Annotated in this window: 455 protein-coding genes, 1 tRNA gene, 6 pseudogenes, 5 riboswitches and 1 other annotated feature; of the genes and pseudogenes, 74 read left to right on the top strand and 388 right to left on the bottom strand. The window is 50.7% G+C overall.

Going from position 1 to position 457,192, the window contains the following annotated elements; genetic code table 11:
• Positions 1-1,123: 1,123 nt before the first annotated feature.
• From DSM465_RS0102345 to DSM465_RS0102315, 8 genes and pseudogenes are all read right to left on the bottom strand, one after another.
• Positions 1,124-1,199, bottom strand: a tRNA-Arg gene (locus DSM465_RS0102345).
• A gap of 671 nt (positions 1,200-1,870) precedes the next feature.
• Entirely contained in the window at positions 1,871-3,088 is a 1,218-nt protein-coding gene (locus DSM465_RS0102340) for a DUF819 family protein (protein ID WP_029760532.1), read from the bottom strand.
• A gap of 28 nt (positions 3,089-3,116) precedes the next feature.
• Positions 3,117-4,445 carry a helix-turn-helix domain-containing protein gene (locus tag DSM465_RS0102335; protein ID WP_011887226.1) on the bottom strand — a complete coding sequence of 443 codons (1,329 nt, stop codon included), beginning with the start codon at positions 4,443-4,445 and terminating at the stop codon, positions 3,117-3,119.
• Between the two features lie 48 nt (positions 4,446-4,493).
• A complete protein-coding gene (locus tag DSM465_RS0102330; RefSeq protein WP_008879479.1) occupies positions 4,494-5,123 on the bottom strand; it encodes a M15 family metallopeptidase in 630 nt (209 codons plus the stop codon).
• Positions 5,124-5,338: 215 nt separating this feature from the next.
• A pseudogene (locus tag DSM465_RS18700) lies at positions 5,339-5,644 on the bottom strand (transposase); the annotation flags it as partial.
• 151 nt (positions 5,645-5,795) lie between these two features.
• On the bottom strand, positions 5,796-6,167 hold the full coding sequence (locus DSM465_RS0102325) for a hypothetical protein (RefSeq protein ID WP_008879480.1): 372 nt from the start codon (positions 6,165-6,167) through the stop codon (positions 5,796-5,798).
• Positions 6,157-7,417, bottom strand: a pseudogene (locus tag DSM465_RS0102320) (MrcB family domain-containing protein); the annotation flags it as partial. The gene DSM465_RS0102325 and the pseudogene DSM465_RS0102320, both read right to left, overlap by 11 nt.
• A gap of 305 nt (positions 7,418-7,722) precedes the next feature.
• A complete protein-coding gene (locus DSM465_RS0102315) occupies positions 7,723-8,262 on the bottom strand; it encodes a cupin domain-containing protein (protein WP_008879483.1) in 540 nt (179 codons plus the stop codon).
• A 377-nt stretch (positions 8,263-8,639) separates the two neighbouring features.
• Here DSM465_RS0102315 and DSM465_RS0102310 point away from each other — a divergent pair, with 377 nt between their 5' ends.
• Positions 8,640-9,407 (top strand): DODA-type extradiol aromatic ring-opening family dioxygenase, encoded by a 768-nt coding sequence (locus DSM465_RS0102310; RefSeq protein ID WP_029760528.1) that lies wholly within the window; start codon positions 8,640-8,642, stop codon positions 9,405-9,407.
• 125 nt (positions 9,408-9,532) lie between these two features.
• Here the strand turns inward: DSM465_RS0102310 and DSM465_RS0102305 are convergent, their stop codons facing one another.
• From DSM465_RS0102305 to DSM465_RS0102295, 3 genes are all read right to left on the bottom strand, one after another.
• Positions 9,533-10,438 carry a pseudouridine-5'-phosphate glycosidase gene (locus DSM465_RS0102305; RefSeq protein WP_008879485.1) on the bottom strand — a complete coding sequence of 302 codons (906 nt, stop codon included), beginning with the start codon at positions 10,436-10,438 and terminating at the stop codon, positions 9,533-9,535.
• Positions 10,438-11,376, bottom strand: a complete 939-nt coding sequence (locus tag DSM465_RS0102300; RefSeq protein WP_029760527.1) for a carbohydrate kinase family protein — start codon at positions 11,374-11,376, stop codon at positions 10,438-10,440. The genes DSM465_RS0102305 and DSM465_RS0102300 overlap by 1 nt, the downstream gene beginning before the upstream one ends.
• Positions 11,377-11,499: 123 nt before the next feature.
• Complete coding sequence (locus tag DSM465_RS0102295; protein ID WP_029760526.1) at positions 11,500-12,720, bottom strand: YeeE/YedE family protein; 1,221 nt, start codon at positions 12,718-12,720, stop codon at positions 11,500-11,502.
• A gap of 147 nt (positions 12,721-12,867) precedes the next feature.
• Here DSM465_RS0102295 and mscL point away from each other — a divergent pair, with 147 nt between their 5' ends.
• Entirely contained in the window at positions 12,868-13,263 is a 396-nt protein-coding gene (gene mscL / locus DSM465_RS0102290; protein ID WP_011887221.1) for a large conductance mechanosensitive channel protein MscL, read from the top strand.
• A 329-nt stretch (positions 13,264-13,592) separates the two neighbouring features.
• Here mscL and DSM465_RS0102285 read toward each other — a convergent pair whose 3' ends face one another.
• From DSM465_RS0102285 to hutG, 6 genes are all read right to left on the bottom strand, one after another.
• Positions 13,593-14,228: a DUF4871 domain-containing protein gene (locus DSM465_RS0102285; RefSeq protein WP_011887220.1), complete on the bottom strand. Its 636-nt coding sequence runs from the start codon at positions 14,226-14,228 to the stop codon at positions 13,593-13,595.
• Positions 14,229-14,346: 118 nt separating this feature from the next.
• On the bottom strand, positions 14,347-15,675 hold the full coding sequence (locus tag DSM465_RS0102280; protein ID WP_008879490.1) for a YjiH family protein: 1,329 nt from the start codon (positions 15,673-15,675) through the stop codon (positions 14,347-14,349).
• A 96-nt stretch (positions 15,676-15,771) separates the two neighbouring features.
• Positions 15,772-17,046 carry an imidazolonepropionase gene (hutI, locus tag DSM465_RS0102275; RefSeq protein ID WP_029760525.1) on the bottom strand — a complete coding sequence of 425 codons (1,275 nt, stop codon included), beginning with the start codon at positions 17,044-17,046 and terminating at the stop codon, positions 15,772-15,774.
• 15 nt (positions 17,047-17,061) lie between these two features.
• Positions 17,062-18,717 (bottom strand): urocanate hydratase, encoded by a 1,656-nt coding sequence (gene hutU / locus DSM465_RS0102270; RefSeq protein WP_029760523.1) that lies wholly within the window; start codon positions 18,715-18,717, stop codon positions 17,062-17,064.
• Between the two features lie 169 nt (positions 18,718-18,886).
• Positions 18,887-20,362 carry a helix-turn-helix domain-containing protein gene (locus DSM465_RS0102265; RefSeq protein WP_029760522.1) on the bottom strand — a complete coding sequence of 492 codons (1,476 nt, stop codon included), beginning with the start codon at positions 20,360-20,362 and terminating at the stop codon, positions 18,887-18,889.
• 4 nt (positions 20,363-20,366) lie between these two features.
• A complete protein-coding gene (gene hutG / locus DSM465_RS0102260; RefSeq protein ID WP_011887216.1) occupies positions 20,367-21,335 on the bottom strand; it encodes a formimidoylglutamase in 969 nt (322 codons plus the stop codon).
• A gap of 143 nt (positions 21,336-21,478) precedes the next feature.
• On the opposite strand from hutG, the gene DSM465_RS0102255 reads away from it, so the two are divergent.
• Positions 21,479-21,895 (top strand): PaaI family thioesterase, encoded by a 417-nt coding sequence (locus tag DSM465_RS0102255; RefSeq protein WP_008879495.1) that lies wholly within the window; start codon positions 21,479-21,481, stop codon positions 21,893-21,895.
• A 183-nt stretch (positions 21,896-22,078) separates the two neighbouring features.
• Here DSM465_RS0102255 and DSM465_RS0102250 read toward each other — a convergent pair whose 3' ends face one another.
• The 6 genes from DSM465_RS0102250 to DSM465_RS0102220 all read right to left on the bottom strand — a co-directional run bounded on the left by DSM465_RS0102250 (position 22,079) and on the right by DSM465_RS0102220 (position 27,514).
• A complete protein-coding gene (locus tag DSM465_RS0102250) occupies positions 22,079-22,561 on the bottom strand; it encodes a PaaI family thioesterase (RefSeq protein ID WP_011887215.1) in 483 nt (160 codons plus the stop codon).
• 646 nt (positions 22,562-23,207) lie between these two features.
• Positions 23,208-23,543: a hypothetical protein gene (locus tag DSM465_RS0102240; RefSeq protein ID WP_029760520.1), complete on the bottom strand. Its 336-nt coding sequence runs from the start codon at positions 23,541-23,543 to the stop codon at positions 23,208-23,210.
• A 72-nt stretch (positions 23,544-23,615) separates the two neighbouring features.
• A riboswitch (SAM riboswitch) is annotated at positions 23,616-23,720 on the bottom strand.
• A gap of 355 nt (positions 23,721-24,075) precedes the next feature.
• The gene (gene glpK / locus DSM465_RS0102235) at positions 24,076-25,569 is read right to left on the bottom strand and encodes a glycerol kinase GlpK (protein ID WP_029760519.1); all 1,494 of its coding nucleotides are present in this window, start codon (positions 25,567-25,569) and stop codon (positions 24,076-24,078) included.
• 66 nt (positions 25,570-25,635) lie between these two features.
• Complete coding sequence (locus tag DSM465_RS0102230; protein ID WP_029760518.1) at positions 25,636-26,460, bottom strand: MIP/aquaporin family protein; 825 nt, start codon at positions 26,458-26,460, stop codon at positions 25,636-25,638.
• Positions 26,461-26,662: 202 nt separating this feature from the next.
• Complete coding sequence (locus tag DSM465_RS0102225) at positions 26,663-27,064, bottom strand: sporulation protein (RefSeq protein WP_008879500.1); 402 nt, start codon at positions 27,062-27,064, stop codon at positions 26,663-26,665.
• Between the two features lie 198 nt (positions 27,065-27,262).
• Entirely contained in the window at positions 27,263-27,514 is a 252-nt protein-coding gene (locus tag DSM465_RS0102220; RefSeq protein WP_008879501.1) for a hypothetical protein, read from the bottom strand.
• A gap of 321 nt (positions 27,515-27,835) precedes the next feature.
• Between DSM465_RS0102220 and cspD the strand changes: the two genes are divergently transcribed.
• Together cspD and DSM465_RS0102210 are read left to right on the top strand one after the other, a co-directional pair.
• Positions 27,836-28,036: a cold-shock protein CspD gene (gene cspD / locus DSM465_RS0102215; RefSeq protein WP_003251474.1), complete on the top strand. Its 201-nt coding sequence runs from the start codon at positions 27,836-27,838 to the stop codon at positions 28,034-28,036.
• 131 nt (positions 28,037-28,167) lie between these two features.
• Positions 28,168-28,437 carry a DUF2564 family protein gene (locus DSM465_RS0102210; RefSeq protein ID WP_008879502.1) on the top strand — a complete coding sequence of 90 codons (270 nt, stop codon included), beginning with the start codon at positions 28,168-28,170 and terminating at the stop codon, positions 28,435-28,437.
• Positions 28,438-28,664: 227 nt separating this feature from the next.
• On the opposite strand, the gene DSM465_RS0102205 is transcribed toward DSM465_RS0102210, so the two are convergent.
• Entirely contained in the window at positions 28,665-28,880 is a 216-nt protein-coding gene (locus DSM465_RS0102205; RefSeq protein ID WP_008879503.1) for a zinc-finger domain-containing protein, read from the bottom strand.
• A 6-nt stretch (positions 28,881-28,886) separates the two neighbouring features.
• Positions 28,887-29,552: a ribonuclease H family protein gene (locus DSM465_RS0102200; protein WP_008879504.1), complete on the bottom strand. Its 666-nt coding sequence runs from the start codon at positions 29,550-29,552 to the stop codon at positions 28,887-28,889.
• A gap of 232 nt (positions 29,553-29,784) precedes the next feature.
• On the opposite strand from DSM465_RS0102200, the gene DSM465_RS0102195 reads away from it, so the two are divergent.
• Positions 29,785-30,711, top strand: coding sequence for a DMT family transporter (locus tag DSM465_RS0102195; RefSeq protein ID WP_029760516.1), 927 nt, complete (start codon positions 29,785-29,787; stop codon positions 30,709-30,711).
• A 96-nt stretch (positions 30,712-30,807) separates the two neighbouring features.
• Here DSM465_RS0102195 and DSM465_RS0102190 read toward each other — a convergent pair whose 3' ends face one another.
• Complete coding sequence (locus tag DSM465_RS0102190) at positions 30,808-31,284, bottom strand: divergent PAP2 family protein (RefSeq protein WP_008879506.1); 477 nt, start codon at positions 31,282-31,284, stop codon at positions 30,808-30,810.
• 81 nt (positions 31,285-31,365) lie between these two features.
• Here DSM465_RS0102190 and sspL point away from each other — a divergent pair, with 81 nt between their 5' ends.
• The gene (sspL, locus tag DSM465_RS0102185) at positions 31,366-31,503 is read left to right on the top strand and encodes a small, acid-soluble spore protein L (RefSeq protein WP_008879507.1); all 138 of its coding nucleotides are present in this window, start codon (positions 31,366-31,368) and stop codon (positions 31,501-31,503) included.
• Between the two features lie 36 nt (positions 31,504-31,539).
• Here sspL and acnA read toward each other — a convergent pair whose 3' ends face one another.
• Positions 31,540-34,260 (bottom strand): aconitate hydratase AcnA, encoded by a 2,721-nt coding sequence (acnA, locus tag DSM465_RS0102180; protein ID WP_029760515.1) that lies wholly within the window; start codon positions 34,258-34,260, stop codon positions 31,540-31,542.
• 234 nt (positions 34,261-34,494) lie between these two features.
• On the opposite strand from acnA, the gene sspO reads away from it, so the two are divergent.
• Positions 34,495-34,644 carry a small acid-soluble spore protein O gene (gene sspO, locus DSM465_RS0102175; protein WP_008879509.1) on the top strand — a complete coding sequence of 50 codons (150 nt, stop codon included), beginning with the start codon at positions 34,495-34,497 and terminating at the stop codon, positions 34,642-34,644.
• Between the two features lie 71 nt (positions 34,645-34,715).
• Here the strand turns inward: sspO and DSM465_RS0102170 are convergent, their stop codons facing one another.
• Complete coding sequence (locus DSM465_RS0102170) at positions 34,716-34,976, bottom strand: hypothetical protein (RefSeq protein WP_011887203.1); 261 nt, start codon at positions 34,974-34,976, stop codon at positions 34,716-34,718.
• 127 nt (positions 34,977-35,103) lie between these two features.
• Between DSM465_RS0102170 and DSM465_RS18695 the strand changes: the two genes are divergently transcribed.
• The gene (locus DSM465_RS18695; protein WP_080320012.1) at positions 35,104-35,250 is read left to right on the top strand and encodes a small acid-soluble spore protein P; all 147 of its coding nucleotides are present in this window, start codon (positions 35,104-35,106) and stop codon (positions 35,248-35,250) included.
• 236 nt (positions 35,251-35,486) lie between these two features.
• Here DSM465_RS18695 and DSM465_RS0102160 read toward each other — a convergent pair whose 3' ends face one another.
• The 6 genes from DSM465_RS0102160 to DSM465_RS0102135 form a co-directional block, all read right to left on the bottom strand.
• Positions 35,487-35,798 carry a PTS lactose/cellobiose transporter subunit IIA gene (locus DSM465_RS0102160; protein WP_008879512.1) on the bottom strand — a complete coding sequence of 104 codons (312 nt, stop codon included), beginning with the start codon at positions 35,796-35,798 and terminating at the stop codon, positions 35,487-35,489.
• Between the two features lie 11 nt (positions 35,799-35,809).
• Positions 35,810-36,547: a chitin disaccharide deacetylase gene (gene chbG, locus DSM465_RS0102155; protein WP_029760513.1), complete on the bottom strand. Its 738-nt coding sequence runs from the start codon at positions 36,545-36,547 to the stop codon at positions 35,810-35,812.
• A 15-nt stretch (positions 36,548-36,562) separates the two neighbouring features.
• Positions 36,563-37,918 (bottom strand): PTS cellobiose transporter subunit IIC, encoded by a 1,356-nt coding sequence (celB, locus tag DSM465_RS0102150; RefSeq protein ID WP_029760512.1) that lies wholly within the window; start codon positions 37,916-37,918, stop codon positions 36,563-36,565.
• A gap of 16 nt (positions 37,919-37,934) precedes the next feature.
• Positions 37,935-38,237, bottom strand: a complete 303-nt coding sequence (locus DSM465_RS0102145) for a PTS sugar transporter subunit IIB (RefSeq protein WP_008879515.1) — start codon at positions 38,235-38,237, stop codon at positions 37,935-37,937.
• Positions 38,238-38,393: 156 nt separating this feature from the next.
• Entirely contained in the window at positions 38,394-41,078 is a 2,685-nt protein-coding gene (locus DSM465_RS0102140; RefSeq protein WP_029760511.1) for a sigma 54-interacting transcriptional regulator, read from the bottom strand.
• Positions 41,079-41,197: 119 nt separating this feature from the next.
• A complete protein-coding gene (locus tag DSM465_RS0102135; protein ID WP_008879517.1) occupies positions 41,198-41,848 on the bottom strand; it encodes a cell wall hydrolase in 651 nt (216 codons plus the stop codon).
• Positions 41,849-42,205: 357 nt separating this feature from the next.
• On the opposite strand from DSM465_RS0102135, the gene DSM465_RS0102130 reads away from it, so the two are divergent.
• Positions 42,206-42,640: a DUF2621 domain-containing protein gene (locus DSM465_RS0102130; protein WP_008879518.1), complete on the top strand. Its 435-nt coding sequence runs from the start codon at positions 42,206-42,208 to the stop codon at positions 42,638-42,640.
• Between the two features lie 268 nt (positions 42,641-42,908).
• Here DSM465_RS0102130 and DSM465_RS0102125 read toward each other — a convergent pair whose 3' ends face one another.
• The 3 genes from DSM465_RS0102125 to DSM465_RS0102115 all read right to left on the bottom strand — a co-directional run bounded on the left by DSM465_RS0102125 (position 42,909) and on the right by DSM465_RS0102115 (position 44,699).
• Positions 42,909-43,391 carry a CcdC family protein gene (locus DSM465_RS0102125; protein WP_011887197.1) on the bottom strand — a complete coding sequence of 161 codons (483 nt, stop codon included), beginning with the start codon at positions 43,389-43,391 and terminating at the stop codon, positions 42,909-42,911.
• A gap of 181 nt (positions 43,392-43,572) precedes the next feature.
• Positions 43,573-43,929: a response regulator gene (locus DSM465_RS0102120; RefSeq protein ID WP_011887196.1), complete on the bottom strand. Its 357-nt coding sequence runs from the start codon at positions 43,927-43,929 to the stop codon at positions 43,573-43,575.
• Between the two features lie 62 nt (positions 43,930-43,991).
• Positions 43,992-44,699, bottom strand: coding sequence for a cytochrome c biogenesis protein CcdA (locus DSM465_RS0102115; RefSeq protein WP_011887195.1), 708 nt, complete (start codon positions 44,697-44,699; stop codon positions 43,992-43,994).
• 170 nt (positions 44,700-44,869) lie between these two features.
• Between DSM465_RS0102115 and DSM465_RS0102110 the strand changes: the two genes are divergently transcribed.
• Positions 44,870-45,049 carry an aspartyl-phosphate phosphatase Spo0E family protein gene (locus DSM465_RS0102110; protein WP_008879522.1) on the top strand — a complete coding sequence of 60 codons (180 nt, stop codon included), beginning with the start codon at positions 44,870-44,872 and terminating at the stop codon, positions 45,047-45,049.
• A gap of 22 nt (positions 45,050-45,071) precedes the next feature.
• Here DSM465_RS0102110 and DSM465_RS0102105 read toward each other — a convergent pair whose 3' ends face one another.
• From DSM465_RS0102105 to yneA, 8 genes are all read right to left on the bottom strand, one after another.
• Complete coding sequence (locus DSM465_RS0102105; RefSeq protein WP_029760509.1) at positions 45,072-46,850, bottom strand: ABC transporter ATP-binding protein; 1,779 nt, start codon at positions 46,848-46,850, stop codon at positions 45,072-45,074.
• A 19-nt stretch (positions 46,851-46,869) separates the two neighbouring features.
• Positions 46,870-48,609 carry an ABC transporter transmembrane domain-containing protein gene (locus DSM465_RS0102100; RefSeq protein WP_011887192.1) on the bottom strand — a complete coding sequence of 580 codons (1,740 nt, stop codon included), beginning with the start codon at positions 48,607-48,609 and terminating at the stop codon, positions 46,870-46,872.
• 125 nt (positions 48,610-48,734) lie between these two features.
• On the bottom strand, positions 48,735-48,947 hold the full coding sequence (locus tag DSM465_RS0102095) for a YneF family protein (RefSeq protein ID WP_008879525.1): 213 nt from the start codon (positions 48,945-48,947) through the stop codon (positions 48,735-48,737).
• Positions 48,948-49,035: 88 nt separating this feature from the next.
• Positions 49,036-49,473 carry a sporulation inhibitor of replication protein SirA gene (gene sirA / locus DSM465_RS0102090; protein ID WP_008879526.1) on the bottom strand — a complete coding sequence of 146 codons (438 nt, stop codon included), beginning with the start codon at positions 49,471-49,473 and terminating at the stop codon, positions 49,036-49,038.
• A gap of 187 nt (positions 49,474-49,660) precedes the next feature.
• Entirely contained in the window at positions 49,661-51,667 is a 2,007-nt protein-coding gene (tkt, locus tag DSM465_RS0102085; RefSeq protein ID WP_008879527.1) for a transketolase, read from the bottom strand.
• 119 nt (positions 51,668-51,786) lie between these two features.
• The gene (locus DSM465_RS0102080; RefSeq protein ID WP_008879528.1) at positions 51,787-52,017 is read right to left on the bottom strand and encodes a DUF896 domain-containing protein; all 231 of its coding nucleotides are present in this window, start codon (positions 52,015-52,017) and stop codon (positions 51,787-51,789) included.
• Between the two features lie 133 nt (positions 52,018-52,150).
• Positions 52,151-52,804 (bottom strand): YneB family resolvase-like protein, encoded by a 654-nt coding sequence (locus DSM465_RS0102075; RefSeq protein ID WP_008879529.1) that lies wholly within the window; start codon positions 52,802-52,804, stop codon positions 52,151-52,153.
• A gap of 18 nt (positions 52,805-52,822) precedes the next feature.
• On the bottom strand, positions 52,823-53,128 hold the full coding sequence (gene yneA, locus DSM465_RS0102070; RefSeq protein WP_008879530.1) for a cell division suppressor protein YneA: 306 nt from the start codon (positions 53,126-53,128) through the stop codon (positions 52,823-52,825).
• Between the two features lie 157 nt (positions 53,129-53,285).
• On the opposite strand from yneA, the gene lexA reads away from it, so the two are divergent.
• A complete protein-coding gene (gene lexA / locus DSM465_RS0102065) occupies positions 53,286-53,909 on the top strand; it encodes a transcriptional repressor LexA (protein WP_008879531.1) in 624 nt (207 codons plus the stop codon).
• A 63-nt stretch (positions 53,910-53,972) separates the two neighbouring features.
• Here the strand turns inward: lexA and glnA are convergent, their stop codons facing one another.
• From glnA to hflX, 4 genes are all read right to left on the bottom strand, one after another.
• The gene (gene glnA, locus DSM465_RS0102060; RefSeq protein WP_008879532.1) at positions 53,973-55,307 is read right to left on the bottom strand and encodes a type I glutamate--ammonia ligase; all 1,335 of its coding nucleotides are present in this window, start codon (positions 55,305-55,307) and stop codon (positions 53,973-53,975) included.
• Positions 55,308-55,346: 39 nt separating this feature from the next.
• Positions 55,347-55,748, bottom strand: coding sequence for a MerR family transcriptional regulator (locus tag DSM465_RS0102055; RefSeq protein WP_008879533.1), 402 nt, complete (start codon positions 55,746-55,748; stop codon positions 55,347-55,349).
• 76 nt (positions 55,749-55,824) lie between these two features.
• A complete protein-coding gene (locus DSM465_RS0102050; RefSeq protein WP_008879534.1) occupies positions 55,825-57,096 on the bottom strand; it encodes a methionine gamma-lyase family protein in 1,272 nt (423 codons plus the stop codon).
• Positions 57,097-57,109: 13 nt separating this feature from the next.
• Positions 57,110-58,357, bottom strand: coding sequence for a GTPase HflX (gene hflX, locus DSM465_RS0102045; RefSeq protein WP_008879535.1), 1,248 nt, complete (start codon positions 58,355-58,357; stop codon positions 57,110-57,112).
• Positions 58,358-58,509: 152 nt separating this feature from the next.
• Here hflX and DSM465_RS0102040 point away from each other — a divergent pair, with 152 nt between their 5' ends.
• Both DSM465_RS0102040 and DSM465_RS0102035 read left to right on the top strand, forming a co-directional pair.
• Positions 58,510-59,115 carry a trimeric intracellular cation channel family protein gene (locus DSM465_RS0102040; protein ID WP_008879536.1) on the top strand — a complete coding sequence of 202 codons (606 nt, stop codon included), beginning with the start codon at positions 58,510-58,512 and terminating at the stop codon, positions 59,113-59,115.
• Between the two features lie 530 nt (positions 59,116-59,645).
• The gene (locus tag DSM465_RS0102035; protein ID WP_223812832.1) at positions 59,646-60,107 is read left to right on the top strand and encodes a YjdJ family protein; all 462 of its coding nucleotides are present in this window, start codon (positions 59,646-59,648) and stop codon (positions 60,105-60,107) included.
• A gap of 56 nt (positions 60,108-60,163) precedes the next feature.
• Here DSM465_RS0102035 and DSM465_RS0102030 read toward each other — a convergent pair whose 3' ends face one another.
• The 13 genes from DSM465_RS0102030 to DSM465_RS0101975 all read right to left on the bottom strand — a co-directional run bounded on the left by DSM465_RS0102030 (position 60,164) and on the right by DSM465_RS0101975 (position 74,757).
• Complete coding sequence (locus DSM465_RS0102030) at positions 60,164-61,042, bottom strand: DMT family transporter (RefSeq protein WP_011887185.1); 879 nt, start codon at positions 61,040-61,042, stop codon at positions 60,164-60,166.
• Positions 61,043-61,198: 156 nt separating this feature from the next.
• Positions 61,199-62,347, bottom strand: coding sequence for a thiolase family protein (locus DSM465_RS0102025; RefSeq protein ID WP_008879539.1), 1,149 nt, complete (start codon positions 62,345-62,347; stop codon positions 61,199-61,201).
• A gap of 111 nt (positions 62,348-62,458) precedes the next feature.
• On the bottom strand, positions 62,459-63,304 hold the full coding sequence (locus tag DSM465_RS0102020; RefSeq protein WP_011887184.1) for a 3-hydroxyacyl-CoA dehydrogenase family protein: 846 nt from the start codon (positions 63,302-63,304) through the stop codon (positions 62,459-62,461).
• Between the two features lie 13 nt (positions 63,305-63,317).
• The gene (locus tag DSM465_RS0102015; RefSeq protein WP_011887183.1) at positions 63,318-64,937 is read right to left on the bottom strand and encodes a long-chain fatty acid--CoA ligase; all 1,620 of its coding nucleotides are present in this window, start codon (positions 64,935-64,937) and stop codon (positions 63,318-63,320) included.
• Between the two features lie 2 nt (positions 64,938-64,939).
• Positions 64,940-65,770, bottom strand: a complete 831-nt coding sequence (locus DSM465_RS18105) for a CoA transferase (protein ID WP_230459236.1) — start codon at positions 65,768-65,770, stop codon at positions 64,940-64,942.
• Between the two features lie 22 nt (positions 65,771-65,792).
• Positions 65,793-66,014, bottom strand: a complete 222-nt coding sequence (locus tag DSM465_RS20045) for a CoA transferase (protein ID WP_230459237.1) — start codon at positions 66,012-66,014, stop codon at positions 65,793-65,795.
• Between the two features lie 16 nt (positions 66,015-66,030).
• Entirely contained in the window at positions 66,031-67,179 is a 1,149-nt protein-coding gene (locus tag DSM465_RS0102005; protein ID WP_008879543.1) for an acyl-CoA dehydrogenase family protein, read from the bottom strand.
• A gap of 21 nt (positions 67,180-67,200) precedes the next feature.
• Complete coding sequence (locus DSM465_RS0102000; RefSeq protein ID WP_008879544.1) at positions 67,201-68,775, bottom strand: fatty acid--CoA ligase; 1,575 nt, start codon at positions 68,773-68,775, stop codon at positions 67,201-67,203.
• A 162-nt stretch (positions 68,776-68,937) separates the two neighbouring features.
• A complete protein-coding gene (gene spoVK / locus DSM465_RS0101995; protein ID WP_008879545.1) occupies positions 68,938-69,870 on the bottom strand; it encodes a stage V sporulation protein K in 933 nt (310 codons plus the stop codon).
• A gap of 320 nt (positions 69,871-70,190) precedes the next feature.
• On the bottom strand, positions 70,191-70,418 hold the full coding sequence (gene hfq, locus DSM465_RS0101990) for an RNA chaperone Hfq (protein WP_008879546.1): 228 nt from the start codon (positions 70,416-70,418) through the stop codon (positions 70,191-70,193).
• 34 nt (positions 70,419-70,452) lie between these two features.
• Positions 70,453-71,400, bottom strand: a complete 948-nt coding sequence (miaA, locus tag DSM465_RS0101985; protein ID WP_029760505.1) for a tRNA (adenosine(37)-N6)-dimethylallyltransferase MiaA — start codon at positions 71,398-71,400, stop codon at positions 70,453-70,455.
• Between the two features lie 202 nt (positions 71,401-71,602).
• A complete protein-coding gene (locus DSM465_RS0101980; RefSeq protein ID WP_008879548.1) occupies positions 71,603-73,294 on the bottom strand; it encodes a methyl-accepting chemotaxis protein in 1,692 nt (563 codons plus the stop codon).
• Between the two features lie 113 nt (positions 73,295-73,407).
• On the bottom strand, positions 73,408-74,757 hold the full coding sequence (locus tag DSM465_RS0101975; RefSeq protein ID WP_008879549.1) for an MDR family MFS transporter: 1,350 nt from the start codon (positions 74,755-74,757) through the stop codon (positions 73,408-73,410).
• A 197-nt stretch (positions 74,758-74,954) separates the two neighbouring features.
• Here DSM465_RS0101975 and DSM465_RS0101970 point away from each other — a divergent pair, with 197 nt between their 5' ends.
• The gene (locus DSM465_RS0101970; protein WP_029760503.1) at positions 74,955-76,475 is read left to right on the top strand and encodes a glycine betaine uptake BCCT transporter; all 1,521 of its coding nucleotides are present in this window, start codon (positions 74,955-74,957) and stop codon (positions 76,473-76,475) included.
• A 235-nt stretch (positions 76,476-76,710) separates the two neighbouring features.
• Here DSM465_RS0101970 and DSM465_RS0101965 read toward each other — a convergent pair whose 3' ends face one another.
• The 35 genes from DSM465_RS0101965 to dpaA all read right to left on the bottom strand — a co-directional run bounded on the left by DSM465_RS0101965 (position 76,711) and on the right by dpaA (position 118,086).
• Entirely contained in the window at positions 76,711-77,754 is a 1,044-nt protein-coding gene (locus DSM465_RS0101965; RefSeq protein WP_029760502.1) for a C40 family peptidase, read from the bottom strand.
• 292 nt (positions 77,755-78,046) lie between these two features.
• Positions 78,047-79,984: a DNA mismatch repair endonuclease MutL gene (gene mutL, locus DSM465_RS0101960; RefSeq protein ID WP_029760501.1), complete on the bottom strand. Its 1,938-nt coding sequence runs from the start codon at positions 79,982-79,984 to the stop codon at positions 78,047-78,049.
• Positions 79,985-79,997: 13 nt separating this feature from the next.
• Positions 79,998-82,727 carry a DNA mismatch repair protein MutS gene (mutS, locus tag DSM465_RS0101955; RefSeq protein WP_029760498.1) on the bottom strand — a complete coding sequence of 910 codons (2,730 nt, stop codon included), beginning with the start codon at positions 82,725-82,727 and terminating at the stop codon, positions 79,998-80,000.
• Positions 82,728-82,822: 95 nt separating this feature from the next.
• Positions 82,823-83,374 carry an outer spore coat protein CotE gene (locus DSM465_RS0101950; RefSeq protein WP_008878500.1) on the bottom strand — a complete coding sequence of 184 codons (552 nt, stop codon included), beginning with the start codon at positions 83,372-83,374 and terminating at the stop codon, positions 82,823-82,825.
• A 345-nt stretch (positions 83,375-83,719) separates the two neighbouring features.
• Positions 83,720-84,151, bottom strand: coding sequence for a RicAFT regulatory complex protein RicA family protein (locus DSM465_RS0101945; RefSeq protein WP_008878501.1), 432 nt, complete (start codon positions 84,149-84,151; stop codon positions 83,720-83,722).
• Position 84,152: 1 nt separating this feature from the next.
• Complete coding sequence (miaB, locus tag DSM465_RS0101940) at positions 84,153-85,724, bottom strand: tRNA (N6-isopentenyl adenosine(37)-C2)-methylthiotransferase MiaB (RefSeq protein WP_008878502.1); 1,572 nt, start codon at positions 85,722-85,724, stop codon at positions 84,153-84,155.
• A gap of 234 nt (positions 85,725-85,958) precedes the next feature.
• On the bottom strand, positions 85,959-86,825 hold the full coding sequence (locus DSM465_RS0101935; RefSeq protein ID WP_008878503.1) for a 2-oxoacid:ferredoxin oxidoreductase subunit beta: 867 nt from the start codon (positions 86,823-86,825) through the stop codon (positions 85,959-85,961).
• The gene (locus DSM465_RS0101930; RefSeq protein WP_008878504.1) at positions 86,792-88,564 is read right to left on the bottom strand and encodes a 2-oxoacid:acceptor oxidoreductase subunit alpha; all 1,773 of its coding nucleotides are present in this window, start codon (positions 88,562-88,564) and stop codon (positions 86,792-86,794) included. The genes DSM465_RS0101935 and DSM465_RS0101930 overlap by 34 nt, the downstream gene beginning before the upstream one ends.
• Positions 88,565-88,735: 171 nt before the next feature.
• Positions 88,736-89,659 carry a dipeptidase gene (locus tag DSM465_RS0101925; RefSeq protein ID WP_029760497.1) on the bottom strand — a complete coding sequence of 308 codons (924 nt, stop codon included), beginning with the start codon at positions 89,657-89,659 and terminating at the stop codon, positions 88,736-88,738.
• Between the two features lie 93 nt (positions 89,660-89,752).
• Complete coding sequence (gene spoVS / locus DSM465_RS0101920; RefSeq protein WP_008878506.1) at positions 89,753-90,013, bottom strand: stage V sporulation protein SpoVS; 261 nt, start codon at positions 90,011-90,013, stop codon at positions 89,753-89,755.
• 130 nt (positions 90,014-90,143) lie between these two features.
• On the bottom strand, positions 90,144-90,938 hold the full coding sequence (locus tag DSM465_RS0101915; protein WP_029760496.1) for a TIGR00282 family metallophosphoesterase: 795 nt from the start codon (positions 90,936-90,938) through the stop codon (positions 90,144-90,146).
• A gap of 109 nt (positions 90,939-91,047) precedes the next feature.
• Complete coding sequence (gene rny, locus DSM465_RS0101910) at positions 91,048-92,604, bottom strand: ribonuclease Y (protein WP_008878508.1); 1,557 nt, start codon at positions 92,602-92,604, stop codon at positions 91,048-91,050.
• A gap of 516 nt (positions 92,605-93,120) precedes the next feature.
• On the bottom strand, positions 93,121-94,161 hold the full coding sequence (recA, locus tag DSM465_RS0101905) for a recombinase RecA (RefSeq protein ID WP_008878509.1): 1,041 nt from the start codon (positions 94,159-94,161) through the stop codon (positions 93,121-93,123).
• A gap of 180 nt (positions 94,162-94,341) precedes the next feature.
• Entirely contained in the window at positions 94,342-95,586 is a 1,245-nt protein-coding gene (locus DSM465_RS0101900) for a competence/damage-inducible protein A (RefSeq protein WP_029760494.1), read from the bottom strand.
• A 24-nt stretch (positions 95,587-95,610) separates the two neighbouring features.
• Positions 95,611-96,189 (bottom strand): CDP-diacylglycerol--glycerol-3-phosphate 3-phosphatidyltransferase, encoded by a 579-nt coding sequence (gene pgsA / locus DSM465_RS0101895; RefSeq protein WP_008878511.1) that lies wholly within the window; start codon positions 96,187-96,189, stop codon positions 95,611-95,613.
• Between the two features lie 80 nt (positions 96,190-96,269).
• The gene (locus tag DSM465_RS0101890; protein ID WP_029760493.1) at positions 96,270-97,169 is read right to left on the bottom strand and encodes a helix-turn-helix domain-containing protein; all 900 of its coding nucleotides are present in this window, start codon (positions 97,167-97,169) and stop codon (positions 96,270-96,272) included.
• Positions 97,170-97,193: 24 nt separating this feature from the next.
• Positions 97,194-97,985: a DUF3388 domain-containing protein gene (locus DSM465_RS0101885; RefSeq protein WP_008878513.1), complete on the bottom strand. Its 792-nt coding sequence runs from the start codon at positions 97,983-97,985 to the stop codon at positions 97,194-97,196.
• 128 nt (positions 97,986-98,113) lie between these two features.
• Positions 98,114-98,362, bottom strand: a complete 249-nt coding sequence (locus tag DSM465_RS0101880; protein WP_008878514.1) for a DUF3243 domain-containing protein — start codon at positions 98,360-98,362, stop codon at positions 98,114-98,116.
• A 63-nt stretch (positions 98,363-98,425) separates the two neighbouring features.
• Positions 98,426-99,142 carry an elongation factor P 5-aminopentanone reductase gene (gene ymfI, locus DSM465_RS0101875; protein ID WP_029760492.1) on the bottom strand — a complete coding sequence of 239 codons (717 nt, stop codon included), beginning with the start codon at positions 99,140-99,142 and terminating at the stop codon, positions 98,426-98,428.
• Positions 99,143-99,199: 57 nt separating this feature from the next.
• Positions 99,200-100,489, bottom strand: coding sequence for an EF-P 5-aminopentanol modification-associated protein YfmH (yfmH, locus tag DSM465_RS0101870; protein WP_008878516.1), 1,290 nt, complete (start codon positions 100,487-100,489; stop codon positions 99,200-99,202).
• Positions 100,470-101,768, bottom strand: a complete 1,299-nt coding sequence (gene yfmF / locus DSM465_RS0101865; RefSeq protein WP_008878517.1) for an EF-P 5-aminopentanol modification-associated protein YfmF — start codon at positions 101,766-101,768, stop codon at positions 100,470-100,472. Before yfmF ends, yfmH begins: the two co-directional genes overlap by 20 nt.
• A gap of 164 nt (positions 101,769-101,932) precedes the next feature.
• Positions 101,933-102,892 carry an ABC transporter permease gene (locus DSM465_RS0101860; protein ID WP_008878519.1) on the bottom strand — a complete coding sequence of 320 codons (960 nt, stop codon included), beginning with the start codon at positions 102,890-102,892 and terminating at the stop codon, positions 101,933-101,935.
• Positions 102,893-103,939 carry an ABC transporter permease gene (locus tag DSM465_RS0101855; RefSeq protein ID WP_008878520.1) on the bottom strand — a complete coding sequence of 349 codons (1,047 nt, stop codon included), beginning with the start codon at positions 103,937-103,939 and terminating at the stop codon, positions 102,893-102,895.
• Positions 103,936-105,465: an ABC transporter ATP-binding protein gene (locus DSM465_RS0101850; RefSeq protein ID WP_008878521.1), complete on the bottom strand. Its 1,530-nt coding sequence runs from the start codon at positions 105,463-105,465 to the stop codon at positions 103,936-103,938. The genes DSM465_RS0101855 and DSM465_RS0101850 overlap by 4 nt, the downstream gene beginning before the upstream one ends.
• 309 nt (positions 105,466-105,774) lie before the next feature.
• Complete coding sequence (locus tag DSM465_RS0101845; RefSeq protein WP_008878522.1) at positions 105,775-106,869, bottom strand: BMP family lipoprotein; 1,095 nt, start codon at positions 106,867-106,869, stop codon at positions 105,775-105,777.
• A gap of 79 nt (positions 106,870-106,948) precedes the next feature.
• A complete protein-coding gene (locus DSM465_RS0101840; protein WP_029760491.1) occupies positions 106,949-107,680 on the bottom strand; it encodes a GntR family transcriptional regulator in 732 nt (243 codons plus the stop codon).
• A gap of 209 nt (positions 107,681-107,889) precedes the next feature.
• On the bottom strand, positions 107,890-110,226 hold the full coding sequence (locus DSM465_RS0101835; RefSeq protein WP_029760490.1) for an FtsK/SpoIIIE family DNA translocase: 2,337 nt from the start codon (positions 110,224-110,226) through the stop codon (positions 107,890-107,892).
• Positions 110,227-110,334: 108 nt separating this feature from the next.
• The gene (locus DSM465_RS0101830) at positions 110,335-110,559 is read right to left on the bottom strand and encodes a YlzJ-like family protein (protein ID WP_008878526.1); all 225 of its coding nucleotides are present in this window, start codon (positions 110,557-110,559) and stop codon (positions 110,335-110,337) included.
• Complete coding sequence (locus DSM465_RS0101825) at positions 110,556-111,293, bottom strand: ClpP family protease (protein ID WP_008878527.1); 738 nt, start codon at positions 111,291-111,293, stop codon at positions 110,556-110,558. The genes DSM465_RS0101830 and DSM465_RS0101825 overlap by 4 nt, the downstream gene beginning before the upstream one ends.
• Positions 111,294-111,410: 117 nt before the next feature.
• The gene (locus tag DSM465_RS0101820; RefSeq protein ID WP_008878528.1) at positions 111,411-113,081 is read right to left on the bottom strand and encodes a ribonuclease J; all 1,671 of its coding nucleotides are present in this window, start codon (positions 113,079-113,081) and stop codon (positions 111,411-111,413) included.
• Positions 113,082-113,262: 181 nt separating this feature from the next.
• Positions 113,263-114,138, bottom strand: coding sequence for a 4-hydroxy-tetrahydrodipicolinate synthase (dapA, locus tag DSM465_RS0101815; protein ID WP_008878529.1), 876 nt, complete (start codon positions 114,136-114,138; stop codon positions 113,263-113,265).
• Positions 114,139-114,143: 5 nt separating this feature from the next.
• A complete protein-coding gene (dapG, locus tag DSM465_RS0101810) occupies positions 114,144-115,391 on the bottom strand; it encodes an aspartate kinase (RefSeq protein ID WP_011887160.1) in 1,248 nt (415 codons plus the stop codon).
• A 20-nt stretch (positions 115,392-115,411) separates the two neighbouring features.
• Positions 115,412-116,455: an aspartate-semialdehyde dehydrogenase gene (gene asd / locus DSM465_RS0101805; protein WP_011887159.1), complete on the bottom strand. Its 1,044-nt coding sequence runs from the start codon at positions 116,453-116,455 to the stop codon at positions 115,412-115,414.
• Between the two features lie 120 nt (positions 116,456-116,575).
• On the bottom strand, positions 116,576-117,184 hold the full coding sequence (locus DSM465_RS0101800) for a dipicolinate synthase subunit B (protein WP_008878533.1): 609 nt from the start codon (positions 117,182-117,184) through the stop codon (positions 116,576-116,578).
• Positions 117,184-118,086, bottom strand: a complete 903-nt coding sequence (gene dpaA / locus DSM465_RS0101795) for a dipicolinic acid synthetase subunit A (protein ID WP_029760488.1) — start codon at positions 118,084-118,086, stop codon at positions 117,184-117,186. The genes DSM465_RS0101800 and dpaA overlap by 1 nt, the downstream gene beginning before the upstream one ends.
• A gap of 193 nt (positions 118,087-118,279) precedes the next feature.
• Here dpaA and DSM465_RS0101790 point away from each other — a divergent pair, with 193 nt between their 5' ends.
• Positions 118,280-118,522: a YlmC/YmxH family sporulation protein gene (locus tag DSM465_RS0101790; protein WP_011887158.1), complete on the top strand. Its 243-nt coding sequence runs from the start codon at positions 118,280-118,282 to the stop codon at positions 118,520-118,522.
• Positions 118,523-118,601: 79 nt separating this feature from the next.
• On the opposite strand, the gene DSM465_RS0101785 is transcribed toward DSM465_RS0101790, so the two are convergent.
• The 90 genes from DSM465_RS0101785 to DSM465_RS0101335 all read right to left on the bottom strand — a co-directional run bounded on the left by DSM465_RS0101785 (position 118,602) and on the right by DSM465_RS0101335 (position 204,866).
• Complete coding sequence (locus tag DSM465_RS0101785; protein WP_029760487.1) at positions 118,602-119,849, bottom strand: M16 family metallopeptidase; 1,248 nt, start codon at positions 119,847-119,849, stop codon at positions 118,602-118,604.
• The gene (locus DSM465_RS0101780) at positions 119,836-120,819 is read right to left on the bottom strand and encodes a polysaccharide deacetylase family protein (RefSeq protein WP_008878537.1); all 984 of its coding nucleotides are present in this window, start codon (positions 120,817-120,819) and stop codon (positions 119,836-119,838) included. The genes DSM465_RS0101785 and DSM465_RS0101780 overlap by 14 nt, the downstream gene beginning before the upstream one ends.
• 87 nt (positions 120,820-120,906) lie before the next feature.
• Positions 120,907-123,075, bottom strand: a complete 2,169-nt coding sequence (gene pnp / locus DSM465_RS0101775; RefSeq protein ID WP_008878538.1) for a polyribonucleotide nucleotidyltransferase — start codon at positions 123,073-123,075, stop codon at positions 120,907-120,909.
• 137 nt (positions 123,076-123,212) lie between these two features.
• On the bottom strand, positions 123,213-123,482 hold the full coding sequence (gene rpsO, locus DSM465_RS0101770; RefSeq protein ID WP_008878539.1) for a 30S ribosomal protein S15: 270 nt from the start codon (positions 123,480-123,482) through the stop codon (positions 123,213-123,215).
• Between the two features lie 87 nt (positions 123,483-123,569).
• Complete coding sequence (gene ribF, locus DSM465_RS0101765; RefSeq protein ID WP_029760486.1) at positions 123,570-124,556, bottom strand: bifunctional riboflavin kinase/FAD synthetase; 987 nt, start codon at positions 124,554-124,556, stop codon at positions 123,570-123,572.
• A gap of 35 nt (positions 124,557-124,591) precedes the next feature.
• Positions 124,592-125,500 carry a tRNA pseudouridine(55) synthase TruB gene (truB, locus tag DSM465_RS0101760; RefSeq protein WP_008878541.1) on the bottom strand — a complete coding sequence of 303 codons (909 nt, stop codon included), beginning with the start codon at positions 125,498-125,500 and terminating at the stop codon, positions 124,592-124,594.
• A gap of 53 nt (positions 125,501-125,553) precedes the next feature.
• Positions 125,554-125,940: a 30S ribosome-binding factor RbfA gene (gene rbfA / locus DSM465_RS0101755; RefSeq protein WP_008878542.1), complete on the bottom strand. Its 387-nt coding sequence runs from the start codon at positions 125,938-125,940 to the stop codon at positions 125,554-125,556.
• Positions 125,941-125,955: 15 nt separating this feature from the next.
• Positions 125,956-126,234 (bottom strand): DUF503 domain-containing protein, encoded by a 279-nt coding sequence (locus DSM465_RS0101750; RefSeq protein WP_008878543.1) that lies wholly within the window; start codon positions 126,232-126,234, stop codon positions 125,956-125,958.
• Complete coding sequence (gene infB / locus DSM465_RS0101745) at positions 126,231-128,438, bottom strand: translation initiation factor IF-2 (RefSeq protein ID WP_029760485.1); 2,208 nt, start codon at positions 128,436-128,438, stop codon at positions 126,231-126,233. The genes DSM465_RS0101750 and infB overlap by 4 nt, the downstream gene beginning before the upstream one ends.
• Positions 128,439-128,457: 19 nt before the next feature.
• Positions 128,458-128,760 (bottom strand): YlxQ family RNA-binding protein, encoded by a 303-nt coding sequence (locus tag DSM465_RS0101740; RefSeq protein ID WP_008878545.1) that lies wholly within the window; start codon positions 128,758-128,760, stop codon positions 128,458-128,460.
• A complete protein-coding gene (rnpM, locus tag DSM465_RS0101735; RefSeq protein WP_029760484.1) occupies positions 128,750-129,040 on the bottom strand; it encodes an RNase P modulator RnpM in 291 nt (96 codons plus the stop codon). The genes DSM465_RS0101740 and rnpM overlap by 11 nt, the downstream gene beginning before the upstream one ends.
• A 12-nt stretch (positions 129,041-129,052) precedes the next feature.
• The gene (gene nusA / locus DSM465_RS0101730) at positions 129,053-130,204 is read right to left on the bottom strand and encodes a transcription termination factor NusA (protein WP_008878547.1); all 1,152 of its coding nucleotides are present in this window, start codon (positions 130,202-130,204) and stop codon (positions 129,053-129,055) included.
• Positions 130,205-130,228: 24 nt separating this feature from the next.
• Entirely contained in the window at positions 130,229-130,702 is a 474-nt protein-coding gene (gene rimP, locus DSM465_RS0101725; protein ID WP_008878548.1) for a ribosome maturation factor RimP, read from the bottom strand.
• 198 nt (positions 130,703-130,900) lie between these two features.
• Positions 130,901-135,205 (bottom strand): PolC-type DNA polymerase III, encoded by a 4,305-nt coding sequence (locus DSM465_RS0101720; RefSeq protein WP_029760483.1) that lies wholly within the window; start codon positions 135,203-135,205, stop codon positions 130,901-130,903.
• 106 nt (positions 135,206-135,311) lie between these two features.
• Positions 135,312-137,015: a proline--tRNA ligase gene (locus DSM465_RS0101715; RefSeq protein ID WP_029760482.1), complete on the bottom strand. Its 1,704-nt coding sequence runs from the start codon at positions 137,013-137,015 to the stop codon at positions 135,312-135,314.
• A 28-nt stretch (positions 137,016-137,043) separates the two neighbouring features.
• Positions 137,044-138,309 (bottom strand): RIP metalloprotease RseP, encoded by a 1,266-nt coding sequence (gene rseP / locus DSM465_RS0101710; RefSeq protein WP_171355341.1) that lies wholly within the window; start codon positions 138,307-138,309, stop codon positions 137,044-137,046.
• A 2-nt stretch (positions 138,310-138,311) separates the two neighbouring features.
• Positions 138,312-139,460 (bottom strand): 1-deoxy-D-xylulose-5-phosphate reductoisomerase, encoded by a 1,149-nt coding sequence (gene dxr, locus DSM465_RS0101705; RefSeq protein ID WP_029760481.1) that lies wholly within the window; start codon positions 139,458-139,460, stop codon positions 138,312-138,314.
• 20 nt (positions 139,461-139,480) lie between these two features.
• Positions 139,481-140,275 carry a phosphatidate cytidylyltransferase gene (locus DSM465_RS0101700; RefSeq protein WP_008878554.1) on the bottom strand — a complete coding sequence of 265 codons (795 nt, stop codon included), beginning with the start codon at positions 140,273-140,275 and terminating at the stop codon, positions 139,481-139,483.
• A complete protein-coding gene (locus tag DSM465_RS0101695) occupies positions 140,272-141,045 on the bottom strand; it encodes an isoprenyl transferase (RefSeq protein WP_029760480.1) in 774 nt (257 codons plus the stop codon). The genes DSM465_RS0101700 and DSM465_RS0101695 overlap by 4 nt, the downstream gene beginning before the upstream one ends.
• Before the next feature lie 81 nt (positions 141,046-141,126).
• The gene (gene frr, locus DSM465_RS0101690) at positions 141,127-141,684 is read right to left on the bottom strand and encodes a ribosome recycling factor (RefSeq protein WP_008878556.1); all 558 of its coding nucleotides are present in this window, start codon (positions 141,682-141,684) and stop codon (positions 141,127-141,129) included.
• 2 nt (positions 141,685-141,686) lie between these two features.
• Entirely contained in the window at positions 141,687-142,409 is a 723-nt protein-coding gene (gene pyrH, locus DSM465_RS0101685; protein ID WP_008878557.1) for a UMP kinase, read from the bottom strand.
• Between the two features lie 71 nt (positions 142,410-142,480).
• A complete protein-coding gene (tsf, locus tag DSM465_RS0101680; protein ID WP_029760479.1) occupies positions 142,481-143,365 on the bottom strand; it encodes a translation elongation factor Ts in 885 nt (294 codons plus the stop codon).
• Positions 143,366-143,522: 157 nt separating this feature from the next.
• A complete protein-coding gene (rpsB, locus tag DSM465_RS0101675) occupies positions 143,523-144,230 on the bottom strand; it encodes a 30S ribosomal protein S2 (protein ID WP_011887147.1) in 708 nt (235 codons plus the stop codon).
• A gap of 153 nt (positions 144,231-144,383) precedes the next feature.
• The gene (locus DSM465_RS0101670) at positions 144,384-144,965 is read right to left on the bottom strand and encodes a hypothetical protein (protein ID WP_029760478.1); all 582 of its coding nucleotides are present in this window, start codon (positions 144,963-144,965) and stop codon (positions 144,384-144,386) included.
• A gap of 8 nt (positions 144,966-144,973) precedes the next feature.
• Positions 144,974-145,219: a hypothetical protein gene (locus DSM465_RS0101665; RefSeq protein ID WP_008878561.1), complete on the bottom strand. Its 246-nt coding sequence runs from the start codon at positions 145,217-145,219 to the stop codon at positions 144,974-144,976.
• A 19-nt stretch (positions 145,220-145,238) separates the two neighbouring features.
• Positions 145,239-146,000: a FliA/WhiG family RNA polymerase sigma factor gene (locus tag DSM465_RS0101660; protein WP_008878562.1), complete on the bottom strand. Its 762-nt coding sequence runs from the start codon at positions 145,998-146,000 to the stop codon at positions 145,239-145,241.
• Positions 146,001-146,030: 30 nt separating this feature from the next.
• Positions 146,031-146,528: a chemotaxis protein CheD gene (locus DSM465_RS0101655; RefSeq protein WP_011887145.1), complete on the bottom strand. Its 498-nt coding sequence runs from the start codon at positions 146,526-146,528 to the stop codon at positions 146,031-146,033.
• Positions 146,525-147,157, bottom strand: coding sequence for a chemotaxis protein CheC (locus tag DSM465_RS0101650; protein ID WP_029760477.1), 633 nt, complete (start codon positions 147,155-147,157; stop codon positions 146,525-146,527). The genes DSM465_RS0101655 and DSM465_RS0101650 overlap by 4 nt, the downstream gene beginning before the upstream one ends.
• A gap of 23 nt (positions 147,158-147,180) precedes the next feature.
• On the bottom strand, positions 147,181-147,618 hold the full coding sequence (locus DSM465_RS0101645) for a chemotaxis protein CheW (protein WP_008878565.1): 438 nt from the start codon (positions 147,616-147,618) through the stop codon (positions 147,181-147,183).
• A gap of 194 nt (positions 147,619-147,812) precedes the next feature.
• The gene (locus DSM465_RS0101640) at positions 147,813-149,819 is read right to left on the bottom strand and encodes a chemotaxis protein CheA (RefSeq protein WP_029760476.1); all 2,007 of its coding nucleotides are present in this window, start codon (positions 149,817-149,819) and stop codon (positions 147,813-147,815) included.
• Positions 149,820-149,832: 13 nt separating this feature from the next.
• On the bottom strand, positions 149,833-150,879 hold the full coding sequence (locus DSM465_RS0101635; RefSeq protein ID WP_029760475.1) for a protein-glutamate methylesterase/protein-glutamine glutaminase: 1,047 nt from the start codon (positions 150,877-150,879) through the stop codon (positions 149,833-149,835).
• Positions 150,880-150,888: 9 nt separating this feature from the next.
• Complete coding sequence (locus tag DSM465_RS0101630) at positions 150,889-151,752, bottom strand: MinD/ParA family protein (RefSeq protein ID WP_029760474.1); 864 nt, start codon at positions 151,750-151,752, stop codon at positions 150,889-150,891.
• Entirely contained in the window at positions 151,746-152,861 is a 1,116-nt protein-coding gene (flhF, locus tag DSM465_RS0101625; RefSeq protein WP_029760473.1) for a flagellar biosynthesis protein FlhF, read from the bottom strand. The genes DSM465_RS0101630 and flhF overlap by 7 nt, the downstream gene beginning before the upstream one ends.
• Positions 152,858-154,900, bottom strand: coding sequence for a flagellar biosynthesis protein FlhA (flhA, locus tag DSM465_RS0101620; RefSeq protein WP_029760472.1), 2,043 nt, complete (start codon positions 154,898-154,900; stop codon positions 152,858-152,860). The genes flhF and flhA overlap by 4 nt, the downstream gene beginning before the upstream one ends.
• A gap of 18 nt (positions 154,901-154,918) precedes the next feature.
• Positions 154,919-156,001 carry a flagellar biosynthesis protein FlhB gene (gene flhB / locus DSM465_RS0101615; RefSeq protein WP_029760471.1) on the bottom strand — a complete coding sequence of 361 codons (1,083 nt, stop codon included), beginning with the start codon at positions 155,999-156,001 and terminating at the stop codon, positions 154,919-154,921.
• Between the two features lies 1 nt (position 156,002).
• Positions 156,003-156,776 (bottom strand): flagellar biosynthetic protein FliR, encoded by a 774-nt coding sequence (fliR, locus tag DSM465_RS0101610; RefSeq protein WP_008878572.1) that lies wholly within the window; start codon positions 156,774-156,776, stop codon positions 156,003-156,005.
• 6 nt (positions 156,777-156,782) lie between these two features.
• The gene (fliQ, locus tag DSM465_RS0101605) at positions 156,783-157,052 is read right to left on the bottom strand and encodes a flagellar biosynthesis protein FliQ (RefSeq protein ID WP_008878573.1); all 270 of its coding nucleotides are present in this window, start codon (positions 157,050-157,052) and stop codon (positions 156,783-156,785) included.
• 15 nt (positions 157,053-157,067) lie between these two features.
• Complete coding sequence (gene fliP / locus DSM465_RS0101600) at positions 157,068-157,736, bottom strand: flagellar type III secretion system pore protein FliP (RefSeq protein WP_008878574.1); 669 nt, start codon at positions 157,734-157,736, stop codon at positions 157,068-157,070.
• Positions 157,729-158,382: a flagella biosynthesis regulatory protein FliZ gene (gene fliZ / locus DSM465_RS0101595; RefSeq protein ID WP_008878575.1), complete on the bottom strand. Its 654-nt coding sequence runs from the start codon at positions 158,380-158,382 to the stop codon at positions 157,729-157,731. Before fliZ ends, fliP begins: the two co-directional genes overlap by 8 nt.
• A 23-nt stretch (positions 158,383-158,405) precedes the next feature.
• Positions 158,406-158,765 carry a response regulator gene (locus tag DSM465_RS0101590; RefSeq protein ID WP_008878576.1) on the bottom strand — a complete coding sequence of 120 codons (360 nt, stop codon included), beginning with the start codon at positions 158,763-158,765 and terminating at the stop codon, positions 158,406-158,408.
• Between the two features lie 25 nt (positions 158,766-158,790).
• On the bottom strand, positions 158,791-159,975 hold the full coding sequence (gene fliY / locus DSM465_RS0101585) for a flagellar motor switch phosphatase FliY (RefSeq protein ID WP_029760470.1): 1,185 nt from the start codon (positions 159,973-159,975) through the stop codon (positions 158,791-158,793).
• Positions 159,965-160,969: a flagellar motor switch protein FliM gene (gene fliM / locus DSM465_RS0101580; RefSeq protein WP_008878578.1), complete on the bottom strand. Its 1,005-nt coding sequence runs from the start codon at positions 160,967-160,969 to the stop codon at positions 159,965-159,967. Before fliM ends, fliY begins: the two co-directional genes overlap by 11 nt.
• Before the next feature lie 27 nt (positions 160,970-160,996).
• Entirely contained in the window at positions 160,997-161,425 is a 429-nt protein-coding gene (gene fliL / locus DSM465_RS0101575; protein ID WP_029760469.1) for a flagellar basal body-associated protein FliL, read from the bottom strand.
• Positions 161,412-161,636 (bottom strand): flagellar FlbD family protein, encoded by a 225-nt coding sequence (locus tag DSM465_RS0101570; RefSeq protein WP_008878580.1) that lies wholly within the window; start codon positions 161,634-161,636, stop codon positions 161,412-161,414. The genes fliL and DSM465_RS0101570 overlap by 14 nt, the downstream gene beginning before the upstream one ends.
• 44 nt (positions 161,637-161,680) lie before the next feature.
• On the bottom strand, positions 161,681-162,475 hold the full coding sequence (flgG, locus tag DSM465_RS0101565) for a flagellar basal body rod protein FlgG (protein ID WP_008878581.1): 795 nt from the start codon (positions 162,473-162,475) through the stop codon (positions 161,681-161,683).
• A gap of 16 nt (positions 162,476-162,491) precedes the next feature.
• Positions 162,492-162,920 (bottom strand): flagellar hook assembly protein FlgD, encoded by a 429-nt coding sequence (gene flgD / locus DSM465_RS0101560; RefSeq protein WP_029760468.1) that lies wholly within the window; start codon positions 162,918-162,920, stop codon positions 162,492-162,494.
• 11 nt (positions 162,921-162,931) lie between these two features.
• Positions 162,932-164,314, bottom strand: a complete 1,383-nt coding sequence (locus DSM465_RS0101555) for a flagellar hook-length control protein FliK (protein WP_029760467.1) — start codon at positions 164,312-164,314, stop codon at positions 162,932-162,934.
• A complete protein-coding gene (locus tag DSM465_RS0101550; RefSeq protein WP_008878585.1) occupies positions 164,311-164,922 on the bottom strand; it encodes a MotE family protein in 612 nt (203 codons plus the stop codon). The genes DSM465_RS0101555 and DSM465_RS0101550 overlap by 4 nt, the downstream gene beginning before the upstream one ends.
• The gene (gene fliJ / locus DSM465_RS0101545) at positions 164,923-165,369 is read right to left on the bottom strand and encodes a flagellar export protein FliJ (RefSeq protein ID WP_011887136.1); all 447 of its coding nucleotides are present in this window, start codon (positions 165,367-165,369) and stop codon (positions 164,923-164,925) included.
• Between the two features lie 28 nt (positions 165,370-165,397).
• Positions 165,398-166,669 (bottom strand): flagellar protein export ATPase FliI, encoded by a 1,272-nt coding sequence (gene fliI, locus DSM465_RS0101540; RefSeq protein WP_008878587.1) that lies wholly within the window; start codon positions 166,667-166,669, stop codon positions 165,398-165,400.
• A gap of 19 nt (positions 166,670-166,688) precedes the next feature.
• A complete protein-coding gene (gene fliH, locus DSM465_RS0101535; protein ID WP_008878588.1) occupies positions 166,689-167,468 on the bottom strand; it encodes a flagellar assembly protein FliH in 780 nt (259 codons plus the stop codon).
• A complete protein-coding gene (fliG, locus tag DSM465_RS0101530) occupies positions 167,452-168,471 on the bottom strand; it encodes a flagellar motor switch protein FliG (RefSeq protein WP_008878589.1) in 1,020 nt (339 codons plus the stop codon). Before fliG ends, fliH begins: the two co-directional genes overlap by 17 nt.
• Positions 168,472-168,483: 12 nt before the next feature.
• Complete coding sequence (fliF, locus tag DSM465_RS0101525) at positions 168,484-170,067, bottom strand: flagellar basal-body MS-ring/collar protein FliF (RefSeq protein ID WP_029760466.1); 1,584 nt, start codon at positions 170,065-170,067, stop codon at positions 168,484-168,486.
• Between the two features lie 95 nt (positions 170,068-170,162).
• A complete protein-coding gene (gene fliE / locus DSM465_RS0101520; RefSeq protein ID WP_029760465.1) occupies positions 170,163-170,459 on the bottom strand; it encodes a flagellar hook-basal body complex protein FliE in 297 nt (98 codons plus the stop codon).
• Positions 170,460-170,478: 19 nt separating this feature from the next.
• Positions 170,479-170,931 carry a flagellar basal body rod protein FlgC gene (flgC, locus tag DSM465_RS0101515; protein WP_029760464.1) on the bottom strand — a complete coding sequence of 151 codons (453 nt, stop codon included), beginning with the start codon at positions 170,929-170,931 and terminating at the stop codon, positions 170,479-170,481.
• A 3-nt stretch (positions 170,932-170,934) separates the two neighbouring features.
• Complete coding sequence (flgB, locus tag DSM465_RS0101510; protein ID WP_029760463.1) at positions 170,935-171,324, bottom strand: flagellar basal body rod protein FlgB; 390 nt, start codon at positions 171,322-171,324, stop codon at positions 170,935-170,937.
• A gap of 205 nt (positions 171,325-171,529) precedes the next feature.
• Positions 171,530-172,309, bottom strand: a complete 780-nt coding sequence (gene codY / locus DSM465_RS0101505; RefSeq protein WP_008878594.1) for a GTP-sensing pleiotropic transcriptional regulator CodY — start codon at positions 172,307-172,309, stop codon at positions 171,530-171,532.
• Between the two features lie 16 nt (positions 172,310-172,325).
• A complete protein-coding gene (hslU, locus tag DSM465_RS0101500) occupies positions 172,326-173,720 on the bottom strand; it encodes an HslU--HslV peptidase ATPase subunit (RefSeq protein WP_011887132.1) in 1,395 nt (464 codons plus the stop codon).
• A gap of 18 nt (positions 173,721-173,738) precedes the next feature.
• Positions 173,739-174,281, bottom strand: coding sequence for an ATP-dependent protease subunit HslV (gene hslV / locus DSM465_RS0101495; protein WP_008878596.1), 543 nt, complete (start codon positions 174,279-174,281; stop codon positions 173,739-173,741).
• A 24-nt stretch (positions 174,282-174,305) separates the two neighbouring features.
• Positions 174,306-175,208 (bottom strand): tyrosine recombinase XerC, encoded by a 903-nt coding sequence (xerC, locus tag DSM465_RS0101490; protein ID WP_029760462.1) that lies wholly within the window; start codon positions 175,206-175,208, stop codon positions 174,306-174,308.
• Positions 175,209-175,301: 93 nt separating this feature from the next.
• Complete coding sequence (gene topA, locus DSM465_RS0101485) at positions 175,302-177,377, bottom strand: type I DNA topoisomerase (RefSeq protein ID WP_029760461.1); 2,076 nt, start codon at positions 177,375-177,377, stop codon at positions 175,302-175,304.
• A 78-nt stretch (positions 177,378-177,455) separates the two neighbouring features.
• On the bottom strand, positions 177,456-178,337 hold the full coding sequence (gene dprA / locus DSM465_RS0101480; protein ID WP_029760460.1) for a DNA-processing protein DprA: 882 nt from the start codon (positions 178,335-178,337) through the stop codon (positions 177,456-177,458).
• A 67-nt stretch (positions 178,338-178,404) separates the two neighbouring features.
• Positions 178,405-179,307: a succinate--CoA ligase subunit alpha gene (gene sucD / locus DSM465_RS0101475; protein WP_008878602.1), complete on the bottom strand. Its 903-nt coding sequence runs from the start codon at positions 179,305-179,307 to the stop codon at positions 178,405-178,407.
• 17 nt (positions 179,308-179,324) lie between these two features.
• The gene (gene sucC / locus DSM465_RS0101470) at positions 179,325-180,485 is read right to left on the bottom strand and encodes an ADP-forming succinate--CoA ligase subunit beta (RefSeq protein ID WP_008878603.1); all 1,161 of its coding nucleotides are present in this window, start codon (positions 180,483-180,485) and stop codon (positions 179,325-179,327) included.
• Between the two features lie 115 nt (positions 180,486-180,600).
• Positions 180,601-180,888 carry an EscU/YscU/HrcU family type III secretion system export apparatus switch protein gene (locus DSM465_RS0101465; RefSeq protein ID WP_029760459.1) on the bottom strand — a complete coding sequence of 96 codons (288 nt, stop codon included), beginning with the start codon at positions 180,886-180,888 and terminating at the stop codon, positions 180,601-180,603.
• Positions 180,885-182,438, bottom strand: a complete 1,554-nt coding sequence (locus tag DSM465_RS0101460; RefSeq protein WP_029760458.1) for a hypothetical protein — start codon at positions 182,436-182,438, stop codon at positions 180,885-180,887. Before DSM465_RS0101460 ends, DSM465_RS0101465 begins: the two co-directional genes overlap by 4 nt.
• Before the next feature lie 81 nt (positions 182,439-182,519).
• On the bottom strand, positions 182,520-183,299 hold the full coding sequence (locus DSM465_RS0101455) for a ribonuclease HII (protein WP_029760457.1): 780 nt from the start codon (positions 183,297-183,299) through the stop codon (positions 182,520-182,522).
• A 92-nt stretch (positions 183,300-183,391) separates the two neighbouring features.
• Positions 183,392-184,258, bottom strand: a complete 867-nt coding sequence (gene ylqF / locus DSM465_RS0101450) for a ribosome biogenesis GTPase YlqF (protein WP_029760456.1) — start codon at positions 184,256-184,258, stop codon at positions 183,392-183,394.
• Positions 184,259-184,270: 12 nt separating this feature from the next.
• On the bottom strand, positions 184,271-184,822 hold the full coding sequence (lepB, locus tag DSM465_RS0101445) for a signal peptidase I (protein ID WP_008878608.1): 552 nt from the start codon (positions 184,820-184,822) through the stop codon (positions 184,271-184,273).
• 102 nt (positions 184,823-184,924) lie between these two features.
• On the bottom strand, positions 184,925-185,275 hold the full coding sequence (rplS, locus tag DSM465_RS0101440; RefSeq protein WP_029760455.1) for a 50S ribosomal protein L19: 351 nt from the start codon (positions 185,273-185,275) through the stop codon (positions 184,925-184,927).
• A gap of 136 nt (positions 185,276-185,411) precedes the next feature.
• Entirely contained in the window at positions 185,412-186,146 is a 735-nt protein-coding gene (trmD, locus tag DSM465_RS0101435; RefSeq protein WP_029760454.1) for a tRNA (guanosine(37)-N1)-methyltransferase TrmD, read from the bottom strand.
• Entirely contained in the window at positions 186,146-186,664 is a 519-nt protein-coding gene (gene rimM, locus DSM465_RS0101430) for a ribosome maturation factor RimM (protein ID WP_029760453.1), read from the bottom strand. Before rimM ends, trmD begins: the two co-directional genes overlap by 1 nt.
• A gap of 15 nt (positions 186,665-186,679) precedes the next feature.
• The gene (locus tag DSM465_RS0101425; protein WP_008878612.1) at positions 186,680-187,066 is read right to left on the bottom strand and encodes a YlqD family protein; all 387 of its coding nucleotides are present in this window, start codon (positions 187,064-187,066) and stop codon (positions 186,680-186,682) included.
• A gap of 47 nt (positions 187,067-187,113) precedes the next feature.
• Positions 187,114-187,350 carry a KH domain-containing protein gene (locus tag DSM465_RS0101420; RefSeq protein ID WP_008878613.1) on the bottom strand — a complete coding sequence of 79 codons (237 nt, stop codon included), beginning with the start codon at positions 187,348-187,350 and terminating at the stop codon, positions 187,114-187,116.
• An 11-nt stretch (positions 187,351-187,361) separates the two neighbouring features.
• Positions 187,362-187,634 (bottom strand): 30S ribosomal protein S16, encoded by a 273-nt coding sequence (rpsP, locus tag DSM465_RS0101415; protein ID WP_008878614.1) that lies wholly within the window; start codon positions 187,632-187,634, stop codon positions 187,362-187,364.
• A gap of 94 nt (positions 187,635-187,728) precedes the next feature.
• On the bottom strand, positions 187,729-189,069 hold the full coding sequence (gene ffh / locus DSM465_RS0101410) for a signal recognition particle protein (protein WP_029760452.1): 1,341 nt from the start codon (positions 189,067-189,069) through the stop codon (positions 187,729-187,731).
• A 13-nt stretch (positions 189,070-189,082) separates the two neighbouring features.
• Positions 189,083-189,415 (bottom strand): putative DNA-binding protein, encoded by a 333-nt coding sequence (locus tag DSM465_RS0101405; RefSeq protein ID WP_008878616.1) that lies wholly within the window; start codon positions 189,413-189,415, stop codon positions 189,083-189,085.
• A 235-nt stretch (positions 189,416-189,650) separates the two neighbouring features.
• Positions 189,651-190,640 (bottom strand): signal recognition particle-docking protein FtsY, encoded by a 990-nt coding sequence (gene ftsY / locus DSM465_RS0101400; protein WP_029760451.1) that lies wholly within the window; start codon positions 190,638-190,640, stop codon positions 189,651-189,653.
• Positions 190,641-190,658: 18 nt separating this feature from the next.
• Complete coding sequence (gene smc, locus DSM465_RS0101395) at positions 190,659-194,222, bottom strand: chromosome segregation protein SMC (protein ID WP_029760450.1); 3,564 nt, start codon at positions 194,220-194,222, stop codon at positions 190,659-190,661.
• A gap of 157 nt (positions 194,223-194,379) precedes the next feature.
• Positions 194,380-195,120 (bottom strand): ribonuclease III, encoded by a 741-nt coding sequence (rnc, locus tag DSM465_RS0101390; protein ID WP_008878619.1) that lies wholly within the window; start codon positions 195,118-195,120, stop codon positions 194,380-194,382.
• A gap of 179 nt (positions 195,121-195,299) precedes the next feature.
• Complete coding sequence (locus DSM465_RS0101380) at positions 195,300-195,533, bottom strand: acyl carrier protein (protein WP_008878620.1); 234 nt, start codon at positions 195,531-195,533, stop codon at positions 195,300-195,302.
• Between the two features lie 59 nt (positions 195,534-195,592).
• Complete coding sequence (gene fabG / locus DSM465_RS0101375; protein ID WP_008878621.1) at positions 195,593-196,336, bottom strand: 3-oxoacyl-[acyl-carrier-protein] reductase; 744 nt, start codon at positions 196,334-196,336, stop codon at positions 195,593-195,595.
• Positions 196,336-197,280 (bottom strand): ACP S-malonyltransferase, encoded by a 945-nt coding sequence (gene fabD / locus DSM465_RS0101370; protein ID WP_029760449.1) that lies wholly within the window; start codon positions 197,278-197,280, stop codon positions 196,336-196,338. Before fabD ends, fabG begins: the two co-directional genes overlap by 1 nt.
• 17 nt (positions 197,281-197,297) lie before the next feature.
• On the bottom strand, positions 197,298-198,284 hold the full coding sequence (gene plsX / locus DSM465_RS0101365; RefSeq protein ID WP_029760448.1) for a phosphate acyltransferase PlsX: 987 nt from the start codon (positions 198,282-198,284) through the stop codon (positions 197,298-197,300).
• Positions 198,268-198,864, bottom strand: coding sequence for a transcription factor FapR (gene fapR / locus DSM465_RS0101360; protein ID WP_008878624.1), 597 nt, complete (start codon positions 198,862-198,864; stop codon positions 198,268-198,270). The genes plsX and fapR overlap by 17 nt, the downstream gene beginning before the upstream one ends.
• A 223-nt stretch (positions 198,865-199,087) precedes the next feature.
• Entirely contained in the window at positions 199,088-201,136 is a 2,049-nt protein-coding gene (recG, locus tag DSM465_RS0101355) for an ATP-dependent DNA helicase RecG (RefSeq protein ID WP_029760447.1), read from the bottom strand.
• On the bottom strand, positions 201,133-202,014 hold the full coding sequence (gene sdaAA / locus DSM465_RS0101350) for an L-serine ammonia-lyase, iron-sulfur-dependent, subunit alpha (protein ID WP_029760446.1): 882 nt from the start codon (positions 202,012-202,014) through the stop codon (positions 201,133-201,135). Before sdaAA ends, recG begins: the two co-directional genes overlap by 4 nt.
• A 74-nt stretch (positions 202,015-202,088) precedes the next feature.
• On the bottom strand, positions 202,089-202,751 hold the full coding sequence (sdaAB, locus tag DSM465_RS0101345) for an L-serine ammonia-lyase, iron-sulfur-dependent subunit beta (protein ID WP_011887118.1): 663 nt from the start codon (positions 202,749-202,751) through the stop codon (positions 202,089-202,091).
• A 64-nt stretch (positions 202,752-202,815) separates the two neighbouring features.
• Positions 202,816-204,486, bottom strand: a complete 1,671-nt coding sequence (locus DSM465_RS0101340; RefSeq protein ID WP_029760445.1) for a DAK2 domain-containing protein — start codon at positions 204,484-204,486, stop codon at positions 202,816-202,818.
• Positions 204,487-204,503: 17 nt separating this feature from the next.
• Positions 204,504-204,866 (bottom strand): Asp23/Gls24 family envelope stress response protein, encoded by a 363-nt coding sequence (locus tag DSM465_RS0101335; RefSeq protein WP_008878629.1) that lies wholly within the window; start codon positions 204,864-204,866, stop codon positions 204,504-204,506.
• Positions 204,867-205,095: 229 nt separating this feature from the next.
• Between DSM465_RS0101335 and rpmB the strand changes: the two genes are divergently transcribed.
• Complete coding sequence (gene rpmB / locus DSM465_RS0101330) at positions 205,096-205,281, top strand: 50S ribosomal protein L28 (protein WP_008878630.1); 186 nt, start codon at positions 205,096-205,098, stop codon at positions 205,279-205,281.
• A gap of 39 nt (positions 205,282-205,320) precedes the next feature.
• On the opposite strand, the gene spoVM is transcribed toward rpmB, so the two are convergent.
• The 17 genes from spoVM to DSM465_RS0101240 form a co-directional block, all read right to left on the bottom strand.
• Positions 205,321-205,401, bottom strand: a complete 81-nt coding sequence (spoVM, locus tag DSM465_RS18100; RefSeq protein ID WP_035497997.1) for a stage V sporulation protein SpoVM — start codon at positions 205,399-205,401, stop codon at positions 205,321-205,323.
• Positions 205,402-205,482: 81 nt separating this feature from the next.
• Positions 205,483-206,130 (bottom strand): thiamine diphosphokinase, encoded by a 648-nt coding sequence (locus tag DSM465_RS0101320; RefSeq protein ID WP_008878631.1) that lies wholly within the window; start codon positions 206,128-206,130, stop codon positions 205,483-205,485.
• Positions 206,131-206,276: 146 nt separating this feature from the next.
• Positions 206,277-206,933 (bottom strand): ribulose-phosphate 3-epimerase, encoded by a 657-nt coding sequence (rpe, locus tag DSM465_RS0101310; protein WP_029760444.1) that lies wholly within the window; start codon positions 206,931-206,933, stop codon positions 206,277-206,279.
• Positions 206,934-206,936: 3 nt separating this feature from the next.
• Positions 206,937-207,818 (bottom strand): ribosome small subunit-dependent GTPase A, encoded by an 882-nt coding sequence (rsgA, locus tag DSM465_RS0101305; protein ID WP_029760443.1) that lies wholly within the window; start codon positions 207,816-207,818, stop codon positions 206,937-206,939.
• A gap of 4 nt (positions 207,819-207,822) precedes the next feature.
• Complete coding sequence (gene pknB, locus DSM465_RS0101300) at positions 207,823-209,820, bottom strand: Stk1 family PASTA domain-containing Ser/Thr kinase (RefSeq protein WP_029760442.1); 1,998 nt, start codon at positions 209,818-209,820, stop codon at positions 207,823-207,825.
• Positions 209,821-209,825: 5 nt separating this feature from the next.
• A complete protein-coding gene (locus tag DSM465_RS0101295) occupies positions 209,826-210,575 on the bottom strand; it encodes a Stp1/IreP family PP2C-type Ser/Thr phosphatase (protein ID WP_008878635.1) in 750 nt (249 codons plus the stop codon).
• A 5-nt stretch (positions 210,576-210,580) separates the two neighbouring features.
• The gene (rlmN, locus tag DSM465_RS0101290) at positions 210,581-211,681 is read right to left on the bottom strand and encodes a 23S rRNA (adenine(2503)-C(2))-methyltransferase RlmN (RefSeq protein ID WP_029760441.1); all 1,101 of its coding nucleotides are present in this window, start codon (positions 211,679-211,681) and stop codon (positions 210,581-210,583) included.
• A 3-nt stretch (positions 211,682-211,684) separates the two neighbouring features.
• On the bottom strand, positions 211,685-213,019 hold the full coding sequence (rsmB, locus tag DSM465_RS0101285; RefSeq protein ID WP_029760440.1) for a 16S rRNA (cytosine(967)-C(5))-methyltransferase RsmB: 1,335 nt from the start codon (positions 213,017-213,019) through the stop codon (positions 211,685-211,687).
• The gene (gene fmt / locus DSM465_RS0101280; RefSeq protein ID WP_011887115.1) at positions 213,006-213,965 is read right to left on the bottom strand and encodes a methionyl-tRNA formyltransferase; all 960 of its coding nucleotides are present in this window, start codon (positions 213,963-213,965) and stop codon (positions 213,006-213,008) included. Before fmt ends, rsmB begins: the two co-directional genes overlap by 14 nt.
• Before the next feature lie 6 nt (positions 213,966-213,971).
• Complete coding sequence (def, locus tag DSM465_RS0101275; protein WP_008878639.1) at positions 213,972-214,445, bottom strand: peptide deformylase; 474 nt, start codon at positions 214,443-214,445, stop codon at positions 213,972-213,974.
• A 16-nt stretch (positions 214,446-214,461) separates the two neighbouring features.
• Positions 214,462-216,867, bottom strand: coding sequence for a primosomal protein N' (gene priA, locus DSM465_RS0101270; RefSeq protein ID WP_029760439.1), 2,406 nt, complete (start codon positions 216,865-216,867; stop codon positions 214,462-214,464).
• On the bottom strand, positions 216,864-218,069 hold the full coding sequence (gene coaBC / locus DSM465_RS0101265) for a bifunctional phosphopantothenoylcysteine decarboxylase/phosphopantothenate--cysteine ligase CoaBC (RefSeq protein ID WP_029760438.1): 1,206 nt from the start codon (positions 218,067-218,069) through the stop codon (positions 216,864-216,866). The genes priA and coaBC overlap by 4 nt, the downstream gene beginning before the upstream one ends.
• A gap of 49 nt (positions 218,070-218,118) precedes the next feature.
• A complete protein-coding gene (gene rpoZ / locus DSM465_RS0101260; protein WP_008878643.1) occupies positions 218,119-218,319 on the bottom strand; it encodes a DNA-directed RNA polymerase subunit omega in 201 nt (66 codons plus the stop codon).
• A gap of 2 nt (positions 218,320-218,321) precedes the next feature.
• Entirely contained in the window at positions 218,322-218,939 is a 618-nt protein-coding gene (gene gmk, locus DSM465_RS0101255) for a guanylate kinase (RefSeq protein WP_011887111.1), read from the bottom strand.
• Positions 218,940-218,950: 11 nt separating this feature from the next.
• Positions 218,951-219,214: an extracellular matrix/biofilm regulator RemA gene (gene remA / locus DSM465_RS0101250; RefSeq protein WP_008878645.1), complete on the bottom strand. Its 264-nt coding sequence runs from the start codon at positions 219,212-219,214 to the stop codon at positions 218,951-218,953.
• 56 nt (positions 219,215-219,270) lie between these two features.
• Positions 219,271-220,146, bottom strand: a complete 876-nt coding sequence (locus DSM465_RS0101245) for a YicC/YloC family endoribonuclease (protein ID WP_029760436.1) — start codon at positions 220,144-220,146, stop codon at positions 219,271-219,273.
• A 90-nt stretch (positions 220,147-220,236) separates the two neighbouring features.
• Positions 220,237-222,909, bottom strand: a complete 2,673-nt coding sequence (locus DSM465_RS0101240) for a calcium-translocating P-type ATPase, SERCA-type (protein ID WP_029760435.1) — start codon at positions 222,907-222,909, stop codon at positions 220,237-220,239.
• 260 nt (positions 222,910-223,169) lie between these two features.
• Between DSM465_RS0101240 and DSM465_RS0101230 the strand changes: the two genes are divergently transcribed.
• The 3 genes and pseudogenes from DSM465_RS0101230 to DSM465_RS18685 all read left to right on the top strand — a co-directional run bounded on the left by DSM465_RS0101230 (position 223,170) and on the right by DSM465_RS18685 (position 226,332).
• The gene (locus tag DSM465_RS0101230; protein ID WP_029760434.1) at positions 223,170-224,909 is read left to right on the top strand and encodes an Rqc2 family fibronectin-binding protein; all 1,740 of its coding nucleotides are present in this window, start codon (positions 223,170-223,172) and stop codon (positions 224,907-224,909) included.
• A 91-nt stretch (positions 224,910-225,000) separates the two neighbouring features.
• Positions 225,001-225,579: pseudogene (locus DSM465_RS18095) on the top strand (histidine phosphatase family protein).
• A gap of 349 nt (positions 225,580-225,928) precedes the next feature.
• Positions 225,929-226,332, top strand: a pseudogene (locus tag DSM465_RS18685) (immunity 70 family protein).
• 352 nt (positions 226,333-226,684) lie between these two features.
• Here the strand turns inward: DSM465_RS18685 and pyrE are convergent.
• The 45 genes from pyrE to DSM465_RS0100995 all read right to left on the bottom strand — a co-directional run bounded on the left by pyrE (position 226,685) and on the right by DSM465_RS0100995 (position 272,414).
• Positions 226,685-227,308, bottom strand: a complete 624-nt coding sequence (gene pyrE, locus DSM465_RS0101220) for an orotate phosphoribosyltransferase (RefSeq protein ID WP_029760433.1) — start codon at positions 227,306-227,308, stop codon at positions 226,685-226,687.
• Entirely contained in the window at positions 227,305-228,024 is a 720-nt protein-coding gene (gene pyrF / locus DSM465_RS0101215) for an orotidine-5'-phosphate decarboxylase (protein ID WP_008878653.1), read from the bottom strand. Before pyrF ends, pyrE begins: the two co-directional genes overlap by 4 nt.
• Positions 227,996-228,937, bottom strand: coding sequence for a dihydroorotate dehydrogenase (locus tag DSM465_RS0101210; RefSeq protein ID WP_029760432.1), 942 nt, complete (start codon positions 228,935-228,937; stop codon positions 227,996-227,998). Before DSM465_RS0101210 ends, pyrF begins: the two co-directional genes overlap by 29 nt.
• Complete coding sequence (locus DSM465_RS0101205; protein WP_029760431.1) at positions 228,934-229,707, bottom strand: dihydroorotate dehydrogenase electron transfer subunit; 774 nt, start codon at positions 229,705-229,707, stop codon at positions 228,934-228,936. Before DSM465_RS0101205 ends, DSM465_RS0101210 begins: the two co-directional genes overlap by 4 nt.
• Positions 229,704-232,901 carry a carbamoyl-phosphate synthase large subunit gene (gene carB / locus DSM465_RS0101200; RefSeq protein WP_029760430.1) on the bottom strand — a complete coding sequence of 1,066 codons (3,198 nt, stop codon included), beginning with the start codon at positions 232,899-232,901 and terminating at the stop codon, positions 229,704-229,706. The genes DSM465_RS0101205 and carB overlap by 4 nt, the downstream gene beginning before the upstream one ends.
• Positions 232,894-233,988, bottom strand: a complete 1,095-nt coding sequence (locus tag DSM465_RS0101195; protein ID WP_029760429.1) for a carbamoyl phosphate synthase small subunit — start codon at positions 233,986-233,988, stop codon at positions 232,894-232,896. Before DSM465_RS0101195 ends, carB begins: the two co-directional genes overlap by 8 nt.
• A gap of 1 nt (position 233,989) precedes the next feature.
• Positions 233,990-235,276 (bottom strand): dihydroorotase, encoded by a 1,287-nt coding sequence (locus DSM465_RS0101190; protein ID WP_029760428.1) that lies wholly within the window; start codon positions 235,274-235,276, stop codon positions 233,990-233,992.
• Positions 235,239-236,165 (bottom strand): aspartate carbamoyltransferase catalytic subunit, encoded by a 927-nt coding sequence (locus DSM465_RS0101185; RefSeq protein WP_029760427.1) that lies wholly within the window; start codon positions 236,163-236,165, stop codon positions 235,239-235,241. The genes DSM465_RS0101190 and DSM465_RS0101185 overlap by 38 nt, the downstream gene beginning before the upstream one ends.
• A gap of 162 nt (positions 236,166-236,327) precedes the next feature.
• Positions 236,328-237,629, bottom strand: coding sequence for a solute carrier family 23 protein (locus DSM465_RS0101180; RefSeq protein WP_008878660.1), 1,302 nt, complete (start codon positions 237,627-237,629; stop codon positions 236,328-236,330).
• A 156-nt stretch (positions 237,630-237,785) separates the two neighbouring features.
• The gene (gene pyrR, locus DSM465_RS0101175) at positions 237,786-238,325 is read right to left on the bottom strand and encodes a bifunctional pyr operon transcriptional regulator/uracil phosphoribosyltransferase PyrR (protein ID WP_008878661.1); all 540 of its coding nucleotides are present in this window, start codon (positions 238,323-238,325) and stop codon (positions 237,786-237,788) included.
• A 183-nt stretch (positions 238,326-238,508) separates the two neighbouring features.
• Entirely contained in the window at positions 238,509-239,423 is a 915-nt protein-coding gene (locus tag DSM465_RS0101170) for an RluA family pseudouridine synthase (RefSeq protein ID WP_008878662.1), read from the bottom strand.
• Positions 239,424-239,906: a signal peptidase II gene (gene lspA / locus DSM465_RS0101165; protein ID WP_008878663.1), complete on the bottom strand. Its 483-nt coding sequence runs from the start codon at positions 239,904-239,906 to the stop codon at positions 239,424-239,426. It abuts the gene before it with no gap.
• Positions 239,907-239,999: 93 nt separating this feature from the next.
• Positions 240,000-242,774 carry an isoleucine--tRNA ligase gene (gene ileS / locus DSM465_RS0101160; protein ID WP_029760425.1) on the bottom strand — a complete coding sequence of 925 codons (2,775 nt, stop codon included), beginning with the start codon at positions 242,772-242,774 and terminating at the stop codon, positions 240,000-240,002.
• A gap of 55 nt (positions 242,775-242,829) precedes the next feature.
• Positions 242,830-243,053, bottom strand: a binding site (T-box leader).
• 90 nt (positions 243,054-243,143) lie between these two features.
• Entirely contained in the window at positions 243,144-243,656 is a 513-nt protein-coding gene (locus DSM465_RS0101155) for a DivIVA domain-containing protein (RefSeq protein WP_008878666.1), read from the bottom strand.
• Between the two features lie 76 nt (positions 243,657-243,732).
• On the bottom strand, positions 243,733-244,506 hold the full coding sequence (locus tag DSM465_RS0101150) for a YlmH family RNA-binding protein (protein WP_008878667.1): 774 nt from the start codon (positions 244,504-244,506) through the stop codon (positions 243,733-243,735).
• Positions 244,507-244,626: 120 nt separating this feature from the next.
• Positions 244,627-244,899, bottom strand: a complete 273-nt coding sequence (locus tag DSM465_RS0101145; protein WP_008878668.1) for a YggT family protein — start codon at positions 244,897-244,899, stop codon at positions 244,627-244,629.
• Positions 244,900-244,902: 3 nt separating this feature from the next.
• On the bottom strand, positions 244,903-245,334 hold the full coding sequence (locus tag DSM465_RS0101140) for a cell division protein SepF (RefSeq protein WP_008878669.1): 432 nt from the start codon (positions 245,332-245,334) through the stop codon (positions 244,903-244,905).
• Between the two features lie 12 nt (positions 245,335-245,346).
• Positions 245,347-246,021: a YggS family pyridoxal phosphate-dependent enzyme gene (locus tag DSM465_RS0101135; RefSeq protein ID WP_008878670.1), complete on the bottom strand. Its 675-nt coding sequence runs from the start codon at positions 246,019-246,021 to the stop codon at positions 245,347-245,349.
• Complete coding sequence (gene pgeF, locus DSM465_RS0101130; protein ID WP_029760424.1) at positions 246,018-246,842, bottom strand: peptidoglycan editing factor PgeF; 825 nt, start codon at positions 246,840-246,842, stop codon at positions 246,018-246,020. The genes DSM465_RS0101135 and pgeF overlap by 4 nt, the downstream gene beginning before the upstream one ends.
• 132 nt (positions 246,843-246,974) lie before the next feature.
• Positions 246,975-247,217, bottom strand: coding sequence for a YlmC/YmxH family sporulation protein (locus DSM465_RS0101125; RefSeq protein ID WP_008878672.1), 243 nt, complete (start codon positions 247,215-247,217; stop codon positions 246,975-246,977).
• 95 nt (positions 247,218-247,312) lie between these two features.
• Positions 247,313-248,092, bottom strand: coding sequence for an RNA polymerase sporulation sigma factor SigG (gene sigG, locus DSM465_RS0101120; RefSeq protein ID WP_008878673.1), 780 nt, complete (start codon positions 248,090-248,092; stop codon positions 247,313-247,315).
• Positions 248,093-248,213: 121 nt separating this feature from the next.
• Positions 248,214-248,933 (bottom strand): RNA polymerase sporulation sigma factor SigE, encoded by a 720-nt coding sequence (sigE, locus tag DSM465_RS0101115; RefSeq protein ID WP_008878674.1) that lies wholly within the window; start codon positions 248,931-248,933, stop codon positions 248,214-248,216.
• A gap of 50 nt (positions 248,934-248,983) precedes the next feature.
• On the bottom strand, positions 248,984-249,892 hold the full coding sequence (gene spoIIGA, locus DSM465_RS0101110) for a sigma-E processing peptidase SpoIIGA (RefSeq protein ID WP_008878675.1): 909 nt from the start codon (positions 249,890-249,892) through the stop codon (positions 248,984-248,986).
• A gap of 224 nt (positions 249,893-250,116) precedes the next feature.
• The gene (gene ftsZ, locus DSM465_RS0101105) at positions 250,117-251,250 is read right to left on the bottom strand and encodes a cell division protein FtsZ (RefSeq protein ID WP_008878677.1); all 1,134 of its coding nucleotides are present in this window, start codon (positions 251,248-251,250) and stop codon (positions 250,117-250,119) included.
• Between the two features lie 26 nt (positions 251,251-251,276).
• On the bottom strand, positions 251,277-252,545 hold the full coding sequence (gene ftsA / locus DSM465_RS0101100; protein WP_008878678.1) for a cell division protein FtsA: 1,269 nt from the start codon (positions 252,543-252,545) through the stop codon (positions 251,277-251,279).
• A 190-nt stretch (positions 252,546-252,735) separates the two neighbouring features.
• Positions 252,736-253,098 carry a small basic family protein gene (locus tag DSM465_RS0101095; RefSeq protein ID WP_008878680.1) on the bottom strand — a complete coding sequence of 121 codons (363 nt, stop codon included), beginning with the start codon at positions 253,096-253,098 and terminating at the stop codon, positions 252,736-252,738.
• A 1-nt stretch (position 253,099) separates the two neighbouring features.
• Entirely contained in the window at positions 253,100-253,816 is a 717-nt protein-coding gene (locus DSM465_RS0101090) for a DUF881 domain-containing protein (protein ID WP_369802836.1), read from the bottom strand.
• A 29-nt stretch (positions 253,817-253,845) separates the two neighbouring features.
• Entirely contained in the window at positions 253,846-254,550 is a 705-nt protein-coding gene (locus DSM465_RS0101085; RefSeq protein WP_029760422.1) for a DUF881 domain-containing protein, read from the bottom strand.
• Positions 254,531-255,316 carry a cell division protein DivIB gene (gene divIB / locus DSM465_RS0101080; RefSeq protein ID WP_029760421.1) on the bottom strand — a complete coding sequence of 262 codons (786 nt, stop codon included), beginning with the start codon at positions 255,314-255,316 and terminating at the stop codon, positions 254,531-254,533. The genes DSM465_RS0101085 and divIB overlap by 20 nt, the downstream gene beginning before the upstream one ends.
• 247 nt (positions 255,317-255,563) lie before the next feature.
• Positions 255,564-256,664 (bottom strand): stage V sporulation protein E, encoded by a 1,101-nt coding sequence (spoVE, locus tag DSM465_RS0101075; protein WP_008878684.1) that lies wholly within the window; start codon positions 256,662-256,664, stop codon positions 255,564-255,566.
• Between the two features lie 52 nt (positions 256,665-256,716).
• Positions 256,717-258,072 carry a UDP-N-acetylmuramoyl-L-alanine--D-glutamate ligase gene (murD, locus tag DSM465_RS0101070; RefSeq protein ID WP_029760420.1) on the bottom strand — a complete coding sequence of 452 codons (1,356 nt, stop codon included), beginning with the start codon at positions 258,070-258,072 and terminating at the stop codon, positions 256,717-256,719.
• A complete protein-coding gene (gene mraY, locus DSM465_RS0101065; RefSeq protein ID WP_008878688.1) occupies positions 258,073-259,047 on the bottom strand; it encodes a phospho-N-acetylmuramoyl-pentapeptide-transferase in 975 nt (324 codons plus the stop codon).
• A complete protein-coding gene (locus DSM465_RS0101060) occupies positions 259,032-259,499 on the bottom strand; it encodes a hypothetical protein (RefSeq protein ID WP_008878689.1) in 468 nt (155 codons plus the stop codon). The genes mraY and DSM465_RS0101060 overlap by 16 nt, the downstream gene beginning before the upstream one ends.
• The gene (locus DSM465_RS0101055) at positions 259,496-260,965 is read right to left on the bottom strand and encodes a UDP-N-acetylmuramoyl-L-alanyl-D-glutamate--2,6-diaminopimelate ligase (protein WP_029760419.1); all 1,470 of its coding nucleotides are present in this window, start codon (positions 260,963-260,965) and stop codon (positions 259,496-259,498) included. The genes DSM465_RS0101060 and DSM465_RS0101055 overlap by 4 nt, the downstream gene beginning before the upstream one ends.
• 112 nt (positions 260,966-261,077) lie before the next feature.
• Complete coding sequence (locus tag DSM465_RS0101045) at positions 261,078-263,012, bottom strand: stage V sporulation protein D (RefSeq protein WP_008878692.1); 1,935 nt, start codon at positions 263,010-263,012, stop codon at positions 261,078-261,080.
• 71 nt (positions 263,013-263,083) lie between these two features.
• Complete coding sequence (locus tag DSM465_RS0101040; RefSeq protein ID WP_029760418.1) at positions 263,084-265,294, bottom strand: penicillin-binding protein; 2,211 nt, start codon at positions 265,292-265,294, stop codon at positions 263,084-263,086.
• A 6-nt stretch (positions 265,295-265,300) separates the two neighbouring features.
• On the bottom strand, positions 265,301-265,657 hold the full coding sequence (gene ftsL, locus DSM465_RS0101035; RefSeq protein ID WP_029760417.1) for a cell division protein FtsL: 357 nt from the start codon (positions 265,655-265,657) through the stop codon (positions 265,301-265,303).
• Positions 265,658-265,707: 50 nt separating this feature from the next.
• Positions 265,708-266,640, bottom strand: coding sequence for a 16S rRNA (cytosine(1402)-N(4))-methyltransferase RsmH (rsmH, locus tag DSM465_RS0101030; protein ID WP_029760416.1), 933 nt, complete (start codon positions 266,638-266,640; stop codon positions 265,708-265,710).
• A gap of 278 nt (positions 266,641-266,918) precedes the next feature.
• A complete protein-coding gene (gene bshC / locus DSM465_RS0101025) occupies positions 266,919-268,547 on the bottom strand; it encodes a bacillithiol biosynthesis cysteine-adding enzyme BshC (RefSeq protein ID WP_029760415.1) in 1,629 nt (542 codons plus the stop codon).
• A gap of 73 nt (positions 268,548-268,620) precedes the next feature.
• A complete protein-coding gene (locus DSM465_RS0101020; protein WP_008878698.1) occupies positions 268,621-269,007 on the bottom strand; it encodes a DUF3397 domain-containing protein in 387 nt (128 codons plus the stop codon).
• On the bottom strand, positions 269,000-269,890 hold the full coding sequence (locus tag DSM465_RS0101015) for a 2-dehydropantoate 2-reductase (protein WP_029760414.1): 891 nt from the start codon (positions 269,888-269,890) through the stop codon (positions 269,000-269,002). Before DSM465_RS0101015 ends, DSM465_RS0101020 begins: the two co-directional genes overlap by 8 nt.
• A 97-nt stretch (positions 269,891-269,987) precedes the next feature.
• On the bottom strand, positions 269,988-270,566 hold the full coding sequence (locus DSM465_RS0101010; RefSeq protein WP_029760413.1) for an RsfA family transcriptional regulator: 579 nt from the start codon (positions 270,564-270,566) through the stop codon (positions 269,988-269,990).
• 70 nt (positions 270,567-270,636) lie between these two features.
• Positions 270,637-271,392 (bottom strand): enoyl-CoA hydratase/isomerase family protein, encoded by a 756-nt coding sequence (locus DSM465_RS0101005; RefSeq protein WP_008878701.1) that lies wholly within the window; start codon positions 271,390-271,392, stop codon positions 270,637-270,639.
• Positions 271,393-271,548: 156 nt separating this feature from the next.
• Complete coding sequence (rpmF, locus tag DSM465_RS0101000; protein ID WP_011230605.1) at positions 271,549-271,722, bottom strand: 50S ribosomal protein L32; 174 nt, start codon at positions 271,720-271,722, stop codon at positions 271,549-271,551.
• 149 nt (positions 271,723-271,871) lie between these two features.
• The gene (locus tag DSM465_RS0100995; RefSeq protein WP_008878703.1) at positions 271,872-272,414 is read right to left on the bottom strand and encodes a YceD family protein; all 543 of its coding nucleotides are present in this window, start codon (positions 272,412-272,414) and stop codon (positions 271,872-271,874) included.
• Between the two features lie 348 nt (positions 272,415-272,762).
• Between DSM465_RS0100995 and DSM465_RS0100990 the strand changes: the two genes are divergently transcribed.
• A complete protein-coding gene (locus tag DSM465_RS0100990; protein WP_029760412.1) occupies positions 272,763-273,983 on the top strand; it encodes a nucleotidyltransferase in 1,221 nt (406 codons plus the stop codon).
• Here DSM465_RS0100990 and DSM465_RS0100985 read toward each other — a convergent pair.
• Positions 273,956-274,975, bottom strand: coding sequence for a SepM family pheromone-processing serine protease (locus DSM465_RS0100985; protein ID WP_029760411.1), 1,020 nt, complete (start codon positions 274,973-274,975; stop codon positions 273,956-273,958). The genes DSM465_RS0100990 and DSM465_RS0100985 overlap by 28 nt on opposite strands.
• 5 nt (positions 274,976-274,980) lie before the next feature.
• Entirely contained in the window at positions 274,981-275,760 is a 780-nt protein-coding gene (locus tag DSM465_RS0100980; RefSeq protein WP_008878706.1) for a patatin-like phospholipase family protein, read from the bottom strand.
• A 131-nt stretch (positions 275,761-275,891) separates the two neighbouring features.
• Here DSM465_RS0100980 and ylbJ point away from each other — a divergent pair, with 131 nt between their 5' ends.
• Positions 275,892-277,127, top strand: a complete 1,236-nt coding sequence (ylbJ, locus tag DSM465_RS0100975) for a sporulation integral membrane protein YlbJ (protein WP_008878707.1) — start codon at positions 275,892-275,894, stop codon at positions 277,125-277,127.
• Between the two features lie 123 nt (positions 277,128-277,250).
• On the opposite strand, the gene coaD is transcribed toward ylbJ, so the two are convergent.
• From coaD to DSM465_RS19515, 3 genes are read right to left on the bottom strand one after another with little or no spacing between them, the layout of a single operon-like run.
• On the bottom strand, positions 277,251-277,745 hold the full coding sequence (gene coaD / locus DSM465_RS0100970; RefSeq protein WP_008878708.1) for a pantetheine-phosphate adenylyltransferase: 495 nt from the start codon (positions 277,743-277,745) through the stop codon (positions 277,251-277,253).
• Positions 277,711-278,319 carry a 16S rRNA (guanine(966)-N(2))-methyltransferase RsmD gene (rsmD, locus tag DSM465_RS0100965; RefSeq protein ID WP_029760410.1) on the bottom strand — a complete coding sequence of 203 codons (609 nt, stop codon included), beginning with the start codon at positions 278,317-278,319 and terminating at the stop codon, positions 277,711-277,713. Before rsmD ends, coaD begins: the two co-directional genes overlap by 35 nt.
• Before the next feature lie 55 nt (positions 278,320-278,374).
• Positions 278,375-278,692 carry a hypothetical protein gene (locus tag DSM465_RS19515; RefSeq protein ID WP_151506746.1) on the bottom strand — a complete coding sequence of 106 codons (318 nt, stop codon included), beginning with the start codon at positions 278,690-278,692 and terminating at the stop codon, positions 278,375-278,377.
• Here DSM465_RS19515 and DSM465_RS0100960 point away from each other — a divergent pair.
• Positions 278,684-279,073, top strand: a complete 390-nt coding sequence (locus tag DSM465_RS0100960; RefSeq protein WP_029760409.1) for a DUF7147 family protein — start codon at positions 278,684-278,686, stop codon at positions 279,071-279,073. The two genes, DSM465_RS19515 and DSM465_RS0100960, sit on opposite strands and share 9 nt — an antisense overlap.
• Positions 279,074-279,125: 52 nt before the next feature.
• On the opposite strand, the gene DSM465_RS0100955 is transcribed toward DSM465_RS0100960, so the two are convergent.
• From DSM465_RS0100955 to DSM465_RS0100925, 7 genes are all read right to left on the bottom strand, one after another.
• Positions 279,126-279,401 (bottom strand): YlbG family protein, encoded by a 276-nt coding sequence (locus DSM465_RS0100955; RefSeq protein WP_029760408.1) that lies wholly within the window; start codon positions 279,399-279,401, stop codon positions 279,126-279,128.
• 19 nt (positions 279,402-279,420) lie between these two features.
• Positions 279,421-279,867: a YlbF family regulator gene (locus DSM465_RS0100950; protein WP_029760407.1), complete on the bottom strand. Its 447-nt coding sequence runs from the start codon at positions 279,865-279,867 to the stop codon at positions 279,421-279,423.
• Positions 279,868-280,127: 260 nt separating this feature from the next.
• Positions 280,128-280,499: a hypothetical protein gene (locus tag DSM465_RS0100945; protein ID WP_008878713.1), complete on the bottom strand. Its 372-nt coding sequence runs from the start codon at positions 280,497-280,499 to the stop codon at positions 280,128-280,130.
• Positions 280,500-280,539: 40 nt separating this feature from the next.
• Positions 280,540-280,773 carry a YlbE-like family protein gene (locus DSM465_RS0100940; protein ID WP_008878714.1) on the bottom strand — a complete coding sequence of 78 codons (234 nt, stop codon included), beginning with the start codon at positions 280,771-280,773 and terminating at the stop codon, positions 280,540-280,542.
• A 12-nt stretch (positions 280,774-280,785) separates the two neighbouring features.
• On the bottom strand, positions 280,786-281,169 hold the full coding sequence (ylbD, locus tag DSM465_RS0100935) for a YlbD family protein (RefSeq protein WP_029760406.1): 384 nt from the start codon (positions 281,167-281,169) through the stop codon (positions 280,786-280,788).
• 80 nt (positions 281,170-281,249) lie between these two features.
• On the bottom strand, positions 281,250-282,257 hold the full coding sequence (locus DSM465_RS0100930; RefSeq protein ID WP_029760405.1) for a CAP domain-containing protein: 1,008 nt from the start codon (positions 282,255-282,257) through the stop codon (positions 281,250-281,252).
• A 127-nt stretch (positions 282,258-282,384) separates the two neighbouring features.
• Entirely contained in the window at positions 282,385-282,810 is a 426-nt protein-coding gene (locus DSM465_RS0100925; protein WP_008878717.1) for a CBS domain-containing protein, read from the bottom strand.
• Between the two features lie 174 nt (positions 282,811-282,984).
• Between DSM465_RS0100925 and DSM465_RS0100920 the strand changes: the two genes are divergently transcribed.
• Entirely contained in the window at positions 282,985-283,344 is a 360-nt protein-coding gene (locus DSM465_RS0100920; RefSeq protein WP_029760404.1) for a YugN family protein, read from the top strand.
• A gap of 38 nt (positions 283,345-283,382) precedes the next feature.
• Here the strand turns inward: DSM465_RS0100920 and DSM465_RS0100915 are convergent, their stop codons facing one another.
• The 8 genes from DSM465_RS0100915 to cyoE all read right to left on the bottom strand — a co-directional run bounded on the left by DSM465_RS0100915 (position 283,383) and on the right by cyoE (position 290,187).
• Positions 283,383-283,676 (bottom strand): Asp23/Gls24 family envelope stress response protein, encoded by a 294-nt coding sequence (locus tag DSM465_RS0100915; RefSeq protein ID WP_029760403.1) that lies wholly within the window; start codon positions 283,674-283,676, stop codon positions 283,383-283,385.
• Between the two features lie 76 nt (positions 283,677-283,752).
• Positions 283,753-284,208, bottom strand: a complete 456-nt coding sequence (locus DSM465_RS0100910; protein WP_008878720.1) for a DUF420 domain-containing protein — start codon at positions 284,206-284,208, stop codon at positions 283,753-283,755.
• 47 nt (positions 284,209-284,255) lie between these two features.
• Positions 284,256-285,158 carry a cytochrome c oxidase assembly factor CtaG gene (gene ctaG / locus DSM465_RS0100905; RefSeq protein ID WP_008878721.1) on the bottom strand — a complete coding sequence of 301 codons (903 nt, stop codon included), beginning with the start codon at positions 285,156-285,158 and terminating at the stop codon, positions 284,256-284,258.
• Between the two features lie 104 nt (positions 285,159-285,262).
• Positions 285,263-285,595, bottom strand: coding sequence for a cytochrome c oxidase subunit IVB (ctaF, locus tag DSM465_RS0100900; RefSeq protein WP_008878722.1), 333 nt, complete (start codon positions 285,593-285,595; stop codon positions 285,263-285,265).
• Between the two features lie 4 nt (positions 285,596-285,599).
• A complete protein-coding gene (ctaE, locus tag DSM465_RS0100895; protein WP_008878723.1) occupies positions 285,600-286,220 on the bottom strand; it encodes a cytochrome c oxidase subunit III in 621 nt (206 codons plus the stop codon).
• Entirely contained in the window at positions 286,220-288,088 is a 1,869-nt protein-coding gene (gene ctaD, locus DSM465_RS0100890) for a cytochrome c oxidase subunit I (RefSeq protein WP_008878724.1), read from the bottom strand. Before ctaD ends, ctaE begins: the two co-directional genes overlap by 1 nt.
• Positions 288,089-288,110: 22 nt before the next feature.
• Positions 288,111-289,181 carry a cytochrome c oxidase subunit II gene (gene coxB / locus DSM465_RS0100885; RefSeq protein WP_008878725.1) on the bottom strand — a complete coding sequence of 357 codons (1,071 nt, stop codon included), beginning with the start codon at positions 289,179-289,181 and terminating at the stop codon, positions 288,111-288,113.
• Positions 289,182-289,263: 82 nt separating this feature from the next.
• Complete coding sequence (gene cyoE, locus DSM465_RS0100880; protein WP_029760402.1) at positions 289,264-290,187, bottom strand: heme o synthase; 924 nt, start codon at positions 290,185-290,187, stop codon at positions 289,264-289,266.
• 388 nt (positions 290,188-290,575) lie between these two features.
• Here cyoE and DSM465_RS0100875 point away from each other — a divergent pair, with 388 nt between their 5' ends.
• Positions 290,576-291,529, top strand: coding sequence for a COX15/CtaA family protein (locus DSM465_RS0100875; protein WP_029760401.1), 954 nt, complete (start codon positions 290,576-290,578; stop codon positions 291,527-291,529).
• An 86-nt stretch (positions 291,530-291,615) separates the two neighbouring features.
• Here DSM465_RS0100875 and pyc read toward each other — a convergent pair whose 3' ends face one another.
• The 3 genes from pyc to DSM465_RS0100860 form a co-directional block, all read right to left on the bottom strand.
• Positions 291,616-295,059, bottom strand: coding sequence for a pyruvate carboxylase (pyc, locus tag DSM465_RS0100870; RefSeq protein WP_029760400.1), 3,444 nt, complete (start codon positions 295,057-295,059; stop codon positions 291,616-291,618).
• A 59-nt stretch (positions 295,060-295,118) separates the two neighbouring features.
• Positions 295,119-296,330, bottom strand: coding sequence for an FtsW/RodA/SpoVE family cell cycle protein (locus DSM465_RS0100865; protein WP_011887087.1), 1,212 nt, complete (start codon positions 296,328-296,330; stop codon positions 295,119-295,121).
• A 124-nt stretch (positions 296,331-296,454) separates the two neighbouring features.
• Entirely contained in the window at positions 296,455-296,727 is a 273-nt protein-coding gene (locus DSM465_RS0100860) for a YlaN family protein (RefSeq protein ID WP_029760399.1), read from the bottom strand.
• A gap of 179 nt (positions 296,728-296,906) precedes the next feature.
• Between DSM465_RS0100860 and DSM465_RS0100855 the strand changes: the two genes are divergently transcribed.
• Complete coding sequence (locus tag DSM465_RS0100855) at positions 296,907-297,413, top strand: hypothetical protein (protein ID WP_029760398.1); 507 nt, start codon at positions 296,907-296,909, stop codon at positions 297,411-297,413.
• Between the two features lie 93 nt (positions 297,414-297,506).
• On the opposite strand, the gene DSM465_RS0100850 is transcribed toward DSM465_RS0100855, so the two are convergent.
• The gene (locus DSM465_RS0100850; protein WP_008878733.1) at positions 297,507-298,838 is read right to left on the bottom strand and encodes a PhoH family protein; all 1,332 of its coding nucleotides are present in this window, start codon (positions 298,836-298,838) and stop codon (positions 297,507-297,509) included.
• Between the two features lie 134 nt (positions 298,839-298,972).
• On the opposite strand from DSM465_RS0100850, the gene DSM465_RS0100845 reads away from it, so the two are divergent.
• Both DSM465_RS0100845 and DSM465_RS0100840 read left to right on the top strand, forming a co-directional pair.
• Positions 298,973-299,566, top strand: a complete 594-nt coding sequence (locus DSM465_RS0100845) for a YhcN/YlaJ family sporulation lipoprotein (RefSeq protein ID WP_008878734.1) — start codon at positions 298,973-298,975, stop codon at positions 299,564-299,566.
• A 332-nt stretch (positions 299,567-299,898) separates the two neighbouring features.
• Positions 299,899-300,099: a YlaI family protein gene (locus DSM465_RS0100840; protein WP_008878735.1), complete on the top strand. Its 201-nt coding sequence runs from the start codon at positions 299,899-299,901 to the stop codon at positions 300,097-300,099.
• Between the two features lie 52 nt (positions 300,100-300,151).
• Here DSM465_RS0100840 and DSM465_RS0100835 read toward each other — a convergent pair whose 3' ends face one another.
• The 3 genes from DSM465_RS0100835 to typA all read right to left on the bottom strand — a co-directional run bounded on the left by DSM465_RS0100835 (position 300,152) and on the right by typA (position 302,730).
• On the bottom strand, positions 300,152-300,436 hold the full coding sequence (locus DSM465_RS0100835; protein ID WP_008878736.1) for a hypothetical protein: 285 nt from the start codon (positions 300,434-300,436) through the stop codon (positions 300,152-300,154).
• A 19-nt stretch (positions 300,437-300,455) separates the two neighbouring features.
• Entirely contained in the window at positions 300,456-300,764 is a 309-nt protein-coding gene (locus tag DSM465_RS0100830; protein WP_029760397.1) for a YlaH-like family protein, read from the bottom strand.
• 121 nt (positions 300,765-300,885) lie between these two features.
• Positions 300,886-302,730: a translational GTPase TypA gene (gene typA / locus DSM465_RS0100825; RefSeq protein ID WP_029760396.1), complete on the bottom strand. Its 1,845-nt coding sequence runs from the start codon at positions 302,728-302,730 to the stop codon at positions 300,886-300,888.
• Positions 302,731-302,848: 118 nt separating this feature from the next.
• Between typA and DSM465_RS19385 the strand changes: the two genes are divergently transcribed.
• On the top strand, positions 302,849-303,022 hold the full coding sequence (locus DSM465_RS19385; RefSeq protein ID WP_008878739.1) for a DUF5325 family protein: 174 nt from the start codon (positions 302,849-302,851) through the stop codon (positions 303,020-303,022).
• A 51-nt stretch (positions 303,023-303,073) separates the two neighbouring features.
• Here DSM465_RS19385 and DSM465_RS0100815 read toward each other — a convergent pair whose 3' ends face one another.
• The 4 genes from DSM465_RS0100815 to DSM465_RS0100800 all read right to left on the bottom strand — a co-directional run bounded on the left by DSM465_RS0100815 (position 303,074) and on the right by DSM465_RS0100800 (position 305,553).
• Positions 303,074-303,868, bottom strand: a complete 795-nt coding sequence (locus DSM465_RS0100815; RefSeq protein WP_029760395.1) for an inositol monophosphatase family protein — start codon at positions 303,866-303,868, stop codon at positions 303,074-303,076.
• 100 nt (positions 303,869-303,968) lie between these two features.
• The gene (locus tag DSM465_RS0100810) at positions 303,969-304,184 is read right to left on the bottom strand and encodes a hypothetical protein (protein WP_008878741.1); all 216 of its coding nucleotides are present in this window, start codon (positions 304,182-304,184) and stop codon (positions 303,969-303,971) included.
• A gap of 84 nt (positions 304,185-304,268) precedes the next feature.
• Positions 304,269-304,577: a UPF0223 family protein gene (locus tag DSM465_RS0100805; RefSeq protein ID WP_011887084.1), complete on the bottom strand. Its 309-nt coding sequence runs from the start codon at positions 304,575-304,577 to the stop codon at positions 304,269-304,271.
• 16 nt (positions 304,578-304,593) lie between these two features.
• A complete protein-coding gene (locus DSM465_RS0100800) occupies positions 304,594-305,553 on the bottom strand; it encodes an NAD(P)H-dependent flavin oxidoreductase (RefSeq protein ID WP_029760393.1) in 960 nt (319 codons plus the stop codon).
• A gap of 155 nt (positions 305,554-305,708) precedes the next feature.
• On the opposite strand from DSM465_RS0100800, the gene DSM465_RS0100795 reads away from it, so the two are divergent.
• Entirely contained in the window at positions 305,709-307,181 is a 1,473-nt protein-coding gene (locus tag DSM465_RS0100795) for an aminotransferase class I/II-fold pyridoxal phosphate-dependent enzyme (protein WP_029760392.1), read from the top strand.
• 114 nt (positions 307,182-307,295) lie between these two features.
• Here the strand turns inward: DSM465_RS0100795 and DSM465_RS0100790 are convergent, their stop codons facing one another.
• Complete coding sequence (locus DSM465_RS0100790) at positions 307,296-307,421, bottom strand: GapA-binding peptide SR1P (RefSeq protein WP_008878745.1); 126 nt, start codon at positions 307,419-307,421, stop codon at positions 307,296-307,298.
• Positions 307,422-307,621: 200 nt separating this feature from the next.
• Between DSM465_RS0100790 and DSM465_RS0100785 the strand changes: the two genes are divergently transcribed.
• Positions 307,622-307,999: a DUF1885 family protein gene (locus tag DSM465_RS0100785; protein ID WP_008878746.1), complete on the top strand. Its 378-nt coding sequence runs from the start codon at positions 307,622-307,624 to the stop codon at positions 307,997-307,999.
• A gap of 121 nt (positions 308,000-308,120) precedes the next feature.
• Here DSM465_RS0100785 and DSM465_RS0100780 read toward each other — a convergent pair whose 3' ends face one another.
• The 5 genes from DSM465_RS0100780 to pdhA all read right to left on the bottom strand — a co-directional run bounded on the left by DSM465_RS0100780 (position 308,121) and on the right by pdhA (position 313,490).
• Complete coding sequence (locus tag DSM465_RS0100780; protein ID WP_008878747.1) at positions 308,121-308,363, bottom strand: hypothetical protein; 243 nt, start codon at positions 308,361-308,363, stop codon at positions 308,121-308,123.
• A 234-nt stretch (positions 308,364-308,597) separates the two neighbouring features.
• Entirely contained in the window at positions 308,598-310,010 is a 1,413-nt protein-coding gene (lpdA, locus tag DSM465_RS0100775; RefSeq protein ID WP_008878748.1) for a dihydrolipoyl dehydrogenase, read from the bottom strand.
• 4 nt (positions 310,011-310,014) lie between these two features.
• Positions 310,015-311,325 carry a dihydrolipoamide acetyltransferase family protein gene (locus tag DSM465_RS0100770; protein ID WP_008878749.1) on the bottom strand — a complete coding sequence of 437 codons (1,311 nt, stop codon included), beginning with the start codon at positions 311,323-311,325 and terminating at the stop codon, positions 310,015-310,017.
• Between the two features lie 74 nt (positions 311,326-311,399).
• On the bottom strand, positions 311,400-312,377 hold the full coding sequence (gene pdhB, locus DSM465_RS0100765) for a pyruvate dehydrogenase complex E1 component subunit beta (RefSeq protein ID WP_008878750.1): 978 nt from the start codon (positions 312,375-312,377) through the stop codon (positions 311,400-311,402).
• Between the two features lie 3 nt (positions 312,378-312,380).
• Complete coding sequence (gene pdhA / locus DSM465_RS0100760) at positions 312,381-313,490, bottom strand: pyruvate dehydrogenase (acetyl-transferring) E1 component subunit alpha (protein ID WP_008878751.1); 1,110 nt, start codon at positions 313,488-313,490, stop codon at positions 312,381-312,383.
• Between the two features lie 507 nt (positions 313,491-313,997).
• Between pdhA and def (DSM465_RS0100755) the strand changes: the two genes are divergently transcribed.
• Positions 313,998-314,552, top strand: coding sequence for a peptide deformylase (gene def / locus DSM465_RS0100755; protein ID WP_008878752.1), 555 nt, complete (start codon positions 313,998-314,000; stop codon positions 314,550-314,552).
• A gap of 184 nt (positions 314,553-314,736) precedes the next feature.
• Here def (DSM465_RS0100755) and DSM465_RS0100750 read toward each other — a convergent pair whose 3' ends face one another.
• Positions 314,737-315,513, bottom strand: coding sequence for a Cof-type HAD-IIB family hydrolase (locus DSM465_RS0100750; RefSeq protein ID WP_008878753.1), 777 nt, complete (start codon positions 315,511-315,513; stop codon positions 314,737-314,739).
• 183 nt (positions 315,514-315,696) lie between these two features.
• Here DSM465_RS0100750 and DSM465_RS19510 point away from each other — a divergent pair, with 183 nt between their 5' ends.
• From DSM465_RS19510 to rnjA, 3 genes are all read left to right on the top strand, one after another.
• A complete protein-coding gene (locus DSM465_RS19510) occupies positions 315,697-315,837 on the top strand; it encodes a hypothetical protein (RefSeq protein WP_165478173.1) in 141 nt (46 codons plus the stop codon).
• A 140-nt stretch (positions 315,838-315,977) separates the two neighbouring features.
• Positions 315,978-316,193 carry a DNA-dependent RNA polymerase subunit epsilon gene (locus tag DSM465_RS0100740; protein WP_008878754.1) on the top strand — a complete coding sequence of 72 codons (216 nt, stop codon included), beginning with the start codon at positions 315,978-315,980 and terminating at the stop codon, positions 316,191-316,193.
• On the top strand, positions 316,190-317,857 hold the full coding sequence (rnjA, locus tag DSM465_RS0100735) for a ribonuclease J1 (RefSeq protein ID WP_029760391.1): 1,668 nt from the start codon (positions 316,190-316,192) through the stop codon (positions 317,855-317,857). The genes DSM465_RS0100740 and rnjA overlap by 4 nt, the downstream gene beginning before the upstream one ends.
• 255 nt (positions 317,858-318,112) lie before the next feature.
• On the opposite strand, the gene DSM465_RS0100730 is transcribed toward rnjA, so the two are convergent.
• The 7 genes from DSM465_RS0100730 to DSM465_RS0100700 form a co-directional block, all read right to left on the bottom strand.
• Positions 318,113-318,775 carry a potassium channel family protein gene (locus DSM465_RS0100730; RefSeq protein WP_029760390.1) on the bottom strand — a complete coding sequence of 221 codons (663 nt, stop codon included), beginning with the start codon at positions 318,773-318,775 and terminating at the stop codon, positions 318,113-318,115.
• Positions 318,776-318,882: 107 nt separating this feature from the next.
• Positions 318,883-319,338 carry a TlpA family protein disulfide reductase gene (locus tag DSM465_RS0100725; protein WP_029760389.1) on the bottom strand — a complete coding sequence of 152 codons (456 nt, stop codon included), beginning with the start codon at positions 319,336-319,338 and terminating at the stop codon, positions 318,883-318,885.
• Between the two features lie 59 nt (positions 319,339-319,397).
• Positions 319,398-319,961, bottom strand: a complete 564-nt coding sequence (locus tag DSM465_RS0100720) for a peroxiredoxin (RefSeq protein ID WP_008878758.1) — start codon at positions 319,959-319,961, stop codon at positions 319,398-319,400.
• Positions 319,962-320,163: 202 nt separating this feature from the next.
• On the bottom strand, positions 320,164-320,406 hold the full coding sequence (locus DSM465_RS0100715) for a YkuS family protein (RefSeq protein WP_008878759.1): 243 nt from the start codon (positions 320,404-320,406) through the stop codon (positions 320,164-320,166).
• 54 nt (positions 320,407-320,460) lie between these two features.
• Complete coding sequence (locus tag DSM465_RS0100710) at positions 320,461-321,594, bottom strand: N-acetyldiaminopimelate deacetylase (protein ID WP_029760388.1); 1,134 nt, start codon at positions 321,592-321,594, stop codon at positions 320,461-320,463.
• A 56-nt stretch (positions 321,595-321,650) separates the two neighbouring features.
• The gene (gene dapD / locus DSM465_RS0100705; RefSeq protein ID WP_008878761.1) at positions 321,651-322,361 is read right to left on the bottom strand and encodes a 2,3,4,5-tetrahydropyridine-2,6-dicarboxylate N-acetyltransferase; all 711 of its coding nucleotides are present in this window, start codon (positions 322,359-322,361) and stop codon (positions 321,651-321,653) included.
• Positions 322,362-322,434: 73 nt separating this feature from the next.
• On the bottom strand, positions 322,435-323,307 hold the full coding sequence (locus DSM465_RS0100700; protein ID WP_008878762.1) for a LysR family transcriptional regulator: 873 nt from the start codon (positions 323,305-323,307) through the stop codon (positions 322,435-322,437).
• Between the two features lie 118 nt (positions 323,308-323,425).
• Here DSM465_RS0100700 and DSM465_RS0100695 point away from each other — a divergent pair, with 118 nt between their 5' ends.
• Positions 323,426-324,169 (top strand): sulfite exporter TauE/SafE family protein, encoded by a 744-nt coding sequence (locus DSM465_RS0100695; protein WP_011887074.1) that lies wholly within the window; start codon positions 323,426-323,428, stop codon positions 324,167-324,169.
• Here DSM465_RS0100695 and cbpB read toward each other — a convergent pair.
• The 5 genes from cbpB to fadH form a co-directional block, all read right to left on the bottom strand.
• Positions 324,126-324,602: a cyclic-di-AMP-binding protein CbpB gene (cbpB, locus tag DSM465_RS0100690; RefSeq protein ID WP_008878764.1), complete on the bottom strand. Its 477-nt coding sequence runs from the start codon at positions 324,600-324,602 to the stop codon at positions 324,126-324,128. The genes DSM465_RS0100695 and cbpB overlap by 44 nt on opposite strands.
• Before the next feature lie 103 nt (positions 324,603-324,705).
• A complete protein-coding gene (gene abbA / locus DSM465_RS0100685; RefSeq protein ID WP_008878765.1) occupies positions 324,706-324,903 on the bottom strand; it encodes an antirepressor AbbA in 198 nt (65 codons plus the stop codon).
• A gap of 119 nt (positions 324,904-325,022) precedes the next feature.
• Positions 325,023-325,256, bottom strand: a complete 234-nt coding sequence (locus DSM465_RS0100680; RefSeq protein WP_008878766.1) for a hypothetical protein — start codon at positions 325,254-325,256, stop codon at positions 325,023-325,025.
• Positions 325,257-325,304: 48 nt separating this feature from the next.
• Positions 325,305-326,522 carry an EAL domain-containing protein gene (locus DSM465_RS0100675; protein WP_029760387.1) on the bottom strand — a complete coding sequence of 406 codons (1,218 nt, stop codon included), beginning with the start codon at positions 326,520-326,522 and terminating at the stop codon, positions 325,305-325,307.
• Positions 326,523-326,807: 285 nt separating this feature from the next.
• Complete coding sequence (gene fadH, locus DSM465_RS0100670; protein WP_008878769.1) at positions 326,808-327,575, bottom strand: 2,4-dienoyl-CoA reductase; 768 nt, start codon at positions 327,573-327,575, stop codon at positions 326,808-326,810.
• Positions 327,576-327,835: 260 nt separating this feature from the next.
• On the opposite strand from fadH, the gene DSM465_RS0100665 reads away from it, so the two are divergent.
• Together DSM465_RS0100665 and DSM465_RS0100660 are read left to right on the top strand one after the other, a co-directional pair.
• Positions 327,836-328,705 (top strand): metallophosphoesterase, encoded by an 870-nt coding sequence (locus tag DSM465_RS0100665; protein WP_008878770.1) that lies wholly within the window; start codon positions 327,836-327,838, stop codon positions 328,703-328,705.
• A gap of 57 nt (positions 328,706-328,762) precedes the next feature.
• Positions 328,763-329,197, top strand: coding sequence for a YkyB family protein (locus DSM465_RS0100660; protein ID WP_008878771.1), 435 nt, complete (start codon positions 328,763-328,765; stop codon positions 329,195-329,197).
• Between the two features lie 229 nt (positions 329,198-329,426).
• Here the strand turns inward: DSM465_RS0100660 and DSM465_RS20040 are convergent, their stop codons facing one another.
• The 4 genes from DSM465_RS20040 to corA all read right to left on the bottom strand — a co-directional run bounded on the left by DSM465_RS20040 (position 329,427) and on the right by corA (position 333,003).
• On the bottom strand, positions 329,427-329,558 hold the full coding sequence (locus DSM465_RS20040) for a hypothetical protein (protein ID WP_255350167.1): 132 nt from the start codon (positions 329,556-329,558) through the stop codon (positions 329,427-329,429).
• Between the two features lie 260 nt (positions 329,559-329,818).
• A complete protein-coding gene (locus tag DSM465_RS0100655; protein ID WP_008878772.1) occupies positions 329,819-331,000 on the bottom strand; it encodes a GGDEF domain-containing response regulator in 1,182 nt (393 codons plus the stop codon).
• A gap of 291 nt (positions 331,001-331,291) precedes the next feature.
• On the bottom strand, positions 331,292-331,942 hold the full coding sequence (locus DSM465_RS0100650) for a glycoside hydrolase domain-containing protein (protein WP_008878774.1): 651 nt from the start codon (positions 331,940-331,942) through the stop codon (positions 331,292-331,294).
• A 68-nt stretch (positions 331,943-332,010) separates the two neighbouring features.
• Positions 332,011-333,003 (bottom strand): magnesium/cobalt transporter CorA, encoded by a 993-nt coding sequence (corA, locus tag DSM465_RS0100645; RefSeq protein ID WP_011887069.1) that lies wholly within the window; start codon positions 333,001-333,003, stop codon positions 332,011-332,013.
• Between the two features lie 192 nt (positions 333,004-333,195).
• Between corA and DSM465_RS0100640 the strand changes: the two genes are divergently transcribed.
• Entirely contained in the window at positions 333,196-333,423 is a 228-nt protein-coding gene (locus tag DSM465_RS0100640) for an IDEAL domain-containing protein (RefSeq protein WP_008878776.1), read from the top strand.
• Positions 333,424-333,579: 156 nt separating this feature from the next.
• Positions 333,580-334,737, top strand: coding sequence for an aminotransferase A (locus tag DSM465_RS0100635; RefSeq protein WP_029760386.1), 1,158 nt, complete (start codon positions 333,580-333,582; stop codon positions 334,735-334,737).
• Positions 334,738-334,938: 201 nt separating this feature from the next.
• On the opposite strand, the gene DSM465_RS0100630 is transcribed toward DSM465_RS0100635, so the two are convergent.
• From DSM465_RS0100630 to DSM465_RS0100570, 13 genes are all read right to left on the bottom strand, one after another.
• On the bottom strand, positions 334,939-335,913 hold the full coding sequence (locus tag DSM465_RS0100630) for a quinone oxidoreductase family protein (protein WP_008878778.1): 975 nt from the start codon (positions 335,911-335,913) through the stop codon (positions 334,939-334,941).
• Entirely contained in the window at positions 335,910-336,692 is a 783-nt protein-coding gene (locus DSM465_RS0100625) for a 2-phosphosulfolactate phosphatase (protein ID WP_171355324.1), read from the bottom strand. Before DSM465_RS0100625 ends, DSM465_RS0100630 begins: the two co-directional genes overlap by 4 nt.
• 9 nt (positions 336,693-336,701) lie before the next feature.
• Positions 336,702-337,760 (bottom strand): phosphotransferase family protein, encoded by a 1,059-nt coding sequence (locus tag DSM465_RS0100620; RefSeq protein ID WP_008878780.1) that lies wholly within the window; start codon positions 337,758-337,760, stop codon positions 336,702-336,704.
• Positions 337,761-337,812: 52 nt separating this feature from the next.
• Complete coding sequence (locus DSM465_RS0100615; RefSeq protein ID WP_008878781.1) at positions 337,813-338,388, bottom strand: TetR/AcrR family transcriptional regulator; 576 nt, start codon at positions 338,386-338,388, stop codon at positions 337,813-337,815.
• A 96-nt stretch (positions 338,389-338,484) separates the two neighbouring features.
• Positions 338,485-340,104: a long-chain-fatty-acid--CoA ligase gene (locus tag DSM465_RS0100610; protein ID WP_029760385.1), complete on the bottom strand. Its 1,620-nt coding sequence runs from the start codon at positions 340,102-340,104 to the stop codon at positions 338,485-338,487.
• Between the two features lie 21 nt (positions 340,105-340,125).
• Entirely contained in the window at positions 340,126-340,908 is a 783-nt protein-coding gene (locus DSM465_RS0100605) for an SDR family oxidoreductase (RefSeq protein ID WP_029760384.1), read from the bottom strand.
• 22 nt (positions 340,909-340,930) lie between these two features.
• Positions 340,931-342,139 (bottom strand): acyl-CoA dehydrogenase, encoded by a 1,209-nt coding sequence (locus DSM465_RS0100600; RefSeq protein ID WP_008878784.1) that lies wholly within the window; start codon positions 342,137-342,139, stop codon positions 340,931-340,933.
• Between the two features lie 127 nt (positions 342,140-342,266).
• Positions 342,267-343,196 carry an NAD(P)-dependent oxidoreductase gene (locus tag DSM465_RS0100595; protein WP_327987644.1) on the bottom strand — a complete coding sequence of 310 codons (930 nt, stop codon included), beginning with the start codon at positions 343,194-343,196 and terminating at the stop codon, positions 342,267-342,269.
• Between the two features lie 88 nt (positions 343,197-343,284).
• Entirely contained in the window at positions 343,285-344,070 is a 786-nt protein-coding gene (locus DSM465_RS0100590; RefSeq protein WP_011887063.1) for an SDR family oxidoreductase, read from the bottom strand.
• A gap of 105 nt (positions 344,071-344,175) precedes the next feature.
• The gene (locus DSM465_RS18090) at positions 344,176-344,397 is read right to left on the bottom strand and encodes a hypothetical protein (protein ID WP_029760383.1); all 222 of its coding nucleotides are present in this window, start codon (positions 344,395-344,397) and stop codon (positions 344,176-344,178) included.
• A 118-nt stretch (positions 344,398-344,515) separates the two neighbouring features.
• Positions 344,516-345,799: a 2-oxoglutarate dehydrogenase complex dihydrolipoyllysine-residue succinyltransferase gene (odhB, locus tag DSM465_RS0100580; protein ID WP_029760382.1), complete on the bottom strand. Its 1,284-nt coding sequence runs from the start codon at positions 345,797-345,799 to the stop codon at positions 344,516-344,518.
• 32 nt (positions 345,800-345,831) lie between these two features.
• Positions 345,832-348,684: a 2-oxoglutarate dehydrogenase E1 component gene (locus DSM465_RS0100575; protein ID WP_029760381.1), complete on the bottom strand. Its 2,853-nt coding sequence runs from the start codon at positions 348,682-348,684 to the stop codon at positions 345,832-345,834.
• Positions 348,685-349,045: 361 nt separating this feature from the next.
• Positions 349,046-351,022: a methyl-accepting chemotaxis protein gene (locus DSM465_RS0100570; RefSeq protein WP_008878791.1), complete on the bottom strand. Its 1,977-nt coding sequence runs from the start codon at positions 351,020-351,022 to the stop codon at positions 349,046-349,048.
• 163 nt (positions 351,023-351,185) lie between these two features.
• Here DSM465_RS0100570 and DSM465_RS0100565 point away from each other — a divergent pair, with 163 nt between their 5' ends.
• Together DSM465_RS0100565 and yyaC are read left to right on the top strand one after the other, a co-directional pair.
• A complete protein-coding gene (locus tag DSM465_RS0100565; RefSeq protein WP_008878792.1) occupies positions 351,186-351,383 on the top strand; it encodes a YbxH family protein in 198 nt (65 codons plus the stop codon).
• Positions 351,384-352,002: 619 nt separating this feature from the next.
• Positions 352,003-352,554 (top strand): spore protease YyaC, encoded by a 552-nt coding sequence (gene yyaC / locus DSM465_RS0100555; protein WP_011887061.1) that lies wholly within the window; start codon positions 352,003-352,005, stop codon positions 352,552-352,554.
• 46 nt (positions 352,555-352,600) lie between these two features.
• Here yyaC and ptsP read toward each other — a convergent pair whose 3' ends face one another.
• The 4 genes from ptsP to glcT form a co-directional block, all read right to left on the bottom strand.
• Positions 352,601-354,322 carry a phosphoenolpyruvate--protein phosphotransferase gene (ptsP, locus tag DSM465_RS0100550; RefSeq protein ID WP_008878795.1) on the bottom strand — a complete coding sequence of 574 codons (1,722 nt, stop codon included), beginning with the start codon at positions 354,320-354,322 and terminating at the stop codon, positions 352,601-352,603.
• Positions 354,322-354,585, bottom strand: a complete 264-nt coding sequence (locus tag DSM465_RS0100545; RefSeq protein WP_008878796.1) for a phosphocarrier protein HPr — start codon at positions 354,583-354,585, stop codon at positions 354,322-354,324. Before DSM465_RS0100545 ends, ptsP begins: the two co-directional genes overlap by 1 nt.
• Positions 354,586-354,696: 111 nt before the next feature.
• Complete coding sequence (ptsG, locus tag DSM465_RS0100540; protein WP_029760380.1) at positions 354,697-356,712, bottom strand: glucose-specific PTS transporter subunit IIBC; 2,016 nt, start codon at positions 356,710-356,712, stop codon at positions 354,697-354,699.
• 239 nt (positions 356,713-356,951) lie between these two features.
• A complete protein-coding gene (gene glcT / locus DSM465_RS0100535) occupies positions 356,952-357,809 on the bottom strand; it encodes a glucose PTS transporter transcription antiterminator GlcT (protein ID WP_008878798.1) in 858 nt (285 codons plus the stop codon).
• Positions 357,810-357,967: 158 nt separating this feature from the next.
• On the opposite strand from glcT, the gene DSM465_RS0100530 reads away from it, so the two are divergent.
• The 3 genes from DSM465_RS0100530 (at position 357,968) to DSM465_RS0100520 (ending at position 359,591) form a co-directional block, all read left to right on the top strand.
• Positions 357,968-358,789: an alpha/beta fold hydrolase gene (locus tag DSM465_RS0100530; RefSeq protein ID WP_008878799.1), complete on the top strand. Its 822-nt coding sequence runs from the start codon at positions 357,968-357,970 to the stop codon at positions 358,787-358,789.
• Positions 358,759-358,887 (top strand): hypothetical protein, encoded by a 129-nt coding sequence (locus tag DSM465_RS20035; RefSeq protein ID WP_008878800.1) that lies wholly within the window; start codon positions 358,759-358,761, stop codon positions 358,885-358,887. The genes DSM465_RS0100530 and DSM465_RS20035 overlap by 31 nt, the downstream gene beginning before the upstream one ends.
• A 65-nt stretch (positions 358,888-358,952) precedes the next feature.
• A complete protein-coding gene (locus DSM465_RS0100520; protein WP_008878801.1) occupies positions 358,953-359,591 on the top strand; it encodes a nitroreductase family protein in 639 nt (212 codons plus the stop codon).
• Positions 359,592-359,648: 57 nt separating this feature from the next.
• On the opposite strand, the gene DSM465_RS0100515 is transcribed toward DSM465_RS0100520, so the two are convergent.
• The 4 genes from DSM465_RS0100515 to DSM465_RS0100500 form a co-directional block, all read right to left on the bottom strand.
• A complete protein-coding gene (locus DSM465_RS0100515; protein WP_029760379.1) occupies positions 359,649-360,926 on the bottom strand; it encodes an ATP-binding protein in 1,278 nt (425 codons plus the stop codon).
• A gap of 55 nt (positions 360,927-360,981) precedes the next feature.
• Positions 360,982-361,227, bottom strand: coding sequence for a YueH family protein (locus DSM465_RS0100510; protein ID WP_008878803.1), 246 nt, complete (start codon positions 361,225-361,227; stop codon positions 360,982-360,984).
• A gap of 67 nt (positions 361,228-361,294) precedes the next feature.
• Positions 361,295-362,044, bottom strand: coding sequence for an SDR family NAD(P)-dependent oxidoreductase (locus DSM465_RS0100505; protein WP_029760378.1), 750 nt, complete (start codon positions 362,042-362,044; stop codon positions 361,295-361,297).
• 268 nt (positions 362,045-362,312) lie between these two features.
• The gene (locus tag DSM465_RS0100500; RefSeq protein ID WP_029760377.1) at positions 362,313-362,957 is read right to left on the bottom strand and encodes a hypothetical protein; all 645 of its coding nucleotides are present in this window, start codon (positions 362,955-362,957) and stop codon (positions 362,313-362,315) included.
• A gap of 170 nt (positions 362,958-363,127) precedes the next feature.
• On the opposite strand from DSM465_RS0100500, the gene DSM465_RS0100495 reads away from it, so the two are divergent.
• From DSM465_RS0100495 to DSM465_RS0100485, 3 genes are all read left to right on the top strand, one after another.
• Positions 363,128-363,322, top strand: coding sequence for a hypothetical protein (locus DSM465_RS0100495; RefSeq protein WP_008878806.1), 195 nt, complete (start codon positions 363,128-363,130; stop codon positions 363,320-363,322).
• A 193-nt stretch (positions 363,323-363,515) separates the two neighbouring features.
• Entirely contained in the window at positions 363,516-364,103 is a 588-nt protein-coding gene (locus tag DSM465_RS0100490; protein WP_029760376.1) for a cell wall hydrolase, read from the top strand.
• A gap of 215 nt (positions 364,104-364,318) precedes the next feature.
• On the top strand, positions 364,319-364,498 hold the full coding sequence (locus DSM465_RS0100485; RefSeq protein WP_013145942.1) for a YkvS family protein: 180 nt from the start codon (positions 364,319-364,321) through the stop codon (positions 364,496-364,498).
• A gap of 28 nt (positions 364,499-364,526) precedes the next feature.
• On the opposite strand, the gene DSM465_RS0100480 is transcribed toward DSM465_RS0100485, so the two are convergent.
• The 10 genes from DSM465_RS0100480 to DSM465_RS0100430 form a co-directional block, all read right to left on the bottom strand.
• On the bottom strand, positions 364,527-365,213 hold the full coding sequence (locus DSM465_RS0100480) for an oxidoreductase (protein WP_029760375.1): 687 nt from the start codon (positions 365,211-365,213) through the stop codon (positions 364,527-364,529).
• 52 nt (positions 365,214-365,265) lie between these two features.
• On the bottom strand, positions 365,266-365,763 hold the full coding sequence (gene queF, locus DSM465_RS0100475) for a preQ(1) synthase (RefSeq protein WP_008878810.1): 498 nt from the start codon (positions 365,761-365,763) through the stop codon (positions 365,266-365,268).
• Between the two features lie 48 nt (positions 365,764-365,811).
• Positions 365,812-366,546 carry a 7-carboxy-7-deazaguanine synthase QueE gene (gene queE / locus DSM465_RS0100470; RefSeq protein ID WP_008878811.1) on the bottom strand — a complete coding sequence of 245 codons (735 nt, stop codon included), beginning with the start codon at positions 366,544-366,546 and terminating at the stop codon, positions 365,812-365,814.
• Entirely contained in the window at positions 366,546-366,983 is a 438-nt protein-coding gene (gene queD, locus DSM465_RS0100465) for a 6-carboxytetrahydropterin synthase QueD (protein ID WP_008878812.1), read from the bottom strand. The genes queE and queD overlap by 1 nt, the downstream gene beginning before the upstream one ends.
• Complete coding sequence (gene queC, locus DSM465_RS0100460; protein WP_011887050.1) at positions 366,980-367,651, bottom strand: 7-cyano-7-deazaguanine synthase QueC; 672 nt, start codon at positions 367,649-367,651, stop codon at positions 366,980-366,982. The genes queD and queC overlap by 4 nt, the downstream gene beginning before the upstream one ends.
• Before the next feature lie 170 nt (positions 367,652-367,821).
• Positions 367,822-368,934, bottom strand: a complete 1,113-nt coding sequence (locus DSM465_RS0100455; RefSeq protein ID WP_008878814.1) for a GerAB/ArcD/ProY family transporter — start codon at positions 368,932-368,934, stop codon at positions 367,822-367,824.
• A 26-nt stretch (positions 368,935-368,960) separates the two neighbouring features.
• The gene (locus tag DSM465_RS0100450; RefSeq protein ID WP_029760374.1) at positions 368,961-370,046 is read right to left on the bottom strand and encodes a Ger(x)C family spore germination protein; all 1,086 of its coding nucleotides are present in this window, start codon (positions 370,044-370,046) and stop codon (positions 368,961-368,963) included.
• Positions 370,047-370,058: 12 nt separating this feature from the next.
• Positions 370,059-371,519, bottom strand: a complete 1,461-nt coding sequence (locus DSM465_RS0100445) for a spore germination protein (protein ID WP_174375696.1) — start codon at positions 371,517-371,519, stop codon at positions 370,059-370,061.
• 413 nt (positions 371,520-371,932) lie between these two features.
• Entirely contained in the window at positions 371,933-372,970 is a 1,038-nt protein-coding gene (locus tag DSM465_RS0100435) for a YkvI family membrane protein (RefSeq protein WP_029760372.1), read from the bottom strand.
• A 111-nt stretch (positions 372,971-373,081) separates the two neighbouring features.
• A complete protein-coding gene (locus tag DSM465_RS0100430) occupies positions 373,082-373,825 on the bottom strand; it encodes a FixH family protein (RefSeq protein WP_029760371.1) in 744 nt (247 codons plus the stop codon).
• Between the two features lie 285 nt (positions 373,826-374,110).
• On the opposite strand from DSM465_RS0100430, the gene DSM465_RS0100425 reads away from it, so the two are divergent.
• Complete coding sequence (locus DSM465_RS0100425) at positions 374,111-376,246, top strand: ATP-dependent Clp protease ATP-binding subunit (protein ID WP_029760370.1); 2,136 nt, start codon at positions 374,111-374,113, stop codon at positions 376,244-376,246.
• Positions 376,247-376,612: 366 nt separating this feature from the next.
• Here the strand turns inward: DSM465_RS0100425 and DSM465_RS0100420 are convergent, their stop codons facing one another.
• The 5 genes from DSM465_RS0100420 to DSM465_RS0100400 all read right to left on the bottom strand — a co-directional run bounded on the left by DSM465_RS0100420 (position 376,613) and on the right by DSM465_RS0100400 (position 381,471).
• Positions 376,613-377,266 carry a TetR/AcrR family transcriptional regulator gene (locus tag DSM465_RS0100420; RefSeq protein ID WP_008878821.1) on the bottom strand — a complete coding sequence of 218 codons (654 nt, stop codon included), beginning with the start codon at positions 377,264-377,266 and terminating at the stop codon, positions 376,613-376,615.
• Positions 377,267-377,277: 11 nt separating this feature from the next.
• Positions 377,278-378,303, bottom strand: coding sequence for an ABC transporter permease (locus DSM465_RS0100415; RefSeq protein WP_008878822.1), 1,026 nt, complete (start codon positions 378,301-378,303; stop codon positions 377,278-377,280).
• A complete protein-coding gene (ccmA, locus tag DSM465_RS0100410; RefSeq protein WP_029760369.1) occupies positions 378,300-379,028 on the bottom strand; it encodes a heme ABC exporter ATP-binding protein CcmA in 729 nt (242 codons plus the stop codon). The genes DSM465_RS0100415 and ccmA overlap by 4 nt, the downstream gene beginning before the upstream one ends.
• Before the next feature lie 133 nt (positions 379,029-379,161).
• The gene (locus DSM465_RS0100405) at positions 379,162-379,680 is read right to left on the bottom strand and encodes a GNAT family N-acetyltransferase (protein WP_029760368.1); all 519 of its coding nucleotides are present in this window, start codon (positions 379,678-379,680) and stop codon (positions 379,162-379,164) included.
• Between the two features lie 96 nt (positions 379,681-379,776).
• Entirely contained in the window at positions 379,777-381,471 is a 1,695-nt protein-coding gene (locus tag DSM465_RS0100400; RefSeq protein WP_029760367.1) for a M3 family oligoendopeptidase, read from the bottom strand.
• Between the two features lie 393 nt (positions 381,472-381,864).
• A riboswitch (Lysine riboswitch) is annotated at positions 381,865-382,043 on the top strand.
• Between the two features lie 88 nt (positions 382,044-382,131).
• Between DSM465_RS0100400 and DSM465_RS0100395 the strand changes: the two genes are divergently transcribed.
• The 3 genes from DSM465_RS0100395 to DSM465_RS0100385 all read left to right on the top strand — a co-directional run bounded on the left by DSM465_RS0100395 (position 382,132) and on the right by DSM465_RS0100385 (position 386,262).
• Positions 382,132-383,556 carry an amino acid permease gene (locus DSM465_RS0100395; protein WP_029760366.1) on the top strand — a complete coding sequence of 475 codons (1,425 nt, stop codon included), beginning with the start codon at positions 382,132-382,134 and terminating at the stop codon, positions 383,554-383,556.
• Between the two features lie 117 nt (positions 383,557-383,673).
• Positions 383,674-385,692, top strand: a complete 2,019-nt coding sequence (locus DSM465_RS0100390) for a S9 family peptidase (protein ID WP_029760365.1) — start codon at positions 383,674-383,676, stop codon at positions 385,690-385,692.
• An 18-nt stretch (positions 385,693-385,710) separates the two neighbouring features.
• Positions 385,711-386,262: a short-chain dehydrogenase gene (locus DSM465_RS0100385; protein WP_008878830.1), complete on the top strand. Its 552-nt coding sequence runs from the start codon at positions 385,711-385,713 to the stop codon at positions 386,260-386,262.
• A gap of 61 nt (positions 386,263-386,323) precedes the next feature.
• On the opposite strand, the gene DSM465_RS0100380 is transcribed toward DSM465_RS0100385, so the two are convergent.
• A complete protein-coding gene (locus tag DSM465_RS0100380; protein ID WP_008878831.1) occupies positions 386,324-386,527 on the bottom strand; it encodes a PduL/EutD family phosphate acyltransferase in 204 nt (67 codons plus the stop codon).
• 209 nt (positions 386,528-386,736) lie between these two features.
• The gene (locus DSM465_RS0100375) at positions 386,737-387,198 is read right to left on the bottom strand and encodes a MarR family winged helix-turn-helix transcriptional regulator (protein ID WP_008878832.1); all 462 of its coding nucleotides are present in this window, start codon (positions 387,196-387,198) and stop codon (positions 386,737-386,739) included.
• A 215-nt stretch (positions 387,199-387,413) separates the two neighbouring features.
• Here DSM465_RS0100375 and DSM465_RS0100370 point away from each other — a divergent pair, with 215 nt between their 5' ends.
• Positions 387,414-388,130: a ZIP family metal transporter gene (locus tag DSM465_RS0100370; RefSeq protein WP_029760364.1), complete on the top strand. Its 717-nt coding sequence runs from the start codon at positions 387,414-387,416 to the stop codon at positions 388,128-388,130.
• 159 nt (positions 388,131-388,289) lie between these two features.
• On the opposite strand, the gene DSM465_RS0100365 is transcribed toward DSM465_RS0100370, so the two are convergent.
• From DSM465_RS0100365 to DSM465_RS0100340, 5 genes are all read right to left on the bottom strand, one after another.
• The gene (locus tag DSM465_RS0100365; RefSeq protein WP_008878834.1) at positions 388,290-388,832 is read right to left on the bottom strand and encodes a 1,2-dihydroxy-3-keto-5-methylthiopentene dioxygenase; all 543 of its coding nucleotides are present in this window, start codon (positions 388,830-388,832) and stop codon (positions 388,290-388,292) included.
• 29 nt (positions 388,833-388,861) lie between these two features.
• The gene (locus DSM465_RS0100360) at positions 388,862-389,497 is read right to left on the bottom strand and encodes a methylthioribulose 1-phosphate dehydratase (RefSeq protein ID WP_008878835.1); all 636 of its coding nucleotides are present in this window, start codon (positions 389,495-389,497) and stop codon (positions 388,862-388,864) included.
• Positions 389,494-390,156, bottom strand: coding sequence for a 2-hydroxy-3-keto-5-methylthiopentenyl-1-phosphate phosphatase (gene mtnX, locus DSM465_RS0100355; protein ID WP_011887037.1), 663 nt, complete (start codon positions 390,154-390,156; stop codon positions 389,494-389,496). Before mtnX ends, DSM465_RS0100360 begins: the two co-directional genes overlap by 4 nt.
• Positions 390,153-391,394, bottom strand: a complete 1,242-nt coding sequence (gene mtnW / locus DSM465_RS0100350; protein WP_029760363.1) for a 2,3-diketo-5-methylthiopentyl-1-phosphate enolase — start codon at positions 391,392-391,394, stop codon at positions 390,153-390,155. The genes mtnX and mtnW overlap by 4 nt, the downstream gene beginning before the upstream one ends.
• A 69-nt stretch (positions 391,395-391,463) precedes the next feature.
• A riboswitch (SAM riboswitch) is annotated at positions 391,464-391,570 on the bottom strand.
• 97 nt (positions 391,571-391,667) lie between these two features.
• The gene (locus DSM465_RS0100340; RefSeq protein WP_011887035.1) at positions 391,668-392,843 is read right to left on the bottom strand and encodes a pyridoxal phosphate-dependent aminotransferase; all 1,176 of its coding nucleotides are present in this window, start codon (positions 392,841-392,843) and stop codon (positions 391,668-391,670) included.
• Positions 392,844-392,942: 99 nt separating this feature from the next.
• On the opposite strand from DSM465_RS0100340, the gene DSM465_RS0100335 reads away from it, so the two are divergent.
• The 6 genes from DSM465_RS0100335 to DSM465_RS0100310 all read left to right on the top strand — a co-directional run bounded on the left by DSM465_RS0100335 (position 392,943) and on the right by DSM465_RS0100310 (position 400,072).
• Positions 392,943-393,758 (top strand): carbon-nitrogen family hydrolase, encoded by an 816-nt coding sequence (locus DSM465_RS0100335; RefSeq protein WP_029760362.1) that lies wholly within the window; start codon positions 392,943-392,945, stop codon positions 393,756-393,758.
• A gap of 93 nt (positions 393,759-393,851) precedes the next feature.
• Positions 393,852-394,019, top strand: a riboswitch (SAM riboswitch).
• 83 nt (positions 394,020-394,102) lie between these two features.
• A complete protein-coding gene (gene mtnK / locus DSM465_RS0100330) occupies positions 394,103-395,293 on the top strand; it encodes an S-methyl-5-thioribose kinase (RefSeq protein WP_008878841.1) in 1,191 nt (396 codons plus the stop codon).
• 74 nt (positions 395,294-395,367) lie between these two features.
• On the top strand, positions 395,368-396,435 hold the full coding sequence (gene mtnA / locus DSM465_RS0100325) for an S-methyl-5-thioribose-1-phosphate isomerase (RefSeq protein WP_008878842.1): 1,068 nt from the start codon (positions 395,368-395,370) through the stop codon (positions 396,433-396,435).
• A complete protein-coding gene (locus tag DSM465_RS0100320) occupies positions 396,422-397,570 on the top strand; it encodes a sugar ABC transporter substrate-binding protein (RefSeq protein WP_008878843.1) in 1,149 nt (382 codons plus the stop codon). Before mtnA ends, DSM465_RS0100320 begins: the two co-directional genes overlap by 14 nt.
• Complete coding sequence (locus tag DSM465_RS0100315; RefSeq protein ID WP_029760361.1) at positions 397,567-399,117, top strand: sugar ABC transporter ATP-binding protein; 1,551 nt, start codon at positions 397,567-397,569, stop codon at positions 399,115-399,117. Before DSM465_RS0100320 ends, DSM465_RS0100315 begins: the two co-directional genes overlap by 4 nt.
• Positions 399,059-400,072, top strand: a complete 1,014-nt coding sequence (locus tag DSM465_RS0100310; protein WP_029760360.1) for an ABC transporter permease — start codon at positions 399,059-399,061, stop codon at positions 400,070-400,072. The genes DSM465_RS0100315 and DSM465_RS0100310 overlap by 59 nt, the downstream gene beginning before the upstream one ends.
• Before the next feature lie 80 nt (positions 400,073-400,152).
• On the opposite strand, the gene DSM465_RS0100305 is transcribed toward DSM465_RS0100310, so the two are convergent.
• Positions 400,153-400,644, bottom strand: coding sequence for a methylated-DNA--[protein]-cysteine S-methyltransferase (locus tag DSM465_RS0100305; RefSeq protein WP_029760359.1), 492 nt, complete (start codon positions 400,642-400,644; stop codon positions 400,153-400,155).
• Complete coding sequence (locus DSM465_RS0100300) at positions 400,634-402,850, bottom strand: PAS domain-containing sensor histidine kinase (protein WP_029760358.1); 2,217 nt, start codon at positions 402,848-402,850, stop codon at positions 400,634-400,636. Before DSM465_RS0100300 ends, DSM465_RS0100305 begins: the two co-directional genes overlap by 11 nt.
• Before the next feature lie 193 nt (positions 402,851-403,043).
• Between DSM465_RS0100300 and DSM465_RS0100295 the strand changes: the two genes are divergently transcribed.
• Positions 403,044-404,816, top strand: coding sequence for a B12-binding domain-containing radical SAM protein (locus DSM465_RS0100295; protein WP_029760357.1), 1,773 nt, complete (start codon positions 403,044-403,046; stop codon positions 404,814-404,816).
• A gap of 389 nt (positions 404,817-405,205) precedes the next feature.
• Here DSM465_RS0100295 and DSM465_RS19505 read toward each other — a convergent pair whose 3' ends face one another.
• The 8 genes from DSM465_RS19505 to DSM465_RS0100250 all read right to left on the bottom strand — a co-directional run bounded on the left by DSM465_RS19505 (position 405,206) and on the right by DSM465_RS0100250 (position 412,607).
• The gene (locus tag DSM465_RS19505) at positions 405,206-405,358 is read right to left on the bottom strand and encodes a hypothetical protein (protein ID WP_008878850.1); all 153 of its coding nucleotides are present in this window, start codon (positions 405,356-405,358) and stop codon (positions 405,206-405,208) included.
• Positions 405,351-405,518 carry a hypothetical protein gene (locus DSM465_RS19500; RefSeq protein WP_029760356.1) on the bottom strand — a complete coding sequence of 56 codons (168 nt, stop codon included), beginning with the start codon at positions 405,516-405,518 and terminating at the stop codon, positions 405,351-405,353. The genes DSM465_RS19505 and DSM465_RS19500 overlap by 8 nt, the downstream gene beginning before the upstream one ends.
• Positions 405,518-405,670, bottom strand: coding sequence for a hypothetical protein (locus tag DSM465_RS19495; protein ID WP_008878852.1), 153 nt, complete (start codon positions 405,668-405,670; stop codon positions 405,518-405,520). Before DSM465_RS19495 ends, DSM465_RS19500 begins: the two co-directional genes overlap by 1 nt.
• A gap of 447 nt (positions 405,671-406,117) precedes the next feature.
• Complete coding sequence (locus DSM465_RS0100270; RefSeq protein ID WP_008878853.1) at positions 406,118-406,945, bottom strand: carbohydrate ABC transporter permease; 828 nt, start codon at positions 406,943-406,945, stop codon at positions 406,118-406,120.
• A 14-nt stretch (positions 406,946-406,959) separates the two neighbouring features.
• Positions 406,960-407,859 (bottom strand): carbohydrate ABC transporter permease, encoded by a 900-nt coding sequence (locus DSM465_RS0100265; RefSeq protein ID WP_008878854.1) that lies wholly within the window; start codon positions 407,857-407,859, stop codon positions 406,960-406,962.
• Positions 407,860-407,984: 125 nt separating this feature from the next.
• Complete coding sequence (locus DSM465_RS0100260) at positions 407,985-409,250, bottom strand: ABC transporter substrate-binding protein (RefSeq protein ID WP_008878855.1); 1,266 nt, start codon at positions 409,248-409,250, stop codon at positions 407,985-407,987.
• A gap of 60 nt (positions 409,251-409,310) precedes the next feature.
• Positions 409,311-411,407, bottom strand: a complete 2,097-nt coding sequence (locus DSM465_RS0100255; RefSeq protein WP_029760355.1) for an amylo-alpha-1,6-glucosidase — start codon at positions 411,405-411,407, stop codon at positions 409,311-409,313.
• 183 nt (positions 411,408-411,590) lie between these two features.
• A complete protein-coding gene (locus tag DSM465_RS0100250; protein WP_008878857.1) occupies positions 411,591-412,607 on the bottom strand; it encodes a LacI family DNA-binding transcriptional regulator in 1,017 nt (338 codons plus the stop codon).
• Positions 412,608-412,784: 177 nt separating this feature from the next.
• Here DSM465_RS0100250 and DSM465_RS0100245 point away from each other — a divergent pair, with 177 nt between their 5' ends.
• Positions 412,785-412,985 (top strand): alpha/beta-type small acid-soluble spore protein, encoded by a 201-nt coding sequence (locus tag DSM465_RS0100245; RefSeq protein WP_029760354.1) that lies wholly within the window; start codon positions 412,785-412,787, stop codon positions 412,983-412,985.
• Between the two features lie 12 nt (positions 412,986-412,997).
• Here DSM465_RS0100245 and DSM465_RS19765 read toward each other — a convergent pair.
• The 4 genes and pseudogenes from DSM465_RS19765 to DSM465_RS0100230 form a co-directional block, all read right to left on the bottom strand.
• Positions 412,998-414,019: pseudogene (locus DSM465_RS19765) on the bottom strand (anti-sigma-I factor RsgI family protein).
• The gene (locus tag DSM465_RS19755; protein ID WP_236620384.1) at positions 414,003-414,269 is read right to left on the bottom strand and encodes an anti-sigma factor domain-containing protein; all 267 of its coding nucleotides are present in this window, start codon (positions 414,267-414,269) and stop codon (positions 414,003-414,005) included. The pseudogene DSM465_RS19765 and the gene DSM465_RS19755 overlap by 17 nt, the downstream one beginning before the upstream one ends.
• On the bottom strand, positions 414,266-415,006 hold the full coding sequence (sigI, locus tag DSM465_RS0100235) for an RNA polymerase sigma factor SigI (RefSeq protein WP_008878860.1): 741 nt from the start codon (positions 415,004-415,006) through the stop codon (positions 414,266-414,268). Before sigI ends, DSM465_RS19755 begins: the two co-directional genes overlap by 4 nt.
• Positions 415,007-415,307: 301 nt before the next feature.
• Entirely contained in the window at positions 415,308-416,723 is a 1,416-nt protein-coding gene (locus DSM465_RS0100230) for an amino acid permease (RefSeq protein ID WP_029760352.1), read from the bottom strand.
• Positions 416,724-417,040: 317 nt separating this feature from the next.
• On the opposite strand from DSM465_RS0100230, the gene DSM465_RS0100225 reads away from it, so the two are divergent.
• Both DSM465_RS0100225 and DSM465_RS0100220 read left to right on the top strand, forming a co-directional pair.
• Complete coding sequence (locus tag DSM465_RS0100225) at positions 417,041-417,382, top strand: DUF485 domain-containing protein (RefSeq protein ID WP_008878862.1); 342 nt, start codon at positions 417,041-417,043, stop codon at positions 417,380-417,382.
• Positions 417,382-418,917 carry a solute symporter family protein gene (locus tag DSM465_RS0100220; protein ID WP_011887018.1) on the top strand — a complete coding sequence of 512 codons (1,536 nt, stop codon included), beginning with the start codon at positions 417,382-417,384 and terminating at the stop codon, positions 418,915-418,917. The genes DSM465_RS0100225 and DSM465_RS0100220 overlap by 1 nt, the downstream gene beginning before the upstream one ends.
• A gap of 210 nt (positions 418,918-419,127) precedes the next feature.
• Here DSM465_RS0100220 and menC read toward each other — a convergent pair whose 3' ends face one another.
• The 5 genes from menC to DSM465_RS0100195 all read right to left on the bottom strand — a co-directional run bounded on the left by menC (position 419,128) and on the right by DSM465_RS0100195 (position 423,500).
• The gene (menC, locus tag DSM465_RS0100215) at positions 419,128-420,255 is read right to left on the bottom strand and encodes an o-succinylbenzoate synthase (protein WP_029760351.1); all 1,128 of its coding nucleotides are present in this window, start codon (positions 420,253-420,255) and stop codon (positions 419,128-419,130) included.
• Positions 420,245-421,069 carry a GNAT family N-acetyltransferase gene (locus tag DSM465_RS0100210; protein WP_008878865.1) on the bottom strand — a complete coding sequence of 275 codons (825 nt, stop codon included), beginning with the start codon at positions 421,067-421,069 and terminating at the stop codon, positions 420,245-420,247. The genes menC and DSM465_RS0100210 overlap by 11 nt, the downstream gene beginning before the upstream one ends.
• Positions 421,044-422,204, bottom strand: coding sequence for a M20 peptidase aminoacylase family protein (locus tag DSM465_RS0100205; RefSeq protein WP_008878866.1), 1,161 nt, complete (start codon positions 422,202-422,204; stop codon positions 421,044-421,046). Before DSM465_RS0100205 ends, DSM465_RS0100210 begins: the two co-directional genes overlap by 26 nt.
• Before the next feature lie 104 nt (positions 422,205-422,308).
• Positions 422,309-422,734 (bottom strand): threonine/serine exporter family protein, encoded by a 426-nt coding sequence (locus tag DSM465_RS0100200; RefSeq protein WP_008878867.1) that lies wholly within the window; start codon positions 422,732-422,734, stop codon positions 422,309-422,311.
• A 19-nt stretch (positions 422,735-422,753) separates the two neighbouring features.
• Positions 422,754-423,500, bottom strand: coding sequence for a threonine/serine exporter family protein (locus tag DSM465_RS0100195; RefSeq protein ID WP_008878868.1), 747 nt, complete (start codon positions 423,498-423,500; stop codon positions 422,754-422,756).
• A gap of 279 nt (positions 423,501-423,779) precedes the next feature.
• Between DSM465_RS0100195 and DSM465_RS19380 the strand changes: the two genes are divergently transcribed.
• The gene (locus tag DSM465_RS19380; protein WP_155121004.1) at positions 423,780-423,947 is read left to right on the top strand and encodes a hypothetical protein; all 168 of its coding nucleotides are present in this window, start codon (positions 423,780-423,782) and stop codon (positions 423,945-423,947) included.
• A 186-nt stretch (positions 423,948-424,133) separates the two neighbouring features.
• Here the strand turns inward: DSM465_RS19380 and DSM465_RS0100185 are convergent, their stop codons facing one another.
• The 5 genes from DSM465_RS0100185 to DSM465_RS0100165 all read right to left on the bottom strand — a co-directional run bounded on the left by DSM465_RS0100185 (position 424,134) and on the right by DSM465_RS0100165 (position 429,370).
• On the bottom strand, positions 424,134-424,760 hold the full coding sequence (locus DSM465_RS0100185; protein ID WP_008878870.1) for a VC0807 family protein: 627 nt from the start codon (positions 424,758-424,760) through the stop codon (positions 424,134-424,136).
• Between the two features lie 51 nt (positions 424,761-424,811).
• The gene (locus DSM465_RS0100180) at positions 424,812-425,738 is read right to left on the bottom strand and encodes a diacylglycerol/lipid kinase family protein (protein WP_029760350.1); all 927 of its coding nucleotides are present in this window, start codon (positions 425,736-425,738) and stop codon (positions 424,812-424,814) included.
• A 181-nt stretch (positions 425,739-425,919) separates the two neighbouring features.
• Entirely contained in the window at positions 425,920-426,834 is a 915-nt protein-coding gene (murB, locus tag DSM465_RS0100175) for a UDP-N-acetylmuramate dehydrogenase (protein ID WP_008878872.1), read from the bottom strand.
• A gap of 225 nt (positions 426,835-427,059) precedes the next feature.
• On the bottom strand, positions 427,060-428,043 hold the full coding sequence (locus DSM465_RS0100170) for an ornithine cyclodeaminase family protein (protein ID WP_008878873.1): 984 nt from the start codon (positions 428,041-428,043) through the stop codon (positions 427,060-427,062).
• Between the two features lie 34 nt (positions 428,044-428,077).
• Positions 428,078-429,370, bottom strand: coding sequence for an MFS transporter (locus DSM465_RS0100165; protein ID WP_011887010.1), 1,293 nt, complete (start codon positions 429,368-429,370; stop codon positions 428,078-428,080).
• A gap of 414 nt (positions 429,371-429,784) precedes the next feature.
• On the opposite strand from DSM465_RS0100165, the gene DSM465_RS18075 reads away from it, so the two are divergent.
• From DSM465_RS18075 to DSM465_RS0100150, 3 genes are all read left to right on the top strand, one after another.
• Positions 429,785-430,051 (top strand): IMEF encapsulin system ferritin-like cargo protein, encoded by a 267-nt coding sequence (locus tag DSM465_RS18075; protein WP_008878876.1) that lies wholly within the window; start codon positions 429,785-429,787, stop codon positions 430,049-430,051.
• Positions 430,052-430,222: 171 nt separating this feature from the next.
• Complete coding sequence (locus DSM465_RS19750; protein WP_230459240.1) at positions 430,223-430,399, top strand: 2Fe-2S iron-sulfur cluster-binding protein; 177 nt, start codon at positions 430,223-430,225, stop codon at positions 430,397-430,399.
• Between the two features lie 127 nt (positions 430,400-430,526).
• Positions 430,527-431,063 (top strand): HD domain-containing protein, encoded by a 537-nt coding sequence (locus DSM465_RS0100150; RefSeq protein ID WP_008878878.1) that lies wholly within the window; start codon positions 430,527-430,529, stop codon positions 431,061-431,063.
• Positions 431,064-431,185: 122 nt separating this feature from the next.
• On the opposite strand, the gene DSM465_RS0100145 is transcribed toward DSM465_RS0100150, so the two are convergent.
• The 7 genes from DSM465_RS0100145 to DSM465_RS0100105 form a co-directional block, all read right to left on the bottom strand.
• Positions 431,186-431,734, bottom strand: coding sequence for a DUF2179 domain-containing protein (locus tag DSM465_RS0100145; RefSeq protein WP_008878879.1), 549 nt, complete (start codon positions 431,732-431,734; stop codon positions 431,186-431,188).
• 398 nt (positions 431,735-432,132) lie between these two features.
• The gene (locus DSM465_RS0100140) at positions 432,133-433,005 is read right to left on the bottom strand and encodes a gamma-glutamylcyclotransferase (RefSeq protein ID WP_029760347.1); all 873 of its coding nucleotides are present in this window, start codon (positions 433,003-433,005) and stop codon (positions 432,133-432,135) included.
• A 115-nt stretch (positions 433,006-433,120) separates the two neighbouring features.
• Positions 433,121-433,651: a hypothetical protein gene (locus DSM465_RS19745; RefSeq protein WP_230459241.1), complete on the bottom strand. Its 531-nt coding sequence runs from the start codon at positions 433,649-433,651 to the stop codon at positions 433,121-433,123.
• 478 nt (positions 433,652-434,129) lie between these two features.
• Positions 434,130-434,546 carry a tetratricopeptide repeat protein gene (locus DSM465_RS19740; protein WP_369814065.1) on the bottom strand — a complete coding sequence of 139 codons (417 nt, stop codon included), beginning with the start codon at positions 434,544-434,546 and terminating at the stop codon, positions 434,130-434,132.
• A 28-nt stretch (positions 434,547-434,574) separates the two neighbouring features.
• Positions 434,575-434,727 carry a hypothetical protein gene (locus DSM465_RS19730; RefSeq protein WP_011887004.1) on the bottom strand — a complete coding sequence of 51 codons (153 nt, stop codon included), beginning with the start codon at positions 434,725-434,727 and terminating at the stop codon, positions 434,575-434,577.
• 618 nt (positions 434,728-435,345) lie between these two features.
• On the bottom strand, positions 435,346-436,380 hold the full coding sequence (locus DSM465_RS0100110; RefSeq protein ID WP_008878886.1) for a ribonucleotide-diphosphate reductase subunit beta: 1,035 nt from the start codon (positions 436,378-436,380) through the stop codon (positions 435,346-435,348).
• A gap of 105 nt (positions 436,381-436,485) precedes the next feature.
• On the bottom strand, positions 436,486-438,768 hold the full coding sequence (locus DSM465_RS0100105) for a ribonucleoside-diphosphate reductase subunit alpha (RefSeq protein WP_029760345.1): 2,283 nt from the start codon (positions 438,766-438,768) through the stop codon (positions 436,486-436,488).
• Positions 438,769-438,896: 128 nt separating this feature from the next.
• A riboswitch (cobalamin riboswitch) is annotated at positions 438,897-439,093 on the bottom strand.
• 188 nt (positions 439,094-439,281) lie between these two features.
• On the opposite strand from DSM465_RS0100105, the gene DSM465_RS0100100 reads away from it, so the two are divergent.
• From DSM465_RS0100100 to DSM465_RS0100085, 4 genes are all read left to right on the top strand, one after another.
• On the top strand, positions 439,282-440,292 hold the full coding sequence (locus tag DSM465_RS0100100) for an ATP-binding cassette domain-containing protein (RefSeq protein WP_008878888.1): 1,011 nt from the start codon (positions 439,282-439,284) through the stop codon (positions 440,290-440,292).
• A 1-nt stretch (position 440,293) separates the two neighbouring features.
• Positions 440,294-441,085: an ABC transporter permease gene (locus tag DSM465_RS0100095; RefSeq protein ID WP_008878889.1), complete on the top strand. Its 792-nt coding sequence runs from the start codon at positions 440,294-440,296 to the stop codon at positions 441,083-441,085.
• A 230-nt stretch (positions 441,086-441,315) separates the two neighbouring features.
• Positions 441,316-441,990, top strand: a complete 675-nt coding sequence (locus DSM465_RS0100090) for a response regulator transcription factor (protein ID WP_008878890.1) — start codon at positions 441,316-441,318, stop codon at positions 441,988-441,990.
• Positions 441,987-443,051, top strand: coding sequence for a sensor histidine kinase (locus DSM465_RS0100085; protein WP_011886998.1), 1,065 nt, complete (start codon positions 441,987-441,989; stop codon positions 443,049-443,051). Before DSM465_RS0100090 ends, DSM465_RS0100085 begins: the two co-directional genes overlap by 4 nt.
• 218 nt (positions 443,052-443,269) lie before the next feature.
• Here DSM465_RS0100085 and asnB read toward each other — a convergent pair whose 3' ends face one another.
• From asnB to DSM465_RS0100020, 11 genes and pseudogenes are all read right to left on the bottom strand, one after another.
• Positions 443,270-445,177, bottom strand: coding sequence for an asparagine synthase (glutamine-hydrolyzing) (gene asnB, locus DSM465_RS0100080; RefSeq protein ID WP_011886997.1), 1,908 nt, complete (start codon positions 445,175-445,177; stop codon positions 443,270-443,272).
• Between the two features lie 517 nt (positions 445,178-445,694).
• Positions 445,695-445,916: a hypothetical protein gene (locus tag DSM465_RS0100075; RefSeq protein WP_008878893.1), complete on the bottom strand. Its 222-nt coding sequence runs from the start codon at positions 445,914-445,916 to the stop codon at positions 445,695-445,697.
• A gap of 112 nt (positions 445,917-446,028) precedes the next feature.
• Positions 446,029-446,244 (bottom strand): hypothetical protein, encoded by a 216-nt coding sequence (locus DSM465_RS0100070; protein ID WP_008878894.1) that lies wholly within the window; start codon positions 446,242-446,244, stop codon positions 446,029-446,031.
• A gap of 5 nt (positions 446,245-446,249) precedes the next feature.
• The gene (locus tag DSM465_RS0100065) at positions 446,250-446,555 is read right to left on the bottom strand and encodes a ferredoxin family protein (protein WP_049756676.1); all 306 of its coding nucleotides are present in this window, start codon (positions 446,553-446,555) and stop codon (positions 446,250-446,252) included.
• Positions 446,537-447,832, bottom strand: a complete 1,296-nt coding sequence (locus tag DSM465_RS0100060; protein WP_029760344.1) for an FAD-dependent oxidoreductase — start codon at positions 447,830-447,832, stop codon at positions 446,537-446,539. The genes DSM465_RS0100065 and DSM465_RS0100060 overlap by 19 nt, the downstream gene beginning before the upstream one ends.
• A complete protein-coding gene (locus DSM465_RS0100055) occupies positions 447,825-448,874 on the bottom strand; it encodes an electron transfer flavoprotein subunit alpha/FixB family protein (protein ID WP_008878897.1) in 1,050 nt (349 codons plus the stop codon). The genes DSM465_RS0100060 and DSM465_RS0100055 overlap by 8 nt, the downstream gene beginning before the upstream one ends.
• 76 nt (positions 448,875-448,950) lie before the next feature.
• Complete coding sequence (locus DSM465_RS0100050) at positions 448,951-449,766, bottom strand: electron transfer flavoprotein subunit beta/FixA family protein (RefSeq protein ID WP_008878898.1); 816 nt, start codon at positions 449,764-449,766, stop codon at positions 448,951-448,953.
• Positions 449,767-450,178: 412 nt separating this feature from the next.
• Complete coding sequence (locus DSM465_RS0100045; protein ID WP_008878899.1) at positions 450,179-450,694, bottom strand: DoxX family protein; 516 nt, start codon at positions 450,692-450,694, stop codon at positions 450,179-450,181.
• A gap of 340 nt (positions 450,695-451,034) precedes the next feature.
• Positions 451,035-451,354 (bottom strand): annotated as a pseudogene (locus DSM465_RS18660) (enoyl-CoA hydratase).
• Positions 451,355-451,621: 267 nt separating this feature from the next.
• Positions 451,622-452,467 (bottom strand): aldo/keto reductase, encoded by an 846-nt coding sequence (locus tag DSM465_RS0100025; RefSeq protein ID WP_029760341.1) that lies wholly within the window; start codon positions 452,465-452,467, stop codon positions 451,622-451,624.
• 219 nt (positions 452,468-452,686) lie between these two features.
• Complete coding sequence (locus DSM465_RS0100020; protein ID WP_029760340.1) at positions 452,687-453,880, bottom strand: MFS transporter; 1,194 nt, start codon at positions 453,878-453,880, stop codon at positions 452,687-452,689.
• Positions 453,881-454,070: 190 nt separating this feature from the next.
• Between DSM465_RS0100020 and DSM465_RS0100015 the strand changes: the two genes are divergently transcribed.
• The 3 genes from DSM465_RS0100015 to DSM465_RS0100005 all read left to right on the top strand — a co-directional run bounded on the left by DSM465_RS0100015 (position 454,071) and on the right by DSM465_RS0100005 (position 456,806).
• The gene (locus DSM465_RS0100015; protein ID WP_008878902.1) at positions 454,071-454,442 is read left to right on the top strand and encodes a winged helix-turn-helix transcriptional regulator; all 372 of its coding nucleotides are present in this window, start codon (positions 454,071-454,073) and stop codon (positions 454,440-454,442) included.
• A gap of 391 nt (positions 454,443-454,833) precedes the next feature.
• Positions 454,834-455,322, top strand: a complete 489-nt coding sequence (locus DSM465_RS0100010; RefSeq protein WP_008878903.1) for a PH domain-containing protein — start codon at positions 454,834-454,836, stop codon at positions 455,320-455,322.
• Positions 455,319-456,806: a PH domain-containing protein gene (locus DSM465_RS0100005; protein WP_008878904.1), complete on the top strand. Its 1,488-nt coding sequence runs from the start codon at positions 455,319-455,321 to the stop codon at positions 456,804-456,806. The genes DSM465_RS0100010 and DSM465_RS0100005 overlap by 4 nt, the downstream gene beginning before the upstream one ends.
• The last annotated feature ends 386 nt before the right edge of the window (positions 456,807-457,192 follow it).

The raw sequence follows: 457,192 nt of genomic DNA, 5'->3' as shown, positions 1-457,192 counted from the left end.
AAAATCAAGTACATCTTTTGGTGATGAACCACATATATTGAAATTATACCAAATATTCACTCCCCATATATCCTATCCGTTGAATTGAGATATAATGAATTTGAAAACTTAATGGGACTTCCTCTATTTGATTTATATCAAAAGCTATACACCGTGAAGAATGAGGAAAATCCAGCTAAAAAAGTGAAATTATTAGAAGAGCAGGTAAGAGACCAAATTGCCGGGGCTTTATATGATAGTGGTGTTGCGCTTTCGGCTGCTCGAACCATTGTTTACTTTTTCGTGTCGGTAGTGTTTTCATGTCATTAAAAGCCGGAGTAAGGAGTGATATTCTTGAGACAGGAGTCCTTGGAGTAGAGAGTAGAACGGCTCGAACTTTACATTGACTTTTTACGAGATTTTGCTGTTGATCCCGAAACATTTGCTATTTGGGATTGGGTCATTTCTCGTAAACTAAACAAAAGTCAGGTTGATCGCTTAATGAAGACAGCAAGAGAGTTCAATCAAGCCATTAAGATAGCCAATGAAAATGGGAGCCAACCACCAAGGTTCGAGGAGTTCAGCCAAAAAATTATTGAGATTGTCCATTTGGAAGATAATCCCGCAGATGAACAACTGTGTTGCAATTCTTAAAGCGAATTAAACACTCTCATAGATATCTATCCGATTGCTACTTGACTACCACCGAATAATTGAGCTATATCACAAATATTTCCATTGTTTTTTTCACTGGAAACATTCTATATATTGTTCAGTCTATATCGTTGTGTAAAAAGCCTTTGAAAATAAGTGGGCCATTTTTTACTCCTCTCGCTTAGGAGGTAGTTATCTAGACAACACAACATTCGAAGGAGGGGAAGTGGTTCCTGTCACAGACACTTGATGAAAACATTTGATGAAATATGTATGAAGACGGTGAGAGGAAAACCATATCGTAAGAAACATTGGTACTTCAAGGTTTAACAAGGTTTAACAGCTATTCACTTCCCCACCGTGCAAAATTCGTGCAAAATTTTTTTGGATTCTATCGTTTTTTTCGGGATTCCTAAAAGATGAAAAACGACCGCAAACGCGGTCGTATCAGGGGTTTCGGGGATGTTAATTCAAATGAATCGTATGTAAGTGGCGGCCCCGAGAGGATTCGAACCTCCGACGCACGGTTTAGGAAACCGACGCTCTATCCACTGAGCTACGGGGCCGTGTTGATTCTCCATTCGGCATTAGGCGGCTCCTGAAGCATTGCGATAAGAGCATGAATAAAAGTCAAAAACCATAGCTCCGACAGAGAACACGAGCGACACGTTTTTCCCCTTTTGACAACGTGTTGTGCGATCAACGTCAGCGCGACTCCACGCGCCCTCACTCCATTCGTTGCTCTCTCGTTTACGGCGAGGGAAAACCGCATCTGGCTGCCGACATACCGTCTATGAGACGTACAGCCTGTATTATAACGGTTTTTTGCTATGGTGGCAAGCTCTCTTTTATTCTTCCATCTTCTTCTTTGTCCGGTGCTACTCATTCGCTTGTCCGTACCGGCCAGCTTGTAATCAAAGCAAGCCATAGAGTCGATCGCGCAGCATTCTCATTTCGAGAAACTGCATGATCGACACTTTTTGACGAAAGAACAGTCAGCAGAAGAAAAAGGACTGTTTTGAACAGAAAAGATCCACGGGCAACATTTTGCCCTCCATCCGAGGATAAAAATCACCGTTCACCTAGAAGGCGGGTGAAAAACAATGATCACTCCTAGCCGACGTCAGATCACGTGAAATGAGAAGCTGATGCTGCAAAATATAAGTTCAAACATGTGGTTATAACAAAAATACGGGTAATCGCGTAGAATTCCCTCTACGTATTACCCGTTGTTCATTTATAAAGTACTTAACCAAGCCCCAACTGCCGATCCTATATAGTTTCCGATAATATAACCTAAAGTACCCACAAGCATAATCGGTCCGACTAATTTGATCCAGCCTTTTGAAATCGCCATAGCTGCGGCCGTTGTTGGTCCACCGATATTTGCATTGCTCGCCAGAATAATTTCTTCCAGTGAAAATTTAAAGATTTTCCCAATACCGAAGGAAATGATCATGTTGATAATCACCATCAAAGCACATAATACGAAGATGAGCGGTGCATTTTGTAAGATGACTTGAATGGAAGCCGGTACACCGATCACGACGAAGAAAATATAAATTAAAAATGTACCGATTTCCTGAGTTCCATGGATATTTTCAAAGTAACGCGGGAACAGAGTGACCGCAAGCAGTGTAATCGTCGTTAACATTAAGTAGTTATCACCTAATATTCCATTTAAAATATTTAAAAATACGTTCGCATCCTCACCAGATGGAATCAATTCATCCAAAAAACCGGCAATTGTAAATGAGATGGCGACAATGACAAATGTCGTCCCGACGGCTTTTGCGATATCGAGCAAGGAGATATCTTTTCTCTTCCAGTAGGATGCCGCGTAGTTTTCATCTCCTTTCACATTGCTTTCCAACTCATCGATGTACGGGGTCTTAAAATATTTCCGGAAAAACGTTAATGATGGAATCAAGATCAACCCCAAGAAATAAAGTGCCATCACCATATTATCGGCAACGACCGTCGCGGATACGAGCTCACTTGGTGTTTCGAATTTTGCGGCCATCGCAACAAAGTTTACGCCACCACCAATATAAGAACCTGTCATCATCGCAGAAATCTTATATAGTAAAGGAATATGGTCTTTGAGTAAAAAGAAGGAGATAATAGCGCCTGCCACAGTTCCGACTGAACTAATCAAGAAAATTACCACTAATCTACCACTTTCACGCCAGATTTTCATTATATTCGTTTGAAAAAGGAGTAACGGGATTGCTAGCGGGATGACATACGACCAGACCGTATCATACACCGGTGATTCAGTAGGAATGATATTCAAGTTGGCCAAAATCATCGCACCAACAAGCGCAATGATCGCTCCGGATATTTTGGCAGCCCATTGATATTTTTGCTCTAAATAAATACTGATCGCTGCCCAGCCCACTAGAATCGCCCAAAGAATCCATGTATCATCCGATTGAATCAATGTATTCGTCATTTCCCAACCCTCCATTTTTTATCAAACCTCAGTGCATTGACCATTGATCCAAAAGAAGTGAATAAATTTGCCGCGGTCTTCCTCGATTGACTGGCTGCTCCTCACCTGTAACTGATACCACCCCAGCTTGTTCTAATCGACTTAATAGCCGCCGCGCACTTCTTGGCGTAATTCTTAAGCCCTTCGCTAATTCTATGGCAGTTACCGAATTTTTGCCATGAATTTTGAAAAAAGAGAGAATACGGTTGATGGTCGAACTACTCACATTTGCTTTTTGAGCAATTTCTAAAACTTTTTCATTATCATTCCGCAGCGAATAGCTTAAAATTCCTGATTGCATAACCGGACCATAAATTTTGCCGTTTGCATCATAAATGATATAATCTGTATTGGACGCTTTCGCTTTTTTTAGCGCTTCCAACGCATACATTTCCGCCTCATTTGTTGATCTTCCGATTCCGATACCGAGCTGAACTTTTCTTTCTGTTTTTTGAAAAATATCATGGATCAATGTAAGCTCGTTGGAATGTTGCTGATCATCTAATTGTAAGGCTTCGCGGGTGGTGATAAATCTTAATTCACGGCGATCAATCCATTTGATAATGGCCTGTGTCTTTTCCCCGTAATCTACTAAACTTTGCTGCAAAGCTAGTAATCTTCGTTGCAATTGATATTCCGTTAAATCATCTTGTTCGAAAATCTCTTTTAAATCGACGATCCCTATCGCAATGTGTGAATTTTGCTTTTTCAGTTTCTGTGCTTCCATTAACACGATCTGTAATGTATTTCTTACCGCATTCCTTGTCGGAAGGACCCTTACTGCAGGTACACCGAGTTCTATTAATCGTTCATATATTAACCCCACACATGTAATAGCGGTATCGATTTGACCGTTTTTCCACAATTCATAATGAAATCGAGTCGTTTTTTCAATATGAAATTCTTCTGAATGTGTATCATAATAGATGTTTTGTACTCTGATCTCCAATTCTTCCAAACTTTCTTCTACTTCATATTTTTGTAGATTATCAATACTTATGTTCAGTGTTCCATTTTGCAAATCGTACTTCCCATTTAAGGCTAATTGAAATAAGGCCCGGTATAAAGCGGTTCCTTCAAAAGGGATAAAGAATATCGATTGATCAAGTTTTAAATTATTTTTAGCGATTTTGTAAGGCAGCGAGCCGGCAAACAAAATGATTTGAAAACCCGCTCCATACTTTTTCACGATTTCAATGACTTCCTCTTCGTTATGGTAGGTAGCATAATGGATGGATAATTCCGGATATTCCTTCTCCACATTCATAATCATTTTTTCAATATCGCGAGGTCCGATCGCGAGTACTCGAATTTGCATTTCAGTAAGCACCCTTTCGGCACTTTTTCAAACCTGAAGGCGCAGGAATTAGTAAGTGATTCGATGCCCAGCCAATTCCAATACACCACCATAAATGGCTTCATTTCCCGTTTTCAGTGCCCAATTTTGATTGCCGTAGTCATAGTGCCACCATTCTTCGTCGTAATTTGTAAATCCGGCCTTTTCCATAATGCTTTTTAATAGCTTGCGATTCTCTTTAATCTCCCTATCTAATGGACTTGGATTTTTAATTTGTTCAAAATAGTCCGTTCTTGACATCTCCGTAAATTCATCAAATTTGGACCCCATATTCAGCGGACCTTGTTTATTCGCAATGGTTAAATCAATCGCACCACCAGTTAAATGATTGGATGGTCGCATCGGATCCTCCGACGGTCTGTCCACATACTTCGTCAATTCTTTTTTCAGTTCATTCCCTGCTAAACCTTTTAACTGTAATTGCTTTTCGAATTGTCGATACAGTGCTAACTGAACTTTATAAGGTCGCCAGGCGTCAAAAACGATAAAATAATGATCCACAGGTAGGAAGTGAACCGCTTTCAAAAGACGTTTGACAGCACCTTCCCTAAGATAGCAATCGTTCGGCGCACCAGGAATATTGTTTTGAAAATAATACGGTTCGACAACTATTTTTTCTGAAATCCCTGTTAGCGACATGAGTTTTTCATGATTCTCATGAATAGGAATCTGTTCCTTCGTTAGATAAATTGTTCGTCACCCCTCTTTTAAAAACTTATTGATAAATCTACTCCATCTTTTTCGTTAATTTAAGAATTTTCATTTATATAAAATTATATTTCCAGAATTAATTTTTATAGTCAACGTCCTTAAATAGACCGAAATTAAAAATCACCCGTGGTGCTAGTTAAGCCTTAACGTTCAACTAGCCCGAGAACAACAAGCCAGTAAAATATCATCCAGTGCCGTTTCAAATCCAGAAACCGATTTCGCTCGAATCTCGGTAATCCGATGCAATCCACTAAAATCGCGGTTTCCACCACTTTACGTTTTCGCTTCGTCCACTGTTTCCATACATCCGATTGGCGAATTCGCAGATTTTCTCGAACGGGCGCCTAAAAAGCGATTCGGTGCTCTTCGTACAGCTTCTTTTGCAGCTTTTGGCTGATATCCCCTTTGTCACCGAAGTTATGCGGATGTAGAAGTTGCGTCACGGCGGTGTTTGGTTTGATCTGCTGTAAAATGAAAGTGCTCTTGCATGGGAACTTCTCCTTTTGATGTTTGGTTGCACTTTCATTTTAAGAAGAACCTCTCATACAAAAGTTATTTTTTATGCTTGTCTGATTTTATCTAGCACCACGGGTTAGTATTTTAGAATGTCTCTATATTCCCCTCTCCCATCATCCCCACAACTTCTCGAAACACGGTTGATGGCTGTTTGCGAAGCAGTTTAGCGGCAATCGTTTTTTGCTTCGTGCCGTCCATGATTGTGAGTAGGCCGTCTTCAAGGTGGATGAGCAAGTTTTTGACACGGTATGCCGTGATTTTTGACGCCTGATCCAAGTAACGGGCGTCAAGGTCGAATCGGACACGATCAGACAGCCGCCGCAGCAAGCGCCAAAGGGCAATTTCCTCGCTTGATTTCATGAACAGCTCGGGCAGCTCTTTTGCTTGTTTGATTGTATTAAGCGTCGTCATCGCATAGACGGCGATGCCGTAGCCGACCGGACTACCGAGCCGCAAACCATTCTTGTCCGCCTGACAGCGGCGCGACGGTTGGCAAGTCGCGCAAAAAATCAAGATGGTCGAGCCGGACCCGATTGAACTCGATCGTATTCGCCCGATCAAGCACTTTTTTGCTGAAGGGGTGGGTTGTTTCGTCCATGTTGACGGTGCCGATGATATAGACGTTTGGCGGGAGAAAGAGATCACGCCCCGCCGTTTCTTTCGGCAGTAGCCGCGACGAGGTAATGCGGCCATTTTCCCAACGGCGGCTTTCCATCACGCTTAAGACGTCGCTGAAATAATGCTCGACGCGAGCGAGGTTCATTTCATCCAGCACAACGAAATACGGCTTGTCCGGATGGTTCTCGGCTTCGGTAATGACATTGGTGAGCGGCCCAGGCTTGAAATCGCCCTTAATGTCGACATAGCCAAGCAAGTCAGAGCCATCGTTCCAATCTGGGCAAACGGGAATTAAGATGAACTGCCCGTTGTCTTCCGTCGCACCGACGCTTTCAGCCAGCCATTGGGCGATTTTCGTTTTCCCTGTTCCGGAAATGCCGGACAAAATGACAAACGGTTTTGTTTTTAGTGAAAGAAAAAGATTCATCACTTCTTCTTGCGTATAGTAAAATCCTTTAGCGGTTATGTAGAAATGAATATGTTCGACGACTGACCGATCGGAGAGCGATTGCTTAAACGGCGTCATCTTTTCTGTTCGTTCCACGTATTGTCGGTAATAGCCGATCATCGTTTTCAAGTCGCTCACGAGTTGTTCATCGGACGGCAGATTGTCAAACGAATAGGCAATATACACCGCCACTGACCGCTCATATTCTTTCGCCCGTTTGCTTGCACGGAGACGGATGGCGTTATCAGTTTGCACGCGACCCCCAACAGGAATCTGCTGACGGATATCCTGCTTCACCCGCTCCATTTCATCTCGCGGCGTTTCTGTCACTCTTTGGGTGAGCGTCAAATAGAGCCGACACATATCCTCGCTGAACAAGTAGACGATATAATAGCCGCGCTGTGTAGAATCCGTCACCTTTTTGTCCATCACCGCCATCCACGGCACATCGGTCCACACTCCTTGGCCGACTGAACCTTTGACGATATATCGGTCGGGCTCAACAAACGGCAGCGCTTTTATCTTTTCCGGAATCGCTTTTGTCACGAGTTGAAACGCCCACCGCTCTTTTGACAGTTTTTCGCGTTTTTCTTCTTTGATAAATGGCCATGACTTGGCGGAAAAAATCGTGCAATGCCATCAGAAACGTCTCCTTCTCGCAAAATTCCCCTTTCTTCTTTTCTACTTTTTCTTCTATTCTACTAAAAAAGCGGCTTCTCCCATTAGCAGGAGAGCCGCTTTATGCATCAATGCACAGAACGTCGCTGCCCTTCACTTGCCAACGATACCTCCCTTCTTTGCGTCCGTTCGAACAAGACGGATGGTTTCATCGCCCAATGATTAATTGGGCTCCGAACTCCCCAACGCACGAGGACAGGCAATCGGAGAATGTGGGACAAAAAAACGGCTTGAGATATAGCGCTCATTTCTCAAGCCGCTTGTTTTCTATTCAGCTGCGAGGGCATCGGCCTTTGTTCGGTGTACAGTGCCGTGCGGGTGCTGCGGGGGTGCATAGATGGAATAGAGCTTGAGCGGGATCGTTCCGGTGTTGATAACATTATGCCATGTTCCGGCTGGAACCATGATCGCGGAACCGGCACGTACGTTTCTCTCAAACGTCAACTTGTCTTTCCTTCTGCCCATTCGGACGATTCCTTCTCCTTGTTCAATGCGCAAAAATTGATCGACATAGGGGTGAATTTCCAATCCGATATCTTCCCCGACATTCAAGCTCATTAACGTCACTTGCAAATGCGGTCCGGTCCATAAAGCGGTGCGGTACGTATTGTTTTGTTTTGCCGCCTCGCTAATCGAAATGACAAACGGCTCCGGCCCGTAATCTTTCAGCTTGATATTCTCTTTGTACGGAACCGAACCGTAAGGCAACCCGCCGTAATTGTGCACCGGTGGATAAACATAAGCTGGATACGGATGCATATACGGGTAGACAGAAGGATAGGAAGGTAAAAAAGACACGGTATACATCGCTCCACCTCTTCACTGATTAGTCACCGTCATCTTATGCACAACCACAAAGAAGTTGACTCGTGTTTTAGGCATATCTTTTCTGTGCCTCCTCCTGCTCACAAAAAGGCTGTCATCGGCGGTAAATGCGCAATGTTCTCCCATCTACGATTGGAGGCCTGCCCGATGGCGAGTGATGGGCCAAGACATCAGGGGATATCCGACGGTTCCGCTGGTTCAAAAGATCGTTGATGGAAAATACCGATTTTCCATTTCGCTCATGTCTAGAACTCGAGATGATGACGAGAGAGGGATGTGCTACAATGGGGATAAGGCAATCAACTCAGGCGTGCACGACGGGACGCTGTCAAGTTCTCTTATTTGAGGAGGAATGGACAATGAAAGCTCCTGCTTTGTTTCTCGCTCATGGGTCGCCGATGTTGGCGATCGAGGATCATGCGTATACCTCCTTTTTGGAGAAGCTCGGGGAAGGAATGTCCCCCAAGGCGCTCGTCGTCTTTACGGCGCATTGGATGACGCGCAAACCGACGGTTTCAGCAGTGGAAGGGACGTATGGAATGATTTATGATTTTTCTGGATTTCCGCGCGACTTGTATGAAATCGTTTATCCGGCACACGGATCGGTCGAGTGGGCGGAACGCGTGCGGGAGCACCTTGCTCGTGTGGCGGAAGTAGCCGTCGATCAAACGCGCGGGCTTGATCACGGTTCATGGGTGGTGCTCCACCGCATGTTTCCAAGGGCGGACATCCCGGTCGTGCAAGCATCGGTCGTGCCGTGGTGGACGCCAAAGCAATTGTTCCAGCTCGGCGAAGCGCTGCGCCCGTTGCGCGATGAAGGGGTGATGATCATCGGAAGTGGCGGGACGGTGCACAACTTGATGGCGCTTCGCTGGGAAGGGCATGTAGAGGCAGAAAGATGGGCGACTGCTTTTGATGACTGGCTGCTGCGCGAGTCAGCCGCCCGCAGTGAGGATGTATTCCATTATGAAGAAAAAGCACCTTACGCCAAGCAGGCCGTACCGACCCCCGAGCACCTCGCACCATACTGGATCGCTTACGGCGCAGGTGATCACAACCAAGCACCGCGCGTCTTGTTCCGCGACTATCAGTATGGAAACTTAAGCCTCATGGCGGTAGCCTTTTAACGAGGCGGCCCGACCTTGCTTGAAACATGCAGGGCGGGCCGTCTTTTCCTCTGAGAAATCAGCGAGGAGCCCCCGACTGTGAAGCGATCACGAAAATCAGGGAGAATCGCTGGTCACAGCACTCCTTACGAAAGCGCCCGGGCAATATCCGCCGCTAAAACAGCATTGTTTTTCACTAGGGCGATGTTCGCTTTTAAACTTTTCCCTTCAGTTAATGTTTTCACCCGATCTAGCAAAAACGGGGTGACCGCTTTGCCGGTGATGTGCTTTTCTTCTGCCTCCTTAAGCGCTTGTTCAATGATGGAAGTAATGTACGATTCCTCGAGCTCGTCTTCTTGCGGAACCGGATTGGCGACGACGATGCCGCCGTCTAAGCCGAGCGCCCATTTCGTTTCAATGAACTGGGCGATTTCTTCTGCGCTGTCTAAACGGTAGTCGACGCGAAACGGGCTTGTCCGTGAGTAAAAGGCCGGCAGGATGTCCGTCTGATAGCCAAGGACCGGAACACCGTGCGTCTCTAGATACTCGAGCGTCAAGCCTAAATCCAAAATCGATTTCGCCCCTGCACAGACGACGGCGACGTTTGTTTGCGCGAGTTCTTGCAAGTCAGCTGAGATGTCCATCGTCCGCTCGGCCCCACGGTGCACCCCGCCGATGCCGCCGGTCGCAAACACGTTAATGCCCGCCATCGCCGCACAAATCATCGTCGCTGCCACGGTGGTCGCCCCATGTTTCTTTTTCGCGACGACATATGGCAAATCGCGGCGGCTCACTTTTTCAATGTCACGGCTTGTGCCTAAAAATTCAAGCTCGTCATCCGTTAGCCCGATTTTCATCTTTCCATCGATGATGGCGATCGTCGCCGGCACAGCACCGCGGCTGCGGATCAGTTGTTCAACCTCTTTCGCTGTTTGGACGTTTTCCGGGTACGGCATGCCGTGGGAAATGATCGTTGACTCCAAAGCGACGATTGGCTTGCGTTCCGCTTTCGCTGCGGCCACTTCTTCAGAAAAAACAAGGATGTCGTTCATTATGATTCTCCTCCCTCGTGAAAATACTGTTCATACGCCGCTCGCAACCGTTGTTCCGTCAAAGCGGGATTTACCGTTTCGGTGGTTTGCAGCGTCAAAGCCGCGTTGCTTATCCCGAGGCGGCAGGCGTCTTCCACCATATGTCCGTTCAAGACGCCATACAAAAATCCAGCTGCGAACGCATCGCCCGCCCCGGTAGCATCGGCAACCTTGACCACAGGAGCTGCAATCGCTCCCCTCTCCCCTTTCCTTGTCGCGTACACGACGCCCTCAGCCCCGCGCGTGATGACGACATTTTCCACTCCCAAACGAAAAAGCGATTCGATCGCATCATCAAGGCGGCGTTTCCCCGCAAGCGCCATGGCTTCCGCCTGATTCGTGACAAGCCAAGTGACACCGGAAAGAACCGTCGGCAACCGCTTCACTTTGGGCACGGACACAGTCACGACGCAAAGCGGAAGGCGGTCTTGGCGGCACTGCTCGATCACCCATGAGATGACATCAGTCGGAAAATTCGTATCGAGCACGACAGCAGAAATCGGACCGAATTTCAACCATCGCTGCTTCAGCCATTCGTTCCCTACTGTATCATAAATCGCCATATCGGCCAAGGCGAGCACCATCTCGCCACGCTCATCGAGCACCGCCGTATATGCGCCGGTGTTCGCTTCCGGTATTCGTGTGACCATCCTTGTGTCAACATATGGACTCGTGGCATCAATGAGCCATTGACCGTCATGGTCGCCACCGACTACGCTGAGGAGCGCAACGTTTTGCCCGAGCCTACCGATATTTTCGGCGATGTTTCTCGCCACCCCACCTGCTGTTTGCGTGCTCACAACAGGATGGGACGTGCCGAGCTCAAACGGCGCAAGCAGCCGCGCTTTCCGATCGACGTTCACCCCGCCGATGCAGACGATGGAACCTTTCGTTCGCATGTCTCTCATCCTTTCCATCGCATCCATTCGAAAATGACGCCTCTGCTTCCAATCTTTACTATTGTATCATACAGCCCCTACAAATGAAAAACGCATCCCGCGTATAAGCGGGATGCAAGATTGCTAGTTTTTATATGCGCAATACGGACGCAACTTGACACCGATCAAGCTGCCAAGGAAAGCAAACACAAACCAAATCCAACCATGGACGCTGAAGGAAGCGATACCGCTGAAATACGCGCCGATGTTGCAGCCGAACGCCAACCGGGCACCGTATCCCATCATCAATCCACCGATGAATGCGCCGATTGTCATGCGCGTCGGCCGCTTCCATTGCACGGGTTTCGCATAGCGGCCAGCGAGCGCTGCGGCCAATAAGGCGCCGAACATTAAGCTAATGTCCATGACCGTCGTTGTATCGTAGTAGAGCGGATTGGCGAGCGCCTGCCGTTTCGCCTCATCTTGCCAATACGCCCAAGCCGTCGGATCGACACCAAACAGCTGGACAAACTTCGCTCCCCACAAGGCGAATGCGGATGTGATGCCCCACGGCGAACCTTTGAACATGAGAACAAGCACGTTCATCAGCGCCAATAATAACGCGCCAACCAACAATGACCATGGGCCTTTGTAAATGGTTTTCCATCCGTGGCGGCGTTCAAGCGGTGTCGTCAACAGCTTGCCGTGGCGCCGCTTTTCCATCACCGTCACGACATAATAGACAACCGCTAGCAAAACAAGTTGCAGCAGAAAGCCGCCCCATGCACCAAACGAAGCAATAAGCGAAATCGGATCGACGTGCGGCATACGCATCCAAACATCAAAATGCGTCGTCGCAATGACCGATCCAGCGATAAACCCGATCAAGGTGACGACACCGTTCGTATCACCGCCGCCAATATGGTACAGCGTCCCGGACGCGCAGCCGTCACCCAGCTGCATGCCGATCCCGAAAATAAAGGCACCAATCATGACAGCAATGCCGACTTCATGCACATTCCCAGCAACGGAATGGCCGAATATCGATCCCTTTATCAGCAACGGCAAAAACAACGCACTTGCCACCGCCATCATGACCATCTGTGCTCGAATGCCTTCCCCTTGACGGTACAAAATGAATTTCCGCCAGGCCGAAGTAAAACCGAAATGGGCTTGATAAAGCACAAAGCCGCCAAACGCACCCAGCACGTACAAAAGCGCCTGTTGCCAAGACACGCGGCTATATAAGAACAGGGCTCCGCCGATTAACACAAAACAGGAGACCGCAATGATCCATGCGGTTGGATTTTTCGGGGCGTTTGCTGCCTGTTTCGCGCGAACATCTCGCTGCGCAGTCATTTCCACGGTGCATATCCCCCTTTTATTCGTTAATTTAATATATTTTATAATACTATAAATATGATGGATTTTCTATGATTTGGGCCGGAGAAATGCCACGTGGCGATTTATGATATAATGCGGAAGAACACCATTCTAAGAAAGGGGATTCGTATGTGGAACGAATTTAAAAAATTTGCCATCCGCGGCAATGTCATCGATTTAGCCGTTGGGGTGATCATCGGTGGAGCGTTTGGCAAAATCGTTTCCTCGCTCGTCAATGACATCATCATGCCACTTGTCGGGTTGCTTTTAGGCGGCATCGATTTTAGCAACTTATCATGGAAAGTCGGCAAGGCGGTAGTCAAATACGGCGCATTTATTCAAACGGTCGTTGATTTTTTGATCATTGCCTTCTCGATTTTCCTGTTTGTCAAACTGATTAACAAACTATATGAGCGTGTGAAAAAACAAGAAGAGATGGAGGAAACAGAACCGACTTTGACAAAAGAAGAAGAGCTGCTCACTGAAATCCGCGATTTGTTAAAGCAACAACGAGAAACGATGTGAGCGGTTGTCTATGATGTGGACGGGCTCTCAAAACCGATGTTCATCGATTCTCTTGACGATACATGACATAGTCGATTGAAGAGTGGTGCTAATGACGATATTTGAAGCATTGATGGTTACGATCGCTTTACAAGTTTTGGAGTTTCCATACTGGTACGATCAAACGAAATCATCCACCCTCAAGCGAACGAAGCGTTGGGGTGGATGATTGTCTTCCACTTGCACTGACCACCTTTACACCAACGGTCTATAGCCAGGTCAAAGAGGCGGTAACACCTTTAGCTTCACTGATTATGTGGGTCAGTTTGTATCAAGGAGTTTCTCGCCGTTCAATGGACGTCGATGACAACGTAGTCCCAGTACGTGTTTCCGAGATAAATAAGCAAGGCCCATGTTCCGGATTCTCTCAGTTTCATATTTGATGGAATATGGGCGTCCGCCCCATTGTTCGGACTCCCTGGAACTGACGTTGTCCAAACACTTTTTCCGTCTACGGTTAACGCAGGGGCGACATCGTTGCTTCCTTTTTTCACGGCCACGATTGTCAGCTTTCCTTCTGGAATGGAATCCCCCCAGAAATGCCACATGTATTTGTTCCCTTGATTGGCTGTAAACGGTGCATCAATGAACCCCACTTTATTCGGCACTCCGCGCATCAAACAATTTCCAGATTGAAAAACCGGACTTACTTCCCAATTGATGCGCTCAATGATGTTCTGATCTATTTTTATAGGTAGTTTTTCAATATCACTAACGGTAGACGGAGGGGAATGAACTTGTCTTTCATTCTTTTCCCATATACTGCATGCGGATAAGGAAAAAAGGATGACAATCACGAGCAAGGGCTTGAGTAAATACACCATACACCCTCTCCTTCCTAGTTCCTGTTTGTTTTCGCTAATCACTATTATAAAAAGGAAAGAGTCTTTGGGCCTGGATGAATTTTCATCTTCAGTGCGCTTCATTTGACCGCTCCAACAAACATGATGAGCAAACGGTCGCTACCTTCACTGACAATTGTTCTTGTTGTAGGAAAAGCATCTGAACACAAGGAGCATCACTCTCTGCAGCATCAACCGGTTGTCAAAGAAGCCAGTATGCCAGCGGTGCGGTGAGGATGAGCGTCAACACCGTCCGCTCAAACCAAATGACGAGCAATTTCGGCAAGCTAAGTGGAATTTCGGTCGATACAATGCATGGGATGACAGCGGAAAAGAACAAGATGGCGGAAATTGATACAACGGCAATAATAAATTTCGTTACGAGCGGAGCTTCGGTGACAAGCAAGGCCGGCAAAAACATTTCGGCAATCTCGATAGCGGAGGCTTTCGCTGCCAACAACGGCTCTGGAATTTGCAAGAGAAGAGTAAACGGATAAAACAAATACCCCAGCCAATCAAACAACGGCGTATATTCAGCGAGCAGCAGCCCGATCAGTCCGACCGACATAATCGAAGGCAAAATGCCCATCGTCATCATAAAGCCATCGCGCAAGTTTTCCCATATGTTCGTCCCGATTCCTTTTGACTGCGCTACCGCTTTCATCGCCTCAGACCAAGCTTGTTTCATATAGTTCCCCGTCACTCTTTGCTCGGGGTCCCCCTTGCCGTCGTAATACTCATCGCTCATGCGACTTAGCGGCCAAATCCGTGCGGTGATGGCTGTAACGGCAAATGTGACAAGAAATGTCACCCAAAAATACGTGTTCCATATCGACATGAGCCCTAACGTTTTGGCGACAACCACCATAAATGTGACGGATACGGTGGAAAAACCGGTGGCGATGATTGCCGCCTCTTTCACCGTATATTTGCCCTCTTTGAACACTTTGTTCGTGATCAAAAGGCCAATGGAGTAGCTACCGACAAAGGAGGCAACAGCATCGATGGCCGAGCGGCCCGGTGTTTTCCAAATCGGCCGCATGATCGGCTGCATCCAAACACCGACGAATTCAAGAAGCCCGTAACCAACAAGCAGAGCGAGAAAAACGGAACCAATCGGCACAAGCAAGCCGACGGAAATGACGAGCTTATCGTACAAAAACGGCCCCATATCCGGCTGAAACAGCCATGCCGGACCAATCTGAAACACAAGCATGACAGCCACGATCAAGCCAAGTACTTTGAAAATGGAAAAAACAGCAGTGACCGCGTCTTTGTTCCACGTCTTATTATAGAATGGATGGATCGCTCCAAGAGCAATAACAATAAGCGCATAATACGGTACGAGTCCCGGGAACTGCGCGCGAATCCATGTAACAATATGATCGAGTAAAATCGATGATGTGCCTCCGATGGACACCGGGACAAAAAATACGAAAATACCGATGGCACTAAAGACGAAAAACTTCCATGCACCGCTTGTTGGCGTTGGTGTCGGTACGGATGGCGGTACATTTGTATCCGTTTTCATTTTCCTCCACCCCCATTGTTCTTCTTACGCAAGACGATGCAACCGGAAGCATCCCGCTCCCGGTCGCCAAACACCTCCACGGAAGACTATTCCCCTTCAGATGCATACCTTGCCTTCATTCACCACGATCTTCCCATCCTTAATCACCATCTCCGTATGGTTGACGCCGTAATAGTACATGATTTGCATATAGTTTGCGGCGTTGAAAATGGCCAAATCCGCTTTCTTGCCCGGTTCAAGGCTGCCGATCACGTGAGAGCGGCCGATGGCGTGGGCGGCGTTGATTGTGGCGGCGGCGAGCGCCTCAGCCGGGGTCATGCGCATATGCAAACAGGCAAGGCTCATGACAAGCGGCAGTGAAACGGTCGGCGATGAACCAGGATTGCAGTCAGTCGCTAGGGCGACAGGAACGCCGTTGTCGATCAAGCGGCGGGCGTCAGCGGCCTGGGTCATTAAGAAAAATGCCGTACCTGGCAAAAGAACGCCGATCACGCCGCGCTCCGCCATGCGGCGGAGGCCTTCATCAGACGCACGGAGCAAGTGGTCGGCCGAAATCGCCCCAACCTCAGCAGCCAGTTCGGCACCGCCGTACGGTTCGATTTCATCGGCGTGGATTTTCGGCGTCAAGCCGTGCGCCTTGCCCGCTTCGAGGATGCGGCGCGCCTCATCAGGGGTAAACACACCACGCTCACAGAAAACATCGTTGAACTCGGCCAAGCCTCGACGGCTGACCTCAGGAATCATTACTTCCATGATCAAGCGGATGTATCCATCCCGATCGTCCTTCCACTCCGGCGGGACGGCATGAGCACCAAGAAAAGTGGAAACGACATCAACCGGGTGGGTGTCATGCAGCCTCTTGGCAACCTCGAGCTGCTTGATTTCGCCTTCAAAACTTAAACCGTAGCCGCTTTTCGCCTCAACGGTCGTGACGCCATGAAGCAAAAACAGATCCAGCCGCCGCTTGCTTTCCTCATACAGCATTTCTTCCGACGCCTCGCGTGTCGCTTTTGTCGTCGCATGAATGCCGCCGCCAGCGTTCATGATCTCCATATACGTCGCCCCACGGAGACGCATCGTCCATTCATGTTCACGGCTGCCGGCGTACACGAGATGAGTGTGGGGGTCGATGAGTCCAGGAGTGACCGTTTTGCCGCGGGCGTCGATCACATCCGCCTCACTGATCCGATCGGCAAACCGGTGAGCCAGTTCATCGTCCGGACCAACGGCAATGATCACCCCCCGCTCGATCCAGACGCTTCCGTTTTCAATGATTTGAAGGTCGTTCATCTTTTCTCTGACAAGCGGAGCCGCGGAACTTCCCGCCAGCGTGACGAGTTGGCGAGCGCGGCGGATAAAGAGTGGGCGCATCTTATCTCCCCTTTTCTACTTCAGCATTGGCATATCAATACCTTTTTCTTTCGCCGTGCGAATGGCGAGCTCATACCCCGCGTCAGCGTGGCGGACGACACCAAGTCCCGGATCGGTCGTCAACACACGCGCCAACCGTTCTTCCGCCTCTTTCGTGCCATCGGCGACAATAACCATGCCAGCATGAAGCGAATAGCCCATACCGACGCCGCCGCCATGGTGAACCGACACCCAGCTCGCACCGCCGACCGCATTCAATAGCGCGTTTAAAATCGGCCAGTCGGCAATGGCGTCACTTCCATCTTTCATTCCTTCCGTTTCTCGGTTCGGCGAGGCGACAGATCCCGAATCTAAATGATCGCGGCCGATGACGATCGGCGCCTTCAATTCGCCGCGAGCAACCATGTCGTTAATGATTTTCCCGAACTTCGCCCGTTCGCCGTAACCGAGCCAGCAAATGCGCGCCGGCAGCCCTTGAAACTTGATTTGTTTTTGCGCCATGCGAATCCAATGGCAAAGGCGTTCATTATCGCTGAATTCGCGCAAAATGACTTCATCCGTCTTATAAATGTCTTCTGGGTCGCCGGAGAGCGCCACCCAACGGAACGGGCCTTTTCCTTCGCAAAAGAGCGGGCGGATGTAAGCTGGCACAAACCCCGGGAAGGAGAAGGCATCCTCGACTCCTTCGTCTTTCGCCACTTGACGAATGTTGTTGCCGTAATCAAACGTCACTGCCCCTTGTTTTTGCATCACAAGCATCGCCCTTACGTGCTCAGCGATCGATTGTTTGGCACGAGCAACATACTGCTTCGGATCGCGAACCCGCAGCTCGGCGGCTTCCTCGAGTGTCAAACGAGCAGGAATGTAGCCATTTAACGGATCATGAGCGGACGTTTGATCGGTCAAAACGTCAGGAATAAAGCCTATGTCAACGAGCTGCGGCAGCACTTCGGCCGCATTGCCGACAAGACCGATCGACAGCGCTTTTTTCTCTTCTTTCGCTTGTTTTGCCATTTGAAGCGCGACGTCTAGGCTGTCAGTCATCGTGTCAAGATATTTCGTGTCAAGACGGCGCTGGATGCGAGCCGGGTCGACTTCGATAGCAATACAGACGCCGCCGTTCATCGTCACTGCCAACGGCTGCGCCCCACCCATGCCGCCAAGGCCAGCCGTGACCGTGATCGTTCCCGCCAGCGTGCCGCCAAAGTGCTGGCGCGCCACTTCGGCGAACGTTTCGTACGTCCCTTGAACGATGCCTTGGCTTCCGATGTAAATCCAGCTGCCGGCCGTCATTTGCCCGTACATGATCAATCCTTTTTTGTCGAGTTCATGGAAATGGTCCCACGTCGCCCATGCCGGCACGAGGTTAGAGTTGGCGATGAGCACGCGCGGCGCGTTCGGATGGGTGCGAAACACCGCGACCGGCTTCCCCGATTGAATGAGCAATGTCTCATCGTTTTCTAAACGAAGAAGAGTGTCCACAATCGCCTCATAACATTCCCAGTTGCGCGCCGCTTTACCGATGCCGCCGTAGACGATCAATTCATCCGGTCGTTCGGCGACATCCGGATGCAAGTTGTTGTTTAACATGCGGAGCGCTGCTTCCTGAATCCATCCTTTCGCTTGCCGCGTTGTTCCTGAAAGCACTTGAACCATCCGTTTATTTCCCATCGTCATCCCCCTCTTTTTCCTCTTTGCTTTTTATTATGAAGGAAGCCAAGAGGAGGGAGATAGATGCTCTTCTTTTAAAGTTGATCCGTTTTTTTAGAAATTTCATATTTCTTTATACCACATCCGTCCATTTCTTTTGATATATGTTCATTTCTTTCGAAAAAACTGTCTACTGCGGTGATGACCGATGGAGCCGTTGTTCATCACGGTAGGCGGTCGGCGTCCGGTTCAGTTCGGCTTTAAAGACGCGCGTCAAATAATGAGCTGTCCGAAACCCAGTCTGTTCGGCGATTTCTTTCACAGACAAGTCGGTTTGTCGAAGCAACCGCTTTGCCTCCTCGAGTCGCCGTTTCGTCAGCCATTGGCGAAACGTCACACCGCGCTTTGTCGACAACAAATGGCTGAAATACGCAGGGCTGCGTCCGGCTGCTGCCGCGGTCCGCTCCAGCGTGAGCGACGGATCGCGAAAATGCGTTTCCATATAGCGAAGCCCCCGTTCGATGGCGTCGACACGCGCACCTTCCTCAGCCCTCCTCGCTTCGTGGAGCAGCCGGTATAAAAACAAAATCAATTCTTGGACGATACGATACAGCACAGGATTGTACAAAATGTCTTGAAATAGACGCATGTACTCACATTCCATCGTGCCGTGGTCAAGACGGTATGTTTTCATAAATCGCCGGATTTGCGCCAAGATGCTCGTCAGCCGCGTGCGCACCATCTCTGGGCTCGGAAACGGCGGCGTCCAATGGGAAAATTCATTCTGCAACCATCGTTTGACCGCCTCGTGGTCAAACTGCTCAAGCATTTCAACCCATTGTCGTTGCTCTTCCGGCGTCAAAAACGGATCCAACTCACGCCACCGTTCATATTCAGGCGCTGGAGCAATCACTTGCTGGTAGCCGATAAAAAATGTCGTCTCGAGCAGCCGGCGGGCAGCTTGATAGCGCATACGCACCGATTGCTGACCATCCGGTGGCATGATGACCACCGCCAACGGTTCATGATGTTCCTCCTCCCAATCGCGCATCATCTTCCATGCTTCTTCCTTTCCATTGCCCGGCAGCTCGGGAAAAAGGCACACCGCCATATGAGTCAACGGTAATACGCGCGCACGCCGGCGAAACGGATAGCTCGTTAAAAAGCGAACCACCTCAGCAGATAGGGAAGGCTGTTCCGCTTGCACCAGCCATACATGGAAGGAGACGTCAGCAAAGTCCTCGTAAAATAACGGGCGATAATCGTCAAAATGGGCATCAAGACGGGGGCGTTCACCGCCAGCGGAAAGCGAAGCCGCCGTTCTCAACGCTTGTTTCAGTTTGGCGGGCTCAAGCGGCTTCACAAGCAAATCGACGCATTGTAAATCGATGGCTTGTTTTGCCCGTGCGAATGTCGCCTCGGCGGTCACCGCAATCACCCGCTGGCAAAACAAGCGGATGCAAGACGTCGCTTTCCCCCATTGTTCATACGGAATCATATCTAATTCGACATACAATAGCTCCGGCGCCTCCCGCTCTAGAAGCGCCATCATCTCCTCCACCGTGGCCGCCGTGTACACTTGCTCAATCGGCAGTGAATACGCAGACACAAGCCAGCGGATCGCCTCCCGTTCGTTGTGATCCCGTTCGGCAATGACCAATTTCATCTTCTCACCGCCTCGGTTGCAAACGTCGAAAATGAAGAAGCGCTTCCATGCAGAAGGCGGCGGCTAACGCCACTGTTTTTCCGCCTTCATCAACGAGCGGATTGACTTCGCAAAGATCCACACTGATTGTTTTCGGGTGGGAAACGATTCGGCGAATGAGCGCACGTGCCAATGATGGAGAGAGTCCAAACGGCGACGGCGCGCTCACTCCTGGCGCTGCAGCCGCACTGATCGCGTCCATGCAAATGGTCAATATCACGCTGTCATGCCTCGAGGCAAATTGTTCAATTCGTTCATAAGCCGCCTCGATCGCTCCCGCCGTTAGCTGTTCTTCGAGTATGTATTCGCATCCGTACCTCTCCGCGTCCGCAAACAGCGCTGCCGTGTTCCCAAGCCGCTGAATCCCTAAGCAGCAATACCCCACCTGTTTATCTTCATCTAATATTTGCCGAAACATCGTCCCTGACGTCGGCCCGTTGTCGTACGGACGCAAATCGAAATGAGCGTCAATATTGATGATGCCCAATCGAGCGTTCGGCCCAAGCGCTGCGCGGACGCCTAAGTAATGGCCATACGCCGTCTCATGGCCGCCGCCGATCACCACCGGCGCCACCCCGCTCTGCAACAGGCGGGCGATGGCTTTTCCGAGTTCGGCCTGGCTTTGTTCGAGACGTCCGTCAGCACAAACGATATCTCCTGCATCGTAGATCGACGCTCCTGATGGAAGATGCCATGGCAACCGCGCCAACGCTGCTTTCACGGCGGCTGGCGCCTCTTTCGCTCCTTGGCGTCCTTGATTGCGGCGCACTCCCTCATCGCACACAAATCCAATAAAAGCCGCTGCTTGTTCCAACGGCGTTAATGGCCCCGATAAATCTAATAGGCGAATGCGCTGATGGAGACGAAACGCCCGTTCATCGCTCACACTGTCCACCCGCCCCGTCCAGCAGCTCGCCTCTGGTGGTTGGTACATCCACTCTTCCTCCTTTCGGTTTTCCTCGATTGGACTTTTTCGCTTTCTCTTTTCCATTCTCCTTCCTCCCAACGAGAAAAGAGGAAATCGTCGCTGTTTGGCGAATACAACCACCATGATTCATAACAGAAAGGGTGTTAGAGATGAAGCAATTGACGAACTTGCACGAGGTGATCACTGGTCAAAGCGCGCCGCCGCCATGCGACGTAACACTTGGCGTTCACTTGACGGAAGCTCGGGACGGCTATGCGAAAGGTGTATGGACGGTAAGCGAATCATTGCTTAACGGCAATGGGGTGATCATGGGCGGATTTGTCGGAGCGGCGGCAGACATTATGATGGCTTATGCGGTGACGACCTTGCTTCGCGATGATCAACTCCATGCGTCAATCAACTTGCAAACGACATTTCATCGTCCGATGGAAGCCGGAGAAGCGGAAATCGAGGCACAAGTGGAAAAATTCGGCCGGACTATCGCCTATGTGACCGCCACCGTACGACAAAACGGCAAAGAGGTAGCGAGTGCTACGTCATCGGTGCTGATTATGGACAAACGTTGAAAGAACAATGTCTACTAAACGTTCTTGGACGCTAGAAGGTTGATAATATACAACAACGTGATTTCTCCAATAGAGAAACTAAACGCGAAAGCAACATTGCCGTCCTTAGTCGAACTCCAGCTGCAAAGCGCCGAAGAAAGCGCTGTCAAAAAACAGCGGCTCTCCGGCGCTTTTCGCTGTTTGTTAAGGACGGACAAATGTTTTTGGCATGACGACAGCTACGACTTGTCCGCGGGCACACAATTCGCCGTTCGCAAACACTTCGGCGTCGACTTGCCATTTTTTCGGATGAATTTCCGTCACCGTGCCGATGGCCACAAGCGGCACACCGTGCGGCGTCGGTTTGAGAAAATCGACATGCAGTGAAGCGGTGACAAAGCGCGGCGGCGCTTCCCCACTGCCCGGCTCATGGCCATTTTTCCGGTGCAACGCAAGCGCTGCTGAGCCGGTGCCGTGGCAGTCGATCAGCGAGGCGATCAGCCCGCCGTACACAAATCCAGGGATGGCCGTATGTTCTGGGCGCGGCGTGTATATGGTCACCGTCTTGTCCCCCTGCCATCCAGTGCGGAAATGGTGGCCATGTTCATTCAGTCGGCCACAGCCATAGCACCAAGCAAATTCATCCGGATAGTCATCTTGAATGGCGTGAACGATCGTTTCTTCCACTAAATCTCCTCCCCTCTTTTTCTAGTATATCATCGGATCGAAAAGACCACGACCCCCAAAGAGCTCTTTTTACATCAACGTCCCTTTCCGTCCACACCGCCCTTCGTTTAATAACCCGAACGCGCGTTGCAAACAAGGAGTTGACCCCTCACCGGGAATCGTTCCTGATTCAGCCCAACTCCCCCCCTGTATCAAACAAAGCTGATAAACTCATGCCACCGATCGGCATGCGGTCGAGACAAGAAAATGGAAGGGCGTTAGCCATGCCCTAACGCCCAAAGATCGATGGCAACAGGCGGCCCAGACGATGAGGATTCTTGCTTTCTTTCGGCTCGTCATCTCTTCCTCGGACAAACGGAACCACCAACCGACACGAGCCTCTCTTTCTTTTGCTCAATGCCTTGCCTTATGCGAAGTGATGTCATTTCCCTTCAGCGGGCAAATTCGTGTTGTATCCTTTCAATCAGCTCGCCGATAACCGACTCGTCAAGTTGTAAAAACGTTCATTTCGGCGTCTCAGGCGTCTCGTTTGTATGTATCTTAACCGTTCCAGACCGACGGCGTTTTGATAACATGTTTTTGGTGCTGCGATACTTGGATGATGGCATATGCCCATTTTTTTGCGGTCATTCGTTGTTCTTCCTTTTTAGGACTCAATGGAAAACACTGCTCGCAAATACGGTGTCATTCGCGTAGGCAAAATTTCTTTTTTTCCTAGCTCCATCCATATATAGCGGTCAAGGGCATACGGATCTTCCGCTTTCCATTCATCCACCTCAGCGTTCGTTAGCAGGATAGAAAATATCGTTCCTTGTGCTTCCCCATACAAATGGACATACCCGTCCTCACGGTCGACATGCACGACCGCCTGTGAATCAAACTGAATGAGTTCCGCCCGCACGCAACGCATAACGTGAACCGCAAACGCCGCAGCCGGCAAATGTGCCGCCATGCAAGCGCGGATCGAAAATCGTTCCGCCATTGTTTCTTCCTCACCTCCCATCCATCAAAAAACCCCTTTCGCCTCGGAATGATGCGAAAAGGGGTGGAACCGTTCTTATCATCCAAAGCGAACTCGCTTTGCGGGTTTTAGCACCTTGCCAGCGGCAGGTTGCTGTGGGGTCATCAAGCCCGTTCTCTCGCCCACTCTTGATAAGACATATGCAATTTACTCTTATATTACCATGGGGAAACAAAAGTGCAAACTTTTTGTTTCTTCTGCCTATTTTAGTTACTTTGAGGCGCTGGCTGCTTGATGTTGCAACGCAAGCGAGATGATAGGTTGTTTTGGTTTTTGCCAGCTGTTGCTTTTTTATGGTTTTTGAATATTTAGCACATAGTTTTATAAAATAAGATAGCGGTTGTCTTTCTCTTTTCCAGACGGGTTGCGAACAAGTAAAGGCTTGTCAGGGCGTGTGCTGACATCCCTGCCCTTCGCTAGCCATCAGCTTTGCTCCTGTTTTGAACCACCAAAAAACGGACACCCTCAGCCAAGGGTATCCGTTTTCTTCCCGTTATTTAAACATCATCGCCGCCCGCACTGCTTTTTTCCAGCCTTCATAGAGTGCCGTTCGCTTATCGTCAGTCATCTGCGGCTCAAAGCGGCGCTCAAGCTGCCACTGGGCAGCAATATCTTCACGACTGCCCCAATAGCCGACCGCCAGCCCGGCCAAGTACGCCGCTCCAAGCGCGGTCGTCTCGCTAATCACCGGCCGCTCGACCGGCACAGCGAGCAAATCGCTTTGAAACTGCATGAGCAAGTTGTTTTTCACCGCTCCTCCGTCGACGCGCAATGTCGTCAGCGGCAAGCCGGCATCCGCTTCCATAGCGGCGAGCACGTCCTTTGTCTGGTAGGCGAGCGATTCCAATGTCGCACGGATGAAATGTTCTTTCGTCGTGCCACGTGTGAGGCCAAACACCGCTCCACGCACCTCGCTGTCCCAATACGGCGTGCCGAGACCGACGAACGCCGGGACAACGTACACCCCGTCCGTTGACTCGACTTTTTCGGCGTACGTTTCGCTGTCAGCCGCCGTTTTGATCATCCGCAAGCCGTCGCGCAGCCATTGAATGGCCGAACCGGCGACGAAGATGCTGCCTTCAAGCGCATATTCGACTTTGCCATCGATGCCCCAAGCAATTGTTGTCAACAGCCCGTGTTTTGACTGCACCGCTTTTTCTCCGGTGTTCATGAGCATAAAGCAGCCGGTGCCGTATGTATTCTTCGCCATCCCTTCAGCAAAGCACGCCTGTCCGAACAAGGCTGCCTGCTGGTCACCCGCCGCCCCAGCGATCGGCACTTCCACGCCGAAGAAATGATGCGGAACGGTTTTCGCATATACTTCCGAGGACGGCCGCACCTCAGGGAGCATCGCCTTTGGCACGTTTAAAATTGCAAGCAACTCATCGTCCCATTCAAGCGTATGAATGTTAAACATCAATGTACGCGACGCATTCGAGTAATCAGTCACATGAGCGCGGCCGCCGGACAGCTTCCAAATAAGCCACGTGTCGATCGTGCCAAACAGCAGCTCGCCGCGCTCCGCCCGTTCACGCGCTCCGTCGACATGATCTAAAATCCATTTTACTTTCGTTCCCGAAAAATAAGCGTCAATGAGCAGCCCCGTTTTTTCGCGAAACAGCGGATCATACCCTTTCGCTTTCAACTCGTCGCAAATATCAGCCGTTTGCCGCGATTGCCAAACGATGGCGTTGTAAATCGGATTGCCGCTCTCTTTTTCCCAGACAACGGTCGTTTCCCGCTGGTTCGTAATGCCGATCGCCGCCACTTGTTCCGGCTTCACTTGCGCCTCAGACAAGACACTGGCAATGACCGCAAGCACCGAGCCCCAAATTTCGTTCGCATTATGCTCAACCCAGCCGGGCTGTGGGAAATATTGCGTAAATTCTTTTTGCGCCATATGAACAATTTCTCCACCACGGTTGAACAAAATGGCGCGCGAGCTTGTTGTGCCTTGGTCAATCGCTAAAATATATTGATCTGTCATGAACATTCTCCTCTCCTACTCGATTTTTTCAGCTCAATGACACCGCCGCAAACACCGGGCCTCCTATCAAACTGAACGGCGATCCGCTACCGCCGAGCCCGCCCCTTTTCCTTTCATCATGCCAGCTCCAGCCAGCACCGCCGCCGCGGCAATGAGCACGCCCCATAGCGCCGCACTTGTCTTTCCTAAAAACAACGCTTTATATACTAGACTGCCAAGCGCACCGCCAAGCAGCGGCCCGACAATCGGCACCCACGCGTACGACCAATTTGATGGTCCTTTTCCCGGGATCGGCAACAAAAAGTGGGCGAGGCGCGGTCCGAAATCACGTGCCGGGTTGATGGCATACCCGGTCGTACCGCCGAGCGACAAGCCGATGGCGATAATGAGAAAGCCGACAATAAACGGGTTGAGGCCATCGGCGAATCGGTTGGCACCAATGGCTAAAATCCCTAGGACGAGCACAAACGTACCGATCATTTCGCTCAGCAAGTTAGCAGACACATTCGGCACGGCCGGACTAGTAGCAAATACACCGAGCTTAATACTAGGATCATCCGTTTCTTTCCAATGCGGCCAATAGTGGAGATAAACAACAGCCGCCCCAATCATCGCCCCAAGTACCTGAGCAATGACATACATCAGTACATCGTCCCATGGGAAGTCGCCGCTTATGGCCAACGCCACGGTTAAGGCCGGATTGAGATGAGCGCCGCTATATTGACCGACGGCATACGCTGCGATCGCGACCGCTAGCCCCCACCCCATCGTAATCACGATCCAACCGGAATTCGCGGCATACGATTTCTTTAAGTTCACGCCGGCGCACACCCCGGATCCGAAAATGATGAGCAGCGCCGTTCCGACGAGTTCTCCTAAAAATGGTGACATTTGGTCTCTTCCCCCTTTTCATTCGTGATTTCCTCTGCCATTTCCTGCTTCAGTGCTCCTTCCGGAAGGTTGCACGTTGGGCAAAAAAACAAAGACCCACACACTTCCCCTATTCAAAGGAAACATGTGTGGGTCTCCGTTTCTCCGCCACAAAATGATTAACTTGTCTTTAGGATAGCGCAAGTTTGTAAGCGTTGTCAACCTATTTTTTCGGTAAAATTTGCACGTAGTCGAAGTCGAGCGTATCGACCGCATCCTCGATATCGAGGCGGGTGATGAACCGGTATGATCGGCCTGGACGCGACATCGGCAACGTCTCTGGGATCGTGTAAGCAAACGGGATTTCCTTTTTCTCCCCCGGCTTGATCGCAAACGCTCCAGCCGCCGGGATGACAGCTACGACCGCATCGCGCTCCTTGCCGTTTTCAATCGTTTTTTGTACAAGCTCAACATCGAGCCGCTCGATCGTCTGCTCGACCGTTCCGCCATAAATATGAACGACCCCTTGAATCGTTTCACCCTGTCGCCATAACGATTTATTTAAAATCAAGTCGACACGCGCCGACCCGACCCCGACCTTTGACATCATTTTACGCAGCAACACTAATTGTCACCTCTTTAGTCTGTCACTCTTGTCATTCCAATATACGAAAAACAGCCGCCGCCCGTTTCAACCAAAGCCAAAAAATAAACAGACGATTGCCTGCACGGCAAAAGTCTGTCTCGGGATGAAACAGACGAATGCATTTTTTGTTACCGCTTACACCAGAGATTACCGCATTCGCCTTCTCTTGTCAATCAGTTATTCGTATACATTTTCATTTTCAATAATGTAGTCGATCCGGATGACCGGGACATCCTGCTGCTCGACTTCCGCGACGATCAGACCGACGCGATCATTATAGATGCAAAACGTGTCCTGTCCTTTACGAAACGCCGATTCGCCATACGAAAGAACCATGTGGTAAATTTTATTGTTGCTGAAATAGCGGCGGCTGACTCGGTTGCCCAGCCGGACAATCACTTCTTGACCCGCGATTTTTCCGCGGTACATCCGCTTCTCCCCCTTTTCGTCGTTCCTATTCCAATGTATGGTTTTTTTCAGTCGTTCATGACTTTTTTCTCCTTCGGTGGCCCGTTTTCCTTTTCTTTGTGGCGCTTTTTCGAAGAGCAAGCCTCTTTTTCGGAAATTTCCTTTCTTTTGCTTGACGCAGCGACCTTTGGTAGTGTATAGTAAAGTCATCACATAACAGAATATATTTCAGGCATTCAACACGAATACTCATCTTGGGTTGCTGTGGAGTATATTTTGTTATTTGATAAAAATCTTGAGGTTAGCCAGGCTGGCTAAAGGTATTAGGAGGAATTCAGTATTATGCAACGTGGTAAAGTAAAATGGTTTAACAACGAAAAAGGCTACGGTTTTATCGAAGTGGAAGGCGGTTCGGACGTATTCGTTCACTTCACGGCAATCCAAGGTGAAGGGTTCAAAACGTTAGAAGAAGGCCAAGAAGTTTCGTTTGAAATCGTACAAGGAAACCGCGGACCGCAAGCAGCGAACGTTGTCAAATTATAATGCTTCGTTGACATAGACGAAAGAACGGCAGCGGAACAAAAGGCATCCTGCATAAGCAAGGATGCCTTTTTCGTTTTCCTTTTGCATAGTTCCGACAAGGCGGCAAACAATAACAAAAGGGAGGTGTTCATATGGCAAAACGCGATGCCGACGTACATACAGGATACAATGACTTGAAGCAAGTCGAAATGTTCGTCGAGACGGCGGAAAAAATGGTCGGTCAAGCGACAATGCAACTTGATCCGGAGATGCTTAACCATGCAGAACAAGCGGTCGAAAATGCCCGCCGCCAACTCGCCCGTGCCCGGCAGGAAGCGACTGGCGTAGACGGTGACTTTCTTGCCCGGTGCGAACAAAAATTGACCCGCGCTGAGCACCAGCTTCGCGAGGCGCAACAATAATCCGAATCAGACGGAGCTTCGCCACGCGAAGCTCTTTTTGCTGTCCGCATCTTCGGACGTACCCGTTCCCCCGCTTTACACGCCGGACGAAGCGCTTTTCGTTATCGTTGCTCACCGTGTGATACGCGCTGCAGCCTTGTTGTCTCTAAGCGCGTGAAACGCCGTTTGGCGCCTTATCACCCGCACAAACCGCCCCTGAGAAAAACGCTGTCGCCCTTTGCCGCCTGTCACTGGCGCGGGCGCGGCGATGCGGAAAGCAGCATCTCCCCGTACTGCCGCATTTGTTCCCCAACCGTGCATTGCTGGATGCAAAACGACTGGGCGTACGTCTTGCCGTACTCTTTCCGGAATGTGCTTTTTAAAAAACAGCCGTCACAGTACGTTTCTTCAAGCCAGGCGATTTGTTCCAATATTTCTTTGCGTCGGTTTCGCTTTTTTCCCATACAACCTTACCCTTTCTCCGTCAATTCCATTTGGCTTGTGATTAGTTGCCCGTCGAGCGCTTGGCGCGCAAGGGAATCAGCCTCTTTATTTTGCTTTCGTGAAATCGGCTCATACGTCGGCTGAATGTCGAGATCGCGCATTTTAGCCTCAATGCGGTCAAGCCAGGCGTTATGATCTTCTTCAAAACACGGCCAGTCGCCCGACAGCTGCTTTAACACAACATGGGAGTCGCCGCGAAACGTCACTGGCAAATGGCGGACGCCAAGCTCCTCAAGCATCTGCATCACAAACCAAAACGCCGCATACTCCGCTTCGTTGTTCGATCTGATTTCGCCAAGCTGGCGGTTAGCACGCAGCCGATAGCGATGGTCGTTTTGCTTATAATATATGACCGCACCGACGCCGCCTTGGGTCGTCTCATGGTCAAAGCCGCCATCAAAATACGCAACGACGTCATGCGGCTCGCTTTCGATTTCTTTCAATAGCTTCTGAAGTTCTTTTTTTGACCACGAGATTCCGTTTCGGTCGATGAACTCAAGCGCCTTCGTGCGCCCGGTTTTTTCAAAATCGTCGGCCAACACCAGCGCCTCGTTGGCATCGGTCCAATCTGACACGAGAACGGCTTCTTGTTTTTTCGGTGTGATATATGTCCATTGGATTTGCACATCCAACTGTTGTCACCCTTCCGTGTCGCAATGATCAGAGCTGGTTTTTATTTTACCACACTTTCCCCCTTGTTCATTACTTATTTTTATGCACGACGAACGGTTGTATCAACCGTTTTCTTACATCCCCCACTTTTTTTCAAAAAAATATGTCTTTTTTCGGTTGATTTATGATACACTAGCGGCTAGCAGCGTATCAAATGACTAGATGTGAACAGACAAACAAGGGGGAATTGAATTGAAGCAGCAAATCGTCGCTGATCTTAGTTTGCTGGCAGTCGCGTTCGTCTGGGGGGCGACGTTCGTCGTCGTCCAAAATGCCATTTCCTTTTTAGAACCGCTGTCGTTTAACGCCATCCGCTTCAGTTTTGCTGGCTTGTTCCTTTTCGCATGGATCGCCATCGTTTCCCGCCCGCTGCTCAGGCAGTTATCGTGGCGGGTCATCGGTGCAGGTGCTTGGATGGGGCTATGGTTGTTTGGCGGCTATGCGCTTCAAACGGTCGGGCTTTTGTATACAACTTCATCGAAAGCGGGCTTTATTACCGGGCTGAGCGTTGTTCTCGTGCCGCTGTTTTCGTTTTTGATTTTAAAGCAAAACCCGACCACGAATGCGGCCATCGGAGCGGTGCTTGCCGCCTTCGGTTTATATTGGCTGACAGGCGGAGCCGAGTTGTCATTCAACCGCGGTGACGTATTCGTCTTTTTTTGCGCCATTTCCTTTGCCATGCACATTATCGTGACGGGTCAATATTCGTCGCGTTATTCAACATTGCTGTTAACGATGGTGCAAATTTTTACCGTCGCCATCCTTTGCTTCATCTTCGCCTTTTGTCTTGAAGAGGCAACGAACATGTGGGATACGACGGTGCTCCGCCGTCCGGAAGTGTGGGGAGCGCTCACGATCACTTCGCTACTGGCGACGACAGCCGCTTTTTTAATCCAAACAGGGGTGCAAAAATATACGACGCCAACTCGTGTAGCACTCATTTTCGCTATGGAGCCGGTATTTGCTGCTTTGACCGCCTATCTTTGGGCTGGCGAACGGCTGTCGCCATCTGCTTGGCTCGGCGGCATCGCAATTTTGGCCGGCATGATCCTCCCCGAACTTCCAAGTGCGCGCTCATGGGGGAAACGGTGGCGGGAAAAGCGGAATATCTCCTCGTAGCAGCAAAAGCTGTCCTGCGTGAACAGTGGGACAGCTTTTTTCGTCACGTTGGGCGTTTCGCTGTCATGATCCTCTGAAGCAAGCGCTCCATTCGCTTCACTCCCTACCCCTTCGTCTGCGGCGACACAGCCAATGCGAAACAGCACCAGTCATGATCCCGAGGAACGCTCCACCAACAACTTCGATCGGCTGATGGCCAAGACGGGCGCGGAGCTGTTGCTGTCGTTTTTTGTATACGTCTTGTTTCGGATCGTCTTCCAGCTTTTTTACTTCCTCGGCCAGTTCGTTGAGGCGCAGGGCGAGTTCCCCCGCTTGGCGCCGCACCCCTTGTGCATCATACATAACGATCAATCCAAATAACGCAGCCAAGGCAAAATCGATCGTGCGCACGCCTCGCTCAAGGGCGATAAATGTCGCTAAAGCAGAAACACCTGCCGAGTGGGAGCTTGGCATTCCGCCCGTTTCAAAAAAGAGCCGCCAGTCCCATCGGCCTGTCTCCAGCTGCTTAATCGGAATTTTTAAAAACTGCGCCAGCGCGATCGTCGCGAGCGCCGTTTTTAACCCTTTGTTCATCGTTCTTCCCTCCTTTGCCGACCGCGCTTTGCTTATATTTTCACCCGAAGCGGCCATACTATCCGAGTGGAGGTGAAAACGATGGCGAAAAACGGCGGCAAAAACCGCGGCACGAAGGCGCCGGGCGTCAATCCGCAAGGCTTTGGCCAAGACGGGACGCTTACCCCTGACCCGAAAAGCAAGCTCGAAAATGCTGCGAAAAAGCTCAATACAAAATAAAGCAGGCTTCCCGGTGCGGAAGCCTGCTTTTTGCTATTATTGTTTCACTTTCGCCAATTTTTCGCGCAATACCATTTGCAAAATGCCGCCATGGCGATAACAATCGATTTCCACTTCACTGTCAAAGCGGACAATGACTTCAAACTCTTTTTTCTCGCCCGTGTCTGGGTTCGTCGCTGTCACTTTGACAAGATCGCGCGGTTTGACGCTCTCATCAATCTGGACTTCGAACACTTCTTTGCCTGTTAAACCGAGCGTTTCTGCGTTTTCTCCTTCTTTGAATTGAAGCGGCAAGACACCCATCAAGACGAGGTTCGAACGATGGATGCGTTCAAAGCTTTCGGCGATGACCGTCTTGATGCCGAGCAAGAACGTTCCTTTCGCCGCCCAGTCACGCGAACTACCCATACCGTAGTCTTTGCCGGCAACGACGACAAGTCCGGTGCCATCTTGTTTATATTTCATGCACGCATCATAAATCGACATCACTTCACCCGTCGGCCAGTACGTCGTATAACCGCCTTCTGTACCCGGCGCGATTTGGTTGCGGATGCGAATGTTGGCGAACGTGCCGCGCATCATCACTTCATGGTTACCGCGCCGCGAACCGTACGAGTTGAAGTCTTTCGGCTCGACGCCTTTCGAGATTAAATATTGGCCTGCCGGCGTGCTTTTGCCGATCGAACCAGCTGGTGAAATATGGTCAGTCGTAACCGAGTCGCCGAACTTGCCAACGACGCGCAAGCCAGTGAGCGGCTCGACTTTGCGCACATCCGGAGACAACCCTTCAAAGAACGGCGGATTTTGGATGTACGTCGACTGTTCATCCCATTGATAAAGCGGCTCGTCCGTCGTTTCGATGGCATTCCAACGCGGATTGCCGTCGAACACGCGCTCATATTCTTTGCGGAACAATTCTGGATCGACCGCCCGTTTGACGACCTCTTTCACTTCTTCCATCGACGGCCAAATGTCGCGGAAGTAGACATCGTTGCCGTCTTTGTCTTTACCGATCGGTTCGTTCAACAAATCAATGTCGACCGTGCCGGCGAGCGCATAAGCGACGACAAGCGGCGGCGACGCCAAATAGTTACCTTTTACCAGCGGATGGATGCGGCCTTCAAAGTTCCGGTTGCCGGACAGGACGCTTGTCACAAGCAAATCGCTTTCAGCAAGCGCTTTTTCCAACTCTGGAGCAAGCGGGCCGGAGTTGCCGATACATGTCGTGCAGCCGTAACCGACAACGTTGAACCCGAGCTGTTGGAGATACGGGAGCAAGCCCGAATCGCGCAAATAGCCGGTGACAACTTTCGATCCCGGTGCCAGCGACGTTTTGACATACTTCGGTACTTGCAAGCCTTTTTCCACCGCTTTTTTCGCCACTAAACCTGCGGCGACAAGCACGTATGGGTTCGATGTGTTCGTACAGCTTGTGATCGCTGCGATGACGACGGCACCCGTTTTCATGCTCACTTGTTCGCCGTTTAACGTCACCGTAATTTCCCGTTCCAAATCCGCTTCCGTCAGACCGAAGCCTTGGTTGCCTTGCGGCGCTTTTACCGCTTCGCGGAACGATTGTTTCATTTTCGAGAGCGGGATTAAATCTTGTGGCCGTTTCGGGCCGGACAAGTTCGTTTCGATTTCCGACAAGTTGATTTCGACGACGTCCGTAAACGTCGGTTCCGGTGCATCCGGCGTGTAGAACAAGCCGTTTGCTTTGCAGTACGCTTCAACGACTTGAATATGATGTTCATCACGGCCGGTCAAGCGCAAATAGTCGAGCGCTTCGGCGTCAACCGGGAAGAAACCGCACGTTGCTCCGTACTCCGGCGCCATATTGGCGATCGTCGCCCGGTCAGCCAACGGCAAGGTCGCCACCCCTGGACCGAAGAATTCGACGAATTTGCCGACAACGCCTTTTTTCCGCAGCACTTGCGTTACTTTCAGTGCCAAGTCAGTAGCCGTTGAGCCGTCCGGCAGCTTGCCCGTCAAACGGACTCCGACCACTTCTGGAACCGGGAAGTATGACGGTTGGCCGAGCATGCCTGCTTCCGCTTCAATTCCGCCAACCCCCCAACCGAGGACGCCGATGCCGTTGATCATCGTCGTATGCGAGTCCGTACCGACAAGCGTATCCGGGAACGCTTCGTATTCGCCGTTTTCTCCTTCGACCGCATGAACGACACTGGCCAAATATTCCAAGTTCACTTGGTGGACAATCCCGGTCGCCGGCGGAACGGCACGGTAGTTGTCAAACGCTTTTTGCGCCCATTTCAAAAACTTGTACCGTTCAGCGTTCCGTTGGAATTCCAAGTCCATGTTGTACTCAAGCGCATCGTCCGATCCGTAGCGGTCAACTTGCACCGAGTGGTCGATGACGAGATCGACTGGAATTTCCGGATTAATTTCGTACGGATCGCCGCCCAAATCCGCCATCGCTTTGCGCATGGACGCCAAATCGACGACGGCCGGCACGCCGGTGAAGTCTTGCAAAATGACGCGCGACGGTTTAAACGGCACGTCAATGTCTTTCATTTCCGGCGTTCCCCATTTCGCCAAGTTCTCCACGTGTTCTTTCGTAATCACGCGGCCGTCAACTTGGCGGAGCACCGATTCAAGCAATACTTTGATCGAGTACGGCAGGCGGCTTACCCGACCGATTCCCGCTTCTTCAAGCGCTTGCAAACGGTAATAGTTGTACTTTTTACCGTTTACTTCGAATGAAGAACGGGCGTTAAATACATCATGTTTCGCCATATGTATAACCCCCTTCACTTCACAATAATACTATACTATTTTTTCGCGCAAAAGTCGAAAAAATAGCATGAATTCTCCCAATCCCCATAAAGTTCGGCACGCTTTTATCTTATTATATAACAGGACAAGTTGTAAATAATGATTTCCATCATTTCGCCATTTTCATTTCTAACAGCGGTCGAAAAAAGAATAAGGCGCCCGTTTCGTCACAAACTAGAAACGGAGGTGAAACAAATGGCGAAGCGGAAAGCGAATCATGTCATCCCCGGTATGAACGCCGCCAAAGCACAAGGGATGGGCGCCGGATACAACGAAGAATTCTCCAATGAACCGCTGACAGAAGCCCAGCGTCAAAACAACAAAAAAAGAAAAAAGAACCAATAGCGTGGCGGCCGTTCCGCCATCCCGGCTTGCCATAGCCATCAGAAAAGGGAATGTCCGCCGCCGACATTCCCTTACTCGTCTTGATTGATTTCTGCCACAATTCCTTGCAAATCGTTGCGAAATTTCTCTAGCTGAACACGCTGCTTTTCTGAAGCGACCTCGAGCGCGTTTTCAATTTGTGCAAACGCCTCATTCACTTCTTGCCGCAAATGGGCTAACTGGTGGCCGTAGTCCGCCTGGTCACGCACTAAATGATCGTGCCATTCTTTAGCCTCCATCGTCGCTTTTTGCGCCGCCTGAAACGCGTCTTGCTTCGCTTTATGATACACCATGGCTCGTTCCTCCTTTGCGATCATGCCCATTATTCATTACTTATCGTTTCAAACGGCCGGCAAATTATACACCGAATAAGCGGCAACCATCGTCGGCATGATAATCAACAAAAGGAGGGACAAGGCAATGACGAATAAAAACGACAGCAAAGACATGCGCAAAAACGCGCCAAAAGGTGACAATCCCGGGCAGCCGGAGCCGCTTGACGGCTCGAAAAAAGTGAAAAACCGCAATCATACCCGGCAAAAGCATAACACAAGCCATGACATGTAGACGCCTCAGAGCGGCGCTTAGCGCTTCTTCTTGATCTTGAGCGCCGCTCCTCCCTCTTTGGGGCATATGTTACACACCGCAATGAAACGAAAGACCACATTCGCGCGTTGGAGCACACTTTGCTTCCATCCCTGCTTGAAAGCCGGGTTTCTCGATTTGAACTGATAAATTTACATAATTATTTTATGGTTTACTCATTACCTCCCCTCTTACCCGTCCTCCGGTGAAGGTTGTCTTTACGGAGTGATTCGTTCATACAGTTCGATGAATTCAGATGCTAGCTCTTTCACTGTCATCGCTGTCATCAAATGGTCTTGGGCATGCACCATAAGCAGCGTCACAACAGTCGATTGTCCCCCAGCCTCTTGCTGCAACAGCGCGGTTTGCAGCTCATGGGCGGCTTGCAGCTCCGCCCCAGCCCGCTCAAGCAGCCGGTGCGCCTCGGCAAATTCCCCTTGTTTCGCGGCGGCGATCGCCTCCATGGCATAGCTGCGGCCATTGCCGCCGTGAAGAATGAGTTGAAAGATCGTCTGTTCTTGTGTCTGCATAAGCCCCTCTCCTATAATTTGTAAAATTCACGGTACGTAATCAGCTGAACGCCACGCTCTGCGAGCTCCTCAACGAGCGCCGGGTCGGTCAGCACAGCCAACTCTTCAACCCGTTGCTGGCAATAGGAACTTCCTTGCGCAAGCGGAACATCGATATACGCTGGGTGGCACATCACTTCCGCCGTCTGGCCATCGTCAATCCGGTCGATCAGGGCTAAAAAGCGGTCTTTCGTCAACCCATCGCCGTAGAAATCCGGAAAAAAGACATCGACGGTGGCCAGCCGGTGCGGCCGCGCGGTTCGTACCGGGCGGATCGGCAACCGATAGCATTCAGCCAGCTGCTCGATCACCGGAAACACGTTTGGATGCTCATGGACGTGATGGTGGCTGTCCATATGCGTCGGGGTGAGCCCAAACGAGAAAAACCGCTCCAATTGGGCGCGAAGCTCCCGCTCGATGTCGCTGCGTTCGGCACTGTCAAGCGCCTCCCCACGCCGTGGAAACTCCCCGTGTTCGTTCACAAGGGTTGGAACATCAGTCAACGGACGGCCGCACGTCAGCACGAAATGAATACCGACGCCAAGCTCCGGATGATCTTTCGCCAGTCGGGCGGCGTGCTCTGCCGCTGGCATGTTAGTCATCAAAGTCGCCGATGTAACGACACCGTGTTGAAACGCTTCCAAAATCCCGTAGTTGACCCCTTTCGAGTAGCCAAAGTCATCGGCATTGACAATGCAATAGCGCGGCATCTCGCTCCATCTCCTTTACATCGAATGCGTCGTTCCAGCTCCGCCGGATATCGTCGCATCGGCTTGCTCTTCAGCCGCTTTTTGTTTATCCCAGATCATCAAAAATGGATAATAAATGGCAAAGGCAATGAAAAAGTTCACGATTTGCAAAATGCTGCCGGAAATTTTGCCTCCTGTCGCCAAATAACCACTGATAATGAACGGCGTCGTCCACGGCACCGCCACCCCGCTCGGTTTGGCGACAAGTCCGGTCGCCATGGCCACATAAGACACAATGACCAACACAATCGGCACTAAAATGAATGGAATAATCAGAAGCGGATTCATGACGATCGGCATGCCAAACGTGATCGGTTCATTAATATTGAAAATACCAGGCGCGATGGCCAGCCTCCCTAAATTTTTCAGCTGTCGACTGCGAGCCCTTAGCATCATCGTTAACGCCAATGCCAGCGTCGCCCCTGAGCCGCCAATATAAATCCAAAGATCAAAAAACTGTGCGGTAATAATATTCGGTAGCTCGGCATTCGGGTTTTGCTGGAACACCATCCGGTTTTCATCCATCAGCGACAGCCAGATGGGTCCCATGACCCCGCCAACGATTGCCGCTCCGTGCAACCCGGTCGACCATAGCAGCTGAACGAGGAGCACAGCGACAATCGCCCCGAACAAGCTGCCGCCGAGCGCGCTTAGCGGTTTGTTGAGCAGCATCGATACAATATTATGAAAGCTTTCAAACGGCGTAACTTCTAAAATAAGACGGACTACCCAAACGACGCCAAGAACGGCCGCTCCCGGAATCAAGGCGACAAACGAGCGTGCTACTGCCGGCGGCACCCCATCCGGCAACTGAATCACAATATTTTTTTGGATAATTTTTCGATAAATTTCGGTTGATACGATCGCTAAAATCATGGCGACAAACAAGCCTTTGCTGCCGACCCATTGCACCGGGATGCCGCCGCTGACCATGATCGTCTCTTTTGCTCCTTCCGGTGTAAACGGCACTTGATAGGGGGTTGCCAGCAAAAAGGCAGCCAGCGAAATCGCGCCAGCAGAAAGCGCGTCCACTTTATACTTTTCCGCTAGCCGGTAGGCAACCCCAAAGCTGACGACAAGCGCCATAATATCGAACGTCGCCCCAACCGGATACAGCAGCTTATCAAGCCAATGCTCGCCAAACCATTTCGCCATCCATTCGTTATAACCGGGAATCGGCAAAAAACCAATGATTAAAAATAAAGACCCAATGATCAACAATGGCATCGATAAAATAATCCCGTCACGAATCGCCTGCAAATGGCGCTGTTCAGCTATTCTGCCGGCCACTGGCATCACGTGTTCTTCCAACACCCGAATAAACCGATCCATCCGCCTCTCCCCCCGTTTATTTTTTTAACCGCAGCGCAAAATCCAACACGCCGGCGCCGTTGACACGCCCGTAGTCAGCCGGGTTGATGACATCGACCGGGATGCCGCGCGCCTCGCCTTCCTTCTTAAACGCGGCAAACTTGTAACGAATTTGTGGGCCGATGAGCACGACATCCGCCTGGTCGAAATGGCTTTTCGCTTCGTCCGCGGAGACGGCCCAAATATTCGCTTCAATTCCTCTTTCTTTTGCCGCCTCTTGCATTTTTGTCACAAGCAAACTGGTTGACATGCCGGCAGCGCAAATGAGCAAAATGTTCATCACTTTCTCCTCCTTTTTAGCAATCGTTCATTATCGTTTAAGCAAATTCCATGCCAACGTCGAAAAAAGCAGCAGTGAAGCGGATGGAACGGTTGTGTGTCAACAGCCGGAAACTGTGTAATGGAAACGTTTTCAAACCTCGTTAAATCTTACGCATTACGTGTCTTGTTTCCCTTGCAGCGAACGAAAAAAATGAACGATATGACACAGTTCATCTTCACCGATGCAAACGCCGTATCGCTGTTCAAGCGGAAACAGCCCCTCTTTGACCACCCTGTAAAGCGTCTCATCTTCATGCCTGCATTCGATCGCTGTCCCTTGGCCACTGCTCGTCTTCTCTCCAGAAAGCAGACGGTCAAGCAAGCAGCAAAGATGGAGCACAAGCCCCACCATATCCCGACCATCCGGATCTAAGCCAAGTTCCCGGCCAATCGCTGCCAGCGCAGCGCGAATGGCGTGAATGGCCTTCGTTGGTGAGAGATGGCGAAGGTGGCCGGCCAACTCTCTTGCCATATGCACATGAATTTCTTCAACACCAGCTAATGCCTGTATTTCTTTCATCGCTCTCAAGCTAAGCACCTCCTCAAGCGGGAAGTGCGGGATTCGCTCATCGAGGCAAATATGACTGACAACACAGACGATGCGAAAGTGTTTCGCGATACTCGATAATGTTTGGCGCGCTTCTTTGACATCCGCCATTTGAATCGGGATGATGCGCCACATGTGTTCATCTAGCTGTAAATACGTTTCCAATATATGTTTTAGTGCCAATGCGCTCCCTTTTCCAGTAAAACAAGCAGTAACGATCGCCAGCATGTCCTGATCCGCTGTTTCCTCTTCCCAAAGCGGTTCGCGGACGTAAAACGGCGCCGCTGCTTTCACTTCTTCGTAGATGTCATTGAGCGCATAGCCGAGCATCGCTTTGCGGGCTGCTTCGAGCACATGCGGCGTACTGGCGGCAGAAACTACTTTTACCGGAACGGCGAGCTCCTTTTCCAAAAAGCTAGCAAATGATACAAGCGAGCCCATGTCAACAAGCAACAACACCCCTTTTTGCGATACGACAGGCTGCAATACCGCTTTCACCTGTTCATAAATATGTTTCGGGTCGGCATCAAGCGGCATATCGACCGCATACACACACGCAGCGGTCAACAACTGATTTACGACATCGGCCATCGCCGAAGCAACACCGTTGCCATGCATAACCACAACGACCGCCACCCGTTCCTCGCGCTCTTCAGTACGTTCCTCATGGAGCGCAAAAAACATCGTCAAAAACCCCGCCTCATCAATCGGGAGATCAATGTGCATCTTCTCTTCCATCAGATGGAGACAGTCGAGCGCAACCGCAAATTCATGCTTATAGGCCGCTCGAACCTCATTCAGCTTTGGATGGGAAACAATTGTCCCGGCCCGCAGGCGGTTGATCGCGGTTTGAATATGCAAAGCAAGCGCATACGTCACCTTCTTGGCAAGGCGTCGCCCGAGTTTCTTCTCCACATAGACGACCATGGCTTCCGTTAATGCTAGGACATCCGGAGTGACCATTTTCTCGAGGTCGCGGCGATTGCGGATGCGCCGATCCATCCCTTTCATGTATTGCGAGAAATAATGCTTAATGTCCATTTCCAACAATAGATCGAGCTCATCACCGGCGATGCCCCGCTCTTTTAGTTCGCCGTATTTGCGCTCAATGGCGCCGTAAACCGACTCAGATTCGACTGGTCCGCCGCCAACATCCGCTTCGCCCCCATGCGGCGAGAAAGCATACCATCGATGCGGCAGCGAATAGGAAGCGGAGCGCGGATGTTTTTTCTCAAGCAAAAGTCCGGTTTGCACTTGAAGGGGCAGATCCGCGCGATGGACGCTTACCGCTTGTTTCTTTCCAGTGACATAATCGGCGTATGCTTTGGCACAAACGAGCTGAATATCCGCCTTCAGCTGCCCGACGTTGTTCGGACATGCATAAAACAAAAAAGCACGGATGGCATTGGCGGAGACACAAATTTCCTTCCCGAGCCGCACCGCCTCTTCCTGAAAAAACTGCATTACAAGCCGGCAGCGTTCATCAAGCGTCCGCTTCTCAAGCGGCGGCAACAAAATATGCATGGGAATGCGGCGCCGGAACGTTTTCAACAAATTCGATTCCGGATCTTCTGTTGTTGCGCAAATCAGCAGCACATTAGCCGTTCTCTCCACATCCGTCTCGCCAAGCCGACGGTAAACGCCGCGGTCAATAAACGTAAACAACATTTCCTGCCCTTCCGCCGGCAGACGATGCACCTCATCTAAGAACAAAACGCCGCCGTCCGCCTTTTCAATCAGCCCTTTTTGCTCATTCGCCCCCGTATAGGCCCCTTTGCGGATGCCAAACAACTGCCCAAGCAGCAACTGCGGGTTGTTGGCATAATCAGCGCAGTTAAACGTCACAAACGGGGCGGACCGCGGAAAACGGCCAACCGCAACGGCAAATTCGTGAAGCAGCTCAGCGAACATCGACTTCCCAGTTCCTGTCTCTCCAACAATCAACATCGGCAGCCCCTTGGGCGGATATAAGACGGCAGCCTTCCCTTGTTCAACAGCGGCCGCCAAGCTCGGCTGCTGCTTGGCAATCCGATCGAGGCGCGTCTCGGCGGTCGAGCCGCACGCCAACGCAAATCGAACCGGCCTCCCGGTTTGCTTTTGCACTTTTCCTTCCCGCCAAAGGCGGTTTAAATCGCGGCTGACGTTGGCTCGGTCAAGCCCAAGGACACTGGCCAGTTCCTCGGCACTCACCCACCGCTTTCCGCTTCTCTCCCACTCTCGCAGCGTTTCATAAACAAGATCCACTCTCTTCACGGCCGCTCCCCCCTTGCTAAACACATTCGCAGCAGCGGCCGAAAACTCCTGCCAATTTGGTGGGAAAACCGCTCGGCAACAGCAACACATCCAAAAAAAACGAGGCCTCGTTGGCCCCGTTACTTTGCAAAGGCATGATTCCCGATGCGAATCGTCACCGGACGCGACAGCATCCATTTGTCTTTCGTGATTTTCGGATTATAGAAGTAAAGCGAGCCGCGGCGGTCGTTTGGGAAGAGGGCAAGCGCCTTGTCCACCGCCTCGTAATCTTTCTTCGTCGGCTGAATGCGAGTCAATTTTCCCGTTTTGACCGGTGCAAACGCATAGCCGGATTTTGTTTTTTGATAAATGACGCCGCGCACCGTATTCGGAAACTCCTTATGTTTAACACGGTTAAAAATGACGAGCGCTACTTCCACTTTGCCGGCAAACGGCTCGCTCGAACCCGTTTCCGCCTGCACAAGCTGGGCGAGCAGCTTCCGGTCGACGGCGCTTAACGAAATCGCTTTTTTGTTCGCAGACGCTTTAGTTGTCGTTTTCGCCACAGTCGGCACTTTCAGTTTCTTGCCAATATGAACCATGTCGCTTTTTAACTTATTTAGCGACTTTAGCTTTGCAACAGTTGTGTGATATTGTTTGGCGATCTTCCATAAGGTATCGCCTTTTTTCACTTGATAGTATGTATACGAACTGGCTGCTTCTGTTGACGACGCCTGCCAGCCGAACGCCATGCAGCAGGCAGCAGCAAGAGCGACAATCGTTTTTTTCATTCCTTCCATCCCTCCTGATTGCGATGTTTCAGCCTGCTTCCTTTGTCTACTAGATTAACAGGGGGCAAAAGGAAGGTCACTGTCTATCATTTCCATTGACGCTGTCTGCCATCGCTCAAGCGCTTGATATTCTAAGATGGGACAAGCTTTTTTACAGTTGCATTACAGTTGCGTGACAATTGATGACAGGTCAAAATGGCTGTTTTCCCCCCGTTTTTTAGGCTCCAAGAGTTGCGTCTTGAAACTTGCCAAACTGTGCGCTTTTCGACATAATAATAGACGAACCTTGTATGAACCGCCTAGCTGCTTGAGAAGGCTGGGCGGCACAAACTACCGATGATCGTTGAGGTGGGCATCGTGCTGACCGGATGGTTTCTTTGGTTTATTTTGTTTTGGGTCGTCTTTTTGCTCGTCATGATGTCGATTGGCGGCTTTTTTATGTTCCGTAAGTTTTTAAAACGGCTGCCGAAAGAAGACGGAAAATCGGAGCTTGACTGGCAGGAGTATTACATCGAACAGACACGTCATTTATGGGGAGAAGAAGAAAGGGCATTGCTTGAGGAACTCGTACGCCCGGTACCGGAACTGTTCCGCGATGTCGCACGGCAAAAGATCGCCGGCAAAATTGGCGAGCTTGCCCTGAAGGAACAAGCCCCCCGCATTACGCGCGATTTGCTCATCCGCGGTTATATTATCGCTACGCCAAAGCGCGACCATAAGTTTTTAATTCGCACATTGCAGGCGAAAAACATCGATCTCGCTCCGTATCAACATTTATTAGAAAGCCGCTGACCGTTCCGCACTTTCAGTCGGATGTCAGCGGCTTTCGCCTTGTTTGGCCGCACAATCTTCGGCAAAAAGAACGCTAGACGGCAAAAAATAAGAGGGCTGACCAAAAAGGTCGTTTGCCCTCCAGCGAAAAACAAAGTACAAGACCGCGAAGTTGTCCGATGTGTATGAAAAAAGGAGTATTACGTTGCTTTTTCTTTATCTTCTATCTCCTCTTCCCTCGACCGGAACCCTCTCGTTTTGACGCCGTAGACACAAGTGAAGGAGAAGATCAGGTGAGCATCGGCGGCTTCAGCTGCGCGGCCAGTTTTTTATACGACACATACATGGCGATCCGCCATGGGACAATCATGGAAAACGCGAGCAAATAAAACATGCCGCTTAGTTGGCCATAATCGATCGTCCGTCCCAAATACGTCTTTAAGCCAAAGCGAATGACGATCAAACTGAGCAAAATCCAAACAAACGCTTTCGAACGTTTTAAGTAAATATCATGGCCGCGGATTTCAAATTTCGATGTTTTAATGAGAAACAGCGAGAAAAACAAACCGAGAACAACCGCTTCGATGAGTTCCCCACGCGTAACACGAAAAACCGGATCGATGAACATGAGCGCCCCTGTGCTCATAAACAACGGCGGTAAAATGATTTTTTTGGCGTTCGTCGGCTTTTCTGCCGCTTTCATGCGCACAAAAAAGACGAACAAAGTCATCACAACGGCGATGAGCGATGTAATAAGCGCCAACAAAGCCATCACCTTCTTCACATAAAATTCACGGACAATACTGTTATTATAGCAAAAACTGCTCTGGTTGCCTACCGCCTCTTCAAACGCTCCAGCTGCGCCGGGAAGTTCTTGCTCCCTCCTCCTATCGGTAAGGAAAGAACAAGAGTGAGCTTTCGATCTATGGTCTCCCCCTTACGCCGACAGCCGTCTATAAAAGGCGTGCCACCGCCTCGAGCACATCGCTTTCTTCAAACGGCTTGACAATAAAGTCAGCAGCGCCAGCTTCAATCGCCTCAACGATCATGCGCTGCTGCCCTAACGCCGAACAAATAATGATTTTCGCCCCTGGATCGATTTCCTTGATCGCCCGTACAGCTTCGATTCCGTTCATGACTGGCATGGTAATATCCATGATGACCAGTTCCGGATGCAGCCGGCGATACAGTTCGACCGCCTCTTTACCGTTTTTCGCCTCACCGGCTACGGTATGGTTCGCTTTTTGCAATATGCGCGCTAACGTCACCCTCATAAAATTCGCATCATCGACAACCAAAATGGCAGCCATCTTTCCAACGTCCCCCTGAACGGTTTTCTATTCCGGCAGCACAAAAGGCGGCTTCAGCTGCGCTAAAAGCCGGTAAATCCACCAAATATGCTTGTGGTATAGGCAATGATCTTCGTCATCCAGTCAAAATAAAGGACGACCCCCATCGCCATCATGACATATCCGCCTGCTTTCATAATGGATGCACTATGGCGCCGAATCCATTGCAGTTTGCCGATAAAAAACGACAGAATGAAAAACGGAACAGCAAAACCGAGCGTATAAGCGAGCATGTACATCATCCCTGAACCCGGATTGGCTGCCGCCAAGGCGATAACCGCCACTAAAATCGGCCCCATGCACGGCGTCCAACCGGCAGCAAACGCCATTCCAATCAGCACCGAACCAGCATAACCTGACGGCCGTTCACGGAACGAAATGCGTCGGTCTTTTAATAGAAATGCCGGCTTCCACAGCCCGGCGACGACAAGGCCAAAAGCGACGATCACAATCGCGCCGATTTGACGGATCACATCTTGATAGTCAGCAAACAATCGGCCGAGAAACGATGTGCCGAAACCGAGCGAAATAAAAATGAGTGAAAAACCGAGCAAAAAACAGAGCGTATGCCATAAGCTGCGACGATTCATCATCGCATTTTCCTCTTTCAACTCACTGACCGACACCCCGGTAATATAGGACAAAAACGCCGGGTAAAGAGGGAGACAGCACGGAGAAATAAACGACAAAAATCCGGCGCCAAACGCTAAAAATATATTTAAATCATTCATCACTAAATCAGCCCCTGCCTCATTTTTTACTTTTATTTTAGCAAAAATCCGCTTTTCCGTAACGTATTTCTCGTTTTCATTGGTCAATTTTTCTATTTTCCATTTTTGCATTCATTGGTAAAATAGTATAAAATACTATACACCACATTGATGAAAAGGACGGTTTATTCGTGCCGAAACGTAATCTTTTAATCTTGATTGAACAGAAACGAATGGAACTTGTCGACACCGTAGCGAAGACTGGATTAAACTCCGCAGCAGCGATGAAAGTGAGCAGAGAGCTCGATACGCTGCTGAACGCCTATCAGCGTGAACAAGGGAAACAACAAAAACAAAGCGCCTCCCGCTAAGCGAGAAAAGGCGCTTTTTTCTTTATGCATGAGCGTCGACTAACCCATTTTGCAATAAGTACATTTGGTAGTATAGCCCTTTTTGTGCCAACAGCTGTTGATGTGTACCACGCTCCACAATTTCACCGCGGTGGAGGACAAAAATTTGGTCGGCGTCTTGAATCGTCGACAGACGATGGGCAATAGCGATCATCGTTCGCCCTTTTCGCATTTGCGTGAGCGCCGTTTGAATAGCCTCCTCCGTTTCGGTGTCAATATGAGCGGTTGCCTCATCAAGAACTAATATTTTCGGTTTGGCAGCAATGGTGCGAGCGAACGAAAGAAGCTGGCGCTGCCCGCTCGATAACGTGGCTCCCCGCTCAGCGAGCAGATGGTCATAGCCGCCGGGCAGCTGTTGGATGAACGCGTCCGCCTGCACGAGGCGAGCGGCAGTCTCAATCTCCTCGTCACTTAATTGCTCGTTATACATGCGAATGTTCTCTTTCACTGTTCCGTAAAACAAGAACGGATCTTGCAAAACGAGACCGAAACATCGCCGCAGCTCGGCGCGCGAATAATCGCGGATCGACCGGCCGTCAAGCAAAATGTCGCCGCGATCAAATTCATAAAACCGCATTAGCAAGTTGATGATGGAGCTTTTACCGCTGCCCGTATGGCCGACAAACGCCACCGTCTGCCCCGGACGGATGGTAAATGACAACCGTTTTAGCACATCACGCTTGCCGTCATATGAAAAACTGACATCGCGGAACTCAATTTCTCCGCGCTCAATCGTATACGGTGCTTGTTCCGGATTGAACGGCGCCTCTTCATCATGGTCAAGGAGCGCAAAGACACGGGAAGCGGAAACGATCGCTTGCTGATAGAGCGACAACCGCATCATCATTTGCGTCACCGGTTCAAAAAAACGTTCCAAATAGTTGACAAATGCGTACAGCACTCCGATCTCGACCGGACTCTCAAGCGCCGAGATACCGAAAAAGCTGAGCACGGCCATGATCGACAATAGATAGACTACATCGAGCGCCGGCCGGAGCAGCAGCCCGTCAAGCCGAATGTTTTTCATTCCCGCTTCGTAATGCGCCTCATTCACGGCGGCAAACTCTTGGTATAAGCGATGCTGTTGGCGGAATGCTTGTATGATGGCCATCCCTTGCAACGATTCATTCAATTTGGCGTTCAGCTCGCTCAGCCGTTCACGCATCTGTTGGTAAAATACCGAACTGTAACGGCGGTATGTTTTCATAATCAATCCGATGGCCGGAATAATGAACAGGCAAAACAGCGCAAGCTGAGCGTTGAGTGAAAACATAGCAATATAAACGCCGATGACAAACAGACCGTTTTGCACAAACACCGCTAAAACGCTGATAAACATGTCTTTGATCGCTTCCGTATCATTCGTCACCCGCGAGACAATGCTTCCGCCCGGCGTCCGGTCAAAGTAGCTCATCCCGAGCCGGTGTACCTTGGAAAAGACGTCCATCCGCAACGCTTGGATAATATATAAAGCGAGCCTCTGAAACCCGATCAGCTGGAAATACCCGACGATCGTTTTTCCGACGAGCACGCCGATATAGGCGACAGCTAGCGCCGCCACCGGGCCCGGAGCGAGATGATTCGGCATCAAATAGTCGTCGATAAACACTTTCACTAAATACGGGCCGGCCAACTCCCCCGCGGTCGCCAATAGAAGGAGCGCAAAAGCGAGCACAGCTTCTTTTTTGTATCGCCCCATATAAGCGAGCAATCGCCACAAGATGCGCCGTTGCTCTTTGGACGTCAATATTTGTTCGTTCATACGCTCCCTCCTATCCATGTCATTCCATAAGCTCCTCAAGCTGTTGGCGCCGATACATTTCACGATACCAGCCGTCTTCAGCCATCAAGTCTTCGTGCGTCCCCGCTTGTATGACGCGGCCGCCATCAAGGACAAGAATCCAATCAGCATGTTCGACCGCACTTAAACGATGAGCGGCAATAATCGTCGTTTTCCCACGTCTCTCGCGCTTCAGCGTCGTTAAAATCCGTTCCTCTGTTTTTGCATCGACCGCCGACAACGCATCATCTAAAATGAGCAGCTCTGGTTCCATGAGCAAGGCGCGGGCGATCGACAGCCGTTGTTTTTGCCCCCCTGACAGCGAGACGCCGCGCTCACCGATGACCGTCTCATAACCGTCCGGAAATTGGAGAATGTCATCATGAATGTCAGCCAGCTTTGCTGCTTTGACAATTTCCTTCTCATTCGCCTCCGGCTTAGCAAAAGCGATATTGTCGCGGACAGAGGCGGAAAAAAGGAAATGGTCTTGCGGCACATAGCCGATCGCCATCCGCAAGGCAGAAAGCGTATAGTGTCGAATGTCATGGTTATCGAAGCGAATGTCACCATCATAGTTGTCAAACTCGCGCAACAATAGGCGCAGCAGCGTCGTTTTCCCGGATCCAGTTTTGCCGACGACACCGAGCGTCGCCCCGCGTTCAAGCCGGAAACGAACATCGACAAGCGCCGGTTTTGTCTCGCCCGGATAGACAAACCGGCGGATATCATACTCGATGCTCCCTTGCGGCGGAACGGCAAGCGCGCCTGGCATTTCCTTGATTTCATCGTCTTCGGCAAGCAGCGCCCGCACGCGGTCGTATGAAGCGCGCCCGCGCTCGACAATGTTAAACAGCCAGCCAAACGCCAGCATTGGCCAAATGAGCAAGCCAAGATACGTCGTAAACGACACGAGCTCTCCGATTGTCAACTCGCCGGCAATGACCATCTGACTGCCGAACGCAACGGAGAGGAAAAACGACAGCCCAACAAGCAACCCGATCGTCGGATCAAAGAGCGCATCCACTTTAGCAACCGCAATGTTCTTCGCTACGACGTCTTCCGATTGGCGGCGGAACGCTTCGACATCCTTTTCTTCATAGCCGAACGCTTTGATGACGCGGACGCCGCTCATGCTTTCTTGCACTTTATCATTTAGCGCCGAAAACGCTTCTTGCGCTGTTAAAAATCGCCGGTGAAGCATCGTTCCATAGCGGCTTGTCGCTATAGCCATCACCGGCAGCGGCAGCAGGCTGATCAACGTCAGCTTCCAGCTGATCGAAAACGCCATCGTCGCCAGCACAACCCCGCCGAGCGTCAACGAATCAACAAGCGTTAAAATGCCGCTTCCGGCCGTTTGCTGAATCGCCTGCAAATCATTGGTCGCATGGGCCATCAAATCACCGATCCGCTTCCGCTGGTAAAACGACGGCGCCATTTTCGTAAAATGGGCGTACAGCTCGTTGCGCAGCTGGCGGGCAAGCTTGACGGCTGATCCGAAAATGCAAATACGCCAAACGTAGCGGAGCACATAGAGCGCCCCCGCGATGGCAGCAAGGGCAACCATCCAACGAATGAGCACCTCTTTCGTCATCGTGCCGTTTTTCATATGGTCAACTAAAATACCGATCACTTTCGGCGGGATCGTTTCCAAAAAGGCAACGATCACGAGTAATAGAATACCGGTGATATACGCCTTTTTCTCTTGGCGAAAAAACCAAAACAAATCGCGGAACACGCTCATGCGGCCATCCCCCCTTTCATTTTCGCTAATGAACAACCGCTATACCATTGTAGCAAAACTAGGAAAATTTAGAAAGAACATTTTTCTAAAATAAAAAGACACTCTCGATCGAGTGTCTGTTTCGTTTATTTCAGCTGGTTGTTCATCATTTTCATCATTTGGTTGATTTTCTTTTGCGACGGGGTCATGCCCATTTGCATCATCATCATGCGAATCATTTGTTCATTGATCGGTGGATTTTTTTTCAAATAATTGATCATCGTTTTGCGGGCGATGAAAAACCCGAGCGCCATACCAGCGATAAGCGCTAGTACACCAACGAGAATCGTGTCCCACATACAGCGATTTTCCTCCTTCTTGTTGTCTCCCTAACAGTGTACTAAACGATGTGCCATTAGACAATATTTCGCGACAAAAATCTTCACGTTACGCGAATTTTCTTCCTTGCGCCGGCGCAGATAACCAATGGTAGTCGGCAAAATCAGCAGCAACCGCCAAAAACGACGGCGCTAATTGTGCGAGCGCCTGTCCGATGTCAGCCGCCAGCGACGCGCTATCAGCAACAAGGAGCAGGCGGCGCTTTTGCACAACAAGCAGCGCTTCCTCACCGACGTCATTTCGCAAAATGAACATGTTGCGCTCTAAATTTTTGCCGACATGCCCGCTAAAATATTGCTTTAAGCCTAACTCAAGACGTGAAAACGACAACCGTTCGGTAATAAATTCGACTTGTTTGCGGCAAATCGTTTTTAACGGCGCTTTGGCATATTGATGTTCCCGAAGCAATTCGACAACTTTTTCCGTCCGATGGCGATAGTGCGCCGCCACTTCGTCATTTAATAAATAAATCCAATACCGAACCATGCCCCATCCCCCATTTCATCTCATCTATCTCTATTATAGAAAAGAAGGGGAGAAAAATATGTCTATTAACGGCAATTTTTTTCACTAACATTGTCGATTTTTGTTTATAGTGACCAGCGGCCGCAAATAGGGCAAAAAAGTTGCCCTTGCAACAGCACAAGGGCAACCTGTTCTCACGGTCATTGAATTACTTGCCAAGCAACGCTTTCACGCGATGAACGACGTTATCGACGGTAAAGCCATATTCCGCCATAATTTTTTCTCCCGGAGCGGAGGCGCCAAACCGATCGATGGCTAAAATGTCGCCATCCGCACCAACATAGCGCTCCCAACCGAGCGAGGCGCCCATTTCAATGGCCAGCCGCTTCGTCACCGCCGGCGGAATCACTTCATCACGGTACGCTTTTGGCTGCGCTTCAAAGCGATCCCACGATGGCATGCTGACGACCGAGACGTGAATCCCTTCGGCAGCGAGCGCTTCTTGTGCTTGCACCGCCAAGCTGACTTCCGAACCGGTTGCCAAAAGCAGCGCCTCCGGAGCACCGTTTTTCGCCGGCGAGACGACGTACGCACCTTTTTTCACGCCTTCATATGCCAAATCAGCCGTTGTCGGCAACGTCGGTATGTTTTGACGCGTCAGAACGAGCGCGGTCGGCTTGTCCGTCGATTCAACCGCCAGACGCCATGCCGCCGCCGTTTCGTTCGCGTCAGCCGGTCGGATGACTGACAAATTCGGCATCGCTCTTAAGGAAGCGAGCTGTTCAATCGGCTCGTGCGTCGGGCCGTCTTCACCGACAGCAACGCTGTCATGCGTCAAAACATAGGTAACCGGCAGCCCCATGAGCGCTGCTAATCGAATCGCCGGACGCAAATAGTCGGAGAACACGAAGAACGTGCCACCAAACACTTTCACCCCACCATGGAGCGCCATGCCGTTTAACGCCGCTCCCATGGCAAATTCGCGCACACCAAACCAAATGTTGCGCCCTTCATAGCTGCCCGGCAAGAAATTGCCGCCTTCTTTAATAAGCGTTTTGTTCGAGCTTGCCAAGTCCGCTGAACCGCCCAACAACTGCGGCACCGCTTTGGCAATGGCGTTGATGACTTCCCCGGACGACGACCGGGTCGCCAAACTTTTTCCAGCTTCGTACACCGGCAGCGCAGCTTCCCAACCGTCTGGAAGTTTCCCTTCGATCGCCTGCTTCAGCTGGGCGGCCAATTCTGGATACGCCTGCTCGTAAGCGGCCAATCGTTCATTCCATTCGGCTTCTTTTTTCGCCCCGACTTCTTGTACCGTTTCCCGGAAATGGGCATACACTTCTTCCGGCACATAGAAATCTTCGGCAAACGTCCAGCGATACGCTTCTTTTGTCAATTTCGCCTCTTCTGCACCGAGCGGAGCGCCGTGAACACTCGATGTGCCTGCTTTCGTCGGCGAGCCGTAGCCGATCGTCGTTTTCACTTCAATGAGCGTCGGCCGGTTGAGGTCAGCCCGCGCCTCTTCAAGCGCTTTGGCGATTTCCTCGATGTTGTTGCCATCTTCGACGCGCAAATATTGCCAACCGTACGCTTGGAACCGTTGAGCGACGTTTTCCGAGAACGATAGGTTAAGCTCTCCGTCCAGGGAAATGTCGTTCGAATCATACAGAACGATCAAGCGGCCCAACTGCAAATGACCAGCGAGTGATGCAGCTTCGCTCGCCACTCCTTCCATTAAATCACCATCGCCGCAAATCGCGTACGTATAATGGTCGATCATGTCAAACCCGTCACGATTGTATGTAGCCGCCAAATGCCGCTCAGCCATCGCCATACCGACTGCCATCGCAATTCCTTGGCCGAGCGGGCCGGTCGTCGCTTCCACTCCCGGCGTATGGCCGTATTCCGGATGCCCTGGCGTTTTGCTTCCCCATTGGCGGAACTGTTTCAAGTCGTCCATCGATACGTCGTAGCCGCTTAAATGAAGCAGGCTGTAAAGCAGCATCGACCCGTGCCCAGCTGACAAGACAAACCGGTCGCGGTTGAACCAGTTTGGATTCGCCGGATTATGATTCATGAATTTCGTCCAAAGGGTGTACGCCATCGGTGCCGCGCCCATCGGCATGCCCGGATGCCCGGATTTCGCCTTTTCGATCGCGTCAATCGACAGCGTTCGAATCGTCGTAATCGCTAGTTGTTCAATCGAATGCGCCATCATTTTCCTCCCCTTCGTCAATATGGTGTCATTTACTATCATATAGAAAATTGACTTCTTTGTACAACGTTATTTTCGCTGTCAAAAAACAAGGAGCCTTCGCCTTTCTTAACTGCCGGTTAATGGAGGCGATGGCGCTGGCTTTCCTTTAATTTTTTAGGCGTCACGTCATTGCCGTTCGGGTCGATGACCTTCACCGTGTGAAGCATATCGGTCATCGCTTTGCGAAACGCCTGAATGTATTCGCGGCGCAGCTTTGCCTGCTCCATCACTTCTTCCGGCGACAAGCCGACCGTTTTTGCCTTTTTGGCCAGCTCATTGATGCGGGCCAATTTATGTTTGGCAAGCATTGAGCATCTTCTCCTATCTACCATATTATCGTTCTGTTTTATCTTATCCGATGACACGGGGAGATGGCAACGATGACATCTTGACCTTCTTTCTTTGCCGATCCGCACCTTCAGAGCCAAGGACAACACGCAGTCAATGCCGCCCTTGCTGTTCATCCATATACTCTTGATAGCGGCGATGGACGGTCGCTTTGGACGCCTCGTAACCAAAGCTCCGGAGCGTCGCAGCGATGTCCGCAAACGTCAAGCCGCGCTCGCGCAGGCGAACGATCTCTTCGACTGGAAGCTCAATCCGATCGCGCCCAGCGTTTTCCCCACGGCGCGTTAAGTTCCGCTCCGGCCGGTAACCGCGGGCGATGGCCCGCTGCATCCCGCGCTTAATCTTCGCATTATGTATTTTCCGTTGATACTCCTCGACAATGGCAATAATCGACAGCACCATCTCATCAGCCTCTGACAGCGGCATCTCTCCATGGTGGCTGGCGCTGTATATTTTCACCCCTCTTTTTTTCAAGCAGTGCAACACTGCCATGCGCGCATGGCCACGCCCGAGTCGTGTTTCATCTTGAATGAGTAAGGCGTCGACCTCCTCTTCTTCACAAAGCGCAAGCAGCTCGAGTACTCCGTCACGGTCGGCTTCGTAGCCGCTCGCCTGCTCGGCGATCACTTTGATGACGTCAAAGCCGCACTCTTTCGCCAGCTTCTCCAGTTCGGTGCGCTGCCGTGCAAGCGATGTTTCCTGCTCCGTTTTATCCGTGCTGACACGGCAGTAAATGACCGCCTTCATGACCATCCCTTCTTTCTATCACCGCTTGACGGCCAATGAGCCGTCCTGCTTTGATTTTAACACAGGGATGACGATTTGTTCACCGGCGGTGAGGCGCGAGCTCGGCAAACGATTGACATCGACCACCCAACGAATAAATTCGTCCGGCGACAAGCCGTGCGCCGGCTCGTATTGCTTCGCGAGCCCCCAAAGCGTATCGCCGGAGGCGACCGTTACCGTCATGTATTGTTTTTTGTCAATCGGGCTGCTGGCGTAGACGAATCCTACCAAGACGAGTGCGAGCAAACACGAAAAAATGAGGTAATGCAGCAACGTTTTCTTCATTTCCCCCACCCTTTTTCTAGAATGTGTGTTCGCCTTTTCTTTCATTATAATCAAGAACGTTTGTTCTCGTCAATAAAAACTCGAACTTATGTTTGTTTTTCCATTTCGCCCGTGCTATAATGAAAACAAATGATGTGGCAAGAGGGTGTGAAAAAGGATGACGAAACTGTCCAAACGGCAGCAACAAATTTTAGAGTTTATCAAGCAAGAAGTGAAAACGAAAGGCTATCCTCCGTCGGTAAGGGAAATCGGGGAAGCAGTCGGTTTGGCATCGAGTTCAACCGTCCACGGCCACCTTGCGCGTCTAGAAAGCAAAGGGTACATCCGTCGCGACCCAACGAAGCCGCGCGCCATTGAAATTTTGGACAGCGATCTGACAAAAGAAAGGGAAAAAGAGGAGGTCATTTCCGTGCCGATGATCGGCAAGGTGACAGCCGGCCAGCCGATCACCGCCGTTGAAAATATTGAGGACTATTTCCCGCTGCCGAAACGGCTTGCTGCCGGCGAAGAACAGCTGTTTATGCTTGAAGTGATGGGCGACAGCATGATCGAGGCCGGCATTTTGGACGGCGACTACGTGATCGTCCGCCAGCAGTCGTCCGCTAACAACGGTGACATCGTCGTTGCCATGACGGAGGAAAACGAAGCAACGGTGAAACGATTTTTCAAAGAAAAAGACCATATCCGCCTGCAGCCGGAAAACGTCCATCTCGAACCGATCATCGTCCGTGACTGCACGATTCTCGGTAAAGTGATTGGCGTCTATCGTCTGATCAACTAAAAGTCCGTTCAGCGCCGTGCTCCATAACAAAAGCTGCCCCGTTTGTCGGGGCAGCTTTTATGATTAGTACAGCTCCATATATTGGTTCAATTCCCATTGATGGACCGTTGTCCGATACATATCCCACTCGATTTCTTTCGCTTCGACGAAATGCTCGAATAAATGTTTGCCAAGCGCTTGGATGATCACCTCATCCGATTTTAAATTGTCGAGCGCTTCGATCAGCGTCGCCGGCAAATCGACAATCCCTTCTTCAAGCCGTTCTTCTTTTGTCATGACGTAAATATTTCGGTCAACCGGCGCCGGAGGAGTGAGCTTGTTGCGAATACCGTCAAGCCCAGCCGCCAACAGCACGGCCATCGCCAAGTACGGGTTCGCCGCCGGGTCGACACTGCGCACTTCAATGCGGGTGCTCATGCCGCGCGAAGACGGAATACGGATGAGCGGGCTGCGGTTGTGCGCCGACCAAGCAACATAACATGGAGCCTCATAGCCTGGAACAAGCCGCTTATACGAGTTGACCGTCGGGTTCGTCACCGCCGTAAAGTTTGGCGCATGTTTCAGCACACCGGCGATAAACTGCCGCGCCGTATCGCTCAACTGCAAATCGCTGTTCGGATCAAAAAAGGCGTTTTCGTTATTGCGGAACAACGATAAGTTGCAGTGCATTCCCGAACCGTTAATGCCGAAAATCGGCTTCGGCATAAACGTCGCGTGCAGCCCATGTTTGCGAGCGATCGTCTTGACGACAAGCTTAAACGTTTGAATGTCGTCGCATGCTTTAATAGCATGGGCATATTTAAAATCGATCTCGTGCTGCCCCGGGGCGACTTCGTGGTGCGATGCTTCAATTTCAAACCCCATTTCCTCAAGCTCAAGCACGATGTCGCGCCGGCAGTTTTCTCCCAAGTCGGTCGGCGCCAAATCGAAATAGCCGCCGCGGTCATTCAATTCCATCGTCGGACGCCCATTTTCATCGAGCTTAAAGAGGAAAAATTCCGGCTCCGCCCCTAAGTTGAACGCCGTAAAGCCGAGCGCTTCCATTTCCTTCAGCACGCGTTTTAAATTGTAGCGCGGGCAGCCTTCAAACGGTGTGCCATCCGCATTGTAAATGTCACAAATAAAGCGGGCGACTTTCCCTTTTTCCGCGGTCCACGGAAAGATGACAAATGTATCTAAATCAGGGTATAAATACATGTCCGATTCTTCGATGCGGACAAATCCCTCGATCGATGATCCGTCAAACATCATTTTATTGTTAAGCGCCTTCTCAAGCTGACTGATCGGAATTTCGACGTTTTTGATCGTACCCAAAATATCGGTGAATTGCAGGCGAATGTACTTGACGTTTTCTTCTTTGACGATGCGCATAATGTCTTCGCGCGTATATTTTGCCATATCTAAACTCCTCCCCGGCTCCGAAATCATTTTCCATCATTAATGAAAGAAGCGAGCGAGATCTCCTTGGCGAAGCGATGCGCGCTGAAACCGTCCGGCCTGCAGCAACTCCGTCCGCAACATTTCGCGCAACTCCTCGTCCGACAGCTTCGGTTTTTCTGCTTTTCCAACTTTTTCTGACGGTTCATGGTGCCCCTCTTGCTGAGCGGCAAAAATTCGCTTAATGCCGGCAAGGTTAACACCTTGGTCAATTAAATCTTTAATTTCAAGCAAACGGTCGATATCATTGAGCGAAAACAGCCGCCGGTTGCCCTCGGTGCGCGCTGGCATAACGAGGCCGTGCTCTTCATAATAGCGGATTTGGCGCGCTGATAAGTCCGTCAGCTGCATCACGATCCCAATCGGAAACAATGGCATGGAACGACGAATGTGGCTGCTCATGCCAATTCCTCCTCGCTTTTGATACCTTTATTTTACCATAATGTTAAGAAATGAGTCAATGAGATGTTACATTTTCTCACAAACAAATCAACTGCTGTTCAAGCAAGCGGTGAACCGCCGAACAAACAGCGATTTTCACGTGTGAATACGTAAGACCGCCTTGAACGTATGCGACATATGGCGGGCGCAGTGGCCCGTCTGCCGTCAACTCAATGCTCGCTCCTTGCACGAACGTACCAGCGGCCATGATGACTTTGTCCTCATAGCCGGGCATCTCGCTCGGGTATGGAGTAAAATGGGCGTTCACCGGGGAAGAAGCTTGGATGGCTTGACAAAAAGCAACCATTTGCTCTGGATCGTCAAAACGAACTGACTGTACAAGATCGGTGCGCTTGGCGTCCCATGCCGGCGATGTCTCGAGTCCCACCCGCTCAAGCATTGCGGCGGTGAACACCGCTCCTTTGAGCGCCTGTCCGACAACATGTGGAGCCAGGAAAAATCCTTGGTACATATCAGGCAGGCTGTACAGCGACGGGCCGACTTCGGCGCCGATGCCCGGTGAAGTCATCCGATAGGCGCACGCTTCGACATACTTCCGCTTTCCGACAAGATAGCCACCCGTTTTTGCCAGTCCCCCTCCTGGGTTTTTAATGAGCGAGCCGGCCATGAGATCAGCGCCGACATGGCATGGCTCTTTCTCCTCGACAAACTCGCCATAGCAGTTGTCGACAAACACGACGACATCTGGCTTGATTGCCTTGACAAAAGCGATCATCTCGGCGATTTCGTCGACCGTAAACGATGGACGTGTCGCGTAGCCGCGCGAGCGCTGAATGCCAATCATTTTCGTCCGTTCGTTCATCGCTTCACGCACCGCTGGAAAATCAACCGCTCCGTCCGCCGTAAGCGGTACGCTCCGATAACGAATCCCAAACTCTTTCAGTGAGCCGACGCCGCTGCCGCGAACGCCGACGATCTCTTCAAGCGTGTCGTACGGAGCCCCGGTGATGTAAAGCAGTTCATCGCCCGGGCGCAGCACGCCAAACAGCGCGATGGCGATCGCGTGCGTGCCAGAAATGATTTGCGGACGGACAAGGCCCGCTTCTGCGCCAAATACATCCGCGTAAATGCGATCAAGCGTATCGCGCCCTGTATCGTCATAACCGTAGCCAGTCGTCGGGATGAAATGGCCGTCGCTCACTTGATGGCGGCGAAAACTGTCGAGCACGCGATATTGGTTCGCCTCGACACGTTCATCGATGGAGCGGTGGATCGGCGCAATTTGTGCTTCAACTTCCTCGATGAGAGCAGCGATTGTTTCTCCGTATCTCCACTGTGTCCAAAACATAGATAAACCCTTTCTATCGTTGAAATAATTGAAGCTCCCCATATAGCGGGTGCGTCGGCAGCACGTACCCTTGGCACTCGTACGTGCCCCCTTGTTCATTATAATGCCATTCCTGCAAAATTGTGTCCGTTTTTAACTGAGCAAGCAATTTTCCTTTTCCGCTCGGAATTGATACGTCGTAACGACTCATTTGCTGTTTCACCGCTTCTTCGATAAAGCGGCGGAGCCGGTCAACATCGGTGGCCGAGAGTGCGCTCATCACGATTGCATCAGTTGTTGTCGGGAGAAATTGTGGCGCTTGCCGGTCGCTTTTATTGTAAACGGTGACGGTCGGAATCGAAGAAGCTCCTAGTTCCGCCAAAAGCTGCAATACGGTACGCTCATGTTCGGCGTAATCCGGATGCGACGAGTCGACGACATGAAGCAGTAAATCCGCTTCTTTCACTTCTTCAAGCGTTGAGCGAAACGCGGCGACAAGCGTCGTCGGCAAATCTTGAATAAATCCGACCGTATCGGTGAGAAGCACCGTATACCCGCACGGCAAAATGCACTTGCGCGTCAGCGGATCGAGCGTGGCAAACAGCAAGTTTTCTTCCAACGAGTCGGCAGCGGTCAACCGGTTAAAGAGCGTCGATTTGCCAGCGTTTGTATAACCGACAAGCGCTACTTGAAATGCGCGGTTTTTTTGCCGACGCTCCCGATATCGCCCGCGATGCTCGGCGACGCGCCGCAGCTCGCCTTTAATGTCATCGATGCGGCGGCGAATGTGACGGCGATCCGTTTCAAGCTTCGTCTCCCCCGGGCCGCGCGTGCCGATGCCGCCACCAAGGCGGGATAACGCCGCCCCTTGGCCGCTAAGGCGCGGCAGCATATACTCGAGCTGGGCGAGCTCAACTTGCAGCTTTCCTTCTTTCGAACGGGCACGCTGAGCAAAGATATCTAAAATGAGCTGCGTCCGGTCAATGACTTTCACCTCACCAAGCATGTTCGTCAAATTGCGGGCTTGGCTTGGCGACAGCTCGCTGTTGAAGACGACGAGATCCGGCTCCAGCTGCTTGACGATGGCGGCAAGCTCTTCTGTTTTCCCTTTGCCGATATACGTTGCCGGATGCGGCGATTCGCGTTTTTGCACAAGTTCCGCCACCACTTCGCCGCTCGCTGTCGCAACGAGTGAAGCGAGCTCCTCCATTGAATAGCGGAACCGTTCGTCATCAACACCGGCGAGTTGACAGCCGACGACGATCGCTTGTTCTCGGCCCATGACATCCCTTCCTTTCTAACGGTCCTTTTTCTCTGCTCTCATCATACCAAATCCAGCTGCCACCCTGCCAGTTCGTTCAAAAAATGATTGATTTCCCGCCGTTTTTGCCCCTACAATGATACAGGAAAACAGCATGGAAAGGAACAGCGAGAATGACGTGGGAAGTGTTAAGCATCATCGGAACCATTGCCTTTGCCATCAGCGGGGCGATCGTTGCGATGGAAGAAGAGTACGATTTGCTTGGGGTGTACATTTTAGGGATCGTCACCGCCTTTGGCGGAGGGGCAGTGCGCAATTTGTTGATCGGGATTCCTGTATCCGCGTTATGGCAACAAGGTCCGCTTTTTCTTGTCGCCTTAGCTTCGATGACTGTTGTGTATTTGTTCCCAAAACAAATGCTCCCGCCGTGGAAGCGATGGGGCAACTTTTTTGATGCTCTCGGCCTGTCAGCATTTTCCATTCAAGGAGCACTGTATGCCGTGAACATGGGACATCCGTTAAGCGCAGTCATCGTCGCCGCTGTGTTGACCGGTAGCGGCGGCGGCATCATCCGCGATGTGTTGGCGGGAAGAAAGCCGCTTGTGTTGCGCTCGGAAATCTACGCCGTCTGGGCGATTTTAGCCGGTCTCGCTATCGGGTTGAAATGGACAGAGTCGCCAGTGGAACTGTATGTACTGTTTACTGTCGTCGCCGCCCTTCGTATTTTGTCGTACACATATGGCTGGAAACTGCCGCGCCGAGCGGTTGGAGGAGAGTGATTGAAAACATGACCGTTCTTTCAATATTGTCTTCCATTTTTCAATTTTTGTAATCCTTATTCGAACATCCCCTTCACTTAGTGATGACGATATACGATTCTCGTAAAATCATACCAACGCCCAAAGAAAAGGCGGATCCGAAACGGTCATGTTTTTTCAACAAAACACAACATCTGTTCTTTCTTGATTGTGTTGCATGCGGTAACAAGAAAAGGTGTCCCGCGCCTTTTGGGACACCTCCGCATAACTCCAAGCAACAAGCAACTTTTTCTTTATGACAACGGGCTGGCTTTGCCCGACGAATGGCATCGGTGCATTCGACTTTCACATAAGCACGATCTTCCAAGAGCGCTTGTTGGATGTCGGTTCATCGTTCTCCCATCCATCTTGACACAATCCGATCGTTTCTAGGACATCCAGCAGGGATGATTATTTCGGCGAATCGGACACATGTCTTCTCCCTGCGCGTTCATCGTAATAAAGGCGCATGGAAGCAAAATGGCTTATATGAAAAGGAGGAGACCATCGATATGTATCGACTCATCCAATTCGGCGTCGTTGCGATGATTTGGTTCTTTTCTGCTTTAGTATCTTGGTATGAAGGAAGCGCGATTCTCGACGATCCTTGGGAATGGAAATACTCAACGCCATTTTCACACTGGCTCGCCGGCCCAGTAGTTCATGAGCACGACATTTCTCAGCTTGACTATTTCGTATATGCCGCCAAATTCCGCCCTGTTTTTCCAAGTTTGCTCATCGTTTGCACCGTCTATTTGCTTATTCTCGCTGCATCTTATTTGAATCAACGCACATTTGCCTATGTGTTGTTTGTCTTCAGTGCAACGCTTCCTGGGCTTGCGCTTCCTTTCATGGATGCGACGACAGCGGGCGGAACATGGCTAGCGATCGTTTTGTCCGGATGCGCCCTCGTATGCGCGGCACTCGGAGCAATGACCATCAAAAACCATTCCGTTCGACAAGCAAAATCGTAAGCATGAAGGCGAAGACGCCCAACGCAGGCGCTTCGCTTTTTGTTTCGTATTCCTTCTTACGCGCTTTGCTCGCTTCGCACGGCCACTACGACCCCAGCAACAATCAGCACCCCGCCTATCCAAAAGCTAACGTCAAGCTGCTCATGCAAAAACAGCCAGCCAAAGAGCGAACCGACGAGTGGTTGGAAAAAGAAAAAGAGCGAGCCGATGCCGGCGTCGATCATTTCCAACCCTTTGTTCCACAAGAAAAACGCGCCTGCTGTTGACACGATGCCAAGGTACAACACGCCCAACACGACGAGTGCATTCCAGTGAACAGCGGTCAGCTCTGGACTTTCCACCATCAGCATCGGCGTCATGCCGATAAACGCCACCAAGATGGCGAATGTCGTGATGGAAAGGACGGATAAGCGAGCCGAGGCCATTTTCACCAGCACCGACAACAGCGCCCAAGTGACCGCTGCGCCAACTAACGCCATATTTCCGGCAAATGTCGACTCCCCACCGTCCCCAAGGCCGACGATGACGATGACCCCCGCTGTCGCCAACAACAATGCGGCAAGTTTCCGCCATGTGAGCGCTTCGCCAAGAAGCCAACGGGCAAATAAAACGACAAACGCCGGTGTTGAAGCGGTAATGAGGGAAGCAGTATGGGCATTCGACCATTTCGTGCCAACAAATTGCAGCGAAATGGAAACGATATAACCGATGACACCGATTGCGATTACCATCCCCCAGTCGCGCCCATGTTTTGGGAGGGGCTCCCGTTTTGCCGCAACAATCGCGACAAGCACAACCAAGGCAATGGCATAACGCAGCCAGACGAGCGTAAACGGCGAGATGTAGTCCAACACGTATTTGCTCACGACATACATCCCGCCCCAAATGCTGGCAGCGAGTGACAAATAGACGGAAGCAAGAACGGGCTGCTTCATCTTGCGCAGCGCCCCCCTTTTTATCTGCTTTTCTTCATCTTATCACATCCCCGCCCTCCGTCCTACGGTTTTTCATAAGCAAAAAAGCAGCGGGCTTGGCGGCTTGTTGGCCGCTCCCGCTGCTGATGGTGCGAGCTCAATGTGTATTGTCACGCCTTACTCACGCTCGATGATTGTTGCTGTCGCCATGCCGTGGCCGATGCAAATCGTCAGCAGCCCGTAGCGCCCCTTCCTCCGTTCGAGCTCATGAACGAGCGATGTCATCAGCTTCACGCCGGTTGCGCCGAGCGGATGGCCGAGTGCGATGGCGCCGCCGTTGACATTCACTTTCTCCAGCGGAGCACCGATTTCTTTTTGCCAGGCGAGCACAACTGGGGCGAACGCTTCGTTAATTTCAATGAGATCGATGTCCTCGATCGTGAGCCCGGCTTTTTTCAGCACTTGCCTTGTCGCGGGGATGACACCATCCAGCATATACGTCGGGTCAGAGCCGACGACCGTTTGCGCGATAATTCGCGCTCTCGGTTTCAGTCCGAATCGGCGCGCCACCTCTTGCTCCATCAGCAAAATGGCGGCCGCCCCATCGCTCATTTGACTCGCATTGCCGGCGGTAATGACGCCGTCTTCTTGAAACACCGGCTTAAGCGTGGCGAGCGCTTCCGGCGATGTATCGGGACGAGGCCCTTCGTCATCGGTGACAAGGATTTCACGACCATCGCGGTCCAGCCCTTTGACCGGAACGATTTCGGCGCGAAACTTCCCTTCACGCAAGGCGGCCAAAGCGCGCTGATGGCTTTCGTAGGCGTAAGCGTCAAGCTGCTCGCGCGTTAAGCCGTACTTTTTGGCGATTCGCTCCGCCGAGACGCCTTGATGGATGAATTCGTACTTTTCATGAAGCGACGGCGGAATGGTCCGCTCGTTGCCATCGCTTAAAATCGGAACTTTCGTCATACTTTCGACTCCTGCAGCAATGGTGACATCCATATCGCCTGAACGGATTTCCTGTGCAGCAAAATGGATCGCCTGCTGTCCTGAGCCGCACATTCGATTGATTTGCACGGCTGGCACTTCGATCGGAAATCCAGCCTCCAACGCCGCAAGCCGGCCGATGTTGTATCCTTGTTCGGCGATTGGCGTCACGCAGCCCATGACGATATCTTCCACCTGCCCTTTTTCAATGCCGGCCCGACGCACGACTTCATCAAGCACCGTAGCGGCCAAATGGACCGGATGAACGTCGCGAAAAACGCCGTTCCGTTTACCGACCGGTGTTCTGACGGCTTCAACAATCACCGCTTCACGCATGATGCCATTTCCTCCTTCTGCTTCGCTTCGTCATTGCTCCTTTTCCCGTTATCCGCCTCACAACAACTATCCCTTTCGTTAAACGCCGCCCTTCAAGGCGACGAATGGGTGTCAATACGTATAAAAGCCTTTCCCGGTCTTCCGTCCTAAATGTCCGGCTTCGACGAGCTTGCGCAGCAGCTGCGGTGCCCGGAAGCGGTCGCCGTACGCCTCGGTCATGTTTTCACTCACAAACAAGAGCGTATCAAGCCCGACCATGTCGGCGAGCTCCAACGGCCCCATCGGGTAATTGAGACCGAGCCGCACCGCTTTATCGATATCCTCGGCAGAAGCGATTCCTTCTTCGTACATGCGGATGCATTCAATCATGTGGGCGGCGATCGCCCGCGTCGTCACAAATCCTTGACGGTCTTTGACAACAACCGTCTCTTTGCCAAGCTCTGTGGACAGGCGGCGGATGGCGTCGACCGTTTCGTCAGCCGTCGTTTCACCTTTAACAATTTCAATTAGCTTCATCACCGGTGCTGGATTGAACCAATGCATACCGATGACGTTCTCCGGCCGATTGGTCGCGGCCGCAAGCGCGGTAACGCTCAACTCTGATGTGTTCGTCGCCAAAATGGCGCTTGGCTTTGCCAATTCATCAAGCTTTTGAAACACCTCTTTTTTCAATGCCAAGTTTTCCGGCACCGCTTCAATGACAACGTCCGCTTCACGGACCGCTTCTGCCAAATCCGTCGTAGGACGGAGACGGCCACGCGCCGCCTGTGCTTCTTGTTCGGACATGCGGCCGGATTGGACAAAGCGGCGCAAGCTTTTTTCAGCCGAAGTGAGCCCGTTTTGCAAGGCCGCTTCGGACACATCATATAGATACACCGTTTTTCCCGCCATCGCCGCTGTTTGCGCGATGCCGCTTCCCATCACCCCAGATCCGATCACTGCGATCGTTTCAGCCATAACGTCTCCCCCTTTATTCTGTTGCCGCATCGGCATAGCGCGCCGCCATCTCATCGCGTAGTTTCCTCTTCAAAAACTTGCCAACGCTCGTTTTTGGAATTTCGTCAAGAAAGACGATGTCATCCGGCAGCCACCATTTCGTAAACTGCGGGCGCAAAAAGTCGTACAGCTCTTCTTTCGTGACACTCTTTCCTTCTTTCAACACAACGCAGGCGATCGGGCGCTCCTGCCATTTTGGATGCGGAACGGCGACGACCGCGGCTTCAAACACCGCCTCATGGGCCATGAGCGCATTTTCCAAATCAACGGAAGAAATCCATTCGCCGCCGCTTTTAATAACATCTTTCGTCCGGTCGACGATTTTGACGAACCCTTCTTCGTCAACGGTGACGACGTCGCCGGTATGGAGCCAGCCGTCACGAAACGCCTCTTTCGTCCGCTCGTCGTTATAATATTCAGCGGCAATCCACGGCCCACGCAAGCAAAGTTCGCCCATTTCTTGGCCGTCCCAACGAACCGGTCCATTTTGGCCGATGACTTTCATCTCCAGCCCTGGAGCAAGCAACCCTTGCTTGGCGCGGATGTCAAGTTTCTCTTCATATGGCAATGCGTCTTGATAACTTTTCGGGCGCGAGACGAGCACAAGCGGGCTCGTTTCCGTCATCCCATAGGCGTGAATGAACGGAATGCCGTATTTTTCTTCAAAGGCGCGGATCACTCCTTTTGGCGCGGCCGAACCGCCGCAAACGACGCGCGTTAGGCTTGTCACATCATAGCTTCCTTTCTCCAATTCTTGCAGCAGCCCAAGCCAAATTGTCGGCACACCGGCGGTTATTGTCACCCGCTCAGCCTCAATCAGCTCGGCAAGCACTTTCGGCGTAAACGCCGGCCCCGGCATAACGATTGTCGAACCGAACCACGTAGCGGCAAACGGCAGCCCCCAGGCGTTGACGTGAAACATCGGCACGACTGGCATAATGACATCGCGCTCGCAAAGCCCTTGTGTATCGGCTAATCCTAACGCCATCGCGTGTAAGACGGTGCTCCGATGCGTGTAGACGACCCCTTTTGGATTTCCCGTTGTCGCCGACGTATAGCACATACCAGCCGGTTGGTATTCATCGAGGTCTTTTAAGAATGGGAACGACGGATCGCCTTCAGCGAGCAGTTTCTCATAATGATACACCGGCGACAGCGTCGTCTCCGGCAGTTCGTCGGCGTCTGTCATAACAATGAAGGCACGAACATTTGGAATCTCGTCTTTCACCGCTTCAATGACCGGCAGCAAATCGTCGTCAATCAATAAGACGCGGTCGTCGGCATGGTTGATGATATAAGCGATATGCTGCGCGGAGAGGCGGATATTGATCGTATGAAGCACCGCTCCGATGCCTGGAATAGCAAAATATGCTTCCAAATGGCGGTGATGGTTCCAAGCAAACGTGCCAACGCGGTCGCCAACTTCCACCCCAAGCCGCTTCAACACGCTTGAGAGTCTGCGCGTCCGCTCGCCAATCTCCTTATATGTATGGCGGACGATGCCGCCTTTCATGCGGGAGACGACTTGCTTTTTCGGAAAAAACATTTCCGCCCGCTCAAGCATCATCGAAATGTTTAACGGTGTTTTCATCATGGTCATTCCTCCCCCACCAATAAATATGCGTGTTCGTTCACTTGTGGCGACACTCCGCCGCCCCACTGCCCATCCGGCCCATGCGCGGCCGCCCACACGCCATCTGGCTGCAGCCGAACAAGATGACGAAGCCGGTCGTCGGCAAACAGCTGCTTCGCTTCATCCGTTTCGAGCACTGGGGCGAGGCAAGCGTCAACCGTTTCAGCAAAGGCGCTCCATTCAGAAAACGTTTTTTCGCGAAACAAAGCGACCAGCCCGTCATATACCGCCTCTCCCGGACGAGCCGGCGCCCACTGCGCTTCGGTCCACTCCGGGCGGCCAACCGCTTCACAAAACTGGCGCCAAAAGTGCGGCTCAAGCGCGGCCAAGCTCATATAGCGGCCATCTTTTGTCTCGTATAACTGGTAACAGACGACCTCCCCGGCAAGCTCCATAAGGCCGTTTTTTGGCCCTCCGCCATGCTCGATGGCAAAATGGCCGGCCATCATTGCTGTTAAGCCGTCGACAAGCGAGACATCCAAATGTGCGCCTTTGCCGGTTCGCTCGCGGGCAAACAGTGCAGCTAAAATGCGCTCGGCCGCCGCCATGCCACCAATAAAATCAGCGAACGTCACTTTTGGATGAACCGGGCGGCCACTTTTATCCACCAACTGCGCAAGTACTCCCGAAAGCGCCATATAATTTACGTCATGGCTTCCAAGCAACGAGCGATCACTCTGTTGACCGAAACCGCTGATCGAACAGTAGATGATGCGCTCGTTTATGCGGCAAATGTCGTTATAACCAAGCCCGAGCCGCGCCATCACTCCGGGACGGAAGCTCTCGATCAACACATCGGCACGAGCGGCGAGACGCCTAGCTTGTTCGCGCCCCCCCGTCCGTCTTTAAGTCCAAGGCGACGCTTTTTTTGCCGGTATTGTACGAGGCAAACAACTTCCCACCAGCGAACGGACGCAGCCGGTCACCAGATGGGGGCTCGATCTTAATGACTTCGGCTCCAAGCTGGGCAAGACGCCAGCTCGCAAACGGGCCGGGCAAGTAATGAGAAAAGTCAAGCACAACAACGCCATTCAGCATGGTGTGTCCCTCTTTTCTATAAGTCTAGCTGCCGGGCGATGATCGTTTTCATCATCTCGTTCGTTCCGGCGTAAATGGCGCTCACTGGAATATCGCGATAGCGCCGAGCGATCTCGTATTCTTCCATATAGCCGTAGCCGCCGTGGAGCTGCATGGCTTCAGCCGCGACACGTTTCGCCATCTCCGTGATCCACCATTTCGCCATCGATACTTCCGTCACAATTTGTTTTCCGGCCATATGCTCCTCGATGACACGATCGACAAACGTGCGCCCGATGGCGATGTCAGTCGCCATTTCGGCAAGGCGGAACTGAACGGTTTGAAACTCGCTCACCCGCCTGCCGAACGCTGACCGCTGCTTTACATAGTGCTTCACCAACGAAAACATCACTTCGGCCGCCGTTTGAGCGGCGATGGCGACCACGAGCCGCTCCTGCTGGAGCTTTTCCATCAAATAGTAAAACCCTTTTCCTTCCTCCCCAAGCAAGTTTTCTTTCGGCACTTTCGCATCTTGGAAAAACAGCTCCGCCGTATCTTGGGCGTGCAGCCCGACTTTCTCGAGCTTCCGCCCGCGCGTAAACCCCGGCGTGTCACGTTCAACGACCAACAGACTAATGCCGCGGTGCGGCGGTTTTGCGTGCGGATCAGTTTTGCAAGCGACGACGATCAAATCGGCATGAATGCCGTTTGTAATAAACGTTTTTTGCCCGTTGACGATGTAGTAGTCACCGTCTTTGACCGCCGTTGTCGAAATGTTCGCTAAATCCGACCCAGCTCCCGGCTCAGTCATGGCGATCGCTGTAATGAGCTCGCCGCTTATGCATTTCGGCAGCCATTTTTGCTTTTGCTCTTCGGTTCCATACGACGCGATATACGGTGTCACAATATCGTTATGCAGTCCAATGCCGACAAGGCTTGAACCGACTTTTTCCAACTCTTCATTGATGACGACCGAATAGGCAAAATCGGCGTTTAACCCCCCATACTTCTCATCCACCCATGGGCAAAGAAAACCGTTTTCTCCCATTTTCGCCCAAAACGACCGCGGAATGATGCCGCGTTGTTCCCATTCGTCATAATACGGATATGCCTCTTTCTCCAAAAACTTGCGGAATGCCTCGCGGAAGATGTGGTGCTCTTCTCGCAAATAGCGGGCTGTCACCATGTATCCCTCTTTTCCGTTCTGTCACTGCTTGTTTGTCCCGCCCGCCGCCTGCTGTTTCAGCCGCTCGCGCAGCAAAAACTTTTGAATTTTGCCGCTCGCGTTGCGCGGCAGGGCGTCGATGAAATAATAGGCGCGCGGCCGCTTGTACGGAGCGAGACGATCGCTCGTTTTGCAAAACTGCTCAAGTTCGTCAGCAGTGAGGAGAGCGTCTTTTTTGACAACAAAGGCGACGACTTTTTCCCCCCACAGCTCATCCGGCTCACCGAGCACGGCAACGTCAAGCACGCCGGGATGCTCATACAGCACATCCTCCACCTCGCGCGGATAGACGTTTTCTCCACCGCTGATGATCATATCATCAACCCGGTCAGCGACGTACAAGTAGCCGTCTTCGTCAACGTAGCCGAGGTCGCCAGAATGGTACCAACCTTTGTACAATGCCTTTTCCGTCGCCTCTTCGCGCTTGTAGTACCCCGCCATCATGCACGGCCCGCGCATGACGATCTCACCGACTTCACCTGGCGGCAGCACATCGTCCGGGTCGGACGGTCCGTCTTCCCGCGCGCGGACGACGCGAATTTCATGATTCACGCAAGCACGGCCAGCAGAACCGGCTTTTTTCAGCTGCTCGTCTTCCAACAAAAACGTGACTGCCGGCCCCATTTCCGTCATACCGTACGCTTGAATGAGCCCGATGCCGAGCCGCTCTTGACATTGCCTTACAAGCGCCGGAGCCATCGGAGCGGCGCCGTACAATCCGAGGCGGAGCGAAGAGATGTCGTAACCGCTTACATTCTCCTGCAATATCATATTCCACATTGTTGGGGCGCCGAACATGAGGGTAATTCGTTCGCGTTCGATTGTTTCGAGAACGAGCTTGGCGTCAAAATGATGCAAAATGACACTCGCTGCTCCGGCATGCACGCGCGGCAGCAAGCAACAATGCAGCTCGGCACAATGGAACAGCGGCGCTGCCGCCAACCCGCGGTCCGTTTCCCGGATGCGCATCACGCCTTGGCAAACGACACTTTGTTCGATCATGTCACGATGCCGGTGCATCACCCCTTTTGGCCGCCCGGTTGTGCCGCTTGTGTACATAATGGCGTAAAGGTCGCTTTCTTCCACATGAACGTGCGGCGCTTCATCCGTAGCCTGAACTACCTGCTCATAGGCGTTTTTGGCAAACGGCGGCGGATCGCCATCGATCGACCAAAATGACACGTGCGGAAAACGGCTGCTGATTGCGGCAAGCTGCGGCTCGACCGACCGCTCAAATATGACGATTTTCGGTTCGGCGTCCATCAAAATATAGGCGATTTCCTCCGCTTTCAACCGAAAATTGATCGGGTTGAACACCGCGCCAATTTTTGCGCAGGCAAACAAGGCGGTGGCGAGCTCGAGCGTGTTGTATAGCACTGTCGAGACGCGATCTCCTTTGCGGACGCCGGCTTCAAGAAAGGCGTTCGCCCATCGGTTCACTTCCACCTCCCATTCTGCGTACGTGTAACGGCGTCCGGTCGCCACCTCTACGACCGCCTCGCGCATCGGAAATTTCCTTACCGTCTGGGAAAACATGTCCCCAATCGTTACGTACAAGCGCCTTTCCCCCTTTTTCCAAATGGACATAGGGCAGGCAGGTTCACTAGACAGATAATTCAGATTAATTAGTACATTAGCCCTCGTTGTTTATGTATTCGCCCTTTTTAACGACATTCCTCTTTTGCAGCCAAAAAAAGAAAGGGAGATCTCCCTTTCTTTTTAAGAGTAAATGACTAAATCTCGATCGCGGATCGTCATCAGCTCTTTTTTGTCGTAGCGTCCTTCATGAAGAAGACGAACCGCCTGCTTGCGAATCGCTTTCTCAATTAAATTGCGGACGTAGCGACCATTGCTGAACTTCATCCGACCTGCTGCCTCGAGCGTCCCCTCTAAATGGACGTACAGCTTCCGCTCCGCCTCTGGCGTCATTTCATATTCGCGCTCACGCAACATTTGCTTGGCGATTTGCACAAGCTCCTCGACCGTATAATCCGGAAACTCAATCGTCAACGGAAAACGCGACGGCAAGCCGGGATTTAATGACAAAAAATAATCCATTTCCCTCGGATAGCCGGCTAAAATGACGACCAAGTCATCACAGTAGTCTTCCATCCCTTTGACGAGGGTATCAATCGCCTCTTTACCGAAATCTTTTTCACCGCCGCGGGCGAGCGAATACGCTTCATCGATAAACAAAACGCCACCGCGCGCTTTTTTGATCAAGTCGCGCGTTTTGTTTGCTGTATGCCCAATATATTCCCCTACTAAATCAGCCCGCTCGGCCTCAATGAAATGTCCTTTCGACAGCACGTTCATCTCAAAAAACAGTTTGCCAAGCAGACGCGCCACTGTCGTTTTTCCCGTTCCGGGATTTCCTTTGAAAATCATATGGAGCGCTTGACGGTTTGCTTTTAAGCCGTTTTCTTTGCGCCTCCGGCTAATGTACAGCCAGGCGTAAATTTCCTTGACGATTTTTTTGACATGATCAAGCCCGATCAATTGGTCTAGTTCTTTTTGAATATTGCGAAGCGCCTGATGCTCTTCCCCATCAAGCCAGTCGTTTCGCTCTTCTTTCACTAAATGATTCACTGTTTTCGAATTCAACACAATATTAATTTGCCCTTTCGCTTTGTTCATCGTCAATTCTGACAAGGGGCGTCACCTCGCTTCCCGTTTTCTGCCATCCGCACCCATTCCGACCTGGCTGTCGACGCCTCGCCTTTTCTTTATTAGTATACGTACGCCGCCGCCAATCCGTGACAATCACCCAAACGATCAGCCGGTCGGTCAATTGTAGCAAGGGAAAGTTTGTATATTTTTATTCAGATCAGCGGTCGTTTACGCATCGGAAATGAAAAAGCGACGCGAGTCGGGGCAAAAAAGCAGGAGAGAGGGCGGTGCAAGTCGAGAAATACGGAAAAAGACGCCCCAAAGGAGGCGTCTTTTTTGTCGCGGCTTATGTACCAGCGGCATCATTGCTCGGTTTCAAACTGGATGTTCCGTTCCGGCGCAAACGTCGAAATGGCATGTTTGTAGATGAGCTGCTGTTTTCCTTGCACTTCAAGCAACACGGTGAAGTTATCAAATCCTTTAATGTATCCGCGCAGCTGGAAGCCGTTCAATAAGAACACCGTTACTTGGATACCTTCTTTGCGCAACTGGTTTAAAAACTGGTCTTGAATGTTGATCGTATTTTTCATGGAACGTCCTCCTCTTTTCTCTCTAAGGATATGGTTATATATTCGCTTCAAGTCGAAGCTTTCCTGCTATGTAGCGAAAAATTTCCTCCACCTTGACGGCAAACTTTTCGGGATCCGTCATGTCAAACCATTCTACCGGCATTTGGTTGCGAAACCACGTCAGCTGCCGCTTCGCGTAGCGGCGCGAATTTTGCTTCAGCTGCTCGATCGCTTCGTCGAGGGAGACGCGGCCATCAAAATAGTCGTACAGCTCTTTGTAGCCGATCGCCTGCACTGCCTGACAATCACGCAGGCCGCGATCGTATAGCGACCTTACCTCTTCAATCAGCCCTTCAGCGATCATCTCATCAACCCGTTCATTAATGCGTCGGTAAAGCACGCTCCGCTCCGCTGTCAGCCCGATGAGGGCCGTTTCGTATAACAGTTGCCGTTGCTGTCCGCGCTGCCATTCACTGAACGGTTTCCCCGTGCAATGGTACACTTCGAGCGCACGAATGACACGGCGGACATTGTTCGGATGAATGCGCGCCGCGCTTTCCGGGTCGACCGCCTTAAGCTGCTCGTGAAGTGCCTCGGCTCCTTGTTCAGCCGCCAACTGCCTAAGCGCCCGACGGTATGCTTCATCGGAAGGGGCGTCGGAAAATCGGTAATCGTAAATGGCAGCTTGAATGTACAGCCCAGTGCCGCCGACGATGATCGGCAGTCGGCCGCGGGCGGAAATATCGGTGATGAGCGCGCGGGCGAGCCGCTGAAATTCGACGACGGAAAACGGTTCGCACGGCTCTTTAATGTCAAGCAAATGGTGTGGAACTCCTTCCATTTCATCGGGCTTGACTTTCGCGGTGCCAATGTCCATCCCTTTATAAATTTGCATCGAGTCGCCGCTGATGATCTCCCCGCCTAGCTTCTTCGCCAATGCAATGCCGAGCTTCGTTTTGCCGACTGCTGTCGGTCCGACAATGACAACAATTTTTTCTGTCATGGTGTGCCACTGCTTTCTGTTGCTGAACTCGTATCAAACACCATTATACATAAAAACGGCAACACATGAAACAATTTCTTTCCTACGTTTTCGCCATCCCCCCTCCGTTTTATACATAGCAACACGAAAAATCGCCGTTCTTTCCTTTCACCCCCCTGAACTGTCCAAAAAAAAAAATGAACGCCGTAAAAGGCGTTCCTCATCAGAGCGAAAATTTTCTAACAATCGCCTGCAAATCATCAGCCATTTTCGATAGCGATGCGGCAGAAGCCGAAATTTCTTCCATTGACGCCAGCTGCTCTTCGGTCGCCGCCGATACTTCCTGCGTGCCGGCGGATGTCGATTCTGCGACATCAGCGACAAGCTGAACGGAACGCACAATTTGTTCCGAGGAGGCAGCCATCTCGCTAACCGAAGCGGATACGTCGCGAATTTGCTTGGCCACTTCGTCAACGGCAGCACGGATCTGGCTGAACGTTTCGCCCGAAGTGCGGATGACTCCCGTTCCGGCTGTCACTTCGTTGACGACTGACTCCATCGATTGGACGGCGTGAGCCGTTTCTTCTTGAATGGCAGCGATCAATTCAGCGATTTGCCGCGCTGATTCGGCCGATTGCTCAGCCAGCTTCCGCACCTCATCGGCGACGACCGCAAAGCCGCGTCCGTGCTCGCCGGCACGTGCAGCCTCAATGGCAGCGTTTAAAGCGAGCAAGTTCGTCTGCGCCGCAATATTGCGGATCGCCTCAATAATCGAGCCGATTTGCTCGGAACGGCGGCCAAGCCCTTTAATCACTTCGGCCAGCTGTTCAACCGTGCCGTTCACCTTGTTCATTTGTGCGACGCTCGCCTCGATCGTTTGCCCACCATCCGCTGCCTGTTTTGATGTTTCGGCAGCGATGGCCGCTACGCTTTGCGCCCGCTCGGAGATTTGCCCGATTTGTTCAGACATGGTGTTGACAGCGGCGGACGTTTCTTCGACGCTTTGCATTTGTTTGTCCACACCGGAAGCAACACCTTGGATCGTCATGGCGATTTGCTCAGTCGCCTTGCTCGTCTGTTCGGCGCTCGCCGCTAGCTCTTCCGAGGAAGCGGCGACTTGTTCGGCGTTTTGCGCCACTTCATGCAACACGCCGCGCAAATTTTTCGCCATTTGTTCAAACGAAGCGGCAAGCTCGCCGATTTCATCACGGTTGCGCACGCCGGTTTTCGTCTCGGTCAAGTCGCCGGCAGCAATCCGCTTCGCCGCTTCTGACAGCGCAAGCAACGGGAGAGAAAGCGAACGACTGATGTAGTAGCTGACGATCGCTCCAGCCGCCACCGCCAACACACTGACGATAAGAACAAGCCGAAGAACACGTTCGGCTGAGGCGCTCGCGTTATGGCTTGCCCGATCTAATTCTCGTTGCTGCAGGGCGACAAATTCGTTCATTTTCACATCAAATTGAGCCGTTATATCGCGCCCTGTTGTTATGACAAGCGCATTATATTGCTCCGGTTTGTTTTGCTCCTTTAACTCAAACGCTCTTTGGGAGAGCTCGTAAAACTGTTGCTCAAGCAAATCGAGCTCGGCAAGCAACTGTTTCGTTTTCTCTTGTGTTAGCGAAGCATCGAGCGTTTCACTTGTTTTTTTATACTCCTCATGTGCCTTTTCAAAATTCTCCCGCTCGGTCTCATCGCCGCTCAACAAATAGCCGCGCATGCTGCCGACTTGGCGGCGGATGAGCACTTCGAGCTGTTTCGCATCAACAAGTTTTGGCATCCGATTATCGATGACGTCTGTGTATGTACGGTCAAGCGTCGACATCTCATAACAGGCAAAACCGACCAGCAGTGCGATTAACACGTAGACGAGACCGAAGCCAGCCAACAATTTTTTGCGAACCGTCATCTTCATTAATACATCCCCCGTTTTTAAAAGAAATCGGTCGTTCCACTTATAGTATCGGATGATGGCCGCCAATGTTTAACCGTTTTTTTGGCGGCCATGCGGTGGCATGCCGCCCGACTTTATGCCATCCCTTCTGACTGCTGGTTGTTCCGGTCGGCTTCCGTTTCATCACGAATAAAAAGTGAGGTAATCATGGCGATGATGCTGCCGATTAAGCCAAATAAAAACAGGTGACGAATACCGGCCATAAATGTCGACGCCTGCGCCAAAAACGCTCCCATCACCGTGACGCCAATCGCTGTGCCGATATTGCGGCAAAACATAAAAAAGGAAGTCGCAATCCCCTTTTCATGAGCATCCGCAAGCTGTTGCGAGCCAATGACGCCAACGGTCGATGTCAAGCCAAACGACAGCCCTTGTAAGAACATGATGAAAAAGACATACCAAAACCCATGGCTCTCGTTGAGTAAGGCGAGAAAAAGGCCGGAAGCGACAAGTAGCACGTTACCGATGATGAGAAGAGAACGGTAACCATAGCGCAAAATCCATTTCCCCGCCGGCACAGCGGCGATCATCCAGCCGACAGACGAGCCGAGCAAAGCGACCCCGCTCATAAACACCGACAAGTGGGCAACATTTTGCAAAAAGAGCGGAATGTAGCTTGACGTCCCAAACAAGGCGACGCAGCTGACAAACCCGTTAATGTTCATCCATTTGAGCGTCCGGTGATGAACAAGCGACAACGGGACGAGCGGCGATGGCTGCCGTTTTTCGAAATAATAAAAGATGACAAGCAACAACACCCCAGCCGCACCATACCACCATTGACCCTGTTCAACGACCGTGACGAGCAAAAGCAGGCTGATCGCCGTCGCAAACAGCGCTGCACCCACATAGTCAATCGCCGCTCTCTTCGGTTCATACACTTCTTTATACGGAAGCAACGTTAAAAGCGAGAGCACACAAATCGGAATGTTGACATAAAAAATCCAGCGCCATGTCGCATACTCGACAAACAGCGAGCCCAAAAGCGGCGCTAAAACAGCGGAAAGACCCCACATGGCAGTAAAAAATGCTTGGATTTTTCCGCGCTTTTCTACGGGGAACAAATCACCGGCAATAATCGCAGGAAACGGCATCATAAATCCCGCCCCCACCCCTTGCAAGGCGCGGAACAAAACGAGCTGCACCATGTTTTGCGACAATCCGCAAAGAAGCGAACCGATTAAAAATAAAATAATGCCAAAGCTGAAAACTTTTTTGCGGCCGAATAAGTCCGACAGGCGACCGGCAATCGGCGACAGAACGGTTGTCGTAATCATGTACGACGCAAACGTCCACGCATAAAGGGAAAATCCCTCCAGTTCCTTAGCGATGATCGGCATGGTCGTGTTCATGATCGTCGTATCCATCGATGCGACGAGCATCGCCAGCACGATGCTGACCATGACCGACAGACGGCTGTTCATGCAAATAACCTCCTTTTTTAGTAAACTACAAGTATTTTATTTTACACGATAAAAAATCATGGCACAAAATGATATGCGTCAAAAATTTGGATCATTTGTATTCGTTGTCGAATTTTGTTACTCTAAGAAGCGGCCCCCCAAAACCGCTAACATGGTTCCCATCATATCAGCACATAATAAGAATAAGGAGGAGAGAAATGAAGAAAACAACAGCCATCTTTTGGATCTCGATTGTGATTGCCATTGTGTTTATTATTTGGGGAGTCGTTCCGGAGTCTTTGCTGCCACGCTACAATTTAAAGGCGGTCAGCAGCGCGGTGCACTCGTTTCTGATCGATAAATTCGGCTGGTTTTATTTGCTTAGCGCTTCGTTGTTTTTAGCGTTTTGTTTGTTTCTCATTTTTTCCCGCTATGGGAATATCCGTCTCGGCCGTGACGGAGAAGAACCGGAATACAGCTATATGACATGGTTTGCTATGCTGTTTAGCGCCGGAATGGGAATCGGGTTAGTGTTTTGGGGAGTGGCTGAACCGGTGTCCCACTATTACACGCCGCCAACAGGGGAAGGGGCAACGGCGGAAGCGGCCCGTTTGGCGATGCGCTACTCATTTTTTCATTGGGGGCTACATCCATGGGCGATCTACGGCATCCTTGCCTTGGCGCTCGCTTACTTCCAGTTTCGCAAGCAGGAAGCCGGCATCATTAGCCGCACACTGCGCCCGCTGTTTGGCGCGCGGACAGAGGGTGGCCTCGGCATCGCTGTTGATACATTAGCCGTATATGCAACGGTTTTTGGCGTCGCCACTTCATTAGGATTGGGAGCCATTCAAATCGGCGGGGGGTTGCATCAGCTGTTTCCTGGCGTTCCGAACAGCTTTTCGACGCAATTGCTCATCATTGCGGTCGTCACTGTGCTGTTTATGCTCTCAGCGCAGAGCGGTCTCAACAAAGGAATAAAATTGTTGAGCAACCTTAATATTGCACTCGCATTGCTGCTCATGTTTTTCATGCTGTTTGCCGGCCCAACGAATTTTATTATGGATGTGTTCACAGCGACGATCGGAACGTACTTACAAAACCTCCCGTCGATGAGTTTCCGGCTCAATCCGTTTGAACAAAATGATTGGCCGAAAGTATGGACCGTTTTTTATTGGGCGTGGTGGATCGCGTGGGCGCCGTTTGTGGGAACGTTTATCGCTCGCATTTCCCGTGGACGCACGATCCGTGAATTTATGATCGGTGTCTTGGCGGTTCCAACGATTTTCAGCGCCCTCTGGTTTTCCGTTTTTGGCGGTTCGGCCCTTTATCTGGAACAGTTCCAACATGCCGGCATTGGTGAAGTGATGAATGAAAAAGGAATGGAGACAGCCTTGTTCTTTACATTCGAACATTTCCCGCTCTCAACGCTGCTTTCAGGAATCGCTATTTTGCTCATTTGTACGTTTTTTGTCACATCGGCGGACTCGGCAACGTTTGTGCTCGGCATGCAGACGACCAACGGCAGCCTAAACCCGCCAAACTCGGTCAAATTCATCTGGGGCGTTATCCAATCAGCGACCGCGGCCATCCTCCTTTTTGTAGGTGGCCTTGAATCGCTGCAGACAGCGTCCATCATCGCTGCGTTTCCGTTTGCGATCATCATGATCTTGATCGTTCTATCTCTTATCCGTTCATTCCAGCAAGAAGTGACGCGAAAAGCGAAAAAACCTATCCAATAATGACCAAAGGTGTCCCTCAAGCAACGGGACACCTTTTCTTATGATGGGATGGATGAAATGATTGACAGGCCTTATGATTCCCTCAGTTCTGTCGATCAGTAGCTGAAGCGAAATCTTTGCACAGGATGCATAAGAAAAAGCTGCCCGCTAAAGCCTCACATGTGCTTTATGCGAGCAGCCTTCTGTCGCATTCGGCTATGTTTAAGCAACAGGCAAAATGTCCGTAAGCATCCCGTTAGTTAAGCACGCGAACCGCCTTTACAAACCGTGTTTTCCAATACGATGAAGTGAGCGACGAATACGTAACGCCCAACGAAACAGTCGCATTAATCATTTGCCCATTGCCAGCGTAAATGCCAACATGGTTGATCGTGCCGTTCGAGTCAGTGTCAAAAAAGACAAGATCACCTTTTTGCAATTGGTTGAACGACACCGCTTTGCCAGCTTGTGCTTGGGCTGACGATGTACGCGGCAGCGAAATGCCTGCTTCGCTAAAAACACGCATTGTAAACGAAGAGCAGTCGAACACATCGGTGCGCGATGGATCTGCTCCGTACAAATATCTCGCCCCTAAATATTTTTCGCCGATTTTGATGATTTTGTCGGCAAGTGAAGCAGACGATTCAGACGCAGCCGGTTTAGCGGCCGGTTTCGTTTGTTGGGCGGTCGATCCTTGTTGCTCGGTGCGAACAGCGGTTGTTCCACCCGTTACTTTAATGGCTTGGCCAACGCGAATCATATTCGGGTTCGTAATTTGCGGATTGAGCGACAACAAGCGGTCAACGGTCGTTTGAAACTTGTTCGCAATCTCCGATAATGTATCCCCTTTTTGGGCGATGTACTGACCGTTCACAGCCGTGGCCGCCGGCCGAACAGTATATGTATTGGTGCTTTCTTGTCCGCCTGTTACTTTGAGCACTTGGCCGTCGCGGATGAAGTCCGGATTCGTAATGCTTGGGTTTAGTTTGACCAACGCTTCTACCGTTGTGCCAAACTTCTTAGCAATCCCGCTTAATGTGTCACCGAGCTGGACAGTGTATGTATGAGAAGCTACTTGTCCACTTCCGCTTTGTCCATTTACTTGCAATACTTGGCCTGGAAAAATGAGATCGGAAGATAAATTGTTTTGTTGTTTTAATCGATCGACGGTCGTATTATATTTCTTCGAAATTCCCCAGAGCGTATCGCCTTTTTGCACCGTGTGGCTTGCTGCTGAGGCCGCATGGCTGGCTAATAATGATCCGATCAATGTCCCGGTAAATACAAGTGCTTTTTTCATTTTATATCCCCCTATGACATCAATTTGACATTTCTCTATTTCCTTAGGTAAATTTCGCTATCACTCTACAAAAATCGCCATGTATTCCCGCACATGAGCCATTATAGTAAAATAAAAACAACTCGTCTGTAACAGAAAGAATAAAAGTAGATTACAAAATGATTACAAAAAAAACAGGACTGACTCAAAAAGGAGCCTGTCCTTTAGTGAAGCAATAGAATGGTGAATTCATTCGCCGCCCATATACAAGTGAAGAAAGGGGGGCTCGTTGCTGTTGAGACACCCTCGCCATTTACATTACTCGTTTAAATAACTTTTCAATTTCATATGTTGAAAAATGGACGATGATCGGCCGGCCGTGCGGGCAAGTGAACGGATCGGTCGTTTGCCGCAGCGTTTCGAGCAAGGCGAAGATTTCGTCGGTGCGCAAATGTTGATTCGCTTTAATGGCGCGCTTACAGCTCATGACGATAGCGGCTTGCTCGCGCAGCTGCTTTATATCGACCGTTTTGGCGGTCAGTACGTGTTCGATCATTTCCTCGATGATCTCTTTTTCTTTCCCTTTTGGAAACCACACAGGGTGGGAACGAACGAGAAACGCCCGCGGGCCGAACGGTTCAAGAAACACGCCGCAACGGGCGAGCTCGTCGCGGCAAGCGGCGATTCGCTCATATTCGTCGGCCGGATATTCAAACGTTAGCGGGACGAGCAGCTCTTGCACCTCATTGGTGACTTCGCCAAGTTTTTCCCGGAAATATTCGTAGTTGATCCGTTCTTGCGCCGCATGTTGGTCGATCATATAGAGTCCGAGTTCGTTCTCCGCCAAAATATAAGTGCCGTGCAACTGCCCAATCGGATAAAGCGGCGGGAGGCGGTCGACTGCTCGTTTCTCCTCTGCTTGCTCATCAGCCGGCAGGCACGCCTCGGTCGGTTCCTCCTCCACCTCGGCATCCCGCTTCAACTCAGCAGCAGGCAAATCGTTGACAGCGCCTGTCCTTCTTTCCGAAAACACCGACGCTTCGGCTTCTTCCGAAACGGCAGGCGCATCAGCCTGGGCGGCTGCAGGCAACGGGGAAAGCGATCCTTCACTGGCCAGGGACGCTGCTGCGGTCACATTGTTAGTTCCCCCTGCCTTTCCGTCGGGCTGGGCGGGCGGTTCATGAACGCGATGGGCAAACGTCCAAGATGCTTGCTCCGCCTTCGCTTTGACCGTTTTGCTGTCGGCAGATACGGATGGAATGAGCGTCCGCTGGCGGAACGCTTGGCGGATTGTCGCGGTAATGAGCTCGTTTAACTCCGCTTCTTTGCTGAAACGGACTTCCAGTTTCGCCGGGTGAACGTTCACATCAACGAGCACCGGGTCCATTTCAATCGCCAGAAATACAATCGGATAGCGACCGATCGGCAAGAGCGTATGATAGCCGGCTTCAATGGCCTTCATCAGCGGTATATTGCGCACATAGCGCCCGTTGACAATGAGCGACATATAATTGCGCGAAGCGCGCGTCACTTCCGGCAGTGAAATATAGCCACGGACAGTAAAATCGAGCGATTCCGCCTCAATCGGGATCATTTGTTTTGCCGTTTCCATACCGTAAATGGCAGCGAGCACATGCCGGACATCGCCGCTGCCGTTTGTCGCAAGCAACGTTTTGCCGTGATGGCGAAGCCGGAATGACACATCCGGGTGAGCGAGCGCCAGCCGGTTGACGACATCAGCCGCATGACCGAGCTCGGTATGGATCGTTTTCATATATTTCAACCTCGCTGGGGTGTTGAAAAATAAGTTGGATACCGTGATATCGGTTCCTTTGCGCCCGGCCGCCCGCTCGCGGGCCACGAGCGCACCGCCTTTTAACACGAGCTTCGTCCCCGGGCCGCTGCCGGTGCTTGTCACAAGCTCCACTTCGGACACTGAAGCAATGCTCGGCAACGCCTCACCGCGAAAGCCGAGCATGCGAATGCGGAACAAGTCGTGCTCGTCTTGAATTTTGCTTGTCGCATGCCGTTCAAAAGCAAGAAGGCAATCCTCTTCTTCCATTCCGTCGCCGTTGTCGATGACGCGGATTTTCGTCATCCCAGCTTCCTCGAGTTCAATTTCGACCGCCGTACTGTGGGCATCGATGGCGTTCTCGACGAGCTCTTTTACCACCGAAGCCGGCCGTTCGACAACTTCGCCAGCGGCGATTTTGTTTGCTAGCTGATCGTCGAGCTTATGAATGCGTCCCATCCCCCCACCTCCGTTACTTAAGGAGTTTTTGCAGTTCATATAGCTTGTTTAACGCCTCAAGCGGCGTCATCTCAAGCAAGTTGACCTCCTTCAATGCTGCGAGCGCCTTTTTCTCTTTGCTGGACAAGTGCGGCTCCACAGGCGCCGGAGCTAAATCAGGAAACATGCTCAACTGTTCAAAGGACGCTTCGTTTCCCGCGCTTGCTCTATGTTCGGCCTGCCGCTCAACGCTCTGTTCGACCACGCGATCAGCAGCCGAGCCCACGGTCAACTCCAACTCGCTTTGCTGCTGAGAAGCGGCTTCCATTAACGAGCCATTCTCTCGCCCAGCTTCCTCTCCAATCCCTTGTTCAAGGGAGCCGTTTCCAGACGATTGCTCGAGCTTGGCTAAAATGTCCCGGGCGCGCTCAATGAGTGAAATAGGCAACCCGGCCAGCTCAGCAACATGAATGCCGTAACTGCGGTCGGCTGATCCGTCGGCGATTTGATGCAAAAAGACGACTTTGCCGTTTTCCTCGACAGCACGGGCATGAACGTTGCATAGCCGTTCGAGCGAGCTTTCCAACGCGGTCAGCTCATGATAGTGTGTGCTAAACAACGTTTTCGCGCCGATATGGTCGTGAATGTATTCGATCATCGCCTGGGCGAGTGCCATACCGTCATATGTCGATGTGCCGCGCCCGATTTCATCGAACAAAATGAGGCTGTTTTGCGTCGCGTGAGTGATGGCTCGGCGCGCCTCAAGCATTTCGACCATAAACGTGCTTTGCCCGGCTGACAAATCGTCAGCAGCGCCGATACGAGTGAACACTTGATCAAAAATCGGCAGCACCGCCCGCTCAGCCGGGACGAAGCAACCAATTTGCGCCATGATGGCGGTGAGCGCCACTTGCCGCATGTACGTGCTTTTCCCGGCCATGTTTGGTCCGGTGATGAGCAGCATTTCCCGCTCACGATTCATGTAGCAGTCGTTCGGCACGTATGTTTGCGCACCGAGCACTTTTTCCACGACCGGGTGTCGGCCTCCTTCGATCGCTAAGACGCGCTCGGTGGAAAACTGCGGGCGCACATAACGCCGCTCATCGCTCACCGTCGCCAATGCCTGAAGCACATCGAGCTCAGCGATTGCTTTAGCCAGCGTCTGTAAGCGCGGAATGTATTCCTTCACCTGCTCGCGAATGGCGACAAACAGCTCATATTCGAGTTCAACGCTTTTTTCCTCCGCTTCTAAAATGAGCGCCTCTTTTTCTTTCAATTCCGCAGTAATAAAGCGCTCAGCGTTGGCGAGTGTCTGCTTCCGTTCATAGCGTCCTTCCGGGATGAGGGGAAGGTTCGGCTTCGTCACTTCAATATAGTAGCCGAATACACGATTGTAACCGACTTTGAGCGATTTAATGCCGGTGACTTCCCGCTCTTTCGCCTCCAGTTCGGCGATCCACGCTTTGCCGTTGCGGCTTGCGTCACGATAGCGGTCAAGCCGCTCGTCATACCCGTCTTTAATGATGTTTCCTTCCTTAATGGAAAGCGGCGGCTGTTCTTGAATGGCACGCTCGAGCAAATCGACAAGCTCTTCGCACGGATCAAGGCGCCCAACCAGCTCGTCCACTTCGGTAAGCGGCAAGCCGCTCACCGTCTGCCGAAGAGATGGCACTTGGGAAAGCGATTTTTTCAGCTGCACGAGATCGCGGGCGTTGGCATTGCCGTAGGCGATGCGGCCAACGAGCCGCTCGATGTCGTAGACGTCGCGCAACCGATCACGCAGCTCGTGCCGTTCAAAATAAGAAGTTTTCAACGTCTCCACGAAATCGAGGCGTCGTTCGATTGCACGCTGGTCAATGAGCGGACGGTCAAGCCATTGTTTTAAGAGCCGACCGCCCATCGCCGTCACTGTTTCGTCTAACAGCCATAAAAGCGACCCTTTTCTTCCTTTTGACCGCACCGTTTCAACTAACTCTAAGTGCAGCTTCGAATGCCGATCCATTTTCATATACTGATCGACCTGATACAGCTCGGCCGGCTGTAAATGATCAAGCTGCCGTTTTTGCGTGCGGACGAGATAATGAAGCAAGCGGGCGACAGTCACCCGCAGCTTTTCTTGCGTCACGTGACCAGCCACGCTGCTCCATTCATCCCGCAGCCATGTTTCATCTTCATACGAGATCGCCGCTCCGTACCGTTCTTTCAGCTCACGCACCCACTCTTCCGCGCTGTCGGAGCTGATGACGATTTCTCGCGCCCCGATAGCATGCAGTTCGTTTCCTGTCTCCTCCCATGAAGAAAGGAGTGTCAACCGAACTTCGCCAGTCGACAAATCAGCGTAAGCCAATCCGTATGTACTGTCAGCAAACGGCGTCAGTGTCGCTAAATAATGGTTTTCTTTCTCGGTGAGCCCTTTGCCCTCCATGAGCGTGCCAGGGGTAACCAACTGAACGACTTCGCGGCGCACGACGCCCTTTGCCGTTTTCGGATCTTCGACTTGTTCGCAAATAGCAACTTTATAGCCTTTTTCCACAAGTTGTTCAATATAGCCTTGCGCCGAATGGTACGGAACCCCGCACATCGGCACCCGTTCATCGCCGCCTCCATCGCGGCTTGTCAGTGTAATTTCTAATTCTTGCGCCGCCTTTATGGCGTCATCAAAAAACATTTCGTAAAAGTCACCAAGACGAAAAAACAAAAATGCATCTGGATATTGCGCTTTAATGTGCAAATATTGCTGAATCATCGGTGTATACGATGGCATCATTTCTCCCCAACCTTTTTGGCCAGTCGGCCGTTGATTGCGCTACTATTATAACAAGCGACAAAAGAAAAAACTAGGAAAGAAATTTCCTAGTTTTACTCTTCTTCGCCGAGCAACAAATCCGGGCTTAAATCTTCTAATTCTTCGTCAAGATCGTCGTCGTCATAAAAATCATCGTCTTTGTTGCCGCACCCTTCCGGATTGATGGCGACACACACTTTTGTTTCACCGATCACTTCGGCGATAAACTCCCGCTCGACATCGACGACGATTTTGTTGCCGTTCGGCGAGATAGTGCATTCTAGGCAGTTCGGCTGCTGAATGACGCGAACGATAATATCGGTATCATCGCTAATTAAATTGTCTTTATCCCGATATTTTAACTTGACAACATCAGTGTATGAGACGGTTTCAGTGACAACTTCTGTTTTTGTATTATTGTGGTATGAATACCACACGTTAATGTCGTAGTGGCCGTGAATTTCGACCGTTTTATCGCATTTTTTCGCTTCATAGCGGTGGTTGATGATCCAGCAGCCAAGAATGCTTGACGGGCGGTTCGGCGCCGTCACCGTGTGGGTCGATTGCGTAAATTTGCGGCCTTTACCGACAACGGCTTTCGTAATAATTTCTCTGTATTCAGACATCGAACGGAACCCTCCTCAAATGAATCTTCATTTCATCCTATGCGTGATCTCCGCTAATGTGCACAACAAATGAATCATTATTCCGTATAGTTCATTGTATGCACGCGTTCCGTTCAATGTTCCTGCTTTTTCACCGCCAAACATTCGCACTGATCGGACGAGGTTCAGACCACCTGCCAATCAAAAAAGAAAAAGAGCCCGTCGTCTAGTGCGCCGCTGTACGGCGCTTTCTTAAAAAAGCTCCGCTCCTCCTCTCAATGCAGCCCCGTTGCTTATGACAAATGAAAAAAGCGCCCGAAAGGACGCTTTTTTGTTCGTTCATGACAAACAGACGCCATAAACGCGTTAATGGCAACCACCCTGCTTGCCGTAGCGAAGCGCCGCACCCGTTTCTCCGCGCAGCACATCGCCGCCAGTCGACGCAAGAATTTCATCGGTCACTGTATTGGAAATCGTCGAAGCGACAAGCTGAAGCAAATCGTTCACATCGGCCTGCGACTGCTGGAATTCACTGACGATCGGAATTTGCTCCAACTGCTCGTAAATGGCGTCAATTTTCTCCTCGACCCGCTTTAGCGCTTCATGTTTGCCGTAATGTTGGAAGTTGACTGCTTGTTTTTGCAGCGATTTTAACTCATTAATTAACGTGCGTACTTTTTCGTTTTGATGGATTTTTTCTTCGGCTCGCTTGAAAAAGTCAACTTCCTCTGTTTCGGCAATCATTTTCGCCAACTGCTTTGCCTGCGTCAAAATCTCATCCCGCGTATATTTTGCCATCTTAGTTCACCTCGATCGCTTCATTCGCTAACTCGCCTGTCAATGTCCACGTTTTCGCCTGCGTAATGCGCACATTGACCAATTGACCAATGAGCGATTTCGGGCCGACGAAATGGACAAGCTTGTTTTTACGCGTATACCCTGCTAACACATCCGGGTTCGTTTTGCTTTCGCCTTCAACGAGCACCTCGACGACTTGGCCCTCGTATTGTTTCATTTTCTTCGCTGCAATCTCTTGAACGAGGGCGTTCAAGCGCTGAAGCCGTTCTTTTTTCACTTCCATCGGCACGTTATCATTCATTTTCGCCGCTGGGGTGCCTTCACGTGGCGAGTAAATGAACGTATACGCCGAATCAAACTCGACTTCACGGTAAAGCGACAACGTTTCTTCAAACTGCTCATCCGTTTCGTTCGGGAAGCCGACGATAATGTCGGTCGTCAAAGCGACATCCGGAATGGCCGCTTTAATTTTGCGGACGAGTTCCAAATACTCTTCACGTGTATATTTCCGACCCATCATTTTCAAAATTTCCGTGCTGCCCGATTGCACCGGCAAATGAATATGTTCGACTAAATTGCCTCGTTTGGCAAGCACTTCGATGAGTCGGTCGTCAAAGTCACGCGGATGGCTTGTCGTAAAGCGGATGCGCGCGATATCAATTTTGCGCAGCTCATCCATCAAATCGCCAAGACCGTATTGAATATCGTTGAAATCTTTCCCGTAGGCGTTGACGTTTTGCCCAAGAAGCGTAATTTCCTTATAGCCTTGGGCGGCGAGCTGGCGCACTTCTTGAATGATGTCTTCCGGACGACGGCTCCGCTCTTTGCCGCGCGTGTACGGAACGATGCAGTACGTACAAAACTTATCGCAGCCATACATAATGTTGACCCATGCTTTAATGTTGCCTTTGCGCACTTTCGGCAAGTTTTCGACGACATCGCCCTCTTTCGACCATACTTCGACAACCATCTCTTTCGACATGTACGCCTCATGCAAAATGTACGGGAGGCGATGGATGTTGTGCGTGCCGAAAATCAAGTCAACATACTGGTATTGTTTTAAAATTTTATTGACAACCGCTTCTTCTTGCGACATACAGCCGCACACGCCAAGTAGTAAATCAGGGTTCGTCGTTTTCAACGGCTTTAAGTAGCCGAGTTCGCCAAACACTTTGTTTTCCGCGTTTTCGCGGATCGCACACGTGTTAAGCAAAATGACATTTGCATCTTCCGGACGGTCGGTCGGTTCATAACCGAGCGCCATGAAAATGCCGGCCATCACTTCCGTATCATGCTCGTTCATTTGACAGCCGTACGTGCGGATGTAAAACTTCCGCCCACGCCCCATGCCGCGGAATTCATCCGGAATCGTAAAGTCTTTCACATATTGTACTTCTTCCTTGCCACGTTTTTTCGCCTCTTTTAAGTTCGGCGGAAGAAAGACGCTCGTGAAATACTTCTCATAGTCTTTCGTCGTTTTTGCTTTGAGCCGCTCCAAGTCGGATTTTCTGTCCGCTGGATGGCTAGCTGTTTGAATTTGACCTGTTTGTTCTAAACGTTGCTTTTCGTTCATAACAATCTCCTTTCTTTCTTGGTCCAACTTTCGATTACATACAGTTAGGTAGCTGTTGTTTTCGTTGCCGTCAACCTTTTTCCGGCAAAATTCTTCCATCACACACACTATCATAGTATATCGCGGGTGACAATGAAACACAATGGTTTTTGTTCCGGATGTCCGGAACATGTTATGATAGCAAAAAAACACCCGATGAGGCAAGTCCACATCGGGTGTGAATCATTTCCATTTTTACATAAACTCCGCTACTAACTCGGCGAATTTTTCTTTGCTTAGTTTCAAATCAGCTTCCGAAAGCGGCGTTGCGCTATAGCCCGGAACAAGCTCTTGGTACGACTTTTGTTCTTTATTTTGATAGATGAGCCCGGTAACAAGACCGTTATATTTCATCACCGTTTGCATCGCCATCTCCCGATTAGACGGATCGTACCCTTCGATGTCGCTCACTTTCACTAAATGCTCTTTAAACCATTCGTACGTGTTCACTTTATTGTATGTGACGCACGGGCTAAAGACGTTGATGAGCGAAAAGCCTTTATGTTTGACTCCTTCTTCAATCAAGCTGGTTAGCTCTTTTAAGTCGCTCGAGAAGCTTTGTGCGACAAACGTCGCCCCCGCGCTCAAGGCAATTTCAAGCGGCGACAGCGCCGGTTCAATCGATCCTTGCGGCGTGCTTTTTGTTTTAAATCCGGCGGCGCTGCGCGGCGATGTTTGCCCTTTCGTCAGCCCGTAAATTTGGTTGTCCATGACGATGTACGTAATGTCAATGTTGCGGCGAATGGCGTGAACCGTGTGCCCCATGCCGATTGCAAATCCGTCACCGTCACCACCGGCGGCAATAACCGTCAAGTCACGATTCGCCATTTTCACTCCCTGGGCAAGCGGCAAAGCGCGGCCGTGCGTGCCGTGAAACCCGTAGGCATGAATATAGCCGGAAATCCGACCTGAGCAGCCGATTCCGGAAATGACAGCCAGCTGGTGCGGCTCCAACCCAAGGTTGGCTGCTGCGCGCTGGATGGCGGCTTGAACAGAAAAATCGCCGCAGCCCGGACACCAGTTTGGCTTCACATCATTGCGGAAATCTTTAAAGGTGGCCATTGTGCTAACAACTCCTTACATTTGTTGTAAACATCGCCTGGTAAGAATGGATTGCCGTCAAATTTCAAGACGCTTGCCATTTTATCGGCATGACCGACGTTCATTTTCAACAGGCTCGCCAATTGCCCGGTCGCATTTTGCTCGATAACAACAACCCGTTTCGCTTTTTCGACAAGCGGCCGCATCTCGTCAACCGGGAACGGGTGCAACAGACGGATGTGCGCGTGGTTAACTTTGACACCGTCTTGCTCGAGGCGCTCAATCGCTTCCTCAATCGCTCCACGTGTTGATAAAAAGCCGACGAGAAGCAAATCTGGCTCTTCGTGACGGATGTACTTATGCACCGGCGTCGGGAAATGGACGTGCTCGAGTTTGCGCATCCGCTTCTCCATTTGCGCCTGGCGGTTTGCCGCTGTTTCGGACGGGCGGCCGGTTTCTGCATGCTCAACCCCAGTGACGTGATGGATGCCGTGTTTCGTCCCCGGAAGCACCCGCGGCGAAATGCCATCTGGTGTCAGCTCATACCGTTTAAAGTTTTCCTTGCCGGCAAGCGGCGGTAACTCCCCGGTCACGAGCTTGCCGCGGCGAATGTCGATCCGATCATAGTCAAGCGGTTCGACCGTCTGTTTGCCGAGCGACAGCTGCAAATCCGACAAGAAAATGACCGGACATTGATATTCCTCGGCTAAGTTTAACGCCTCCGCCATGTCGTAAAACGCTTCCTCAACTGTGCTCGGTGCCATAACGATTTTTGGAATTTCCCCGTGCGTACCGTAAATCATGGCAAGCAAGTCTGATTGTTCTTGCTTCGTCGGCAAGCCGGTACTCGGACCGCCCCGCTGCGTATCGACGACAACGAGCGGTGTTTCCGTCATTCCAGCTAAGCCGATCGCTTCAGCCATGAGCGATAGCCCCGGCCCGGCAGAGGCTGTAAACGCCCGTGCACCGGCATAGTTGGCGCCAATCGCCATCGTGCAAGCAGCGATTTCGTCTTCCGTTTGAATGACTGCTCCCCCGAACTCAGGCAGTTTCTTAATTAAATATTCCATGATCTCGGAAGCCGGAGTAATCGGATACGCGGCCATAAAGCGCGCCCCACCAGCAAGAGCTCCCAAGGCGATGGCATCGTTGCCGATCATAAACATCCGCTGTTTGCCATCGGCTTTTGCGAGCTTCATAGGCTCGGCGCGACCGTCAAGCTGCTTTTTCATATACTGCGCCCCAGCACGGATGGCCTCCATGTTTTTCTCAACGACTTGCGTCCCTTTGCGGGCGAACGTGTCCGCGACAACGCTTTCGAAAACGCTGGCATCTAAGCCGAGCACCGCACTCGTCGCGCCGATGGCAACCATGTTTTTCATCAGCGAGTTGCCAAGTTCCGTCGCAATCTCAGTGAACGGAACGACGTAAAGCGACACCCCTTCTTGTTCGGGAATTACTGGATTGAATTTGGCGTCTGCAATGACGATGCCGCCGCGGTGCAGCTCGTGAAAGTTGAAATCGATCGTCTCTTGGTCGAATGCCACCAAAATGTCTAAATCATCTGCGACCGCCCGCACCGGTTTCGTGCTGACGCGGATTTTATTGTTCGTATGCCCCCCCTTAATGCGGGAAGAAAAATGGCGGTACCCATATAAATAGTACCCGAGGCGGTTCAGCGCCGCGGAGAAAATTTCCCCTGTACTTTCAATCCCTTCCCCTTGCTGGCCGCCTACTTTCCATGACAGCTGTTCGATCATGTTTTACACCCCTTTATGTTCACTACAGCCTCTCGCTATTATTGTATCATTTTTCTGACAAAGCGACTACACTTTTGGGCGCCTTCCACGCGACAATTGTATTTTGTCAACATAGTCGACATTCCGCCTTTTATTTTAAGCTTAATAGAGGTATATATTCAATGATATTTATCACTCGGGCAAATGCTCGTAAAAATTACGAAACAAAAAACGCTCCACTTGCTCAGCGGAGTAATGCTTGTACAACTCATTGACAAGTCGAGGGTATTCCTTCACCGCTTCAAGGCCGGACACCGTCTCCTCAATGCCATCAAAATCGGAGCCAAACCCGACGTTGTTTGCTCCCCCAAGCGCGCATACGTAATCAAGGTGACGGAGAACATCAGCGACCGTCGCTCTCCGTTTGTCGTTTGTCAAAAAATCCGGTACAAAATTAATGCCGATCATCCCATCTTTTTCGATCAGCGCCTTGATTTGCTCGTCTGTCAAGTTGCGTGGGTGCGGACAGAGGCGATAGACGTTGGAATGGGAAGCGATCGGGAAACAGGCCGTCTCCATCACATCCCAAAACGCTTTTTCCGATAAATGGGATACATCGACCCACCGTTTCGTTTCATTGAGCAGCTCGACAACTTGTCGGCCGAACGCAGTCAACCCGGCCCCGCGCTTCTCCCACGCCCCGTCAGCGACAGCGTTTGGAAAATTCCATGTCAAACCAACGGAAGCAACGCCGAGGCGAAGGAGCGTCTTCAACTTGACAAGGTTGGCGCCAATCGCATCGCATCCTTCGAGCGTCAACATCGCTCCGATCTCCCCTTCTTTGAGGGTGGCGATGTCTTGTTTCGTCCGCACAACCTTCACAGACGGAAACAGATCCACAATGCGGGTGAAAAACATATCCACCATCTCGAGCGCCACCGTGAACCGAGCTTCTTCCGGCACTGTTTCTGGTACGTAGATGGCAAAACATTGCACTTTCACCCCGGCTTCTGCCATTCCCGAAAGCGTGACATGAAGCGATGGCTCGTCCTGAAACGATAATGAACGGTCTTGCCATAGTTTCATCAGCGCGTCACAATGGGCATCAAAAATCATTCATTTTCCCCCTTAAAAAAGCAAAAATAACCTGCCTGCCTTCGAAGCTGAAGGCGCCAACAGGTTATATTTTACCATTTACCAGTCATCCAGTTAACGAGGCTCGACGATTAATTTAATAGCTGTCCGTTCTTCTCCATCAATCATAATATCCGTAAATGCCGGAATACAAATTAAGTCCATACCGCTTGGTGCCACAAACCCTCGTGCGATCGCTACTGCCTTAACGGCTTGGTTCAATGCACCTGCGCCGATCGCCTGAATTTCCGCTGCGCCGCGCTCGCGCAACACCCCGGCAAGTGCACCAGCTACAGAGTTCGGATTCGATTTTGCTGAAACTTTTAATATCTCCATCTCTAGCTCCTCCCTCGTTTCCTTGGAAAATGGATTTCGATAAAAAGTCTTCACTGTAACTATATTCACTGCTTTGACAACTATTCCTGCACGGGAGGAGTATGTTTTTAAAAATTTATAAAAAAATAAACTATTCAAAATAAGGGTGGTCATCGTTAATGATTAAGCGCTCAATGCGAAGCGCCCGTCCACTTTTGGCATCAACATCGACAAGCACAGCGTTTAACTGGCTTCTTCCTTCCTTGATGTCGAAACGAACCGGCAGGCCGGTTAAAAACTTACGCAATACCGCCTCTCGGTCGACCCCTAAAATGCCGTCATACGGACCTGTCATACCGACATCGGTAATATACGCCGTTCCTTTCGGCAAAATCCGGTTATCAGCCGTCTGGACGTGCGTATGCGTGCCAATGACCGCAGATACACGGCCGTCCAAATACCAGCCCATCGCCTGTTTTTCGCTCGTCGCCTCAGCATGAAAATCGACAATGATGACCGACGTTCGCTCGGAAGCAGCGGCAATCAATTCATCTGCCTTTTGGAACGGGCAGTCAATCGCTGGCAAAAACGCTCGCCCTTGCAAGTTGATCACCGCTACCTCGCCATGCTCGGTCGGCACGTAGACGATGCCTTTTCCCGGTGTGCCGGGCGGATAGTTCGCCGGGCGGATCAATGCTTTCGCCTGATCGATAAATTCAAAAATATCCCGCTTATCCCAAGCATGATTGCCGAGGGTAACGGCGTGGACCCCTTGCGCAAGCAATGAACGATAAATCTCCTCAGTGATTCCTTTCCCTCTGGCGGCGTTCTCCCCGTTAATGATGACGATATCCGGCCGGTGCTTCTCCTTTAATTTTGGTAAATAGTGCTCGACCATTTTTTGCCCCGGCGAACCGACGACATCGCCGATAAATAAAATTCTCATCATCAATCCCTTTCTAAATCAAAAGTATCGCCACTGTAAAGATCATCAGGCGATCGGTATACTCTCTTATTTTACGGACAAAAAAATAAAGTGGCAATAGGCTGCCACTTTATTTCGCATATTCGACCGCCCGCGTTTCGCGGATGACTGTCACTTTAATATGACCCGGATAATCGAGCTCTTCTTCGATTCGCTTGCGGATATCGCGCGCCAACCGATGCGCTTCCAAATCGTCGATCATATCTGGTTTGACCATGATGCGCACTTCGCGGCCAGCTTGGATGGCGTACGATTTTTCCACCCCTTCGTACGATTCCGCAATTTCTTCGAGCTTCTCTAAGCGGCGGATATAGTTTTCCAGCGTTTCGCTGCGCGCCCCCGGCCGTGCCGCCGACAGGGCGTCCGCTGCCGCAACGAGCACGGCGATGACTGATGTCGGCTCGGTATCGCCATGGTGGGAGGCGATGCTGTTGATGACAACGGGATGTTCTTTATACTTCGTCGCCAACTCAACGCCGATTTCCACATGGCTTCCTTCCACTTCATGGTCGATCGCCTTGCCGATGTCATGAAGCAAGCCGGCCCGACGCGCCAACATTTCGTCTTCCCCGAGCTCGGCCGCCATCAGCCCGGCTAAAAACGCCACTTCCACCGAATGTTTTAGGACGTTTTGCCCGTAGCTCGTCCGGAACTTAAGCCGCCCTAAAATTTTAATCAAATCCGGATGCAAGCCGTGGACGCCGACTTCAAACGTCGTCTGTTCACCGACTTCGCGGATGTGTTCATCCACTTCGCGGCGCGCCTTTTCGACCATTTCTTCAATGCGCGCTGGATGGATTCGGCCGTCCTGCACGAGCTTATCTAGCGCAATGCGCGCTGTTTCGCGACGAATCGGGTCAAATCCGGATAAAATGACCGCCTCCGGTGTATCGTCAATAATTAAATCAATGCCGGTGAGCGTCTCGAGCGTACGGATGTTCCGCCCTTCGCGTCCGATGATCCGCCCTTTCATTTCATCGTTTGGCAAGTTCACGACAGAGACGGTCGTTTCGGCGACATGATCGGCGGCGCAGCGCTGGATGGCGAGTGACAAAATCGCCTTCGCTCGCTTGTCTGCCTCCTCTTTCGCCCGCGTTTCCGCTTCTTTGACCATCATCGCAATCTCATGCGACAGTTCCTTTTCGACGCGCTCTAAAATGAGATGGCGCGCATCGTCGCGCGTTAATCCGGAAATGCGTTCGAGTTCGGTTTGTTGCTGTTTGATGAGCGTTTCCACTTTGCTTTCCATTTGTTCAATATGCTGTTGTCTTTCATTTAACGCTTCTTCTTTCGCTTCGAGCAGCGCCTCGCGTTTATTGAGCGCCTCATCTTTGCGGTCGAGGTTTTCCTCCTTTTGCATCAAGCGGTTTTCTTGTTTTTGGAGTTCGCTTCTCCGGTCGCGGATATCGTGTTCCGCTTCCGTACGCAATTTATGAATCTCGTCTTTCGCTTCGAGAAGCGCCTCTTTTTTCAAGGCGTCCGCCGCGCGTTTCGCCTCTTCAATCAGCTGCTCGGCAGCTGCTTTCGCCCCACCGATTTTTGCTTCGGCAATCGATTTGCGAACAAAAAAGCCAACAACGGCACCAATGACTAAGGCAAGCAAAGCGGAGATGATGATCGAACCCATCGTTTCACCTCCTCTTGCTGTTCAATTTACTTTCGCTCTTTCTTCGCGCCACTGTTGCCCCCAATCGTCCGGCGCAAGTGGACATTCCCGTTTTCAAAACGTTAGCTCGGTCGTTTTGTTTGGCGTTTCCCGTGCGGCTTTCACCGCACGAAGGCGGTTCGCCTTTTCAAGCAGGCTAGCCCTGCTATATATTTGGACAAATATACATGTTCATTGTAAAGGTGGCAACATGAATTGTCAAGATATTACACAAGCGTGCCTCAGCCACTGCTCCAGCCGCTACGGTGCACCCTGTCCTCAGTGAAAAAGGCACGTTGACGGTTCCGTCGGGCGAACGGATGGACGGCCGGTGAACAACAGCTGGTTCCGTTCACTCAACTGTTCTTGATGGCAACGAAGGGCAAGATTCATAGGTTTCTCAACTTAAGAAATGGTCTTCTTGGCCACGCTTGTTATGACATTACCCGTCTCCTAGGAAAAAGGCGTCCTAGCAGTAGCTAGGACGCCTTCGTGCCATTACTCCTCAAGCAGCCCGAACTCGTCTTGCAGCGGTTCGCCCGCCTCGCCGGCATCGATGCCGTAATGTTTGCGGATGGCGCGGGCGATCTCTTCAGCAATATGCGGGTTTTCTTTCAGAAACTGCTTCGCATTCTCACGCCCTTGACCGAGCCGTTCATCTTTGTAGGAATACCATGAACCGCTTTTTTGCACAATGTCAAGCTCGGCCGCCATATCGATGATTTCCCCTTCGCGGGAAATGCCTTCGCCGTACATAATGTCGACGTCGGCCGTTTTAAACGGCGGAGCAACTTTGTTTTTGACAACTTTGATTTTCGTTTTGTTGCCAACCATGTCATTGCCTTGTTTAATTTGTTCAGCGCGGCGCACCTCTAAACGGACGGAAGCGTAAAACTTAAGAGCCCGTCCACCCGGCGTCGTTTCTGGATTGCCGAACATGACTCCGACTTTTTCACGGATCTGGTTGATGAAGATGGCGATCGTTTTCGATTTGTTAATGGCGCCAGACAGCTTACGGAGCGCCTGCGACATGAGGCGGGCTTGCAAGCCGACGTGGGCGTCACCCATCTCCCCTTCAATTTCTGCTTTCGGTACGAGCGCCGCCACCGAGTCGATGACAATAATATCGACCGCACCGCTTCGTACGAGCGCTTCGGCAATTTCGAGCGCCTGCTCGCCCGTATCGGGTTGGGAAAGCAACAATTCATCGATGTTGACCCCTAATTTTTGTGCATAAATCGGATCAAGCGCATGCTCGGCATCGATGAAAGCTGCTTGTCCTCCTTGTTTTTGCACTTCAGCGATCGCGTGAAGGGCAACAGTTGTCTTCCCGGATGATTCCGGACCATAAATTTCGATGATTCTCCCGCGCGGATAACCGCCGACACCTAATGCGATGTCGAGCGCCAGCGAACCGCTCGGAACGGTCGAGATTTGCCGCTCCGCCTGTTCGCCGAGCTTCATAATGGCCCCTTTGCCAAACTGTCGTTCAATTTGTTTTAACGCCTGCTCTAATGCAGCTTGACGATCTTGGTTCACTAACCTACTCCTCCTTAATTCTCGAGCTACTTATACTATACCGCGTTTTGCGACCATTGCCAAGCAAAAAGTCGAACATTTATTCGTTTTTTCAATGGGGAAACTAGCAACAATCACCATACTGATGCAGTGGAAGAGAGCAATGTGCGGTGGAATATGTTTAAGGAAGGAAGCGGCCGGTCAATCGCTGGCCGCAAGCATCTGGAGCAAAAAGAAACAACCGTATTTGGCGGTGCGGACACGAATGTTATCGCGCGTGCCGGATAAAGTGAGGCGGTGGACAGTTGTGTCGCGCCCGCGGACAGCGACGCCAACATAAACGGTGCCGGGTGGATGGTCTTCAAGCGGATCAGGACCAGCAACGCCGGTAAAGCTGATGCCAACATCAGCGCTGCACATCGTCCGGACGTTTTCGGCAAGCAAGCGAGCGCACGATTCGCTGACCGCCCCGTCCGTCTCTAACAGCGCCCGCGGCACGCCAAGCATCCTTTCTTTCACGTCGTTTGTGTAGCAGACGACGCCGCCTTGCACCACTGCCGATGCGCCCGGGATGGCTGTCAGCTGTTCGAGAAACAGCCCGCCGGTCAGGCTCTCAGCCGCAGCGATCGTCCACCCTCTTTCTTTTAACCGTTCGATCGTTTTCGTAAACAGCGTTTCGTTGTTATATCCGTAACAATAGCGGCCGACGCGCGCCAAAATGGCCGCTTCCGTTTCATCAAGCAGCCGCTTCGCCTCCGCCTGATCCCGATGTTTTGCCGTCAGACGAAGCGTCACTTCGCCGTCGCCAGCCAGCGGGGCGATCGTCGGATTGGACTGGGCGTCAATCAAATCAGCAACCGCTGTCTCAAGCGCCGATTCGCCGATGCCAAAAAAACGAAGCACGCGCGATTCGATTCGCTCCGCAAGCGAAAACGCCCCACGCAAAAAGGCGGTTCCGTATTTTGTAAACATCGGACGCATTTCTTTCGGCGGCCCAGGCAGCAGCATATATGTAATGCCATTGACCGAAAGCGCCATCCCTGGCGCCATGCCGTGCTCGTTTTTCAGCACTGTCGATCCTTCCAAGATGAGCGCCTGCTTTTTGTTGTTTTCTGTCATTGGCCGGTTCGTGCGGACAAAATATGCTTCAATCGCCCGTAGTGCTTCCTCATCAGTGACAAGCCGGCGGCCGAGCAGACGGGCGATCGTCTCTTTCGTCAAATCGTCCTTTGTCGGTCCAAGTCCACCGGTAAAAATGATCAAGTCAGCCCTCGTCTGGGCAACATTGACGGCTTGTTCGAGACGGGCTGCATTGTCGCCGACGACTGTATGGAAATAAACGTTAATCCCAAGTTCAGCGAGCTGCTGCGACAAAAACTGGGCGTTCGTATTGGCAATTTGTCCGAGCAACAGCTCGGAGCCAACAGCAATGATTTCCGCATTCAACGGACGTTCCCCCTTTCCCGCCGGCTATTTCGAATGGGCAAAAGCATGTTTATTTTTCGCAAAGTAGTCCCAGCCAGACCAAATGGTGAACACCACTGCCACCCAAAGCGCCAAATCGGCGAACGGGAACGGGATGAGCGAAAACGGAAAATTATGTAGCAACAAGGCAGCAATCGCCACAATTTGTGTCCACGTCTTAATTTTTCCAAGCATATTGGCCGCGACAACTTCCCCTTCGCCAGCGAGCACCAACCGCAGCCCGGTAACGGCAAACTCGCGACTGATGATGACGATCACCATCCAAGCCGGAGCCAAACCAAGCTCGACGAGCACGATAAGTGCTGCCGATACAAGCAGTTTATCGGCGAGCGGATCTAAAAACTTCCCTAAATTTGTCACCAATCCGTATTTACGGGCGTAATAGCCGTCAATCCAGTCTGTCGTTGAAGCGATGATGAAAATGAGCGCGCCGACAAGATGAGCGATCGGGAGCTCCGTCCTACCGATTTGGACGCTCCCCCATCCAAACGGAACAAGCATTACGATCAAGAAAAATGGGATGAGCATAATGCGCGCTACCGTAATTTTATTCGGCAAGTTCACAACAAATTACCTCCGCTAATTCAACATCTATCCGGACAAAGAAGCGGCTTCCTTTCTGAAAAAAAAGCCGCTTTTTACCATTATTTTTTCAAGATGAAACGCAGCTTTTGGTACACTTCGTCTTGCGGGGCAAACGGATAGGCAAACGGCTGGCCATTTACTTTCACATCGACATCGAGCGTGCGCCCGATTTTCACCCACACTTCGCTTTCTGCTGACAAGTCAAACGTTTTCGTTTGCCCTTTCGTTAAGTTGCCACGGTAAAATGAATGGCCTTTCGTGTTGTACACTTCGACCCATGACGCCCCTTTAGACGACAATTCAACAGTAAAAGAACTAGCATTTTCCACCTCAATGGTCGCTGTATTGCCTTGCTTTGTTGTCACGTTCAACGCAGCGGTTGGGGTAGTCGGCTTCTCATCATCGGTAACCGATTGTTCGTTTTCACCCTTTGCGTTTTCATCCTTTGCCTTCTCATCCGATTCCTTTGCTGACTGCTTTTCTTTCGCCTGCTCAAGCGGCGAGTTTTTCGAGCTTTCGACTTCCGCCGTCTCCGGGCTTGTTCGTGTCGACGGCTCGCCCGCCGTGTTGTGTTGGAGCAACACCCAAACGAGAACAGCCACCCCGATGACAAATGCCGCAGCAATCAGCTTCGGCAACCAGTCGAGCCATTTCGTCCCTTCGGCGGAAAGCTGCTGGCGCGTTTTCACACGCGACAGTGGCTGCGGAATATCCTCTTGATAAGACTGCGGAATATCTTGTTTATATTGTTCAAACAGCTCGTCCGGGTCAAGACCGACCGCCTCAGCGTATTGCCTGATGAAGGCACGTACGTAAAAGTTACCCGGCATAATCGCATAATTTCCTTCCTCAATGCCGATCAAATACCGCTTCTGGATTTTCGTCATCTCTTGCAGCTCGTCCAAGCTAATTTGTTTTTCCTCTCGCGCTTCCCGCAGACGTTTTCCCAATTCCGTCAACACCCAACACCTTCCATTTTTTTATTAAAAACCAAATTCAGAAAAACCGTCACCGCCCAACAAGGACGGGCGCTCGATCGCTTCGTAGGAAATATCTTCGCCCGGCTCATGGCGTAACTCGATAATATAATCAAAATCATCGAGCGTATATTCCGTATGGCGAACAAAAATATCCGGATGTTCCACGACTTTCGTCGACTCAAGGCGCATCAGTTCACGAATGAGTTGCCAGTGCTGCTCATTTGCTCGGCGTGTCGAGACGATCCCATCAATGATAAAAATGTTATCTTCGCTATATTCGTCTTCCATCAACTGGGTGCGGATGGTCTGCTTAATCAATGTCGATGATACAAACAGCCACCGCTTATTGGCGCAAACGCTGGCAGCAACGATCGACTCCGTCTTACCGACGCGCGGCATTCCACGAATGCCGACAAGCTTGTGCCCTTTTTCTTTAAAAATTTCTGCCATAAAATCGACAAGCAGCCCGAGTTCGTCGCGGACAAAACGAAACGTTTTTTTATCGTCGGCATCGCGCCGGATGTAGCGGCCATGGCGGACGGCTAGACGGTCAAGCAGCTTCGGCTGGCGCAACTTCGTTACCGTAATGTTGTCCATCGTCCGCAAAATCGTCGCCAGCCGCTCAATTTGCTCATTGTTGTCGCAAAGAAGCAGCATGCCGCGGCGCGAATCCCGAACGCCGTTGATTGTCACGATATTGATTGACAACATCCCAAGCAGCGATGCGACGTCGCCTAACAACCCTGGGCGGTTGACATGAATTTCATACTCCAAATACCATTCCTGCTTGCCCATCCCGTCTCCTCCCTTATCGTTGTCCGCACGAACGCCTTATGCTAAATTCATACTACTATAATCATGAGCGGAAAAGCAACCGAAAAGGGGAGAAGAAAAAAGAGAGGGATTCCCCTCTCTATCGATTGTTATTTTTGTTGGACAAGCTTTACCATCATGTTGGCAAGGACGTGCTGTTCTTTTTCATCAGCCACTTTCCAAAGATCGGACAGCACCCGCTCTTCCGGGTTTTTCGGATCGACGTTTTTCGCTAAATAGTCCCCGATTTGATAGGCGACGTCCGAGATCACTTGCTCGCTCAATCCTTGTTGTTGCGCTTGTTCGAGCCGATCAGCCAAAAAGTGTTTCCATTGTTCAAAGTTATCCAATACCGACATGTGCATTCCCTCCTTGATGAACGTTTCAAGGATAGTTTGCCTGCCCGCGCAGAAAATATACGTTTAGCAATGCCAACCGCCGTTGACAGAAATGACTTGGCCAGTAATGTACGAAGCGGCGTCCGATAAAAGAAACGCCACTGTTTTTGCTACTTCTTCAGGAGTGCCGAGCCGGCCGACTGGGATTTCGTCAGCCAGCGCTTCGAGCTCCTCGGCGCTGAATGCTCGCAACATATCGGTAGCAATCGCTCCAGGCGCGACAGCGTTGACGCGGATGCCGCTCGGGGCGAGCTCTTTGGCGAGCGCTTTGGCAAATGCATTTTGCCCGCCTTTTACCATCGAATAAACCACTTCACACGATGCGCCGCAAAGCCCCCAAATCGATGAAATCAACACAATATGGCCACGTTTTTTCGAAATCATCGGTGGAAGCAGTTTTTTCACGAGCTGCGCCGGACTTGTCACATGAAGGCGCACCATCCGCTCGATCAATTCATCGTTCATATCGGTCAACAATCCGTAATAGCTCGCCCCGCTGTTATAAATGATGGCGTCTACCGGGCGGTCGATTTGCGAAAGGAGCGCCTCGACTCCACCGGGCGCGGACAAGTCGGCTTCGAGCGGGACGATGTGTGTATCAGGAAGCTCTTCTTGTAACGCTTCGACCGGTGCCCGCCGCCGATAGTAATGAAGCAGCAGCCCGTAGCCGGCTTTAGCAAGCTCGCGGGCAATGCTTTGCCCGATGCCGCCTGAAGCGCCGGTGATTAACGCGTAGTTCATCAAACATTCTCCCCTTCCTTTTGCCGTAAAAAAGCATCCTTCTCATGAAGGATGCCATCATTGCCCTTTTGGCACAACTTCACAAACAGCGATTTGCGAGTCGCGGAAACACGAGTCGGCGACAGCGGCAATATCATCAAGCGTAAGCGACGAGAGCGCCGGCAAAATATCAAACAAGCTAGCGCCATAAAAAGCATAGCGTGTAAACTGGTTGGCGATGTATTCCGGCGAGTTGAGCGCGCGCAAAAAGGCACCCATTTTTTTCTTTTTCACTCGTTCGATCTCGTCTTTTTGTACCGCGTCAGCTGAAAACGACTGCAGCACCTTCTGCACCTCTGCCGCCAGCCGCTCCGCATCTCTCGTGTCGCCGCCGACAAGGGCAAAGCCAAATTCGCGCTCTTCCGTATAGTCGTACATAAACGTATCGTCAATCAATCCTTCGCGATACAACCGTTCGTAATGCGGCGAGCTTTTGCCGAACAAGTAGTCAAGCAGCACGTGAAACGCGAGCTCATGGCGGAGTTTCTGTTCGCCGATATTCGGCACGGACGGCGCTTTAATACCGACAAAACATTTATTCGTCTGCACATGCATCGGAATGACTTTTTTCTTTTCCGCCACACCGCTTGGCTCTTCGTACGTGAACCGTTTCACCTCAGGCGCTTGCGGGAATGACTTTTTCGCCTGATTGTCTCGGATTTGCTGCATAATTTGTTGCTCATCGACCGGACCGACAACAAACAACAGCATGTTGCTCGGGTGATAAAATGTTTCGTAACATTCATACAGCAACTCTTTTGTAATCTCAGCAATCGATTCGATTGTGCCGGCGATGTCGATTTTGACCGGATGGTGATGGTACATGCTTTCGATGGCACCGAAGTAAACGCGCCAGTCCGGGTTGTCATCGTACATGCGGATTTCCTGGCCGATGATGCCTTTTTCTTTTTCGACGGTCTTGTCGGAAAAATACGGCGTTTGTACAAAATCCATTAACGTCTCCAAGTTTTTCTCCACGTTGTCGGTGCTTGAGAACAAGTAGGCAGTACGGGTGAACGTCGTAAAAGCGTTCGCCGAAGCGCCTTGTTTGCTAAACTGCTGAAACACGTCGCCGTCCTCTTTTTCAAACAGCTTATGCTCCAAAAAATGAGCGATGCCGTCCGGGACGCGTTTCATTTCCGTTTTTCCGAGCGGGACGAACTGGTTGTCGACAGAACCGTAGTTCGTCGTAAACGTCGCATACGTTTTGTGAAACCCTTTTTTCGGTAAAATGTAGACATCAAGACCGTTGTCCATTTTTTCATAAAACAACGTTTCTTGCAGCGTTTCATACACCCGCTTTTCCATTTTCCGTCGCCCCCTCCATTCCGGTCAAAAAGTACACCGTATCGAGCGCCACCTTTTCGGCGACGCGCACGACATCCTCGCGCGTCACACCATCCGTGCCGGCAAGCCATTCGTTTAACGGGCGTTTCCGCGTTGAGACGACGTTATGGTACAGCACCTCGACAAGCCCGCGCGGCGTATCAAGCGTCTCAAGCAGCTGATTGCGGATGACCGCTTTCGTTTGTTCCATTTCTTCATCCGTAAAATCGCCGTTTTTCATCGCCTGCATTTGTTCATCAATAATGCGGCGCGCCTTTTCATAATTGGCCGGCTCAATACCGGACATGACCAGCAAAAGCCCCTTATGGCTTTCAAGTCGGGATGCAGCATAGTAGGCGAGGCTCGCCTTCTCGCGAACGTTGATAAACAGCTTTGAATGAGAAAAGCCGCCGAAAATGCCGTTAAACAGCTGCAAGGCGTAATAATCGTCATCTTCGTACGTCACATTCGTCCGGTAGCCGATGTTTAATTTTCCTTGCTTCACGTCTTGCCGCTCGATGACTTCGTTTATTTCTCCTCGCGCTTTTGCCGAAGCGAGCGGCGCACGCGACGGCTGCGGACGGTCCGGCAAAGAGAAGCGACGCTTGACAGCAGCGAGCACTGCTTCTTCGTCTACGTCGCCGATGACATACAAATCAAGCTCATCTTCAGCCAACGACTGCTCGTAATAGCGATACAGCCGTTCCGCTGTGATGGCGTCAATGTCCTCGAGCTCGCCGTTTGGTGAGAGGGCGTACGGCTCACCTTTGCACATTTCTTGCACGAGGCGCATGTTTGCATAGCGCATTTTATCATCATATACCGCTTGAATACGCTGGCTTAGCGCCTGTTTTTCCCGAGCGACGATATCCTCAACAAACCGGCCGCCTTCAAGCGCTGGGCGGAACAAGAGATCGGCGAGCAATTGAAGCGCTTTCTCCAGGAGCGGCGTTTGCTCTGGCAAAAACCGTTCATTCGCAACATCAATGCGGATCGTCATGATATGGTCTTCGCCTTTTTTTGTTAAATCGACGTTCAACGTCGCTCCGTACAGCTCATCTAGGTAGGTGCGCAACGCCTTGACGCTCGGATAATCGGCCGTGCCGCTTTGCAAAACGTACGGAAGCAGCGCACGCAGCGTTACCGTTTCTTTGGCAAGCGGCGCTTTCATTTTCCAAACAAGTGTATTCGTTTTATACTTATTAGTCGAAATCGTATGGACACGAACCGGCCCAACCGTTGTTATTTTTTCATCGACCAATCAAACTCCTCCTTTTCCTTCGTAAAGTGGGCGATATCTTTATTGTGAGATGTCTTATCAACAATATACCTGTTGCCTAGCGGAAAATGCAAATAAATCCACCTTCCCTATCTGATGAAGCAATAAAAAACGGCTGCCCGTTTTTGTTCGGACAGCCCGTTTTCTTACCGTTTTCCTTTCACATATGGCGTGCCGGCTGCTTTCGGCGCTTCCGCACGGCCGATAAAGCCAGCAAGCGCTAAAATCGTGAGCACATAAGGGGCAATGAGCAAGTAGACAGTCGGTACGTTTTTCAAAAATGGAATGGTTTGTCCAACGATGCTTAAACTTTGCGCCAGTCCGAAAAACAGCGCCGCCCCCATCGCGCCGATCGGATGCCATTTGCCAAAAATCATTGCCGCGAGCGCCATAAATCCATGCCCGGAAATCGTTGCATGGCTGAAGTCGCGGGAAATGATTGTCGCATACACTGCACCGCCTAAGCCGCCGAGCGCCCCGCTGATCATGACAGCGATATAACGCATTTGAGCGACGTGAATCCCCATCGTATCAGCTGCCATCGGATGCTCACCAACGGCGCGCAACCGGAGGCCGAATGGGGTTTTATAAATGATATACCAAGAAACAAACGCCAAAATAATTGCTATATACGAAGTCACATACGCATTAGAAAACAACAGCGGGCCAATGACCGGAATATCACTTAATACCGGCACATCAATTTTGTCAAATCCGACTTGAATTTGATCAGTTTGCCCTTTGCCGTACATCTTCTTCACTAAAAACAGCGACAAGCCGAGGGCTAAAAAGTTGATTGCCACCCCGCTGACGACTTGGTCGGCGCGGAACGTTACCGAGGCGACTGCATGGAGCAAAGAAAACAGCGCGCCAACTACGATGGCTGCCACTAAGGCGAGCCACGGCGTCAGCGAACCAAACTGGTCGGCAAACGTTAGATTAAAGACAATACCGGTAAATGCACCGATGACCATTAACCCTTCAAGACCGATGTTGACAACGCCGGATCGTTCGCTAAACACGCCACCAAGCGCGGTGAAAATAAGGGGAGCAGCAAAGAAAATGGCTGTTGGGATAATCGTTTGCAATACATCATATACGTTCACTTACTCCGCCCCCTTTTGCCCACGAGATAACAGCCAACGAATCATATAGCTGGATGCGACAAAGAAAATAATGAGTGCGATAATAATATCGACAAGTTCCGTTGGTACGCCGGCGCCCGATGGCATCTCAAGCGCCCCGACTTTCAAGGCGCCAAATAGCAACGCAGAAAGCAAAATGCCAAACGCGTTGTTGCCGCCAATTAAGGCAACAGCGATGCCGTCAAATCCAAGTCCGGTAAACCCGGCTTTCGTCGAAATGTTGCCGAACGTGCCGAGCCCTTCCATCGCCCCGGCCACACCGGCAAAGGCACCGGAAATGACCATGGCTAAAATAATATTGGCGCGCACGTTCATGCCGGCATACTGTGAGGCATGTTGGTTGAATCCAACCGCCCGCAACTCAAATCCTTTCGTCGTCCGCTCAAGCAAAAACCACATGACAAATGCGGCAGCAATGGCGATCAAAATGCCATAGTGCATCGTCGAGTGGTACGTCATGGCCTCCAAAAACTCCGATTGGAGAGAGGCGCTTTGTTTGATCGGCTCCGATTTAAATCCCTCATCCGACAGCACAGAACGGATGATGGCATTCGTCACGTGTAAAGCGATATAGTTCATCATAATCGTAATAATGACTTCATGCACTTTTACGTACGCCTTTAATACCCCCGGGATCAATCCCCACAGTGCCCCGGCTGCAGCGGCGGCCAAAATGGCAAGCGGCAAGTGGATGATCTTCGGCAAGTCGAAAGACACCCCAACCCAAACGGCGGCAAGCCAGCCGACGATGAGTTGCCCTTCGACCCCGATGTTAAATAAACCGGTGCGAAAGGCGAAGGCTACCGCTAGCCCTGTTAAAATGTAGGGAGTCGTCTGGCGGATCGTTTCCCCGATGTAATACGCATCGCCGAACGCTCCGTAAATCAGAGAGCTGAAGCCCGCGACCGGATTATAGCCGCTTACGAGCATGACGATCGAGCCGGCGATCATGCCGAGCAAAACGGCCAACAATGGAATCAAAAATTGCTGATGACGATTCGACCTCATGACGACACACCTGCTTCCTTCCGTTTACTTCCAGCCATCAGCAGCCCGAGTTCTTGTTCCGTTGTTTCTTTCGGATCAACGATGGCGATAATTTTCCCTTCATAAATAACGGCGATCCGGTCGCTGACGTTCATCACCTCATCGAGTTCGAACGACACGAGCAACACCGCTTTTCCTTGGTCGCGCTGCTCGATGAGCCGCTTATGGATAAACTCAATCGCCCCGACATCCAGCCCCCTCGTCGGCTGAGCGGCGATCAATAAGTCTGGATTGCGGTCGACTTCGCGGCCGATGATCGCTTTTTGCTGGTTCCCGCCGGATAGCGCTCGCGCTTTCGTGTACTCGTCTGGCGTGCGCACGTCAAACTCGCGGATGAGCTGGCGCGCTTTGTCATAAATCGCTTTAAAGTTCAACATGCCCCGTTTCGAGTAAGGCGGTTTATAGTATGTTTGCAGCACCATGTTTTCGCCGATCGGAAAATCAAGCACAAGCCCGTGCTTATGCCGGTCCTGCGGAATATGGCCGACGCCAGCTTCGACGATTTTGCGCGGCGGCAAGTTCGTTATCTCCTGGCCGTTCAGCTTAATCGTCCCTGACTCCGCCTTAACCAAGCCGGTTAACGCTTCAATCAGCTCGGTTTGCCCGTTGCCGTCAACTCCGGCGATGCCCACAACCTCACCGGCGCGCACCGTCAAGTTCAGGCCGTTGACAGCCGTGACACCGCGGGCGTCTTTGACGACTAAGTTTTCAATTTCGAGCACTGGTTTCCCCGGTTCGGCTGGCCGTTTTTCAGTCGTAAACTGCACCTCGCGGCCGACCATGAGCGCCGCCAGCTCGTTCGGATTCGTTTCAGCGACGTTAAGCGTTGCGATTCCTTTGCCGCGGCGGATAACGGTAACACGGTCGCACACTTCCATAATTTCTTTGAGCTTGTGCGTAATTAAAATGATCGATTTTCCTTCGCGGACGAGCGTACGCATAATTTCAATGAGCTCTCGGATTTCCTGCGGCGTCAAGACGGCGGTCGGCTCGTCAAAAATTAAAATGTCCGCACCGCGATAAAGCGTCTTTAAAATTTCGACGCGCTGCTGCATGCCGACGGAAATATCGGCGATTTTCGCTGTCGGGTCAACTGCTAGTCCATACCGCTCGGACAGTTCGCGCACTTCCTGTTCAGCCCGCTTCATGTCGATCGTTCCCGCCCGTGCCGGTTCGCTGCCTAAAATGATGTTTTCCGTCACTGTAAACGTATCGACGAGCATAAAGTGCTGATGCACCATTCCGATGCCGAGGTCGTTGGCGACATTCGGGTCGGTGATGCGCACTGGCTTCCCTTTGACGCGGATTTCGCCGCCATCTGGCTGATAGAGGCCAAACAGCACGTTCATCAGCGTCGACTTGCCGGCACCGTTTTCACCAAGGAGGGCGTGAATTTCCCCTTTTTTCACCTGCAGCGTAATGTTGTCGTTGGCGACGAAGGTGCCGAACACTTTGCGAATGTTAAGCATTTCAATTACGTATTCCAAGCAATTCACTCCCCACTTTGGCAAGGTCAAAATCACAAAATGAGAGGCGGCAACACTATAGATGCAGCGGCTGCCCGACGCAAGCTAAAGGCTTGTCTACGCTGCGTCGCGGCATGACGGAAGAGCGAACAGCCCATCTCATAGACTTATCCATTGGTCTCAAACGGCGCTGTTCGGTCTCCCAACAGTTGGTCCAATCATTCCGTAAAAACGGCGAATGGTAAAGCACCAAATGGCATCTATATAGGCCGCCCTTCATTTCATGATTTTGAAAAAGGCTAGCGGCGCGCACTAGCCTTTTTCATTTCATTATTTCAACGTTGCAGCAAATTGTTCGTACTCTTTTCGGTTCGTCGGCACTTTCACTTCACCGTTAGCGATTTTTTCTTTCCATTCATCAACCGCTTTTAGCACATCATCCGGAATGTTGTCTTGCGTCGGGGCAATACCGACTCCGTTTTCCGGCAAGCCGTACTCAATCGCTTGACCGCCTGGGAAGTCGCCGGCTTGCGCCCGTTTGGCAACGTCATAAACAGCTACATCGACCCGTTTAACCATTGATGTGAGCGTCACATTGTATGTTTTGTCGCCGATCTTAACCTCGCCTTCCGGAGCTTGGTCTTTATCGACGCCGATGACCCAAATTTCACGGTTCGGATCTTTTTTCTTTAAGTCTTTTGCTTCCGAGAAAACGCCGTTTCCAGTTCCTCCGGCTGCATGGTAAATAATATCAATACCGGAAGCGTACATGCTTGAGGCGATCGCCTTCCCTTTATCCGCTTGGTCAAACGCTCCAGCATATTGCACTTCGACAGTCGCTTTCGGATTGACCGCTTTGACGCCGGCCCGGAATCCGCTTTCGAATTTCTCAATCAACGGAATTTCCATCCCGCCGACAAAGCCGACTTTATTTGTTTTCGTCATCAATCCGGCGACAACACCGACAAGGAACGAGCCTTCGTGCTCTTTAAACGTAATGCTTGCGACATTCGGTGCATCAACGACCGTATCAACAATGGCAAAATGCTTTTTCGGATTTTGCTCGGCCACTTCTTTCATCGCATCGCCCATCAAATAACCGATACCGTAAATCAAGTCAAAGTCGTTGCGCACGAGCTTGTTTAAGTTTGTCGGATAATCGGCATCGCTCGTGGATTGCAAATAGTCATAACCGCCGCGCCCTTTCTCAAGGCCGTTATCTTTACCGAACTTTTGCAATCCTTCCCAAGCCGACTGGTTGAACGATCTGTCGTCAACGCCACCTACGTCCGTGACCATGGCAACGCTGAACGTATCTTCTTTCTTGCCTCCCGCATTGTCTCCTCCTTGGCCGCCACAGGCAGAAAGCAGCGTACCGGCAGCGAACAGAACGGAGAGCGCCCATCCGAATCGCTTTTTCACCATCCATTACCCCCTATTAAAAATTTGTTCCTAAATTAGTATGAAACTTCCGCTCTCTTTCTATGTACCGATTTCACCCCCTTTAAAACCCGAATCGCTTCCTCATTACGTGAAAGCTGAACTTGTCGGAGCGGAAGTAGTTCGTTGAATAAAAAATCGGTTCATCATTTTTGTCAAAATGCATTTGTTTGAGCACGAGCAAGGCTGTTTCTGGATCACATTGCAAAATCGGCGACACTTTCTCATGATAGCCGAGCGGCTCAATGCGCGCGACTGCATAAGCAATATCACGGTGCGCTTGATTGTGCAAGTTTTCAAACAGCGACTCATGCTCATACGAAATGCCTTTTGGCAAATATTTGCACAAAATTTTATCAAGGCAATAGACGACTGGCTCCCCATTGGCCGTGCGCACTCGCTCGATGAGCAAAATCTCGTCATCCGGCTGGCATTGAAAGCGGCGCATATCATCTTCCGTCGGCTGTTGGATGGAGGAAGACAAAAAAATCGTCCCCGGTTTGCGCCCAGCTTGACGGATCATGTCGGTCACGCTTGAGAGCTGCTCAATGCCGGATGTAAACAGCGGGCGGGCATTGACAAACGTTCCGACGCCATGACGGCGGATGATGATGTTTTCTTCCTCAAGCACCCGAAGCGCCTCCCGCAACGTCGCCCGGCTGACGCCGAGCTGTTTGGCGAGCTCAAACTCAGATGGCAATTTTTGACGCTCTTTGTATACCCCAGTTTCAATATCGTGTTTAATACGATCAATGACTTGCAAGTAAAGATGGCGGTTGTCTGATTTGATTGACATGACAACGTCCTCCACGTTACGCATTTCCTTTAAGATCAGACCTCTGACATTAGACATATAACCTTTTTGACATTACTATAACATTTTTTACAGACCAAATAAATAGGTGTAATCAAATTTTGTCGAAAAAAAAGAAATATGGTTGGTAGCGCTTCCAATATGATACACCTTTGAGCAGGCAGGTGAAATGAACCTGCCTGCTTCCCTGTTTATGACGTCTTTTTTAAATCTTCTTTTGACCAAAGAACAGCGCGCGGCTTGCTGCCTTCATAAGGACCGACAACGCCGCGCTCCTCCATGGCATCGATGAGCCGGGCGGCGCGATTATAACCGATGCGGAAGCGGCGCTGCAACATTGAAACAGAGGCGCTTTGCATTTCCACGACAAGACGGACAGCTTCTTCGTACAGATCATCTTCGACTGCTGAGGAGTTCGCTTCTCCATCTTGGACGATCATTTCCTCATAGTATTGCGCCTGCTGCTGGCCGATGACAAACTGAACAACCTCTTCCACTTCCTGATCGGATACAAACGCTCCTTGGACACGCACTGGTTTTGACGCTCCCATTGGTAAAAATAGCATGTCGCCACGGCCAAGCAATTTTTCCGCTCCGCCCATATCCAAAATGGTGCGTGAATCGATTTGCGACGAGACGCTAAAAGCGATACGAGACGGGATGTTCGCTTTGATGACGCCGGTAATGACATCGACCGATGGGCGTTGAGTGGCAATGATTAAATGGATGCCGGCAGCGCGCGCCATTTGCGCTAAGCGGGTGATCGCTTCTTCGACATCCGAAGACGCCACCATCATCAAATCAGCCAGCTCGTCAATGATGACGACGATATACGGTAAGAGCGGCTGCTGTTCTGGTACCGTTTCGTTCTGTTGGCGAATATGTTCGTTATACCCTTCAATGTTGCGTGTGCCGGTATGGGAAAACAGCTCATAGCGCCGCTCCATTTCTTGGACAACTTTTTTCAGCGCCTGGGCCGCTTTTTTCGCATCGGTGACAACCGGCGTCAACAAATGGGGGATGCCATTATACACGCTTAACTCGACCATTTTCGGGTCAATCATCATCAACTTGACCTCATGTGGCTTCGTGCGCATAAGCAGGCTAACGATAATGCCGTTAATGCAGACGCTTTTGCCGCTGCCAGTGGCGCCAGCGATCAATAAATGCGGCATTTTGTTCAATTCGGCGGCGACGACTTCTCCGGAAATGTCGCGTCCAAGCGGGATTAAGAGCTTGGCCTCAGGCCGCGTATGTTCGACGGCTTCCAACACTTCGCGCAGCGACACGGTGGCGATTTCTTCGTTCGGCACCTCAATACCGATCGCAGATTTGCCGGGAATCGGTGCTTCAATGCGAATATCTTTCGCCGCTAGAGCGAGCGCCAGATCATCGCTTAAGTTGACGATTTTACTCACTTTCACCCCGACATCTGGGTATACTTCGTATTTCGTCACGGCCGGGCCAAGATGCACTTGCGTCACTTTCGCCTTAACACCGAAGCTTTGGAACGTTTTCTCTAATTTGCGCGCATTGGCGTAAATGTTGGCATGATCGGCCGATTGCCCGGCCGGTTTCGGCAGGCGAAGAAGTTCAAGCGGCGGCAAATCATAGTTGGTGTTTTCATGCTCGGAAAACGCCAACGGTGGCGTCGATGCATCCCCGTTTCCGCCGTCATCGCCTTCAGTTGGCGGCTGCTTTTCTTCTTCGAGCTCGACTGCCGACCGGACAGCGGCAAAATCGGATATGATCGGCGGTGGGGAAAGGAGCTCGTCCTCCGGTTCAGCGGTGCCGGCTTCGGCAGGCTCATCTTCCTGCTGGGCAGCCGCCTTGTCCTGCAGCTTGCGTCGTTTCCGTCCGTTATTAGCCCGCCTTTTTCGTCCCGTCACCCATTGCTTCATATCCTCAACAAACGCTAACCATTCTTGGCGCAGAAACGTTGCTACTAAGACGATCAGTCTGCCAGCCGTCTCACGCAACGATTTTCCAGTCAGCACGATGAAGCCGACGACGAACAAAATGAAGCAAATCCATTTCGTCCCGAGCGCATCAAACAGCTGATAGCTGGCGGCAAACAACAACGCGCCGACCATCCCGCCTCCTAAATCGATAGCGGTCTCCTTGCCGTTTGCTTCGTTCCAAAACAGTTCCCATGTCGTGCGAATAACGCTTGGATCGAGTTCACCGCGCCGCGACATGAGTTCAAACAACTTGCCATGGCTTAATAACAAAAACGCCGCAGCAATAATCGAAGCACCAACAAACGGTCGGCTCGCCCATGACGGCCACTCCCGTTTCCATATCAAGATGAACGATAAAATGAATAAACCGCCTACTAATAGCATGTACCATTCGCCGAAAAAAAAGCGGCTAATCAACACAAGCGTTTCGCCGACGAGCCCGAGGCGAGCCATCGCAACAACAGCAACGGTCAATAGCCCAAGGCCGATCAGTTCAAAGCGAATCGCCTCCGCCCACGGCTGCTTCCTTGACGGCTTTCCCCTTTTTTTTCGCTTTCGTTTCGCCATCATCGCTCACTCCAGCATGAATGAATTGGCAAGCTGGAAAAAAGCAGCCAACAATGGCTGCTTTTTTCTGCTTCCCTATTATTATATCATGAACCGCTGAACAATTCATTACGATGTTGCCGCGGAAATCGGAAACCGCGCTCCTGGTGCATATTTGGCGTTTAAAAAGTGGTAGGGGTTTGTGCTTAAATTTTGCACGATTTCATATTCACCATTTTCCACGATTTGGACAAGAAACGGAATGCCGTCATAATAGACCATTTTTTTCTTTTCATATTCGGCCGCATCTACTGGGAACAACAAATGTTCGGGCATGACCGTATATAAAATCATTGGATCATCTTCCCTTCGCCCCCTTTTTTCATCTCGATCAACTGCCGCAGCTTCGCCATTGCCTGCGACACGCCGCCGACTTCATCGATCAGCCCATACTGGACGGCGTCAGGCCCGATAACGTTCGTTCCGATATCACGCGTTAAATTTCCTTTCGAAAACATGAGCTCTTTAAATTTTTCTTCGCTAATATTGGAATGTTTCGTCACGAAACGGACAACACGCTCTTGCATTTTATCCAAATACTCGAACGTTTGCGGCACACCGATGACAAGCCCGGTTAGACGAATCGGATGAATCGTCATCGTGGCTGTCTCGGTGATAAATGAGTAATTGCACGACACGGCGATCGGCACGCCGATCGAATGGCCGCCGCCAAGCACAACGGAAACGGTCGGTTTCGAGAGAGAAGCGAGCATTTCCGCGATGGCGAGCCCGGCTTCGACATCGCCGCCGACCGTGTTTAAAATGACGAGCAGCCCCTCAATTTTCGGATTTTGCTCAATGGCGACGATTTGTGGAATGACATGTTCATATTTTGTCGTCTTATTTTGCGGGGGCAACTGAACATGGCCTTCAATTTGGCCGACGATCGTCAAACAGTGGATGTTCGTATCCGGCTCCATTTGTGGGATATTCGTTTGCCCAAGTTGGGTAATGGCCGCGGTAGCTTCGTCCGTTTTCGTTTCTGCATTTTCTTCCGTCTCTGCTTGGAAGTAACGCTCCTTCTCCATCCTTATTCTTCTCCTTTCTGTTGGTCATACGTTTAGTATGGCCGAAAGGAAAAGAAAAATGCCGGCAACGGCCAACCGTTTCCAGCATTTCCCCCGTGGACTTTGAGCATGATTGCATTATACTTCCATAATAATAGGTAAAATCATCGGTTTTCGCTTCGTTTTTTCAAATAAAAACTGGCTTAACGCCTCGCGAATGTTCGCCTTTAATGACGACCATTCAAGCATGTACGACTCAAGGCAACGTTCAATGATCGCCGCTACCATTTGTTCCGCTTCCTCAAGCAGCGTTTCGGCCTCGCGCATGTAAACGAAGCCGCGTGAAATGATCTCCGGACCGGCCGCAATCGTTTTCGCTTCTTTGTTGAGCGTGACGACCGCGATTAAAATGCCGTCCTGTGACAATAGGCGCCGGTCGCGCAACACGATGTTGCCGACATCGCCGATGCCAAGACCGTCAATTAAAATGTTGCCGTACGGCACTTTGCCGCCAGGGCGGGCAGTTCCGCTTCGGAATTCGATCACTTCGCCTTTATCGAGCAAAAACGTCCGCTCTTCCGAGATGCCGACTGCTTTCGCCAAGCGTGCGTGCGCCTTTTGCATTCGATACTCCCCGTGCACCGGAATGAAATATTTCGGCTTCATTAAATTGAGCATTAACTTTAATTCTTCCTGGCAACCGTGTCCGGACACGTGCACTTGCCGATCGCGGTAAATCACATTCGCCCCGGCGCGGTACAAAGCGTCGATCGTTTTGGCGAACCCAAGTTCATAGCCCGGCATGACAGAAGCAGCAACGATGACGGTGTCTCCTTCCTTGATGTTCACCTGTTTATTGGTCTGTCGTGCCATGCGCCAAAGCGCACTTATCGGCTCGCCGTGCCCGCCGGTCGTTAAAATGATGAGTTCTTGATCGCGATAACGGTCGAGGTCATGAGCGGAGATCGTCACCTTGTCCGGAAGGTGCAAATAACCAAGGCGCACCGCGATATCCATCACTTTATGCAGCGTTTTGCCGATCACCGCCACTTTGCGCCCGTATTGGTGGGCGGCATAAAGCACTTGCTGGATGCGCATAATGTTCGAGGCGTAGCAGGCGACGAACACACGTCCCTTCGCATGGCCGATCACATCGGCAATTTCATGGGCGACCACCGCGTCAGAACCACTGTATCCAGGGCGCTCAGCATTCGTGCTGTCCGAAAGCAAGCATAGCACCCCTTGTTCGCCGATCTGTGCCATTTTCCCCAAGTCAGCGCGGCTGTTTCCGTACGGTGTTTGGTCAAATTTAAAATCACTCGTGTACACAATCGCCCCTTGCGATGTATGCAGGCTTATGCCGACGGAATCGGGGATGCTGTGGATCGTGCGGAAAAACGTCACTTTCGCCTTGTCAAACAATAATTCGGCATCGGGGTGAATTTCGTTCAGATTGGCGTTCGTGATGCCTTGTTCTTTTAAAATCGCTTCTGCCAAACCGAGCGTCAACTTCGTACCGTATACTGGCGCAGACAGCTGCTTGAGCACATAGGCGATCGCTCCCATATGTTCCTCATGCCCATGGGTGAGAAAAATCGCCTGAATGCGATGTTGCCGTTCAATTAAATACGTAATGTCCGGAATCACCTTGTCGATGCCAAGCATTTCATCTTCCGGATACATGACCCCGGCATCAAGGACGAAAATGTCCTCGTCTAATTCAACGACATACATGTTTTTGCCGATTTCTCCGACTCCCCCAAGGGCAAAAATACGTATTTTCTCTACCGGCTTTATTTTTGATTTCAAGGCTGCGTCCTCCCAATCATGATGCTAACCCGCTCAAAGTCACTTGCCTTTATTATAACGAATCGGCGCTGAAAAACACAAGATTGTTATAATCGGGCAGACGATTTTGCCATGAAGGCAAAAAAACGCCCCAACGCGCAAACAGCAGCGTTGGGGGTGAGCTGTTCCTACAGTGTCGATGTTATGACAACGCACTGAGCAGACGGCTGAGCTCGCTCCGTTCTTGCTCAGTGAGCGGAACGAGCGGAAGACGCACCGGACCGACATCCAATCCGCGCAACTGAAGCGCAGTTTTCACCGGCACCGGACTTGGTGCAGCAAACAGCCCTTTCATAAGCGGCACCCATTTCCGGTGCAGCGCCGCCGCTTTTTGGTGATCACCCGCTTGGAAGGCGCGGATCATTTGCTGCATCTCATTTCCGATGATGTGCGAAGCGACCGAGACGACGCCGGCGCCGCCGATCGCCAACACCGGAAGCGTCAAGCTGTCATCTCCACTATACAGCAGGAAATCGTCCGGAGTTTGCTCAATGATTTCCGCCATCGCATCCAAGTTGCCGCCCGCTTCTTTGACAGCGACAATGTTTGGAATCGCAGCGAGCCGAATAACGGTCTCAGGAGCGAGATTGACCGACGTACGTCCCGGCACATTATAAAGCATGACCGGCAGCGACGTACTTTCGGCAATTGCTTTAAAATGCTGATACAGCCCTTCTTGGTTTGGCTTATTATAATACGGCGCAACGAGCATGACGGCGTCAACCCCCGTCTCTTCTGCCCGCTTCGTCAGTTCGATCGACGCGCGCGTATCGTTCGTTCCCGTCCCGGCAATGACCGGCACACGGCCGTTGACGACATTAACGACGTGACGGAACAACGCGACTTTTTCCTCTGCCGTTAAGGTCGGCGATTCGCCGGTCGTGCCGGCGACAACGAGCGCATCAGTGCCGTTATCGAGCAAATAGTTGACGAGCTCCGTCGTTTTCGCTAAATCGAGATTTCCTTTCCGGTCAAATGGTGTCACCATCGCCGTTACAATGTTTCCGAACTGAGCCACTGTTTTCACTCCTCGTTCCAAATCGCTTCATATCCGCCTTCCTCAGACAGACAAAAGGCGTCATGCAAGGCGTTAACCGCTTTTTCCATATCATCCTGTTTCACAAGCACCCAAATCGTCGTATGGCTGTCAGCCGACTGCAAAATTTGAATGCCTTGTTCCGATAAAGCAGTGACGATTTTCGCCGTCACCCCCGGCACGCCAGCAATGCCAGCACCGACAACCGACACTTTGGCACAGCGAGGCGTCACCGCCGGCTCATAACCAACACGACGCAAAGCAGCAATCGCTTTTTCTGTCATGTCGCCGCTCACTGTGTAAACGACGCCGTATGGCGAAATGTTAATAAAGTCGACGCTGATCCCTTCGCGAGCCATCGCTTGGAACACATCAGACTGCAGTTCATAGTGTCCCTCTTTCGCCAGCACTTTAATTTGCGTGACATTGGCGACATATGCAATGCCCGTGACAAGCCGCTCCTTCACATCACTTCCTTTTTGACCACGAACCGATGAAGTGACAAGCGTTCCAGGCGCATCGGAATACGTCGAACGAACGCGCAACGGCACTTTCGCTTGCATAGCGATTTCCACTGCGCGCGGATGAATGACTTTCGCTCCTTGGTACGCCATATTGCAAATTTCCGTGTATGTGACGACTTCCAGTGGCCGGGCACTTTCGACAATTCGCGGGTCGGCGGTCATAACGCCGTCGACATCGGTAAAAATGTCGACCCACTCGGCATTTAAGGCAGCGCCGAGCGCTGCAGCGGATGTATCGCTTCCACCGCGGCCAAGCGTTGTGATATCGCCGTTTTCTGCCACCCCTTGAAAACCGGCGACGACGATGACATCGTATTGTTCGAGCGCCTCAAGAAGGCGATCGCAGCGCATTTCGAGAATCTTCGCATTCGTATGATCGCCGTTCGTGCGGAATCCGGCTTGCGCGCCGGTAAACGCCGTCGCCTTAATGCCGTGTTCATTCAGCAAATTGCTAAATACGACGCTCGAAATGATTTCCCCGCACGCCATTAACATATCTTGTTCGCGCTTGGTCACATGATGGCCGGTGCCGCCGATCAAGTGAAGAAGCGTATCGGTCGCGTACGGATCGCCATTACGGCCCATGGCCGAGACGACAACGACGACTTTGTAGCCGTCTTCAAGCGCCTTTTCAATATGGCGGCGTGCCAAGTTCCGTCCGCGCTCATCCCGGACGGACGTGCCGCCAAACTTTTGGACAATGATTTTCATGCTAACACCCCGATGCTTATTCAAATCAGCCCAAGCTTCAATAAGCTTTCTGCAATTTGTACGGAGTTTGAGGCTGCTCCTTTTAATAGATTGTCAGCAACGATCCATAGATGGAAAGCACGGCTATTGTCCAAGTCGCGGCGGATGCGGCCGACAAAGACGTCATACTTTCCGACGCAATCCGCCGGCATCGGATACAACTGCTCGTTCGGGTCATCTTGCAACACGACGCCCGGTGCCTCGCTCAGTACCGACTGCAGATCGGCAGCGGTGACGCCGTCTTGTTCGATTTCGACGTACACCGATTCCGAGTGGCCGCTCGCCACCGGGATGCGTACGCACGTTGCTGCGACTTTTAGCTCAGGCATATGCATAATTTTTTTCGTTTCATTAATCATTTTCATCTCTTCAAATGTAAAGCCATTGTCTTGAAATTTATCGATTTGCGGAATGGCGTTGAATGCAATTTGGTAATGTTTCCGATCCGATTTCACTGGCAAAATATTAGCTTCAACCGGCTTATTTTCGAGCACGGCTTTCGTCTGTGCATGCAACTCCTCGATAGCCTGCGCTCCAGCCCCAGAAACAGCTTGGTACGTCGAAACAATGACGCGCTCTAAGCCGAACGCTTTCCGGATCGGCTCTAGCGCCACGACCATTTGAATCGTCGAGCAGTTCGGATTGGCAATGATGCCGTTATGCCATGTCAAGTCGCTTTCATTTACTTCTGGGACGACAAGCGGCACCTTTTCGTCCATCCGAAATGCGCTCGTATTGTCGATAACGATCGCCCCACGCCGAACCGCTTCCGGCGCCAATGCTTTCGATACTGACCCGCCGGCGCTGAATAAGGCGATATCCACCCCGTCGAAACGCTCCGGTGTTGCCACTTGCACCTCAATTTCCTCGCCGCGGAAGCGCATTTTTTTGCCTGCCGAACGTTCCGATGATAACAGCGTTAATTTTCCGACCGGAAAGTTCCGGTCTTCAAGCGTCCGCACCATTTGTTGCCCAACTGCCCCCGTTGCTCCGACAACAGCAACATGATATTGTTTTTGAGTCATCAGCCATTCTCCTTCCACATCGTCACTGTTAAAAGTGAATTCATAATTTTTATTTTATCACATTCCACTGCGGACGAGAGAAAATTTTTGAGTGCGGTGCCGATTTTCCGCGAATGTCCTTTAATCGTTGTAACGAAACCGCTCGATCACGACCGGCTGCAGCTGTTTCCCTTCGAGGGCGGCGAGCACCGTATCACGAAGGAGCGGCATGTGCGCCACCATCGAGTTCGGCTTCGCGTGCGGAGCGTCTTGACCGAACGGAATGAAATAAATATTTTTCGCCGCCATCAGCCGCATCAAGTTGACACCATTTAAACCGAGCGCATCGTTTGTCGAAATGCCGAGCACAACCGGGCGGTGGTTGCGCATTGTCGCCTTGGCGGCCATCAGCACTGGGGAATCGGTCATGGCGTTCGCCAGTTTGCTCATCGAATTGCCAGTCAGTGGGGCGATGACCATGCAATCAAGTGGAAGTTTCGGCCCGAGCGGTTCAGCTTTGACAATCGTGTCAATCACCTCGTTCCCGGTCAATTGCTCGAGTTTTTTCACCCATTCTTCCCCTTCGCCAAAACGAGTGTTTGTCGTCTTTACCGTATAGGTAACAATTGGAAGAACCTCCGCCCCTTCTTTGACGAGTTTTTCAATTTCCGGAAACACAGCATCATACGTACAATGCGACCCGGTGAGGCCAAAACCGATTCGCTTCCCTTTTAAGCTATTTCCGCTCATTACTTATTCTCCTCCCGTTTTTGTAAATCTTGATATAACAGCTGCGCGAGAACGTTGGCGATAATTTGCCCGGCCGTTTTCGGCGCTACCACTCCTGGAAGCCCTGGCGCCAAGATGGCTTTGACTCCGCGTTTTTCCGCGTAGCGGAAGTCGGTACCGCCCGGCTTTGACGCCAAATCGATGATCAGCGTATGGGCCGGCATTTTGGCGATAACACTCGCTGTCACGATCAAATGGGGGATGGTGTTAATGCAGATGTCAATATCGCGCACTTCTTTTTCCAAATCGTTCAAGTGAAACGGCACAAGCCCCATTTCTGTAATGCGTGCGAGATGCTCTGACCGGCGCGCCCCGACTTTTACTTTCGCCCCAAGGGCAGCAAATGTCCGAGCAACCGTCATGCCGACGCGCCCCAATCCTAAGACGGCGACGTGTGAACCGTGAATGGTAAAATCAGTATGCTGAATGACCATCATGATCGTTCCTTCAGCGGTCGGAATGGAGTTATAAATGGCGACATCATCGCGCTCAAACAGTTGCACATGCTTGCGCCCTGTCTTTCTCACCAAGTCATCTAAATACGAGTTGCTAATGCCGGAGTAGATCGTGCACCGTTTCATGGTCTTTTGCACCATCTCTTCCGTAAACGGAATCGGTTCTTGGGAAAAGACACTGTTTACGTTTCCGTCCAACGTCGTACCGTGGACCGGCAAAATGATCGCATCCAAGTCGGCAAAATCGACTTCATCGATCGGCAGCTTCACTGCCCTAGTAAAATGGTGGGCGAGCTGGTCAAAGCCGACGAGTGATAACTTTGCATCGAGTTCGACAAGTTTGCGGATAACTTCAAGCTGCCGCGCATCACCACCGATAATGGCGACATGCATTCCTGTCAGCATCATGTTGTACGCTCACCTTCTTTTATTAGCAAACTGCTCCGTTTCTTTTCCCATCTTATGTCGGGGAGAAAATATAGGTGAATATCCTCGGCGGGAAAAATGGGCAATATATTTCGTTCCCGGACGGGCGACAGTCATTTTTTTCTGTTTTGTTCCTTACAATAGAAATAAAGACACGAAGAGGGGGAAGCCAGGCGTGAGGCTGAGTGAGTTAAGCGGCAAAGAAATCGTCGATGTGAGGCGGGCAGAGCGGCTCGGGGTGCTCGGGCAAACCGATTTGGAAATCAACGAGCAAACCGGCCAAGTCGAGGCGCTGCTCATTCCGACCGGAAAATGGTTCGGGTTTCGTAAAGAGGGGCAAGAAATTCGCGTGCCGTGGAAATATATCCGCAAAATCGGCGCCGATATGGTGATGATCGACGTACCTGAAGAGGGATGATAGGGGGGCTCGGCCGTACAAAGTGAAAAAGCTAACAACCTCACGAAGGTCGTTAGCTTTTTTTATGCGCCGATGTTCGCTAGGAACGAAGCGGCTGCGGCAAAACGCCGTCGGGACTGATGAGAGCAAGGGCATAATCTTCCGCGAAAACTGTGCGCGCCAACTCGTTCACTTTTTCGACGGTGACACTTTCGATCTCTTCGATAATTTCATCAAGCGACCGATGGCGGCCGAGAAGAAGCTCGTTTTTGCCATTGCGGCTCATGCGGCTATTTGTGCTTTCAAGTCCGAGCATTAAACTTCCTTTCATTTGCTCTTTGCTGTTATGCAGCTCTTTTTCCGTAATGCCGTCTTCTTTCAAATGGCAAAGCGTCCGTTGGATCGTTTCAAACAAAATGTCGAGCTGACCGCTTCCCGTACCGGCATAAATAGCGAGCAAACCGCTATCTTGGTAGGCGGAATGGTACGAGAAGACCGAATAGGCCAATCCGCGCTGTTCGCGCACCTCCTGGAACAGCCGGCTGCTCATGCTGCCGCCTAAAATATTGTTTAAAATAAGGAGCGGGTACGCGTCCGGGTGACCGATCGGCAACCCGTTAAATCCGATGCATACGTGCGCTTGCTCGGTGTCTTTTTTGCGCGCAAGTTTTTGCGGTACGAACGACGGCTTTCCGGGGAAGGCCGGCTTATTGGCGGCCGTAAACGAACCGAAATAGCGTTCAATCTCCCCAATAAACCGCTCATCGACATTGCCAGCAACCGAAACAACGACGCGGTCCGGTGTATAATAGTCAGCCATATATTGACGCAGCGTGTCGCCAGTAAACGTGCGCAACGTCTCTTCCGTGCCTAAAATCGGGTAGCCGAGCGGATGGTTCGCATAGCATGCCTTGCCGAGCAAGTCATGGACGATGTCATCTGGCGTATCTTCATACATTTTGATTTCTTCAAGCACGACGTTGCGCTCTTTTTGTAGCTCATCCTCAACAAACGTTGAATGGAAAAACATATCGGCGAGCATTTCTAGCGCCAGCGGTGCGTGTTCATCCAACACTTTCGCGTAATAGCACGTATACTCCTTAGATGTAAAGGCGTTCACTTGTCCGCCGATGCTGTCGAACGCTTCCGCAATATCCCGAGCCGTGCGTGTAGTTGTCCCTTTAAAAAACATGTGTTCCAAAAAATGGGAAATGCCGTTGTTTTGTTCCGTCTCGTTGCGCGAGCCTGTACCGATCCATACGCCAATGGCCACCGAGCGCACGGTCGGAATTTGCTCCAGCACGATTCGTACACCGTTTTTGCACGTATATTTGTTAATCAACTCCATGTTCCTCCTGTTTTTTTGCCAGTCTTTTCTCGTCGAATAAGGCCGTCAAGCTGCCGATGGCGTACCCTTGGCGCTGAATCGAAACGATCAGCTCATCAAGCGCGGCCGCCGTCGGCATCGTTGGATGCATCAAAATCATGGCACCGGGATGGACTTTGGATGTTACCCGTTTCACTATAACAGATGGCGATGGTTTTTGCCAATCTATTGTATCGACACTCCACATAATCGTCTTCATGCGAAGCTTGGCAGCAATTTCGACAACCTCATCACGATAGCTGCCGCCTGGCGGGGCGAACCACTTGCATTTGACCGCGGTCACTGCTTCGATCACTTCATTCGTTTTCTCGAGTTCGCGGCGGATGTCGGCATTGCTAAGCGTTTTTAAATCTTTATGGCTGTAAGAATGGTTGCCGATTTCATGGCCGGCGTCTGCTATCATTTTTGCCATCTCCGGATGATTTTTTACCCATCGTCCTTCCAAAAAGAACGTCGCCTTGACATCGTGCTTTTTCAACGTCTCAAGCATGTCAGGAATATACTCTTCTCCCCAGGCTACATTGATCAAAAACGAGACCATCGGCTTGTCGGGATGACCGCGGTAAATCGGCGCCGGCGGCAAATCGTCCAAATGGATGCGCGGAGACACTTGGCGGAACACGAGTTTTCGCTCATCGAACGTCCCTGTTTTTTTCATGTTTTTATAAGAAGCGTCAATATCGACGGCAAGACCATTGTAACCGGGCGTCGCCTTCCATACTTTATCGATAACCGCATCTTGGGCGGGAATTTCGTATTGCTTTGCTTGTTTGGCAATCGTTTCGTATAACTTATCACGTTCCTTCACAGCCGCTGTTTCTGCGGGGCGCCAACTCTCAATATAGTCGCCGACCGGCGACCAATGGACGACCATCCAGACGGTGAGGAACATGACTGCTAACGCCATATAACGAGCATAACCGTTGTTCACCCTTGTCCCCCCTCTTTTTTACTACTACAAATTATGTAGCAGAGGGACAGGTTAGAACATAACAAAAGAGCCTTAAGAAACAAATTCCTAAGGCTTCATGCGGTGGCGCTCCGGCCGTCTTCCTCGTTTTTCCCGCGTCTCTTTCGGCAACTCTCCGGCACCGCGCTGCTCGCGCAACACCGCTTTGCGCGACAAGTTGACACGTCCTTGCTTATCGATTTCCGTCACTTTCACTAAAATTTCATCACCGATCGAGACGATGTCTTCCACTTTGCCGATCCGTTCTTCAGCAAGTTCGGAAATGTGGACAAGCCCGTCTTTGCCGTTAAATAGTTCGACGAACGCGCCGAATTTTTCGATCCGTTTCACTTTGCCTAAATACACTTGTCCAACTTCGACTTCACGGACGATATCTTCGATAATTTGCTTCGCTTTTTGGTTGGCTTCTTCATCGACAGACGAGATGAAAATCGTGCCATCTTGTTCGATGTCGATTTTCACGCCGGTTTCATCGATGATTTTGTTGATTTGTTTGCCGCTCGGTCCGATGACTTCGCGAATTTTATCCGGATTGATGTGCATGATCAAAATTTTCGGCGCATATTTAGACAACTCTTTACGCGGCTCGCTGAGCGTCTGCATCATATGGTCTAAAATTTCGAGCCGACCTTTGCGTGCCTGCTGTAGCGCCTCCTCCAAAATGTCGCGCGTCAGCCCTTTAATTTTAATGTCCATTTGCAGCGCCGTGACGCCTTTTCTCGTGCCGGCGACTTTAAAGTCCATATCGCCAAGATGGTCTTCAATGCCTTGAATATCGGTCAAAATCGTATAATGATCCTCGTTTTTCACAAGCCCCATGGCAATGCCGGCAACCGGCGCTTTAATTGGCACCCCGGCGTCCATCATCGCCAGCGTACTCGCACAAATGCTGGCTTGCGACGTCGAGCCGTTCGACTCCAGCACTTCGGAAACGAGGCGGATCGTGTACGGAAACTCGCGCTCTGACGGCACGACCGGCTCTAACGCCCGCTCGCCTAGCGCTCCGTGCCCAATTTCACGCCGCCCCGGCCCACGCATCGGCCCCGTTTCGCCAACGGAAAACGGCGGGAAATTGTAATGGTGCATAAACCGTTTTGATTCTTCAAGATCAAGCCCGTCCAAAATTTGCACATCACCGAGTGCTCCGAGCGTGCAGACGCTTAATACTTGTGTTTGCCCACGTGTAAACAGACCGGAACCATGCGTGCGCGGCAAGATACCAACTGCTGACGACAGCGGGCGGATTTCATCAACTTTGCGCCCATCGGGACGAATTTTCTCGACCGTAATTAAGCGGCGCACTTCCTCTTTCACAAGCTTATGCAAAATTTCTTGCACTTGCTTCAGTTTCTCTTCATCAGCTTCTTCCGCTTCATATTTCGCAATGACGCCAGCTTTTACGTCTTCAATGGCGGCATCGCGCGCCAGTTTCTCCGGCACTTGCACGGCCTTCTTAATATCAGCTTCCGCAAGCTGGCGAATTTCCGCTTCTAGTTCCGGGTCTGGCTCGTATAGAACCACTTCCATCTTTTCTTTGCCAACTTGAGCAGCGATTTCCTCTTGGAAAGCGATAAGCCGTTTCACTTCTTCATGGCCGAACATAATGGCTTCAAGCATCACTTCTTCCGGCACTTCGTCCGCACCGGCCTCGACCATGTTGATGGCATCTTTCGTACCTGCCACAATGAGATGCATATCGCTTTTTTCCATTTGTTCAACCGTCGGGTTGATGACAAACTGGCCATCGATACGACCGACAATGACACCAGCGATCGGCCCTTCAAACGGAATGTCAGAAATGGTCAACGCTACCGACGAGCCGATTAACGCTGCCACTTCCGGGGAACAGTCTTGATCGACGCTCATGACCATGGACACGACTTGCACTTCATTGCGGAACCCTTCAGCAAACAGCGGACGAATCGGGCGGTCGATGAGCCGGCTCGCCAAAATCGCTTTCTCGCTTGGACGGCCCTCGCGCTTAATAAATCCACCTGGAATTTTCCCGACGGCGTACAACCGCTCCTCGTAGTTGACGGTCAGCGGGAAAAAGTCAACGTCTTTCGCTTCCCGCGATGCGGTGGCCGTGCTAAGCACAACGGTATCACCGTAGCGGACGAGCGCCGCGCCGTTCGCCTGCTTCGCCAACTCGCCGGTTTCAATGACGAGTGGACGCCCGGCCACATCGATGGAAAACACGCGTTTCTCTTGTTCCATACAAACGAGTACTCCTCTCTATGTATAAAAATATGGGTATCGCTGATGATTAGTATAGACGAATTGGCGCCATTGTATCATTTGCCGCGCAAACTGCGCCTATAAACTAGCAAAAAAGCGGGAATGCTCCCGCTTTTTTATCGACGTAATCCAAGTTTCTCAATCAATTCACGGTAGCGCGCCACGTCTTTATTGCGCAAGTAGGCCAATAAGTTGCGGCGTTTCCCGACCATTTTCAGCAGGCCGCGCCGTGAATGATGATCTTTTTTATGAACGCGCAAATGCTCGTTCAAGTTGTTGATTTGCTCCGTCAGGATAGCAATTTGCACTTCCGGAGAACCAGTGTCGTTCTCATGGACTTTAAATTGCTCGATAATTTCACGTTTGCGCTCTTGCGTTAATGCCATCCTTGTTCACCTCCCTAATTCGAAATCCCCGATTGCCGAGCGGGCGTCGGTGAATCGCCTAGCCAAGCAACGGTTCGCATACATTGATTAGAATACCTCTTTTTCCGGCAAAATGCAAGTCTTTTCGCCTAAGCTGTGGAAATACTTCTTCGCTTCTTCTTTATCACGGGCGATTTGCGCAGTCAACTCAGCGACGCTCGCAAACTTTTGCTCGCCCCTCAGGCGGCGGTGCCACTCAATCGTTACCGTTTCCCCGTAAATGTCGCGGGCAAATTCGAACAAGTGCACTTCGATGCTCGGCAACCCTTCACGCGTCTCATGGAACGTCGGTTTGTAACCGATGTTGGCCACTCCTTCATATACTTGCCCGCCGATTGTCGCCTTGACAGCATAGACGCCGATGGCCGGCAATAAATAATCGCCGTTTAAAGCGATGTTCGCCGTCGGAAACCCGATCGTCCGCCCGCGCCGTTCTCCGGTGACGACCGTTCCTTCGATGTCGTAAAAGCGACCAAGCAGGCGGGGAAGCTGTTCGACCGCTCCTTCTTCAATCAGCTTCCGCACGCGTGTGGAACTCACTTTCTCACCGTCGACGGTCATCTTTGGAATGATGGTCTGCTCAAAGCGGCCGCGCGCATGAAGCGGCATCGTCTCCATCGTTCCTTTTCCAAACCGCCCGTAAGTGAAATCAAAGCCGGCGACAATATGTTTTACATGGAATTCGTCCAAATATTGGTCGACAAATTGTTCCGGCAGCAGCCCAGCGAATGCGGGCGTAAATTCGACGATATATAGCCGATTCACCCCAAGCGCTGCGATCAGCTGCTCTTTTTTGCCGAGCGGGGTGATCAGGCGAAGCTCCGGCTGTTTGCCAAGCACAACGGATGGATGAGGATGAAACGTCATCACTGCGCTTTCATACCCGCGTTGTTTGGCAATCTCGACCGCGGTAGTGATCACTTTTTGATGACCAAGATGAATGCCATCAAAATAACCGAGCGCCATCACCGTTGGGGGAAGCGCTTGGCGTTCAAAGTGGTGCGGATGCGAAATAAATATTGTTTCCATGTCCATGATCCACCTTCTTTATTTCCGCATTTCGCCCGGCATTAACGAAACACTTTCAACGGCTTCATCACACCGGGGCGGGCCGGATGCTTCACGTACAGGGCCATCGCCTCCCGCTCGGGCGTCACGAGCAGAACCGGCCCGTCAAGCTCCTGCAAAAAGGCGGGGAGACGAAGCAGCGCCCCGTTTTTCACTTTCTCTGCTACTTTATCACTGATTTCGTATTTCGGCAAATGAAAAAGCGCTTGCTCGATTGGAATTAGCAAGGCATCGACCGTCCCGTCAGCCGCCCGGCGCTCGACCTCTTCAAGCGTCACACAATCAGCCAGCTGAAACGGCCCAGACGCTGTGCGGATGAGATCGGACATATGAGCCGGATAGCCGAGCCGCTCGCCAATGGTGACAGCGAGCGTGCGGACGTACGTGCCTTTGCTGCACATGACACGGAAGCGAAACGACACTGTTTCCCCGACGAATTGCTCGCGTTCATCAAGCAGCTCAAGCTCGTAAATGGTCACACGCCGCGTTGGGCGTTCGACTTCGATGCCAGCACGCGCATATTCATACAGTTTTTTGCCGTTTACTTTCACCGCCGAATACATCGGTGGCGTTTGTTCGATATCCCCAGTGAGGCTGCGGAATACCGCTTCGATCTCCGCACGCGCAATCGTCCGGTCAACCGTCTGGACGGCGATGATGTCACCATCGGCGTCTTCGGTCGACGTCGCTGCGCCAAGTGTCACTTCCCCTTCATATGTTTTTGTCGCTCCGGTTAAAAATTCGGCGATGCGCGTCGCCTTGCCAAGGCAAATCGGCAGCACACCAGACACGTTTGGGTCGAGCGTGCCGGTATGACCGACTTTTTTTATGCCCAGCAGGCGTCGTACTTTCGCCACACAATCGTGCGACGTCATCCCTTTCGGTTTATTGAGTAGCAATACCCCGTCCATCGGCGCACCCTTTCCGTGTCATACTCACTAATGGCAATGGATAGACGATTCGTCTATCCATTTTTCGGTTCATCGTTCACCTCTTCGGAATCGCGGCCGTCCTCGTCGGAAATTTGCCGGATCAGCCGCTCGATCCGGCTGCCGTATTCGATTGTTTCATCGATTTCGAACAAAATTTCCGGCGTTTTGCGCAGACGGATGCGCTGACCGATTTCCGAGCGGATAAACCCTTTTGCTTTCTCAAGCGCCTTTAGGGTGTTTTCCCGTTGCTCGTCGTCACCGAAAACGCTAATATACACTTTTGCTTGCTGCAAATCGCCGGTGACGCGCACATCGGTTACGGTGACAAAGCCGATGCGCGGATCTTTCAGCTTGCGGCCGATAATATCGCTTAACTCTTTTTTCATTTGCTCACCAACGCGAGTTGCCCGTATGTTCATCACCCATCACCTCGATTACAACCACTCAAATGATGTCACCGCCCGCTCCAATTCGGGAAACGAGTCGATCAAAGCCAGCGCCCGCTCAAGTTCCCGCTCGGTCGCGAGCCGACTTGACGCAATGGCAACGAGGCCGATTTTCGCCCGCTGCCATGCATCTTGATAATCGATTTCGGCTACAGAAACATTATATTTTTGCCGGATTCTTGTCATCACCCGTTGAAGGACAGCCCGTTTGTCTTTTAGCGACTGGGCGTTGTAGATGATGCATTCGCATGAGGCGAAGCCGATCATGCGCGAGCCACTTCCTGCATGATGTACGCCTCGATGACGTCCCCTTCTTTAATATCGTTGAAGTTTTTGATGGTCACGCCGCATTCGTATCCTTGCGCCACCTCACGCACATCATCTTTATACCGTTTGAGCGAGTCGATTTCGCCTTCGTACACGACGATGCCTTGACGGATAAGGCGCACTTTGCTGTCGCGGGTAATTTTGCCGTCGGTGACGTAGCACCCGGCGATCGTGCCGACTTTCGACACTTTGAACGTTTGCCGCACTTCCGCCTGACCGATCACTTTTTCTTCATATTCTGGGTCGAGCATCCCTTTCATCGCCGCTTCAATTTCTTCGATGACATTGTAAATAATGCGGTGGAGGCGGATGTCGACGTTTTCTGATTCGGCAGCCCGCTTCGCATTGGTGTCCGGACGGACGTTAAAACCGATGACGATCGCGTTCGAGGTCGTTGCCAACAAGATGTCTGACTCCGTAATGGCGCCGACCGCCGCGTGGATAATTTTCACACGCACGCCTTCGATATCGATTTTTTGCAAGGCGGCGACAAGCGCTTCGACCGATCCTTGGACGTCGGCCTTAACGATCAAGTTCAGCTCTTTCATTTCACCTTGCTTAATTTGTTCAAACAAATCGTCCAAGCTGACGCGCGTTTTCACGCTCCGCTGCTCTTGCAGCTGCCGCTGTGCCCGCGCTTCTCCGATTTGTCGCGCTTTCTTCTCATCTTCAAATACCATAAAGCGGTCCCCGGCTTGCGGCACATCATGAAGCCCTGTGATTTCGACCGGCATCGACGGACCCGCTTCTTTGACACGCCGACCGCTGTCATTGACCATCGCGCGCACGCGTCCGTACGTTGTTCCGACAACAATCGGATCACCGACTTTTAGCGTACCGGCTTGGACGAGCAACGTCGCTACCGGACCGCGCCCTTTATCGAGCTTCGCTTCGATCACCGTACCGAGCGCGCGGCGGTTCGGGTTCGCTTTTAGTTCTTCCATTTCGCTGACAAGCAAAATCATTTCCAACAGATGGTCAATACCGTCTTGGGTTTTCGCCGACAGCTTGCAGAAAATCGTATCGCCACCCCATTCTTCCGGAACGAGGTTGTACTCCATCAACTCTTGCATAACGCGATCCGGGTTTGCTTCCGGCTTATCCATTTTGTTAATGGCGACGATAATCGGTACGTTCGCCGCTTTGGCGTGGTTAATCGCCTCGACCGTCTGCGGCATGACCCCATCATCAGCAGCAACAACAAGGATGACGATATCCGTCACTTGCGCACCGCGCGCCCGCATCGTCGTAAACGCTTCATGCCCCGGCGTATCGAGGAACGTAATTTTCTTGCCGTTGACCGTGACTTGATAAGCACCGATATGCTGTGTAATACCGCCCGCCTCTTGCTCGGTCACTTTCGAGTGGCGGATTGCGTCAAGCAGCGTTGTTTTCCCGTGGTCAACGTGCCCCATAATCGTGACGACCGGCGGCCGTTCCACCAAATCTTCCGGTGCATCGACAATTTCGATCGTTTCAAAATTCGTTTCATCGATCGTCACTTTTTCTTCGACTTCAACTCCGTAATCAGAGCAAATGAGCTCGATCGCATCTTTGTCTAAATCTTGGTTAATCGTCGCCATGACGCCGAGCATAAACAGTTTTTTAATGATTTCCGACGGCTCGCGGCCAAGTTTTTTCGCCAATTCGGCTACCGTGAGCGAACCTTCGAACGTAATTTTTTTCGGGAGCTCTTTTTCTTTTTTCGCCGGCTGCTGCGCCTGCTTTGAGGCTGGGGCAGCTTGTTTTTTGCCTTTCATCGGTCCTTTTCCTTTTTTCTTCGCCGCTTGGAACAGTTTCTTTTCTTGCTGCTGTGCTTCTGTTTTTTTCGTTTCCTTTCCTTTCACTGCTCCCTTTTTCTTCGCCGGCTTCGTCTTTGCCGTTTCTTTCTTGTCCTCAAACATTTCCTCGTCGGCAAAATCGGCGGCTTTCGCCGGCGTCGGCCGCTTCGGTTTCTCCGTTTTCTTTTCCGCTTTTTTCTCTGAGTTCACGCGGTATTGATGATCGAGCTTTTCGACGACATCGGCTTCGAGCATAGTCATATGGTTGTTCACTTCAATATTCATTTCTTTCAATTTATGAATAACGTCCTTGCTTGGCACATTATGTTTTTTGGCGTATTCGTACACACGCATTTTCGACATACATTCACCCCCATAAAGATCAGTCGAGCATCGTTTGCAATTGGCGCGCGAACCCTTCGTCGGTGACGGCGACAACGACGCGGGCGTCTTTGCCGATCGCGCCGCCGAGCGTATACCGGTCCGGCACTTTGCAAAGCGGGACACCATAAAACGTACATTTATCGGTCACTTTTTTTTCCGTATTGGCCGACGCGTCTTCCGAGAGCAAGACGAGCCGCGCCTTGCCCCGTTGCACTTCCTTCACGACAAGCCCCTCGCCGGAAACGACTTTTCCGGCCCGCTGCGCCAACCCTAACAGCGATGCCCAGCGGCTATTTTTCATATCCTGCCTGTTTCTCCTTTTCCGCCAAGGCAAGCAGTTCATCATACAGCGCGTCGGCGATATCAGCTTTTAAATGGCGGGCCAAAATATTTTTCTTTTTCGCCTGCAAAATACATTCCGGATCGAGTGTAATATACGCACCTCGCCCCGCCTTTTTGCCAGTCGGGTCAATCGATACGTCTCCTTCTTTCGAGCGGACGATGCGCACCATTTCCCGTTTCGGCTTCATCTCTCCGGTGACGACGCATTTGCGCAACGGAATTTTCTTTTGCGCTGCCATCTTCATTCCCCCTCACTCGATTTCCGCCGTTGCATCAAATGGTTGACCGCTCTCATCACTATTTTCATTATCGGCCGTCACGCCGTCGAAATCAAGCGAAGTGGATGGCGCATGCGGGTCGATGCCCATTTCCCGCGCTTCTGATTCGCTTTTAATGTCAATTTTCCAGCCAGTCAATTTCGCGGCCAGCCGGGCGTTTTGGCCTCGCTTGCCGATGGCAAGCGACAGCTGGTAGTCCGGGACAATGACGGTCGTCGCCTTTTGTTCTTCATTCACGATGACGCGCAGCACTTTGGCCGGACTTAGCGCGTTGGCGACAAATTCGACCGGATCAGCCGACCAACGGACGATATCGATTTTTTCGCCGTGCAGCTCATCGACGATCGCCTGTACACGCTGCCCCTTCGGCCCGACGCAGGCACCAACCGGATCGACTTCCGGATTGTCGGAATGAACGGAAATTTTCGAACGGTCGCCGGCTTCACGGGCAATCGATTTAATTTCAACCGTGCCATCGTAAATTTCCGGCACTTCAAGCTCAAACAGCCGCTTTAACAAACCCGGATGAGTGCGGGAGACGAAAATTTGCGGCCCTTTTGTCGTTTTTTCCACTTTCGTAATGTATACTTTCAGCCGATCGTGCGGTTTGTACGTTTCGTTCGGCATTTGCTCATTCGCCGGCAAGAGCGCTTCCGCTTTGCCGAGGCTGACATAGACAAAGCGAGGGTCAATGCGCTGGACGATGCCGGTCATAATGTCTTCTTCACGGTCGACGAATTCAGCGTAAATAATGCTCCGCTCCGCTTCGCGCACGCGCTGGGTAACGACTTGTTTCGCCGTCTGCGCCGCGATGCGGCCGAAATCACGCGGCGTCACTTCCAGTTCGACGACATCGCCGATTTGATAGTTCGGATTGAGCCGCTGCGCCTCCTCAAGAGAAATTTCAAGGCGCGGGTCGGTTACCTCTTCAACGACATCCTTGCGAGCGAGCACCCGGATCGTTCCTGTATCCATGTTTAAATCGACGCGCACGTTTTGCGCCTGGCCGAAGTTGCGTTTATACGCTGAAACGAGCGCTGCTTCAATCGCTTCCATGATGACTTCTTTGCTGATGCCCTTTTCCCGCATCAGATCGGCTAACGCCTCAAGCAACTGCGTGTTCATGAAACGAAAATCCCCCTTTTATTATTAGAAGAAGATGACGGCTAGTCTTGCGCTCGCCACTTTTTCATACGGAATGGCGACTGTTTTTTGCCGCCCGCGGTCTTTGACCGACAGCGTGACGGTCGTTCCATCGAAAGCGGTTAACTCACCTTCAAACTGCTTTTCTCCTGCAATGGGTTCATACGTCTTGATATATACATGTTTTCCAATGGCTTTGACAAAGTCTTTTTCATTTTTTAACGGTCGCTCCGCCCCTGGCGACGAGACTTCCAAAAAGTAGTTGTGCGGAATCGGATCAACCTCATCCAGCTTTTCGCTCAACTTTTCACTGACGACGCCGCATTGTTCAATATCGACCCCATCGTCTGAATCAATAAAAACACGCAAAAACCAGTTTTTTCCCTCTTTCACATATTCAATGTCTACTAATTCTAATCCCATCTCGTTTAAAATGGGCGTGACAAGCTGTTCGACCGTTTCTGTCACTTTTTTGCTCATCGTTTTCCTCCTTATCGAGCAAACATGGGCGTGTGGCATAATGAGAAAATCCCCTGCACAGGGCGGGGAATGAACGAAAGACAGATGCCAATTCAAGACGAAAGAGTGGGTTTCCCCACTCTTTGCTTGTCATTATCTTTGCCAATTCCACTAAAACTATAACACATTCGGAAATATATTGCAACGAAAAACCTTCCGTCAGAACAGAGACAGTTGGTTATGATCCGGAAGTGAGTCGAGGCAGCCACGACTTTCGAGATACTCAAGAAGTGTTTTCGATACTTTCCCACGCTGCTGCAAATCTTCTTTCGACAAAAACTCCCCTTCTTCGCGGGCGCGCACAATGTTTTGTGCCACGTTCGTCCCGAGCCCCGGGATGGCATTAAACGGCGGAATGAGTGAATGGCCATCAATGACAAATTCGGTCGCCTGCGAACGATACAAGTCAATATTTTTAAAGGTAAAGCCGCGCTCGCACATTTCTAGCGCTACTTCAAGCACAGTGAGCAAGCTCTTCTCCTTCGCGGTAGCCTGGATGCCTTTAGCATTAATTTCCTCAATCCGCTTGCGGATGGCGGCTGAGCCTTTGATCATGGCATCAAGATCGAAATCTTCCGCCCGCACCGTAAAGTATGACGCGTAATACAAGAGCGGATGGTGCACTTTGAAATAGGCGATGCGCACCGCCATAAGAACGTAGGCGGCGGCGTGCGCTTTCGGGAACATGTATTTGATTTTTTTGCACGAATCGATGTACCACTCCGGTACGTCATGCTTGCGCATTTCTTCTTCAAATTCCGGCGTCAACCCTTTCCCCTTGCGCACCGATTCCATAATTTTAAACGCCAGCGACGGTTCAAGCCCGCGATAAATGAGATATACCATAATGTCGTCGCGGCAGCCGATCACTTCCGACAACGTGCACGTCCCGTTTTGGATGAGCTCTTGTGCATTGCCGAGCCAGACATCGGTGCCGTGCGACAAACCGGAAATTTGCACGAGCTCGGAAAACGTTTTTGGTTTCGTTTCTTCCAACATTTGTCGAACAAAGCGCGTGCCAAACTCCGGAATACCAATCGTGCCGACGTTGCACATAATTTGCTCCGGCGTGACACCAAGCGGCTCAGTGCTGCTGAAAATACCCATCACATCCGGGTCGTCGGTCGGAATGGTCTTCGGATCAATACCGCTTAAATCTTGCAACATGCGAATGACCGTCGGATCATCGTGTCCAAGAATGTCTAACTTCAACAAGTTATCGTGAATCGAATGAAAGTCAAAGTGGGTTGTTCGCCACTCTGATGACGTGTCATCGGCTGGATATTGAATCGGCGTAAAGTCATAAATTTCCATGTAATCTGGAACGACAATAATGCCGCCCGGATGCTGCCCGGTCGTCCGTTTCACCCCGGTGCAGCCGGCCGCAAGCCGGTCGATTTCTGCGCCGCGCAGCTCTAAGTTATGGTCGCTCGCATAGCCTTTGACAAATCCGTATGCCGTTTTGTCAGCAACTGTGCCAATCGTCCCGGCTCGATAGACATTGTCTTCACCAAACAACACTTTCGTATAGTTGTGGGCTCGCGGCTGGTACTCACCCGAGAAGTTCAAGTCAATATCTGGTACTTTGTCACCCTTAAAGCCGAGGAACGTCTCAAACGGAATGTCGTGCCCGTCTTTTTTGTACTTCGTCCCACATTGCGGGCAGTTTTTATCCGGCAAGTCAAAGCCCGAGCCGACTGAGCCGTCATTAAAAAACTCGGAGTGTTTGCAGTTCGGGCAGACGTAATGCGGCGGCAGCGGGTTCACTTCGGTAATTTCCGTCATCGTCGCGACAAACGACGAGCCGACCGACCCGCGCGAACCGACGAGATAGCCGTCATCAAGCGATTTTTTCACCAGTTTATGAGAAATTAAATAAATAACAGCAAAACCGTGGCCGATGATGCTTTTCAACTCTTTTTCGAGCCGCTCTTCGACGATCTTCGGCAGCGGATCGCCATAAATGTCTTTCGCGCGCCGATAGCTCATTTCCCGGATTTCGTCGTCCGCTCCCTCGATGCGCGGCGTATACAAATCGTCTTTAATCGGCTTCACCTCGCCGATTAACGAGGCGATTTTTTGTGTATTGTCGACGACGATTTCTTTCGCTTTTTCCGCCCCTAAAAACGAAAAACAGTCAAGCATTTCATCCGTTGTGCGGAAATACACGTCCGGCAGCTCGTGCCGGTTGAGCGGGTTCGCTCCACCTTGCGAGTGAATTAAAATTTTCCGGTAAATTTTATCTTCCGGATTCAAGTAATGAACGTTGCCGGTGGCGACAACCGGGATATCAAGCTTCTCGCCGAGGGCGACGATGCTGCGAATAATATCTTTGATCATTTCCTCATCTTTGACATAGTCCATCTCAATCAGCGGCTTGTATACCGCTGGCGGATGCACCTCAAGGAAATCGTAAAAACGGGCGATCTCTTCCACTTCCTCCGGCGCCTTTTGGATCAAGTTGTCAAACAGCTCCCCTTTGTCGCAACCTGAACCGACAAGCAAGCCATCGCGATGCTTAACAAGCACCGAGCGCGGAATGCGCGGCACACGGTGAAAATATTGAACGTGTGACAGCGAAACGAGCTTAAACAAATTTTTCAACCCCGTCTCATTTTGAGCCAACAACGTCACATGAAACGGGCGCGATAGCCGATATGATGCTTCGCTATGAGTGCGGCTGTTCAACTCATCGTGATACAAAATGCCTCGTTCCTCTGCTTCTTTCAGCAGCCGCATCAGCAAATGCCCGGTCGCCTCGGCGTCATAAATGGCGCGGTGGTGTTGTGTCAATTCAATGTCAAACTTTTTACAAAGCGTATTGAGACGATGGTTTTTCAAATCCGGATATAAAAAACGGGCGAGTTCAAGTGTATCGATGACCGGGTTTATGACTTTGCCAAGCCCCATTTTGGCGAGCCCTGCGTTTAAAAAGCCGATGTCAAAGCTAGCGTTATGGGCGGCAAGCGTCGAATCACCAACCCAATCGATAAAGCGGCGAAGCACCTCTTCGACATCCGGGGCGTCTTTCACCATCTCATCGGTAATGCCCGTCAATTCCATCGTCGTCACCGATAACGGATGGTGCGGATTGGCAAACGACATAAACCGATCGATGATTTCACCGTCTTTGACTTTCACCGCCGCCAACTCGATGATCGTGTTGTATACAGCCGACAATCCGGTCGTTTCGACGTCAAAGACAACATACGTCTCGTCGGAAAGGCGGCGGTGCGCCTCGTTGTAGGCGATCGGCACTCCGTCATCAACGATGTTCGCTTCCATCCCATACAACACTTTCATGCCGTGTTTTTTCGCCGCACTATACGCTTCCGGAAACGATTGAACGACGGCATGGTCGGTGATGGCCACCGCCGGGTGCCCCCATTTTTTCGCCTGTTCAATGAGCTTCGCCACTGAAGTGACCGCATCCATTTGGCTCATCGGTGTGTGTAAATGGAGTTCGACTCGTTTTTCGCCTTCCGGTGCCGTATCGCGCCGTTCGTTCGCCGCCACTTCGTTTAAGTCATTAGCGATAATGACTAAATCGCGGACGAACGTATCGTTTTGCACACTGCCGCGCACTTTCACCCACATGCCTTTTTTCACGCTGGACATCAGTGCAGCGTCTTCTTTGTCACGCGAGAACATTTTGATAACAATAGAGTTCGTATAATCCGTGATTTTCATCGTCAGCAGCGTACGGCCACTTTTGAGTTCGGTCACTTCAGCGTCAAACACATACCCTTGCACAACGACACGTCGCTCTTCCTCGACGATCGTCTCAAGCGGACGCACCGGCTCCTCGTCGCGGATCGGATAGCCGATGACAAGCGGGCCGGACGGAGAAGCCGCTTCCGCTTTTTCTTCTTCTTTCGCCAAATCCGTCAGCACGGCGAGCGCTCGTTCTTCATCTTCTTGCTGTTTTTGCGCCAAAAACCGCTCCATTTCCTGCTCGGCCGGTTGAATGCCGACTTCGAGGTGAAGGAGCGGAAACCCAAACGAAGCGTAGACATCCGCGATTTTTTTGGCGAATCGCCGCTTGACGGCCAACGCTTCTGCATCATGACGGGCGGTGACAAAGAGCTTGTTTCCTTTCACCGCCGGCGTCTGCCGGCTAAGCAAATCGACGAGCGGCGACACGCCTTCTTGCAGCTGTTCAAGGCAAAGCGGCCAATACGCCTGCACATCCGTTTCGGTCACATGCGGCTCTTCGACATAAATCGTATGACGGACAGCAGCGATATGACGGAATGCGGCTGCCAATCGGTCCGTAAACGACTTGTACACATCAACCGGCAGCACGTTCGCCAATTGAAAATGAAAATGCCAGCTTTTTTCCTCTTTATCAATCACGACTTTCCGAATGGCCGCCTCTCGAAAGTACGGCATCCATTCATCCGACGTCATCTTCAGCTGCTCGAGCAATACGAGAAACCGCTCTTTTTGTTCTTTCGTAACCATGACTTCCCCTCTCAACGAAATCATTTCTCTTTCTCTATCATACCATACAAACGGCAACAGCGCCGGCGAAAAAAGAAGCGGGTTCTTTTTCGCCGGCGCCGTTCGTTTATCCTTGCAAAAGACGGCGCACTGTTTCGATCAGCTCACCGACCGGCACGTCAAACGTCTCGCCTGTTTTCCGAACTTTTACTTCGACCACACCTTCACTTGCCCGCTTGCCAACGGTGACGCGGAGCGGGATGCCGATCAAATCGCTGTCGGCAAACTTCACCCCGGCCCGTTCCGGACGGTCATCATACAACACGTCAAATCCGGCCTGTCCGAGTTTTTCGTACCACTCTTCAGCCAGCATGCGCTGTTCATCGCTTTTCGCGTTCGCCGTCAGCAAATGAACGTGAAACGGTGCGACCGAAACCGGCCATACAAGCCCGTTCTCATCGGCGAACTGCTCGGCGATCGCCGCAACGAGCCTAGAGACGCCAATGCCGTAGCAACCCATAATCATCGTCTGTGTCCGACCATTTTCGTCGAGGTAAACGGCGTTCATCGCCTCGCTATATTTCGTACCGAGCTTAAACACATGTCCAACTTCAATGCCACGAGCGAAGCGGATCGTCCCGTTGCCATCCGGAGAAGGGTCGCCTTCTTGGACGAAACGCAAATCCGCATATTGACTGACGGCAAAATCGCGGTCTGGATTGACACCCGTATAATGGTATCCTTCCTCATTGGCGCCGCAGACGCCGTTTACGATCGCCGCGACAGCATGATCGGCGATAATCGTCACCTCTTCGCTGACGCCAATCGGGCCGAGCGAACCAACCGGGCAGTTCATCACTCGTGCTGTTTCTTCCGGTGTCGCCAGCTCCACGACAGTCGCATCAAGCACATTTTTCACTTTCACATCATTCGCTTCATGATCGCCGCGCACCAGAACGAGCACGTAGCGGCCATCAACGTTAAATAAAAGCGATTTAATGCAACGTTCCGGTGCTACTTGCAAATACGAAGCAACTTCAGCAATCGTTTTTTGCTCCGGGGTCGCCACTTTTTTCAGTTCCACCAGCGGCTCACTGCTTTTTTCATACGTAGTGACGACCGGTGCCATTTCAATGTTGGCCGCATAGTCGGACGCATCGGAATAAGCGATCGTATCCTCGCCAATATCAGACAGCACCATAAACTCGTGCGTATCTTTGCCGCCCATCGCTCCGGAGTCAGCAATGACAGCGCGGAAATTTAAGCCGCAGCGGCGGAAAATGTTCGCGTACGCTTCATACATTTTATTGTACGTTTCGTCCAAACTTTCCTGCGATGTGTGGAATGAATACGCATCTTTCATGATGAACTCGCGACCGCGCAACAGCCCGAAACGCGGACGTTTTTCATCACGGAATTTCGTTTGAATTTGATACAAGATAAGCGGCAGCCGCTTATACGTTTTCACTTCATCGCGAACGATCGTAGTAATCATCTCTTCGTGTGTCGGTCCGAGAACGAAATCGCGCTCGTGACGGTCTTTCAGGCGCATGAGCTCCGGTCCATACGAATACCAGCGCCCGGACTGCTGCCAAAGCTCAGCCGGCTGCAAAGCAGGCATGAGAAGCTCCAATGCTCCGGCGCGATTCATCTCCTCACGAATAATCGCTTCCACTTTTTGCAAAACACGTTGCCCGAGCGGCAAAAACGTGTAGACGCCGCTTGCGCTTTGGCGGACGAAGCCGGCCCGCAACAGGAGCTGATGGCTTTTCACTTCCGCGTCCGCCGGCACTTCGCGCAATGTCGGAATAAACCCTTGACTTTGTCTCATCAATAGCCACCTCGTTTTCTCTCTTTCATTATAGGAAGAATTTTTGAATGTCATTCCATGTCACGACAAGCATAAGTAACATAAGCAAGGCGAAGCCGATAAAATGGACCATTCCTTCTTTTTGGCGGTCGACCGGCTTGCCACGCACCGCCTCAATGGCGAAAAAGAGGAGCCGTCCACCGTCTAATGCCGGCAATGGCAACAAGTTGACAATCCCGAGGTTAATGCTCAAAATCGCTCCCCATTTCATCAAGTAATAAATGCCAGACTCAGCAACTTTACCGGTCGATACGGCAATGCCGACCGGACCGGACAACATGTCAAGTTGGAACTGGCCGGTGATCAATTGACCGAGCCCGACTAAAATTTGCCGTGTCCAATAGTACGTCTCCATAAGCCCTTGTTTCACTGAACCGAACACCGATTTTTCCATGGGCTGATAGACGCCGATTAAGCCGATCGTCTCCCCCTGAATCGTTTTCTCTTCTGGGGTGACGGTCACATTCATTTCGTTTCCGCCCCGTTCAATTTGAAATTGGAGCGGTTCGTTCGGATGAGCGCGAATCGTATTGACAATTTCTGTCCATGTTTCCATACGTTCGCCGTTGATCGCGATCACTTCGTCCCCTTGCTTCAAGCCAGCCGCACGCGCCGCCCCTTCCGGCGTCAGCTCGCCGATGATCGGCTTGTCGACCGGGTATCCTTGCAAGAGACCGATCAAAATAAAGACGACAAGGGCCAAGACAAAATTGGCGAGCGGTCCAGCCAAAATCGCCATCGTCCGTTGTCCGAGCGTTTTCGCAGCAAACTGACGGTGGTATGGAGCAATCTGAATTTCTTGGCGATCGGCGACAAAAAACGCCGGCTCTTTGACAGCAAATCGCTCAAGCCGCTCCCCGTCAGTATAGCCCGTCACATACATGCCATGCTCCAAATCGGCGTCTTCCACCTCGATTACCCGGATGTTCGGGTAATCGTCCTTATGATTGATGACGATTTTTTCTACTTGCCCTTCGTCATCAAGCAACAGGCCGACGACTTGCCCGCGCTTCAGTTCAATCATTTCCGGGTCTTCACCCGCCATGCGTACGAAGCCGCCAAGCGGGAGAAGCCGGACCGTATATACCGTTTCGTTTTTCTTAAACGAAAACATTTTCGGTCCGAAACCGATGGCAAATTCGCGGCAAAGAATGCCGGCCCGCTTCGCTAACAGCAAGTGACCGAGTTCGTGAAAAAAGACGAGGGCGCCAAAGACGACAATAAACGAAATGATCGTTTCCAAAGTTTCAACCACCTTTACGATAGTAGTGAGCGAACATAAGCGCGCGTATCTGCGTCGATTTCGCGAATCTCCTCAAGCTGCGGATCGCTCACTAGGCGATGGCGCTCAAGAGCGCGCTCGATCCACTCTTCGATGGCCAAAAACGGAATGCGGCCGGCTAAAAACGCAGCAACCGCTTCCTCATTGGCCGCGTTTAAGACCACCGGCAGCGAGCCACCGCGTTTTCCAGCTTCATAGGCAAACCGCAGACAGCGGTAGCGGTCAAAATCAACCGGAGCGAAATGGAGCGTCCCTAGCGTTGCTAAATTCAGCGGCTTCGCGACAGAAAGCGGCAGCCGCTCCGGATAAGTCAACGCATATTGGATCGGAACGCGCATATCCGGCGTGCCAAGCTGAGCGAGAACGCTTGTGTCGCGAAACTCGACAAGCGAATGGATGACGCTCTCACGGTGCAGGACGACTTCGATCCGCTCATACGGCAACCGAAACAGCCAATGGGCTTCAATGACTTCAAATCCTTTGTTCATCATCGTCGCCGAATCAATCGTAATTTTTGCTCCCATTGACCAGTTCGGATGACAAAGCGCTTCCTCGACCGTCACATGGGCAAGCTCCTCGCGCGTCTTGTCGCGGAAACTGCCGCCGGATGCCGTGAGAATGAGCTTCTCGACGTGCTCGTGCTTTTCTCCTTGCAAACATTGAAAAATGGCGGAATGTTCGCTATCGACCGGCAGCAGGGGCACATTGTGCTTTTCCGCCGCGGCTGTGACAAGATGCCCAGCGACAACAAGCGTTTCTTTATTGGCAAGGGCGATCGTTTTTCCCGCCTCGATCGCTTTTAGCGTCGGCACAAGGCCGATGCTGCCGACGACAGCGGTGACGACAATATCGGCTTCTGAGCAAACGGCCGCCTCAACCAGCCCTTCCTCTCCGTACACAATCGCCAGCCGCCCGCCGTATTCACTGTAGAGCGTCTCATAAGCACCGCGGTCGGCGACGGCGACAAGGCGAGGAGAAAATTCGGAGATAAGACGTCTGGCCGCTTCAACATTTTTCCCGACCGATGCCGCGGCTAAGCGGAATTTGTCCGGATGGGCGCGGATGACATCGAGCGTTTGCGTGCCGATCGATCCGCTCGCCCCTAATATACTAATATATTTCAATCCTTTCACTCCTCATCCTCTTATCGTACCACTTCGATAAATATGTATAAGAGCGGCAACACAAACAATAGACTATCAAACCGATCCAAAATGCCGCCATGCCCCGGCAAAATCGCTCCCGAATCCTTCACGCCGTAATGGCGCTTGAACGCCGACTCGACCAAGTCGCCGAGCTGGCCGAACATCGAAAGCAAGAGCGCGAGCCCAATCGCCGCACCGAGGCTGTCGAACAGACCAGCCGTCCATTCGTAAACGGCAGCGATGGCAACAGCGGAGCCGATGCCGCCGATGGCACCTTCGATTGTTTTGTTTGGACTGATTTCCGGCCATAGCTTACGCCGACCGAACGCGCGGCCGAAAAAATATGCCCCGATGTCGGTCGCCCAAATGACAAACAGCGCATAAATCAAGTACGACAAACCAGCTAAACGGACGGCACCGAAGCAGAAAAATCCAACGCCGACATAAAGGACCGCCAACACGATAAATGCCGCTTCATCGAACGTCAGCGTATTTTTTGTCAAAACGGTGCCAACAAGCAACAAAAAGGCGAGGGCAGCAAGCACGCCAAACTTGGCAGACCCAGACGCCACCCACTCGTCACCATAGCTGGCGGGAACAAGCAACAGCCAAAGAGCCGCGAACCCGGCTCCCCCGGCGAATGACAGCGGGGACATCCCTTTCATCCGCAGCAGTTCAAACAACCCAACCGTAGCCAATATATATGTTACTATTATAAACGGAAATCCACCTAAAATAACAATCGGCAAAAAGAGCGCCGCCGCTATGACTCCGGTAATGATTCGCTGTTTCATCGTGCTGACACTCCTCCAAATCGGCGGTCGCGCTGCTGGTAAGCGGCAATCGCCTGCAAGAAATGTTGTTCAGTAAAATCCGGCCATAATACATCAGTAAACCAAAACTCCGTATACGCCAACTGCCAAAGCATAAAATTGCTTAAACGAATTTCTCCGCTCGTACGAATGAGCAAATCCGGATCGTCAAGCCCACCCGTCATCAAATAGGAGGAAATGAGTGACTCGGTAATGTCCCCCGGCGCGAGTGCCCCACGTTGGACGTCTTTGGCGATTTGCTGAACAGCAGCGGTAATTTCCGCCCGGCTTCCATAATTGAGCGCAAAGTTTAAAATTAGGCCGGTGTTGCCACTCGTTTCGTGAATGGCTCTCCTGATGGCTTGACGTGTATGATCCGGGAGCTCGTCTGTACGGCCGATCACTTGCACTTTCACATTCTCTGCGACAAGCTCGGGAAGAAATGTCGTCAAAAACTGTTCTGGCAGTTTCATTAAATAGTCGACTTCGCTTTTCGGACGTTTCCAATTTTCTGTTGAAAACGCATAAAGCGACAAAACGCGCACCCCAAGCTCGTTAGCAAAACGGGTAATTTTGCGCACAACTTGCATCCCTTCATAATGGCCGGCCACCCTCGGCAAAGCCCGCTTTTTCGCCCATCTTCCGTTCCCGTCCATGATGATGGCGACGTGGTTCGGAATCGGATGACTAAGCACATCCTCTTTCGTCAACAGGGCGTCTTTCTCTTTATTTTTCCACATTTTATTGAACATACGTGTCCTCCGCAAACGTGTTTTGCCTTTCCATTATAGCAAAAAAACCCTCCATCAACATAGAGGGTTTGCATCGTTTTCCTATACTTCCATCACTTCTTTTTCTTTCTCTTTTGTGATGGCGTCAATTTTGGCGATATGGCTGTCGGTCAGCTTTTGCACTTCGTCGGTATAGCTGCGCAGCTCATCTTCCGTAATCTCGCTATTTTTCTCGAGTTTTTTCAGCTCATCGTTTGCATCGCGACGGATGTTGCGCACCGCAACTTTCGCTTCTTCCGAATATTTTTTGACGAGCTTCGCCAGTTCACGGCGACGTTCTTCAGTAAGCGGCGGAATGACAAGGCGGATAACCGATCCGTCATTCGACGGCGTCACTCCTAAGTCCGACGCTAAAATCGCTTTTTCCATTTCTTTAATGACCGATTTGTCATACGGCTGAATGACAAGCATACGCGCTTCCGGCACGCTGATCGTAGCGAGCTGGTTGATCGGCGTTGCGACACCGTAATAGTCAACGGTTACTTTCTCAAGCAACCCCGCGTTCGCCCGACCGGCACGGACGGTCGCCAACTCGCGGCTGAACGCTTGCACAGCTTTATCCATTTTTTCTTTCGCCTGTTGGATCACTTGCTTTGCCATCGTTATTTCCCCCTTACGATCGTTCCGATATTTTCTCCTAATACAGCACGTTTAATGTTACCCTCTTCCGTAATCGAAAAGACGATGAGTGGAATATTGTTGTCCATGCAAAGCGAGGAAGCGGTAGAGTCCATGACACCGAGCCCTTGCTGAATGACATCCAAGTACGACAGTTCATCGTATTTGACCGCACTGGCATCGATATTCGGATCGGCACTATAGACGCCGTCAACGTTGTTTTTCGCCATCAAAATGACGTCCGCTTCAATTTCTGCTGCCCGCAGCGCGGCAGTCGTATCGGTTGAAAAATATGGGTTGCCCGTACCAGCGGCGAAAATGACGACCCGCTTTTTCTCGAGATGGCGAATCGCCCGCCGACGGATGTACGGTTCGGCCACTTGTCTCATTTCAATCGATGTCTGCACCCGCGTTTCGACGCCGAGCTGCTCGAGGCTATCCTGCAAGGCGAGCGCGTTCATTACCGTCGCTAACATCCCCATGTAGTCAGCTGTCGCCCGGTCCATTCCCATTTCGCTTCCTGTTTTTCCGCGCCAAATGTTGCCGCCGCCGACAACGATGGCGATTTCCACATCGAGTTCAGCCACTTCTTTTACTTGTTTGGCGATCGACTGGATCACTGCCGGCTGGATGCCAAATCCTTGTTTTCCGGCGAGCGCTTCTCCGCTTAGCTTTAAAACAACGCGTTTGTATTTTGGTTGTTCCATGTCAAACCTCCGTGATGATGCGAGTCGCTTTGAAAAACAGGGAACACGAGCGTGTTCCCTGTTGCGGTCCGTCATTGTTTTCTTACTTGGCTCATGACTTCTTCAGCGAAATTATCTTGACGTTTTTCGAGCCCTTCACCAACTTCGTAGCGGATGAACTGCTTCACGGTTGCTCCGCTCGATTCGACGTATTGGCGTACCGTCACATCCGGGTTTTTCACGAACGCTTGCTCAAGCAGGCAAACATCTTCGTAAAACTTTTTCAGACGGCCTTCAACCATTTTTTCAACGATGTTTTCCGGCTTACCTTCGTTCAACGCTTGTTGTTTCAACACTTCACGTTCGCGCGCAATCTCTTCTTGCGGCACTTCATCGCGCGAAACGTATTTCGGATGGAGCGCAGCAATATGCATCGCCACATCTTTAGCGACCTCTTCAGTTGCGTTGCCGGCTAATAATGTTAATACGCCGATGCGCCCGCCCATGTGCAAGTACGCGCCAAACGTTTCATCATCCGCTTTGTTGACAACAGCAAAGCGGCGGAGCGTAATTTTTTCACCGATTTTAGCAACTGCTTCGTTAATGTAATCTTGAACAGTGGAACCACTGCTCATCGTTTGTCCGAGCGCTTCATCAAGCGTGGCTGGCTTTTGTTTCAGCAGATGTGCAGCCAGCTCCTTAACGAGCGTTTGGAACGCTTCGTTTTTGGCAACGAAGTCCGTTTCCGAGTTTACTTCCAAAATGACAGCCGCATTGCCTTCCGTCGCGATGTATGTCATTCCTTCCGCTGCGATGCGATCTGCTTTTTTCGCTGCTTTAGCAATTCCTTTTTCACGCAGCCAGTCGATCGCTTTTTCCATGTCACCGTTCGTTTCGGTGAGCGCTTTTTTGCAGTCCATCATGCCTGCGCCCGTTTTTTCGCGCAGCTCTTTTACCATTTGTGCTGTAATCGCCATGAAAAGCTCCTCCTTCTCTTTATCCCATATATGTATCGATGTCGGCAGCGGGTGCCTGTTTTGCCCTTATTCGTTAGTATAGCCAAAAGTTGCTGATTTCTGTCTCAAAAAAAGGTGATAAAAGGCTTTCCCCTCTTATCACCTTTCCTAAGCTGTCTTACTCCGCTGCGACGGCTGCCTCTTCGCCTTGTTTTGCTTCAAGCACTGCATCGGCGATTTTCGACGTCAACAGTTTAACGGCGCGGATGGCGTCATCGTTTGCCGGGATGACGTAGTCGATTTCATCCGGATCGCAGTTCGTGTCGACGATACCGATGATCGGGATGTTCAACTTGCGCGCTTCCGCCACCGCGATCCGCTCTTTGCGCGGGTCGATGACGAACAACGCATCCGGCAGCTCTTTCATGTCTTTAATGCCGCCTAAAAATTTCTCGAGCCGCTCTTTTTCTTTTTTCAAGCCGATGACTTCTTTTTTCGGAAGCACGTCAAATACGCCGTCTTCTTCCATTTTTTCAATTTCACGCAAACGTTTAATCCGTTTTTGGATCGTCGCGAAGTTCGTCAGCGTACCGCCAAGCCAACGTTGGTTGACATAAAACATGCCGCAGCGTTCCGCTTCCTCTTTCACTGATTCTTGCGCTTGTTTTTTCGTGCCGACGAACAAAATTTTGCCGCCGTTGCCCGCTAATTCGCGCACAAAGTTATATGCTTCCTCGACTTTTTTAACCGTTTTTTGCAAGTCGATAATATAAATACCGTTGCGCTCCGTGAAAATGTATTTTTTCATTTTCGGATTCCAACGGCGAGTCTGATGTCCGAAATGGACGCCAGCTTCAAGCAGTTGTTTCATCGAAATCACTGACATGTATGCTCCTCCTGTTTCCTTGTGGTTTTTGTACCTCCGCCTGTCTCATCTTTCAGCAAGACTGGCCTCGCCAGCACCGTTGCTGAAATCATCAGGCGTGTGTATTCACACCATGTAAAAATATATCATAATCGCCGGTGGTAAATCAAGCTGTTATTCACTCGTTTTTCGGTCAAATTTCAACAGCAGCTCCACTTCCGTTTTTCCTTTTTGCAGTTTTTTGGCAATCTCCTCAATCGTCGCCCCCTCTTCATGTAAACGGCGAGCGGCATCAGCCGCGCTGGCGGACGGTGAAAGGTCTAGCACATCTTCGATCGCTTCAATGTCCGGAAAATAATCGAGCGCCACGTCACGGTCGTTCTGTCCCGTTTGCGCGATTTCTCCGTTTTTTTCTTCCGCCCCGCTTTCATCCGTGGGCGATGTAGGCGATGCCGATCCGCTGCCGTCGCTTGCTGAGCGCGGTGCAGGTGCTGCTAGTTTTGAAGCCAGTGGCTGCTTGGCAGCCCCGGCGGTTGTTTTCGTCCGAAGCAACGCGTCAAGCTCGCCCAAAAAACGCTCGTTCTCTTCTTTCCAGGCGACAAGGTGAGCCGCCATCGCCTCCTCGAGCTCTTCCGCCCGCTTTGCTGCGCGCTGTTCCGCCTCGCCAAGCCGCGACAGACGCATGTAAAGCAAAATGATGAGCAAAAAGGAAAACGCATGTAACAGCAAGCTGATAGCTAGCCAAAATGCTCCCATGATGTTCACTATCCTTTAATGTCAATCGTTTTTCCTTTATAAGGATGGCCTCCGAACCGCGACGCCTCCCACCCTGCACGGGTGCCTGTCCGCTTGTCCGTCACTTGGCGGCGTGCCCGCTCTGTCCGTTTTTCGCTGGCCTCCGCCATTTGCGCCTGCACAGTATAAGGATGGTGCTGTGCAGCAGCATGCATACCTCCCGCTTCCGGCACTTTTGGCATCACACTTTGTAACGCAGGCAGCTGAATATCCACCTTTCCACTTCCTTTCCCCTCATTGCTCCTCAGCAAAAAAACGGCGCAATTTCCACAGCGCTTTGGCATGAATTTGGGAAATTCTTGATGTGGACAGCTGCAGGATGCTCCCAATTTCCGTAAACGTGAGTTCCTCTTTGTAAAACAAGCTAATGACAAGCTGCTCTTTTTCATTCAACTGTCCGATACCCACGGCCAGCTTTTCGATCATTTCTTGCTTGACGACTTGTTCTTCCGGAAGTACGGCGCGGTCGTCGCGGATCGCAAGCGGCTCATCGTCCTCTTCACAGGCTGTCTGCCCGAGCGAAAGCCAATTGGAAAAAAACGTTTCATTGACCGCTGCCTGCACTTCTTCTTCCGTCATTCCGAGCTCGGCGGCAACTTCTTTCGCCGTCACCGACCGCATGTACCGTTGCTCAAGCCGCTCAGCCGTCTCTTCAATTTTTTTTACTTTGTCGCGCACACTGCGCGGCAGCCAATCTTCTTTGCGCAAACCGTCGAGGATGGCGCCGCGGATGCGAAACGATGCATATGTGTCAAATTTCAAGTCGCGCGATGGGTCAAACTTTTCAAGCGCATCGTACAAACCGACAAGCCCAAGGCTGACCAGCTCTTCCTTCGGCACGGAACTCGGCAGCGTGGCGGAAAGCCGCTGCACATGGTAAGAAACGAGCGGCATATAGCGCTGTACGAGCTCCTCGGCCGCATGCCGGTCGCGGCCGTTGACCCAGTCGTCCCAATATTTCTGTTCGTCTCCTTTTAGCGTTAGCGCGCTCCCCATCGTTCTCCCCCTCGCCTTATGGAAACGGCATTATATTTCTTTGATTTCTTGACTAGCCGTGCGAATGGACAGCATGCCCGTTTGTGGATTAAACTCGATCGTCCGGCCGCTATGGCCTCCGACATCCTCAGCAACAACAGGAATGTGCAACCGCTCGAGCTGCCTTTTCACTTCTTCGACGTTGCGGGCGCCAATGCGCATCATATCTCCACTAGTTGAAGAAAACGAGAACATTTGCGCCCCTCCAGCCAGCTTCGCTTTGAGCATCGCTTTTCGCCCACCGGCGGCGATGACGAGTTTACAAAGCGCTTCAACCGCCGTGTCAGCATATTTGGCTTCATTGACGACCCCTCCGCGCGCCATCGAAGAATGTGGAAGCATAACATGCGCCATGCCGGCGAGCGCTTTTCCGCTGTCATAAATGACGACACCTACGCACGATCCAAGTCCACATGTGCGAATGACGGTTGGGGCTACAACGACTTTCATCTCCGCGATGCCGACTTTGACCGTTTCGATCGCCCTCATCCGCCATCCACACCTAATGCCCGAAAGATGGTGGAAAACGACTCCGGATCGGGGAGGAGAAAGAAATGGCCGTCGATGCTTTCATTCGGCTGTCGCTCATCGTAAATGGCCGTATCGATCAAAATGGCGTAATCGCCGACACAAGACAGCTCAAGCAAACCAAACGACAGCACAGCTCCGATCATATCCACCGCCAGCGCCGGCACGGATGGCTGCAAAGTAAGCTGGGTAAAATCGGCGAGCGCTGATAAATACGAACCGGCTAAAATATTGCCAAGCTCCTGAAGCGCCGAACATCCGAGCTCATGGGCCTCCCCTTGAAACGAAAACGAGTCGTCGCCGATCATCCGGCGGACAAACCGCTCCGCCTGTTCCGGCGGCAGCACGAAAAACATATTCCCTGGCGCTTCCCCCTCGATGCGCAAATAAACACACGCGACGACTTGTTCCGGCCCGCCGATCAGCTCCATCATCTCGGCAAACGTTGCAACTTGGACGCGCGGTACGGCCATTGTAATTTTTTTGTTTAATAGCGTCGACAAGGCGGTTGCCGCATTGCCAGCCCCGATGTTTCCGATTTCGCGTAAAACGTCGATATGCATCCCTGTCAAATTGCAAATGTCATCCAACCGACAACGCCCCTCTCTGCGATTTATTGACCAAGCACTTTCGCTAAATCCAGCAAAATGAGGAGCCGTTTCTCTATTTTCGCCACCCCGTAAATGTAGCTCGCTTCGATGGCTCCGATCGCCTCTGGCGGCGGCTCGATGCTCGCTCCCGGAATATCGATAACATCGTTCGCCGCATCGACGATCAGCCCCACTTCGACATCCCCAAGGGTGACAATAATCATCCGTGTCTGTTCTCCATACGGTTCAGGAGCAAACCCAAACCGCTCGCGCAAATCGATAATCGGCGTCACGACCCCGCGCAAATTGATGACTCCTTTCACATAGTGGGCCGTTCCCGGCACGCGCGTAATCGGCTGCATTTTTTCAATCGAACGAACGTGCTGTACCGGCAGGGCGTACTCTTCTTCTTTCAAGCGAAAAGCAATCACTTTCCAGTCTGTTTGAACATTGGTGTTCATTGGCCACTCCCCCCCTTTTTCTATTGAGATGTAGATGGAATAAACCATCATTAGGCGCACCGCTTTTGTTCATATTTTTTCGGCCAACGATAGTGGCACATCCATATTCCTCACTAACACGTCGCTGCAGAGCTTTTTAGTAGACTATCAACATGCTTTTTCCATTGCCCACCGTGGCGTGAGTACGCTGCCTGTTATTTTACAAGCGCATTGCAATCGATAATCAGCGCCACCCGACCGTCTCCTAAAATTGTCGCACCAGAAATGGCGAAGACAGAAGATAAATAGTTTCCAAGCGATTTTAGTACAACTTCCTGCTGTCCGATAAATGAGTCGACCGCCAATGCTGCCAGTTTTTCCCCTTTCCGGACAATGACGGCCGCCACCGCATCCCCCTCATCGGATGCGTTCGGTACGGAAAACACGTCTTTCAGCCGGACGAGTGGCACGACTTTACCGCGGAAGTCAATGACCGGCTGGTTATGAGCAGAGAAAATATCTTCTTTCTTTACTAACGCTGTCTCCATAATCGATGACAGCGGGATGGCATACGTCTCAGCAGCGATTTGAACGAGCAGCACGGAAATGATCGACAACGTCAATGGCAGCTGGATGGAAAAAAGCGATCCTTTTCCAGGCTGCGAATCGACGGTGACCGTGCCGCCGAGCGATTGGATCGTGCTTTTGACTACATCCAATCCGACGCCGCGCCCGGAAATATCGGAAATGCGGTCAGCGGTGGAAAATCCTGGAGAAAAAATCAACCCATACACTTGTTGGTCGGTCAGGTGGGCCGCTTCCTCCGCTGAAACGATGCCGCGGTCGATCGCCTTTTGCAACACTTTCTCCCGGGAAATGCCGGCACCGTCGTCCTCAATCTCAATAAATACATGGTTGCCGCTATGGTAGGCGCGCAATTTGACCGTCCCTTCCTCCGGTTTTCCGCACGCCACCCGAATGTCTGGCGCTTCAATGCCGTGGTCAAGCGCGTTACGAATCAAATGGACGAGCGGGTCGCCAATTTCATCGATGACCGTTCGGTCAAGTTCCGTTTCCGCTCCGATAATATCAAGGCGCACTTTTTTGCCAAGTTCACGGGCAAGTTGACGCACCATGCGCGGAAAGCGATTGAACACAGTTTCGACCGGCACCATGCGCATGTTTAAAATAATCGTTTGTAAATCGCTTGAAATGCGCGACATCCGTTCCACCGTTTCGGTTAGTTCAGGGTGGTTCAAATCGCGGGAAATTTGCTCAAGCCGTCCGCGATCGACAACTAGTTCTTCGAACAAGTTCATTAACATATCAAGCCGTTCAATATTGACGCGGATTGTCTTCCCTGCCTGTTTCGCCGCCAGTTTTTCCGCCGCCTCTGCTTTAGCCTGCGCCGCTGCAACTTGTCCAATGGCGGTCGACACCGGCGGTTCAGGGTCGTCCTGTTCTCCGCTTTTAGCAGATGGCTCATCGACCGTCACCGCGGCGATCTCGACCTCGTCGATTTCAGAAATGCTCATCAGCCGCATTCGCAGTTCATCAGCCGGCGTTTTCGATACAACGGTGACGAGAAACTCTTGATCAAACTTCTCTTCCTCGAGCATGTCAGCCGGGGGTGTCGATTTTACAATTTCCCCTGCTTCATTGAGCTGCTCAAACACCATGTACACGCGTGCAGCTTTCAACATGCAGTCTTTACGAAGGCGAACGCGAATTTCATAGATAGAAAATCCTTGATCTTTTGCCTGTTGCAACACATGGTATTCAAACTCCCCGTATGTATGCTCGAGGGGCAATTGTTCGCCTGCTGTCGGTTTGTTCGGCATCTCCCCTTGCTCAATTCGTTTCAACTGTTCGACCGTCTCGCCCACATCGCGCTTCCCATCGCCGCCTGAGGCGATCGATATAATCATCGCTTCCAAATGGTCGACAGCTTGAAAAACAACATCAAGCAGTTCCGGGGTAACGATGAGCCGCTGATTGCGGATGCCATCAAGCACATTCTCTAGTTGGTGCGTCAAATTGGCCAAATCTTCAAATCCCATCGTGGCTGGCATTCCTTTTAGCGTATGGGCCGAGCGGAAAATTTCATTAACAAGAGCCATATCACCCGGGGTTTGTTCGAGTTCAAGCAGCCGTTCGTTGATCGTTTGCAGATGTTCCTTGCTTTCATCAATAAAGATGTCTAAGTATTGACTCATATCCATCCCATGTTCCCCCTCATTCCCCGATCGATTGGACGATGGCGGCGGCAATGCCGTCAAGCGGAGTAATGACATCGATGACACCGGCCTCGATCGCCGCCCTCGGCATCCCATAAATGACTGCTGTCTCGCGCGCTTCGGCGATCGCTTCCACGTCTCCGCTTTCTTTCAACTTTTTCAGTCCCTTCGTCCCGTCTGCTCCCATTCCGGTCATGATTACCACCACTTTCTGGCAGTGGTGAATGGCGGCAAGTGATTCGAACAACACGTCAACGGCTGGGCGGTGACCCGCGCGCGGCGGCGACGCATCAAAATGGGCTTTCAGCACACCGTTTTCCTCCCTGACGACAAGATGAACACCGCCTGGGGCGATATAAGCAGTGCCATTTCGCAGCACCTCCCCATCTTCTGCCTCTTTGACAGTTATGGCGGATAGTGCGTCCAGCCGGTTGGCAAGCGATTTCGTAAATCCTTTCGGCATATGCTGGACGATGACAACTGGAGCGGCCAAATCGGGCGGCAACTGCGTCAGCACTGTTTCTAAGGCTCGTGGGCCGCCGGTTGACGTACCGATGGCGACGATCGCTTTTCCGACGTGCGCCGTTTTGTCGAGTGAACGCCAAGGTCCGACTTTCGAGCGCCGGACGGTGAGCGCCCTTATGTTCGCTTCGCTTGCATGCAACACTTTTCGGACTAGTTCATCCCTCACTTTGTATAAATCAAGCGAAAGCGAACCAGACGGTTTCGCCACAAAATCAACGGCCCCATATTGCATGGCGGTTACCGTATTTTCCGCCCCTTCCTTCGTCGTGCTTGATACCATGACGACCGGCAACGGCTTCTTCTCCATGATATGCCGCAATGTTTCCAGTCCGTCCATCACTGGCATTTCGACGTCGAGCGTCACAACATCAGGGTGAAGAACAGCGATTTTCTCAAGCGCCTCTTGACCATTGCGGGCCGTTCCGATGACTTCAAGGCGCGGGTGTTCGGACAAAAAATCGCTGATCCATTTGCGCATAAACGCCGAGTCATCGACAACAAGCACCTTGATCGTCTTCATTGTCCGTCTCTACCTTTCTAGGAAAAATTGGCGCAGTTTGGCAAAAAAGCGACTTGCCCGCTCCGTCCCTTCCTCCCGCTGCGGCGCATAACGGAATGCCATTTGGCGCACCGCCTTGCTCGCTTTCGCTGCTGGATCAAGCAATACAAACGGCGTTTGGCTGACAACCGCGCGAGCGACCGTCCGATCTTCCGGAATGATGCCAAGCAACGCAATATCTTTGTTTAAAAACCGACCGGTGACGTGCTTCAGCCGCTCAAAAACTTCATACCCTTCCCGCTCCTTGCCGGCGCGGTTGACAATGACGGAAAACGGCGCCTCGCTGCCGGCAGCGTGCATATATTTCATCATGGCATACGCGTCGGTCATGGCGGTCGGCTCCGGTGTTGTCACCACAAATACGTCGTCAACCGACTTTAGAAAATACAACCGTTCCCCTGACGCCCCCGCCCCCATGTCAAAGATGAGGTAATCATACTGTGACGCCACGGCCTGCAGTTCGGTCAAAAAGCGGTCGATGCTGGCCGTATCAAGCCCCTGCCATTGTGCCGCTCCCGTTCCCCCGGCAATGTACGATAGATGTTCCGGACCGCTTTTTACTAGCTCTGAGAGCGGCAGTCGGGCCGAAAACCAATCGGCCAATGCCAACGACGATGACTCGCCGAGCAAAATATCGATGTTGCCCATGCCGATGTCCATATCGAGCAGCAAGACGCGAAACCCGAGCTTAGAAAGCGACAGCGAGAAATTGAGCGAAACGTTCGACTTGCCCACCCCGCCTTTTCCGCTCGTCACCGCGATTGTCCGCGGCGACGGCTGCTGCCGGAGACGGCTCAGCTTGAGACGAAGCTGTTCTGCTTGATCTTTCACCATCGCTCCGCTCCAAACAACAGCTGAACAAGCCGGTCGGCCGATGCTTCTATCATGTCGTCCGGCACGTTTTGCCCGTTCGTAAAATAGGCGGCGCCAAGCCGGCTGTCGAGCAGCAAGTTGAATACAGCTCCGTACGAGTCGGTCTCATCGAGTTTGGTGATGATTAGCCGTTCGAGCGGAAGACCGGAAAAGCGGTCATAGACAGCTTTCATGTCGTCATATTTTCCGGTGGCGGCAAGCACAAGCAACGTTTCCGTCTCGCTGTCAAACTCGATCGTTTGCTGCAATTCAGCAACATATTTTGGGTTGCGGAAATTGCGTCCGGCTGTATCTACAAACACGAGGTCGCAATCGGCTAGGTTTCGCTTCGCTGCCCGGAAATCATCGGCATTGTAACATACTGCAAACGGAGCATGTAAAATGTGCGCATACGTCTTCAACTGATCGATGGCTGCAATTCGGTACGTATCCGTCGTAATGAAACCGACTTTTTTTCCTTGTTCAAGCACAGCGCGCCCCGCCATTTTGGCAAGCGTCGTCGTCTTTCCAACCCCGGTCGGGCCGAGCAAAATCACATATTTTTTTTGCCTTGCAGCTTCGGCAAACGGAAGCGACGACAACATGTCACGCACCGCCTCTTTCGCCCATTCAGAGACGACAGCCGCCGAGCGCTCCCCCTTGTCGGTGTACCACCGTTCAAGTAAGCGGTCCATCACTTCGCGAACGTAACTTTCCGTCATTCCTTGCCGCACAAGCCGTCGCTCCACCTCAGCTAGCGGCGGGGGGAACACCAACGAAGGCGAGCCGCTAGCCAACTGACGGACGAGCGCTTTCATTTCCTGCAGTTCTCCCGCAAGCAAGTCATTTGCCTTTTCCCGCCCAGCTGCTAATGACCCATTAGTGAGTGCTGCCACATCCGGCGAACGCGGCGGCAATGGATCAGGGTCAACGCCCGCTAACACTTCGATCTTCTTTTTCGCAAACAGACCGAAAAATCCGCCGGTACGGGTCTCTTTCGAGTGTAAAATGACCGCATCGCGACCGAGCTCGGCGCGAACCATTTTCATCGCTTCATTCATGGACGGGGCGATAAATTTTTTCACTTTCATTCCATTTCCACCATCCCCACACTTTGGACTTCGACATCCGCTTCAAGCTCGTTATACGACAGCACCGGGATCGTTGGAAAATGGCGCTCGGTCAGCTGGCGGACGTACATGCGCACCGCCGGAGAACAGAGCAAAATCGGCGTTTGACCGGCAAACGGATAGCGGTCAAGCGCTTGGGACACCGACTCAACGAACGCCTGCGCCCGCGTCGGATCAAGCGCCAAATAGCGGCCGTGCTCTGTTTGCTGCACAGCATCAGCAATGATTTTTTCCACTTTGCCGGATAACGTAATGACCCGCAACGGCTCGCCCGGCACGGCGTATTGCCCGGTAATTTGCCGCGCCAGCGCTTGGCGGACATATTCGGTCAACAAATCGGTGTCTCCGGTCAGGCGGGCAAAATCAGCAAGCGCCTCAAAAATCAGCGGCAAGTTGCGGATCGACACTTTCTCTTTCAACAGCTTGGCAAGCACTTTTTGAACATCGCCGATCGACAACGGATTCGGGGTCACATCATCGACAAGCACTGGGTACGATTCTTTCAAATGATCGATCAGCTGCTTCGTTTCTTGGCGGCCAAGCAATTCATGGGCGTGGGACTTAAGCACTTCCGTCAAATGTGTCGAGACGACCGATGGAGGGTCAACAACCGTATAACCGAGCATTTCAGCGCGGTCTTTCATCGCCTCGGAAATCCACTTCGCCGGCAGGCCAAACGCCGGCTCGACCGTTTCAATGCCGTCGATCGAACCATCGTCGACGCCAGGGCTCATCGCTAAATAATGGTCTAGCAGCAGCTCGCCACGCGCCACTTCTTCACCTTTAATTTTTACCCGATATTCGTTTGGCTGAAGCTGAATGTTATCACGAATGCGTACAACTGGGACGACGATGCCGAGCTCGAGTGCAAGCTGGCGGCGGATCATGACGATCCGGTCGAGCAAATCTCCACCTTGAGCCGCATCAGCAAGCGGAATGAGCGCATAACCAAACTCAAACTCAATCGGGTCGACATGCAACAGTTGAATGACGCTTTCCGGGCTTTTCAATTCGTCCGCCGCCGTTTCCTCTTCCGGTTCGGCCCCGACTGCTTCCTCGTGCTGTTGTCCCCGAGCAAACCGGTAGCCGCCGAGCGCCAACAGCCCAGCAATCGGCATCGTCAATACGTCACTAATCGGTGTAAACAAGCCGAGCAAGAAAATCGTTCCAGCAGTGACGTACAACATTTTCGGAAAAGCAAACAGCTGACGCATAATATCGCCGCTTAAATTGCTGTCGGACGCCGCCCGGGTGACAATAATACCGGTCGCGGTCGAAATCAACAACGCTGGAATTTGGCTTACAATCCCGTCACCGACCGTCAATAATGTGTAACGTTTCGCCGCCTCGGCCATCTCCATCCCTTGTCCAACGACGCCGATGATCATGCCAAATAACATGTTGATAATGACGATAATCATCCCGGCGATGGCGTCACCTTTGACGAACTTGCTCGCCCCATCCATAGCACCGTAAAAGTCGGCCTCTCGAGCAATCTTTTCCCGCCGCTGCCGCGCTTCCTGCTCCGAAATCATGCCGGCGTTTAAATCGGCGTCAATGCTCATTTGTTTTCCCGGCATCGCATCGAGCGTAAAGCGGGCCGCCACTTCGGAGACACGTTCGGCCCCCTTCGTAATAACGATAAACTGAATGATGATCAAAATTAAGAATACGACAAATCCAACGACGACATCGCCACCAACGACGAACGTCCCGAACGTTTCGACGACTCCCCCCGCTTCTCCTTTACTTAAAATCGCGCGGGTTGTTGAGACGTTCAATCCTAATCGAAACAAAGTCAGCACTAAAAGCAATGACGGAAAAATGGAAAATTCAAGCGGTTCTTTCGTGTTCATCGCCGTCAGCAAAACAAGTAAGGCGAGAGAAATATTGATGATGATCAAGATGCTGAGCAGCCATGTCGGCAACGGGATGACGAGCATGGCAACGATGAGCACGACCATAAGCAAAACTGATAAATCTTTCCATTGCGCTTGCATGTTTTTCTCTCCTTGCTGCTACACATTTCGTTTGAGCCGGTAAACGTACGCCAAAATTTCCGCCACTGCCTTAAAAAACGCCTCTGGAATCATATCGCCGACCTCCGTCTGCCGGTAAAGCGCTTGGGCGAGCGGACGGTTCTCGACGGTGACGACACCGTTCGCTTTGGCAATTTCCTTAATTCTTAGGGCGACATAGTCCGCCCCTTTCGCCACGACAACCGGCGCTTCCATTTTTCCGTCTTCATATTTGAGCGCGACAGCATAATGGGTCGGATTTGTAATCACAACGTCCGCGTTCGGCACTTCTTGCATCATCCGTTTCATCGCCATTTCGCGCTGTTTCTGTTTGATGCGTGACTTAATAAGCGGATCGCCTTCCGTCTTTTTATACTCGTCTTTAATGTCTTGCTTCGACATGCGAATATTTTTTTCAAATTCAAACCGTTGGTACAAATAGTCAAACAACGCTAAAAATAAGAGCGATGCCGCGGCATACAGTCCCATTTTCACCGTCAAGCCGCCAATGACAGCGAGCATGACGCCCGGCGGTTTGGAAACAAGCGCCAGTAGCTCGTTTCGTTCGAAAAACAGCAGCGTAAAGACAACTGTGCCGATGATTCCAGCTTTTAACACCGACTTCAACAGTTCGACAATGGCGCGCAGCGAAAAGAACCGCTTCATTCCTTTCACCGGGTTGAGCCGATTCCAATCCATTTTCAGCGGTTCAACGGTAAAAAGGGCGCCGATTTGCAAAAAGTTGGCCAGTCCGGCCGCCAGCACAGCGGCAGCAAAAAACGGAGCCAAAAGGAACGCCGCATGGCGGAGCCAGTCGAGAAACAGCAGATGAAGCGAATCGATCGTCAGCGGGACAGACGCGTAATCGGACAGCGCGCGGGTGAACAAACGCAGCAAGCCATCGCGCTCGTATGCCCCCGCCAAAAACAAGGCAAGAAACGTAGCAAGCAAAACGGCGGCGGCAACCGCGTCACCGCTTTTTGCCACCTGCCCTTTTTCCCGCACTTCTTGCCGTTTGCGCGGCGTCGCCTTTTCCGTTTTTTCTCCCGCAAAAAATTGCAAATCAAGCCGCCAGCAGCCCATCTTACGCGCCTCCTAACAACCGCATAAACTCGCGCAACGACGCAAACATGAGTTGAAACAGTTCACGGGCGGAAAACAAAATTCCTCCGATCGCTGCAAACAACAACAAAAATGCCGTCACCGTTTTGAGCGAAAAACCAACGGCAAAAATGTTCATTTGCGGCACTGCACGAGCGATGATGCCAAGCGCCACATCGACTAAAAAGAGCGATCCGACAAGCGGGGCAGCCATTTGTACGGCGACGACAAACATCGCGGCGAAGGCGCGAACAGCATAGTCGACAGCCCGCCCATCGGCAATATGCGGCCACCCGTCAAGCGGCAGCCACTGATAGCTGTAAAACATGCCATCAAGCAGCAAATGGTGTCCGTCAAGCGCCAGCAAAAGCAAGAGTGCTAACGAGTGAAGATACTGGCCTAACAACGGGCTTTGCGCCCCGGTTTGCGGATCGATGACATTGGCGATGGCAAAGCCGATTTGAAAGTCAATCAACCCACCGGCAATTTGCACCGCTGCCATAATGGTTGCCGCAAGCAGCCCAAGCGCCAGCCCGACGAGCACCTCTTTGAAGACAAGCAACATATACACATCGTTCAATGACAGTGTCGGTTTGGGCACCGCCAAAAACAAAATCCAACTGAAAAAAAACGCCAACCCGATTTTATATGAAGCCGGCACCGTCCGGTACGAAAAAAGCGGCATCGCAGCAAAAAAAGAAGCGATGCGGGCAAAGATAAGCAAAAATGCCGGAAAGTGAGTCCATAATTGTTCCATGATCGATCAGCCTATAAATGAAGCCAAATTATTGAAAATATCATGGGCGTATGACACCATTTTCGAGAGCATCCACGGCCCGAACAACACAAGCCCGAGCAAGACAGCGATAATTTTCGGCACAAAAGTGAGCGTCTGCTCTTGAATTTGCGTCGCCGCTTGAAAAATGCTGACGACAAGACCGACAATAAGCGACAGCAACAAGAGCGGACCACAGACAATCAACACAATATAGACACCTTGCTCAGCAAGGCGGATAATCAAATCGGCACTCATGGACGCCACCTATCTTTATTGAAAACTTTGCAACAATGATTTGACGACTAAGTACCAGCCGTCAACAAGAACAAACAACAAAATTTTAAACGGCAGCGAAATCATCACCGGCGGTAGCATCATCATCCCCATTGACATTAAGACGCTGGCGACAATCATGTCGATGACTAAAAACGGAATAAAAATCATAAAGCCCATTTGAAACGCCGTCTTCAGCTCGCTAATCGCAAACGCTGGCACGAGCGCAGTCAACGGGATGTCGTTGACCGTTTTCGGCTGTTCAGCGCCGCTGTATGATAAAAACAGCGCCAAATCTTGCTGCCGTGTGTGCTTGCTCATAAACTGCTTAAGCGGAATGGCAGCACGTTCGTACGCCTCATCCAAATCAATTTTTTCGGCAAATAACGGCTGCAACGCCTGATCATTGATGTCTTTCCATGTCGGCGCCATAATGAAAAATGTCAAAAACAACGCCAACCCAATCAACACTTGGTTCGGCGGCATTTGCTGCGTGCCGAGCGACGTACGCACGAACGACAGAACGATGACAATGCGTGTAAAACACGTCATCATAATTAAAATGCCAGGAGCAATCGACAAGACGGTGAGCAACAGCAGCAATTTCACCGATGTCGACACATGCTCGGGAGCCATTGAATTAAACATATGGACAAATTCATTCATCGCCCGCTGTACCTTCCTCTTTCAGCCGCTTTAGCCACTCATTGCGCTTTTCGGCCATTTGTTTCATTTCCTCGGCAAGCAGCGCCGAAAACGAGGGAGTCGTGCTCCCTTCCGATTTTGATTTTGCCGCCCAATACTCACGAAGCCGGAAGCGGAAGCGGCTGAAATCAGCCATCCGTTCAAGCCGTTCGTTATGTTGCGCCAGCAGCTCATTAATCTCGTTTTCATCGCTAATTTCTCGCAATAGTTGAATCGAATCGCCGACGCCGATGACAAGCAGCCGGTTGCCGACTTTAATGAGCTGGACGGAACGGTTCGTTCCAACACTCGTCCCGCCAAGGTGCTCGATGACACCTTTTTGACCAGAAACGAATGGCTGGCGGCGGGAAAGCCATTTCAGAAGCACATAAAGAAGAATGAGAACAAAGGCGGTCGCTCCAATGAGCCGGAGCACATCGGAAGCAGAAACGGCATCAGCTGTTTTACTGGCCGATTGTGTCTGTTGCCCGGCCGGCGTTGACGGCCCGCACGCATCCGGTTGCTGCAAGCAGTCGGCAACCGTCGGGCTTTGGGCGGCCGATGCCGGCGATGCACTCAACACAATAGCTGTCATAAACAAAGCTGCCGCCCATCGCCATATTGCCATCAATACCATCCACCTCTTATCGCTTATCCGAGCGTTTTGTTAATCGCTTCAATGACGCGATCTGCCTGAAATGGCTTGACAACGAAATCTTTCGCCCCCGCTTGGATGGCGTCAATCACCATCGCCTGTTGCCCCATCGCTGAGCACATAATGACTTTGGCGTTGCTGTCGATTTTTTTGATTTCTTTCAGCGCCGTAATCCCATCCATCTCCGGCATCGTAATGTCCATCGTCACAATGTCGGGGCGCGTCTCTTTATATTTCTCAATCGCCTGCCGCCCGTCAGCCGCTTCGGCAACGACCTCATGCCCGTTTTTGGTCAAAATGTCTTTAATCATCATCCGCATAAACGCAGCATCATCAACGACAAGTATTCGTGCCATGTCCGCCTACCTCCTATAATGACTATTATTTTAGCCGTTTTAACCGATCGTTTTGACTGACAATATCAGTGATGCGCACACCGAAGTTTTCGTCGATCACGACAACCTCGCCTTTGGCGATCAACTTGTTGTTGACAAAAATATCAACCGGCTCGCCGGCCAGCTTATCGAGTTCAATGATCGATCCGGCCGACAGCTGCAAAATTTCTTGCACTGAACGCTTCGTTCGCCCAAGTTCGACCGTCACTTGCAAAGGCACATCAAACAACAGCTCTAAATTGCGCGCCTCCGTTGCAGCAAGCGGTGGATCGTCAAACTCGGCAAAATCAGCCGCTTGAATATGTCGCTCAGCCACGCTTTCTTCTTCCTTAGAACGCCCCCCGACCGGCTCATTTGTGAAGCGGCTCGCAGCCGAGGAGAACTCGCCATCGCTCGCATGGGCATAAGCAGGCGCCGGTTGTGGCTCTTCACGTGGCACCGCGCCCGCGGACGATGGGTCAATGTTTTCCTCTTTTTCTAATGTTCCGGCCGCCTCCGCCGACGAACCGAGCAGATGGGTGACGAGCTCTTTGGCAAAATCGATGGGCAACAGCTGCATAATGTTCGAGTCAACTAAAGCCCCGATTTTCAGCCGGAACGACACTTTAATGAAAAAATCCTCATCCGGCAAATATTCCAATCCTTTTCCTTCGGTCAAATCAAGAAGATGGAGCGTTGGCGGAGAAATATCAACTCGTTTGTTAAAAATGGTTGACATCGATGTTGCTGCTGAGCCCATCATTTGATTCATGGCCTCTTGAACCGCGCTTAGCTGAATCTCGCCGAGCGAACTGTCAGCTGTCGTTCCGTCACCGCCAAGCATTAAATCAGCAATAACGGCCGCATCTTGTTGCTCTATGACAAGCAAATTCGTCCCGAGAAACCCTTCGGTATAGTTGACTTGGATGGCGACATACGGCCGTGGAAACTCGTCAGCAACCCGTTTCCGCTCAACGACAGACACGCTCGGTGTCGTAATTTCCACTTTTTGGTTCAATAACGTTGACAGCGCCGTCGCCGAACTACCGAAGGAAATATTGCCGATTTCCCCAATAGCATCCTGCTCGAGCGGGGTGAAAATATCATGGAGCGCCGGAACATGATCGCTATCGTCCATTCCGCGCAATAAGGCATCGATTTCATCTTGCGACAACATTCCATCATTCATCATAACTTTCTTCGCCCCCCTCGATCATCGCTAAAATTTGCACCGCCAGCTTCTTGTTCCGCTTCCCCGGCTGGCCGATAAATTTCGGGATATGGCCGATTTTGACAACAAGCGGTTCATGAATCGACTGCTTGAGCTGAATAACGTCTCCCACCTCGAGCTGAAGAAATTCGCCGACGGTGACGACCGCTGTGCCAAGCTCAGCGACAATCGGCAATTGGGCTGCGCGGATGCGACGTTCAATTCGTCCCGCTTCCTCAGGGGAACGTTCCTTTTTTTGCGCCTGCATCCAGTAGTGCACCGATAGCCGCGGCATAATCGGCTCTAAAACGACGTGTGGAATACAAACGTTCATCATGCCGCGCGCTTCGCCAATTTGCGTGTTGAGTGAAATGACGACGACCGTATCGTTCGGCGCGATCATGCGCAAAAATTGCGGATTGACTTCAAAATCAACGAACAGCGGATCGACCTCGGCTACCGACTCCCATGCATCGCGCCAATGGGCAAACGCTTTGTCAAACAGGCTCGACATGATACGCGTTTCAATTTCGGTTAGATGCTCCACTTTGTCCATGCTTGCACCGCGTCCGCCCATCACCCGATCGAGCATGGCGTACGCGATGTTCGGGTTCACCTCAAGCAGCACATGCCCGTCTAGCGGCGGCACTTCAAAAACGTTAATGATCGTCATCTTTGGAATGGAACGGACGAACTCTTCGTAAGGAATTTGATCAGCCGACGCGACCGAGATTTGCACATATGTACGCAGCTGGGCGGAAAAAAATGTTGTCAACAGACGGGCAAAGTTTTCGTGAATGCGCGTCAAGCTGCGAATTTGGTCTTTGGAAAATCGAAGCGCCCGCCGGAAATCATATGTTTTGACGCGCCGCCCTTCCTCTTCCTTTTTTAGTTCTTCCGCACTCATTTCCCCAGCAGAAAGCGCGGCAAGCAGTGCGTCAATTTCACTTTGCGACAATACTTCCCCGGCTGTCATGTCACCTTCCCCTCTCTAGATGGCAGGCTACTGGAGGATAAAGGAGGTAATGTAGACGTTCTCCACTTTCCCTTCCTGCATCAATGCGTTAATGTCTTGCTTGAGCCGCTCTTTCAGTGCCGCCATTCCTTCCTTGCCTTTAAAGTCGGCTGCCTTCATTTCCGAAAGCCGCTCAATGATCACATCTTTAATTTGAAAATCGCGTTTCTCCGCCTCTTCTTTTCCTTTGTCGCTGTCAGTCTGGATTTTAAATGATATTTTAATATAACGCCCATCAGCCAAATTCGTCGTCATTTCTGGGATGTCGATGGAGCTTTCAGCGAGCTCATCAGCGCTTGGCTCCCCTTGTTTTTCACCACCCGCCATTTTCATGACCATCACAAGCGCCACGGTGCCAGCTAAAGCGATGATCGCCAGCATAATGACCATCGTTTGGATTACTTTATTCCCTTTCACTGTCCAATCCTCCTGCTTCTGGTAAGCGAAACACGCCGATCTGCCGGTAAAATTCGCTTGCGAGTGCCGCCACTTGCTCAACCGTTTCGCGAACGACGAACTTTTTCCCATTCGTCAGCGTCACGGTCGTGTCGGGAAACGCTTCGATTTGCTCGATGTAAAGCGCGTTGATCATAAACCGTTTACCGTTGAGCTTCGTTAACGAAATCATCGGTGAGCGGGCGTTAGGAGACCGCTAACGCCCTCCCTCCTATTCTATTTTTTCAAGTTGACCAACTCTTGCAAAATTTCATCCGACGTCGTAATGATGCGCGTATTCGCTTGGAAACCGCGTTGGGCAACAATCATTTCAGTAAATTCTTCAGCAAGGTCGACGTTGGACATTTCAAGAGCACCGGAGACGAGTTTTCCGGTTCCGTTGGCTCCCGGCACTCCTATCTGCGGATCGCCGGAGTTCACTGTCTCACGGAATAAGTTATTCCCTTCCTTTTCCAAGCCATCCGGATTGGCGAACTTCGCCAATTGAATTGTCCCTACAAGTTGTAAATTGCCTGTATCATCCACAATGGTAACATTGCCATCAGCCCCTATGCTCAAACTTTTCGCATTGGAATCAATTTTCAGTGGCCCTCCATCACCAAGCAAATATAGACCATTGGCATTCACAATATAACCTTCCGAATCAAGATAAAAGTTTCCAGCTCGCGTATACATTTGATTGTTGCCGTTAGCATCACCAACAATGAAAAACCCATCCCCGGAAATCGCCAAATCAAGAACACGCCCTGTCGTCTGCAAGCTGCCTTGCGTATGAATCGTATCAATAGCAGCAAGCTGTGAGCCAAGACCAACTTGGCGCGGGTTGGTTCCACCACTCGCAGCGCTCGGCCCACTCGCACCAGAGATCGTTTGACTCATTAAATCTTGAAAAATCGTTCTTCCTTTCTTAAATCCATATGTATTGACATTGGCAATATTGTTGCCAATCACATCCAACTTCGTTTGGAAATTGCGCATAGCACCAATACCGGAATACATGGAACGAAGCATCGATTTTCTCTCCCCTTTATCCTTTTTGTTCGACTTTTGTCACCACATCAGCGGCAATCGTCGTTCCGTTATTCAGCTCAAGGACAATTTTTCCGTCTTTTTGCATGACCGATTGAACGACCGCGCTCATTGTTGAATCATCCTCTTGCCAATGCACCGTTTTCCCGATCCACTCGCTGTAGCGCAAAAGTGCGTCACGCCCACTTGCTTGCATCCATTGCTGCATGAGATTGGCGATATTCATCATTTGCTCGAGCGACGAAAAACTCGCCATTTGCGCAATAAACTCTCTATCTTCCATCGGGTTGAGCGGGTCTTGATTTTGCAACTGGGCGAGCAAAATTTTTAAAAAATCGTCTTTCCCTAAAATTTGCTCTCCCGTTTTTCGTTCCGGCTGAACAGCGTTGGCCAACCATAAATTTGAGTCAATTGCGTTCGTTGCCATTTCCACCCCTCCTATACATCCGCCTCGATCCCGTCTAATGCAAACGGAGAAGAAGGCGATGGCTCCCGCTTTTGTTCTTGCCGTGATTCGCCATGTTGACGGCCGCCTTGGCGCTTCTCGGAATACGGCGGCATCGCAGAACCTTCAAAATCGGTCCAAACCGTCCATTTTTCGACGGTGATGTGGCTCGCATCAAGCAGCTGGGCGAGCTGCGGCAGATGAGCTTGAAGCAGCTCTTTCACCGCGTCGTTCGCCACAAGCAGTTTGGTAGCGAGCTTGCCGCCTTCGTGCACCATTTTCACTGTAACCGTCCCGAGATGTTCCGGATGGAGGCGAATAACGAGCTGCGTTGCACCGTTTGGCAACTTCATCCATCGCCCCAACCGCAAGGTACGGGCGACTTGATCAATCAGAGAGCTGCCGTTACCAGCTTCTGTTCTGCTTGCCTGACTGTCCGAACTAGCGTCAACAGACAACAGTGAGGCCATGTTTGCTGAAAAAGTCATATGACCGTCCGGCACAAAATGATTCTCTCTATGCGGTCCAAATCGTTGTTCACGAGCAAACGAAACGGAGAGCGGCGCAAGACGAGCTGCTTCGTACTCCGCTTTCTGAGCTACCGGTGGAAAGAAAGGTTCGATTGATGTGTTTGCGCCGTTTAGCCTTATAGCCTCTTCGCCGAGATTCCTATATGCCCACCCGTTTCGTCGCCCCACACTGTCCAGTGCGTTGCTATCATCAACCGCTTGGAACAAACGTTGGATCGCAGAAGATTGTATGTTTTCAATTCTCTCGGCGGTCGGTCGGGTTTCTCCATGATCAAGCAGCAACATCATGTTTCTTATGTCCCTGCCCTTTACTTCCGCAACGATGAAAGAGTCATTATGTCCCTTTTCCCCCTTGACCGCTGTCAGTAAACGACCGTCGCTTCCTTGTGCAATGCTTTGGGCAGGAGATGTCCCTTCCTCTTGCAGAGCGAACCAGACTGCCTGTTGGGAATCGGCGTTCATTGCCCTCTCCCCGCCGCTCTGCTTTCCTTTGCCGTACTCTTCGAACATGCCGTCACCTTGCATGCCTCGGCCTTTTTCACTCATCCCCGCCAACAAACGATCATCGCTTCCTTGTGCAACACTTTGATCAGAAAAAGTTCCCCCCACTTGCATGGACAAAACGGGCAACTCAGCTGATTCGTCCTGCTCATCTATCCTTCCCGTTTTGTTTTCCGACAAAGAGGGCAGTCGATCCTCCTCTGTTTCAACCGGTTGTGCTTCAGCCTGCTTGCTCGCGAGCAGCGCCGCGAATGCGTCAGCCATTCCCGTTTCCTTTTTTGTCGTCGGCGGCGTCACTTCAATGCTCATAGATCGCGACAAGCTTGCTGCGATCACCGTCTTCATTCGACCGCCTCCTCTCCCGTTTCCCATTTACTCAACGACGAAAGCAAGTTCGCCGCCTGTTCAATCGGCATTTGCTCCAAAATGGCGGCTGCTTTGTCGCCGTCAAGCCGACTTAGCACATCGAGCGCTTCACGGTTCGGCAGCTCGGCTAAAATGGCGGCCGCCTGCTTCTCCGACATCGCTCCATACATAGCCGCAATATCGTCCGCCGTCACAGTTGGCTTGGCAGCGTGATTGGCTTGTTCGTTTGGCTCCTCATCTGGCGCCGATAGCCGGGCGATTTCATGCTCTTTGACAGTCAGCTCGTTTTGTAGCTGTCTAATTTGTTTTTTCTGCCTAGCAATCGTCTCTTGTTGCTGTTCAATCGTCTGTTGCTGTGTCGCGATCGTTTTCTCTAGTGCTCTCTCCTTCTTCTTCCAGTCAATCCATTCAGAGATCAAGGGCACGTTCGCCGTCCATTGTTTTGTTTCTGGCGCCACATCGATGCCAGCCACCTTTACGATTAACAAGAGGAAGAAAGCGGCAAATAAACTTGGGGTGACAATGACGAACAAAACCCATTGCCATCGGTTTGGCTTTTCTTCTTGTTGGACTTTGCTGCTTGTCATCTATAACTCCCCTTGCCGTGCAAAGCGTTGAACAGCCAATTCGTCGAGAAAGCGGCTTTCTGCCTCTTTCTCGCGTTGCTCGATCCACTGCTGCACACGCTCACGCATTTTTTCATATTTTTTTACTTCAATATTCAATTCGGTCAGGCGCTGCTGCCGGCGCTGCATCTGCTCGCGTGCTTGCATGACGATGAGCTGATAATGGTCGATGGCCCGCTGTAAATTCCCGATATATTGCAACATATGGCGGATCGCCCCGATCGATAAGCCTGTCTGCAGCTGTTCATCGCGTTCCGCTTCGCATTTTTCTTTTTCCTTGAGCAAGTTATACAACGCCTCGGCCGCTTGTTCAAACCGGCGAACCGCCTCTTCGTACTCGCTGAGCGCCTTCTCTTTTTCTTTTTCTTTCATTGTCAATACTTTGTGCAGTCGAAATGTTGGCGTCACGCCTGCTCACCCTTTCAGCGCCCGAAAGCTACAACCGCGATGACACTAGGCGGAAAAGGGCATCAATGCTTTCGGCGCGCGTCGTTTTTTCGTCAATCTCTTGACGACAAAACGCCATAATTTGAGGATAAAATTGAATCGCCTCATCAATTTCTCGAGAAGATCCGTGTTTGTACGCCCCTATTTGAATCAAGTCCTCCGAATCGATATAAGTAGAAAGGAGACGCCGGACCCGATTTGCCGCTTCGCGGTGCTCTGCACTAATGATATGGGGCATGACGCGGCTGACGCTTTTGAGCACATTAATCGCTGGGTATTGCCCTTTATTGGCTAACTGACGTTCGAGCACAAAATGGCCGTCCAAAATGCCGCGTACCGCATCGGCAATCGGTTCATTCATATCATCGCCATCGACAAGCACCGTATAAAAAGCGGTGATCGTGCCTGAAGCGTTTGTCCCCGCCCGCTCAAGCAACTTCGGCAACAAGGCGAATACCGACGGCGTATAACCTTTCGTTGTCGGAGGCTCGCCGACAGCAAGGCCGATCTCCCGCTGCGCCATAGCAACGCGGGTGACCGAGTCCATCATCAACATGACATCCGCCCCTTGGTCGCGGAAATATTCAGCAATTGCTGTCGCAGTGTACGCTCCTTTGACGCGCATGAGCGCCGGCTGATCTGAAGTGGCGACGACGACAACCGAACGAGCCAAACCTTCCGGACCGAGATCACGCTCCAAAAATTCACGCACTTCGCGGCCGCGTTCGCCAATTAAGGCAATGACGTTTACATCAGCCGACGTACGGCGGGCGATCATTCCCATAAGCGTGCTCTTGCCGACACCGGAGCCGGCAAAAATGCCAACGCGCTGACCCTTGCCGACTGCCAGCAAGCTGTCGATAACGCGCACACCGACTTCGAGCGGTTCGGCAATCGGCGGCCGGGCGAGCGGGTTGGGCGGATCACGTTCGACCGATACCGGCTTCAGCCCAAGCGGCAGCGCGCTTCCGTCAAGCGGTCGACCGATCGGGTCAAGAACCGTGCCGATGAGCGCATCGCCGACGTATACTTCAAGCGGCTTGCCGGTCGCTTCAACAAGACAACCAGGGGCAATATGCGCCATAGAGGAAAAGGGCATAAGCAAGACGTGCTGCTCATGAAAGCCGACGACTTCCGCAGGGATTTTTCGACCGCCGCTCGTTTCGTGAATGTAGCAAAGGTCGCCGATCGAGCTTTCCGGTCCTTTCGATTCGGTCATTAATCCGATGACACGCGATACTTTGCCGAACCGTTTATACAAATCAGCAACGACAATTTCATCAAGAAGCGCCTGCCAGTTCAGCGGACATTCCCTCCTTCAGCCGCCTGTAGAGCGCCTCGCGCAGCTGTTCAAGCTGCGTATCTACACTGGCATCGATGCGCCCAAACGGCGTTTCGACGAGGCAACCGTATTCCGGCAGTGCATCGTCGGGGTAAACAAATAATTCGACGTGATGCGGAAAAACGGACTTCAGTAATTCCTGCTGACCTATCACCGCTTCATAACAGTGCGGGTGCACATAAACGATGACCTCCGTTTGCCGGCGCACTTCTTGCAGCACTTGGCGCACGAGCGGCAAAAACGCGTTTCGGTCATTCTCGAGCGTAACTCCGATGATGCGTTCGGCTGCTTTTAACGCCACCTCAAGCATCATATCAGTGGCCGATTCGAGCCGAGCATAAAACTCATCATTTGCCCGTTCTGCTACGCGGCGGGCTTGTTCAATCCACTCGCGGTGCTCGCTTAGCGCCTCGTCGCGCCCGGCGGCATAGCCATCTTCATATCCTTGGGTGCGCGCTTCCTGCATGAGCCGCTCTTTCTCGTGTCGCCATTGCTCTTGTTCTTGGGCCAACTGCTCACGCACTGCCGCATAATATTGCTCCGCTTGACGGCGAAGCTCAGCTACCTCCTCTTTGGCAGCAGCGATCGCCTCCCATTCCTGTTGCCGATCAGCTGCAGATGATGGAGCATCTAGAACATAGCGCTGCACGGCGATCGTTTTTTTGCCAGTACGGGCTGTCACTGCGGGTGCTTTAATGACGTTAGACAATAATATCATCTCCTCCTCCGCGGGCGATGATGATTTCCCCTATCTCCTCGAGACGGCGGATCACCGCGACGATGCGCGACTGCGCTTCTTCAACATCGCGCAGTCGAACCGGCCCCATATATTCCATCTCTTCTTTGAACGTCTCTGCCATTCTTGTTGACATGTTGCGGAAGACGATATCTTTCACTTCATCGCTTGCTACTTTCAGCGCCAGCATGAGATCGTCGTTGTCCACTTCGCGGATGACCCGCTGAATGGCGCGGTTATCAAGCGTTACGATATCTTCAAAGACAAACATCCGCTTTTTAATTTCTTCAGCCAGTTCCGGGTCTTGAATTTCCAAAGCGTCCAATATCGTCCGCTCTGTGCTCCGGTCAACTTGGTTTAACACTTCAACGACCGCCTCAATGCCGCCAGCTTGTGTGTAGTCTTGCACAACAGTCGCCGACAGCCGCCGTTCAAGAATTTGCTCGACTTCGCTAATAATTTCCGGCGACGTGCTATCCATCAGCGCAATGCGCCGAGCGACGTCCGCCTGCATCTCCTGCGGCAAGGCCGATAAAATTTGTCCTGCCTGCTCCGGATCTAAATACGAAAGAATAAGAGCGATCGTTTGTGGATGTTCGTTTTGAATAAAGTTTAACAGCTGCATCGGATCCGCCTTGCGGGCGAAATCAAACGGCCGCACCATGAGCGCTGATGTCAGTCGGTTAATAATATGCATCGCTTTGTCCGGACCAAGCGCCTTTTCAAGCACTTCTTTCGCGTAGGCGATGCCTCCTTGCGCGATGTAGTCTTGCGCCAAAGCAAGCTGGTGAAACTCTTCGAGCACCTCTTCTTTTTGTTCGACCGTCACTTGGCGGACGTTGGAAATTTCGAGCGTCAGCTTTTCGATCTCTTCTTCCGACAAATGTTTATAGACGGAGGCCGACACGTCTGGGCCGAGGGAAATGAGCAGGATGGCCGCTTTTTGTCTGCCCGACAGCCCGCCTTTCCGTTCGCGCTTTGCCATACGTCGTTCCTCCTACTCTTCTGATAGCCACGTTTTCAATAGTTTGGCAAACTCATCCGGCTTTTCTTTCGCCAGCCGTTCAAGCTGACGGCGGCGCATTCTCTCCTCCGTCTCCGGCGGCTCTGGCAATTCCGGCTCTGCCGGAAGCGGCGGAGCGAATACGAATTCTTCGTCCTCTTCTTCGTCTTCGCGGCGACGCAGCCAGAAGAATAACAGCAGAGCGATCAACAATAACGCTCCCGCGCCAGCCGCATACCACCACCATGCCGGCCGAACCGGATCCGGTTCCGTGAATGTCGGCTTACCGTTAAACTTTTGTACCGAGACGACAATGCGGCTGTTAATGTCTTCATCAGTCAATGTTTGTGCTTCACCTTTGTCAATCGATGTTCGGACAATCGTTCCTAATATTTTTTGAATATCATTGACCGCCTCTGTTGTCAGTGAGTTCGGGTCGTCTGGGTCGGGCGGCTCAACCATCACCTGAATGCCTAAGTCACGAATTTTATACGGACTTTCCACAATTTGTTTTTTTATTTTATTGACTTCATTGTTGATGGTTTCTTCGGTCCGCTCGTAATTGCCGTTCGTTGCGCCGCTTGCTCCTTGGTAGCCCGGCGTTTCGTTCGTGCCTGTCCCGGCAGTGCCGCCCGGCGGCGCTCCGCTTCCCGCATACGTTTCTTTAATGCGTTGGACGCTGACGGCGATTCCTTCGTCGTTCTCTTCACCAACAGGAGCGACTAAATTTTCTTCCCGTTTTTCTTGCGTAAAGTCGACATCAGCCGTGACGGAAACGACGACTTTGTCCTGCCCCATCATCGTGCCGAGCATTTGCTGCACTTGACGCTGGATATCGCGTTCGATTTGTTTTTTGATTTGTTGCTGCGAAGCAAATGTCGCCCCTGTCGAATTTCCACTATCATTTTTTAAGTCAAAATACTCAAAAAACTGATTCATAATGACGATATTATCTGTAGAGAGGTTGGGAACACTTTTGGCGACGAGGTGATACAACGCCCGAATTTGCTCGTCGCTAAACTGGTAGCCTGGCTTCGTTCTCAGCACAATCGAAGCCGAGGCTTCCCCTTTTTCATCAGAAACAAATACGCTCGGCTGCGGAAGGTTGATCATCACTTTCGCATCCTCGACGCCGTCGATCGTTTTCATTAAATTGGCGAGTTCAGTTTGCATCGCCTTCAGCTTTACCATATTAAACTCATTATCAGTCATGCCGAAGCTCGCGTTTTGGCCAAAAAACGAATAATCGATGACTCCGCTGTTCGGAATGCCTTCGGCGGCTAGCTCCACTTTCAGCGCATCGACTTGCTCTTTCGGCACTTTGATCGTTGTGCCGCCATCGGCCACTTCTGCCGAAACACCGCGTCCATCAAGCGTCGCTTTAATTTGCCCAGCTTCTTGCGGTGTTAAATTACTGTATAGCGGCACCATTTCCGTCCTCGTGGCGAAAAACACTCCGATGCCGATGGAAAAAAGAACCACCGCTATCCCGCCTATAGCGAGCCATTTCTGTTTTTTCGTCCGCTCTTGCCAAAACGAACGAGCGCGGCCCCACCACTCTTTCCATTTGCTGTTCATACAATTCCCCCGATCATCCAGCCATACAACCATTTGCTGCCATCGCCCGTCAATGACGACAGCCTCTATATGTAATGTATTGCAGCTTATGAATGCTACAACGGCATGCGCATCATTTCTTGATACGCCTCAATCGCCTTGTTGCGGATCTCAATCGTCAGCTGCAGCGCAACGCTCGCCTTTTGCGCGGCGATCATCACATCATGCAATTGGACGTTCTCCCCGCGGACGAGTTTTTCCGTTAGCGCGTCCGCTTGAATTTGTTTGTCGTTTACGTTGTTGAGCGCCTCTTTTAAAAAGGCGGCAAACTGTTTTTGCACCTCGGCTGGCTTTACCGGGTTCGGGACGGTGGACACCGGTTTCAGCCCAACACGACTTACTCCGTCAAGCATGATGCATCCTCCTTACGTACTATTTTCCTATTTCGAGCGCCTTCATCAACATCCCTTTTGAGGCGTTCAACGCAGTGACGTTCGCCTCATAGGAACGCGTGGCACCGATCAAGTCAACCATTTCTTTGAGCGGATCAACGTTGGGCAAACGAACATAGCCATCGTCCCCCGCATCCGGATGATCCGGATCGTACACGAGCTTAAACGGTGCTGGATCGTCGACGATTTCACGCACCCGCACCCCGCTGCCGACCGCATCGGTACGGCCGAGAGCAGCCTGCAAATAACTTGAAAACTGTTCGCCGCGCGGTTCAACAACAACAACTTTGCGGCGATACGGCTCCCACTCCCCATTAACCAAACGCGCTCGCGTCGTATCGACGTTGGCGATGTTGGACGAAATCACGTCCATACGCAACCGTTGAGCAGTCAGGGCCGAGGCTGAGATGTTTAAGCTTTGAAACATAGACACGGACTATTTTCCTCCTTTAATCACTGTTTTTAACGTATTGAATTTGCCATTTAACTGCTCAATGAGCGCATTGTAATAAATTTGGTTTTCTGCTAACTTCGACATTTCTTGATCAATGTCGACACTGTTGCTATTATGATTGTAACTTATACTCGCATTCGCCGTCACGATGATTTTTCCATTTTGTTCGCTTCGAAATGGAAAATGGTTCGGATTCGTCCGTTTGGCCTCAAGCTGAAGCGCCCGATCGAGTTCGGCTTGAAAGCGTACGTCTTTTGCCTTATAGCCCGGCGTATCAACATTGGCGATGTTGTCGGCAATCGCCTGCTGGCGGAGCGACGCATAACGGAGTCCTTGTTCAATCCAGTGGATCGTCGATGAAAACAGCGACAATGGAATCCCCTCTTTTATCCTATTTTTCGACAATTTCTGCTAGATTTCATTTTACGGGAAGAAAAACCTAATGTATAGACGGAACTTAGTACTATTTTTATACCAACGATAAGACCATAGAATCAGTGTTGTGTGCAAACACCGCCAGAAAACAGAAAACACCCGCTAAGCAAAGATGCCTAGCGGGCGCCAAAGGCTTATTAGATTAGTTTGATTTCAGTTTTTCAAGTTCAGTTAAAAACTTGTCGTTCAACACTTTAATGTACGTCCCTTTCATGCCAAGCGAACGCGATTCAATGACTCCAGCGCTTTCAAGTTTGCGCAGGGCATTGACGATCACCGAGCGGGTGATGCCAACACGGTCAGCGATTTTGCTGGCGACAAGCAACCCTTCCGTTCCATCAAGCTCTTCAAAAATATGTTCGATCGCCTCGAGTTCGCTGTAGGAAAGCGAGCTGATCGCCATTTGCACGACCGCCTTGCTGCGTGCTTCCTCTTCGATTTCCTCTGCTTTTTCACGCAAAATCTCCATGCCGACAACCGTCGCTCCGTATTCGGCCAAAATCAGGTCGTCGTTATCAAACTCGCGGTCAAGGCGCGACAAAATGAGCGTGCCGAGCCGTTCGCCCCCACCGTTGATCGGGACGATCGTCGTCAAGCCTGTTTTAAATAAGTCACGATTTTCCACTGGAAATGCCGTATATTCGCTATTAATATCGATGTTAGGAGACGTTTCTGTAATGTTGAACAAGTTTCGCGTATATTCTTCCGGAAACTGCCGCTCCTCAAGCATCCGTTTCATTCGCTCGTTTTCAATCGATTGTTTAATGGCAAATCCGAGCAGTTTGCCGCGACGGCTAACAACGAACACATTTGCTTCGATGACGTCGCAAAGCGTTTCCGCCATTTCTTTGAAATTGACCGGCCGCCCGGCTGCTTTTTGCAGCATGGCGTTAATTTTTCGCGTTTTCTCTAGCAAATTCATCTTTTCCATCTCCTCCTCATAAAATGAACTCACTTAAATCTTTGTTTTTAACAATGTTGCCGAGTTTTTGTTCGACGTATTGCGGTGTGATGACGACTCGGTTAAGCCCGATATCCGGCGCCTCAAACAGCAAATCTTCGAGCAGCTTCTCTAAAATCGTATGGAGCCGGCGCGCGCCGATATTGTCGGTCGTCTGGTTCACTTCAAACGCCACTTCAGCGATCTTACGAATAGCATCGTCAGAAAATTCGAGATTTATACCTTCCGTCGCCAAAAGTGCCTGATATTGTTTAATGAGCGCGTTATTCGGCTCGACTAATATACTTACGAAATCGTCAACCGAAAGTTTCGCCAGTTCGACACGGATCGGAAAACGACCTTGCAGCTCAGGGATCAAATCCGATGGCTTCGCCATATGGAACGCGCCGGCAGCGATAAATAAAATATGGTCTGTTTTGACCGGCCCGTATTTCGTCATGACGGTTGAACCTTCGACGATCGGCAAAATATCGCGCTGCACCCCTTCGCGAGAGACGTCGGCCGAACCGGACACCTCTTTGCCGCGGGCGATTTTATCAATTTCGTCAATAAAAATGATGCCGGACTGCTCAGCAAGGCGGATTGCCTCTTGCGTCACTTCATCCATATCAATCAGTTTTTGCGCTTCTTCATTGATGAGCACCTTGCGCGCTTCGCTCACCTTCAGGCGCCGCTTTTTACGCCGTTTCGGCATGAGGCTGCCTAACGCATCTTGCATGTTGACACCCATCTGCTCAATGCCCGCCCCTTGCAAAAAGTCAAATAGCATGGGCGGCTGCTCCTCGATTTCAATCGTCACCATCTCATCTTCGAGTTGGCCATTGGCTAGCTGCCAAGCGACTTGGCGCCGCTTTTTCTCCACCTGTTCATCGTCGTGGCTATGGCCGTTGTCCGGTTGGCTAGCTTGACCGCCAAATAGGAGCTCGAGCGGATTTTTGATCGTTTGCTTTTGCTTACCGGGAACGAGCAATTCGACAAGCCGCTTATTCGCTTGCTGCTCAGCCCGGTCTTTCACCTCGCTCATTTTTCGTTCTTTCACGAGCCTAACCGATGTCTCCACTAAATCGCGCACCATCGATTCGACGTCTCGCCCAACGTAGCCGACTTCGGTAAATTTCGTCGCCTCAACTTTGATAAACGGCGCGCCGACAAGTTTAGCTAGCCGACGGGCGATCTCCGTCTTCCCGACCCCGGTCGGACCAATCATTAAGATGTTTTTCGGCATCACTTCATCACGCAATTTTTCATCGAGCAAACTGCGGCGATACCGGTTGCGGAGCGCAATCGCCACCGCCTTTTTCGCCTCTTTTTGCCCGATAATAAACTGATCGAGCCTCTCGACAATTTGCCGTGGAGTCAGTGTTTCCGCCATCTTCGGCCTCCTCCTTTTTTACAACTCTTCGACAATAATATGGCCGTTCGTATAGACACAAATGTCAGCGGCAATCTCCAACGCGGCTTTCGCAATCTCTTTGGCGGTCATCGAGGCGCCGGCATACTGCTTTAAGGCGCGTCCAGCGGCGAGCGCGTAATGGCCGCCTGAACCGATGGCGAGCATGCCGTCATCCGGCTCAATGACTTCACCAGTACCGGAAACCAGCAATAAATGCTGCCCGTCCATGACAATCAACATCGCCTCGAGGCGGCGCAACACTTTGTTGCTCCGCCACTCTTTCGCTAGCTCGACGGCCGCACGCGGCAAATTGCCGTTGAATTGTTCGAGCTTGCCTTCAAACATCTCAAACAGCGTAAACGCATCGGCGACCGAGCCGGCAAAACCGGCGAGCACTTTGCCATGAAACAGGCGTCGCACTTTCTTCGCGGTATGTTTCATGACGACTGCGTTACCGAACGTCACTTGGCCATCGCCTGCCATCGCTGCCGCCCCATTATGACGGATGGCGAAAATCGTCGTCGCATGAAAACCGTCCATGGTTCTTCCCTCCTTGCCCGCAGGCTATGCACGCGGATGCGCCTGCAAATAAATACGCCGCAGTCGATCTTTCGTCACATGGGTATACACTTGCGTTGATGATAAGTGCGCATGGCCTAGCAGCTCTTGCACGGAGCGGAGATCGGCTCCTTCGTTGAGCAAATGGGTCGCAAACGTATGGCGCAGCACATGCGGGCTGATGTTTTGCGTCAGCGCCGCCGTTTCGACGATGCGATCCAAAATGTAGCGCACTCCCCGAGGCGTAAGCGGATTGCCACGGGCATTGACAAACAAATAGCGGTGGTCTGCCGGCAGCTTTCCTACGAGCTCGCGGCGTCCGCCACCGATGTACCGTTCAAGCGCCTCCCTAGCCGGACGGCCAAACGGAACATAACGCTGCTTATTTCCTTTTCCATGAATGAGCACGGTAGATGCAGCGAAATCAAGATCGGACAGCCGAATGTGACAGCATTCACTAACCCGTGCACCAGTCGCGTACAGCAGCTCAAGAAGTGCTGCGTTGCGCTGGCCGACAGCTGTATTTCCATCATTGACACGAAACAGCGCTTCTAATTCCTCATGATATAAAAAGTTGGGAATTTTTTGCTCTTTTTTCGGCAACGCGGCAAGTGCAAACGGATTTTCGGCCGCCCATCCTTCACGCAGCAAAAACTTATAAAAGCTTCGCAAACTGGAAATTTTACGGGCGACCGAACGGCTGGCCAGCTGCTGTCCGTATAGTTTCGTCAAATATAAGCGAACGTCGCTGTAGGCTACTTCATTGAGCTCATCGATCCCTTCTTCGTTCATGAACTGGAGAAACTGCTCAATGTCGCGCCGGTAGCACACAATAGTATATTGTGAATAATTTTTCTCGATTTGTAAATATTCCAGGAACAATTGTAACGCAAGTTTCGCATTTTTCATCGCCTCACCTCGCAACGGCTCCTTCATCGTACCATATGACTCTGCATCGCGCAACTATTTTTTATAAAATTCTGAATTGTATCCGATGCGTGGTCAAGCTTCTGGTTGTTCCTCATAGTCGCACGCCGTGCATTGGACTTGCACACCCTTTTTCAGCTTTTTCTCGACAAGCAGCCCTCCGCACTTTGGACACGGGCGCGCAAGCGGTTTATCCCACGAAACAAAGTCGCATTCCGGGAAGCGATCGCAGCCGTAAAACACCCGTTTTCGCTTGCTGTTGCGCTCGACAATATTCCCTTCATGGCATTTCGGGCATTTGACGCCGATTTCTTTCACAATCGGTTTCGTATGGCGGCATTCCGGAAAGTTCGAGCAAGCGATAAATTTACCAAAGCGACCCATTTTGTACACCATCGGACTGCCGCACACGTCGCAGTCAATGCCGGCTGGCTCATCTTTAATTTCCACTTCGCGCATTTCTTTTTCGGCCACTTTTAGCCGCTTCTCAAACTCGCGGTAAAATTCATCCACAACCTTGATCCACTCTACTTTTCCTTCTTCTATTTCATCAAGCTCTTTTTCCATTTTAGCCGTAAACTCGACATCAATAATTTCTGGAAAAAATTCTAAAATAAGCTCGACGACGATTTCACCAAGCTCTGTCGGGACGAACCGCTTGTTTTCAAGAACAACGTAGTTGCGTTTCTGAATCGTATCAAGCGTCGGCGCGTAGGTGGACGGACGGCCGATGCCGAGCTCTTCTAACGTTTTAACAAGGCGCGCTTCTGTATAGCGCGGCGGCGGCTGGGTGAAATGCTGCTTCGGCTCGATCATTTCACTTTCGACCGCCTCTCCTTCCTCAAGATCAGGAAGCAGACGATCTTGTTCTTCCGTTTGGTCGTCCGTCCCCTCGATGTATACTTTCATAAACCCTGGGAACTTTACCTTCGAACCGCTGGCGCGGAACAGCACCCCATTATTTTCAAGTTCAACACTCATCGTGTCCAGTACAGCCGCCGCCATTTGGCTGGCGATAAACCGTTCCCAAATGAGTTTATACAACCGGAACTGGTCGCGCGTCAAATATGGCTTCACTTTATCCGGATCGCGAAATGCCGAGGTCGGGCGAATGGCTTCGTGAGCATCTTGGGCGTTCGTGCTTTTCTTTTCCTTCCGCTTTTCTTGATGGACGTACTGGGCGCCGAACGTCGCTTCGATATACGCCGCTGCTTCCTGTTGCGCTGTTTCGGCAATGCGCGTCGAGTCGGTACGCATATACGTTATCAACCCGACTGTCCCTTCTCCGCCGAGATCAATCCCTTCGTACAGCTGCTGGGCGACCATCATCGTCTTTTTTGTGCGGAAATTCAACTTGCGCGCTGCTTCCTGCTGAAGCGATGACGTTGTAAACGGTGGCACCGGGCTGCGCCGGCGCTCGCGCTTTGTCACCGTTTTCACCGTAAACGCTCGCCCGTTTAAACGGGCGAGCACTTCTTTTACGTCCGCTTCCGTTTTTAATTCCAGCTTTTCCCCGTCAACGCCGTAAAACGAGGCGGCAAACGTCTCTTTCCCTTTTTGAAATTTCGCTTGAATCGTCCAATATTCTTCCGGTTGAAATTGGCGGATTTCTTTTTCCCGATCGATAATGAGACGCAGCGCGACTGATTGGACGCGGCCGGCACTCAGCCCTTTTTTCACTTTTTTCCACAAGAGGGGGCTGATGTTATAGCCGACGAGACGGTCAAGCACGCGCCGCGCTTGCTGGGCATCGACGAGATTCATATTGATTGAGCGCGGTTGCTGGAATGATTGTTTAATGGCGTCTTTTGTAATCTCATGAAAGACGACGCGGCAATCAGAGTGAATATCGAGATCGAGCATGTTGGCCAAATGCCAGGCGATTGCTTCCCCTTCACGGTCCGGGTCGGCAGCGAGAAACACTTTTTTCGCCTTTTTGGCTGCCGTTTTCAACTCTTTAATCACTTGGCCTTTGCCGCGGATCGTAATATATTTCGGCGTATAGCCGTCATTTATGTCAACGCCCATTTGGCTTTTTGGCAAATCGCGAACATGGCCCATCGAAGCTTTGACCGTATATTTTTTCCCTAAGTATCGTTCGATCGTCTTCGCTTTCGTTGGCGATTCGACGATAACCAAGTAGTCTGACATCCATCTTCCACCCCTAGGAAGTAAATTGAAATCTTCATTATTATTAATGATTATTGCCGTATTTGTCAAACATGATCATTATACGTACGGGAATTCAGCGATAATGTCCGCTGCCTCCTGCACTAGTTTTGCTCCGTGTTGAATGAGCGTATTCGGTCCGGCAGCCTCCGCCAAGTTGATCGAGCCAGGGACGGCAAACACTTCCCGTCCTTGTTCAAGCGCATACGACGCTGTAATGAGCGAACCGCTTTTCATTTTTGCCTGCACAACGAGCGTGCCAAGCGACAGCCCGCTAATGATGCGGTTGCGCGCCGGAAACTGCCACGCTTGTGGTTTCGTTGCCGGCGGATGTTCGGCGACGACGAGCTGCTCGTTCATAAGCTGCTGGGCGAAGGAGCGGTGTTCTTTCGGATAAATGTGGTCAAGTCCGCCAGCGATGACTGCGATCGTCGTTCCGCCATAACTAACGGCGAGTTGGTGGGCGCAAACGTCAATACCAAAGGCAAGCCCGCTCACAATCGTCCAACCGGCAGCCACAAGCGGCGGCACAAGTTTTTCGAGCGCTTCGATTCCTTCTTTTGTCGGACGTCTCGTGCCGACGATGCTAATCAACTTTGTTTCTTGAAGTAAGGCAATATTTCCTTTCGCATACAGCACCCACGGCGGATCGTATATATGCTTAAGCAGCGGGGGATAGTCTAGATCGAACATGGTGATGATGCGAATGCCCCGCTCCTTATATGTTTTTACCACATTTTTCACGTCGATAGAATGCAAATCATGAAAAAAAGCAGCCCATTGAGCGTCGGAGAGTGGAACGAGCGAACGGAGAACAGCGGGAGGTAAAGAAAATGGAGCGGACAATGTCGGGTCAACCTCAAGCAAATCGTGGATCGTCTTCCATCCTGCTCCGCGGCAGTGGTGAAGATGGATGAGCCGGTCACGGACCGTATCGTACATCGTATTCTCCTTTCTCGCAACATGATAAACAGCACCCCGCACGTGATGATCGTGCGGGGTAGAACCATTAATGCGTTTTGCATTTTTCGTACAATCCGCGCTCTTTCAGGACGGAAATGAGCGTTTCCCCAATGACGGCCGGTGTTTCCGCCACTTTGATGCCGCATTCGTTCATTTTTTTAATTTTTTCCGCAGCCGTACCTTTGCCGCCGGAAATGATGGCGCCGGCATGTCCCATCCGTTTGCCCGGAGGAGCTGTTTGTCCGCCGATAAAGCCGACGACCGGCTTCGTCATGTTTGCTTTCACCCATTCCGCCGCTTCTTCTTCAGCCGTACCGCCGATTTCACCGATCATAATGACCGCATACGTCTCATCGTCTTCATTGAACGCCTTCAACACGTCGATAAAGTTGGTGCCGTTGACCGGGTCGCCACCGATGCCGACCGCTGTCGATTGGCCGATGCCGGCTTGTGTCAATTGGTGAACCGCCTCATACGTCAGCGTTCCAGAGCGCGAGACGATGCCGACATGCCCTTTTTTATGGATATAGCCCGGCATAATGCCGATTTTGCACTCTTCCGGCGTAATGACACCCGGGCAGTTTGGCCCGATAAGGCGTGTCTTTTTGCCTTCCATGTACCGTTTCACTTTTACCATATCGAGCACCGGAATGCCTTCAGTAATGCAGACGACAAGATCGAGTTCGGCGTCGACTGCCTCCATGATGGCATCCGCAGCGAACGCCGGCGGAACGTAAATAACCGAAGCATTCGCTCCTGTTTTTTCCACCGCTTCCGAAACAGTGTCAAACACCGGCACGCCTTCGACTTCTGTGCCACCTTTGCCCGGCGTGACACCACCGACAATGTTCGTTCCGTATTCAATCATCTGTTTTGTATGGAACAGCCCTTGCGAACCGGTAATTCCTTGTACAATCACTTTCGTGTCTTTATTGACAAAAACGCTCACATGTCTCCCTCGCTTTCTTAACGTACTAGCTCGACGATTTTTTGCGCGCCATCTGCCATCGATTCAGCTGCCGTAATGTTCAAGCCCGACTCTTGCAAAATCTTTTTCCCGAGTTCGACGTTCGTTCCTTCAAGCCGGACGACGAGCGGAAGTGTCAAGCCGACTTGCTTCGTCGCTGCGACAATGCCGCTGGCGATGACATCACATTTCATAATGCCACCGAAAATATTGACAAAAATGCCTTTAACATTCGGGTCAGACAAAATGATTTTGAATGCTTCCGTCACTTTTTCCTCGCTAGCGCCGCCGCCAACATCGAGGAAGTTAGCCGGCTCGCCGCCGTAATATTTGATGATGTCCATCGTCGCCATGGCCAAGCCAGCACCGTTGACCATGCAGCCGATGTTACCATCAAGGGCGATGTAGTTCAAATCATATTTCGACGCTTCGACTTCTTTTGGATCTTCCTCATCCAAATCACGGTATTCCATAATATCCGGATGGCGATACAAGGCGTTTGAATCGAAGTTCAATTTCGCATCGAGCGCCATCACTTTGCCGTCGCCGGTAACGACAAGCGGATTGATTTCAGCGATCGAGCAGTCTTTATCGACAAACACTTGATACAAGCCCATCATAAATTTTACGGCTTGGTTGACAAGTTTTTTCGGGATGTTGATGTTGAACGCCAGGCGGCGTGCTTGGAACGCTTGCAATCCGACCGCCGGATCAACGTATTCTTTAAAAATTTTCTCCGGTGTCTTCGCCGCTACTTCTTCGATTTCCGTGCCGCCTTCTTCCGAGCCCATTAAGACGACGCGCGAGGTGGCGCGGTCGACGACAAGGCCGATGTAATATTCTTTTTGGATGTCGCATCCTTCTTCAATAAGAAGCCGTTTGACTTCTTTTCCTTCCGGACCGGTTTGATGGGTGACGAGCACTTTGCCAAGCAATTCGCTGGCGTATGTACGGACTTCCTCTAAGCTTTTGGCCACTTTCACCCCGCCTGCTTTGCCGCGTCCGCCGGCATGAATTTGAGCCTTAACGACGCACACCGACGTGCCGAGTGCTTTCGCCGCTTCAACTGCTTCATCGACCGTGAACGCAACACGACCGTTCGGCACACTTACGCCATAGCTTCGCAAAATTTCTTTTGCTTGGTATTCATGAATGTTCATGCGCCAACCTCCTATGTATAAACTAAAAAAAGTCTTAGCGCTTTCATTTTATACCTAACGTTTCCTGGTTGTCCACCGTTTCGCCGCAAAATTAAGAAATTGAGGAATAGGAAAATTATCCCTTCCCCAATCTCTCCTCTTTCATCGCCCGATCAAGCTGATAAAGAAAGGCAAACAACTCAGCTACAAGTGCGTACAGTCCCTCCGGAATCGCCTCATTGATCTCTACTTCACTTAACAGCTCAACAAGCGATGGGTCCTTTCGCACCGGCACGCCGTACTGCTCAGCTACAGCGATGATTGCCTCGGCGACCTCTCCGCTTCCTTTCGCTTTAACAACCGGCGCCTCATCGACTGCCGCCTCGTACGACAAGGCGACTGCTTTTTTCCGCTCTTCGTTCATATGCGCCAATCCACCTCTCTATACTGGCCGGAAAACGGAAAACTAGATGGTGGCGGCGGCGCAGTGTCCGTTGTTTTCACATCAATGCCTGAGAGTGTATAGCCGTGCGCCTGCAATCGTTCTTTCACGAGCGGGGCAAAACGGGCTGTGAGCGCTGGCAGCTGCGGATCATCATGAAATATAGAGATGTGAACAATCCGCCGCTGAATGCGCATATCGACAACGATCTCGTTTAACGTCTCGAGCGTTAAGCAACAAACAATGCGACTATAATCTTCATCAAGTCGACCGCTAGGTTTCCGTTTCCCTTGCCAGCACACGGCAAAATCGCTCAAACGGGAGCCAAGCGACAGCGGAAACGCGATCCATACGTGTTCGGGCGTTCCATCGCCGCCAGCAGCGATGGTCATCCCATCGATCTGGTCAAGGAGCGCTTCAGCCGCCTGTTTCGCTTCCCTGTCCCCCGGCTCGCGAAGAAAGTAAAGAAGCAACCTTTTCAACGATGGGGGACCTGCTGGCAAAGCTCCGGTTTTCACCGCACAAGCGAGCGCTGCCTCATCTCCAAGTCCGAGACGCTTGGCCATCCGCCGCAGCCAATGAAATAACGACAGCGCAGAATCACCGGTGGCTCTAGCAGCCGCCCACAGCTTTGCTTCCGCTTCAGAAAGTTCCTCGTTTTTGTAAGCAGCATCTACAGCGGCAAACCGTGCGAAAAGCGCTTCCTCATCGGCTAAACCAAGCTGCCTGCCCGCCTCCGCAAACTGTCGCTGCCGCACCGCCTCTTGAAGCGCTAAACGCCGTTTCTCCGGCAACGGGGTTAATCCAAGACGAGCGAGGAGTGAGCGCGCCGGTTCCGCTTCTTGTCCTTCGGCCGAAAGGAGCACATGCACAACCGTCTCGTAAACGAACAGCGGCGGCGAAAGAAGCCGATCGACCGCTCGACCAAGATCGAGCGCAGCTGGATGGGTGGAAAGTGCAGCTAGCGCCGCTTTCAGTCTACCTAACCCGAAAGCAAGCGGAGCACCGGTTTTTGCCGCCCATAACGCCCGAAACACAGCCGAAGACGGCGGCAGCCGGCGGCGGAACAAGTAAGCGATCACATCTTCAGCATCGGCCGAACGACCTGTTTCTCTCACTGCCTCAGCCAGCTCTACGATTTCCCTCTTCGTTACGACCGCCCCTGCTTTTAACGCTTGGCGGAGCACCGGCAAAGCGGCAGCTGGCAGCTTCCACGTCTGTTGCCATTGACGCGCGGCCTCCTCATCAGATAAAATAAACGTCCGCTCGGGAAAGGGGGTGGCTTTCCAATAGAGCGTTCCCCCGTGTTGTTTGATTTCAAACAAGTACGTGCGTCCGAGGATAAGCGATGCCTCAAGCCGAGCGCTCACAAGCTGGCTGCCGACACGAACAAGCGCCACCCGTTCTCCACCTTTCGTTTCCTCCACCCGCTCAACCCGGCCAACGACCGCCTGTCCGGGCCGAAACCGCTGATTTGACGTTGCATCACGGACAGCTGTCACCGGAAAAGTTCGTTCCATCCGCTCTACCATTCGCTTCCCATCCTTTCATTCCGGCCTAGCTTAGAGAGCGCATCCCCCTTCGATCTGCATTGCTACAACGCACCTTGTTGGCTATGATTGAACGCCGAGCGCTTCCCTTACCGGCGCGAACGAACGACGATGTTCATCCGTCACGCCATAGCGGCGAATCGCTGCAAGATGCTCCGGCGTCCCGTAGCCCATATGACGGGCAAATCCATATTGCGGATAGCGGCGATCAAGCTCATGCATCCATCGGTCACGTGTCACTTTGGCAATGATTGACGCAGCAGCGATCGAGGCGCTGTTGGCATCGCCTTTTATGAGACGTTGCTGCGGCAGTGCACACGGCACGGTCATCGCATCGACAAGCAAATGCTCTGGCGACGGCGAGAGCGCGGCAACCGCTTTGGCCATTGCCTGCTTCGTCGCTTCATAAATGTTCCATTCATCGATTTCGGCCGCGCTTACAATGCCGACACCGATCGCGACGGCGCACTCCTCAATTTGCGCAAATAGCGCCTCGCGCTTGGCTGGCGTCAGCCGTTTCGAGTCGTCAAGCCCGGGCAAATAGGCGTCTTTCGGCAAAATGACCGCCGCAGCGACGACCGGGCCGGCCAGCGGTCCGCGCCCGGCTTCGTCAATGCCGGCAATTCGCTCGATGCCAGCGGCATATAGTTCACGCTCATAGCGCATCAGCTCTTCCCACCGCTGCCGTGCCGCTTTCTCCCGCTCCTTTTGCTTAACAAAGCGGGCAAGAAGCGCCTGCACGCTTTTCCGCTCATCGTGCCGCAGCATCTCCCAGCGTGGGTCGCTTTCTCCTTCGAGCTCTGGTAGCAGCGCTTCAATTTCTTTGACCGTATACTGTTTCATAACCCTCTCCCTTTTCTACTTATACTATCGGACGCATTCCGCGCGTTGTGAAGCGAAACATTCATTCAAAGGAAAAACGCCCGCCAGACGCATTACGTCCATAAAGCGGGCGTTTCAAAGCTGAGCCGTCCTAATTTTTCTGTGCGAATGTCATACAAGACGATGTCAGCCACTTTATCGTAATCGATGCCGCCGCCCCCTGTCAGGCAGCCGCGCCGTCGGCCGATGGCATCAAACAAAGCAACAATGTCATCAGGAATGCGGTCAAGGCCATAGCGCTCCGTAATCCGCTCGGGATAATGGCTGGATAAAAAGCGAAGCGCGTACACCGCAACGTCCTGCAAATTTAAAATTTCGTCCTTAATCGCGCCCGTGACTGCCAGCCTGTAACCGACATCCTCATCTTCAAACTTCGGCCATAAAATGCCGGGCGTATCGAGCAGCTCCATCTCTTTTCCGACTTTAATCCATTGCTGCGCTTTTGTCACCCCCGGCTTATCGCCGGTTTTGGCGATATGGCGGCCGGCAAGCCGATTGATAAGCGTTGATTTGCCGACGTTCGGAATGCCGACAATAAGCGCCCGCACCGGACGCGGATTTTTAATTCCTTTCGCCCTCATTTTGTCGAACTTGTCTTTCACCATCTCTTTCGCCGCAGCGACGATTTGTTTTACTCCGGTTCCGCTTTGCGCATCGATGGCTATGGCTGTTCTTCCTTGGTCACGGAAATAGCGGATCCATTGTTCCGTTACTGCCTCATCGGCCATATCGGCTTTATTGAGTAAAATGAGGCGCGTTTTTTGGCCGAGAATATCGTCAATCATCGGGTTGCGTGACGACATCGGCACGCGGGCGTCAAGCAGTTCGAACGCCACATCAATCAGTTTTAGTTTTTCTTGTACTTCCCGCTTCGCTTTCGCCATATGGCCGGGAAACCATTGAATCATCGTCATTGGCATCACCTGCCTCGTTTATTTCGCAATCCGGACGCCACCAAGCGGCCAGTAGACAATATTCGCCTTGCCGACAACTTTCTCCATCGGAATGAAACCGATATGACGGCTATCTTTGCTGAAACGGCGATTGTCACCCATGACGAACAAATGTCCTTCCGGCACGGTGCTCTGTCCGGTCAACTCCTCTAACGTAAACGGCTCGGTCAGCGGCCCGTCGGCTACCTGCTTTTTATATTCGTCCAAATACGGCTCGTCATACGGCTTGCCGTTGACATAGAGTGTGTCGTTTTTATATTCGATCCGGTCGCCGGGCAGGCCGATGACCCGCTTAATATAGTCTCTCCCTTCTTCAGCGTGAAAAACAATAATATCGAAGCGGTTTGGCATGCCGATTTTATAGGCCAATTTATTGACGATCATCCGCTCATGGTTATGTAATGTTGGCATCATTGAATAGCCGTCGACAATAATCGGGGCGAAAATAAAATAGCGGATGCCCCCAGCCAACAAGACCGCGACGACAATGGCTTTCAACCACTCACGCCATTCGCTTTTCTTCTGTTCCATCTTTTCTCCCACCCAAATCATAATTTACCCGCTTCGCCGACGGATAGTGAAAAAAGGAGCTTGAAAGCAAGCTCCTTTTTCGCTACGACCCACTGATGTCCATTATTGAGCCGTTTTTTCTTTAATGCGCGCCGCTTTGCCGCGAAGTGCACGCAAGTAGTACAATTTCGCGCGGCGTACTTTCCCGCGACGGACAACTTCCAGCTTGGCGATTTTCGGCGTATGCACTGGGAACGTGCGCTCAACACCGACGCCATAGGACACTTTGCGAACAGTGAACGTTTCGCTGATGCCCGCCCCGCGCCGTTTAATGACGACACCTTCAAACACTTGGATGCGCTCACGGCTACCTTCCACAACTTTTACGTGGACGCGCACCGTGTCACCCGGACGGAAATCCGGTAAATCTGTCCGCAGTTGTTCTTTTGTAATTTCTTGGATTAAATGATGCATCATTTTCCACTCCTTCCACAGATGTTCATGCCAATGCGTCTCATTCATTGCAGCGGAACATCGTTTTCCATCCTTAAGCATACCGCTTAAGCAACACAAAGAATATGATAGCATAAACATCGACTGCAAGCAATAGTTATTCTCGCTCTTGCTCCCACTCTTTCAGCCATTGCTTTTGCTTCTCGGTGAGCGGATAATCGACAAGCAAATCCGGACGTTTTTGCACCGTCCGGCGAAGCGATTCCTTCTCGCGCCATTCGGCGATGAGCTGATGGTTTCCTGACAGCAACACATCCGGCACTTTCATGCCGCGAAAATCAGCCGGCCTTGTATATTGTGGGTACTCAAGCAGTCCAGAACTAAATGAGTCATCAACCGGTGATGCCTCGTTGCCGAGAACGCCAGGAAGGAGGCGAACAACGCTGTCGACAATCACCATGGCGCCGAGCTCTCCACCGGTTAAAATGTAATCACCAATTGAAATTTCGTCGGTCACTAAATATTGGCGAATTCGTTCGTCATAACCCTCATAATGGCCGCAAATAAGCACCAAGTGTTCTTCTTTGGCGAGCTCCTCCGCCTTTTTTTGCGTGTAGCGCTCACCTTGCGGGCAAAGCAAAATGATGCGCGCGCCTGGCGACTCCGCCGTCACATGTTCCACCGCATCAAAAATCGGCTGCGGCTTCAATACCATGCCGGCACCGCCGCCGTATGGATAATCATCGACCGTTTTATGCTTGTTGTCGGCAAATTCGCGGAAGTTAACGAGACGGATGTTCACTGCTCCCTTTTCTTGCGCCTTCTTTAAAATCGACTCATTCAGCACGCCGGGAAACATGTCGGGAAACAGCGTTAAAATATCGATCCGCATCATTCAAGCAGTCCTTCCATCGGCCGGATGATGATTATCTTCCGTTCAGGGTCGACGTGCATGACGACATCGTCAATATACGGAATGAGTGCGTCGGTGCCGTCTTGGCGCCGGACAACCCAAACGTCATTCGCACCCGGCGTTAAAATTTCTTTTACTTTACCGATCGTTTCGCCCGCTTCCGTCACAACCGTACAATCGATAATTTCATGGAAATAATATTCTCCTTCGTTCAGCTCGCCAAGCTGGCTCTCCGGCACCTTCAGCATTGCCCCTTTAAACGGCTCGACGTCATTAATGCTGTCATACCCTTCAAACGATAGCAAATCGAACGACTTATGAACGCGGTGGCTCTTTACAGTCACTTCAACCGGCTCGGTGTCGCGTTCACGGAAAATGTACAGTTTGTTTCCTTTTTTGTACCGCTCTTCCGGAAAATCGGTTCGCGAAATGACGCGCACTTCACCGCGAATACCGTGTGTGTTGACGATCTTGCCAACATTAAACCATCGTTCCATCACCTTCATCCCCTCTTAACGAATCTCTTTGACGACGCCATCTTCAACGATGATGGCACGCGCCTTTGTCACCTCTTCCCAGCGGTCGCCGACGTTCACCTCGATAAGCGCCTCGACTTCCCGCTCCTTCAACTCACTGCCTAACGGTAGCATATGTAATTGTTCAAGCTGAAACTCCAGCAGTTTTATTTTCTCCATGCGGTCATCAATTTGTTTCGCAAAATATTGTTTCACTAAAGCAGGTGAGTATTTTCCGCTTTTCTCCATCTTCTTTTGTTCGAAACGAAGTTGGTCGCACTCGCGCTCAAGTTGTTGCTTACGTGCCACAAACGTGGCAGCGAGCATCTGTTTGCTTCGCTCGGTGACAATTTGACGCACCTCGACCGTTTGAATCAGCTTCATTCCTTTCCCCCTTTTACAACAATATCAAAAAAGGGAGAGGAATGTCCTCACCCTTTTTCTTTCACTTGCACGATAACCCGCTTTGGCGACCCGGCCGCGGCAGCGTAGACGACTGTACGAATCGCATGGATCGTCCGTCCTTGCTTGCCGATCACTTTGCCGACATCCTCGGCATGCACCGACAGCTCGTAGATGACTGCCTGTTCTTCCTCACGGCTTTCAACCGCCACCGCTTCCGGATAATCGACAAGTGCCTTAACGATCGTTTCAATGAGCGGTTTCATGCTTGTCTCTCTTATTTGCCGTATTTTAAGTTATGGAACTTCTCTAAAATACCTTGTTTCGACAGCAAGCTGCGCACTGTATCCGACGGTTTGGCGCCGTTTTGCAACCATTTGAGCGCCAGCTCTTCATTGATTTTAATTTCCGCCGGCTCAGCAACCGGGTTGTACGTGCCGATCGTTTCAATGAAACGACCGTCGCGCGGCGAACGCGAGTCTGCAACAACAATGCGGTAGAATGGGTTTTTCTTTGCACCCATGCGTTTTAAACGAATTTTTACTGCCATAGTTTGTACGCACCTCCGTATATAGTTCACACAAGATAGTATATTAACAATTCTTTTTCCGTTTGTAAAGGTTTTTCGCTTAACAGAACATCATTTACATAAATGGGAAGCGAAATCCTTTTTTCTTCCCTTTTGGCATATTCGTCATCATTTTCATCATTTTTTTCATGTCGTCAAACTGCTTCAAAAGCCGGTTTACTTCTTGCACAGTCGTACCGCTTCCTTTGGCGATCCGCTTTTTCCGGCTGCCGTTAATGATTTCCGGATGCATTTTTTCTTCTTTGGTCATCGAGCGAATGATCGCTTCAACGCGGGCAATTTGCTTTTCATCGACTTGGATGTTATCCAGCCCTTTGATTTTATTAGCACCTGGCAACATTTTCAAAATTTCATCGAGCGGGCCAAGCTTGCGCACTTGACCGAGCTGATCCAAAAAGTCATCGAACGTAAACGTTGCCGTGCGCATTTTTTGCTCAAGCTCTTTCGCCTTCTCCTCATCAACGGCGGCTTGCGCTTTTTCAATGAGCGTCAGGACGTCGCCCATTCCTAAAATGCGTGACGCCATTCGCTCCGGATGGAACGGCTCCAAGGCGTCAAGCTTTTCGCCCATCCCGACAAACTTGATCGGCGCCCCAGTGACGGCGCGAATCGACAACGCTGCTCCTCCACGCGTATCGCCGTCAAGTTTCGTTAAAATCACACCGGTAATGCCGAGCTGTTCGTGGAAGCTTTGAGCGACATTGACGGCATCTTGTCCAGTCATGGCGTCAACGACGAGGAAAATTTCATCCGGTTTGACGGCCTCTCTCATTTGCTTCAGCTCATCCATGAGCGCCTCGTCGACATGAAGGCGGCCGGCCGTATCGATGAGCACGTAGTCATGATGCTCCTCTTTCGCCCGCTCGAGCGCCTGTTTGGCGATCTCAACGGGATTGGCGTGCTCGCCTAACGAAAAAACGGGCATATTTAACTGTTTGCCGAGCGTCTCAAGTTGCTTGATCGCTGCCGGACGATAGACGTCAGCAGCCACAAGCAGCGGCTTGCGGTTATGCCGTTTACGCAACAAGTTGGCGAGCTTTCCGGTCGTCGTCGTTTTCCCGGCCCCTTGCAGCCCGACCATCATGACGACCGTTGGCGGCTTCTTGGCGACGGCGATTTTGCTCTGCTCGCCGCCCATGAGCGCTGTCAGTTCTTCTTTTACGACCTTAATAACTTGCTGGCCTGGTGTTAAGCTTTTCAGCACTTCCTGACCGACGGCCCGCTCACTCACCCGTTTAATAAAATCTTTCACGACTTTAAAGTTGACGTCCGCTTCTAACAAAGCCAGGCGCACTTCTCGCATCATCTCTTTTACATCGGCCTCGGTCACTTTTCCTTTGCCGCGGATTCGATTCATGACATGTTGCAAGCGTTCGGATAACCCTTCAAACGCCATCGCGTTCACCCCCTTAATCGAGCTCATCAAGCTCGTTGACTAGCGCTGCCAATTCAGCATCGGCGCTATAATGTTGGCGAACGTAGTCTTTCAATCGCCCGATGAGCTGCTGTCGTCGCTCATATTTTTGCAGCAGTCCGAGCTTTTCTTCATATTGTTCCAGCATCGCTTCTGTGCGCCGGATATTATCGTACACCGCCTGGCGGCTCACCTTATATTGTTCGGCAATTTCCCCGAGGGAGTAGTCGTCCAAGTAGTAGAGCGTCATGTAATTGCGCTGTTTCGGTGTCAGCAGCGCTTGGTAAAAATCGTACAAATAGTTCATGCGCATCGTTTTTTCCAGCACCGGACTCTCCCTCCCTCATTGTTAAGTGAAAATCCTTTACAAAAGTGAGTGTACTTTGTTTACCGGCCGTTGTCAAGATAAAGGCCATTCGTTTTGTTTCGCTTCCGTGGCATAACAAAAACAGGGCTGACGGCGATACCGTCAGCCCTGTAAGCATGAGCACACGGGCCTCCCCGACAAGCAACGCCCCGCCTCGAATTAGGCGCTTGCGCCATAACTTACGAACAAAACAACGTTATTGTTCATCAAACAACCCAGCAAACAAACCGTAAACATATTTTTCCGCGTCAAATGGCTGCAAGTCGTCCATTTTTTCACCGAGGCCGACAAATTTAACCGGAATGGCAAGCTCGTTGCGAATGGCGAGCACGATGCCGCCTTTCGCCGTGCCATCAAGTTTCGTCAACACGATGCCAGTGACATCGGTTGCTTCTTTAAATAGCTTCGCCTGGCTCATGGCATTTTGCCCAGTCGTCGCATCCAGCACAAGCAGCACTTCATGCGGCGCACCCGGAATTTCGCGGCTGATGACACGTTTTACTTTCTCGAGCTCTTTCATTAAATTCACTTTGTTTTGCAGCCGCCCGGCTGTGTCGCACAGCAGCACATCGACGCCGCGCGCTTTCGCCGCTTGAATCGCATCATACATGACGGCTGCCGGGTCAGAACCGGCCGTTTGTTTAATGACGTCGACCCCGACGCGCTCGCCCCATACCTCGAGCTGCTCGATCGCCCCAGCGCGGAACGTATCGCCTGCGGCTAAGAGCACCGATTTCCCTTCCGATTTCAGCTTATGGGCGAGTTTGCCGATCGTTGTCGTTTTGCCGACGCCGTTGACACCGACAAACAAAATGACCGTCAGTCCGCTCGTTTGGATATTCAAAGCAGAAAGCTCGCTGTCATCGGCACCAGCGCGGTAAATGTCAATGAGCTTCTCGGCGATGACGTCGCGCATTTGCGCTGAGTCTTGAATATTGCGGCGCTTCACTTCCATTTTCAGCTCGTCAACCAACTCCATGACGGTCGTCACGCCGACATCGGCCGCGATTAAAATTTCTTCGAGCTCTTCAAAAAACTCTTCATCCACTTTCCGGTAGCGGGCGATGAGATCGTTCACCTTCCCAGCAAGTGAATCGCGCGTTTTTGACAACCCTTCTTTAAACTTCTCAGTAACGGCATCGGCTTGTTTCGTCCATTTTTCTTTCAACTTTTGAAAAAAGCCCATTGAGACTCCTCCTTTCCACTATGACTGCACGAGCTGCTTCGAATCTTCGAGACGAACGGAAACGAGCTTCGAGACGCCGGATTCCTGCATTGTGACGCCATAAAGCACGTCCGCCTCTTCCATCGTCCCTTTTCGATGGGTGATCACAATAAACTGAGTGTCGCGGCTGAACCGCTTCAAATATTGGGCATAGCGCTGCACATTTGCCTCATCAAGCGCCGCTTCGACTTCATCAAGGACGCAAAACGGCACTGGGCGCACTTTTAAAATCGAGAACAACAGAGCGATCGCAGTCAGCGCCCGCTCGCCGCCAGAGAGCAAGCTTAAATGCTGCAGCTTTTTCCCGGGTGGTTGGGCGACGATGTCCACACCTGTCTCTAACAAATTGTTCGGATCGGTCAGCCGTAAATCGGCGCGCCCGCCGCCGAACAGCTCGCGGAACACCTCGCTGAAATGGGCGCGGATTTGTTCGAAGGTCGTGAAAAACCGTTTTTTCATTTCCTCGTCCATTTCCTCGATGACTTGGTGAAGTGTCGCTTTCGCTTCTTCCAAATCGGCTTTTTGCTCGCTCAAAAAGCGATGTCGCTCGGAAACGCGCTCATACTCGTCGATCGCTCCCAAGTTAACGGTGCCAAGCTCCTCAATGGCTCGCTTGATGAGCTTCACCCGTTTGCGCGCCTCATCGGCGCCAATTTCGAGCGGATACCCGGAACGAGCTGCTTCAAACGATAGCCCGTACTCTTCGCTGAGACGGGAGAGCAAATTGGCAAGTTCCACGTCGAGCCGGTTCAGCTTCACTTCCTCATCTTTGACGACCTCAACAAGCTGTTTATGTTGCCGCTTCGCTTCTTTCCATTCCTGCTCCAAATGCTCAAGCCGCCGTTGGCAGTCGAGCCGCTGTTCGCGGCGGCTCGTGATCAGTTCAAGCGTTTTTTGCTTGTCCTCGAGCTTTTGCTGCCGCAGCTGCTCAAGTTCTTCTTCATTCCATTCCGGCGCTTCCATTTCCGCTTGCAAGGCAGCCCGTTCACGCTCTGCTTGCTGGAGTCCGCGGGCAGTTTCGGCAAGCTCCGCTTCGATCTCCTCGGCTTTCCGACGTGCGTGCTTCACTCGCTCTTTCGTTTCCGCCAACGCGATTTTTTTCTCAGTGATCGCCACTTGCAGCGCTTCTTTCGTTGTTTGCTCTGTCTGTTTTTGCACCTGCAGCCGGTTGATGTCCTCATCGATCGCCTGAAGCTTCTCTGCAAGCTGTTGAAGTTGCCCATCAATGGTGCCCAAGCGGTTGTTCAGCTCCGCTATTTCGCGTTCATCGTTCGCTTTTTCTTCATCATATAAGGCGAGTCGCTCATCGATTCGCTTTTTCTGCCACTCAAGTTCGCGCTGCTTCTCTTTCTCTTCTTGCAGCGACTGTTGCAGCCTAGCAATCTCCTCTTTGAGCATCGCCGCCTCCGCTTCCCATTCTGCCCGTTCGCGTCGTTTTGCAGCCATGTCGCGCTCCAAACGGGCGATGACATCATCCATTTCCCGCAGTTTGGCGGCAATCGTCTCAAGCTCACGATTTCGACCTAGCAATGAAGCGGTTTTTTTCGCCGCCCCGCCGCCTGTCATCGCCCCGCCAGGGCTGACGACATCGCCATCGAGCGTCACGAGCCGATATCGATAGTGAAGGAGCTTCGCTAACTCATTCGCCCCTTTTAAATCGGCCGTCACAATCACATGACCGAGCAAATGGGCAATCGCCGCTGCATAAATGTCATCATACTCAATAAGCTCACTAGCGATGCCAACAAACGCCGGATGACCGCTAATCGCCGCACGTTCCCGCTCGGAAAGGGAGCGCGCCTGAATGACATCAAGCGGCAAAAACGTCGCTCGCCCGTAGCCGTTCGTTTTCAAAAAATGAATGGCTTGCCGCGCTGCTTGTTCGCTGTCAACAACGATATGCTGCATCGCGCCGCCAAGCGCCGTTTCAATCGCGATTTCGTAGCGACCCGGAACGCGGATGAGCTCAACGATCGCCCCACGGATGCCGGGCAGCCGATTGCGAGCCTTGAGCACTTCTTTTACTCCTTGGAAAAAGCCGGCATACTCGTGTTGCATCTCCTCAAGCCACTGCTGGCGCGCTTTTGCTTGTTGCCGATATTGGCGTGCCTGATGAAGCGACGTCTCTTTCTGTTCGAGCTCCACTTGTTGTTCTTTGAGCGCCGATTCGAGAGCTGCCAGTTTGCTGCTCGCTTCGGTGATCGCCTGTTCCAGACGGGATAGCTCAGCCAATAAAGCTGCACGCTGCTGCTCGAGCTGGTTGCGCTGTTTTAAATGGTCGCTGTTCGCTTCATTTAACGCCGCTTGCTTCGCACGAAGCTTATGGATGGCTTGTTCCACATGCAAGCGCTCATTTTTCAATGCCGCCTGTTCATGGACAAGATCAATGTAATCGCCCTTTCGTCGTTCGATTTCTTCTTCGATGTCGACTTCGTGGGCTGAAAGCAGCGCTTGTTGTTCTTTCAATTCCTTCTCCAGTGCGGCCGCACCTGCTTCAAGTTGGGTGAGGGCGGCTTTTTCCGAACGGAGCTGCTCTGTCAGGCGGCGCCGCTTTTCCGTCAACGCAATGACTGTTTCGTCAAGCTGTTCGATGCGCTGGGAGGCGTGTTTTTTCCGCTCTTTCAGCACTTCTTTCCGCCCCTCGAGCTTCTCCAGCTCTTCGCTCGCTAAAAGAAGCACTTGCTGCAAACCGTCGACCGATTCATCAATGGCGGTGATTTGGTCGCGCAGCTGCTCGATATGGGCTTCCGTTTTTTGCAGCTCCGCCGCCAATCTTCCTTCTTCTTGTTGATGCTCATTAAGCGCCTCATTTAGCTCGCTCCATTGCCGATGCAGCTGCTCGATATCATGCACCATAAGCGCTACTTCAAACCGCTCGAGCTCTTCCCGTTTTTCCAAATACTCTTTAGCGATCGACGCCTGCATCCGGAGCGGCTCAAGCTGTTGCCCGAGCTCATGCAAAATGTCATTGACCCGCTGCAAGTTGTCTTGCGTTTCCGCTAGTTTCGTCTCCGCCTTTTTTTTGCGCAATTTGTATTTCAAAACCCCGGCTGCCTCTTCAAAAATCGTACGCCGCTCTTCCGGCTTACTGCTTAAAATTTCTTCGACCCGGCCTTGGCCAATGATCGAAAACGCCTCCTTGCCAAGCCCGGAATCGAGAAACAAGTCGACAATATCTTTTAGGCGGCACGGTTGGCGGTTGATGAAAAATTCGCTTTCCCCCGAACGATAGACGCGTCGGGTTACACTGACTTCCTGGTACTCTAACGGCAAAAAGCCATCTTCGTTATCGAGCGTGATCGTCACCTCGGCCACATTGAGCGGTTTGCGCGAGTCACTGCCGGCGAAAATGACATCTTCCATTTTCGCACCGCGCAGTGATTTCACTGACTGTTCCCCGAGCACCCAACGAATCGCATCCGTAATGTTGCTTTTTCCGCTTCCGTTCGGGCCGACGACCGCCGTCACGCCGGGAACGAAGTCAATTGATACGCGATCGGCAAACGATTTGAAGCCGATCACATCTAACCGTTTGAGGAACATGATCTGGTGCCTCACCATCTTTCCGCTGTATAATCCATCGGAAACATCCCCATCCGTCGGACTGAACGGCGGACAAGGATGTTCTATCTTTTATCAATATACCATACAAAGGCAGAAAAACGCCGATAGAAAAAGACTGACGTCAAGCGCCAGCCTTTTATTGCTTGTCGGCGGCCCGCAACGTTTCGAGCGCCATTTGCGCCGCATGTTGCTCAGCCTCTTTTTTCGAGCGGCCGACACCGACGCCGAGCTCTTGCCCGTTCAATGCCACACGGGCGACAAATTCTTTATTGTGAGCCGGTCCTTTTTCTTCCAAAATGGCGTATTCAAGCGTTCCGCTGCCATCGCGTTGCACCAATTCTTGCAACTGGCTTTTAAAATCCATCACATGAGAAAAAGCACCTTCGTCAATCTTCGGGAACATCGTTTGTCCTAAAAAACGAAGGACCACGTCCATTCCTTGATCCAAATAAAGGGCGCCAATAAACGCCTCGAACACGTCGGCGAGCAACGCCGGGCGCGTCCGCCCCCCAGTCAGCTCTTCGCCTTTGCCGAGCAAAACAAGCTCGCCGAACGACAAGGCGTTGGCAAATTTCACAAGCGACGGCTCACAGACAATGGCCGCCCGCAGTTTCGTCAATTGCCCTTCACTCATATGCGGAAACTTTTGAAATAAATATTGGGAAACGGTCAGCTCCAACACGGCGTCGCCTAAAAACTCAAGCCGCTCGTTGTCCTCATGGAACCGCCGCCGATGCTCATTCACATACGATGAATGGGTGAACGCTTGTATCAATAGCTTTTCATTTTGGAAGGTGATGCCGATTTTCTTCTGCAGTTCTTGAAACTTCGCCCGCCTTTTTTCGTAAATGCGCCCTTTATCTCTTTGTTTTGACATAAAAATGCCCTCCGACTTCATTCCAGACAAACTGGCCGTATACTATCTTTTATTATATCCGTTCACTGACCCGCTACGCCAACGAGAACGGTTCACTTTTGCCGCAAGGCTCGCCAAGCGTTCCTTAAAAAGCAGAGAAAGCCCCGTTCGGAGCAACGGGACTTTGCAAAAAAGCGGCATTACAGTTGGCTTTTTATGTAGTTCACAGCATCTCCGACTGTGACGATTTTTTCCGCTTCTTCATCGGAAATTTCCATGTTGAATTCGTCTTCGAGCTCCATAACTAGTTCGACGATGTCGAGCGAGTCGGCGCCCAAATCATCTTTGAACGATGCTTCAAGCGTGACTTGCGATTCGTCAACACCCAAGCGATCGACAATAATTTTCGTTACACGCTCCAATACGTCTGCCATTGCGTTCACCTCCCTTCATGATTATAGTCGATTCGTCAAAAAAATACTAGAGGCGTTTATTACGGCATCACCATGCCGCCATCGACATGAAGCGTCTGGCCTGTCATATAGCCAGCCGCGTCCGAAGCGAGAAACGCGACAACACGGGCCACATCATCCGGCTCGCCGAAGCGGGCGAGCGGAATCTGCTTTAACATTTCTTCTTTCAGCTCCGCGCTGAGCGCTTCCGTCATGTCGGTCGTAATAAATCCCGGCGCGATGGCGTTAACCGTAATGTTCCGGCTGGCCAATTCGCGCGCCGCCGTCTTCGTCAACCCGATGACGCCGGCTTTGGCGGCGACGTAATTCGCCTGGCCAGGGTTTCCAATCACGCCAACGACCGAAGCAACGTTGATGATCCGCCCGTAACGCTGCTTCATCATCGGCCGTGTGACGGCCTTCGTACAAAGAAATACCCCTTTTAAGTTCGTGTTAATCACGGCATCCCATTCTTCTTCTTTCATCCGCATCAATAAATTGTCGCGCGTAATGCCGGCGTTATTAACTAAAATGTCGAGGCGTCCGAATTGATCAAGCACCGTTTTTACCATGCGCTCCACATCCTCGGCGCGGGCGACATCCGCCTGTACGGCGAACGCTTCGCGGCCGAGCGAGCGGATCATGTCGACGACTTCATTCGCCTTTGCTTCACTGCCGGCATAGTTGACGGCAACATTTGCCCCTTGGCGGGCCAACTCAAGAGCGACTGCCCGCCCGATGCCGCGCGATGCTCCAGTGACGAGAGCGATTTTTCCTTCGAGCATCATGATTCTCCTTTCAACGCCGCAACGGTCGCTTCTAAGGAAGCGAGATCGTTTACCGCATAAATGCGGGCGTTGCGGTCAATTTTTTTCACGAGGCCGGACAATACTTTCCCAGGCCCAATTTCCAAAAACGTGTCGACACCAAGCGCCAAAAGCGTGCGTACCGACTGCTCCCAACGCACCGGCGAGTACAGCTGCTCAATGAGCAGGCGAGCGATGTCTTCTTTGTTCATCACCGGTTCAGCAGTCACATTGGCGATAACCGGAATGTCAGCATCGCGGATGACCAAGCCGGAAAGGACTTCTTGCAACTGTTCTGCCGCCGGTTTCATCAGCGCTGAATGGAACGGGCCGCTCACCTCAAGCGGAATGACGCGTTTGGCACCGCGCTCTTTCGCCAGCTGCCCTGCTTTTTCCACCCCCGCTTTCGAACCGGAGATGACGATTTGCCCTGGACAGTTGAAGTTAGCCGGCTCGACCGGATCGCCTTGGGCAGTAATTTCATTCGTCACCGCCTCAAGCGCCTCCGCTTCCATCCCTAACACGGCAGCCATCGTGCCTTCACCGGCTGGCACTGCTTCGTCCATCAGCTCGCCGCGGCGGCGCACTGCATAGACAGCGTCGGCAAACGACATCGCACCGGCAGCGACAAGTGCCGTATATTCACCTAAACTATGGCCGGCGACATAATCAGCCTTAAGACCAGCAGCTTTGACAAGCTCCAACAAAGCGATGCTCGCAGTCAAAAGCGCCGGCTGGGCGTTGTATGTCAGCGTCAGCTCCTCTTGCGGCCCATTAAACATGAGCGCTGAAAGCGGAAAGCCGAGCCGTTCGTCGGCCGCTTCGATAACCGCCCGGGCGCGGGCATCATGGTCAGCGGCGTCTTTCGCCATGCCGACCGTTTGAGATCCTTGACCTGGAAATAAAAAGGCGATTTTCCCCATTCCCGTTCCTCCTTGGTTTATGTTGTCCGTTCAAGCTCCGCTTTGATCGTGCCGATCACATCATTCGCTACCATTTCGCGCGCCTGGCGGACGGCGTGGAAAATAGCGTTCGCATCAGATGAACCGTGCGCTTTAATGACCGGGGCGTTCAAGCCAAACAGTGCTGCGCCGCCGTATTCGGAGTAGTCCATCATCTTTTTCAGCCCAGAAAGCTTCGGCTTGAGGGCTGCAGCGGCAAGTTTGGCCGTCACACTGCTTGTCAGCGTCTGTTTGAGCAAGGAAAAGAGCGCCATGGCCGTTCCCTCGATCGTTTTTAAGGCAACATTGCCGGAAAAGCCATCAGCAACGACGACATCAGCTACCCCTTGCAACAAGTCGCGCGCTTCAACGTTGCCGATAAAATGAAGATTCGTTTCTTTCAGCAAGGCAAATGCCCGCTTCGTCGTTTCATTCCCTTTCTGGTCTTCTGTGCCGACATTGAGCAAACCGATGCGCGGGTTCGCGATGCCTCGCACTTGCTTGGCGTATACATGACCCATGAGCGCATATTGCTGCAAATGCTCAGGACGGGCATCAACGTTCGCTCCGACATCTAAAAAGACAAACCCTTTTCCGTCTAACGTCGGCAACGTCGGCGCAAGCGCCGGCCGGTCGATGCCCGCAATCCGCCCGACGACAAACAGCCCAGCAGCCATAAGCGCCCCGGTATTGCCGGCGGAAATGCAGGCGTCCGCACGCCCTTCCCTCACCTCTTCTGCCATGCGCACCATCGACGAATTTTTTTTGCGCCGCACCGCCCGCACCGGCTCATCGGTCGCTTCAATCACTTCATCAGCATGAATGATCGAAATGCGCTCCTCATTCTGCAAGTACGGGCGAATTTTTGCTTCATCGCCAATTAAGGTAATGCGAATATCAGAAAAATGCGCGGCGGCTCTTGCCGCCCCGCGCACGATTTCTTGCGGGGCGTGATCTCCCCCCATAGCGTCAATCGCGATATTCATTGCTGTCGCCATCCTTTTTTTCCATGTTTGAGCGATACATTTCGAACGTTCCTGAAAACACGAGCTCTTGGCCGACATAGCTGTTCACATCAACGACTGTGCGCCCGCTCTTCGTTTTGCCCGTTACTTTCGCCTTCGCCACGACCCGCTCGCCTGCTTTCACTTGGCGCACGAAACGGATCGTTGCCTTCGCCGTCAGCGCTAATTCATCATGAATGACGGCGACAGCGAGCGAATTCGCTTGGGCGAACAAATGATGGCCGCGGGCAATGCGGGTGCGCCGAAAAACGTGTTCTTCTTTGACATCAAAAATCGAAATGGCACTCGCATCTGGCTCGATGTCAATGATATCTCCAATCACTTCTTCAAGCGGCAACGCCCGCACTTTATCAGCGAACGACTGACGGGCGACGTGTTTGATGCGCTCGCGCAGCTCGGGAATCGACAGCTCAAGCCGGTCAAGGCGGATCGTCTGCACGCTGACGGAAAATTTCTCCGCCAACTCTTCGTCAGTCACAAACGGGTTTTCCCGGATCGTCTCCTGCAGCAACCGTTGCCGTTCGCGTTTGCTTTTTCTCATCGATTCGTTACACCGTCCGATTTTATGACTAGGTACTAAAAGTAATATATAATATCAAAAACCGGAATGCAAGCAGAAAAAAGTGAAAAGCGTCCACATTTTGCCGAAAACCGTTATTCATGCTTAGTCCGCCGTGAAGCCCAAATCGATGCTCCGAAAAAAAAAGACGCCCATAAAAAACAGCGGGGCGCGCATGCACCCCGACCGCCTCACCGTTCGTCTATCAATCTAGTTTTTCCCCATCAAGCACGCCGGACGCTTCCAGTTCGGCCCGCAACCCGGCGTACGCCTCATCGCGCCAAAATGCTGCGGACGAAACGAGCTTGGCCGCATCGCGGCGGGCGACTTCTAAAATGCGGTAATCATGCACCGGGTCGCCGAATTGGAATTCCGGGAGTCCGCTTTGTTTCGTGCCAAAAAAATCACCCGGTCCGCGCAGCTCTAGGTCTTTCTCCGCAAGCACGAACCCGTCCGTCGTTTCCGTCATAATGTGCATTCGTTCTTTGCCGATTTCCGACTTCGGATCCGCGATTAAAATACAGTACGACTGGGCATCACCGCGCCCGACCCGGCCGCGCAATTGGTGAAGTTGGGCAAGTCCAAATCGCTCAGCATCATAAATGACCATCACTGTCGCGTTCGGAACGTTCACTCCAACTTCAACGACGGTCGTTGAAACGAGTACGTGGATGCGGTTTTCGCTGAACGCTCGCATGACGGCTTCTTTTTCATCGGCCGACAACCGGCCGTGCATGAGGCCGACTTCATATTTTCCACGGTAGTAATAGACGAGCTGACTATGGACATCAATGGCGTTTTGCACATCCAATTTTTCCGACTCTTCAATGAGCGGGCAAATCACATATGCTTGATGACCGCGCCGCAGTTCTTTTTCAATAAAATCAAGCACACGAGCAAACTGGTTATGCTTCACCCAATACGTCTCCACTTTTTTTCGTCCGGCCGGCATTTCATCGAGCACTGAAACATCCATATCGCCAAACGCTGTGATGGCGAGTGTGCGTGGGATGGGCGTCGCCGTCATCATCAACACATCCGGCGCGTGTCCTTTCTCACGCAAAACACGGCGCTGCTCGACGCCGAATCGGTGCTGTTCATCGGTAATGACGAGACCGAGCTGGCGGAACTGCACTCCCTCTTGAATTAAGGCGTGTGTACCGATGACAATATCCACCGTCCCGTCCTCCAATTTCGCAAGCAGCTCTTTGCGCCGTTTTCCTTTCACCGAACTTGTCAACAGCTCGACTGTCACGCCTGTATCAGCAAACAACTCTGCAAGCGAGCGGGCGTGCTGTTCAGCCAAAATTTCCGTCGGCACCATCAGCGCCCCTTGAAACCCGGATAACACGGCGGCATAGAGCGCAACTGCGGCAACAACTGTCTTGCCGGAGCCGACGTCTCCTTGCAAAAGCCGGTTCATTTGCCTCGGTGCACGCATATCATCTAAAATTTCCCTGATGACGCGCCGCTGAGCATTTGTTAACGAAAACGGCAACCCGGAAAGAAACGACGCAAGCTGTTCTTCTGGGAATGAATGGATGATACCGCGCCGTTCGTCGCGCATAACCTTTCTTAGTGCCTGCATTTTCAGCTGATAAAGCAAAAACTCTTCGTAGACGAGCCGGCGCCGCGCCTGATGCAGCTCTTCGCGAGAACGAGGAAAGTGAAGAGCACGAACCGCTTCTTGTTTGTCGATAAGGCGATAAGCGCGGCGCAAGGCAGGCGGCAGCAAGTCAGGAATGTGCATGCCGAACTGGGCGAACGCTGCCTTGATCAACCGGCGCATCGTCTTAACTGTCAGCGGGCTGCGTACCGAATACACCGGCTCAATGCCGGTCGCCTCCGGAGCAGCCCCGAACCGAAGCTCATACGCGTTGATGGTCTGCCGATGCCGATCCCATTTGCCGATTACCGTCACCGTTTCGTTTAAGGTGATTTTCCCCTTCAAATACGGGCGGTTAAAGCAAACGACGGTGATTAAATAGCGGCCAGTCAACAACCGAAAAGAAAGGCGCGACTTTTTTTTTCCGTAATACGTCAGGAGCGGGGCGCTATGCACTTTCCCTTCAACCGTCACCTTTTCCTCATGGCGGACAGCGGCCAAATCTTTTTGTTCGTAATCGTCATACCGGTACGGTGCATAGTTAAGCAACTCGCCGACCGTCGTAATGCCGAGGTCAGCGAGCGCGGCCGCCGTTTCTTCACCGATGCCTTTCACCGCCGTCACTGGTTGCAGCATCGTTTCATTCACTTTGTCGCCGCCGCACCGAAAATACGGGCCGCAATGGCGCGGCCTGCCGGCGTAGCGGCCAGCCCCCCTTGCGCAGTTTCTTTGAGTGCGACTGGCATTGCCGCACCGATACGATACATCGCTTCAATCACTTCGTCGCATGGAATGCGGCTTTTGACGCCAGCTAACGCCATATCAGCGGCGATCATGGCATTCGCCGCTCCCATGGCATTTCGCTTCACACACGGCACTTCAACAAGACCAGCAACGGGGTCACAGACTAATCCAAGCATATTTTTTAACGCGATGGCCATCGCTTCAGCTGCTTGGCTGGGCGTACCGCCGGCCAACTCAACGAGCGCGGCGGCAGCCATGCCGGCCGCTGAACCAACTTCCGCCTGGCAACCGCCGGCAGCGCCGGAAATGGACGCATTATTGGCAACAACATAGCCAAACGCTCCGGCTGTAAACAAAAATTCAATCATTTCTATTCTTGTCGGCTGCAATTTCTCCTTTACCGCGAACAGCGTCCCCGGGACGACACCGGCCGAGCCCGCTGTCGGTGTGGCGCAAATGACACCCATCGATGCGTTCACTTCGTTTGTTGCCATCGCTTTGCTGACGGCGTCCAAAATCGTTTCCCCAGACAAAAATCGCCCCGCTTCAATATAGCGCTGCATTCGCATTGCATCGCCGCCAGTCAACCCAGATCGGGACACAACCCCTTGCAGCCCTCTCTCGACTGCCCGCTCCATCACCTCAAGATGACGATCCATTTGCGCAACAATCTCTTCCCGGCTTCGCCCACTCACTTCTATTTCTTGTCGAATCATTACTTCCGCGATTTTGATTTGCTCTTTTTCAGCTAACTCTACAAGTTCAGCGACATTGCGAAACATTCATTATCCCATCCTTTCTTGACAAAGCACCGCTGCTGTTTCACTTCCATGCCCGTTCGCAACCGCTTTCTTTTTTAATCGACAAGCTTCGTGACCTGAATGATATTTGGTAACTGTTCCAACTCTTGGATAAGATCATCTGACAGCGGCTGGTCGACCTCGATCGTCATCAACGCTTCTTTTCCTTTTTCCTTGCGCGACACTTCCATATGACCGATATTAATCGCATGCTTTGCCAATGTGCTGGCTACTGCTCCAATCGTCCCATATCGATCATTATGCATGATTAGTAGCGCCGGATGATGGCCGGATAACTTCAAGTCAAAGCCATTTAACTCGATAATTTCGATTTTCCCTCCGCCGATGGAAACACCGACAAGCTCGAGTTTTCCTTTATCATCGCCAATCCGCAGACGCGCTGTATTCGGATGATGCGGAATCGCTTCTTCCGTGAAAAAAGATACATCGAGCCCTTCGATGCGAGCAATTTCGAGCGCATTCGGAAGACGGTCATCAAACGTATCAAAACCGAGCAACCCAGCGACGATGGCGACATCGGTGCCATGCCCGCGGTACGTCTCAGCAAACGATCCGTAAAATGAGATGTGCGCCCACTCCGGTTTTCTGCCAAACAGTTTGCGCGCAACAAGACCAATGCGCGCTGCCCCAGCTGTATGCGAACTCGACGGCCCCACCATTACTGGACCGATAATATCAAAGACACTTTTGTATTTCATCGTTGCGACCCCCGTTCGTACAGAAAAAATAGAAGGGAACTCTCCCTTCTATTATCTTAACATATTACTCAACAGAAATGACAAACGGGTATAACGGCTGTTGACCGTTATGTATTTCCACTTCCACTTCATCATGTTCCGTTTCAAGATAAGCAACAATCGTTTCTACTTCCACTTCAGTCGCATCTTCACCGTACAAGATGGTGACGATTTCGCTTTCCTCATCGATAAGCGCATCAAGCAACTGCTTCGTGACCGCGATTTTGTCCTTATCAGCGACGATGATGCGGTCATCAGCCAGCCCCATGTAATCGCCTTTTTGAATCTCGATGCCTTCGATCGTCGTATCGCGCACGGAAACCGTTACTTGCCCCGTTTTCACCCGCGACAGCGCTGCCGTCATCGACTGCTCATTTTGCTCAGCCGATTGCGCTGGATTGAAGGCTAAAAGCGCGGTCATGCCTTGCGGAACCGTTTTCGATGGGATGACAATCACGCGCCGTTCCGAAAGTTCTGCAGCCTGCTTGGCCGCCATCACAACGTTTTTGTTGTTCGGCAGCACAAACACTGTTTCCGCGTTGGCGCTGCGGATGGCATCAGCGATTTCTTCCGTGCTCGGATTCATCGTTTGCCCACCTTCAATCACCGCGTGCGCACCGATGCTTCGAAACAGTTCAGCCACGCCGGCGCCCATCGCCACGGTGACGATACCATATGGCTTTACTTCCTCCACGTCAGCCCGGGACGGAGCTTCCGCCTCTTTGCCGACGATGTTGGCATGCTGTTCGCGCATGTTTTCAATTTTAATATTGATTAGGCTTCCGTAGCGCTGGCCGTAAGTCAATACCTCACCCGGCGTTTCCGAATGGATGTGCACTTTGACTAACTCGTCGTCAGCGACAACAAGCAATGAATCGCCAAACCGGCTTAGCTCGCGACGAAACGTTTCTTCGGAAAACGGATGCCGCGCGAGCTTGTCCTCCTCAAAGCGAACCATAAATTCCGTACAATAGCCAAACTCGATCTCATCGGTGTGAATATGGCTTTGCGCGCTTTGATGGTGCGCCATTTTCACCAAATCATCCATCGACACTTCGGTGCGCGTCGTCGTTATCGTTTCCCCTTTCAAAGCGGCGAGAAACCCTTCGTACACATACACGAGCCCTTGGCCGCCGCTGTCAACAACCCCGACTTCCTTTAGGACAGGCAGCAACTCCGGCGTGCGTTGCAATGCTGCTTTTGCTTCGGCAAGTGCCGCTTCCATTACCGCGACGACATCGCGCTCTTTTTTCGCTACATCAATCGCTTGGCGTGCCGCCTCTTTTGCAACGGTGAGAATCGTCCCTTCGACCGGTTTCATGACCGCCTTGTAGGCCGTGTCGACCCCCGCTTGCAAAGCAGCGGCGAATTCGAAGGCATTCACTTGCTGTTTGCCTTCGACTGCCTTGGCAAACCCGCGGAACAACTGCGACAAAATGACGCCGGAATTACCGCGCGCCCCCATCAACAATCCTTTTGCCAACGCCGCGGCGACATTGCCGATATGGTCGGAGACGTTCGCCTTCACTTCTTTCGCCCCGGACGTCATTGACAAGTTCATATTTGTGCCCGTATCGCCATCTGGAACCGGAAAGACGTTCAGCGCATCGACCGCTTTGGCGTTGTTCGCTAAGTGTGCGGCCCCTTGCTGCACCATATCGGCAAACCGTCTTCCGTCAAGCGTCCTCATTGTCACCGACTAATTCCTCCTTACTACGGATTCGTCACCCGAACCCCTTGAACGTAAATGTTGATTGACTGAACCGCCAACCCGAGCGTTTGGTCGAGCGTATACTTTACTTTTGATTGCACGTTATGGGCGACTTCGGAAATTTTCGTCCCGTAGCTGACGATGATGTACATATCGATATGTACTTCGCCGTTTTCCTCCCGGACGATGACCCCTTTGGAGAAGTTTTCACGGCGCAAAATTTCCGACAACCCATCGCGAATTTGGTTTTTGGACGCCATTCCAACAATGCCGTAGCAATCGACGGCCGCTCCCCCCGCAATCATGGCAATGACTTCATTGGAGATTTCAATGCGCCCATGTTTTGTTTGCCATTCGATCGACATGCTCGTTCCCCCTTTTTCGTATCATCGCACAGCTACTCTTATTGTACTATAATGCTTACCGTTTTCAAAGCGCTCCGGCCACCCACTAGTATTATTTAGCCGAAAACTGAAATATATGTCAAGGATATTTTCTTGAAAGGGAAAAGGCGCGTCTATTGCAATCCCGTCGGTTGTGTGATAAATTATAATAGTGTTTTTAGAGGGATGTTAAAGCAAGGAGGGAAAACGAATGGCAAAATGCTTTGTCACCGGCAAGAAAAAATCGTTCGGCAACACGCGTTCGCACGCTATGAATGCTAACCGCCGCACGTGGAAAGCCAACTTACAAAAAGTGCGCATTTTAGTCGATGGCAAACCGAAACGTGTTTGGGTTTCGGCGCGCGCACTGAAATCCGGGAAAATTAAACGCGTCTAACCATCCAACAAAAAAAGCACCAAAAATGGTGCTTTTTTCTTATCCTTTTCTGAATGCGTTCAACATCGCCCGCACAATCCCACCTAAAAACTTCGGCAGCTTAATGGTATAAAACTTCATCCCGATTCCCTCCTCACACCCATCGTAACGAGCTTCCCATCATTTCCTTATTCAGTATATTCCCGAATTGACCAATCGCAACTACAGGCAGCTGGAGTCGCTGCTCCTTATCATCATTAATATGCCTTCGGAAAACGAAAAAGTACCGGAAGACTGGATAAGTTCGTTACTAATACATAGTGTGGAGCCACGGGAAATATGACAGTTAGTTAACGGATATTTAAATCCGGTGAGCGTGAATTCCGCCACTGTTTCGGAAACCGGGATGTACGATACGTAGCAGTACCGCGCGTCATACATGACCGTATACGTACCAGGCAAATGAACGGTCAACACGTTTTGCCGGTCGACGATTTCAATCGGACGGTCAGCGTATTTCAGCAACAGCTCGACGTTCCCAAACAAATGATCAAGCCGCCCGCCGGTCGCACCGAACAGGCGAATGCAGCGAGCCGTTTGTTCAACCGCCCAATCCAGGGCGATCTCCATATCGGTTTTGTCTTTTTCCGCCGGCCATACGTCAAGGTCTGGAAATGCCTGCTGCAGCTTGACAACGTCCTCGGCCGGCAGCGAATCGAAGTCGCCAAACGCCCGCACCGGCCGAAAACCTGCCTCAAGCAACGTCATTGTACCGCGATCGACGCCGACCCAGCACACATCTTCACCATCATAAAAGCGCAAGTCAGGGAGAAGCTCGCGTGGTCCGCCGCCGACGATATGGATGATCATTCTCTCCCCCCTTTGCCTTTTGCAAGGGCAATGATTGGTTGGTTATGTGCCTTTTTCATCCTGTAAATCGATGTTTGACTGACCATTGCCCTCCTTAGAATGGCAAATGTGAAGTATATTTAGAACGTTGAGCGCCGCCTCTAACGCTATCTGGTGCATACTTCACGGAGAGCGCGAATGGCGGCCGCCCTGTCGGGATTATTGTAAATGGCTGATCCAGCAACAAGCACGTTGGCACCTGCTTCGACGCAAAGCGGCGCCGTTTTCGCGTTGACACCGCCATCCACCTCAATATCGATCTTCTTGTTCTGCTCATTAGCCAGCCGAGCAACCTCGCGGATTTTCGGCACCACAGCCGGAATAAACGCCTGTCCTCCAAACCCTGGGTTGACCGACATCAATAAAACGAGATCAACATCGGCAATTACATGTCGGATCATGTCAACCGGCGTATGCGGGTTTAACACGACTCCTGCTTTGACGCCTTGTTCTTTAATAAAATGGATCGTCCGATGCAAATGCACACACGCCTCGACATGGACGGAAATGAGATCAGCCCCCGCCTCGACAAATGCTGGAATATATCGGTCCGGATCAGTGATCATTAAATGGACGTCCAACGGCAGCTTCGTCACTGGACGAATGGCAGCCACAATCGGCGGACCGAGCGTCAAGTTCGGCACAAAATGTCCGTCCATTACATCAACATGAATCCAGTCGGCCCCACCTTCTTCAACAGAACGAATCTCTTCGGCCAAACGGGCAAAGTCGGCCGATAAAATCGATGGCGCAATCCGAATCATTGTTTAATACCTCGGCTTTCGTTCTTTCATTTCAGCGACAAAACTTAAATAATGGCCATAGCGGTACGGTGCGATGTCCCCGGCCTCCGCCGCTTCGCGCACCGCACATTTTGGTTCAGCGACGTGGAGGCAGCCACGGAACTTGCACCCTTCTCCGTACGCCCGAAATTCTGGAAAGTAATACGGCAACTCATCAAGCTCAATATGGTCAAACTCCAGCGCGCTAAACCCCGGGGTATCGGCAACGAGCCCACCGGCGATCGCAAGCAGCTCGACATGGCGGGTCGTATGTTTACCGCGCCCTAAATGGGTCGAAATATCGCCCGTTTTCAATTGCAAGTCCGGACGGAGAGCGTTGAGCAACGATGACTTGCCGACGCCCGACTGCCCGGCAACGACAGAAACGCGGCCACAAAGGTGCGACATCAGCTCGTCGAGACCTTCTTTTGTCACCGTTGATGTCTCAATCACCTCATAGCCGATGCGCCGGTAATCACGCACATATTGAGCGATCGTCTCTTTCATTCCCCCATCAAGCAAGTCGATTTTGCTAATGACAATGACGGGGGTAATGTTCTTTGATTCGACTAAAACAAGAAAGCGATCTAGCAGCTTGGCGCTGAAATCAGGGCTTACGGCCGAAAAAACTAAAATCGCCTGTTCAACGTTGGCAACCGGCGGCCGCACTAATTCATTTTGGCGTTCACAAATCTCCAAAATATATCCTTCCGCCTCACCCGTCGCTGTAAAGACGACCCGGTCGCCGACAAGCGGCGTCACTTTTTGCTTACGAAACACGCCCCGTCCCCGGCATTGAAACACCTTGCCTTCAGAGAGGACATAATAAAACCCACTTAACGCTTTAATAATTTGCCCTTCTGCCATAGCTTCACTCCTTTTTTCCGCCGTTTTCTGGATACGGAATCGTCCCTTCATCTTTGACGACATTGTTGACAATGACGCGGTAATAGGCCGTCTCCCCGTACGGAATTTCAAACTCGACCGTCTCTGTCACTGACTGTGTTAACTGATATGTTTTATACGGTGTTGTCATATTATGGTTGGCGTCTTGAATGTACAGTTGAGCTTTGACTATTTGCCCCTCTTCCGCCGGTTCATACGGTATTGTGATTTCTTTCACCACCGTTTTTGACGGCTTCGGCTCCGGACCCCGGGAAATAACAACTGTGATCGTCTTTCCTTTTTCCACCTGTTCGCCCGCCGCCGGCGTTTGTGAAATAACAAGCCCTTCCGGCACGTCATCAGAATGCTCATATGTCACCTCAATGCGGAGCCCTTGGTCTTCGACGTAGTCGCGCACACTCTTTTCGGTATAGCCGGTCAAATCTTTGAGCCTCACTTTTTCCGGCCCCAAGCTGACGGTAAAGATGACTTCCGTTTCATCAGGTACGACTTCATCGCCAGCATACGGATATTGATCCAAAATCGTTCCTTCCGGTTTGTCGCTATAGCGGCCGTTGCGCGTGATGCGTGTAAACCCTTCAGCGCGCAGCTCCTTCTCAGCCACCGAAATCTCATCACCAATAAAGCTCGGAAACTCGATTTTCTTCTTTCCGACACTTTTATAAATGATAACGCCAGCCCCTGGCTTCACCGTCATGCCAGCTTCCGGATCAGTGCGCACAACTTTTCCTTCTTCTATTGTATCATCTTCCACATCGATCGTATCCTTAATTTCCAAACCGAGCGCCGATAGCTCTTCAACGGCTTCATCGTACTCTTTATTGGTGACATCGGGTATTGTCACGTCCTTCGGAAAAACAAGATCTGGAATCCAAGTGAGCGCACTCACGCCTACTACACCTAACAACAATAGGGCTGCCGCAAGCCAGGTGATCCACATCCGTTTTCGTTTTGATTTTGGCTTTGGTTTTGGTTTCGGTTTCTGCTTTGGCTCGTCGGCTGTTTTTGCCGATTCGCTCACTTTTTCTTCATCAATGATCGTCTCCTGCTCTAACGCCGCGCTTTCTGGTCGTTTCATAACCGGAATGACTTTCGTCGCCTCATCATCATCAGGGATCGTAAATTTTGCCTCATTGCGCCGCCTTGGGTCAAGCGCTGTCCGGATATCCTCATTCATTTCCTGGGCAGATGGGTAGCGATAAAATGGGTCTTTCGCCATCGCTTTTAAAATAATGTTCTCCACGCTTTGCGGAATCTCCGGATTCCAATCCTTTGGTGATGGCGTTTCCTCCTGCAAATGCTTTAACACAATCGAAACAGCTGATTCTCCAGAAAACGGCAGACGACCGGTGACAAGTTCAAACATGACAACGCCGAGCGAATAAATATCCGACTTTTCAGTGGCAATGCCACCACGAGCCTGTTCCGGTGACAAATAATGAACCGAACCAAGCACCGAATTCGTTTGTGTGATCGTCGTTCCGCTCATCGCCACGGCGATGCCAAAGTCCGTCACTTTCACATTGCCGTCCTCATCGAGCAAAATGTTTTGTGGTTTAATGTCACGGTGGATGATGCCATTCTCATGGGCATGAGCGATCGCTGAGGTCAGCTGATCCATGATGCGGAGTGCTTGTTCGACCGGAAGCGGAGCGTACTGTTGAATGTATTGCTTAAGCGTTGCGCCACGCACATACTCCATGACAATATAATAGACGCCTTCTTCTTCACCAATGTCATAAATGGAGACGATATGCTCATGATTTAAGCTCGTTGCTGCCTGCGCTTCACGGCGAAACCGTTTAATAAACTGTTCATCGTTGGCAAAGTCAAGCCGGAGCACTTTGACAGCGACATCGCGCTCCAAAATGATGTCTCGCGCTAAATAAACGTTCGCCATGCCGCCGCCGCCGATGAGGCTGATGATTTTATAGCGGTCATTCAATCGTTTTCCGATGAGCACGCCGATCACCCACCTTCACGTTCCGATGAAAAATCGATGACCGCCAGCGAAATGTTATCTTCCCCACCCCGCTCGTTCGCTAAATCAATGAGCGCCTCGGCCTTTTCCTCGAGCGTGCCGCCGCTTGTCAAAATATGTACGATGTCCGCTTCTGGCACTTTATTGGACAACCCGTCCGAACATAAAAGAAGCATATCGTCCTCGTCAATCGAGACGGTTTTGACATCAATCTTCACCGCTGGCTCGGTGCCGAGCGCCCGCAAGAGCACATTTTTGCGCGGGTGATGCTCGGCATCTTCCTTGGAAATTTGTCCGCTTTTGACAAGCTCATTGACAAGGGAATGGTCATCGGTCAGCTGCTGGATTCCGTTTTGGTTCAACAAGTAACAGCGGCTGTCGCCGATATGAGCAATTGTGACAAACGAGCTGGTGCAAATCGCAACGACGACCGTCGTCCCCATCCCTTGGCACTCCGGGTGAGAAAGCGCATGGCGAAGCAATCGTTCGTTCGCAACCGCAATATGCGATTTCAACCACTGTTCAGCCTCAGTTGGAGAGGAGAGATGACGCTCTTGCTCCCATTGTTGTTGCAAATATGCGACAGCCATCGCGCTCGCTACATCGCCAGCACGGTGACCACCCATCCCATCAGCGACGACCGCTAAATATTGGCCGCTTTGATTGGCAAATACGCCGCCACTGTCTTCGTTATACTCGCGAATTTGCCCGATATCGGTTCGGAAAACGGCTTGCATCCGATTCACCTCGTCTCTTCTTTTCGCTCCTTCGCGCGAAGCTGTCCGCAGGCGGCATCGATGTCATGTCCGTGTTCGCGGCGAATGGTGACATTAATTCCATGTTTTTTCAACGCCCGTTCAAAGGCGAAAATTTGGTTGCGCGGCGTGCGCACATAGTTGCGTTCCGGCACATAGTTGACCGGAAGGAGGTTCACATGGCATTTCAACCCTTTCAGCAGCTCAGCGAGCTGCTCGGCATGCTCAAGCTGGTCATTCACCCCGCCAAACAGCCCATATTCAAATGTCACGCGCCGCCCCGTTTTTTCAATGTAATACCGAACCGCCTCCATCAGCTTTGGCAACGGGTACGCCTTATTGATCGGCATGAGCTTCGTCCGCAGCTCGGTCGTCGGCGCATGCAACGAAATGGCGAAATTAATTTGCATCCCTTCATCGGCAAATTGATAAATTTTCGGGATGATGCCGCTCGTAGAAACGGTAATATGGCGAGCGCCGATGTTCAGCCCTTTCGAATGGTTGACAATACGCAAAAACTTGATGAGCGCATCGTAGTTGTCAAACGGCTCACCGATGCCCATCACGACAATGCTGCTGACACGCTCTTCCGTTTCATCGAGTGCCTTTTGCACTTGCACGACTTGAGCGACGATTTCCCCTGCTTCCAAATGGCGCTTCAGCCCACCGAGCGTCGAAGCGCAAAACGTACAACCGATGCGACATCCAACTTGTGTCGTGACACACACAGAATTGCCGTAGTTATGGCGCATGAGCACCGTCTCGATCGAATAACCATCGTGCAGCTCGAACAAAAATTTGATCGTGCCGTCTTTTGATGTTTGCTTCACGATCGTTTTTAACGTGGTGATCGAAAACGCCGAGGCGAGCTGTTCGCGCAGTCGTTTGGGCAAGTTCGTCATCTCAGCAAAATCGGTAACACGCTTTCCATACAGCCACTCATAAATTTGCGTGGCACGAAACGGTTTTTCACCGTGAGCAACGAGCCATTCCTTCAATTCATCAAGCGTCAGTGAATAAATCGACGGCAACGGTAGCAGCTGCGCTTCGCCGGTGGACCGGCGGGCAGCCGTATTCGTCATTTCCACTTACTACCCCTTCTTTCGTAACCGGGCGATAAAAAACCCGTCGGAATCAAAATAATGCGGCAGCAATTGCAGCATGCCTTTTTGAACATACGGCCGTACCGCATCCGGCAGCCGCTCAACGAGACGGTCGTCGAGCGAAAAATCCGGATGATCGGCCAAAAAGCGGGCGATGGCTTCTTCATTTTCTTCACGCTCGATCGTACACGTGCTGTAGACAAGCGTGCCCCCTTTTTTCAAGAGCGGGGCAGCCGCCCGCAAAATGGCTTGTTGAATCTCAACAAGCGCCGCGACATCATCGTTCCCTTTTGTGTACTTGATCTCCGGTTTGCGGCGGATGACGCCAAACCCGGTGCACGGTGCATCGACTAAAATACGGTCAAACGACTCAGGAGCGAACCGCTCGCCGAGCCGGCGGCTATCAAGGGCGAGCGTCCTGATATTGTCAAGGCCGAGCCTTTGCGCTTGTTGTTCAATGAGCTTCACTTTATGCTCGTGAACATCAACAGCAACCACTTCGCCGCGGCCGTCCATCCGTTCAGCGATATGGGTCGTTTTCCCCCCCGGCGCCGCACAGCAGTCGAGCACCCGTTCCCCTGCCGCCGGGTCGAGCGCGCGGGCGACGAGCATCGAGCTTTCATCTTGGATCGTCAGCCAACCGGAGTGAAATGCCTCCGTATGAGCGAAATTCCCGTTTTCGGCTCGGATGGCCTCCGGAGCAAGAAGACCTCGAACAGCCTTCACTCCTTCGCTGCCAAGCCGCTCAAGCGCTTCCTCCACCGTCGCCCGCATCCGATTGACGCGGGCGGTCGATTGTGGCGGACGCAAATTCGTCTCGCACATGCGCGCCGTCTCCTCAGGACCGTATTGCTCGATCCAGCGACGGACAAGCCATTCCGGATGGCTTGTGGCGACGGCGAGCCGCTTTGCAGAATCGTTAATGGCATCAAGCGATGGCAGCCCCTCGCGGCCAATGGTGCGCAAGACACCGTTCACAAGCGAAGCGATGCCGCGATGGCCGCGCCGTTTGGCGATTTCCACCGCTTCAAAGATGGCGGCGTGATCCGGAACGCGATCTAAATATACCATTTGGTACAGCGTCAGCCGCAGAAGCACGCGCACCCATTGCTCAAGTCGGCGCGCCTTGCGCAAAAACGGTGTCAAATAATAATCGAGCGTATCGCGCCGCTGTATGGTGCCGTACACGATTTCTGTCAGCAACGCCGCATCGCGCCCGTCAAGACGCCCTTTTTGAATGGCGTTGTTCAGTTGCAAATGGCTGTAAGCCCCTTTTTGTTCGATGGCCAACAGCGTGTCTAAAGCAAGTTCACGTACGTTCATTGTTCTCTCCTAGCTTCGTGCCGACCGCAAGCCGGCTGCCAGCACCGCGCAAAAACTCGCTGGCCGCCATTCGCTTTTTGCCGGCCGGCTGCAATTCAGTAATTTTAATGGCCGTCTCACTGCCGGTGGCGACGACGATGCCGTCTTCCTCAAGCGATAAAATCGTGCCTGGCGACGCTAAGCTTGGCGCCGGCACTTTTTCGCCCCACCAGATTTTCCAAACGTTCCCGTCGTATGTCGTATACGTAACCGGCCACGGATGAAAAGCACGGATATGGTTGTAAATCGCCTCACCAGGCTGCGCCCAGTCAATCCGCTCTTGTTCACGCCGGATATTCGGAGCATATGTCGCTTTCTCTTCCTCTTGCGGAATAGGCGCAAGGTTACCTTCCAATAAAAGCGGGAGCGTTTCTGATAATAGTTTAGCCCCGGCAGCGCTCAATTTATCATGCAGTGTGCCGACGGTATCGGTTTCTTCAATCGGCACTTCGACTTGCGTCAACATGTCGCCGGCATCCAACTTTTCCGCCATATACATAATCGTGACACCTGTTTTCGTTTTCCCTTGCCAAATGGCATAATGGATCGGCGCACCGCCGCGCAGCTCGGGAAGAAGCGAGGCGTGAACATTAATGCAGCCATATTTGGGAGCGTCAAGCAGAGCCTTAGGCAAAATTTGTCCAAATGCCGCGGTCACGATCAAGTCAGGCGCAAACGCCAGCACTTGTTCGTATTGTTCCGGTTCACGAATTTTCGTCGGTTGCAATACCGGGATGCCGTGTTTTTGCGCCTCGACCTTAACGGGGGGCGGAACAAGCTCGCGCTTTCGCCCTTTCGGCTTGTCCGGCTGCGTAACAACGGCAACAACCCGATACCCGTCATCAAGCAGCTGCCGTAAAACCGGCACCGCAAAATCAGGCGTTCCCATAAAGACAATGTTCGTCATCAGCATCTACCCTTCCAATTCTTCAAGATCGCAGTAACGGATCACTTTCGATGTAAACAACACGCCGTGCAAGTGATCGATTTCGTGCTGCAAGGCGCGCGCTAAAAAGCCGGTCGCAGAGAGTGTAAACAGACGGCCGCGCCGGTTTTGCGCCCGCACTTTCACATAATTGGCGCGCGGCACTTCGCCAAACAGACCAGGAAAGCTCAAGCAGCCTTCAACATCAATTTGTTCACCGCGCGCTTCGATGATAACTGGATTGATAAGCTCAATCCGGCCATGCTCATCGCCGATATCGACGACAGCAACCTGTTTGGCAATGCCAACTTGCGGGGCGGCCAAGCCAACTCCATCAGCGGCAATCATCGTCTCATACATATCGTCAAGCAACCGGCCGAGCTGGCGGTCAAAGACCGTCACCCGCGCGCACGGTTGTTCCAAAACTGGAGCAGGATAGGTGACAATCGGCAATACAGACAACGTCATTCCTCCATTTTCACATCATCATATACGGGTTCGTATCGACGGTAATCGCCACCCCACCGTGGGTGGCATCCGCTTGATAACGATCGATGACCGCTTTCAGCGCCGCCGTTATGTTCGGTTCCCGTTTGTATTTTATCATGCATTGGTAACGATATCTATCATGAAGGCGAGCGATCGGTGAGGCGACCGGGCCGAGGACGACCGTTTCATTCGACAGTTGTTTGCGCAAATAGGCAGCGATTTTTTCGGCCGCTTTGGCGGCGGCCGGCGCTTCCTCGTGAGCGACGGTAATGAGCGTCAAATAGTAGTATGGCGGATAGCCATGCGCTTTGCGCAGCGTCATCTCCCGTCGGTAAAAGGCGCGATAATCGTGGCGGGCGGCGAGCTCAATGCTGTAGTGATCCGGCGTATACGTCTGGATGACGACTTCACCGGGAAGCTCATGCCGTCCGGCGCGCCCGCTCACTTGCGTCAGCAGCTGAAATGTTTTCTCTGCGGCGCGAAAATCGGGCAGATGAAGCATCGTATCGGCCGCAAGCACACCGACGAGCGTCACGTCAGGAAAATCAAGCCCCTTGGCGATCATTTGCGTGCCGAGCAAAATATCCGCCTCTTTGGCAGCAAAGCGGGAGAGCAACTCTTCATGCGCCCCTTTCCGCCCCGTCGTATCGACATCCATGCGGATGATGCGCGCCTTCGGCAACAGCTTGACCAACTCTTCTTCCACTTTTTGCGTGCCGGTGCCGAAAAAGCGGATATGTTCGCTTCCGCACGATGGACAGCGAGGAACTAGCGGCTCTTCGTAACCGCAATAATGGCATTTCATCCTCTCTCCCGCGCGATGATACGTAAGCGAAATGTCGCAATGCGGGCAACAGATGACATAGCCACAGCCGCGGCACATGACAAACGTCGAATAGCCGCGTCGATTTAAAAACAATACCGCCTGCTCGCCGCGTTCCAGTCGAAGACGCAGCTCATCAAGCAATCGCCGTGAAAACATCGAACGATTGCCGCTGCGCAATTCCTCGCGCATATCGACAATATGGACATCCGGCATGCCGCGATCAGCAATCCGCTCCGGCAGTTCAAGCAGCTCATACACCCCTTTGACGGCACGTGCGAACGTTTCAAGCGATGGAGTGGCGCTGCCGAGCACGACCGGACAGCGGTGGCGGCGGGCGCGGTAAATGGCAACATCCCGCGCATGGTAGCGCGGCATTTCTTCTTGCTTATAGCTCGTCTCATGTTCCTCGTCGATAATGATCATCCCTAAGTCTTCAAACGGGGCAAATACTGCGGAACGCGCACCGACAACAAGCTGTACCTCTTTCCGATGGATTTTCCGCCATTCATCATATTTTTCGCCGACTGACAGCCCGCTGTGGAGCACCGCTACTTTCGGGCCGAACCGGCCTTTAAAGCGCTCGACCATTTGCGGCGTCAGCGAGATTTCCGGCACGAGAACGATCGCCTCTTTCCCTTGGCGCAACACTTCTTCAATCGCCTGCATATACACTTCCGTTTTCCCACTGCCGGTGACGCCGTAAAGCAAAAACGTACGGTGCTCCCTAGCGCGCACCGAAGCGGTAATTGCCGCCAACGCCTTGGTCTGCGCTTGGGTGAGCGTCGGCGGTTCGCTTGGCTGAAACGTACGATGTTCGTACGGATCGCGATAAACTTCAACATCGCTCATCGCAATCAGCCCTTTGCCGACGAGCGCTTTAAGCGGTGCAGAGGAAACACCAAGCGCCGCTTGTAGCTTGGCGACCGGCACCGCTTCCTCTTTTTCAAGCAAAAACGAAAGCACGTCTTTTTGCCTTGCCGGAAGCGCTGCCAGCGCGTCTTTCGCCTGCTCTGCTGGAACAGCAAGAACAACATGCTTCACCGTTTTCTTCCCAGCTTTTTCTTTCACTTCGTAGACCGCTTCAAGCACGCCTTGCTGCACTGCCCTTTGTGCCGCCCGCCATAAGCCGGCCGTCTCGACGTCTTTCCAAGCGACTTCTACTCGGTTGGCAAACAGCGGCTTTAAGTCGTCCGGCAGCATCTCGCGCTTTCGTTCATCCGTTAGGCGGAGCAGCTTTTCATACTTCGCCCGCATCGCCGCCGGCAACATCGCTTGATACGCCGAAATGGCAAAACAGAGCGTCGTTTCCGTTAAATAGCGGCCGAGGTCAAGCAGTTCTTCATTTAATACCGGCACGACATCAAGTACATGTTCAATCGGCTTTAACTGCTTGATCTCAGAGTGATCTTTTACTCCAATGACAAACCCTTGCAGGCGTCGCGCTCCGAACGGCACCGTCACCCGCATTCCCGGCTGGATGATGCCGCGCCAGCGCTCAGGAATCAAATAGTCGAACGGGCGGTCTGTTTGCCGCGTCGGGACATCGACAATGACCGATGCAACCTTCATCGAATCCCCTCGGTATACGCGTGAATTTCTTTTAAAATTTCCTCAGCGGCCTCTCGTTTCGTCATGAGCGGCAACGGACGAGTGGCGCCGTCGCGGCGGAAAATCGTGACGATGTTTGTATCACCGGCAAACCCCGCCCCTTCTTCAGTCACATTGTTGGCAATGACAAGGTCAAGCCGCTTTTCTTCAAGCTTTTTCAACGCATACTGTTCGAGGTTGTCCGTTTCGGCCGCAAATCCGACTAGAATTTGCCTTGTTTTCTGCTCGCCAAGTGTTTTTAAAATGTCGATCGTCCGCTCCATCTCCACAACATAATCGCCGGGCTGCTTTTTAATTTTTTCCGCCGCGACGTATTTCGGCCGATAATCAGCAACTGCCGCTGCCTTAATGACAATGTCCGTTTCCGCAAAGCGAGCCATCACCGCTTCATACATTTCAGCAGCCGACTCAACCGGCACTATCTCGACGCCATCGGGTGCCGCAAGCGCCGTCGGGCCGGAGACAAGCGTCACCGAAGCGCCGAAGCGGGCTGCTGCTTCGGCAATCGCATAGCCCATTTTGCCGCTCGAATAGTTGGAAAAATAGCGAACCGGATCGAGCTTTTCCCGCGTCGGCCCGGCAGTGACAAGGACGTGCTTCCCGCGGAACAACGGCGGATCGTCTGCGAAAAAGCGCTCGATATGGGCGATAATTTTTTCCGGTTCCTCCAGCCTCCCTTTGCCGATATAGCCGCACGCCAAATAGCCTTCCGACGGCTCAATGAACCGGTAACCGAACCGGTACAACTGCTCGATATTTGCTCGGACGGCCGGATGCTCGTACATATGAACGTTCATCGCCGGGGCGATCCACACCGGCGCTTTCGTCGCCAAAATCGTCGTCGTCACCATATTGTCGGCGATGCCGGCAGCCAGCTTGGCGATCGTATTGGCTGTCGCCGGGGCAACAAGGACAAGATCAGCCCAGTCAGCCAAATCGATATGAGCGATAACGGCCGGGTTGTTTTCGGCAAACGTGTCGATATATACTTCTTGGCGCGACAACGCTTGGAACGTAAGCGGAGTAATAAACTGGCACGCCCCTTCGGTCATGATCACTTTCACTTCCGCGCCGCGCTGGGTTAACTGGCTTGTCAACGCCGCCGCCTTATAGGCGGCCACCCCTCCGGTGACGCAGAGCAAAATATGTTTCCCCTTCATCATCTTCGCCACCCCCGATATTGAAAAAAATAACAACCTAACAGCTAGGTTGTTATTTTTCTTCTTCCACTAATTCAACCTTGTCGCCGGCAATTTCCTCTAATGCCTGGCCGACAAATTTTTTCGACACTGGCTTGTTCACCATCAGCTCCGAGCCGTCTTGAAGCTGACGCGCCCGTTTCGCGACAACCGTAACAAGCTTATATTTCGAATCCACTTTTTTCATAAGCAAATCGATGGAAGGATACAACATCGTCATTCCACCTCCAACATCCGTTTATATCGCTCGGCGACGCGCTCACGCCGACAATGTTCGGCCATGACGATCGCCTTGATTCGCTCGCATGCGAGCTCGATCTCATCGTTTTCAACGACATAGTCGTATGCGTCCATCATTTCCAATTCCTCTTTGGCTGCTTGCAGCCGATTTTCGATCAAATCTTTCGATTCGGTGCCGCGCCCGATGATCCGCTTCTCAAGCTCCGATAAGCTTGGTGGGGCAAGGAAAATAAAGAGCGCTTCCGGGAACGCTTGGCGCACTTTCATCGCGCCTTGCACCTCGATTTCCAAAAATACGTCTTTCCCTTCCGCGAGCGTTTTTTCCACATAGTCGATCGGCGTCCCGTAATAGTTGCCGACGTATTCCGCCCATTCAAGCAGCTTATTTTCACGGATCATTTGCTCAAACTGCTCGCGAGTCCGGAAGAAATAATCAACGCCTTCCACTTCACCTTCCCGCGGCTTGCGCGTCGTAACTGACACCGAATAATGAAGCTCGATGTCTGGTCGCGAAAACAGCGCTTTGCGCACCGTTCCCTTGCCGACACCGGACGGCCCTGACATGACGATTAACAACCCTCGTTCGTTCCTCAACGTTGAAAACCCTACCCTTCCTCGGAGAAATCATCGCTTCCGTACAAGCGGTTCGCCACCGTTTCCGGTTGCACGGATGATAAAATGACATGATCACTATCTGTAATGATCACTGCGCGCGTTCTTCGACCGTGCGTCGCATCGACGAGCTTACCTTTTTCGCGCGCATCTTGGATGATTCGTTTAATCGGCGCCGAATCGGGGCTGACAATCGTAATGATACGGGCGGCCGACACCATGTTTCCGTATCCGATATTAATAAACTTCATCATCATGACACGCCCACCTGCCATATTCGTTATTGTTGCCGCTAGCAAGCCGTTTTAAACGGCTATTCCACGTTTTGCACTTGCTCGCGCATTTTCTCGAGCGCGCTTTTCATCTCGACGACTTGCGCAGCAATGACGCTGTCATTTGCCTTGGCGCCGATCGTGTTCACTTCGCGGTTCAACTCCTGCACTAAAAAGTCCAGCTTCCGCCCGACTGGTTCGTCTGTTTCGAGCGCATCTGCCATTTGCATCAAATGGCTGCGGATGCGTTTCAATTCTTCATTAATGTCTGCTTTTTCGGCAAACACCGCCACTTCCGTGAGCAAACGTGCCTCGTCGACCGCAGCGGGCACCCATTCACGGAGTCGGCGTGCCAGCCGCTCACGGTACTGTTCCACAACAAGTGGCGCCCGCTGTTCAATGGCAGTAACACCAGCCTCGATCTCGTGCAGACGGGCGCGCAAATCGGCGACGAGCGCCTTCCCTTCTTGTTGACGCATGGCCATCAGTGCCCTTGCCGCCTCATCGACAGCGGCGAGGAGAAGCGGCTCGATCTCCTCATTGCCGCCTTCCTCTTCGACGACTTCGACTGCCCCGTTAAGCCGAAGCAACTCGGCTGTCGTCACATTGCCGTCAAGGGAAAACCGCTTGGCTGCTTCCTGCAGTCCAGCCCAATATTGGGCGAGCAAATCCCAATCGATATGTATTTTCCGCTTTACGAGCCCTTCGCCGGCGATCGTGACGAACACTTCGACTTTCCCGCGCCGCACATACGGCAAAATCGCTTTTTTTATTTTATCTTCAAACACGAGCCATTGTCTAGGTAGGCGTATGGAAATTTCGCAAAACCGGTGGTTGACCGATTTCATTTCCACCGTCACCATTAAGCGATCCGTTTTTTTCGTGCTCGTGCCAAAACCAGTCATGCTGTAAACCATGCCATCACACCCGTTGCTGTCATTGATGAAAAAAAGAAAAGGCCATAGAGCATACCTCTATCACCTTTTTCATTATACCATATACGTTATTTATTTTCTCGTAAAAAGCGAACCGGCAAACAAAAACGTCGGCAAAGCGGACAGCCCAACAATGAGCAACCAATCGAGCGCAGCGAGCGGTTCAGTATGGAACACCGTCTGCAGCGGCGGATAGTAAATGACGACGAACAGGAGCAGCAGCGACACGATGACCGCCGCAACAAGATAACCGTTCCCTAACGGATTGCGGTCAAAAATTGAACGTTCGCATCGGCAGTCAAACACATGGACTAATTGGGCGAGCACAAGCGTCGCAAACGCTGCCGTCTGGGCGTAAGCAAGCTCATGGCCGCTTCGTTCGTAGGCGGTCATAAACGTCGCCAGCGTAACAAGACCGATCAAAAAGCCGCGGCTGATGATCTTCCAACCAAGTCCGCGGGCGAACACCCCTTCATCAGGGCGTCGCGGCGGCCTCTTCATTACGTTTTCCTCCGGCCGGTCAAGTCCGAGCGCCATAGCTGGCAAGCCGTCCGTAACAAGATTGACCCATAAAATTTGGATCGGCACGAGCGGCAACGGCAGCGCGAGCAACATCGCAAACAACATCACTAAAATTTCCCCGACGTTTGAGGCGAGCAAATAACGAATAAACTTACGGATATTTTCATATATGTTGCGCCCTTCTTCAATCGCTGCTTGAATCGTCGCAAAGTTGTCATCAAGCAATACGAGCGATGCAGCTTCTTTCGCCACGTCCGTTCCTGACCGCCCCATCGCAACACCGATGTCAGCCGCTTTAATCGCCGGCGCATCGTTCACCCCGTCGCCAGTCATGGCGACAATATGACCGCGCCGCTTGAAGGCGTTGACGATTTTCAACTTATGTTCCGGCGCGACACGGGCAAACACGTAAATATCATCAATCTCACGCTCAAGCTCGTCGACCGACAGGCGTGATAACGTCGCTCCATCCATCACTTTGCCGTCAGGCGGCAATACGCCAAGTTGTTTGGCGATCGCCTTGGCCGTCAACACATGATCGCCGGTAATCATCACCGTTTTCATGCCTGCCTCTTTACAGCGCGCCACTGCTTCTTTCACCTCAGGGCGCGGCGGGTCGATCATGCCGGCGACACCAAGAAAAATGAAGCGTGTTTCTGCCTCTTCTTCCGACTGGATTTTCTCATTGTCGGCAAGCGGCCGGTAAGCAACGGCGATCGTGCGCAAGGCTGAGGCCGCCATCTGGTGAACCGCCTTCTCGACCGCTTCTTTCCATGCCGGAGTCAGCGCCTGCTCGCGTCCGTTCCATTCAAGGCGTGTCGCCCGTTCAAGCAACACGTCCGGAGCGCCTTTCGTCACCGAAAACCGACGGCCGTTTCGGTCGCGAACGATGACTGTCATCATTTTCCGCTCGGAATCAAACGGAAACTCCCGTTCAATGACATAGTCACGAAGGAGTTCGCCTTTTTTCATGCCCGCTTTTTCCGCAGCGACAAGCAACGCTCCTTCCGTCGGATCGCCGTCCACATAGCGGCGGCCGTTTTGCTCTTTCAGCTCCGAACTATTGCAAAGCACCGCCATCGTCAATAGACGACCGAGCGCCGGAGCCCGATGCGGATCGACCGTCCGGTTGCGTTCCGAAAACTCCCCGTCCGTTTCCAAGCCAACGCCGCTTACTGAAAACGTCCGCCCTCCTGCCCATAGTTGCGTGACGGTCATCATGTTTTCCGTCATTGTCCCCGTTTTGTCGGAACAAATAACCGAGGCGCAACCAAGCGTCTCCACTGCCGGAAGTTTGCGGACAATGGCGTTTCGTTTGATCATTCGTTGCACGCCAAGCGCCAGTACAACTGTCACAATTGCCGGCAATCCTTCTGGAATGGCTGCCACCGCAAGCGATACACCAGCCAAGAACATTTCATACAGATCATGCCCTTGCACGACCCCAACCGCCACCACCGCTGCCGTCAGTGCCAGCGCCACGATAAGCAAAATTTTCCCGAGCTGCTCTAAGCGGCGCTGCAGCGGCGTCAGGCCAGCATCCGCCTCTTCAAGCATCGTCGCGATTTGCCCCATCGCCGTTTTCATTCCGGTAGCAATGACGATACCAACGCCGCTTCCCCTTGTTACTAACGTCCCCATAAACGCCATATTATGCAAATCGCCTAATGACGCCTGCTCAGTAAGAAGCGGGGCAGCTGATTTCGCTACCGGCACCGATTCACCCGTTAACGCCGATTCCTCAATCTCCAACCCGTTCGCCTCAATGAGCCGGATATCAGCCCCGACCCGATCGCCGCTTGTCAATTTAACAATATCGCCAACGACCAACTCCCGCGCTTGAATTTTCACCCACTCGCCGTCGCGCAACACCATCGCTTGCGGAGCAGACAGCTGTTTTAAAGCAGCAAGCGACTTTTCTGCCCGCCGCTCTTGGATAAAACCAAGCACGGCGTTCATAATGACGATGACGACAATGGCAACCGCATCGACATATTCGCCTAAAAATGCCGAAATGATGGTCGCCAACAGCAAAACGAGCACCATAAAATCTTGAAACTGGCGGAAAAAGACAGCAATTGCCGGTGTTGCTTTCCCTTCTGCCAACTCATTATAACCAAACTGCCGCAACCGTTTTTCTGCCTCCGTCGCGGTCAGCCCGGCCGTCACATTCGTCTTTGTCTCGTGTGCGACATCGTTGGCAGCCAGCATATGCCACTGCATCCCGTTTCCCCTCCGTTCTTCCGTCTTTTCGGCACACTGCTCTCGCTCTTCTATGCTTATTCACACATGTCCGAAAAAATGATATGTTTAGCGGTATAAACGAATGATCGCTTGGCCGCGCCATTTCCTTTTCATTTTTATATAACCGTTTTGCTCCACGCCGCGATCCGTCTCCACAAAATGTTCGCAAAAATGTTCAAAATGGCAAATCGTATGGTAAGATCGGAGTAGCAAAAGAAACAAATAGAAAGGTGTTTCCCATGTCGTTTGATGGAGTGTTTACTTATGCCATTGTCGGCGAATTGCAAGAAGCGCTCGCAGGAGGGCGGATCACGAAAATCCACCAGCCGTCAGCGTATGAGATCGTCATGCTCGTGCGCGCCCGCGGCCATAATCATAAAGTGATGCTATCGGCGCATCCGACGTACGCCCGCGTCCATTTGACAAACGAAACGTACGATAACCCGCCCGAGCCGCCGATGTTTTGCATGCGGCTGCGCAAACATTTAGAAGGAAGCATCGTCGAAGCCATCCGCCAAGTCGAGTTTGACCGCATTATCGTCATCGATACAAAAGGGCGCGATGAACTTGGCGATGTGCAGACGAAACAGCTCATCATTGAAGTAATGGGCCGCCATAGCAACATCATCTTAGTCGATGCATCCACCAACACGATCATCGACAGCTTGAAACATTTGCCGCCATCGGTCAATCGCTACCGGACCGTGCTCCCTGGGCATCCATACATCGCCCCGCCGACGCACGGCAAGCTGAATCCACTGGAAGCCACCGAAGAAACAATGCTGAAAAAAATCGACTTTCACGCTGGCAAGCTCGCCCATCAGCTCGTCTCCGCCTTCAGTGGCATTTCGCCACTGTTCGCCAATGAAGCTGTATTTCGAGCTGGGCTCGCCAACCGGGCAACGCTGCCAAAAAGCTTCGTCACGTTGATGAACGACGTGCGCAATCGTCGTTTTGCGCCGACGATGTATACCAACGGAGAAAAAGAATGGTTTTACATTTTGCCGCTGACCCATATCCAAGCGGAAGGAAAGCCGTTTGCGAGCGCGAGCGAGCTGTTGGATCGCTTTTATTTCGGCAAAGCGGAGCGCGACCGCGTCAAACAGCAAGCCCATGACATCGAGCGGCTCATGGCGAACGAAAAAGCGAAAAACGAGAAAAAGCTCCTCAAGCTCGAACAGACGCTTGCGGAAGCGAAACAAGCCGATATGTACCGGCTGTACGGCGAACTGCTCACCGCCCATTTGTATGCTGTCAAGCGCGGCATGACAGAAATCGAGGTCACAAACTACTACGACGAACGCGGTGGAACGGTCACGATCCTGCTTGACCCGCAAAAATCGCCGTCTGACAACGCGCAACACTATTTTCAAAAATACCAAAAAGCGAAAAACTCACTCGCTGTCGTCCGTGAACAAATTGAGCGGACGAAAGAAGACATCGCTTATTGTGATACGATTTTAAGCCAGCTCGAAACCGCTTCGCCAAAAGACATCGAGGAAATTCGCGACGAGCTCATCGAACAAGGCTACTTGCGTCCGCGCGCCGCTAAAGGGGCGAAAAAGCGGAAGCCAACTGCGCCTGAGCTTGACCGCTACATGGCCAGCGACGGCACGGACATACTCGTCGGCAAAAACAATAAACAAAACGACTATCTCACAACAAAGCTCGCCCATAAAGACGACGTTTGGCTGCATGTGAAAAACATTCCCGGCTCGCACGTCGTCATCCGGAACAAACAGCCGTCAGAACAAACCCTGCTTGAAGCGGCGAACTTAGCCGCCTACTTCAGCAAAGCCCGCCACTCCGGCTCCGTGCCGGTCGATTACACGCGCGTCCGCTACGTGAAAAAACCGAGCGGCGCCAAGCCAGGGTTTGTCATTTACGAAAACGAACAAACACTCTACGTCACACCGGACGAAGAGCTCGTCCGCGCCATGAAACAGCGGCAAAAAGAACACGCGGCGAAACAGTCGTAAACAAAGAATGTCCCTATAGCCATGGTTGTCTTTTTTGATATGGTAATTATTGCTACGAAAATGGTTCATCTACCGTAAATGATAGGAGTTAATGGAGAAGAGGGAAATGTTGACGAATTTGTATTTCGTAAGACACGCTCACTCGGTTTATACGTCGGACGAGCTCGGTCGACCGCTGTCGGAACGCGGCATGCGCGATGCCGAGGTGGTGACAGAATTGCTGAAGCATGAACGGATCGATATCGTGTATTCAAGTCCATATCAACGCGTGATCCAGACGGTGGAAGGCATTGCGAAGCATGTCGGAAGCAGGATCGAAATCGAAGACGATTTCAAAGAGCGGAAGTTGGCTGCAACGGCAGTCGACGATTTTCTTGCGGCGGTCCAAAAAGTGTGGGAAGACGAAGCTTTTTGTTAGGAAGGTGGCGAGTCGAACCGCCTCGCACAACAACGAGGCGTGCGTGCTGTATTTCGCATATTGGAAAAGCATAAAGGAAAAAACGTCGTGATCAGTACGCACGGCAACATCATGGTATTAATCATGAACTATTTCGATAAGCAGTACGATTTTCGTTTTTGGCAGCGCCTTGCGATGCCCGACATTTACCAATTGTCGTTTCGCAGCAACGAGCTTATGGCGATTGAGCGCATTTGGAAAGAGATTGAATGATCTTGAAAAAAGGCGATGATGCCGTTTGTGAGCGCACTTGCAGTGTTATGAGCGGAAAACTTCTTAACGGATATGTCTGCCCTTTTGTTGTAAGCTCATGTACATTTCATGCCCATCCACCCACATCATCGAACGCCTTCTTGAAACAGCACTCGCCATCAGGATGGGAACAAAGCAGGCTAAACAAAAACAGCCGCCCCTTGCTGAGCAGTAAACACTGATAACCAAACACGAAAGGGCGGACGTCATCATATCGGAAGAAACATTAGATGATTTGTATGATAAAATAATGAAAAAAACAAATGGTAAAGTAAATATGAGATTTAAAACTAATGAGTGAGGTGACAGAATGGCTGTAGGTTTTAAAGTAAAATATTATTGGTATCCAATTGGGCATGGTGAATTTTTACAACAATAAGCTATCATTTAGAGCCAAATGGTTGGGGAACAAAGTATCCTCTTTTATTAAACAAACTATATAATGGCAAACTTGAGTATAAATATATTAAAGATGCTATTAAAGAAATAGATGAAATTAAAGAAAGTTTAAAAAATTACAGTCCATCACAGGTCATTTGGGATATTGAAGACATTTCCAAAACACCACCATGGGGAGATAATATAAGTGATGAAATTACAGACTTATCTAACTATTTTGTTACAAGTGATGGAGAAGATTTAATAACTATTTTAAAAAAAGCCTTAAATAAGGCTTTAAAAGTAAAGTCAGACATTGAAATAGAAAGTATTTAAGAAACTTTCAACTAAATGTAGTGAAAACAAAATTTTAAAAGGTTTTTCGGTAGCTAACATTTTGAATGTTGTTGATGCATTAAACTTAGAGAATTCAGATTATAGTGTGTTTGAACTTGATGGCGAGAGTATATATAGTACTGTAGATGAACATTTTTTCATTACAGTAATTTCCATACCCTAAGAGACAAACAGAGTACCTCCCATAGTCATCAAGTCATCGCTAGTTCGATTGACTTTGGCCGTTCTATCGCCATTTCCGTCATCATCGGAGGCGACGGAAGTCCCGCTCGCTAACAACACATGACAAAAGCGCGAACCATTCTTTGGTCCGCGCTTCTCTCTTCTCTATCTATTTTCCCCACTCTTCCGGATTTTCCCGCCATGTTCGCAATGTAGCCAAGTCGTGCTCGCTGACGGCACCAAGGCGGACGGCCGTTTCGATGAGTGTGTCGTAGTCGGTGAGGGTGTAGGCAGGCACATTCGCTTCGGCAAACGCCTGCTTCGCTTTTTCAAGTCCGTACGTGAAAATGGCGGCGACGCCAAGCACCTCGCAGCCCGCCTCTTTCAAGGCGCGAACGGCATTGAGCGAGCTGCCGCCGGTCGAGATTAAGTCTTCGATGACGACGACGCGTTGGCCCGCTTCGGCTTTTCCTTCAATTTGTTTCCCTTTTCCGTGCGCTTTCGCTTGGCTGCGGACATAGCACATCGGCAAACCAAGCCGCTCGCTCACCCAGGCGGCGTGCGGGATGCCGGCGGTCGCTGTGCCGGCGATGAGGTCTGCTTCGGGAAAATGGGTGCGGATGAGGTCCGCGAGACCGTCAGCGATCATGCGGCGCACTTCTGGATAGGCAAGCGTTAGGCGATTGTCACAATAAATGGGCGATTTCAAGCCAGACGACCACGTAAACGGTTCGCTTGGCTGCAAGGCGACGGCCCCGATCTGAAGCAGTTTGGCAGCGATGTCGTGTTTCATTCTGTTTCTCCTCCGTTCCATTCGTGTTGCAAGCGGGAGTAGGCCGCGAGCGGGTCAGCGGCGCGGGTGATGCTGCGGCCGATGACGATGTAGTCGGCGCCGAGCGCGCGTGCTTTCCTTGGCGTCACGACGCGCACTTGGTCATGCACTGAATCGTCGGCAAAGCGAATCCCCGGTGTGACCGCGAGAAACGAAGCACCGCACCGTTCTTTGATGAGCGTCGCTTCGTTCGCCGAGCAGACGACACCGTCCATTCCGCTCGCTTGCGCCAACGCTGCGTAATGGCTGACCGTTTCCTCAAGCGGCTGGGAAATCCACAGCTCTTCATGAAGCATCCGCTCATCCGTGCTGGTCAGCTGGGTGACGGCGATGCAGCGCGGCCGAGCAGCGCCGCTTGGCGTTCCAGCGTCAAGCCCCTCTATGGCCGCTTCCATCATGCGCCGGCCGCCGGCGGCGTGAACGTTCACTAAATCGACACCTAAGCGAGCGAGCCCTTTCATCGCCTGTTTCACCGTATTCGGGATGTCGTGCAGTTTTAAATCTAAAAACACGGCATGTCCTTGTTCTTTGAACATGGCGATGATGGCTGGACCCTCCTGATAATACAGCTCCATGCCGACTTTCACAAACAGCGGCGTGCCGCTAAACGGGCGTAAAAACTGCTGTACGTCATGTTTAGATGGAAAATCAAGAGCGACAATGAACGGCGTGTGCACCGGTTTTCCAGCTCCTTCCCGTACATTCCGAGATATGTCGAATCCCAAGCTCGTCAAGCAGCACCGGCAGTTCATTGATGATCGTCGGGCAGACAAACGGGTCGATGAAATTGGCCGTCCCAACGGCGACCGCGCTCGCGCCGGCGTAGAAAAATTCGAGCACATCTTCCGCTGTTTGCACGCCGCCCATGCCGATAATCGGAATGGATACCGCTTGGCTCACTTCATAAATCATGCGGATAGCGATCGGCTTTACTGCCGGGCCGGATAAACCGCCGGTGCCATTTGCTAAAATCGGCCGGCCTGTTTTCACATCGATGCGCATACCGACGAGCGTATTGATCATTGTCAAGCCGTCGGCGCCCGCTTGTTCAATTGCTTTCGCCATCGCGACGATGTCCGTAACGTTAGGCGATAGCTTCACATACACCGGCACGACGGACACTTCCTTCACGAGCCTCGTCAGTTCGGCCGCCACTTCTGGCACAGTACCGAACGCAATGCCTCCTTTTTTCACGTTTGGGCACGAAATGTTAAGCTCCAGTGCATGAACGTTTGGCGCCTTTGAGATCGTCTCGGCCACTTCGACGTATTCTTCCATCGTTGAGCCGGCGATGTTCGCGATGATCGGCACATCAAACTGTTCAAGCCACGGCAATTCTTCCGCAAGCACCTTATCAAGCCCTGGATTTTGCAAGCCAATAGCGTTTAACATCCCGCTAGGCGTTTCCGCCACCCGTGGCGTCGAATTGCCGAAGCGAGGCTCTTTTGTCGTCGCTTTAATCATTATGGCCCCTAACACGCTTAAATCGTAAAACTGGGCGTACTCGCGGCCAAACCCGAAACATCCGGACGCCGGCATGATCGGGTTTTTGAGCGAAAGACCTGGCAGTTCGACTGCAAGCCGGTTCATAACACCACCTCCCCGGCCCGAAATACCGGACCGTCGCTGCATACTTTTTTATACGCCGTCTCGCTCCCCGGCACATGGCAGACGCAGGCAAAACACGCTCCGACGCCGCAACCCATCCGCTCCTCTAGCGACAAATAGACCGGCCGGCCGCGGAATCGTTCAGCCAACGCCTTTAACATCGGCTTCGGGCCGCAGGCGTACAACACGTCAAACGAAAGGCCCTGTTGCTCGATCACATCAGTGACGCGCCCTGCCATCCCGTATGATCCGTCATCGGTGGCGATATACGTCTCACCGAACGCAGCAAATTCCGCTTCGTAAAAAACGGCGGCTTTGGTCGCGAAGCCAAGTACGCTCACGACGTTTACCCCCCGGTTCGCCAGCTGTTTTGCCAATTCGTACAGTGGCGGGACGCCGATGCCGCCGCCAACCAACAGTGCCCGACCGCCCGCTGGCGCGGCATCTAGCGGAAAGCCGTGGCCGAGCGGACCGAGCACATCAACTCTGTCGCCCGGCTGTTTTTGTGTTAACAACGCAGTGCCTTTCCCTTCCTGGCGGTAAATGATGATGCATTGCCCCTGCTTGTGGTCGATCTGACAAAGGCTCAACGGACGGCGCAAAAGCGGATCGGCCGCTTCTGCCACTTTGATATGAACGAACTGCCCCGGCTCATTCATTTGGGCAACGAGTTGGCCGCTCAGTGTCAATTCATACGTGCGCTCAGCAATCATCCGTTGGCTGACTACCGTCATTCGTTCACGGCCGATCATGAACGCACCAGCCCTTCCGTCATCGCCGTCGTTGAAAACGTCATCGATTCAACGACCTGGAGCATCGCACGTGCGGTATCCAACGACGTCAAGCACGGAATGCCGTTTTCGACCGCTTCGCGGCGGATGCGGAAGCCGTCGCTTTCCGGTTGCTTTCCTTTTGTCAACGTATTGATGACGACTTGCGCCTTCCCTTGGCGGATGACATCTAAAATATTCGGCGACGCCGAATGGATTTTATTGACAACCGTCACCGGAAGGCCGGCCGCTTTCAATGTCGCAGCTGTGCCATTCGTCGCCAAAATTTGATAGCCAATTTCGACAAAGCGGCGGGCAAGGTCGATGGCTTCCGCTTTATCTTTGTCCGCCACCGTCAACAGTACCGCCCCATGCGGCTGAATGTGAATGCCGGACGCCACAAGCCCTTTGTAGAGCGCTTTTTCAAACGTCATGTCTTTGCCGATCACTTCACCGGTCGACTTCATTTCTGGCCCGAGCGAAATATCGACGTTGCGCAGTTTCGCAAACGAAAACACGGGTACTTTCACAAAGACACCCTCGCGCGTTGGGCAGACGCCAGTTTCATAGCCCATTTCAGCGAGCTTCGCCCCTAAAATGGCCTTTGTGGCGAGGTTGGCCATCGGCACACCGGTGATTTTGCTTAAAAACGGCACGGTGCGGCTTGAACGCGGGTTCACTTCAAGCACGTATACATCGCTGTCAGAGATAACGAACTGGATGTTTAAAAGCCCAACGATGCGCAGCCCGCGTGCCAATTTGACTGTATAATCAACAATCTTTTCGATGACATCGGCACTTAATGTTTGCGGTGGGTAGACAGCAATCGAGTCGCCAGAATGGACGCCGGCCCGTTCGATATGCTCCATAATCCCTGGAATGACGACCGTCTCACCGTCCGAGATGGCATCGACTTCAACTTCCTTGCCGGTGATGTAGCGGTCGATCAACACCGGGTGTTGCGGGTTGACGCGAACGGCGTGTTCCATGTAATGGAGCAGTTCCTCCTGCCCGTACACGATTTCCATCGCCCGGCCGCCGAGCACGTACGACGGACGGACAAGCACCGGATAGCCGATCTCTTCGGCGATAGCGACCGCTTCCTCCACCGAAACGGCCGTTTTGCCGGCCGGTTTTGGAATGCCGAGTTCGGAGAGCACCTGTTCAAATTTGTCGCGGTCTTCGGCGCGGTCTAAATCTTCAAGCGTCGTCCCGAGCAAGCGGACGCCGCGCGCTTCGAGTTCTGCCGCTAAGTTGATGGCTGTCTGGCCTCCGAACTGGACGATGACGCCGACCGGCTGTTCGAGCTCGATGACATGCATGACATCTTCTGCTGTCAGCGGTTCAAAGTACAGTTTGTCCGACGTGCTGAAGTCGGTCGACACGGTTTCAGGGTTGTTGTTGATGATGATCGCTTCATAGCCCGCTTGTTTAATGGCCCAGACGCAATGGACGGTCGCATAATCAAATTCGATCCCTTGGCCGATGCGGATCGGGCCTGAGCCGAGTACGATGACGCTCTGTTTCTCGGTCACGATCGATTCGTTTTCTTCTTCATATGTGCTATAGTAGTACGGCGTTTCTGACGTGAACTCGGCCGCGCACGTATCGACCATTTTGTAAACTGGCACGATGCCCTCCTGACGGCGCAGCTCGTAAATGTCGCGTTCCGTTTTGTTCCATAAGTTCGCCACCGCGGCGTCCGAGAAACCGAGCGCTTTCGCTTTCTTTAGCACTTCAAGATCTCCTGGATGGCTTTGGACGACCGTTTCCATCTTGATGATGTTCTCAAGCTTATGCAAGAAAAAACGATCAATTTGGCTCCACTCATGCAGCGTTTCGACCGATACCCCGCGGCGGAGCGCTTCAGCGATGTAAAAGAGACGCTCATCGCCCGCCTTGCGGATCCGTTTTTCGATCACGTCGTCTGCAGCCGTGTTCACATCTTTCAACTCGAGATGGTGAACGCCAATCTCAAGCGAACGAACCGCCTTTAACAGCGATTCTTCAAACGTTCGGCCGATCGCCATCACTTCTCCCGTCGCTTTCATTTGCGTACCGAGGCGGCGGTTCGCCGATTCAAATTTGTCAAATGGGAAGCGTGGAATTTTCGTCACCACATAATCAAGTGTCGGTTCAAAGCAGGCATACGTTTTTCCGGTGACCGGGTTGATCATTTCATCAAGTGTTAGTCCGACAGCAATTTTCGCTGCCAGTTTCGCGATTGGATACCCGGTTGCTTTTGAAGCGAGCGCCGACGAGCGGCTGACGCGCGGGTTCACTTCAATGACGTAATAGCGGAAACTGTCCGGGTCGAGCGCCAGCTGGACGTTGCAGCCACCTTCGATGCCGAGGGCGCGGATGATGTTAAGCGACGCGTTGCGCAACAGCTGGTACTCGCGGTCGCTTAACGTTTGGCTCGGAGCAACAACGATCGAATCGCCCGTGTGAATGCCGACCGGATCGATGTTTTCCATGTTGCAGACGACGATCGCATTGTCGTTGGCATCGCGCATCACTTCATACTCGATTTCTTTGTAGCCAGCGATGCTCCGCTCGAGCAGACATTGATGCACCGGACTCATTTTTAAACCGGTCGAGACGATGTCAATGAGCTCCTCTTCATTCGTACAAATACCGCCGCCCGTACCGCCAAGCGTAAACGCCGGGCGGACGATGACCGGATAACCGATCTGTTGGACGAACTCGTACGCTTCCTCCAAGCTGTGAACAATGGCGCTTTCCGGCACCGGTTCACCAAGCTCGTTCATCAAGGCGCGAAACTGCTTGCGATCTTCCGCCTTTTCGATCGCCTCCAGTTTCGTGCCGAGAATTTCAACTCCGCATTCCTCAAGCACGCCGGCTTTCGCAAGCTGGACGGCCAAGTTGAGCCCGGTTTGGCCACCCAGCGTCGGCAAAATCGCGTCTGGCCGCTCTTTTCGGATAATGCGGGCGACAAACTCGAACGTCAGCGGCTCCATATATACTTTATCGGCGATTTCCGTATCGGTCATGATCGTCGCCGGGTTTGAGTTTACGAGAATGACTTTGTATCCTTCTTCTTTTAAAGCTAAGCATGCCTGCGTCCCAGCGTAGTCAAACTCGGCCGCTTGGCCGATGACGATCGGCCCTGAGCCGATCACTAAAATCGTTTCGATGTCACGGCGTTTAGGCATGGATGACTTCTCCTTTCTTGCTGAACTCGCGGATGAGTGTCAAAAACTCGTCAAACAGTGAATTCGCATCTTCCGGCCCCGGCGATGCTTCCGGGTGATATTGCACTGTAAACGCCGGGAAATCGAGATGACGGAGCCCTTCGATCGTCCCATCATTCAAGGCAACATGTGTCACTTCGAGATGAGTGCCAACGAGCGACTCATGCGTCACGGCATAGCCGTGATTTTGCGATGTGATAGCCACTTTGCCGGTGCGCAAATCTTTCACCGGATGGTTCGATCCGCGATGGCCAAATTTCAATTTTTCCGTATTCGCACCACACGCCAAAGCGAACAACTGATGGCCGAGGCAAATCCCAAAGAGCGGCACTTTGCCCAAAATCCCACGAATCATCTCAATCGCTTCCGGCACATCTTTCGGATCGCCCGGTCCGTTTGAGAGCATCACCCCATCCGGATGCCAGCTGAGCACGTCTTCTGCTGTCGCATTGTACGGTAACACGATGACATCGCAATGCCGTTTGTTCAACTCACGCAAAATACCATGCTTCATCCCAAAATCGATGAGCACGACGCGTTCACCGCGCCCCGGGCTCGGGTAAGCACTTTTCGTCGAAACGCGTTTTACTTGGTCTCGCGGCCACTCCATCGCCCGCAGTTTCGCCGCCGCTTCCGCTGGGTGGACATCCAAGCCGCAAATCATTCCTTTTAACGTCCCGTGCTGGCGAATGAGACGCGTCAGTTTGCGCGTATCAACGCCGGCAAGCCCCGGAATGTCTTTTTCTTTTAAATAGGCATCGAGCGTCATTTCACCGCGCCAATTCGACGGAATTGAGCATGCCTCTTTAACGATGAATCCGTGCACATACGGGCAGATCGCTTCAAAATCGTCGCGGTTAATGCCGTAGTTGCCGATCAACGGATACGTCATCGTCACGATTTGCCCGCAGTACGACGGGTCAGTCAAAATTTCTTGATAACCGGTCATCCCGGTGTTAAAGACGACTTCACCCGTCGTCTCTTTCAAACTGCCAAATGCTTCCCCAACAAAAAACGAACCATCTTCTAAAATAAGCTGCCGCTTCATGTTATGCCCTTCCTTTCTCCCATACGAGTGTTCCACCAACAAACGTCATCACCGGCCATCCTTGACATCTCCATCCGGCAAACGGCGTATTGTTTCCTTTGGAGGCAAATGTCTCTGGATCAATCGGTTCTTCTGTTTCTAAATCAATGACCGTGATATCCGCCGGTGCTCCGACCTCGAGTCGCCCTGTTTGCAAGCCGAAACATTGCGCTGGTTTGATCGTCAACCAATCGACAAGCTGTTTTAACGTAAACACGTTCTTTTTGACAAAATGGGTGTACAAAAGCGGGAATGCCGTTTCCAATCCGACGATGCCAAACGGCGCCGCCTCCATTCCTTTCACTTTTTCCGCTGCTGTATGCGGCGCGTGGTCGGTGGCAATGAAATCGATCGTGCCGTCGAGCAGCCCTTCAATTAACGCTTCACGGTCAGCGCGGCTGCGCAGCGGCGGATTCATTTTATAGTTCGCATCAAGCCTCGGAATGTCCTCATCGCATAGGAGGAGATGATGCGGCGTCACTTCCGCGGTGACGCAGATACCAGCCCGCTTTGCGTCACGGACGACGCGCACCGATTCTTTCGTGCTAATATGGCAGACATGATAGTGGCACCCGGTCGCTTCGGCGAGCAAAACATCGCGGGCGATGTGCACCGCTTCACAGACCGACGGGATGCCAGCGATCCCGTATCGGCGCGCAAAATCGCCGTCATGCACCGCACCGCCGTTTTTTAACGTATCGTCCTCGCAGTGGGCAACGATCGCCATATCGAGGGCGGCGGCCCGTTTCATCGCTTCAAACATCATCCCCGCTGATTGCACTCCGACGCCGTCATCAGTAAAGGCGAACGCTCCCGCTTCTTTTAACGCGGCAAAATCGGTCAGCTCCTCCCCTTTTTGCCCGAGCGTGATCGAAGCATACGGCAACACACGGACATGCGCCGTTTCTTGGATGCGTCGCGCAAGCCATTCCATCTGCTCTTTCCGGTCCGGCACCGGGTTTGTGTTTGGCATCGCCGCCACTGTCGTAAAGCCGCCTTTCGCAGCGGCGAGCGTGCCGGTTTCAATCGTTTCTTTCGCTTCTCCACCCGGCTCGCGCAAATGGACATGCACATCAATCAAGCCGGGAGCGATGAGTTTGCCCCCAACGTCGATCACGTCTTCTCCATTTGCTTCAAACAGCTGTTCATGATGGATCGCTGCAATGTTTCCGTGCTCTATTTTGATATGAGTTCGCACCAATTGCCCGTTTTCATTGAACGACATGCCATTTTTCAACCACATGGCCATGCTGCATTCTCCCTTCTATTGCCCGTTTTAAGACCGCCATCCGCACATAGACGCCATTTTCCATTTGTTTAAAAATGCGTGACGGTTTCGCTTCGACAAGCTGACTCGCGATTTCGACCCCACGATTGACCGGCGCCGGGTGCAGAATGATGGCGCCCGGTTTCATCAACTGTGCCCGCTCGAGCGTCAGCCCGTATTGTTGGTGGTACTCTTCTTTGGTTAATCCCATTTTTTCAGCGTGACGTTCGTGCTGGATGCGCAAAAGCATGACGACATCAGCGCGAGCGATGGCTTCATCGATCTCGACATAAGTCCCGTGCAGGTTCATGTCATCTTCCCATTCCGGCGGTCCGGAAAACAAGACGTTTGCCCCCAATCTTGTCAACACTTCCGCATTGGAGCGGGCGACGCGGCTATGACGAATGTCACCGATGATCACGACCGTCAACCCAGCAAACGTTCCAAACTCTTGACGAATTGTCAGCAAGTCAAGCAGTGATTGGGTCGGATGGTGTCCACAGCCGTCGCCGGCGTTAATGATCGAAACACCAACCGAATGACGGAGCGCTTCGAAATAGGCATCTTCGTGATGGCGGATAACCACAGCGTCAACCCCGATCGCTTCAAGCGTCTTGACCGTATCGTACAGCGTCTCTCCTTTTTGCACACTTGAGCGTTCCGGGTCAAATGGAATGACATGAAGCCCCAGTTTCCGCTCCGCCATCTCGAAGCTGCATTTCGTGCGCGTGCTCGGTTCAAAAAACAAGTTCGCTACATACATCGGCGTCGCTGGATGCCACGGACGCCCGTTGCGGAACGTCTCCGCTTCATCGAGCAAACGGTTGATTTCGGAAAGCGACAGTTCACTTAACGTGAGTAGATGGGTCATCAGTCTCTCTCCCTTTTCTTTTTGATAAAAAAACACCTTGCCGGCAAGGCAAGGTGTGACGATTGAGGCATGGCGGAGCAGAGGATAGACTCCGCCCCCATGCGCTTCGTTCCCACCTTTTTAAGCCTCGCTGGACTTAATTAAAAGGTGTTTTTATTTGATTTAGGCGACATGGTCGTTGCTTTTTTCTTCTTCAAATAAGTTTTCCGCTACTTGCGGCCGTCCTGGCAACACTAAGTTGAGCAGGACACCGACAATGGCTGACAACGCCATTCCAGTGATTTGAAAGCTCTCACTAATTTTTAGCACCGCCCCGCCAATTCCGATGACTAAAATGACCGAGGCGATGATTAAGTTGCGCGTCTGGCCAAAATCCACGCGGCTATCCACAAGCATACGCAAACCGGACGAGGCGATAATACCGAACAGTAAAATCGAGACGCCACCCATGACCGGTGTCGGAATCGAGCCAATCAGCGCCGTCACTTTGCCGACAAAACCGAACACGATGGCAATTACCGCTGCGCCGGCAAGCACGTAGACGCTGTAGACACGCGTGATCGCCAGCACACCAATGTTTTCCCCGTACGTCGTTTTCGGCGGGCCGCCAAGCAAAGCAGAAATCATCGTCGCTGTTCCGTCCCCTAAAATCGACCGGTGCAATCCTGGCTTCTGGATTAAGTCGCGGCCGACGACTTTGCTTAACACGAGCTGATGGCCGATATGCTCCGACAAGGTGACAATGGCGACTGGCACCATGAGCATGACAATCTCCGCGGTGATGCGCACCGGATAGTCAGCGAACGGGAGAAGGAAATCCGGCATTTCTATCCACTTTGCTTTCGCTACGTTCGATAAGTCAACGAGCCCGACTGCGAGGGCATAGACGTAACCGACGACGATGCCGACAAGCACTGGGATTAAGCTCAGCATGCCGCGCGCCAGTACCGAGCAAATGACCGTGGCGGCAAGCGTCACTAACGCGACCGAAAAATGGAGCAGACTGTAGTTGCCGTCCGGGCCGTTCATCGCCATTCCCACCGCCGTGCCGGCTAAACCGAGACCGATGACAATGATGACCGGACCGACGACGACCGGTGGCAACAGTTTCATCACCCAACGATATCCGGCCTTTTTAATGATGAGGGCGACGATGCCGTACACGAGCCCGGCAAGGAAGCTGCCGATCATGGCCGCACCCGGGCCACCGGCTGTTTTCGCCGCAATGATCGGCGCGATGTAGGCGAACGATGAGCCGAGATAGGCCGGTACTTGCCATTTCGTGATAAGCAAAAACGCGAGCGTCCCAAGCCCGCTTGTGAGCAGGGCGATCGAGGGGTCTAACCCAACCAAATACGGCACTAAAATCGTTGCCCCAAACATGGCGAATAAATGCTGCAAGCTTAACGTCACCCATTGCCCAACTGTCGGGCGGTCTTGAATATCCAGTATCGGTTTGTTCACTTTCCTTCACTCCTTTCGCTATCTAAGCGAATTTATCTTTTAGTGTGCACAAAAAAACCCTCTTGGCCCGCGAAGGCACAAAGAGGGTGCAGAAACAGCCGAAACCATTCCGCCCCTTTTGCAGCCTCGCGGGACTGCGCTTAAAAGGGAGCTGCTTTATTTTTCATGAATCGATACTTGATCAACCCCATCCACTTCGGCAAGTTCGACGACAATCACTTCGGCGCTGGACGTTGGCACGTTTTTACCAACGAAATCGGCGCGAATCGGAAGTTCCCTGTGGCCGCGGTCAACGAGCACCGCCAGTTGGATGCGCGCTGGGCGGCCCAAATCCATGACGGCATCCATCGCCGCTCGCACCGTCCGACCAGTAAACAGCACATCATCGACTAAAATGACTTTCTGTTCGCTCACCGGAAACGGTACGTTCGTTCCCTTGACGAGCGGCTCATGGTCTTCTGTTTTCATCGTCAAATCATCGCGGTACAGCGTAATATCGAGTTCACCGACCGGAACCGATGTTCCTTCAATTTGTTCGATCCGCTCAGCCAAGCGGCGCGCCAAATAAATGCCGCGCGTTTTAATCCCTACCAATACGCAGCCATCGATTCCTTTGTTCCGTTCGATAATTTCGTGAGCGATGCGCGTTAAAGCACGGCGAATCGCTTGTTCATCCATCACAACAGCTTTTTGCATGCGAACCACCTCCGTCGACACAAAAAAATCCCCCGCCTGTGAAGCGGGGGCATGGCCGATTGCCAGCAGACAAAATGGGCATACGCCATCTATTTTTACATCCGACCCCTTCTCAGCCTCACAGGACTGAATTTAAAGGTTCCTGTTCACTTGCTTTCATTGTAAAGCGGCCGCCTCCGTTTGTCAATTGTTTTTTCGCAACCATTCGAGCAGTTCGGCAAACTCCGGCGGCAGCGGTGCTTCAAATTCCAAATAGTCGCCGCTTCGCGGATGACGGAAGCCGAGCACCCCGGCGTGCAATGCTTGGCCCTCGATCGAGAGCGTTTTTTTCGGCCCGTATTGCGGATCGCCAGCAAGCGGGTAGCCGATGTATTTCATATGGACGCGAATTTGGTGCGTCCTCCCCGTCTCAAGCTGGCATTCGACATACGTATATTGACGGAACCGCTCTAGCACGCGGAAATGGGTGACTGCTTCCTTTCCGTTTTCATCGGTAACCGCCATTTTTTTTCGGTCGCGTTTGTCGCGGCCGATCGGGGCATCGATCGTACCGTAATCGTGCGGAATAACGCCGTGAACAATCGCCTTGTAGCGGCGCGTCACGGTTTTGTTGACAAGCTGCTCCACAAGCGAGCGGTGGGCGGCGTCATTTTTCGCCACCATCAGAAGCCCTGATGTATCTTTGTCAATCCGATGGACAATGCCGGGACGGAGCACGCCGTTAATGCCGGACAAGTCGCGGCAATGGGCGAGCAAAGCGTTCACAAGCGTGCCGCGCATATGCCCGGGCGCCGGGTGGACGACCATGCCGCGCGGCTTGTTGACAACAAGCACGTCTTCATCTTCATAATAAATGTCAAGCGGGATCGGCTCCGGCTCAACATGAAGCGGCTCCGGTTCCGGCGGCGAGATAGCGACGGTATCGCCCAGTTCGGACTTGTAATTCGCCTTCACTGTACGGCCGTTGACCGTCACGAGCCCATTTTTAATCCATTGCTGCACTTGCGAACGCGACCATTCATCATTTAGCGCAGCGATCACTTTATCGATCCGCTCGCCGTCATATTCCTCTTCGATGTGAAATGTGATCGTATCCATCTACTCATTCCCTTTCTCTGGTGTTGCGAAAAAAAACATATGGATAAACAGCAAGATGACGCCGACAGTCAGCGCTGAGTCAGCGATATTGAACACCGGAAAGCTGTATGTGCCGATGTACGTATGGATAAAGTCGACCACTTCTTTCCGGAACACACGGTCAATAAAATTGCCGATCGCCCCGCCGAGCATCAGGCCAAGGCCTATGCCGGCCAATCGTTCTGAAGGCCGCAAGCGGCGGATGTAGATGATGATCCCAGCTACAACGATGACTGTCACTAAATAAAACAGCCAAAACTGTCCTTGCAACATGCCCCACGCTGCACCGCGATTGCGGTGCGATGTAATGTAGAGGACATTGTCGATCATCGGGATGCTCTCCCCGAGCTGCATATAGCGGACAACAAGCCATTTTGTCCATTGATCCAGAGCGATCACCGCCGCTGCGAGCAAATAATAGATCACCGCGCGAAATCCCCCCACGTTTCCGATTTATCCTTTCAGCATTGTACCATACTTGGCCATGGCAAACAAACGAAGCGGCAAGGCCGCCAGGAAGGCAGCCTGCCGCTTTTGTTATGCCGAATAATGTTCGTTCACAATATGTGCGCAGCGCGGACAAAGCGTCGGGTGGGACTCATCGCGTCCGACGTCCGGTGTCACCGTCCAGCAACGTTCGCACGTCTCACCTTCCGCCGGGCGAACGATGACGGCCACATGGTTGAGCCGTTCTGCTTCGGCTGGCGCGGCGTCATACGATTCATCGGCGACCGAAAACGCGGAAACGATGAGAAGTTGGCGCAAGTCCTCGTTGATCGAAGCCAAAAGCGCCCGCACTTCGTCTTTCGGGTAAACAGTGACGCTCGCCGTGAGCGACTTACCGATCACTTTTTCATTACGCGCATTCTCGAGCGCTTTTAAAATGTCATCTCGTACATCCATAAACGCATCCCATTTCGCAAGCAGCGCTTCTTCACCATCGATGGCCATTGACTCCGGCATGTCGGTGAGCTGGACGCTTTCCACTTGCTCTTTCCGGTTCGGGATATGCTCCCACACTTCATCGGCCGTGTGCGGCAAAATCGGCGCAATGAGCTTCGCCAAGGCGACAACCGTTTCATACAGCACCGTCTGCACCGCACGGCGGGCACGACAATCGGCCGCTTCGATGTACAAAATGTCTTTCGCCATATCCAAATAAAATGCGCTTAACTCGACGGTGCAGAAATGGTTCATCTCATGATAAACAGCAGCAAAATCATAGCTGTCATACGCCTTTTTCACTTTAGCGATGAGTTTATTTAATTTCGCTAACATGTAGCGATCGACTTCGCCAAGCTCCCCAACCGGCACAGCGTTTTGATTCGGGTCAAAATCAAACAAGTTGCCGAGCATAAAGCGGAACGTATTGCGGATTTTCCGATACACTTCGGACACTTGTTTTAAAATGTTATCGGAAATGCGTACATCCGCCTGATAGTCAACCGAGGCGACCCAAAGGCGTAAAATGTCGGCACCGAGCTGTTCCATGACTTTGGCCGGCACGACGACGTTGCCGAGCGATTTGCTCATTTTTCGCCCTTCGCCGTCTAAAACGAAGCCATGGCTTAACACCCCTTTATACGGTGCTTTTCCGGTGACGGCAACGGCTGTAGACAGCGACGAGTTAAACCAGCCGCGATATTGGTCAGATCCTTCTAAGTATAAATCAGCCGGACGCTCTAGGTCATCGCGTTCAACAAGCACGGCTTGATGCGACGAACCGGAGTCAAACCAGACGTCCATAATATCCGTCTCTTTCGTAAAGAGGCCGTTCGGGCTGGACGGATGGGTGAATCCTTCCGGCAATAAGTCTTTCGCCTCACGCTCAAACCAAACATTCGAGCCGTACTGGCGGAATAGGTTTGACACGTGCTCGATCGTCTCATCTGTGATGATCGGCTCGCCGTTTTCGCCGTAAAAGACCGGAATTGGCACGCCCCAAGCGCGTTGGCGGGAGATGCACCAGTCACCGCGGTCGCGCACCATGTTATGGATGCGGATTTCTCCCCATTCTGGCACCCATTTCGTTTCCTTGATGGCATCAAGAAGTTGATCACGAATTTTATCAATGGAGGCAAACCATTGTGTCGTCGCTCGGAAAATTGTCGGTTGCTTCGTCCGCCAATCATGCGGATACGAGTGGGTAATGAAGCTGAGCTTAAGGAGCGCTCCAACTTCCTCGAGCTTTTGTGTAATCGCTTTGTTCGCCTCGTCGTAAAACATCCCTGCAAATCCAGGCGCTTCTTCTGTCATATAGCCGCGCTCATCAACCGGGCAAAGAACCGGAAGCCCGTATTTTTGTCCGACGATAAAGTCGTCTTCCCCGTGTCCTGGTGCCGTATGAACGCAGCCGGTACCGGCGTCGGTCGTGACGTGCTCGCCGCAGACGACAAGCGAGTCGCGCTCGTAAAACGGATGTTTGGCGACTACGTACTCAAGTTCTTTTCCTTTTACCGTTTTGACGACGGACCATGCCTCCCAGCCGACTTCTTTCGCTACCGATTCCGCCAAGGCCGCAGCAACAACGTATTTTTGCCCGTTTGCTTCGACAATATAGTAGTCCAAATCCGGGTGAACGGCGATCGCCAAGTTCGCTGGAATCGTCCACGGTGTCGTCGTCCAAATGACGATTCGTTCATCCCCTTGAAGCACACCTTTACCATCTTTAACTGGGAACGCGACATAAATCGACGGCGACCGTTTGTCTTTATATTCGATTTCCGCTTCGGCGAGCGCCGATTCGCTCGACGGCGACCAATACACCGGCTTCAGCCCTTTATAAATGAGCCCTTTTTTCGCCATTTCACCGAACACTTTAATTTGCTGGGCTTCGTATTCCGGCTTGAGCGTAATGTACGGGTTGTCCCAATCGCCCCGCACCCCGAGCCGTTTAAACTGTTGGCGCTGGTTGTCGATTTGCTCATACGCGTATTGTTCGCACAGCTTGCGGAACTCAGCGACACTCATCGATTTGCGGTCGACACCTTGCTTCGTCAGTGCCGTTTCAATCGGTAAGCCATGTGTATCCCAGCCAGGCACATACGGCGCACAAAAGCCGCTCATCGACTTGTAGCGGACGATAATATCTTTTAAAATTTTATTTAATGCATGGCCCATATGAATATCACCGTTGGCGTATGGCGGGCCGTCGTGCAGCACAAACAGCGGCCGTCCTTTCGTCCGCTCCTGCACTTTCCGGTAAATGTCCATTTCCTCCCATTTTTTTTGCATTTCCGGCTCCCGCTTCGGCAAGTTGCCACGCATCGGGAACTCCGTTTGCGGCATGAGCAGCGTCTCTTTGTAGTCCATCTCTCTTTGCTCCTCCTCCAAGAATCAAATCAAAATAAAAAACCGTTCTCTCCCGGCAAGGGACGAGAACGGTCTCGCGGTACCACCCTTTTTGGCCATGACAAATCAACGCATAGCCCACTTTTCATTCGTAACGGGAATGACGCGCCATGGCCTACTTTGACGTTCGGCATGGAACTCCAGGGTGATGTTCACTCTTGCGCCGATACCGGGCTCCCACCATCCCCGGCTCGCTGCAACCAGCTATTCAAGAGCTACTGTCCCTATCATCGTCGATCGCATGTTTTCTTCGCTCAAAAGCCAACCGCACCAATGGCGGTCAGCACAACGATTTTTGCCATTTATTATAAATGAGACAAATGGCGTTCGTCAAGGCTGGGACAGCGGTTCTTTCATCTCTTCCTCCAAGTCAGGCATCTCGTATTCCATCAAGTCATCCCAATCGCGGTTGTTAATCATGTCCAGCTGTGCTTCGACGAGCATGCGGAAGCGGGTGCGGAACACTTTCGATTGCCGCTTCAATTCTTCAATTTCCATCGCGATTTTTCGCGATTTCGCCAACGCATCGCTGATAATGCGTTCAGCGTTTTTCTCCGCTTCTTTAATGATCAGCTTCGCCTCTTTTTGCGCATTGCGCTTCACTTCCTCCGCCGTTTCTTGGGCGACAAGAATCGACTTGTTCAATGTTTCCTCAATATTAGAAAAATAGTTCAGTTTTTCCGTCAGCTCCGCAACTTTTTCTTCGAGCTGCCGCTTTTCGCGAATGAGCATTTCGTAGTCTTTAATGATTTGATCAAGAAACTCGTTCACTTCATCTTCGTCATACCCGCGAAATCCGCGGCTGAATTCCTTGTTGTGAATATCTAATGGCGTTAACGGCACAATGGCCACCTCCGTCTCCATCTTTCCTTTTCTTGCTTAATTCGACACGATTTGCCCATTTCCTGCTGCTGTTTGATTATTTTTGTCGGCCGATACGCACGAGCCAGCGCTCTTTTTTCGTCGGCCCTTCCACAGAAAACAGCTTGCAGCGACCAAAACCACGCGCTGACAACACATCACCCGGTCCGCAGACGAAATCCGGCTTGTCCACCACTCTCCAGTTCACTTTGACAAGCCCGCTTTCAACAAGCGTTCGCGCCTTATCACGCGCGAGACGGAATGCTTGGGCAAGCACAGCATCAAGCCGCAGCGAAGAGACGGTCACCGTCCCTTCTTGCCATGTTTCTTCAATCGGCATGGCAGCCGACAGCGGCAACGGCTCAAGTGTAACTCGAGCTTTGCCGATCGTCTCGACATGAAGACGAATGTAATCGGCCACCTCCGCGGCGGCGAAAAATTGGATTTCTCCTCCTTGGACGAGAATATCACCGAACTTGCCGCGCCGCAAACCGAGCGACATGAGTGCACCTAAGACGTCGCGGTGTTCAAGGGAAATGAATTTATCCGGATAGCGGACAGCAAACAAGACGATGTCATAGTCGCCTTCATCCGGCTCGATATACGGCGGATAAAGAAACGCCCGCTTCCGCTCGGCGAACGGGACGCCGCCAAAAAAGGACACACGCACGTCTTCATCGCTGCCGACAATGCTTTGGACGATTTGCTGCTCACGCGGGTCAAGAAAATCCGTCAGCTTAGGTGCGTATTGGCGGCTCACCGTGTCCTTCCACTCGAGCACTTGATCAATGAATGGGTGTTCCTCTTTACGAAAGTGCTGATACAGTTCCATTCCCGTTCACTCCGTATTCATTAAAGAAAGGAACCCGCAATGGATTCCTCTCCATGAGCGCTGCCCATTGACCTTCATCATCAGGCTGCAGCAAATGCCGCCAACGGCGCAAAACGGCGGCTAAAACTGCGCTTTAAGGATATCAAACAATGCATATAGCCCTCTTGTCGCAAACTCAAGGACAATAAAGGCGACGATCGGGGAGATGTCAATGATGCCAAGCGGCGGGATAACGCGCCGAAATGGCTCTAGATACGGCTCGCAAATGGTAGCGAGCAACTGGCCGAACCGCGTCTCACGGGCGTTCGGAAACCATGACATTAAAATATAAATGATCAACGCATACGAATATACTTGAATGAGCGTCGTCAAAAACGTGAGCACATAATCCAACGGCTACCACCTCTTCATCGGTCTGTCATCCTCGCCATCAAGCGAAATCGCGCCGCTGACGTCAACGTTTTCCGGCGTGCATAAAAAAATTTTCGTGCCGACTTGCTGAATGTCACCGCCAATGGCGTACACGGTACCGCTTAAAAAGTCGACGATCCGTTTTGCCTGCTCATGCTGGATACGCTGCAAATTGACGATGACCGCCCGCCGGCTTTTCAAATGGTCGGCAATCTCTTGCGCCTCGGCGTACACCCGCGGCTCGGCAAGCACGACCTTCGCTGATTTTTGCACGCTTTGCAAGCTGACAACATTCGTCTTGTTGGCTGTCTTCAGCGGCAGCGCCTCCTCTTCCTGCTGCGGCGCTTCATATTCTTCTTCATAGTCTTCGTAGTCTTCCTCTAAAAAATAATCGCGAAATTTTTTCATCAATCCCACCCGTCTCACCTCCTACAATGATCCGACAAGCGCACTGCCGATGCGTACAAACGTCGCTCCTTCCTCGATGGCGATCTCATAGTCGTTTGACATGCCCATCGACAGCTCGGTGCATGGTGCATAAGGCAAATTTAACGCCTGGACGCGTTCTTTGAGCATTCGCAATTGACGGAAACAAGCGCGCAATACACTTTTGTCCTCCGTATGCGGCGCCATCGTCATCAATCCGATCACTTCAATGCATGGAAACGAGCGAAGCTGTTCGATAAACGGGACTGTTTCGTCAGGGGCGAGCCCGTGCTTCGTCGCCTCACCTGATACGTTCACCTGCACAAAACATTTCACTGGACGCACCGCCCGCTTCTCAATCTCCTTAGCAAGCGAAAGGCGGTCAAGCGAATGAATGTAATCGACTTTATCGATAATCTCCTTCACCTTGCGCGACTGGAGCGTCCCAATAAAATGCCACGTCGCTTGTTTCCCGATAACCTCATATTTTTGCAGCAGTTGGTCGGAACGGTTTTCGCCGAGGTCGACAATGCCGGCATCAAGCACCTCCTGCGCTCTTGCCGCATTAATATATTTCGTTACTGCTACGATGCGTACGTCGGCCGGATCGCGGCCAACGCGGGCGCAAGCTCCCTCAATTTGCCGGCGAATGGCAGCTAAGTTGTCACGTACCGTCATGTCGTCTCCTCCCTTCGGCCGATGAACGCCAACATCCGTCCCGTTGTCCCGCGGTCGCGGCGGTGAGAAAAAAACAGTGTCTCCTCACAGCTTGTACAGCGTTCGGACACGTAAATATGGCTATCAGGAACACCGGCAGCAATAAGCTGCAACCGATTCGCCTCCTTTAAGTCAAGCGCATATTGCCCTGGGCTTGTTTCACGCCATGGCAAAGGGCTGCCCGCAGGAACAGTCGAACGCAAACCGTCGATCACCCGGTCATCGACCGTGTAGCAGCACGGGCCGATGGCTGGTCCAATGGCAGCGTACATATCAGCGGGTGCAACATGCTCGCGTTCTTGCCAAAGCCGTACCATGTTTTGAGCGATACCGCCGGCCGTTCCTCGCCAACCAGCATGAGCAAGACCGACCAAGCCGACGGATGGAGCCATAAAATAGACAGGCACACAATCAGCAAAACAAAGGGCGAGCAATACTCCCGCCTCATCCGTATACAACCCGTCAGCGCCCCGAACTGCTGTAGCGAAATCTTGTGCCCCGCTTCCCCGATCGCTTTTCGTCACTTTCTGGATCACGGCGCCGTGCACTTGCTCACAGCACACCCAATCATCAAGGGGAAAAACAAGCGATGCGGCTAGACGGCGCCGATTATTGACGACGGCAGTGCGGTCGTCGCCAACATGCAGTCCCATATTCAAGGAAGCGAACGATCCTTTGCTTTCCCCGCCTTGTTTCGTCGTTATCCCTGCGACGGCCCCGGCGAATGGGGGAGCCCCGCAGAGAAGCCATTCATAAGCCGTTTGTTGAAAAATGTCCGGCATTCGTGTCAACCTCACGCTTTTTTTGTAGATTTTTATCACTTTTTTTCCTATTTTATCATAGTTTGCTTAAACGTGATAACCTTTATTTACAATTTTGTTGAAACATTAGTGTCTCAACATAGTATCATAGCATCACTCCGTATCGTGCAAACGGACTAGAATGACATCAGCTCCGATTTTGACAATGTTTTGCCACGGAATGACGACCGCTTCCTCACGCCCAAACAGCCCGAGCATCTTTCCAGCTCCTAAAATAATCAATGAACGAATTTTGCCTGTATCGAGATCGATGTCAATATCCCCAATATTGCCGAGCTTTTTCCCATTGGCTACATTGACAACATCTTTTGTCTGAAACTCTGAAATTCTCATCACGGTTCATTCCCCCGCCTTTCCTCTCCTCTTTTTCATCTATATGACGCCGCCAAACAGGTTATGTAACAAAGAAAAAAGGCTGCTCCAGCAGCCGCTCACACTTGGATGTTTTTATTCATTTGCCGGATCGCTGCTTTTTCCAACCGCGATACTTGCGCTTGGGAAATACCGATTTCCTCAGCGACCTCCATTTGTGTTTTCCCTTGGAAAAATCGTTTGCGGATGATCATTTTTTCCCGCTCATTTAACCGCCGCAACCCTTCTTTCAATGCGATTTCTTCAATCCATTGACTGTCGCGGTTGCGCTCATCGCTCAGCTGATCCATCACGTAAATCGGATCGCCGCCGTCATTGTAAATCGGTTCAAATAGCGAAACCGGATCTTGAATGGCATCGAGGGCCAAAACGACTTCTTCATGGGCGACACCAAGTTCTTTCGCAATCTCTTCCGTCGACGGCTCTTTCGCTGTCTCACCCATAAGCCGCTCTCGCACTTGCAACGCTTTGTAGGCAATATCGCGCAGCGAGCGCGAAACGCGGATCGGATTGTTGTCACGCAAATAGCGGCGGATTTCGCCGATAATCATCGGCACCGCATACGTGGAAAACTTAACATTTTGATTTAAATCAAAATTATCAATCGATTTCATAAGTCCGATGCAACCGACTTGAAACAAATCATCAACAAATTCGCCACGGTTGTTAAAGCGTTGGATGACGCTCAACACAAGGCGCAAATTGCCGTTTACTAATTTTTCTCTCGCCTCCAAATCCCCTTCATGCATCCGTTGAAACAGTTCACGCATTTCCTCATTTTTGAGGACGGGAAGCTTTGAAGTATCCACGCCGCAAATCTCGACTTTGTTCCTCGTCAAGTTGTTCCCTCCCATCAGGAGATGCTAAGTCGTCAGTTTTCAGTATCTCCTTAGGAGGGAAAAATATGCACAGCCTGTCCGGGCTGAAAAAAAGCGGCAGAGCATCTGCCCCTGCCGCCGGCTACATCATCTTATTGAATTCTTTACGCAACCGTTTAATGATCCGCTTCTCAAGCCGCGATATGTACGATTGCGAAATACCGAGCAAATCAGCAACATCTTTTTGCGTTTTTTCCTCACCACCCGAAAGACCAAAACGCAGTTCCATAATTTGCTTTTCACGGTCGCTCAGCTGGCGCAAGGCGTTCAGCAACAGGCGCCGATCGACATCCGCTTCCAAGTCTTTCGTAATCACATCATCTTCCGTGCCGAGCACATCAGACAGCAGCAACTCATTGCCGTCCCAGTCAATATTCAACGGCTCATCAAATGACACTTCCGCCCGCACTTTATTATTGCGGCGCAAATACATTAAAATTTCATTTTCAATGCAGCGTGAAGCATATGTCGCCAGCTTGATTTTTTTCTCTGGATTGAACGTGTTGACCGCCTTAATCAGTCCGATCGTTCCAATGCTGATCAAGTCCTCGATATGAATGCCGGTGTTTTCAAATTTGCGCGCGATGTAAACGACAAGGCGTAAGTTGCGCTCGATGAGAAGCGACCGCGCTGTCTTATCACCGACCGCCAACCGCTCGATCAGCCGTTCCTCTTCCTCTTTCGTCAGCGGCGGAGGGAGCGCTTCACTGCCGCCGATATAATAAATCTCATCCGTCTTCAAACCGAGTTTCGCCAGAAGCTTATACACCCAATACATGAAGCGAAGTTTCCACTTTTTCATAAAAATCCCCCTTCTAAACGGATAAAAAGCGAGTATGATATAGTAACGAACTACGAAGCGGTCAGCTTTCTTCCCGACTGCACCATTTTCGGATGAACGATGCAGCTATACTCCCCATCAGTCGATAGCGAGTCGGCACTTAAGGCAACAAGCCCTTGCTTCACCTCAAGCCATTGATCTTCATACAAAAGCATGATGCGGTCCGGCTTGATCGCCATCATCATTTGCGGGCCGCTCCCAACCGCGCGGTACGGAATGAGACGGAGGCGATGAGCCCACTGCTCTGGTAGATCGTCAAACGTCATGGTCGCCATATGCATCGTCAGCTCCTCAGGCAGCACTTCCTTTGCTTTTTCCCTATCAACAACCATCACCGGCGTTTTCGTCACTGGATCGAACAGCTGATTGCCGCTGTCAATAAGCCCACGCAGCGCCAGCGGCCGGCCATCCCAAACAACGATGACGTCAATAATATGTTCAAAACGCAGTTTTTTCTCACGAATGTTTTCCACACGGCGGCGGGAAAAAAGCCATAGCACCGGAAAACCAATCACAACAAACAACCAGCTGACCGGGTCGCCCGCTCCGGGGGGCATGATCAACCATTCTTGCTGAACGGACAGCTGCGGCACGAACAAATAATGGACAGCCAGCATGCCGCCGCCGATAGCGAACGTCGCAAAGTAAAATGCCATCATGTTCTCGATCATATAGCGCGGCCGCTTAAAGCCGAAAGCAGCAAGCACAATTAAGATCGAAACCGCCACTTTCACAAGTGGGTGCTGGGCGATGGCAGAAAACGGGGTGAACAACAACACGACAAGCAGTGAACCGATCAACGCCCCAGCCAACAGGCGCCACCAAATGACCGGTCGCTTGAGCATGAGCGCTGCCAGCCAAAGAAGCAAGGCGTCAAAACAGACATTGAGCAGCCAAATCACATCGACGTAAACGATCAAACAGTAAGCCCCTCCCCCCGCCCACATTAGCTTTGTCTGAAACAAGTATATAGCACATCATGAGGGAAAGTCTGTCAATCGGTGATGGTGAAAAAAAGGATGTTTTGTCAAAGTGAGGGGAATCACGGCGGATGAAACAAGCCGTCTGCAACTTAAGCAAGGCGAAAAACTTGATTTCAATAAAAATAGGCATGAACAACAAGTTGTTCATGCCTGGTTTCATCTTAACGGCGACGGTTGCGATTACGCAAGAAAGCTGGAATGTCAAGCGGATCTTCCGCTTGCCCTGAACGAAGCGCCGCATAGTCTTGTGTCGGCTCTTCGCGCTTTTCCCGCTTCGGCGCCGGCGTCACTTTCGGCGCTGTACTGATGCCGACGCGCGATGGCCGTGGTTGCGAAGCAACGTTTTCGTTAAAGCCGGTCGCGATGACAGTGACGACAATTTCATCTTTTAAGTTTTCGTTGATGACCGAGCCAAAAATCATGTTCACTTCTTGGTCGGCTGCTGAAGCGACGATATCAGCCGCTTCCTGTACTTCGTACAAGCTTAAATTCATCCCGCCAGTGATGTTCATTAGCACACCTTGCGCTCCGTCAATGGATGTTTCCAACAGCGGGCTGGAAATCGCCTTCTTCGCTGCCTCTGCAGCCCGGTTTTCACCGCTGGCCACTCCGATGCCCATCAACGCCGAACCTTTGTTTGACATGATCGTTTTCACGTCAGCGAAATCGAGGTTGATGAGCCCCGGCACGGCGATCAAGTCAGAGATGCCTTGCACCCCTTGGCGCAGCACGTTGTCCGCTTCGCGGAACGCCTCAAGCATCGGCGTATTTTTATCGACAATTTCAAGCAACCGGTCGTTCGGAATGACGATCAGCGTATCGACCGCTTCTTTCATGGCGGCGATGCCGCTTGCGGCTTGCGTCGCCCGTTTCCGCCCTTCAAAAGTGAACGGGCGCGTAACGACGCCGACCGTCAGCGCTCCTAATTCGCGTGCGATTTGGGCGATGACTGGCGCCGCGCCTGTTCCTGTGCCACCGCCCATCCCGGCGGTAACAAACACCATATCCGCACCGCGGAGCGCTTCTTCAATTTGCTCTTTGCTTTCTTCCGCGGCTTTTTTTCCGACTTCCGGGTTTGCGCCTGCGCCCAAACCGCGCGTCAGTTTCGCCCCAATTTGCAGCTTCGTCGGCGCTTTCGATAATTTGAGCGCCTGTGCATCCGTGTTAACTGCAATAAACTCCACACCTTGCACTCCGTGTTCAATCATCCGATTGACGGCGTTGTTGCCGCCGCCCCCGACCCCAATCACCTTGATTGTTGCCAACTGATCGATTGTCGTATCAAACTCCAACATAACCAAATCCTCCTAAATTTCAGTCTCTATTCAAAGAAAGATCCGAAAAATTTCTTGACCTTTTTCCCAAAATGGTCTTCTTTCTTTTTTGGTTTCGGCTGCTGTTTTGGTGCGGGGCGCTCAATCGGCTCCGCCGCCGCAGCAACCGGAACCGTTTTTCCTTGCAGCTGCGCTTGCCGGTAGGCGAATTTGAGCAAGCCGACGCCGATCGTATATTGCGGGTCACGCACACCGATATAATCCGGCAGGGCGACGCGGACGCTCGTCCCTAAGACGACGTGTGCCAGTTCCAGCACCCCTGGCATATTCGCCACACCACCTGTCAGCACATAGCCGCCAGGAAGGTCGCGAAACCCGAGACGGCGCACTTCATGCTGAACCATTTGCAAAATTTCCTCCAGCCTTGCTTCAATAATGTCGGCGATCTCAAGCTGGCTGAACTGCTGGTGCTGATCGGTGCCCATGATTGGCACGGTGAATACCTCTTCTTCCGAGGCATAGTCATAAAATGCATGCCCATGCTTCAGTTTAATTTTTTCGGCGTCTTCTGTTGTTGTGCGCAGCCCGATGGCCAGATCTTTTGTAATATGTTCCCCGCCGACCGGAAGCGAAGATACAGCCTGCAACCCGCCTTGCTCAAAGACGGCGACCGTTGTCGAACCGCCCCCTAGGTCGACGAGTGCAACACCTAAATGCCGTTCGTCATCGGATAACGCAAGCGAACCGGCCGCCAACGGCTGGAGGCAAATATCGCTAATTTCCAAGCCAGCCCGTTCCACACAACGAAGGAGGTTATGTAAAATTGTCTTCGCTCCCGTGATCATTGTCCCTTCCATTTCTAGACGGACACCAAGCATGCCGCGCGGATCATGGATGCCGTCTAATCCGTCAACAATAAACTGGCGCGGAACGATCCCGATAATTTCCCGATCCGGAGGGATGGAAACGACTTGCGCAGCATCGATGACGCGAGCGACATCCTCGTCACTAATTTCACGATTTTCACTCGCAACGGCGACAATGCCGTGACAATCTTGCAGCTGAACATGGCTGCCTGCCACCCCAACAATCACGCGGCGGATTGACAGGCCGACCATCCGCTCTGCTTGCTCGACCGCCCGCTTGATCGAGTGCACCGTTTTATCTATATCAACAATCGCCCCTTTTTTGAGCCCTTCGGATTTCACATTGCCTACCCCGATAATGTTAATCGAGCTGCCTAACATTTCCCCAATGATCACTTTAATGCTCGATGTCCCGACATCGAGGCTAACGACGATCTCATTGCTGCTCATCTTTTGGCATCTGCCTACTAAAAACGCACCTATCGGCCGGCGTTTCAGTAAGCAGCGACACCTCCTTTTTCGGCTGAAATTTCTCTATCCATCTCTTTGTCTATGTCTAGTTTATAAATTCCGCAAAAACACCATATTTTGTTTTACTCCATATAATTCAACATGCCAAAAGGCTTTCCCTGTCTTTTGCTTAACTTTTTTCACGATTTTGCCGCCGCTCCGCCCATTCGGCAAGCCAAAGGCGGCGGATGATGGCAATGTTTTGAAAAAGGCGGACACCGAACGCAAACACAGCCGCTAAATACAAGTCTACACCAAGATGTATCCCAAGAAAAGTTAAAGTTGTGGCAAGGATAATGTTGAAAAAAAACCCGGTTATAAATACAAGTTCGTCGTATGTCCGCTGTAAATGGGCGCGCCATCCTCCGATTAATGTATCAAAGGCCGCCAAAATAGCAATTGACAAATAATTAGAATACTCATCGGGAATTTCCCAGCCGGCGAGAACGCCGACAGCAAACCCGAGCAACATCCCGAGAAGCGGGAGCCACATGCTACTTCTCCTCCTTGCCGGCGCTCGCCGTCTCCATGTATTTTACGTCCGGCCGTTCAGTTGATGGTGGAATGACGATCACCGACTTCGGTTTGGAAATCGAAAGCTCCAGGTTTTCGACGATGAAATCGTCGCGAATCGGCGAAACAGCTAATCCGCTATACAGCTTGTCCACGTCATCCGCAATCGCCTTCACCTCAACCGGCAGCCTGATTGGGCGGCGGCCAACGTTCGTTATACCGTTGATATCGCGAATCGCCGTCCGGTTCGTCAGCCGCTCGCCGCCGATAGCAATTTCCCTTGCCCCATATTTGTTCAACTCATTCACTAACCGTTGCAGCAGCTCCGGGGAAACGGTCGCAGTGACTGGCCCAACATAGTCGGCCGTCGAGAATGGCGCAATCATCAGCACAATGCCGCTCCCTTTCACTTCAGTCAGTCCGGCTTCCTCCCGCAGCTCAGCGACAGTCGCCTCGAGCGCCGCCCCGCCGCCTGCCGCCTCCTTCTCCTGATAATGGCGCAATTTCTCTTCATAATCTTCGAGCTCCTCAAGCAGCTGCTGCTCGAGCTGTTGTTCTTTCGTTAAATCAGCGCGCAGTTCCCAAATGTCGCGTGTGTCACGCTCTTCTGAAGGCATCGTCGTCCGCAGCTCAACCGCGAGCATCACGCCAAACACGGCGGCGACGATGACAAAAGATAACCGTTTTTTCCACTCCAACATGCTTCAACGCTCCTTCCCGCCCTTTTTTACGGTTTGGGCGCAAATACCGGATCGAGAACGATGTTCTTTTGCTTTTCCACTTTCACATCGATATGGTCTTCGACTAGCTGGTCGACGACACCGCCGGCTAACTCAAGCGCGGATGATAGCACATCCGGGTCGCCGATCGCCGAAATGACAAACGGAGCCGCATGTTGTGTCCCGTCCACTTCAATGACTGGACCATTACAGACAATGTAAGAGCGATGGGAAATACGCTGCCCATTAATAGCAACGGCCTCAGCACCGGAAATAAGCAGCTCGTGAACGACTTTCCATACGTGCTGTTCATGAACGATGTAATCAGTAGCACTCGCTTCAGAGGGGATATAAGAGGAATCGGAAAGCGTGACTGCTACGCCTTTCCCTTTGACCCTCGCCTTTCCAACATGCATGCGCAGCTGTTCTGCCTCTTTCGCCAACCCGACCTCATTCGACTGTTGCTCGGCCAATTTTTTTTCCCATTCGGTCAATTCAGCTTGCTTTTTGACAAGCTGCTGCTTTAGCGACCGGTTTTCTTTTTGCAAAGCGATAAGCGCCGAACGATACTCGTACTCCTTTTTCCACTCACTGTCGCTCCATTGGCGACGTGGCTCCTCCTCTTTCGTATGCTGGTACGAAAACCCAAGCATAGTCCCAAAGATAAAACAAATAAAAGTAAGGAGGACGCGGCTACGGACTTTTCGTCTCATCGTCATCCTCCTTTTTCGTCGGTTCATACGGAACAAAATAGCTGCCTACTTCCAGGTGAATGACTCCTTTGACATTCCGGTCGAGCTCGGCGATAATCGACGGATAATGCGACAGCTTATCAGCAAAGTTATGAATCGTCGCACTCACCTCATAGCCATCATTCATATAGACAACGACCCGGTCTTTGTATTCACCGGTTGGCTTGTAGTGAATTTCCGATATGGCACCAAGCACCGCCGCTGGCAGTTCAGCAAGCTGCCCGGTCATTTCCGCAATGGCTTCACCACTTTTCCAGCCGACTAATACCGGTGCATCGCTCGGAGCCGTTTTCACCGCTTCCTGCTTTAGCAGCTGCCCGTTCTCAAGCAGTGGAAAAAACGTTTGCCGGTTATATACGTAGGCGACCCGCCGCCATTCACGAACGTCGATGACGATCGTATTCGGCAGCCGCTTCTTCACAGTGGCTTCCTTAATTTCCGGATGACGAGCAATTTTCGCCTCCACGTTTTGTTCATTCACTTTCCAAAAGCTTGTCCGCTTTGTAATGCCGCTCAAACTGATGATCCGCTCCGCCGGCAGATGACGGTTGCCGCTCACTTCCACATGCCTCACTGCACTGAGCGGCGATTGAAAATAAAGGACACATAAGATAAACAGAAAAAAGAAGAACAAATACAAAATGAGCCGACGGTTCGCTTTTTGACGGCGCCGCTCTTTCAGCTTCGGCACACGATCCTCTAGAACGACGACCTTTCCTTTTTCCATCGCATTCACCGCTTTCTTGTCCAACGCCCACATTCTCGCCCATGGACAAAACACATTGCCGCATTTGAATAAAAACAAACGGCATCCGCTGCCGTTTCTTTGTCCTTTGCACTTGTTTTCATTATATCACAAATAGACTGCGAGAGAGAGCCTGTTTTTTATCGCATTTGCCGCCACTATTCGACGAGAGCGCCACCGGCCCAATCAAGGCAAACAAAAGCGGCGGACAGCCGCCGCCTGCCTAGGTCTAGTAGCGGGCATGCCTGCTAATATTGAGCAGCACACCGATAGCCATCAGCATCAACGTCAGCGATGAACCGCCGTAGCTTAAAAACGGAAGAGTAATACCGGTGACAGGCATCAGTCCGGTAACAACGCCGATATTGATCATCACTTGAATAGCGATCATCGAAATGATGCCAAGCGCCAAAAAGCTGCCGTACAAATCAGGAGCGCCAAGGGCGATGCGCACGCCGCGCCAGAGAAGAAGGCTAAACAAAAGAAGGACGAGCGAACCACCAATAAAACCAAGCTCTTCAGCTAAAATCGCGAAAATAAAATCCGTTTGTGGCTCCGGCAAATAAAAAAACTTTTGCCGGCTTTGCCCAAGCCCAAGACCGAACAAGCCGCCCGGCCCAATGGCGTACAGCGACTGAATGATTTGAAATCCGCTCCCGAGCGGGTCTTCCCACGGGTTTAAAAACGACGTAATCCGCTTAATCCGGTATGGAGCTGATAAGATGAGGGCCACAAACCCGGCGAGCCCCAATACACCAAGACCGATAAAATGGCTGAGGCGGGCGCCGGCAACGAAAATCATCGTCACACATGTTCCGACCATGACGGTGCCCGTCCCTAAATCCGGTTGCAGCATAATCATTCCGAAAGCAGCAAACACGAGCAAAAGCGCCGGCAGCAACCCTTGTTTAAACGACGTAATCTTTTTTTGGTTTTCAGATAAATATTTGGCTAAAAAGGCGATCATAGCAAGCTTCATAAACTCAGACGGCTGAATGGAAAACGCCCCGACGCCGATCCAGCTTCGCGATCCATTGCGCACCATGCCGATTCCCGGAATAAGCACAAGGATGAGCAGCACAAAACAAACACCGAGCAGCACTTTCGACCAATCGCGCCACGTCCAATAATCGATGTTCATCATAAAAAACATGGCGATCACGCCAACGCCGGCAAATAAAAGCTGACGCTTGGCGAAGAAAAACGAATCGTTAAACTTGTATTCTGCCCAGATGGCGCTCGCACTGTACACCATAATAAGCCCGATCGCTAAGAGCGAAAACGTTAAAATAATGAGCAAAAAATCCGGTGCAGACTTTTTTCGCGGCAATGCCCAACACCTCTATTTTGTAAACTAGAGGGAAAGGGCTGTCCCTTTCCCTCTATTTCAACTTATGCACGGCGTTAATAAAAATGTCCCCTCTCTCCTCGAAAGTTTTATATTGATCCCAACTAGCACATGCCGGAGAGAGCAAAATGACATCGCCCGGCTCTGAAAGCCGAAAGGCAACCGGGACGGCCTTTTCCACATTATCGACATATTCTACCGTTTCTATTCCCGCCTCCCGAGCCACGCGGCCAATCTTGGCCGCCGTTTGGCCAAACAGCACCATGGCTTTGACCTGTTGCAAGTATGGGAGAAGGGCATCAAATTCATTGCCGCGATCAAGCCCACCGGCCAGCAAAATGACCGGCTCATCAGCAAACGCCGCGAGCGCCTTTTGCGTCGCCAATATGTTCGTCGCCTTCGAATCATTGTAAAATCGCCGTCCGTCGACTTCAGCCACATATTGAAGTCGGTGCTTCACGCCCGTAAACGTCGTCAACACCCGACGGATGGCCTCATTGCTAGCGCCAGCTAGTTTAGCAGCTGCTACTGCAGCTAAAATATTTTCCAAATTGTGCTGACCGGGGAGAACGATGTCGGCGATCTGGATGACCGACTCACCGTTCCAATAAACAGTGCCATCTTGGACGTACGCCCCTTCACCAAGCGGCTTTGTCACCGAAAACAGCACCTTTTGCGCCCGAACGGACGAGACGATGTCCATCACAAGCGGATCATCCGCATTGACGACGGCGTAATCGTGTGCTGTTTGGTTGCGGAAAATGTTCGCCTTCGCCGCTGCATATGCTTCTTTCGTCCCGTGGTAATCCAAGTGGGCGTCAAAAATGTTGAGCAAGACCGCGATCCTCGGACGAAACTCGTCAATGCCGGCCAGTTGGAACGAAGACAGCTCGGTGACAAGCCATTGATCCGGTTTCGCTTCCTTTGCCACCTCGCAGGCCACAAGACCAATATTGCCAGCAAGCAGCGGGTCTTGGCCGTCCGCCTTTAACATCTCATAAATGAGCGTCGTTGTCGTCGTTTTTCCGTTCGACCCGGTAATACCGATAAACGGCGCCTCAGAAATACGATAGGCAAGCTCCACTTCTGTCACAATCGGAAGCCCTTTTTCGAGCGCCTTTTCGACCAACGGGTTTGTATACGGAATTCCTGGATTTTTCACAACAAGATCAAATGGCTCATCGAGCAGCTCGAGCGGATGACCACCACAAACGACGCGGATACCGAGCTGCTCCAGCTTCTTCGCCTCCGCATTTTCCTCCAACGGTTTTTGGTCGTTGGCGACGACTTCAACACCTAATTCAGCAAGCAACCGAGCCGCCGCCGCCCCACTTTTAGCCAATCCAATGACAAGCACACGACGATGTTGATAAAAAGGAGTCGGTTTCAATTAAATCCACACCTCGATATAAATTCCTAGCATTGCGAATAAAAGGCCGACAGCCCAAAACGTGACGACAATGCGCCATTCCGACCAGCCGACGAGCTCATAATGATGATGGAGCGGACTCATACGAAAGACGCGCTTACCGGTCATTTTGAATGAGGCAACTTGAATAATGACCGACAGCGTCTCAATGACAAACACGCCGCCGATCACAACAAGCAGCAGCTCAAGCTTCGTTAAGACAGCGACGGCGGCAATCGCTCCGCCGAGCGCAAGCGAACCGGTATCGCCCATAAACACTTTCGCCGGATGAGCGTTAAACACTAAAAAGCCGAGCACGGCGCCGACAACAGCCACACAAAACACAGCCACGTCGTACTGGCCTTGATTCCAAGCCAAGACGGCGTAAGCGCCAAAGGCGATGGCCGCCGTTCCGGCGAGCAGCCCGTCAAGCCCATCGGTCAAATTGACAGCGTTCGAACCGCCAACGAGCATGAACAACAGCAACACCCCGTATGCCCAACCAAGGTCAAACGACCAGTCAGTGCCGGGAATATGTAGCGCTGTCGAAAAACCGCTTTGCCGATAGACAAAAAAGAAAATGACCGCAATGATGAGCTGGCCGATAAATTTTTGCCGGCTTGTCAGTCCAAGATTTCGCTTCATCACAACTTTAATCATGTCGTCTAAAAAGCCGAGCACCCCATAACCGATCGTTACAAACAACAATAAATATGTCCCCGCCGAAAGAACGGAAAACTTGGCCGTCACCCATACGGTCGTCGCAATGATGGAAAGCAAAATCATTATGCCGCCCATTGTCGGAGTGCCCGATTTTTTTTGGTGCGACTTCGGTCCTTCCTCTCGAATACTTTGCCCAAATTTTAACCGTCGCAAAAACGGGATAAATAGCGGGGACAAAATGACTGTGATTAAAAAGGAGACCGCCATCGCAATGACGATTATTTGCTCTGGCATGAATCGTCACATCCTTTTGCCGGCCGCACGCTCAGCCACCTTCTCTGCAGTTCAGCGAGCTGCAGGCGAGCTTCAGTATCAGCTGGAGCGTATGTTCCGCCTTTTTCCGAGAACGTAAAAGAAAATTCCGTGCCCCCGTCGCCCTCGCTTTGCCCTAAGTACCGCTCAAGCAACCTGGCAGCCGCTTCAAGCGGCGACGGAACAAAAAAGAGCGGAAACTGGTTGGGAATATAGCGGGGCAGCGGCTCGCCGATCGGCCAAAATGAAGCGATCGCCCCATGATCAATGGCTGTTTTCAACGTTTCCGCCGCATTTTTGAGCGGAACGAACAGCCCTTTTTTCACTTGCTTCGCGGGGTCGACAAACACGGCGTGAAAACGAATCGTCTCATCGATAATGCCGCGCGCCTCCACCGCGATGGATTGCACCATTTTATACGTAACCATCGTCATCTTCTCTCCTTCACCGCCGCTCGGGCGACAGCGCGATCGTCAAAGTCGATCACATCGTCGCCAATGATTTGATACGTTTCATGCCCTTTGCCGGCAATTAACACGACATCACCTTCTTGCGCCTGCCCAATGGCATACCGGATCGCCTCTTCCCGGTCGGGAATGGTCACATACGTCCCGTCCCCAGCACTAACGCCGGCCTCCATATCGCGCAAAATTTGCCTCGGGTCTTCCGAGCGCGGATTGTCGGAGGTAAAAACAGCGACATCCGCATAGCGCACCGCCGCTTGCGCCATGAGCGGCCGCTTTGTTCGGTCGCGGTCACCGCCGCAGCCGATCACAACATACACGTTTCGCTTTGCAAATTGCCGCACGGTTTTCAGTGCATTTTCCACACTATCCGGCGTATGAGCATAATCGACAATAACAGTAAAATTTTGCCCTTCATCGACCGTTTCAAACCGCCCCGGCACCGGCGAGACATTAGCGAGCGCCTCGGCAATCGTCGCAAGCGAAAAGCCGGACGCAAGGCAAGCGGCTGTGGCAGCGAGGAGGTTATAGACGTTAAACAGGCCGACCAGCTTCGTTTCGATCGCCATGGTCCCATGCGGAGTGCACAGTTGAAATGCCATGCCGCCGGGAGTCATTTCGATTTGCTCTGCCATCACATCGCTTTTTTCCTTTATGCCATATGTGATGATCGGTGCAGCTGTCATATGTTTATAATATTGCGAAACGGGGTCGTCATGATTGAGAACGGCAAATTTTGGCCGCCGCTCGTCGTAACGGTTGCCAAGTTGGGCAAACAGCAGCCCTTTGGCGTTCCGATATTCTTCCATTGTTCCATGATAGTCTAAGTGGTCTTGTGTCAAGTTCGTAAACACGGCGACGTCGTAATCGCAACCGTGCACCCGTCCTTGGTGAAGGGCGTGTGATGACACTTCCATGGTTACAAACTCCACACCTTCGTCAACCATTTGTTTAAACGTACGCTGCAAGACAAGTGACTCCGGTGTCGTATTCACTGCCGGGTAAGAACGGTCGCCGATTTTCGTCCCAACCGTGCCGATGAGTCCGGTTTTCTTGCCGGCTTTTCTCGCCACCTGCTCAATGATATGAGTCGTCGTTGTTTTACCGTTTGTGCCCGTCACTCCGATTAAATGAAGGCGGTGAGTTGGCTGACCGTAAAACGCATCCGCTAAAATCGCCATCGCTCGCCGGCTGTCCGGCACAACAACAACCGGCACATTCACCGAGAGCGGGCGCTCGGCGACAATCGCCACCGCCCCGCGCTCCACCGCCTGTTCGGCAAAATCGTGTCCATCCACGGTAAATCCTTTCACACAAAAAAAGAGAGAACCAGGCGTGACATGGCGCGAGTCCATCTCCAACGCAACGATATCCGGGTTGCCCCCGCGATGCACCCAAAAGCCGGGCAAGCGTGACAGCAGCGTTTGTAATTTCATGTTTGCTTCATCCCTTTCGCTTATAAATAGCCCGCCCAACGATGCGGACAGCGGAAAAAGGGGCACAACCAACCCGATGAATCATCGCATCGGCCGCCCCTTGTGCGATCATTTACTGCTCCTCTGCCGTCTCGTTTTTCGCCAAATAAATGCGAATCGTCGACCCCTCTTTCACTTTCGCACCTGGCTCTGGAGATTGTTCAACGACCACATCTCCCTCGCCACTAACATCTAATTTTAAGTCAAAAAGTTGTTCTTGCAAATCTTTTTTTGTCAATCCGATTAAGTTTGGTACTTCCAGCACTTTCGGCTCGTTCCAGTCCCGCTCTTTGGCGAGTTGATCTTTGCGAGGTTTTACGTTCATCACACGTAGGCTGTCTTCCATCACTTTGCCGACGATCGGCGCGGCGACCGTACCGCCAAACTGAACCGTCCCTTTCGGATTGTCAACGGCGACGTATACGACAAGCTGCGGATCGTCAGCCGGAGCGAAACCGATGAACGATACGATATGGTTGTTTTGCAAATAGCGGCCTCCTTGCGCTTTTTGCGCCGTTCCGGTTTTTCCGCCGACACGGTATCCTTCGACATACGCCTTTTTCCCTGTTCCTTGGGCAACGACACTCTCAAGCGCATATCGGACTTGTTTCGACGTTTCCTCGGAAATAACGCGCCGTTTCGCCTTTGGCGTATTGCGCCGGACGATTTCACCCGTTTCTGGGTCGATCCACTCCTTGGCAATGTATGGAGTGTACAAAACACCGCCATTGACTGCAGCCGATACGGCAGCGACTTGCTGGATCGGCGTCACCGACACCCCTTGGCCGAACGCGGTCGTCGCCAGCTCAACCGGCCCTACCCGTTTTAAATCAAACAAAATTCCGGTTCCTTCCCCTTGCAAATCGATGCCGGTTTTCTCGCCAAACCCGAACTGCTTAATGTACTTAAACAACGTTTCTTTTCCTAGTCGTTCTCCCAGCTCTACAAACCCTGGGTTGCAAGAGTTTTGCACGACTTCCAAAAACGTTTGCTCTCCGTGGCCGCCTTTTTTCCAGCAACGAAGCGTAGCACCGGCTACTTTGGCATAGCCCGGGTCAAAAAAGTGGTCTTTGAGCAAATTCACTTTTCCTTCCTCAAGAGCTGCCGCAAGCGTAATGATTTTGAACGTTGACCCTGGCTCATATGTGCTCCAAATCGGCAAATTGCGGTTGTAAATTTCCGGAGGGACGTCCCGGTAGTTGGCCGGGTCGAAAGTAGGGCGGCTCGCCATCGCCAAAATTTCGCCCGTATTCGGGTTCATAGCGATGGCGATGATGCCGTCTGGATTGTATTTTGCCTCCGCGATATCAAGCTCCCGTTCGATAATCGTCTGGATGCGCGAGTCAATGGTCAGCACTAAATCCAAGCCGTCAGTCGGCGGCGTATAGTCGTCCGCTATACCGGGCATGCGTCGTCCTTTGGCATCGGAATAAAATTGCACAGAGCCGCGTTCGCCGCTTAGTTCTTTGTCATAATACAGCTCAAGCCCGGTGAGCCCCTGATTGTCAATGCCGCTAAAGCCAAGCACATGCGACAAATAGCTGCCAAATGGGTAGTAACGCTTTGTATCTTCAGCAATATAGATCCCATCTAAGTCAAGTGCGCGTACGCTCGCCGCTTTTTCATCAGAAATTTTTCGCCCTTCCTTTAGACGGACGATCGATGTTTTTTGCGTAATTTGCTTATAGATTGATTCGACTGAAGCGCCCAACACAACGGACAGCTTTTCCGCCGCCTCCGCCGGATTTTTCACTTGCCGGGGGATGACGTACACTGTCGGCGCGCTCATATTCGTCGCCAGCGGGACGCCGTTGCGATCCAAAATTTCACCGCGCTTCGGTTCAAACGGGATGTTCCGGCCCCATAGCCCTTTCGCCCGTTCCGTTAACATATCGCTAAGCCAAAATTGGACGTAACCAAGACGGAGATCGATAATCGCAAAAATGAAAATACCGATCAAAAACACGATCGTCAACCGCTTGCGCACGGTAACGTACGACACGCGCATATGGCGGAACCTCCTTCGTGATGGGCTCGTTCCACTATATGCTTGTACGCCCCGTTATAGAACGGCAAAAATCATTCGTGCGGCTTGTTGTCCTTCCGTTCAGCCGCCTCTTTTTCTTTCTCCGCCATCGTTTCTTCCCATTGGCGTGGAGAAGCCAGCTCGACAATCAAATAATCTCCTTTGCGCACTTCCGCTCCCGGACGAATGCTTTGGCTGACGACATAACCGGTGCCTTTCGTACTCGGACGCAACTCGAGCACGTTGGCCACTTTCATGGCGTCCCGCAGCGAAAAGCCGCGCAAATCCGGCATCGTTGCTGATCCGTCCGTTTTCAGCACGACTCGCTCCCCTGGAAGAACGCGCTCCCCACCGCTCGGAAGCTGCCGTTCAACATTTTTACCGTTGCCGATGACAACCGGCACATATCCTTTTTCTTTCAGCTGTTCCGCCGCTGAGACGGCGGTTTGACCGATCAGCGAGTCAAGCGCGCGCCGTTCCGCCTTCTTCGTCTCTGTCTGTTTTTTCTCTACCGGCTCGATATGCAAATATTGCAAACTGCTTTTCATCACCGTTGTAAAAATTTGCGACACCGGCGCTGCCCCGGTTTCCGTTACATCAAGCCGCGGCTGCTGAACGGCTACATACATGATGAGCCGTGGATCGTCAGCCGGCGCCATACCTAAAAACGAAAAAATATAGTTTTCCCGGCCCGTCATGTAGCCGCCGGCGGCCGACGGAATTTGCGCCGTCCCTGTTTTGCCTGCGACACGGTAGCCATCGATCTGGTACGGACGGCCGGTACCGTGTTCCGACGAGACAACCGTCTCTAAAATCTCGCGCACTTGGCGTGCCGTCTCCGCAGTGATCGGTTCACCGGCTACAGTCGGCTCATGATCAAGAACGACTTTGCCGTTGTCCGGATCAACCACTTTTTCAATGATGTATGGCTTCATCATTTTTCCATCATTAGCGATTGCCGTTGCTGCTTGAATTTGCTGAATCGGCGTCACCGATGTCCCTTGGCCAAATCCTGTCGTTATTCGTTCAATCGGATAGCGATAGCGGATTTGCCCAACAGACTCGTTCGGCAAATCGATGCCGGTTTTCTGGTCGAAGCGGAAGCGATGCAAATATTGCAAAAATCGATCTTCACCGAGCTTTTCTTTCACTAAAATGGAAAAAGCGACGTTCGATGAACGCTGCACTCCTTCGTCAAATGTAATTGTTCCCCAGCCGACATCGTTGTGGTCGCGAACAGTGTTTGGCCCAACTTTGTACGCTCCGGAACGAAACGTTTCCTTGCCGTTATATACCCCTTCATTAATAGCCGCCGCGAGCGTAAACACCTTCATCGTCGACCCTGGCTCGTACGGATAGGAAATGGCATCATTCAAAAAGTTCGTAATGTCGCGCTTATTCGGATCAAAACTCGGACGGGTCGCCATAGCCAAAATTTTCCCTGTTTTCGGATCAGCGACGATACCGATCATTTTCTTCGGCTTGTACTGCTTCTCAACGTTATTCATGGCGTCTTCTAAAAATGTTTGGATTTTTCCATCGATCGTCAAATAGACGTTCGCCCCGTTGTCTGGCTTGACGATACGTTCTTTTGCCTCCGGCAGGCGAAAGCCGTTCACATCACCAGCAAATGACACATAGCCGTCTGTTTCGCGCAAATATCGATCAAGCCATTTTTCCACACCCATTTTGCCCACTGTTTCGTTTTCCGCATTTTTTTGTGCGTACCCGATCACGTGCGAAGCAAATGTGCCATTCGGATAAAACCGATTTGTATCACGGATGAAGGCAATGCCCGGCAAATCGAGCGCTTCAATTTTTCGCTTGAGTTCAAAGCTGATGTTACGGCCGTAGGAGCCGAACTCGACCTGCTTGGCCTTTTTCGTTAAAATGCGCTCCATGTCCTTGACATCCATACCAAGCAACGGCGCAAGCTTTTTCGCCGTTGTTTCCGGATCGACAACATGACGCGGACGTTCCGGGTTGGTCGTCATCTCTGGATCCAAAATGGCCACGACCGTATATGAAGGTACATCCTGCGCCAAAACGGTGCCGTTGCGATCGAAAATCGTCCCGCGCTTCGCTTCGATCACTCGCTTTTGTTTATGCTGCTGTTCAGCTTTCGCGGCTAACACATGACCGTCCGCTTTTCCGGTCCATTGCAGTTGGATAAAACGGGCAAAGAGCAGAAAAAAGAGCAGGCTGAAAACGATAAACAAAATCCCTGCTCCTCGATGGGTGTTGGAATGTTTTTTCATTTCCATTCTCCATCATTCCTTTACGACTTTCACATGGTCTTCGTTCAGTGACAGCCCAAGCTCCTTCGCCTTTTGCAAAATGCGCTCGTACGAGCTCAACCGCTGCACTTCGACGTACAAGTCATTATTTTCCTTTTTCTGTTCATCAATGGCCATCTCCAATTTTTGTATGTCTTTATTCAGCTCATAAATTTGCACTTGGCTTGAGACAAATTGAACCGCCACATAAAAGGCAAATAACAAAAATGAGACGATCAACAGCTTCTCGGCCAATGTGAGACGAAAACGACGTTTTCGCTGCGGCTTCGGGCTCGGCGGTGCAGCCGGACGCTTTTGTTCACGCACTACTTTAACTGCCAAATTGTTCACAGCTTTCCCCTCCTGTTTCTCCTCTCGTTCTTTTCCATCATTCGCACACGTTACTGTTTTTCAGCAATACGAAGTTTTGCCGAACGGGCGCGGTTGTTTCGTTCCAGCTCCTCAGCAGAAGGAACAACCGGTTTTTTTGTAATGATTTTCAGCACGGGACGGTAATCATCGGGGAGAACCGGAAGCCCCGGAGGCAATGGTGGGCTTTCGCTTGCTTTTTTAAACGTTTCTTTGCAAATACGGTCTTCGAGCGAATGAAACGTAATGACGCTCACTCGACCACCCGGCGCCAACAGTTCAATTGCCTGCTCGAGCGCTTCGCGAAACGCCTCGAGCTCATCGTTGACAGCGATGCGAAGCGCCTGGAAAATGCGTTTGGCCGGATGTCCACCGCTGCGGCGCGCTGGTGCCGGGATCGCCGCTTTGATCACTTCAACGAGCTCTCCGGTTGTTTCGATCAGTCTTTTACGGCGCACCTCTTCAATTTTGCGCGCCACCTGTTTTGAAAACTTTTCTTCGCCGTAGCGGAAAAAAATGCGGACAAGCTCTTCATATGGCCAGCGGTTAACAATCTCCGCCGCTGTAAGCCGCTGCTTGCGGTCCATCCGCATGTCAAGCGGCGCATCATGCTGATAGCTGAAGCCGCGCTCCGGCTCATCGAGCTGCGGCGACGAAACGCCTAAGTCAAACAATATCCCGTCAACAGCGTGGATGCCAAGGGCTGAAAGCTCCTCCTGCAAAAACCGGAAGTTCCGGTTTATGAACTGCACTTGTTCACGGTAACGGGCGAGCCGCTCGCTCGCGTGCAAAATGGCGGTCTCGTCTTGATCAAAAGCAAACAGTTTTCCTCGTTTTGAAAGACGGGAGAGTAAATATTCACTATGGCCGCCGCCGCCTAACGTGCAATCAACATAGACACCGTCTGGACGGACGTTCAGCCCATCGACTGCCTCTTTTAACAACACAGTTGTATGCTGAAACATATGTCCACCACCTTTGTTGCTTCCGAACGCACTTGCATCGGCCAGTGGCCGCTTCCTTATTATATCGCAAAGATGAACAAAATTTTAGCTTTTTTTGTAAAAAAGCGTCCCTTTTTGTTTATTTTTGTCGGACAAAACCAATATGAACCATAATTTAAAAATCGATCCTTTACTTTTATTCCCATCCGATTTTGGTTGTTTTTTTACTATTCATTTCAAGAAAAAAAAATCCTGCTCGAAACAGGATTTTTCTTTTCGACTTTTTCTTTGAAAAAGCCTTATATATATACAATTTTATGCATCCCGTTTCCCGGGTTGCTAATCGCTGAAAGTTTTTCTACAAAATCAAATCCGTAACGGTTCACATAGTAAAACACGTTCCAAACCCGCTCCTGAGGCGCCCCGTTCGGCCTCAGCGACGTTTCCACACGCCAAAATTTCCGCCATTCAACCTCATGTTTGCGTAGCAACGCCCGCTCCAACGTTTGCTGAAGAAACTCGATTTGTGCCTGAATGATGGCGGCATTTTTCGCCACTAATCCCTCTAATCCGCGGTCAATGGCCACGCCAAGCTCACGCAATGGCCGATGTGCCGCCTCAATATCAGCTTTCGCTTTGGCAAATGCCTCCGTCAGCGGCGCCTCAGCGGTTGCCTTGAGCCATTGCTGCTTTACCGCCTCGAGGCGCCCGGACAATACATCGGCCGCCTCAAGACCGATATCGACCAGATCCGTTTGCAGTGAACGGCTGACAAGCGTCGCCTGCAAACGCGGCACAACTGGCGGCATTTCCATTCCGAACAACGCAAACACTTCTTTCAATTCCGCCCAATAGGCAATCTCCCCAGGCCCGGCAATAAAGGCGAGCGTCGGCAGCAAATATTCTTGCATGAGCGGGCGGGTGACCACATTGTTGCTTAAACAGGCCGGCTTCGCTTCAGCGAGCTCGAGCAACTGTTGCTTCGTCAAGGCGACACTCCCCGTTTTATTGCGAAACAGCCCGCTTTCCTCATCATAGTGCAAAAGAGAGCGCTCACGGCCATCGTAATAAAACAAGTTGGCCGCATTCGGTGCGATCTCAATGAGCGGTGCATATCCAAGCGCGCGCAATGCCTCTTGCTGGGCCAGCACGGCTGACGTCACATCGCGATGGCGATCAATGAGCGCAGCAAAAAAACGGCGCTCAAGCGGGCGCACCGATGCATCGCCAGCGTTGAGAACGACTAAGCCGTCATCGGCAAACAAGCGCAGGACAATAGCGGCAAAAAAGTCAACAAACGTGCGGGAATCGTCCAGACACGCCGCGAGAAATGAAAGCAGTTCATTCGTCACATCCGTTTCCCCATATGTTTTGACGACGCGCTCAATCCACGCGTCAGCAAGCTGGCGATCGAGAGGGACATCGGCGGCCATCTGCTTTTCTTTCAATTTGTGCGGATACACCACTTTTTTTACTTCGCCGTCCTCTACGACATATACATGGTCGACTTCGGCGATGTCATGGTCTTCACCGGCGATCCAAAACAGCGGCACAACCGGTACACCTAGTTTTTGCTCCTGCTCTTTGGCAAGCCGGATTATCGTAATGATTTTATAAATTGTATAAAGTGGGCCGGTCAACAGTCCAGCTTGCTGCCCTCCGACGATGACAACACTGTTTTCATCGCGCAGCTTATCGATATTGTTCATCGTCGCCGGGCTGGCTGAAAAACGGCGGTGATAGGCTTGCAAGTAATCGGCCAGCCCATGTCGGTCATATGTCCTTGTTTGCAAGTGAATCAGACGCCGGCGAAACGCCTCATCATCGGTCCGTGCATAGCCAAACCCTTTTTCGGCTGGGAATGCACCGGTTATGTAATCAGCCGCCAACTTCGTTGTCGCCGGCAGCGGAACTTCTCGAACTTCCATGACGAAAACTCCCTTTCCTATGTATTCTTTCATGAGTATAGCATGTTCGGTGCAAAGAAAGAAAAATCATTGCTCAAAGGTTGGCGGCGACACGCACCATCATGCCATACACGAGCAGTCCGGCGTACAGGAAAGCAAAAATGAGAAAACACGCCCGCCAAAATAGACGGAACACCGCTGCTAGGCGAAAATCTGCCTTTTTCCGCCAATACCCGATCGCGATGGCGGCATGCAGTCCAAGCAAAAAGAGAAGGAGATGAATAAAATACGATTTTCCAAACAACACGGTCAGCAAAACATAGACGGCAGCAATAAAAAACGCGGTCGCAACGTTGACCGCGGCGTAAAATGCCGCCCGCTTCCGCCCCCCAAACAAACGCGCTCCCAAATAGACGAGCAAAAACAGGAAAAGCGGCAACGTCACAAATGTCGCCAGTATCGACGCGAGCCAATCACCCATCCGCGTTCCCCCCTTCTTTCCCCTTCAACGCGCAAAAGACAAAACGGACGAGCGGCAACGCCACCCCGCGCGCTTCCCCTTGCCTTAACACATAGCCTAAAATCGCATCGACTTCCGTTCGGCGCCCGTTCGCCACATCCATATACATTGACGAATAGTTGTCCGCCGTGCTTCGGCATATATGGACAATGCGTTGCCACGCCTGCTCGGCACTATGAAGCGGCAACACTTGTCTCACTTCATCAAACAACTGCGCCATCATGTCCCGATACGGCGCCACCTCAAGGAGTGCCCCGTTTTTTACCTGCAAGAGCGCCGTAAGCGGGTTGATGACCGCATTAACGATGAGCTTGTCGACAAGAACCCGCTCCCAATCATCCGCCCATTCAATTGGAAAATCACTGTCCCCAGACAATTCGGCGGCCATAGCAGGAGCACCGTACAACGATGCGAGCGTTAACTTGCCAACCCCTGTATGTACTACCGTCCGGTCGTCAAGCTTCAGTGCGCCATGCTCTACGACACCGACGATGACGTTTTTATCAGCAAAAGCGGATAGCTTTTCAATGTGGCCCATGCCGTTTTGCAAAAACACAAGCGTGCGGACGCAGCGAAACGAATCGGGTTGTGCGCAAACAGCTGCGATATCATATTGTTTGACGGTCACGAACACAAGCGGCTCAACGAGCTCCGCCCCAGCAAACGGCTGCGCTCGAACCGCTACAACCTCTGTTTTCCCATCTTTTTTCAGCGCAACGCCACACTTGGCAAGCTGCTCAGCTTGGGACAAGCGTCTCGTATAAACTGTTACCTCGTGGCGCTGCCCGAGATAGGCGGCAAGCAGCAGTCCAACCGCCCCGCCGCCGACAATGCCAATGTTCATGCCTCTCCCCCGCTTTCTAGCACAGTCACGCTAGCCTTATTTTAGCAAATGTCTTCTTAGTCCGTTAAGAAAAAAAGCCGGCTAAAAAGCCAGCTTTTTATCCCTCACCGACACCCTCAGCTGCTGTTTGTTCCACTTGTTTTTCCGATCCTGTCATCATTTTTCGCGCTCGCTCCATAATGGTGAGCAGGGTTTTATACTCCTCTTGAACAGCCGCCAGCTGTTTTTGCAGCGCTTCTTTTTCCATTTGTAATTTTGTAACCATTTGCTGCAGCTGTTCCATATCGTTTTTTAACGCCCGGTTTTCATCAGCTGTCCGTCGGATCTCGCGCGCCTTTTGCCCTTCAGCTTGCAAAAAGGCCAACACCTCCGCCCATGACAGCTTACTCTCAACCGCCGCTTCCATTTCCGGTTGCCCCCTGCCATCTTTTTCGGATGCCGTTTCTTTTTTTCTCGTTTTCCTCTCCTGTTTCGCCTGCTCAATTTCCTCTTTATACTGCTTGCGAACATATGAGTTCCAGCGAAATCCGCATGCCGCGGCCGTCCGCGACAAGCGCCGCCCTACTTCGGCGAACGCTTCCAGTTGGGTGCCGCCTGTACGAATATACTCAAGGACGACGTTAGCAAGCAGTTCATCCTCTTCTTTCGTCCATGCGTCTTGGCGTACTCCCGTCATCTCCTTCCCCTCCTTATTGCCGCTTTGTCATTATATGTATGCGGCTAATAGAAACGGTAGAAGGAAAAAATTACTTCTTGCGCAAAAAAGGACGCAATGCCTGTTCATGCTCAGCCGATCCCCAAAGCCCAGCACACCGATCGATTTCGGCGAAAAATTGCTCACGAAACCAAGTCATTCGCCATTTTTCGCCTGCCACAGCCTTATAGGCTTGCAAGACAGCAAGCGACCGCGCTGTATAGGGAGCAAGCCGCGCTTGCCACTGTTCACACCAACGATCCGCCGACAGAACCGCATCAGCCCAGCCGCACATTGCCATCTCCTCAGCCGCCATCGGCTCAGCGCGCAACAACAAGTCGAGTGCCCGCGCATACGGAAGCTTTTCAAACAGCATGGACGCGCCGCCCCAGCCGGTTGTAATACCAAGCCGGCCTTGAACGAACCCAATTCGACTCCCTTCCTTGACAAAGCGGAAATCACAGGCGGTCGCCAACTCGCAGCCCCCTCCCATTGCCGTTCCGTTGACAAGCGCTGCTGTCGGTTTCGGAAACGTCAGTAGTTTGTACAACAACTCCCCCATGCGCCTAAGCATTTGTTTTGCCTCCGCGCCGCGCAAATGTCCGAACTCTCTTAAATCGCCGCCGGAACAAAAGGCCTCGTCGCCGGCGCCGGTAATGGCGAACACTTTCACTTTGTCATCGGCCGCCGCTTGCTCCATTGCCTGTTCAAGGGCATGCATCACAGCAAAGTTGATCGCGTTGCGCCTTTCGGGGCGGCAAATCGTAAACAGCGCGATACCGTTATAATGCTCCACTATGGCTTCCATACCATGTCTCCCCTTTCGTATGATAAATTGGGCATGCATGCGCCGTTTTCCTGCCCCGTGACGAAAAAACGAGTCCACGGACAAAACGGCATTGTTTCCTCCATATAATAAAAAGGCTGCCCTATTTTCGGACAGCCTTTCGCGTGATGTCGGCGATTATTTGTTGACGACATCTCTTCCTTTGTACGTTCCGCATGCTTTGCAGACACGGTGCGCCAACTTCCATTCACCGCAGTTCGGGCATTGAACCATGCCTGGCACTTGCAGTTTAAAGTGTGTACGGCGCAGTCTTTTTCTCGTTTTCGATGTTCTTCTAAAAGGTACTGCCATCGTTCCCACCTCCTTGTCTGGCACATTCAGCTTATCGATGCCAGCAAGCGGGCGGCCGCTTGTTCGAGCCGCCCGTCGGCCGGCAAACAAGGCAGCTGCCGGACGGTGCGCATTTCGCCGGCGCCATCGACCGGCAACGCCGGTAAATGTCATTCCTTGTTTTTCTCTTCAAAAAACTTGGCCAACCCTGCTAGACGAGGATCGACTTTGTTCTCTGCTTGTTCTTCCATCGCCTTCTCCCATTGCTCTTCCGAGAGAACGTCCCATCCTTCCCCGTGCTGCGGCGCTCCGTCAGCGTCCGGATCATTAGCAATGAGTTGCAACGGGATTTCAAGCAAAATGAGTTCACGAATAATCGGATTCAAATCAATGGTTTCCCCGGTTACGACATGGATATCGTCGTCGGTTTCGACAAAGTCACCACCGTCGGCCAAAAACACTTCCGTTGTCTCGATGGAAAACGGATATTCCACATCAACGAGCGTCCGGGAACACGGCAATACCATCGTCCCTGACAGCGTCAAGTGAAACGTAAACTTTGTCGAACCGATGTCCGCTTTTCCTTGGACACGAACCAATGAAATATCGCGGATCAACGTGTCGATTTGCTTTAAATCAGACACATCGATCGTCTCGTCAATCGTCATTTCCTTATGCTGAAAACGACGAAGCTGTTGAACCGTCCATTTCATATGATCACCTCAAGGCAACGAATAAAATTATACGTTCCGTTTCTATTTTTGTCAATGTTTTTTCTTTACAACCATACAGCCTTCAAAAAAGAGAAACGAAGCAAAAGGAAAGGCATACTCCCATCATTTCCAAATTTCACTGTTGGCATGCCCCTGTCTGTTGGCAACGGTGCAAAAGTCGACACCGCGCGGCTGCTTGTCAACGGTTATTTTGTAAACTTCCTCCCCATACTCACAGTTGAACTCTGCTACTGCTTATTCCATACTAGATTACATATAGGAGGTGTGGCCATTGATCAACGATCATTTTCATATCGGGCGGCATGTATTCTGTTGGGGAGAGCGGCCATGAAAGCCGTCGGCATCATCGTTGAATACAATCCGTTTCATAACGGCCATTGGCACCACTTGCAAGAGACGAAGGCAAAAACCGCGGCGGATTGCCTTATTGCCGTCATGAGCGGGAATTTCCTGCAACGCGGCGAACCGGCCATCGTTTCGAAATGGGCGCGGACGAAAATGGCGCTGGCGGCAGGCGTTGATATCGTCATCGAGCTGCCGTACGTATTCGCTGTCCAAGCGGCAGAACAATTTGCACACGGGGCGGTGCGGCTGCTTGATGCCCTCGGGTGCCAAGAACTTTGCTTTGGTAGCGAATCCGGGGACATTGCCGCCTTTTTGACTGCCGCCAAAACATGGTTTCAGCATAAGGAGAAGTTTGACTCCCTTGTCCGTTCTGAGCTTGCACGCGGGCAAAGCTTCCCGAAAGCGAACGCCGAGGCGTGGCGGCAGCTCGATTCCGATGCACTCGACTTATCCAAACCGAACAATGTGCTTGGATTTGCGTACGTAAAAGCGATTTGGCAAAACAAGCTGGCAATTGTGCCGCGTACCATCCCTCGTCTGGCGGCCGGATATCATGACGAATCGTTTTCCCACTCATCCATCGCCAGCGCGACCAGCTTGCGGAAAGTGCTCAGGCAAACAGGGCAGCTAGAACGAATCGCCGCGTACATCCCGTCCACCACCGCCGAACAGCTGCAGCAATACCGGCTGACGTACGGACGCTGGCATGATTGGGAGGCGTATTTTCCGCTGCTGAAATATCGTCTGCTGACATCCAGTGAAGAAGACCTACGCCGCATCGCCGGGGTGGAGGAAGGCATCGAATACCGGCTGAAGCAAAAAATTGCCAGCGCCGAAACGTTTGCTGCTTTCATCGCCGCAACAAAAACGAAACGGTACACATGGACGAGACTGCAGCGCCTGTGCGTGCATGTGTTGACGAATTTCACAAAAGAGGAACAAAACAAGGCGGCCGCTCCGACGTACATCCGGTTGCTCGGCATGAATGAAACCGGACGCCGCTACTTGCAGCAGGTGAAAAAAGAGCTGGCATTGCCGCTCATTGCCAAAGCTGCCAAACTGAACGGCGATCCGCTGTATGAGCAAGAAAAAAGGGCGACAGCCGTCTACACTGCCGCCTTTCCTGAGCCGTTATACAGCGCCGCACTGAAGGAAGAATACGCGACGGCGCCCATTTACTTCTCCGGCATGGAACGCAAATAGCGGATCGCTTCGTCAAACGTATCCACCGGGACGATTTTCATTTTCGTCCCGATTTTTTTAGCCGTCCGTACTGCTTCGCGATAATTCGACGACGGCGCACCATGTTCATTCGGAGCGAAGAACACATCTGCCCCTTCACGGTCAGCCGCCACGACTTTTTGCGCAATGCCGCCAATCGGATCCACTTCTCCATGAATGTCAATTGTTCCGGTGCCGGCGATTTTCCGTCCTTTCGTAATATCCTCATCGACAAGCTGATTATAAATTTCGAGTGAAAACATGAGTCCAGCCGACGGGCCGCCGATTTGTTCCGAATCGACTTCCACCGGTGGGTCGGTGCGGACGTCATAATCTGTCCTCAACGTGACACCAAGGCCGATTTGATTCGGATGGTGCGGAAACGGCTTCAGCACAAGCTCGGCTTCATGCTGCTTCCGGTCGCGGATAAACGTGACGCGAACACGATCGCCAGCTTGTTTTCCTCGAACGTAGCTCACGATTTGTTCTGACGTATTAATCGGCTGGCCGTCGATCGCAGCAATGCGGTCGCCGGCTTCTAGGCGCCCAGCTGCCGGCATATTAGGAAGGACACTCATCACGTACACGCCTTTCGCCTCATTCGTGACCGGCTTTCCGGCATGCTGGTAAGCCACGACGATCGCCGCCTCTTTCGACTGTTCCATCAACTCGAGCTGGCGCATCGTATATTCTTTATCGCTCTCCCCCTCCTGCTTAATCTCCTCCACCGGATGCAGCTCATAAAACGGGCGGATATGGGCGAGCAAGTAAGCGACAACGTTCGCGCGCCCCATGCGGACCGTCGTCAACATGAACGTTCCCTCATCACGGTCACCGTTTTCGACATGAACGAGCGGCTTTAAATATTGCGCACTTCCTGGCATCATCACATAATATGGCAGTTTCACAAAAAAGAGCAAAAAAGCGAGGACAGCGCCAAAGAAAAACGCTGCGATATACGTCCGTTTTTTCATTCGTGCTATGGCTCCTTCCACTGTTCGATCGCTTGGCGGATCGCTCCGATCTGTCTCCGCGCTTCTTCCTCACCGTGGGCGATAATTTCCTCAATATGTGTAAATGCCCGCGAGCTGTACCGCTCAACGCGCGGCCGGATCATCACGTCTGAGGCAAGCTGGCGGTAGGTGACGAGCTCGGCTTGCAAAACGTCGAGGCTCTGCCAGATGACATCAACAATCGATGTAATTTCCGCTTTCGTGTTAAGCGGGGCGACATCGACGGCGATGACAATATCCGCCCCCATCGCCCGGGCAACCGACACCGGCACCCGATCGACGACACCACCGTCGACAAGTAGTCTCCCGTCCATCTCAGCCGGCACAAAAATGCCGGGAATCGAAATGCTTGCCCGCACCGCCTGTGCCGCTTCCCCTTGTCGAAAGACGACTTTTTCCCCCGTCTGCAAATCGGCGGCGACAACCGCCACCGGCGGAGAAAGATCCTCGATTCGCTTCCCTTTCGTCAACAAACGGATGAACTCAGTGATACGTTCGCCGGCAATTAATCCCATTTTCGGTACTGTCCAATCAAGAAAATCGTTGCGCCGAAACGATTTAGCGAGCCGATAAAGCCGGTTGAGGCCGTGGCCGCTCGCATAAAGGACAGCAACCAGCGCACCGATGCTGCTGCCGGCTAAGTAGGACACCGGAATGTCTTCCTGCTCCAATACTTTCAATACACCAAGATGGGCAAACCCGCGCGCTCCTCCCGAGCCAAGCGCCAATCCGACTTTCGGCGGCACAATCCTTCCCTCCTTCGCTGCGGTGTTCCCCGCTTTCATCTTATGGTCTAAAATGTCCCCCTATGCTCGTATATTAGGTTATATGAGGTTGTACCGCAAAAAGCCGAACAGCGAGAAAAGGGGGGAGAACGTTGAAACGAAACTGGGGAACCAAACTGAAAACGGTACTGCTCGCTTCCACTGTCACCCTATTTGCGTTTTCGCTCATTTGTTACCCGAAACAGTCGCTTGAAGCGTCCATTCGCGGTTTGAATATGTGGTGGGAAGTCGTTTTTCCATCGCTGTTGCCGTTTTTCATCATCTCAGAGCTGCTGATTAGCTTTGGCGTCGTCAGCTTTCTCGGCGTCCTGCTTGAACCGCTGATGCGCCCGTTGTTTCGTGTCCCAGGCGTTGGCGGGTTTGCCTGGGCGATGGGAATGGCGTCCGGCTATCCGTCCGGAGCCAAATTAACCGCCCGCCTGTACCAAGAAAAGCAACTATCGACCATTGAAGCTGAGCGGCTCGCTTCCTTCACTAATTCGTCGAACCCGCTGTTCATTTTTGGTGCTGTCTCGGCTGGATTTTTCAATAATCCACATCTTGGGCTTGTGTTGGCCATTTCCCATTATTTAGGGAACATTAGCGTTGGATTGATCATGCGCTTTCACGGCATCCGAAAAGAGAAAGGGAAGCCAAAGCGAAGCCCTCGCCCGTTTTCACTTCCGTACGCGTTGCGCACGTTGCACCAAACGAGGTTAAAAAACGAACAGCCGCTTGGCAAACTGCTCGGCGACGCTGTCCGTTCTTCCGTTCAAACGCTGTTAATGATCGGCGGTTTTATTATTCTCTTTTCTGTCGTCAACAAACTGTTGTACATGATGCACTTGACTGAACAGTTTGCTCCGCTGCTACGTCAGCTGCTCCGCCTCACCCAGCTGCCGGAGCAGTTTGACATCCCGGTGTTTTCCGGCTTATTTGAAATTACGCTTGGCAGTCAAATGATCAGCCAAACAGAAGAGGCCTCGCTGCTTGAAAAAGCGGTGGCGACAAGCTTCATCCTCGCTTTCGGCGGCTTTTCCGTTCAAGCGCAAGTCGCCAGCATCCTTGCTGAGGCCAACATTCGCTTCCAGCCATTTTTCATCGCCCGTCTGATGCACGGGGTGTTCGCAGCTTTATTTACATACTTGCTCTGGAAGCCGCTGTATGTACAGACAGCTAGCGGAGAGCCAGACAGTATTCCGACGTTTCTTCCCATCCCCCCGGACAATGCTTGGGACGAAGTCTGGCAACTGCTGCAACAATATGGACCGCTAGTAACACTGCTCTTTCTTTGCCTTTATATATGGCTGACCGCCAAAACGACCAATGGAACCCGCGGGCGCTTATAACCGTTAGGCGCCCGGTCTTTGGGGCCATCCGGTGAGCCAAGTCCACACTGTTTATGTTTTCATTATCAGCCAACTCCAAAGCCGTATTTCAGTTGCCAAGCGGGCACTGTTCCATCTTGGCTGTCAATCGGCAACTGCAGACGCAAATTTCCGCTTTAGCGCCGCTTCAACGACCGGGGGAACGAGCTCAGAAATGTCGCCATTATATTTCGCAACCTCTTTGACGATACTTGAGCTTAAAAATGCATACTGACTGTTTGTCATCATAAAAAACGTTTCAATGTTCTCATCGAGGACACGGTTCATCGACGTAATTTGCATTTCATACTCAAAATCAGACACGGCACGCAAGCCGCGCAAAATGGCGTTCGCCTTTTTGCTTCGGGCATAATCAACAAGCAGACCATGGAACGATTCCACATGGACGTTATCGAGCGTCCGCGTCACCTCACGCAGCAACTCCATCCGCTCCTCGACGGTAAACAACGGCTTTTTCGATGAGTTGTTTAACACCGCAACATAAACTTGGTCAAACACTTTCGCCCCCCGCTTAATAATATCCAAATGCCCGTATGTCACAGGGTCAAAGCTCCCCGGGCAAACGGCAATGCTCGCCATCGCTTTCGTCCCCTTTCTGTTCGTCTATCCGGCGATAAATGGTGATGCCGGTAATGCCATACGTTTCCTGTTTCCATTGCTTTAAGTTGCCGACTTCTTCCGGCAGCTCGACCTCAGCCAGATGTTCGGCAACGACAACGCCATTCGCCTCCAGCAGGCCATGCTCGACAATGAATGATAAAAGCGTCAGCCACTTTTTCTCTTTGTAGGGCGGATCAAGAAAAATGACAGAGAAACGCAAGCCGCGCTTCGCAACCGCCTTTAATGCCCGCCCGGCATCATTGCGGTAAATTTCCGCCCGTTTCTCAAGCCCGCAGGCAGCAACGTTTTTTCGAACCGTTTGCACTGCCTTCGTATCATGATCGACAAAAATGACACGCTCGAGCCCTCGACTGAGCGCTTCGATGCCCAACCCACCGCTGCCGGCGAACAAATCAAGACCGATGCCGTCCGTAAAATACGGCCCGATCATATTGAAAATCGCCTCTTTTACTTTATCGGTCGTCGGACGCGTCGACATCCCTGGAACCGCTTGCAGATGCCGACCTTTGCACATTCCAGAAATGACTCTCATCGCGTTCACCTAATTCGTTGTTTTCATCGTAATCTTACCATAAAGTTGGTCATCGTCAAACCGAAGAATTTTTTATCCGCCGATGTATAAGAATCGGCAAACCGTCCATAATGAGTAATGGCAACATCGTTAATGGCGTTGTTGCCAATGACGGAGAAGACTTACGTTTCCCCATAAGTTCTTCCTCCGGTTTCTCCTCTCCCTTTTCTTTTTTTCTTTCCATCCCTTGTTCCGCACTAGGCGGAGACAGGGAATTGGAAAGAGCCTTGCGGATCGTTTTGTCCGCAAGGTTTTTTTTTGATTGCAATTTCTGACGATGGCCGGTAAAGTTAAGGATGGACGATGATTGCAAGGGGGACAACATATGATCCAACGTTTTATCGAACTTGGCCAAGGTTATTCCGATATATATGAATTGATTGAGCTGGCGCGGGCTAATCGCCATCGCTTATCCGGCTTTTTTGCTTTCCATACAGTGAAAAAAGAGCAGCCCGTCGTCTCCTTGGTTGTTGTTCTTCGCCCAACAGATCCGGGCGACTTTCAGCCGCTTTATATTTGCCGTGAAGGCATTCCCGATCCATCCGTCAAGCCGAACAAACGGTACGAACTATTCGAAGAAACGGTGAAAGAGCTTGGCGAAACCATCATCCATCTCGATGTCAAGCCATCGACAATGTTCGCTGACCTTGACCTATACTATCAGCACTTAATCGGCATTATGCGGATGAATCGCTTCATTCCGCCGCTTCAATAGTGAAAAAAGAGCAGGCCCGCTGCTGATACCAGCTAGGGCCCGCTCTTTTCTCTCATCCAAGCGGATACGGGGAGTCTTTTTCTTTTTCTTTCTCCCCTTTCGATTCAAACTCTAACCTTAAAAACGGTCGGTACGACGGCTCGACCCGCTTGACAAACGGGAGTGCGGCAAGTTTTTTCATCACATGGTCAACTTGTTCCATATCGCAGTAAAGAACTGCATACTTCAGCCGCTTGGAAATGTAATGAATGTTGCCGAACTTGCGCAGCTGTTTCCCATATTTCAGCGAATGAAGCCAAACGATAATCCCTTGCCGTTTTGGAAACATAGTCCCTTCCCCTTTTTTTCTATGTGCGGCAACCGCAGCTCCCACCGCTCCCGCAACCGCCGGAACAGCCGGCCGACAAAAAATACGGATTCCCGGTCGGCACTTTCACATGTTCCGATACGGCCTTGCCAATCAGTACGCTAATATCGTCAAGCAGTTGCTGCAGCGCCTTTTCCGCTTCTTTAAAGGCGGCAACCGTTCCGTGCAAATCGAGCTCCCGTTTCGCTTCCCGCACTTCTTTCATCACATCGCGGTAATCGGGATGATATTTGCCGAATCGCTGCACTTCCTCGTATCGTTCCTTCAACTGAACGAAGCGGGCAATCAGCTGTTGAGCACGTTGGTCTTGCTTGAGCCGCCAAAACGCGCGACGATAGTCGGCCGCCACATCTGACTCAACAACCATTTTCGCTAACGCTTCCGCTTTATCCAAAATCTCGATGCGCTCGAGAGTAGCAATCCTCACAAATCTGGCACCTCCATTATTCATCATACCATGAATGAAAGAAAAATGGAAAGCGGAGAGATGTCAGAGGGGAGGATGGCCAAAAAAGATTATGTAAAAACTAGAAATCATTGAGTAAAATAATATAAGGTTGATGAACATCACTGATGCTCGTACACCTTCACGCTTAAGAGCAAAAGGCCCCTTTCGTGAATAGGCCAAAAAGCGCATAAAAACGAGGCGGGAGCGACTCTTGCCCCAAAGCCGCCACCCGCCATTTGTTACGGAATATCCACATCAAATTCATGCGTCATGCCAGTCACCTTTCCATCGTTGTAAACGAGTTCAAGGCGAATGACATGCTTTCCACTCGGCAGACCGCGCACGATAAACGCAGCGGTATATACTTCCGTTACCTTTTGTTCGTTGACATAGACGTTAATATGCCCACCGCCGTTTCCTTTGCGAAACGGAAACTGAGCGGCAAAACATTCAATGAGAACGTCATTCCCTTGCACCTGATGCTTTACTTCCAATAGCCCGCCCGCGGATGGTTCATGAAGGGCGGCTGACGTTGCCGCCGGTCCGCCGATGGCAGGCACCAATAGCAGCATCACACACCCAAGCCATACAAGCCACTTCGGCAAAGACATCACTCCCTTTTAGGGCTAGTCTTTGCTGTTTGCTGTTAAATTAGTCACGCAGCGCTTTGAACATTTGCCACATGAGCGATGCCATTTGCAGGGATTGGGCAATTTTTTCTACCTTATCGGGAATCGTTTGCTCGTAATGGCGCAAAGCAGCCAACTGAAGCGTCGACAGCTCATGCGGGCGGCGGGCAAGCAGCCGATACCATCGGGGCTGTTCGCGCAAAAACGCACGCAACATTGGATTTGCCTGTATATATTGCCATACGTCCTTTCTCATCGCCACCACCCTTTAGTCTTTGCGGAAAGAAAACGGATGCTCCTCTTTGTTCGGGCGCTGCGAGCCAGCCCCTTGAAATTCAGAAAGAATGCTTTGAATGGCAGTGATCGCCTGTTGGACGTTCGCTAAATGTTTTTGCACCTCTTCCGCATCGAGCTGTCCGAGCATTGCAGCTAGCTTATCAAGCCATGTGTTTGTTCCTTTTTCCTCCTCTTTCTCCTTGCGGCTTGCTTCACGATACGGATCCCATATTTCATCGTCCTCCCCGAACAAATACCAATCCTCATACACTTGCTTCCACGTCTTTTTGCCGCTGCGCACCTCTTGGACAAGTTTCGGATGTTTTTTCACAAACTGTTTGAATTGCTCAACAGAAGGATGCAGAGGCTTGGCCATGGCGGTTCTCATCCCTTTCATCCACTCATGCCTATCTGCCATATCATATCGCACCCAGCAAGCGAACGTGCGCCCAATTTTTACAGTGGGGTAAAGAAGTTTTGCGTGTAATAATCCTCATAGACGCCGACACCAAGGTAAGTAAATTCTTCGTTTAGCATAACTTCCCGATGTTTCTCGCTGTTGAGCCATCCGATGGTCGCCTCCACACCATCCACCTGATGAGCAGCGATATTTTCCCCAGCCAACTGGAAAGAAATATTAAGAACGCCCAACCGTTGGGATAAATCCCCATATTGCGGCGATTCATGGGAGAAAAATTGGTTGTCATGCATGTCCCGGCTATGCTTGGCGGCGGCGGTGGCCGCTTGGTCATCCCACATAAGGGAAGAAAGCCCATAGCGGTGACGGAGCAAATTCGTCCAGTCAAAAATTTGTTTCGCATTGGCCGCATCCACATTTCGTTGCTCTTCTTCCGACAAAGGAGCAACCGTGGGGAGGCGGCCGCGGTAAACAAGCTCGTACGGCTGCAGCTTAACGAACGTTTCCGCATCCATCAGACGAACGGCTGCTACGCTGCCGGTAAAGCGATCGATGTACAGCTGGGCATAAGCATCGCCAACTTTGACGACCGGCCTTGATGAATAATCTTGTTCGGACAGCTCAAACCGATACGTCCCGCTGCTTAGCTTAATTTCAATGTTCGATAAGACCGGCATCGTTTGAAAAATCGTCTGCAGGCGCTGACCGACTGCAAACGGCTCGACGTTCACCTTTTCCCCGCCAACCAAAGCGGTAACGACCTTGCCATGAAGCACGCCGATTTGCACGTACGATTCCGAATGGCGACTGTACACCCACCAATCATAGCCATAGGCGGAGGGATCGATCCGCTCTGGCTCGCCAAGCTGTTTTTTCGCTTCTTGCGCCGGTCGGCCGATTAAAGAGACAATGCCAGCGGTCGCCTTCGGCTCTGTCAACACATGACCGTCTGTCTTCGGCTGTTCCACGGGGTTTGGGGGCGGTGGGCTCGGTGCAAAGTAATAAAACCCGATCAAGAATAACAAAAAAAGGAAGAACCATCTCACAAAGCAACTCCCGCTTTCTACACAATATCCTTACTGTCATTATAGCCGTTTTTCAAAGCCAAAAAAAAGAGGACGCCCAAAAAGAGCGTCTTGTCTCGTTAAAAGAAGCGATGCCTTGTCTGATTGGCTAATGGACGCTATGTTGTTCGGAAATCTCGCTCAGCGCACGGCCGGCGCTTTCGTCGGAATAGCGGTTCGTCGCCAAATCACCAAGCGCCACAATGCCGACTAAACGGCCATTTTCAACGACGGGGAGCCGGCGAATTTGATGGCGCGCCATCATGTCTGCTGCCTTTTGCACCGAATCATCAGGGGATAGCGTTACAAGATCACGGCTCATCACTTCCGTCACCGCCGTCGAGCCGGGGTGCTTTTCCGCTATACCGCGTACGACTAAATCGCGGTCAGTGATCATTCCAACCAAGTGGCCATCATCGACGATGGGGATGGCCCCAACATCAAATTCACGCATTTTCACGGCTACTTCATAAATGTTGTCGAGCGGGGTGCAATATTGTATATCAGTGGACATAACGTCCCGTACTGTTTGCATTGTCCGTCTCTCCTTTCTGCTTGTTATTATGTGCCCGAAACGAGAAAAAATGCACCTAAAACAAAAACAATGGCAAACAATTCGTTGAAAAGCAAACCGTTTTCGTACTATTATAAATGAGGGGATGATTTCCTTTTTGGCGCTCTACATACTGCGTTGTTAGGAGGAAGACAGATGAAATTTGAAAATAGCGGACTCGAAAATCAGACAGTTGAACTGTCCCGCCTTGATGACATCATGAAAAGTCTCGGTTTTGTACGCGCGGCGCAATGGGATTATGAGCGGGTCACGTACGACCGGAAATATGTGATTAAGGAAGGGACATATTATTTGCGCGTTCAAGGATACGCGGTCGAGGGAAATGTCGATTCGCGCTATGCCCTCATTAAGCTACTCACGCCGATTTTAGGGAAACATTACTATCCGCATGGCGTCGAATATGGTGAGGATGAACATTTTCCATCTTCCCTTGTCAGCCAATGCCAAAAACTATTATCGCAAATCAAAAGCGAACTCGAGAAGGTCAAGGAGTAATGAAAAAACGCATGAGAGCTGATTTCTCATGCGTTTTTTCACGGCATCACAAGCCGCTTGACCGTGACATCAATGGCCTCAGCCACGTACGGTGTCATGGCGGCAATCTCCTCAGCAATTTGCTGTTGCAGCTCGCGGCAAACAGCGAGCACCGGCGCCCCGTACCGGATGGACAGCTTCACGGTGATGCGGCATCGGCCTCTTTGGAAGACAGTCACGAGCACTTCACAATCATCGGGCAACACTTCTTCCCACTCGCGCACACACATCATGACAATCGTCAGCAGCGTCGCTTCCACGGCGCTCCGCTTCCGGTATCGCAACGTATTCACCGCACTCCCCTCCCGCTGCGCATTCTCTGCTTATGCTTATGCTATGCGGGGCCGGCAGCCGGCGCTACTCGGCCGGCTAAAAGCCCAATACGGCTTTAATGAGCGATGTCGTCTGTCCCCCCGGATAAAGCACATAAAGCAACCAGTAGACAACAACCCCGGTTGAGGCGCTGCCAAACCAAATGATGCTTGTCACTGGACCGAGACGGCGGTGGCGGGACCGATTATCTTTTAAGCCGCTCCAAATCGTCACAAGGCCAAACACTGCCCCAATCGTCGCTAAAACAATATGGAAAAAGAGGAATGCGGTATAATACACCTTGACGTCCTCTGGTCCACCAAAGCTCGTATTGCCAATAAACAACGTCCGCGACATATAAATGACAAAAAACAAAAGCGCAAAGACAGCAGCGGCCAACATCACCTTTTTATGCGCTTCCGTCCGCCTGCGGCTGATCAAGTACCAACCGTAAGCGACAAGCAGGGCGCTGATCACGATGCAACTCGTGCTGATCGTCGGTAACATCTCCATGGCTTCTCTTCCCTTCCCTTCGTCTCTTCTTTACGATGAACGGCACGTTACAGTTTCGTCGGCCGTGGCGTCATATCCATGCTCGGTTCTTTTTCCCGCTCCTTCTGATACCACTCTCTAAAAACAAAGAACAGCATAGTCCCATACACAATTTCTTGAATAATTTTCATCAATATCCCACCAAGCTGCTGATCATGAAGCGGGGACATCGACAAAAACATTTGCGGTCCGGTCAAATCAAGCGAAGCTAATATTCCTTGCGGCACGCAAAGCGCCAACCCGGTCATCCAGGCTTCTGGATCTGTGTACGTCTCATAAAGCGGGGTGCCTGCAAAGATAATGAGCGCACAAGCCGGTGTAAGCAGCATGCCGTCAGCAAAAATATATCCCATTTTTTTTAATCCTGATAATGTCGTCCAGCCCGAAAGTTTATTAACAAGCGCCCACCACATGAAAAAAGCTGCAATGAAAATGACCGTTGTGACAAAAGCATGCAAAAACATATTCGTTTTCACGACATCAAACACCATTGGAACATGGTACAACGAAAATAAACCATTAAACAAAAACAAAGACACGATCGGTTTTGTCAACAGCTGAAACGAACGGCGCACGATTGCAATGCGGAATATCCGCTCATAAAACGGCGCTGGAATTCCTAAAATAAAACATTGTGGCACCAGTAAATAAAGCAGAGCCATTTGCACCATATGGGCGGTAAACGTTAAATGCCCCATCAAATCGAGCGGGGAGCCTTTGCATACGTAAAGAAGAACAATTCCTGTCAAAAAGTACGCTCTTTGCTTTCTCGAAACAGGAACATCAAGACCAAACCGCTGCCGCCACGGTCCGGTAGCTGCGAGATACAATACGGCAATAGTCAGCAATGCCAACAGAAAAAACGGACTCCAAAGCGCAACTGTGCCAAACATTTGCAGCGATTGAAACATAGGAATCTCCTCCTGCTTTGTCCTTTTCCCATTATACTACATGCGGCAGGATAACAGCTATTAAAAAAGGGAAACCGGCATCCATACCGATTCCCCCCTTGTGTCTACCACCAAACGATCGTCGAAAACGCCCAGACGAGAACTAACATGACAAGCACGCCGCCATATATAAACAAGGCTGGAAATTCATGCCCTTTATGGCTCATATGCATGAAATAGTACAGCTGAAACGCTACTTGTACACCAGCTAAAAGCAAAATAAACGGAATGACAAACCAGTGGGAAAACTCTTCGTAACCAACCGCAGCAAAAGCGATGAGCGTCAATAAAATCATCAGCACGAAAGCAATCACTTGATGACGCATTTCTTCCGCATTTTTCCGACGGCGGTACGCTAAGTCGACGCGCTCATTTCCTGAATTCATTTGGTTCGTCATACGTTCACCCCACCATTCCCATTAAGTATACAACGGTAAAAATGAACACCCAGACGACGTCGATAAAGTGCCAATAAAGGCTCGCGACGTAAAACTTCGGGGCATTGTATAAATTTAACCCGCGCTTGGCGTTGCGAATCATCAACGTTAAAATCCAAAGCAACCCAAACGCAACGTGAGCACCGTGCGTGCCAACAAGTGTGTAAAACGCAGAGCCGAAAGCGCTGGACGTAAACTTATGGCCTTCATGAACATACTCATAAAACTCATAAATTTCCAAGGCCAAAAATCCGGCGCCAAGCAACACGGTAATGCCAAACCAAAGTTGCATTTTTTGAAAATCAAAGTTTTTCATATGGTAAATGGCGTAAACGCTCGTTAAGCTACTCGTTAACAGAAGCATCGTTGCCATAAACACAATCGGCATTTGGAACAGTTCTTCACCGGAAGGGCCACCGTTCGTTTTGTCTTTGAGCGCTAAATAGGTGGCGAAGAGAGAGGCGAACAACACCGTCTCTCCGCCTAAAAACAGCCAGAAACCAAGAAATTTATTTTTCCCCTCAAGAGTGGCTCGTTCCGGCGCCGCCGGGAACGTCTCGGGCGTCAGTTTTTCCTCTACGTGCATCAGGCGTTCGCCCCCTTCTTCTCAAGTTCAAGTACTTCTTCTTTATGAATGTGGAAACCGTGATCATCAATCACTGAGCGCAAGAACATCGAACCGAACGTAATGAGCAAGCCGAGAATACCCACCGGCAAGCCCCAAGCCGTCTCTTGATGGTACGTAAAGCCAAATGCCGCCACAAACAAGCCGAACGACATGATAAACGGCAGGAATGACGAGTTCGGCATATGAATGTCGCCAAGTGGCTCAGCTGGCGTCAATTCCTTCTTCCCTTCCATTTTTTCAAGCCAGAGAGGATCTAACCCGCGAACAAGCGGCAATTGGGCAAAGTTGTATACTGGTGGCGGCGAAGCGATCGCCCATTCGAGCGTGCGGCCGTCACCCCATGCATCGGCCGGCGCTTTTTCACCTTTTACCGAAATCACGATGTTAATGAGTAAAACAACCGTTGCGGCCGCCATAAAGAACGCTCCGACCGTACTGATGAAGTTACCGGTCTCCAACCCTTGCCCCGGCAAGAATGTGAACACGCGACGCGGCATTCCCATTAAGCCAAGGAAATGCTGGATAAAGAACGTTAAATGGAATCCGATAAAGAACAGCCAGAACGTAATTTTGCCAAGTGTCTCGTTTAGCATGCGGCCAAACATTTTCGGCCACCAGTAATGCGTACCAGCAAGTAAGGCAAACACAACCCCACCGACAATGACGTAATGGAAGTGGGCAACAACGAAATAGCTGTCATGATACTGATAGTCAGCCGCTGCCGCTGCCAGCATAACGCCGGTTACCCCACCCATAACGAACGATGGGATGAAGGCCACCGCATAATGCATCGGCGTCGTAAACTTGATGCTCCCGCCCCACATTGTAAATAGCCAGTTGAAAATTTTAATTCCTGTCGGCACCGCAATTGTCATCGTTGCGACAGAAAAGATGGCGTTCGCAATCGGCCCCATTCCGACCGTAAACATATGGTGCGCCCACACCATGAATCCTAAGAAGGCGATGAGCACCGTTGCAAATACCATTGATGAATAGCCAAACAGCCGTTTACGAGAGAATGTCGCGAAAATTTCCGAGAAAATACCGAATGCTGGCAATACAAGAATGTATACTTCCGGATGGCCGAACACCCAGAACAAATGCTCCCAAATGATCGTATTACCGCCAGCAGCCGGATTGAAAAAGTTTCCACCAAACAATCGATCCATCATCAAGAAAATCAATCCAACCGTCAACGGCGGAAACGCGAACAAGATGAGCGCAGACGTCACAAATGTCGCCCAAGTGAACATCGGCATACGCATAAACGTCATGCCTGGAGCGCGCATGTTAATAATCGTAACAAGAAAGTTAATTCCGCCTATTAATGTCCCCAAGCCTGAAATTTGCAACCCAAGGGTGTAAAAGTCAACACCATGGTGCGCTTTCGAATCGAGCGCCAACGACGCATACGATGTCCAACCTGCGTCAGGAGCGCCGCCTAAAAACCATGAACAGTTTAAAAACACCCCACCGAAGAAAAAGAGCCAAAAACCAAGCGCGTTTAAAAACGGAAATGCAACATCGCGTGCGCCGATTTGCAGCGGCACGACCGCATTCATAAACGCGAAAACAAGCGGCATGGCAGCCAAGAAAATCATCGTCGTCCCGTGCATCGTCAGCACTTCGTTGTACAAGCCGCCAACAAGAAAATCGTTGTTCGGCTTCGCAAGCTGAATGCGGATAAACAACGCCTCAAGACCGCCAAGCAGGAAGAAAATGCCACCAGAGATCAAATACAGATGGGCGATCTTTTTATGGTCGACCGTCGTCAGGTAATCCCATAAAACGGCCCCAACGCCCTTTTTGCGAGCGATCGTACTCACAGCGAAACCTCCCTTTTATGCCTTATTCCACTTTTAAGCTCATTAAATATTTTGTCAATGCATCAAGCTGTTCTTCTGTCAGCTGGCCATATGTACCCGTCATTTTATTTCCAGGTTTCACACCTTCAGGGTCTTTCAGCCATCTTTTTAAGTTTTCTTCATTGTGTTCCAAAATGCCGGCAATCCGTTCACGGTCAGCGAAGCCCGCCAAGTTCGGCGCTGTACGCGCTTGCTCCGGACGATTGTCTACCGGCGACACCGCATGGCAGCCAATACAGCTTTTATTGAAGATTTCTTCCCCTTGTTTAGCAACCGGATCGGTCACAACCGGATTTTCCGCTTTTTGCATTTTTTCTACCCATGCATCAAACTCTGCACGGGGCAGCGGGCGCACTTTGAAATCCATCAATGCATGAGACGGACCACAAAGCTCAGCACATTTGCCGTAGAAGACACCGCCTGCTTTGTCTGTCGCTTTTTGGTCAAAGACGAGCCAAAACTGGTTTTTATTGTCCGTGTTCGTGTCGATTTTGCCACCAACGGCCGGAATCCAGAACGAGTGTTTAACATCCGACGCCACCAAATTAAAGTAGACTTTTTCGTTCGTCGGCACGACTAAATCTTGGCTCGTAATAATGCCATAATCCGGGTATTCAAACTCCCACCAGTACAAATTGGCGCGCACGTTGACAACAACCGTGTCTTTATCGCGGTTTTTGTCATTCATCGGCTTTACATCCGCCAACTTAAACGTCGCCGCTACCGTCGGCACCGCTAAAATAAGCAAGAGGATAATCGGAATGACAGTCCAAATAATTTCCAGTTTATGGTTCCCTTCCACTTGCTTCGGAATTTTATTTTCTTCCCCTTTCCGCCGCCGGAAGCGGATCACAACGTAGACGAAGATGATCGCTACGACAACAATGACGAGCACCATAATCGACGTGCTCAACAACATGAGCGAATACTGCATGTTCGCTACTTCACCGGCAGGCTGAAGCGTCGACAAAAACGGCTTGCCGCAGCCGGCGAGCAACAGCGCCATCATCCCAAACAAGGAAAATAAGCGCCAGTTCCGTAGCCCTTTCTTCATAGCCTAATCAAACCCCTCTTTCTTTGATGGATAATGGATAAATGTATATAAATTCTTTCACGAAGAAAGAATTTTAACCTGTTCACCAAATCGTGGCGATGACCATCGCCACGAACAAAATCGTCAAATAGTTGAGCGAGTAGACAAACATCAACTTGGCCCACTTGATGTCGTCTTTCATTTTCAAGCCCCATAGGCCTAACAGCAACCACCCGACATTCAGCACCGTTGCGACTATTAAAAACGGGATGCCGAGCGAAAACAAATAAAACGGCAGCGGCAACAAACATGCCACCCAGACGATGATTTGCCGCTTCGTCATCTCAAAGCCATGAACGACCGGCAACATCGGGATGCCGGCAGCCCGGTATTCTTCACACCGCTTCATCGCTAGAGCCAAAAAGTGAGGCGGCTGCCATAAAAACATGATTAAAAACAAGATGAGCGGAACGATATGGAAATCCGAATCGACCGCTGTCCAGCCGATCACCGGGGGTACAGCACCAGAGATGCTGCCGACAACGGTGTTAAGCGTATAGTTGCGCTTCGTCCAAAGCGTATACAGGAAAACGTAAGTCACCACGCCGATCAGCCCGACAATTGCAGCCGTAACCGTTGTCATGAGCAGGCTCATCGTCCCGATGGCAACAAGCGTCACCCCAAGCCAAAGCACCCGCCGCGGCTCCATCGTCCCCGTCACCGTCGGCCGCGTTTTCGTCCGCTCCATATGCTGGTCAATATCGCGGTCTATAAAATTGTTAATGCTGCACGATCCGGCGATGACAAGCGCCGCCCCGAACAGCGTGAAAAAGACGATATGCAAGTTTTCTAAAAATCGCTCTCCAGTAAAATAAAACGCCAACCACATTCCGGCAAATGTCGTGATCAAGTTGGAATTAACGATTCCGATTTTCACAACTGCCGATAACTCTTTCCAAAACATCTTTATGCTTGCCTGCGGGCGCTGCCGAACATCGGCTTCTTGCACCGCTTTCAAATCGGCCATTCTCCTGTTCCTCCTCGCTGCGCCATCCGTGATGAGAACAGCGCCATCATATTGCTTATTGCTTAACATTCTATCCAATACGAAAAAAGAACAAAAAGATTTGTTTTCTCTTTATATTAAATCACATTTTTTTCAGATCATGTGAACTTTTTTTGAATAATTTGTGTCAAATTTTTGAATGCCTGACATAGAAATCGGTTCATACGCTTGTCCCATTAATATTTCTAGCAAACTTAAGTGACTTATTCAATATGCAAACGTCATTTTGTGTTTCATGGCGTCATCGTGTAAAATAGACTTGGCTTGACATGCCGATGATTGCGATAAACTTCATTACTTTACTAATATGGACAAAATCATAATTTCTCAATACAAGAAGGTGAAGATTTTGCAACGTTCATTAAAATGGTTTGCCTCGACAACAACGGTGGCGATGCTGTTTGTGCTGATCGGCGGAGCACTCGTGACAAAAACGGACTCCGGCATGGGTTGCGGCCGATCATGGCCGCTGTGCCACGGCCAATGGATACCGGATGACATTACACCCCAACTCGTGATCGAACTGAGCCATCGCCTTGTTTCCGGGCTTGCCGCCATCATGGTGCTCATTCTTTGCATTCGGTCATGGCGGGTCATGGGGCATGTGCGGGAAACAAAGCCTTTAGCCGTTCTCTCTTTTGTTTTTCTCGTCTTGCAATCATTAATTGGCGCCGCCGCGGTTGTGTGGGGGCAGTCCGATTTCGTTATGGCGTTACATTTTGGTATTTCGCTCATCTCATTTGCTGCTGTGCTGTTGTTGACATTGCTTATTTTCGAAGTTGACAAAAAGTTTTCTGCCACTTCGCTTCAGCTTGACGGCCAAATGCGGTTCCATATTTATGGCATCATCATCTATTCGTACTTGGTCGTTTATACTGGAGCGCTTGTCCGCCATACGAATGCCAGTCTTGCCTGTCCGAGCTGGCCGCTGTGCTCGAAGTCACGCCTCCTCCCCGTGCAGTTTCACGAATGGGTGCAAATGGGGCATCGTCTGGCGGCTGCCGTTATCATCATTTGGATCGCTGTTGCAACGGTGCATGCCGCCCGTTATTACCGCGAACAGCCGGTCATTTATTACGGATGGATCATCTCTCTTCTTCTTGTTCTTGCGCAAATGGTGACCGGCGCGCTTGTCGTTTTTACCGAGTTGAACTTGTATATCTCCTTGGCGCACGCCTTTTTCATCTCCTGTCTATTCGGCGTGCTCAGCTATTTACTGCTCTTGGCGCTCCGCACCCGCCGCCGGCCGGCGACAGCCGCGGGTCGGTCGGTCGAGGACACGGCATCGGCGCCACTAAAATAACGCTCACTCGTTGCATAAAAGGGATGCCCACAAATGTTGGGCATCCCTTTTTTAGGAAACCGGCTTGTGCCAAGATCAATGTTTTTTTATTTGGACAACTCGATGAGCAAATCGCCTGCCTGAATCGCATCGCCGCTTTTGACGTAAATGTCTTTGACAACACCGGCAAACGGTGCTTGCACGGTCGTTTCCATTTTCATTGCTTCCGTGACCATTAAATGGTCCCCTTTGTCGACTTTTTCCCCTTTTTCGACAAGCACTTTAACGACCGTACCCGGCATCGTCGCCGCAATATGGTTCGGGTTCGTCCGATCCGCTTTAATGTGCTCAACGACTGCGGTTTTAATGCTTTCATCGCGGATGACAACTTCACGCGGTTGACCGTTCAGCTCGAAGTAGACGACGCGTGTACCGTCCGCCTGCGGCTGGCCGATCGACACAAGCTTAACGATCAACGTTTTTCCGCGCTCGATTTCCACTTCAATTTCCTCGCCAAGGCGCATGCCATACAAGAACGTCGGTGTATCGAGTACAGACACATCGCCGTATTTTCCCACCGTTTCTGCATATTCAAGAAACACTTTCGGATAAAGGGCGTACGCAATGGCATCAAAGTCGGTCACTTCGCGGCCAAGCTTGTCATACAGCTCTTTTTTCATTTGCTCAAAATCAACCGGCTCGAGCAGTTCCCCCGGACGGACAGTGATCGGCTCGCGTCCTTTTAAAATAATGCGCTGCAACTCTTTCGGGAATCCGCCGTGCGGCTGGCCTAAATATCCTTCAAACAGCTCGACGACTGAATCAGGGAAGTTCAGCGTTTCGCCGCGCTCGAAAATGTCTTGTTCCGTCAAGTTGTTTTGCACCATGTAAAGCGCCATATCGCCGACGACTTTCGATGACGGCGTCACTTTGACAATATCGCCGAACAAGTCGTTGACGCGGCGGTACATTTCTTTCACTTCATCCCACCGATCGCCGAGACCGACCGCTTTCGCCTGCTGCTGCAAGTTGCTGTATTGGCCGCCTGGCATTTCGTGCATGTACACTTCCGTATGCGGCGCGTTCATGCCGCTTTCAAATTCTTGATAAAACTTGCGCACATCTTCCCAATAGCGCGCCAACTGCTCAAGACCGTAAATGTCGACTTCCGGCGCCCGCTCGGTCCCTTCAAGCGCATAGTAAAGCGTATTGGCGCTCGGCTGAGACGTTAAGCCGGCCATCGAACTGATGGCGACATCAACAATATCAACGCCGGCTTCAATCGCTTTCGCGTACGTATAAATGCCGTTACCGCTCGTGTCGTGCGTATGCAAATGAATCGGAATGTCGACTGTTTCCTTGAGCGCGGAAATGAGCACATGCGCCGCCTGCGGCTTCAAGAGCCCCGCCATATCTTTAATGGCCAAAATGTGCGCACCCGCCTGTTCAAGCTCTTTCGCAAGGGCCTTATAGTAATCCAAATTGTATTTCGACCGGCTCGGATCTAAAATATCACCCGTATAGCAAATCGCCGCTTCAGCGATTTTGCCGCTCTGCCGGACGGCGTCGATCGCCACCGTCATTCCTTTCACCCAGTTTAAACTGTCGAAAATTCGGAACACATCGATGCCAGCATGCGCCGATTTTTCGACGAACTCGCGGATGACGTTGTCCGGATAGTTTTTGTAGCCTACGGCGTTGGCAGAACGGAGCAACATTTGGAACAACACGTTCGGGATGCGCTCGCGCAGCTTCAGAAGCCGATCCCACGGATCCTCTTTTAAAAAGCGATACGCCACATCAAACGTCGCCCCGCCCCACATTTCAAGCGAGAATAAATTCGGCAATAAGCGCGCCGTCGGCTCGGCTGCACGCACTAAATCGACCGTGCGGACTCGTGTCGCCAACAGTGACTGATGAGCGTCCCGGAACGTCGTATCGGTCAAGAGCACCCGCGGCTGTTCTTGAATCCAGCGGACAAGCCCCTCGGGGCCATGCTTGTCCAAAATTTGCTTCGTTCCGGCCGGGATCGGCTCTGCCTCGCTCAATTTTGGCAAGCGCGGCTTGTCAAACACCGGCTTTTTCTTTTTGCCGATGCCTGGGAATCCATTGACCGTCACTGTGCCGATGTAAGTGAGCATTTTCGTTCCGCGGTCTTTCCGGCGTGGGAACACGAATAGTTCCGGCGTCGTATCGATGAACGACGTATCGTATTCGCCTGATAAAAACTTCGGATGTTGGACGACATTTTCCAAGAACGGAATGTTCGTTTTAATACCGCGAATGCGGAACTCGCGCAAGTTGCGCAGCATTTTTCTTGCTGCCTGCTCAAACGTCAACGCCCATGTCGACAATTTGACGAGCAAGGAATCGTAATACGGCGTAATGACTGCCCCTTGGAAACCGTTGCCGGCGTCCAAACGTACACCAAAGCCCCCACCGGAGCGATACGCCATGATTTTCCCAGTATCTGGCATAAAGTTATTGAGCGGGTCTTCCGTCGTCACCCGCGACTGAATGGCATAACCGTTAATGCGGATGTCTTCCTGCTTCGGAATGCCGACTTCATGGCTATGAAGCGAACAGCCATCAGCAATTAAAATTTGCGACTGGACGATATCAATTCCAGTAATCATCTCGGTGATCGTATGCTCGACTTGAATGCGCGGGTTGACTTCGATGAAATAAAACTCATCACCCGAAACGAGAAATTCGACCGTGCCGGCATTGACATAACCGACGCTTCTCATAAGCTGAACCGCTGCCTCGCAAATACGTTGGCGCAGCTCGTCCGACAGCGAGACGCTCGGCGCGACTTCGACGACTTTTTGGTGGCGGCGCTGCACCGAGCAGTCGCGTTCATAAAGGTGAACGATATTTCCTTCATAGTCACCTAAAATTTGCACTTCAATGTGCTTTGGATTTTCGATCAACTTTTCAACATACACCTCATCGCTGCCAAACGCCGCTTTTGCTTCCGATTTGGCACGCTCAAACGCTTCTTTAACTTCCGACTTCGAACGGACGATGCGCATGCCGCGCCCACCGCCGCCAAGTGCTGCTTTAATGATGATCGGATAGCCGTGCGCTTCGGCGAAGCGGACAACGTCCTCAAGGCCGTCGACCGGCCCGTCGCTGCCCGGAATGACCGGAATGCCAGCGTTCACCGCCGCATGGCGCGCTTTCACCTTGTCGCCGAACATGTCCAAATGGTTCTCATTCGGGCCAATAAAAATAATTCCTTCTTCACGGCACCGTTTAGCAAATTGAATATTTTCTGACAAAAACCCATATCCTGGGTGAATCGCATCGACATCGTGGGCCTTGGCAATCTCAATGATGCCTTCAATATCCAAATACGCCTCAATCGGCTTTTTTCCTTCACCGACTAAATACGCTTCATCCGCTTTATAGCGGTGGTATGAGCCGACATCTTCCTTCGAGTAAATGGCCACGGTGCGGATGCCAAGCTCCGTGCAGGCGCGGAAAACGCGGATGGCGATCTCCCCGCGGTTAGCTACGAGCACTTTGCGAATTCGTCTTGTCTTCATCGTCTTTCCTCCTTTCTAATTTAAACTATAAAACTTTTTCTATTTTGTAAATACACTTTCTAAAAAGTCAGACCTCTTTTCTGTCTGTCGACAGTCATTTTTTTACTTTTTTTATACCGTTGTTCATATTTCGTAAACATCGAAATATTGACAAGCAAGCCAAGTGAGGCCATCATGAGGACGAGCGATGTTCCCCCGTAGCTGACAAGCGGCAGCGGCACACCGGTGATCGGAATGATTCCTGTGACTCCACCGACATTAATAAACGTTTGAAAGCCGATCATGACAGAAATGCCGATGGCGAGCAAACTGCCGAACGCATCGTTGGTACGACGAGCGACCCAAAACCCGCGCAGCACGATAAACGAAAGCAACCCAAGCGTGAACATCACGCCAAACAGCCCGAGTTCTTCGGCAATGACCGCCATAATAAAATCCGTGTGCGATTCCGGTAAATAGCCGTATTTTTGCACACCTTTTCCGAGCCCGAGCCCTTTCAATCCGCCAAGCCCGATCGCTAAGTACGAATTGACAAGCTGGTAGCCGTCGCTGCTCGCGTATTTAAACGGATCCAAATAGCTATAAAGGCGTGACATTCGTTCATCCGAAAAAATCTTTCCACCCACAACTGGAAGCCAAAACGGCGATAGCATCGCCCCAATGAGGGTAAAAAAGAGCAGTTGCTTTAGGAGCAAAATGAGGCGCAGCCCAGATGATACGATGATGCACATCGCGATGAAAAACACGATCGCTGCCGTGCCAAAATCCGGCTGAATGGCGATTAAAAAACAAATAAACAGCGTGTAATAAATCGGGAACAAATTGCTTTTCACCGGCTCAGCCAACCGTTTCTGCTTGTTGGCAAACGCTGCGGCCAAGTACCAAATCAATCCGAGCTTCGCCAGCTCCGCCGGTTGGACCGAGAGCGCCCCGACACGAAACCAGCTCGTGGCGTTGTTGGCCGTATGGCCGAGAAAAGCAACTGCAATCAGCATCAACGGGGAAGTAAAAAACACTAGTTTCACCCATCGTTCTTTCCGCCACACTTTATACGGGATCATAGCCATGACAGCGAAGGCGATCAACGCGCCGATGAGCCATCGCTTTTGCCGTTCGTAAAAATAGTCGCTCGGTACTTCAAAGCGGATGACAGCGGTAACCATGCTTGAACTGTACACCATAATCAATCCGAACAACGATAGCATAATGATCGCAATCACAAGCGGATAATCGTAACATTTCAATACTTTCTTCCACAATTGTCGTTCCATCTTCCCTCTTCCCCATTTACACAGTTATGTACATAAAATCATTCGCAGCGGCACACCGTTTTCCTGCCGAAAAACAGAAAAACTCAAACGACGGCAGACCAATCGTTTGAGTTGCCATGTATTGTTATCGCACGCGCTTTTTCGTTACTGCCTCATGCAACGCGGAGAGCTCACGCTCGAGCCGGTCAAGGAGCGCCTTCCCTTCTTTTGCCTCGATAAGGCCGAGGCGCACCGCAAAATCAATTTCCCGCGACAAGCCGAACATTTGCGTATCCAACACTTCCTCATATAGCGGACATTGTGGCATCGTCAAATGATCCATTTGCACGCGGATGAGCTGAATAATTTTTTCTGCATCCGCCTGTAAAAGCGCGTACGCCTTTTCCTGATAGCTCATCGATTCGTCCGTCACATCGATCCCTCCGTTCTCTCCCCTATCCTTCTTTAAATGTTAACGTGAAACAAGCCATTTTGCAAGTTGAAACCGTTGACAGTCGAACAGCTTGGAACATGACAAACCTTTTATTTATTATTATACTAAAAACAGCGGGAAAATGCAGAGGAGAGGATGCTTTGATGAGCGATATTATTATGCTGACTGGAAAAGTAAAATTTACGATCACGCTTGATCCCGGCGTCTGGATTTTCGACGACCGAAAAATCGATTTGGACACGTATTTTTCGCAACCGAAACCGGAAGTAACAGAAAAGGACCAAGAGGAAGAGGAAATCAAAAAATGGTCGGCTTTTTGGGACCGGGAAATTCAAGAGGGTGCCGTTTTTCCACCGACGTTGAAAACAGAGCAGCGCTTTTTGAAGGAAAAAATCATCACCGGTTCGTTCGGCATGCCGTTTGCCCCGTTTTTGCGAAATGCCGAACCGCATGAAGATGCTTCTGAACTTGTTATCGTGGCACAAAATGAGGAGATTGCGATCCCGCTCGAGAAAGCATACGACTTGATTTTCGCTTTTTCGAAAAATGGAAAACCGCTGCGCGATGACGGACCCGTTCACATTTATTTTGGCGACGGCTCAAACCGTGAAATGCCGATTACGAATGTGCGTGAGTTGATTGTCCGCTAACCGGGCGCCCTATGAAGGGACCGCCCGGTTTTTGCCTCATTTGGGGGAGCTGTTAGCCGCACTTTGGGCAGCCATTCGTGTCAGGAAGCGGGTTTAAAGCAAGTCGGCGGCGAGCTGGGCAAGCGCCGAACGCTCCCCCTTGATGAGTCGGATATGGCCGGCGATTTTTTGATCTTTAAACTTTTCGACCACATACGTCAAGCCGTTGTTATACTCGTCCAAATACGGATGATCAATTTGCTCCGGATCACCCATCAGAATAATTTTACTTTTTTCACCGACGCGTGTTAAAATCGTCTTCACTTCATGCTTCGTTAAATTTTGTGCCTCATCGATAATGATAAACTGCTCCGGCAAACTGCGACCGCGAATGTAGGTAAGCGCCTCAACTTCGATCGAGCTCATACCGGCTAAAATAGCGTCCAGCTCCCCTGTTTTTTTCGTGTTAAACAAATATTCAAGGTTATCAAAAATCGGCTGCATCCATGGACGCAGCTTTTCTTCTTTTTCCCCCGGCAAAAAGCCGAGATCTTTCCCCATCGGCACAATTGGTCGAGCAACAAGCAGTTTTTTGTACGTGCGCAAGTCCTCGGTTTGCATCAGGCCGGCAGCAAGCGCCAACAACGTTTTGCCAGTACCGGCTTTACCGATTAACGTCACAAGTGGAATGTCGTCGCGCATGAGCAGCTCAAACGCCATCGTTTGCTGCACATTGCGCGGGCGAATGCCCCATATATGCTCTTGATGGAAGACGAGCTTTTTTACCTTTTTTCCGTTTTGGTCGACGATCCCAATCGCCGAGGTCGAACTGCCAAACGCATCTTTCATAATGATGAACTGATTCGGGTAAAACGGGTGGTCTGCAATATCGGCCAGCACAAGCTCTCCCTTCTCGTAAAACCGCTGCAAGTGGTCGTTTCCTATGTACAGCTCCAAAAACCCGGTGTAAATGTGGTCGACGTCAACGACACGGTCGCTTAAAAAGTCCTCAGCCTGCAGCCCAATCGCATCGGCTTTGACGCGCACGAGGGCATCTTTGCTCACTAAAATGACAGAGCGTCCATTTTCTTTCGCCTGTTCCTCGAGCGATAAATTTTTTGCGACTGCCAAAATGCGGTTATCATTCGTTTTTTCAACAAAAATTTCTTGAAGTTGCTGAAAGGAGCGGTGGTTCAATTCAATGCGCAGCACCCCTCCGTTTTCTAGCGGAATTTTCTCGTGCAGCTTGCCGTTTTCACGAAGGCGGTCGATCAACTTCGACACTTGGCGAGCGTTTCTTCCGATTTCATCCATATAGCGCTTTTTCGAATCCACTTCCTCAAGCACAACAGCCGGGATGACGACCTCGTTATCCTCAAATGAAAAGATGGAATACGGATCTTGCAAGAGCACGTTCGTATCGAGCACATAGATTTTCTTTCCCAAATTCCGCTTCCCCCTATATCCGTTTTTCGCCTTCTGCACCGGATGGGAATGGCTGTAGTATAGCATATGAAAAAATGTATAAAGATAGAAGGATATTTGCAAAATAAAGTAAAAAAAGGCGAGGTGGGCAGATGATGAAGAAAAACTACTGGCTGGCTGTTCTATGCGTTCTTCTTTTAAGCGCATGTGCCATCGGAAATGATAATGAGGCAAAGGAGTCCGACCGTTCGCTCGTACGCGTAAAAAATACGGTTGATGAAAAGGTAGAAAACAAATCCGGACAGGAAATCGCCCGCCGACTAGCAGAGATCGCCAACCGCGTCCCAAACGTTCATGACGCGGCAGCGATTGTCGTCGGCAAATATGCCCTCGTCGGCATTGACGTCGGTGCTAACGTCGACGCCTCGCGCGTCGGCACGATTAAATATTCCGTCGCCGAAGCGCTGCAAAAAGATCCATACGGCGCCAACGCTATTATTGTCGCTGACCCGGACCTTTACACCCGCGTGCGCAACATCGGCAAACAAATCGATGATGGACGACCGGTGCAGGCGTTTATGAATGAAATTGCTGACATCGTCGGACGGGTGATGCCGGAAGTACCAAGCGACTTATTTGAAACGACGCCTGAGCCGACGGAAGAAAACGACGGGCAGCTGAACGAGCAGGAAGAACGGCAACTGAATGAGCGTCAAGATAAACAGTCGAACGAACATTTAAATCGCTAAATGATTCCGGTGCGACCATGCTGCAAGTAAATAGGAGGACAGCCCGCAGCTTCCCTTTTACAAATGACAATCGGTTCCATTCCATATAACCTTGTCTTTTGATATAGGATGAACCGATTGCTTTGCTGTGGTGAACGATGATATACTATTCCTGCATAGAGAAAACATTCCATATCTTGAATCGGGCGTACAGGGCGTTAAGCGCCGTCAGGGTGTTTACCTATGAACGTCTTGCCGAACAAGGGTGAGTTGTGCACGTACGTGTATGAAGAACCCCTGTTATACGCACCCCCTCGCGATTTTCGCCATCGGGAGATTCAGTGAGGTGAACAATGAAAGTTAAATGCGTGCTTTGCGAACAAATCGATACCATTGATGACGAATCGTTGCTCGCCAAACGGCTGCGCAACCGCCCGATCCATACGTACATGTGCCGCCAATGCCATGACCGCATTGCCGAAAAAACAAAGCAGCGACTGGCGACCGGAAAATTCCGCTTCTACCGCGGCGTCTGTGCTGAAGATAACTGGTAACCGCAAAAAAACGGCACTGAAAAGCAACCGCTTTTTAGTGCCGTTTTCATTGCTAGGAACCGTACTTTTCTGGTTCGGCTTCGATTTGTCGCCATATCGCTTCAGCCAACTCCGCAGGGAAATAGGACGAATGTTTTTCTCCGCCACGCACATATTCGACAACGTATTGACCGTTCGCTTCATCTTTCACGGCGTTCACCGCTGTCACACCAAAATCGCTTTCCAAGATGGAGAGAAAAAACGACGCCGTGTCGCGTGCCGCTGCATCGTGCGGGCGGGCATTAGCGACAAGATGAATCGTCAGCCAATTGTAAAGAGCCTCTTGAACCGATTTCATCACGCCACCGCCTTTTCATTTATGGCTGTTCCTCTTGTTTCGCCTCCTTGAGGCGAATTTTGTAAATGATCAATACGAGAGCGGCAACCGTCAATCCTTCTGCTATCGGCAAAAAAACAGCAAAAAACGTTAAAATGGTGCAGCCGAGCGCAAGCAATGTATAAATGATGACGCTTTTTAACAATGGCAGCCGGCGGGCAAAGCCAAGCCGATACACAAGCGCCGAAAGCAACAACACGGTGGCATAAAGCAGCCACATGCCGCGCTCGGGATCTTCGTGTACATCATAGAGTGAAGCGAAAAACGTCAGCCGTTCGAGCACATTCACACGATTCCCCCCCCATTCACCTGAATGTCCTGCAAAAACCTAGACCATTCCGGACTTCTCAATCATCAAGCAATACAGCCAGCATACATCCGCCTGTCCGCCTAGGGAATGCCGCTGCCTGCTATTTTGCCTGTTGAGCGGCTTTCTTTTTCTTCTCCGCCTTTTCACGCTCACTTTTGTTTAAGATTTTTTTGCGCAAGCGGATCGATGTCGGCGTCACTTCGCAATATTCATCGTCATTCAAATACTCAAGCGCTTCTTCGAGCGTCAAAAGGCGCGGCTTTTTCATCGTTACCGTCTGCTCTTTCGTCGACGAGCGCATGTTTGTCACATGTTTTTCGCGGCAAATGTTGACGACCAGATCGTTTTCACGGTTATGTTCGCCGACAATCATCCCTTCGTACACTTCCGTACCCGGTTCCACAAAAATTGTGCCGCGGTCTTCAAGCTGCATGATGCTGTAAGCCGTCGCCTTACCGGTTTCCATCGAGACGAGCACCCCTTGACGACGTCCGCCGATCATACCTGGCTGCACTGGGGCATAATGGTCAAACGAGTGATTTAAAATGCCGTATCCACGCGTCAGCGACATAAACTCGCTCCGGTAGCCGATCAAGCCGCGCGACGGCACATGAAAGACGAGGCGAACTTGCCCGTTGCCGCCATGCACCATATCAGCCAGCTCGCCTTTGCGGCTGCCAAGCGATTCCATAATGGCACCGGTATATTCTTCAGGAACATCGATAACAACCCGCTCAATCGGCTCACATAGAGCGCCATCGATCTCCTTTACAATGACCTCCGGCTTCGATACTTGCAATTCGTATCCTTCGCGGCGCATATTTTCGATTAAGATGGCTAAATGGAGCTCGCCGCGACCAGAAACGACCCACGCATCCGGCGACTCGGTCGGCTCGACACGCAAGCTGACATCGGTCTCGAGCTGGGTGCGCAGCCGTTCTTCCAACTTACGGGCGGTGACATACTTGCCTTCACGACCGGCAAACGGGCTGTTGTTGACGAGAAACGTCATTTTCAGCGTCGGTTCATCAATGTGAAGTGGCGGTAGCGGCTCTTGGTGGTCAGGCGGGCACACCGTCTCGCCGACATTAATGTCTTCCATTCCAGCGACAGCGACGATATCGCCGGCGTGCGCCTCATCAATCTCAATCCGCTTTAAGCCGATAAAGCCAAACAGCTTCGTGACACGGAATAGTTTCACTGCGCCATCTCTCTTTAACAAGGCGACTTGCTGGCCAGTTCTCATCGTGCCGCGAAAAATGCGGCCGATGCCGATACGTCCGACGTATTCATTGTAATCGAGCAGCGCCACTTGGAATTGCAACGGCTCATCGCGATTGTCAGCCGGCGCCGGAATATGGTTGATAATCGTTTCAAACAAGGCGGTCATGTCGCCATCTTGCCGTTCCGGATCAAGGCTTGATGTTCCGTGCAATGCCGATGTATACACAACCGGAAACTCGAGCTGCTCCTCAGAAGCGCCAAGCTCGATAAACAAATCGATCACTTCATCGACAACTTCCGCTGGACGGGCGAACTCGCGGTCGATTTTGTTGACGACGATGATCGGCACGAGCCGCTGCTCAAGCGCTTTTTTCAGCACGAACCGCGTTTGCGGCATGCAGCCTTCGTATGCGTCGACGACGAGCAAAACGCCATCGACAAGGCGCATAATCCGCTCAACCTCCCCGCCGAAATCGGCGTGCCCCGGCGTATCTAAAATGTTAATGCGCGTTCCTTTATATAACACCGCTGTGTTTTTCGCCAAAATCGTAATGCCGCGCTCCCGCTCCAAATCATTGCGGTCAAGCGCCCGCTCCTCGACTTGTTCGTTTTCGCGAAACGTTCCTGACTGCCGAAGCAGCTGGTCAACGAGCGTTGTTTTTCCGTGGTCGACGTGGGCGATAATCGCAATATTACGCAGATCCAATCGTTTATTCGTCAATGTCGTTCACTCCCATTAGGCAAACTGCTTGTCTATTATATCACAACCATAGAAAATCAGCATATTTTCCGGTAAACTTAAAAAAGATGCCCCATTTTGCCAGAAAGGAGTCAAGCGGATGAAACGCATCAAGGCTGTGCCGCTGTTGTTTGCGATTCTCGCGGTTGCCGCCATCATGGCGATCGGCGTTTTTATCGCCGAACAAAACATAATCGGTATCGCTGCTTCAGCACTCATTCTCATCGTCATTATGGGCGCCGGATTTGCTCACAAAAAACGGACGCATGAATAAAAAGGACAAGCTCTAAGAGCTTGTCCTTTTTTGCGGCGACACCCCGCACTGTCATTGCCGCAAATAGCGCTGCAAAATTTCCTCGTACACTCCTGGTTTGGCAGCGAGTACCGAATTGCGGCTGAGCAGATTGAGCGGCTTGCCATCTAAGTTTGTCACGATTCCGCCCGCTTCCTCGATTAAAATCATCCCACCGGCGAAATCCCACGGCGACAGGCGCGGTGAAATATACGCATCCAAGCGGCCGGCGGCGACATACGCCAACTCGAGCGCCGCTGACCCATACGAGCGCGTACCGCGCGCTTCTTTGGCCAACCGGACGAGCGGGCGGTGATCGATGCGGCGGTTTTCCATCAGCCACGTTGCATTGACAGCAATAATTGATTCCGCAATCGGCACCGGCTGCAGGCGGTCAAGCGGCTTGCCGTTGAAAAACACCCCCCGCCCTTTTTGAGCGGAGTACAGCTCGTCAAAGACAACGTCATACACATAGCCAAGCCGGCCGACCCCGTCTTCAAAAATACCGACCGACACAGCGAAATGGCGCTGCTGGTGGATAAAGTTCATCGTTCCGTCAATCGGGTCAATAATCCATATAATGCCGTCCAATACGGCGAGTTCATCGCCGAACCCTTCTTCGCCTAATATATGGTGGCCGGGAAACTGACGGCGGATGTGCTCGGCAAAAAACTGCTCAATGCCACGGTCAACATTCGTTACTAAGTCGTTGCGATTTTCTTTCGTTTCTACGGTCAGCTGTTCAGCAAACGAGGCGCGAATGCGCCGTCCAGCTTCTTCAATCCATTGCCGGGCATATTGGTCGATCTCTTCCCATTTTCCTGCCATGTCAATTCCTCCTGCTTTCGTTATGTATGCAGCAACCGGAAAGGGGGGGACACCGTTCAAGAAAAAAACGAACCGCAAAGATGGTTCGCCTTAAAAATGATCATACTTGAAGGCGCATCAGTTCTTGGCGCAGCTTTTCAAGCCGCCGTTTGCACTCTTTTTTCTTTTCTTCGTCATTTTCCATCATGGCTTCATACAGCGTCGCTAATTCGTAATCGAGCTCGAGTCGCAACACCGCCATGCGTTTGTCTCCGTCTGGTCGTTTCCGCGAATTGGCGGTCTTTTTCATCTCCGTCCGCACCCCTTTCCCTATCATCCGCTAAACTTCCGGCGCTCTTCACGGAATGTGCTGCTTCATTTTGTTTTATATTATATTATGTGGAAAAAGGGGTGTATGCAACTAATTTGTGCGTTTACCTACCGTGCTTCGTCCGCTTCGTTCAATGCGAATCCAGTCACCGTTTTTCGCCTCTTTCGCTTGCTTCATGACCGCATACGACGAATAGCCGCTCGCTTTTTCAAACTCGGCATACAGCCGGTTTTCTTCGCTTTTGGATGGGACGATCTCTTTGAACCGGCGGTAGACGTCCATTAGCTCTTCGCGCTTCATCCCCCGTTCATACACCGTTTCAATAGCCGTAAAAAACTTAATGACATCAATGATTTCCTGTGTTGACCAATCGTAGGAAAATGGGTACGAATAGCCCATTGTTTCACCTCCTCCATTAGTTTGCCCAGCGGCGCCGAATTTGTTCCGCCTCACCAATCATGCGGGCAAACAGCTCAGCAACGGACGGAATGTCGCGAATGAGCCCGATCGCCTGTCCAGCCCAAGCGAACCCTTCCTCCACCTTTCCTTCATAAATGAAGCGGCGATTTGCCTCTCCGCTAATATATTCTTTCAAATCTTCGTACGTGCCGCCTTGGCGCTCAATTTCCAATATTTTCCCCGTCCATTGATTGGCGATCGCCCGCCCCGGCGCCCCAAGCGACCGTTTAATGACGACCGTGTCATGCTCTGTGGCGTTAACGATCATTTCTTTATACACCGGATGGGCATGGACACATTCTTTCGTCGCAATAAACCGCGTCCCCATTTCAATGCCTTCTGCCCCAAGAGCCAGCGCCGCCATCAACCCGCGCCCATCGGCGATGCCGCCAGAGGCGATAACCGGAATCGATACCGATTCGACGACTTTCGGAATGAGGACGAACGTGCCGGTGTCATATTTGCCGAGATGCCCGCCTCCTTCTTGGCCGACGACCATTACCGCATCGGCACCCAATTCTTCCGCTTTGACCGCTTGGCGGACTGCTGCGACAAGCACTAATGTTTTTACGTCCGTTCCCTTCAGTTGCTCAAAAAACGGTGCCGGATTGCCGCCGGTGACCGAGACAACCGGTACTCCCTCGTCAAGCGCGGCTTCAAGCATATGAGAAAACGCGCGGCCGTGCTGACCGATGGCAAAATTGACGCCAAACGGCCGATCGGTTTTTTCCTTCACTTTGCGAATTTCCTCGCGCAACCGCTCCGGGCTTTCTAGCGACATCGCTGTAATTTGCCCGAGGCCGCCCGCATTCGAGACAGCAGCGGCTAAATCGGCGTACGCTAAATAGGCAAGTCCTCCTTGAATGATCGGGTATGTAATGCCGAGCAATTCCGTCACTCTCGTTTTCCATTCCATCCCCTTATGCCTCCTTTTGGTTTTGTCCTTCTTTTATTTCTTGTTTTCACCGCTGTTTTCCTTTTTCACATAGCATTCATTTCTTCTTTGCAAACGAAAAAATAAATGCTATAATGCACTTGTTTTATTTTAAGGTAAAGAGGTGTGAAAAACCATTGTCGCAACTCGAGACACCATTGTTTACCGGGCTGTTGGAACACGTAAAAAAAGATCCAATCCAATTTCACATTCCCGGTCATAAAAAGGGAGCAGGTATGGATCCGGAATTTCGCGCCTTCATCGGAGAAAACGCCTTGGCGATCGATTTAATCAACATCAGCCCGCTCGATGACTTGCACCATCCGAAAGGGATGATTAAGCGGGCGCAAGAGCTCGCTGCTGAAGCGTTCGGCGCCGATTATACATTTTTCTCAGTGCAGGGGACAAGTGGCGCGATTATGACGATGATTATGTCGGTCGCTGGACCGGGCGATAAAATTATTGTGCCGCGCAATGTCCATAAATCCGTCATGTCGGCGATCGTGTTTTCCGGGGCCACACCGATTTTCATCCACCCGGAAATCGATAAGGAGCTTGGCATTTCTCACGGTATCACTCCCCAAGCGGTCGAAAAAGCGCTTGAACAGCACCCGGATGCCAAAGGGGTGCTTGTCATCAACCCGACATACTTTGGGATTGCCGGCGATTTGAAAAAAATCGTGGAGATTGCTCATTCATACAACGTCCCAGTGCTCGTCGACGAAGCGCACGGGGTGCACATCCACTTCCACGAAGATTTGCCGCTCTCGGCGATGCAAGCCGGTGCTGATATGGCGGCGACCAGCGTTCATAAACTCGGTGGATCACTAACCCAAAGCTCGATCTTGAACGTGCGCGAAGGGCTCGTTTCCGCCAAACATGTGCAAGCTGTTTTGAGCATGCTCACAACGACGTCGACATCGTATTTGCTGCTCGCATCACTCGATGTTGCCCGCAAACAGTTGGCGACGAAAGGTCGGGAACTCATTGACCAAGCGATCCGCCTTGCCGACTGGACGCGGGAGCAAATCAATCAGATTCCGTATTTATATTGTGTTGGCAAAGAAATTTTAGGGACAGAAGCGACATACGACTACGATCCAACGAAGCTGATCATTTCCGTCAAAGAGCTCGGATTGACTGGTCATGACGTCGAGCAATGGCTCCGAGAAACGTACAACATCGAAGTGGAGCTTTCCGATTTATATAACATTTTGTGCATCATCACCCCGGGTGATAGCGAGCGCGAAGCCAGCCTGCTCGTCGAGGCGCTCCGCCGCTTATCAGAGCAATTCAGCCACCAAGCTGAAGAAGGAATAAAACCGAAAGTGCTGCTTCCAGATATCCCGGCGCTTGCCTTGACGCCGCGTGATGCGTTTTACGCCGAAACGGAAGTTGTGCCGTTTCACGAGTCGGTAGGCCGAATTATCGCTGAGTTTGTGATGGTGTACCCGCCGGGCATCCCGATCTTTATCCCTGGCGAGATCATTACTGAGGAAAACTTGAAGTATATCGAAACGAATTTGGCCGCTGGCCTCCCTGTCCAAGGTCCAGAAGATGATACACTGCAATCGTTGCGTGTGATTAAAGAATATAAACCGATTCGCTGACCGCACAAGCTAGGTAACTACTAGCTTGTGCTTTTTTTGTGCAAAATAAATGGCGCACATGTGCCCCTTTCACATGTGCGCCTATCCATTCCTTCCCCCGTTTGTTTGACCGTTCTACTCCCGTTCCTCTACTTCGTCGTCATGATCGCAACAATCACATTTTCCGTAAAGCGTTGTCACTTTTTCGTCTTCAAAATACGCAATTGTCGCTTCACATGCTTGACATACGATCGTGCCCATCCCCAAAACCCCTTTATGATGATAAATTCGTTGTTGACTTTATAATAATATATCACATTTCGAATGTCAAGCCTTAATTTGTATGTCACATTTAAAATAATAATAGCCTTTTGCATCAACAAACTTTTTCGCCAACAACCGGAAAAACATGGTACAATGAACGTAAAGAGACAAAAGGATGGCGAAAGGGGAGAGTAGAATTGAACGCATACTTAAAGCTGCCGGCGGGGAAAGCGGTTACAACCGAGGAAGTGAAACAGCTGCTCGAACGCTATCGGACGGCGCTAGGCAAAACGGGAGAACAGCTTGGCTGGGCGTACGAACAGGCCGCTTTCCCGTATACGGTGCACGAACATGACTCAGTTCTATACTTACAAGGGGATAACCGTTTGTATAAAGGAATGGCCATTTCTGTGCGAACAGACGGAGAAGAAACGTTCATTGATGTGGCGCTGCCGCCTGGGGCGACACACGGAGATAAAGGAAAAGCGAACGAATTCAGCAAATGGATAGCGAAAACGCTTGGCGGCGAACTGCATTTGTTTAGCGGCCGGACGATGACATTTAATGGTGCGTAAACAGCGGGCGTTCCACCGCTGTTTTTTATTGCCCAGAAGCCGGGGCAGCGACGACCAAACTTGCTTCGTGAAGGGAAAACACCGGAAATCGGCGACTCCAATGACAGATGAGCAGGGGAAGTCAATGGACGGCTTGCCAAATGAAATGCTGGCCGGTAAAATAAACAGCCGCCGTCACGATCGTCGTCAGCGCCGCTTTACGCGTCGCTAAGCCGAGTTGACGCGCCAGCAAAAACGCTATGTACATAAAGACGCACAACATCAGTCCGCGAAAAAACGGCCGATCTCGCCCTGACAACCACTCGATTAATGAGAAACTGCTCCAAATCATCATCTGCAATAAAAAAGCCACATACGCTTTCATTTCAAACCCATCTCCCGCTTTTCTTTACCATAACGATATGAAACAACAGCGGAAAATAGTATGAGAATTTGGACAAGAAATCGGTATAGAGGATCGTCGTGTCCGATCGATCCGCTTTGGTTGGCATATGAACAAGCAAAAACGGCTTCTCTCCTGCCAGCCTTTGCCCTGAAACAGCTGGCCCAATAAAAAGCGACCGGATGAAGTCAACACTTCAATCCGGTCGCGATGTCGTTACTTCGTAATGATATGAATTGGTGTGCCGAGCGCTACTTCGGCTCCTTCCATCGCGATTTCGCCAAGCGTTGGGTGAGCATGGATCGTCAAGGCGATATCTTCTGCCGTCATGCCGGCTTCAATGGCCAATCCTAGCTCGGCGATCATATCGGATGCGTTCGGGCCGATGATTTGCGCCCCGATGACAACACCGTCTTCTTTGCGAACGACCAGCTTCAGGAAGCCATCTGTGTCGTTCAACGCTAAGGCGCGGCCGTTAGCAGCAAATGGGAACTTCGCTGTGATGACATCAATGCCTTCGTCTTTCGCCTGTTGCTCAAAATAGCCAACCGAAGCGCATTCCGGATCAGAGAAGACAACCGCTGGAATGGCGACATAATCAACGACTGATGGATGACCAGCGATGGCTTCGGCCGCCACTTTCCCTTCATACGACGCCTTATGGGCAAGCGCTGGCCCTGGGACGATGTCACCGATGGCAAAAATGTTCGGGACGCTTGTGCGGCATTGTTGATCCACTTCAATCAAGCCGCGGTCCGTCATTTTAATACCGACTTGTTCAAGGCCGAGTTCATCGGTGTTCGGCCGACGACCGACCGTCACAAGCACGTAGTCAGCGTCAACGGTTTTCGTTTCGCCATTGGCTTCATACGTGACGGTGACACCATCTTCACGCTCTTCGGCTCCTTTCGCCAACGCATTCGTCACAATGTCGACGCCTTTTTTCTTTAAGCGACGTTTAATGATGGCCGCCATTTGTTTTTCAAAACCGGACAAAATTTCGCCGGCTCCTTCTAAAATCGTCACTTTCGCTCCGAAGTTGGCGTACGCTGTACCAAGTTCGATGCCGATGTAGCCGCCGCCGATGACAACGAGCGATTTCGGGATTTCCCCGAGGTTGAGCGCGCCGGTCGAATCAAGAATACGGTTCGAAAACTTGAAGTTCGGCAGTTCAATCGGGCGAGAGCCAGTAGCGATAATGGCGTTTTTAAACGTGTACGTCTGCGCACTGTCGCCGTTGACGACACGCACCGTATTCGCATCGACGAAATAGGCTTCCCCTTTGACGATCTCCACTTTGTTTCCTTTTAAGAGCCCTTCAACACCGCCCGTCAACTTTTTGACGACGCTTGCCTTCCATTCCTGTACTTTCGAGAAATCAACAGTGACGTTTTCCGCCTTAATCCCCATCTCTTCGGAATGTTTCGCCTGCTCATAGCGATGACCGGCTGAGATGAGCGCTTTCGACGGAATACAACCAACGTTTAAGCAGACACCGCCTAAATTTGCTTTTTCGACAATCGTCACTTTTTGGCCGAGCTGTGCAGCGCGGATGGCGGCTACATAGCCGCCAGGGCCGGCGCCGACGACGAGCGTTTCCGTTTCAATTGCAAAATCGCCAACTACCATCGTTTTACGCCTCCATTAATAATAGTTCTGGGTCACTTAACAGCCGTTTCACATGGTTGAGTGCTTTTTGTGCCGTTGCTCCATCGATCATTCGATGATCGAAGCTCAACGAGAGCGCTAAGACTGGAGCGGCGACGATTTCGCCGTCGCGGACAATCGGTTTTTCCGCGATGCGACCGATGCCAAGAATCGCTACTTCCGGATGATTGATGACCGGAGTGAACCATTGCCCACCAGCCGAACCGATGTTTGTAATCGTGCACGATGCACCTTTCATTTCATTTGGCGCTAGCTTGCCGTCGCGAGCTTTTACGGCGAGCTCGTTAATTTCTTGCGCCAACGCGAAAATCGGCTTCCGGTCGGCATGCTTAATGACCGGCACGAGCAAACCACGATCTGTGTCAGCAGCGATGCCGATGTTGTAATAGTGCTTATGGATGATTTCTTCTGTTTGATCATCGATTGACGTATTCAGCGTCGGATATTCACGCAACGCCGAAACGAGCGCTTTGACGACATACGGCAAGAACGTCAGCTTGATACCTTTTTCTGCTGCGATCGCTTTGAACTTTTTCCGGTGGGCAACTAGTTTCGTCACGTCGACTTCGTCCATGAGCGTCACGTGCGGAGCTGTATGTTTCGAATTCACCATCGCTTTGGCGATCGCTCGGCGAATGCCGCTCATTTTCTCGCGCGTTTCCGGGAATTCGCCTTCTGGCACAACCGGTGTCGCCGCTGCCTGCGGCGCTGCTTTTTCTTCAGCTTCTGCTGCCGGCGCCGGTTGGGCTGCAGCTTTCGCACCGCCAGCAAGGAAAGCATCGATATCTTCTTTCAAGATGCGGCCATTTTTCCCCGTTCCTTGGACGAGACGAATGTCCACACCTTTTTCACGCGCATATTTGCGCACAGACGGCATCGCGATGACGCGACGATTTGGATCGGCTTCCGCTGCAGCCTCTGCTGCGGCTGCCGGGGCGGTGGCCCCAACGCTTTCTTCTTTCGACACCGTTTCCGTTTTTTCCTCTTTTTTCGCCTCTTCTTCGTGCTCTTGTCCTTTAAACGTCATGTTTTCATATCCCGGTGCGTCGAGCGTGATAAGCGTTTGTCCGACCGTCGCAACGGTTCCTTCCGGGACAAGAATCTCAAGCACTTTTCCTTTGACCGGCGACGGGATTTCTACGACTGCCTTGTCGTTTTGTACTTCACACAACACATCATCTTCGTTCACTTCATCGCCTGGTTTCACAAACCATTTCACGATCTCGCCTTCATGAATGCCTTCGCCAATGTCCGGCAGCTTAAATTCAAATGCCACTGTATGTCGACCTCCTATCGATTGCCGAAAATAGGCGGGGGAATGCGATCTGCTCCCCCGGGACTTGTCCATTATCAGAAGTTCATTACTTTTTTCGCCGTTTCAATCACATCTTTAAAGTTCGGCAGCCAAACCGATTCCGCTTGGGCGAACGGATAGACCGTATCCGGCGCGGCAACGCGGAGCACCGGCGCCTCAAGGCTTAAGATGGCCCGTTCGTTAATTTCGGCAACGACATTGGCAGCGATGCCAGCCTGCCGCTGTGCCTCTTGAACGACAATGGCGCGGCCTGTTTTTTCCACCGAACCAATGATCGTTTCGATGTCGAGCGGCTGCACGGTGCGCAAGTCGACGACTTCAGCAGAGATGCCTTCCTTCTCTAATTCTGCCGCCGCTTTTAACGATTCATGCACCATGGCGCCGTAAGCGATGATGGTGATGTCTTTTCCTTCACGCTTAATGTCCGCTTTGCCGATCGGAATCGTGTACTCCCCTTCTGGTACTTCTTGGCGGAACGAACGATACAGTTTCAAATGTTCAAGGAAAATGACCGGGTCGTTGTCGCGGATCGCCGAAATGAGCAACCCTTTCGCATCATACGGCGTCGACGGAATGACCACTTTTAAACCTGGCTGTTGGGCGACAAGCCCTTCTAAGCTGTCCGAGTGCAATTCCGGTGTATGAACGCCACCGCCAAACGGTGAGCGAACCGTAATCGGCATATGGTAACGGCCGCCCGTACGATAGCGAATGCGCGCCATTTGTCCGGAAATCGAATCCATTACTTCATAAACGAAGCCAAAAAACTGAATTTCCGGCACCGGACGAAACCCTTGCAGCGCCAAGCCGACTGCCAAGCCGCCGATTCCTGATTCGGCCAGCGGCGTGTCAAATACGCGCTCCTCGCCGAACTCAGCTTGCAGCCCTTCGGTCGCCCGGAATACGCCGCCGTTGACCCCAACGTCTTCCCCAAAAATCAGCACGTTCGGATCATTTTTTAACTCGATGCGCAGCGCATCGGTGATCGCTTGAACCATTGTCATTTGCGCCATGGCTTACTTCGACTCCTTCTCTTTGTAAATTTCATACTGTTCCTTTAAGTTCGCCGGCAACTCTTCGTACATGATGCTGATTAAGTCGGTTACTTTTTGTTTCGGCGTTTCATCGGCTTTTTTAATCGCCTCTTTGATGTCCTCTTTCGCTTGCTCGATGACGCGGTTTTCTTCTTCCTCGCTCCATAAACCTTTCGCTTCTAAGAACTTGCGGAAACGCACAAGCGGATCTTTTTTCGCCCATTCGTTTTCAAGCTCTTTCGAACGATAGCGAGTCGGATCGTCACCGGACATCGTGTGCGGACCGTAACGGAAGCAAAGCGTTTCGATGAGCGTCGGCCCTTCACCGTTAATGGCACGCTCGCGAGCTGCCTTCACCGCTGCATAAACCGCAAGCGCATCCATGCCGTCGACTTGGATGCCCGGAATACCGGCAGCAACTGCCTTTTGTGCTAACGTTTTGGCGACTGTTTGCTTTTCGACCGGTGTCGAGATAGCAAATCGGTTGTTTTGCACAACAAAGATGGCCGGTGCTTTAAACGCCCCAGCAAAGTTGATCCCCTCATAGAAGTCACCTTGCGATGTACCGCCGTCGCCCGTGTATGTAATGGCTACTGCTTTTTTTCCACGCATTTTCAAGCCGAGCGCCACACCGGCTGCTTGAATGTATTGTGCACCGATGATGATTTGCGGCGGCAAGGCATTGACGTCTTCTGGAATTTGGTTTCCATGGAAATGGCCGCGTGAGAACAAGAATGCTTGATAAAGCGGCAGCCCGTGCCAAACGAGTTGTGGGACGTCACGGTATCCCGGCAAAATGAAATCCTCTTTTTCAAGCGCGAAATGGCTGGCAATTTGGCTTGCCTCTTGCCCGGCAGTCGGCGCGTAAAAGCCGAGACGGCCTTGGCGGTTTAAGGAAATGGAGCGTTGGTCAAGAATGCGCGTATATACCATCCGGCGCATTAGCTCTTTTAGTTGTTCATCGCTTAAATCCGGCATCGCCTCTTTATTAACGATTTCGCCTTCTTCATTCAAAATTTGGAACGTCGGAAACTGCTCGGCCACTTTCTCGAGCTGCTCCGCAAACGGAAACTGGGAGGTCTTCACACCCATTTTGTTCACCTCTGCCTTTCGTCAAAAATTTGGAAATCAGGCTACATTCACCCATATACTATTAATGTACCCAAAATGAAGAAGAAATAAAAAATGGCCACCGCTTGGCGCAGTTGCAAACGAATGCGGCTTCAAAAATCTGTATTATTGTTTTTGGTTTTCAAATTAGTACAATGCCCATTCACATGCTTTAGTTTACACTTTATTTTCAAAGCCGTCAATGTCTTTGATTCACCATCACTAAACTGGTTATATTTAGGAGAAAAAAGTCACTTCAAAAGAACCTGTTATATCACATAGTCAACACCCTGTATTAGTCCTGTGTTATATTTTGAAAAAATATAAATGATATGACCACCTTTCTTATTGTTGAGAGCGTTTTCTAATTTAAACTTTATACCCCAATAATATATTAGACAGATTATCACATTTTCATTTACGGCAGCTGAGCATTTTGTTAGACTAAAATGTAAACAGCGATGCCAAAGACAGGGAGTGAAAAAGTGGATGATTACGATGAAAGACATCATTAAAGAAGGGCATCCGACGTTGCGGAAAGTCGCCGAGCCAGTTCCGTTACCGGCTTCGGAGGAGGATAAGCGCATTTTGCAAAGCTTGCTTGATTATCTCAAAATGAGCCAAGATCCGGAGATGGCGGCGAAGTACGGTCTGCGCCCCGGCATTGGACTGGCTGCTCCGCAAATTAATGTATCAAAACGGATGATCGCCGTCCATGTCACTGACGAAAACGGAACGCTCTACAGCTATGCGTTGTTCAACCCAAAAATCGTCAGCCATTCCGTACAGCAATGTTATTTGACAACCGGGGAAGGCTGCCTGTCAGTTGACCGCGATGTGCCAGGGTATGTGCCGCGCTATGCCCGCATTACCGTCACCGGCACGACAATTGACGGCGAAGAAGTCACATTACGCCTGAAAGGATTGCCAGCTATCGTCTTCCAACATGAAATTGATCATTTAAACGGCATTATGTTTTACGACCATATTAATCCATCCGACCCCTTTAAAGCTCCGGACGGAGCGGTCCCAATCGGGCGTTAAAAATGACTCGGCTCTGGAAAACCTATGGTTTATGAATCAAGAGATCGGTTTCTCAAATTGACAACTCTTTTTCCTCACCGTGTTTAAGAACTGCTGCGCGACGGAAAACAGCTGTTTTCTCCTACCTTCTAGGCATTTTCACAAGCAAAAAGCGGTTCCGCTGGATGAGCGGAGACCGCTTTTTTTATGGAAGTAATTGCAACTGTTTCAGTCCGTGCCATATCCCTTCTTCATCGACCGGTTTCGTGACAAAATCGGCAACCCGTTTTACTTCTTCATGGGCGTTGCCCATCGCCACCCCGGTTCCGACAAATGACAGCATTTCGATGTCATTTAATCCGTCACCAAACGCATACACATCCTCTTTGTCGATCCCAAGCTTCTCGATCATGAGACGGATGCCTTCCGCCTTAGATCCACCCGCCGGCAGCACGTCAGTTGACACATCGTGCCAGCGGACAAAACGGAACTCCGGATAGTTGCGCACATATGGCGCTTCTTCTCCAGCGCGGCAAAATAACAGCGCTTGATAAATGTCTTTGTTTTCGTAATACAAAGGATCGACGGGCGGATGGGCGAATTTCAGGCTCTCCATGCTGACATGAATATGCGGATGGTCGTCGACGCTCGCTCTCATTTCCTCTGCGTCCATAAAGACGAGCGGGTGACCGTTTTGATGGGCCTCTTCCGTCAGCATCCTCACTTTCTCACGGCGGAGCGGTTGTTTATGCAGCACGCTTCCCTCAAAGACAACGTATTGCCCGTTAAAGCTGACGAATGAATCAATGCCAAGCCGATGGCGTATATGTTCAAACATAAACGGCGCCCGTCCGGTAGCGATGGCCACATAGACGCCCGCCTGTTTCAGTTGACGGATCGCTTCAATAGTTGACGGTGGCAACTGTTTTTTCTCGTCAAGCAACGTGCCGTCGATGTCGAAAAACACAATTTTTCTACCCACATTCTCTTCCCCTTGCCGAAAATGTATTCACTGTCTACCGTACTGAAAAACGATCTGAATGTCAATCGAAACGCGACGATTCGTTCCAATTTTCCCCATGAAAAACAAGCCTTCGCCTACATATCCTATATAATAGAACATTTACTTTCGCTGCAAAATGAGTACAATAAAAAGTAAGGAGTGATGAAAAATGTTGAAAAAGCTGAAAAAAAAGCTGCTTCAACAATGGAAAGATTTGCTCCGAAAAAAATTGATCGCCTAACCGTTGCAATGATAGCCCTTCTTTACGAAGGGCTTCTTTTCCCACTTTGGCGAATGAAATAGCCAAAACTCGTCAAAGATGGTACATATCATCGGCACATCTGCCATCTGTTTTTTGCTTTTGGCAATAAAAAACATGAAAACGAGGGTTAATTCCTATATAATAAAAAAGCAATCATTGTACGATAAGGAGAGATTTCACGATGATTTTCAAAGTGTTTTATCAAGAAAATGCGGACGAAGTGCCCGTTAGAGAAAAAACAAAAACGCTCTACATTGAAGCAGAATCAGAGCGGGACGTACGCCGAAAACTGCAGGATCGTTCGATCAATATCGAGTATATTCAGCCGTTAGAGGGAGCGCATTTGGAGTACGAAAAGCAAAGCCCTAACTTTCAAGTATTGGAGATTTCATCATGAAACTATTGACAGACCAACAAGTTGGCGTTTTTGCCCTCGGCGGACTGGGTGAAATCGGGAAAAATACATACGGCGTACAATTTCAAGATGAAATCATTGTCATTGACGCGGGCATTAAATTTCCGGAAGACGAACTGCTCGGCATCGACTACGTCATCCCGGATTATTCGTATTTAGTGAAACATGCAGAAAAAGTGAAAGGTTTGTTCATTACCCACGGGCATGAAGACCATATTGGCGGCATTCCGTATTTGCTTCGGCAAGTGAATATCCCTATTTACGGTGGGAAACTGGCGCTTGGGCTCATTCGCAATAAACTCGAAGAACACGGATTGCTTCGTCAAGCTAAACTCATTGAAATTCGTGAGGACGATGTCATTCGTTTCCAAAAAACAGCGGTCACCTTTTTCCGCACGACGCACAGCATTCCAGACAGCTACGGCATCGTCGTCAAAACACCGGTCGGCCAAATCGTCCATACCGGAGATTTTAAATTTGACTTTACGCCGGTTGGCGAGCCAGCCAATTTGACGAAAATGGCGGAAATCGGGAAAGAAGGCGTCCTTTGTCTGCTTTCGGACAGCACAAACAGCGAAATTCCGCATTTCACGATGTCAGAACGGCGGGTCGGTGAAAGCATTCACGACATTTTCCGTAAAGTGGACGGACGAATTATTTTCGCGACGTTTGCCTCTAACATCCACCGACTTCAGCAAGTGACGGAAGCTGCAGTCGCCAACAATCGGAAAATTGCCGTCTTTGGCCGCAGCATGGAAGCAGCCATTGAAATCGGCCAAGATCTCGGCTACATTAAATGTCCGAAAGGCACGTTCGTCGATGCAAACGAAATCAATCGACTCCCAGCAAACCAGGTGACCATTTTATGCACCGGCAGTCAAGGCGAACCAATGGCGGCCCTATCACGCATCGCCAACGGTACGCACCGGCAAATTCAAATCATCCCGGGCGACACGGTTGTCTTTTCTTCGTCGCCGATTCCGGGCAACACGGTGAGCGTCAACCGAACGATCAACATGCTATACCGGGCCGGCGCCGAAGTGATCCACGGTCCGCTCAACGATATTCACACGTCCGGACACGGCGGGCAGGAAGAACAAAAACTAATGATCCGGTTGATGAAACCGAAATATTTTATGCCAATTCACGGCGAATACCGCATGCAAAAAATGCACGCCAAGCTTGCCGTCGACTGCGGTGTGCCAGAGGAAAACTGCTTTATTATGGATAACGGTGAAGTGCTCGGCATCAGCGACAGCGAAGCACGCATCGTCGGCAAAATTCCGTCCGGCTCTGTCTACATCGACGGCAGCGGCGTCGGCGATATCGGCAACATTGTCTTGCGCGACCGTCGCATTTTGTCGGAGGAAGGGCTCGTGATCGTTGTTGTCAGCATCAATATGAAAGAATTTAAAATCGCGGCCGGTCCTGATATTATCTCCCGCGGCTTCGTCTACATGCGCGAGTCAGGTGATTTGATCAGCGAGGCACAGGCGCTCATCACCAAACATCTCGAAAAAGTGCTCGAGCGAAAAACGAATCAATGGTCGGAAATTAAAAATGAAATTACGGAAACGCTCGCTCCGTTCTTATATGAACGAACGAAGCGGCGGCCGATGATTTTGCCGATCATCATGGAGATTTAACCAAAAAGGGTGTCCTTTTCGCAAGGACACCCTTTTCTATATAACATGACCAGCCTCTAGAGGAGTGATCACCTAACGGGGACGCGGCGCAAACATGTCGCTTCCCCACCAAAGAAACCTTGATTTCACTCCCCTCCTAAAACCGCTGCACAACAGGAAACGATCGTTGTTCACCAACCTTTTAATATAGAACACAAATTTCCAAAACAGGGAGGCTAGGAACGAATCTGAACGCAGACATTTCATATCACACCGCTAGCCAACGACCTTTTCTTCAAACCGGTCAATGTCGCTGTCAGCGCCGATAACGACCAATACATCGCCTTTACGGATGATTTCCGAGGCAAGCGGTGAGACGATGACACTCGCCCCTCGCTTAATGGCGACAATGTTAATGCCGTAGCGGGCGCGAATGTCAAGCTCGAGCAGCGAATGACCGTCGAGTCTCTCGCTCGCTACAATCTCGACGATGCTATGTTTGTCGGACAGCTCCAAATAATCCAAGACGTTGTTCGAAAGGAGATTATGAGCGATCCGCTCACCCATATCCCGCTCCGGATGCACGATTTGATCAGCGCCGATTTTTTTCAGCACTTTCTCGTGGTAATCGTTCGTCGCCTTGACGGTAATATGATTGACGCCGAGCTCCTTTAAAATGAGCGTCGTCAAAATGCTTGCCTGAATGTTGTCGCCGATCGCAACAATGACGTGGTCAAAGTTGCGGATACCTAAGCTTTTTAGCACGTTTTCGTCAGTCGTGTCGCCAACCACAGCGTGCGCGGCAATCGACGCAAATTCATTCACCCGATCTTCATCAATATCAATCGCGAGCACTTCCATCCCTTGTTCGCTCAACGTGCGGCAAATGCTCCCCCCAAATCGCCCAAGACCGATTACAGCAAACTGTTTCTTTTTCATCATTGACTCCTCCAACAATGGTCAATCATCGCTTCTTCCCCTCATTTTAGCAAAAAAAGAAAAGGAACGAAAACGATTCTTCGCTCCTTTTCGGACAACCATTACGCCTACTCTCTCTTTTCTGCTTCTTCGAGCACGCGGTTGACGTGTTTTTCGAGCATGTTCATGCCGCCGCTGCCTGCTTGGAAATGGCGGAGCTTTCCTTCAACGTCGAACACGTAATACGACGGAACGCATCGGTTTTCAAACGCGTCGGTGATTTTATGCTCGTTGTCGACGAAAATCGGCTGAGTAATGCCGTACTTTTCAGCTATTTTTTTCACGAGTTCAATGTCTAAATCGTATTCCGAGCGCGGCATATGGACGGATACCATATGGAGTTTCTCTTTATATCGGTCACGGAATTCGTTCACTTGCGGCATCACTTCTTTGCACAAATGACAGCTGACCGACCAAAAATGGATTAGCGTTGGTTTTTCACCGATCAATTCATCTCTTGATACGTCTCCATTTAACGTTGCCGTTGCTCCGGTCAGTTCCGGCATTGGTTCACGCAGTTTCACACCTCATCCCTCCATATGGAAAAAGAAAGGCCTAACTCCCCGTTAGACCTTTTCCATGCTCAATGCGACTCTCCTTGCAGCGTCAACGTCGGTTGTCCTGGCTTCCAGTTTGCAGGGCAGAGGCCGCCGGTTTGCAACGCTTGCAGCACACGCAATACTTCATCGACATCGCGGCCGATATTGTTATGGTGAATGACGGCATATTTCAACTCACCGTCCGGATCGATGATGAACAAACCGCGCAGTGCGACCCCCTCTTCTTCAATGAGCACGCCGTAATCACGCGAAACTTGCTGCGTCCGATCAGCAGCGAGCGGGTATTTAATTTGACCGATGCCGTTTTGGTTTCGCGGTACGTTCATCCATGCTTTATGCGAGTAAACAGAGTCAGTCGATACACCGATCACGACTGCATTTAAGTCTTCAAATTCATGATAGCGGTCAGATATCGCTGTAATTTCCGTCGGGCAAACGAATGTAAAGTCGAGTGGATAGAAGAACAGCACCGTCCATTTGCCATTTTTCATGTTTTCCTCAAGGCTGACACGGCCAAACTCTCCATTCGGCAGGACAGCCTCCATTTCAAAACGTGGAGCTTGTTTTCCGACTAAGCGCTCTGCCATATGTAAGCCCTCCATTGCTAAAAATAGTGATGTCATACCAATCACTGACATCATTCATTGCAACACCGTAAACCATTTCTTTCATCGTTTAGGGGATGCAACGGCTACGTCTTTATTAGTTCACGCAAACCTTCCGAGTCGGCTTGTCCATGCTATCGTCCCCATAAAAAACGGGCTGCTGGCGCACACAGCCCGACAATCGTTACCGAAGCTTTTGTTCGATTTTTTGGCAAATTTCTTCCGCAGTAAGTCCGCTCGCTTCAATGACCGGACCGGATGTGATTGTGTTTTGAATGCCGGTGACGTTTGTATCCAAGCCAGTAATGACACAGCAATCGCAACCTCTAGCATCTTGTTCACTGCGCAGCGGAACAACGTCATATCCTCTTTCCTTCAACACCTGCTGCACGTCAGTCAGCGATTGCTCGACACCGATTTTCGCCATCACACTCCACCTCCTCACACACATAATGTGTCTTAATCGAGGTGGAACTATACTTCACTCCATATTTCCTTTCCACGAAAAATAGCTGATTAAAAAGGCGATGGCCCGATCGATTGCCGCTTCATTCGGGGCTAGCTTCGCATGGTGCAGCCCGTACGGGGAATCAACGCCAAGCCAAAACATAAAACCAGGAATTTCTGCCAGCATATAGCCAAAATCCTCACCGGTCATCGCCTCTTTGCAGCGAATAACATTCATATCAGTATGTGTCTCAGCAAATTGGATAAATTCCGTTGTCAGTGCCGGATTGTTGTACACTTCGTGGTACATGGCACCGTAATCAATCACCGCCTCACATTCATAGGCCACTTCCACCCCACGGACGAGCGCTTCAATCCGCCGCTTCACTGCCTGCATGGCATCGATCGACAGCGTCCGGATCGTCCCTTCGAGCCGAGCATGTTCGGCGATGACGTTTTGCACTGTCCCGCCGGTAATCTTTCCGATCGTAATGACGGCGCTGTCAAGCGGATCAACGTTGCGAGCGACGATCGATTGCAGCTGGGTGACGAGCGCACAGGCGGCAACGACCATATCGTTGGCTAGATGCGGAAACGCCGCATGGCCGCCTTTCCCTTTTAAGTCAATAAACAGCTCCGACGTATTGGCAAACAACAGGCCTTCTTTCGTTGCAATTGTGCCGACTGGATATTCCGGGGCAATATGCAAAGCAACAATCATATCCGGCTTCCACTCGCGCATTATATCGCTTTCTAACATCGGCTTCGCCCCACCTGGCCCTTCTTCGGCCGGCTGAAAAATAAACAGCAAATCGTCTCTGATTGGATTGTGGGCAAAATGGGTCAACACGCCAAGGGCAATGCTCATATGGACATCATGACCGCACGCATGCATTTGCCCTGCATGCTCGGAGCGGTACGGCAGACCAGTTTCTTCGCTGATCGGCAAGCCGTCGATATCAGCACGGTAGCCGATCGTTTTTCGCGGTGCTGTTCCGCTGACTTTCACAAAAATACCTGTTTTCCATGTCCGGACATCAAGCCGCTCTTGCGGCAGAGATTGAATATAATTAAGCAAATATTGCTGTGTTTTAAACTCCTGAAACCCGAGCTCGGGAATTTTATGCAAGTCGCGACGAATGGCGACAAATGGGCTGATCGTTTCCATCTTCTCTCCTCCATCGGAAAAAAGCTGTCCTGTGAGCGGACAGCTTTTTGATGTGATTATAATTGGCGAAGCTCTTGTTTAATTTCCGTTTTCGCTCTTGTTTGTTCATCGATTTGTTTAATAACGCGCGCCGGTACGCCGGCCACGACCGTATATGGCGGCACGTCTTCGACGACAATCGCGCCAGCAGCGACGACCGCCCCTTTGCCAACGGTGACACCTTCTAAAATGACAGCATTGGCTCCGATAAGAACATCATCTTCGATCACGACCGGCTTCGCTGATGGCGGTTCAATTACCCCAGCCAACACCGCACCAGCGCCGATGTGGCAGTTTTTCCCTACCGTTGCCCGACCGCCGAGCACGGCGTTCATATCGATCATCGTCCCTTCGCCGATGACGGCGCCGATGTTAATGACCGCTCCCATCATAATGACAGCATTGTCGCCGATCTCGACGTGATCACGAATAATGGCGCCCGGCTCAATGCGCGCTTTCACTCCTTTTAAATCCAGCAGCGGGATGGCCGAATTGCGACGATCATTTTCGACGACATAGTCCTCAATTTTGTCTTGATTCGCTTCGATGGCGGCTTGAATGTCTTGCCATTCGCCAAACACGACACCGGCGTTGCCAGTGATAAACGTTTTCGCGCTTGAGCCGAAATCGATACCCTCGAGATCCCCTTTTATGTACACTTTAACAGGCGTTGATTTTTTGCTGTTTTGAATAAACGAAATGATTTCATTGGCGTCCATCATCTTCATAGCCAATATCCTCCTTATTCCTGTGTTCTTTTTTTACTTTAGCAAACCAGAGAGCCTTGTGACAAGCACCAATTCATCGAGCAAAATGCCGTAATGTCTTCTCGAAGGCTTGTACTTGTGGAAGTTGCCATGCCACTTCCGAACTGATCAGCCATGTATCTCTGGTCATGGGCTCACCATGCTTCGTTTTTAACGGTATCATGTGAACAAGATGTTGTTCTCGATCACCTAAAGCAATTTCCGGTAAAATCGCATAACCAACGCCATGATAAGCAAGCTGTTTGCATGTTTCAATTTGATCGACCATCACCGTTCGTGGCGGCAAGGCTTGAAATTGCTCATGCCACCATTGTTGAATATGCAACGAATAAGTTGAATCGCTTTTAAATTGAATAAATGGCCGATCAGTATGGCGCAATTGCTCCAAAGATTGAATTTCTTGGTCTACTAAATATAGCTGATCGGTAAATAAACGTGTCGCCATCCCGCTCCAATTTGGCTTTCCACGAACAATCCCAAGTTGACATCGATTTTCATACATATGACTTAGGACTTCACTTGTCCATCCCGTCATCAACGAAACGTTTACATTGGGGTATAACTTCATAAACCTTTTTAACACGGCAGGCAGCCAATGTTGAGCAACGATGGAAGCCACCGCTATCGTTAATGTCCCGCTGATTTGCCCGACCAGTTGTTTCATTTCTTCTTTTACTTTGTTCGTTTTCTGCACAATTTCTTTGGCAAGCTGAACAATCTTTTCCCCCTCTGGTGTTAGCAGCAATCCGCGCTGAGACCGGATAAATATTTTCACATTCCAGCTGGCCTCGATCGTCTGTAGCCGTTGGGATAGTGCAGACTGGGTAACATACAGCCGGACAGCGGCTTTTCTCATATTTAATTCTTCCGCCAAAACAGTGAGGATTTCATACTCTGAAATATTCAAAACGATCATCCCTTTGATAAGTTTTTCTTATCATTTATGTCTATTTTTTTCACATTTTCTTATCGTTATAACAAAAATAAAATAGTTGTAGAACCCTTATCGAAAGGAGAATCTCTACATGGACTGGATCCTGTTTGTCCTCATTGGGTTTGCTACTTCATTCGTTGGTACATTAGCTGGCGGCGGTGGCCTTATCAGCATGCCCGTTCTGCTCACGCTCGGTGTTCCGATCCATCAGGCCATTTCCTCCGCCAAGTTTTCCAATACCATCAGCTCGTTTTCCAGCTTCTTCGTCTTGTTTCGCCAGCAAAACATTCGTGGGAAACAACTGCTTCTGATCATCCCGATCAGCCTCGGCGGGGGAGCCACAGGAGGGGCCATCGCCTCGCTGTTGTCCGAACGAACAATGACTATCATCGCGGTCATGTTGCTGTTGTTTGCACTATGCCTGCAACTTTTCAAAAAAAAGCCCAAATCAGCGGCAACAGCCCCTGCTCTCCCAAAAATTTTCTATCCGATTTTGTATGGCATTAGCGTCTATGATGGCATGTTTGGCCCCGGCCAAGCCACCATGCTCATGTATGCTTACTTACGCGCCGGCATGGATTACTTATCGGCCATGGCGCTGACAAGATTCCAAACGTTCATCAGCTGCTTTGGCGCAATGGCGTCTTATCTATACAGCGGCCTTATGAACTGGCATATCGCTCCGTTCTTGGCGATGGGATCGTTGATCGGCGCTCAAGTATCGGTTCGAGTCGCACAAAAACTGAAACAAAACCAGCTGCGCTTAATCTTACACACGATTACTTTTCTGCTCATTGTTCAGCTTCTTTTCGGCCTGGTTTCCGGCCGCCATTAAGCCTCCGCAGCTGTTTATTGAATTGCTTCAATATTTCACGGCGAGTAAAAATCCCTTCAAAATAACCGTTTTCATTTTCGACGCAGACAAACGGATGGTTGACAATCAGTCCGAGAGCCTTCAGCAAGCTGTCGTCAAGCTGCAGGCGCGGAATGTTTCGATTCATCACTTCCTCGACCTTCATCGTCTCGAGCCGTTCAAACTCGATGCGCTCCAATCCTAACAGCGCGTCCATAATCATCGTCATGCCAATTAGCCCGTGCAGTTTATACGATGTATCAAGAACTGGAATTGCTGAATAGCCGGTTTTTGTCAAGACGAGCAGCGCATGATCCAAATAGTTTTCAGGCTGAACGTGCGCAACTTTATCAGCAGGGATGAGAAATGGTTTAACTGTCATGTTGGCCAACTGTGTATTTTCTAACCATGTCATGCCAATGTTCCGCCTTTCTCTTTTTACGTCTTCTCCTCTCCGATTTTATCATATCATAAAAAAGACTATCGCTTCTTGCCAAGCGATAGCATAGAACGACATTTTACTCTTCCTCCGTTAAAAGGCGGTCGTATAAACGTAAAAGCTGCCGATATCGTTGTTCATCGGCTTCCTTATCCCCGTTTTCAATATCCGCTAGCTCAGAGCGGACAAGTTCGAGTGCATATTGCTGGCTGAACAGCACCTCAAGCAACAATGACGCCTCCTCGCCCGACAGCCGCAACGGCAGCCGCTTCGCCATCTTCATTCCTCCTTTGCCTCTTCCGCTTTCATATATATTCAGTGGCAAAGGAAAAAAGTCGTGGAAAAAAGCGTCATTCGCGGACAAGCAAAAAGGCCATCCGTATGAATGGCCTTTTTTCAATAATAGCGCAACGCCAAATAACCGATGGCAAAAATAGCGAGCAGGACAGCAAGCACGTAAGCAAGCAACACCGGGTTACGTAAATAGGCATGTTCCTGTACCGTTTTCGGAATCGGTCCATCAAGCTCCCCTTGCCAACGCTGTTGGCGGCCGAGGCGAACCGTATAGACGAACCCGATGATCGCAATCAATACAGAGAGGGCAGATAACACAAAAGTCAGCTGTGCCATAAGTTTCACCTCATGTTTACTTTGCCGCAATAAGATGATTTTATACCATCAATAATGGGCGTCATGCTCAAATAAATAACTGTACGACAAATCGATAAACAAATAATGATGCTCATCAATCGGGTACGAGTACGTCCGAATCGTCTCCCCGGTTTCAATGTCTGTATATAAATCCGATAGAATCCCTCTGCGGCGCGAACGCATGCGAATAATGTTTTCCAAAAAATACGGACGCCAACTCCAATTTTTCATGTAATATTGTTGCTGCAACTCCCAGCGGCTACCGCGCTTAAACATATTGCCTGATTGCTGAAAACCGTCCTCATCACAAACGTAAATGCGGAAGCAAACGTCATTCAGTTCGTCAGCCAATAGTGAAATGAGCTCATTAAAGCTGCTCACTTTTTTATATTTGCCAAGCAACGCGGCAACCCGTTGCTGAAACTGCTCAGAAATTTGATACAGTGTCTCAAGCTTTTTCTTTTCTTGTTGGATAAACCGATGGCATTCTTGGCGGAGAAGCTCTTTCAACAGATCACGCGGCACCACCTCTGGCGCCGGCTTGGCCAAATAATACCCTTGGTAATAGCGGCCGCCATGCCGCCAAGCGTACTGGAGCTGAAATGATGTTTCAATATCTTCATACAGAAGCGTCGCTCCGATTTTGCGCGCCAACAATGAAATGGAATGAACGATTTCTTGATAAGCTTGGTGGACAGACGTTTTCCGCAATTCATGCAAATCAATTTTTAAAATATCAGGCGACAAAACGCCGATCCGCTCGAGATGAATGCTATGTTCGGCGATATTATCGACCGCCACCTTAATGCCGTACGTGCGGATATACGTCAATAAATGGCTGAACTGATCCAAGTCGCCTTTAAAATGTTGCTCGTTAATTTCCAATACGATACGGCTAAGCGCCAACCCTTTCGCTTCATAAGCAAGAAGCAATTGCAAAAACGATTCGCCGCGGTCAAGCATTAACAAATTGGCGTCACGGTTTAAAAAGATGAGCAGCGTCTGGTCGGGCAGCGACAAAAAATAATCAAGCGCCTTTTTTGTAATGACATCATCCACTTCAATGCGAAACTCTTCCGGGATCGTGTCGTCATGAAAAAACGGCCCGAGGCTGACTGGCCCCGCTTCCGTTTGAAATCGCCCGAGCACTTCATACCCGATGACCCCATGCTCATCGGCGCTAAAAATCGGCTGATAGTACGGGATTGCTTGCGACAAGTTGGCCATCACGTCTAATGCATCCATCATGCTCACCTCATTCTCGTCGACCATCTTTGACTTTATTATACCATATTGACCAACCTTTTCCGGAACGAAAAAACGGATCTCCTAATCATAGGAAATCCGTTTGGACAGCAGCCGTTGTTCCACAAATGTAAGGCAAAATCCACTTAGAAAGTCGGTGATTTCATAACAACACAGCCAAGAAAGACATTTGCTAAATGGAGAAACCTTATGAACCTTGTCCTTCGTAGCGATTGAGGATCGCTGAATAAAGAAAGGACAGTGATTTTTTCACTAGCACGTTCGTTAAAACGGTCGCCGATTCAGCCATTGACCGCCGTCAACCGTGATGCAGGCACCGTTGATGTAAGCGGCTTCATCTGAAAGTAAAAACGCCGCAACCGCTGCAATCTCTTCTGGTGTTCCGAGCCGCCCGAGCGGCACGCTGTCGATCGTCATCCGCTCCGCCTCTTCTGATTCCCAAAGACGCTCCGCCCCACCTGTCCGCTCAATCGGTCCTGGAGCGATAGCGTTGACGCGGAAGCCATATTTTTTCCCCCACTCAACCGCCAATGTACGCGTCATCGCCAGCACCCCGGCCTTGGCGCTTGCTGAATGGATGACCCCCGCACCGGCATGCCAGGCGTATGTGGCAATGATGTTAACGATATTCCCTTTTAAGCCACGTTGAATCCAATAGTTGCCGACTTCCCGGCTACAGTAAAACGTACCGTTCAATACGATATTAATGACGCTGTTCCAACCGTTGATCGATAGCTTTTCCGCCGGGCAAATAAAATTGCCAGCCGCGTTGTTGACTAGAGCATCGATGCGGCCAAACTCCGCGTCAGCCCGTTTGACCATGTCTGCGACTTGCTCCGGGTTGCGCACATCCATCGGAACAGTGAGCACCTGTCCCCCGCCTGGTACGACCATTTCCTGTTTGGCCTCTTCAAGCGCCTCCGCCCGTCGTCCGGTAATAACGACGTTTGCCCCTTCGGCAACAAACCGCTTCGCCATATATTTCCCCATTCCGCTCGATCCACCGGTAATAATAATCACTTTTCCGTTCATTCACTTCTCCCCCTATGACTGATGGTTCATTCATTTTTTCTTATGCTTGGTTTTCTTTCTTTTTCTAGCATAGGGCAATTTCCCCCTCTTTTCAATAGAAATGACTGATTTTTTTGAAAATCAAAACACAATGGCTTCTTCTCTACTTTCACTTTCTAAGAATGATGACCTTCTTGATTTAACAACATTATTTTTCTCCTATTGTTCTTCCCTTTTCGTTTTCGTTATAATAAAGCTACTTGTGAAAGGACGGCGAAACGATGCACCGTATTGAAACAACCAAAATGAACCGACGCACGTTTTTAAAAAAGCTGACACGCACCGGCTTCGCCGCAGCGTTGGCAACATCGCTCGCCTACGGCTACGCCCGTTGGGTTGAACCGTCGCACTTGACGGTGACTCACCATACACTGTCACACCCGCTCATCCCGAAGGCGTTTGACGGCGTGAAACTGTTGCAATTCAGTGACCTCCATCTCGGTCATTATGACAGCTTGGAACGCTTTTACCGCATCATTAATCAAATAAACAAGCTGCAACCCGATATCGTTGTCTTCACCGGCGATTTGCTTCATGAGGCGAACCGATACCCGCACACCGAAGAGGTGGCAGATGCGTTGGCCTCCATCCGTGCTCCACTTGGGAAATTTAGCGTTTATGGCAACCACGACCACGGTGGCTACGGGACGGACATTTATCGCCGGCTGATGGAACGAGCTGGGTTTCGCGTCCTTGTCAACGAGCATGCGCTCGTTCGCCGTGGACAAGAGAGGATCGCTGTGGCCGGTGGCGATGATATGATGCTCGGCCAACCCGATTGGGCGAAAATGACGTCCGGCATTCCGGCGTCAACATATACAATCGCCCTCGTTCACGAACCGGATGGCGCTCTTGAGACATGCCGCTATCCGATTCATGTTCAACTGTCTGGCCATAGCCATGGCGGACAAATTCAACTTCCATTTATCGGCCCGCTCATTACGCCGCCGCTGTCCGAGCGGTATTATGAAGGATTTTACCACGTCGGCGGGCTTGTGCTATATGTCAACCGGGGACTCGGCACAACAAGGGTGCCGCTTCGCTTTTTCGCCCCGCCGGAGCTAACAGTCTTTTCGCTCATTCATCGCTAGAAATAGGTCAAGCAGATCACAACTATGCTATAATAGAAAGAAAAAGGAGACATGTCGATGAAACCGTTGCAGTTGACGGTCGACAATATCGCCAAAGCCATTTTTACAGTTAACCGCCATGCGAAAACGGCATTAAACCCTTCGTTTTTGTATCTTCTCAAGAAAAAAGCCATCGAAAAACTGCTTGAAGAAGGCAAGGCGAAAAAAGTCGGCCTCCATTTTTCCCGCAATCCGAAATATAGTCAGCAGCAATCCGATGTGCTCGTGGCCGTCGGCGACTACTATTTCCACATTCCTCCGACAAAACAAGATTTCGCCGCCCTTCCGCACCTCGGCGCGCTCAGCGACTCATACCGAAATCCTTCCGCCCGGATGCCTTTATCGGAGGCAAAAGCCATTCTCATCGCCTATACCGGAATCAAAGAATCGACGGAACGAAAACCGAGACGATTGGCAAAGCCTGTGTTTAAGCGGCTCGGTGACCGTTACTAAACAAGGCGCTGGAATGTTCCCAGCGCCTTGCTTCTGTCCTTCCTCCACTTACTTACAATAAAATCAAGGATCCCCACTCCGAGCAGCTATTGTTTCGCTTTGGTTGGAAGTGGAGATTTTCCGTTCAAAATAAGAAACAAGGGAAGCCCACTATCATTGAAGAAACACTCCTTGCCTAGCAGCCGCCATCTCAGTAGCAAAAACGCGCCTTATTATTCATCTAGCTCTTTTAGCAACCAAGCTCGCACCATTTCAGTGGCTTTATCACATACTCATCCCCCTTGCCGGTAGCATGGGCGATTGCCTGTTCGTCTTGGTGCAGCGGCAATACCAACACTTTATGCGGCGGAGATAGTGTCACACCTCACATTTTCCAGTCTAAAATGACAATGAAGTGCCGTCCGTTTTTTGATAGAGTGGCGATTCGAGGAAGGAAAGCCCGTCACCCAACTCATCAATGTCCACTTCCCACCCCTGCTCAGCAGCAAGCTTGCGAACGAGATCAGCGGTGACCGTTCACACCAGTGCACCGCCGTCGACAAAGGCAACAGACTATCTCTGTTTGCCCGCTCGGCGATGCTGTTCCTCCGCCGGACTGCCATTGACGGAAGTGGCTTGCTTCTAAACTCCCTCAACCCGGCTGCCGCCGCTCTTTTTGGCTGCATATAGCGCTTTATCGGCCAGTTTGAGCCAATGATCAAGCGATTCGTTCGGGTCGGAGCACTCGACAAAACCGGCGGAAAACGTGCACGATAGGCGTACGCCAGCTGCTTCGATTTCCTCTGAGGCGAACTGACGCTGCAGCCGCCCAAGCACACGGTGCGCCTCGCATGTCGAGGTTTTTGCCAGCCAAACGATAAACTCTTCACCCCCGAAACGAATGACCGTGTCCATTCCGCGCGTATGTTGAAGCAAAAAGGCGGCCAGTTTTTTTAACACCGCATCCCCCACTAAGTGTCCGAAGCGGTCGTTGACTTGCTTAAAATGGTCCAAATCAAGCAGCGCCAAACAGCTCGGTGTCCCGAAACGCTCAAGATCGCTGCGCAGGCGGACATACACTCGCGGTAAATATTTACGGTTATAGACGCCGGTTAACTCATCAATAAGCACCAATTTATCAATTTTCCGCTTTTTTTCTACGAGACGGTGAACACGAATGTATAGCTCACTAGCTGCCACCGGCTGCGCGATGACATCGTCGGCGCCAAGCCCATAACATTTCAGATGTACAGCTTTTCGTCCGTCTCTGCTAATGATCACTACTGGAATGTAGGAAGGCTGACTGGCGGTCTTCAGCAGAGCAACGAAAGGAGGAGTTTCTAAATCGTCTTCCCCGATGTTGACGATGATGCAGTCCGGGTTGAGGCGAAACATGGATGCGGCTGCTTGTTCGAGGGAAGGAAGCGTGATGAAGCGCCAAGGTACGGTTTGCCATGATCGACGGATATAAGCAAAAAATAACGGGTCGTTTCCGCAGAGAAGAATGTCAGCTTCCGCCCCTTGTTGTTGCAAGAAGGAAGCGATTGTAGAATCCGTTTCCTCGGCTTCATAGCAGCGGCGCAGGAGTGGAAACATCTCCGCTAGCACCTCCTCCACCGTCCATTGCCGTTCCTTTTGCCTGTTCATCCGGCGGAGAATCCGTTCTACTTCAGCAGCAAGATCATCGCGGCCGGTCACCTTCGCCGCTCGGCCGATGGCATCGAAAAACTGAGTCAGCTCCGCCCCGTCGAGCGAAGATGAAGACTCCCATTGTTCATACTGCTCTTTCATCCGGTCTAGTAACGAGACGATATAGGAATCCAACTTCCCTCTCCTTTCTTTATGTTAGCCATTCCGTAATCCCGATAAAAAGCCCTCGAACTGCTTTCATTTCCGTACTCATCTTTTCCTATATATTTATTAATATAGTCAACACGACCTAAAAACATTCTGACTTCCTTCCTCACCTCCTGCCGCGGAAGCGAGGGATTCTCACATTTCCTTTCGCTGAAGCAAATTCGGTTACTGTTCGTCTCCGCTTTCGTTTCACTCAGAAGTGGCCGCCTGCTCGATCAAGATAATAAAAAGGCCGTTGCCTTGCTGCAACGGCGCTGTTCAATATAAAAAGTCAAGCAGGCGGCGATCCGCCAAATTCGTATCAACCGGACAGCCTTCTGCGTCGCGCCCGTACTGCCACGCCCAAACGTTCGCGCTACAAGGCGGGGCGGCCGGCTGGTAACGCGGAGCTTTTTGTTCTTTCGTCGTTCCAGGCCTTGGGGCTGCGCTCCAAATAACGGCCTGTACCGCCACTTGATTGTTGTTCCCAACCGCCTCGCAATAGGCGGCGGCGAAATCCCCCTGCGTCGGATCGGCATACAGCCCCGGACGATACCCAGTCGGATAGAGCGTTTCCACCCAAGCCGTAATCCAAGCCGCATCGACAGCAAAAAAATCTTCGATGTTGGCAAACAGCAATTTATTTTTCGGAATGCCGAGCCGCCGTGCATGGAACACCGCATTGCGCGCCGCCACTTGGCCGTTCGCATAGCCAACCGCCTCACGAAAGGCATTATAAATTGGCAGTACTTTGATCCCATAGTTGCGGATGCGGGTGATCTCGTCCCGCGTCAGCCCTTCCGAGACGTTCGGTACTTCCACCAAATAGCGACCCCAAAATTTCGGGTAACCAAACTCCGTCCGTACACATTGAAACAATTGGTCTGTGACGACTTGCGCCGAATCAACGCCCCAAACACCTCGTACCATCCTTCCCCCTCCTTCACGGTCGCATTGCCATAGTTATATATATGAGGGGGCCAGCTTGTTTTATACGGTTACCGACGCCGTTCCTCCTTCGACGAGTCGCCTTTTAACAGCTGAAACCAACCGTTGCGTTTAAACCAAGCAAACATCATTATGCCGATGACTGCCATGATCGCCAATACAGCAAAGTACCCATATTTCCAGCGCAGTTCCGGCATATAATCAAAATTCATCCCGTAAATGCCGGCAATAAAGGTGAGCGGCATAAAAATCGTCGTAATGGCTGTAAATGTCATCATAATGTTGTTCATTCGGTTGGAGTTGAGCGACAAATAGCTATCCCGGATATCGGAGGTAATTTCCCGATTCGTCTCGATCATTTCCGACAGCTTCAATAAATGATCGTAAATATCATGGAAATACAACTGCCGTTCTTTCATGCGCTGCAGTCGGTCGGAGTGGATGATGCGATACAGTAAATCGCGCATCGGCACAATTGTCCGGCGCAATTTCGATAAATCGCCACGAATATCAAACACTTTTTCGATAATGTCATGAATCGGCTCATTGTTCGTATTTTCCTCTAGATCATTTAACACATCTTCAATATTGTACAGTGGCGGGAAGTAATCATCGACGAGTTTATCAATCAGCCGATACATAACATGAAACGGCCCCTGCTGCACATCCTGCTCGCGTTTCAGCCGCTCCCATACGTCATCGACTGCGTGAATCGACGACTTATGAAACGAAACGATAAAATTTTGTCCGACAAACAAGTCAACTTCCTCAGCCTCGAGGGTTGTTCCCGCAATCGCATGAAGGACAACAAATAAGTAGCGGTCATAAAAATCAAGTTTCGGACGCTGTACATATTCCAAACAGTCCTCAATCGCTAGCGGATGGAAACGGAAAAATGAAGCGAGTAAGTCCGACTCCTCGTCCGTCGGTTCATGAAAATCAACCCAATACCATGAAACGTCTGGACTGTTGACGAACGCTAAATCAACATCATGCATAACCTCAAACTCTTTTGTTACGACACACGTGCGAATCATCGCCATCTCACCTTGCCATTTTTTCTCTTCTTATCATAACCGAAAAGCTGTTACACACCAACAAAAAACGGGTAAAGAAATCGTGTAGAGAAAAAATTGACAAAAAATATTTATCTAAATTTTCTTTACATTTTCACCAAAAAGGACGATAATATAAAAAAGGGAACCCCTTCGTTCCCATATGGGAGGGAATTGACTATGTATGAAAAACAGTATCCAAACGAAGGCGCCATATTGTTCAACCAGCCTGAAGAAAAAAGCAGCTATGGTCCAATGGCCGAACAAGTGTTGAAAGAAGCACTCTTCCAGTTCCAGAGAAAAAAACTGATGGAAAAAATCGACGAGGCGCTTGCTACTGGCAACAAACCGTTGTTTGTCAAGCTTTCCGCCCAATATAACGACTTATTGAAAAAATACGGCGCGTAAAAGGAGAGAACGACGTTGGAGTGTGAATCATCTATGACAGGATGAGCCCCATTTCCGTCTACGGAAAACGATCCGAACGGAAAGGGGCTCATTTTTGTTTTTCCGTTTTGCAGGCCCAATGGTACAATAGAGAAAAAACGGAAAGGTGGACAGCTTGTGAAACACCTCATTCAGCCACGCGTTCAAGCCATTCAACTATCTGGCATCCGTCAATTTTTCAACCTTGTCTCCGGCCGGCCAGGGTTAGTTTCCTTGACGATCGGCCAACCGGATTTTCCGACACCCGATCATGTGAAAGTGGCAGCCCAAGAAGCGATCGCCGCCGATTTCACAACATATACGGCGAACGCCGGTCTCCTGGAGTTGCGCCAAGCTGCTTGTCAATTTGTCGCTGATAAATACGGGCTTCGCTACAGCCCGGATGAAGTGATCGCCACCGTTGGCGCCAGCCAGGCGCTCGACATTACGTTTCGCACCATTTTAGAAGAAGGGACGGAGGTGCTTCTTCCCGCGCCGGTCTACCCCGGCTATGAGCCGCTCATCCGCTTGTGCGGGGCGAAACCGGTGTACATCGATACAAGACAAAACGGCTTTCGTCTGTCGGCCGAGTTGATTAAGCCTTACCTCACCGACAAGACACGTTGCCTCGTCCTTCCGTATCCGTCCAATCCGACCGGAACGACGCTGTCAAGTGAAGCGCTGGAAGCCATCGCTGCACTGATGAAAGGAAGGCCGATTTGGATCGTGTCTGACGAAATTTACAGCGAGCTCGTCTATCGCGGGCGCCACCGCTCAATCGCTGAATGGTTGCCAGAGCAGACTATTGTCATCAACGGTCTAAGCAAATCACACTCGATGACCGGCTGGCGCATCGGATTGGTTTTCGCTCCGTCCTTTGTCATCGAACAGATGGTCAAGGTGCATCAATACAGCGTCTCCTGCACGTCGTCGATCAGCCAAAAAGCAGCGGTTGAGGCGCTTACCGCCGGCAAAAATGACGCCGAGGCAATGCGCGCTGCCTACGCTGAACGGCTTGAGTACGCTTACAATCGCCTCACAGCCATGGGGCTGCCTGTGGAAAAGCCGGACGGCGCGTTTTATTTGTTTCCGTCGATCGCTGCGTTTCGTATGCCGTCGTTCGATTTTGCCCTTGATGTCGTTGAAAAAGCCGGCGTCGCCCTTGTTCCCGGAAGCGCCTTTTCTGAATACGGCGAAGGCTACGTTCGCCTGTCATACGCCTATTCGCTCGATGTGCTCAAAGAAGGGCTCGATCGGCTCGAACGATACGTTCACGAAAAGAGAAACAGTCTATAAAACAAATGTAACGCTGTTTTCCTTTCAGCGCGATATCGTATGCGGTGGCCGCCGATTGGTTTACGCACATATAAAAGGGTGTCCCACAAAGACAACGGGACACCCTTTTTCATCACGATATACGATCTGAACACTTCCACAATACAGCATCTTGTCTCTCTTGAAGAAAGGCGATCTTTCTGGTCAACTCCATTCCTCTTTTTACGGCACAAGTAACAGTTTGCCGCTCGTTTTCCTCCCTTGCAACAGCTCGTGTACCATAGCCGCCTGCTCAAGCGGATAGACGCCGCCGATGATCAGCTCTAAGCTTCCTTCTTGCACCCAATGGAGCAATTCACGCAAGCTTTGCTCGTACAGCGCCCGCTTCCGCATGATTTGCGGCAAGAAAAAGCCGACGACAGACCAGTTTTTCGCCATCAGACGAGCTGGGTTAAGGCGCGTCATCTCCCCGCTTGCCATGCCGTAAACAACAAGGCGACCGAACGGGGCGAGGCAATCAAGCGTTTGATGGAAAATACCGCCGCCCACCATTTCCAAGGCAACGTCAACGCCGCGGCCATCAGTCGCCTCCATCACAGCCTTGGTCCAGTCGTTTTGCGTATAATCGATCGTCACATCAGCACCAAGACGCCGAGCAAGCTCCCGCTTTTCTTCGGTGCTCGCCGTGGCGATAACGGTTTTCGCGCCGAACCGTTTCGCCAGCTGCACGGCGAGCGTGCCGACGCCGCCGGCTGCCGCGTGAACGAGCACCGTTTCTCCGTCCTCCAGACGGCTCATCGTTTTTAAAATATGATAGGCACTTAACCCTTGCACCGGCAGCGCCGCTGCTTGTTGGACATCCATCCCATCCGGCAGCGGCACGACCGCCCGCTCATCAACGGCAACAAACTCGGCGTACCCTCCCGACTCCACTAAGGCGACGACGCGCTGCCCTGGGCGGATCGCCTGCACGTCCGGACCAACTTCACGGACGACACCGGCCACTTCAGTTCCAGGCACGAATGGAAGCGGTGTCGGTACAACGTAGCGTCCTTCTCGTCTCGCTGTATCGGCGTAATTGACGCCAATCGCCTCCGCCTCAATCAACACGTGGCGACCGGATGGCGACGGGCGTTCTACCTCTTTCACCTCAAGCACATCTGGACCGCCGTATTCCGTAAATTGTACCATTTTCATTGTTGTTTCCCCTCCCCCGCTACTTTCGTTTGCGTCATATCACGCATTTCCGGTCCAAACGACTCACACTCAAGTTTCGGAACGACAGAAAGAGCTCCATGCTGGTTGATGTAGTCGATCTCCTTTTCGAGACCGTAAGCGGCCATCCAGCGCCCGACACGCGAGGAGGACAGCACTTCTTTCGCCCTTCTTTCACCGCTATATTGCCGATAAAACAGCCAAGCAGCCATGGCGCTATCGGAAAGCTCTGCAGCAGCGATTCCGTGCTCAATCAGGCAATGAACAAAATAGCCGGCGCCATAAAAATCCTCAAGACAAAATCGGCCGGATGAGCCGGAACAAATGGCGATAATCGTCTCTTCCCGATGTGAGCGGCAAACATATTCGCCGACTGCTGGGCTATTGAGCAAACTCGCTGCATACACAGCGCGGGCTGGCATCGCCTTACGAAGCGCCACCGTGCCGTTCGTCGTCGACAACACCACCGTTTTCCCCGGGCAAACAGTTTGCAAAAACAGCGGCGCTGGCGGGTGGAAGCCAACGATCGTCCGCCCTTCGCTTTCGCCGACAAGTTCGTAGCTCCCGTCAGGCAATCGCCGCCCGACTTCTCTCGCTTCGGCGGCGCTATACACCGGAATGACTGAGCGGGCGCCGGCAGCCAATGCCGCTGTAATCGATGACGTCGCGAGCAAGACATCAAACACAACGGCCACTTTACCGTCAGCAAGTGCGGTTTCGTCAATATCTTCTTTGCGCAGTACAACATGCACTTTCGTGATCATACTCTCTCACCGCCTTGTCGCCAGCTGCCACGCATGCTCAATGAGCGCCTCGACAAACTGGTTGAAATGACGAAACCGCTCATCATTTGTTTGTCCGCGGCGATAGCGGTAATAAATTTGTTGACAGATGACGGCCAATTTAAAATAAGCAAACGTTAAATAAACGTGCATATCGGAAACATCGCGTCCGCTTTTTTCTGCATACGCAGCAATAAACTGTTCACGCGTATAAAAGCCAGGCCGAACGGTGACCGGCTCGCGGCCGAAACCTTGCTTGACAAGCGGTGGGTCGTCTTCCTCAACCCAATAACTCATCGCCACCGCCAAATCAGCAAGCGGGTCGCCAACAGTCGACATTTCCCAATCGAACAAGCCAACCATTTTCGTTGCATCATCCTCAGCAAACAAGGCGTTATTCAGCTTAAAATCGTAATGGATGACCGTCGCCTCCCGCTGTGGCGGGATATGGGAAGCAAGCCACTTCATAAGCGCCTCAGCCGCTGGAACATCATCTGTTTTCGCTCGTTCGTAGCGTTGAATCCATCCGTGCACTTGCCGCTCCATAAACCCTTCTGGCTTGACTATCTGCACAAGGCGCGTTTTCGTATAGTCAATTTGATGAATGTTGACAAGCGTCTCAACCATCGTCTCGGAAATGCCGCGGCAGACGTCTTCCGTGGGGTCGATGCCATCTGGGAAATCGCTGTCAATCACAACGCCGTGACGTCGCTCCATCACAAAAAACGGGCTGCCGATAACCGATTCATCTTCACAAAAGTAGAATGGCTTCGGGGCCAATGGGAACAGTGGATGAATTTCAGCAAGCCATGTGCTCTCCCGCTTCATATCGTGCGCTTTCGGCGGCACGGGGCCAAACGGCGGGCGGCGCAGCACCGCCTCCCATTCCCCGCAGCGAAGCAAATACGTTAAATTCGACCGACCGGCGGAAAATTGCTTGATCTCGAGCTCGCCGTCCGGTATATCCGGCAACACTGTGCGTAAAAACTTAGCCAGCTTTTCGGCTGGCAGTTCTTCCCCTTTGCGAACCGGAATAATGGCGGTCAATCTCCCCTCTCCCCCTTTACGAACGCGTTTGGGTGTGCGCCGTTTCACTTGTCTATCGAGTATATGGCGCACTCATTCCTTCAATCAAAATCGTCACCATTTGTTTCGCCACTTCAGCATCGGTCAGCTCGCCGTCCGGACGAAACCAATGATAGCTCCAATTGGCCGCCCCAAGCACAGTAAGGGTAGCAATCGATGGCGACAAATCGCGGCGCAGTTCGCCAGTTTTCATTCCTTCTTCAATTAACGCCTGCAGATGATAGCGGAACAAATCGCGCTTTTCTTTCACTTTTTGCAAATGTTCCTCGCTTAAATGCTTCATCTCACGGAAAAAAATGCGCGCCTGTCTTCCTTGCCGCTCGACATTATGAATGAGCATATAAACGATGGCGTACAACTTTTCCCGCATCGTCCGCTGCTCATCATTCATAATGCGCGCCTGTTCGCTAAGCAGCCCTTCAATGTAGCGAAGATGAATGTCCATGAGCAGCTCTTCTTTGCTTTTGAAATAGTAGTAAAACGTCCCTTTCGTCACCCCGAGAGCATCGACAATATCTTGAATCGACGTTTCGCTAAACCCGTTTTGTTCAAATAATTCAATGCTGGCAGCGATAATTTTTTCCCTCATGTCTTTACACCTCTTGCCTTACATGTAGTCACCGCCAGCTATTTTACCATAAAACGGCCAAGCCTGCTCGGGACCTGGCCGTCAACTGCGCCTTCGTCATTGCGGGCGAGACGCCTCTTCGCGCAAAGCACGACGCAAAATTTTGCCAACGTTCGTTTTCGGCAGTTCGGTGCGGAACTCGACGATGCGCGGCACTTTATAGGACGCTAGATTTTTCCTACAATAACGAATAATATCGTCTTCGTTCGCCTGTTGCCCGTCTTTTAAGACGATGACCGCCTTCACTGTTTCGCCGCGATACGAATCCGGCACACCGATCACCACCGCCTCTTTCACGGCTGGATGTTCATATAGCACTTCCTCGACCTCGCGCGGATAAATGTTATAGCCGCCAGCAATGATCATATCTTTTTTCCGATCGACAATCGTCACGTACCCCTCCTCGTCAATCGAAGCCAAATCTCCGGTGTACAGCCATCCGTCTCGCAGCGTCACCGCTGTTTCCTCCGGCATGTTCCAATACCCCTTCATCACTTGCGGACCGCGGATGATGAGTTCACCGACCTCACCCGGCGGCAATTCTTGCGTGCCCGTCGCCACATCGACGACTTTGTACTCAGTAAGTGGCATGCCGATGCCGACTGTCCCCGGCTTGCGTGCAGCAAACGGTGGATTGCAGTGCGTCACCGGGGATGCTTCGGACAGTCCGTACCCTTCGAGAACGACCGCCCCGGTTTTTGCCTCAAAATCGCGCATGAGCTCCAGCGGCATCGGTGCGCTGCCGCTGTTGCACGTTTTAATACTGCTGATGCCGTATTGCTCGACTCCAGGTGTGTTCGTAATGGCAACATACATCGTCGGCACACCGGGGAACACAGTCGGCTGCTTGTCTCGGATCGTCTCGAGCACCTCCTTCAGCTCAAAGCGCGGCAATAAAATGTTTTCCGCTCCTTGATAAATGGCCAAGTTCATTCCCGAAGTCATGGCGAAGACGTGGAAGAGTGGGATCACAGTTAAATAGCGCTCTTTTCCCATCTCAAACGTGCCTTTGAAAAATTCGGCACATTGCAAAACATTGGCGAAAATGTTGCGATGGCTGAGCATCGCCCCTTTCGAGCGTCCTGTCGTTCCGCCCGTGTATTGCAGTACAGCGACGTCATGCGCTGGTTCGATTGGCACTGGACGCACTTGCCCGCTTCCTTCGGCGAGAAACTCATCAAATGTGACGTCTTCGGCGGCCAATGAAGCGGAGGACGGCGCTCCGAAGCTAACGGTCACCGCCCGCTTGATGGCCGTCCCCTCTCTTACTGCGGCGAGACGCGGATAAAGCGGTTCATAAATAATGATCGTCTCAGCTCCGGAATCGTTCAGCACATACGCCAGTTCACGCTCGACGAGCATCGGATTCACTTGGGTGACGATAGCGCCAGCCTGTAAAATGCCATAGTACGCAATGACGTATTGTGGACAGTTCGGCAGCATAATCGCGACACGGTCGCCTTTTTGCACTCCAAGCGTCTGCAGACTGGAGGCGAAGCGGTTAACCGCCGCAACGAGCTCAGCATACGTGATCGTTTTGCCGTAAAACGTCAGTGCGGGATGGCTGCTAAATTGCGCTGCCCGCTCATGGAGCACATCGCATACCGTTTTGTCCGGAATGTCAATATGAAATGACACATGTTCCGGATAAAGAGACAAGGCCCGTTTTTCGCTCATTTGCTTTCCCCCTTACTTTCGTTAAATGCCAGACGCATGACTGCCGCCGTCAACGACGAGGAGCGCGCCGGTGACAAACGCGGATGCCGGCGAAGCGAGGAATAAGACAGCGCCTTTTAAGTCATCCTCACCACCAAAGCGGCCGAGCGGCGTATGTTCCAACACTTTTTGACCGACACGCTCAAGGACGACACGCGACATTTTCGTTGGGAAAAAGCCAGGTGCGACCGCATTGACGCGAATACCGTGTTTTCCCCACTTGGCAGCTAGATCGCGCGTAAACGTAATGACTGCCCCTTTGCTTGTGTTGTAGCCAATCGTATTTAAAATGTCCGGATGCGTGCCGCCAAGGCCAGCGACAGAGGCGATATTGATGATGGCGCCTCCGGTTTGCTTGGCAATCATCACTTTGCCGACCTCTTGGCTCATCAAAAACGTACCAGTGACGTTGACGTTCATTACCTTTTGCCATGCTTCAAGCGGCATCTCCTCAACCGGCGCCCCCCATGTCGCTCCGCTGTTGTTGACCAAAATATCAATGCCGCCAAATTCTTTTTCCGTCGTTTCGACGACCTTTTTTACGTCATCCGGGTTCGTTACATCGCACGGCAAAGCAAGTGAGCGAACGCCGAGCCGTTCAATTTTTTCTTTTACTTGCTCACACGCTTCCACCTTGCGCGAGCAGACGATGACGTTCGCCCCGGCTTCGGCGAGGCCGATGGCGATTTGTTCACCGAGACCTCGCCCACCACCGGTGACGATGGCCGTTTTTCCTTCAATTTTAAATAAGTCGAGCACATGCATGAACGCCACTTCCTCCCCCATGCTATTGATATTGACGCAGTTCAAGCTTTGCAACTTGCTCTTTATGCACTTCGTCTGGCCCATCAGCGAGACGGAGCGTGCGCGAGTTCGCCCACATGGCGGCAAGCGGGAAGTCGTTGCTCACCCCGGCGGCACCGAACGCTTGAATGGCGCGATCAATCACTTTTAAGGCGACATTTGGAGCGACAACTTTAATCATGGCAATTTCTTTACGCGCAACCTTGTTACCGACTGTATCCATCATGTACGCTGCTTTCATTGTCAACAGGCGCGCCTGCTCAATCTCGATGCGCGACTGGGCGATCCAATCGCGGATCACGCCATGCTCAGCGAGCGGCTTGCCGAACGCTACCCGCGACTGCACACGCCGGCACATGAGCTCAAGCGCTCGTTCCGCCGCACCAATGAGGCGCATGCAATGGTGAATCCGTCCTGGACCGAGCCTTCCTTGGGCGATAGCGAACCCTTTTCCTTCCCCCCAAATGATGTTTTCTTTCGGCACCCGCACGTGATCATATGTAATCTCCGCATGTCCGTGCGGCGCATGATCAAAGCCAAACACCGGCAACATCCGTTCGATTTTCACACCTGGTGTATCGAGTGGAACGATGATCATCGACTGCTGTTCATGTTTTGGGGCGTCCGGGTTCGTTTTGCCCATGACGATGGCCACTTTGCAGCGCGGGTCACCGGCGCCGGACGACCACCATTTCCGTCCGGTAATGACATATTCGTCACCGTCACGGATGATCGACGCACGAATATTCGTCGCATCGCTTGACGCCACATCCGGCTCGGTCATTGAGAAGCACGAGCGGATTTCCCCGTTTAAGAGCGGAACGAGCCATTTTTGTTTTTGCTCCTCGCTACCGTAGCGGACAAGCACTTCCATGTTGCCTGTATCCGGCGCATTGCAGTTGAACACTTCCGGAGCGATAAGGGAACGGCCCATAATTTCGCAAAGCGGGGCGTACTCGACGTTCGTTAAGCCGGCTCCGTACTCGCTGTCCGGCAAAAACAAATTCCAAAGCCCTTCTTTTTTGGCTTTTTCCTTTAGCTCTTCGATGATCGGTGGCACGCCTGACCATCTCGACTCTTGTGCATTCAGCTGCTCCTCGTACACTTTTTCGTTCGGATAAATATACTCCTCCATGAAAGCGCTTAATTTTCTAATCAGCTCTTGGACTTTCGGCGAATAGGAAAAGTCCATGCCCTCCCCCCCTTTATACCAACCGGTTAGTATGTTCCTCTTACTTCTACTATACCTCGATAAGAATTAATATTCAATATTTTTTGATAAATATATTTAGCATAAAAAATGGGGCGAAAACCGCCCCTTACTTCTCAACATAGCGCTTGTACAGCGCCTGTGTGCCGCTGTTTTCCTCACCTGCTTGCGCCAGCTCTTCGTACATCGATTTGGCGAGCGCTAGTCCCGGAAGCGGCAAATTCATGCGTTCAGCTTCTTCAAGCGCAATTTTCATATCCTTAATGAAATGTTTAATGTAAAACCCGGGCGCAAAATCACCGGTGAGCATGCGCGGCGCCAAGTTACTTAATGACCAACTGCCTGCCGCTCCTTTGGCGATACTTTCAAGCACACGAAATGGGTCGAGCCCTGCCTTTTTCGCATACGCCATCGCTTCGCAAACACCGATCATATTGGTGGCAATGGCGATTTGGTTGCACATTTTCGTATGTTGGCCGGCCCCGGCTTTTCCTTGAAGGATGATGTTCGTGCCGAGATGCTCAAGAATCGGTTTGCACGCCAAAAACACCTCTTCATCGCCGCCGACCATGATCGTCAACGTTCCTTCACGGGCGCCGATATCACCACCAGATACAGGAGCATCCAACGCGTGAATGCCTTTTTGCTTTGCCGCTTCGTAAATGGCTTGCGCTAGCGTTGGTGTCGAAGTTGTCATATCGATGACATACGTTCCCGGCCGCGCCTGCTCCAAAATGCCTCCCTCACCGAAATACACTTGCTCGACATCGTGCGGGTAGCCAACCATTGTCATGACAACGTCCGCTTCCCGCGCCAAGTCGGCGACCGTTTCCTTCCATACCGCCCCTTCCTCAAGCAAGTCGAGCGCCTTTTCCTTCGTACGTGTATGGACAAGAAGCGGGTAGCCCGCTTTTAACAAATGACGCGCCATGCTTTTCCCCATGACACCAAGGCCGATAAATCCGATTGTTTTCATGCTGTCTCTCCCTTTCTGTTCGTTTTGCCAAAACATCTGGCGAACATAACCGTCTCCTGCCACTCAACGATTCTTAAGAACGGCAGAACGCTAGATTCAAAACAGTTTCTACATTTAAACAATCCTTGTCGTACCTTGAATCACAAGCCATCTAAATGGCCTTCACCATGCCGCCATCTACGATCAACGCTTGCCCGGTGACGTACGTGTTTGCATCTGACAGCAAAAAGACGACAACGTTGGCAAACTCCTCAGGGGTTCCGTAACGGCCGAGCGGAATGGCGCTTCTCATGCGCGCTTCCATTTCTTCTTTCGTAATGCCGAGCTTTTCAGCGTTCACCTTGTCTAAGAAAGCTACCCGTTCCGTAGCAATCCGTCCAGGTGCGACTGTGTTGATCAAAATATTATCAGGCGCGAACTCCGTTGCAAGCGTTTTCGTCAACCCGATGATCCCAGTACGGAACGTATTGGACAGGATGAGCCCCGGAATAGGCTCTTTGATGGACGACGAGGCGATATTGACAATTTTACCGCCTTTTTTCTTTAGATAAGGCAACGCTTCGCGAATCAACCGAATATAGCTCAGTAAATTGAGCTCGAACGCATATTGCCAGTCTTTGTCGCTGATTGTTTCGAACGTTCCCGCCGGAGGGCCGCCGGCGTTGTTAACAAGTAAATCGATCGTTCCAAACGTCTCCACCGTTTTGGCGACCAGTTGGCGGATGTCATCCGCTTTCGTCACATCGGTGCGCGTATAAGCAACGCGTCCCTTATGTAAACTGTTAAGCTCCTCGGCGACTTCCTGCAGCTTTTCCTCATTTCGGCTTGTAATCATCACGTTTGCTCCTTCCAGCACAAGCGCTCGGGCAATCGCTTTGCCAAGCCCTTGGCTCGATGCAGCGACAAGCGCCGTTTTTCCCGCCAATCCGAACTCCATTATATAATCCCCCCGGAAAAATAGTCATAACAAATAACAGTATTCGCGTTTGTTCGCCATTTTCCTTCTTGACTGATTCATGAAAAAAGCGATTCGCCTAGCGAATCACTTTTTCCCTTCCATTAACGCCCGAAATCGCTTCATTCCTTCTTCCACTTCAAGGTGGTCAACATGGAACGGACCAAGGTTGGCCTCCCGCAGAGGGTCTGCATCACTTCGCACCCCGATTGCCTTGGCACCATCGGCAGTCGCATCATTGATGATGCTTTCGCGGGCACCATCTTGGTGAAACTCGTGCGGGTGGTCGTTTCGTCCACGCTCTGGCATATGCTTCTCTCCTTTTTGACGGTAGTTTTCCGTAAAACAGGAAAGTTCATTCGGTACAACGTGCCATTTAGACGATAAAAAACGTGGAGCCTGCATGCTGCAGGCTCCTTTTTCCGCATTAACTTTCAAGCAATAAATCTTCTGGATTTTCGATCAAGTCTTTCACTGTTTTTAAGAACCCAACTGCTTCTTTGCCATCAATGATGCGGTGATCGTACGACAGAGCGACATACATCATCGGCCGGTTTTCAATCCGCTCCTCATCAATAGCTACCGGACGCAGTTTGATCGAATGCATCCCTAAAATACCAACTTGCGGCCCGTTCAAGAGCGGAGTCGAAAGAAGCGAGCCGAATACACCACCGTTGGTGATTGTAAACGTACCGCCTTGCAAATCGGCAAGCGACAGTTTGTTGCTGCGCGCTTTCGCCGCTAATTCAGCGATGTCTCGCTCAATTTCAGCGAAGTTTTTCCGGTCACAGTCACGCACAACTGGGACAACAAGCCCTTCATCGGTCGAAACAGCCACGCCGATGTCGTAATATTTTTTCAGCAAAATTTCATCGCCTTGAATTTCCGCGTTGACGTATGGATATTTTTTCAGCGCTGCCACCGTCGCTTTGACGAAAAACGACATAAAGCCAAGGCGGACGTCATGCTCTTCTAAAAACTTGTCTTTTTTCCGCTTGCGCAATTCCATAACGGCTGACATGTCGATTTCATTGAACGTCGTCAGCATCGCAGTCGATTGCGAAACTTCAAGCAATCGCTTGGCGATCGTTTGCCGGCGGCGCGACATTTTTTCACGGATGACCAGCTTGCCGCTTTCCGCTGACGGCGCAGAAGCCTGTGTTGGCGCAGAAACCGGCGCAGCCGTTGGAGCCGGTTGCGGCGCTGCTTGTGAACCAGCTGCTGGTTGAGCGGCAAATGAAGCCACGTCTTGCTTGCGGACGCGTCCAAGCGGATCAACGGTCGGCACTTGCGTCAAATCAATCCCTTTCTCGCGCGCCATTTTTCGAGCGGCCGGCGAAGCGACTGGACGTTGGCCCGGTGCTTGGGCGACAGCGACCGGTTGCGGTGCTTGTTGCTCGGCGCGGTCAGCCGGCACGGTTGGTGTTTCGTCAGTTGGCTGCGCAGCCTGCGGAGCAGCAGTCGGTGCCGAAGCCGCCCCCTCGCCGATAATGGCGATCGCTTGGCCGACAGCGACCGTGTCACCTTCGTTCGCCAACAATTGCTGCAAAACTCCCGACTCTTCGGCCATAATTTCGACGTTCACTTTATCTGTTTCTAACTCACAAACCGATTCACCTTTTTCCACATAGTCGCCCGGCTTTTTCAGCCATTGAGCGATCGTACCTTCGGTGATGGACTCTGCTAGTTCTGGGACTTTGATCTCAGCCACGTTGATGCCCTCCTCAAACATTCCGTTAGTCATCATTCATGTTTCGTTAATGCACAGCGGATAATGCGCTCCTGTTCTTTCCGATGGACGACCGGATCGCCCTCTGCCGGGCTCGCTCGCCGACGTCGCCCAATATAGCTGACATCGACGCCCTCTGGAGCGATGGCTCGCAGGCGCGGTTCCATATACATCCAAGCGCCCATGTTTTTCGGTTCCTCTTGTACCCAAACAAGCTCTTTTACATTCGGATAGCGGGCGATAATAGCTTGCACGGCTTCTTCTGGAAACGGATACAGCTCTTCGACACGGACGACGTGCAGCCAATCAAGCCCATCCATTTTGCCGATTTGTTCCGCTAAATCAATCATCAGTTTGCCAGTACCAAACACGATCCGCTCGACCTTGCTGGCGTCAACGCCCAATCCTGGCTGTTCGAGCACCGGTGAGAATGCACCTTGAACAAGCGCTTCAGCTTCGGATGATGCAAGCGGATGACGGAGCAAGCTTTTCGGTGTCATTAGGACGAGCGGGCGCACTTCTTCTTTTTTCAGCAACGCCGCTTGCCGGCGCAAAATATGGAAATACTGCGCCGCCGTCGATAAGTTGGCGACCGTCCAGTTGTTTTCTGCCGCCAACTGTAAAAACCGCTCGATACGGCCGCTGGAATGTTCCGGCCCTTGCCCTTCATAACCGTGCGGCAAGAGCATAACGAGCCCAGATTTTTGTCCCCATTTCGCCCGGCCGGACGAGATAAACTGGTCAAACATCACTTGCGCCATATTCGCAAAATCGCCGAACTGCGCTTCCCAAAGCACAAGTGTTTCCGGTGCGTACACGTTGTATCCGTATTCATAACCGAGCACGGCCGCTTCAGTCAATGGGCTGTTGTAAACGACAAACGAAGCTTTTGCACCGCTGATATGATGAAGCGGAACATACTCTTTTCCAGTTTTCACGTCGTGCAGCACTAAATGGCGTTGGGCAAACGTGCCGCGCTGCGAATCTTGGCCGGTGAGGCGGATCGGCACGCCGTCTTGCAAAATCGTGGCAAACGCCAACGTTTCCGCATGCGCCCAGTCGATTTTGCCGTTTTGCGCAAATACATTGCTGCGTCGTTTTAAGATGCGCTCAAGCTTGTTAAAGACATGGAAGTCAGCCGGGAACTCGAGTAGCTCCTCATTGATGCGGTGAAGCACGTCTTTTGCCACACCTGTTTTTACTTCCGGCAGCCGGTCGACGACCGGTTTCGGTGGATCCATAATGAAATCGAGTTCCTCTTCGTTTTTCGGCACCCGCTCATAGGCAATTTTCAACCGTTCGGCCACTTCCTGCTCCATTTCTTCGACTTCTCGCTCAGCGATGATGCCCTTATCAATCAATTTTTGCGCATACAGCTGCCGCACGGTCGGATGCTGGTGAATGATGCTATACATGAGCGGATTCGTCGCCATCGGCTCATCCATCTCGTTATGGCCGAAGCGGCGATAACCGATCAAGTCGATAACAAAATCTTTTTTAAATCGCTGGCGATATGCAAACGCCAAGCTTGCCGCTGCTAAACAAGCCTCCGGATCATCGGCGTTGACGTGCACAATCGGCACCTCAAACCCTTTCGCCATATCGGAAGCATACGTTGTCGAACGGGAATCGTAACTTTCCGTCGTAAAGCCGATCATGTTGTTGGCGATAATATGAATTGCCCCGCCGGTCGTATAGCCGCGCAACTGGCTTAAGTTGAGCGTCTCAGCCACAACACCTTGCCCCGGGAAGGCAGCATCGCCATGAATTAAAATGGCAAACGAGGCGTCTACCTTTTGCTCCGGCACGCCTGGCTTCGTCCGGTCTTCTTGTGCAGCGCGCGTGTAGCCGAGCACGACCGGATTCACAACTTCAAGATGGCTCGGGTTGTTGGCGAGCGTAATTCGCATCGTATGCGCGCTTTTATTGCGCAGACGGCGCGCCGCTCCCAAATGGTATTTCACGTCACCCGTCCAGCCGTAGGTGATGGCCACCGCCCCTTCGGACGGAATAAAGTTTTTGCTTTCTGCATGCTGAAACTCAGCGAAAATCATTTCATACGGCTTACCGAGCACATGGGCGAGCACGTTTAGCCGGCCGCGGTGCGCCATGCCGATGTTGACAGCATCAATCTCATGCTCAATCGCTTGACGGACAAGTTCATCGAGAAGCGGTACCATGGAGTCAAGACCCTCAATCGAAAACCGCTTTTGCCCGACATATGTCCGATGAATGAACTTTTCAAACCCCTCTACTTCCGTCAGGCGACGCAGCAAAGCGACCCGCTCTTTGTTCGCCAAGCTCGGATAGTACGCTCCAGACTCGATTTGCTGGATGAGCCAGTTCCTTTCCTCTAAATTATGTACTTGCGAGAATTCAAAGGCGATTTTATCTGTATAGATTTTACGCAAGTGCAAAATGGCATCCCAACCGTTTTTAACGTGCGCCGGCGCATGTGGACAAAGAAATGCGACCGGAATGCGCTTTAAATCTTCTTCTGTCAAATCATACTCATCTAGTTCGAGACGGCGCAACTTTTTCTCCTTTTTAACGATTGGGTTCGTATCGGCGGCCAGATGGCCATAATGGCGAATGCTGTCCGCCAGTTTGACGGCGGCGACAAGTTTGCTAAATACAGTTGGTGTCTCAGGCAGCCGGAACGTTTGATGCGTCTGCGTCGCTTCGGGATCCGCAGGAGAAACCGGTTCCTCGACGACCGGCGCTCCCCACTGTTCAAACAGTTGTTTTAGTTCCGGGTCGACGCTGTCTGGGTCATCGAGGTACTGCTCATACATTTCGATGACATAGCCGAGGTTCGGCCCGTAAAACTGGCTCCACGGTTGAGCGTAGTTCGTCTGTTTTGCCATCGTGAAAAAACCTCCAACTAATTTTCGTGTCCCTCGGGTCAAGCGGACAGCGGTTATCAAGACGCCGCGTCCCCATTGGCTACCATTATTCCCGAATGGACAACAAAATAACTATATAAACGTTTTCACTGTTTATTTTAGCACTATTATTCACTAAAATCGACGCAGAAACTTAAAAAAATTCCACTCATTATCATTATATGAATAGTATGAATAGAAAATATATTGTTAACAAATTGATGGGAACATGGCTATGACCTACAGGCAACGCCGCCTCCTGCTGCTTGAGAGGCGGTCCAACTAACAGCTACAGCCCGTCGGCACCAATGGAAAAGCGCAGCCGAACAAAGGCTGCGCTTTCTTACGAGAGCTTGAATTTTTCCACGAGCTGCTTCAATTGCTGGCTCATCTCGTTTAACGATCCTGCCGATTCGGTCACCGTCGCCAGCGCCTGCAACTGGTCATCGGCCGAAGCAGCCACTTCTTCTGCCGCTGCCGCTGACTGTTGGGCGATGGCGGCAATGTTTTGCATCGCGCCGACCACGTCATCTTTGCTTCTGTTCATCCGCTTTGCTTCTTCCATCACAGCAGCGAGCGCGTCTGTCAATTGTTCCATCATGCTAGTGATTTTTACGAACAAATCACCGGTCGTATGCACCGCTTCCCGCTGTTTGTTGTACGCCTGTTTGGAACGGCCGACGGCCTCGATCGCCAATGCCGCTTGCTGCTGAATGGCCGCAATGGTCGCATGGATCATTTCTGTCGCTTTTGCTGATTGTTCCGCCAGTTTGCGCACCTCGTCAGCGACAACGGCAAATCCTTTGCCATGCTCGCCGGCGCGCGCCGCCTCAATGCTGGCGTTTAACGCAAGCAAGTTCGTCTGTCCGGAAATGGCGGTAATTGTTTGGATAACCCCATCAATTTCATCCATTTTTTTCACTAGATCGTTAATGACGTTTTCTACTGCGGACAGCTCTTGTTTCGCTTCCTCCGATTTCAGCTGCAAGATATTTAAATGCTCCAACCCATCATAACTGGCCGTTTTCGTGTCATCCGACAATGATTCCATGCCAACTGTCGCACTTGTGACCGATTCAATTTGCTGTGACAACGCTGACGTCTGCTCATTGATCGTATCAAGGCTTCCAGCTTGATCGGTCGTCCCTTTCGCAATCTCACCGATCGCTTTCGCCACTTGTTCGCTCGTTGCCATCGTTTCTTCGGAGACGGCGCTTAAATGGTCAGCTGAAGCCGCTAATTCATTTACCGATCGGTTCACTTCACCGATCAGCACGCGCATATGCTCGATCATGTCGTTGAAATGGCGAGCGAGGCGACCAATCTCATCTTTTGCTGTCACACGCGCCTGCACCGTCAAATCACCAGACGCCGCCTTTTCGACCTGCTCTTGCAAGACGACAATCGGTTTCGTAATCGAACGCGCTAAAAAGTAAACAGCGACAAATGCTACAATCAGCGCGATCACTGTAATGACGAGCATGTTCATCCCAACTGAACGGCTCATCGCTGATAAGTCCGCTTTCTTATAAACAGCGCCGACTTTCCATCCAAGCTCTGGAATCGTTGTGAAATATATGACCCGTTGTTCGCCATCTTCCTCGTATTGCCACATTCCTTTTTCACGTTCAAGCATATAGCGAACAGTCGCGTTTTTCGCCATATTTTTCCCTTTATGCTCTGGATGGACGATCGCCATTCCTTTTGAATCAAACAACACCGGGTAGCCGTGATAACCGACATCGCTCGCGTTGACCATTCTCGTCACCGTATCGAGCGACATATCAATACCGATGACAGCAGAAACGCGGCCATTTTCACTCACTGCCTTAGCCAATGTCACGACATGTTTACCTGTAATGGCATCGACGTACGGCTCTGTCCACACGACTTGGTCCGGGCGTTCCATCGCTTCTTTATACCACGGGCGGCTTGTCGGATCGTATCCGTCCGGAAACTCCGCCGTCGGCGTAATGTACATTTTCTTCTGCTCCGTGCCGATATAGATGTACTGCACATTTTTATGAATGCGCAAAAACGTACGGAACTGCTTTTCAAGCTGCAACCATGCTTTTTCATCTTGAATCATTTGCATAGCTGACGGCGATTCACTAAACTGTACTAAGCTGTTCTCCTCGCTTTGAAAGCTCGTACGAATATCGCCGAGCAACCCGTCGAGTGCCGACTGTGCTCGTTGCTTGACATCAGCGTCAACGAGTTTCCTCATTTGCATCATGCCGACGAACTGCGTGGCCGCCAACGAAAGAATCAATAATAGCGCCATCAAAACAATTAACTTGCTGCGTAATGTTCGAAACACTCCCTACTTCTCCCCTCTGTCCCCTGGTTTCATCGAACTACATTTTATTGAACTACATTCCATTATAAAAGGACGATAGTCCTCCGTCCATAGGATTAGCTTCTTAATTCATACATAGCAAGAGGCGGCAGGCGGAACAATAAAAATAGGCAGGTGAACAGCGATGGGAGCAATCGAACATGAAGGCTATGTATTCGAAATTGAATATAGTGTCCTGTTGCAAAAAGGAGCGCTTCATGTTTACCGTGACGGTGAATTTATTGAGGAAATTGTGTTTCCATTTCACGGCGAAAAGCCGGATGAACAACAAATCGAAGCGTTGGTCAGCAAATACGTTGAACAACATGCCCACAGCCGCTAACAGCGGCTGTTTTCTTTTCTTGGCGTTTTTTCTAGCGTTCAGATTATGATGGGGCATAACGAAAGCAAGGAGGAGCGGTATATACAAGAACCGTTTTATCGGAGCGATGACCGGACCCATCCTCGACTTCGATCCTAGCCATACTAATGATTTATGGTAAGAAATGACCGACGGAGGTGATATTCACGACCATCATCCTAACGGCAATACGTTTTCTGTCATTGACATTGGGTTTCCCTACCGTACTGGAAGCTAAGCCCGCGTTAAGTGGCTCATGCAATCGATGGATGAAGTTGTCATTCGCCTTGGAGGCAGATGGATGCCTGATTACATCAACCATATAAACGAACTGCTCCTAGAAGAATGGAGGAACAAAGGAATCGTCAGTAAGCTGAAAAATTCAATCCATTACGTTTTTGCTTTGCTGCGGACGTACACCACTTGCAATGGTTTGCAATGATTTAGAAGATGAAAAACCCCCTCAATCATGCGATGTTCATGAAATAGAACACCCATTTAAGTAAAATTATAAAAAATTTACAATTATGAAAAGAAAGGAGTCACTGGCAGCGGCCGCGAATAAGAAAAGGAGAACATAGATAGAAAGGAATCGTCATCGATGAAACCGATTTTCTACAACGATCCGCTCGCTCCTTTACTTATTCGCAATGAGCTCTTTTCTCTGCTACCGGCGCATGTCCGCCATCTGACCGTTGTTTGCATCGGCAGCAACCGCATTAACGGGGACAGTTTAGGTCCGTTTGTTGGCACGCTGCTTGAAAATGCTTATCCGGATCATTTGACAGTGATCGGTACACTGCAGCAGCCAGTCGATGCGACGAACATCCGTCAGGTGCACCAACAGTTGCAAAACAAAGATGATTCCTACATATTGGCCATTGACAGCATTGTTGGCCCACGTCCGTTTGTACATACGATCGCCATTCTCCCCGGCGCGCTCGCTCCCGGAACGGCGCTTGGTAAATCGCTGCCGCGTATCGGCGACATCAGCATCATGGGGGTCATGATGGAGGACACGGCTGATGTGAGCGCACTTCCGTATACGAATTTACACATTGTTTATCAAATGGCGAAAGTCATCGCCATCGGCCTTTCCCTCACCATCAGGCAACGCTATGGCTACGAAACATCTGCCCCGTTGTTGGCATAAAGCAACACGAAAAAGCGCGGCAACACAAACGTTGCCACGCCTTCATTTAAGCAAGAGAAAATGTTTGTTTGACAAAGGCCACAACGTCCTCGGCTGTTCCGAGCGACAGAACCTTCTCTTTGATGCGAGTTGCCTCTTCTTTTGACAGCTGTTTCAGCTGAGCGCGCGCCGGTAAAATCGAGGTGGCGCTCATGCTGAACTCGTCAAGTCCGAGGGCAAGCAAAATCGGAATTGCAATCGGGTCGCCAGCCATTTCCCCGCACATACCGACCCATTTTCCTTCGCGGTGGGCAGCATCAATCACATGGCTGATAAGCCGCAAAATGGCCGGATTGTACGGTTGATACAAATACGAGACACGCTCATTCATTCGGTCGGCGGCCATCGTATATTGGATTAAGTCGTTCGTGCCAATGCTGAAGAAATCCACTTCTTTTGCAAACTGATCCGCCATAACGGCAGCAGCCGGAATCTCGACCATCATGCCGACTTCAATGTCATCGGCGACTGGCGTGCCTTGACGCAGGAGCGCCTCTTTTTCTTCGAGCAAAATCGCTTTCGCCTGACGGAATTCGTCGAGCGTGGCAATCATCGGAAACATGATTTTCAAATTGCCATGCACGCTCGCCCGCAGCAGGGCACGCAGCTGAGTGCGGAACATCTCCTGCATTTCCAAGCAAAGACGGATCGCACGGAACCCTAAAAACGGGTTCATTTCTTTCGGCAAGTTTAAATATGGTAGCTCTTTATCACCGCCGATGTCAAGCGTGCGGACGACGACCGGCTTGCCCTTCATTTGCTCAAGCACCGTTTTGTAGGCGACGAACTGCTCTTCCTCTGTCGGCAGTTCCGGGCGGCCCATATATAAAAACTCCGTCCGGTACAAACCGATGCCTTCCGCCCCGTTAGCAAGCACCCCTTTTACATCGTCCGGTGTGCCAATGTTGGCTGCCAGCTCGACATGTACACCGTCAGCCGTCACTGTCGGCTCATGAACGAGTTTTGCCCATTCCGCTTTTTGCGCTTCATAGCGGGCTTGCTTTTCTTCATAATGAGCGAGCAGCTCCGGCGACGGATTGACAACGACTTGTCCATCAAGCCCGTCGATGACGACAATGTCGCCGTTTTTCACTTCCGCTGTTACCGTCTTCGTGCCGACGACAGCCGGAATTTCGAGCGAGCGGGCCATAATGGCCGAGTGCGATGTCCGTCCACCGATGTCGGTCGCAAATCCTTTGACATACTGTCGATTCAGCTGCGCCGTATCGGATGGTGTCAAATCTTCAGCAATGATGACGACCTCTTCGGAAATCAGGCTTGGGTTGGAGATGGCAACGCCGAGCAAATGGGCGAGAACTCGCTTCGTTACATCGCGGATGTCAGCAGCTCTCTCTTTCATATATTCATTGTCCATGCCTTCAAACATGGAAATGAAAAACGATGCGGTCTCGTCAAGCGCATACTCGGCATTCACTTGTTCCGTTTTAATTTTTTCTTTAATCGGGTTTAATAGTTCCGGATCATCAAGCACAAGCAAATGGGCAGCAAAAATGGCGGCTTTGTCTTCACCGAGTTTCTCTAAGGCGTGCTGTTTAATCATCTCAAGCTCTTCTTTCGCCTTGGCGACCGCCGCCTCGAGCCGCGCCACTTCCGCCTCAGCGTCAGTGATCGGCCGTTTTTCAGCCGCCAAATGAGGGGTTTCTAAGCGGTATGCCTTGGCAATGGCGATACCGCTCGATGCAGCAATTCCATGGATGGTTTTTTCCATTACTGAGCAAGGCCTTCTTTCGCCAACGTATCCGTTAACGCTGCCATCGCCTCTGCTGCATCGGCCCCTTCTGCCGTAATTTTAATCGTTGCCCCTTTCGGAATGCCTAACGACATAACGCCCATGATCGATTTCAAGTTGACCGTTTTTCCGTTGTACTCCAGTTGAATTTCGCTGTTAAATTTGCTGGCTGTTTGCACTAAAATGGTCGCCGGGCGGGCATGGATGCCAGAGTCTGAAGTGACTTTAAACGTTTTTTCCATCGTTCATCAATCCCCTTCTTCACTATTTTTTTCTTTGTCATCATATCAAATACACGGGCGGGGAGGCAACGGAAAATGCTTGTCCCCCCGCACCAACGATTAACAAGCGGTTTAGCCGATTTCAACGACGCCGTCTTCACCTTGGGAGACTGCGCCTTGCTTTTTGATGTGCACCGCCTGACCAGCTTGCAAGTTCGTGAAAATCACCGGTGTAACGATGGATGGTGCGTTATTTTTCACATAATCGAGATCAACACGCAAAATCGGCTGTCCTTTTTTCACTTCATCGCCTTCTTTGACGAGCGCTTCAAATCCTTCACCATTCAGTTTCACCGTATCGATGCCGAAGTGAATTAAAATTTCATGTCCTCCAGCCGACTTGATGCCAATGGCGTGCTTCGTCGGAAACACGTTGATGATGTTCCCATCGACAGGGGAGACGACTGTGCCATCCGTTGGCATGACGGCGAAACCATCGCCCATCATTTTTTGCGAAAATACTTGGTCAGGTACATCAGCAAGCGGGACGATTTCCCCAGCGAGCGGCGAAGCGATCGCTTCCGCCTGAGTCGTAGCTGGCGTCTCTTCCTTCGGCTCTTCTTTCACTTTTGTCGGCACTTTTCCTTGCATAATATCATGAATTTGTCCTTTTAAGATATCCGATTTCGGGCCGAAGATCGCTTGCACGTTGTTGCCGACTTCGAGCACACCAGCAGCGCCGAGCTCTTTCAGCCGGTCTTTATTGACTTGGCCGATGTCACGGACCGATACGCGTAAGCGCGTAATACATGCATCCAAATGTTCGATGTTTTCCTTTCCGCCAAGAGCGGCAAGCACTTCATACGGCAAATCACCAGTGGCCGCTTCAGCTTTTGGCGTTTCATCGCCCGTTTTTTCACGTCCTGGCGTCGCCAAGTTCCATTTGCGAATGGCAAAACGGAACCCGAAGTAATAAATGACTGCAAACGCTAATCCAATCGGAATGACGAGCCACCACGCCGTCCGATTCGGCAGAACACCGAACAGCAGGAAGTCGATGACCCCGCCAGAGAACGTCATCCCGATTTTGATGTTCAACAAGTGCATGATCATAAACGATAGCCCGGCAAAAACGCAATGGATGGCAAACAGCGCCGGAGCGACGAACAAAAACGAAAACTCGATCGGTTCAGTAATCCCAGTTAAAAACGATGTCAGCGCTGCTGAGCCCATGATACCAGCGACGATTTTTTTGTTTTCCGGGCGCGCTTCATGATAAATAGCGAGGGCTGCAGCCGGAAGGCCAAACATCATGAATGGAAACTTCCCGGTCATAAACGTGCCAGCCGTCAGCTCCACTCCGTCTTTCAGCTGCTCGAAAAAGATTTTTTGGTCGCCGCGTATAATTTGACCAGCCTTATTTACATATTCGCCAAACTCAAACCAAAACGGCGAATAAAAAATATGGTGGAGTCCAAACGGGATCAACGCACGTTCGATAACACCGAAAATAAATGCGGCAACCGTTTTGTTTGCATCAATCATATTGTGCGAGAACGCATTTAATCCGTGCTGAATCGGCGGCCAGATAAACGTCATGATAATGCCAAGCACGACGGCAGAAGCCGCTGTCACAATCGGCACGAATCGTTTGCCGGCGAAAAAGCCGAGATATTGCGGCAGTTCGATGTTAAAGTATTTATTGTACATATAAGCGGCCAAAATCCCGACGATAATCCCGCCGAAGACGCCCGTTTGCAGCGTCGGAATGCCGAGAATGTTGGCAAATGATGGGTCGTTACCAACCATATCGGCGTTCACATTTAAAACAACGCTCATTGTGACGTTCATAATTAAGTAGCCGATGATCGCCGCTAATCCGGCGACCCCTTCCCCGCCGGCGAGACCGATCGCTACACCGACGGCAAACAAGAGCGACAAGTTAGAGAAAACAATGCCGCCCGCCTGTTCCATAACGTTTGAGATTAACACAACCCAGTCGGCTTTTAACGCCGGAATTTTGTCGGTGAGCGCTGGGTTTTTCAAAGCGTTACCGATGGCTAACAAAATCCCTGCTGCCGGCAGGATCGCCACCGGGAGCATAAGCGCTTTCCCGACCCTTTGCAGCGTGCCAAACGCTTGTTTCATCCTTACGACCTCCTTCAACTTCCTTTTCTTAAGTTTTGCAGCAAACGGCAGATTCATGTACTGAAAAATAGACGGGCGATCATTTTTCGGACAACCAGTGGCAATAAAAAAGGCATGAATAAAGAGAGACAAAAAGAACGCTTACAACAACCTGAATACAAAATTCCGGTCGTTGCCGTCCTGTTTCGCTCTCTTTACTCATGCCTGATCGAATCAGTAACACGTAAAGCGAGACAATGTTATATTGTTGTGCCACTCTTTTTTTCCGCCAGCCGCTGCAAATGCAGCGTCAAATAGACTGCCTCGGCGTCGTCAGCCGGCAGTTGAAGCGTTTGCTGCATGACTTTAACTAACTTCCATGCTAGATTATAGCATAGCGGGTAAGCCTCTTTCAAGATTTTCGACAAATTTTTTGGTTCTTCGACTTTTTCTCCTTTTTTCAGCCGATCGATCGCGTAGCGCAAATGGCGAACGAAACGCAAATAGTGGATACTCTCACGATCGATGTCGACGCCAAGCTGCTGTTCGACAATCTCGACAAGCTTAGCGATGAGCTGGGAATATTGATTAGCTTCTGCCAAGCTTTGTTTTGAAATAGCGCTATGAATATGGAGGGTGATGAAGCCCACTTCTCCTTCCGGCAGTGCGACCCCGAGCTTATCCCCAATCAGCTCGGCGACTTCAGCCGCGATTTCGTACTCAAGCGGATACAAACTTTTCGTCTCGACCAAAAACGGATTTTTGACGTCTAATCCTTGTTCAAGTCGCTTTAGTGTAAACGCGATATGATCGGTCAGTGCAACGTGAATGTGCTCGTTTAATGGCACGCCGACACGCTGCTTAATATGTTGAATCACCTCATTCATGAGGGCGATAAACTCTTCGCTCAGTTCAGGGAGCAGTTTTTTGTATTGCTCTTGTTCACGTTCATTTTTGAGAACAAAGCATTTTTCTACAGTGCTCTCAGCAATTTCGTCCCCCTTTTTTTTGCCGAAGCCGATCCCTTTACCAAGCAAGACGACTTCGCCATACGCTGGATGGGAAGCGATTAACACATTGTTATTGAGCGCTTTTTCTACACGAAACGACTGTTCCATCAAGCTCCCTCCTTTCCGCGGCAATGGCCCGTTATTCATTACGCGACTAATTATAAACCGGAAACACCCCGCCGCTCAACGAAAAAAAGATGGCGTTTTTTTGGATGGGACGACGCCCTTCTTTCCATACTATAGAGTGCCAAGAGAGGGGGATTGATATGCCATACGTTTCCATTAATGAGCGCGTCCGCCTTTATTATGAGGAAAAAGGGGAAGGACCGCCGCTTTTATTTATCCACCCTCCGGGGCTGGGACACGTCATTTTTCGCCAACAGGAGCCGCTTGCCCGCCATTTTCGCCTTATTTTGTGCGATATGCGCGGGAATGGGAGAAGCAGCCCATCAGACGTGCCGATTACCGTCCCGCTGCTTGCAGACGACGTCTCCGTATTGCTCCGCTTCCTTGGCATCGAGCGTGCCATCATTTGCGGCTATTCGAATGGCGGATCAATCGCACTTGATTTCGCGCTTCGCTATCCACAGTACGTCGAACAGGTCATTTTAATCGGTGGGTTTCCTGAAGTGTGCACTCCACTTTTGTACGGCGAGTTTTTGCTTGGCATTTCAGCCGCCAAACTAGGTGCCTTATCTTTAATCTCCTCGGTACTCGCCATCGGACATGCAACAAGCCGACACGAACGGAAGCTGCTCAAGCAGTACGTTCGGCGGGCTAACAAACGGGATTTAGACACCGCATACCGTGCCGGACTTGTCTACTGTTGCACGAAGCAGCTGTCTTCCCTTCAAGCCCCCTTGTTGCTTATTTATGGCGCACGCGACTATTACATCCATCCCTATATCGCCATGTTCCGCCGTTATGTACCGCATGCTGACGTCGTGTTCATCGATCGGGCCCGCCATCAAATCCCGACCAAACATAGCTGTGAATTAAACAACATCTTACGGGTGTACAGTCGGCGGAAATCACTTGAACGAAAGGAGGAACATGCATGTCCAAAAAAGGAAGACAAAATAAAGTAAGCCAAGAAGTAGCCAATCCGACTGTCTCGAAGGCGGAAGCAGAAATGGCAAAAGACAGCATCGATACGGCGAAGCAAGCAAAGAAAAACCGCTCGTAACGACAGTGAGATGACCGAAAAACAGCGGGACACCCTTGCATACCTCACAAAAAGGGGGAATGATCATGACAGTTGGTATGACGCCAATCATGAAAGACTTGTTTGCTGTCATTGAGGAACGAAAATCCGTCCGTCAATATGACGCCAACGCGACGATCAGCAAAGATGAGCTGCGTGCCATTCTCACGGCTGCCGCGAAAGCACCGTCTGCTTGGAATTTGCAGCCATGGCACTTTCTCGTCATCCACGGCAAAGAGGCACAACGACGGTTGCAACCGATCGCTTATGGCCAACAACAAATCGTTGATGCCTCTGCTGTGATCGTTGTGCTTGGTGATTTGGAGGCGAACCAGAATACAGATGCCGTTTATGACCCACTCGTTCGCGAAGGGACGATGACCGAAGAGGTAAAGCAGCAGCTCGCTAAGCAAATTGAGACAGCGTATGCCAACGAGCAATACGCCCGTGACGCTGCGTTTCAAAACACCGCCTTCGCCGCAATGCAGCTCATGCTGGCGGCAACGGCGAAAGGCTGGGCGACATGTCCGATCGGCGGATTTAACCCCGAACGGCTCAAAGAGGAGTTTCACATTTCAAACCGCTATGTGCCGACGTTGCTTATCACGATCGGCAAGGCGGCTGCCCCTGCCCACCATTCAATCCGGTTGCCCATCGAGACCTTGTCGACGTGGGTGGAGCAATAGCAAAGCAGGCGTTCCCACACCATTTGGGAACGCCTGTTTCTAGGATGTCATCTTCTGCTAGTCATTCGCGTCTACAAACGCACACCCGGACGGAAACGTCAAGTGGACGACCGTTCCTTTTCCAACTTCACTTTCAATCTGCATTGTCCCTTTATGTTCTTGGACAATTTTCATGCTTGTTGTCAGTCCAAGCCCCATTCCTTTTTCTTTCAAAGTAAAAAATGGCTCACCGATTTTTTGCAACCGCTCTTTCGAAATGCCGATGCCAGTGTCAGCAATGTCCAAACGGATCAGACTTTCAGCTTCAGAAACATGGACATGCAAGTTTCCTCCATTCGGCATTGCTTCAATAGCGTTTTTCATAACGTTTAAAAGCACTTGAACAATTTGGTTTTGGTCGCCATACACGCAAGCTTTTGGCGCGTTGTTACGAACGGAAATGGAAACGTTATTTAATGTCGCCTCATGACCGATGAGGTTAATAACATAGGAAATGGCCTCTTCCAACAAAAACGGCCGGTAATCAGGACTTTGCGGCTTAGCCAGCACAAGCAGCTCGCTGACGATTTGGTTGACGCGGCCAAGCTCACTCAGCATAATGCGCACGTGGTCATCATTCACTTCACGCGTTTCTTGCATCACTTGCATAAAGCCTTTTAGTGAGGTAAGCGGATTGCGAATTTCATGAGCAATGCCAGCTGCTAGCTCTCCGAGCACCGACAGCTTCTCTTTTTTCAGCAGCAACTCCTCGGTGCGCTTTTGTTGGGTAATGTCTCGCCCGATCGTTAACAATCCTTTTCGCGCACCGTTTTCTTCAAACAGCGGCACTTTAATGACATCAAATGTCTTCAGTTCCCCATCCGGCGTCTCGAGCGACTCCTCGCGGCGCGTCAACGTCCCGATTTCCCACGCCTCGCGATCCGATTCGATACACTGCTCAAACGCATCTTTGAAAAAGGGTACGAGTTCGCCAAGCTCGCGATCCGTTTTTCCGACATAATCAATATGCTCGAGATGGTAAAGCCGCCGACCGAAATCATTGACGCGCAGCCACCGCCCTTCGCTGTCTTTAAAACAAACAAAGTCGGGCATCGAGTTAATGAGCTTCAACAACTGCTGTTCATTTTCTTCCACTTTCACAAGCTGTTCGTGTTTTTTTAGCAGCTGATATAAGAACACGACCGACAGAAAAATAAAGACCGTCCCTTTGGCGGCGCTAAGCGCAACGTACACGCCGCGGCTGACCGTCAGCACATTGAGCAGGGCGTCGGTGACAGTTAGCCATAAAACACTACCTGTAACGTAAATTGCCATGACTTTTGATTTGTTTAACACTTTGTCATCGAACCCCTAACATACAAAGTCAGTGGCGGCCGCGCCATCCGCTGGTCTACATCTCTCGCGCCCATCCGAGCAACCGGTCGGCCAACATGACGGCGCGTTCATGGCCGAGCTGTTTTTGTAGCGATATCTCAAGCCGCTGTGCCACTGCCTCCGCTTCCTCCTCATAGGAGAACGAAAATGACCACTCGAGCGCCGGAATGGCTAGAACGATATATTCCTCTTTTCGGTTTTCATAAATATATACATGAGCCGGAGCTTGTCCGTCAACTAGCGGCGTTTTACGGATTTTCATCGTTCCATCCCCACCTTTTTGCTAATAAGCCGTCTCCATTTTATTTATTTTAGCAAACGCCCAACGCCTACTCAATATAAATCATTTTCCTCGTCATCCCTCCATCGATGACGAGGTTTACTCCGGTAATAAAATCGTTTTCTTCATCACATAAATAAAGGCAGGCGCGAGCGATATCGTCTGGCTTGCCGACGCGGCCGGCCGGGTGTTGTCGATGGTCAACATCCCGCAATTTCGCGTAATCGCCCGTTTCAATCCAGCCAGGGCTGATGCAGTTGACACGAATGCGATCGTCGGAAAGCGACACGGCCAACGCATGGGTGAGAGCGATGAGGCCGCCTTTGGATGCCGCGTACGCCTCCGAATTCGGCTCGGACATAAGTGCTCTTGTCGAGGCGATGTTGACGATCGCCCCACCTTTAGGATTGCGTCGCATATATTTTGCCGCTTCACGGGAAGCCAAAAAGGCGCTGCGCAAATTCGTTGCCAGCACGTCATCCCACTCATCCACGGTCAACTCGTACGGCGATTTCCAACGCGAGACGCCCGCATTGTTGATTAAATTATCGATGCGGCCAAAGCGGCGGGCAGCTTCCTCTATCAATCGCTTAATGTCAGCCTCATTCCGCACGTCTGCCTCCACAAATACAGCATTCCGTCCGTCGGCTCGCAGCCGCTCAACGATCGCTTCCCCATTTTTCGCATCAACGTCCGCAATCACAACATTCGCTCCCTGTTTTGCGAACATCTCCGCAATCGCCTTGCCGATTCCGTTCGCTCCGCCGGTGACAATTACCGTTTTCCGTTCTCTGACCATTTTGTCCATTCCCCTTTCTCTCCTCTTTAGCATGTTCTAATATTCTTTCTTCGTTTCACACGAAAATGGCCTCTTTATTATACCACCAACAGTAACGGAAATATATGGATGCCATATAAGAGCGTTGGGGGATTCGAACCGTTGATGCAAAGTTTGTAACGAAAGCAAAGCAATGGGAGACTTTTTTCTAGCGGTGGCACCCGACAATCTAGGTGGAAAAGCGATTTTCCATAAAAAAAGACCGCGGTCAAGCGGTCTTTTTAGCGGCTTACCGATATGGGCCGTACGGCATTGGGAAACCGGGCATATACGGAGCCATCCCTGGCTGCGGTGTGCCACAATAGCCGCCATGTGGCACGACCGGGGCGTACGGCATCGATGCGACTGGTGGATGGCACATTGGTACACACGGAGCGTGACCTGGCATCATGCTAGGCAAAACACCCGGTGTCATGCTTGGCATCACATTCGGAACGGCTTCAGATGTCATACCGGCGACATTCGGTTCCGCCCCCATATACGGAGCAACCATATCGTACGGAGCAGCAGCGCCACCAAGTGACAGCGGCGGGACATTTTCGTTCTCACCCATCGGCGAGACGGAAGCCGGAGCTACATTGGGCATCGTTCCTAAGTGAAGCGGCGGCGCCGGAGGCATCATATCAGGGCTGTCAAACTCATCCTTGTGATCAAGGTGGGCCGGGCTGACAAGTGGTGCCGGCAGCGTCATCGGCGGACACCAATACCCGTGCGGCACGACCGGTGGATAATATGCCATCGGCATCACCCCTGTTGGCATCGCTCCAGTTGGCATTGGCGCCATCGGCGGCATATTATTGTCGATCCGTTCAGCCTCATCGCCATGACTGGAGTCGTTCAGAAACGGATCATTATACGAATCCCATTGACTCATTGTCCTCTCCCTTTCTTGCTCAGATTATCGGGGCGCGTACCCATCCATATTGTATGTCGGAACAAGTAAAGGGTGTTTGCCCGGCAAAAATATAGGTATTTATCCCACAAGATGATTTGCGCTATGATGAATATGGACAACAAGATTCAGTGAATGCTTGGGGGGATGTGATGGACAAAGCACTAGCAGCCAAACAAATCGCCGAGTTGCGCAACGGTGTCATTGCTGAGCTGTTAGTAAAGAAAGAGGACTTCCTTACGTTTCGAGCTGTGCTCATCGAACAGCCTGATTTTAAACATTTTCGCGGTATCGCCCAGCGCGGCGGCCACGTTCTCTACCATTACATGGACACCCCGCGCAGCTGACTTGTTTGTTTTCATTGATCAACATCCGGCTTTCTGTTCCTGAAGGCCGGATCTTTCTTTTGGCGAAGAATTTTCCACTCTTTCTATGAAACTAGTTGTATCAATGTTTCACGCTTTTTTCCATCATTTAGATAATGAACAACAGCGCCATCCTTGTTACTCTAGTACCGAGTTTACGAGAGGAGGGATGAGGATGAAAAGAGGAAAGGCATGGGTGCTCGCGATATTGTGTGGAACGTTTTTCTTTGCCGGCCACGCCGATGCCGCAACGGTCCATACGGTCAAACGCGGCGATACGCTTTGGAACATTGCGAAACAATATGGTGTGCCACTGAAACAATTGAAACAAACAAATCGCAAAGGCGATTTACTATATCCTGGCGAAAAACTTGTTATCCCGAATACTACTAGCATTACAGCGGCGGAAAAAGATTTGCTTGCCCGTCTCGTTCATGCCGAAGCGAAGGGAGAACCATATGCTGGGAAGGTGGCTGTGGCGACGGTCGTGCTCAACCGCGTCGATCATCCTGATTTTCCAAATTCGATTCGCGAAGTCATTTATGAGCGCTCTGGCGGCCATTATGCCTTCACGCCCGTGGCAAACGGAACGATCAACAAACCAGCTGACCACGAGGCGTATCGCGCCGTTGAAGAAGCACTTGCTTTTCGCGGTTTAGGAAACGGCTCGCTCTATTTCTATAATCCGAAAACGGCGAAAAGCAACTGGCTGCGCTCCCGCCCGGTGACTGTTGTCATCGGCAACCATGTGTTCGCTAAGTAAACAAAAACAAGGGGTGACTTCGCCCCTTGTTTTTTTAAAAATATTAAATTTTAGGAAAGAAAAGGCTTTACTTGTGCATAAAAATAGGGCAAACTAGTAGAAAAGCACCGAGTCTCTCAGGGGGCTAACGCTGCTGACAATGGCAGGCGTGCCGGTCGGCTCGGTTGGCAATCCATTGGGTTCACCACTATTTGTTTAAAAGGAGAATGATGATGATGATAAAAAAAGCGAAAGTCGGAGATATTATTGAATTTAAAAATGGATTACGCGGCATTGTGGAAAAAGTGAACGAAAACTCGGTCATCGTGGATTTGACATATATGGAAAACTACCGTGAGCTTGATTTGCAAGAACGGACAGTCGTCAATCATAAAAACTACAAGATCATCGAATAAAAAAGAGGCTGCTATGAGCCTCTTTTTATTATGAAATGCGGGCTAATTCATCGCATTCATATATATGGACGCCGTTTGCTGCCGATGCCGCCCGGTAAAACATGGCCAACGCAAGCTGGCTGGCATCGACCGGCTTATATTTTTTCCACTTGCCGACAAACAAAAACGGCAGCCGGCATAACAGCCATCCGGCGAGCGTCTCGCCGAGGCGGAACTCCCGGCGCTTGCCGACAAGCAGCGACGGGCGGAAAATATGGAGCGACGGAATGGACAGCCGCTGCAACGCCTCTTCCGTTTCCCCTTTGACGCGCTGATAAAAAAACGGCGAACACGGGTTGGCGCCGATCGAAGAGACGGTCAAAAAACTTTTCGCCCGGCATTTTTCCGCCAACGCCGCGGCGCGCAGTGTATATTCATAGTCGACTTGAATGAATTGCTGCCTTGTTTTCGCCTTTTTACGCGTCGTTCCGAGACAGCAAAACACATCGTCAACATTAAAATACCGTTCATACGACTCAAGCCGCGCAAAATCGACAACAACTTGCTGCAGCTTTTCATGTTCCAACGGCAGCGGGGTGCGAACGAAAATAGTCACTTGCCGGTATAAATCCGATTGCAACAGTAACGCCAGCAGTTCGCCGCCCACCAAACCGCTCGCTCCAAGCAAAAGAGCTGTTCTTCGCTCCAACGCCAAAACCTCCAAGCAAAAATTCATTGTCCATTATATATGAGTTTTGGCGAAAAAACCACCTCATTTTTTGCCGGCTTTAGCGGTTATCGATTTTTTCTGGGTATAGGTCATGGTTGAGCAGCCGATACTCGGCCATTTTTTCGTATTTCGTCCCCGGGCGTCCCCAGTTGCAATACGGGTCGATCGAAATGCCGCCGCGCGGGGTGAATTTGCCCCATACTTCAATGTAGCGCGGTTCCATCACGTTGATTAAATCGTTCATAATGATGTTGACACAGTCTTCGTGAAAATCGCCATGGTTGCGGAAACTAAACAAATAAAGTTTCAGCGACTTGCTTTCGACGCATTTTTTGTCCGGAATATAACTAATGTAAATCGTCGCAAAGTCCGGTTGGCGAGTTTTTGGACATAGACTCGTAAACTCCGGACAATTGAACTTCACGAAATAATCCCGGTCAGGATGTTTGTTGTCAAACACTTCAAGAAGATTGGGATCGTATGTAAACGAATACGTTGTCCCTTGATTGCCAAGCAGCGTCAAGTCTTTTAATTCTTCATCTTTCCTTCCATTCATTGGTCATTCCTCCTTCTTTATCATTTCGTGATGGACCAGCGTGCGGCTTTAGACACCGCGCTTCGTTCCCCAAAGAAGCGTGTGCAGCTGCGGCAACACATGAACGTCATTCAGCTCATCTGATTGAGCCACCCGTTCCACTAGCCAATCAAGCTGGTCAAAGAGCTTCATGCGAAGCGCATTCGTATCGAGCGCCTCGACATCGGCGTTGCCGGTCTGCAAATAAAATGGAACTCCCGGGTAACGGCGATGCACTTCTTTCGCATACGCCAAATCCGCTTCATCGAAGACGACAACTTTCAGACTAACACGCCGCGTCCGATTTTGATCAGCCAGCAGCTTCCTGATGATGGAATCGAGCATCGCCCAGTCGGTATCCATCCCCGAACTTGGCGGCTTCGGGGAAATGGTGACATCGTCAACGTCAAGCAACCAATCTTGCCAGCGGCTCCCTTGCGTCTCGACCGCCACTTGTACCCCTTTTTCATGAAGGAGCGCAACGAGCTCACCAAGAGCGGCGAGCAGAAGCGGGTTGCCGCCTGAAATCGTCACATGGCGGAAGCGACGACCGCCAATGGCTTCAAGCCGCTGCCAAATATCTTCTGCCGTCAGCTGTTCGATCTCTTCTTTCGCCGACCCGTCCCACGTGAAGGCTGAATCACACCAACGGCAGCGGTAATCGCAGCCGGCGGTGCGGACGAACATCGTCTTTTGGCCGATTACCATCCCTTCTCCTTGGATCGTCGGCCCGAAAATCTCTAATACCGGAATCGTACGAGCCACTACCGTTCCCCCACTTTCGGGCGGTAAATGACATAACTGGTCGGTGTTTCACGGACAAATACTTGTAAACATTTCGGTTTATGCGGCAGCGTATCTAAATAACGTTGAATCGTTTCATAAATCGTGCGCGCTACCACTTCCGTCGTTGGAAACCGGTTCGGGTCATGGCGGTCAAACCAATCGGTATGATCATTGAGCAGCGTGTGATCCAATTTTCCATGGATAAGCTTCTTTAACATTTGGAAATTGACTAAAAAGCCGCTCTCATCCAGCTCGTCGCCGGCAACCGTCACATTGACGACGTACGTATGCCCGTGCACATTGGCGCAGCTCCCAGCCGCTTCGTGCGGGATAAAATGAGCAGCAGCGATGTGCATATCTTTGTTCAGCTCATAACGGTACGGATGGGCCACCTGCGGGTAGAGCTGATAGATCATCGCGCCTTCACCCCCGCTTTTTCCTGCAAATACTCCTCCAACCCGCGCTTGCGCAACACGCACGCCGGGCATTCGCCGCAGCCATCGGCGATCACGCCGTTATAGCACGTCAGCGTCTTCGTTCGGACGAATTCAAGCGCCCCAAGCTCATCAGCTAGTTTCCACGTTTCCGCTTTCGTCAACCACATGAGCGGTGTATGAATGACAAACGGATAATCCATCGCCAAATTCAGTGTCACATTCAGCGATTTGATAAAGATGTCGCGGCAATCCGGATAGCCGCTAAAATCCGTTTCACATACACCGGTAACAATATGGCGAGCCCCTCGTTGCTTAGCAAGCACCGCAGCGAACGATAAAAACAATAAATTGCGCCCATCCACAAACGTTGTCGGCAGCTCGCCTTCCTTTTGTTCAATAGCGATCTCGCCGCGTGTTAGGGCATTTGGCGCCAACTGTCCAAGAAGCGACATATCAAGCACCGTGTGGCGGACACCAAGCTCATCGGCAATCGATGCGGCGACTTCGATTTCTCGGCGATGGCGTTGGCCATAATCAAACGTCACCGCTTCGACTTCCGCAAACTGCTTTTTTGCCCAAAACAAACACGTCGTACTGTCTTGGCCGCCGCTAAAGACGACGACCGCCTTTTCTTCATTCATTTTCATCTTGACTAACCTCCTTCTGAATCGACAGAAGAAGAGGTTTCCAAAACAAAAAAGGCCATACCCCTAGGATACAGCCGTCCCTAGTTTTTTATAGAGGGTTTTGCTAGAAACCTCTCCCGTACGAGCGTACGGAATTGTATTCTTCTGTTTCCTTTTTTACTATAACATAACTACTGCTTTTGTTGTAGAGATTTTTTCACTTTTTCCACTACCCATACATACACGTACAGAAGTGGAATATAAACCCCTATGAGGAAAAGCCCGCTTTTAGACGTCCATTGTATGAACCGTTCGATATCGCTTTTCTCTTCAAAAAACAACGTCCCGATAAACAAGCAGGCGATCAACACCGGCAATGACCGGCGCTGTCTGATGGAAAACAGCTGTTTGACCACGCGCGCCATCGCCCAAACAGCGACGACAAGGTTCGGAAACACCACAAGCACATAAATCGAAATGACGATATATTCCATCCGTTCAATAAATGGCACTTCCGGAATTTTGGCAAGCGTCAACGTCGGCCATGTAATATGAGCGATCTGTTCTTTGTTGTAAAAAATGATGGAGATAAGTATGACGACCAAATAAAGGAATATTGTCAATACGTTGGAAGCATGCGCCCACTTTTGCGATGACGGGGCATTTTTTAAAAATGGGTAATACATAAGCAGCACTTCAAACCCTAAATATTGAAACGCCATATCGTTGACAGCTTTTAAGATTTGTGTGGGCGAATGGTCCAACACCGGCAATAAGTTCCGATATTGTGCATATTCGAACGCAAAAGCCATCATCGGAAATATCGTCGCCAGCGGGATGACAACTCCCCAAAAGCATAGGCCAGCGACGACACGAAAACCGCCGGAAATGACGTAATACGTCAACATTAAAAAAATGAGGCTGAACTGCCATGCGCCCATCAGCGGGAACATCCATACTTTAATAATTTCAATATATGATTGAAGCACCGTAAACGCTGCTAGGGCGTAATAAGCCAACAAACCGATGCTTAACACCCCGCCGAACCAACGCCCGAAATAATGCTTATGAAGCGATACAATATCGCCGCCGGATGGGGAATAGGCAAGCAGACGATACATCAGCCAAATGAGCACGTGCGTAGCCAATCCAGCCAATAATACAGCCATCCAAGCATCTTGCCCCGCATCTTCCATTAGTGGCCGCTGAAAACCAAGCATCCCGACACCGACTTGGGTTGCATGAACGATAAAAAAAACAAGAAACGGGGAGATGAGAAATCGTTCATCGAGCGTTTGTTTCATCGTTATCCCTCCTCATGATCCCCGTTTTATTCACCAATTCCTGTATGGATAATGTCCACCGTCACGTGTGGACGAATATCTAAATCTGGATATTCACGATAAAACGATTCGCGATCCCACCGTCTCGTGACGCTGCGCACAAAGTCGCCGATGCCCATCGGATCAATGCGTTTTTCCTGAAAATAGTGAAACAGCCGACGCATATCTTGTTCCAATTCTTTTTCCATTTTCTTTTTTACATCGGTAAACAAATTGGCTCCCGGTTCATCAAGCCATGACGGATAATCTCTTACCGAAGCATGAATGTGAACAAATACATCCAGCACATGACGGTCTCCATCCCGCCTCCATTTATAAGTCGGTTTCGCCCATAAATTTTGCAACATCACTCGATCTTCACCTTGTTTGCCACGCTCCCCAACCTTTAGCTGATAGACGCCGTTTTTCGTTTCCCCTAACAAAATTTTCATCAAAAAAGAATCCCGCAAATCCACATGTCCGACATATCGGCCATCACGAAACAACGCCACTCCTTCTAACTTGACGAACCCGCCCTTTTTTTCAAAATAGGGTAAAAACGGATCGCTTCCCGGAGAAAAATATCGGTACAAAAACAAGTGTAAGTTCGTCTTTGGCAAGTTCATTGACTGTTCATTTTGCTTAATGAGATTCGGTAAATACAACGTATCGCTCAATGTCGTTTTTGCCGTAATGTCTAACAGCTCCTTCGCACTTCCTTCCGCTACACCAAGGAACAAATGACTGCCAACTTTGTTATTGCGCGCAAGACTATGAGTAATTTGTTCGATCCCCCGTTCGGCAAACTGCTTTCCGAATAAAATGAGCCGCAGCTGCCCTTCTTCGATCGGCAGCGCCGATTTCGCCGACAAGCGTGGGATTAAATCGTAGACGGTGGGTGATGAAGTCGTCAACATATTCGGTTTCGTCATCGGCCCTTGTTTAAACGTCGGGTAGACGGCGGTGCCGATATATTGATCATCCTTAAAATCATAGCCCATCTGTTGGATAATTTGAATTTGATCGATCGGCCGCGATTTCGCACAGCCGCCAAGCAACAGCAACCCTAGCAAACATGCGAGCCAACGTTTCATCCCCATCACACCTTACTCATCAATATCGCGCTTTTGCTTAGCATTTTCCGGGTCATAGCGAAACCGCGACTGCGGGCGGAAAAACGTCGGCCGCTCCGCTGTCATACTGTATGGCGAGCGGACGAACGTATCGCGGAAGTTGCGCACGCGCAACGGATAAAACGGCACTAAGTATGGATAACCAAGCGACTGAAGCCGACCTAAATGAATAAGCAGTCCGCAGACGGCGAAGGCGATTCCGATCCCTCCCCAACATGCGGCAAACAAAATAAACGGGAATCGGATAAACCGAATCGAATTTGACATTTTAAAAATTGGCGTCGTAAACGAGGCGAGCGCCGCTAAAGCGACGACAATGAGCAAAATCGTGCTCGCCAGCCCGGCATCCACCGTCGCCTGCCCGATAACAATCCCGCCGACGATACCGAGCGTCTGTGCGACTTTCGTCGGCAGACGCGCCCCTGCCTCGCGCAGCAGCTCAATCGTAATCTCCAAAAACAATACTTCAAGCACTGGCGGAAACGGAACGTTCGAGCGCGAATAAATGATCGGACCAAGCAAGTCTTCCGGAATCATTTCATAATGGTACGTCAATACCGCGATATAAACCGGTGATGCCAAGATGGAAAACATAACACCGAAAAAGCGGATAAGCCGGAAAAATGAGCCGAGCACCCACGGCAAAGAATAGTCTTCCGGCGAAGTAAAGAAATCAAAAAACGTGGACGGGCCGATGATCGCATACGGTGAACCGTCGCAAAACACCGCGACTTGTCCTGATACGAGCGCATAAACAGCTCGGTCGATTCGCTCGGTGGAGAGGAAGAGCGGAAATGGCGTCTTTGAATTATCGGCGATGATCTGATCGATGATCGCATTATCAAACACAACGTCAAAATCAATGGCTTCAATTCGCTGTGTCATCGTTCGGATCGTTTCCGGGTTCGCCACGCCGTCAATATAGGCAATCACAACTTTCGTTTTTGACACCGAGCCGATCATCATTTCACGAAACACAAGATTCGGCGTTACGATTTGTCGGCGGAGAAGATGCAAGTTCGTGCCGATATTTTCGACAAACCCGACTTTCGGTCCGACGACGCTAAATTCGTTTTCCGTATCGTTGTTTTCCCGCAGCCCTAGATTTTCGTTCGCCGCACTGATGAGCGCCGCCTTGCCCGGCTGTTCTCGAAAGCTGACGACAACAAACCCTTTCAGTACTTTTTCCTCGATCGCCGCCGCATCCTCGCTCACTTCAATGCGTTGAATCGGAACGATTTGCTGTAAATTTTCCAACTGAACATCCGGACGGCGAGAAAGATCATTTTGCAGATGACAAAGAATATTTTCCTGCAGCACTTTCGGGTCTACGAGCGAATCAAAATAGTAAACCGATAGCTCCTTGCGTCCAACCACAAACGACACTTCGACAAAATCACTGGATCGCCGGAGCTTTTCCCATAATTGCGGCATTGTTAGCTGTGACGGACGCTTTTTCTTTTTGAAAAATGATAAAAAGCTCACGGCTATCCCCTCGCCTTTCCGTTTACGGCATAGTCTTCCAATGTGAGAACATTTTTATGCATTCCCCACATTCCTCATTGATTAGACGGAATATTCTAAAAGGAGAATCCATAAATGAGTGAGCTGGCGAAACGACGACGGGCGAGACAGGCATTGAAAAAAGTGATGGAAACAGCGGAAACACTGCGGCGTCGCGCGATTTGGAAACGATGATCGCCCGCTTTCGCCCATGACGTTGCGTTGATGAGAGATTTTCCAATCAACACGCCAATCTCTTTTTTCAAAAAGAGCGTTGCTAAAAAATTGAAGCCCTTTCACCTCCCCCCCTGAAACAGGGAATCGCCGGAGACGAAAGGGCTTATTTATTGACGCGGCAGCTGCCGTCGCCAAAGAAGCCATAACAAGACGAGACTGATATAGCCAAATAGCGGATAAATAAACGACAGCAGCTCCCCGTAGCGAAACAGACTCACAGCCATAAATAGTGAGACAAGCAATACGGCAAGCCATTTTCCGCGGAGCGGCACCCAAATACGCACTTGCCGTTCAAGTCCGAATAGACCGCCAATAATCGATGTAAAAATTTCTCCGTAAATGACAAAAACATAAAACCAATACAAAATGGCAAAAAACGTATGGACGACCTCTGCCATTGGAATATCATACCCGTTCTTGTGCGGAAACGACAACAGCACCGTATGATTCAGCAGCAACAAAACGGTCAGCACGATCCCGCCTAAAAGCGCCCCCCTCTTTACCGCCCGTTCGTTTGTTGCCTCACAGGCGACAGGGACGAGTACAGCTTGAGCCATTGCCAAATTAAACGCCGCATACGAAAACGGCGACAATACCGCCTTCAAAGAATAGTCCGCCGCTACCATGTCCGGGCGGCACAGCTCCCCGGCCATCACCGTCTTAATGAAGACGACCACACTGAACAACATGATCATCGGCACCACAAACACATTGATGCCAAATAGGCCTTTGCGGTCAAATAACATAATGACAAACGCCAAAACGAGGGTCAGCGCAACACCTGTCTGCCGCGCCCAGCCAAGCTGTTCTTCAAACACCGCCCCCGCTCCGGCGATCATCACCGCCGTCACCCCAGCGAGCATGACCGTCATGACAAGCGTCACGAACGGACTTACCATCCTCCCGAATAAATACCGGTTCAGTTCATCGTACGATGACGCCCCGATACGGCGTGCCATCACCATCAGGCGCATGCCGCCCCATGTAAACAAGAGGCCACTCACGGCTACACCGACTGTCCCTACTGCTCCGTATTGGGTGAAAAATTCGATAATTTCCCGGCCGGTCGCAAACCCCGCACCAATGACCGTACCGATATAGACAGCGGCGATTTGCCAAGCCTCCAACCATTCCTTCCCATGCATTGTCTGCCCTCTCCTTCTCTCTTGTCCGCTGTTTATTGCTATATATATGTCTAACGTGGACAAGAAAGACGAAAGGGAAGAAAAAAGGATGCCTTTCTTTGGCATCCTTCATCAGTTGACGGTCACTTGTTTCACTTGATGTTCATGCAGTGCACTTGCTTCGACGTGCACTTTTACCGAGTACGTCCCTTTGTTCGCAAACGTGGCCACTGCCTCATATTCGCCATTTCCTTTTTCACTCGCATCGATAAATTCGTGCTTATTCTCCGCCTGCCAAATTTCAAAACGAACGGTGGCGTTCGTGAGCGCCTTTCCATCTTTCGTGATCCGAACCCCTAACGTCACCGGCTTTCCAGCTTCGAACGAATGGGAAGATAATGACATGGAAACATCACTGCCGTGATGATGGCCTTCTTCCTTATTTACTTGATCATCGGAGCTTGACCCTGCAGCTGAGGCCTGTTCCGGATTCCCAACCACGATATCTTGTTTCGGCATATTATGCATGTCACGAGCTGTCACATGGGCAACAACAGAAAACGTTCCCGCTTCCGTGAACGTTTTCGTCACCGAATAACGCCCATTGCCATCATGCTTCGCTTCCAGCATTTCCCGATCGCCATTCCCATGTTTCCATACTTCAAATTTCACTTCGCTTGCATCCTCGACTTTTTCGCCGCCATATGTCACCACACAGGCGAGCTTCGTCGGCTTGTTCACATCGATGTGATCTGGCACATCCATTTTCACTTCAAGCATCGCCGGCGTTTCCGCTTGTTCGTTGTTGTTCGAGCAAGCTGCGATGATGACAGCGGTAAGCACCGCGACCATCACGAAAAACAGACGTCTTCTCATTTTCATCCTTCTCCTTCTTTCATAGCTTTATAAATAGTATAAACAGGTCTCCCCATCTCCCCCGCTGCAAGCGCCAACCGCAAGCACCTTCTATATTTTTTCTGTTTTTCACTTTATCATAGTTTTATCGCACCTACATTAGTATTCACCATTTTTTCAAAAACATTTCATCATGATAACAATTTTTTTGTAAAAAATACTTGAAAGTCAAAAAAGGTCAAAGTATAATAAAACCAGAAAGTCAAAGAAAGTCAAAGTCAAACCATAAAAAAGGAGGTATGCCTTATGCGTTGTCAAGCATGCCAACAACGGGAAGCAACAGTGTTTGTCAACTTACAATGGAACGGTGAGAAAAAACAACTTCATCTTTGCCATACATGCTATGAAAAGCAAAAACAACAATTGTCGATTCCGATAAACTTCGGCTTTTCGCCGTTTTCATTCGATGACTGGTTCACCGACCACTTTGCGACGGCCAACGCTCAAGCAGTCGGACCAGAAACAGCAGTCAAACGTCCGCAGCGCCACGGCGGTGGATTTCTGGATCAATTCGGCCGCAACTTGACACAAATGGCTAAGGCGGGCTTGATTGACCCAGTCATCGGCCGCGACAAAGAAATCGCACGTGTCATTGAAATTTTAAACCGCCGCAACAAAAACAACCCGGTTTTGATCGGAGAGCCGGGCGTCGGAAAAACAGCCATCGTCGAAGGGCTTGCTCTGAAGATTGCCGAAGGGCAAGTGCCAGAAAAACTGTTGAACAAAGAAGTGTACTTGCTTGATGTTGCATCGCTCGTCGCCAACACCGGCATCCGCGGTCAATTTGAAGAGCGGATGAAACGGCTCATCGCCGAACTGCAAGAGCGGAAAAACATCATCTTGTTCATCGACGAAATTCATCTGCTCGTCGGTGCCGGCGCTGCCGAAGGGTCGATGGACGCCGGCAACATTTTGAAGCCGGCGCTCGCCCGTGGTGAGCTGCAAGTCGTCGGGGCGACAACATTGAAAGAATACCGGCAAATTGAAAAAGACGCCGCCCTTGAGCGCCGTTTCCAACCGGTCATCGTCCACGAGCCGACCGTTGACGAAGCAATTGCCATCTTAAGAGGCATCCAGCCAAAATACGAACAATTCCATCATGTCCGCTATACGGATGAAGCGATCGAAGCGTGCGTCAAACTTGCGCACCGCTATATCCAAGACCGCTTCCTCCCGGATAAGGCGATCGATTTGCTTGATGAAGCCGGCTCGAAAGCGAACTTGCGTCTCGGACCGACCGATGAGAAACAATTGCAAGAGCGGTTGATGCAAATCGCGAAAGAAAAGGATCAAGCAGCTAAAGAAGAAAACTATGAACTGGCGGCAAAACTGCGCGATGAAGAGCTGAAGCTTGAGAAACAACTCGAACAAGGCGTCACCCAAGAGCACCCTGTTGTGGATGTCGCCGACATCGAGCGGATCATCGCTGACAAAACAGGCATCCCGGTCGGCAAGCTGCAAGCTGATGAAAAAGAAAAAATGAAACATCTTGAAGACAATTTGGCGAAAAAAGTGATCGGCCAAGCAGAAGCAGTGAAAAAAGTCGCCAAAGCGATTCGTCGCAGCCGCGCCGGCTTGAAAGCGAAACACCGCCCAGTCGGTTCGTTCTTGTTCGTCGGTCCGACCGGCGTCGGGAAAACGGAGCTTGCCAAAACGCTCGCCGAGGAGCTGTTCGGCACAAAAGATAGCATGATACGCCTTGATATGAGTGAATACATGGAAAAACATTCGGTCTCAAAACTGATCGGCTCGCCGCCAGGCTATGTCGGCTTTGAAGAAGCCGGCCAGCTGACGGAGAAAGTGCGCCGCAATCCATACAGCATCATCTTGCTTGACGAGATTGAAAAAGCGCACCCGGATGTTCAGCACATCTTCCTGCAAATTTTAGAAGACGGCCGCTTGACCGACAGTCAAGGCCGCACCGTCAGCTTCAAAGACACAGTCATCATCGCAACAAGCAACGCTGGTGTAACCGACAAAAAAATCACCGTCGGCTTTGAAAAACAAAGCGGTGGCGCTTCAAGCATTCTCGACTCTCTGAGCGCCTACTTCAAGCCGGAATTCTTAAACCGCTTCGACGCCATTATCGAGTTCAAGCCGCTTGAAAAAGCGCATTTGCTTCAAATTGTCGACTTGATGCTCGATGACGTCAAAACAGCGATGCGCGAACAAGGCATCGAACTCAAAGTGACCGAAGCGGCGAAAGAAAAACTGGCCGAACTCGGCTATCATCCAGCCTTCGGCGCCCGTCCGCTCCGCCGCGTCATTCAAGAACATGTCGAAGACAACATCGCTGACTGCCTGCTTGACGCGAACCAACCGGTGCACACGATCCGCGTCGACGTCAACGACGGCGCCATTGTAGCGCAAATCGCATCATAACCATCTTGTGAACACCGTCTCACCTCGTTTTCAAGGTGAGACGGTTTTTTGCATATTACATCTATAAATATTGTAGTCAACTACCTCTTCTTCACTCCTAAAAGGTTTTGAATTGAGGGATTGTGTACCCAACCTTCATACGCTCCGCCACAGCATAACCGTGATGCGTTCGTTTTGCTTAAAAATATCGAATGCTCTCTCGTTCCATCAGCAAATAGTCAGTCGGATTCCGTAACATCGCCGTCCATGACTCCCCACCGTTGAACTTTAAGCCATTATTAAATGATTTCAAACCGTTTTTAGAAGTCCTCCTCCACTATGTGGAAGAACAAGGCTAAGCCGGCTTCTCATGCGGAAGCCGGCTGTCTAGCGCCGCAGACCGTTCATCAACACGCGGATCGTCCGTTCCATCTCGGCCTCATCGTCCCAATGATGCTCCGGCAAAAAAAGAAAACGGGTAGCTAAAAAACCGGCAAACGATGTGATCGTCAAACGGATGACAGAATCAACAGGGAGCTCGGCCAACTCCCCTTTTTCTTGAAAATGGCGGACAATGCGGGCAAATTTCGGATACACATGCTCTGTAAACACGTGTCGAAAGCATTGTTTAATTTCAGAATGAAACGCTACTTCCTGCCAAAGTATACGAATCGCCGGCAAATATTTTTTCACAAAAGCGTAGCGATTCGATAACAACGTACGCAAAAACTGTTCGTACGTCTCATATTCGTTGTCAAACACTTCACGGACAAATTCTTTCGCTAAAAACGGAGCAACAGACTTAAATAATGTCGGCGTGACGATGGCTAACAACAAGTCCTTTTTTGTCTTATAATGGCGGAAGATCGTTCCTTCCGCCACCCCGGCCTTTTTGGCAATTTCGCTCGTCGAAGTCGCCGCATACCCTTTCTCGGCAAACATTTCGACGGCAGCTTCCAAAATTTTTAATTGCTTTTCGCTGAACTTTTCTTTTGTTCCATCTATTTGCAGCAGCTCGTGAATCCATGAATGCTCGCTCATTGTTCTACCCCTTACAGCTTGCGATATTTTTTCAACGCTACTACATTTAATACCATAAACAACACCGTAAACCCAAGCAGCACGTATATGTCAGCAGCGATCGTACTCCATCCTTGGCCGCGCACCATAATGTCGCGCAACGCGTTTGCCCCGTACGTAAGCGGCATGACGACACTCAGTGAACGCAGCCATTCTTCCATTGTATCAAGGTTGAACAAACCAGAGAAAAACACTTGCGGAATAACAACAAGCGGGATAAACTGCATCATTTGCAGCTCGCTGTTGGCAAACGCTGATAACAGCATCCCAAGTGCAAGCGCCGTCATCGCTAGCAAAAACGTAATAATCAGCACATACCCGAATGAACCTTCCATCATCATGTCAAGCACATCAATAGCAAACCACGAAATCAAGCTGGCTTGAACGGTCGTAAACAGCCCAAATCCGATCATATAACCGGCGACTATCTCCCAGCGCCGCAGTGGCGTCGCCATGAGCCGCTCGAGCGTCCCGTTCGTCCGCTCACGCAAAAATGACACCCCGGCAATCAAAAAGACGAAAAAGAAGATGAAAACACCAATCAACACTGGACCGAAATAATCGAAAGACGCCATGTCGCTTGACCCGTGCCAATACGTTGTTTTCAGTTGAAATGAGGGGGTGGGCACCATCGACTGGAACGCCTTTTGCACCGTGGCCAGCGCCGCCTGATTGGCGGTCGGGTCGCTTCCTTCGAGCGTAATGTGCGGAGCGCTTCCGTTCATGTTAAGCCATGCGTCAATCTCTTGATCGTCCAGTTGTTTTCGCGCTTGTTTTGCCGACAGCTCTTTCACGTTCGCTCCCGCTTCTTTCAGCTTGTCAACAACTGCATCAGGCACGTTGTCGCTGACGGCAATCACCGGTGTGTATTCTTCGCCATTAAACACGAAATCCATTAACAACAAGACGAACATCGGCGCGACAATCATGAGCGCCAACGTCCGTTTGTCGCGGAAAAACTGGTGGATGATGCGAACGACAATCGCCATCACTCTCATTGATGGACACCCCCGAAATGTAAAAATGCCTGTTCGAGCGTTTGCGACTTGGTTTCGCTCTTTAACTCGTCCGGGCGTCCAACGGCAAGCAACCGGCCATCACGAATCATGCCAAGCCGTCCGCACTTTTCCGCCTCATCCATGATATGTGTCGTCACAACGATCGCGGTGCCACGCTTTTGAATCTGCTTAAGTTCTGCCCAAATGGACTGACGTAACACTGGATCGATGCCGACTGTCGGCTCATCCAAAATAAGCACTTCCGGTTCGTGAAGCAAGGCGATTGCTAACGACAACCGCCGTTTCATCCCACCCGAGTATTGGTGTACCGGCTTCTTCCGATCATCTGCCAAGTTGACGAGCTCCAGCATGTCATCGATTCGTTCTTTTTTCTTTTTCCCTCTCAATCCATAGATAGAAGCAAAAAATTGCATGTTTTCTAGCGCGGTCAACTCCCCGTACAGCGCATCGGACTGAGCCATAAATCCAATACGCTTCATCGTTGTAAGCTCCGGCATATCCGCACCGAGCACACGAACCGCTCCTTCGCTTGCTTGATCGATGCCGGCGATCATGCGCACCAATGTCGTCTTGCCCGCTCCCGATGGACCAAGCAGGCCGAAAATTTCCCCCGCATGGACATTTAGGGACACATCGTCAATAACAATCTTTTTTCCAAACCGCTTCGAGACATGCTCAACTTGAATACATGGATCGACAGCCATGCTTCTCCTCTCCTTAGTTTATATTAGTGAGTAATCACTCACTAATAGTATACAAGAGAACGACCACCTTTGTGAAGTGAGTAATCACTCACAATATAAAAATGTTTTAGCTGCCGACCGTTCGGCAGCCTGTTTACGATTTCATCGTCTTAATGTCTTGCCAGCCGTAGCACCACTCCCATAACGCTTTTCCGCCGATTTCCACCTCTTCTTCGGCGATCTTTTCACCGCCAAGCCGTTCGTAAAAGTGGCACGACGGGTTGTCGGCGAGCACCCAGACGACCATCGAATGAATTCCTTTTTGTTTCAAATCACTGACTAACGTTTGAACGAGCTGATGGCCGAGTCCTTTTCCTTGCGCCTCTTTAAGCAAGTAAATCGCGTACAGCTCGCCATCATATTTTGCTGTTGGCCCATCGGTCATTCGATTTGAGCCGCCAGAGACAAACCCGACGACGCGCTCATTTTCTTGGACGACAAATACAGAATGATCCGATTGGCTGAGCACTTTCTCCCATAACGCTTGTTTTTCTTCCAAGGATAACGTCTCCAAATACGTCGCTGGCACGATGCCGCCATACGTCGTCTTCCAACTTTCAACGTGAACGGAAGCGATCGCCGCCGCATCGGCCAGTGTCGCTTTGCGGATCATCGTTCTCCCCCTCCGTTCCCCTAGCTGAAATGTTTTCATCTTAACGAAAAAGGCGAAACGGTACAGTTCCGCCCTCCTTCTTTTCCTTGCCTCCCTTTACAGCGCTTCATCATCGACACTGTCAAGCCAACGCTCAATGTGGCTGACAACTGATGCGACCGCGCCATCCGCAAACGGCGATATCAGATGAGCGCTTTTAACAAGCTCAGTAAACGGCCGGCTGCCGCCTAACCGGCAAAGCGCCACATAGTCGCGCCACGCAGAATCCTTATCGTCCTGCGCTCGTTTCCAAAACTGGAATGCACACACTTGGGCGAGAGTATAGTCAATGTAATAAAATGGATCGGTGTAAATGTGCCCTTGCCGCTGCCAAAAACCGCCGCGCTCAAGGTAATCGTATCCAGCATAATCCCTTGTCGGCAAATACGCCTTTTCGATGTTGCGCCATACGTTCTTCCGCTCGGTTGGCGTCATGTCCGGATTCTCATAGACAGCATGCTGGAATTCATCGACTGCGACACCATACGGCAAAAACAAGAGCGCATCGCTCAAATGAGCGAACCGATATTTATCGGCGTCCTCGGCGAAAAACAGCTCCATCCACGGCCATGTGAAAAATTCCATGCTCATCGAGTGAATTTCACACGCTTCGAGCGTCGGCCAGTTGTATTCTGGAATGTCGTAATGACGGCTTTCATACACTTGGAACGCATGACCAGCTTCATGGGTCAATACGTCAATGTCGCCGGATGTTCCGGTGAAATTCGAGAAAATAAACGGCGCTTGGTAATCATCGATATACGTGCAATAACCGCCACTCGCTTTTCCTTTTTTGGCGACGAGATCCATTAATTCATGTTCAACCATATAACGGAAGAAAACACCGGTTTCCGGAGACAGCTCTTCATACATACGCCGCCCGTTTTCGATGATCCAAGCTGTGTCCCCCTTTGGTGCCGGGTTGCCGGTCGGAAACATAAATGGCTCATCATAATAGTAAAGCTTATCGACTTTGATGCGCCGCCGTTGGCGCTCGCGTAGCTTAGATGCCAGTGGGACGATGTGTGCTTTCACTTGCCGACGAAAGTTCGCAACCATTTTGGCGTTGTAATCCGTTCGGCCTAAGCGGGCATAACCGAGTTCGATGAAGTTTTGAAATCCTAATTTTTGGGCGATCGCAGTACGGATATGAACGAGTTCATCATACAGTTCATCGAGCTCTTTTTCATGGTCCGTGAAAAATGAAAACCGTGCTTCGCTCGCACGCTTACGCATCGTGCGGTCCGGTGATTCAACAAACGGCTGCAGCTGCGCGAGCGTCCGCTCTTCACCTTCAAACATAATTTTTGCCGACGCGATCAGCTTTGTATATTCGCTTGCCAGTTTATTTTCTTTTTGCAAATCCTCCATAATCGCCGGGGCATATGTTTTCAGCTGCGTCTCCGCCAAGGCAAACAACTGTTTCCCCCACGTCTCTTCAAGCTCTGCGCGAAACGGCGAAGCGACAAGATCACGGTAATAGTCATTCACGAGTCCCTTGACAACCGGTTCAGTTTCATCAAAAAAGTCTTGCTCTTTTTTATAAAATTCGTCGTTCGTATCAATCGTGTGGCGGATATGGCAAAGGTTCGCCATCGTGCTGTAGCGGCGGCGCAGTTCATTGATCCGCTTCATCGCCTCGTGCTGCAAGGCAGCGCTCCCTGCGCGTCGGAACGAATCGAGCGCATCTTGAAACGATGCCTGCAGCTGATCAATGTCAGGCCGCTCATAACGAAACTCGGAAAACTTCATCATTCATCCCCTTTTCTTTCATAATCACCTTTTCACGGAATATAACAGCGGGAACAGATGCACCCGATTGGAATGGATCTTTCCCATGTTTCATCAACCACATTGTATATTCGTCAGAGTTGAAAAATCTCCTCTTTTTCCAACTTCTTAAATCCATTTCTATTTTATACTACATCAGCTCAAAACCTTTATCGGGTCTGATGGGACTATTCCTTATTGGCACCGGTGTTTTCATAACAAGAAATTAATAAAAATTAGTTAATTATTATGTAAAAAAGAAAGAGGATGCATGAATATTCAACATCTCGTCCCATTCTTTCCAACAAAAACATATTGACGTTTTTTGTTGAATTAAGTAATATAATGTCGACAACAACATACCCCTCTCCACTTCAATGGGATAGAGGTTGCGATGAATAAAAGTAGTTTCGCTGAGGCTGGAGCACTGATGAAGCGAAATGAAAGGATTCATCGCCGAAGTTTGCGACGCGCTCCGGCGGCGCAAGCTGGGCCTGCGGCCGAACAGGTGCAGGACTGCCATCGTTCTAGAACGATGGAGCGCTATCGCATTCGTTGGATGCGGACGTGTAATGCACCCGTTGAAACAATATGGGTGCTTTTTTTATTGTTTACCTTTGGCGAAGAAAGGAGTTTTCCATCTTGAACAACAACCGACAACTTGGATTTTGGGTGCTAACGGCGTTAGTCGTTGGCAATATGGTCGGATCCGGCATTTTTATGCTGCCGCGCTCACTAGCCGAGGCGGCCAGTCCCCTTGGCGTCATGTTCGCTTGGCTATTGACCGGCGCTGGTGTCTTAGCGACGGCGCTGGTGTTCGGCAACTTAGCGATCCGCAAACCGAACTTGAGCGGCGGGCCGCAAATTTACGCGAAAGAGCTGTTCCCAAAAGGTTCTAACTTGTCGATTTTATCTGGTTTTATGTCGTCATGGGGCTATTGGGTCGGTAACTTCGCGGGAAACGTTGCCATTATCACGACGTTGGCAAGCTACTTGTCGACATTTTTCCCCGTGCTAACAAGCGACAAAACAGTACTCGTGATGGGTTCATTTACGTTAAAGCTTGGGAATTTACTGACATTCATCATCTGCACGGTGCTTCTTTGGGTAACGCACGTCATTATTTTGCAAGGTGTAGAAGGTGCCGGCAAGTTGAATTTTGCTGCGACAGCGGCGAAAGTGCTCGGCTTTTTCCTGTTTATTGTTATCGCTTTGTTCGCCTTTGATAAGGCAGTCATCGGTCCACTTGACGCCCCACGTTATGACGGGAATGGCCAGCCGCTCGGTCTGCTCGGGCAAATCAACAATGCCGCTTTATCGGCGCTTTGGGCATTCATTGGCGTTGAATCGGCGATGGTGTTCGCCGCGCGGGCGCGCAAACAGGCAGATGTGAAGCGAGCAACGATCGCCGGTCTCTTGATCTCTTTAGTCATTTATATCGGCATCAGCATTCTGGTGATGGGCGTCTTGCCGCAAGACAAGCTCATTCAATCGGACAAACCGCTCGTTGATGCCATTGTCGCCATCATCGGCCCAATCGGCGGCTACGTGCTCGCTGGGCTTGGGCTCATCAGCTTGATCGGTTCGACGCTCGGCTGGATTTTGTTGAGCGCTGAAGTGCCATACCAAGCGGCAAAACAAGGGATGTTTATGCCGGCATTTTTACGAGAAAACAAAAGACGCGTACCAAACTTCTCGCTACTACTATCAAACTTAGCAGCCCAGCTGTTCATTTTCTCGACCATTTCCAATTCGATAGCGGCTGCATTCGACTTTGTCATTTACATCGCTACGCTCGCCTATCTCGTTCCGTATTTGATCGCTTCCGTCTTCCAGCTGAAGCTCGTGCTCACTGGGGAAACATATGAGGCAGCGCGCGGGCGGCTAGGTGATGGGATTATCGCTGTTTTTGCAACCGTCTATTCGATCTGGGTCGTCATCGCTGGCACGGCGGACATGAAAACGTTCCTGCTCGGCGTCGCCTTGTTGACTAGCGGCGTGATCTTCTACCCGCAAGTGAAAAAAGCGGCGCAGCAAACAAATGAAAAAGAAAAATTATCAGCGTAACGAACAACGAACGTCCATCAATGGGACGTTCGTTTTTTATTTGCCGGCAGGATTTTTCTTTCGAAACACGAAATAAGATACCATCCTAACTTTACTTATGGAAAGAGGAGGTCGCTCATGAACAATGGACAACCGCTGAAACACCGCGGCGTGACTGTAGAAGATCTACTTCGCCTCCGCTCGGTGCGCGATCCGCACTATGCGTCGGACGGAACGCACGGCGTGTTCGTGCAAAAATCGATCGATGAGGAAAAACAATACTGCTCCCATCTATACATATGGACCGAAGACGGAGCCATCCGCCAATGGACGTTCGGCCGCTGGCGCGACACGAGGCCGCGCTTTTCCCCGGACAGCAAAACGATCGCGTTTTTGTCCGATCGCTCCGGACACACACAGCTTTGGCTGTTGCCGGCTGACGGCGGCGAAGCGCGCCAGCTAACGTTTTTCAAAAACGGGGTGCGCGATTACGTTTGGGCGCCGGACGGGACGTTTCTTATCGCTTTGACGACGCTTGGCGACAACGAAACGATCGACGACCGCGAAGAGCCGAAAAAAAAGGAAACGAAGCCAGCTGACCTGAAACCGCACGTGGTGGAGCGGCTCTATTACAAATCAGACGCATCAGGTTTTCTTGACGGCAAACAGGCGGTGCTCGTGCGCATCGATGCAACATCAGGAAAAACGGAAGCGTTGACGAGCCGCGAGGAGGAAATCGGTTCGTTTGCGATTTCGCCCAATGGACGGACGCTTGCCTTTGTGGCCAACCGAAACGAAGATCCGGACACAACCTTTACACGTGACATTGTGTTGCTTGATCTCGAATCGAAAGCGGAAACAAATTTGACGAAGGGAAGCGGCACATTCACCTCGCTCGCTTGGTCGCCGGACGGAACAAAGCTCGCCGCCATCGGCCATGATTTAGCTTATCTCGGGGCGACGATTCACCAGCTTTACGTTTTTGAGCCGGAGCGTGGAACGAAACGGGTGCTGACCGCCGACTGGGACGTTCATCTCGGCGATGCGATGGTCGGCGATACACACGCCGATGCAAAAGGTCCTGGCCCGATTTGGAAACGCGATGGAACCGGCCTATACGTCACCGCCTCACAACGTGGACGCGTCAATGTATATTTCGTCCCGCTTGACGGACCTATCGTGCCGATCATCGAAGGGGACTTTCATGTGTACGGCCTCGCCATTCATCCGAATGAACAGCAGGCCGTTGCCGCGATTAGCGAGCCAACGATGATTGGAGATTTGTATACCATCTCACTTGAAAGCGGCGCAAAAACGCGGCTCACTAGGGTCAATGAAGCGCTCGAGAACGAAGTCACGTTCGCCGATGCCGAACCGTTTACTTATCAATCAACGGACGGTTGGGACATTCAAGGTTGGATCATGAAGCCACCGAGGCTTGGCGACGGGGAAAAAGCTCCACTTGTCGTCGAAATTCACGGCGGACCACATACAATGTACGGATTTACGTTTTTCCATGAGTTCCAGCTGCTCGCTTCTTCCGGCTACGCCGTGCTGTTTACGAACCCACGCGGAAGCCATGGATACGGCCAATCGTTTGTCAATGCCGTGCGCGGCGATTACGGCGGCATGGATTATGAAGACATTATGGCCGGTGTGGACGCCGCCATCAAGCAGTTTGCCTTTATTGACGAGACACGTCTTGGCGTTACCGGCGGCAGCTACGGCGGGTTTATGACGAACTGGATCGTCGGGCACACCAATCGCTTCCGGGCCGCTGTTACCCAGCGCTCGATTTCCAACTGGCTCAGCTTCGCCGGTGTGAGCGACATCGGCTACTTTTTCACGAAATGGGAAGTCGGGTGCGACGTCTGGGAAGACGCTGAGCGGCTTTGGCATCATTCGCCGCTCAAGTACGTCAAAAATGTGCGCACGCCGCTCTTAATTTTGCATAGCGAGCATGACTATCGCTGCCCGATCGAGCAGGCGGAACAGTTGTTTATCGCATTGAAACAACTCGGGCAAGAAACAAAGCTCGTCCGCTTCCCGGACGCCAACCATGATTTGTCACGCACCGGGAACCCGGCGCTTCGCCTCGAGCGGCTTCACCAAATCGTTGGTTGGTTTGATCACTATTTGAAAGGACCACGGGATTAATCCGAAAGGAGACATGCCATGCACGCCCTTGTCATCGGTGGGACAGGTATGTTGGCTGATGTGTCGCTTTGGCTTGTGCGGGAAGGATATTATGTGTCTGTCATCGCCCGCCGCTACGCACGAATGAAGCAGCTCATCGACTGTGCTGGACAGACGGCATCCATCACCCCGCTTCTTGTTGATTATCGCGACCAAGAAGCGCTTTGTTCTCTGATTTCTCGGACCATCCAAAAAAACGGAACTTTTGATCTCATCATTGCGTGGGTCCATACGGACGGAAAACAGGCGCTTCCGACCGTCATCCAAAAAAATAGCAGACATCCCGGCCCTTGGCGTTTGTTTCACGTGCTCGGCAGCCGCGCCGATCCAGCCGAGGCGAAAGCGGAACTCTGTTTGCCTGCCGCTTGTCTTTATCGGCAAGTTCAGCTCGGTTTTGTCGTGGAAGAACACGGTTCGCGCTGGCTCACCCATCAAGAAATCAGCGACGGCGTCATTGATGCCATTCGGCGTGATACGCCGTTTCATCTGGTCGGCACCCTAGATCGATCAGAGAAGAAGCGCCCGCGTTAACGGGAGGCTCCCTCTCGTTCGTCCCGAGAGGGCGCCTTATCTCCCATTGCTGCGGATGATTTCACGATGGAAGCAACTTCACGTAATCACCCGTTTTTAAACCGGCCGCGTTCTCTTCACCGTTTTCAATGTGCATATGTAACGCAAAGTCTTCACTGACGCGGACGGTCACTTCGTCAAAAATGAGAGCGCGCTCCTCTTGCGTTTTCACTTTCATGACTTGCTTGTCGCGGACGCTAAACGTTTCCGTATCTTTCGACGTCATATGAATGTGGCGCTTGGCAATGATGACCCCTTGTCTGCCGTCACCGTTCCATTCAGCCCATGAATCGTCATTCCTGGCGTTCCCTCAGTATCCCCGACAAGCAAACAGGCAGTGCGACAACGGCTTGAGCACTGTCAGTTCGACGTCTTCCACGAACAGAGTCGCCATATTTCGCATTTTTAACAAAAATGAAAGAGACCGACGAACTGTCAGTCTCTGTTTTGCTGGGCGTTTTTCGCCCCATATCCTAATTTTTTTAGCAAAGTGATCGCCTGCTCTTTCTCCTCCGCTGTGAGCGCTGATATCGTTTCATGAATTTTTTCTGCATGCTTGGGAAAGACGCGCTCAATAAACCGCCGACCTTCTTCCGTAATCGATGCATACGTGACGCGCCGGTCTCGTTCACAAGCACGACGGACGATCAGCCCTTTGTTTTCAAGTTTGTCGACAACGTAAGTGATGCTGCCGCTAGCGAGCAAAATTTTTTCACCGATTTGCTGGAGCGGCTGGTCGCCTTTATGGTATAACAGTTCTAACACCGCAAACTCAGTCGGATTCACCCCGCACGAACAGATCGATTTGTTCACTTGGTCACTGACAGCACGATACGCCCGTGACAGTACAATAAACAGCTTTAATGATTGCTCAAGTTCTTGTTCTTTCTGTTCCATGGCATTCAACCCTTTACATTTGACCATTTCTTACTTGCATTATACCGAAACGGCAAACAGACAAGCAACCGTTTTTGCTAGCTACCTATGCATTTTGCTCGCCACCGTCTTCCCAATTCGTTATGATAATTTATTATATGAAGGCGCTTGGGCGATTGTCACATTTATATGATCATTGCATATGAAAAAGTAAAGGATGATGAGGGGGGAATTGAATGAACCAGGTGTTGGTCGGCAGCGTGCTTTCTGCCTTATCGACAGGACTTGGCGCCGTGCCGATTTTGTTTTTGGCTAAATCACTCACCCACCGCTGGCGTGATATACTGCTAGCGTTTTCCGCTGGCATTATGATGGCAGCCTCGATGGAAAGTCTCATTCCCGAAGCGTTAAAAACCGGCGGCTTGGGAGCACTCGTAATCGGCCTGGCGGCAGGTGTGCTCATCTTAACGTTGCTCGAGATGACTGTTCCCCATATCGACTTGGAACATACAAAACATGGCTTACAGTTTGACGAAAAAGCGATGCTCATCATCGCTGCCATTACGATGCACAATCTTCCTGAAGGGTTGTCCGTTGGGGTCAGCTACGCATCCGATGCCGCGACGACCGGCAATTTGATCGCATTGGCCATCGGTTTGCAAAACGCGCCGGAAGGATTTTTAGTCGCCTTATTTTTAGTTCATCAACAAATTAGTCGCTTGAAAGCATTTCTTATTGCCACGTTGACAGGAGCGGTCGAAATCGTCACATCGCTGCTCGGTTTTTATTTAACCTCCCTCTTCCGCGGTTTAGTCCCGTACGGATTGGCGTTTGCCGCTGGGGCTATGCTGTTTATTATTTATAAAGAGCTCATTCCCGAAAGCCATGGCGATGGAAACGAACGGACATCGACATATGCATTTATTATCGGCATTGTATTCATGATTTTTTAACGCAATCGTTTTGATCAAAAAAAGAGAGGGTGCCCTAAAGACAAACGGGACACCCCTTTTTTATATGCGCTTTTATGAAGACGATGGAAAGCAGGCAGCTTTTTCCATGTCTACCTAGATAACTAGAAAAGGCATCTTGTTGCGGGAGCCTCTCAACTATTATGAATTCACTTCTTCTTTTTCTTCGTACGGATGGGCGACCCAACCGGACGGATCAATAAATAACCGGACAGCAACAACTTGGCGGTCATCCATCAATGTGAAGTAATGCGGATTTCCTTCCGGCACAGAAATGACATCGCCCGCTTCCAACTCGACGTCAAAATAACCGGTTTCTTTGTCTCCTTTGATGATGAAAATGCCGTGACCGGCCGTAATGGCGCGCACTTCATCCTCTGTGTGGATATGCACTTGCTCAAATTTTTTCAGCAGCTCTTCCAAGTTTGGAGTCGCATCAGACAGGGCGACGATATCCCATGTTTTGTAGCCACGACGCGCCGCCAAGTCTTCGATCTCATCTTTAAACGTCGCCAAAATTTCCTCTTTTTCTTCGTCAGTGAGCACATATTTGTCGCGTAAATGCTCCGGTAGTTTTGTAATATCCCAATGCTCATACAAAACACCTTGGCTGTTTAAAAAAGCGCGGACATTGTCTTCCCCTTCAATCACTTGGCCCGTTTTTTTCACTTTAATCACTGCCATCGTCAAATCCCCCTTTAAAAATATATTGGTTAGTCAACTAGCGGCACAGCGGCCCGTTGTAATAATAGCCGCTTCACCTGCCAGCTGAACAAAAACTCCCACGCTTCCAAATGTTTTTTCGCTTCAAACGCATCACGACCCCAAACGGTAATACCGTGGTTTTGGATCAAAACAGCCCCCGTATCACCGTCGATATGCTTGGCAAATTCATTAGCCAAAGTCGGGATGTCGGCGTAATTGTCAATGATCGGAATGCGCACTTCCGCATTTTCTTCCCAGATGCCAAACGCCTTAATAATTTCTTGACCGGAAAAGACTGCTTCCCTGTTTTGAGCGTACACGTCGGAAATGATGTTATTGTCGACCGTATGAACGTGCAAGACGCAGCCGGCATTCGTCCGCCGATAAACCTCGACGTGCAAAAGCGTCTCCGCCGACGGCTTCAAATGCGTGTCTTCCACCGGTTTTCCATCGGCGTCGATGAGCAGAAAATCTTCGCTTGTCTGCTTCCGTTTATCTTTGCCGCTTGCGGTGACAAGGAACGTCAACGGGGCATCGGTCACTTTGAGCGACAAATTGCCGCTTGTCGCAAAAAACCAATCACGGGCGGCGAGCTCAGCTTTCACTTCCGCAAGTTCATTCCATTTTTTCAACATAATGCTCATGCGATCACCTCCAGCCGCTGCAAATGATCCACCACATCAAAAAATGTCGTAAACGGTGCATGCGGCAAATCGAGCTCTTGACATTTCTTAAGCAAGAAATCGCGCGCCAGCACGTAATCCGCTTGCTTCGCCACTGCCAAGTCGGTAATCGAATCACCAATGACGACATGATACCCGTCCGGACGGGCGAGCTTTCGAAGAAGTGACGGCTTGCAACAGCCGCAGCCGTTTTGGCACTTACCGTCGCACGCGTGTGGCCATGTGATGCGAATCATCTCGCTGCTGAAATCGGAGCCATTGCAAAAAATGCGTTCTTTGTCGATCAGTCCGTCTAGCATTGGATAGACAAAAAAGTCGATGCCGCCACTCACAATATAGAGCGGAATGCCTTTCTCTTTCGTAAATGCGACAAACTCTCGAAAGCCTTCGCGCAGGCGGGCGGTGCTAAGCAAAAAGTCAACGATCTCGTCTTTCAACGCCGACGGAAGGAGGGAAAACATCTTTCCGACCCCTTCTTGAACCGAGAGGCGCTCAGCGAGAATGTCGTCTTTCAGCGCTTCCCACTCCGGTGGAGCAAACTGCTTCATAATCGCAATGATGTTGTCATTTTCTGTAATCGTCCCGTCAAAATCACAAAAGAGAACAAGCTGTTTTTTCATGCTTCCACCTCAATCGCGCCCCAGCGGTCGATCGCTTTTTGCAACGCCTCGTTTTCTTTCGCTGCTTCGCGGAGCAGACGGCCGGCAAGAGCCGCATCAATGGCAGCGCGAAACGCCTGCCCACCGCCGATCGCCCCGTCCGGATGGCCGTGAATGCCGCCGCCAGCGTTGACAATGCAGTCAAGACCGAAATCGCGGACAAGAAGCGGCACGAGCCCCGGATGAATGCCGGCCGACGGTACCGGAAACGCGCGCGCAAACGGCTCTTGTTCATCGGTGAGCGCCCGAGCAATGCCAAGCGCCTGTTCACGCTCAAGCGCGACACTGCCATATGGCGATGGAAACAAGACAAAATCAGCTCCCGCAAGCCGCAAAAACTTTCCGAGCAGCAGCGATGGGGCGACCCCGTAAAACTCAGACGGCGTCATGGCACCGCTAAACGCCGGGTGAGCCATGATCGGCACATTGATATTCTCGTCCTCGCGCAACCCTTGCAAAACATCAAGCCCATAGGTGAACACGTTAAACAAGAGCACATCAGCGCCAAGCTCGGCTGCCCGTTTCGCTTTCTCTTTCAGTTCAAACGTTTTGCCGGTCAAGTTGACGGCGTACAGCGTCCGTTTGCCTGTTTGTTCATACACTTCTTGGAGCGCCGCCTTGCCCGCGGTGATCCGCTTTTCAAACGGCAACAACTCATTGTCAAATAAAATTTCGTCATCTTTCACTAAGTCGACGCCGCCAAGTGCCTGTTTCTTTAATTCGGACGTCAAATACGCCAAATCGCGGCCGATGATACCTTTAAAAATGCTCATCAATAGCGGGCGGTCATATACCCCGACTTTTTCACGAATACCGGCAATGCCAAAACGCGGTCCCGGAAAATGCCGTTTCCATTCGTCCGAAAGCTCAAGATCAAGCAACCTCACTTCACCATCAAGCGACAGTTTGCCAAACGTCGTTGCCAAGAGCGCTGGTAAATCAGCACTAAAGTTGACCGTCGGGTAAGCAATTTTGACGATCGCCCGCTTCAGTCGCTTGCCGAAATACTCGTTCGCCGGACCGCTTTCCCCAAGCTCTTCAATCCCGACGACTTCTCCCTTATGTTTGCGAAGCTGCTCTTGCTCTAATGCCGGCAAATCCGTCCATGTGCCGACCGTCAAGCCGAGCGCAATCCCTTCTGCTTTTTTGCGAATGTCTTTCTCATCATGCAGCAAATACGTGGCAATCACTGTGCTCATCATTCATCCCTCTTTCCTAAAGAAAAAAGCCTCTTCACTAAGAAGAGGCATCATTCGTCCATGGCACTCTTCTTATCTCTCAGCGTTTCCGCTGCAAGAATTAGCACCGTGCTTGATATGCCAAGCCGGTTGCCGGGCTTCATCGGGCTCGTCCCTCCGCCTACTCTTGATAAGAATCATTGCGTATTTATGAACTTGTCAAACAATTTTGTCGAGTATGGCAAATGTACTTTGAATTATGACAGCCTCTGCCGCTGTTGTCAATCATTTTTTTCAAAACAGCCCGAGACGCCCGATCCGTTCAGCTGCTTCGACAAGACGCGCCTCATCTGTCAACAGACCAACGCGCACATAGCCTTCGCCGTGCTTGCCAAAACCGATGCCCGGAGCGACCGCCACGTGTACGCGTTCAAGCAGTATGTCGGCAAACTCAGCGGACGATAATCCTTTCGGTACGGGAAGCCAAGCGAAAAACGATCCAGACGGTGCCGGCGCCTCCCAACCGATGCGGTGCAAAGCAGAAATGAACGTATTGCGGCGCGCTTCATACAATGCGACGAGCTCCGTGACGCAATCTTGCGGACCGAGAAGCGCCGCGGCAGCCGCCTCTTGAACAGCGCCGAACAAACTGACATACAAATGATCTTGCAACAACTCAATCGCCCGGATGATCTGTTCATTGCCAACGGCAAACGCGACACGCCAACCGGCCATATTGTACGTTTTGGAAAACGTGTAAATTTCAACACCGACCTCTTTCGCCCCATCAACTTCGAGAAAGCTGACCGGCTTTTTGCCATCAAAACCGATCGCCCCGTAGGCGAAATCATGCACAACAGCAATGCCGTACTTAGCGGCGAACGCCACTGTTTCAGCAAAAAACTCTTTCGTCGCCGTCGCCCCGGTCGGGTTGTTCGGATAGTTCAAAAACATCAGTTTGGCCTGATCAGCGATCGCTGCCGGAATGGCACTGTAATCAGGCAAAAATTGCTGCTCGGCGATAAGCGGCATCATTTCCATCCGTGCGCGGGCGAGCGCGATCCCGGACCAGTAGTCCGGATAGCCCGGATCCGGGACAAGCACCACATCACCCGGATTGACGAGGCAAAGCGGCAGCTCAACAAGACCAGCCTTACCGCCAAACAAAATGGCTACTTCGCGGGTTGGATCCACATCAACCCCGTACTCACGCGCATAAAATGCAGCGACTGCTTTTTTCAAAAATGAGTAACCTTGAAACGGCGAATATTTATGGTATTTTGGATTGGCCACTGCCTGTTGCATCGCCTCAACAATATGGCCAGGCGTCGGCTGATCCGGATTGCCTTGCCCTAAATTAATGACATCGTGCCCGGCCTTTATTTTCGCTCCCACTTTGGCGACAAGCGAAGCAAAAAATTGCTTCGGCAACTGTTCAAGCAGTTCGGAAAAAGGAAATTCGGTCGTCATCGCCCACACCTTCTCAAAAATTTCTTGAAATTCTAGTGCAAAATCATATATCGTAAAAAGCAAAATGTAAAGTAAATTTTTTCATTGAGGTGAAAAACAATGACCATCCGCATCGCTTGCCTCCAATTGGATATCGCGTTTGGTGACCCGCAAAAAAACGAACAGCAAGCCGAAAAAGCCGTGGAACTCGCCGTCAAAGAAGGAGCCGATATCATCGTTCTTCCGGAGCTGTGGACGACCGGTTATGACTTGACGCGCTTAGATGAAATCGCTGATGACAATGCCGAACGGGCGAAAACGTTCGCCTCCCGATTGGCACAAACATACGGCATCCATTTTGTGGCCGGCTCGGTCGCAAAAAAAACGGACGCCGGCGTAACGAACACAATGATTGTCGCCAATCGAAACGGCCAAATCATCAAGGAATATAGCAAAGTTCATTTGTTTCAGCTGATGGATGAGCATTTGCATTTGCAGTCAGGAAACGAGCCAGGCTTGTTTTCGCTTGATGAGTTGTCGTGTGCCGGGGTCATTTGCTATGACATCCGCTTTCCGGAATGGATTCGCACCCACGCCTTGTCTGGAGCCGAATTGTTGTTTGTTGTCGCCGAATGGCCGCTTCCTCGCCTTCACCATTGGAGGACGTTGCTGATGGCGCGGGCGATTGAAAACCAATGCTATGTCGTCGCCTGCAATCGAGCCGGAAGCGACCCGAACAACGTTTTTGCTGGCCATTCGCTCATCATCGATCCATGGGGGGAAATCCTCGCTGAGGCGGATGAGGACCCAGGCATCCTTCTAGCCGACATCGACCCGGCTCTCGTCAGAGATGTTCGTTCGCGCATCCCCGTATTTGCTGACCGCCGGCCGCGCCTTTATGAAGAGACGGCAAAAAAATTTTTTAAAACGTATTGACAATCGGCCTGCTTAAGCTGTATTATTCGAATCAAGCAACCGAACAATTGCCAACATCACAAAAATTCCAAAAACTAAATAAGCAGATTCGTACTCTTATCAAGAGTTGGCTGAGGGAACTGGCCCAATGAAGCCCAGCAACCGACCGTAATGCTATCGTGAGATAGGGCGCACGCATAAGCGGCGCCGGAAGCGATCCGCTTCCGCAGGGCACGGTGCTAAGTCCACCGGAAAGACAGACGTCTTTCTGGAAGATAAGAGGCGCGAAGACCGAGAATCTTCAAGCCTCTTTCCGTATGTGAAAGAGGTTTTTTATTTGCCAAAACTAAAGGGGGAACGTGAAAATGGCGATTATCCAATCATCTGCTTACGAACCGCTCACCGAACAAAAAGCGACCGCCCTCGCCGTCCGCCTCGGCTTGTTCCGCGACGGAACACCGCTTTTATGCCGTGAGATCGGCGACGGCAACTTAAACTTAGTGTTTCACGTCGTCGACCAAGAAACAAAGCAAGGCATCATCATTAAGCAAGCGCTGCCGTACGCGAAAGTCGTCGGTGAAAGCTGGCCGCTCACATTAAAGCGTGCGGTCATTGAGAGCAACGCACTGCGCACGTTTGCCAGCTACGTACCACAATACGTGCCAAAAGTCTACTATTCTGACGAATCGCTCGCCATTACGGTGATGGAAGATTTGTCCTATTTACAAATCGCCCGCAAAGGGCTGATTGAAGGGAAAACGTATCCGCTTCTGTCTAGGCATATCGGTGAATTCATTGCCAAAACGGCGTTTTACACGTCTGATTTCGGCATGAACCAACAAGAGAAAAAGAAATTGGCACAAAGTTTTGTCAATCCGGAGCTGTGCAAAATTACGGAAGATCTCGTCTTTACCGATCCGTTTTTCGACCATGACTCGAACAATTTTGAAGACGAATTGCACCTGGATGTGGAAACACTTTGGAACGACGACCGTCTCCATCTCGAAGCAGCGAAGCTGAAGCGCAAATTTTTAACCGAAGCTGATGTATTGCTGCATGGTGATTTACATACTGGCAGCATTTTCGCCAGTGATGACGAAACGAAAGTGATCGACCCGGAATTCGCCTTTTACGGCCCGATCGGGTTTGACCTTGGCCACTTTATCGCCAACTTGCTGTTAAATGCGTTGTCCCGCCCTGAATCAGAGCGCCGTCCGCTCTTTGATCACATCGACCGAACATGGGATGTCTTTACGTCCGTGTTCTCGGAGCTTTGGCGCACCGAAAGTGTCGAAACGTATGCCGCAACGCCCGGCCTGCTTGACGATGTGCTGCGACAAACGTTCATCGACGCCGTCGGCTTTGCCGGCTGCGAAGTCATCCGTCGGACGATCGGCCTCGCCCATGTTGCCGATCTTGACGGCATTGAGCAAAAAGACGAACGGCTTGCGGCAAAGCGACACGCGCTTCGCCTTGGCCGCCGCCTGATCGTTGAACGCGCCGAACTAGACGGAACGGAAGACTTCCGCCGGCTGTTTGTCGAGACGGAACGATAACACCACTCTCTCAAGACGGCCGTTCAACACCACTCCAGGCAAACTGAAACATGTACAAGGAAAGGAAGACGACAATGAGCACATTTGCTATCCCGCGCTCAGTTGAATGGCACGAAACGCATGTGACGATTTTAAATCAACAAAAGCTGCCGTCGGTAACTGAATATCTCGACTTGCATACGCTCGAAGATGTACATGACGCGATCGTGACACTGAAAGTGCGCGGGGCACCGGCGATCGGCATCACCGCCGCCTATGGCTTGGCGCTTGCTGCTTCCCGCTACGAAACCGAATCCGTCGACGAGTTTCAGCGCCGTTTAAAACAAGACCGCGATTATTTGGCGAGTGCTCGCCCGACGGCCGTCAATTTGTTTTGGGCGCTTGATCGGCTCGTTGCCGCCGCTAAAAGCGCCGCTTCCGTCAACGAAGCAAAAACAACACTCGTTCACGAAGCGATCCGCATTCAAATCGAAGATGAAGATGTGTGCCGTCGCATCGGCGAGCATGCCTTGTCTCTTTTTCATCGAGGCGATCGAATCATGACCATCTGCAACGCTGGCTCGATCGCCACCGCCCGCTACGGAACGGCACTCGCCCCATTTTATTTGGCAAAAGAAAAAGGGATTGAGTTGTCCGTCTATGCCTTGGAAACGCGGCCTGTCTTGCAAGGAGCTCGTCTGACCGCCTGGGAACTCATGCAAGCAGGTGTCGATGTGACGCTCATTACTGACAATATGGCCGCACAAACGATCAAGGCGAAAAACATTAATGCTATTATCGTCGGCGCTGACCGGATCGCACAAAACGGCGATACAGCGAATAAAATCGGCACATTTGGCCTCGCCTTGCTCGCCCAATCGTTTGGCATCCCGTTTTACGTCGCTGCCCCGCTGTCAACGATCGACCTGGCGACGAAAACAGGGACGGATATCCCAATTGAAGAGCGTCATCCAGATGAAGTGACCCATCTAAACGGGGTGCGCATCGCCCCGGAAGGCGTCAACGTATACAACCCGGCGTTTGATGTCACACCAAACGAACTCATTACCGCCATCATTACCGAAAAAGGCATCGTCTACGGAGACTATGAAACGGAGCTGCCATCGTTAGTTGCAAAGGAGGAGCACCATGAAACAGCTTAAAATCTCATCGTTCCTTCTTTTCTTGGCCATGTTCTTTGTCTTAGCGGGCTGCACAAATGAGCAAGACGCAATGAGCGCAAAGCCGGCCAATGAAACGAAGGCAACGAATAATGAAACAACCGTTGATAAAACAGCAGCCACAAGCAGTGAAGAGGCCGCCATCCCAGAAAAACTGAAACAGCCAGTGAAAATCGCCGCCATTATGCAGATGTCGATCGGGACGTTCTCATCACAATACATCGCCGGCGTGAAAGAACAAGTGCAAAAGTTCGGCGGTGAAGTGCAAATTTATAATGCCGATAACGATTTAACGAAGATGGCCTCTTATGTCGAGACGGCCATTACGCAAAACGTCGATGCTATTTTGCTTGACCACGGCCGCGCCGACGCGCTCGAAGGTCCCGTGAAAAAAGCAGTTGAAAAAGGCATCCCGGTCGTAGCATTTGACAATGATTTGAACATTCCGGGCGTCACCGTCATCGACCAAGACGACTATAGCCTCGCTTGGAAGACGTTAAAAACACTTGCGGAAGACTTAAACGGCGAAGGCAAAATCGTCACGATTTGGGTCGGCGGTTTTACGCCAATGGAGCGGCGCCATGTCATTTACGACGCATTTAAAAAACGCTACCCAAACATTAAAGAAGTCGCCAAGTTCGGCACAGCGAGCGCTAACACCGCCTTAGACACACAAACACAAATGGAGGCCATTTTGAAAAAATATCCGAATAAGGGCGACATCGACGCCGTTTTCGCCACATGGGACGAGTTCGCCAAAGGAGCAACGCGCGCCATCGAACAAGCCGGGCGCACGGAAATTAAAGTGTACAGCATTGATCTAAGCGATGAAGACTTGCAAATGATTCAAAAATCGAACAGCCCGTGGGTGGCGACGACCGCTACCGATCCAGCCGAAGTCGGTCGCGTTCAAGTACGCTTCGCCTATCAAAAAATCGCTGGTGAAAAAACGCCGAACATTTACTCACTTGAACCGCACTTAGTGAAACGAGCCGATCTGCCGGACAAACAAATATCAATGGGCGAGCTCTCGCAATACATCCCAAGCTGGGGACAATCGAATATCGCCATCTCGCCGTGGATGAAAACATTAGAAGCTCAGGTGAGCCAAAAATGAGCGGCTTGTCAATGAAGGCCATTGAAAAAGCGTTTGGCACGGTGCGCGTGCTTAACGGCGTGAACTTTGACGTCCGTCCGGGCGAAGTTCACGCCCTTTTAGGCATGAATGGTGCTGGCAAAAGCACGCTCATGAACATTTTAGCCGGCGCCATTCTGCCGGACGCCGGCACCATCACGATCGACGGCACCCCGTGCGCGTTTTCGTCGCCGCGTGAGGCGAAGCAGGCGGGCATTGGCCTTGTCGTCCAGGAAGTTGACACGGCGCTGTTTCCCGGCTTGCCGATTTACGAAAACTTAGCAGCTGATGAACTAGCTGACGTCAAACACCATCCCATCCGCTCGCTGCGCGAAGAAAAGAAGTGGGCCGCCGCACTTCTTCACCGTGTCGGCCTTTCCATTCCACCGACGAAGCTCGTGCGTGACTGTTCACTCCATGAAAAGCAGCTCATCGTGCTGGCGAAAGTATTGTCATCAAACGCGCGCTACATCATTTTGGACGAACCGACCGCCGCGTTAAGTGAGGCGGAAACAAAGCGGCTGTTTGCCATCATTCATGAACTGAAACAGCAGGGAGTCGGCTTTATTTATATTTCTCATAAGCTCAAAGAGGTGCAGGAAATCGCCGATCGACTAACGATTTTGCGCGATGGACGCATCGTCTATCAAGGCGCTGCCGGAAGCCTGTCGCTTGAAGACATCGTCCTTCACATGACCGGGACAAAGCAGGCCGCCACTGCAAAACAAGCGCGTACGTACGGAAGCGAGATCGCCTTTGCCGCCCGCGGAATCAAGATCGACAAAACGAGCACAACAGTCGATATATACGCCCATCGCGGTGAAATTGTCGGCATCGCCGGTTTGGTCGGCGCCGGCAAAACAGAGCTCGCTGAAAGTCTCGTCGCTCACCGGAAAACGTCTGGCGAATGGCAGCTTGACGGCCAACACTATACATTTTCGTCGCCATATGAAGCGATTGCCGCCGGTCTTTGCCTAATCCCGGAAGAACGGCGCAAACAAGGGCTGTTTTTGCCTGAGTCGGTGCAGACGAATTTAACCGTCCGCCTCCTTTCTTGGTTGTCGCGTTGGCAATGGATCAGTCGGATGAAAGAAACGGACGCAGCCAATGGGCTCGTTCGCTCACTCGGCATCCATCCGCCATCACCATCCACCGCCGTCCGCCATTTGAGCGGCGGCAACCAGCAAAAAGTCGTGATCGGCAAATGGCTGAACACGAACGCGCGTGTCTTTTTATTCGATGAACCGACGAAAGGAATCGATGTTCATGCCAAACAAGATGTATTTTCCATTATCCGCACTCTTGCTGATGAGGGGAAAACTGTGCTGTACTTTTCAAGTGAATTTCGTGAGCTGCTAGAAGTTTGCGACACGATTTATATCATGGTAGACGGCCGGCTGCTCGCCCGTCTGCCGGCCGCTGAATTAACCTATGAGCAGCTTGTTTATTATTGCAGCGGAGGTGAGATCGATGGCCCAGCCGGCCGTTTCCGCGACACCGTCGAAAAAAGCGGTGTTGTCTACTCTTGAGTTTTTGTATAAACATGGCACACTGTTGGCCATTTTAGCCGTGATCGCCTATTTTGGCATCACACAAGACCAGTTTTTTACGTATGAAAACTTCAGCGACATTTTGCGCTCGATTTCGATCGTGACACTCGTAGCGATCGGCATTACCTTTTCGCTGATCGTTGACGGCTTCGATTTATCGGTCGGCTCGACGGTAAGTCTCGCGACCATCGCCAGTGCAGCGGCGCTCGTTTTGTACCGCCAAGAAATTTTCGTCACGCTGCTCGTTCCGCTTTTACTCGGAATCGCCGTCGGGCTGCTTAATTCGCTATTGATCGTCAAGTTCAAATTGCCTGATTTGCTCGCGACCTTAGCAACCATGTACGCCATTAACGGCGTGCAGCTCACCTATACGAAAGGATTTTCCATTTACAACGACATGCCGCTGCCAGACGGCGGTACGGCGCCGGGCAAATTCATTCCTTCCTTTTTATTTATCGGCCAAGGAGAGTTGTTCGGCATCCCGTTTTCCGTTTTGCTGATGCTGTTCGTTGTCATTGCCGCCCATTTGTTTTTGACATACACAAAACCGGGACGCCTCTTTTATTTGACCGGGGAAAACCAAGAAGCGGCAAGGCTGTCAGGCATTCCAGTGAACCGTTACCGGACGTATGCGTACGTCATTAGCGGCTTTTTCGCTGCTTTAGGGGGCATTGTGCTTGCCTCGCGTATCGGCACTGGTCAAGTATCAGCCGGTGCTTCGTTTTTGATGGATGGCGTCGCCGCCGCCTACATCGGCTTTTCCGTCTTTGGCGCCGGCAAGCCGAATGTCATCGGCACGTTGTTCGGCTCAATTTTGATGGGGGTATTGTTAAACGGCTTGACGATGATGAACGTCCCGTACTACGCTCAAGACATTATTAAAGGCGCCATTTTAGTCGGCGCCCTCGCTCTGTCACATTGGCAAAAAAAATAGCCCCCGATCCCGCCCCTGTGGGTTCAAGTCCCGGGGGCGGCATTTTTTATTTTCCATGCTTCATCCCCGGCCCTTCCGCCCTATTTACAGCGCCGCTCCAGCTCCAATAGCTTCGCTTTCACATCGGTGCGGCTTCCAGCATAGCCTGTCAAGGCGCCGTTTTTGCCGATCACACGATGGCACGGAACAACAATGGCTAGTTCATTCGCCCGATTCGCCTGTCCGACGGCGCGTACCGCTTTCGGGCGACCAATCTGCATCGCAATATCGGCGTATGTCGCCGTTTCTCCATATGGAATGCGACAAAGCGCCGTCCACACCTCCTGTTGGAAAACCGTCCCATGCCATTTAACTGGAAAATCAAACGTTTGGCGGCGACCGTGGAAATATTCATCCAACTGTGCAAGCGCGCGTTCAAGAAGCGGTGACCGGCTTTCTACAACCGGATGCTCGCTTGCAAACGCGCGCCATTCTTCCGGAAACAGTTCGACTTTCACAATCGCGTCGCCATCAGAAGCAATATAGATATCGCCGAGCAACTCTGAACGGTATACCGCATAGTCAATTGTCATCGTTATCCTCTCTTTCCGTTCGTTCGATCGGCAGCGTAATATGAAATGTCGTGCCGACGCCAACTTCGCTTTCGACGTCAATTTTCCCTCGGTGTTCTTCAATAATTTTATAGCTGACCATCAAGCCGAGTCCAGTGCCGCGCTCTTTTGTCGTATAAAACGGCTCACCGAGCTTTTTAATTTTATCTTTCGGAATACCGCACCCTTGGTCGGTGATTGAAATGCGCACATGACGTCCAGTACGGGTGATGCGCACCGTAATGTCCCCGCCCTTCGGCATCACTTCAATGGCGTTTTTCAAAATATTGATAAACACTTGCTTCAACTGGTTCGGCTCGCAATACACCGGCGGCAGACCGCGCTCGAAATCGGCAATGATTTGCACATTATGCATCATCGCCTGAGCGCTGATTAAATCGATCGTATCCTGCATAATTTTGCAAATGTCATTTTGCTTGTATTGCACCGCCTGGGGTTTGGCCAAGACGAGAAACTCGGTGATGATTGACTCGATCCGCTTCAATTCCGACATAATGACATTAAAATACATCGAATAATCGCCGCCAACGCTTCCTTGCAACAGTTGGATAAAGCCTTTTAATGCCGTCATCGGATTGCGGATTTCGTGAGCGATGCCCGCAGCCAATTCACCAACAACATTGAGCGTATCCGATTTGCGCAGCTGCAGCTCCATTTCTTTACGCTCTGTGACATCGCGAAATCTCATCATCCCTACGCCAGGAATGACTTCTTTTTTCAATGAAAACTCAACGATTTTCCCTTTTCCTTCATCGGAAAATTCAACTTCCCCACTCGCCTCGCCTGCACGTTCACATTGTACAAAGAGCTTATTCAGCTGGCGGCGCGCCCGCTCTGGAACAAGTTCCATCACCGTTTGACCGAGCAACGCTTCTTTTGTGGCGGAAAAAAATTCGCAGGCAATTGGATTAGCGTCAATGATGCGATGCTTCTCATCCCATAACAAAATGCCGTCCATCGCATGGTCGAAAATGCTGCGGAACTTTTGCTCACTTTCACGCAGCTCGCGCTCGATTTTCCGCCGCTCGCTCACATTGCGGAAAATCGTCAAATGATAGCCGTCGATCGCCCCTTTTTTCATCGTAAACTCAAGCTGCTTATCCTCACCGTTCGGCATATGGAACGTTAATTCATCGCGAATTTCTCCTTTGCGCCGGAACTCGCTGAAAATGCGCTTCACCTTTTCATCCCCATATTGCACAAAATCAAGCAAATTGCGGCGTACAAGCAAGTTCAAAGGCAGCTCAAACGTCCGGCTCGCCGCTGGATTGGCGTTGAGTATGTAACCGAAATCGTCCCAAATGATAATCGCTTCATGCGCTTGCTCGAAAATGGCCCGGAATCGTTCTTCACTTTTTTGCAATTTAATCTCCATGTTTTTCCGTTCAGTCACATCGCGCATAATGGCCATGTAAAAGCCGCTGTAAACGTTCGACGTCGCCGTCAGCTCAAACATTTTCACCGTTCCGTCAAGGCGAACCAACGACAGCTCGCCTTTGGCCGTTCCTTTTTCCTTCACTTCCGACAACAGACGGGCAAACTCATCAGCACATTCGCGGGCAACAAACTGCTGAAACGACAAATTCAGCAGCTTTCCTTTTTCCAAATTCAAGCTCATTGAAAATGCCGGATTGACGTCGATAAACCGACCGAACTCATCGAAAATGACGATGCCATCGACCGCTCGGTTAAAGACGTCTCGAAACAAAAATTCATGAATGATTCGCTCGCGCTCAAGCGCCTTATGAGCCGAAACGTCGCGCATCATCACCAAATCAAATTCGTTAAAGACATCCTTTTTCATCGAAAATTCAACATGTTTCACCTTGTCATCCGGCAACTTGATGAGCAATTCATCGCTAAACGAACCGAACTTTTGCAGCATGGAGCGCTGAAACAACAAAATATCCGGCGGAACGAGCTCTAAAAATGAAGAGAAGGAACGACCAATCAAGTCAAACTTGTCCATTTCAAACAGCTTGCACGCTGCTTCGTTCACATCGACAAACTCGCCGTTTTTATTTAAAATGACAATCGCATCAAGCGACCTCTCAAAAATGATCGAATAGCTGTTCAACCGTTCTTTTAAGCGTCGGTTTTCCTCTTCAAGCAACCGCACATCTGGTGTCGAATTTTGTTCTTCACGGGGAGAAAGGCTTTGGGCCATATTGATCTCTCCTTGTCCATTGAAACCATATCAACTAATATATATTCTATGTGGAAAAATTTACTCCTTCCTCCATTCACGAAGATTTTTCAAAAATCTTTTCCTCAATGTTCGACAAGTTTTTTCTTCTTTTTCATTTGGCTAAACTGCATTATAATGTGGGGTTAGTACGATGAAAAGGAGTTTTGCTACGATGAACGTTGTCTGTACGACATTAAATGCCAAATACATTCATATGAATTTAGCCATTCGCTATTTAAAAGCATACGCCCAGCCGGAGTTTGACGTCAAGCTTGTTGAATATACGATTAAAGACCCAGCGATGAACATCGTTGCTGATTTGTATCAGCAACAACCGGATGTCGTCGGCTTCAGCTGTTACATTTGGAACATTGAAGAAACGATCAAAGTCGTAAAAATGTTAAAAAAAGTGGCGCCGGACGTGACGATCGTCGTTGGTGGGCCGGAAGTGTCTTATGATGTGCGCGAATGGATGGAGCGAGTGCCGGAATTCGATTTTATCGTCATCGGTGAAGGAGAAGAAACGTTTAAACAGCTGCTGTTCGCCTTAAACGGCGATGGGAACGTGAGCGATGTCGCTGGGCTGGCGTTTCGTGACGGAGATCGCATCGTCGTCAACCCGCAACGGAACAAAATCCGCCTTGCCGACATGCCGTCGCCGTTTCGCTTTCCCGAAGATCTTCCGCATCTTCCGAACCGGATCGTTTATGTCGAGACAAGCCGCGGCTGCCCGTTCAGCTGCCAATTTTGCCTGTCGTCCATCGAGGTTGGTGTCCGCTATTTTGACCGCGAAAAAATCAAAGATGACTTGCGTTATTTAATGCAGCACGGGGCGCGGACGATCAAGTTTGTCGATCGGACGTTCAACATCAGCCGCAGCTATGCGATGGATATGTTCCGCTTTTTAATTGACGAGCACGTGCCGGGGACGGTGTTTCAGTTTGAAATTACCGCCGACATTATGCGTCCTGAGGTGATCGAGTTTTTAAACAACGAGGCACCACCGGGGCTATTCCGCTTTGAAATCGGCGTTCAGTCAACGAACGATGAAGTGAACCGTCTCATCATGCGCAAACAAAACTTCGCGAAACTGTCGCGGACGGTGACGATGATTAAAGAAGGAGGGAAAATTACCCAGCACTTAGATTTGATCGCCGGGCTGCCGGAAGAAGATTACGACTCGTTTCGGAAGACGTTCAATGACGTATTCGCCCTCCGTCCGGAAGAACTGCAGCTTGGGTTTTTGAAACTGCTGCGCGGCACTGGGTTGCGCCTGCGCGCCCATGAATACGGCTATGTATATATGGATCATGCGCCGTATGAAGTGCTTCGCAACAATGTTTTGTCTTTTGATGACGTCATCCGCATCAAGCAAGTAGAAGATGTGCTCGAAAAGTATTGGAACGCCCATCGGATGGATGAAACGATCGAATATTTAGTAACCGACGTCTTCCCGTCACCGTTTGACTTCTTCCAGCAGTTTGGAACATATTGGGATGAACGCGGCTGGGCGCGCATCGGTCATCAGTTAGAAGACTTGTTCCGCCGCCTCTATGAGTTTTTACGTACATCGGTACCAGACGCCTTGCCTGTCGCCGAATCGCTCATGAAATACGACTACTTGCGCAATCAAAAATATAAGCCGCGCAAGCCGTGGTGGGACGAAAAAACAGAGAAAACGACGCGCACAGCCGTCTACCGGACGTTGCTTGAGCGCCCTGAGGTGCTCGGGGCGGACTTCGCCGCCCTTGGGCTCGGAGAAAAAGAGCTGTTTAAACATACGGTCGTTGAAATCGTGCCGGTCGATGTCGGCCTCTACATTTCTAAAAGGCAGCTTTCGTTTACGCCAACCGTTATCGTCGCCTACTTTGACCCGTCCGGTGCCGGTGCGACCATGTTTTCCGTGCCGCTTTCCTCATTGTCGGCTTCTTTCACGTCGGCTTAAACCGGAGGAACTAAACGGCCCTTGGCTTCATTTCATACCATTCCGTCTGCCCATCAAAAACGGCAGACAGTGAACAGGCACTGACAATCCTTCGTTTCCGTACGGCTCCGGGGGATGTCAGTGCCTTTCTTTGTCATTGAACCAGTTCCTCCCTATACTCGCCCCAAGAAGTAGACGTTTTCTCGGTTCAAGATGATAAAAAGAGGACGAATCGTTTTCCTTACTCGAAATAGGTGAGGTCGCATCTCACTATCGTTGTTGCTGCTTTACCACGTTCAATCAACTCATAAACAGAAGTTGCCCATGATCGCAAATGAAAAAAGAGCGCCGGTACCGGCGCTCTTCTTTTTCCCTTGTCCCGCTGTAAAAGCAGCTGACAGACAGCCTCTTCATCGTGACGTCTCTTCCTTTTTTGTTTCCTTTTTCTTCGCCTGTTTTTGCTCTTCCATGAGCCAAATGGGCTGATGAGCAGCAAAATCGCCCCATTCAAACGCCATTTCTTCATTTCGTTGGGCAGGCCGCCCCTTTTGCTCTTTACCCATCGCCGCCTCCTTGGCGTCCTTTTTTCGAATTGCGATTCGCACCGCGAATCATGTCTTCTTCGCCGGCGTATTGCGCGGCAAATTCTGTATCTGGCAAGCTTTCAGTCGGCGTTTTATTATTGTTTTTCGCTGCGTCAAATTTCACTTTCCGTTTCACCATCATTTCGTTCTCCCTTCGTCCATCGTTTTCCGTTGATAAGCGACAAGCACAATTTCTTCTCCCGTCTCTTCGCGCAGCCGCTGTTCCAGTTGTTGCAACTGGCGAAGCGTCCCGTCATGGAGACGGGCAACCGGGAATGAGATGTCAGTCACATCGATCCTCCTTCCACATTTTTTCTTATCGTGCCTCGGCCAAGCATGCTTTATGCACCACCACGGCTTCAGCACGGCTTTCATGCCGCTGTCTTTCTTTTCATCAACCATTTTTCACATGTTCGGATTTGGTTTTCGTTTGCCCGTGACATCTTCACTGCCTTGGCATGTTACGGTTTTCCTTTTCTTTCCCTTCGGCGGTTTCAGGATGAATGAATCCACCAACAAACGCAGCCGTCCATCCCCGTCCTCTCCGCCTATCTTGGCAGCCACATCGTCCATTCCATCGCTTTATTTCCTTTCCTGATGAAATTTATATAATGCTCGTCTTTTCAACGCATATGATGCATGAAAAAAAGCTGTCGGCAAAGGCCAAGGAAACCTTTGCCGACAGCCCTATACGCGAACCCTTCTTTCTTCAATGTGCGCACGGAAGCAAAACCATTCTTATTTCCCGCCCGTAAACGAAATTCCTTTGATGAAATACCGATTGAAAAACGCATAAATGACCAACACCGGCAACGTAAATACCATCGAGGCAGCCATGATGTAGTTCCAATAGCTGATGTATTGTCCTTTGAAGCTGTTCAGGCCAAGCGGCAATGTAAACAATTGCGGATCGGACAAAATAATAAGCGGACGCATAAAATCATTCCACGAGCCCATAAAGACGAAAATAGCCTGAGCCGCCAGTGCCGGGCGAGCAAGCGGCAGCACGATCCGGAAAAAGATCCCGAACCGGCCAAGCCCATCAAGCTCCGCTGCCTCTTCCAATTCCTTCGGGAAATTGATAAAAAACTGCCGCATCATGAAAATAAAAGTAGCGTTAATCATCGTCGGCACGATCATTCCTTGATACGAGTTTAACCAGCCGAGCTGTTTTAAAATCAAATAGTTTGGAATCATCGTCACTTGGGCGGGAATCATTAAGACAGCTAAAATGATCAAAAACAGCGGTTTTCTCCCAGGAAACTGCAGCCGCGCTAAGGCATAGCCAGCCATGGAATTAAACAATAAATTGAGTATGGTCACTGCCACGGCGATGATGACACTGTTTAACAACCAACGTGGGAATAGATCCTGCTCAACAAAAATTTGCTTGTAATTATCCAGCGTGAACTGTTTTGGAACAAACGACATGGTTCCACTGACAATTTCCTCAAGCGTCTTAAACGAGGAAGACAGCGCCCATAAAAACGGAATCAGCGTAATGATCGCATACATAACAAGTACAACATACAGCAGCGCTTTCCCAATTCCTATTTTTCTTTTCATTCGTCCTCAACTCCTTAATAAAGGGACTCCTCTTTCGATAGCTTCCGCTGGATTAATGTCGCGATTAAAATAATGATGGCCAACGCAAATGCCAACGCAGCAGCGTATCCCATCGTTCCTAACGTTTTAAACGCATATTGGTAAATAAGAAGCACAACAGTTAACGTAGAATTGTTCGGCCCACCAGAACCGGCTGAGAAAATGTACGATTGATCAAACAATTGGAAAGTACCGATCAGCCCCATAACCACAACAAACGATGTGACCGGGCGCAAATACGGAACAGTGATGTGCCAAAACTTCTGCCAAGCGTTGGCCCCGTCTAATTCGGCTGCTTCGTACAAGGAATCTGGAATATCTTGCAATGCCGCCAAATAAATGACCATAAAGTACGGGGCCGTTGACCAAATGTTCATGATCATGATCGCATTTAAAGCGACGTCCGGATCGCCGAGCCAATTGTACGTCGGCAACCCAACCGCTTCAAGCACATGGTTAATGAAGCCGTTTTGGTTGTACATCCACATGAAAATAAGGGTCAATACTGCTGAAGAAGTCAGGGTCGGTAAAAAGTAAACGATGCGGAAAAATTTTTGCCCTTTCAACCCGGCGTTTAAAGTAGCGGCTAACACAAGCGCTAAAATCGTTTGACACGGAACGACAATCGCTACATATTTCAGCGTGTTCCATAGCGCGATTTTCGCCCTCGTATCGTTAGCTATGCGGGCGAAGTTATCGAGTCCGACGAACTCGAACGATGTCGTTCCTAACAATTGCACTTTATGAAATGCCAAAAAAACTGCGAACACGATCGGGCCGATAATGAATAAAAGAAGCACAAATAAAGCCGGAGATAACAGAAAATAAGCCGATCCTGTTTCCCGCCACATTTTTTTCGTGAATGTCTGCTTCATCCTTTTTCATCCCCTTGCAATCGAATCGCTATTCCCCTCTTTCTAACGCGGCCACAAAGCCGCTGTTAGAAAGAAAGGAACAGCTCTCCGGCAGAAGCTGTTTTCCGCCGGAGGCTTTTTTTCATTTATTGACTTTCGATTTCGCTGTTCGCCGTTTTTTCTGCTTCTTTCAATGCATCAGCAAGCGGGCGCTCCCCTAAGAAAGCACTGACAAACTGGTTGTTGAAGTTATTCACAATAATCGGTAAATTCGTTCCATTTTGCCATACAGTAGCGTATGGTGCTCCGGCCACTAATGCCGCCCGCAACGGATCTTTATCAAATCCAAGTTCAGCAGCGACCGATTTACGCGTCGGCAAAGCGTATCCCTTGCTTGTCCACGTTTTCATTCCTTCTTTCCCGGTCAAATAGGAGATGAGTTTCCAAGCTGCTTCTTTCTTTTGTGAATCTTTATTCATCACATAGGCTACCGTATACGCCATCGTTGCTTTTTTGCCGTTGATCGTCGGGAGTTCCGCCGTTCCGAATTCTAAGTTCGGGAATGTATCTTGCAAAAACGGAATCGCCCAGTTTCCTTCAATGACCATAGCAGCCTTACCTTGGCCGAACATCTCGCCGCCCCATGTTGCTCCGACTTCGTTCGGCTGAGCTGCCGTTTTATCTTTCAAGTGCATATCAACGATCGGTTGGAGCGCATCGACAACCTTAGAATCAGCAAAACTTGCTTTGTTGTCCGTGACGACTTTGCCACCTTTCGACTCAGCAATGTAGTATAAACGAGCCAATTCCGGAGCAACGCCAAACCCATATACGTCTTTTCCTTTCGTCAGCTTTTTCGCTGCTTCTCTCAGCTCATCCCACGTTTTTGGCACTTCGACGCCTGCTTCTTCTAACATTTTTTTATTGTAAAACAAGGCTAACGTCGAATAATCTTTCGGGAATCCGTAAATTTTGCCGTCTTCCCCCTTAAATGCATCGAGCATCGGCTTTTCAAAATCGTCAATATCAAACTCATCGGTCACATATTCGTCGAGCGGTTCGAGCGCTCCTGTTTCAATTAATGCCGGCGCTTCAAACGCATCGAGATAAAACACATCTGGCCCTTGTCCTCCCGATAAACGGGTTTTAATGACATCCATATACTGATCGGCGATCACTTCATATTTGACTTTAATATCAGGGTGTTTTTTCTCAAAATCATCAATCGTTTGCTGCAACAACTTTTGCTCGCTTGGGTTGCCACCCCAGCCAGCCAATGTCACTTCCACCTTTTCTCCTTGCTTGTTCCCCCCGTTTGCCTGCTCACTTTTTTCGCCTCCGCATCCGGCCAAAAGACTGCCAAACAGTAGCGTCGCAATGCCTAGCGTTGCCATCCACTTTGTTTTCCCCATGTAAGCAACCCCCTAAAAAATGGTTTATATTCACAGGGAAAGAAGCTTCTTTCCCTGTTGTTAACGAATAACAATATCCCAGCCTGTCGTATTTTCATCGATTTGGACGTTGAACGTTTCCTTCTCACGCATAACGGTCAATGACAACCGTCCGCCGCCGATCGAGATGTTTTCCACCCGCAACATGTTCATCGTATCAAGCAGCATCGGCGACAAATAAATTTTCTTTTCGAGCGCATTTGGGAACAATCCTAGTAAAGCCTGAATAAACACTAACGGTGTTCCGGCCGCCCATGCCTGCGGCGAGCAGGCGACCGGATAGCGAACCGGCTTCCCAGCCGAGCTTCCATATCCACAAAACAGCTCTGGAAGCCGATCATATTCAAAGTAGTTCGCCGCCTCCGTCAACCCTTGAATTACGGTCTTCGCCTCATGCTGCTTGCCTAGCTTACTGAGTCCAAGCAAAATCAAGCTGTTGTCATGCGGCCATACGCTTCCGTTATGATAACTGATCGGATTGTATCCGGCTTCGCCTTCTCCCATCGTCCGAATTCCATAGCCTGAAAACATCTTCTTAGATAAAAGCATCCGGACAACCGCCTCGGCCCGCTCTTCATTCAGCATTCCCGACAACAGCACGTGTCCAGGGTTTGACGTCACCGTACCAACTTGTTCTTTCTTTTCGTCTAAAGCAATGGCGTAAAATTGCACATCTTCCATCCAAAACTGCTCGTCAAACCGCTCTTTCAACGCTTTCGCCTGATGACGCAACTCTTTAGCCCGCTCGAGTTCGCCGAGATGCTCGAAAATATCAGCAAGCGCTGTTTTTGCTTGGTATACATACCCTTGTACTTCAACAAGGGCAATCGGTGAGCGAGCGTATTCACCGTTTCGGTGGACAATCGAGTCCCCCGAATCTTTCCACCCTTGGTTAGCAATCCCTTTGCTCGATTGCTGATGATACTCAACAAACAAATCCCCGTCGCGGTCACCGTACTGATCAATCCAAGCGAGCGCTGCCTCAATATGTTCACGCAGTTGACCGACAAGAGCAAAATCTCCCGTCCATTTTACATACTCGGCCAGCAACACTAAAAACAGTGGTGTAGCATCAATCGTTCCATAGTAAGGGGTAAACGGAATTTGATTCGTATTAGCCAGCTCGCCAAACCGAATTTCATGCATGATTTTTCCCGGTTGCTCGTCCCGCCATGGATCATTCTTTTTCCCTTGATATCGGGCCATCGTCAGCAACGTTCCCTTGGCGACCTCATGGTTGAACGGCAAAAGCTGCAGTGCTGCGATCAGGCTATCACGGCCAAACGGGACGCCAAACCACGGCAACCCAGCCACAGGAAACTGTCCGTATCCTAAATCGGTCAACAGCACTCGCAAATCGGCGATTCCACGGCGTACCAAGCGGTCAAGACGGTGATCATCCGTTGTGATTTTCGCTGTTTTTTCCTCCCAGCGGCAGTATGATTCTTTTAGGCGGCAAAATGCCTCCTCCAATGGAACAGGTTGTTTCCTTTCCTCCCCGCCGACATGTGGCGTAATGGTAAAGGTGACCGTTTGCTCTTCTCCATGCTGGAGATGAAAATGAAACAAAATTTCCCCGTGCTCAAACACTGCCTTTTCTGGCCGATCCCAGGCGACTTGTGTCGACCGCTTGATCCCGTCAGCTCCTACATAGCCAAACGTTAACGTGCGATCGCCGATCGTCTGCCCCGTCCGCTTTCCAACTTCCCCGCTCTGAAACCCGCGGACGATAAACATGTCAGCAAAATCAGCATCCATATGTACACTGATTTCAAACTGTACCGGCTTTGGATGATAGCTTCTTAGTTTCATCGTTTCATAGAGAACGTTACCATATATGAAGCGCTTTCGCTCAATTTCAACTGATTCCCGCCATAATACCAATTCCCCGTTTTCCTCTATATGCGGGTTCGTCAATAAAATCGTGGCAACATAATTTTCCGCAGCGTCGGACGACAGCAAAACCGGCTTTTTCCCGTTAATGCGTAAATCCCATTTGCTTAAAAAACGAGTGTCTTTCGTGTATAAACCTAGTCCGTACGGATGGTGCTCCGGAATATTCCCCTCACGGTCTGTTAATAAAAATAAATCATTTTCCTTAATCACACGGTAATCCATCTTGCTTCCTCCCGTTGATGTTTTCTACTTTCTATCATCCCGAAAACGTTTCGGGAATAAATAAAAAGGAAATGGTTTAGAAAGCGTTTTAATTAATGGATCTATTCCCTTTTTTATCCGAAACGTTTTCGGTTTTTCGCAAAAAAAATCTTTTCCCTCCTTCCGTCACCAATAACACGGCGACTACTTGATTCCCTTGACTGTCGATTCCCGAGCTTTTAGCTCCGTTTGTAAAATTTTGATATGCGAATCCGCCTTTCCTTCCAGCATAGCGATGAGCAACTTGGCAGCTTCATACCCCATAGCGAACTTATCCTGTGCGATGGTTGACAGCGAAGGCGAGGAATATGAGGCTAAAATAATGTCGTCATAACCGATGACCGCAACATCATCCGGCACTCGCTTTCCAAGCCGTTTTACTGCTTTAATCACGCCTAGCGCCATTAAATCGCTGGCGCAAAAGAACGCCGTTATTTCTGGGTAGTGTTGAAGCAGCCTCAACGCTTCCTGCTCAGCAATTTCTTCACGAAACGCCCCATTGGCAATCCAGTATTCCCGCACCGGCAACCCAGCTTCAAGCAGGGCCTCCTTGAATCCTTTCAATCGCTGTTCGCTCACAAAAGCGTATTCATAGCCGTTAATCATAGCAATTCGTTTATGGCCGAGTTCAATTAAATGGCGCACCGCCTTTTTCGCCCCAAGTACATTATCTGTTGTGACATAACCAACCGTCCGCGACTCGATTGGAATATCGATTAAAACGCACGGAATATCGCTCTCCACGACCTCGTGCAAGTATGGGTCATCGGTGCGAATCCCCTGCAAAATCGCTCCGTCGACACGGCGCTCCCGGCAAAGTTGGGTGTACGTTTTTTCCCGCTGTTTCGTCGATGTCGTACTGAACAGCACCATATCATAATCGACTTCACTGACATATTCGTTGACACCTGCTAGCACCTCAAACGTAAAATTGTCCTTGGCGCTTTCCTTCGTCAGTCCGGAAACGAGCAATCCGATCGTTTTCGATTTATTCATCACAAGCCCGCGTGCGAGCGTATTCGGGATGTAGTTTAGTTGCCTAGCGATATCAATGATCTTTTGTCTCGTGTTTTCATTCACATCGGAATAACCGTTTAACGCACGTGAAACGGTAGTAATCGAAACTCCTGCCGCTTTGGCAATATCTTTAATCGTTGTCACTGCTATTCCTCCAAAACGTTTCGGATCCTGTTGTTAATTTTATTATAACCGCGAACCGAAAACGTTTGCAATATTTTTTTCACAACAAATCCTCCCTTTAATTGCCACCTATAGCCCACTAACGGTTTGCTCATACTAATGATGCCACACTTAAACATGACAAAGGAGGCAAGAATGATGGCACGTGGAAGCAACAAACTGCTTGTTCCAGGCATTGAACAAGCATTGGAACAAATTAAATACGAAATCGCTCAAGAATTTGGCGTACAGCTCGGGGCTGGCACTGTTTCGCGCGCCAACGGTTCCGTCGGCGGGGAAATTACAAAACGGCTTGTTGCTCAAGCCCAAAGCCAGCTGGCAGGCCGAAAAACAGAATAAAGCCGAGCGTCATCACTCGACTTTTTTCATTTTGGAATCTATGCTTTTCGGTTGGCGGTGAACGTTCGCCAGCTTGTGGCGATCTTTGTTGTCGTTGCGATCCTGCTGGCTATTCACCGCCTTTTTGTTTGCATGATGATCGCCCGGCCGCGACGGACGGGCGTTTTCATAGTTTTTCCCTTTCAAAGAAATTTCTTTATCAGAAGGGGAACTGTTTTTCCCTTTCAGAGAAATTTCTTCGCCCGAAGGGGAACTATGTTTTTCTAAGCCGGAGTTTTTCCACTCGTGTGGCGGCTGTTTTTCTTTTTTCTGTTGATTTGCTTTCTGTTCGCTATGCCTCTGTTTCATTTGCGGCAGTTGCTCTAGTTTTTGTCCTTTTAGTGACAACGCTTCCTTTTCCTTCTTTCCGCCTTGTTCTTTCTCTTTGCTCGACTTGGCGTATTCGTTCTTTGCTACTCGCCCTTTCTCTTTATTCGGCTTAGCGGATTCCTTCTTTCCGTCCTGTTGCTTTTCTTTGTTCGACTTAGTAGATTCCTTCTTTCCACCTTGCCCTTTCTCCTTGTTCGACGTAGCGGATTCTTTCTTTCCGACTTCCTCTTTCTCTTTATTCGGCTTGGCGGATGTGGACGAAGACGGTTTTGCTTTTTTCTGGATTTGCAATAGTTTCCCGGTTGTCATTCCTTGTTTTGCCGCTCGGTTGCGCACTTCCATCGTGCTGTTCACCGTTGTGATAACGATCCGTTCGTTCGCTACCGACCGCTGGATTTCAGCGAGTTCAGCGGACAACTTCCGAGCCGAAGAATCGTTATGCTCTTTCTCTACTGTTGCAATAAGCACTTCTCCGCCTTCCTTTAAATATCCCTTTTTTCGCTTAATTCAATGATTTGTTTCGCCACAGCAGAAAACGGCTCATGTTTCCATGAAGTGAGCGCTGCGATTACATGTTTCCCTTCTTCATTATACGCCTTTAGTGTCAACACGCGCAGTTCATCGTCGACCCCAGTTTCAATGCTCGGATTAATGTCGATCGACATATATGCGCACACCGCGTCGGAAGGCCATTGAATCCAAGTGATGACAAGCAGGACGGCAGCTGCTAACGCGCTCACCACCGCATATTGAAACGAACGACGGTGAAATAGAAATGTTTTTTTTTACCGCCCTCGCTTCAATCTCTTCTCCAACTTCACAATCTCCTTCCTTTTTTAACCGAAGAAATTCCCCCTCCGGCGTCAACACGGTGACAAACTCTTCGTCCAATTCCAGCACAATCCCCTTCTTCACGATGGTAGCACCCCTTTTATATAGTCCTTCAAGTAAATATAATCGCCCGCCAAAATGACCGCGACCGCAATAATGTATTTTCTGTTTCTCTCTATAGTTTTGCGGCTGACGGACGCCATCGTTTCCAGCTGTTTGATCGGTAGCTGTTTTTTTTGAAACAACAGACCGAGCAAGTCCTCGTTCTCCACAAGCAGCTGGGCTACACGGATGGCATTTAGGCGGGCGTCTTTATGTTTTGGCGAATGTTCAACTAAATCGTGAAAGTGAATGCCGAATTGTTTCAGCACTTGCTGGTAATGGATGATTTCTTCGCGACGCTGCTCCTGTTCGATTTGCTTGTAAAATTCATCGACAGAAAGCTTAGCGTCCAAGTAAGCTTGCGCCGTTTGCTCACCGTCTTCTCTATCCTCCGTATACCATACTGCATCTCGTATTCTCGCCTCTTTCCGAATATAATCGATAAGGCGCCGTTTAATGAGCAGTTCGGCAAATGAGAGGAAGGAGCCTCCTTTATGTGGCGCATATTTTTCAATCGCCTCATTAAAAGCGATCAATCCGATGCTCGCTTCGTCATCTTCTTCATGAATGAATCGCTTGCACACGCCCGAGACCGTTTTAGCGATAAACGGCTTATATTGTTGGATGAGTTCATTGCGCAGCGCTTCATTCCCTTGTTGAATTTCCGCAACCGTCCGTTCAAGCGTTCTCTCTCTTTTTTTTAATAATGTGCCAAACATCGATTTCACCCCGCTTATACAAGACGGACTGACGCTTCCTTATACACTATTTCGTATATCGTAAGGGAAATATGGCCGTCATTCAAGAAAAAAATTATTCCAAGCGGGAGCCTAACGGGATTGAATCGTGAACCTTGTTTATGAGCCTCCCTCTTGTCAAACGGCTGGTTTCCCCCTTTCCACCCCTAGACTTCCTATTTATGGAACACACAATTTCGCTGTCATTCATCCTCTAAGCGAACAAAAAAGGGGCTTTTCCGAACATCTGTTCAGAAAAGCCCTTGCTTTTTTATTTGGCCAATCAGCCAACTTTTTCTTCGCTCTCAGCCGTTTCATTGAGCACGCTATGCTTACGCCCGTAAGCAAAGTAAATCACCAAACCGATTAACAACCAGGAAACAAAACCGATCCATGTCGTTGCTGGGAGCTGAAGAACTAAGTAGCCGCAGAACAAGACCGCTAAAATCGGGACGAACGGCACGAACGGAACACAGAACGCCCGCTTTAAGTCTGGCTGTGTTTTGCGCAAAACGAGAACACCAATTGAAACGGTAATAAAGGCAAAGAGCGTTCCAATGTTCGTCAGTTCCGCCAGTTTGTTCAACGGGATGACACCGGCAAATACCGAAACAGCTGCACCTGTCAGCCATGTGTTAACATACGGTATTTGGCGGGTCGGGCTAATGCGGGCAAATACTTTTGGCAATAAGCCGTCGCGACTGATCGCATAAAAGAGGCGCGTCTGCCCGTAAAGCATGACGAGCAACACCGTCGTAATGCCAGCAATCGCTCCGAGCGAAATAAAGCCAGCGACCCAGTCTTGCTGGATGTAGCTTAATGCGAACGCCACCGGGTTTTTCACGTTCAATTGGTCGTATGGAACGATGCCTGTCAACACGAGCGAAACGGCGATATACAATAACGTGCAAACAAGCAATGAGACGATGATGCCAATTGGCATATTGCGCTGTGGATTGCGCACTTCTTCCGCCGCTGTTGACACCGCATCAAACCCGATATAAGCGAAAAACACCGTCGCGGCTCCGGTCGCAACGCCTGCAAACCCATACGGCATAAACGGCGTCCAGTTTTCTGGCTTAACATACCAAACACCGACCGCCAAGAAAAGCAAGATGACAGCCACTTTTACGAAAACGATAATCGCATTGAAGCGGGCCGATTTTTTCGCGCCCATGTTCAATAAAATCGTAATGAACAAAACAATGAAAATGGCCGGCAAATCGATGATTGTCCCTTTCTCCGGGTCATATGCGCTCGTGAGTGCCTTCGGCAGCTCAATGCCAAACCCAGCAAGCAATCCTTGGAAATAGCCGGACCACCCGGCGGCGACTGCCGATGAAGCAACTCCGTACTCTAAAATCAAATCCCAGCCTAAAATCCAGGCGATCAGTTCACCGAACGCAGCATAACTATATGTGTACGCACTTCCCGAAACCGGTACGGTCGAAGCAAATTCTGCGTAACAAAGCGCTGCGAAGACGCACGCCAACGCAGATAAAGCAAACGAAAGAACGAGCGCTGGACCGGCATGCTCCGCCGCTGCCACCCCGGTCAGGACGAAAATGCCTGTTCCGATAATGGCACCGATGCCAAGCATCGTTAAGTCGAATGCACTTAATTCTTTCCGCAGCGAGGCTCCTTTCGCCCCCGATTCGTTTAAAAGCGCCTGAATCGGTTTTTTACGAAACAAATTCATCAAATGTCTCTCCTTGTCGCTTTTTGTAGAAAAATGTCGAATTTAATCAATGAACACAGTTAGCATTCTACATGATCCTTGTTTTTTTGTAAAGTGCGAAAATAAGAAAAACAGCAAAATATTTTTTTCGTTTTATGCGATAAAGCAAAAAAATATTTACAGCAATAACAAAAAAATCAATTTACAAACTTTTCAGATAAATATATAATTAATTGTGTGACAAATTTGTGACAAGAAAGGGGGATCCGCTGCTTCTATCCCGTATTATGTTGTTCCCTTTTTTGAAAACGCTTCAATTAAGATAAGGAGGGATTTATATGGCAGTGAAAAAACAATCCTTTGCCGAACGGCCAGGTGTCGATTATGAAGCGCTCGCCCAATCCGCTATGTTTCGTGGGCTCATTCAAGAGAAAAAAGCCTTCATTATTCCAGCGACGATCTTTTTCTTCGCCTTTTACTTCACCCTTCCGATATTAACGTCATACTCAAACGTGCTCAATGCGCCAGCAATTGGACCGGTTAGTTGGGCTTGGCTGTTTGCTTTCGCACAATTTGTGATGACTTGGGCTTTATGCATCCTTTATTCGAAACGGGCCGCCAAGTTTGACGAAATCGTCGAACAAATGAAGCAAGAAGCGAAGGAAGGAGGAAACGTCTAATGAACGGATTAGCCTTTTTCCTCTTCCTTGTCATCGTCGCCTTGACGCTTGTCATTACGTACTATGCTTCGAAACGAACGAAAACGACAAGCGAATTTTACACCGCTGACAGCAGCTTGACCGGCTGGCAAAATGGGCTCGCCATCGCTGGCGACTATATGTCTGCTGCTTCCTTTTTAGGCATTGCTGGCATGATCGCCCTAGCCGGGTTTGACGGCTTCTTTTACAGCATCGGATTCCTTGTCGCCTATCTTGTCGTCTTATATATCGTCGCTGAACCCCTTCGCAACCTTGGCAAGTACACGATGGCCGATATGATCGCCGCTCGTTTTGACGATAAAAAAGTGCGCGGTGTCGCCGCTTTGAATACGATCGCCATCTCAACTTTTTATATGATCGCACAGCTTGTCGGGGCCGGCGGCCTTATTAAGCTCCTACTCGGGATCGATTACATTTATTCTGTCTTGATCGTCGGTATTTTAATGACCGTGTATGTCGTGTTCGGCGGCATGACAGCGACAAGCTGGGTGCAGATCATCAAAGCGGTCCTGTTGATGATCGGTACATTTATCATTTCCTTAATCGTCTTTGGAAAATTCGACTTCAGCATCGCTAAAATGTTCCATCAGTTAAAAACAGCAACACCGCTTGGCGATGCATTTTTAACCCCAGGCAACAAGTTTAAAAATCCACTGGACACGATCTCGCTAAACCTAGCACTCGTTTTAGGAACAGCTGGGCTCCCGCACATTTTGATCCGCTTCTTCACTGTCAAAGATGCGCCGACTGCGCGTAAATCAGTCGTTTATGCGACATGGATCATCGGTATTTTTTATGTATTAACTATCTTTTTAGGGTTTGGCGCCGCCGCGTTCGTTGGTCATGACAAAATCATCGCCGCTGACCCTGCCGGCAATATGGCGGCTCCGCTGTTAGCTGAGGCGCTTGGCGGAGATTTCTTATTCGCTTTTGTTGCCGCTGTTGCTTTTGCGACGATTTTGGCTGTTGTCGCCGGTCTTGTTTTGTCAGCTGCTTCCGCATTCGCTCATGACTTTTACAGCCACATCATCCGGCGCGGCCAAGCGACGGAAAAAGAACAAATGCTTGCCGCCCGCTGGGCATCGATCGGCGTCTCAGTATTGTCGATTTTGTTAGCGCTCTTTGCTCAAAAAATGAACGTCGCCTTCCTTGTGTCACTCGCATTTGCCGTCGCCGCAAGCGCCAACTTGCCGACGATCGTCTTTACGATCTTCTGGCGCCGCTTTAATACGACAGGGGCAATTACCGGAATGCTCGTTGGCTTGATTAGCGCCCTGTTGCTTGTCTTCTTCAGCCCGAACGTCTGGTCACCGGAACCGGGAGCTGCCATTTTTGTCGGCGAGCCGCTCTTTAAACTTTCCAATCCGGGCATTATTTCCATTCCGCTCGGTTTTATCGGCGCTATCATCGGCACACTCGTTTCAGCGAAAAAAGCAGACGAAAAGAAATTTACCGAAATCCTCGTCAAAGCAAATACTGGAATCGGGCGGGTGTAACACAACAGGGAAGCCGGCATGGCCGCTGGTTTCCCTATTTTTTTGGACACATCTTCTGAAACAGCAAACGGTTCGCCGCATCTCTTAGTCCGAAGCATCCGTTCAGCATAATGAACAACGAGCAAGGATGTCCTGCAAGCGGCAAGACATCCTTCTTGTATCAATACTTTCCGTTTAAGGAGAAGCGGTTTTTAGGGTCAGCCTCCTTCTTTATGCCGGCAGCGAACGGCGATATACTTTGGCAAATTGCGTGTACCGCTCGACTTGGCGGCGGTCGACTTCATAACCGATACCCGGGGCGTCCGGTACGCGAATCAAGCCGTTATGCACTTCGACCTCCGGAACAATAATATCCCGCTCCCAGTAATGGGAAGATGCCGCTGTGTCGCCGGGAAGGGTGAAGTTTTCCAAAGTCGTAATGGCGATATTGTGAGCGCGCCCAACGCCCGCTTCCAACATGCCACCGCACCAAACCGGAACGCCGTGCTCACGGCAAAGATCATGAATGTGTTTTGCCTCCTGCAGTCCGCCGATGCGTCCAATTTTCATATTGATGATGCGACAACTGCCAAGATGAAGCGCCTTGCGCGCATCGTCGAATGAGCGGATACTTTCATCAAGGCAAATCGGCGTCTTCAGAAGCGGCTGCAGCTGGGCATGATCAACGAGATCGTCAGCCGCAAGCGGTTGTTCGATCATCATCAGTCCGAATTCATCGAGTGCTTTCAGCCGCTCCACATCAGCAAGTGTGTACGCTGAATTGGCATCTGCCATGAGCGGCACGTCTGGAAACACACGCCGCACTTCACGAATGACCTCAACGTCCCAGCCCGGCTTGATTTTCACCTTCATTCGCCGATATCCTTGGGTTACATACCGTTCAATAACCCGAAGCAACTCATCTACCGTCGGCTGAATGCCGATGCTGACACCAACTTCAATTTCCCTTTTCGTTCCACCCAATGCCTGATAAAGCGGAACGCCAAGCCGCTTGGCGTACAAATCCCATACCGCACCTTCGAGCGCGGCTTTCGCCATATGGTTTTGGCGGATCGCCCCAAACCGTTTTGATAGTTCACTCGGATGATCGATCGGCTCGGCAAATGCCAGTGGGATAAGAAAATCCTCAAGCATATGCCAGTTCGTTTTTACCGTTTCCTCACTATACCACGGAGCGGAAAATGCCACCGATTCGCCCCATCCTGAGACACCGTTGCTGTCGACTGCTTCCACTAAAATAAATTCTTTTGTTTGAAACGTACCAAAACTGGTCGTAAACGGTGCTTTCAGCTCCATTTGCAAGTAACGTAAAATGATGTAATCAATTTCAAGCCTCATTACTTTCCCCCTTTTCCCCTAACCACTTATTCCGGCGTCCCCATATGTAGTGCATAACCGGTTCCCCTTCGCCGCGCATGGCATGAATAGCAACCCAGCCTTCAGCGAGCAACCGGGCAAACAAGGAGCGTGTCGCTAGGCGCCACTCAAGCGCTAATGAAAGACTCCGCTCCTTTAGTTGCGAAAAATCAAGCGGAATAGCAGTCAGCAAGAATGGCGTTGCTGTTTCATCAATGTCCTTCAGCACTGGCCGCCACAGGCCGTCAGTCGTTGCCTCTGCCTCAAGCACCACTAGTCCCTTGGCCGGGTTCCACGTTCTATTCGGACGTTCATCAAGCCGCCATTCGACAATGAAACGGTCGGACGGCAGCTGGCCATTCAGCGCATCGTCCATCTCCCCGTAACAATTTTCCACATACTCGATGCCAACGGCCCCAAGCTTCACCAAGTTTAAATAGCCGTTGCGGCTTTGCAATGGATCGTACGTCCAACGGATGCTCCGATAGCCGAGCCGCCGCGCTTCTTCCGCCTGCCTCATTTTCAAACGATAGCCGATGCCTTGGTCGCGAAATGAGGCCGCAATTCCCATCATATGCGAACAAAGATATACTTCCCCGTTTTGCATTCCCGGGAAACTGTAGACAAAGCCGACAAGCTTCCCGTCCACGTACGCCCCGATCACAATGCCACCGTTTTTTGCCACTGTCAACGTTTGATGAAGCGGGATCGGCGTCGTCCCCCAAATGTCCGCTTCCAGCTCAGCCATTTCTTTTAGTTGCTCTATCGTTTCAATGATTTGCAGTGATAGAGACACGTTCTTTCTCTCCTTGTAGCGCAAACGTATTGATGACCGTCCGCGCCAAAATCTCAATGCCGGAAAGTAAATCGTCACGTTGGAATGTCATCTGCGGGTGGTGAAGCCCCGGGCGTAAGTCGCAGCCTAACCCGAGCATCGTCGTTTTCAACTCCGGTTTTTTAAATGCGTAAAAATGGAAATCTTCCCCGCCGGATGTGATGACTGGCGGAATACATTTCTCCTCCCCTAGAACAGCGATGATCGCCTCTTCCATGAGCCTCTTGGCATCCAAGTCAGGGTTGGCGGCGACGATTCGCGTCCGTTCATCAAGCTCAATCTCAGCCCCGTAAATAGCAGCGACTCCGTTGACCACACGGCGCAACCTTTCGACGAGCTGCTCCATCGCCTCGTTCGTCTGCGCTCGCAAGTCCAAGGAGAACTCAGCGTAATCTGGAATCGTGTTCACATCTTTTTCCCCCGCATGAAACCTCGTCATTTTGATCGTTGCTGGTACTTGCGGGTCAACATGGATTTTGCCGAGCTCCTGCACGATGGCACTGCCGACTTCAATGACATTCACACCTAAATGAGGCCGCGCCGCGTGCGCTGCCATACCGCGAATCCGCCCTTCGATGCATTGGGCTGCCCCGTGAATGATTGCCGGTGTCGCATACCCGCTCTTGACTTCTTGAACCGGTCGCAAATGAACGCCGTACAAAAACGACATTCCATCGACCGCTCCCTTTTCAATCAGCTTCAACGCCCCTGTACCTTTCTCTTCAGCTGGCTGGAACAAAAACCGAAGCGTCCCCGGCGGCTCATAGCCGATGCGGCGAAGCAGCTTCGCCACCCCCAACACGATCGTCATATGGGCGTCATGTCCGCACGCATGATTCGGCTGCCAAACACCGTTTACCTCTTGCCAAAGAGCATCCATATCACTGCGCACGCCAACCATAAACGGCCCATCGCCGATTTCTGCCACCACGCCCGGACAATCGGCAAACGTCCACACCCGATACCCTTCGCGTTCCAACTCCCGGCGAACAAATTCCGTTGTTCCCCATTCTTCCCAACTAATTTCCGGATGACGATGAAGATAGTCAAAAATACTCCATAGCTCCGCTTTCATCTGCCCAATGATTTCTTTCATTCCTCTCCCCCGCTCTTTCCAATCCACATGAAAGCATAATTATACTTAGATTATAATATTCAAACAAGCAAATATAACGATAGGCAAGTGATTCAGAAAAATAATTAATGGCGACGCTTCACCAATTGGTTGACGACCTCGGAAAAAATGAGCCCCATCGCAATCGCACCGGAAATCATGAATGCCTTCACCGCCAACGGAATCGCCGCATTATAGTCGTTGATGACGACATGGCGCATCGCCTCAAATGCCGTTCCACCTGGCACGAGCGGAAGAATGCCGGGAACGATAAAAATGGTCGCCGGCGCTCGATAGCGCCGGGCAAACGCATTGCTTAAAAAGGCAACGAAAAACGCAGCCATAAACGTTGCAATCACACTGTCTACGCCCGAACGTACGGTCAACATATAGACCGTCCATCCGCTCATCCCAACAAACCCGCTATGCAGCAATAGCTGCGGCGGAATATTAAAAATGATGCCAAACAACATCGACGCAAAAAAGCTAAGTAGCAGCTGCATAACGACCATGATCTATACTCCCATCACATCATCGAATGGATAAAACAAAGGCGATGCCGGTGCCAATCGCAAACGCCGTCAAAAACGCTTCGGCCCCGCGAGACAACCCGGCGATGAGATGGCCGGCCATTAAGTCACGCACCGCGTTCGTAATGGCCAACCCTGGAACAAGTGGCAGCACAGAGCCGATGATCATTTTCCCGATATCCCCTCCAAATCCGGCCTGTACCATTAACAATACGAGACCTCCTGCAACAAAAGCAGCAAAAAATTCCGCGAAAAACCGGATTTTCACGAACCGATGCACCATTTCAAAACACCAAAACGCCACCCCTCCGGAAAAAAGCGATGGAAAAAAGTGAACCATCCCTCCTCCAATCAATGACGCAAAACAGGCACTCGCTAACGCTGCAGCGGCGGTTTGCTGCCAAAGAGGGTAACTCATTGGGGCGCGTCTGACTTCCTCGAGCTCCTTGCGCGCCTCTTCCAGCGTCAATTCGCCGCGGCTGATGCGCCGAGAAATATCGTTCACGACCGCCACTTTCGCCAAATCAGTCGAACGATCGGAAATGCGGATCAGTCTCGTTGAGTCCGTCCCTTCAATGGAAAAAATGATGGCCGTTGGTGTGACATAGCCGTGGGAGCGTGACATGCCAAACGAAGCGGCAATACGCGTCATAGTATCTTCAACTCGATACGTCTCTCCACCGCTTTCGAGCATCAATTTTCCCGCCAGTAAGCAAATCTCCATAACCTCATCAATCCGCTCCGTCATCACCGATATACTCCTTTCCACTTGCAAAGACGACAGGCAGCGGGCGTTCCATCCCGCTTTCTTAGCCTCATTAGGCGTTGATAGCAAAAACAAACTCCTACCAAATCGATTGGCAGGAGTCGTGGCTTACGCACCATTTTCAATAAACTTGCCCCCATTATACCAAATAAGTTGTTACTTGCCAAACGGCGAACAGAGCCCCATGGTTTCTTTTTTTGCTAAACTTGCCCTCCAAAGAAGTACACCATTGACAAAGCGAAGCAAAAGCTGAAAGCCAAAATGGAAAAACGGCTGACAAAACAAGCTGAAGTAGAAGAAACAGACAATAAAGTGATACTGACAACTAGCGAAACGGAAGAGTCGAAAAATGGAGGTGCGCGATCTGCTCCTGAAACGGGTACAGAAAAGCTCGCCACTGTACCAGCATTGTCAGGAAGACGTCACTGAAATGAGCAAACGAACACCAGCACAAAATCATCCCTTACGAAAGCGAGAAAACAAAGAAGAAAATAAAGTTAAAGCAACGATTGTTTCCCAAACGCATCGAACACAGCTTTTTATCTATATCTATGTATAGTACTGCCTCCTTCTCCTCTGTTTTTCTCTCCAATGCTTTAGTTCTCTCATCTACATTCATGCCGGATAATGGGGAGTGTCACGGTTCGAGAGGATCTTCGAGATGCGGACAAACCCCAACATACAGAGAATCGTAATCCCCCAACCAATGACTTCTCGAATCACAATCGCACGGTCAAACGCTTCGACGCCATAACGAACGATCAAATGCGCCTTAATCGCCGCCAGCAGTCCATCGCGTAAGGCAAAGCCAACGGTGATCCATTGAAAAAGCGGGAAAACATCGCGCTCAAAAAATTGCTTTTTCATTACCGAACGCGGCGCTCCCTGCATTTCCACAAAATCAAGCGAAAAATAAAGCATCAACGGGCGCTTGACAACGACAGTCGCTAGAAAAAAGACGGACAAAGCAATTGAGTACCATACGTCATTCCATAACATCTGCAACGCTGATCCGGCTAATACGTTCAATAGCGTACTAACTGCGAGATTGACAAGCAAAAACGTGCCAAACCATTGTACTCGGCGAATGGACCAAAAACGGTAAACCGTATAAATCGCTCCCGGCACGGTGCAAATCAACATCGCCCCGTACTCCCCGACCGGGCCGCGCAACGCATGCCAGAGAACGATCGGAAACACCACATAGAATACGACATCAAGCATGACCATCCGCTTCTCCATCACTCGTCTTCCTCACACCTCCTTTCTTCTTTTTACATACGTACCAATCATTCACAAAGTTTCCGCACCGATCACTCTCAAGCCTCCAGACTCAATCCAAGCTGACACCTCTCCTCTCCCTGCCTCCTCTCCATCAGCGTGAACCGGCACAGGAGCAGCAGGGCGAATGCGCACGTGCCGCCCAGCAAACACGGAAACTTCTTTCATTCGCACATGTCCGCCCCAAAATACGGTTAGAAATACTGAAAGAAGTTTCCAACGCGTCAGACGGCTGACAACGGTCACGTGAAGGAGGCCGTCATCGGCCCGGGCTGACGGTGCAATGCGCATCCCGCCACCATAGTATGGATGATTCGATACGGTCGCCACCCAAGCTTGTTGAAACGAATAGGTTTGTCCGTCAATACAAATATCGAGATCGGTCGGTTGATAACGGAATAGCTCTTTCACTAAATAAAACACATAAACGAGTGTACCGAGTCCGAGGCGGTTCAGCCGCCCTTTCCATTTGGATCGGTTGACTTCGCGGGCAATGTGAGCATCAAAACCACAGCCGATGCTATTGACAAACACCCCATCCCGTACAGCACTGCTCACAAAGCGGCCAAGATCACCGCTAGCTACCTTCCCAGTCAACAGCTGTTGAAGCGCCTGTTCCGGACGGCGCGGCATGCCGAAACCACGAGCAAAATCATTTCCTGTCCCTGCCGGGATGTAGCCGATGACGACATGCGGAAACAACGACGCCCCGTTGACGACTTCATACACAGTTCCGTCCCCACCAACAGCAATGAGCACTAGCGGTTCAGCATTTCGCTCAGCAATCAGGCGGGCAATTCGTTTTCCGTCTCCTGCCTTTTTCGTCCAATGCACTTCATATGACAAGCCTTCCTGCTCCAGCATATGCTGCACCCGTTCCCATACTGTTGCCGAGCGGCCGTTTTTGGCTGCAGGGTTAACGATAAAATACAGATTCATCTTCCTTCCCCCGTTTTCCAAATACTATTCCTATTACTCTATTTTTTCAGTTCATCGGTAACTTTGAACACTCTCCCGCTACGATTCGATGATGCAAGTTATGCCTGCGCATGAAAAAGAGAATCTTCTCAGTTCGACATGATAAAAAAATCCGAACCCGCCAATCGGGTTCGGATAGGTGTCACTCTTCGCCGAGAATTTTCACTTCCAATTCAAGTTCAACGCCGAATTTTTCTTTCACTGTTTTGCGCACCATTTCAATCGTCGCAATGTAATCGGCAGCCGTTGCATTGTTTTTATTAATAATAAACCCGGCGTGCTTGGTCGACACTTCCGCACCGCCAAACCCTTTCCCTTGCAGGCCGCTGTCTTGAATAAGCTTGCCGGCAAAATAGCCCGGCGGGCGCTTGAATACGCTGCCGACTGACGGGTATTCAAGCGGCTGCTTTGATTCACGTTGAAACGTCAAATCATCCATTTTGGCTTTAATTTGTCCATAATCACCCGGCTGGAGTGCAAACACGACTTCAAGCACAATATCGTGTGTCCGGCTAATCAAGCTCGTTCGATATCCGAGTTCGAGCTCCTCATTTGTCAACGTCTTCAACTCGCCAGTAAGCGTCGCCACTTTCACATGGTCGAGCACATCTTTCACTTCTCCACCGTAAGCCCCGGCATTCATCATAATCGCCCCGCCGACCGATCCCGGGATGCCGCAGGCAAACTCCAAACCAGTGAGATGTTGTTCCAGCGCAAACCGAGACACTGCCTTAATATCTGCTCCGCTTTGAGCGATGATGTTGTTCCCTTCGCGCCAAATGCGATTGAGATGCTTCAGCTGCATAACAATACCGCGCAGCCCGCCATCGCGGATAATGACATTGGAGCCGTTGCCAAGAAGCGTAAACGGCAGCTCGTACTCCTCTTTCAGCCGCAGCACGTCAACGACTTGTTCGTACGTTTCCGGCCAAACGAGAAAATCAGCCTTGCCGCCGATCCGCACTAATGTATGATGTTTCATCGGCTCATCGCGCAAAACATTCTCTTCTCCACAAATAGCTACAAGTTTTTGATAAATGTGTTCCGCACGTTCCATCTTTCTGTCACCTTCTTCGTTCATTCCATGCTGACAAGCGCATTCATCACGCACTGTTTCCATTATCGCCGGAAACGCGCCTCATATCAAGTGGGCAATGTTCCTTATTCTGTTTTATTCCGGACTAGGCCCAAAGGTGACGCGGATGGAAACGGCCCAAAAAATGGACGGACAGCCGTCCGGAAAACGACCGCCTGTCTCTCTCCAAAACAACATATGCATCCCTTACAACTCAATTTCTTGCCCTGCTCCGAGCTCCGTCGCCTTTTGATAGACGCCCATCGCCACGGCCAAATCATAGAAAGCTGCTCCAACCGATTTAAACAAGGTGATTTCCTGTTCATGTTGCCGCCCGGCTTTCTCCCCGGTGACGAGTTCCCCGATTTCGGCATCAATTCGGGAAAAAGACCATTTTCCGCTCTCGGCCGCCTGAATAAGTTCTCCTGCCTCATGCTTGGCGCCCTCCACCGTATCAACAACAATACGGTCAGCCATAACGATAGTTTCCACATCCAATTCACGCATATGCGGCAAATACGAACCGATGGCGCTAACGTGCGTGCCCGGCTGCAGCGCCCGACTTGAGAATACCGGTTGCTCCGAGCGCGTGCTGCATACAACAATGTCCGCCTGGCGGACGGCCTCATTTGCGTCATCGACGATGTGCACTTTTCCGTTCCAGCAAGAGTTCATTCGCTGCATGTCCAACGCAAAATGTTCCGCTTTGCTTCTCGTCCGGTTGTATAAGAAAATATGCTCGATCTCCCTGACCGCAAGCATGCCGGCTACTTGTTCCCTCGCCATCGCCCCTGTTCCGATCACGGCTAATCGCGATGCCTCTCGTTTGGCTAAATAGTCGGCAGCAATCGCCGATAGCGCTCCTGTTCTCAGCCGCGTCAAATAAGTGGCACTGCAAAGCATCCGGTGCTCCCCAGTTTTCGTATCTGTGAATATCATAACTCCTTGGGTTGTCGGTTTTCCTAAAGCGGGATTGTGCGGAAAAATGCTCACCACTTTCACCGCCGCCGCTCTCTCCTCCGCAGAAGGCATATACAAAATCGAAGCGTCATCATGCGGAAAAGAAAGCACTGTGCGCTCAGGGGTGTTCACATTCCCTGACTGTTTTTGATGCAACATTTCCTTTACATCGGAAATAGCATCCTCCATCGTATACAGACGCTGAATTTCTTTCTCCGACAAAATAAGCATGATTCTCCCTCCGTTAGAACGAAACGGAACCGCGTTACGCGATTCCGTCTTCCTCATCAAGTTCCTCATGTTTGCGGTCGCGCACCGACCAAACTGCGATCAGCGAAACAAGCGATACGAATATAATGTACAAGGCGACCGGAACATAAGAGTTCCCGTACGCCGCAAGCAAGGCTGTAGCGATCAAAGGCGCCGTTCCGCCCGCTAATGCAGCACCGATTTGGTAGCCGAGCGAAATGCCCGTGTATCGAACATTGGACGGGAAAATTTCCGAAAACATCGTGCCGAGCACGGCCGTAATCGGTGCCCAAATGATGCCAAGACCAATGATCGTCGCTATCATCAACAAGGCGACTGATTTTTGTTGCAAAAGCCAAAAATATGGGAACGCATAAACGATCATCCCGATCGTCCCCGCTATATAAAGCGGCTTGCGGCCGTAACGGTCCGACCATTTACCCATCAGTGGAATCAGAATCGTCGTCACGACTGTCGCCACAGTTACTGCATTCAATGCTGCTGTTTTCGAGAAACCTAAGTTCGTTGTTGCATATGAAACGATAAACGTTCCAAAAATGTAAAACGGCGCTGTTTCAACCACTTTGCCGCCGACTGCGATCAATACTTCCTTCCATTGAGTTCGCAGTGTCTCAATAAGCGGCACGTTCGCCACTCGTCCGGTTGCTTGCACCTTCTTAAACGAAGGTGTTTCATCAATGCCATGGCGCACCCACAATCCAAAAACGACAAGCAACGCACTTAACAGAAAAGGAATGCGCCACCCCCATGACATAAACGTCTCGTCCGGCATAAGCGTCATGAGCGACATTACAAAGGTGCCAAGAAGCAAGCCGATCGTCACGCCCATTTGCGGGATGCTGCCGAATAAGCCGCGCTTTTCTTTCGGTGCGTATTCGACCGCGAGCAACAGCGCCCCGCCCCACTCACCGCCGAGACCAATCCCTTGGATGAGGCGAAGCAAAATAAGCAGCACGGGCGCCCATATGCCGATCGTTTCATACGTTGGCAACAGCCCCATGCCGGCCGTGGCGATCCCCATGAGACTTAACGTCAAAACAAGCGTCTTCTTTCGCCCGATTTTATCGCCGATATGACTAAACACAATGCCACCTAACGGGCGAATGAAAAATGAAAGGGCAAATGATGCATATGATAAGAGCAAGCCGACAGTTGGGTCTTCACTTGGAAAAAACAATTGATTGAACACAAGTGCTGCGACCGTTCCATACAGAAAGTAGTCAAACCATTCAATTGAACTGCCGACGAGACTCGCGACTAAAACCCGTTTAGATACCCCTTTATCCATCAGTTCTCCCCCCTGTTGATAGACAGTCTATCCATAATAAATTATATAAAAATATTATACAGACAGTAAATAATAAACATTCTGATTATTCATCAACTTTGCCTTTCATCCCCTTTTCCCTATCCATATATTTTGGCTTAAGTACATTCTCTATTTTCGATCTATGTTTGCTTTTTCTTCTTAAGAAGCTGTATTTTTTACTGATTGTTTCCTTACCGCCTAGCCGTTTTCAATAGGAAATGAAAAGAGATATTTGTAAAGTTCCTCTATTGGGGAAGCTCTTTGTCTTTAAGCCTCGTTTCTCCATCAATCACCAACCTTCTATATCAACCAAGAAAGCAACATAGATTAGATGTTTATCCCGCTTTTCATGTGAAAAAGATGATATAAGACAATGATATGGGAGGGAGTTCATTGCACGACACACTAGCGGAAGTCCATGCTATTCTTAGCCGCTCCAAAGAAGCGCTCAGCCAATTTCAAGCCATTTTAGAACCGACGATTGAACAAGCCACTGATGATCATGAGCGGCTGTATTGGCATCATATTTACGAAGAAGAGGAACACCGCTTTGATCGTTGGGCCGCTTTGCTTCCAAAACTGGAAGAGGCGTTGGCGAACGAAGCGTTCTTATCGCGGGAAAACGGCGATTTTCTGCGTCTTTTGCAAGCCAAAAAATGAAACCAACATTTACTGTCGGCTCGCTGAAGCCTACCGCCCGTCCACCCATGCCCGCTGCTTCTGCTACATCATCCAAACCTAATGTGCCGCTTGCTGCATCCTCTGTTATTCAAGTAGAACAAAAAAGAAAACGGTTTGTCGTGCAACCAGCCTCCGGCGTTTCCCTTCTTGATGCCGCCCCTTTGGCAAGGCATTCCACTTGATCATAAATGCAAAAAAAGAACGTGCGGCCGCTGTGCTGTCACCCTCCTTGCCGACGCTCACTTTCTCGCCCCGAAAACACGGCGCGAGCGCGAAAAAACGAATCAACCAACGAAACGGCTGGCTTGCCAAGCACGGATGAAATAGGTCGACCACTATTGTTCAACACGGCCGGCCTATTTTTCATCCATGCAACCGCTCTCGTCCGGTTTCCCCCATTGCTGGCTTCTTCTTGCCATGATATGATGGTAAGAAAAACACGGAGGGGATGCCCATGAGAACGGTCACCTTAACGGACGTCTTTACCCATCCGATTGCGCAAAAATATTTAAAACGATCTGGCCTCGCCCACGCCATCGCCACAGCATACTACGCCTATCACCTAGCCCTCCGGTACGGAGTCAACCCCGATCTGGCGACGAAAGCTGCGCTGCTTCATGACATCGGTCATTATACATGGTACAAAAACGGTCAATGGGATTATGAACAATACAAGCAAAATGACATCCACGCCATTAAGGGAGCAGAGCGCGCTCATAAATTGCTTATCCGCCTTGGCGAACATCCGCAAAATGCGAAAGAAATCGCCTTAGCGATTTTGCTGCATACTGATTCATACCTTCCGGAAGGCGAGCTGAAACGAAATCCGCTCCAAGCCATCGTCAAATGGGCTGACGAAGCCGACGAGGAACCCGGCGGCCGCCACCATTACCGAACGATCAGCGATGATTTGGCGTTGAAAAAAATCCGCCAGCTTGATGAACTCGTCAGCCGCCAACTTGGAAAAGAGCAGCTCGGGGATATCGTTTGACCTCTTTCCTTTCCTTATGTTGACGTTCCCCGTTCACAGGTACGAAACATCGATACGAACAATGTGTACGCCCTAAACGGAAACAGCCCACCCGTTAACCAGGTGGGCTGCTCGCGTATCAGTCATGACTCGTGACACTCCTTTTTCCTTTTCACACGCTTTTTCATCGAGGCGACTAAAAACCCGCCTTTAAACCGCCGCGGCTCGTAAGAAATGATAAACGCCTTCGGTTCATACCGTTCGATCAGTTCCAATAACTCCTCTTCCCGATTCCGTTTCGTCAAAATATCAAGCCGATACCGCTGACTGTCCCTTCCTTCCCCCGTATAAACGGTAACGCCATAGCCACTTTCCCGAAGCAAGTGAATCAACTCTTGGTTTTTTTGTTGCAAATTGACCGTCACAGTCGTATACCCAATCGCCAGCTTTTGCTCGATATATCCTCCAATAAAAAGCCCGGCGCCAAATCCAGCCGCATAGACGATCATAACGATATAGCTTTGTTCTCCGCTAAAGACGATCGATAGTCCAAACACATAAATGAGTGCTTCTAAAAATCCCATGAACGCAGCCAATAGGCTCATATTTTTGACCATAAAAATGGTCCGCAGCGTTAAAATCGGCACATAAACAAGCTGCAGCGCCAACACTAAAACAATGTCTTTGAGCATGTCATCCCCCTCAAATCGTCAAAAAAATAGAATAAGCCAGATGCGCATTTACGCATCCAGCTTGCTATCCTTTCACCTCCTCATCATATCAGCTACCCTCACCTGCTGTCTATGGTATAAATCTCCCTCCTATTCCCGTCGCAATATCGCGGAGATCCATCAAGCTTGAAACAAGGCACAGGTTGACTGGCAAAGCGTTTTCCACGAATTCCCCCATATATTAAGAAGTGATGATACAGTTGGGAGAAGCCATCTAAACGCTGAAGTTGCTGTCACATGACAGCTATGCCGAATTTACGGTAAAGAGCCCAACGATGTGCAGAAACCATCACTTCCTAGCCCAAAAAACAGCAGGTCTTGGATCGTCATCCCTGCCGCCAATGAGCTGTACTTTATGCTTACCGCCCTTTTTTCTGTAAGGTTTCAATATGACGCCGCACTTGCTCGATGTATTGCGGACTTAAAAGAGACGTCCCTTCATCAAGAATAATCGAAGCGTACGATTCGCTCGGAGCAATTTCATCCAACTGTTTCTCAACGACAACGTACGTGAGGGCGGAAACAAGTTGTCCGTTATGCTGCACATCGATGTATTCCCGGCGGTACACACCAGCCGGAACACCTTCGCGCCAATCCAAATCCTTTACGTAGCGTGACGAAATTTTGTACAGCACCCCTTCAACCCGGTCGCCAGGAGAAGGTACGATATCAGCCACCCCGCCTTGCCGACCGGACGAATACCGCGTAAACGCCAACCGATAGTCATCAAGCACGGCCCGCCCCATCACTTCGAAATGCGGGACAGTGCGGCGAAAATCGCGTTCACTCATGCAAGAGCCATACGCAAAATACATCACTTCATCTTTTGAATGAAGAAACGCCATCCAATCACCCCCGAAAATGGGTTGAGCGTTTTGCTCGAGCCACTCTCTCTGTTCCTCTGGATAAACATAAGTGTAACAAATATATTTGTTGCCATCGGCGGTCACTGCTGTAACGGTGATTCGTTCATACTCGTTAGACTGCCCCGGACCGTGATACCCCTCAAGCTCATCGAGTATGGTTAGCGCTGTTTCCGGATTGCTGAGTTCCAATATTTCGCCGCGCACTGTCCCTCTTCCATCCACCATTGTCGGATAGCCGTATGGCAAATGAAACAGCATCCCTTTTACCGTTGCCTCGTGCACAGACTGCACATACTCAGCAATCAGCTGGTGATTCCCCCCACCTCGCCGAAGTGTTCCGTATACAAATACATTGATCATTTCCATTTTTATTCCTCCGTTATCCTTAAAATACATGTTTGTTGGATTGTCGTTCACCGCTCGACCCCTAGCAGCCAAACCGTTGAAAAATCTATCAAGCTCCTCCTAGGACACTGCATCGTCAACGGATCGGCCAGCTTCCTCTTTCCACCGTTCGCTGGCCCCACACATTCCCATAGCGATGATAGCAAGAAAGGCAAATTTCTACATCCATCTTGTATTGTTTCAATACATCCAAATGACCGTTCAGCGTGGAATCATCAAAAATGGTGAACGCGATTTTATAATCCGTGTCCATCTGCCGGCAGAGCGCATGCAGCTCACGAAGACTGCTCATAGCGATGTCCTCGTACAATTGAACACGTCTGCCCTTTTTCCCTTCAATGAACGGTCTCGCCTTTTCTTGGATCACAGGGTCATTGAGGACATAATACGCCACCATGAGCAGTCCGTCCTCAAGCATATGCTCGAGCGTCGGAATCCATACTTTTTTCTTAAACGGTTTCGGGTGTTTAGACGAGAGAAGATTTTCCGGGACTAAAATCCATGCCGGTACGCTGTTCTCCGATAAAAACAAATAATGAGTCGGGTTAATGCCGCCGTGGTACGGATGACCCTTTCCGATCAACAATTGTGCTGTCAATGTCGCCATTGCGACTCCCTCCTTCTCCTTCACTTTATGGATTACAATGTCATCATACGAAAAAATGGTCACCAACATGGTGACCATTCCCGTAGGCTGTTTTTCATGTGAAATATTCATATTCATCCAGGCAAACGATAATCCGGTACGGAATCTTACAATTCCACACATATCCTTTCCCTCTTACATTCACAATAATCTGATCAGCTGGCTCGGAAAAACATTGTTCTAATTTTTTCCTCAACTTATGATCATTTTTTTCACGGTATCTTTATCTTCCCAAACGTTAGTAAGGATGGCATCGTATCGTTTAACCTTCGGCGCATCCTCGAGCAAATAGCGAAGCAATTTGACAAGTCGACCGGGCAAGCCAACAGAGTCATGCGGGCCATGGAAAACCGCTTGACCCCTCCGCATATCTAAAATGACATATGTTTCGTCTTCCTCAGCCAGTCTGCAAGCTTCTTCGTATGTAATATAGGAGCGTTTATTTCGTTCGATTAATAGAAATATCCTCTTCCTCCACATCCGTTTTTTTCCCCACATTCACTTGCAAACGAACATTGTCAATTTCCGTACGATACAAACGCTCGCTGTCCCTTTCCTTCGCTTCATCAAGGAGGCGAAGCGCCTTTTCGGGATCGCCAAGCTGATTATAGGCGATAGCGCTAGAACAGAGCGCACGAATATAGTGATACGGTTCTAGGTTTTTGCTTGTTGATTGCAAAACGAGTTGGAATTGACGAATCTCCTTATGCCACCGCCCGTCATACAGCTCGAGATGCCCCAAATGGTAGCGGCAAACCGCGTCTTCCGGATCAAGACGAAGAGCTTCTTCAAACAATTTCCTCGCTTTGCGATAATTCTCTTTCTTTAACTTTATGTCACGGCCATAATCGCGCAAAATTTGAGCAAACCATATTTTGAATTTCCTATTTTTCGGTTCGAGTTGAGAGAAACGAAGACAAATGTCTTCCCCCCCGTTTCAACCATTTCCAGTCATCATCGCTCTCCTCTTCCGCAAGCCAATGATTCAATTCTTCTCGCAGCCGCTCCATGTCCTGTTTTTTCTCCATTTCTTCCATCTATCTCCCCTCCCCTATTTCAACAGCAAGGGACATGCTTTTTTCTCATGATACTATGACACATGGAAGCATTAGGAATACACCAAGCAGCTCCTCCATTCGACAAAAGCAATATCATTTTTTCCCATTCTCATTGTATAATCAAAACAGAAGAAGAGGAACTAGTATGGAGTGCGATACGGTCGTGAAAGAGATGGTAGGCGCTGAAGTTATTTTCTCGGCAATATCCGTGGCCAAACTGACGATCTGCGCAATCAGCTGCGGGCCGGAATCCAAGAAACCGCCGACAGTCTCGAGCCAAAAGGCTACTGTTTCATACAGAAGTGAATGATCGGTTTGACCGGCTCGAGTAAACATGTACTTGTTTGCGTATTGAACTCAACTTCCCCACCGTGAAAACCGTCCAGCATGAAAAATGACACCATCTTGCCGAGCAGCTCGTCCCCTTTCAGCGATGTCCTGCCATCTATGAAAAACCGCAGGACACGTCCACGACGGAGCGCCGTTTCTCTTGTTTGCCGCCATCATATCACGAAAGACGATCAATCAAAAGAGAGACGAACGGCCTTGTCTGACAAAAAAGCCACGCCTGACCATCGTCAAACGTGGCTTTCCTCATTATAATTCATCAAATCCGTTATCCACTTGCACTTTCGTATATTGGCGCGGTTTTTGTTCAAAAAAGTCGGACTTGCCAAGGTCGACTTCTTCATACGCCTTAATCCAGCGGAGCGGGTTTGTCCGGTAGCCGTCAAACGGACGGTCGAACCCAAGCTGATGGGCGCGGACGTTGGCGTAAAACTTAATATACGCTTCCAAATCCGCCAAGTCGATGCCATCAATGTCATTTCCGATGATTTCCCCAGCCCATTCGATTTCCAGCTCGGCCGCTTTCATAAACGTACTGCGGGCAAAATCAGCCAACTCGGGCGTCCGATACTCTGGATATTCATTCAGCACTTCCTTGAAAATTTTCGCAAACAAGTCAACATGAATGTGCTCGTCACGATTAATGTAATTGATCATCGTGCTTGTCGCCACCATTTTTTGCTGGCGGGCGAGATTGTAAAAGAAAGCGAATCCTGAGTAGAAAAACAGCCCTTCCAAAATCACGTCAAAAACGATCGACCGAAGCAAGTTCTCGACGTTCGGCTTTTCGGCAAACGCCTTGTAGCCGTTCGTCACAAAGTCGTTTCGCTTGCGCAACGTCGGTTCATTCCGCCAAAAATCAAACACTTCATCTTGCTTCGCTTTTGGTACAAGACTTGAGAGCACGTACGAATACGAGTGATTGTGAATCACCTCTTGCTGGGCGAGCATAATCATCAACGCATTAATGCTCGGGTCGGTGATGTAATCGGCAACACGTCCTGCGTAATCGGTTTGGATGCTGTCAAGGAGCGCCAAGAGCCCGATGATTTTTAAAAATGCATCCTGCTCGCGTGCGGTTAGCTGCGGAAACTGCTTCACATCTTGCGCCATATTGATTTCAAACGGCGTCCAAAAGTTGGCGAGCATCCGCTTATATTTCGCATACGCCCAAGGGTAGGCGATATCGTCCCAGTTCAACACATTCGAGCAGCGTCCATTGATCATGCCTGTTGAGCGGTTTGGCGCTTCTGGATCCATAATCGGTCGTTTCGTTAAGTTCATCGTCGATTCCCCCTCGTGTCATCGTATTCCTAGGCAACCCACTCACCGGACATCTCTTCTAACATAAGAAACCCGATCCGACAAATAGCATGGCGTTGTCCGCGGTCAGCTCGCACAAGCATCACATTCTTCCATCGTCCCTGACGTTGAGCGGACATAATACGTCGTTTTCAGCCCCGACTTCCACGCCGTCAAATGCAACTCCAACAATTCTTTCGCCTTAATCGTATTCATGACGTAGAAGTTAAACGAGATTGCTTGATCGATATGGCGCTGACGGGCAGCGTTTTGTCTAATGCTCCAACGCTGGTCAATATAATACGCTGATTTGTAATACCATGTCGTCTGTTCGTTTAAATCCGGCACCGTAACAGGAATCTTATAATCTTTCTTTTCCTCGGCATACACTTTTCGAAAAATCGGGTCAATGCTCGCCGTGCTGCCAGCGATGATCGATGTCGATGCGTTTGGGGCGACCGCCATGAGATAGCCGTTGCGCATCCCGTAGCGTGCCACCTCTCTCTTCAACCGATCCCAATCCCGTTCGCCGTGGTTTTTGTAGCCACGCCGCTCAAAATAAGCACCCGTTTGCCAATCTGACCCTGAAAACCCCGGGTAGCTCCCTTTTTCTTTCGCCAGCTCCATGCTAGCTTGTATCGCCAAATAAGCAATCGTTTCATACAGCTCATCAGTGTAGCGGACGGCTTCCTCTGACTCCCAGCGAATCCCTTTTAACGCCAACAGATGATGCCAGCCAAATGTACCGAGACCGACAGCACGGTATTTTTTGTTCGTCAAGCTTGCTTGCAGCACAGGAATGTTGTTCAAATCAATGACATTATCAAGCATCCGCAGTTGAATCGGAATCAAACGTTCGAACACTCCATCGGTGACGGCGCGCGCCAAATTGATTGACGATAAATTGCAGACGACAAAATCGCCCGGTATTTTTTCGATGATGATCGTTCCATCTTTCACATATTGCTGCTTCGTCACCGTCGGACTTTGGTTTTGCGCAATTTCCGTACAAAGATTGCTGCAGTAGATCATGCCAAGATGGCGGTTGGGATTTTGCCGGTTGACTTCATCGCGGTAAAACATAAACGGCGTCCCCGACTCGAGCTGGCTGCGCATAATGCTTTTCATCACTTCAATCGCTGGCACTTTTTCTTTTGACAGCCTTGAGTCATTGACGCATTGCCAATATTTCTCGCGAAAGCTGCCACGCCCTTTTTCCTCATCATAAAAGTCTTCGAGGCTAAACCCCATCACCTTCCGCACCTCATGTGGGTCAAACAAATACCAGTCGCCTCGCTGTTCGACTTGTTCCATGAACAAATCAGGAATGCAAACACCGGTAAACAAGTCGTGCGTGCGCAGCCGTTCGTCGCCGTTATTGAGCCGTGCATCAAGAAAGGCAAAAATGTCTTTATGCCACACATCTAAATAGACGGAAATCGCCCCTTTGCGTTGCCCTAACTGATCAACGCTCACCGCCGTATTGTTCAGCTGTTTCATCCACGGAATGACGCCTGACGAAACACCTTTAAATCCTCTGATGTCGCTGCCGCGCGAACGGATTTTGCCAAGATAGACACCGATGCCGCCGCCTGACTTCGATAAATTGGCAATGTCAGTGTTGCTGTCGTAAATCGCCTGCAAGCTGTCATCCACCGTGTCGACAAAGCAGCTTGACAACTGACCGTATGACTTCCCGGCATTGGCAAGTGTCGGCGTGGCCACCGTCATATATAGGTTGCTTAACGCCCAATACGCTTCCTTCACCAACTCGAGGCGCCGCTTAGGCGGTTCGTTCACCATCAAGGTCATAGCAATGATGAGAAACCGTTCTTGTGGCAGTTCGTACAGCCGCCGCTCATAATCGCGGGCCAAATAACGGTCAGCGAGCGTGCGCAACCCGATATACGTAAACAACAAGTCTTTGTCTGGATCAAGAAATGAGCCAGCCGTCTCGATCTCTTCTTTTGTATAACGCTCAAGCAATAGCGGGCTGTACACCCCTTGTTCTGTCAAAGAAACGATTAATGAATAAAAATCACCATACCGCTCGCGCGCATCGTACCCGCGCTGCCGTGCCGCCTCGCGGTACATCATCCGCAAATACAACCGCGCGCACACAAACGTCCATTCCGGCTCCTCTTCACTAATGTACGACAACCCTTCTAAAATAGCGGTTTGATACAGTTGATCAACGGTGACGAACTCTTTTCGACTGAGAAGCTGCCATACACGCTCTTCATATTCCTCAAGCGACAAACGGACAAAGCCTGCCGTCGCCTGCTCAATTAACGCGGCAAACTCTCTGCGCGAAAGCGACTTCTCTTTTCCTTGATCATCAACAACAATGGATTTCGTGACCGCTGTCATTCGTTTTCCCTCTCCTTCAATAAAAAAATCCGCTCGGGTGAACGAGCGGATGAAACGACAGACAGAAAAAGGCATACGATTCCTTTTTCTATTTCCCTATCGTTTCATCTTCTCACACCCCGAAGAACATGAAACTTCCAAGCAAGGCAGGTCTCCTGACTCGTGCATCGTCCTACTTTGGGTCCTTCCCAGCGGCGTGCCGTGCAAGCTTTCACCGCCAGTGGCCATCCCATTTCGTCCGCACATACAGTTGCGGGGGCAGTTCCGGATTCGCACCGGATTCCCTATTAAGTCCTGATGGACACCATTGCTTGCAATCACCATATGTAGTTGTTAAAGCAAACAAACACAACGATATATAGTATTTATCATGTTACTGGAACAAGCATATACCAAAACCGGGAAAATTGCAAGAGTGGGTAAATCAAAAAATTGTTCCTTGTTCACATTCTGTTCATAATAGCGTGCTACGATTTGCCATGTACAAATCATTGTAAAGAGGAGGACACAAAAATGGGACACAAACACCGCTCCGCTTCCGAGCATCAAGAGTGGGCAGTGGAAGCGCACGGATTGGTAAAAGTTTTTGGCGACCATCGGGCCGTAGATGGCCTCGAGTTGCGTGTACGTACCGGCACGATCTATGGAGTGCTTGGACCCAATGGCGCCGGCAAGACAACAACCATTCGAATGTTGGCGACCTTGTTGCGCCCGGATGGCGGTTCGGCCCAAATTTTTGGGTACGATGTTGTCAAGCAACCTCAAATTGTCCGACAGTTGATCGGTGTCACCGGCCAATATGCGTCCGTTGACGAAACGCTCAGCGCTGTAGAAAATTTGATGATCTTTTGTAGACTTCTCGGACTGAGCCGAGCAGAGGCGCGACGGAAAACAAGTGAATTATTGGAGGAATTCGGCTTGACAGAAGCGGCCAAACGCCCGTTAAAACATTTCTCGGGCGGCATGCGTCGGCGCCTCGATCTCGCCGCCAGCCTGATCGCCCAGCCGCCGCTCATTTTTCTTGATGAGCCGACCACGGGTCTCGATCCGATCACACGTAATCAAATGTGGGAAACGATCCGCCGCTTAGTCCGCATGGGATCAACCGTGCTGTTGACGACCCAATACTTGCAAGAAGCGGATGAATTGGCGGACCGCATCGCCGTGATTAATCACGGCCGTGTTGTCGCCGAAGGGACCCCCGATGAACTCAAAACATCTGTCGGCCAGTCGTCATTGCAAGTCAAATTGCAACAACCGGAAAAGATCGAAGCGGCCAAACGCATCATTGAACACGTTCTCCGTATCCGGTCAAGCATATCTGCAGAAACCGGGAACATCACGGCGTCAATGGCCGATCCGGATCAAGTGACGGACGTGCTTGTCGCTTTGCGGCAAGAGGGGATCCGCTTAGCCGAGGTCAACGTCCAAAAACCAACCCTTGATGAAGTCTTTTTAGCCATTACCGGCCATGGAACGAAAAAAGATGAAGAAGAATTCAGCGTTCTAAGGGAGGTTCGATAGAATGAACACTCGCCAACTGAACAGCCGTACGAGCATTTCCCAAGCGGTGCGAAACTCGTTTACAATGGCCTACCGCGGTTTGCTGAAGGTACGGCGTACGCCGGAACAACTATTTGACGTCACTTTCCAGCCGATCATTTTCACGTTGATGTTTACTTATATCTTTGGTGGAGCCATCGCCGGAAATGTGGACAACTACCTGCCAATGATTATTCCCGGCATTCTCATCCAAACATTGATCGGCGCCTCTGTCGCTTCAGGAGTCCAACTTCGGGATGATATGGACAAAGGTGTGTTCGACCGCTTTAAATCATTGCCGATCGCCCGCATCGCGCCGTTGGCAGGGGCGTTATTAGCCGATGTCGTTCGCTATGTCATTGCCGCTGTGCTGACGTTTACCATCGGATTTCTCATCGGCTATCGTCCGGAAGGAGGTGTCGCCAGTGTGGCGCTTGCCATCGTGTTCTCCATCGGGTGCACGTGGGCTGTCAGCTGGATATTTGCCTTCTTCGGCGTCATTGCCCGCAATGCAGCTAGCGTACAAGGAATTTCCATGTTGGCGCTGTTTCCGCTTATGTTTCTTTCAAATGCGTTCGTGCCAGTCAAGACAATGCCTGACTGGCTGCAATGGATTGCCAAAGCCAATCCCCTTTCCCATATGATCACGGCCGTTCGCGAACTAACGAACCATGGCACGATTGGCACTGATTTTATTATTTCTTTAATCGGCGCAGGAGCGATTGTCGCGATTTTTGCCCCGATCACGGTTCGTGTCTATATGCGCCGCGCATAATCATGGGGGATGTCTGACACTTATCCCCCGAACAGCCAAAACCAACAAACAGATTCATTCACGATCTGACGTCAGGATGAAAATAAGGAACAGATGGGCTGCTACATTAACGGAAACGAACGAAAACATCGGACGAATAGCGATGAATGGCGAGCAATACGCCCGCTACATTGACGGGGACGAACGAAAACGGCACAATGGAAAAGAGAACGCGTGGAGGGAAGATGACAATGGCCCGAATTTTAGTTGTCGATGATGATGCACATATCCGCGAACTCGTCAGCCATTTTTTAAGTTTGGAAGGATTGACAATCCACGAAGCAGCTAATGGAAAAGAAGCACTTGACGTGCTAGAAACGACGAAAGTAGATTTGGTCATTATGGATATTATGATGCCGGAAATGGATGGGTGGGAACTATGCCGTGAACTGCGCGACTATGACGATGTTCCCATTCTGATGTTGACCGCTAAAGGGGAAACGAGGGAAAAAGTGAAAGGATTTTCTCTTGGGGCAGACGACTATCTCGTCAAACCGTTTGACCCCCTTGAACTTGTCGCCCGTGTCAAAGCATTGCTTAAACGGTATCGTATCGCCACCTCGCAAATCGTGCAAATTGGCCATTTGTCGTTAAACCGCAAGACGTACGAATGCCGTTTGGGAGACGTGGAAGTCCCTTTGCCACCAAAAGAATTCGAACTGCTTTTTCAACTGGCCAGCTATCCCGGTAAAACGTTCACGCGCGACGAATTGATTGAACAGATTTGGGGTTACGATTATGAAGGAGATGAGCGAACCGTTGATGTTCATATCAAGCGGCTGCGTGAACGGTTCGCTCAGCCGAACGCTCCCTTTTTCATCCGCACGATTCGTGGACTCGGCTATCGGCTGGAGGCACGCCAATGAAACGATTATGGTTTGTGTTTAAATCCATCTTGACCGTGATCGCTGTGATGTCAATCATCTGCCTCTTTTGGTCTGCGGCATATTTCATCACAGAAGCGATCTACACCCGATTCGCTTGGCAGCCGCATCCGCTCGTTCGGCAAATCATTTCATCGATCTTCGGCTTTTTGCTATTCGGGATGACCATGAGCGCGATCGGTCCTTTTTTGCGAAAGCGCGAAAGAGTATTTTGGCACCACTTAATAGACGCCATTAATCGAATCGCCAAAGGCGATTTTCGAGTGAATCTTCAGGTTGACTGGGGCGGACGGCATCATCCGTTTGCCGAACTCGTGACACGCATTAACGACATGGCCGCAAATTTGCAGGCCATGGAAGACATGCGTCAAGAATTTATTTCCAACGTTTCTCATGAGATTGGCTCTCCGCTAACATCGATTCGTGGATTTGCCCGCGCACTCAAAAACGAGAACTTAAGCCAAGAGCAGCGGATGCATTATCTTGATATTATTGAAACTGAATGCGTAAGACTGTCAAAGCTAAGCGAGAATTTGCTGCGGTTGGCGATGTTAGATTCTGAGCGCTACCCGCTTCATCCGACATCCTATCGTTTGGACACGCAATTACAAACGCTCATTCTTCACTGCGAGCCGCAGTGGGCGGAAAAAGACGTGGACATGTGTGCCGTGATGGAAAAAGTATCGATTACAGCTGATGAAGATTTGCTCAGTCAAGTGTGGCTGAACTTGATCCATAATGCCATCAAATTTACACCGAAAGGAGGAACAATCACCGTCCAGGTTCAACGCCGTGGCGAACAAGCCATCGTCACGATTTCTGATACAGGGCCGGGAATTCCAAAGCATGACCAACCCCGCATTTTTGAGCGGTTTTATAAAGTCGATAAATCCCGCCATCGCGCCGCAGGCGGCAGCGGGCTCGGCTTGGCGATCGCGAAACAAATTGTGGATATGCACCATGGAACTATCTCCGTTCAGAGCGAGCCGGGAGAAGGAGCGACCTTTACAGTGGAACTTCCCATTCGCGGTCCCTTTTCTTGACCTGTTTCTTACGGAGAAACAGGTCAAGAAGGGGGTTTTTTATTCCGTGAACACATACGTTTCCAACCGTTGCTCATTTGAGGGAAAACGTTGTGGAATCCTGCTTTCCGCATCAAACGGGAGCTGACTCCCCCCTTCACTGCTGAACTCCTTTTCTGTTTGCAATCATCAAAAAAGGAGTCCCGGCTACACTCCCGAGACCCCTTTTCAGTTCGCTGCTATGCCTCCAAAACAGATGTTGACCACTTTTCGTCTTGTACAGATAAAGCAAAATCGTATTTCTTTTCTACATAGACTTGGTGCCAGATCATAAACGCCAAGACGGTCCACAGCTTGCGACTATGATCCGCTTTCTGCTGGGCGTGCTCATCGAGCAAACGGTATAGCACATCCTTATGGAACAAATGGTCAGTTTCACTTTCATAGATAAGTCGTCTTGCCCAGTCATACATTTCATTTCTCAGCCAATGGCGAATCGGCACCGGGAACCCTAGTTTCTTCCGGTTTAACACATGATCCGGCACGATGCCTTCAGCGGCCTTGCGCAAAATGTATTTTGTCGTACCGTTGGCTGTTTTCATGTCAGGAGCAATTTTGGATGCGACTTCAAACACCTTTCGATCTAAAAATGGAACCCGCAGTTCGAGCGAATGAGCCATCGTCATTTTATCCGCTTTTAATAAAATATCGCCTCTTAGCCATGTATGAATGTCAATGTATTGCATCCGGTTGACCGGAGGGTAATGAGACGTTTCTTCATAAAAGGGAGCCGTAATCGTTGTATACTCGCGCCCTTTTTGATATGTTTTGAGTAATGCCTCTTTTTCGTTTTCGCTATACATTTTCGCATTGCCAACATACCGTTCCTCGAGCGGCGTCGTCCCGCGTTCTAAGAAACTTTTTCCTTTCATTCCATCCGGAAGAAGCTTCGCGATCATCCGCAACACAGCTTTCACCACGTCTGGCATCCGCTCGAACAGCCGCAGTGACTGCGGTTCGCGATAAATATTGTAACCGCCAAACAGCTCGTCTGCCCCCTCACCGGAAAGCACGACCGTAACATGTTTTCTCGCCTCACGGGCCACAAAATAGAGCGGCACAGCTGCCGGATCAGCTAATGGGTCATCCATATGCCACATGATTTTCGGAAGCTCGTCCATATACTCCTGCGGGGAGATGACATAGCTGATATTGTCCACACCGAGCTTCTCCGCCGTTTCTTTGGCAACATCAATTTCGCTGAACCCTTCCCGCTCAAACCCGACAGAAAATGTCTTAAGATGCGGATGGAATTGCTTGGCGATGGCCACGATCAACGATGAGTCAATCCCGCCTGACAAAAACGCTCCAACCGGCACATCGCTGCGCATATGCACGTTCACCGAATCAAACAGCGCCTCGCGAATTTGTTTCACAAGCTCCTCTTCCGATTGGCGAACAGGCTGGAAGGATGCTTTCCAATAACGGTGAACGGTGAGCGGTTCCCCAACTTTTTTCTTGATATAATGCCCTGGTTCCAACTTGTAAATGCCAGACGACATCGTCAATGGCTCAGGGACGTATTGGAAGGTTAAATAATGTTGTAGAGAATCATGCTCCAATGATTCATGCCCCAACGCAAACAAAATGCTTTTCTTTTCTGAAGCAAAAAATGTGCGACCCTCTTGTTCCGCATAAAAAAATGGCTTAATACCAAACGGGTCCCGCGCCGCAAACACCGATTTCTCTTGCTTGTCCCAAATGACAAACGCAAACATCCCGCGCAGCCTTTCGACTGCTTTTTCTTTTTCCACGCTATAAAGAGCAACAATCACTTCAGTATCAGAGTGCGTCGCGAATTGATGCCCCTTCGCCAACAGTTCTTCCCGCAATTCAATATAGTTGTAGATTTCCCCGTTAAAGATGATCCAGTAGCGTTCGTTTTCGTAAGAGAGCGGCTGATGCCCTGCTTCTAAATCGATAATGCTTAAACGTCGAAACCCGAAAGACACGTAGTCATCAAAAAAATACCCTTCATCATCAGGACCGCGATGGGTAATAAGACCGTTCATTAGTTGAAACATTTCGTTCCATTTTTTATTTCTTATTCGCGGATGATCGTGAACACAACCGATAAAGCCGCACATAATGTTGATTCTTCCCCCTTGGTATCATCGTTCTAAAAGAAGATTGTTGCTTTACGCTCATAAAAGGCAGAGTTTGGCCAATCAACAGAAGATGAATGTAATTTAGTGTCAACCCCCCACATGATAAAGGCCCTGTGTATGATGTTTTTATATATGGGGTTTCATGGAAAAGTTCCATGAGCAAACTTTGTTCTTCACCCGATCATGAAAACGGCGGCTCAACGCACCCACATTTTCACGGAAAAAGCCAAGCCTCCCATAGGTAAAATATCCGCGGTGCGAAAGAACTCCGAATCACCGGATGCTCACCGTTGGGACGACCCAAAATAGGGCTCAGAGAGGCGAAAGGCGGCTTTCGTCGTGAAACGAAGAAACGCCCTCTTCAAGTCAAGTGAAGTGGAAATCATTCACTAAATCAATGAACAGATAAGGCTAGAACAAAAGAATTATCAAAGAACACTTTCATTTTATTACAAGCTGATTTGAAATTTAAAGGTTTTTTGTAAAAAAATAGTTGTTACATTTTCACTCCCGAATATATAAACGTTAAAACCTCCAATATATTACCGGCAAAATATAAAAAAATAATTTCCTTCAAAGGAACAAAATAACAAAAGATAGTCCCTACACCTAAAAAAAGCGAACGGCGTGATCTCCCGTTCGCTATGGCATGAACCCATTGCCCAAACCGTTTCATCACTTGATCCAAACGGATGCCGTTCATCAGCTTGATTGTCATACACAGCATCCGCAAATCAGCAATTTCCAATGAAATTTTGTCTTTGCACCGTTCATAACCAAACCTTTCCTAGTGAGCACGGAGGGCTGCCCATGCACACAAAAAACCACCCTTACAACGGGTGGTTGACATCAGAGGAAACATGTTCGGAAGAAACACGGATTGTTTGTCTTTTCGTCAACTCAACATCGACCGTTAACAGCTCTTTTTTCTCCCAGCTGACAAAACGGTCTTCCCATAACACGTGGCAGGAGTGATCGTTCATTTCAAGCACGATTCCCCTTGCCCCATCACGGGCGAAAACGACGCAATCCCCGATTTGGAACATGGCGATCACCCTAACCGAAAGACGATCCCGTGGCCGCCTCTCGGATACTCCCAACGAATATTTTCATATGGACAGCCGATGCGGCAGCTGCCGCATTCATGACATCCTTCATAACCAACATGCATCCGTGTTCCCTCCCATTTATATACCGCCGCCGGGCAGAAAATCGTGCAAATTTTATCCGGACATTTCGTCAGGCAAATGTCGTGGTCAAGGACGTGAAGGTGTGATTTCGTATCGGCATTAAATCGGACTAAATATTGCTTTTCCTCAATGGTTGACGAATGGCTCATTATTTCATCACCTCCCATGCCTTAAACACATCGCGCGCCAATTTGAGTTTTTCTTTCATCGAGCCAAGATCGCGCCAAATTTTTCTCTGTTTTTCCCACTTCGATGCTCCATCGACGGTGAACATATGGCTAGCCGCCCGGTTGAGCAGCGGAATATAGCGTTCAAAATATTGCGGGAACGCATCAAAATGATGGGTGGCATCTTTATACTTCTTCAAGTCTTGGACAATAAAGCTTTCCATCAGTTTCAGGCGATAGTGGTCAAGCATGCTTTCCGAGAAGTCGTTGTACGTTTTGGCCATAATGATCGTTTCGGCTGCCAAGCGCCCGGAAGTCATCGCCATGTTCGAGCCTTCACGGTGAATGGCGTTGACGAGCTGGGCGGCGTCACCGACGACAAGCACGCCGTCGCCGACGACTTTCGGCATCGAATGATAGCCACCTTCCGGAATCAAGTGCGCCAAATACTCGACCGGTTCGCTCCCTTGAAGATACGGTCGAATCATTGGATGGTTTTTCACGTATTCAAGCAGCTCATACGGCTTAATCTTATGCTTAATCAGCCCGGAAAGCAGCGTGCCGACGCCGATGCTTAACGTATCTTTATTCGTATATAAAAACCCTGTCCCTAAAATGCCTTTCGTCGCATCACCGAGCAGTTCGATCGTGCATCCTTGCCCTGGTTCGAGATTGAAACGCTCTTCAATCACTTTTTTGTCCAACTTTAAAATTTCCATTGTTGCTAAGGCAACTTCATCCGGCCGCCATTCGCGATGAAACCCGAGCTGTTTCGCCAAAAGCGAATTGACGCCATCAGCCAGCACAACGACATCGGCGTATACCTCGCCATCTGGACGGTCAGTGCGGACACCGACGACGCGGCCGTTTTCGACGATGCATTCGAGTGCCACCGTTTCACAAACAAGCAACGCTCCTTGTTCGACCGCTTTCTCGGCAAACCATTGGTCAAATTTCGCCCGCAAAACGGTAAAGTTGTTATACGGCTCGCGTCCCCACTCCAATCCTTTATAGCTGAACGTCACCGCTGACTCTTTATCCATCAACATAAACCGCTGTTCAACAATCGGCCGCTCGAGCGGCGCCTCTTTATAAAACTCAGGGATTATGTCTTCCATCATTTTTCGATAGAGCACGCCGCCCATGACGTTTTTCGATCCTGGATATTCGCCGCGCTCAAGCAACAATACGTTGACTCCGGCTTTGGCGAGCTCATAGGCACAAGCCGTTCCGGCCGGACCCGCTCCGACGACGATACAGTCAAATTTTTCAGGCATGGCGGATTTCCTCCTTCGCATCGGCTGATGCTTTTAATTTCGGGATCTCTTCTTTAAACCGTTTGATTAATAAAGGCACAATCTCCAACGCATCGCCGACAATGCCATAATGGCACGATTGGAAAATGGGCGCGTTCGGATCTTTATTGATGGCGATGATCAGTTCGGAGTTTTGCATGCCGACAATATGTTGAATCGCTCCTGAGATGCCGATGGCGAAATAAATTTTCGGCGTCACCGTCACCCCGGTTTGCCCGACTTGGTGATGGTGGTCGATCCAGCCGGCTTCAACGACATCACGGCTAGCGCCGACCGCGGCGCCGAGGACATCCGCCAGCTCATGGATAAGCTGAAATCCTTCTTTGCTGCCCATTCCTTTGCCGCCGGCAACGACGATATCCGCTTCATCGATACGCGCCTTTTTTACTGTTTGCCTTACGACTTCAAGCACTTTCGTCCGCATCTCCTCCTCGCGCAGCTCGATCCGCTCTTCAACGATTCGGCCGGTTCGAGTCGGATCTGGCGGAAGAGCCTTCATTACTTTCGGCCGGACCGTCGCCATTTGCGGGCGGTACTTTTTGCATAAAATCGTCGCCATAATGTTGCCTCCAAACGCCGGTCGGCTTGCCAACAATAATCCCGTGTCTTCTTCAATGTCAAGAATCGTCGTATCCGCCGTCAATCCAGTCGGCAAATCCGTGGCAATCGCGCTCGCTAAGTCTTTTCCTGTCGGCGTCGCTCCGTATAACAGCACTTCCGGCTTATACTTTTGGCAACAGTGAAGCAATGCGCGCATATACGGTTCTGTGCGGTAATGGGCAAAAATCGGATCGTCATAGACGTAGACAACGTCGGCCCCATAAGCGAACAACGTCGGAGCGAGCTCTTTGATACCGCTTCCAATCAACACTCCGCCAAGTTCCGTGCCGCGTTTATCCGCGAGCTTTCGCCCGGCCCCAAGCAATTCCAAGGAAACAGGGGCTACCTTTCCGTCTTTTACTTCAATATAGACCCATATCCCTTGGTAATCAGCCAAGTTCATACTTTATCCCCTCCTTGTGAACATCAAACATTCCTTTTCGCTCCTAGCAGCGAGCCAAGCAGGTTCAGGAACGTTGCTACGATTGAAACAACTCTTTTTTCTCAAGCACGATCGAAAGCAGCTGTTCTACTTTTTCTTCTGTCGTCCCTTCGAGCATCTCACCGCCTTTTGGCTTTGGTGGTGTCCATATTTTCGAAACAATTGTCGGGGAACCTTTTAATCCTAACTGTTTGCGGTCAACGTTTTCCAAATCGTTTGCGGTCCAAATTGTCGGGTAGTATCGTGCGGCTTTAATCATGTTGGGTAAAGGTGCAAAGGAGATGTCGTTAATTTCCTTTTCAACCGTGAATAAACATGGGAGCGTCGACTTCACGACTTCATAACCATCTTCGAGCTTGCGGTGGACAATCGCATATCCTTTTTCTTTGTTAATTTCAACGACCTTGTTCACACCGGTGAGCGGCGGAATATCCAAACGCCGGGCAATGCCTGGCCCCACTTGGCCTGTATCACCGTCGATGGTCATTTTTCCACAAATAATCAAATCAATCGGCCGTTGTTTCGCGATTTGTTCCAACGCCTTCGCCAGCGCATAGCTCGTCGCCAACGTATCCGCCCCGGCAAACGCGCGGTCGGAAATCATATACCCTTCATCAGCACCAAGCTCAATGCACTTTCGAATCGCTTTTACTGCCGGCGGCGGGCCCATCGTCAAGACGGAAACGACGCCGCCATATCTTTTTTTCAAGCGGACAGCTTCCTCTACAGCATGCGCATCATACGGGTTTAAAATCGCCGGGGCGCTCGCGCGGTCGATCGTATTCGTCTTCGGGTTGATCTTGGCGACCTTCGTATCCGGCACTTGCTTAATACAGGCTACAATATGTAGCATACATCCACCTCCCAAAATGGTTTATTTTCCTATATTCATATTCTAGCGCAGCCAAGAAATTTCCTGAAGTTTTTGTCAAATATTTTGCTATTTTGTTCAAATTTCTCGCAACTTATTTACTAGAAGGGAGCAGTATCAAAGGCGAACAACATATATATTATAAAAATAATATAAATATCATTTTGACGATCTGCTAAAAGAGTTTGTCAAAACGGATAAAAAGCCACCCGCTTTTTAAAAGTTGAAAGTGTCCCACTTCCAGCTTAAGATGATCCATCCTTCTATTTAAAAGGGCGATCGTGATCATAGATTTTGGTTGCTACAGCGAACGGCCGCTTCCTTCCATATCGGAGAAGAAGCGGCCGTTGGAATAAAGAAGAAATCCGAAACAGCTTACGCAGCGTGATGGCGGTTATTTATGCACTACGGCCGGACGATGCGGACGATGCATTTTATCCGTCCACCGTTGGCGGAGATAAGGCAACACCCAACGATCTAAACCGTATCGTCCCGCATTGGCCCCGGCGACGAGGATGAAGACGGTCAGCAGCACCATTTGCGGGTTCGTGCTCGTCGTGCCCGAGAACATGAAGGCGAAGTTCATGACCGCTCCCATGAGCGCAGCAAAAGTCGTAAACAATCCAAGAATCAGTGCGATGCCGACGAGAAATTCGCCCCATGGCACGAGGAAGTTAAACAATCCAACATTCGGCAGTGCTACGTTTTCGATAAAGGCTGCCCACCAGCCTTGCACAGCTGGATGTTCGCCTGTGGCCTTCGCCAACGTTCCTTTTAAAAACCCTGAAGCATCAAAGCCGTTCGTCAGTTTTCCCCACCCTGCCACCATCCACTCATATCCTAAATACAGCCTCAATACTACCATCAACGCTGATGCTGTAACGTGTTCACGCAACCATTTTACTACCATTGTATGTCTCCCCTCTCATTTTGGAAGATGTTCCTTACACTTTCATCATACTCCTTTTTCCGACAAACGGAATAACTTTGTTCAACATTTCACAATCTGTTCAAAAAGTTATGGCGAAATGGTGTCTAACCACTTCACCCGCAAAATACGGCGATCTATCCGTTTTCCCAAACCGACATCATGGCCATGAGCGTGAACTTGCTAACCTCATCCATGAGGCCACAACTCGGGACCAACAGCCCATCAAATGACAACAAAGAAATTGATTGTTCAGATGTCGTTTTCTTTCCTAGGCCCAAATGAGTGATTTTCCTTTTGTAATAGGTAGAAACGCAAGTTTTCAATGAGAGAGCCTCTTTCGGTTCATCGTAGTCCAACTTCGAAATTTCTTCACTCTCCCAATATATCCTATAAAAAATCCCGACTTCTCAATGTTCACATCCCAACGGATCGTATCCCCCGTAAACAAAGGGCGCAAACACTCAACATTCACCGTGCGCGCCAAGATGTTATCATCCCCACCGATCTTCGTTGGCAACGTCGTCGTCAGCAATCCTTGAACGACAAGCCTTCCTTGTTCATATGGGGTGACATGATGAATGCCGCTGTCACCAGAAACGTCCAGCCGAAGGTGATGACATCCCCTGTTTTCAATGGCATAGGACTCTCCCCTTGTTTTTTAATATAAAAAATAGGATGCAATAATTGCTCAATCACTCTAAAAATTACACTAGATCACTGAAAAAACAAACAATCCCTTGCAGCCTTGTGACTCAAGGGATTTCATTTGATGATTCTGACTGGGGTAATAATCTTTATACTAATCTAGTCTTGAGCTTCCTTTAGTCCCATAAGGTACTTCTTTTCCGTTTATGAGCCTCTCCCCCTTACGAGCCATTAAGAGATGGGTCCTTCTCGGCGAACATGTTAAAAATCAAAATTGTCTGGGTCTGGACCGACTCGATGATTCTGATTCAGACCATCAATCTTCTTCATATCTTCTTCCGTTAACTCAAAATCAAATACTGATGCGTTTTCAACAATGCGATGTTCTTTTGTAGTTTTCGGAATGGTTACAACGCCGTTTTGTAAGTCCCAACGTAAAATGACTTGGGCAACAGATTTGTTATACTTATTTGCGATCTCTTGTAAAACCTCATTATTTAGTAATTGACCTTGCATTAATGGAGACCAAGCTTCTAGCTGAATCCCATGTTCCTGACAAAACAACTGAAGTTCTTTTTGGGTTAAACGCGGATGGTATTCCACTTGGTTCACCATTGGTTTAATTTCTGCGTCTTTCATCAAGTCTTCAAGATGATGGATTTGAAAATTACTTACTCCAATAGCTTTTACTCGTCCTTCTTTATAAAGCGTCTCTAATGCTCTCCATGCATCTTTATACTTACCTTCTACAGGCCAGTGAATGAGATATAAATCTAGATACTCTAAACCAAGTTTAGTTAAGCTCGTTTCATAGGCTGCAATCGTAGATTCGTATCCTAAATCGGTATTCCAAACTTTCGATGTCACAAATAGCTCTTCTCTAGAAATACCAGTTTCTTTCATCCCTTCACGAATACCTTGACCGACTCCCACTTCATTTCCATAAATAGCTGCTGTATCAATACTGCGATAACCGTGTTTAATGGCTGTTTTGACAGCATTAACTAGCTCGGGACCTTCTTCTACTTTAAACACTCCGATACCAAACCAGGGCATTTTTACACCGTTATGCAAAGTAGTTGTATCTTGTAAATTTTTTGCAACCATAACTTGACCTCCTAATGATTAAGAATTGAAATTGGTTTTAAACAGTGTTGCTGTCTATGTAAGTATCCATCACCTCCCTCTAAGCAATATTTTATATTTTTTAGTTAATAAACCGATTTATACCAACAAAGAAAGCAAGCATAGTTGATAGTCATCGCATTCTGTAAACGTATATTGAAAGGTTGTTTTTTTGAATGTCTTTCCTTCTTTATCTAAATTTTACGCAACACTTTTTTGATCTTTTCGCTCTAGGGTTCGACTCCAATCTGTTAAGATCACAGCTCCTAGAACCATTAATGCTCCTATCCACGGTGTATGAATAAGTCCAAGCAAATCGGTGATTACCCCACCCAGGTACGATCCGATTGCGATTCCAGCGTTAAATGCTGCAATATTAATCGCAGAAGCCACATCTACTGCACTCGGTACAAAACGCTCGGCTAACATTACTACATATACTTGCAGTCCCGGCACGTTCATAAAAGCTAGCAATCCCATTAAGATGATCGTAATGAATGCAGCTGCTTTAAATGGAGCTGTGAATGTTAAGATACAGAGCACAATGGCTTGCACAATAAACATATAAAATAATGCACCAATCGGATTTTGATTAGACAACTTTCCACCCATCACGTTACCAATCGCAATGGCAACTCCATAGATAAGTAGAATGACAGCAACTGTCTTCTCATGAAATCCCGTGATCTCTTGAAGAAGTGGAGATAAATACGTAAAGACAACAAACGTACCTCCATATCCTAAAGCCGTAATGATAAATAAAAGCAATAAGCGGCCATTTGTCAAAAGCTTGAACTGATCACCCAATGTAGTACGAGCACCTTTTCGTAAATTCGATGGAACAAGAATACCGTTGGCGATGAAAGCAATAATGCCGACAACAACAATAAATATAAAAGCAATCCTCCAGCCGAATTGCTGCCCAATGAATGTGCCAAAAGGTACACCCGTAATAGTTGCTACGGTGAGACCTGTGAACATAATGGAAATAGCACTAGCTCTGCGATTTTCCGGTACTAAACTTGCTGCGATCGTGGAGCCAATTGACATAAATACCCCGTGTGAAAAAGCCGAAAGCACACGAGCGACTAACAACACACCAATACTAGTTGCACTAGCAGCAATGCTATTTCCGATAATAAAAATAATCATAATCCAAAGTAATAACGATTTACGTGACATATTCGATGTCACAGATGTCAGGATCGGTGCTCCAAAGGTTACCCCTAAAGCATATAAGGAAACGGTTAACCCCGCCGTTGAAACAGAAACGTGTAAATCTTGAGATATAAGTGGTAATAGTCCTACACTAATAAATTCCGTTGTCCCAATGGCAAAGGCACTCACTGCTAATGCCAGCAATGCCAATGTACTTCGTTTTTTATCTAAAGTCATTTTTTTGCCTCCTAATCATTGTTTCCATCTATGCAAACAAACGATATACAAAAGAGGATGGTGAAAACCGGCCGGCAAATGTTATTATGATACATATAAATTACTCAGGAAAGTACGTACTTTTAAGTAATATAGACACTTAAAAGTACTATAGATACTTTTTAGTACCTATCGGTTAGGAGGAAGAAAAATGCAAAAAAAGAAGTATAATATTCCCGTTGAAGCAACATTAGAAGTGATAGGCGGAAAATGGAAATGCGTAATCCTTTGCCATCTAACACACGGTAAAAAACGGACAAGTGAGCTAAAACGTCTTATGCCCGGCATTACACAAAAAATGTTAACTCAACAACTACGCGAGTTAGAAGCAGATGGGATCATTAATCGCATTGTTTATAACCAAGTTCCTCCAAAAGTGGAATATGAACTTAGCGAATATGGATGGAGTTTAAAAGAGATTTTAGACTCTTTATGTGCATGGGGAGAAAAACATATTACCAAGGTATACGGTGATAAATTTACTGTGTTAGAGGAGAGCGTTTTAAATGATAATCTAAAATAACACACATTGAATAGATACGAGCAGAATGAATAAGTGAAAAAATGCAAATACAGAAGAATGACTCAAGGCTCACGTTTAGAAAAAACGTGAGCCTTGAATTTTTTAATGAAATTCCCTAAACCTAAAAAAAGTCATATATCATTCCATCTTTCTTCAAAAAAATCGCCCGATTGTTGAAGTTTGTTTTTCATCTCATACTCATATCCTGTGGGCTATGCGAAGAGCAAAAATGTATCTCATAGCCCAAAACATTTCCTTCAAAGATCTCTCACTTTTCGAAATAGCTGTTTTACAAAAATTTCAATCACAGCTTATTCAAACGAAACTTTTTTTATCACTTACCGTAAGTGAAATTGCATGGATAATTTTCCAACTTAAAGGAGAGAACCGTATGGAAGTACAGTATCAACAAATCTCACCTAAAGCGATGAAGGTGCGCAATTTAAATGAACTGATTACATCACTCATTTCCCTTGTCGTTATAACTGGACTTTATTTTTCCACAGATTATTTTAACTGGTGGAACTGGCTACGGTATGTTTGGATCGCCCTGTTTATCATTACTATCATTGGTATTCCGTGGACGTATTTTGTAAGCTCACCGATATACTATAAAACGTTTCGATACGGGCTAACGGATGATTTTTTATACATTAAAAGCGGGGTTTGGACAAAAGTGGAAGTTGTAGTGCCGATGACAAAAATACAATCCATTGAATTGATTCAAGGCATCATTATGCGAAAATATGGTGTCCGCTCCATTGAAATTAAAACGATGCAAGGCGGCGTTACCATTCCACATATTGAGGAAGAAGTTGCCATAAAGCTCCGCGATGATATTTCGAAGCTTGCCCGTTTAAAGGAGCTTGATGAAAGATGACGTTTCGCTATTCCAAGCTAAAACTATTCTATGACATGCTAGACCTTATCAAAAACAATCTGTTTATACTGTTCATTTTATTCCTAAATGCAGGTAGTAACTCTATGTTCATGAATATTGTGCAATGGGGTGCGATTGCGGTTTTCGGATTCAGTTTCCTGTTTCGCATCTATGAGACATTATTTACTAAAGTGGTATTTGCTGAAGATGGTATTCATATACATAAGGGCCTATTTTCTAAATCAGAGCAATTTATACCGCGCGAAAAATTTGAGAATGTGCAAACGCAGGCAAATGTTTTGCAACGATTATTTGGCGTACAATCGATCACAATGGAAACAGGTGAAGCGACTAGCGATGTGACATTGAAATTTGTAAGCAAAGCAGATTGCATCAAGATAGAGGATTATGTTTTACGAAATGGGAATCAAGAGAAACAGGTTGGGGAAGCCATCCATGTATCTGAACGTCAAGTTCTTTTTACTACTACCATTCGTGATATTTTGAAAGCGTCCCTTTTGTCTTTCAGTTTTTTAGCCATCATTCCTATTGGCTTAAATATATGGTCAGATGTACATCCAGAGAAATACATTAATGTAGATACGGTGATGTCTCATCTTTCAGGATGGCTGCTCATCTTGCTCGTCTTACTTGCCGTATTCGCAGCTGTCGGTATCGGCGTCTTTAAAACGTTTAATAGCTACTATCAATATACCATTTCAATGGACAATGAACGCATTTATGTACAAAAAGGCTGGCTTTCTAAACAAAGCTTTTCCATTCGTAAAGACAAAGTACAAGCGGTCATTTACAAACAAAACGGCTATCAAAAGTTGCTCGGTGTGACAACCATTAAGCTGATTTCAGCAGGGGAAATTTTGCCGAGTGAGGACCAAAACCTTAATGAATTTTTCCCGTACTTACCGACGGAAAAAGCACATGAATTAATAGCCATCATGCTGCCAGAATTTCAACTGCGTAGTATGACACATTATGCATCCCCTAAAGCAAAAAAGTTGATTTGGCTTCGGCCGCCTATTTTTGCAAGCCTCGTTGCTGCCATTGGATTTTGGAAACCACTTTTCTTTATTCTTGGTGCGATTGTGTTGGTGTTTACTTATATCAACCGCATTCGAGAATACCGTCATACAGCGTTTCGGTTAGAAGATACACATGTGCAGCTTCGCTCAGGTGCCTTTACAGTAGAAACACTCGTAACGAAACGCGCAAAGTTGCTTGAATTGCAATTTGAGCGTTCTTTGCTACAGCGAATGTTTGGTGTCATGAGTGTAAAACTGACCAATCGTGCACACCCGGTTCACGTAACAACGTTATTAGATATCGATTCTTCTCTACAGCCGTTGATCACCTCTTGGTTTGAAGCGCGCACAAAAGATGTGGAGATTGATCCACATTCACAGTACAGTTCTTTAAAGCAAGAGGCTTGTCCGATTCCTTCTTACGTTGAAGTGAATAGCAAATAAATCACCTACCAGCAGCATATGAAATGATGCTGCTTTATTTTTTCAAAAACATCATGATAGTTAACCATTTATATCTTAATTGAAAAGGAAGCATCCAATCAGATCGATGCCCTGCTATCAAAATCAAACGAAAAATGCTTCGGTACCAAAATGGCACGACCGTCATTTGAGTAAATGCTATAAAAAACGAAAAGCTTGAAATCCTTGATACATGCAAGGATTTCAAGCTTTTCACTTTAGTGATTCCGACTGGGCTCGAACCAGCGACCTCCATCCTGTCAAAATAGAAAGGGGAAAAACAAGTGAGTTAAATACGTAAAATGAGTTAAATCGAATTAAAATGTGTCTTGAAAAAATATGGCTCTTCACCACAAAATGTACTTGAC

The sequence above is a fragment of the Geobacillus thermodenitrificans subsp. thermodenitrificans DSM 465 genome, assembly GCF_000496575.1.
In the GTDB taxonomy this organism is placed as follows: domain Bacteria; phylum Bacillota; class Bacilli; order Bacillales; family Anoxybacillaceae; genus Geobacillus; species Geobacillus thermodenitrificans.
The sequence above is the reverse complement of the archived record's forward strand: the minus strand, read 5'-3'. Positions and strand labels throughout refer to the sequence as shown.

What these genes read in the sequence shown, in the direction of transcription:
- DSM465_RS0100425 (WP_029760370.1), top strand. Translation starts at nt 374,111, where the DNA reads ATGCGTTGTCAAGCATGCCAACAACGGGAAGCAACAGTGTTTGTCAAC.
- DSM465_RS0101085 (WP_029760422.1), bottom strand. Translation starts at nt 254,550, where the DNA reads ATGAGACGAAAAGTCCGTAGCCGCGTCCTCCTTACTTTTATTTGTTTT.
- pgeF (WP_029760424.1), bottom strand. Translation starts at nt 246,842, where the DNA reads ATGCCGGACATTTTTCAACAAACGGCTTATGAATGGCTTCTCTGCGGG.
- DSM465_RS0102265 (WP_029760522.1), bottom strand. Translation starts at nt 20,362, where the DNA reads ATGAAATTGGTCATTGCCGAACGGGATCACAACGAACGGGAGGCGATC.
- DSM465_RS0100605 (WP_029760384.1), bottom strand. Translation starts at nt 340,908, where the DNA reads ATGCATGTGCTCGACTTATTTAAAATTGAAGGAAAAACGGCCATCGTC.
- acnA (WP_029760515.1), bottom strand. Translation starts at nt 34,260, where the DNA reads ATGGCGAAACATGATGTATTTAACGCCCGTTCTTCATTCGAAGTAAAC.
- flhA (WP_029760472.1), bottom strand. Translation starts at nt 154,900, where the DNA reads ATGCAAGCGCAATGGAAAGATTTATCAGTTTTGCTTATGGTCGTGCTC.
- DSM465_RS0100370 (WP_029760364.1), top strand. Translation starts at nt 387,414, where the DNA reads ATGAACCAGGTGTTGGTCGGCAGCGTGCTTTCTGCCTTATCGACAGGA.
- DSM465_RS0101055 (WP_029760419.1), bottom strand. Translation starts at nt 260,965, where the DNA reads ATGAAATTACAAACGCTGCTGTCACGCTTGCCCGGCTTTTGGGTGCAT.
- dpaA (WP_029760488.1), bottom strand. Translation starts at nt 118,086, where the DNA reads ATGATGCTGACAGGAATGCATGTCGCCATTATCGGTGGTGATGCGCGG.
- DSM465_RS0101740 (WP_008878545.1), bottom strand. Translation starts at nt 128,760, where the DNA reads ATGAAAAATAGCCGCTGGGCATCGCTGTTAGGGTTGGCGCAGCGGGCC.
- DSM465_RS0100150 (WP_008878878.1), top strand. Translation starts at nt 430,527, where the DNA reads ATGAGAACGGTCACCTTAACGGACGTCTTTACCCATCCGATTGCGCAA.
- ffh (WP_029760452.1), bottom strand. Translation starts at nt 189,069, where the DNA reads ATGGCGTTTGAAGGGTTATCCGAACGCTTGCAACATGTCATGAATCGA.
- def (WP_008878752.1), top strand. Translation starts at nt 313,998, where the DNA reads ATGATTACGATGAAAGACATCATTAAAGAAGGGCATCCGACGTTGCGG.
- DSM465_RS0101825 (WP_008878527.1), bottom strand. Translation starts at nt 111,293, where the DNA reads ATGGAGAAGGAGCGTTACTTCCAAGCAGAGACGGAAGAAAATGCAGAA.
- DSM465_RS0102160 (WP_008879512.1), bottom strand. Translation starts at nt 35,798, where the DNA reads ATGCAGACACAAGAACAGACGATCTTTCAACTCATTCTTCACGGCGGC.
- DSM465_RS0102055 (WP_008879533.1), bottom strand. Translation starts at nt 55,748, where the DNA reads ATGAGCAGCCACATTCGTCGTTCCATGCCATTGTTTCCGATTGGGATC.
- ctaF (WP_008878722.1), bottom strand. Translation starts at nt 285,595, where the DNA reads ATGACGAACCAAATGAATTCAGGAAATGAGCGCGTCGACTTAGCGTAC.
- divIB (WP_029760421.1), bottom strand. Translation starts at nt 255,316, where the DNA reads ATGGAAAAAGGAAAGGTCGTCGTTCTAGAGGATCGTGTGCCGAAGCTG.
- DSM465_RS0100500 (WP_029760377.1), bottom strand. Translation starts at nt 362,957, where the DNA reads ATGAGTCAATGGGATTCGTATAATGATCCGTTTCTGAACGACTCCAGT.
- DSM465_RS0100845 (WP_008878734.1), top strand. Translation starts at nt 298,973, where the DNA reads ATGAAGAAAAACTACTGGCTGGCTGTTCTATGCGTTCTTCTTTTAAGC.
- DSM465_RS19510 (WP_165478173.1), top strand. Translation starts at nt 315,697, where the DNA reads ATGAAAAATGTTGAAAAAGCTGAAAAAAAAGCTGCTTCAACAATGGAA.
- DSM465_RS0100385 (WP_008878830.1), top strand. Translation starts at nt 385,711, where the DNA reads ATGCACGCCCTTGTCATCGGTGGGACAGGTATGTTGGCTGATGTGTCG.
- DSM465_RS0101950 (WP_008878500.1), bottom strand. Translation starts at nt 83,374, where the DNA reads ATGTCTGAATACAGAGAAATTATTACGAAAGCCGTTGTCGGTAAAGGC.
- DSM465_RS0102335 (WP_011887226.1), bottom strand. Translation starts at nt 4,445, where the DNA reads ATGCAAATTCGAGTACTCGCGATCGGACCTCGCGATATTGAAAAAATG.
- DSM465_RS0100985 (WP_029760411.1), bottom strand. Translation starts at nt 274,975, where the DNA reads ATGAAAAAACGGACGTATATCGCAGCGTTTTTCTTTGGCGCTGTCCTC.
- DSM465_RS0102105 (WP_029760509.1), bottom strand. Translation starts at nt 46,850, where the DNA reads ATGAACGAACAAATATTGACGTCCAAAGAGCAACGGCGCATCTTGTGG.
- abbA (WP_008878765.1), bottom strand. Translation starts at nt 324,903, where the DNA reads ATGGCGAAGCGGCTGCCGTTGCGGCTGTCGGGCGAGGAGGCGTCATTG.
- plsX (WP_029760448.1), bottom strand. Translation starts at nt 198,284, where the DNA reads ATGAATATCGCGATTGACGCTATGGGGGGAGATCACGCCCCGCAAGAA.
- topA (WP_029760461.1), bottom strand. Translation starts at nt 177,377, where the DNA reads ATGTCAGACTACTTGGTTATCGTCGAATCGCCAACGAAAGCGAAGACG.
- DSM465_RS0100055 (WP_008878897.1), bottom strand. Translation starts at nt 448,874, where the DNA reads ATGAACTTGGCTGATTACCAAGGGATATGGGTCTATATTGAAGTAAAA.
- DSM465_RS0101460 (WP_029760458.1), bottom strand. Translation starts at nt 182,438, where the DNA reads ATGGTAGAGCGGATGGAACGAACTTTTCCGGTGACAGCTGTCCGTGAT.
- DSM465_RS0100710 (WP_029760388.1), bottom strand. Translation starts at nt 321,594, where the DNA reads ATGGAAACGATCAGCCCATTTGTCGCCATTCGTCGCGACTTGCATAAA.
- DSM465_RS0100065 (WP_049756676.1), bottom strand. Translation starts at nt 446,555, where the DNA reads ATGGGAGGTGATGAAATAATGAGCCATTCGTCAACCATTGAGGAAAAG.
- DSM465_RS0100805 (WP_011887084.1), bottom strand. Translation starts at nt 304,577, where the DNA reads ATGGGCTATTCGTACCCATTTTCCTACGATTGGTCAACACAGGAAATC.
- pdhB (WP_008878750.1), bottom strand. Translation starts at nt 312,377, where the DNA reads ATGGCGCAAATGACAATGGTTCAAGCGATCACCGATGCGCTGCGCATC.
- DSM465_RS0101010 (WP_029760413.1), bottom strand. Translation starts at nt 270,566, where the DNA reads ATGACGGGAGTACGCCAAGACGCATGGACGAAAGAAGAGGATGAACTG.
- DSM465_RS0102030 (WP_011887185.1), bottom strand. Translation starts at nt 61,042, where the DNA reads ATGAAGCAGCCCGTTCTTGCTTCCGTCTATTTGTCACTCGCTGCCAGC.
- miaB (WP_008878502.1), bottom strand. Translation starts at nt 85,724, where the DNA reads ATGAACGAAAAGCAACGTTTAGAACAAACAGGTCAAATTCAAACAGCT.
- DSM465_RS0100575 (WP_029760381.1), bottom strand. Translation starts at nt 348,684, where the DNA reads ATGGCAAAACAGACGAACTACGCTCAACCGTGGAGCCAGTTTTACGGG.
- mtnK (WP_008878841.1), top strand. Translation starts at nt 394,103, where the DNA reads ATGGCGATTATCCAATCATCTGCTTACGAACCGCTCACCGAACAAAAA.
- ribF (WP_029760486.1), bottom strand. Translation starts at nt 124,556, where the DNA reads ATGGACATGGAAACAATATTTATTTCGCATCCGCACCACTTTGAACGC.
- xerC (WP_029760462.1), bottom strand. Translation starts at nt 175,208, where the DNA reads ATGAAAAATGCGAAACTTGCGTTACAATTGTTCCTGGAATATTTACAA.
- murB (WP_008878872.1), bottom strand. Translation starts at nt 426,834, where the DNA reads ATGGAACGTGCGGAACACATTTATCAAAAACTTGTAGCTATTTGTGGA.
- sspL (WP_008879507.1), top strand. Translation starts at nt 31,366, where the DNA reads ATGGCGAAAAACGGCGGCAAAAACCGCGGCACGAAGGCGCCGGGCGTC.
- DSM465_RS0100075 (WP_008878893.1), bottom strand. Translation starts at nt 445,916, where the DNA reads ATGACAATCAAGCTGATGAACGGCATCCGTTTGGATCAAGTGATGAAA.
- DSM465_RS0102145 (WP_008879515.1), bottom strand. Translation starts at nt 38,237, where the DNA reads ATGAACATTTTGCTCATTTGCGCTGCCGGCATGTCAACCAGTTTGCTT.
- DSM465_RS0102080 (WP_008879528.1), bottom strand. Translation starts at nt 52,017, where the DNA reads ATGCTTGCCAAACATAAATTGGCCCGCATCAATGAGCTGGCCAAAAAG.
- DSM465_RS0100100 (WP_008878888.1), top strand. Translation starts at nt 439,282, where the DNA reads ATGGGACACAAACACCGCTCCGCTTCCGAGCATCAAGAGTGGGCAGTG.
- flgD (WP_029760468.1), bottom strand. Translation starts at nt 162,920, where the DNA reads ATGGCAACGAACGCAATTGACTCAAATTTATGGTTGGCCAACGCTGTT.
- DSM465_RS0100720 (WP_008878758.1), bottom strand. Translation starts at nt 319,961, where the DNA reads ATGGCAGAGCGCTTAGTCGGAAAACAAGCTCCACGTTTTGAAATGGAG.
- DSM465_RS0100230 (WP_029760352.1), bottom strand. Translation starts at nt 416,723, where the DNA reads ATGAATTTGTTTCGTAAAAAACCGATTCAGGCGCTTTTAAACGAATCG.
- DSM465_RS0101210 (WP_029760432.1), bottom strand. Translation starts at nt 228,937, where the DNA reads ATGAACCGGCTTGCAGTCGAACTGCCAGGTCTTTCGCTCAAAAACCCG.
- DSM465_RS0102120 (WP_011887196.1), bottom strand. Translation starts at nt 43,929, where the DNA reads ATGGCTGCCATTTTGGTTGTCGATGATGCGAATTTTATGAGGGTGACG.
- DSM465_RS0100405 (WP_029760368.1), bottom strand. Translation starts at nt 379,680, where the DNA reads ATGATCCGCAAAGCGACACTGGCCGATGCGGCGGCGATCGCTTCCGTT.
- tsf (WP_029760479.1), bottom strand. Translation starts at nt 143,365, where the DNA reads ATGGCGATTACAGCACAAATGGTAAAAGAGCTGCGCGAAAAAACGGGC.
- DSM465_RS0101240 (WP_029760435.1), bottom strand. Translation starts at nt 222,909, where the DNA reads ATGCAGTGGCATATGCTGGCTGCCAACGATGTCGCACACGAGACAAAG.
- DSM465_RS0101015 (WP_029760414.1), bottom strand. Translation starts at nt 269,890, where the DNA reads ATGAACATTGGCATTGTCGGCGGCGGGGCGGTTGGACTGCTGCTTGCC.
- hslV (WP_008878596.1), bottom strand. Translation starts at nt 174,281, where the DNA reads ATGGACGGTTTTCATGCGACGACGATTTTCGCCATCCGTCATAATGGG.
- DSM465_RS0101245 (WP_029760436.1), bottom strand. Translation starts at nt 220,146, where the DNA reads ATGGTTTACAGCATGACTGGTTTTGGCACGAGCACGAAAAAAACGGAT.
- DSM465_RS0100675 (WP_029760387.1), bottom strand. Translation starts at nt 326,522, where the DNA reads ATGGATGCATTAGACGTGATGGCCAACTTGTCGCAAGCAATCCCGTAC.
- DSM465_RS0100270 (WP_008878853.1), bottom strand. Translation starts at nt 406,945, where the DNA reads ATGAAAAGAAAAATAGGAATTGGGAAAGCGCTGCTGTATGTTGTACTT.
- DSM465_RS0100740 (WP_008878754.1), top strand. Translation starts at nt 315,978, where the DNA reads ATGATTTTCAAAGTGTTTTATCAAGAAAATGCGGACGAAGTGCCCGTT.
- DSM465_RS0101700 (WP_008878554.1), bottom strand. Translation starts at nt 140,275, where the DNA reads ATGAAACAGCGAATCATTACCGGAGTCATAGCGGCGGCGCTCTTTTTG.
- DSM465_RS0102135 (WP_008879517.1), bottom strand. Translation starts at nt 41,848, where the DNA reads ATGAAAAAAACGATTGTCGCTCTTGCTGCTGCCTGCTGCATGGCGTTC.
- DSM465_RS0102305 (WP_008879485.1), bottom strand. Translation starts at nt 10,438, where the DNA reads ATGAACGACATCCTTGTTTTTTCTGAAGAAGTGGCCGCAGCGAAAGCG.
- DSM465_RS0100650 (WP_008878774.1), bottom strand. Translation starts at nt 331,942, where the DNA reads ATGGTACGAGGTGTTTGGGGCGTTGATTCGGCGCAAGTCGTCACAGAC.
- rsmB (WP_029760440.1), bottom strand. Translation starts at nt 213,019, where the DNA reads ATGAACGTACGTGAACTTGCTTTAGACACGCTGTTGGCCATCGAACAA.
- DSM465_RS0100665 (WP_008878770.1), top strand. Translation starts at nt 327,836, where the DNA reads ATGCACCGTATTGAAACAACCAAAATGAACCGACGCACGTTTTTAAAA.
- corA (WP_011887069.1), bottom strand. Translation starts at nt 333,003, where the DNA reads ATGGCGATGATTCGCACGTGTGTCGTAACAAAAGAGTTTGAGGTTATG.
- mraY (WP_008878688.1), bottom strand. Translation starts at nt 259,047, where the DNA reads ATGCCAGAGCAAATAATCGTCATTGCGATGGCGGTCTCCTTTTTAATC.
- fabG (WP_008878621.1), bottom strand. Translation starts at nt 196,336, where the DNA reads ATGCTCGAAGGAAAAATCGCTCTCGTCACTGGAGCATCGCGCGGCATC.
- DSM465_RS0101230 (WP_029760434.1), top strand. Translation starts at nt 223,170, where the DNA reads ATGTCGTTTGATGGAGTGTTTACTTATGCCATTGTCGGCGAATTGCAA.
- pyrH (WP_008878557.1), bottom strand. Translation starts at nt 142,409, where the DNA reads ATGGAACAACCAAAATACAAACGCGTTGTTTTAAAGCTAAGCGGAGAA.
- DSM465_RS0100010 (WP_008878903.1), top strand. Translation starts at nt 454,834, where the DNA reads ATGGAAGTACAGTATCAACAAATCTCACCTAAAGCGATGAAGGTGCGC.
- DSM465_RS0100165 (WP_011887010.1), bottom strand. Translation starts at nt 429,370, where the DNA reads ATGGATAAAGGGGTATCTAAACGGGTTTTAGTCGCGAGTCTCGTCGGC.
- DSM465_RS0102170 (WP_011887203.1), bottom strand. Translation starts at nt 34,976, where the DNA reads ATGGTGTATCATAAAGCGAAGCAAGACGCGTTTCAGGCGGCGCAAAAA.
- DSM465_RS0101840 (WP_029760491.1), bottom strand. Translation starts at nt 107,680, where the DNA reads ATGTCAATCAAATCAGACAACCGCCATCTTTACTTGCAAGTCATTGAT.
- flgG (WP_008878581.1), bottom strand. Translation starts at nt 162,475, where the DNA reads ATGCTTCGTTCCATGTATTCCGGTATTGGTGCTATGCGCAATTTCCAA.
- DSM465_RS0101170 (WP_008878662.1), bottom strand. Translation starts at nt 239,423, where the DNA reads ATGGATACGATCACATTTCACATCGAAGAGGAATATGACGGCGAGCGG.
- fliG (WP_008878589.1), bottom strand. Translation starts at nt 168,471, where the DNA reads ATGGCAAAGCGCGAACGGAAAGGCGGGCTGTCGGGCAGACAAAAAGCG.
- pnp (WP_008878538.1), bottom strand. Translation starts at nt 123,075, where the DNA reads ATGGAACAAGAGAAACGCGTGTTTTCCATCGATGTGGCCGGGCGTCCA.
- mutS (WP_029760498.1), bottom strand. Translation starts at nt 82,727, where the DNA reads ATGCCATCGTATACACCGATGATTCAGCAATATTTGCACATTAAAGCG.
- pdhA (WP_008878751.1), bottom strand. Translation starts at nt 313,490, where the DNA reads ATGGGTGTGAAGACCTCCCAGTTTCCGTTTGCGGAGCAGCTCGAGAAA.
- DSM465_RS0102280 (WP_008879490.1), bottom strand. Translation starts at nt 15,675, where the DNA reads ATGAAAACGGATACAAATGTACCGCCATCCGTACCGACACCAACGCCA.
- mtnA (WP_008878842.1), top strand. Translation starts at nt 395,368, where the DNA reads ATGAGCACATTTGCTATCCCGCGCTCAGTTGAATGGCACGAAACGCAT.
- DSM465_RS0101830 (WP_008878526.1), bottom strand. Translation starts at nt 110,559, where the DNA reads ATGATTTTATATACGGTCATGCCCGAACATTTGTTGTTCCCAGTAGAT.
- DSM465_RS0100265 (WP_008878854.1), bottom strand. Translation starts at nt 407,859, where the DNA reads ATGAAGCAGACATTCACGAAAAAAATGTGGCGGGAAACAGGATCGGCT.
- DSM465_RS0100715 (WP_008878759.1), bottom strand. Translation starts at nt 320,406, where the DNA reads ATGGCGAAAATCGGTGTCGAGCAATCGCTGACTGACGTGCAGCAGGTG.
- DSM465_RS0101975 (WP_008879549.1), bottom strand. Translation starts at nt 74,757, where the DNA reads ATGAACAGCCGTCTGTCGGTCATGGTCAGCATCGTGCTGGCGATGCTC.
- DSM465_RS0102340 (WP_029760532.1), bottom strand. Translation starts at nt 3,088, where the DNA reads ATGACGAATACATTGATTCAATCGGATGATACATGGATTCTTTGGGCG.
- pyrR (WP_008878661.1), bottom strand. Translation starts at nt 238,325, where the DNA reads ATGCAAAAAGCTGTTGTGATGGATGAACAAGCGATTCGCCGTGCTTTA.
- hutI (WP_029760525.1), bottom strand. Translation starts at nt 17,046, where the DNA reads ATGCGCCCACTCTTTATCCGCCGCGCTCGCCAACTCGTCACGCTGGCG.
- DSM465_RS0100630 (WP_008878778.1), bottom strand. Translation starts at nt 335,913, where the DNA reads ATGAAAATGGTACAATTTACGGAATACGGCGGTCCAGATGTGCTTGAG.
- fapR (WP_008878624.1), bottom strand. Translation starts at nt 198,864, where the DNA reads ATGAGAAAAAGCAAACGCGAACGGCAACGGTTGCTGCAGGAGACGATC.
- ymfI (WP_029760492.1), bottom strand. Translation starts at nt 99,142, where the DNA reads ATGAACTACGCGTTAATCACCGGCGCTTCAGGCGGCATCGGGCAAAGC.
- DSM465_RS0101855 (WP_008878520.1), bottom strand. Translation starts at nt 103,939, where the DNA reads ATGAGGTCGAATCGTCATCAGCAATTTTTGATTCCATTGTTGGCCGTT.
- lpdA (WP_008878748.1), bottom strand. Translation starts at nt 310,010, where the DNA reads ATGGTAGTTGGCGATTTTGCAATTGAAACGGAAACGCTCGTCGTCGGC.
- DSM465_RS0102315 (WP_008879483.1), bottom strand. Translation starts at nt 8,262, where the DNA reads ATGTATACCGTGTCTTTTTTACCTTCCTATCCTTCTGTCTACCCGTAT.
- DSM465_RS19750 (WP_230459240.1), top strand. Translation starts at nt 430,223, where the DNA reads ATGCCGCCCCTTTGGCAAGGCATTCCACTTGATCATAAATGCAAAAAA.
- DSM465_RS0100955 (WP_029760408.1), bottom strand. Translation starts at nt 279,401, where the DNA reads ATGTTTCCAAAACGGCAAGGGATTATCGTTTGGCTTCATTCGCTGAAA.
- DSM465_RS0101550 (WP_008878585.1), bottom strand. Translation starts at nt 164,922, where the DNA reads ATGACAAGCAGCAAAGTCCAACAAGAAGAAAAGCCAAACCGATGGCAA.
- DSM465_RS0100070 (WP_008878894.1), bottom strand. Translation starts at nt 446,244, where the DNA reads ATGTTCCAAATCGGGGATTGCGTCGTTTTCGCCCGTGATGGGGCAAGG.
- DSM465_RS19380 (WP_155121004.1), top strand. Translation starts at nt 423,780, where the DNA reads ATGGAAAAACGGCTGACAAAACAAGCTGAAGTAGAAGAAACAGACAAT.
- spoVS (WP_008878506.1), bottom strand. Translation starts at nt 90,013, where the DNA reads ATGGAGATATTAAAAGTTTCAGCAAAATCGAATCCGAACTCTGTAGCT.
- dprA (WP_029760460.1), bottom strand. Translation starts at nt 178,337, where the DNA reads ATGTACGATACGGTCCGTGACCGGCTCATCCATCTTCACCACTGCCGC.
- DSM465_RS0100045 (WP_008878899.1), bottom strand. Translation starts at nt 450,694, where the DNA reads ATGGTAGTAAAATGGTTGCGTGAACACGTTACAGCATCAGCGTTGATG.
- rplS (WP_029760455.1), bottom strand. Translation starts at nt 185,275, where the DNA reads ATGCATCATTTAATCCAAGAAATTACAAAAGAACAACTGCGGACAGAT.
- DSM465_RS0100840 (WP_008878735.1), top strand. Translation starts at nt 299,899, where the DNA reads ATGAAAGTTAAATGCGTGCTTTGCGAACAAATCGATACCATTGATGAC.
- asnB (WP_011886997.1), bottom strand. Translation starts at nt 445,177, where the DNA reads ATGTGCGGCTTTATCGGTTGTGTTCACGATCATCCGCGAATAAGAAAT.
- DSM465_RS0100225 (WP_008878862.1), top strand. Translation starts at nt 417,041, where the DNA reads ATGGCAGTGAAAAAACAATCCTTTGCCGAACGGCCAGGTGTCGATTAT.
- rpoZ (WP_008878643.1), bottom strand. Translation starts at nt 218,319, where the DNA reads ATGTTGTATCCTTCCATCGATTTGCTTATGAAAAAAGTGGATTCGAAA.
- DSM465_RS0101465 (WP_029760459.1), bottom strand. Translation starts at nt 180,888, where the DNA reads ATGAACGAAGAGCGGAAAAAAGCAGTCGCCTTGTCGTACGAGGCGGCA.
- DSM465_RS0101205 (WP_029760431.1), bottom strand. Translation starts at nt 229,707, where the DNA reads ATGATCGGCCGTGAACGAATGACGGTAGTCAGCCAACGGATGATTGCT.
- fabD (WP_029760449.1), bottom strand. Translation starts at nt 197,280, where the DNA reads ATGGGGAAAATCGCCTTTTTATTTCCAGGTCAAGGATCTCAAACGGTC.
- rimM (WP_029760453.1), bottom strand. Translation starts at nt 186,664, where the DNA reads ATGGAACGATGGTTTAATGTTGGCAAGATCGTCAACACACACGGTATT.
- DSM465_RS0101455 (WP_029760457.1), bottom strand. Translation starts at nt 183,299, where the DNA reads ATGAAACAGTATACGGTCAAAGAAATTGAAGCGCTGCTACCAGAGCTC.
- DSM465_RS0101420 (WP_008878613.1), bottom strand. Translation starts at nt 187,350, where the DNA reads ATGAAACCGCTCATTGAAACGATCGTTAAGGCACTTGTCGATTATCCG.
- DSM465_RS0100485 (WP_013145942.1), top strand. Translation starts at nt 364,319, where the DNA reads ATGATAAAAAAAGCGAAAGTCGGAGATATTATTGAATTTAAAAATGGA.
- DSM465_RS0100495 (WP_008878806.1), top strand. Translation starts at nt 363,128, where the DNA reads ATGGACAAAGCACTAGCAGCCAAACAAATCGCCGAGTTGCGCAACGGT.
- DSM465_RS0100005 (WP_008878904.1), top strand. Translation starts at nt 455,319, where the DNA reads ATGACGTTTCGCTATTCCAAGCTAAAACTATTCTATGACATGCTAGAC.
- DSM465_RS0100960 (WP_029760409.1), top strand. Translation starts at nt 278,684, where the DNA reads ATGATCCAACGTTTTATCGAACTTGGCCAAGGTTATTCCGATATATAT.
- DSM465_RS0102210 (WP_008879502.1), top strand. Translation starts at nt 28,168, where the DNA reads ATGGCAAAACGCGATGCCGACGTACATACAGGATACAATGACTTGAAG.
- DSM465_RS0100545 (WP_008878796.1), bottom strand. Translation starts at nt 354,585, where the DNA reads ATGGAAAAAACGTTTAAAGTCACTTCAGACTCTGGCATCCATGCCCGC.
- fliR (WP_008878572.1), bottom strand. Translation starts at nt 156,776, where the DNA reads ATGGAACAATTATGGACTCACTTTCCGGCATTTTTGCTTATCTTTGCC.
- DSM465_RS0100145 (WP_008878879.1), bottom strand. Translation starts at nt 431,734, where the DNA reads ATGCTCAAAGACATTGTTTTAGTGTTGGCGCTGCAGCTTGTTTATGTG.
- DSM465_RS0101630 (WP_029760474.1), bottom strand. Translation starts at nt 151,752, where the DNA reads ATGGTGAAAGATCAAGCAGAACAGCTTCGTCTCAAGCTGAGCCGTCTC.
- DSM465_RS0101150 (WP_008878667.1), bottom strand. Translation starts at nt 244,506, where the DNA reads ATGGAACTGTATCAGCACTTTCGTAAAGAGGAACACCCATTCATTGAT.
- DSM465_RS0100865 (WP_011887087.1), bottom strand. Translation starts at nt 296,330, where the DNA reads ATGGAACGACAATTGTGGAAGAAAGTATTGAAATGTTACGATTATCCG.
- DSM465_RS0100600 (WP_008878784.1), bottom strand. Translation starts at nt 342,139, where the DNA reads ATGGACTTTTCCTATTCGCCGAAAGTCCAAGAGCTGATTAGAAAATTA.
- rsmH (WP_029760416.1), bottom strand. Translation starts at nt 266,640, where the DNA reads ATGTTTCAGCATACAACTGTGTTGTTAAAAGAGGCAGTCGATGGGCTG.
- DSM465_RS0101930 (WP_008878504.1), bottom strand. Translation starts at nt 88,564, where the DNA reads ATGATCGAACAGCTGTCATGGAAAGTAGGCGGCCAGCAAGGGGAAGGG.
- DSM465_RS0100925 (WP_008878717.1), bottom strand. Translation starts at nt 282,810, where the DNA reads ATGCAAACAGTACGGGACGTTATGTCCACTGATATACAATATTGCACC.
- fliQ (WP_008878573.1), bottom strand. Translation starts at nt 157,052, where the DNA reads ATGAGTGCCGATTTGATTATCCGCCTTGCTGAGCAAGGTGTCTATATT.
- fliH (WP_008878588.1), bottom strand. Translation starts at nt 167,468, where the DNA reads ATGATATTATTGTCTAACGTCATTAAAGCACCCGCAGTGACAGCCCGT.
- ptsP (WP_008878795.1), bottom strand. Translation starts at nt 354,322, where the DNA reads ATGGAAAAAACCATCCATGGAATTGCTGCATCGAGCGGTATCGCCATT.
- DSM465_RS0102115 (WP_011887195.1), bottom strand. Translation starts at nt 44,699, where the DNA reads ATGAATGATTTAAATATATTTTTAGCGTTTGGCGCCGGATTTTTGTCG.
- rpsP (WP_008878614.1), bottom strand. Translation starts at nt 187,634, where the DNA reads ATGGCAGTAAAAATTCGTTTAAAACGCATGGGTGCAAAGAAAAACCCA.
- spoVM (WP_035497997.1), bottom strand. Translation starts at nt 205,401, where the DNA reads ATGAAGTTTTATACCATTAAGCTGCCGAAGTTTTTAGGTGGGATTGTG.
- DSM465_RS0101190 (WP_029760428.1), bottom strand. Translation starts at nt 235,276, where the DNA reads ATGGCCATGTGGTTGAAAAATGGCATGTCGTTCAATGAAAACGGGCAA.
- DSM465_RS0100300 (WP_029760358.1), bottom strand. Translation starts at nt 402,850, where the DNA reads ATGGCCCAAAGCCTTTCTCCCCGTGAAGAACAAAATTCGACACCAGAT.
- DSM465_RS0100085 (WP_011886998.1), top strand. Translation starts at nt 441,987, where the DNA reads ATGAAACGATTATGGTTTGTGTTTAAATCCATCTTGACCGTGATCGCT.
- sigE (WP_008878674.1), bottom strand. Translation starts at nt 248,933, where the DNA reads ATGAAAAAGTGGAAACTTCGCTTCATGTATTGGGTGTATAAGCTTCTG.
- DSM465_RS0100140 (WP_029760347.1), bottom strand. Translation starts at nt 433,005, where the DNA reads ATGGAAATGATCAATGTATTTGTATACGGAACACTTCGGCGAGGTGGG.
- DSM465_RS0101885 (WP_008878513.1), bottom strand. Translation starts at nt 97,985, where the DNA reads ATGGGCAAGCAGGAATGGTATTTGGAGTATGAAATTCATGTCAACCGC.
- ileS (WP_029760425.1), bottom strand. Translation starts at nt 242,774, where the DNA reads ATGGACTACAAAGAGACGCTGCTCATGCCGCAAACGGAGTTCCCGATG.
- DSM465_RS0101335 (WP_008878629.1), bottom strand. Translation starts at nt 204,866, where the DNA reads ATGTCGATCGAATGGCAAACAAAACATGGGCGCATTGAAATCTCCAAT.
- DSM465_RS0101195 (WP_029760429.1), bottom strand. Translation starts at nt 233,988, where the DNA reads ATGAAGCGGCAGCTTATTTTAGAAGATGGTTCGTTTTTTGTTGGGGAA.
- DSM465_RS0102035 (WP_223812832.1), top strand. Translation starts at nt 59,646, where the DNA reads ATGTATCGACTCATCCAATTCGGCGTCGTTGCGATGATTTGGTTCTTT.
- sirA (WP_008879526.1), bottom strand. Translation starts at nt 49,473, where the DNA reads ATGGTTCGGTATTGGATTTATTTATTAAATGACGAAGTGGCGGCGCAC.
- DSM465_RS0102020 (WP_011887184.1), bottom strand. Translation starts at nt 63,304, where the DNA reads ATGGCTGAAACGATCGCAGTGATCGGATCTGGGGTGATGGGAAGCGGC.
- rnjA (WP_029760391.1), top strand. Translation starts at nt 316,190, where the DNA reads ATGAAACTATTGACAGACCAACAAGTTGGCGTTTTTGCCCTCGGCGGA.
- DSM465_RS0101935 (WP_008878503.1), bottom strand. Translation starts at nt 86,825, where the DNA reads ATGGCCACCTTTAAAGATTTCCGCAATGATGTGAAGCCAAACTGGTGT.
- DSM465_RS0100310 (WP_029760360.1), top strand. Translation starts at nt 399,059, where the DNA reads ATGGCCCAGCCGGCCGTTTCCGCGACACCGTCGAAAAAAGCGGTGTTG.
- DSM465_RS0100790 (WP_008878745.1), bottom strand. Translation starts at nt 307,421, where the DNA reads ATGGGCACGATCGTATGTCAAGCATGTGAAGCGACAATTGCGTATTTT.
- ctaG (WP_008878721.1), bottom strand. Translation starts at nt 285,158, where the DNA reads ATGTTTCAATCGCTGCAAATGTTTGGCACAGTTGCGCTTTGGAGTCCG.
- DSM465_RS0102125 (WP_011887197.1), bottom strand. Translation starts at nt 43,391, where the DNA reads ATGGCTTTGTTGGCGCTTATTACATCGCTCATCGCCGTTGTGATGACT.
- glnA (WP_008879532.1), bottom strand. Translation starts at nt 55,307, where the DNA reads ATGGCAAAATATACGCGCGAAGACATTATGCGCATCGTCAAAGAAGAA.
- rnc (WP_008878619.1), bottom strand. Translation starts at nt 195,120, where the DNA reads ATGTCAAAACAAAGAGATAAAGGGCGCATTTACGAAAAAAGGCGGGCG.
- DSM465_RS0100945 (WP_008878713.1), bottom strand. Translation starts at nt 280,499, where the DNA reads ATGTCTTTGCCGAAGTGGCTTGTATGGCTTGGGTGTGTGATGCTGCTA.
- sdaAB (WP_011887118.1), bottom strand. Translation starts at nt 202,751, where the DNA reads ATGAAATACAAAAGTGTCTTTGATATTATCGGTCCAGTAATGGTGGGG.
- DSM465_RS0100180 (WP_029760350.1), bottom strand. Translation starts at nt 425,738, where the DNA reads ATGAATCTGTATTTTATCGTTAACCCTGCAGCCAAAAACGGCCGCTCG.
- ctaE (WP_008878723.1), bottom strand. Translation starts at nt 286,220, where the DNA reads ATGCACGTAGAGGAAAAACTGACGCCCGAGACGTTCCCGGCGGCGCCG.
- frr (WP_008878556.1), bottom strand. Translation starts at nt 141,684, where the DNA reads ATGGCAAAGCAAGTGATCCAACAGGCGAAAGAAAAAATGGATAAAGCT.
- DSM465_RS0101005 (WP_008878701.1), bottom strand. Translation starts at nt 271,392, where the DNA reads ATGGAAGCCATAGTGGAGCATTATAACGGTATCGCGCTGTTTACGATT.
- DSM465_RS0100090 (WP_008878890.1), top strand. Translation starts at nt 441,316, where the DNA reads ATGGCCCGAATTTTAGTTGTCGATGATGATGCACATATCCGCGAACTC.
- DSM465_RS18695 (WP_080320012.1), top strand. Translation starts at nt 35,104, where the DNA reads ATGACGAATAAAAACGACAGCAAAGACATGCGCAAAAACGCGCCAAAA.
- DSM465_RS20045 (WP_230459237.1), bottom strand. Translation starts at nt 66,014, where the DNA reads ATGCTGAATGGCGTTGTTGTGCTTGACTTTTCTCATTACTTGCCCGGC.
- DSM465_RS0101715 (WP_029760482.1), bottom strand. Translation starts at nt 137,015, where the DNA reads ATGAGACAAAGTCAAGGGTTTATTCCGACATTGCGCGAAGTGCCGGCG.
- DSM465_RS0101980 (WP_008879548.1), bottom strand. Translation starts at nt 73,294, where the DNA reads ATGAAGATGACGGTTCGCAAAAAATTGTTGGCTGGCTTCGGTCTCGTC.
- lepB (WP_008878608.1), bottom strand. Translation starts at nt 184,822, where the DNA reads ATGGAACAGAAGAAAAGCGAATGGCGTGAGTGGTTGAAAGCCATTGTC.
- DSM465_RS0100315 (WP_029760361.1), top strand. Translation starts at nt 397,567, where the DNA reads ATGAGCGGCTTGTCAATGAAGGCCATTGAAAAAGCGTTTGGCACGGTG.
- hfq (WP_008879546.1), bottom strand. Translation starts at nt 70,418, where the DNA reads ATGAAAAATACGATCAACATTCAAGACCAGTTTTTAAACCAGTTGCGC.
- DSM465_RS0100530 (WP_008878799.1), top strand. Translation starts at nt 357,968, where the DNA reads ATGCCATACGTTTCCATTAATGAGCGCGTCCGCCTTTATTATGAGGAA.
- DSM465_RS0100295 (WP_029760357.1), top strand. Translation starts at nt 403,044, where the DNA reads ATGAACGTTGTCTGTACGACATTAAATGCCAAATACATTCATATGAAT.
- yyaC (WP_011887061.1), top strand. Translation starts at nt 352,003, where the DNA reads ATGAAACCGATTTTCTACAACGATCCGCTCGCTCCTTTACTTATTCGC.
- ylqF (WP_029760456.1), bottom strand. Translation starts at nt 184,258, where the DNA reads ATGCCAATGACGATGATTCAATGGTTTCCCGGCCATATGGCGAAAGCG.
- DSM465_RS0101425 (WP_008878612.1), bottom strand. Translation starts at nt 187,066, where the DNA reads ATGAAGCTGATTCAAACGGTCGAGGTGCGTCAAATTGTCACCGAGCGA.
- cspD (WP_003251474.1), top strand. Translation starts at nt 27,836, where the DNA reads ATGCAACGTGGTAAAGTAAAATGGTTTAACAACGAAAAAGGCTACGGT.
- rpsB (WP_011887147.1), bottom strand. Translation starts at nt 144,230, where the DNA reads ATGTCAGTGATTTCGATGAAACAACTGCTTGAAGCTGGCGTCCATTTC.
- DSM465_RS0100260 (WP_008878855.1), bottom strand. Translation starts at nt 409,250, where the DNA reads ATGGGGAAAACAAAGTGGATGGCAACGCTAGGCATTGCGACGCTACTG.
- DSM465_RS0100730 (WP_029760390.1), bottom strand. Translation starts at nt 318,775, where the DNA reads ATGAAAAAGAAACAGTTTGCTGTAATCGGTCTTGGGCGATTTGGGGGG.
- DSM465_RS0100420 (WP_008878821.1), bottom strand. Translation starts at nt 377,266, where the DNA reads ATGAGCGAGCATTCATGGATTCACGAGCTGCTGCAAATAGATGGAACA.
- ftsY (WP_029760451.1), bottom strand. Translation starts at nt 190,640, where the DNA reads ATGGGCTTTTTTCAAAAGTTGAAAGAAAAATGGACGAAACAAGCCGAT.
- DSM465_RS0100510 (WP_008878803.1), bottom strand. Translation starts at nt 361,227, where the DNA reads ATGAAAATCCGTAAAACGCCGCTAGTTGACGGACAAGCTCCGGCTCAT.
- DSM465_RS0101845 (WP_008878522.1), bottom strand. Translation starts at nt 106,869, where the DNA reads ATGGTGAAAAAGCGATTCGGATGGGCGCTCTCCGTTCTGTTCGCTGCC.
- DSM465_RS0100520 (WP_008878801.1), top strand. Translation starts at nt 358,953, where the DNA reads ATGACAGTTGGTATGACGCCAATCATGAAAGACTTGTTTGCTGTCATT.
- DSM465_RS0101040 (WP_029760418.1), bottom strand. Translation starts at nt 265,294, where the DNA reads ATGGAAATGAAAAAACATTCCAACACCCATCGAGGAGCAGGGATTTTG.
- ftsA (WP_008878678.1), bottom strand. Translation starts at nt 252,545, where the DNA reads ATGAGCAGCAATGAGATCGTCGTTAGCCTCGATGTCGGGACATCGAGC.
- rbfA (WP_008878542.1), bottom strand. Translation starts at nt 125,940, where the DNA reads ATGAACATACGGGCAACTCGCGTTGGTGAGCAAATGAAAAAAGAGTTA.
- DSM465_RS0100855 (WP_029760398.1), top strand. Translation starts at nt 296,907, where the DNA reads ATGAGCGATATTATTATGCTGACTGGAAAAGTAAAATTTACGATCACG.
- DSM465_RS0101660 (WP_008878562.1), bottom strand. Translation starts at nt 146,000, where the DNA reads ATGGGGAGCGCGCTAACGCTAAAAGGAGACGAACAGAAATATTGGGAC.
- DSM465_RS0100590 (WP_011887063.1), bottom strand. Translation starts at nt 344,070, where the DNA reads ATGGAGTTCGGATTGGCGGGAAAAACGGCGCTTGTCGCTGCATCGAGC.
- dapG (WP_011887160.1), bottom strand. Translation starts at nt 115,391, where the DNA reads ATGAAAATCATTGTCCAAAAGTTTGGCGGCACGTCCGTCCGGGATGAG.
- dapD (WP_008878761.1), bottom strand. Translation starts at nt 322,361, where the DNA reads ATGAAGATGATGGACGCCAATGAAATCATTTCGTTTATTCAAAACAGC.
- DSM465_RS0100455 (WP_008878814.1), bottom strand. Translation starts at nt 368,934, where the DNA reads ATGAAACAAACGCTCGATGAACGATTTCTCATCTCCCCGTTTCTTGTT.
- DSM465_RS0102075 (WP_008879529.1), bottom strand. Translation starts at nt 52,804, where the DNA reads ATGAAGGCGGTCATTTACTGCCGTGTCAGCACGGATAAAACGGAGCAG.
- queF (WP_008878810.1), bottom strand. Translation starts at nt 365,763, where the DNA reads ATGAATGGAAGGAAAGATGAAGAATTAAAAGACTTGACGCTGCTTGGC.
- DSM465_RS0101695 (WP_029760480.1), bottom strand. Translation starts at nt 141,045, where the DNA reads ATGTTCAATAAAATGTGGAAAAATAAAGAGAAAGACGCCCTGTTGACG.
- DSM465_RS0100815 (WP_029760395.1), bottom strand. Translation starts at nt 303,868, where the DNA reads ATGGCAGGAAAATGGGAAGAGATCGACCAATATGCCCGGCAATGGATT.
- DSM465_RS0100505 (WP_029760378.1), bottom strand. Translation starts at nt 362,044, where the DNA reads ATGGTCAGAGAACGGAAAACGGTAATTGTCACCGGCGGAGCGAACGGA.
- mtnX (WP_011887037.1), bottom strand. Translation starts at nt 390,156, where the DNA reads ATGAAAAAACAGCTTGTTCTCTTTTGTGATTTTGACGGGACGATTACA.
- DSM465_RS0100110 (WP_008878886.1), bottom strand. Translation starts at nt 436,380, where the DNA reads ATGAACTTAACGAAACGACCGATTATGGATCCAGAAGCGCCAAACCGC.
- flhB (WP_029760471.1), bottom strand. Translation starts at nt 156,001, where the DNA reads ATGGGCTGCTGGCGGCTTGATTTGCAATTTTTTGCGGGAGAAAAAACG.
- rpsO (WP_008878539.1), bottom strand. Translation starts at nt 123,482, where the DNA reads ATGGCATTAACGCAAGAGCGCAAACGTGAAATTATCGAGCAATTTAAA.
- yneA (WP_008879530.1), bottom strand. Translation starts at nt 53,128, where the DNA reads ATGAAGAAAACGTTGCTGCATTACCTCATTTTTTCGTGTTTGCTCGCA.
- mscL (WP_011887221.1), top strand. Translation starts at nt 12,868, where the DNA reads ATGTGGAACGAATTTAAAAAATTTGCCATCCGCGGCAATGTCATCGAT.
- sucC (WP_008878603.1), bottom strand. Translation starts at nt 180,485, where the DNA reads ATGAACATTCATGAATACCAAGCAAAAGAAATTTTGCGAAGCTATGGC.
- DSM465_RS0100660 (WP_008878771.1), top strand. Translation starts at nt 328,763, where the DNA reads ATGAAACCGTTGCAGTTGACGGTCGACAATATCGCCAAAGCCATTTTT.
- infB (WP_029760485.1), bottom strand. Translation starts at nt 128,438, where the DNA reads ATGTCGAAAATGCGTGTGTACGAATACGCCAAAAAACATAATGTGCCA.
- rpmB (WP_008878630.1), top strand. Translation starts at nt 205,096, where the DNA reads ATGGCAAAATGCTTTGTCACCGGCAAGAAAAAATCGTTCGGCAACACG.
- fmt (WP_011887115.1), bottom strand. Translation starts at nt 213,965, where the DNA reads ATGACGAACATTGTCTTTATGGGAACGCCTGATTTTGCGGTGCCGGTT.
- DSM465_RS0100340 (WP_011887035.1), bottom strand. Translation starts at nt 392,843, where the DNA reads ATGACGACCGAATTTCCTTTTTCCGAACTGCTTGAACAGTTGCCGAAG.
- DSM465_RS0101185 (WP_029760427.1), bottom strand. Translation starts at nt 236,165, where the DNA reads ATGACCCATCTACTCACGTTAAGTGAACTGTCGCTTTCCGAAATCAAC.
- rny (WP_008878508.1), bottom strand. Translation starts at nt 92,604, where the DNA reads ATGGGTTCGATCATCATCTCCGCTTTGCTTGCCTTAGTCATTGGTGCC.
- DSM465_RS0100640 (WP_008878776.1), top strand. Translation starts at nt 333,196, where the DNA reads ATGTATGAAAAACAGTATCCAAACGAAGGCGCCATATTGTTCAACCAG.
- DSM465_RS0100565 (WP_008878792.1), top strand. Translation starts at nt 351,186, where the DNA reads ATGGGAGCAATCGAACATGAAGGCTATGTATTCGAAATTGAATATAGT.
- chbG (WP_029760513.1), bottom strand. Translation starts at nt 36,547, where the DNA reads ATGCCGCGCTATTGCATTGTCAATGCCGATGACTTTGGCTACTCGAAA.
- DSM465_RS0100835 (WP_008878736.1), bottom strand. Translation starts at nt 300,436, where the DNA reads ATGAAATCGGTTCAAGAGGCTCTTTACAATTGGCTGACGATTCATCTT.
- DSM465_RS0100995 (WP_008878703.1), bottom strand. Translation starts at nt 272,414, where the DNA reads ATGAAATGGACGGTTCAACAGCTTCGTCGTTTTCAGCATAAGGAAATG.
- DSM465_RS0100255 (WP_029760355.1), bottom strand. Translation starts at nt 411,407, where the DNA reads ATGGATTACCGTGTGATTAAGGAAAATGATTTATTTTTATTAACAGAC.
- lexA (WP_008879531.1), top strand. Translation starts at nt 53,286, where the DNA reads ATGACGAAACTGTCCAAACGGCAGCAACAAATTTTAGAGTTTATCAAG.
- DSM465_RS0101020 (WP_008878698.1), bottom strand. Translation starts at nt 269,007, where the DNA reads ATGGGTGATTGGCTCGCGTCGATACTGGCGACATTTGTGACGTTGCCG.
- DSM465_RS0100205 (WP_008878866.1), bottom strand. Translation starts at nt 422,204, where the DNA reads ATGAAAGAAATCATTGGGCAGATGAAAGCGGAGCTATGGAGTATTTTT.
- DSM465_RS0101655 (WP_011887145.1), bottom strand. Translation starts at nt 146,528, where the DNA reads ATGAGGGCGATCGAAACGGTCAAAGTCGGCATCGCGGAGATGAAAGTC.
- DSM465_RS0102300 (WP_029760527.1), bottom strand. Translation starts at nt 11,376, where the DNA reads ATGCGAACGAAAGGTTCCATCGTCTGCATCGGCGGGGTGAACGTCGAT.
- DSM465_RS0100020 (WP_029760340.1), bottom strand. Translation starts at nt 453,880, where the DNA reads ATGACTTTAGATAAAAAACGAAGTACATTGGCATTGCTGGCATTAGCA.
- bshC (WP_029760415.1), bottom strand. Translation starts at nt 268,547, where the DNA reads ATGGAAGTTCGAGAAGTTCCGCTGCCGGCGACAACGAAGTTGGCGGCT.
- DSM465_RS0101380 (WP_008878620.1), bottom strand. Translation starts at nt 195,533, where the DNA reads ATGGCAGACGTATTGGAGCGTGTAACGAAAATTATTGTCGATCGCTTG.
- coxB (WP_008878725.1), bottom strand. Translation starts at nt 289,181, where the DNA reads ATGAAGAAAGGGCTACGGAACTGGCGCTTATTTTCCTTGTTTGGGATG.
- DSM465_RS0102205 (WP_008879503.1), bottom strand. Translation starts at nt 28,880, where the DNA reads ATGGGAAAAAAGCGAAACCGACGCAAAGAAATATTGGAACAAATCGCC.
- DSM465_RS0100195 (WP_008878868.1), bottom strand. Translation starts at nt 423,500, where the DNA reads ATGACGGAGCGGATTGATGAGGTTATGGAGATTTGCTTACTGGCGGGA.
- DSM465_RS0100375 (WP_008878832.1), bottom strand. Translation starts at nt 387,198, where the DNA reads ATGGAACAGAAAGAACAAGAACTTGAGCAATCATTAAAGCTGTTTATT.
- mutL (WP_029760501.1), bottom strand. Translation starts at nt 79,984, where the DNA reads ATGGGACGCATTCATAAGCTCGACGATCAGCTAGCAAACAAAATCGCC.
- DSM465_RS19500 (WP_029760356.1), bottom strand. Translation starts at nt 405,518, where the DNA reads ATGGTGAAACGGAAAGTGAAATTTGACGCAGCGAAAAACAATAATAAA.
- DSM465_RS0100450 (WP_029760374.1), bottom strand. Translation starts at nt 370,046, where the DNA reads ATGAAACGTTGGCTCGCATGTTTGCTAGGGTTGCTGTTGCTTGGCGGC.
- ftsZ (WP_008878677.1), bottom strand. Translation starts at nt 251,250, where the DNA reads ATGTTGGAGTTTGATACGACAATCGATCAGTTGGCAACAATCAAGGTG.
- DSM465_RS0102220 (WP_008879501.1), bottom strand. Translation starts at nt 27,514, where the DNA reads ATGTACCGCGGAAAAATCGCGGGTCAAGAAGTGATTGTCCGGCTGGGC.
- DSM465_RS0101965 (WP_029760502.1), bottom strand. Translation starts at nt 77,754, where the DNA reads ATGAAAAAAGCACTTGTATTTACCGGGACATTGATCGGATCATTATTA.
- rpe (WP_029760444.1), bottom strand. Translation starts at nt 206,933, where the DNA reads ATGATTCGGATTGCGCCATCGATTTTATCGGCCGACTTTGCCCGTTTG.
- DSM465_RS0100025 (WP_029760341.1), bottom strand. Translation starts at nt 452,467, where the DNA reads ATGGTTGCAAAAAATTTACAAGATACAACTACTTTGCATAACGGTGTA.
- DSM465_RS0102190 (WP_008879506.1), bottom strand. Translation starts at nt 31,284, where the DNA reads ATGAACAAAGGGTTAAAAACGGCGCTCGCGACGATCGCGCTGGCGCAG.
- fliE (WP_029760465.1), bottom strand. Translation starts at nt 170,459, where the DNA reads ATGCTTGACGGAGTAAGTCGTGTTGGGCTGAAACCGGTGTCCACCGTC.
- DSM465_RS0100695 (WP_011887074.1), top strand. Translation starts at nt 323,426, where the DNA reads ATGGACTGGATCCTGTTTGTCCTCATTGGGTTTGCTACTTCATTCGTT.
- DSM465_RS0100305 (WP_029760359.1), bottom strand. Translation starts at nt 400,644, where the DNA reads ATGACAATTGACTATGCGGTATACCGTTCAGAGTTGCTCGGCGATATC.
- codY (WP_008878594.1), bottom strand. Translation starts at nt 172,309, where the DNA reads ATGAATTTGCTAGAGAAAACGCGAAAAATTAACGCCATGCTGCAAAAA.
- DSM465_RS0101045 (WP_008878692.1), bottom strand. Translation starts at nt 263,012, where the DNA reads ATGCGCGTGTCGTACGTTACCGTGCGCAAGCGGTTGACGATCGTGTTT.
- DSM465_RS0102230 (WP_029760518.1), bottom strand. Translation starts at nt 26,460, where the DNA reads ATGTCACCATTTTTAGGAGAACTCGTCGGAACGGCGCTGCTCATCATT.
- ylbD (WP_029760406.1), bottom strand. Translation starts at nt 281,169, where the DNA reads ATGGCCAAGCCTCTGCATCCTTCTGTTGAGCAATTCAAACAGTTTGTG.
- DSM465_RS0100380 (WP_008878831.1), bottom strand. Translation starts at nt 386,527, where the DNA reads ATGACGTCGAAAGATACGGAAACGTTTAGCGTCCGCGACAAGCAAGTC.
- DSM465_RS0100800 (WP_029760393.1), bottom strand. Translation starts at nt 305,553, where the DNA reads ATGGAATGGAAAACGAGAGTGACGGAATTGCTCGGCATTACATACCCG.
- tkt (WP_008879527.1), bottom strand. Translation starts at nt 51,667, where the DNA reads ATGGCGCATTCGATTGAACAACTAGCGATTACGACGATTCGAACGCTG.
- DSM465_RS0101925 (WP_029760497.1), bottom strand. Translation starts at nt 89,659, where the DNA reads ATGATTTTTGATGCCCATTGTGACGCGCTGATGAAACTATGGCAAGAC.
- celB (WP_029760512.1), bottom strand. Translation starts at nt 37,918, where the DNA reads ATGGATCGGTTTATTCGGGTGTTGGAAGAACACGTGATGCCAGTGGCC.
- mtnW (WP_029760363.1), bottom strand. Translation starts at nt 391,394, where the DNA reads ATGAGCACAGTGATTGCCACGTATTTGCTGCATGATGAGAAAGACATT.
- DSM465_RS0101640 (WP_029760476.1), bottom strand. Translation starts at nt 149,819, where the DNA reads ATGGATATGAGTCAATACTTAGACATCTTTATTGATGAAAGCAAGGAA.
- DSM465_RS0100940 (WP_008878714.1), bottom strand. Translation starts at nt 280,773, where the DNA reads ATGAGAAAGGACGTATGGCAATATATACAGGCAAATCCAATGTTGCGT.
- queD (WP_008878812.1), bottom strand. Translation starts at nt 366,983, where the DNA reads ATGATCTATCAGCTCTACCCGCAGGTGGCCCATCCGTACCGTTATGAG.
- DSM465_RS0100490 (WP_029760376.1), top strand. Translation starts at nt 363,516, where the DNA reads ATGAAAAGAGGAAAGGCATGGGTGCTCGCGATATTGTGTGGAACGTTT.
- fliM (WP_008878578.1), bottom strand. Translation starts at nt 160,969, where the DNA reads ATGACAGCCGGGGAAGTATTGTCGCAAAGTGAAATTGACGCACTGCTT.
- DSM465_RS19385 (WP_008878739.1), top strand. Translation starts at nt 302,849, where the DNA reads ATGAAACGCATCAAGGCTGTGCCGCTGTTGTTTGCGATTCTCGCGGTT.
- pyc (WP_029760400.1), bottom strand. Translation starts at nt 295,059, where the DNA reads ATGAAGACAAGACGAATTCGCAAAGTGCTCGTAGCTAACCGCGGGGAG.
- DSM465_RS0100105 (WP_029760345.1), bottom strand. Translation starts at nt 438,768, where the DNA reads ATGACAGCGGTCACGAAATCCATTGTTGTTGATGATCAAGGAAAAGAG.
- fliP (WP_008878574.1), bottom strand. Translation starts at nt 157,736, where the DNA reads ATGAATGAATTTGTCCATATGTTTAATTCAATGGCTCCCGAGCATGTG.
- rsmD (WP_029760410.1), bottom strand. Translation starts at nt 278,319, where the DNA reads ATGAGAGTCATTTCTGGAATGTGCAAAGGTCGGCATCTGCAAGCGGTT.
- DSM465_RS0100390 (WP_029760365.1), top strand. Translation starts at nt 383,674, where the DNA reads ATGAACAATGGACAACCGCTGAAACACCGCGGCGTGACTGTAGAAGAT.
- DSM465_RS0100170 (WP_008878873.1), bottom strand. Translation starts at nt 428,043, where the DNA reads ATGCTTATTTTGTCGGAGAAAGAAATTCAGCGTCTGTATACGATGGAG.
- rimP (WP_008878548.1), bottom strand. Translation starts at nt 130,702, where the DNA reads ATGAGCAAAAAAGTGACAGAAACGGTCGAACAGCTTGTCACGCCCATT.
- hflX (WP_008879535.1), bottom strand. Translation starts at nt 58,357, where the DNA reads ATGGGCCGAGAACAAGCGATCGTCGTCGGCTGTCAACTCGCCGGTGTT.
- DSM465_RS0101570 (WP_008878580.1), bottom strand. Translation starts at nt 161,636, where the DNA reads ATGATTTCGTTAACGAAGCTCAACGGTAAACGGTTTATGATCAACGCG.
- fliF (WP_029760466.1), bottom strand. Translation starts at nt 170,067, where the DNA reads ATGAACAGCAAATGGAAAGAGTGGTGGGGCCGCGCTCGTTCGTTTTGG.
- pyrE (WP_029760433.1), bottom strand. Translation starts at nt 227,308, where the DNA reads ATGAAACACGACATCGCTGCCAAACTGCTTCAGATCGGGGCCGTCGCC.
- glpK (WP_029760519.1), bottom strand. Translation starts at nt 25,569, where the DNA reads ATGACAGATCAATATATTTTAGCGATTGACCAAGGCACAACAAGCTCG.
- DSM465_RS0101135 (WP_008878670.1), bottom strand. Translation starts at nt 246,021, where the DNA reads ATGACGGTACGTGACAACTTAGCTGCCATTCGCCGGCAAATTGAGGGA.
- DSM465_RS0101785 (WP_029760487.1), bottom strand. Translation starts at nt 119,849, where the DNA reads ATGGAGTTGATTAACAAATATACGTGCAAAAACGGTGTACGAATCGTG.
- rnpM (WP_029760484.1), bottom strand. Translation starts at nt 129,040, where the DNA reads ATGGCAGCGCAAAAGAAAATTCCGTTGCGCAAATGCGTCGTCACCGGA.
- DSM465_RS0102240 (WP_029760520.1), bottom strand. Translation starts at nt 23,543, where the DNA reads ATGGCGGAACGATTTTCGATCCGCGCTTGCATGGCGGCACATTTGCCG.
- DSM465_RS0100200 (WP_008878867.1), bottom strand. Translation starts at nt 422,734, where the DNA reads ATGGTCGTTATGCAGCTGCTACTTAGCTTTTTTGCGTCGATGTTGTTT.
- DSM465_RS19730 (WP_011887004.1), bottom strand. Translation starts at nt 434,727, where the DNA reads ATGGAAGAAATGGAGAAAAAACAGGACATGGAGCGGCTGCGAGAAGAA.
- trmD (WP_029760454.1), bottom strand. Translation starts at nt 186,146, where the DNA reads ATGCGGATCGATATTTTAACGCTGTTTCCCGACATGTTTCCCGGCGTG.
- DSM465_RS0100365 (WP_008878834.1), bottom strand. Translation starts at nt 388,832, where the DNA reads ATGGCAGTGATTAAAGTGAAAAAAACGGGCCAAGTGATTGAAGGGGAA.
- DSM465_RS0100095 (WP_008878889.1), top strand. Translation starts at nt 440,294, where the DNA reads ATGAACACTCGCCAACTGAACAGCCGTACGAGCATTTCCCAAGCGGTG.
- DSM465_RS0100360 (WP_008878835.1), bottom strand. Translation starts at nt 389,497, where the DNA reads ATGAGCATTATGTTGAAAAAATGGAATGAACTTGCGGAAGTGAAAGCT.
- DSM465_RS0100050 (WP_008878898.1), bottom strand. Translation starts at nt 449,766, where the DNA reads ATGCTACATATTGTAGCCTGTATTAAGCAAGTGCCGGATACGAAGGTC.
- DSM465_RS0101880 (WP_008878514.1), bottom strand. Translation starts at nt 98,362, where the DNA reads ATGTCGGTATTGGATAACTTTGAACAATGGAAACACTTTTTGGCTGAT.
- queC (WP_011887050.1), bottom strand. Translation starts at nt 367,651, where the DNA reads ATGAAAATGAATGAAGAAAAGGCGGTCGTCGTCTTTAGCGGCGGCCAA.
- flhF (WP_029760473.1), bottom strand. Translation starts at nt 152,861, where the DNA reads ATGAAAGTGAAAAAATTTATCGCCCCGTCCATGAATGAAGCGATGAAA.
- DSM465_RS0100780 (WP_008878747.1), bottom strand. Translation starts at nt 308,363, where the DNA reads ATGAAAGCGTATGTGGCTTTTTTATTGCAGATGATGATTTGGAGCAGT.
- DSM465_RS0101095 (WP_008878680.1), bottom strand. Translation starts at nt 253,098, where the DNA reads ATGTGGCTCCCGCTTCTCGGGATGTTGCTCGGGTTTGCTGTCGGCGTT.
- DSM465_RS0100060 (WP_029760344.1), bottom strand. Translation starts at nt 447,832, where the DNA reads ATGCCTGAAAAATTTGACTGTATCGTCGTCGGAGCGGGTCCGGCCGGA.
- DSM465_RS0100615 (WP_008878781.1), bottom strand. Translation starts at nt 338,388, where the DNA reads ATGAGGGAAAAAATTATCGCTGCCAGCATTGAATTATTTGAACAAAAC.
- DSM465_RS0100610 (WP_029760385.1), bottom strand. Translation starts at nt 340,104, where the DNA reads ATGAGCGAAAAACGGGCCTTGTCTCTTTATCCGGAACATGTGTCATTT.
- DSM465_RS0102285 (WP_011887220.1), bottom strand. Translation starts at nt 14,228, where the DNA reads ATGAAGCGCACTGAAGATGAAAATTCATCCAGGCCCAAAGACTCTTTC.
- DSM465_RS0101835 (WP_029760490.1), bottom strand. Translation starts at nt 110,226, where the DNA reads ATGGCGAAACGAAAGCGAAAAAAAAGGGGAAAGCCGTCAAGGAAGCAG.
- yfmH (WP_008878516.1), bottom strand. Translation starts at nt 100,489, where the DNA reads ATGGAAAAGCGGGTGTATGAAACGCTGCAAGAAACGTTGTTTTATGAA.
- DSM465_RS19745 (WP_230459241.1), bottom strand. Translation starts at nt 433,651, where the DNA reads ATGGCGACATTGACAGCACAATTGTTGATCGGAAAGGGTCATCCGTAC.
- hutU (WP_029760523.1), bottom strand. Translation starts at nt 18,717, where the DNA reads ATGGGAAATAAACGGATGGTTCAAGTGCTTTCAGGAACAACGCGGCAA.
- DSM465_RS0100480 (WP_029760375.1), bottom strand. Translation starts at nt 365,213, where the DNA reads ATGAATTTTTGCTTGGAGGTTTTGGCGTTGGAGCGAAGAACAGCTCTT.
- fliZ (WP_008878575.1), bottom strand. Translation starts at nt 158,382, where the DNA reads ATGGCAATATGGCGATGGGCGGCAGCTTTGTTTATGACAGCTATTGTG.
- asd (WP_011887159.1), bottom strand. Translation starts at nt 116,455, where the DNA reads ATGACTCAAAAACAATATCATGTTGCTGTTGTCGGAGCAACGGGGGCA.
- ccmA (WP_029760369.1), bottom strand. Translation starts at nt 379,028, where the DNA reads ATGGCTGTCGATCCATGTATTCAAGTTGAGCATGTCTCGAAGCGGTTT.
- hutG (WP_011887216.1), bottom strand. Translation starts at nt 21,335, where the DNA reads ATGTACCAACCACCAGAGGCGAGCTGCTGGACGGGGCGGGTGGACAGT.
- truB (WP_008878541.1), bottom strand. Translation starts at nt 125,500, where the DNA reads ATGGACGGGGTATTGCTACTCAATAAACCGAAAGGGATGACGTCGCAC.
- DSM465_RS0100245 (WP_029760354.1), top strand. Translation starts at nt 412,785, where the DNA reads ATGGCACGTGGAAGCAACAAACTGCTTGTTCCAGGCATTGAACAAGCA.
- DSM465_RS0100920 (WP_029760404.1), top strand. Translation starts at nt 282,985, where the DNA reads ATGAAATTTGAAAATAGCGGACTCGAAAATCAGACAGTTGAACTGTCC.
- sigI (WP_008878860.1), bottom strand. Translation starts at nt 415,006, where the DNA reads ATGTTTGGCACATTATTAAAAAAAAGAGAGAGAACGCTTGAACGGACG.
- DSM465_RS0100415 (WP_008878822.1), bottom strand. Translation starts at nt 378,303, where the DNA reads ATGAGAGTGATGGCGATTGTCGTTCGCATCATCCACCAGTTTTTCCGC.
- DSM465_RS0100910 (WP_008878720.1), bottom strand. Translation starts at nt 284,208, where the DNA reads ATGGAGATGTTACCGACGATCAGCACGAGTTGCATCGTGATCAGCGCC.
- sdaAA (WP_029760446.1), bottom strand. Translation starts at nt 202,014, where the DNA reads ATGTTTCGCAATGTCGCTGAACTTGTAGAGTTAGCTGAAAAAGAGCAA.
- DSM465_RS0101915 (WP_029760496.1), bottom strand. Translation starts at nt 90,938, where the DNA reads ATGAGAATTTTATTTATCGGCGATGTCGTCGGTTCGCCGGGGCAAAAA.
- cbpB (WP_008878764.1), bottom strand. Translation starts at nt 324,602, where the DNA reads ATGACATGGTTAGAAAATACACAGTTGGCCAACATGACAGTTAAACCA.
- DSM465_RS0100810 (WP_008878741.1), bottom strand. Translation starts at nt 304,184, where the DNA reads ATGATAGGGAAAGGGGTGCGGACGGAGATGAAAAAGACCGCCAATTCG.
- rsgA (WP_029760443.1), bottom strand. Translation starts at nt 207,818, where the DNA reads ATGGCAGAAGGGCAAATTATTAAAGCGTTAAGTGGGTTTTATTATGTC.
- DSM465_RS0102095 (WP_008879525.1), bottom strand. Translation starts at nt 48,947, where the DNA reads ATGTGGGACACGATTCTCGTTGGTGTACTAGCGCTTATCGCTGGTATG.
- DSM465_RS0100990 (WP_029760412.1), top strand. Translation starts at nt 272,763, where the DNA reads ATGAAAGCCGTCGGCATCATCGTTGAATACAATCCGTTTCATAACGGC.
- DSM465_RS0100680 (WP_008878766.1), bottom strand. Translation starts at nt 325,256, where the DNA reads ATGGCACAGCTGACTTTTGTGTTATCTGCCCTCTCTGTATTGATTGCG.
- DSM465_RS0101320 (WP_008878631.1), bottom strand. Translation starts at nt 206,130, where the DNA reads ATGATCATCCATATCGTCGGCGGCGGACCACGCGAGCTTCTCCCTGAC.
- DSM465_RS0101970 (WP_029760503.1), top strand. Translation starts at nt 74,955, where the DNA reads ATGAAGAAAACAACAGCCATCTTTTGGATCTCGATTGTGATTGCCATT.
- sspO (WP_008879509.1), top strand. Translation starts at nt 34,495, where the DNA reads ATGGCGAAGCGGAAAGCGAATCATGTCATCCCCGGTATGAACGCCGCC.
- DSM465_RS0100400 (WP_029760367.1), bottom strand. Translation starts at nt 381,471, where the DNA reads ATGAAGTTTTCCGAGTTTCGTTATGAGCGGCCTGACATTGATCAGCTG.
- DSM465_RS0102015 (WP_011887183.1), bottom strand. Translation starts at nt 64,937, where the DNA reads ATGATGAAAACACCGTTAAACATTTCGATGATGCTTGAGCGGGCGGAA.
- DSM465_RS20035 (WP_008878800.1), top strand. Translation starts at nt 358,759, where the DNA reads ATGTCCAAAAAAGGAAGACAAAATAAAGTAAGCCAAGAAGTAGCCAAT.
- fadH (WP_008878769.1), bottom strand. Translation starts at nt 327,575, where the DNA reads ATGAACGGAAAAGTGATTATTATTACCGGTGGATCGAGCGGAATGGGG.
- menC (WP_029760351.1), bottom strand. Translation starts at nt 420,255, where the DNA reads ATGAGGCTTGAAATTGATTACATCATTTTACGTTACTTGCAAATGGAG.
- DSM465_RS0100220 (WP_011887018.1), top strand. Translation starts at nt 417,382, where the DNA reads ATGAACGGATTAGCCTTTTTCCTCTTCCTTGTCATCGTCGCCTTGACG.
- ptsG (WP_029760380.1), bottom strand. Translation starts at nt 356,712, where the DNA reads ATGAAACAAGCGTTTGGCACGCTGCAAAGGGTCGGGAAAGCGCTTATG.
- DSM465_RS0101555 (WP_029760467.1), bottom strand. Translation starts at nt 164,314, where the DNA reads ATGAAGACGGTGATCGCAGCAAGCTTGTCGCGATCTATGAGCATTGAA.
- remA (WP_008878645.1), bottom strand. Translation starts at nt 219,214, where the DNA reads ATGATGATGAAGTTTATTAATATCGGATACGGAAACATGGTGTCGGCC.
- rpmF (WP_011230605.1), bottom strand. Translation starts at nt 271,722, where the DNA reads ATGGCAGTACCTTTTAGAAGAACATCGAAAACGAGAAAAAGACTGCGC.
- coaBC (WP_029760438.1), bottom strand. Translation starts at nt 218,069, where the DNA reads ATGATGAAGGGGAAACATATTTTGCTCTGCGTCACCGGAGGGGTGGCC.
- DSM465_RS0100860 (WP_029760399.1), bottom strand. Translation starts at nt 296,727, where the DNA reads ATGAGCTATCAGGAAAAGGCGTACGCGCTTTTACAGGCGGATGCAGAA.
- DSM465_RS0101060 (WP_008878689.1), bottom strand. Translation starts at nt 259,499, where the DNA reads ATGACGATGGTTACGTATAAAATGGTGCAATCCATCGCGGTGGAGGCG.
- DSM465_RS0102330 (WP_008879479.1), bottom strand. Translation starts at nt 5,123, where the DNA reads ATGTCGCTAACAGGGATTTCAGAAAAAATAGTTGTCGAACCGTATTAT.
- DSM465_RS0102050 (WP_008879534.1), bottom strand. Translation starts at nt 57,096, where the DNA reads ATGTTTTGGACACAGTGGAGATACGGAGAAACAATCGCTGCTCTCATC.
- cyoE (WP_029760402.1), bottom strand. Translation starts at nt 290,187, where the DNA reads ATGGCCGATTTGAAAGCGGTGCAAGAAGCCGATGTTCGGCAGCGCCCG.
- DSM465_RS0101750 (WP_008878543.1), bottom strand. Translation starts at nt 126,234, where the DNA reads ATGATCGGCTTCGCCTCATGCGAATGCATCATCTACAACGCCCAGTCG.
- DSM465_RS0100430 (WP_029760371.1), bottom strand. Translation starts at nt 373,825, where the DNA reads ATGAGAAGACGTCTGTTTTTCGTGATGGTCGCGGTGCTTACCGCTGTC.
- fliY (WP_029760470.1), bottom strand. Translation starts at nt 159,975, where the DNA reads ATGATGAATGATGGAATGTTGTCGCAAGATGAAATCGATGCCTTATTG.
- glcT (WP_008878798.1), bottom strand. Translation starts at nt 357,809, where the DNA reads ATGGAACAGTCGTTTCGTGTAGAAAAAGCGCTCAATAACAATGTGTTA.
- DSM465_RS19505 (WP_008878850.1), bottom strand. Translation starts at nt 405,358, where the DNA reads ATGGGTAAAGAGCAAAAGGGGCGGCCTGCCCAACGAAATGAAGAAATG.
- hslU (WP_011887132.1), bottom strand. Translation starts at nt 173,720, where the DNA reads ATGGCGGAAACACTGACTCCACGGCAAATTGTCGAGAGGCTCGATCAG.
- DSM465_RS0101945 (WP_008878501.1), bottom strand. Translation starts at nt 84,151, where the DNA reads ATGGCAAAATATACGCGGGATGAGATTTTGACGCAGGCAAAGCAGTTG.
- miaA (WP_029760505.1), bottom strand. Translation starts at nt 71,400, where the DNA reads ATGACAGAAAAAATTGTTGTCATTGTCGGACCGACAGCAGTCGGCAAA.
- nusA (WP_008878547.1), bottom strand. Translation starts at nt 130,204, where the DNA reads ATGAACACGCAGTTGCTTGAGGCGTTAGCCGATCTGATGCGGGAAAAG.
- DSM465_RS0102040 (WP_008879536.1), top strand. Translation starts at nt 58,510, where the DNA reads ATGACGTGGGAAGTGTTAAGCATCATCGGAACCATTGCCTTTGCCATC.
- DSM465_RS0100015 (WP_008878902.1), top strand. Translation starts at nt 454,071, where the DNA reads ATGCAAAAAAAGAAGTATAATATTCCCGTTGAAGCAACATTAGAAGTG.
- DSM465_RS0102310 (WP_029760528.1), top strand. Translation starts at nt 8,640, where the DNA reads ATGAAAGCTCCTGCTTTGTTTCTCGCTCATGGGTCGCCGATGTTGGCG.
- DSM465_RS0101720 (WP_029760483.1), bottom strand. Translation starts at nt 135,205, where the DNA reads ATGGTTACGAAAGAACAAAAAGAGCGGTTTCTCGTATTGCTCGAGCAG.
- coaD (WP_008878708.1), bottom strand. Translation starts at nt 277,745, where the DNA reads ATGGCGAGCATTGCCGTTTGCCCGGGGAGCTTTGACCCTGTGACATAC.
- DSM465_RS0101635 (WP_029760475.1), bottom strand. Translation starts at nt 150,879, where the DNA reads ATGAAGACGATCAAGGTGCTTGTTGTCGATGACTCGGCGTTTATGCGC.
- DSM465_RS0100445 (WP_174375696.1), bottom strand. Translation starts at nt 371,519, where the DNA reads ATGCCGCAATTATGGGAAAAGCTCCGGCGATCCAGTGATTTTGTCGAA.
- DSM465_RS0102255 (WP_008879495.1), top strand. Translation starts at nt 21,479, where the DNA reads ATGAAGCAATTGACGAACTTGCACGAGGTGATCACTGGTCAAAGCGCG.
- smc (WP_029760450.1), bottom strand. Translation starts at nt 194,222, where the DNA reads ATGTTCCTCAAACGGTTAGATGTGATCGGCTTCAAATCGTTTGCCGAT.
- DSM465_RS0101670 (WP_029760478.1), bottom strand. Translation starts at nt 144,965, where the DNA reads ATGGGAGCATTTTGGCTAGCTATCAGCTTGCTGTTACATGCGTTTTCC.
- DSM465_RS0100185 (WP_008878870.1), bottom strand. Translation starts at nt 424,760, where the DNA reads ATGGAGAAGCGGATGGTCATGCTTGATGTCGTATTCTATGTGGTGTTT.
- DSM465_RS0100435 (WP_029760372.1), bottom strand. Translation starts at nt 372,970, where the DNA reads ATGCATGGGAAGGAATGGTTGGAGGCTTGGCAAATCGCCGCTGTCTAT.
- carB (WP_029760430.1), bottom strand. Translation starts at nt 232,901, where the DNA reads ATGCCTAAACGCCGTGACATCGAAACGATTTTAGTGATCGGCTCAGGG.
- DSM465_RS0102025 (WP_008879539.1), bottom strand. Translation starts at nt 62,347, where the DNA reads ATGCGTGAAGCGGTGATTGTTGAAGCCGTCAGAACACCGGTCGGTAAA.
- DSM465_RS0101295 (WP_008878635.1), bottom strand. Translation starts at nt 210,575, where the DNA reads ATGCAAGCCGTTTTCCGAACCGATATCGGGCAAATTCGCGAGTATAAC.
- priA (WP_029760439.1), bottom strand. Translation starts at nt 216,867, where the DNA reads ATGAAGGTTGCATCGGTCATTGTCGATGTCCCGACGCGGCAAACAGAC.
- DSM465_RS0102100 (WP_011887192.1), bottom strand. Translation starts at nt 48,609, where the DNA reads ATGAGCGTGTTCCGCGATTTGTTTTGGTTTTTTCGCCAAGAGAAAAAG.
- DSM465_RS0101590 (WP_008878576.1), bottom strand. Translation starts at nt 158,765, where the DNA reads ATGGCACGAATACTTGTCGTTGATGATGCTGCGTTTATGCGGATGATG.
- DSM465_RS0101800 (WP_008878533.1), bottom strand. Translation starts at nt 117,184, where the DNA reads ATGAGCGGAAATAGCTTAAAAGGGAAGCGAATCGGTTTTGGCCTCACC.
- DSM465_RS18090 (WP_029760383.1), bottom strand. Translation starts at nt 344,397, where the DNA reads ATGCCAGAGCGTGGACGAAACGACCACCCGCACGAGTTTCACCAAGAT.
- DSM465_RS0100320 (WP_008878843.1), top strand. Translation starts at nt 396,422, where the DNA reads ATGAAACAGCTTAAAATCTCATCGTTCCTTCTTTTCTTGGCCATGTTC.
- DSM465_RS0101645 (WP_008878565.1), bottom strand. Translation starts at nt 147,618, where the DNA reads ATGAACACCAATGTTCAAACAGACTGGAAAGTGATTGCTTTTCGCTTG.
- DSM465_RS0102005 (WP_008879543.1), bottom strand. Translation starts at nt 67,179, where the DNA reads ATGGTGACAGCCCGCTATTTGCGAGAAGAGCACCACATCTTCCGCGAG.
- DSM465_RS0100335 (WP_029760362.1), top strand. Translation starts at nt 392,943, where the DNA reads ATGACCATCCGCATCGCTTGCCTCCAATTGGATATCGCGTTTGGTGAC.